At 61.3% G+C, this 453,837-nt stretch carries 434 protein-coding genes, 9 tRNA genes and 4 pseudogenes (1 of these 447 cut by a window edge); 216 read left to right on the top strand and 231 right to left on the bottom strand.

Annotated elements, in window-relative coordinates; genetic code table 11:
* The 4 genes from tuf (HFO71_RS13820) to rpsL form a co-directional block, all read right to left on the bottom strand.
* Positions 1-1,118: elongation factor Tu (gene tuf / locus HFO71_RS13820; protein ID WP_168260248.1), on the bottom strand; the 1,118-nt coding region annotated here is incomplete at its 3' end.
* Between the two features lie 68 nt (positions 1,119-1,186).
* A complete protein-coding gene (gene fusA, locus HFO71_RS13815) occupies positions 1,187-3,286 on the bottom strand; it encodes an elongation factor G (RefSeq protein WP_018068032.1) in 2,100 nt (699 codons plus the stop codon).
* A 29-nt stretch (positions 3,287-3,315) separates the two neighbouring features.
* The gene (gene rpsG, locus HFO71_RS13810; protein ID WP_011651422.1) at positions 3,316-3,786 is read right to left on the bottom strand and encodes a 30S ribosomal protein S7; all 471 of its coding nucleotides are present in this window, start codon (positions 3,784-3,786) and stop codon (positions 3,316-3,318) included.
* Positions 3,787-3,861: 75 nt separating this feature from the next.
* Positions 3,862-4,233 carry a 30S ribosomal protein S12 gene (rpsL, locus tag HFO71_RS13805; protein ID WP_003547537.1) on the bottom strand — a complete coding sequence of 124 codons (372 nt, stop codon included), beginning with the start codon at positions 4,231-4,233 and terminating at the stop codon, positions 3,862-3,864.
* 497 nt (positions 4,234-4,730) lie between these two features.
* On the opposite strand from rpsL, the gene HFO71_RS13800 reads away from it, so the two are divergent.
* A complete protein-coding gene (locus HFO71_RS13800) occupies positions 4,731-5,024 on the top strand; it encodes a hypothetical protein (RefSeq protein WP_003547528.1) in 294 nt (97 codons plus the stop codon).
* A 141-nt stretch (positions 5,025-5,165) separates the two neighbouring features.
* Here HFO71_RS13800 and rpoC read toward each other — a convergent pair whose 3' ends face one another.
* From rpoC to HFO71_RS13735, 14 genes are all read right to left on the bottom strand, one after another.
* Entirely contained in the window at positions 5,166-9,374 is a 4,209-nt protein-coding gene (rpoC, locus tag HFO71_RS13795; protein WP_026158635.1) for a DNA-directed RNA polymerase subunit beta', read from the bottom strand.
* A 190-nt stretch (positions 9,375-9,564) separates the two neighbouring features.
* The gene (rpoB, locus tag HFO71_RS13790) at positions 9,565-13,704 is read right to left on the bottom strand and encodes a DNA-directed RNA polymerase subunit beta (RefSeq protein ID WP_012757017.1); all 4,140 of its coding nucleotides are present in this window, start codon (positions 13,702-13,704) and stop codon (positions 9,565-9,567) included.
* Positions 13,705-13,967: 263 nt separating this feature from the next.
* Positions 13,968-14,345: a 50S ribosomal protein L7/L12 gene (gene rplL, locus HFO71_RS13785; RefSeq protein ID WP_003547523.1), complete on the bottom strand. Its 378-nt coding sequence runs from the start codon at positions 14,343-14,345 to the stop codon at positions 13,968-13,970.
* A 58-nt stretch (positions 14,346-14,403) separates the two neighbouring features.
* Positions 14,404-14,922, bottom strand: a complete 519-nt coding sequence (rplJ, locus tag HFO71_RS13780) for a 50S ribosomal protein L10 (protein WP_003547522.1) — start codon at positions 14,920-14,922, stop codon at positions 14,404-14,406.
* Between the two features lie 329 nt (positions 14,923-15,251).
* Entirely contained in the window at positions 15,252-15,953 is a 702-nt protein-coding gene (gene rplA, locus HFO71_RS13775) for a 50S ribosomal protein L1 (protein WP_003547520.1), read from the bottom strand.
* 4 nt (positions 15,954-15,957) lie between these two features.
* Positions 15,958-16,389, bottom strand: a complete 432-nt coding sequence (gene rplK / locus HFO71_RS13770) for a 50S ribosomal protein L11 (protein WP_003547518.1) — start codon at positions 16,387-16,389, stop codon at positions 15,958-15,960.
* Positions 16,390-16,565: 176 nt separating this feature from the next.
* A complete protein-coding gene (nusG, locus tag HFO71_RS13765; protein ID WP_003547516.1) occupies positions 16,566-17,096 on the bottom strand; it encodes a transcription termination/antitermination protein NusG in 531 nt (176 codons plus the stop codon).
* A gap of 17 nt (positions 17,097-17,113) precedes the next feature.
* Positions 17,114-17,314 (bottom strand): preprotein translocase subunit SecE, encoded by a 201-nt coding sequence (secE, locus tag HFO71_RS13760; RefSeq protein ID WP_003547514.1) that lies wholly within the window; start codon positions 17,312-17,314, stop codon positions 17,114-17,116.
* Between the two features lie 195 nt (positions 17,315-17,509).
* Positions 17,510-17,585, bottom strand: a tRNA-Trp gene (locus HFO71_RS13755).
* 168 nt (positions 17,586-17,753) lie between these two features.
* On the bottom strand, positions 17,754-18,647 hold the full coding sequence (locus HFO71_RS13750; protein ID WP_077981291.1) for an NAD-dependent epimerase/dehydratase family protein: 894 nt from the start codon (positions 18,645-18,647) through the stop codon (positions 17,754-17,756).
* Positions 18,648-18,818: 171 nt separating this feature from the next.
* A complete protein-coding gene (locus HFO71_RS36195) occupies positions 18,819-18,953 on the bottom strand; it encodes a hypothetical protein (protein ID WP_003547509.1) in 135 nt (44 codons plus the stop codon).
* 202 nt (positions 18,954-19,155) lie between these two features.
* Positions 19,156-20,331: an elongation factor Tu gene (gene tuf / locus HFO71_RS13745; RefSeq protein ID WP_012757012.1), complete on the bottom strand. Its 1,176-nt coding sequence runs from the start codon at positions 20,329-20,331 to the stop codon at positions 19,156-19,158.
* 346 nt (positions 20,332-20,677) lie between these two features.
* Positions 20,678-20,751, bottom strand: a tRNA-Gly gene (locus HFO71_RS13740).
* 24 nt (positions 20,752-20,775) lie between these two features.
* Positions 20,776-20,860, bottom strand: a tRNA-Tyr gene (locus HFO71_RS13735).
* Positions 20,861-21,060: 200 nt separating this feature from the next.
* On the opposite strand from HFO71_RS13735, the gene rlmB reads away from it, so the two are divergent.
* Complete coding sequence (gene rlmB, locus HFO71_RS13730) at positions 21,061-21,951, top strand: 23S rRNA (guanosine(2251)-2'-O)-methyltransferase RlmB (RefSeq protein WP_017960032.1); 891 nt, start codon at positions 21,061-21,063, stop codon at positions 21,949-21,951.
* A gap of 286 nt (positions 21,952-22,237) precedes the next feature.
* Entirely contained in the window at positions 22,238-22,396 is a 159-nt protein-coding gene (locus HFO71_RS13725; protein WP_017960031.1) for a hypothetical protein, read from the top strand.
* 96 nt (positions 22,397-22,492) lie between these two features.
* Here HFO71_RS13725 and HFO71_RS13720 read toward each other — a convergent pair whose 3' ends face one another.
* A complete protein-coding gene (locus HFO71_RS13720) occupies positions 22,493-22,879 on the bottom strand; it encodes a hypothetical protein (RefSeq protein WP_170269531.1) in 387 nt (128 codons plus the stop codon).
* A gap of 226 nt (positions 22,880-23,105) precedes the next feature.
* Positions 23,106-23,181, bottom strand: a tRNA-Thr gene (locus HFO71_RS13715).
* A 159-nt stretch (positions 23,182-23,340) separates the two neighbouring features.
* Between HFO71_RS13715 and HFO71_RS13710 the strand changes: the two genes are divergently transcribed.
* Genes HFO71_RS13710 through HFO71_RS13700 form a run of 3 tightly spaced genes read left to right on the top strand, consistent with a single transcriptional unit; the run spans position 23,341 to position 25,712 of the window.
* A complete protein-coding gene (locus HFO71_RS13710) occupies positions 23,341-24,114 on the top strand; it encodes an NAD kinase (protein ID WP_025394132.1) in 774 nt (257 codons plus the stop codon).
* Positions 24,115-24,118: 4 nt separating this feature from the next.
* Positions 24,119-24,634, top strand: a complete 516-nt coding sequence (locus HFO71_RS13705) for a hypothetical protein (RefSeq protein ID WP_077976257.1) — start codon at positions 24,119-24,121, stop codon at positions 24,632-24,634.
* Positions 24,635-24,668: 34 nt separating this feature from the next.
* Positions 24,669-25,712, top strand: a complete 1,044-nt coding sequence (locus HFO71_RS13700) for an alpha/beta hydrolase family protein (RefSeq protein ID WP_077976256.1) — start codon at positions 24,669-24,671, stop codon at positions 25,710-25,712.
* A gap of 79 nt (positions 25,713-25,791) precedes the next feature.
* Here HFO71_RS13700 and prfB read toward each other — a convergent pair.
* The 3 genes from prfB to HFO71_RS13685 all read right to left on the bottom strand — a co-directional run bounded on the left by prfB (position 25,792) and on the right by HFO71_RS13685 (position 31,242).
* Positions 25,792-26,923 (bottom strand): peptide chain release factor 2 gene (prfB, locus tag HFO71_RS13695; RefSeq protein ID WP_128404385.1). Its coding sequence is split into 2 segments (ribosomal slippage): positions 25,792-26,853 and positions 26,855-26,923, totalling 1,131 coding nucleotides; the frame shifts between segments, so codons are not numbered across the junction.
* 228 nt (positions 26,924-27,151) lie between these two features.
* Complete coding sequence (locus tag HFO71_RS13690; RefSeq protein ID WP_131640321.1) at positions 27,152-29,611, bottom strand: penicillin-binding protein 1A; 2,460 nt, start codon at positions 29,609-29,611, stop codon at positions 27,152-27,154.
* A gap of 374 nt (positions 29,612-29,985) precedes the next feature.
* Positions 29,986-31,242, bottom strand: a complete 1,257-nt coding sequence (locus tag HFO71_RS13685; RefSeq protein WP_168258259.1) for an N-acetylmuramoyl-L-alanine amidase — start codon at positions 31,240-31,242, stop codon at positions 29,986-29,988.
* 623 nt (positions 31,243-31,865) lie between these two features.
* Here HFO71_RS13685 and HFO71_RS13680 point away from each other — a divergent pair.
* Together HFO71_RS13680 and HFO71_RS13675 are read left to right on the top strand one after the other, a co-directional pair.
* Positions 31,866-34,736 (top strand): Rne/Rng family ribonuclease, encoded by a 2,871-nt coding sequence (locus tag HFO71_RS13680; RefSeq protein ID WP_131640323.1) that lies wholly within the window; start codon positions 31,866-31,868, stop codon positions 34,734-34,736.
* 144 nt (positions 34,737-34,880) lie between these two features.
* Positions 34,881-35,090: a type II toxin-antitoxin system VapB family antitoxin gene (locus HFO71_RS13675; protein ID WP_077976298.1), complete on the top strand. Its 210-nt coding sequence runs from the start codon at positions 34,881-34,883 to the stop codon at positions 35,088-35,090.
* Between the two features lie 67 nt (positions 35,091-35,157).
* Here HFO71_RS13675 and HFO71_RS13670 read toward each other — a convergent pair whose 3' ends face one another.
* Positions 35,158-36,816, bottom strand: coding sequence for an acyl-CoA dehydrogenase family protein (locus HFO71_RS13670; protein ID WP_028741374.1), 1,659 nt, complete (start codon positions 36,814-36,816; stop codon positions 35,158-35,160).
* A gap of 179 nt (positions 36,817-36,995) precedes the next feature.
* Here HFO71_RS13670 and HFO71_RS13665 point away from each other — a divergent pair, with 179 nt between their 5' ends.
* The 9 genes from HFO71_RS13665 (at position 36,996) to rpmG (ending at position 48,625) form a co-directional block, all read left to right on the top strand.
* Positions 36,996-37,952 (top strand): aspartate carbamoyltransferase catalytic subunit, encoded by a 957-nt coding sequence (locus HFO71_RS13665; RefSeq protein ID WP_007626148.1) that lies wholly within the window; start codon positions 36,996-36,998, stop codon positions 37,950-37,952.
* Positions 37,949-39,238 carry a dihydroorotase gene (locus tag HFO71_RS13660; RefSeq protein WP_131640324.1) on the top strand — a complete coding sequence of 430 codons (1,290 nt, stop codon included), beginning with the start codon at positions 37,949-37,951 and terminating at the stop codon, positions 39,236-39,238. The genes HFO71_RS13665 and HFO71_RS13660 overlap by 4 nt, the downstream gene beginning before the upstream one ends.
* 78 nt (positions 39,239-39,316) lie before the next feature.
* Positions 39,317-39,937 (top strand): glycerol-3-phosphate 1-O-acyltransferase PlsY, encoded by a 621-nt coding sequence (gene plsY, locus HFO71_RS13655; protein WP_077976251.1) that lies wholly within the window; start codon positions 39,317-39,319, stop codon positions 39,935-39,937.
* The gene (gene dprA / locus HFO71_RS13650; protein ID WP_077976250.1) at positions 39,937-41,079 is read left to right on the top strand and encodes a DNA-processing protein DprA; all 1,143 of its coding nucleotides are present in this window, start codon (positions 39,937-39,939) and stop codon (positions 41,077-41,079) included. The genes plsY and dprA overlap by 1 nt, the downstream gene beginning before the upstream one ends.
* Positions 41,080-41,328: 249 nt before the next feature.
* Complete coding sequence (gene topA / locus HFO71_RS13645; protein ID WP_168258258.1) at positions 41,329-43,983, top strand: type I DNA topoisomerase; 2,655 nt, start codon at positions 41,329-41,331, stop codon at positions 43,981-43,983.
* 1 nt (position 43,984) lies between these two features.
* Complete coding sequence (gene rnr, locus HFO71_RS13640; RefSeq protein ID WP_168258257.1) at positions 43,985-46,351, top strand: ribonuclease R; 2,367 nt, start codon at positions 43,985-43,987, stop codon at positions 46,349-46,351.
* 122 nt (positions 46,352-46,473) lie between these two features.
* Entirely contained in the window at positions 46,474-46,926 is a 453-nt protein-coding gene (locus HFO71_RS13635; RefSeq protein WP_131640328.1) for a DUF983 domain-containing protein, read from the top strand.
* 254 nt (positions 46,927-47,180) lie between these two features.
* On the top strand, positions 47,181-48,365 hold the full coding sequence (locus HFO71_RS13630; RefSeq protein ID WP_025394117.1) for an MFS transporter: 1,185 nt from the start codon (positions 47,181-47,183) through the stop codon (positions 48,363-48,365).
* 92 nt (positions 48,366-48,457) lie between these two features.
* Positions 48,458-48,625 carry a 50S ribosomal protein L33 gene (gene rpmG, locus HFO71_RS13625; protein WP_003547442.1) on the top strand — a complete coding sequence of 56 codons (168 nt, stop codon included), beginning with the start codon at positions 48,458-48,460 and terminating at the stop codon, positions 48,623-48,625.
* 747 nt (positions 48,626-49,372) lie between these two features.
* Here rpmG and HFO71_RS13620 read toward each other — a convergent pair.
* Together HFO71_RS13620 and HFO71_RS13615 are read right to left on the bottom strand one after the other, a co-directional pair.
* On the bottom strand, positions 49,373-50,746 hold the full coding sequence (locus HFO71_RS13620; RefSeq protein ID WP_020049511.1) for a PleD family two-component system response regulator: 1,374 nt from the start codon (positions 50,744-50,746) through the stop codon (positions 49,373-49,375).
* Positions 50,747-50,764: 18 nt separating this feature from the next.
* The gene (locus HFO71_RS13615; protein WP_003547430.1) at positions 50,765-51,136 is read right to left on the bottom strand and encodes a response regulator; all 372 of its coding nucleotides are present in this window, start codon (positions 51,134-51,136) and stop codon (positions 50,765-50,767) included.
* 133 nt (positions 51,137-51,269) lie between these two features.
* Between HFO71_RS13615 and HFO71_RS13610 the strand changes: the two genes are divergently transcribed.
* Positions 51,270-51,578: a DUF3572 domain-containing protein gene (locus HFO71_RS13610; RefSeq protein WP_131640329.1), complete on the top strand. Its 309-nt coding sequence runs from the start codon at positions 51,270-51,272 to the stop codon at positions 51,576-51,578.
* Between the two features lie 2 nt (positions 51,579-51,580).
* Entirely contained in the window at positions 51,581-52,255 is a 675-nt protein-coding gene (locus HFO71_RS13605) for a hypothetical protein (RefSeq protein WP_131640330.1), read from the top strand.
* Here the strand turns inward: HFO71_RS13605 and HFO71_RS13600 are convergent.
* Positions 52,230-52,817: a GNAT family N-acetyltransferase gene (locus HFO71_RS13600; protein WP_077976243.1), complete on the bottom strand. Its 588-nt coding sequence runs from the start codon at positions 52,815-52,817 to the stop codon at positions 52,230-52,232. The genes HFO71_RS13605 and HFO71_RS13600 overlap by 26 nt on opposite strands.
* 76 nt (positions 52,818-52,893) lie before the next feature.
* Here HFO71_RS13600 and HFO71_RS13595 point away from each other — a divergent pair, with 76 nt between their 5' ends.
* Positions 52,894-54,186, top strand: coding sequence for a DNA polymerase IV (locus HFO71_RS13595; protein ID WP_131640477.1), 1,293 nt, complete (start codon positions 52,894-52,896; stop codon positions 54,184-54,186).
* Between the two features lie 92 nt (positions 54,187-54,278).
* The gene (locus tag HFO71_RS13590) at positions 54,279-55,535 is read left to right on the top strand and encodes a L,D-transpeptidase family protein (protein ID WP_131640331.1); all 1,257 of its coding nucleotides are present in this window, start codon (positions 54,279-54,281) and stop codon (positions 55,533-55,535) included.
* Here HFO71_RS13590 and dnaE read toward each other — a convergent pair whose 3' ends face one another.
* A complete protein-coding gene (gene dnaE, locus HFO71_RS13585) occupies positions 55,536-59,033 on the bottom strand; it encodes a DNA polymerase III subunit alpha (RefSeq protein ID WP_077976241.1) in 3,498 nt (1,165 codons plus the stop codon). It abuts the gene before it with no gap.
* Between the two features lie 505 nt (positions 59,034-59,538).
* Here dnaE and HFO71_RS13580 point away from each other — a divergent pair.
* Positions 59,539-60,003: a DUF5680 domain-containing protein gene (locus HFO71_RS13580; protein WP_077976240.1), complete on the top strand. Its 465-nt coding sequence runs from the start codon at positions 59,539-59,541 to the stop codon at positions 60,001-60,003.
* A 13-nt stretch (positions 60,004-60,016) separates the two neighbouring features.
* Here the strand turns inward: HFO71_RS13580 and HFO71_RS13575 are convergent, their stop codons facing one another.
* The 26 genes from HFO71_RS13575 to HFO71_RS13450 form a co-directional block, all read right to left on the bottom strand.
* On the bottom strand, positions 60,017-60,700 hold the full coding sequence (locus tag HFO71_RS13575; protein ID WP_025394108.1) for an ABC transporter ATP-binding protein: 684 nt from the start codon (positions 60,698-60,700) through the stop codon (positions 60,017-60,019).
* A 14-nt stretch (positions 60,701-60,714) separates the two neighbouring features.
* Entirely contained in the window at positions 60,715-62,019 is a 1,305-nt protein-coding gene (locus HFO71_RS13570; RefSeq protein WP_131640333.1) for a lipoprotein-releasing ABC transporter permease subunit, read from the bottom strand.
* Between the two features lie 15 nt (positions 62,020-62,034).
* The gene (gene proS, locus HFO71_RS13565) at positions 62,035-63,357 is read right to left on the bottom strand and encodes a proline--tRNA ligase (protein WP_168258256.1); all 1,323 of its coding nucleotides are present in this window, start codon (positions 63,355-63,357) and stop codon (positions 62,035-62,037) included.
* Positions 63,358-63,947: 590 nt separating this feature from the next.
* On the bottom strand, positions 63,948-64,223 hold the full coding sequence (locus HFO71_RS13560) for a DUF1467 family protein (RefSeq protein ID WP_077976237.1): 276 nt from the start codon (positions 64,221-64,223) through the stop codon (positions 63,948-63,950).
* A gap of 113 nt (positions 64,224-64,336) precedes the next feature.
* On the bottom strand, positions 64,337-64,741 hold the full coding sequence (mce, locus tag HFO71_RS13555; protein WP_018494112.1) for a methylmalonyl-CoA epimerase: 405 nt from the start codon (positions 64,739-64,741) through the stop codon (positions 64,337-64,339).
* Between the two features lie 2 nt (positions 64,742-64,743).
* A complete protein-coding gene (locus HFO71_RS13550; protein WP_077976236.1) occupies positions 64,744-66,414 on the bottom strand; it encodes a ribonuclease J in 1,671 nt (556 codons plus the stop codon).
* A gap of 17 nt (positions 66,415-66,431) precedes the next feature.
* Positions 66,432-67,196 carry a biotin--[acetyl-CoA-carboxylase] ligase gene (locus HFO71_RS13545; protein ID WP_029872842.1) on the bottom strand — a complete coding sequence of 255 codons (765 nt, stop codon included), beginning with the start codon at positions 67,194-67,196 and terminating at the stop codon, positions 66,432-66,434.
* Positions 67,196-68,641, bottom strand: a complete 1,446-nt coding sequence (gene nuoN / locus HFO71_RS13540) for an NADH-quinone oxidoreductase subunit NuoN (RefSeq protein WP_221988164.1) — start codon at positions 68,639-68,641, stop codon at positions 67,196-67,198. The genes HFO71_RS13545 and nuoN overlap by 1 nt, the downstream gene beginning before the upstream one ends.
* Positions 68,642-68,659: 18 nt before the next feature.
* The gene (locus HFO71_RS13535) at positions 68,660-70,171 is read right to left on the bottom strand and encodes an NADH-quinone oxidoreductase subunit M (RefSeq protein ID WP_077976234.1); all 1,512 of its coding nucleotides are present in this window, start codon (positions 70,169-70,171) and stop codon (positions 68,660-68,662) included.
* Positions 70,171-72,171: an NADH-quinone oxidoreductase subunit L gene (nuoL, locus tag HFO71_RS13530; RefSeq protein WP_077976233.1), complete on the bottom strand. Its 2,001-nt coding sequence runs from the start codon at positions 72,169-72,171 to the stop codon at positions 70,171-70,173. Before nuoL ends, HFO71_RS13535 begins: the two co-directional genes overlap by 1 nt.
* Positions 72,172-72,178: 7 nt before the next feature.
* Positions 72,179-72,487 carry an NADH-quinone oxidoreductase subunit NuoK gene (nuoK, locus tag HFO71_RS13525; protein ID WP_003547388.1) on the bottom strand — a complete coding sequence of 103 codons (309 nt, stop codon included), beginning with the start codon at positions 72,485-72,487 and terminating at the stop codon, positions 72,179-72,181.
* A 23-nt stretch (positions 72,488-72,510) separates the two neighbouring features.
* Complete coding sequence (locus HFO71_RS13520) at positions 72,511-73,125, bottom strand: NADH-quinone oxidoreductase subunit J (RefSeq protein ID WP_003547387.1); 615 nt, start codon at positions 73,123-73,125, stop codon at positions 72,511-72,513.
* 144 nt (positions 73,126-73,269) lie between these two features.
* Complete coding sequence (gene nuoI / locus HFO71_RS13515) at positions 73,270-73,761, bottom strand: NADH-quinone oxidoreductase subunit NuoI (RefSeq protein ID WP_017959943.1); 492 nt, start codon at positions 73,759-73,761, stop codon at positions 73,270-73,272.
* Between the two features lie 40 nt (positions 73,762-73,801).
* Positions 73,802-74,845 carry an NADH-quinone oxidoreductase subunit NuoH gene (nuoH, locus tag HFO71_RS13510; protein WP_077976232.1) on the bottom strand — a complete coding sequence of 348 codons (1,044 nt, stop codon included), beginning with the start codon at positions 74,843-74,845 and terminating at the stop codon, positions 73,802-73,804.
* 11 nt (positions 74,846-74,856) lie between these two features.
* On the bottom strand, positions 74,857-76,938 hold the full coding sequence (gene nuoG / locus HFO71_RS13505) for an NADH-quinone oxidoreductase subunit NuoG (protein ID WP_131640335.1): 2,082 nt from the start codon (positions 76,936-76,938) through the stop codon (positions 74,857-74,859).
* 218 nt (positions 76,939-77,156) lie between these two features.
* The gene (locus tag HFO71_RS13500; protein ID WP_131640336.1) at positions 77,157-77,873 is read right to left on the bottom strand and encodes a 5' DNA nuclease; all 717 of its coding nucleotides are present in this window, start codon (positions 77,871-77,873) and stop codon (positions 77,157-77,159) included.
* Between the two features lie 2 nt (positions 77,874-77,875).
* Positions 77,876-79,180 (bottom strand): NADH-quinone oxidoreductase subunit NuoF, encoded by a 1,305-nt coding sequence (gene nuoF / locus HFO71_RS13495; RefSeq protein ID WP_003547378.1) that lies wholly within the window; start codon positions 79,178-79,180, stop codon positions 77,876-77,878.
* A 10-nt stretch (positions 79,181-79,190) separates the two neighbouring features.
* Complete coding sequence (locus tag HFO71_RS13490; RefSeq protein ID WP_131661159.1) at positions 79,191-80,357, bottom strand: NADH-quinone oxidoreductase subunit E; 1,167 nt, start codon at positions 80,355-80,357, stop codon at positions 79,191-79,193.
* Between the two features lie 16 nt (positions 80,358-80,373).
* Positions 80,374-80,646 (bottom strand): hypothetical protein, encoded by a 273-nt coding sequence (locus tag HFO71_RS13485; protein ID WP_012756961.1) that lies wholly within the window; start codon positions 80,644-80,646, stop codon positions 80,374-80,376.
* Positions 80,646-81,836 carry an NADH-quinone oxidoreductase subunit D gene (locus HFO71_RS13480; RefSeq protein ID WP_018069465.1) on the bottom strand — a complete coding sequence of 397 codons (1,191 nt, stop codon included), beginning with the start codon at positions 81,834-81,836 and terminating at the stop codon, positions 80,646-80,648. The genes HFO71_RS13485 and HFO71_RS13480 overlap by 1 nt, the downstream gene beginning before the upstream one ends.
* 61 nt (positions 81,837-81,897) lie before the next feature.
* Positions 81,898-82,281 carry a four helix bundle protein gene (locus HFO71_RS13475; protein ID WP_131640338.1) on the bottom strand — a complete coding sequence of 128 codons (384 nt, stop codon included), beginning with the start codon at positions 82,279-82,281 and terminating at the stop codon, positions 81,898-81,900.
* 40 nt (positions 82,282-82,321) lie between these two features.
* Complete coding sequence (locus tag HFO71_RS13470; protein WP_131640339.1) at positions 82,322-82,924, bottom strand: NADH-quinone oxidoreductase subunit C; 603 nt, start codon at positions 82,922-82,924, stop codon at positions 82,322-82,324.
* Between the two features lie 18 nt (positions 82,925-82,942).
* Positions 82,943-83,527 (bottom strand): NuoB/complex I 20 kDa subunit family protein, encoded by a 585-nt coding sequence (locus tag HFO71_RS13465; RefSeq protein ID WP_003578567.1) that lies wholly within the window; start codon positions 83,525-83,527, stop codon positions 82,943-82,945.
* Positions 83,518-83,883 (bottom strand): NADH-quinone oxidoreductase subunit A, encoded by a 366-nt coding sequence (locus tag HFO71_RS13460; RefSeq protein ID WP_010055493.1) that lies wholly within the window; start codon positions 83,881-83,883, stop codon positions 83,518-83,520. The genes HFO71_RS13465 and HFO71_RS13460 overlap by 10 nt, the downstream gene beginning before the upstream one ends.
* A 246-nt stretch (positions 83,884-84,129) precedes the next feature.
* Positions 84,130-84,206 (bottom strand) — tRNA-Asp (locus tag HFO71_RS13455).
* 83 nt (positions 84,207-84,289) lie between these two features.
* Positions 84,290-84,366: transfer RNA gene (locus HFO71_RS13450), tRNA-Asp, on the bottom strand.
* Positions 84,367-84,769: 403 nt separating this feature from the next.
* Between HFO71_RS13450 and HFO71_RS13445 the strand changes: the two genes are divergently transcribed.
* Together HFO71_RS13445 and HFO71_RS13440 are read left to right on the top strand one after the other, a co-directional pair.
* A tRNA-Val gene (locus HFO71_RS13445) sits at positions 84,770-84,845 on the top strand.
* Positions 84,846-84,946: 101 nt separating this feature from the next.
* Positions 84,947-85,345 carry a hypothetical protein gene (locus tag HFO71_RS13440; protein ID WP_025394093.1) on the top strand — a complete coding sequence of 133 codons (399 nt, stop codon included), beginning with the start codon at positions 84,947-84,949 and terminating at the stop codon, positions 85,343-85,345.
* 60 nt (positions 85,346-85,405) lie between these two features.
* Here the strand turns inward: HFO71_RS13440 and HFO71_RS13435 are convergent, their stop codons facing one another.
* Entirely contained in the window at positions 85,406-85,954 is a 549-nt protein-coding gene (locus tag HFO71_RS13435) for a glutathione peroxidase (protein ID WP_077976227.1), read from the bottom strand.
* Positions 85,955-86,087: 133 nt separating this feature from the next.
* The gene (locus tag HFO71_RS13430; RefSeq protein WP_025394091.1) at positions 86,088-86,441 is read right to left on the bottom strand and encodes a hypothetical protein; all 354 of its coding nucleotides are present in this window, start codon (positions 86,439-86,441) and stop codon (positions 86,088-86,090) included.
* A gap of 163 nt (positions 86,442-86,604) precedes the next feature.
* On the opposite strand from HFO71_RS13430, the gene HFO71_RS13425 reads away from it, so the two are divergent.
* Positions 86,605-87,210: a class I SAM-dependent methyltransferase gene (locus tag HFO71_RS13425; protein ID WP_077976226.1), complete on the top strand. Its 606-nt coding sequence runs from the start codon at positions 86,605-86,607 to the stop codon at positions 87,208-87,210.
* Here the strand turns inward: HFO71_RS13425 and HFO71_RS13420 are convergent, their stop codons facing one another.
* Positions 87,211-87,612 (bottom strand): (R)-mandelonitrile lyase, encoded by a 402-nt coding sequence (locus HFO71_RS13420; RefSeq protein WP_025394089.1) that lies wholly within the window; start codon positions 87,610-87,612, stop codon positions 87,211-87,213.
* 147 nt (positions 87,613-87,759) lie between these two features.
* Between HFO71_RS13420 and HFO71_RS13415 the strand changes: the two genes are divergently transcribed.
* Positions 87,760-88,746 (top strand): aldo/keto reductase, encoded by a 987-nt coding sequence (locus tag HFO71_RS13415; RefSeq protein ID WP_077976225.1) that lies wholly within the window; start codon positions 87,760-87,762, stop codon positions 88,744-88,746.
* A gap of 89 nt (positions 88,747-88,835) precedes the next feature.
* Here HFO71_RS13415 and HFO71_RS13410 read toward each other — a convergent pair whose 3' ends face one another.
* The 6 genes and pseudogenes from HFO71_RS13410 to clpP all read right to left on the bottom strand — a co-directional run bounded on the left by HFO71_RS13410 (position 88,836) and on the right by clpP (position 97,053).
* A complete protein-coding gene (locus HFO71_RS13410) occupies positions 88,836-91,037 on the bottom strand; it encodes an esterase-like activity of phytase family protein (RefSeq protein WP_206118195.1) in 2,202 nt (733 codons plus the stop codon).
* Positions 91,038-91,131: 94 nt separating this feature from the next.
* Positions 91,132-91,456: pseudogene (locus tag HFO71_RS13405) on the bottom strand (EamA family transporter); the annotation flags it as partial.
* A gap of 85 nt (positions 91,457-91,541) precedes the next feature.
* Positions 91,542-91,817: a DNA-binding protein HupB gene (hupB, locus tag HFO71_RS13400; protein WP_003547346.1), complete on the bottom strand. Its 276-nt coding sequence runs from the start codon at positions 91,815-91,817 to the stop codon at positions 91,542-91,544.
* 206 nt (positions 91,818-92,023) lie between these two features.
* A complete protein-coding gene (gene lon / locus HFO71_RS13395; RefSeq protein WP_017959927.1) occupies positions 92,024-94,441 on the bottom strand; it encodes an endopeptidase La in 2,418 nt (805 codons plus the stop codon).
* 402 nt (positions 94,442-94,843) lie between these two features.
* Positions 94,844-96,121, bottom strand: a complete 1,278-nt coding sequence (clpX, locus tag HFO71_RS13390; RefSeq protein ID WP_003547337.1) for an ATP-dependent Clp protease ATP-binding subunit ClpX — start codon at positions 96,119-96,121, stop codon at positions 94,844-94,846.
* Between the two features lie 296 nt (positions 96,122-96,417).
* Positions 96,418-97,053 carry an ATP-dependent Clp endopeptidase proteolytic subunit ClpP gene (gene clpP, locus HFO71_RS13385; RefSeq protein ID WP_017959926.1) on the bottom strand — a complete coding sequence of 212 codons (636 nt, stop codon included), beginning with the start codon at positions 97,051-97,053 and terminating at the stop codon, positions 96,418-96,420.
* 274 nt (positions 97,054-97,327) lie between these two features.
* Between clpP and HFO71_RS13380 the strand changes: the two genes are divergently transcribed.
* A complete protein-coding gene (locus tag HFO71_RS13380) occupies positions 97,328-98,743 on the top strand; it encodes a sensor domain-containing diguanylate cyclase (RefSeq protein WP_183594465.1) in 1,416 nt (471 codons plus the stop codon).
* Positions 98,744-98,804: 61 nt separating this feature from the next.
* Entirely contained in the window at positions 98,805-100,049 is a 1,245-nt protein-coding gene (locus HFO71_RS13375) for a cytochrome P450 (protein WP_168254943.1), read from the top strand.
* A gap of 116 nt (positions 100,050-100,165) precedes the next feature.
* Here HFO71_RS13375 and HFO71_RS13370 read toward each other — a convergent pair whose 3' ends face one another.
* The 4 genes from HFO71_RS13370 to HFO71_RS13355 all read right to left on the bottom strand — a co-directional run bounded on the left by HFO71_RS13370 (position 100,166) and on the right by HFO71_RS13355 (position 104,756).
* Positions 100,166-102,295 (bottom strand): bifunctional diguanylate cyclase/phosphodiesterase, encoded by a 2,130-nt coding sequence (locus HFO71_RS13370; RefSeq protein ID WP_221988162.1) that lies wholly within the window; start codon positions 102,293-102,295, stop codon positions 100,166-100,168.
* A 264-nt stretch (positions 102,296-102,559) separates the two neighbouring features.
* The gene (locus HFO71_RS13365) at positions 102,560-102,904 is read right to left on the bottom strand and encodes a cupin domain-containing protein (RefSeq protein WP_131640478.1); all 345 of its coding nucleotides are present in this window, start codon (positions 102,902-102,904) and stop codon (positions 102,560-102,562) included.
* A 22-nt stretch (positions 102,905-102,926) separates the two neighbouring features.
* Positions 102,927-104,210: an O-acetylhomoserine aminocarboxypropyltransferase gene (locus HFO71_RS13360; protein ID WP_168258254.1), complete on the bottom strand. Its 1,284-nt coding sequence runs from the start codon at positions 104,208-104,210 to the stop codon at positions 102,927-102,929.
* A 117-nt stretch (positions 104,211-104,327) separates the two neighbouring features.
* The gene (locus HFO71_RS13355; RefSeq protein ID WP_168258253.1) at positions 104,328-104,756 is read right to left on the bottom strand and encodes a CoA-binding protein; all 429 of its coding nucleotides are present in this window, start codon (positions 104,754-104,756) and stop codon (positions 104,328-104,330) included.
* A gap of 137 nt (positions 104,757-104,893) precedes the next feature.
* Here HFO71_RS13355 and HFO71_RS13350 point away from each other — a divergent pair, with 137 nt between their 5' ends.
* Together HFO71_RS13350 and HFO71_RS13345 are read left to right on the top strand one after the other, a co-directional pair.
* On the top strand, positions 104,894-105,217 hold the full coding sequence (locus HFO71_RS13350) for a hypothetical protein (RefSeq protein ID WP_025394078.1): 324 nt from the start codon (positions 104,894-104,896) through the stop codon (positions 105,215-105,217).
* Between the two features lie 479 nt (positions 105,218-105,696).
* Entirely contained in the window at positions 105,697-106,533 is an 837-nt protein-coding gene (locus tag HFO71_RS13345; RefSeq protein ID WP_025394077.1) for an EamA family transporter, read from the top strand.
* 50 nt (positions 106,534-106,583) lie between these two features.
* Here HFO71_RS13345 and HFO71_RS13340 read toward each other — a convergent pair whose 3' ends face one another.
* Both HFO71_RS13340 and HFO71_RS13335 read right to left on the bottom strand, forming a co-directional pair.
* Positions 106,584-107,411 (bottom strand): enoyl-CoA hydratase, encoded by an 828-nt coding sequence (locus HFO71_RS13340; protein WP_168258252.1) that lies wholly within the window; start codon positions 107,409-107,411, stop codon positions 106,584-106,586.
* Between the two features lie 95 nt (positions 107,412-107,506).
* Positions 107,507-107,737 carry a DUF1127 domain-containing protein gene (locus HFO71_RS13335; RefSeq protein ID WP_168258251.1) on the bottom strand — a complete coding sequence of 77 codons (231 nt, stop codon included), beginning with the start codon at positions 107,735-107,737 and terminating at the stop codon, positions 107,507-107,509.
* A gap of 73 nt (positions 107,738-107,810) precedes the next feature.
* On the opposite strand from HFO71_RS13335, the gene HFO71_RS13330 reads away from it, so the two are divergent.
* The 7 genes from HFO71_RS13330 to HFO71_RS13300 all read left to right on the top strand — a co-directional run bounded on the left by HFO71_RS13330 (position 107,811) and on the right by HFO71_RS13300 (position 114,598).
* Positions 107,811-108,710: a LysR family transcriptional regulator gene (locus HFO71_RS13330; RefSeq protein WP_170269537.1), complete on the top strand. Its 900-nt coding sequence runs from the start codon at positions 107,811-107,813 to the stop codon at positions 108,708-108,710.
* A gap of 314 nt (positions 108,711-109,024) precedes the next feature.
* On the top strand, positions 109,025-109,489 hold the full coding sequence (gene rplM, locus HFO71_RS13325) for a 50S ribosomal protein L13 (protein ID WP_003558420.1): 465 nt from the start codon (positions 109,025-109,027) through the stop codon (positions 109,487-109,489).
* Between the two features lies 1 nt (position 109,490).
* Entirely contained in the window at positions 109,491-109,958 is a 468-nt protein-coding gene (gene rpsI / locus HFO71_RS13320; RefSeq protein WP_003558419.1) for a 30S ribosomal protein S9, read from the top strand.
* Positions 109,959-110,265: 307 nt separating this feature from the next.
* The gene (gene cml / locus HFO71_RS13315; RefSeq protein WP_168258249.1) at positions 110,266-111,453 is read left to right on the top strand and encodes a CmlA/FloR family chloramphenicol efflux MFS transporter; all 1,188 of its coding nucleotides are present in this window, start codon (positions 110,266-110,268) and stop codon (positions 111,451-111,453) included.
* 223 nt (positions 111,454-111,676) lie between these two features.
* The gene (gene speB / locus HFO71_RS13310) at positions 111,677-112,639 is read left to right on the top strand and encodes an agmatinase (protein ID WP_168258248.1); all 963 of its coding nucleotides are present in this window, start codon (positions 111,677-111,679) and stop codon (positions 112,637-112,639) included.
* Positions 112,640-112,699: 60 nt separating this feature from the next.
* Entirely contained in the window at positions 112,700-113,632 is a 933-nt protein-coding gene (gene argC / locus HFO71_RS13305; RefSeq protein WP_168258247.1) for an N-acetyl-gamma-glutamyl-phosphate reductase, read from the top strand.
* Between the two features lie 174 nt (positions 113,633-113,806).
* Entirely contained in the window at positions 113,807-114,598 is a 792-nt protein-coding gene (locus tag HFO71_RS13300) for a sulfite exporter TauE/SafE family protein (protein ID WP_077976293.1), read from the top strand.
* A gap of 25 nt (positions 114,599-114,623) precedes the next feature.
* Here HFO71_RS13300 and HFO71_RS13295 read toward each other — a convergent pair whose 3' ends face one another.
* Positions 114,624-115,727 carry a COX15/CtaA family protein gene (locus HFO71_RS13295; RefSeq protein WP_017990999.1) on the bottom strand — a complete coding sequence of 368 codons (1,104 nt, stop codon included), beginning with the start codon at positions 115,725-115,727 and terminating at the stop codon, positions 114,624-114,626.
* 116 nt (positions 115,728-115,843) lie between these two features.
* Between HFO71_RS13295 and HFO71_RS13290 the strand changes: the two genes are divergently transcribed.
* Both HFO71_RS13290 and HFO71_RS13285 read left to right on the top strand, forming a co-directional pair.
* A complete protein-coding gene (locus HFO71_RS13290; protein WP_003547289.1) occupies positions 115,844-116,053 on the top strand; it encodes a DUF2842 domain-containing protein in 210 nt (69 codons plus the stop codon).
* 221 nt (positions 116,054-116,274) lie between these two features.
* The gene (locus tag HFO71_RS13285; protein WP_077976214.1) at positions 116,275-117,516 is read left to right on the top strand and encodes a GNAT family N-acetyltransferase; all 1,242 of its coding nucleotides are present in this window, start codon (positions 116,275-116,277) and stop codon (positions 117,514-117,516) included.
* Positions 117,517-117,527: 11 nt separating this feature from the next.
* On the opposite strand, the gene HFO71_RS13280 is transcribed toward HFO71_RS13285, so the two are convergent.
* Positions 117,528-119,705 (bottom strand): GumC family protein, encoded by a 2,178-nt coding sequence (locus tag HFO71_RS13280; RefSeq protein ID WP_168258246.1) that lies wholly within the window; start codon positions 119,703-119,705, stop codon positions 117,528-117,530.
* A 189-nt stretch (positions 119,706-119,894) separates the two neighbouring features.
* Between HFO71_RS13280 and HFO71_RS13275 the strand changes: the two genes are divergently transcribed.
* Genes HFO71_RS13275 through HFO71_RS13260 form a run of 4 tightly spaced genes read left to right on the top strand, consistent with a single transcriptional unit; the run spans position 119,895 to position 124,502 of the window.
* Positions 119,895-120,470 carry a polysaccharide biosynthesis/export family protein gene (locus HFO71_RS13275; protein ID WP_020049461.1) on the top strand — a complete coding sequence of 192 codons (576 nt, stop codon included), beginning with the start codon at positions 119,895-119,897 and terminating at the stop codon, positions 120,468-120,470.
* Positions 120,471-120,473: 3 nt separating this feature from the next.
* A complete protein-coding gene (locus tag HFO71_RS13270) occupies positions 120,474-121,643 on the top strand; it encodes a glycosyltransferase family 4 protein (protein WP_025394066.1) in 1,170 nt (389 codons plus the stop codon).
* Between the two features lie 55 nt (positions 121,644-121,698).
* The gene (locus HFO71_RS13265; protein ID WP_168258245.1) at positions 121,699-123,261 is read left to right on the top strand and encodes an undecaprenyl-phosphate glucose phosphotransferase; all 1,563 of its coding nucleotides are present in this window, start codon (positions 121,699-121,701) and stop codon (positions 123,259-123,261) included.
* Entirely contained in the window at positions 123,258-124,502 is a 1,245-nt protein-coding gene (locus HFO71_RS13260; protein ID WP_077976211.1) for an O-antigen ligase family protein, read from the top strand. Before HFO71_RS13265 ends, HFO71_RS13260 begins: the two co-directional genes overlap by 4 nt.
* Before the next feature lie 25 nt (positions 124,503-124,527).
* On the opposite strand, the gene HFO71_RS13255 is transcribed toward HFO71_RS13260, so the two are convergent.
* From HFO71_RS13255 to HFO71_RS13245, 3 genes are all read right to left on the bottom strand, one after another.
* Positions 124,528-125,361 carry a carbohydrate ABC transporter permease gene (locus HFO71_RS13255; protein ID WP_003547275.1) on the bottom strand — a complete coding sequence of 278 codons (834 nt, stop codon included), beginning with the start codon at positions 125,359-125,361 and terminating at the stop codon, positions 124,528-124,530.
* Positions 125,361-126,254: a carbohydrate ABC transporter permease gene (locus HFO71_RS13250; protein WP_077976210.1), complete on the bottom strand. Its 894-nt coding sequence runs from the start codon at positions 126,252-126,254 to the stop codon at positions 125,361-125,363. Before HFO71_RS13250 ends, HFO71_RS13255 begins: the two co-directional genes overlap by 1 nt.
* Positions 126,255-126,379: 125 nt before the next feature.
* The gene (locus HFO71_RS13245) at positions 126,380-127,717 is read right to left on the bottom strand and encodes an extracellular solute-binding protein (protein ID WP_077976209.1); all 1,338 of its coding nucleotides are present in this window, start codon (positions 127,715-127,717) and stop codon (positions 126,380-126,382) included.
* Between the two features lie 177 nt (positions 127,718-127,894).
* Between HFO71_RS13245 and HFO71_RS13240 the strand changes: the two genes are divergently transcribed.
* The 4 genes from HFO71_RS13240 to HFO71_RS13225 all read left to right on the top strand — a co-directional run bounded on the left by HFO71_RS13240 (position 127,895) and on the right by HFO71_RS13225 (position 130,835).
* On the top strand, positions 127,895-128,509 hold the full coding sequence (locus HFO71_RS13240) for a GNAT family N-acetyltransferase (protein WP_077976208.1): 615 nt from the start codon (positions 127,895-127,897) through the stop codon (positions 128,507-128,509).
* A gap of 552 nt (positions 128,510-129,061) precedes the next feature.
* Positions 129,062-130,243: an ROK family transcriptional regulator gene (locus HFO71_RS13235; RefSeq protein WP_077976207.1), complete on the top strand. Its 1,182-nt coding sequence runs from the start codon at positions 129,062-129,064 to the stop codon at positions 130,241-130,243.
* A gap of 73 nt (positions 130,244-130,316) precedes the next feature.
* A complete protein-coding gene (locus HFO71_RS13230) occupies positions 130,317-130,610 on the top strand; it encodes a helix-turn-helix domain-containing protein (RefSeq protein ID WP_003558384.1) in 294 nt (97 codons plus the stop codon).
* Between the two features lie 75 nt (positions 130,611-130,685).
* Complete coding sequence (locus tag HFO71_RS13225; protein WP_165504243.1) at positions 130,686-130,835, top strand: hypothetical protein; 150 nt, start codon at positions 130,686-130,688, stop codon at positions 130,833-130,835.
* A gap of 3 nt (positions 130,836-130,838) precedes the next feature.
* Here HFO71_RS13225 and HFO71_RS13220 read toward each other — a convergent pair whose 3' ends face one another.
* Complete coding sequence (locus HFO71_RS13220) at positions 130,839-131,051, bottom strand: hypothetical protein (RefSeq protein WP_029872887.1); 213 nt, start codon at positions 131,049-131,051, stop codon at positions 130,839-130,841.
* A 197-nt stretch (positions 131,052-131,248) separates the two neighbouring features.
* On the opposite strand from HFO71_RS13220, the pseudogene HFO71_RS13215 reads away from it, so the two are divergent.
* Positions 131,249-131,482 (top strand): annotated as a pseudogene (locus HFO71_RS13215) (DUF982 domain-containing protein).
* Positions 131,483-131,487: 5 nt separating this feature from the next.
* Here HFO71_RS13215 and HFO71_RS13210 read toward each other — a convergent pair.
* The gene (locus tag HFO71_RS13210) at positions 131,488-131,709 is read right to left on the bottom strand and encodes a hypothetical protein (RefSeq protein ID WP_028741416.1); all 222 of its coding nucleotides are present in this window, start codon (positions 131,707-131,709) and stop codon (positions 131,488-131,490) included.
* A gap of 538 nt (positions 131,710-132,247) precedes the next feature.
* Here HFO71_RS13210 and HFO71_RS13205 point away from each other — a divergent pair.
* The 3 genes from HFO71_RS13205 (at position 132,248) to HFO71_RS13195 (ending at position 136,041) form a co-directional block, all read left to right on the top strand.
* On the top strand, positions 132,248-132,880 hold the full coding sequence (locus tag HFO71_RS13205; protein WP_168258244.1) for a class I SAM-dependent methyltransferase: 633 nt from the start codon (positions 132,248-132,250) through the stop codon (positions 132,878-132,880).
* Between the two features lie 104 nt (positions 132,881-132,984).
* Complete coding sequence (locus HFO71_RS13200; RefSeq protein WP_312886515.1) at positions 132,985-134,028, top strand: acyltransferase family protein; 1,044 nt, start codon at positions 132,985-132,987, stop codon at positions 134,026-134,028.
* Between the two features lie 333 nt (positions 134,029-134,361).
* Positions 134,362-136,041, top strand: coding sequence for a hypothetical protein (locus HFO71_RS13195; protein ID WP_221988160.1), 1,680 nt, complete (start codon positions 134,362-134,364; stop codon positions 136,039-136,041).
* A gap of 345 nt (positions 136,042-136,386) precedes the next feature.
* Here the strand turns inward: HFO71_RS13195 and HFO71_RS13190 are convergent.
* The 7 genes from HFO71_RS13190 to bcsN form a co-directional block, all read right to left on the bottom strand.
* Positions 136,387-136,463, bottom strand: a tRNA-Pro gene (locus HFO71_RS13190).
* Positions 136,464-136,561: 98 nt separating this feature from the next.
* Complete coding sequence (locus tag HFO71_RS13185; RefSeq protein ID WP_131640354.1) at positions 136,562-137,230, bottom strand: HAD family hydrolase; 669 nt, start codon at positions 137,228-137,230, stop codon at positions 136,562-136,564.
* Positions 137,231-137,305: 75 nt separating this feature from the next.
* On the bottom strand, positions 137,306-139,681 hold the full coding sequence (locus HFO71_RS13180; RefSeq protein WP_168258240.1) for a cellulose synthase: 2,376 nt from the start codon (positions 139,679-139,681) through the stop codon (positions 137,306-137,308).
* Positions 139,678-140,724 carry a family 8 glycosyl hydrolase gene (locus HFO71_RS13175; RefSeq protein WP_168258239.1) on the bottom strand — a complete coding sequence of 349 codons (1,047 nt, stop codon included), beginning with the start codon at positions 140,722-140,724 and terminating at the stop codon, positions 139,678-139,680. The genes HFO71_RS13180 and HFO71_RS13175 overlap by 4 nt, the downstream gene beginning before the upstream one ends.
* Positions 140,721-143,114, bottom strand: a complete 2,394-nt coding sequence (locus HFO71_RS13170) for a cellulose biosynthesis cyclic di-GMP-binding regulatory protein BcsB (RefSeq protein ID WP_168258238.1) — start codon at positions 143,112-143,114, stop codon at positions 140,721-140,723. Before HFO71_RS13170 ends, HFO71_RS13175 begins: the two co-directional genes overlap by 4 nt.
* Positions 143,111-145,303, bottom strand: coding sequence for a UDP-forming cellulose synthase catalytic subunit (gene bcsA, locus HFO71_RS13165; protein ID WP_168258237.1), 2,193 nt, complete (start codon positions 145,301-145,303; stop codon positions 143,111-143,113). The genes HFO71_RS13170 and bcsA overlap by 4 nt, the downstream gene beginning before the upstream one ends.
* Before the next feature lie 57 nt (positions 145,304-145,360).
* Positions 145,361-146,338, bottom strand: coding sequence for a cellulose biosynthesis protein BcsN (gene bcsN, locus HFO71_RS13160; protein ID WP_168258236.1), 978 nt, complete (start codon positions 146,336-146,338; stop codon positions 145,361-145,363).
* Positions 146,339-146,657: 319 nt separating this feature from the next.
* Between bcsN and HFO71_RS13155 the strand changes: the two genes are divergently transcribed.
* On the top strand, positions 146,658-146,972 hold the full coding sequence (locus HFO71_RS13155) for a DUF1236 domain-containing protein (protein WP_020049431.1): 315 nt from the start codon (positions 146,658-146,660) through the stop codon (positions 146,970-146,972).
* Positions 146,973-147,012: 40 nt separating this feature from the next.
* Here HFO71_RS13155 and HFO71_RS13150 read toward each other — a convergent pair whose 3' ends face one another.
* Positions 147,013-148,659 carry a response regulator gene (locus HFO71_RS13150; RefSeq protein WP_168258235.1) on the bottom strand — a complete coding sequence of 549 codons (1,647 nt, stop codon included), beginning with the start codon at positions 148,657-148,659 and terminating at the stop codon, positions 147,013-147,015.
* Between the two features lie 375 nt (positions 148,660-149,034).
* Here HFO71_RS13150 and HFO71_RS13145 point away from each other — a divergent pair, with 375 nt between their 5' ends.
* Entirely contained in the window at positions 149,035-149,382 is a 348-nt protein-coding gene (locus HFO71_RS13145) for a response regulator (RefSeq protein ID WP_020049429.1), read from the top strand.
* Between the two features lie 9 nt (positions 149,383-149,391).
* On the opposite strand, the gene HFO71_RS13140 is transcribed toward HFO71_RS13145, so the two are convergent.
* From HFO71_RS13140 to HFO71_RS13115, 6 genes are all read right to left on the bottom strand, one after another.
* On the bottom strand, positions 149,392-149,931 hold the full coding sequence (locus HFO71_RS13140; RefSeq protein WP_168258234.1) for a MerR family transcriptional regulator: 540 nt from the start codon (positions 149,929-149,931) through the stop codon (positions 149,392-149,394).
* A gap of 151 nt (positions 149,932-150,082) precedes the next feature.
* The gene (locus tag HFO71_RS13135) at positions 150,083-150,421 is read right to left on the bottom strand and encodes an integration host factor subunit alpha (RefSeq protein ID WP_003547228.1); all 339 of its coding nucleotides are present in this window, start codon (positions 150,419-150,421) and stop codon (positions 150,083-150,085) included.
* 104 nt (positions 150,422-150,525) lie between these two features.
* Positions 150,526-151,497 (bottom strand): beta-ketoacyl-ACP synthase III, encoded by a 972-nt coding sequence (locus HFO71_RS13130; protein ID WP_012756903.1) that lies wholly within the window; start codon positions 151,495-151,497, stop codon positions 150,526-150,528.
* A gap of 20 nt (positions 151,498-151,517) precedes the next feature.
* Positions 151,518-152,564 carry a phosphate acyltransferase PlsX gene (plsX, locus tag HFO71_RS13125; RefSeq protein ID WP_011651316.1) on the bottom strand — a complete coding sequence of 349 codons (1,047 nt, stop codon included), beginning with the start codon at positions 152,562-152,564 and terminating at the stop codon, positions 151,518-151,520.
* A gap of 98 nt (positions 152,565-152,662) precedes the next feature.
* Positions 152,663-153,217 carry a YceD family protein gene (locus HFO71_RS13120; RefSeq protein WP_017959881.1) on the bottom strand — a complete coding sequence of 185 codons (555 nt, stop codon included), beginning with the start codon at positions 153,215-153,217 and terminating at the stop codon, positions 152,663-152,665.
* An 11-nt stretch (positions 153,218-153,228) separates the two neighbouring features.
* A complete protein-coding gene (locus tag HFO71_RS13115) occupies positions 153,229-153,885 on the bottom strand; it encodes a ubiquinol-cytochrome C chaperone family protein (RefSeq protein ID WP_168258233.1) in 657 nt (218 codons plus the stop codon).
* 138 nt (positions 153,886-154,023) lie between these two features.
* Here HFO71_RS13115 and HFO71_RS13110 point away from each other — a divergent pair, with 138 nt between their 5' ends.
* The gene (locus HFO71_RS13110) at positions 154,024-154,557 is read left to right on the top strand and encodes an outer membrane protein assembly factor BamE (protein ID WP_012756899.1); all 534 of its coding nucleotides are present in this window, start codon (positions 154,024-154,026) and stop codon (positions 154,555-154,557) included.
* A gap of 90 nt (positions 154,558-154,647) precedes the next feature.
* Here the strand turns inward: HFO71_RS13110 and HFO71_RS13105 are convergent, their stop codons facing one another.
* The 3 genes from HFO71_RS13105 to ribH form a co-directional block, all read right to left on the bottom strand.
* The gene (locus HFO71_RS13105; RefSeq protein ID WP_168258232.1) at positions 154,648-156,786 is read right to left on the bottom strand and encodes a sodium-translocating pyrophosphatase; all 2,139 of its coding nucleotides are present in this window, start codon (positions 156,784-156,786) and stop codon (positions 154,648-154,650) included.
* A 198-nt stretch (positions 156,787-156,984) separates the two neighbouring features.
* Positions 156,985-157,467 (bottom strand): transcription antitermination factor NusB, encoded by a 483-nt coding sequence (gene nusB / locus HFO71_RS13100; RefSeq protein ID WP_168258231.1) that lies wholly within the window; start codon positions 157,465-157,467, stop codon positions 156,985-156,987.
* Between the two features lie 3 nt (positions 157,468-157,470).
* Positions 157,471-157,926 carry a 6,7-dimethyl-8-ribityllumazine synthase gene (gene ribH / locus HFO71_RS13095; RefSeq protein WP_168258230.1) on the bottom strand — a complete coding sequence of 152 codons (456 nt, stop codon included), beginning with the start codon at positions 157,924-157,926 and terminating at the stop codon, positions 157,471-157,473.
* 347 nt (positions 157,927-158,273) lie between these two features.
* Here ribH and HFO71_RS13090 point away from each other — a divergent pair, with 347 nt between their 5' ends.
* From HFO71_RS13090 to HFO71_RS13080, 3 genes are all read left to right on the top strand, one after another.
* Complete coding sequence (locus HFO71_RS13090; RefSeq protein ID WP_168258229.1) at positions 158,274-158,633, top strand: hypothetical protein; 360 nt, start codon at positions 158,274-158,276, stop codon at positions 158,631-158,633.
* 210 nt (positions 158,634-158,843) lie between these two features.
* Positions 158,844-159,347 (top strand): cupin domain-containing protein, encoded by a 504-nt coding sequence (locus tag HFO71_RS13085; RefSeq protein ID WP_168258228.1) that lies wholly within the window; start codon positions 158,844-158,846, stop codon positions 159,345-159,347.
* Between the two features lie 26 nt (positions 159,348-159,373).
* Positions 159,374-159,889 (top strand): GNAT family N-acetyltransferase, encoded by a 516-nt coding sequence (locus tag HFO71_RS13080; RefSeq protein WP_168258227.1) that lies wholly within the window; start codon positions 159,374-159,376, stop codon positions 159,887-159,889.
* A gap of 28 nt (positions 159,890-159,917) precedes the next feature.
* On the opposite strand, the gene HFO71_RS13075 is transcribed toward HFO71_RS13080, so the two are convergent.
* From HFO71_RS13075 to HFO71_RS13040, 8 genes are all read right to left on the bottom strand, one after another.
* A complete protein-coding gene (locus HFO71_RS13075) occupies positions 159,918-160,538 on the bottom strand; it encodes a riboflavin synthase (RefSeq protein ID WP_221988158.1) in 621 nt (206 codons plus the stop codon).
* Positions 160,538-161,881, bottom strand: a complete 1,344-nt coding sequence (ribD, locus tag HFO71_RS13070) for a bifunctional diaminohydroxyphosphoribosylaminopyrimidine deaminase/5-amino-6-(5-phosphoribosylamino)uracil reductase RibD (RefSeq protein ID WP_168258225.1) — start codon at positions 161,879-161,881, stop codon at positions 160,538-160,540. Before ribD ends, HFO71_RS13075 begins: the two co-directional genes overlap by 1 nt.
* Before the next feature lie 3 nt (positions 161,882-161,884).
* Positions 161,885-162,361 carry a transcriptional regulator NrdR gene (nrdR, locus tag HFO71_RS13065; RefSeq protein ID WP_003547190.1) on the bottom strand — a complete coding sequence of 159 codons (477 nt, stop codon included), beginning with the start codon at positions 162,359-162,361 and terminating at the stop codon, positions 161,885-161,887.
* A gap of 9 nt (positions 162,362-162,370) precedes the next feature.
* Positions 162,371-163,669: a serine hydroxymethyltransferase gene (glyA, locus tag HFO71_RS13060; RefSeq protein WP_131640363.1), complete on the bottom strand. Its 1,299-nt coding sequence runs from the start codon at positions 163,667-163,669 to the stop codon at positions 162,371-162,373.
* Positions 163,670-163,888: 219 nt separating this feature from the next.
* Positions 163,889-165,190, bottom strand: a complete 1,302-nt coding sequence (locus HFO71_RS13055; RefSeq protein WP_020049414.1) for a L,D-transpeptidase family protein — start codon at positions 165,188-165,190, stop codon at positions 163,889-163,891.
* Between the two features lie 52 nt (positions 165,191-165,242).
* A complete protein-coding gene (locus HFO71_RS13050; RefSeq protein ID WP_168258224.1) occupies positions 165,243-165,584 on the bottom strand; it encodes a hypothetical protein in 342 nt (113 codons plus the stop codon).
* A 48-nt stretch (positions 165,585-165,632) separates the two neighbouring features.
* Positions 165,633-166,148: a transcriptional regulator LdtR gene (ldtR, locus tag HFO71_RS13045; RefSeq protein ID WP_003547156.1), complete on the bottom strand. Its 516-nt coding sequence runs from the start codon at positions 166,146-166,148 to the stop codon at positions 165,633-165,635.
* Between the two features lie 128 nt (positions 166,149-166,276).
* Entirely contained in the window at positions 166,277-166,714 is a 438-nt protein-coding gene (locus HFO71_RS13040; RefSeq protein WP_025394019.1) for a DUF6163 family protein, read from the bottom strand.
* 233 nt (positions 166,715-166,947) lie between these two features.
* Here HFO71_RS13040 and hemB point away from each other — a divergent pair, with 233 nt between their 5' ends.
* The 6 genes from hemB to HFO71_RS13010 all read left to right on the top strand — a co-directional run bounded on the left by hemB (position 166,948) and on the right by HFO71_RS13010 (position 171,083).
* On the top strand, positions 166,948-167,961 hold the full coding sequence (hemB, locus tag HFO71_RS13035) for a porphobilinogen synthase (protein ID WP_077976187.1): 1,014 nt from the start codon (positions 166,948-166,950) through the stop codon (positions 167,959-167,961).
* Positions 167,962-168,086: 125 nt separating this feature from the next.
* The gene (locus tag HFO71_RS13030; protein ID WP_077976186.1) at positions 168,087-168,545 is read left to right on the top strand and encodes an RDD family protein; all 459 of its coding nucleotides are present in this window, start codon (positions 168,087-168,089) and stop codon (positions 168,543-168,545) included.
* A 199-nt stretch (positions 168,546-168,744) separates the two neighbouring features.
* Positions 168,745-169,521, top strand: a complete 777-nt coding sequence (locus HFO71_RS13025) for an arginyltransferase (RefSeq protein ID WP_017959862.1) — start codon at positions 168,745-168,747, stop codon at positions 169,519-169,521.
* Entirely contained in the window at positions 169,522-170,409 is an 888-nt protein-coding gene (locus HFO71_RS13020; protein WP_168258223.1) for a DMT family transporter, read from the top strand. It begins immediately after the preceding gene.
* 57 nt (positions 170,410-170,466) lie between these two features.
* Complete coding sequence (locus HFO71_RS13015) at positions 170,467-170,688, top strand: AbrB/MazE/SpoVT family DNA-binding domain-containing protein (RefSeq protein ID WP_020049404.1); 222 nt, start codon at positions 170,467-170,469, stop codon at positions 170,686-170,688.
* The gene (locus HFO71_RS13010; protein WP_168258222.1) at positions 170,688-171,083 is read left to right on the top strand and encodes a type II toxin-antitoxin system death-on-curing family toxin; all 396 of its coding nucleotides are present in this window, start codon (positions 170,688-170,690) and stop codon (positions 171,081-171,083) included. Before HFO71_RS13015 ends, HFO71_RS13010 begins: the two co-directional genes overlap by 1 nt.
* On the opposite strand, the gene HFO71_RS13005 is transcribed toward HFO71_RS13010, so the two are convergent.
* Together HFO71_RS13005 and parC are read right to left on the bottom strand one after the other, a co-directional pair.
* Positions 171,067-171,525 carry an SRPBCC family protein gene (locus HFO71_RS13005; RefSeq protein ID WP_020049402.1) on the bottom strand — a complete coding sequence of 153 codons (459 nt, stop codon included), beginning with the start codon at positions 171,523-171,525 and terminating at the stop codon, positions 171,067-171,069. The two genes, HFO71_RS13010 and HFO71_RS13005, sit on opposite strands and share 17 nt — an antisense overlap.
* 158 nt (positions 171,526-171,683) lie before the next feature.
* Complete coding sequence (gene parC, locus HFO71_RS13000; RefSeq protein WP_221988156.1) at positions 171,684-173,939, bottom strand: DNA topoisomerase IV subunit A; 2,256 nt, start codon at positions 173,937-173,939, stop codon at positions 171,684-171,686.
* 235 nt (positions 173,940-174,174) lie between these two features.
* Here parC and HFO71_RS12995 point away from each other — a divergent pair, with 235 nt between their 5' ends.
* Positions 174,175-175,362 (top strand): hypothetical protein, encoded by a 1,188-nt coding sequence (locus tag HFO71_RS12995; protein WP_221988154.1) that lies wholly within the window; start codon positions 174,175-174,177, stop codon positions 175,360-175,362.
* 59 nt (positions 175,363-175,421) lie between these two features.
* Here HFO71_RS12995 and HFO71_RS12990 read toward each other — a convergent pair whose 3' ends face one another.
* The gene (locus HFO71_RS12990; protein ID WP_221977286.1) at positions 175,422-176,063 is read right to left on the bottom strand and encodes a TetR/AcrR family transcriptional regulator; all 642 of its coding nucleotides are present in this window, start codon (positions 176,061-176,063) and stop codon (positions 175,422-175,424) included.
* Between the two features lie 66 nt (positions 176,064-176,129).
* On the opposite strand from HFO71_RS12990, the gene HFO71_RS12985 reads away from it, so the two are divergent.
* Positions 176,130-177,296, top strand: a complete 1,167-nt coding sequence (locus tag HFO71_RS12985) for a serine hydrolase domain-containing protein (RefSeq protein WP_168258218.1) — start codon at positions 176,130-176,132, stop codon at positions 177,294-177,296.
* A gap of 63 nt (positions 177,297-177,359) precedes the next feature.
* Here HFO71_RS12985 and aspS read toward each other — a convergent pair whose 3' ends face one another.
* Entirely contained in the window at positions 177,360-179,150 is a 1,791-nt protein-coding gene (gene aspS, locus HFO71_RS12980; RefSeq protein WP_072640771.1) for an aspartate--tRNA ligase, read from the bottom strand.
* Between the two features lie 254 nt (positions 179,151-179,404).
* Between aspS and HFO71_RS12975 the strand changes: the two genes are divergently transcribed.
* The 4 genes from HFO71_RS12975 to HFO71_RS12960 all read left to right on the top strand — a co-directional run bounded on the left by HFO71_RS12975 (position 179,405) and on the right by HFO71_RS12960 (position 184,771).
* Positions 179,405-180,796: a multicopper oxidase family protein gene (locus HFO71_RS12975; protein WP_168258217.1), complete on the top strand. Its 1,392-nt coding sequence runs from the start codon at positions 179,405-179,407 to the stop codon at positions 180,794-180,796.
* 152 nt (positions 180,797-180,948) lie between these two features.
* A complete protein-coding gene (rnd, locus tag HFO71_RS12970) occupies positions 180,949-182,094 on the top strand; it encodes a ribonuclease D (protein WP_027665291.1) in 1,146 nt (381 codons plus the stop codon).
* Between the two features lie 150 nt (positions 182,095-182,244).
* Positions 182,245-183,306, top strand: a complete 1,062-nt coding sequence (locus HFO71_RS12965; protein ID WP_221988151.1) for an adenylate/guanylate cyclase domain-containing protein — start codon at positions 182,245-182,247, stop codon at positions 183,304-183,306.
* A gap of 106 nt (positions 183,307-183,412) precedes the next feature.
* A complete protein-coding gene (locus HFO71_RS12960; RefSeq protein WP_131664286.1) occupies positions 183,413-184,771 on the top strand; it encodes an esterase-like activity of phytase family protein in 1,359 nt (452 codons plus the stop codon).
* 272 nt (positions 184,772-185,043) lie between these two features.
* Here the strand turns inward: HFO71_RS12960 and ppx are convergent, their stop codons facing one another.
* The 4 genes from ppx to HFO71_RS12940 form a co-directional block, all read right to left on the bottom strand.
* Positions 185,044-186,561, bottom strand: coding sequence for an exopolyphosphatase (ppx, locus tag HFO71_RS12955; protein WP_168258216.1), 1,518 nt, complete (start codon positions 186,559-186,561; stop codon positions 185,044-185,046).
* 12 nt (positions 186,562-186,573) lie between these two features.
* Positions 186,574-188,778 carry an RNA degradosome polyphosphate kinase gene (locus tag HFO71_RS12950; RefSeq protein WP_131640375.1) on the bottom strand — a complete coding sequence of 735 codons (2,205 nt, stop codon included), beginning with the start codon at positions 188,776-188,778 and terminating at the stop codon, positions 186,574-186,576.
* A 66-nt stretch (positions 188,779-188,844) separates the two neighbouring features.
* The gene (gene hdaA, locus HFO71_RS12945) at positions 188,845-189,558 is read right to left on the bottom strand and encodes a DnaA regulatory inactivator HdaA (RefSeq protein WP_131640376.1); all 714 of its coding nucleotides are present in this window, start codon (positions 189,556-189,558) and stop codon (positions 188,845-188,847) included.
* Entirely contained in the window at positions 189,551-190,675 is a 1,125-nt protein-coding gene (locus tag HFO71_RS12940) for an AI-2E family transporter (protein ID WP_017959846.1), read from the bottom strand. The genes hdaA and HFO71_RS12940 overlap by 8 nt, the downstream gene beginning before the upstream one ends.
* A 245-nt stretch (positions 190,676-190,920) precedes the next feature.
* Here HFO71_RS12940 and purM point away from each other — a divergent pair, with 245 nt between their 5' ends.
* Both purM and purN read left to right on the top strand, forming a co-directional pair.
* Entirely contained in the window at positions 190,921-191,994 is a 1,074-nt protein-coding gene (gene purM, locus HFO71_RS12935; RefSeq protein WP_131718945.1) for a phosphoribosylformylglycinamidine cyclo-ligase, read from the top strand.
* Positions 191,991-192,662: a phosphoribosylglycinamide formyltransferase gene (gene purN / locus HFO71_RS12930; protein ID WP_168258215.1), complete on the top strand. Its 672-nt coding sequence runs from the start codon at positions 191,991-191,993 to the stop codon at positions 192,660-192,662. Before purM ends, purN begins: the two co-directional genes overlap by 4 nt.
* Here purN and HFO71_RS12925 read toward each other — a convergent pair.
* Positions 192,659-193,828, bottom strand: a complete 1,170-nt coding sequence (locus tag HFO71_RS12925) for an alpha-D-ribose 1-methylphosphonate 5-triphosphate diphosphatase (protein WP_168258214.1) — start codon at positions 193,826-193,828, stop codon at positions 192,659-192,661. The two genes, purN and HFO71_RS12925, sit on opposite strands and share 4 nt — an antisense overlap.
* Before the next feature lie 169 nt (positions 193,829-193,997).
* Between HFO71_RS12925 and HFO71_RS12920 the strand changes: the two genes are divergently transcribed.
* Both HFO71_RS12920 and HFO71_RS12915 read left to right on the top strand, forming a co-directional pair.
* Positions 193,998-194,237, top strand: coding sequence for a type II toxin-antitoxin system Phd/YefM family antitoxin (locus HFO71_RS12920; RefSeq protein ID WP_131640480.1), 240 nt, complete (start codon positions 193,998-194,000; stop codon positions 194,235-194,237).
* Positions 194,237-194,638 carry a type II toxin-antitoxin system VapC family toxin gene (locus HFO71_RS12915; RefSeq protein ID WP_168258213.1) on the top strand — a complete coding sequence of 134 codons (402 nt, stop codon included), beginning with the start codon at positions 194,237-194,239 and terminating at the stop codon, positions 194,636-194,638. The genes HFO71_RS12920 and HFO71_RS12915 overlap by 1 nt, the downstream gene beginning before the upstream one ends.
* A gap of 267 nt (positions 194,639-194,905) precedes the next feature.
* Here HFO71_RS12915 and HFO71_RS12910 read toward each other — a convergent pair whose 3' ends face one another.
* Together HFO71_RS12910 and HFO71_RS12905 are read right to left on the bottom strand one after the other, a co-directional pair.
* Positions 194,906-195,496 (bottom strand): NUDIX domain-containing protein, encoded by a 591-nt coding sequence (locus HFO71_RS12910; protein WP_168254995.1) that lies wholly within the window; start codon positions 195,494-195,496, stop codon positions 194,906-194,908.
* Entirely contained in the window at positions 195,493-197,697 is a 2,205-nt protein-coding gene (locus HFO71_RS12905) for a molybdopterin-containing oxidoreductase family protein (protein ID WP_168258212.1), read from the bottom strand. Before HFO71_RS12905 ends, HFO71_RS12910 begins: the two co-directional genes overlap by 4 nt.
* 16 nt (positions 197,698-197,713) lie before the next feature.
* On the opposite strand from HFO71_RS12905, the gene HFO71_RS12900 reads away from it, so the two are divergent.
* Together HFO71_RS12900 and HFO71_RS12895 are read left to right on the top strand one after the other, a co-directional pair.
* Positions 197,714-198,583: a 23S rRNA (adenine(2030)-N(6))-methyltransferase RlmJ gene (locus tag HFO71_RS12900; RefSeq protein WP_168254999.1), complete on the top strand. Its 870-nt coding sequence runs from the start codon at positions 197,714-197,716 to the stop codon at positions 198,581-198,583.
* Between the two features lie 59 nt (positions 198,584-198,642).
* The gene (locus HFO71_RS12895) at positions 198,643-199,239 is read left to right on the top strand and encodes a glutathione S-transferase (RefSeq protein WP_168255001.1); all 597 of its coding nucleotides are present in this window, start codon (positions 198,643-198,645) and stop codon (positions 199,237-199,239) included.
* Positions 199,240-199,325: 86 nt separating this feature from the next.
* Here the strand turns inward: HFO71_RS12895 and HFO71_RS12890 are convergent, their stop codons facing one another.
* Positions 199,326-199,961: an outer membrane protein gene (locus HFO71_RS12890; protein ID WP_003547106.1), complete on the bottom strand. Its 636-nt coding sequence runs from the start codon at positions 199,959-199,961 to the stop codon at positions 199,326-199,328.
* Positions 199,962-200,326: 365 nt separating this feature from the next.
* Here HFO71_RS12890 and HFO71_RS12885 point away from each other — a divergent pair, with 365 nt between their 5' ends.
* The 5 genes from HFO71_RS12885 to HFO71_RS12865 all read left to right on the top strand — a co-directional run bounded on the left by HFO71_RS12885 (position 200,327) and on the right by HFO71_RS12865 (position 204,890).
* Entirely contained in the window at positions 200,327-201,094 is a 768-nt protein-coding gene (locus HFO71_RS12885) for an SDR family oxidoreductase (RefSeq protein WP_020049380.1), read from the top strand.
* The gene (gene uvrC / locus HFO71_RS12880; RefSeq protein ID WP_168258211.1) at positions 201,091-203,133 is read left to right on the top strand and encodes an excinuclease ABC subunit UvrC; all 2,043 of its coding nucleotides are present in this window, start codon (positions 201,091-201,093) and stop codon (positions 203,131-203,133) included. The genes HFO71_RS12885 and uvrC overlap by 4 nt, the downstream gene beginning before the upstream one ends.
* Before the next feature lie 192 nt (positions 203,134-203,325).
* Positions 203,326-203,916, top strand: a complete 591-nt coding sequence (gene pgsA, locus HFO71_RS12875) for a CDP-diacylglycerol--glycerol-3-phosphate 3-phosphatidyltransferase (protein WP_003547103.1) — start codon at positions 203,326-203,328, stop codon at positions 203,914-203,916.
* Positions 203,913-204,167: a molybdopterin converting factor subunit 1 gene (gene moaD / locus HFO71_RS12870; protein ID WP_017959832.1), complete on the top strand. Its 255-nt coding sequence runs from the start codon at positions 203,913-203,915 to the stop codon at positions 204,165-204,167. Before pgsA ends, moaD begins: the two co-directional genes overlap by 4 nt.
* 261 nt (positions 204,168-204,428) lie before the next feature.
* Positions 204,429-204,890, top strand: coding sequence for a molybdenum cofactor biosynthesis protein MoaE (locus HFO71_RS12865; RefSeq protein ID WP_077976164.1), 462 nt, complete (start codon positions 204,429-204,431; stop codon positions 204,888-204,890).
* A gap of 1 nt (position 204,891) precedes the next feature.
* Here the strand turns inward: HFO71_RS12865 and HFO71_RS12860 are convergent, their stop codons facing one another.
* Complete coding sequence (locus HFO71_RS12860; RefSeq protein ID WP_168258210.1) at positions 204,892-205,788, bottom strand: branched-chain amino acid ABC transporter permease; 897 nt, start codon at positions 205,786-205,788, stop codon at positions 204,892-204,894.
* 65 nt (positions 205,789-205,853) lie between these two features.
* Here HFO71_RS12860 and HFO71_RS12855 point away from each other — a divergent pair, with 65 nt between their 5' ends.
* The gene (locus tag HFO71_RS12855) at positions 205,854-206,399 is read left to right on the top strand and encodes a CGNR zinc finger domain-containing protein (protein ID WP_168258209.1); all 546 of its coding nucleotides are present in this window, start codon (positions 205,854-205,856) and stop codon (positions 206,397-206,399) included.
* A complete protein-coding gene (locus HFO71_RS12850) occupies positions 206,396-206,899 on the top strand; it encodes a hypothetical protein (RefSeq protein ID WP_168258208.1) in 504 nt (167 codons plus the stop codon). Before HFO71_RS12855 ends, HFO71_RS12850 begins: the two co-directional genes overlap by 4 nt.
* 83 nt (positions 206,900-206,982) lie before the next feature.
* Here HFO71_RS12850 and ndk read toward each other — a convergent pair whose 3' ends face one another.
* Both ndk and HFO71_RS12840 read right to left on the bottom strand, forming a co-directional pair.
* Positions 206,983-207,405 (bottom strand): nucleoside-diphosphate kinase, encoded by a 423-nt coding sequence (gene ndk / locus HFO71_RS12845; protein WP_003547097.1) that lies wholly within the window; start codon positions 207,403-207,405, stop codon positions 206,983-206,985.
* Between the two features lie 81 nt (positions 207,406-207,486).
* Positions 207,487-208,176, bottom strand: a complete 690-nt coding sequence (locus HFO71_RS12840; protein ID WP_168258207.1) for a glutathione S-transferase family protein — start codon at positions 208,174-208,176, stop codon at positions 207,487-207,489.
* A gap of 139 nt (positions 208,177-208,315) precedes the next feature.
* Here HFO71_RS12840 and HFO71_RS12835 point away from each other — a divergent pair, with 139 nt between their 5' ends.
* From HFO71_RS12835 to HFO71_RS12810, 6 genes are all read left to right on the top strand, one after another.
* Positions 208,316-208,825 (top strand): DinB family protein, encoded by a 510-nt coding sequence (locus HFO71_RS12835; protein ID WP_168258206.1) that lies wholly within the window; start codon positions 208,316-208,318, stop codon positions 208,823-208,825.
* Between the two features lie 141 nt (positions 208,826-208,966).
* Positions 208,967-210,016, top strand: coding sequence for a GGDEF domain-containing protein (locus HFO71_RS12830; protein WP_168258205.1), 1,050 nt, complete (start codon positions 208,967-208,969; stop codon positions 210,014-210,016).
* Positions 210,017-210,151: 135 nt separating this feature from the next.
* Positions 210,152-212,035: an ABC-F family ATP-binding cassette domain-containing protein gene (locus tag HFO71_RS12825; protein ID WP_168258416.1), complete on the top strand. Its 1,884-nt coding sequence runs from the start codon at positions 210,152-210,154 to the stop codon at positions 212,033-212,035.
* A 184-nt stretch (positions 212,036-212,219) separates the two neighbouring features.
* Entirely contained in the window at positions 212,220-214,262 is a 2,043-nt protein-coding gene (locus HFO71_RS12820) for a prolyl oligopeptidase family serine peptidase (RefSeq protein WP_168258204.1), read from the top strand.
* A gap of 89 nt (positions 214,263-214,351) precedes the next feature.
* Positions 214,352-215,278 carry a Gfo/Idh/MocA family protein gene (locus HFO71_RS12815; RefSeq protein ID WP_131640397.1) on the top strand — a complete coding sequence of 309 codons (927 nt, stop codon included), beginning with the start codon at positions 214,352-214,354 and terminating at the stop codon, positions 215,276-215,278.
* 72 nt (positions 215,279-215,350) lie between these two features.
* On the top strand, positions 215,351-215,854 hold the full coding sequence (locus HFO71_RS12810; RefSeq protein ID WP_077976154.1) for a hypothetical protein: 504 nt from the start codon (positions 215,351-215,353) through the stop codon (positions 215,852-215,854).
* A gap of 33 nt (positions 215,855-215,887) precedes the next feature.
* Here the strand turns inward: HFO71_RS12810 and HFO71_RS12805 are convergent, their stop codons facing one another.
* Positions 215,888-216,337 carry a DNA polymerase III subunit chi gene (locus HFO71_RS12805; RefSeq protein ID WP_131640398.1) on the bottom strand — a complete coding sequence of 150 codons (450 nt, stop codon included), beginning with the start codon at positions 216,335-216,337 and terminating at the stop codon, positions 215,888-215,890.
* Positions 216,337-217,827 (bottom strand): leucyl aminopeptidase, encoded by a 1,491-nt coding sequence (locus tag HFO71_RS12800; RefSeq protein WP_025393978.1) that lies wholly within the window; start codon positions 217,825-217,827, stop codon positions 216,337-216,339. Before HFO71_RS12800 ends, HFO71_RS12805 begins: the two co-directional genes overlap by 1 nt.
* A 144-nt stretch (positions 217,828-217,971) precedes the next feature.
* Here HFO71_RS12800 and HFO71_RS12795 point away from each other — a divergent pair, with 144 nt between their 5' ends.
* From HFO71_RS12795 to rsmA, 7 genes are all read left to right on the top strand, one after another.
* Complete coding sequence (locus HFO71_RS12795) at positions 217,972-218,745, top strand: phosphatase PAP2 family protein (RefSeq protein ID WP_017959816.1); 774 nt, start codon at positions 217,972-217,974, stop codon at positions 218,743-218,745.
* A 100-nt stretch (positions 218,746-218,845) separates the two neighbouring features.
* Positions 218,846-220,027, top strand: a complete 1,182-nt coding sequence (gene lptF / locus HFO71_RS12790; protein ID WP_168258203.1) for an LPS export ABC transporter permease LptF — start codon at positions 218,846-218,848, stop codon at positions 220,025-220,027.
* The gene (gene lptG, locus HFO71_RS12785; RefSeq protein WP_011651253.1) at positions 220,024-221,112 is read left to right on the top strand and encodes an LPS export ABC transporter permease LptG; all 1,089 of its coding nucleotides are present in this window, start codon (positions 220,024-220,026) and stop codon (positions 221,110-221,112) included. Before lptF ends, lptG begins: the two co-directional genes overlap by 4 nt.
* Positions 221,112-223,439, top strand: a complete 2,328-nt coding sequence (locus HFO71_RS12780) for an LPS-assembly protein LptD (protein ID WP_077976151.1) — start codon at positions 221,112-221,114, stop codon at positions 223,437-223,439. The genes lptG and HFO71_RS12780 overlap by 1 nt, the downstream gene beginning before the upstream one ends.
* Before the next feature lie 184 nt (positions 223,440-223,623).
* Positions 223,624-224,568, top strand: coding sequence for a SurA N-terminal domain-containing protein (locus tag HFO71_RS12775; protein WP_077976150.1), 945 nt, complete (start codon positions 223,624-223,626; stop codon positions 224,566-224,568).
* Between the two features lie 6 nt (positions 224,569-224,574).
* Positions 224,575-225,603: a 4-hydroxythreonine-4-phosphate dehydrogenase PdxA gene (gene pdxA, locus HFO71_RS12770; RefSeq protein WP_077976149.1), complete on the top strand. Its 1,029-nt coding sequence runs from the start codon at positions 224,575-224,577 to the stop codon at positions 225,601-225,603.
* Entirely contained in the window at positions 225,603-226,430 is an 828-nt protein-coding gene (rsmA, locus tag HFO71_RS12765; RefSeq protein ID WP_077976148.1) for a 16S rRNA (adenine(1518)-N(6)/adenine(1519)-N(6))-dimethyltransferase RsmA, read from the top strand. Before pdxA ends, rsmA begins: the two co-directional genes overlap by 1 nt.
* 131 nt (positions 226,431-226,561) lie before the next feature.
* Here rsmA and gmk read toward each other — a convergent pair whose 3' ends face one another.
* The 7 genes from gmk to fabD all read right to left on the bottom strand — a co-directional run bounded on the left by gmk (position 226,562) and on the right by fabD (position 233,146).
* Positions 226,562-227,224: a guanylate kinase gene (gmk, locus tag HFO71_RS12760; RefSeq protein WP_025393970.1), complete on the bottom strand. Its 663-nt coding sequence runs from the start codon at positions 227,222-227,224 to the stop codon at positions 226,562-226,564.
* A 3-nt stretch (positions 227,225-227,227) separates the two neighbouring features.
* On the bottom strand, positions 227,228-228,115 hold the full coding sequence (locus tag HFO71_RS12755; protein ID WP_025393969.1) for a YicC/YloC family endoribonuclease: 888 nt from the start codon (positions 228,113-228,115) through the stop codon (positions 227,228-227,230).
* An 18-nt stretch (positions 228,116-228,133) separates the two neighbouring features.
* On the bottom strand, positions 228,134-229,351 hold the full coding sequence (mltG, locus tag HFO71_RS12750) for an endolytic transglycosylase MltG (RefSeq protein ID WP_168258202.1): 1,218 nt from the start codon (positions 229,349-229,351) through the stop codon (positions 228,134-228,136).
* A gap of 182 nt (positions 229,352-229,533) precedes the next feature.
* Entirely contained in the window at positions 229,534-230,796 is a 1,263-nt protein-coding gene (gene fabF / locus HFO71_RS12745; RefSeq protein ID WP_065279474.1) for a beta-ketoacyl-ACP synthase II, read from the bottom strand.
* Positions 230,797-230,889: 93 nt separating this feature from the next.
* The gene (locus HFO71_RS12740; RefSeq protein WP_003547058.1) at positions 230,890-231,126 is read right to left on the bottom strand and encodes an acyl carrier protein; all 237 of its coding nucleotides are present in this window, start codon (positions 231,124-231,126) and stop codon (positions 230,890-230,892) included.
* 286 nt (positions 231,127-231,412) lie between these two features.
* A complete protein-coding gene (gene fabG / locus HFO71_RS12735; RefSeq protein WP_077976145.1) occupies positions 231,413-232,150 on the bottom strand; it encodes a 3-oxoacyl-[acyl-carrier-protein] reductase in 738 nt (245 codons plus the stop codon).
* Positions 232,151-232,201: 51 nt separating this feature from the next.
* Entirely contained in the window at positions 232,202-233,146 is a 945-nt protein-coding gene (gene fabD, locus HFO71_RS12730; protein WP_168258201.1) for an ACP S-malonyltransferase, read from the bottom strand.
* 200 nt (positions 233,147-233,346) lie between these two features.
* Here fabD and HFO71_RS12725 point away from each other — a divergent pair, with 200 nt between their 5' ends.
* The 7 genes from HFO71_RS12725 (at position 233,347) to alr (ending at position 240,312) form a co-directional block, all read left to right on the top strand.
* Positions 233,347-234,390 (top strand): aldo/keto reductase, encoded by a 1,044-nt coding sequence (locus HFO71_RS12725; RefSeq protein ID WP_077976143.1) that lies wholly within the window; start codon positions 233,347-233,349, stop codon positions 234,388-234,390.
* 315 nt (positions 234,391-234,705) lie between these two features.
* Positions 234,706-235,173, top strand: a complete 468-nt coding sequence (gene rpsF, locus HFO71_RS12720; protein WP_003547040.1) for a 30S ribosomal protein S6 — start codon at positions 234,706-234,708, stop codon at positions 235,171-235,173.
* 14 nt (positions 235,174-235,187) lie between these two features.
* Complete coding sequence (gene rpsR, locus HFO71_RS12715; protein WP_003547038.1) at positions 235,188-235,436, top strand: 30S ribosomal protein S18; 249 nt, start codon at positions 235,188-235,190, stop codon at positions 235,434-235,436.
* 159 nt (positions 235,437-235,595) lie between these two features.
* The gene (locus tag HFO71_RS12710; RefSeq protein WP_168258199.1) at positions 235,596-236,582 is read left to right on the top strand and encodes a DUF2232 domain-containing protein; all 987 of its coding nucleotides are present in this window, start codon (positions 235,596-235,598) and stop codon (positions 236,580-236,582) included.
* Between the two features lie 22 nt (positions 236,583-236,604).
* The gene (gene rplI / locus HFO71_RS12705) at positions 236,605-237,183 is read left to right on the top strand and encodes a 50S ribosomal protein L9 (RefSeq protein WP_011651241.1); all 579 of its coding nucleotides are present in this window, start codon (positions 236,605-236,607) and stop codon (positions 237,181-237,183) included.
* Positions 237,184-237,556: 373 nt separating this feature from the next.
* On the top strand, positions 237,557-239,053 hold the full coding sequence (locus HFO71_RS12700; protein ID WP_077976288.1) for a replicative DNA helicase: 1,497 nt from the start codon (positions 237,557-237,559) through the stop codon (positions 239,051-239,053).
* An 89-nt stretch (positions 239,054-239,142) separates the two neighbouring features.
* Positions 239,143-240,312, top strand: coding sequence for an alanine racemase (gene alr / locus HFO71_RS12695; protein ID WP_206118149.1), 1,170 nt, complete (start codon positions 239,143-239,145; stop codon positions 240,310-240,312).
* 12 nt (positions 240,313-240,324) lie between these two features.
* Here the strand turns inward: alr and HFO71_RS12690 are convergent, their stop codons facing one another.
* Positions 240,325-240,960 carry a LysE family translocator gene (locus tag HFO71_RS12690; RefSeq protein WP_077976286.1) on the bottom strand — a complete coding sequence of 212 codons (636 nt, stop codon included), beginning with the start codon at positions 240,958-240,960 and terminating at the stop codon, positions 240,325-240,327.
* A gap of 162 nt (positions 240,961-241,122) precedes the next feature.
* Between HFO71_RS12690 and radA the strand changes: the two genes are divergently transcribed.
* The 4 genes from radA to HFO71_RS12670 all read left to right on the top strand — a co-directional run bounded on the left by radA (position 241,123) and on the right by HFO71_RS12670 (position 245,697).
* Positions 241,123-242,523 (top strand): DNA repair protein RadA, encoded by a 1,401-nt coding sequence (radA, locus tag HFO71_RS12685; protein ID WP_221988149.1) that lies wholly within the window; start codon positions 241,123-241,125, stop codon positions 242,521-242,523.
* Positions 242,524-242,612: 89 nt separating this feature from the next.
* Positions 242,613-243,239 carry a CvpA family protein gene (locus tag HFO71_RS12680; RefSeq protein WP_003547015.1) on the top strand — a complete coding sequence of 209 codons (627 nt, stop codon included), beginning with the start codon at positions 242,613-242,615 and terminating at the stop codon, positions 243,237-243,239.
* Positions 243,240-243,387: 148 nt separating this feature from the next.
* Entirely contained in the window at positions 243,388-244,878 is a 1,491-nt protein-coding gene (gene purF, locus HFO71_RS12675; RefSeq protein WP_077976140.1) for an amidophosphoribosyltransferase, read from the top strand.
* Positions 244,879-244,956: 78 nt separating this feature from the next.
* Entirely contained in the window at positions 244,957-245,697 is a 741-nt protein-coding gene (locus HFO71_RS12670) for an SDR family NAD(P)-dependent oxidoreductase (protein ID WP_077976139.1), read from the top strand.
* 27 nt (positions 245,698-245,724) lie between these two features.
* Here HFO71_RS12670 and HFO71_RS12665 read toward each other — a convergent pair whose 3' ends face one another.
* Positions 245,725-246,474 (bottom strand): glycoside hydrolase family 25 protein, encoded by a 750-nt coding sequence (locus tag HFO71_RS12665; protein ID WP_168258197.1) that lies wholly within the window; start codon positions 246,472-246,474, stop codon positions 245,725-245,727.
* Between the two features lie 353 nt (positions 246,475-246,827).
* Here HFO71_RS12665 and cysS point away from each other — a divergent pair, with 353 nt between their 5' ends.
* The 7 genes from cysS to rarD all read left to right on the top strand — a co-directional run bounded on the left by cysS (position 246,828) and on the right by rarD (position 253,520).
* Entirely contained in the window at positions 246,828-248,219 is a 1,392-nt protein-coding gene (gene cysS, locus HFO71_RS12660) for a cysteine--tRNA ligase (RefSeq protein ID WP_077976137.1), read from the top strand.
* Positions 248,216-248,692 carry a GFA family protein gene (locus HFO71_RS12655; RefSeq protein ID WP_077976136.1) on the top strand — a complete coding sequence of 159 codons (477 nt, stop codon included), beginning with the start codon at positions 248,216-248,218 and terminating at the stop codon, positions 248,690-248,692. Before cysS ends, HFO71_RS12655 begins: the two co-directional genes overlap by 4 nt.
* On the top strand, positions 248,689-249,177 hold the full coding sequence (locus HFO71_RS12650; protein WP_077976135.1) for a GFA family protein: 489 nt from the start codon (positions 248,689-248,691) through the stop codon (positions 249,175-249,177). The genes HFO71_RS12655 and HFO71_RS12650 overlap by 4 nt, the downstream gene beginning before the upstream one ends.
* The gene (locus tag HFO71_RS12645) at positions 249,174-249,650 is read left to right on the top strand and encodes a GFA family protein (RefSeq protein ID WP_077976134.1); all 477 of its coding nucleotides are present in this window, start codon (positions 249,174-249,176) and stop codon (positions 249,648-249,650) included. The genes HFO71_RS12650 and HFO71_RS12645 overlap by 4 nt, the downstream gene beginning before the upstream one ends.
* Positions 249,647-250,606: a prolyl aminopeptidase gene (gene pip / locus HFO71_RS12640; RefSeq protein ID WP_221988147.1), complete on the top strand. Its 960-nt coding sequence runs from the start codon at positions 249,647-249,649 to the stop codon at positions 250,604-250,606. The genes HFO71_RS12645 and pip overlap by 4 nt, the downstream gene beginning before the upstream one ends.
* A gap of 182 nt (positions 250,607-250,788) precedes the next feature.
* Positions 250,789-252,402, top strand: coding sequence for a citramalate synthase (gene cimA, locus HFO71_RS12635; protein WP_077976132.1), 1,614 nt, complete (start codon positions 250,789-250,791; stop codon positions 252,400-252,402).
* A gap of 206 nt (positions 252,403-252,608) precedes the next feature.
* Positions 252,609-253,520: an EamA family transporter RarD gene (rarD, locus tag HFO71_RS12630; RefSeq protein ID WP_077976131.1), complete on the top strand. Its 912-nt coding sequence runs from the start codon at positions 252,609-252,611 to the stop codon at positions 253,518-253,520.
* A gap of 11 nt (positions 253,521-253,531) precedes the next feature.
* On the opposite strand, the gene HFO71_RS12625 is transcribed toward rarD, so the two are convergent.
* On the bottom strand, positions 253,532-254,155 hold the full coding sequence (locus HFO71_RS12625) for an LOG family protein (RefSeq protein WP_020049334.1): 624 nt from the start codon (positions 254,153-254,155) through the stop codon (positions 253,532-253,534).
* A 154-nt stretch (positions 254,156-254,309) separates the two neighbouring features.
* Here HFO71_RS12625 and HFO71_RS12620 point away from each other — a divergent pair, with 154 nt between their 5' ends.
* The 5 genes from HFO71_RS12620 (at position 254,310) to HFO71_RS12600 (ending at position 260,665) form a co-directional block, all read left to right on the top strand.
* A complete protein-coding gene (locus HFO71_RS12620) occupies positions 254,310-256,346 on the top strand; it encodes a LysM peptidoglycan-binding domain-containing protein (protein WP_077976130.1) in 2,037 nt (678 codons plus the stop codon).
* A gap of 212 nt (positions 256,347-256,558) precedes the next feature.
* Positions 256,559-258,436, top strand: coding sequence for an ABCB family ABC transporter ATP-binding protein/permease (locus HFO71_RS12615; RefSeq protein WP_077976129.1), 1,878 nt, complete (start codon positions 256,559-256,561; stop codon positions 258,434-258,436).
* A gap of 73 nt (positions 258,437-258,509) precedes the next feature.
* Positions 258,510-259,268 carry a phosphatidylserine decarboxylase gene (locus HFO71_RS12610; RefSeq protein WP_260691447.1) on the top strand — a complete coding sequence of 253 codons (759 nt, stop codon included), beginning with the start codon at positions 258,510-258,512 and terminating at the stop codon, positions 259,266-259,268.
* A 79-nt stretch (positions 259,269-259,347) separates the two neighbouring features.
* Positions 259,348-260,193 carry a CDP-diacylglycerol--serine O-phosphatidyltransferase gene (gene pssA, locus HFO71_RS12605; protein ID WP_077976128.1) on the top strand — a complete coding sequence of 282 codons (846 nt, stop codon included), beginning with the start codon at positions 259,348-259,350 and terminating at the stop codon, positions 260,191-260,193.
* A 325-nt stretch (positions 260,194-260,518) separates the two neighbouring features.
* The gene (locus HFO71_RS12600; RefSeq protein ID WP_017959783.1) at positions 260,519-260,665 is read left to right on the top strand and encodes a hypothetical protein; all 147 of its coding nucleotides are present in this window, start codon (positions 260,519-260,521) and stop codon (positions 260,663-260,665) included.
* 223 nt (positions 260,666-260,888) lie between these two features.
* On the opposite strand, the gene HFO71_RS12595 is transcribed toward HFO71_RS12600, so the two are convergent.
* Both HFO71_RS12595 and HFO71_RS12590 read right to left on the bottom strand, forming a co-directional pair.
* Positions 260,889-261,653 (bottom strand): SOS response-associated peptidase, encoded by a 765-nt coding sequence (locus HFO71_RS12595; protein ID WP_077976127.1) that lies wholly within the window; start codon positions 261,651-261,653, stop codon positions 260,889-260,891.
* Positions 261,654-261,694: 41 nt separating this feature from the next.
* Positions 261,695-262,015 carry a YnfA family protein gene (locus HFO71_RS12590; RefSeq protein ID WP_077976126.1) on the bottom strand — a complete coding sequence of 107 codons (321 nt, stop codon included), beginning with the start codon at positions 262,013-262,015 and terminating at the stop codon, positions 261,695-261,697.
* A gap of 72 nt (positions 262,016-262,087) precedes the next feature.
* Here HFO71_RS12590 and HFO71_RS12585 point away from each other — a divergent pair, with 72 nt between their 5' ends.
* The 8 genes from HFO71_RS12585 to HFO71_RS12550 all read left to right on the top strand — a co-directional run bounded on the left by HFO71_RS12585 (position 262,088) and on the right by HFO71_RS12550 (position 267,138).
* Positions 262,088-262,504 carry an NUDIX hydrolase gene (locus HFO71_RS12585; RefSeq protein WP_077976125.1) on the top strand — a complete coding sequence of 139 codons (417 nt, stop codon included), beginning with the start codon at positions 262,088-262,090 and terminating at the stop codon, positions 262,502-262,504.
* A 34-nt stretch (positions 262,505-262,538) separates the two neighbouring features.
* Positions 262,539-262,982, top strand: coding sequence for a TIGR02301 family protein (locus HFO71_RS12580; protein WP_027665234.1), 444 nt, complete (start codon positions 262,539-262,541; stop codon positions 262,980-262,982).
* A gap of 103 nt (positions 262,983-263,085) precedes the next feature.
* Positions 263,086-263,343 (top strand): hypothetical protein, encoded by a 258-nt coding sequence (locus HFO71_RS12575; RefSeq protein ID WP_003546972.1) that lies wholly within the window; start codon positions 263,086-263,088, stop codon positions 263,341-263,343.
* An 18-nt stretch (positions 263,344-263,361) separates the two neighbouring features.
* Positions 263,362-264,111 carry a hypothetical protein gene (locus tag HFO71_RS12570; RefSeq protein WP_077976124.1) on the top strand — a complete coding sequence of 250 codons (750 nt, stop codon included), beginning with the start codon at positions 263,362-263,364 and terminating at the stop codon, positions 264,109-264,111.
* Positions 264,112-264,208: 97 nt separating this feature from the next.
* Positions 264,209-265,063 carry a CAF17-like 4Fe-4S cluster assembly/insertion protein YgfZ gene (gene ygfZ, locus HFO71_RS12565; RefSeq protein ID WP_077976123.1) on the top strand — a complete coding sequence of 285 codons (855 nt, stop codon included), beginning with the start codon at positions 264,209-264,211 and terminating at the stop codon, positions 265,061-265,063.
* Positions 265,060-265,668 (top strand): YfbR-like 5'-deoxynucleotidase, encoded by a 609-nt coding sequence (locus HFO71_RS12560; protein WP_017959775.1) that lies wholly within the window; start codon positions 265,060-265,062, stop codon positions 265,666-265,668. The genes ygfZ and HFO71_RS12560 overlap by 4 nt, the downstream gene beginning before the upstream one ends.
* The gene (locus HFO71_RS12555; RefSeq protein WP_077976122.1) at positions 265,665-266,195 is read left to right on the top strand and encodes a tyrosine phosphatase family protein; all 531 of its coding nucleotides are present in this window, start codon (positions 265,665-265,667) and stop codon (positions 266,193-266,195) included. The genes HFO71_RS12560 and HFO71_RS12555 overlap by 4 nt, the downstream gene beginning before the upstream one ends.
* Before the next feature lie 58 nt (positions 266,196-266,253).
* A complete protein-coding gene (locus HFO71_RS12550; protein ID WP_025393936.1) occupies positions 266,254-267,138 on the top strand; it encodes a mechanosensitive ion channel family protein in 885 nt (294 codons plus the stop codon).
* Between the two features lie 108 nt (positions 267,139-267,246).
* Here HFO71_RS12550 and HFO71_RS12545 read toward each other — a convergent pair whose 3' ends face one another.
* A complete protein-coding gene (locus HFO71_RS12545) occupies positions 267,247-267,762 on the bottom strand; it encodes a superoxide dismutase family protein (protein WP_077976121.1) in 516 nt (171 codons plus the stop codon).
* Between the two features lie 128 nt (positions 267,763-267,890).
* Positions 267,891-268,244, bottom strand: coding sequence for a hypothetical protein (locus HFO71_RS12540; RefSeq protein ID WP_170268391.1), 354 nt, complete (start codon positions 268,242-268,244; stop codon positions 267,891-267,893).
* A gap of 436 nt (positions 268,245-268,680) precedes the next feature.
* On the opposite strand from HFO71_RS12540, the gene HFO71_RS12535 reads away from it, so the two are divergent.
* From HFO71_RS12535 to HFO71_RS12525, 3 genes are all read left to right on the top strand, one after another.
* Positions 268,681-270,585, top strand: coding sequence for a putative bifunctional diguanylate cyclase/phosphodiesterase (locus tag HFO71_RS12535; protein ID WP_077976119.1), 1,905 nt, complete (start codon positions 268,681-268,683; stop codon positions 270,583-270,585).
* Positions 270,586-270,834: 249 nt separating this feature from the next.
* Entirely contained in the window at positions 270,835-271,494 is a 660-nt protein-coding gene (locus HFO71_RS12530; RefSeq protein ID WP_183594471.1) for an HD domain-containing protein, read from the top strand.
* A gap of 9 nt (positions 271,495-271,503) precedes the next feature.
* Complete coding sequence (locus HFO71_RS12525; protein ID WP_077976118.1) at positions 271,504-272,361, top strand: MOSC domain-containing protein; 858 nt, start codon at positions 271,504-271,506, stop codon at positions 272,359-272,361.
* A 107-nt stretch (positions 272,362-272,468) separates the two neighbouring features.
* Here HFO71_RS12525 and HFO71_RS12520 read toward each other — a convergent pair whose 3' ends face one another.
* The 12 genes from HFO71_RS12520 to rpoZ all read right to left on the bottom strand — a co-directional run bounded on the left by HFO71_RS12520 (position 272,469) and on the right by rpoZ (position 282,915).
* Complete coding sequence (locus HFO71_RS12520) at positions 272,469-273,464, bottom strand: aldo/keto reductase (RefSeq protein ID WP_077976284.1); 996 nt, start codon at positions 273,462-273,464, stop codon at positions 272,469-272,471.
* A 102-nt stretch (positions 273,465-273,566) separates the two neighbouring features.
* Positions 273,567-274,337 carry a DNA repair protein RecO gene (recO, locus tag HFO71_RS12515; RefSeq protein WP_025393929.1) on the bottom strand — a complete coding sequence of 257 codons (771 nt, stop codon included), beginning with the start codon at positions 274,335-274,337 and terminating at the stop codon, positions 273,567-273,569.
* Positions 274,338-274,457: 120 nt separating this feature from the next.
* Entirely contained in the window at positions 274,458-274,943 is a 486-nt protein-coding gene (locus tag HFO71_RS12510; protein ID WP_077976117.1) for a response regulator, read from the bottom strand.
* 149 nt (positions 274,944-275,092) lie between these two features.
* Complete coding sequence (locus HFO71_RS12505) at positions 275,093-275,845, bottom strand: Crp/Fnr family transcriptional regulator (protein WP_168258196.1); 753 nt, start codon at positions 275,843-275,845, stop codon at positions 275,093-275,095.
* A gap of 150 nt (positions 275,846-275,995) precedes the next feature.
* The gene (gene era / locus HFO71_RS12500; protein ID WP_003546943.1) at positions 275,996-276,937 is read right to left on the bottom strand and encodes a GTPase Era; all 942 of its coding nucleotides are present in this window, start codon (positions 276,935-276,937) and stop codon (positions 275,996-275,998) included.
* Between the two features lie 7 nt (positions 276,938-276,944).
* Positions 276,945-277,664, bottom strand: a complete 720-nt coding sequence (gene rnc / locus HFO71_RS12495; RefSeq protein WP_017959762.1) for a ribonuclease III — start codon at positions 277,662-277,664, stop codon at positions 276,945-276,947.
* The gene (gene lepB, locus HFO71_RS12490) at positions 277,661-278,404 is read right to left on the bottom strand and encodes a signal peptidase I (RefSeq protein ID WP_077976116.1); all 744 of its coding nucleotides are present in this window, start codon (positions 278,402-278,404) and stop codon (positions 277,661-277,663) included. Before lepB ends, rnc begins: the two co-directional genes overlap by 4 nt.
* 138 nt (positions 278,405-278,542) lie before the next feature.
* The gene (acpS, locus tag HFO71_RS12485; protein WP_077976115.1) at positions 278,543-278,947 is read right to left on the bottom strand and encodes a holo-ACP synthase; all 405 of its coding nucleotides are present in this window, start codon (positions 278,945-278,947) and stop codon (positions 278,543-278,545) included.
* Positions 278,948-278,985: 38 nt separating this feature from the next.
* Positions 278,986-279,576 (bottom strand): DUF2062 domain-containing protein, encoded by a 591-nt coding sequence (locus HFO71_RS12480; protein ID WP_077976114.1) that lies wholly within the window; start codon positions 279,574-279,576, stop codon positions 278,986-278,988.
* 161 nt (positions 279,577-279,737) lie between these two features.
* Positions 279,738-279,887, bottom strand: a complete 150-nt coding sequence (locus HFO71_RS12475; RefSeq protein WP_003558084.1) for a DUF3563 family protein — start codon at positions 279,885-279,887, stop codon at positions 279,738-279,740.
* Positions 279,888-280,072: 185 nt separating this feature from the next.
* Complete coding sequence (locus tag HFO71_RS12470; protein ID WP_017959758.1) at positions 280,073-282,307, bottom strand: RelA/SpoT family protein; 2,235 nt, start codon at positions 282,305-282,307, stop codon at positions 280,073-280,075.
* A gap of 203 nt (positions 282,308-282,510) precedes the next feature.
* Complete coding sequence (gene rpoZ / locus HFO71_RS12465; protein ID WP_017959757.1) at positions 282,511-282,915, bottom strand: DNA-directed RNA polymerase subunit omega; 405 nt, start codon at positions 282,913-282,915, stop codon at positions 282,511-282,513.
* 298 nt (positions 282,916-283,213) lie between these two features.
* Between rpoZ and HFO71_RS12460 the strand changes: the two genes are divergently transcribed.
* Positions 283,214-283,795 (top strand): LabA-like NYN domain-containing protein, encoded by a 582-nt coding sequence (locus HFO71_RS12460; protein ID WP_003546927.1) that lies wholly within the window; start codon positions 283,214-283,216, stop codon positions 283,793-283,795.
* 223 nt (positions 283,796-284,018) lie between these two features.
* On the opposite strand, the gene smpB is transcribed toward HFO71_RS12460, so the two are convergent.
* Complete coding sequence (gene smpB / locus HFO71_RS12455) at positions 284,019-284,498, bottom strand: SsrA-binding protein SmpB (protein ID WP_003546925.1); 480 nt, start codon at positions 284,496-284,498, stop codon at positions 284,019-284,021.
* Between the two features lie 101 nt (positions 284,499-284,599).
* Entirely contained in the window at positions 284,600-285,484 is an 885-nt protein-coding gene (gene dapA, locus HFO71_RS12450) for a 4-hydroxy-tetrahydrodipicolinate synthase (protein ID WP_077976113.1), read from the bottom strand.
* Positions 285,485-285,698: 214 nt separating this feature from the next.
* On the opposite strand from dapA, the gene HFO71_RS12445 reads away from it, so the two are divergent.
* Positions 285,699-287,774, top strand: coding sequence for a lytic transglycosylase domain-containing protein (locus tag HFO71_RS12445; protein ID WP_077976112.1), 2,076 nt, complete (start codon positions 285,699-285,701; stop codon positions 287,772-287,774).
* Positions 287,775-287,839: 65 nt separating this feature from the next.
* Positions 287,840-288,736 (top strand): alpha/beta fold hydrolase, encoded by an 897-nt coding sequence (locus HFO71_RS12440; RefSeq protein WP_077976111.1) that lies wholly within the window; start codon positions 287,840-287,842, stop codon positions 288,734-288,736.
* Between the two features lie 100 nt (positions 288,737-288,836).
* Here the strand turns inward: HFO71_RS12440 and HFO71_RS12435 are convergent, their stop codons facing one another.
* From HFO71_RS12435 to HFO71_RS12420, 4 genes are all read right to left on the bottom strand, one after another.
* On the bottom strand, positions 288,837-289,859 hold the full coding sequence (locus HFO71_RS12435) for a porin (protein ID WP_017959753.1): 1,023 nt from the start codon (positions 289,857-289,859) through the stop codon (positions 288,837-288,839).
* A gap of 558 nt (positions 289,860-290,417) precedes the next feature.
* Positions 290,418-290,508, bottom strand: a tRNA-Ser gene (locus HFO71_RS12430).
* A gap of 170 nt (positions 290,509-290,678) precedes the next feature.
* Positions 290,679-291,896, bottom strand: a complete 1,218-nt coding sequence (locus tag HFO71_RS12425; protein ID WP_077976283.1) for an NAD(P)/FAD-dependent oxidoreductase — start codon at positions 291,894-291,896, stop codon at positions 290,679-290,681.
* 87 nt (positions 291,897-291,983) lie between these two features.
* On the bottom strand, positions 291,984-293,099 hold the full coding sequence (locus HFO71_RS12420) for a Gfo/Idh/MocA family protein (protein ID WP_077976110.1): 1,116 nt from the start codon (positions 293,097-293,099) through the stop codon (positions 291,984-291,986).
* Positions 293,100-293,306: 207 nt separating this feature from the next.
* On the opposite strand from HFO71_RS12420, the gene HFO71_RS12415 reads away from it, so the two are divergent.
* From HFO71_RS12415 to HFO71_RS12380, 8 genes are all read left to right on the top strand, one after another.
* On the top strand, positions 293,307-294,182 hold the full coding sequence (locus HFO71_RS12415; RefSeq protein ID WP_017959750.1) for a MurR/RpiR family transcriptional regulator: 876 nt from the start codon (positions 293,307-293,309) through the stop codon (positions 294,180-294,182).
* A gap of 92 nt (positions 294,183-294,274) precedes the next feature.
* Entirely contained in the window at positions 294,275-296,209 is a 1,935-nt protein-coding gene (locus HFO71_RS12410) for a bifunctional 5-dehydro-2-deoxygluconokinase/5-dehydro-2-deoxyphosphogluconate aldolase (RefSeq protein WP_077976109.1), read from the top strand.
* 203 nt (positions 296,210-296,412) lie between these two features.
* Positions 296,413-298,263 (top strand): 3D-(3,5/4)-trihydroxycyclohexane-1,2-dione acylhydrolase (decyclizing), encoded by a 1,851-nt coding sequence (gene iolD, locus HFO71_RS12405; RefSeq protein ID WP_077976108.1) that lies wholly within the window; start codon positions 296,413-296,415, stop codon positions 298,261-298,263.
* A gap of 168 nt (positions 298,264-298,431) precedes the next feature.
* Positions 298,432-299,352 carry a myo-inosose-2 dehydratase gene (gene iolE, locus HFO71_RS12400; protein ID WP_077976107.1) on the top strand — a complete coding sequence of 307 codons (921 nt, stop codon included), beginning with the start codon at positions 298,432-298,434 and terminating at the stop codon, positions 299,350-299,352.
* A gap of 213 nt (positions 299,353-299,565) precedes the next feature.
* Positions 299,566-300,363: a 5-deoxy-glucuronate isomerase gene (gene iolB, locus HFO71_RS12395; RefSeq protein ID WP_077976106.1), complete on the top strand. Its 798-nt coding sequence runs from the start codon at positions 299,566-299,568 to the stop codon at positions 300,361-300,363.
* Positions 300,364-300,453: 90 nt separating this feature from the next.
* On the top strand, positions 300,454-300,675 hold the full coding sequence (locus HFO71_RS12390; RefSeq protein WP_029871484.1) for a DUF1127 domain-containing protein: 222 nt from the start codon (positions 300,454-300,456) through the stop codon (positions 300,673-300,675).
* A gap of 51 nt (positions 300,676-300,726) precedes the next feature.
* Positions 300,727-301,563, top strand: coding sequence for a helix-turn-helix domain-containing protein (locus tag HFO71_RS12385; RefSeq protein WP_077976105.1), 837 nt, complete (start codon positions 300,727-300,729; stop codon positions 301,561-301,563).
* Between the two features lie 101 nt (positions 301,564-301,664).
* Entirely contained in the window at positions 301,665-301,826 is a 162-nt protein-coding gene (locus tag HFO71_RS12380) for a hypothetical protein (RefSeq protein ID WP_017959744.1), read from the top strand.
* A 44-nt stretch (positions 301,827-301,870) separates the two neighbouring features.
* Here the strand turns inward: HFO71_RS12380 and HFO71_RS12375 are convergent, their stop codons facing one another.
* Positions 301,871-303,232, bottom strand: coding sequence for an MATE family efflux transporter (locus HFO71_RS12375; protein ID WP_221988145.1), 1,362 nt, complete (start codon positions 303,230-303,232; stop codon positions 301,871-301,873).
* A gap of 85 nt (positions 303,233-303,317) precedes the next feature.
* The gene (locus HFO71_RS12370; RefSeq protein WP_077976103.1) at positions 303,318-303,758 is read right to left on the bottom strand and encodes a glyoxalase superfamily protein; all 441 of its coding nucleotides are present in this window, start codon (positions 303,756-303,758) and stop codon (positions 303,318-303,320) included.
* A 354-nt stretch (positions 303,759-304,112) separates the two neighbouring features.
* Between HFO71_RS12370 and HFO71_RS12365 the strand changes: the two genes are divergently transcribed.
* Positions 304,113-304,445 (top strand): hypothetical protein, encoded by a 333-nt coding sequence (locus HFO71_RS12365; protein WP_077976102.1) that lies wholly within the window; start codon positions 304,113-304,115, stop codon positions 304,443-304,445.
* Here HFO71_RS12365 and HFO71_RS35820 read toward each other — a convergent pair.
* Positions 304,396-304,647 carry a hypothetical protein gene (locus HFO71_RS35820; RefSeq protein ID WP_077976101.1) on the bottom strand — a complete coding sequence of 84 codons (252 nt, stop codon included), beginning with the start codon at positions 304,645-304,647 and terminating at the stop codon, positions 304,396-304,398. The genes HFO71_RS12365 and HFO71_RS35820 overlap by 50 nt on opposite strands.
* Positions 304,648-304,739: 92 nt before the next feature.
* Between HFO71_RS35820 and HFO71_RS12360 the strand changes: the two genes are divergently transcribed.
* Positions 304,740-305,606 carry a LysR family transcriptional regulator gene (locus tag HFO71_RS12360; protein ID WP_077976100.1) on the top strand — a complete coding sequence of 289 codons (867 nt, stop codon included), beginning with the start codon at positions 304,740-304,742 and terminating at the stop codon, positions 305,604-305,606.
* Positions 305,607-305,816: 210 nt separating this feature from the next.
* Here the strand turns inward: HFO71_RS12360 and HFO71_RS12355 are convergent, their stop codons facing one another.
* Entirely contained in the window at positions 305,817-306,263 is a 447-nt protein-coding gene (locus HFO71_RS12355) for a baeRF12 domain-containing protein (RefSeq protein ID WP_077976282.1), read from the bottom strand.
* Between the two features lie 156 nt (positions 306,264-306,419).
* Here HFO71_RS12355 and HFO71_RS12350 point away from each other — a divergent pair.
* From HFO71_RS12350 to HFO71_RS12340, 3 genes and pseudogenes are all read left to right on the top strand, one after another.
* Positions 306,420-306,816, top strand: a pseudogene (locus HFO71_RS12350) (DUF2177 family protein).
* Positions 306,817-307,057: 241 nt separating this feature from the next.
* Entirely contained in the window at positions 307,058-307,459 is a 402-nt protein-coding gene (locus HFO71_RS12345; RefSeq protein ID WP_003546879.1) for a hypothetical protein, read from the top strand.
* Between the two features lie 104 nt (positions 307,460-307,563).
* Positions 307,564-308,679: a pyridoxal phosphate-dependent aminotransferase gene (locus HFO71_RS12340; RefSeq protein WP_077976099.1), complete on the top strand. Its 1,116-nt coding sequence runs from the start codon at positions 307,564-307,566 to the stop codon at positions 308,677-308,679.
* A gap of 141 nt (positions 308,680-308,820) precedes the next feature.
* Here the strand turns inward: HFO71_RS12340 and HFO71_RS12335 are convergent, their stop codons facing one another.
* Complete coding sequence (locus HFO71_RS12335) at positions 308,821-309,090, bottom strand: SEL1-like repeat protein (protein ID WP_077976098.1); 270 nt, start codon at positions 309,088-309,090, stop codon at positions 308,821-308,823.
* A gap of 443 nt (positions 309,091-309,533) precedes the next feature.
* On the opposite strand from HFO71_RS12335, the gene HFO71_RS12330 reads away from it, so the two are divergent.
* The 3 genes from HFO71_RS12330 to HFO71_RS12320 all read left to right on the top strand — a co-directional run bounded on the left by HFO71_RS12330 (position 309,534) and on the right by HFO71_RS12320 (position 311,915).
* Entirely contained in the window at positions 309,534-309,872 is a 339-nt protein-coding gene (locus HFO71_RS12330) for a DUF2147 domain-containing protein (protein WP_025393904.1), read from the top strand.
* Between the two features lie 273 nt (positions 309,873-310,145).
* Positions 310,146-310,325, top strand: coding sequence for a hypothetical protein (locus HFO71_RS12325; RefSeq protein WP_020049280.1), 180 nt, complete (start codon positions 310,146-310,148; stop codon positions 310,323-310,325).
* 87 nt (positions 310,326-310,412) lie between these two features.
* Complete coding sequence (locus tag HFO71_RS12320; protein ID WP_077976097.1) at positions 310,413-311,915, top strand: AMP nucleosidase; 1,503 nt, start codon at positions 310,413-310,415, stop codon at positions 311,913-311,915.
* A gap of 9 nt (positions 311,916-311,924) precedes the next feature.
* Here HFO71_RS12320 and HFO71_RS12315 read toward each other — a convergent pair whose 3' ends face one another.
* Positions 311,925-312,143 carry a hypothetical protein gene (locus HFO71_RS12315; protein WP_025393901.1) on the bottom strand — a complete coding sequence of 73 codons (219 nt, stop codon included), beginning with the start codon at positions 312,141-312,143 and terminating at the stop codon, positions 311,925-311,927.
* Between the two features lie 152 nt (positions 312,144-312,295).
* Between HFO71_RS12315 and HFO71_RS12310 the strand changes: the two genes are divergently transcribed.
* From HFO71_RS12310 to HFO71_RS12295, 4 genes are read left to right on the top strand one after another with little or no spacing between them, the layout of a single operon-like run.
* Positions 312,296-312,652: a YciI family protein gene (locus tag HFO71_RS12310; protein WP_077976095.1), complete on the top strand. Its 357-nt coding sequence runs from the start codon at positions 312,296-312,298 to the stop codon at positions 312,650-312,652.
* Positions 312,653-312,662: 10 nt separating this feature from the next.
* Positions 312,663-313,022, top strand: a complete 360-nt coding sequence (locus tag HFO71_RS12305; protein WP_025393899.1) for a YciI family protein — start codon at positions 312,663-312,665, stop codon at positions 313,020-313,022.
* A 2-nt stretch (positions 313,023-313,024) separates the two neighbouring features.
* Positions 313,025-313,384, top strand: coding sequence for a YciI family protein (locus HFO71_RS12300; protein WP_025393898.1), 360 nt, complete (start codon positions 313,025-313,027; stop codon positions 313,382-313,384).
* A 9-nt stretch (positions 313,385-313,393) separates the two neighbouring features.
* Entirely contained in the window at positions 313,394-314,632 is a 1,239-nt protein-coding gene (locus tag HFO71_RS12295; protein WP_221988143.1) for an RNA polymerase sigma factor, read from the top strand.
* Here HFO71_RS12295 and HFO71_RS12290 read toward each other — a convergent pair.
* Positions 314,603-315,565, bottom strand: a complete 963-nt coding sequence (locus HFO71_RS12290) for a lysylphosphatidylglycerol synthase domain-containing protein (RefSeq protein WP_077976093.1) — start codon at positions 315,563-315,565, stop codon at positions 314,603-314,605. The genes HFO71_RS12295 and HFO71_RS12290 overlap by 30 nt on opposite strands.
* A gap of 164 nt (positions 315,566-315,729) precedes the next feature.
* On the opposite strand from HFO71_RS12290, the gene HFO71_RS12285 reads away from it, so the two are divergent.
* The 4 genes from HFO71_RS12285 (at position 315,730) to HFO71_RS12270 (ending at position 321,378) form a co-directional block, all read left to right on the top strand.
* Positions 315,730-317,223, top strand: a complete 1,494-nt coding sequence (locus HFO71_RS12285) for an ArnT family glycosyltransferase (RefSeq protein WP_077976092.1) — start codon at positions 315,730-315,732, stop codon at positions 317,221-317,223.
* 137 nt (positions 317,224-317,360) lie between these two features.
* Entirely contained in the window at positions 317,361-318,377 is a 1,017-nt protein-coding gene (locus HFO71_RS12280; RefSeq protein ID WP_077976091.1) for a glycosyltransferase family 2 protein, read from the top strand.
* Positions 318,378-318,389: 12 nt separating this feature from the next.
* Positions 318,390-319,889: an ArnT family glycosyltransferase gene (locus HFO71_RS12275; RefSeq protein WP_077976090.1), complete on the top strand. Its 1,500-nt coding sequence runs from the start codon at positions 318,390-318,392 to the stop codon at positions 319,887-319,889.
* A gap of 1 nt (position 319,890) precedes the next feature.
* Positions 319,891-321,378: an ArnT family glycosyltransferase gene (locus HFO71_RS12270; RefSeq protein WP_077976089.1), complete on the top strand. Its 1,488-nt coding sequence runs from the start codon at positions 319,891-319,893 to the stop codon at positions 321,376-321,378.
* Positions 321,379-321,384: 6 nt separating this feature from the next.
* Here the strand turns inward: HFO71_RS12270 and HFO71_RS12265 are convergent, their stop codons facing one another.
* The gene (locus HFO71_RS12265; protein WP_077976088.1) at positions 321,385-322,752 is read right to left on the bottom strand and encodes an aspartate aminotransferase family protein; all 1,368 of its coding nucleotides are present in this window, start codon (positions 322,750-322,752) and stop codon (positions 321,385-321,387) included.
* An 82-nt stretch (positions 322,753-322,834) separates the two neighbouring features.
* Here HFO71_RS12265 and HFO71_RS12260 point away from each other — a divergent pair, with 82 nt between their 5' ends.
* Positions 322,835-324,187, top strand: coding sequence for a glutamine synthetase family protein (locus tag HFO71_RS12260; RefSeq protein ID WP_077976087.1), 1,353 nt, complete (start codon positions 322,835-322,837; stop codon positions 324,185-324,187).
* Positions 324,188-324,221: 34 nt separating this feature from the next.
* On the opposite strand, the gene HFO71_RS12255 is transcribed toward HFO71_RS12260, so the two are convergent.
* Positions 324,222-325,166 carry a diacylglycerol/lipid kinase family protein gene (locus tag HFO71_RS12255; RefSeq protein ID WP_077976086.1) on the bottom strand — a complete coding sequence of 315 codons (945 nt, stop codon included), beginning with the start codon at positions 325,164-325,166 and terminating at the stop codon, positions 324,222-324,224.
* Between the two features lie 301 nt (positions 325,167-325,467).
* On the opposite strand from HFO71_RS12255, the gene HFO71_RS12250 reads away from it, so the two are divergent.
* Positions 325,468-326,694 carry an MFS transporter gene (locus HFO71_RS12250; RefSeq protein ID WP_221988141.1) on the top strand — a complete coding sequence of 409 codons (1,227 nt, stop codon included), beginning with the start codon at positions 325,468-325,470 and terminating at the stop codon, positions 326,692-326,694.
* Here HFO71_RS12250 and HFO71_RS12245 read toward each other — a convergent pair.
* Positions 326,653-327,057: a winged helix-turn-helix transcriptional regulator gene (locus HFO71_RS12245; protein WP_072638956.1), complete on the bottom strand. Its 405-nt coding sequence runs from the start codon at positions 327,055-327,057 to the stop codon at positions 326,653-326,655. The two genes, HFO71_RS12250 and HFO71_RS12245, sit on opposite strands and share 42 nt — an antisense overlap.
* A gap of 102 nt (positions 327,058-327,159) precedes the next feature.
* On the opposite strand from HFO71_RS12245, the gene HFO71_RS12240 reads away from it, so the two are divergent.
* Both HFO71_RS12240 and mgtE read left to right on the top strand, forming a co-directional pair.
* A complete protein-coding gene (locus HFO71_RS12240) occupies positions 327,160-328,173 on the top strand; it encodes a zinc-binding alcohol dehydrogenase family protein (RefSeq protein WP_077976084.1) in 1,014 nt (337 codons plus the stop codon).
* Positions 328,174-328,501: 328 nt separating this feature from the next.
* Complete coding sequence (mgtE, locus tag HFO71_RS12235) at positions 328,502-329,875, top strand: magnesium transporter (RefSeq protein ID WP_077976083.1); 1,374 nt, start codon at positions 328,502-328,504, stop codon at positions 329,873-329,875.
* A gap of 23 nt (positions 329,876-329,898) precedes the next feature.
* Here the strand turns inward: mgtE and HFO71_RS12230 are convergent, their stop codons facing one another.
* Positions 329,899-330,420, bottom strand: coding sequence for an Lrp/AsnC family transcriptional regulator (locus HFO71_RS12230; protein WP_170268426.1), 522 nt, complete (start codon positions 330,418-330,420; stop codon positions 329,899-329,901).
* Between the two features lie 97 nt (positions 330,421-330,517).
* Here HFO71_RS12230 and HFO71_RS12225 point away from each other — a divergent pair, with 97 nt between their 5' ends.
* On the top strand, positions 330,518-331,423 hold the full coding sequence (locus tag HFO71_RS12225) for a DMT family transporter (RefSeq protein WP_221988139.1): 906 nt from the start codon (positions 330,518-330,520) through the stop codon (positions 331,421-331,423).
* Positions 331,424-331,509: 86 nt separating this feature from the next.
* Here the strand turns inward: HFO71_RS12225 and HFO71_RS12220 are convergent, their stop codons facing one another.
* Together HFO71_RS12220 and HFO71_RS12215 are read right to left on the bottom strand one after the other, a co-directional pair.
* Positions 331,510-332,124, bottom strand: coding sequence for a L,D-transpeptidase (locus tag HFO71_RS12220; RefSeq protein ID WP_221988137.1), 615 nt, complete (start codon positions 332,122-332,124; stop codon positions 331,510-331,512).
* A gap of 135 nt (positions 332,125-332,259) precedes the next feature.
* The gene (locus HFO71_RS12215; RefSeq protein ID WP_077976080.1) at positions 332,260-333,924 is read right to left on the bottom strand and encodes an electron transfer flavoprotein-ubiquinone oxidoreductase; all 1,665 of its coding nucleotides are present in this window, start codon (positions 333,922-333,924) and stop codon (positions 332,260-332,262) included.
* 251 nt (positions 333,925-334,175) lie between these two features.
* Here HFO71_RS12215 and HFO71_RS12210 point away from each other — a divergent pair, with 251 nt between their 5' ends.
* On the top strand, positions 334,176-334,964 hold the full coding sequence (locus HFO71_RS12210; protein WP_077976079.1) for an SDR family oxidoreductase: 789 nt from the start codon (positions 334,176-334,178) through the stop codon (positions 334,962-334,964).
* 9 nt (positions 334,965-334,973) lie between these two features.
* On the opposite strand, the gene HFO71_RS12205 is transcribed toward HFO71_RS12210, so the two are convergent.
* The gene (locus tag HFO71_RS12205; protein WP_168258194.1) at positions 334,974-335,852 is read right to left on the bottom strand and encodes a phosphotransferase family protein; all 879 of its coding nucleotides are present in this window, start codon (positions 335,850-335,852) and stop codon (positions 334,974-334,976) included.
* A 288-nt stretch (positions 335,853-336,140) separates the two neighbouring features.
* Here HFO71_RS12205 and HFO71_RS12200 point away from each other — a divergent pair, with 288 nt between their 5' ends.
* From HFO71_RS12200 to HFO71_RS12175, 6 genes are all read left to right on the top strand, one after another.
* Positions 336,141-337,448, top strand: coding sequence for an efflux RND transporter periplasmic adaptor subunit (locus HFO71_RS12200; RefSeq protein ID WP_077976077.1), 1,308 nt, complete (start codon positions 336,141-336,143; stop codon positions 337,446-337,448).
* Positions 337,445-340,561, top strand: coding sequence for an efflux RND transporter permease subunit (locus HFO71_RS12195; RefSeq protein WP_077976076.1), 3,117 nt, complete (start codon positions 337,445-337,447; stop codon positions 340,559-340,561). Before HFO71_RS12200 ends, HFO71_RS12195 begins: the two co-directional genes overlap by 4 nt.
* Before the next feature lie 220 nt (positions 340,562-340,781).
* Entirely contained in the window at positions 340,782-342,074 is a 1,293-nt protein-coding gene (locus HFO71_RS12190; protein ID WP_077976075.1) for an Hsp70 family protein, read from the top strand.
* A 69-nt stretch (positions 342,075-342,143) separates the two neighbouring features.
* Positions 342,144-343,073: a uracil-DNA glycosylase gene (locus HFO71_RS12185; RefSeq protein WP_077976074.1), complete on the top strand. Its 930-nt coding sequence runs from the start codon at positions 342,144-342,146 to the stop codon at positions 343,071-343,073.
* A 131-nt stretch (positions 343,074-343,204) separates the two neighbouring features.
* Positions 343,205-343,396, top strand: coding sequence for a hypothetical protein (locus HFO71_RS12180; protein WP_003546802.1), 192 nt, complete (start codon positions 343,205-343,207; stop codon positions 343,394-343,396).
* A gap of 44 nt (positions 343,397-343,440) precedes the next feature.
* Positions 343,441-343,599, top strand: coding sequence for a hypothetical protein (locus HFO71_RS12175; protein ID WP_020049252.1), 159 nt, complete (start codon positions 343,441-343,443; stop codon positions 343,597-343,599).
* Positions 343,600-343,690: 91 nt separating this feature from the next.
* On the opposite strand, the gene HFO71_RS12170 is transcribed toward HFO71_RS12175, so the two are convergent.
* Positions 343,691-344,563 (bottom strand): hypothetical protein, encoded by an 873-nt coding sequence (locus HFO71_RS12170; RefSeq protein WP_077976073.1) that lies wholly within the window; start codon positions 344,561-344,563, stop codon positions 343,691-343,693.
* Between the two features lie 245 nt (positions 344,564-344,808).
* Positions 344,809-345,747: a DMT family transporter gene (locus tag HFO71_RS12165; protein ID WP_168258193.1), complete on the bottom strand. Its 939-nt coding sequence runs from the start codon at positions 345,745-345,747 to the stop codon at positions 344,809-344,811.
* A gap of 346 nt (positions 345,748-346,093) precedes the next feature.
* Here HFO71_RS12165 and HFO71_RS36190 point away from each other — a divergent pair, with 346 nt between their 5' ends.
* The 5 genes from HFO71_RS36190 to HFO71_RS12140 all read left to right on the top strand — a co-directional run bounded on the left by HFO71_RS36190 (position 346,094) and on the right by HFO71_RS12140 (position 354,880).
* Complete coding sequence (locus HFO71_RS36190) at positions 346,094-347,200, top strand: methyl-accepting chemotaxis protein (RefSeq protein ID WP_077976071.1); 1,107 nt, start codon at positions 346,094-346,096, stop codon at positions 347,198-347,200.
* Positions 347,201-347,388: 188 nt separating this feature from the next.
* The gene (gene pepN / locus HFO71_RS12155; RefSeq protein WP_168258192.1) at positions 347,389-350,037 is read left to right on the top strand and encodes an aminopeptidase N; all 2,649 of its coding nucleotides are present in this window, start codon (positions 347,389-347,391) and stop codon (positions 350,035-350,037) included.
* 192 nt (positions 350,038-350,229) lie between these two features.
* Entirely contained in the window at positions 350,230-352,539 is a 2,310-nt protein-coding gene (locus tag HFO71_RS12150; protein ID WP_077976069.1) for a PAS domain-containing sensor histidine kinase, read from the top strand.
* 426 nt (positions 352,540-352,965) lie between these two features.
* On the top strand, positions 352,966-353,574 hold the full coding sequence (locus HFO71_RS12145; RefSeq protein WP_132610481.1) for a YceI family protein: 609 nt from the start codon (positions 352,966-352,968) through the stop codon (positions 353,572-353,574).
* A gap of 82 nt (positions 353,575-353,656) precedes the next feature.
* The gene (locus HFO71_RS12140; protein WP_077976067.1) at positions 353,657-354,880 is read left to right on the top strand and encodes a cytochrome b/b6 domain-containing protein; all 1,224 of its coding nucleotides are present in this window, start codon (positions 353,657-353,659) and stop codon (positions 354,878-354,880) included.
* Positions 354,881-354,896: 16 nt separating this feature from the next.
* On the opposite strand, the gene HFO71_RS12135 is transcribed toward HFO71_RS12140, so the two are convergent.
* From HFO71_RS12135 to HFO71_RS12075, 13 genes are all read right to left on the bottom strand, one after another.
* A complete protein-coding gene (locus HFO71_RS12135; protein WP_221988136.1) occupies positions 354,897-355,547 on the bottom strand; it encodes a glutathione S-transferase family protein in 651 nt (216 codons plus the stop codon).
* 99 nt (positions 355,548-355,646) lie between these two features.
* Complete coding sequence (locus HFO71_RS12130; protein ID WP_168258191.1) at positions 355,647-358,604, bottom strand: bifunctional [glutamine synthetase] adenylyltransferase/[glutamine synthetase]-adenylyl-L-tyrosine phosphorylase; 2,958 nt, start codon at positions 358,602-358,604, stop codon at positions 355,647-355,649.
* A 136-nt stretch (positions 358,605-358,740) separates the two neighbouring features.
* Positions 358,741-360,153, bottom strand: coding sequence for a sensor histidine kinase (locus HFO71_RS12125; protein ID WP_077976064.1), 1,413 nt, complete (start codon positions 360,151-360,153; stop codon positions 358,741-358,743).
* Positions 360,150-360,905: a response regulator transcription factor gene (locus HFO71_RS12120; RefSeq protein WP_020485979.1), complete on the bottom strand. Its 756-nt coding sequence runs from the start codon at positions 360,903-360,905 to the stop codon at positions 360,150-360,152. Before HFO71_RS12120 ends, HFO71_RS12125 begins: the two co-directional genes overlap by 4 nt.
* 67 nt (positions 360,906-360,972) lie before the next feature.
* The gene (locus HFO71_RS12115; protein WP_077976063.1) at positions 360,973-362,559 is read right to left on the bottom strand and encodes a Do family serine endopeptidase; all 1,587 of its coding nucleotides are present in this window, start codon (positions 362,557-362,559) and stop codon (positions 360,973-360,975) included.
* A gap of 201 nt (positions 362,560-362,760) precedes the next feature.
* Positions 362,761-363,216: a cytochrome c-type biogenesis protein gene (locus HFO71_RS12110; protein WP_077976062.1), complete on the bottom strand. Its 456-nt coding sequence runs from the start codon at positions 363,214-363,216 to the stop codon at positions 362,761-362,763.
* The gene (locus tag HFO71_RS12105) at positions 363,213-365,210 is read right to left on the bottom strand and encodes a heme lyase CcmF/NrfE family subunit (protein ID WP_168258190.1); all 1,998 of its coding nucleotides are present in this window, start codon (positions 365,208-365,210) and stop codon (positions 363,213-363,215) included. The genes HFO71_RS12110 and HFO71_RS12105 overlap by 4 nt, the downstream gene beginning before the upstream one ends.
* Positions 365,207-365,719: a cytochrome c maturation protein CcmE gene (ccmE, locus tag HFO71_RS12100; protein WP_077976060.1), complete on the bottom strand. Its 513-nt coding sequence runs from the start codon at positions 365,717-365,719 to the stop codon at positions 365,207-365,209. Before ccmE ends, HFO71_RS12105 begins: the two co-directional genes overlap by 4 nt.
* A complete protein-coding gene (gene ccmI / locus HFO71_RS12095) occupies positions 365,716-366,852 on the bottom strand; it encodes a c-type cytochrome biogenesis protein CcmI (protein ID WP_420910164.1) in 1,137 nt (378 codons plus the stop codon). The genes ccmE and ccmI overlap by 4 nt, the downstream gene beginning before the upstream one ends.
* Positions 366,853-367,034: 182 nt before the next feature.
* Complete coding sequence (locus HFO71_RS12090; RefSeq protein ID WP_077976058.1) at positions 367,035-367,457, bottom strand: hypothetical protein; 423 nt, start codon at positions 367,455-367,457, stop codon at positions 367,035-367,037.
* Positions 367,458-367,575: 118 nt separating this feature from the next.
* Positions 367,576-368,979: a sensor histidine kinase gene (locus tag HFO71_RS12085; RefSeq protein WP_020049235.1), complete on the bottom strand. Its 1,404-nt coding sequence runs from the start codon at positions 368,977-368,979 to the stop codon at positions 367,576-367,578.
* Complete coding sequence (locus HFO71_RS12080; RefSeq protein ID WP_003546765.1) at positions 368,969-369,640, bottom strand: response regulator transcription factor; 672 nt, start codon at positions 369,638-369,640, stop codon at positions 368,969-368,971. Before HFO71_RS12080 ends, HFO71_RS12085 begins: the two co-directional genes overlap by 11 nt.
* Positions 369,641-369,695: 55 nt before the next feature.
* The gene (locus HFO71_RS12075; RefSeq protein WP_020049234.1) at positions 369,696-369,944 is read right to left on the bottom strand and encodes a hypothetical protein; all 249 of its coding nucleotides are present in this window, start codon (positions 369,942-369,944) and stop codon (positions 369,696-369,698) included.
* Between the two features lie 372 nt (positions 369,945-370,316).
* On the opposite strand from HFO71_RS12075, the gene HFO71_RS12070 reads away from it, so the two are divergent.
* Entirely contained in the window at positions 370,317-371,543 is a 1,227-nt protein-coding gene (locus HFO71_RS12070) for an MFS transporter (protein ID WP_131641445.1), read from the top strand.
* 236 nt (positions 371,544-371,779) lie between these two features.
* Here HFO71_RS12070 and HFO71_RS12065 read toward each other — a convergent pair whose 3' ends face one another.
* The gene (locus tag HFO71_RS12065; RefSeq protein ID WP_003546748.1) at positions 371,780-372,085 is read right to left on the bottom strand and encodes a Dabb family protein; all 306 of its coding nucleotides are present in this window, start codon (positions 372,083-372,085) and stop codon (positions 371,780-371,782) included.
* Between the two features lie 51 nt (positions 372,086-372,136).
* Positions 372,137-372,841, bottom strand: coding sequence for a hypothetical protein (locus HFO71_RS12060; RefSeq protein WP_077976056.1), 705 nt, complete (start codon positions 372,839-372,841; stop codon positions 372,137-372,139).
* Positions 372,842-372,997: 156 nt separating this feature from the next.
* Here HFO71_RS12060 and HFO71_RS36185 point away from each other — a divergent pair, with 156 nt between their 5' ends.
* On the top strand, positions 372,998-373,129 hold the full coding sequence (locus HFO71_RS36185; protein WP_003546730.1) for a hypothetical protein: 132 nt from the start codon (positions 372,998-373,000) through the stop codon (positions 373,127-373,129).
* 146 nt (positions 373,130-373,275) lie between these two features.
* Here the strand turns inward: HFO71_RS36185 and HFO71_RS12055 are convergent, their stop codons facing one another.
* From HFO71_RS12055 to HFO71_RS12040, 4 genes are all read right to left on the bottom strand, one after another.
* Entirely contained in the window at positions 373,276-373,836 is a 561-nt protein-coding gene (locus HFO71_RS12055; RefSeq protein ID WP_132610467.1) for a TetR/AcrR family transcriptional regulator, read from the bottom strand.
* A 16-nt stretch (positions 373,837-373,852) separates the two neighbouring features.
* Entirely contained in the window at positions 373,853-374,314 is a 462-nt protein-coding gene (locus HFO71_RS12050; RefSeq protein WP_077976054.1) for a nuclear transport factor 2 family protein, read from the bottom strand.
* An 86-nt stretch (positions 374,315-374,400) separates the two neighbouring features.
* Complete coding sequence (locus HFO71_RS12045; RefSeq protein ID WP_077976053.1) at positions 374,401-375,333, bottom strand: pyridoxamine 5'-phosphate oxidase family protein; 933 nt, start codon at positions 375,331-375,333, stop codon at positions 374,401-374,403.
* Between the two features lie 62 nt (positions 375,334-375,395).
* Entirely contained in the window at positions 375,396-376,007 is a 612-nt protein-coding gene (locus HFO71_RS12040) for a glutathione S-transferase family protein (protein ID WP_077976281.1), read from the bottom strand.
* A 143-nt stretch (positions 376,008-376,150) separates the two neighbouring features.
* On the opposite strand from HFO71_RS12040, the gene HFO71_RS12035 reads away from it, so the two are divergent.
* Entirely contained in the window at positions 376,151-377,050 is a 900-nt protein-coding gene (locus tag HFO71_RS12035) for a LysR substrate-binding domain-containing protein (protein WP_168258188.1), read from the top strand.
* 99 nt (positions 377,051-377,149) lie between these two features.
* Here the strand turns inward: HFO71_RS12035 and HFO71_RS12030 are convergent, their stop codons facing one another.
* The 3 genes from HFO71_RS12030 to HFO71_RS12020 form a co-directional block, all read right to left on the bottom strand.
* Positions 377,150-377,518, bottom strand: a complete 369-nt coding sequence (locus HFO71_RS12030; RefSeq protein ID WP_027665144.1) for a DUF983 domain-containing protein — start codon at positions 377,516-377,518, stop codon at positions 377,150-377,152.
* 309 nt (positions 377,519-377,827) lie between these two features.
* The gene (locus HFO71_RS12025) at positions 377,828-379,231 is read right to left on the bottom strand and encodes an aminotransferase-like domain-containing protein (RefSeq protein WP_011651124.1); all 1,404 of its coding nucleotides are present in this window, start codon (positions 379,229-379,231) and stop codon (positions 377,828-377,830) included.
* Positions 379,232-379,557: 326 nt separating this feature from the next.
* Positions 379,558-380,517, bottom strand: a complete 960-nt coding sequence (locus HFO71_RS12020; RefSeq protein WP_168258187.1) for an SDR family NAD(P)-dependent oxidoreductase — start codon at positions 380,515-380,517, stop codon at positions 379,558-379,560.
* Between the two features lie 126 nt (positions 380,518-380,643).
* Here HFO71_RS12020 and HFO71_RS12015 point away from each other — a divergent pair, with 126 nt between their 5' ends.
* Both HFO71_RS12015 and HFO71_RS12010 read left to right on the top strand, forming a co-directional pair.
* Positions 380,644-381,588 carry an AraC family transcriptional regulator gene (locus HFO71_RS12015; RefSeq protein ID WP_027665141.1) on the top strand — a complete coding sequence of 315 codons (945 nt, stop codon included), beginning with the start codon at positions 380,644-380,646 and terminating at the stop codon, positions 381,586-381,588.
* 156 nt (positions 381,589-381,744) lie between these two features.
* Positions 381,745-382,650 carry a S1C family serine protease gene (locus HFO71_RS12010; RefSeq protein WP_026158598.1) on the top strand — a complete coding sequence of 302 codons (906 nt, stop codon included), beginning with the start codon at positions 381,745-381,747 and terminating at the stop codon, positions 382,648-382,650.
* Positions 382,651-382,720: 70 nt separating this feature from the next.
* On the opposite strand, the gene HFO71_RS12005 is transcribed toward HFO71_RS12010, so the two are convergent.
* Positions 382,721-383,722, bottom strand: a complete 1,002-nt coding sequence (locus HFO71_RS12005) for a LacI family DNA-binding transcriptional regulator (protein ID WP_168258186.1) — start codon at positions 383,720-383,722, stop codon at positions 382,721-382,723.
* Between the two features lie 207 nt (positions 383,723-383,929).
* On the opposite strand from HFO71_RS12005, the gene HFO71_RS12000 reads away from it, so the two are divergent.
* Genes HFO71_RS12000 through HFO71_RS11990 form a run of 3 tightly spaced genes read left to right on the top strand, consistent with a single transcriptional unit; the run spans position 383,930 to position 386,984 of the window.
* Positions 383,930-384,844 carry a sugar phosphate isomerase/epimerase family protein gene (locus HFO71_RS12000; protein WP_077976049.1) on the top strand — a complete coding sequence of 305 codons (915 nt, stop codon included), beginning with the start codon at positions 383,930-383,932 and terminating at the stop codon, positions 384,842-384,844.
* 42 nt (positions 384,845-384,886) lie between these two features.
* The gene (locus HFO71_RS11995; protein WP_131641457.1) at positions 384,887-385,810 is read left to right on the top strand and encodes a TIM barrel protein; all 924 of its coding nucleotides are present in this window, start codon (positions 384,887-384,889) and stop codon (positions 385,808-385,810) included.
* Between the two features lie 7 nt (positions 385,811-385,817).
* A complete protein-coding gene (locus HFO71_RS11990) occupies positions 385,818-386,984 on the top strand; it encodes a Gfo/Idh/MocA family protein (RefSeq protein WP_221988134.1) in 1,167 nt (388 codons plus the stop codon).
* 27 nt (positions 386,985-387,011) lie between these two features.
* Here HFO71_RS11990 and HFO71_RS11985 read toward each other — a convergent pair whose 3' ends face one another.
* The 4 genes from HFO71_RS11985 to HFO71_RS11970 form a co-directional block, all read right to left on the bottom strand.
* On the bottom strand, positions 387,012-387,182 hold the full coding sequence (locus tag HFO71_RS11985; RefSeq protein ID WP_165503767.1) for a hypothetical protein: 171 nt from the start codon (positions 387,180-387,182) through the stop codon (positions 387,012-387,014).
* Between the two features lie 66 nt (positions 387,183-387,248).
* The gene (locus HFO71_RS11980; RefSeq protein ID WP_077976046.1) at positions 387,249-387,641 is read right to left on the bottom strand and encodes a hypothetical protein; all 393 of its coding nucleotides are present in this window, start codon (positions 387,639-387,641) and stop codon (positions 387,249-387,251) included.
* Between the two features lie 175 nt (positions 387,642-387,816).
* Positions 387,817-389,451 carry a chaperonin GroEL gene (gene groL, locus HFO71_RS11975; protein WP_131641459.1) on the bottom strand — a complete coding sequence of 545 codons (1,635 nt, stop codon included), beginning with the start codon at positions 389,449-389,451 and terminating at the stop codon, positions 387,817-387,819.
* A 51-nt stretch (positions 389,452-389,502) separates the two neighbouring features.
* Positions 389,503-389,820 carry a co-chaperone GroES gene (locus HFO71_RS11970; protein ID WP_131641460.1) on the bottom strand — a complete coding sequence of 106 codons (318 nt, stop codon included), beginning with the start codon at positions 389,818-389,820 and terminating at the stop codon, positions 389,503-389,505.
* A 510-nt stretch (positions 389,821-390,330) separates the two neighbouring features.
* Here HFO71_RS11970 and HFO71_RS11965 point away from each other — a divergent pair.
* From HFO71_RS11965 to HFO71_RS11935, 8 genes are all read left to right on the top strand, one after another.
* On the top strand, positions 390,331-390,594 hold the full coding sequence (locus HFO71_RS11965; RefSeq protein ID WP_077976043.1) for a hypothetical protein: 264 nt from the start codon (positions 390,331-390,333) through the stop codon (positions 390,592-390,594).
* Positions 390,591-390,926 carry a hypothetical protein gene (locus tag HFO71_RS11960; protein WP_020049211.1) on the top strand — a complete coding sequence of 112 codons (336 nt, stop codon included), beginning with the start codon at positions 390,591-390,593 and terminating at the stop codon, positions 390,924-390,926. Before HFO71_RS11965 ends, HFO71_RS11960 begins: the two co-directional genes overlap by 4 nt.
* Positions 390,923-391,249 carry a hypothetical protein gene (locus HFO71_RS36320; RefSeq protein ID WP_131641461.1) on the top strand — a complete coding sequence of 109 codons (327 nt, stop codon included), beginning with the start codon at positions 390,923-390,925 and terminating at the stop codon, positions 391,247-391,249. Before HFO71_RS11960 ends, HFO71_RS36320 begins: the two co-directional genes overlap by 4 nt.
* The gene (locus tag HFO71_RS11955) at positions 391,240-391,515 is read left to right on the top strand and encodes a DUF1488 family protein (RefSeq protein ID WP_077976041.1); all 276 of its coding nucleotides are present in this window, start codon (positions 391,240-391,242) and stop codon (positions 391,513-391,515) included. Before HFO71_RS36320 ends, HFO71_RS11955 begins: the two co-directional genes overlap by 10 nt.
* A 28-nt stretch (positions 391,516-391,543) precedes the next feature.
* Positions 391,544-392,386, top strand: coding sequence for a transglutaminase-like domain-containing protein (locus tag HFO71_RS11950; RefSeq protein WP_077976040.1), 843 nt, complete (start codon positions 391,544-391,546; stop codon positions 392,384-392,386).
* 233 nt (positions 392,387-392,619) lie between these two features.
* Positions 392,620-392,799, top strand: a complete 180-nt coding sequence (locus tag HFO71_RS11945) for a hypothetical protein (protein ID WP_077976039.1) — start codon at positions 392,620-392,622, stop codon at positions 392,797-392,799.
* A gap of 1 nt (position 392,800) precedes the next feature.
* Positions 392,801-394,054 carry a 3-oxo-tetronate kinase gene (otnK, locus tag HFO71_RS11940; RefSeq protein WP_168258185.1) on the top strand — a complete coding sequence of 418 codons (1,254 nt, stop codon included), beginning with the start codon at positions 392,801-392,803 and terminating at the stop codon, positions 394,052-394,054.
* Positions 394,055-394,202: 148 nt separating this feature from the next.
* A complete protein-coding gene (locus HFO71_RS11935; protein WP_077976037.1) occupies positions 394,203-394,583 on the top strand; it encodes a VOC family protein in 381 nt (126 codons plus the stop codon).
* A gap of 3 nt (positions 394,584-394,586) precedes the next feature.
* Here the strand turns inward: HFO71_RS11935 and HFO71_RS11930 are convergent, their stop codons facing one another.
* A complete protein-coding gene (locus tag HFO71_RS11930) occupies positions 394,587-395,549 on the bottom strand; it encodes a LysR family transcriptional regulator (protein ID WP_077976036.1) in 963 nt (320 codons plus the stop codon).
* A gap of 123 nt (positions 395,550-395,672) precedes the next feature.
* On the opposite strand from HFO71_RS11930, the gene HFO71_RS11925 reads away from it, so the two are divergent.
* The 5 genes from HFO71_RS11925 (at position 395,673) to HFO71_RS11905 (ending at position 400,031) form a co-directional block, all read left to right on the top strand.
* The gene (locus HFO71_RS11925) at positions 395,673-397,073 is read left to right on the top strand and encodes an MFS transporter (RefSeq protein WP_168258183.1); all 1,401 of its coding nucleotides are present in this window, start codon (positions 395,673-395,675) and stop codon (positions 397,071-397,073) included.
* A 96-nt stretch (positions 397,074-397,169) separates the two neighbouring features.
* The gene (locus HFO71_RS11920; RefSeq protein WP_017959655.1) at positions 397,170-397,547 is read left to right on the top strand and encodes a hypothetical protein; all 378 of its coding nucleotides are present in this window, start codon (positions 397,170-397,172) and stop codon (positions 397,545-397,547) included.
* A 199-nt stretch (positions 397,548-397,746) separates the two neighbouring features.
* The gene (locus tag HFO71_RS36315; RefSeq protein ID WP_168258182.1) at positions 397,747-398,082 is read left to right on the top strand and encodes a hypothetical protein; all 336 of its coding nucleotides are present in this window, start codon (positions 397,747-397,749) and stop codon (positions 398,080-398,082) included.
* 465 nt (positions 398,083-398,547) lie between these two features.
* The gene (locus HFO71_RS11910) at positions 398,548-398,691 is read left to right on the top strand and encodes a hypothetical protein (RefSeq protein ID WP_003546677.1); all 144 of its coding nucleotides are present in this window, start codon (positions 398,548-398,550) and stop codon (positions 398,689-398,691) included.
* A gap of 302 nt (positions 398,692-398,993) precedes the next feature.
* Complete coding sequence (locus HFO71_RS11905; protein ID WP_221988171.1) at positions 398,994-400,031, top strand: fatty acid desaturase; 1,038 nt, start codon at positions 398,994-398,996, stop codon at positions 400,029-400,031.
* 155 nt (positions 400,032-400,186) lie between these two features.
* Here the strand turns inward: HFO71_RS11905 and HFO71_RS11900 are convergent, their stop codons facing one another.
* Positions 400,187-401,101, bottom strand: a complete 915-nt coding sequence (locus HFO71_RS11900; protein ID WP_077976033.1) for an SDR family oxidoreductase — start codon at positions 401,099-401,101, stop codon at positions 400,187-400,189.
* A 118-nt stretch (positions 401,102-401,219) separates the two neighbouring features.
* Here HFO71_RS11900 and HFO71_RS11895 point away from each other — a divergent pair, with 118 nt between their 5' ends.
* Entirely contained in the window at positions 401,220-401,789 is a 570-nt protein-coding gene (locus HFO71_RS11895) for a TetR family transcriptional regulator (protein WP_077976032.1), read from the top strand.
* Here HFO71_RS11895 and HFO71_RS11890 read toward each other — a convergent pair.
* From HFO71_RS11890 to HFO71_RS11875, 4 genes and pseudogenes are all read right to left on the bottom strand, one after another.
* Positions 401,786-402,412 carry an exopolysaccharide biosynthesis protein gene (locus HFO71_RS11890; protein WP_077976031.1) on the bottom strand — a complete coding sequence of 209 codons (627 nt, stop codon included), beginning with the start codon at positions 402,410-402,412 and terminating at the stop codon, positions 401,786-401,788. The two genes, HFO71_RS11895 and HFO71_RS11890, sit on opposite strands and share 4 nt — an antisense overlap.
* A gap of 29 nt (positions 402,413-402,441) precedes the next feature.
* Complete coding sequence (locus HFO71_RS11885; RefSeq protein ID WP_025393833.1) at positions 402,442-402,744, bottom strand: hypothetical protein; 303 nt, start codon at positions 402,742-402,744, stop codon at positions 402,442-402,444.
* A gap of 44 nt (positions 402,745-402,788) precedes the next feature.
* A pseudogene (locus HFO71_RS11880) lies at positions 402,789-402,977 on the bottom strand (TerC family protein); the annotation flags it as partial.
* Positions 402,978-403,273: 296 nt separating this feature from the next.
* Positions 403,274-403,750 carry a YcgN family cysteine cluster protein gene (locus tag HFO71_RS11875; protein WP_221988132.1) on the bottom strand — a complete coding sequence of 159 codons (477 nt, stop codon included), beginning with the start codon at positions 403,748-403,750 and terminating at the stop codon, positions 403,274-403,276.
* A gap of 204 nt (positions 403,751-403,954) precedes the next feature.
* Between HFO71_RS11875 and HFO71_RS11870 the strand changes: the two genes are divergently transcribed.
* From HFO71_RS11870 to HFO71_RS11860, 3 genes are all read left to right on the top strand, one after another.
* Positions 403,955-406,165: a transglycosylase domain-containing protein gene (locus tag HFO71_RS11870; RefSeq protein WP_221988130.1), complete on the top strand. Its 2,211-nt coding sequence runs from the start codon at positions 403,955-403,957 to the stop codon at positions 406,163-406,165.
* Between the two features lie 370 nt (positions 406,166-406,535).
* Positions 406,536-407,123, top strand: coding sequence for a DUF1214 domain-containing protein (locus tag HFO71_RS11865; RefSeq protein ID WP_017959644.1), 588 nt, complete (start codon positions 406,536-406,538; stop codon positions 407,121-407,123).
* Positions 407,116-407,664 carry a DUF1254 domain-containing protein gene (locus tag HFO71_RS11860; protein WP_017963550.1) on the top strand — a complete coding sequence of 183 codons (549 nt, stop codon included), beginning with the start codon at positions 407,116-407,118 and terminating at the stop codon, positions 407,662-407,664. The genes HFO71_RS11865 and HFO71_RS11860 overlap by 8 nt, the downstream gene beginning before the upstream one ends.
* A gap of 13 nt (positions 407,665-407,677) precedes the next feature.
* Here HFO71_RS11860 and HFO71_RS11855 read toward each other — a convergent pair whose 3' ends face one another.
* The gene (locus HFO71_RS11855; protein WP_165503768.1) at positions 407,678-407,845 is read right to left on the bottom strand and encodes a hypothetical protein; all 168 of its coding nucleotides are present in this window, start codon (positions 407,843-407,845) and stop codon (positions 407,678-407,680) included.
* A 540-nt stretch (positions 407,846-408,385) separates the two neighbouring features.
* Between HFO71_RS11855 and HFO71_RS11850 the strand changes: the two genes are divergently transcribed.
* Positions 408,386-408,592 (top strand): hypothetical protein, encoded by a 207-nt coding sequence (locus HFO71_RS11850; protein ID WP_077976028.1) that lies wholly within the window; start codon positions 408,386-408,388, stop codon positions 408,590-408,592.
* A 248-nt stretch (positions 408,593-408,840) separates the two neighbouring features.
* Entirely contained in the window at positions 408,841-409,890 is a 1,050-nt protein-coding gene (locus tag HFO71_RS11845) for a DUF2336 domain-containing protein (protein ID WP_221988129.1), read from the top strand.
* 65 nt (positions 409,891-409,955) lie between these two features.
* Here the strand turns inward: HFO71_RS11845 and HFO71_RS11840 are convergent, their stop codons facing one another.
* From HFO71_RS11840 to HFO71_RS11825, 4 genes are all read right to left on the bottom strand, one after another.
* Positions 409,956-410,300 carry a DUF1491 family protein gene (locus HFO71_RS11840; RefSeq protein ID WP_221988170.1) on the bottom strand — a complete coding sequence of 115 codons (345 nt, stop codon included), beginning with the start codon at positions 410,298-410,300 and terminating at the stop codon, positions 409,956-409,958.
* Positions 410,301-410,362: 62 nt separating this feature from the next.
* Entirely contained in the window at positions 410,363-411,811 is a 1,449-nt protein-coding gene (locus HFO71_RS11835) for a methyl-accepting chemotaxis protein (RefSeq protein ID WP_221988127.1), read from the bottom strand.
* Between the two features lie 120 nt (positions 411,812-411,931).
* A complete protein-coding gene (locus tag HFO71_RS11830) occupies positions 411,932-412,846 on the bottom strand; it encodes a peptidoglycan-binding domain-containing protein (protein WP_221988125.1) in 915 nt (304 codons plus the stop codon).
* Positions 412,818-414,398, bottom strand: coding sequence for a sensor histidine kinase (locus HFO71_RS11825; RefSeq protein ID WP_206118131.1), 1,581 nt, complete (start codon positions 414,396-414,398; stop codon positions 412,818-412,820). The genes HFO71_RS11830 and HFO71_RS11825 overlap by 29 nt, the downstream gene beginning before the upstream one ends.
* A 413-nt stretch (positions 414,399-414,811) precedes the next feature.
* Here HFO71_RS11825 and HFO71_RS11820 point away from each other — a divergent pair, with 413 nt between their 5' ends.
* Positions 414,812-415,306, top strand: coding sequence for a DUF5330 domain-containing protein (locus tag HFO71_RS11820; RefSeq protein ID WP_077976023.1), 495 nt, complete (start codon positions 414,812-414,814; stop codon positions 415,304-415,306).
* Between the two features lie 245 nt (positions 415,307-415,551).
* Positions 415,552-415,974, top strand: coding sequence for a SufE family protein (locus tag HFO71_RS11815; RefSeq protein ID WP_017959631.1), 423 nt, complete (start codon positions 415,552-415,554; stop codon positions 415,972-415,974).
* 335 nt (positions 415,975-416,309) lie between these two features.
* Here the strand turns inward: HFO71_RS11815 and HFO71_RS11810 are convergent, their stop codons facing one another.
* The 9 genes from HFO71_RS11810 to HFO71_RS11770 form a co-directional block, all read right to left on the bottom strand.
* A complete protein-coding gene (locus HFO71_RS11810; RefSeq protein WP_003557810.1) occupies positions 416,310-416,741 on the bottom strand; it encodes a Ros/MucR family transcriptional regulator in 432 nt (143 codons plus the stop codon).
* Between the two features lie 440 nt (positions 416,742-417,181).
* Positions 417,182-417,514 (bottom strand): monovalent cation/H(+) antiporter subunit G, encoded by a 333-nt coding sequence (gene mnhG, locus HFO71_RS11805; RefSeq protein WP_221988123.1) that lies wholly within the window; start codon positions 417,512-417,514, stop codon positions 417,182-417,184.
* Positions 417,511-417,864: a cation:proton antiporter gene (locus HFO71_RS11800; protein ID WP_131641471.1), complete on the bottom strand. Its 354-nt coding sequence runs from the start codon at positions 417,862-417,864 to the stop codon at positions 417,511-417,513. The genes mnhG and HFO71_RS11800 overlap by 4 nt, the downstream gene beginning before the upstream one ends.
* Positions 417,861-418,334, bottom strand: a complete 474-nt coding sequence (locus HFO71_RS11795; RefSeq protein ID WP_077976021.1) for a Na+/H+ antiporter subunit E — start codon at positions 418,332-418,334, stop codon at positions 417,861-417,863. The genes HFO71_RS11800 and HFO71_RS11795 overlap by 4 nt, the downstream gene beginning before the upstream one ends.
* The gene (locus HFO71_RS11790; protein ID WP_221988122.1) at positions 418,331-419,914 is read right to left on the bottom strand and encodes a Na+/H+ antiporter subunit D; all 1,584 of its coding nucleotides are present in this window, start codon (positions 419,912-419,914) and stop codon (positions 418,331-418,333) included. The genes HFO71_RS11795 and HFO71_RS11790 overlap by 4 nt, the downstream gene beginning before the upstream one ends.
* Before the next feature lie 58 nt (positions 419,915-419,972).
* Positions 419,973-420,350, bottom strand: a complete 378-nt coding sequence (locus tag HFO71_RS11785) for a Na+/H+ antiporter subunit C (RefSeq protein ID WP_077976019.1) — start codon at positions 420,348-420,350, stop codon at positions 419,973-419,975.
* Positions 420,350-420,769, bottom strand: coding sequence for a Na(+)/H(+) antiporter subunit B (locus tag HFO71_RS11780; protein ID WP_003557795.1), 420 nt, complete (start codon positions 420,767-420,769; stop codon positions 420,350-420,352). Before HFO71_RS11780 ends, HFO71_RS11785 begins: the two co-directional genes overlap by 1 nt.
* A 4-nt stretch (positions 420,770-420,773) precedes the next feature.
* Positions 420,774-423,131, bottom strand: coding sequence for a putative monovalent cation/H+ antiporter subunit A (locus tag HFO71_RS11775; RefSeq protein WP_221988121.1), 2,358 nt, complete (start codon positions 423,129-423,131; stop codon positions 420,774-420,776).
* A gap of 232 nt (positions 423,132-423,363) precedes the next feature.
* Positions 423,364-423,579: a hypothetical protein gene (locus tag HFO71_RS11770; RefSeq protein WP_017959623.1), complete on the bottom strand. Its 216-nt coding sequence runs from the start codon at positions 423,577-423,579 to the stop codon at positions 423,364-423,366.
* A gap of 189 nt (positions 423,580-423,768) precedes the next feature.
* Between HFO71_RS11770 and msrB the strand changes: the two genes are divergently transcribed.
* A complete protein-coding gene (gene msrB, locus HFO71_RS11765; protein WP_017959622.1) occupies positions 423,769-424,182 on the top strand; it encodes a peptide-methionine (R)-S-oxide reductase MsrB in 414 nt (137 codons plus the stop codon).
* A gap of 131 nt (positions 424,183-424,313) precedes the next feature.
* On the opposite strand, the gene HFO71_RS11760 is transcribed toward msrB, so the two are convergent.
* Positions 424,314-424,823 (bottom strand): Hsp20/alpha crystallin family protein, encoded by a 510-nt coding sequence (locus HFO71_RS11760; RefSeq protein ID WP_221940184.1) that lies wholly within the window; start codon positions 424,821-424,823, stop codon positions 424,314-424,316.
* Positions 424,824-424,864: 41 nt separating this feature from the next.
* Entirely contained in the window at positions 424,865-425,341 is a 477-nt protein-coding gene (locus HFO71_RS11755) for an Hsp20 family protein (protein ID WP_077976016.1), read from the bottom strand.
* 209 nt (positions 425,342-425,550) lie between these two features.
* On the opposite strand from HFO71_RS11755, the gene HFO71_RS11750 reads away from it, so the two are divergent.
* Complete coding sequence (locus tag HFO71_RS11750) at positions 425,551-425,772, top strand: hypothetical protein (protein WP_017959619.1); 222 nt, start codon at positions 425,551-425,553, stop codon at positions 425,770-425,772.
* Positions 425,773-426,073: 301 nt separating this feature from the next.
* On the opposite strand, the gene HFO71_RS11745 is transcribed toward HFO71_RS11750, so the two are convergent.
* From HFO71_RS11745 to HFO71_RS11730, 4 genes are all read right to left on the bottom strand, one after another.
* Positions 426,074-426,775, bottom strand: a complete 702-nt coding sequence (locus HFO71_RS11745) for a pentapeptide repeat-containing protein (protein ID WP_077976015.1) — start codon at positions 426,773-426,775, stop codon at positions 426,074-426,076.
* Positions 426,776-426,926: 151 nt separating this feature from the next.
* Positions 426,927-427,478: a GNAT family N-acetyltransferase gene (locus HFO71_RS11740; RefSeq protein ID WP_077976014.1), complete on the bottom strand. Its 552-nt coding sequence runs from the start codon at positions 427,476-427,478 to the stop codon at positions 426,927-426,929.
* 66 nt (positions 427,479-427,544) lie between these two features.
* Positions 427,545-428,213 (bottom strand): PAQR family membrane homeostasis protein TrhA, encoded by a 669-nt coding sequence (gene trhA / locus HFO71_RS11735; protein ID WP_027665105.1) that lies wholly within the window; start codon positions 428,211-428,213, stop codon positions 427,545-427,547.
* A 113-nt stretch (positions 428,214-428,326) separates the two neighbouring features.
* Positions 428,327-428,746: a universal stress protein gene (locus HFO71_RS11730; RefSeq protein WP_020049175.1), complete on the bottom strand. Its 420-nt coding sequence runs from the start codon at positions 428,744-428,746 to the stop codon at positions 428,327-428,329.
* A gap of 190 nt (positions 428,747-428,936) precedes the next feature.
* Between HFO71_RS11730 and HFO71_RS11725 the strand changes: the two genes are divergently transcribed.
* The gene (locus tag HFO71_RS11725; protein WP_170268349.1) at positions 428,937-429,902 is read left to right on the top strand and encodes a VOC family protein; all 966 of its coding nucleotides are present in this window, start codon (positions 428,937-428,939) and stop codon (positions 429,900-429,902) included.
* Positions 429,903-429,912: 10 nt separating this feature from the next.
* Here the strand turns inward: HFO71_RS11725 and HFO71_RS11720 are convergent, their stop codons facing one another.
* On the bottom strand, positions 429,913-430,296 hold the full coding sequence (locus tag HFO71_RS11720) for a hypothetical protein (RefSeq protein WP_221988119.1): 384 nt from the start codon (positions 430,294-430,296) through the stop codon (positions 429,913-429,915).
* 171 nt (positions 430,297-430,467) lie between these two features.
* Here HFO71_RS11720 and HFO71_RS11715 point away from each other — a divergent pair, with 171 nt between their 5' ends.
* Positions 430,468-431,634, top strand: a complete 1,167-nt coding sequence (locus HFO71_RS11715; protein ID WP_077976010.1) for an AI-2E family transporter — start codon at positions 430,468-430,470, stop codon at positions 431,632-431,634.
* Between the two features lie 18 nt (positions 431,635-431,652).
* A complete protein-coding gene (locus tag HFO71_RS11710; protein ID WP_077976009.1) occupies positions 431,653-432,945 on the top strand; it encodes an NAD(P)/FAD-dependent oxidoreductase in 1,293 nt (430 codons plus the stop codon).
* A gap of 21 nt (positions 432,946-432,966) precedes the next feature.
* Here the strand turns inward: HFO71_RS11710 and HFO71_RS11705 are convergent, their stop codons facing one another.
* Together HFO71_RS11705 and HFO71_RS11700 are read right to left on the bottom strand one after the other, a co-directional pair.
* Positions 432,967-433,848 carry a polysaccharide deacetylase family protein gene (locus HFO71_RS11705; protein ID WP_221967831.1) on the bottom strand — a complete coding sequence of 294 codons (882 nt, stop codon included), beginning with the start codon at positions 433,846-433,848 and terminating at the stop codon, positions 432,967-432,969.
* Positions 433,849-433,950: 102 nt separating this feature from the next.
* Complete coding sequence (locus HFO71_RS11700) at positions 433,951-434,340, bottom strand: DUF930 domain-containing protein (protein ID WP_077976007.1); 390 nt, start codon at positions 434,338-434,340, stop codon at positions 433,951-433,953.
* Positions 434,341-434,591: 251 nt separating this feature from the next.
* Between HFO71_RS11700 and HFO71_RS11695 the strand changes: the two genes are divergently transcribed.
* Both HFO71_RS11695 and HFO71_RS11690 read left to right on the top strand, forming a co-directional pair.
* Positions 434,592-436,700 (top strand): S9 family peptidase, encoded by a 2,109-nt coding sequence (locus HFO71_RS11695; protein WP_221988118.1) that lies wholly within the window; start codon positions 434,592-434,594, stop codon positions 436,698-436,700.
* Positions 436,701-436,742: 42 nt separating this feature from the next.
* The gene (locus HFO71_RS11690) at positions 436,743-437,267 is read left to right on the top strand and encodes a DUF1697 domain-containing protein (protein WP_131641481.1); all 525 of its coding nucleotides are present in this window, start codon (positions 436,743-436,745) and stop codon (positions 437,265-437,267) included.
* Between the two features lie 53 nt (positions 437,268-437,320).
* Here HFO71_RS11690 and HFO71_RS11685 read toward each other — a convergent pair whose 3' ends face one another.
* Positions 437,321-437,950, bottom strand: coding sequence for a TetR/AcrR family transcriptional regulator (locus HFO71_RS11685; protein WP_131641482.1), 630 nt, complete (start codon positions 437,948-437,950; stop codon positions 437,321-437,323).
* A 217-nt stretch (positions 437,951-438,167) separates the two neighbouring features.
* Here HFO71_RS11685 and HFO71_RS11680 point away from each other — a divergent pair, with 217 nt between their 5' ends.
* Positions 438,168-439,115 (top strand): homocysteine S-methyltransferase family protein, encoded by a 948-nt coding sequence (locus HFO71_RS11680; RefSeq protein ID WP_221988116.1) that lies wholly within the window; start codon positions 438,168-438,170, stop codon positions 439,113-439,115.
* Between the two features lie 269 nt (positions 439,116-439,384).
* On the opposite strand, the gene HFO71_RS11675 is transcribed toward HFO71_RS11680, so the two are convergent.
* Entirely contained in the window at positions 439,385-440,839 is a 1,455-nt protein-coding gene (locus tag HFO71_RS11675; RefSeq protein WP_131641484.1) for an MFS transporter, read from the bottom strand.
* Between the two features lie 249 nt (positions 440,840-441,088).
* Between HFO71_RS11675 and HFO71_RS11670 the strand changes: the two genes are divergently transcribed.
* The 3 genes from HFO71_RS11670 to HFO71_RS11660 all read left to right on the top strand — a co-directional run bounded on the left by HFO71_RS11670 (position 441,089) and on the right by HFO71_RS11660 (position 445,665).
* Positions 441,089-442,591 (top strand): protein adenylyltransferase SelO, encoded by a 1,503-nt coding sequence (locus HFO71_RS11670; RefSeq protein ID WP_131641485.1) that lies wholly within the window; start codon positions 441,089-441,091, stop codon positions 442,589-442,591.
* A 198-nt stretch (positions 442,592-442,789) separates the two neighbouring features.
* Positions 442,790-445,129 (top strand): glucose/quinate/shikimate family membrane-bound PQQ-dependent dehydrogenase, encoded by a 2,340-nt coding sequence (locus HFO71_RS11665; protein ID WP_131641486.1) that lies wholly within the window; start codon positions 442,790-442,792, stop codon positions 445,127-445,129.
* A gap of 71 nt (positions 445,130-445,200) precedes the next feature.
* A complete protein-coding gene (locus HFO71_RS11660; RefSeq protein ID WP_131641487.1) occupies positions 445,201-445,665 on the top strand; it encodes a hypothetical protein in 465 nt (154 codons plus the stop codon).
* Positions 445,666-445,907: 242 nt separating this feature from the next.
* On the opposite strand, the gene bla is transcribed toward HFO71_RS11660, so the two are convergent.
* The 3 genes from bla to dmeR form a co-directional block, all read right to left on the bottom strand.
* The gene (gene bla, locus HFO71_RS11655) at positions 445,908-446,810 is read right to left on the bottom strand and encodes a class A beta-lactamase (protein WP_077975995.1); all 903 of its coding nucleotides are present in this window, start codon (positions 446,808-446,810) and stop codon (positions 445,908-445,910) included.
* Positions 446,811-446,934: 124 nt separating this feature from the next.
* Positions 446,935-447,933: a CDF family Co(II)/Ni(II) efflux transporter DmeF gene (gene dmeF, locus HFO71_RS11650; RefSeq protein WP_221967827.1), complete on the bottom strand. Its 999-nt coding sequence runs from the start codon at positions 447,931-447,933 to the stop codon at positions 446,935-446,937.
* 148 nt (positions 447,934-448,081) lie between these two features.
* The gene (gene dmeR / locus HFO71_RS11645) at positions 448,082-448,354 is read right to left on the bottom strand and encodes a Ni(II)/Co(II)-sensing transcriptional repressor DmeR (protein ID WP_003546569.1); all 273 of its coding nucleotides are present in this window, start codon (positions 448,352-448,354) and stop codon (positions 448,082-448,084) included.
* 268 nt (positions 448,355-448,622) lie between these two features.
* Between dmeR and HFO71_RS11640 the strand changes: the two genes are divergently transcribed.
* Together HFO71_RS11640 and HFO71_RS11635 are read left to right on the top strand one after the other, a co-directional pair.
* A complete protein-coding gene (locus HFO71_RS11640) occupies positions 448,623-449,117 on the top strand; it encodes a GNAT family N-acetyltransferase (RefSeq protein ID WP_077975987.1) in 495 nt (164 codons plus the stop codon).
* Positions 449,118-449,184: 67 nt separating this feature from the next.
* The gene (locus HFO71_RS11635; RefSeq protein WP_221978006.1) at positions 449,185-449,814 is read left to right on the top strand and encodes a glutathione S-transferase family protein; all 630 of its coding nucleotides are present in this window, start codon (positions 449,185-449,187) and stop codon (positions 449,812-449,814) included.
* 79 nt (positions 449,815-449,893) lie between these two features.
* Here HFO71_RS11635 and HFO71_RS11630 read toward each other — a convergent pair whose 3' ends face one another.
* The 3 genes from HFO71_RS11630 to HFO71_RS11620 all read right to left on the bottom strand — a co-directional run bounded on the left by HFO71_RS11630 (position 449,894) and on the right by HFO71_RS11620 (position 452,261).
* A complete protein-coding gene (locus HFO71_RS11630) occupies positions 449,894-450,808 on the bottom strand; it encodes a cytochrome c (protein ID WP_221978005.1) in 915 nt (304 codons plus the stop codon).
* Between the two features lie 185 nt (positions 450,809-450,993).
* The gene (locus HFO71_RS11625) at positions 450,994-451,434 is read right to left on the bottom strand and encodes a c-type cytochrome (protein ID WP_221978004.1); all 441 of its coding nucleotides are present in this window, start codon (positions 451,432-451,434) and stop codon (positions 450,994-450,996) included.
* Between the two features lie 191 nt (positions 451,435-451,625).
* Positions 451,626-452,261 carry a LysE family translocator gene (locus HFO71_RS11620; RefSeq protein WP_221978003.1) on the bottom strand — a complete coding sequence of 212 codons (636 nt, stop codon included), beginning with the start codon at positions 452,259-452,261 and terminating at the stop codon, positions 451,626-451,628.
* A gap of 128 nt (positions 452,262-452,389) precedes the next feature.
* On the opposite strand from HFO71_RS11620, the gene HFO71_RS11615 reads away from it, so the two are divergent.
* Entirely contained in the window at positions 452,390-453,082 is a 693-nt protein-coding gene (locus HFO71_RS11615) for a helix-turn-helix transcriptional regulator (RefSeq protein ID WP_221967823.1), read from the top strand.
* Between the two features lie 22 nt (positions 453,083-453,104).
* On the opposite strand, the gene HFO71_RS11610 is transcribed toward HFO71_RS11615, so the two are convergent.
* Positions 453,105-453,837, bottom strand: partial view of an SDR family NAD(P)-dependent oxidoreductase gene (locus HFO71_RS11610; protein WP_131665885.1) — the 3' portion only. It continues 38 nt past the right edge of the window; 733 of the gene's 771 nt are visible here — the last part of the coding sequence; its start codon lies beyond the right edge, outside the window; it ends in the stop codon at positions 453,105-453,107.

The following is a 453,837-nucleotide window of genomic DNA, read 5'->3' as shown; positions in this document are numbered from 1 at the left end:
GCGAAGCGCAGCTTTTCTTCCATCGCGATCGGAACGATCAGCTCGACCGATACCGTGACGTTGTCGCCCGGCATCACCATCTCCGTACCTTCCGGCAGCGTCACAATGCCCGTCACGTCGGTCGTGCGGAAGTAGAACTGCGGACGGTAGTTGGTGAAGAACGGCGTATGACGGCCACCCTCTTCCTTCGTCAGGATGTAGGCTTCAGCCATGAACTTCTTGTGCGGCTTGACCGAACCCGGCTTGCACAGGATCTGGCCACGCTCGACGCCATCACGGGTAACGCCGCGGATCAGCGCGCCGATGTTGTCGCCAGCTTGGCCCTGATCGAGCAGCTTGCGGAACATTTCAACGCCGGTCACCGTCGTCTTCGTCGTCGGGCGGATGCCGACGATCTCGACTTCTTCGCCAACCTTGACGATGCCACGCTCGACGCGGCCGGTCACAACCGTGCCGCGGCCAGAGATCGAGAACACGTCTTCGATCGGCAGCAAGAACGGCAGGTTGATCGGACGCTCAGGCGTCGGGATGTAGGCGTCGACAGCGGCCATCAGTTCGCGGATCGAATCTTCGCCGATCTTCTTGTCCGAATCTTCGAGAGCAGCAAGCGCCGAACCCTTGACGATCGGGATATCGTCGCCCGGGAAGTCGTAGGACGACAGCAGTTCGCGCACTTCGAGCTCGACCAGTTCGAGAAGCTCGGCGTCGTCAACCTGGTCAACCTTGTTCAGGAACACCACGATTGCCGGAACGCCAACCTGGCGGGCGAGCAGGATGTGTTCGCGCGTCTGCGGCATCGGGCCGTCAGCGGCCGAGCACACCAGGATCGCGCCGTCCATCTGCGCAGCACCGGTGATCATGTTCTTGACGTAGTCGGCGTGGCCGGGGCAGTCGACGTGGGCGTAGTGGCGGGCCGGCGTCTCGTATTCAACGTGGGCCGTCGAAATCGTGATGCCACGCGCCTTTTCTTCCGGAGCCGCGTCGATCTGATCGTACGCCTTGTACTCACCGAAGTACTTCGTGATCGCTGCCGTCAGAGACGTCTTGCCGTGGTCAACGTGGCCAATCGTGCCAATGTTGACGTGCGGCTTGTTGCGCTCAAACTTACTCTTTCCCATTTTCGGGTCTCCGTTTTGCTAGTCCCCGAAGGGATCTAATTCTTGTTATCGGTCAATTGGTATTCCGGTTACTTCTGACCGGAATACTTTGCCTGGATTTCAGTTGCGACGTTCGACGGGACCGGCGAATAGTGATCGAAGGTCATCGTGTACTGGGCGCGGCCCTGGGACATGGAGCGCAGGTTGTCGACGTACTTGAACATGTTCGCGAGCGGGACGTTCGCGTTGATGACGACGGCGATACCACGGCTTTCCTGGCCCTGGATCTGACCGCGACGGGAGTTCAGGTCGCCGATAACGTCGCCGACGTAATCTTCCGGGGTGACGACTTCGACCTTCATCATCGGCTCGAGCAGCTGAGCGCCGGCCTTCTTGGCTGCTTCACGGAAGCAGGCACGCGATGCGATTTCGAAGGCGAGAACCGAGGAGTCGACGTCGTGGAAGGCGCCGTCGATGAGGGTTGCCTTGACGCCGAGCATCGGGAAGCCAGCCAGCGGGCCCGAAGACAGAACGCTTTCGATGCCCTTCTGGACGCCGGGGATGTATTCCTTCGGAACGGAACCACCGACGATCTTCGATTCGAACTTGAATTCGTCGCCTTCCGGGTTCGGTTCGAAGACGATCTTGACGCGCGCGAATTGGCCGGTACCGCCGGACTGCTTCTTGTGCGTGTAGTCTTCTTCATGCGTCCGGGTGATGGTTTCGCGGTAGGCAACCTGCGGCGCGCCGACGGTTGCTTCTACCTTGAACTCACGACGCATGCGGTCGACGATGATGTCGAGATGCAGTTCGCCCATGCCGGCGATGATGGTCTGGCCGGATTCCTGGTCGGTCTTGACGCGGAAGGACGGATCTTCAGCAGCCAGGCGGTTGAGCGCGAGGCCCATCTTTTCCTGGTCGCCCTTGGTCTTCGGCTCGATGGCGATCTGAATGACCGGCTCCGGAAACTCCATGCGCTCGAGGATAACCGGCTTCAGCGGATCGCAGAGCGTGTCGCCCGTCGTAGTTTCCTTGAGGCCGGCGAGAGCGACGATGTCGCCTGCGAAGGCTTCTTCGATGTCTTCACGCGAGTTGGAGTGCATCTGCAGCATACGGCCGACGCGCTCGCGCTTGTCCTTAACCGTGTTGATGACCGACGCACCCTTTTCAAGCTTGCCCGAGTAGATGCGGGCGAAGGTCAGCGAACCGACGAAGGGGTCGTTCATGATCTTGAATGCGAGCATGGAAAGCGGCTCGCTGTCATCGGCATGACGCTCGATTTCGGCTTCCGTCTTGAAATCGATGCCCTTGATCGCCGGGATGTCCATCGGTGACGGCAGGTAGTCGACGACGGCGTCGAGCAGCGGCTGCACGCCCTTGTTCTTGAAGGCGGTGCCGCAGAACATCGGGTGGAACTTGACGTCGATTGTGCCGCGGCGAACCAGCGCACGGATCTGATCGTTGTCGGGCAGAATACCTTCGAGGTAAGCTTCGGTGGCGGCTTCGTCGATGTCGACGACCGTCTCGATCAGCTTTTCGCGATATTCTTCAGCCTTGGCCTTCATGTCCTCGGGGATCTCGACGACATCCCACTGGGCACCGAGCGACTCGTCGCGCCAGATGAGTGCGTTCATCTCGACCAGGTCGATGACGCCCTTGAATTCGGTCTCCGCACCGATCGGCAGCTGCATGACGACAGCCGTTGCACCGAGACGGGTCTTGATCATCTCGACGGAGCGGTAGAAGTCCGCACCGGTCTTGTCCATCTTGTTGCAGAAGATCATCCGCGGGACATTGTACTTCTCGGCCTGACGCCAGACGGTTTCCGTCTGCGGCTCAACACCGGCGTTGGCGTCGAGCAGCGCGATGGCGCCGTCGAGAACGCGCAGCGAACGCTCGACTTCAATGGTGAAGTCGACGTGGCCGGGAGTGTCGATGATGTTGAAGCGGCGCATTTTGCCGTCACGGCCCTTCCAGTAGGTCGTGGTGGCAGCAGAGGTGATCGTGATGCCACGCTCCTGCTCCTGCTCCATCCAGTCCATGGTGGCTGCGCCGTCGTGGACTTCGCCGATCTTGTGCGACTTGCCGGTGTAATAAAGAATACGCTCGGTGGTCGTGGTCTTGCCGGCATCGATATGCGCCATGATACCGAAATTGCGGTAGTCTTCGATCTTATATTCGCGAGCCATTGTGGACTGCCTTTCGATACCGTTCGGAATTACCAGCGATAGTGCGAGAACGCGCGGTTGGCGTCAGCCATCTTGTGCGTGTCTTCGCGCTTCTTGACGGCGGAGCCGCGGTTGTTGGACGCATCGAGCAATTCGCCGGAAAGGCGGTCAACCATAGTCGTTTCATTGCGCTTGCGGGCAGCAGCGATCAGCCAGCGAATAGCAAGAGCCTGACGGCGCTCCGGACGAACATCGACGGGGACCTGATAGGTCGCGCCACCGACACGACGCGAGCGAACTTCAACGTGCGGGGCAATGTTCTCAAGCGCAGAATGGAAAACCGTGAGCGGCTCCTGCTTGGCTTTGCCCTGGACAACGTCGAACGCACCGTAGACGATGTTCTCAGCAACGGACTTCTTGCCGTCGAGCATGATGGCATTCATGAACTTGGTGACGACGAGATCGCCGAACTTCGGGTCCGGATTGATCTCGCGCTTTTCTGCTTTATGACGTCTGGACATATTTTGTCTCTTCAACCGTTAAGGCGCTTCATGACGCGGAGGACCTCGCGCAGCGCCGGATTATTCAAAACCGAATTACTTCGGACGCTTCGCGCCGTACTTGGAGCGGCGCTGCTTGCGGTTCTTGACACCCTGGGTATCGAGAACGCCGCGGATGATGTGATAACGGACACCCGGAAGGTCCTTGACGCGGCCGCCACGGATCATGACGACGGAGTGTTCCTGAAGGTTGTGACCTTCGCCGGGGATGTAACCAATGACTTCGAAGCCGTTGGTCAGGCGGATCTTTGCGACCTTACGCAGAGCCGAGTTCGGCTTCTTCGGCGTCGTCGTGTAGACGCGCGTGCAAACGCCGCGCTTCTGCGGGTTCTCCTGGAGTGCGGGAACCTTGTTACGCTTTACGTTCGCCTGGCGAGGCTTGCGGATCAGCTGGTTTACGGTAGGCATTCAACCATCCCTTACGTTTTATCTCAGTACCCTTGCGGGCTTGAACTCGCGCCGTCTCCGGCAGTGACGCATGCTTTCCGTCAATGCGCAAAATATGGCCCGATCCGCTTCCGCAGATGGACCACAAGGAGCAGAGGACGCATAGAATATGCGTCGTGCGTGCAGCATCATGACTTCAACGTGCGTTTAGAACCTTGTTTGAGGTGAACTTCAGGGCGAGTCGCCCCGAACAGCCAAGCCTCACATGGGATCTGATGGCCGGGGTACTACTGGTTTCCACCCGTCTCGTCAAGGCCGGTTAAGAAATAAACTCGCCGTATCGCCTTGATATGCCGGCCGAACGCCCTGTTTCATCCTTCTAGACGAATTCACAGCAGTGCCCCAAGATAAAAACTTGGGCATTGCAGCAAAAACAGTTAAGGAATCAGCAATTGCGGCGTTCGGCCCTCACAGCAGGATTCGAGCGACCGAATCGTCAAAGAGCCGAAGGACAGGCGATGATCACGACACCTGATAACGACAATAATTTCGACGGCCCGATGATCTTCATCATCATCGGCAAGGGCTACGAGTCCGACGCCAGCGAAGGCATCGACCTGCACATCATGCTGAAGGCGCCTGACGACGACACTGCCGTACGCGAGGCCTTGAACGCCCTTGCCGAGGAAGGCTTCATCGAGGCCGATCTCGACCAGATCGGCATGCTGACCGAGGTCCCGGCCGAAGAGCCACACGCATCTGCCTACCAGGGCGCCGTCGAAGGCGAAGTCGCGATCATCCGGTTCAACTGAAGGGAGCCGCCGCTCACGCTGTCAAGGCAGCATAAGCGGAAGCAGCCTCCCTCCCCGCCCGTCCAATCAGAGCAACCTAAATATGAAAAACCGCCCGGATCGCTCCGGGCGGTTTTTCAATTCATCGACTTCAGCCGCGGATTATTCCGCAGCCGGAGCCTTTTCGGCCATGTCCTGCAGCATCGGCGTGGCGACGGCAGCACCCGTGCCCTTGCGGCGCTCTTCGAGGATCATCTCGTCGCGCGACGTGGCGATGCGGCGGATCTGGGTCATGGTGCCGCCGGTACCGGCCGGGATAAGGCGGCCGACGATGACGTTTTCCTTCAGACCCTGCAGGCCGTCGGTCTTGCCGGCGATTGCAGCTTCCGTCAGCACCTTGGTCGTTTCCTGGAAGGACGCGGCCGAGATGAAGGACGGGGTCTGCAGCGATGCCTTGGTGATGCCGAGAAGAACCGGATCGCCATAGGCTGGCTTCTTGCCCTGCTCGATCAGGTGATCGTTGACGTCTTCGAGCTCGATCCGGTCGACATTGTCGCCGACGATATAGGTCGAGTCGCCTGCATCGGTGATCTCAACCTTCTGCAGCATCTGACGGACAATCACCTCGATGTGCTTGTCGTTGATGACGACGCCCTGCAGGCGGTAGACTTCCTGGATCTCGTTGACGAGGTAGGAGGCCAGAGCCTCCACGCCCTTGATCGCCAGGATGTCGTGCGGAGCCGGGTTACCGTCGAGGATGTAGTCACCCTTTTCGATATAGTCGCCTTCCTGAAGGTGGAAGGGCTTGCCCTTCGGGATCAGGTATTCGACAGGCTCGACACCGTCTTCCGCCGGCTCGATGATGACGCGACGCTTGTTCTTGTAGTCACGGCCGAGACGGATCGTACCATCGATCTCTGCGATGATGGCATGGTCCTTCGGACGGCGGGCTTCGAACAGCTCGGCAACACGCGGCAGACCGCCTGTGATGTCCTTGGTCTTGGCGCTTTCGAGCGGCGAACGGGCGAGAACGTCACCCTGGGAGACCTTCGTGCCCGGCTCGACCGACAGGATCGCGTCGACCGAGAGGAAGAAGCGGGCGTCACCACCACGAGACAGCTTCGCGATATTGCCGCTGGCATCCTTGATGACGATCGCCGGCTTGAGGTCCGAGCCGCGCGGGGTCGAACGCCAGTCGATGACCTGACGCTTGGTGATCCCGGTCGATTCGTCGGTCGCTTCCAGAACGGAGAGACCGTCGACCAGATCTTCAAACTGAACGGTGCCGGCCACTTCCGTCATCATCGGACGGGTGTAGGGGTCCCACTCTGCCAGGCGCTGGCCGCGCTTGACCTTGTCGCCTTCGTCGACATGCAGCTTTGAACCGTAGGCCACGCGCTGCGACGACCGCTCGACACCACGTTCGTCCAGGATCTGGACGGTCATGTTGCGGCCCATGGCAACGAGGTTGCCATCGGAGTTGCGCAGGATGTTGCGGTTCTTGATCTGCACCGTACCTTCGTACGAAGCTTCGAGGAACGACTGGTCGACCACGGTTGCCGTACCGCCAAGGTGGAAGGTACGCATGGTGAGCTGGGTGCCCGGCTCGCCGATCGACTGAGCAGCGATGACGCCGACGGCTTCGCCCATATTGACCGGCGTACCGCGCGCGAGGTCGCGGCCGTAGCAGACCGAGCAGACGCCCGTCTGGATTTCGCAGGTCAGTGCCGAGCGGATGCGGATCGACTGGATGCCGGCCTTCTCGATTTCGACGACGTCGGGCTCGAGGATCATCCTGCCGGCATCGACGATGCGCTCACCCGTGACCGGATGATCGATGTCGTCGAGCGCCGTGCGGCCGAGGATACGGGCGCCGATCGAGGCAACCACCTGGCCGGCATCGACGATGGCGGTCATGGTGAGGCCCGTCTGCGTTCCGCAATCGACATGCGTGACGATGCAATCCTGCGCGACGTCGACGAGACGGCGGGTCAGGTAGCCGGAGTTGGCGGTCTTCAGGGCGGTGTCTGCCAGACCCTTGCGGGCGCCGTGCGTCGAGTTGAAGTACTCGTTGACGGTCAGGCCTTCCTTGAAGTTCGAGATGATCGGGGTCTCGATGATTTCGCCCGACGGCTTGGCCATGAGGCCACGCATGCCGCCCAGCTGGCGCATCTGGTTCGGAGAACCGCGGGCACCGGAGTGGCTCATCATGTAGATCGAGTTCATCGGCTTCTGGCGACCGGTCTTCTCGTCGAATTCGACCGCCTTGATGCGTGCCATCATCTCTTCGGCGACCTTTTCGGTCGCCTTGCCCCAGGCGTCGACAACCTTGTTGTACTTTTCGCCCTGGGTGATGAGGCCGTCATTGTACTGCTGCTCGTATTCCTTCACCAGGTTTTCAGTGTCGGCAACGATCTTGGCCTTGGCATCCGGAATGACCATGTCGTCCTTGCCGAATGAAATGCCGGCGCGGCAGGCGTGGGCGAAGCCGAGCTGCATGATGCGGTCGCAGAAAATGACCGTGTCCTTCTGGCCGCAATGGCGATAGACCGTGTCGATCATCTTCGAGATGTTCTTCTTGGTCATTTCCTGGTTGCAGATATCAAAGGGCACCTTGCCGTTCTTCGGCAGCAGTTCGCCGATAAGCAGACGGCCAGGCGTCGTCTCATAGATCTTCGAGTAAGGCTTGCCATCCTCGTCGACCGACTTGAAGCGGCCGCGGATCTTGGTGTGCAGCGTCACGACCTTGCTTTCGAGGGCGTGATGCAGCTCGCCGAGATCGGAGAAGGCCATGCCTTCGCCCGGCTCGTTCTGGTTGAGGATCGACAGATAGTAGAGGCCGAGAACCATGTCCTGCGAGGGAACGATGATCGGCGCGCCGTTGGCCGGATGCAGGATGTTGTTGGTCGACATCATCAGCACGCGGGCTTCGAGCTGGGCTTCGAGCGACAGCGGCACGTGAACGGCCATCTGGTCGCCGTCGAAGTCGGCGTTGAAGGCCGTGCAGACGAGCGGATGCAGCTGGATCGCCTTGCCTTCGACCAGGATAGGTTCGAAGGCCTGGATGCCCAGGCGGTGCAACGTCGGTGCGCGGTTCAAGAGAACCGGATGCTCGCGGATGACCTCGTCGAGGATATCCCAGACTTCCGGCTTTTCCTTTTCGACCAGCTTCTTGGCCTGCTTGACGGTCGAGGAGTAACCCTTGGCGTCGAGGCGGGCATAGATGAACGGCTTGAAGAGCTCGAGCGCCATCTTCTTCGGCAGGCCGCACTGGTGCAGCTTCAGTTCCGGACCGGTGACGATGACCGAACGGCCGGAATAGTCGACGCGCTTGCCGAGCAGGTTCTGGCGGAAGCGGCCCTGCTTCCCCTTCAGCATGTCGGAGAGCGACTTCAGCGGACGCTTGTTGGCACCGGTGATGACGCGGCCGCGACGGCCGTTGTCGAACAGCGCGTCAACGGATTCCTGCAGCATGCGCTTTTCGTTGCGGATGATGATGCCAGGCGCACGAAGCTCGATCAGGCGCTTCAGACGGTTGTTACGGTTGATGACGCGGCGGTAGAGATCGTTCAGATCCGACGTCGCGAAACGGCCGCCGTCGAGCGGAACCAGCGGACGCAGATCCGGCGGAATGACCGGAACGACCTTCATGATCATCCATTCCGGACGGTTGCCCGACTCCATGAAGTTCTCGACGATCTTCAGGCGCTTCATCAGCTTCTTCTGCTTGAGATCCGACGTGGTGTCGGCAAGCTCGGCGCGCAGGTCGCCGGCGATCTTTTCGAGGTTCATCGAGGCCAGCATCTCGTAGATCGCCTCTGCGCCGATCATTGCGGTGAACTGGTCTTCGCCGTATTCGTCGACAGCGAGCATGTACTCTTCTTCCGAGAGAAGCTGGTGCTCCTTCAGGGCGGTCAGGCCCGGCTCGGTGACGATGTAGTTTTCGAAGTACAGGACGCGCTCGACATCCTTCAGCGTCATGTCGAGCAGCGTCGAAATGCGTGATGGCAGCGACTTCAGGAACCAGATGTGGGCAACGGGAGCGGCGAGCTCGATATGGCCCATGCGCTCACGGCGAACGCGCGACAGCGTGACTTCGACGCCGCACTTTTCGCAGATGATGCCCTTGTACTTCATACGCTTGTACTTGCCGCACAGGCATTCATAGTCCTTGATCGGCCCGAAGATGCGCGCGCAGAACAGACCGTCGCGTTCCGGCTTGAACGTACGGTAGTTGATGGTTTCCGGCTTCTTGATCTCACCGTAAGACCAGGAGAGGATCTTCTCCGGAGACGCGATCGAAATCCGAATGGAATCGAAATTCTGTGCAGGCACCTGCGGATTGAAAAGATTCATGACCTCTTGGTTCATGCCTGTCTCCTTCATGGGCTAAAGCGCCCTCAAAATGCGATGGTCGGCGGCAAATTCCCGGGAGCCGCCTCCCTCGCTTAAACGAGAATAACCGCTGGATGCGGCGAAACTTCCCTTCCGGGCCGACACGGATACGGCGCGCGGTGGGACCGGCGTGCGCCGCATTGGCAGCGCACGCCCTATCAAGTGCTTACTCGGCCGCGTCGGGCAGCTGAGCTGCCTGCGCCTCGTCAAGCTTGGTGTTCTCGAGCTCGACGCTGAGGCCCAGTGAGCGCATTTCCTTGACAAGAACGTTGAAGCTTTCCGGAATACCGGCTTCGAACGTGTCGTCTCCTCGGACGATGGCTTCGTAGACCTTGGTGCGGCCGGCGACGTCGTCCGACTTCACCGTCAGCATTTCCTGCAGCGTGTAGGCCGCGCCGTATGCTTCGAGCGCCCAGACTTCCATTTCGCCGAAGCGCTGGCCGCCGAACTGCGCCTTGCCGCCCAGCGGCTGCTGGGTCACGAGCGAGTAAGGACCGATCGAACGAGCATGGATCTTGTCGTCGACCAGATGGTTGAGCTTCAGCATGTAGATGTAGCCCACGGTCACTTGGCGGTCGAACTGCTCACCGGTACGGCCGTCATAGAGCGTCGACTGACCGCTATCCTTGAGCCCTGCCAGACGCAGCATGTCGTTGACGTCGGCTTCGTTCGCGCCGTCGAAAACAGGCGTCGCAATCGAAACGCCGCGTTTCCACTGGTCGGCGAGACGCAGAACCGAGTCATCGTCGAACTCGTGGACCTGTTCGGCCTTGGGGCCGTCTCCGACGACATCGCCGATGGTCTTGCGCAGCGGCTCAATGTTGCCATTGGCCTTGTATGCGTCGATCAATTCACCGATCTGGCGACCCATGCCGGCGCAAGCCCAACCCAGATGGGTTTCCAGGATCTGGCCGACATTCATGCGCGAAGGCACGCCGAGCGGGTTCAGAACGACGTCGACATGCGTGCCGTCTTCGAGGAACGGCATGTCTTCCACTGGCACAATGCGCGAGACCACGCCCTTGTTCCCGTGACGGCCGGCCATCTTGTCGCCCGGCTGGATCTTGCGCTTTACCGCGACGAAGACCTTGACCATCTTCATGACGCCAGGGGGCATTTCATCGCCGCGCTGGACCTTTTCGACCTTGTCCATGAAGCGCTGTTCAAGGCGCGACTTGGATTCGTCGTACTGACCACGCAGCGCTTCGAGCTCGCTCTGGACCTTTTCGTCTTCGACCGCGAACATCCACCACTGCGAGCGGGGATATTCGGAGACGACGGCGTTCGAAAGCTCGGCTCCCTTCTTGAAGCCCTTCGGGCCGGCAATAGAGGCCTGGCCGCGCAGCATCTCGATCAGACGGCCGTAGACGTTACGGTCGAGGATCGCCTGCTCGTCGTCACGGTCCTTTGCCAGACGCTCGATTTCTTCGCGCTCGATCGCCATTGCGCGCTCGTCCTTTTCAACGCCGTGGCGGTTGAAGACGCGAACTTCGACGATGGTGCCGTAGGTGCCGGGCGGCATGCGCATGGAGGTGTCGCGCACGTCGGAGGCCTTTTCGCCGAAGATGGCGCGCAGAAGCTTTTCTTCCGGCGTCATCGGGCTTTCGCCCTTCGGGGTGATCTTGCCGACGAGGATATCGCCCGGCTGAACTTCGGCGCCGATATAGACGATGCCGGCTTCGTCGAGGTTCTTCAGCGCTTCTTCCGAAACATTCGGAATATCGCGGGTGATTTCCTCAGGACCAAGCTTGGTGTCGCGCGCCATCACTTCGAATTCCTCGATGTGGATGGAGGTGAACACGTCGTCGGCAACGATACGCTCGGAGAGCAGGATCGAGTCTTCGTAGTTGTAGCCGTTCCAGGGCATGAACGCGACCAGCGCGTTGCGGCCGAGCGCCAGGTCGCCGAGATCCGTCGACGGGCCGTCGGCGAGGATGTCGCCGCGGTTGACCTCGTCACCGACAGTGACCAGCGGGCGCTGGTTGACGCAGGTGTTCTGGTTCGAACGCTGGAACTTCTGCAGGCGGTAGATATCGACGCCGGACTTTCCGGCTTCGAGGTCTTCCGTGGCGCGGATAACGATACGCGTCGCGTCGACCTGGTCGACCACGCCGCCGCGGCGGGCGCCAATGGCGGCGCCAGAGTCACGGGCAACGACCGGCTCCATGCCGGTCCCGACGAACGGAGCTTCGGCACGCAGCAACGGCACTGCCTGACGCTGCATGTTCGAGCCCATGAGCGCGCGGTTGGCGTCGTCGTTTTCCAGGAACGGGATGAGCGCGGCTGCGACCGAAACGACCTGCTTCGGCGAGACGTCCATCAGGTTCATGCTGTCGCGCGGGGCGAGCATGACTTCGCCGGCGTGACGGCAGACGACGAATTCGTCGACGAAGGAACCGTCAGCGTTCATCTCGGCATTGGCCTGGGCGACGTAGTACTTCGCCTCTTCCATGGCGGAGAGGTAGAGCACGTCGCTCGTCACCTTGCCGTCGACGATGCGGCGGTACGGGCTTTCGATGAAGCCGTACTTGTTGACGCGTGCAAAGGTCGCAAGCGAGTTGATCAGACCGATGTTCGGGCCTTCCGGCGTTTCGATCGGGCAGATGCGGCCATAGTGAGTCGGATGCACGTCGCGGACTTCGAAGCCGGCGCGCTCACGGGTCAGACCGCCCGGGCCAAGAGCCGAAAGACGGCGCTTGTGGGTGATTTCCGAGAGCGGGTTGACCTGGTCCATGAACTGCGAGAGCTGCGAGGAACCGAAGAATTCGCGCACGGCAGCAGCTGCCGGCTTGGCATTGATCAGATCCTGCGGCATCACCGTGTCGATCTCGATCGAGGACATGCGTTCCTTGATCGCGCGCTCCATGCGCAGCAGGCCGAGACGGTACTGGTTTTCCATCAGCTCGCCGACCGAACGGACGCGGCGGTTGCCGAGGTTGTCGATGTCGTCGATCTCGCCCTTGCCGTCGCGCAGTTCGACCAGCATCCTGACCACGGCCAGAATGTCGTCCTTGCGCAGGATGCGGACGGTGTCTTCGACGGTCAGGTCGAGGCGCATGTTCATCTTGACGCGGCCGACGGCGGAAAGGTCGTAACGCTCCGCATCGAAGAACAGCGAGTTGAACATGGCTTCGGCCGATTCCATGGTCGGCGGCTCACCCGGACGCATGACGCGGTAGATGTCGAATAGAGCGTCCTGACGGTTCTCGTTCTTGTCGGCTGTCAGCGTGTTGCGGATATAGGCGCCGACATTGATGTGGTCGATGCCGAGAACCGGGATCTCGTCGAAGCCGTTCGCCAGGATGATGCCAAGCGTCTTCTCGTCGATTTCGTCGCCGGCCTCGAGGTAGATCTCACCCGTCGAGTAGTTGACGATGTCGCCGGCAAGGTAGTTGCCATAAAGATCGTCGTCAGCGGCCTTAAGGGCCTTCAAACCCTTGTCGGACAGCGTGCGCAGCAGGCGCGGGGTCAGCTTCTTGCCGGCTTCCACGACGACTTCGCCGGTATCGGCGTCGACCATCTCGGTGATCGCCTTGGCACCCTTCAGCGTTTCCGGCTTGAACGGAATGCGCCAGCCTTCGCCGTCGCGCTTGTAGAGCGACTTCGTGTAGAAGGTGTCGAGAATTTCCTCGCCGTCCATGCCGAGCGCCATCAGCAGCGACGTCACGGGGATCTTGCGACGGCGGTCGATACGGGCGTAGACGATGTCCTTGGCGTCGAATTCGATATCGAGCCAGGAACCGCGATAGGGGATGACGCGCGCAGCAAAGAGCAGCTTGCCGGAAGAGTGGCTCTTGCCCTTGTCGTGGTCGAAGAAGACGCCTGGCGAACGATGCATCTGGGAGACGATGACGCGCTCGGTGCCGTTGACGATGAACGTGCCGTTGTTGGTCATGAGCGGCATGTCGCCCATGTAAACGGACTGTTCCTTGATGTCCTTGATTGACTTCGCGCCGGTATCCTCGTCGATATCGAACACGATGAGGCGCAGCGTCACCTTCAGTGGCGCTGCATAGGTCAGGTCGCGCTGACGGCATTCGTCAACGTCGAACTTCGGCGGTTCGAACTCGTAGGACACGAATTCCAGCATGGATGCGCCGGAGAAATCGGTGATCGGGAAAACCGATTTGAAAACGGCCTGAAGACCCTCGTCGGGTCGGCCGCCCTTCGGCTCTTCAACCATCAGAAACTGGTCGTAGGACGCCTTCTGAACCTCGATGAGGTTCGGCATTTCTGCGACTTCGGGGATCTTACCAAAAAACTTGCGTACGCGCCTGCGACCGTTGAACGAAAGGGTCTGAGCCATCGTCGCTCCTTCAAAATCTTGCACCCGGGCCTGCAACGGACGGGAACCGATGGCCAGTCGATCCCGTCAATCAATGAGTAGTTCAATCTCGTCCGACCCCAGAAAACGCTCAGCTCGGATTGCTGTGCTGCCCTCGGTGCGAGACCATCCTTTTGAAGAACCCATTACCCAAAAGCCGTTTCGACGCGGCTTTTGGGTAATTCGTTCAGAAAAACGGCAAATGGGAGGCAGTAGAGATACTGCCTCCCAAAAGCAGTTCAAGATTACTTGACGTCGGCCTTGGCGCCAGCGTCTTCAAGCTTCTTCTTGATGTCAGCGGCTTCAGCCTTGTTGACGCCTTCCTTGACAGCCTTCGGAGCGGCTTCAACGAGATCCTTGGCTTCCTTGAGGCCGAGACCAGTGATGGCGCGGACTTCCTTGATGACGTTGATCTTGTTGGCACCAGCTTCGACGAGGATGACGTCGAATTCGGTCTTTTCTTCTTCAACGACAGCAGCAGCAGCACCGCCGGCAGCGGCAGCAACAGCTACCGGAGCAGCAGCGGAAACGCCCCACTTTTCTTCGAGAAGCTTCGACAGTTCTGCAGCTTCCAGAACGGTCAGCGAGGAGAGGTCGTCAACGATCTTTGCGAGATCAGCCATTTTACTAGTTCCTTTTGTTCGGTTCGAACCGGTTGATTATAAACAGCGAAAAACCGCCTTACGCGGCTTCGTCCTTCTTGGCGTAGGCCGCAAACACGCGTGCAAGCTGGCTTGCCGGTGCTGCAACAACCCCAGCGATGCGGGTAGCCGGTGTCTGGATCATGCCCAGCAGCTTCGCACGCAGCTCATCGAGCGAAGGCAGGGTCGCAAGCGACTTGACTGCATCGGCGTTGAGCGTGGTTGTTCCCATGGCGCCGCCCAGAACAATGATCTTGTCATTGGTCTTGGCGAAATCCATGACGACCTTCGGAGCGGTAATCGGATCGGTGCTGTATGCAATCAGCGTCTGACCCTTGAAGAGATTGGACATCCCTTCCGCTTCCGTACCCTGAAGGGCAATCTTGGCCAGGCGGTTCTTCGCGACTTTGACGGTGCCGCCAGCTGCGCGCATCTTCGAACGAAAATCGTTCATCTGCGCGACTGTGGCACCAGCATAGTGGGCCACGACAACTGAGCCCGAAGCCTTGAAGACTTCGTTCAGTTCCGTGACGAATTCGCGTTTTTCCGCTCTTTCCACTGCCTATCTCCAGTTGGCAGGACCGAAAATGGGCCCGCCGGTTGCCTTTTGCCTCCTGGGATCATGCGAGATCCCAAGCGACGCTTGAGGATCCTGTCCCCCCGCGCTCTCGCGCCAATCAAGGCTAAAGAGGCACAAGGCATCCAAGGCTCGAACCGAGTTCCTAGAAGCGAACTTCTTGCAATTCGGGTCTTACCCGTCTCATGCAGGCACAGTGATTAAGGGAAAACCACCTGCAATCTCGGACAGGATTCCGGATTTCTCCGGAATATTCCGGCCCCTTGCGAGGCCGGAAATTCAGTCGCCGGACTTAAAGCCCGGCCATAAACTTACGCAGCCGGAGCACCGGTGACCGAGCCGGGCTCGATCTTGACGCCCGGGCCCATGGTCGAGGAAATCGCCACGCGCTTGACGTAGTTGCCCTTGGCGCCAGCCGGCTTCGCCTTGATGACGGCGTCAGCAAAGGCGCGGATGTTTTCTTCCAGAGCCTTGGCGTCGAACGAGGCCTTGCCGATACCGGCATGAACGATGCCAGCCTTCTCGACGCGGAACTCGACAGCGCCGCCCTTGGAAGCCTTGACGGCTCCGGCGACATCCATGGTGACGGTGCCGACCTTCGGGTTCGGCATCATGCCGCGCGGGCCGAGAACCTTACCGAGACGGCCGACGAGCGGCATCATGTCGGGGGTGGCGATGCAGCGATCGAATTCGATCTTGCCGCCCTGGACGATTTCGACGAGGTCTTCGGCGCCGACGATATCGGCACCAGCGGCCTTGGCTTCGTCAGCCTTGGCGCCACGAGCGAAGACGGCGACGCGAACCGTGCGGCCCGTGCCGTTCGGCAGGTTGACGACGCCACGAACCATCTGGTCCGCATGACGCGGGTCGACGCCGAGGTTCATCGAGACTTCGATGGTTTCGTCGAATTTGGCGACAGCCCGTTCCTTGACCATGCCGATGGCCAGGGTCAGAGCGTAGAGCTTGGTGGGATCAACACCTTCGTTGATCTTCTGCGTGCGCTTACCAGCCATGATCTTAACCCACCACTTCCAGGCCCATGGCGCGGGCAGAGCCCTCGATCATCGCCATTGCACCTTCGATATCCGCTGCGTTCAGATCCTTCATCTTGGCTTCTGCGATCGACTTGATCTGAGCCTTGGTGAGGGAGCCGGCCTTGGCGCCCTTGCCGGGCGTCTTGGAACCGGACGTGATCTTCGCTTCCTTCTTCAGCCAGTAGCTGACCGGCGGCTGCTTCATCGCGAAGGTGAAGGACTTGTCCTGGTAATAGGTGATGACGACCGGAATCGGCATGCCCTTTTCCATTTCCTGCGTGGCGGCATTGAACGCCTTGCAGAATTCCATGATGTTAATGCCACGCTGACCAAGCGCCGGACCAATCGGCGGGGACGGGTTTGCCGATCCTGCCTTGACCTGAAGCTTGAGCTGGCCTGCAACTTTCTTAGCCATATCTCTCTGCCTTTCATGAACGGCCGGTCGCCCGGCCCGTGATGCCGGATCTCTCCGGCGGCTGCGGTTGCGTGGTGCGGATCCTTAGGGTCCGGCTAAGACCCCTCACCTTCCACGCGGGTGCGGACAAGGTCCGCAGGAAACAGGCCGCAAGGGCCAGCTTCCAGTTTCTGCAATCAGACCTTCTCGACCTGAGCGTATTCCAGCTCGACCGGCGTTGCGCGGCCAAAGATCGACACTTCCACCTTCAGGCGCGAACGCTCTTCGTCCACATCCTGAACTGTGCCGTTGAACGACGCGAACGGACCGTCGGAAACGCGGACCTGCTCGCCGATCTCGAAGGTAATGGAGGCCTTCGGCCGCTCGACACCTTCCTGGACCTGACCGAGAATGCGCTCGGCTTCATAATCCGGAATCGGAACGGGCTTATTGTCGGAGCCGAGGAAACCTGTGACCTTCGGCGTATTCTTGATCAAGTGGTAGGCTTCGTCGGTCAGATTGGCACGAACCATGACGTAGCCCGGGAAAAACTTGCGCTCGGAATCGACCTTGCGGCCGCGACGCACTTCCACCACCTTTTCAGTCGGCACGAGGATCTTCTCGAACAGGTGCTCAAGCCCCTTCTGGCGAGCCTTGTTCTCGATGTCTTCAGCCACCTTCTTTTCAAAATTTGAATATGCGTGGACGATGTACCAACGTGCCGCCATTTTCATCTCCACCCGTATCAGTTGCCGGTATTCAGCACGAAGCTCAGAGCCCAGCCGATCAGCTGGTCAGCGGCAAAGAAAAACAGCGCGGCGAAAACCACCATCACCAGCACCATGACCGTCGAGATCATGGTCTCGCGGCGCGACGGCCATGTAACTTTCGACGTCTCGGAGCGAACCTGCTGCAGAAACGCAAACGGATTGGATTTGGATGCCATCGACTGCCCACGCAATTACGGCGCGTAAAGCTGAAACTATCAGCCCCACGCACCGCGTGTCTGTTGAACCCTAAATAAACACCGATTTCCGAATACACAAGGGGGAAACCGAAGTTTAACGAAATTACTTACCACCAATCAATCCCCGACCGGAAATGCCGCGAGCATGTCCGCGCTGTCCCGCATCCAGGAAAATGGCAGGGGCAGTAGGGCTCGAACCTACGACCTGCGGTTTTGGAGACCGCCGCTCTACCAACTGAGCTATACCCCTTCATACCGATCATTCAGCGCCAGGGCCAAGGCCCGCAAATCGCTGCTGAAAAGCATGGCGCTCCCTTTAAGACGACGACACGGGATTGGCAAGCACGATTTTCGATTTTCAAAACCAATCTCCTGATATGCGAACGATCGGCCTTTCAATCGCGGAACCAAGGTCCGTTCAGACCTTCACATATTTCCGCCAATCGTGCTCTTCCTTAAAACCCAGCACCCCGCGGATCTTGCGGTTGGAGAGCAGTCCCTCATATTCGCCGATCTCGCGGGTGAAAGGCACGTTCGGAAAGAATCGCTTGGCAAGCTCTTTCGATGGCGTATTCGCCGAGACCGTGTCGTTGGCGGCGTTGAAGACCTGGTAGCCGAGGCCGTCCTTCTCGATGCAGAGATGGCAGATCTGCCCGAGGTCGCGGGCGTCGATATAGCTCCAGGCGATTCGCTTGCGCATCTCGGGATTGGCGAAAAAGGTCGGGAACTTCTCGTATTCGTCAGGCTCGATGACATTGCCGATGCGCAGCGCATAGATGTCGAAGCCCGAACGTTCGGCAAAGGCGCGCGCCGTCTTTTCGTTGACCACCTTGGAAAGGCCGTAGGAATCCATCGGATTAACGTCGTAATCCTCCTCCAGCGGGAACTGGTGGAAATCGCGATGGCCTTCGGCGAAGCAGACGCCGTAGGTCGTCTCGCTCGATGCGACGATGATCTTCCGGATGCCGAGCTTCACCGCCGCCTCGATGACATTATAGGTGCCCATCGTGTTGATGCGGAAGGTTTCGTTGTCGGGCTTGATCAGGATGCGCGGGATGGCGGCGAAATGCACGACGGCGTCGAAGGGCTGAACGCCCCTGCCCGCATCGAGATCGGGAAAATCGCGATGCATCGAGAGCGCGTTGAACACCTGACCGCTATCGGTGATGTCGGCGATGAGATTGGTGACGCCGGGGCTATCCAGCGGCACGAGATCGAGGTTGTGAACCTCGTAGCCGGCATTGACGAGCCATGGCACAGCATGGCGACCTGCCTTGCCCGAACCGCCGGTGAACAGAATACGTCTCTTCATGGAATATCCTCCGCGTCATGAAATCGGAGGCATAGATAGACGCTTCCGCGCGAAGAGCAAGCGAGCGTCCCGCAAGGGTTCACCCCCGCGTCGCCAGGAGCATCCTATCCGGGAGCACCTGGCCGATTACTTCCGATCACCGCAGAACCCTGCGATGCTCGGCAAAGGTCGTCACTTGACGACACTTACCTCGCCAATCTGCACGACGGCAGACTGAACAACTTCTTGCGGAATTGCAGCGATGAAAAACATCGTGAAAACATACATCGCGAATATCGTAGCAGCGAATGTGGCCTTTGGAATCATCCGGGCTCTCCTCTTTGCAAGAAGGAGTCTGGACTACAATGGTCCAATCACAAACCGGTTTCTGAACGTGAGATGAACAAAATACTGTGACAGGGCAATTTAACGATATTTTTACAACACCTGTTAAACCTACCCGAAGCCATGAAAATGAAAAACCCCGCTGTTTCCAGCGGGGTCTTCATAATTGCGGATAACTCGAAAGTTACTCGACGATCGACGCGACGATACCGGCGCCGACGGTGCGGCCGCCTTCGCGGATCGCGAAGCGCAGCTTTTCTTCCATCGCGATCGGAACGATCAGCTCGACCGATACCGTGACGTTGTCGCCCGGCATCACCATCTCCGTACCTTCCGGCAGCGTCACAATGCCCGTCACGTCGGTCGTGCGGAAGTAGAACTGCGGACGGTAGTTGGTGAAGAACGGCGTATGACGGCCACCCTCTTCCTTCGTCAGGATGTAGGCTTCAGCCATGAACTTCTTGTGCGGCTTGACCGAACCCGGCTTGCACAGGATCTGGCCACGCTCGACGCCATCACGGGTAACGCCGCGGATCAGCGCGCCGATGTTGTCGCCAGCCTGGCCCTGATCGAGCAGCTTGCGGAACATTTCAACGCCGGTCACCGTCGTCTTCGTCGTCGGGCGGATGCCGACGATCTCGACTTCTTCGCCAACCTTGACGATGCCACGCTCGACGCGGCCGGTCACAACCGTGCCGCGGCCAGAGATCGAGAACACGTCTTCGATCGGCAGCAAGAACGGCAGGTTGATCGGACGCTCAGGCGTCGGGATGTAGGCGTCGACAGCGGCCATCAGTTCGCGGATCGAATCTTCGCCGATCTTCTTGTCCGAATCTTCGAGAGCAGCAAGCGCCGAACCCTTGACGATCGGGATATCGTCGCCCGGGAAGTCGTAGGACGACAGCAGTTCGCGCACTTCGAGCTCGACCAGTTCGAGAAGCTCGGCGTCGTCAACCTGGTCAACCTTGTTCAGGAACACCACGATTGCCGGAACGCCAACCTGGCGGGCGAGCAGGATGTGTTCGCGCGTCTGCGGCATCGGGCCGTCAGCGGCCGAGCACACCAGGATCGCGCCGTCCATCTGCGCAGCACCGGTGATCATGTTCTTGACGTAGTCGGCGTGGCCGGGGCAGTCGACGTGGGCGTAGTGGCGGGCCGGCGTCTCGTATTCAACGTGGGCCGTCGAAATCGTGATGCCACGCGCCTTTTCTTCCGGAGCCGCGTCGATCTGATCGTACGCCTTGTACTCACCGAAGTACTTCGTGATCGCTGCCGTCAGAGACGTCTTGCCGTGGTCAACGTGGCCAATCGTGCCAATGTTGACGTGCGGCTTGTTGCGCTCAAACTTACTCTTTCCCATTTGAATGCTTCCTGTGAACGAAATGGTGGCCCCGGCGAACCGGTTTAGTGCCGCCGTTTAAGGCTTTCGGCGACATTGCGCAAGACTTAATTGCAGACGCCAAACTTGGCCTGACAGCGCATATGGGAGACAATTCGCCGCCTGCAAGGCGATTCGCCAAAGCCCCCTCGAAAATCGCTGAAATCTTAGAGAAAATCGCATTGACCGCCGGAGACGCACCATAGACGTTCGGCGTCGAGCGCCCTTCCCTGCCAGCCGATAACCGCAATCATCAGCTTCTCAGGCGGCGCCGGAGACATCTAGGGACGACCGCTGCAGCGGTCATATGAAGTAGCGTAACGGAAACTGGAGCGGGTAGCGGGAATCGAACCCGCGTATTCAGCTTGGAAGGCTGCTGCTCTACCATTGAGCTATACCCGCGGGGTGGTCCGATCCGATGACGAATGGTGGAGAGAGTTGGATTTGAACCAACGTAGGCTGAGCCAACGGATTTACAGTCCGTCCCCTTTAACCACTCGGGCATCTCTCCAGTTTCGTCCGGATCGCAAGACCAAGTTCGTCAGACTTCGAAGCGTTGCCGCCCGTCGTCTGCGCCGCGTATATGACCGGAGCATTTCAGTCTGTCAACACGATGACAACGGAAAAAACACGAAAAATTTCATTCGCCACCGAAAGCCGGCATATGAAAGAAAGCCTATGCGGCAGCGAGCGCCATGGCTATAAAGCTGCATGAGCAAAGACAACAAATCCGGCGGCAAGACCGCGACAGACCCATCCGCCAAGGATACGCATTACGCCACTCTGCGGCGCGCCCACCGTGACGCCAAGCGCGAACGCGGCGAGATTCCGACACCTCAGCCGCAGAAGCGCAAGCGCGGCGGCGAGGACTGGAAGCCGCCAACGCTGGCGCCCGACCAAGTGCATCTCTATGGTCTGCATACGGTGCGTGCAGCGCTCGACAATCCCGAGCGCAAGAAGATCAAGCTGTTCGTGACGCAGAATGCACTGGCGCGCCTCGAAGTCGACGTCGAGGCGCTCGGCATTCCCTTCGAGATCGTCTCGCCGCAGGAGATCGACAAGGTGCTCGGCCCGGAGGCGATCCATCAGGGCGTGATGCTGGAAACACGGCCGCTTCCGGTGCGCCGGCTCGAAGCGCTGAAGGAAAGCCCTCTCCTGCTCGTCCTCGATCAGGTGACCGATCCGCACAATGTCGGCGCGATCATGCGCTCGGCCGTCGCCTTCAATGCGGGAGCGGTCATCACCACCCAGAGACATAGCCCGACCGAATCGGGCGTGCTCGCCAAGTCCGCCTCCGGCGCGCTGGAACTGATACCTTATATACAGGTCACCAATCTCGCCGATGCGCTCGGTGAATTGCACAAGCTCGGTTTCTCCACCATCGGCCTCGATTCGGAAGGGCCGGCGCCACTCGAAGGCACCTTCTCGGGCGAGAAAGTGGCGCTCGTGCTCGGCTCCGAGGGCAAGGGACTTCGGCAGAAGACGCGGGAAACCGTCAACGCACTTGCCCGTCTCGACATGCCGGGCTCGATCAAATCGCTCAACGTCTCGAATGCAGCGGCAATCGCGCTTTATGCGGCGCGGATCCACCTAAAGGCATAGGCTGGCCCGCAGGCAGTCATTCAAAGTGCTACAACGTCCTTTGCGCGTCTGAAAAGGCGCGTGACGCTGTCGTCGCGGCAATAGGGGAATTGTCATGATCCGTTTTATTCCCACGCTCGCGGCTCTGGAAGGCGGCAGGCCGCTTTCGCTCGTCCGCCGCTGCCGCAGTCCGGCTCCGATGCCAGAAAAATCCACTTTTGCCTTGGAATGACACCCCGGAGCACTATGATCGGCCAATGATTGGTCACAGCGACCCACTCAGAAGCAAGAAGGAACGATCCCTATCATGGCCATTCGACCGCTGATTTTCGGTATCCTCTTCATCGCGGTCTTCGTCGTGATTATCCTCAGCATCATCTGGGTGGACACGTCGCACCCCGTCCACCAGCCCGATCCCCTGTCACCGATAGTGCCCGGCCCCGCGACGCCGGGACCGGTGCAATAATTCTGGCAGGAACGCGGACGGAGATCAGGATCGAGGCGGCGTCAACGAGCCCGTCACTCATTAAAGTAACGGCCCGGATGATCCGGGCCGTTATCGTCAGCTGCGGTAGAGCCAGAACGGCATGCCGCGATCGCGATCGCGCCACTCGCGGCGCTCCTGCCAACGCTCGGCACGCCACCGCCGCCAATGACGGCGATCATCGCGCCAGTCGGACCGGCGCCAATCGCGCTCATGGCGCCAACCACGATCGTCACGGTCGCGATCACGTCGCCAGCCATCACGAATTTGAACGATTTCGCCCTCAGTCGACACCGCCGGCCGCTCGGCCGGCATGGCGGCCGCCGGTGCAACGGACGCGAAAGCCGCACCGACGGAAATGGTTGCGGCAAGAAAGAGATGTGCGAGCTTCATGGCTGTTTCCTCATTGATGATGAGGCGAAGATAGGCGGGCGCGGCTGAATTGGCGCTGAAGCAGCCCTTCACGCGCGGTTCATCAAACGATATGAACCTTCTGAAAAGTCTGCCGGTGCGATTGAGCCAAACAGCATCGAACCCAGACTATGGGGTAGCAGACGGTATTGTGGGGAAAAGATGGTGGCCGGATCATTCTCGAACCAGTCCGCCTTCGTTCCTGACGGAACTACGACGCGACAGCCTCCGCTTAGCTGCTCTCTTCGACTCGCCGAGCCGAAGCTCACAGAGCGTAGGCTGGTGCCCCCGCCAGGGTTCGAACCCGGGACCCCCTGATTACAAATCAGGTGCTCTACCAACTGAGCTACAAGGGCGTTAGTTGCCCCAACTAGCAGATTCTATAATTCTGTAAAGGGAAAATCCGTGTCTGCGCGGACAACTCGGCTGCAGCTCAAAACGCTTCGCGATAGAAAACGTCCTTGTCGCGCAAGGCCTTTATCCTTTAGCTAGGGCAGCATCATAAAGGGCATTGCATGGGCCGTTCATTTCAGACGCTTTCCTTTCTCGCCTCACCAACGACGGAGGCGCTTGCCGCGCGCGAGGAGTTGATTGGCATCTATGGCGACGTACCGGCTGACGAAGCCGACGTCATCGTCGCGCTCGGCGGCGACGGTTTCATGCTGCAGACGCTGCACAACACCATGAATTCCGGCAAGCTGGTTTACGGCATGAATCGCGGCTCGGTCGGCTTCCTGATGAACGATTATCGGACCGACCGGCTTCAAGAGCGAATCTGCGTCGCCGTCGAAAACGTCTTTCGGCCATTGCAGATGACGACGGCCAACGCCGACGGCACCAACTCGACGGCGCTCGCCATCAACGAAGTCTATCTTTTTCGCCAGTCCTATCAGGCCGCTAACCTGAGGGTCATGGTGGACGGGCGCGTCCGGCTGGAGGAACTGATCTGCGACGGGCTGATGGTGGCGACACCTGCCGGATCGACGGCTTATAATCTTTCCGCCCATGGCCCGATCCTGCCGCTCGAGGCGCCGCTGCTCGCAATGACGCCGGTCAGCGCTTTCAGGCCGCGGCGCTGGAGGGGCGCTCTGCTGCCGAACAAGGTGACGGTCGATATCGACATTCTCGAGCCTGAGAAGCGGCCGGTCAACGCAGTGGCCGACAATACCGAGGTCAAGTCGGTGCTGCATATCCGCATCGCCCAGTCGGAGCATGTGACGGCGCGCATTCTTTCTGATCCCGACCGCTCCTGGTCCGACCGTATTCTCGCCGAGCAGTTCAAGGATTGAGACGATGGCAATGCGACGGATATTGATGACCAGCCTCCTGCTTGCGGGATGGAGCGTCACAGCGGAGGCCGCGCCGGCGCAGGATGCCCTCCTGCCGGCAGCGGTGATTTTCGCGACCAGCACCGGTTATTGGGAGGACGACGGCAACGCACCTAATGTCGAGCGGGCGCCGACGGGCGCCGAGAGCGTTGCTAACCCCGAAGAAGAAGGGACGCAGCGCCACGGCTACTACAAGCTCTTTGCCGTGCGCCAGCCGGACAGGACCTCGAAGGTCTATCTGCAGCAGATTGCCCAGACCGAGACCGGCCCGGCGATCGCCTCGACCATCGAGCTGCAGGAGTTCAGCGACCTGAAGCCTTACGTGACCGATATCCGCCCCGAAAATTCGAACGGCATCATCAAGCAGCCGGGGCTCTTCGCCACAGTCTATCTGAAGACCGACCCTGCCGCGGAGCCAGATGGCTGGACCGTGCTGATCGACGAATTCGGCGACATCACCGTCGAGAAGGCGACGAATTGAACGGCTGGGAATTGTTCAGAGGGGCATCCAAGCGATGAAACTGGGCTTTCGCGACGGCGTCCTCTGCGACGAGAACAGGTCGAGCTGGGACGCCGCCGGCCCCAGACCCATCAGTTGGTCCCTCTGGTACCCCGCCGCCGACGACGCGCAAAGCGACGTCCCGGAAAGAAGCTGGTTCCAGAAGGCGGCCGTCGCCCGCGATGCACCCATCCGGCCGGAGGCCAGGCCCTATCCCCTCGTCCTGTTGTCGCATGGCACCGGCGGCTCCGCGGCCGGACTGGAGTGGCTGGCGCGACGCCTGGTCGATCGCGGATTTGCAGCGCTCGGCGTCAGCCATCACGGCAATACCGGCATCGAGCCCTACCGCGCTGAAGGCTTTGCCTGCCTTTGGGAGCGGGCGCCGGATCTAAGCTACATGCTCGACCATTGCGATGCGTGGCTCAGCGATCTCTCAGGCCATATCGATACGAACAACGTCTTCGCAGCCGGATTTTCGGCCGGAGCCTATAGTGTGATGCTGCTGCTTGGCGCTGTCGCCCAGTTCTCGCAGTTCGAACCGTCCAGGATGAAGCCGGGTGGCGCGCGCGGACCGAGGGAATTTCCCGACCTTGCCGATCATATCCCGGCATTGCTGCGCACCAGCGATGTGTTTCGCGATTCGTGGTCCCGGATGTCGGAGTCTTACCGAGACGACAGAATCAAGGCCGCACTCATCTGCGCGCCGGGCCGGTCCGTTCTCGGCTTCAGCGAGGAAAGCCTGAAAGCCGTCGATGCGCCTGCCTTTATCCTGGTCGGTGATGCCGACCGGGCGTCACCGGCCGAAGAATGTTCGTCGTGGCTGCATGCGCGACTGCGGCGCGGCGCTCTTAGAATCTTCGGCGGCGGCCTTGGGCACTATGTCTTCGTGCCAGAGGGCACAGCGCTCGGCCTCGCCTTTGCGGCGGAACTCTTTACCGATCCCCCGGGCATTGAGCGCGCAGCCATTCATGACGAGATTGCCGATCTGTCGGCAGCACTGTTTCAAGACAGCGGCATTACAGCGCCGCGCGTCTTTTCAGAGGCGCAAAGGACGCTGTAACATTTTGAATTGCTGCATAATGGTTTGAGCAAAAGGAAAGCCCCGTCGGGGCTTTCCAACTCATCCATCGTCAATCCGATCAGTCGACATCCTCGACAACCGCGTCGGCGGCGCCGCTGATGCGGTGAGCGAGTGCTGCTTCCATGAACTCGTTCAGGTCGCCGTCGAGAACGTCATCCGGCGCGCTGCTGGCGACGCCGGTGCGCAGGTCCTTGACCATCTGATAGGGCTGCAACACATAGGAGCGAATCTGGTGGCCCCAGCCGATCTCCGTCTTGGAAGCGGCTTCGGCGCTGGCGGCGTCCTCGCGCTTCTTCAGTTCGGCTTCATACATGCGGGCACGCAGCATGTCCCAGGCCTTGGCGCGGTTCTTGTGCTGCGAGCGCTCCTGCTGGCACTGCACGACGATGCCGGTGGGGATATGCGTGATGCGCACGGCCGAGTCGGTGGTGTTGACGTGCTGGCCGCCAGCACCCGACGAACGATAGGTATCGATGCGGCAGTCGCTTTCGTTGATCTCGATCTGGATCGAGTCGTCGACAACCGGATAGACCCAGATCGACGAGAAGGAGGTGTGGCGACGCGCATTGCTGTCGTAGGGCGAGATGCGCACCAGTCGGTGCACGCCCGATTCCGTCTTCAGCCAGCCATAGGCATTGTGGCCCTTGACGAGCAGGGTCGCGGACTTGATGCCCGCCTCTTCGCCGTCATGGACTTCGAGAAGCTCGACCTTGAAGCGCTGGCGTTCGGCCCAGCGGGTGTACATGCGCAAAAGCATGTTCGCCCAGTCCTGGCTTTCGGTGCCGCCGGCGCCGGAATGGACTTCGAGATAGGTGTCGTTGCCATCGGCTTCGCCAGAGAGCATGGCTTCCACCTGACGGCGCCCGGCCTCGGCCTTCAAGGCCTTCAGCGTGTCTTCGGCTTCCTTGACGACGCTCTGGTCGCCCTCTTCCTCGCCAAGCTCGATCAGCTCGATATTGTCGTTCAGCTGCTGCTCGAGCTGCTTGACGCCGTTGATGCCGTCATCGAGTTGCTGGCGTTCGCGCATCAGCTTCTGCGCTTCGGAAGCGTCGTTCCAGAGGTTCGGATCCTCTGCCTTGTTGTTCAACCAGTCCAGCCGTCTTATCGCCTGGTCCCAGTCAAAGATGCCTCCTCAGCAGGGTGATAGCCTGCTTGGTTTCATCGACCACGTTTTCGATTTCCGCTCGCATTTTCCTGCTTCTCTGTCTCGGTCTTCTTCAGGTGCTGGTGAGATAGCGCATTTCCGTTTTTCTCCGAGCCACGGAGATGCTCTATCTTTTTGGTTTCGCGCAATTCCCTGGGAAAGTCGCTTTGCGCTTTTCTCGGCAAAACCGCTATGCACTTTTGCTGGAATTGCTCTAGAGACGCCCACCGCGGATGTAAAGGGCCGCGGCGGGCATACAAAATTCAGGTCTCGGTCAGAACAGGCCGGGCGTGCCGGTCTGGACAGCCTGGTTTGCCTGCGGCGACGTTTTCAGGATTTCCTCCGGCGCCATGGTGCTGTCCATTCCGATGACGGAGAAGCTGTCGGCCGGGCCGGTTCCGGGCTTGAAGGCCTCGATGATGGTGTTCGGATCGCCGTCGACGGCGGCCATGCCGGTCTTGCGGTCGATCGGGATCAGGTTCATGCCTGATGGAATGACGAATTTCGATTCCGGCGTGTCCTTGACAGCCACCTGCATAAATTCGTTGAAGATCGGGGCGGAGAGACCGCCGCCGGTGCCGCCGCGGCCGAGCGGGCCCGGCGTATCGAAGCCCATATAGAGGCCTGCGACCAAATCCGGCGTGAAGCCGACGAACCAGGCATCCTTCTCGTCGTTGGTGGTGCCGGTCTTTCCGGCGACGTCGCGACCGCCGAGATCGATCTTGCCGGCAGCGGTGCCGCGCTGGATGACGCCCTGCATCATCGACGTGATCTGGTAGGCGGTCATCGGATCGAGAACGGTTTCGCGATTGTCGACGACATTCGGCTCTTCCTGGTTCTGCCAGTCGCCGGCATTACAGCCCTCGCACAGACGCTCCTCATGCTTGAAGATCGTCTTGCCGTAGCGGTCCTGGATGCGGTCGATCAATGTCGGCTTGATCTGCTTGCCGCCATTGGCGATGACCGAATAGGCCGAGACCATGCGCAGCACTGTCGTGTCGCCGGCGCCGAGCGACATGGAAAGAACCGGCAGCATGTGATCGTAGATGCCGAAGCGCTCGGCATATTCGGCGACGATGTTCATGCCGAGATCGTTGGCGAGGCGCACCGTCATCAGATTGCGCGAATGCTCGATGCCCGAACGCAGCGTCGACGGGCCGCCGGATTCGCCGCCGTAGTTCTCCGGCCTCCAGACTTGGCCGCCCGAGACGATTTCGATCGGCGCGTCCATGATGACCGAAGCCGGCGTATAACCATTGTCCATCGCCGCCGCGTAGACGAAAGGCTTGAACGAGGAACCCGGCTGGCGCATCGCCTGGGTGGCGCGGTTGAATTCGGACTGGGCATAGGAGAAGCCGCCGACCATGGCGAGCACGCGGCCGGTCTTCGGATCCATGGCGACCAGGCCACCCTGCACCTTCGGCGGCTGCTGCAGGCGATAGGAGGTAGACGCGTCGTCACCGAGCTTTGCGACATAGACAACGTCACCGGGGGACACGGCGCCGACCGGTGATTTTGTGGTCTTGCGGGCGCCGTCGGCCGAACGGAATGCCCACTGCATGTTCTTGGCGTCGATCGTGCCGCGCTGGCGATCGGCTGCAACCTTGCCGCTTCCATCCTTGGCCGGCTGCAGGCCGATGTCGACGGTCGAGTCGGATACGGCGAGCACGACGGCGAGCCGCCATTCCGGCACGTCGGACAGTGTGGGAATATCGGCAAGCGCCTTGCCCCAATCACCGCTCGCATCGATCTGCTTGATCGGGCCGTGGAAACCGCGGCGCTCATCATAGGTGACCAGACCGTCCTGCAGCGCCTTGCGGGCAGCGAGCTGCATCTGCGGATCGAGCGACGTGCGCACCGAAAGGCCGCCCTCATAGAGGACCTTTTCGCCGTACTGGTCGATCAGCTGACGGCGCACGGCTTCGGCGAAATAATCCGAAGCAAAGAGCGAAGGGCCGGTGGTGCGGGCGGTGACGCCGAGCGGCTGCTTCTTGGCTTCCTGGCCGTCGCTCTGGCTGACATAACCGTTCTCGACCATCCGGTCGATCACCCAGTTGCGACGCTCGAGTGCAGCTTCCGGATGGCGGAACGGATGATAATTGGCAGGACCCTTCGGCAGCGATGCCAGATAGGCGGCTTCGGCGACGGTCAGTTCGGTGACGGATTTGTTGAAATAGGTGAGTGCTGCGCCGGCGATGCCATAGGAATTCAGACCGAAGAAGATCTCGTTCAGGTAGAGTTCGAGGATCTTGTCCTTGCTGTAGGCCTGCTCGATACGGAAGGAGAGGATCGCTTCCTTGATCTTGCGGTCGATCGTCTGGTCCGAGCTTAAAAGGAAGTTCTTGGCCACCTGCTGGGTGATTGTGGAGGCGCCGACCGGGCGGCGGCCGGAACCGAAATTCTGCAGGTTGACGAGGATTGCGCGGCCGAGACCGGTCAGATCGACGCCCGGATGATTGTAGAAGTTCTTGTCTTCTGCCGACAGGAAAGCCGCCTTCACACGGTCGGGAACCGCCTGGATCGGCAGGAAGAGACGCTTTTCCTTGGCATACTCGGCCATCAAAGCGCCGTTGCCGGCATGGACGCGGGTCGTCACCGGCGGCGCGTAGCTGTTCAGAACGGCATAGTCCGGAAGATCCTTCGCGACATTGGCGAGATAAATGGCAATACCCGCCGCCGCGACCAGAAACAAGACGCAGGCCATTCCGAAGAAATATCCAAAAAGTCTAACCATATTTCAGCTACCGGTCTTTTCGATCTTCAATCGGCGCAGACGCAACGATTGCAAAGATCAAGGCAATTTGCACGTTGCGCGGCTTACTCCATGAGCGCTACCGCCACAAGCCGATTCCGCGCCTCAGGCTGCGAAACATAAGCCGGAGTAACGGCGCGAATGTGAGCAAAATAGGGCTGTCTGCGCCGCATTCACCGCTGCGGCGGCGTTTCATTAGAACTGTCACATCCAAGCAACGCCCGCTCCCGCCGCCAATCTGAGGTGTCTTGCTCAGAATTTGATTCATGCGGCGCACTTAAATCTTTGTTTTTATGTATGTTTGTTTTCAGGTGGGCCGCCGTGCCCAACCGCTACAGATTTTTAGGCGGCGGCCGTCAGCCGCCATTCGCCATGACGGCGGCGCGGTATCGCTTCACTGCGTCGGTCAAGAGACCGGCGATCTTGCCGCGCCAGGCCTCGTCGAGCAGCAGTTTCTCGTCCTCGGCATTCGAGAGGAACCCGATTTCGAGAAGGATCGACGGCACGTCAGGGGCCTGCAGCACGCGGAAGCCGGCATGACGGTGCGGATTGTTGATGGTGCCGACCTGATCCTTGAAAGAATTCAGCACACTCTCGGCCAGCGAGATGGAGAAAGCCTGGGTCTCGCGCCGCGTCAGATCGAGCAGGATGTCAGCGACCTCGGGCGGCTCGGCGACCGTCTCCTTGCCGGCGATCTGGTCGGAGAGGTTTTCGCGTTCGGCCAAGTCGGCGGCGAGCTTGTCGGATGCCTTGTCGGAGATCGTGTAGACAGTCGCGCCGCGGATATCCTTCTGTTTCAGCGTATCGGCATGCAGCGAAATGAAGAGGCCGGCATGGTTCTGGCGGGCGATCAGTACACGCTGCGAAAGCGACAGGAACTCGTCGTCCTCGCGCGTCAGGAAAGCCTTGATGCCCGGTTCCCTGTTCAGCCGTTCCGTGAAGGCCTTGGCGAAGGCGAGCGTCACCTGTTTTTCCTCGGTCTTGGTGTCGACGCCGATCGCGCCGGTGTCGATGCCGCCATGGCCGGCGTCGACGGCGATGACGAAATCGCCGGGAGCAGCCTTTTGCGGTGCCGGAATGGCGCTTGTCGTCTGAGCCGCCTCAGTCCGATCGCTCCAGGATTGCGTCTTCACCAGTTCGGCAAAGGCCTTCTTGTCGATCATCTCCGCATCGAGCACGAGGCGATGGCCGTTGCCCGTCTCATCGGCCTGCACCTTGGCAAGCGCCAGCTTCACCGGCCCTGCCGTCGTCAGCACGATGCGGGCGCTCTCTTCGTCCATCGTGCCGTAGCGGATATCCTTGAACAGGCCGCGGGCGGCAAGATCCTTCGCCGGAAACCCGAAGGCGGTCGCCGGCAAGTCAACGACGATGCGTTCCGGATTGGCGATATAGTGGACGGAGAAACGCGGCTCGCGATCGAAATCGATGACGATGCGGGTCCTTGCGTCGTCGCCGACGATGCGCGCGCCATAGGCAAGCAGCGGATCCCCGGCCTCGACAGAGCTGGCAGCGGCCGGCAGCAGACTAGCGACCAGAAGCGCCGCCAGAACCCGCCTTGCGAATGTCGATCGCGGCGCTGCGGATTTCGCCGCGATCCGAGCCCTCTTAAACAATAAACCGCCACACCCTATCTGTATTGCGATGGACCCGACGCGGCTGCGGCCAACGTCCTGTGACGAAACACCCGCTGCAGCCTGCCGAATCGCGATCACTTTTATCCCAGCTTGTATGCGTTGCGAAATCCATCAATATTATGGCACATTTGGCTTTCCCCTTGCTATTGTGACACAGAAAACATACAACGAATTTCAGGGTAAAGTGTTGACGGGATAGAGTCGCCGCAAAGGCTGCCAGCCAGATCAGGACCTGGCGCCACACCGGTCATCGTCCGCCGTCTCATGCGCTTCATCCCTAGAACTCGATCCTGATTTTCCGGCTTATTGTCGGAATTCATTGGTGGATCAGCCACCACGCTCTCAGGGAGCAAACTCATCGGACCCGAACGGGTCTTCGTATTTGTCGATCACGCTTGGTTGTTGATGGTTTCGCAGCAGGTTTTATCTGAAGTGTACAGGCCCCGGACCGAAATGGTTCCGGCTGCGGTCTGGCTGCTGCCCTCCCCCTCGCATCAGGCGCGACTTTCATTATCCGGCGCGGCCACAGTGGACCGCATTCTTTCTGTCTCAACAGCAGTCGGGAATGCGCTCTCGCGGCCACGCCGAGGAGCACAGCTTTCATGGCAGACAAAATGCTTATCGATGCGTCTCACGAGGAAGAGACGCGCGTCGTTGTCGTTCGCGGGAACCGCATAGAAGAATTTGACTTCGAGTCCCAGCACAAGAAGCAGATCCGCGGCAACATCTATCTTGCAAAGGTAACGAGGGTCGAACCCTCGCTGCAGGCCGCCTTCGTCGATTATGGCGGCAACCGGCACGGCTTCCTGGCCTTCGCCGAAATCCATCCCGACTATTATCAGATACCGCTTGCCGACCGTCAGGCACTGCTTCGGGCCGAGGCCGAGGAGCATCGCCGCGACGAAGATGTCGAGCATGTCGAAACCGCACCGATGGTCGATCTTTCCAAACAGGATCAACCGGATGTCGGCATCGTTCCGGCAGAGGCGCCGGAAACGGCTGCCGTAACGGAAGAGACCGCAGCGGTAGAGGCCGCGGCATCACCCGAGGCCACCGAGGAAGCGCCGGCCAAGAAGGCAAGGCCGCGCCGCAGCCGCAAGAAGGTCGTAGAACCGGTTGTCGAAACGACCGCGACCGAGGATGCTGTTCCCACAGACGTCGAAGCCGAAGGCGCTTCCAGCGTCGACAATGAGGATGACGGTTCGACCGGCGGCGCGATGGCTGCGATGGTGGAAACCGACTCGATTTCCGAGGACGTCGATACCAGCAAGCGTCGCCACGATGACGACGACGACGATGACGATCACGGCGAAGAGGAAGTCATCGAATCCGTCGGCGCCGAAGACGCGATGGAAGAAGTGCCGGACCGCGTGCAGCGCAAGCCGCGCAAGCAGTACCGCATTCAGGAAGTCATCAAGCGCCGCCAGATCCTGCTCGTGCAGGTCGCCAAGGAAGAGCGCGGCAACAAGGGTGCAGCCCTTACCACCTATCTCTCGCTCGCCGGCCGCTATTCGGTGCTGATGCCGAACACGGCGCGCGGCGGCGGCATTTCCCGCAAGATCACCAACCCTGCCGACCGCAAGCGCCTGAAGGAAATTGCGCGCCTGCTCGAGGTGCCGCAGGGCATGGGCGTCATCCTTCGCACCGCCGGTGCCAACCGCACCAAGGTCGAGGTCAAGCGCGACTTTGAATATCTGATGCGCCTCTGGGAGAATGTGCGCACGCTGACGCTGGCGTCCACCGCTCCCTGCCTCGTCTATGAGGAAGGCTCGCTGATCAAGCGTTCGATCCGCGACCTCTACAACAAGGATATCAGTGAAGTCATCGTTTCCGGCGAAGAAGGCTATCGTGAAGCGAAAGACTTCATGAAGATGCTGATGCCGAGCCATGCCAAGGTGGTTCAGCCCTACCGCGACATCCATCCGATCTTTTCGCGTTCCGGCATCGAGGCTCAGCTCGACCGCATGCTGCAGCCGCAGGTGACGCTGAAGTCCGGCGGCTACTTGATCATGAACCAGACCGAAGCGCTGGTCTCGATCGACGTCAACTCCGGCCGCTCGACCCGCGAACATTCGATCGAGGACACCGCGCTACAGACGAACCTTGAGGCTGCAGACGAAGTCGCCCGCCAGCTTCGCCTTCGCGACCTTGCCGGCCTGATCGTCATCGACTTCATCGACATGGAAGAGAAGCGCAACAACCGCGCTGTCGAGAAGAAGCTGAAGGAATGCCTGAAGAACGACCGCGCCCGCATCCAGGTCGGCCGGATCTCGCATTTCGGCCTGCTCGAAATGTCGCGCCAGCGCATCCGCGCTTCGGTTCTCGAATCGACCACGCAGGTCTGCTCGCATTGCGGCGGCAGCGGCCATGTGCGTTCGCAGTCCTCCGTCGCCCTGCATGTCCTGCGCGGCATCGAGGAATATCTGCTGAAGAACACCACGCACAACATCACCGTGCGCACAACGCCTGACATCGCTCTCTACCTGCTCAACCACAAGCGCCAGACGATCGTCGATTATGAGAGCCGCTTCGGCGTCGCGATCATCATCGATGCTGACGGCTCGGTCGGCGCGCAACATTTCGCGATCGATCGCGGCGAGCCGGTGGAAAACCCGGTCAAGATCGAAACCCTCTTTAACTTCGCAGCCATTCCCGAGGATGATGACGACGATATCGTCATCGAAGTGGATGAGGAGGAAGACGAGGAACTCGAGGAAAAGCCGGCCGTTGCCGAGCGGCCCGTCGCGGCCCGCGCGGAAGGCGAAGCTGACGGCAACCGCAAGCGCAAGCGCCGCAGGCGCCGCCGCGGCCGCAACGGCAATGCCGAACAGCCGGTATCAGCAGGCGAAGCTGGCGACGAGGATGAGGAAGGCGACGACGAGGGCGGCGAAGGTGATGAAAACACCGAGGCCACGCCCGAGACACGCGCTGAAAGCGAGGAATCGCAGCGCCGCAAGCGCCGCCGTCGCGGCAAGCGTGGCGGCCGCCGCAATCGCGCCGAGGATGGCTCCGAACTGACAGCTGGCGAAGCCGGTGAAGACAATGGCGACGACGAGGACGAAGGCGACGACGTTTCGAACGACGGCGCTCCGAGCGAAGCCGTAGCGGTCGAGGCGATTGCCGAACAGGCCGACGAAGGCCAGGCCGCGATGGCAGCCGTCGAGAGCGCGCCTGTCATAACCGAAGAGGTAAAGCCCGCCCGCGCCCGCGGCCGTCGTAAACCGGCCGCAGCGCCGGTCGAGGAACCGGTTGCAGAGACGGCCCCTGTGGCCGAGGCCGAACCGGAATTGGTGGAAGCCTCCGCCGATCTCGAAACATCAGTTCAGGAAGAAGCAAAGCCGGTTCGCGCCAACCGCGAATCCAACATCTCCTCCTCCGAGCCAACGGTGAAATCCACCCGCGTCGAGAATGGCGAAGGCGATGACGGCAAGCCGAAGAAAGCCGGCTGGTGGCAGCGCCGTGGCTTCTTTTGAACGCTGATTTTCGGACGTAAACATTGATATCCGGCCGCGGCGACGCGGCCGGATTTTCGTTTATGGTGACGGCATCGTCGCCGAGCTTGAACCGCCGTGGCGTGGATGTATATCTTCTACGATGATCCCATATGGGGCGCGATCATGCGGACGAATATCGATATCGATGATGCCTTGCTCGACGCGGCAATGACCGCCGCGGGATTGGCGACGAAAAAGGCCACTGTCGAGCAGGCTTTGCGAACCCTTGTCGAGAAGCACCGGCGGAAAAATGCGATCGCAGATCTCGCGGGGATCGGCTGGGAAGGCGACCTCGACGAGATACGTCATGACCGGTCGGACGATACAAGGTGATCGTCGTCGACAGTTCGATCCGATGGCCGAGCGTCTCGGCCTTGAGATCGCCTGACCCTGCTTGCGATCAGGCGGCCGGGGGATAGAGCAGGTCGACGATGTAGCTGGCGTCGAAGCGGGAATCGAGCATGCCGTAGGTGGAGCGCCAGCCGCCGGCAAGACGCGTCTCGATGAAGGCATCGGCAATGCGCCCTGCCCCCAGCCGATAGAGTTCGGCGGCACCGGCGGCGAGCGCCAACTGCTCGACGAGCAGGCGCGCGGCGCCCTCATCCTGTTCGCACAGCGCGATTGCGGCGCGCAGCACGTCGATGGTCTTCTTGCCGGCGGGGCCGAGATCGCGGGCAAGGCCGGCAAAGACCGTTTCGAACAGATCCTTGCCGCGGTTCAGCACGCGCAGCACGTCGAGCGCCATGACGTTGCCGGAGCCTTCCCAGATGGCGTTGACGGGAGCCTCGCGGTAATGGCGGGCGATCGGGCGCTCTTCGATGTAGCCATTGCCGCCGATGCATTCCATAGCCTCATAGATCAGCGCGGGCGCAATTTTGCAGCACCAGTATTTGGCGACCGGCGTCATGACACGGGCATAGGCCGCTTCCTCGGCATTGCCGCGCGCCTTGTCGAAGGCGTCGGCAAGACGGAAGGACAGTGCCGTCGCGGCGGCAACATCGAGCGCCATGTCGGCGAGCACGCGCGTCATGATCGGCTGGTTGACGAGCATCTTGCCGAAGACGCTGCGGCCGCGGGTGTGGTGCACGGCTTCGGCGAGCGAGGCGCGCATCATGCCTGACGAGGCCAGCGCGCAGTCGAGCCGAGTCAGCGTCACCATGTCGAGGATGGTGCGGATGCCGGCATCCGGACCACCGAGCAGGAAACCGAACGTGTCTGTAAACTCGACCTCGGAAGAGGCGTTGGAGCGGTTGCCGACCTTGTCCTTCAGCCGCTGGAATTGCAGTCCGTTGGCGGAACCATCCTCCAGAAGGCGCGGCACGAGAAAGCAGCCCATGCCCTCCTTCGTCTGCGCCAACATAATGAAGGCATCGCTCATCGGCGCCGACATGAACCATTTGTGCCCGGACAGCCGGTAGATGCCCTCGCTGACCTTTTCGGCAGCGCTCCTGTTGGCGCGCACATCCGTGCCACCCTGCTTTTCTGTCATACCCATGCCGATGGTCACGGCGGATTTCTGCATGGCGGGCTTGTTCGACGAATCATATTTGCGCGAGAGAATTTTGGGCGCCCAGTCCTTCTGGACCGCGGGCGAGGCCGAGAGTGCCGCAACGGAGGCGCTCGTCATCGTCAGCGGGCAGAGATGGCCGGATTCCAGCTGCGATGTCAGATAAAACCGCGCGGCGCGAACCTTATGGGCCTCATCCTTGGCCTCGGTATCAGCCTGGGGATCCCAGACGGAGGAATGCAGGCCGACCGACATGGAGCGGCGCATCAGCGCATGCCAGGCGGGGTGAAACTCGACGACGTCGACGCGTTCACCGCGCGGACCGTGGGTGCGCAGCTGCGGCGCGCCCTGGTTCGCCATGCGCGCCATCTCCTGCGCCTCCGGCGAGGTGACGTAGCGGCCCATGTTTTCCAGGTCTTCGCGGATGCCGCGCGGCAAAGCCGCGGTCAGATCGACGATCAGCGGATCGGATCGATAGGCGTTGATGCCGGACCACAGGCTCGGCTGGTTGAGTTCTGCGAGTTTGTCGTCAGTCCGGTTGGCGGAGGTCATAATTCGCTTCTAGTGTAAGAACCCGGCAAAGGGAAACCGGAAGTTATGATTCGGTTCATTCTGCTCTATCGGAATTCGGGCGAAAATGCATGGGGACATAAGCCTTTGCCCACAGCACATGCTTGCCCCGGCGGGCAGCACTCTTTATAGACCCGCCAGAGACAGCAAGAGGCAGGGTCATGGTCTTTTTCCCCCACCGCCACCTCATCGGCATCAAGGGCCTCACCGAGCAGGATATCACCTATCTTCTCGACAAGGCGGACGAGGCCGTCAAGATCAGCCGGCAGAGAGAAAAGAAGACGTCGACGCTGCGCGGACTGACGCAGATAAACCTCTTTTTCGAGGCATCGACTCGCACGCAGGCCTCCTTCGAGCTTGCCGGCAAGCGGCTCGGCGCCGACGTCATGAACATGTCGGTCGGCAATTCCTCGGTGAAGAAAGGCGAAACGCTGATCGATACGGCGATGACGCTGAATGCGATGCGCCCCGACGTGCTGGTGATCCGGCATTCCAGCGCGGGTGCCGCCGCCCTTCTCGCCCAGAAGGTCTCCTGCTCGGTCGTCAATGCCGGCGACGGGCAGCACGAACATCCGACCCAGGCACTGCTCGACGCGCTGACGATCCGTCGAGCCAAGGGCAAGCTTTCGCGCATCATCGTGGCGATCTGCGGCGACGTGCTGCATTCGCGCGTGGCGCGCTCCAATATCCTGCTGCTCAATGCGATGGGCGCCCGCGTGCGTGTCGTCGCGCCCGCGACCCTCCTGCCGGCCGGCATCGCCGAGATGGGCGTCGAGGTCTTCCATTCGATGAAGGAAGGGCTGAAGGACGCCGACGTGGTGATGATGCTGCGGCTGCAGCGCGAGCGCATGTCCGGCGCCTTCGTACCTTCGGTGCGCGAATATTATCACTTCTACGGGCTCGACGCCGAAACGCTGAAGGCGGCCAAGGAGGATGCGCTGGTCATGCATCCCGGCCCGATGAACCGCGGCGTCGAAATCGCTTCGGAAGTGGCGGACGGACCGCAGAGCGTCATCGCCGAACAGGTGGAAATGGGGGTCGCGGTGCGCATGGCCGTCATGGAGACGCTGCTCGTCTCGCAGAACCAGGGTCCCCGAAGCGATGGAATGATGGCATGAGCAACCCGATCGTCCTCAAAAACGTCCGTATCATCGACCCGTCGCGCAATCTCGACGAGATCGGGACGATCATTGCCGAAGACGGCGTGATTCTCGCCGCCGGCCACAAGGCGCAGAACCAGGGCGCGCCTGATGGCGCAGTCATCTGCGACTGCACGGGCCTTGTGGCGACGCCTGGCCTCGTCGATGCGCGCGTCCATGTCGGCGAACCCGGCGGCGAACACCGCGAGACGATAGCCTCGGCGAGCCGGGCGGCAGCCGCCGGCGGCGTCACCTCGATCATCATGATGCCGGACACCGATCCCATCATCGACGACATCGCGCTCGTCGAATTTGTCAAGAAGACGGCGCGGGATACGGCCGCCGTCAACGTCTATCCGGCAGCCGCCATCACCAAGGGACTTGCCGGCGAGGAGATGACGGAGATCGGCCTGCTGATGCAGGCGGGCGCCGTCGCCTTCACCGATGCCCATTCCAGCGTCCACGACACACAGGTGCTGCGCCGGATCATGACTTATGCGCGCGAATTCGGCGCCGTCGTCTGCTGCGAGACGCGCGACAAATATCTCGGCGCCAACGGCGTCATGCATGAGGGGCTTTTTGCCAGCTGGCTCGGGCTTTCCGGCATTCCAAAAGAAGCCGAGCTCATCCCGCTCGAACGCGATTTGAGGATCGCGCAGCTGACGCGTGGCCGTTATCACGCCCCGATGATCTCGGTGCCGGAATCCGTCGAGGCGATCGAACGCGCCCGCAACCGCGGCGCCAAGGTGACCTGCGGCATCTCGATCAACAATCTGGCGCTCAACGAAAACGACATCGGCGAATACCGCACCTTCTTCAAGCTCTATCCGCCGCTGCGTCCGGAAGACGACCGGGTGGCGATGGTCGACGCCCTTGCGAGCGGCGCGATCGATATCATCGTCTCCTCGCACGACCCCCAGGACGTCGATACGAAGCGTCTGCCTTTCGGCGAGGCGGAGGACGGCGCGATCGGCCTCGAAACCATGCTGGCGGCAGCGCTCAGGCTTCACCATGGCGGCCAAGTGAGCCTGATGCGCCTGATCGACGCCATGTCGACCCGCCCCGCTCAGATTTTCGGCCTGAATGCCGGCACGCTGAAGCCGGGCGCTGCGGCCGATATCGCGCTGATCGATCTCGATGAGCCTTGGCTTGTCGCCAAAGACATGCTTCTCTCCCGCTCGAAGAATACGCCGTTCGAGGATGCGCGCTTCAGTGGGCGGGCGGTCGCGACATACGTCTCGGGAAAGCTTGTCCACGCAATTTAGAACCGACACGATCGCCGTCCATCCCCCAGCGGGAGAAGGCTGACTCGAGGATAGGCCACGGAGAGGCTGAGGGGGCATATGTTATCCAATCTCATGTCATGGCAGATCACGCTGCCGATCGCGCTTGCCGCCGCCGTTATCGGCTATCTCTTCGGCTCGATCCCGTTCGGCCTGATCCTCACGCGCGCCGCCGGCCTCGGCGACGTGCGCAGCATCGGCTCCGGCAATATCGGTGCGACCAATGTGCTGAGAACAGGAAACCGGACGCTCGCCGCGGCGACGCTGCTGCTCGATGCGCTGAAGGCATCGGCGGCAGCCTGGGTCGTCGGCTATTTACTCGGTGAGGAAGCCGCGATCATCGCCGGCTTCTTCGCCTTTATCGGCCATCTTTTCCCGGTGTGGATCGGCTTCAAGGGCGGCAAGGGTGTCGCCACCTATATCGGCACGCTGCTCGGCGTTGCCCCGATCATGGTCGTGCTCTTCGCCGCCGTCTGGCTGGCGGTCGCTTTCACCACCCGCTACTCCTCACTGTCGGCGCTGGTTGCCATGCTTGTCATTCCAGTTGCACTGTGGATATTGGGCAATGAAAAGGTTGCAGCTGTCATGGCGATCATGACCCTCATCTCCTACTGGAAGCATAGAGCGAATATTTCGCGCCTGATGGGCGGGACGGAAAGCAAGATCGGGGCAAAGGGATAATGGATGCGCTAAGCGCCGGACCGAAAGGCGTCGTGCTGACCGAGCGGCAAAGAATTGCCTGGCTGCGCCTCATCCGTTCCGACAATATCGGCCCTGCCACCTTTCGTGACCTCATCAATCATTTCGGTTCGGCCGAGGCAGCACTTGCCGCATTGCCGGAGCTTTCGGCGCGCGGCGGCGCGACACGGGCAATCCGCATCGCCAGCGAGGCCGAGGCGCATCGGGAGCTGGAGGCGGCACGTCGCTTCGGCGCCCGCTTCGTCGGCATCGGTGAACCGGACTATCCGCAAGCGCTGAAGCAGATCGACGGCGCGCCGCCGCTTCTGGCCGTCAAGGGCGCGCTGGCCGCTGCCAAACGACCGGCCGTCGGTATCGTCGGCTCGCGCAACGCCTCGATCGCAGGCGCGAAATTCGCAGCGATGGTGGCGCGTGACTGCGGCCGGGCGGGTTACACCGTGGTCTCCGGCCTGGCGCGCGGCATCGACACATCAGCCCATCGGGCAAGCCTCGACACGGGCACGATCGCAGCACTCGCCGGCGGCCTCGACCAACCCTACCCGCCAGAGAATATCGGCCTGCTCGAAGAGATAACCGGTGGCAATGGCCTGGCGGTGAGCGAGATGCCCTTCGGCTGGGAACCCCGCGCCCGCGACTTCCCACGCCGAAACCGGCTGATCGCCGGCATCGGGCTCGGCCTCGTCGTCATCGAAGCGGCGACGCGTTCGGGCTCGCTGATCACGGCGCGGCTTGCCGGCGAGTTCGGCCGCCTGGTGTTTGCCGTGCCCGGCTCGCCGCTCGATCCGCGCTGCCATGGCACCAACGGCCTGCTGAAGGACGGCGCTTCGATCGTCACCGCGCCCGCCGATGTCATCGAGGCCCTGGCGCCGCTTGCGCAATTCGACCTGTTCCCATCGTCGATGGCGGAGAAACCGGCACCTGACGGCAAGGCAATGTCGGTGCCGCCAGGCGATTCCGATCGAAACCGCATCATCGATGCGCTCGGGCCGACGCCGGTCGAGATCGACGACGTCATCCGCCATACCGGCCTGTCGGCATCCGCGGTCTATCTCATCCTTCTGGAACTCGATATATCAGGCAGGCTGCACCGGCATCAGGGCGGTCTCGTCTCGCTTTCCGATTGAACCTGGGTACGACATCAGGCGGCGGCTTTGCGAATTGCCGAACCGTGAGTCGAAAACCTTCGATAGACTATCTATAATTGTATTCCATCGATACTCTCCCTTCGGCTGCAGAAGACACAAGAGGTAAAATTGTAGCAAACCCCTTGACCGCGGCGATTTCCCTGTCCATGTCGGAGGGCCGATATCCATGTTGCGGTGTGTGTCGCGCTGGCTTCAACGCTGGCGTCGTTTCCTTTTTAGAGAATCATCATGAATGTTGTAGTGGTGGAATCGCCTGCCAAGGCCAAGACGATCAATAAGTATCTGGGTCCGGGATACAAAGTGCTCGCCTCCTTCGGTCATGTGCGCGATCTGCCTGCCAAGGACGGCTCAGTTCTTCCTGATCAGGATTTCGAAATGCTTTGGGAGGTCGACAGCGCCTCCGCCAAGCGGATGAAGGACATTGCCGACGCGGTGAAGTCCGCCGATGGCCTGTTTCTCGCGACCGACCCGGATCGCGAAGGCGAAGCGATTTCCTGGCACGTTCTCGACATGCTGAACAAGAAGCGCGTGCTGAACGGTAAACCGGTCAAGCGCGTCGTCTTCAATGCGATCACCAAGAAGGCGGTGCTCGACGCGATGGCCGATCCGCGCGACATCGACGTGCCGCTGGTCGATGCCTATCTCGCGCGCCGCGCGCTCGATTATCTCGTCGGCTTCAATCTTTCGCCGGTACTGTGGCGCAAGCTGCCCGGCGCACGTTCGGCCGGCCGCGTTCAGTCGGTGGCGCTTCGCCTCGTCTGTGACCGTGAATCCGAGATCGAGCGCTTCATTTCGGAAGAATACTGGAACATCTCGGCGCTTCTGAAGACGCCACGCGGCGACGAGTTCGAGGCGAGGCTGGTTTCGGCGAACGGCAAACGGCTGCAGCCGCGCGCAATCGGCAACGGCGAAGATGCCGGCCGGCTGAAGGCCTTGCTCGAAGGTGCGAGCTATGTGGTCGACACGGTCGAGGCGAAACCGGTCAAGCGCAACCCGGGACCGCCGTTTACGACCTCGACGCTGCAGCAGGCCGCCTCCTCCAATCTCGGCTTCTCCGCTTCGCGCACCATGCAGATCGCGCAAAGGCTCTATGAGGGCGTCGATATCGGCGGCGAGACGGTCGGTCTCATCACCTATATGCGAACCGACGGCGTGCAGATGGCGCCAGAGGCGATCGACGCGGCGCGCAGCGCCATCGTCGACCAGTTCGGCCAGCGCTACATGCCGGAAAAGCCGCGCTTCTACTCGACCAAGGCGAAGAACGCCCAGGAGGCGCACGAGGCGATCCGCCCGACCGATTTCGACCGCTCGCCCGACCGTGTGCGCAAATTCCTCGATGCCGACCAGATTCGGCTCTACGAGCTGATCTGGAAGCGCGGCATCGCCAGCCAGATGGCGTCGGCCGAGATCGAGCGCACGACGGCTGAAATCACCGCCGACAATAAGGGAGAGAAGGCCGGTCTGCGCGCCGTCGGTTCGGTCATCCGCTTCGATGGTTTCATCGCCGCCTATACCGACCAGAAGGAAGATGGCGAGCAGAGCGACGACGGCGACGAGGATGGCCGCCTGCCGGAGATCAATGCGCGCGAGGCGCTCGCCAAGCAGAAGATCAATTCAACGCAGCATTTCACCGAACCGCCGCCGCGCTATTCGGAAGCCTCGCTGATCAAGAAGATGGAAGAGCTCGGCATCGGCCGCCCCTCCACCTATGCCGCGACGCTCGCGACGCTGCGCGACCGCGACTATGTGACGATCGACAAACGCAAGCTGATTCCGCAGGCCAAGGGCCGTCTGGTGACGGCTTTCCTCGAGAGCTTCTTCACCAAATATGTCGAATACGACTTCACCGCCGATCTCGAAGAGAAGCTTGACCGGATTTCCGCCGGCGAGTTGAACTGGAAGCAGGTGCTGCGCGATTTCTGGAAGGATTTCTTCGCACAGATCGAGGACACCAAGGAACTGCGCGTCACCAACGTGCTCGATTCGCTGAACGAGGCGCTGGCACCCCTCGTCTTCCCGAAACGGGAGGACGGCAGCGACCCGCGCATCTGTCAGGTCTGCGGCACCGGCAACCTGTCGCTGAAGCTCGGCAAATACGGCGCCTTCGTCGGCTGCTCGAACTATCCGGACTGCAACTACACCCGCCAGCTCTCCTCCGAAAACGGCGGAGAAGCAGACGGTGCTGCGCTCAACGAGCCGAAGAACCTCGGCACCGATCCGACGACCGGCGAGGAGCTGACGCTGCGTTCCGGCCGCTTCGGCCCCTATATCCAGCGCGGCGACGGCAAGGAGGCCAAACGCGCCTCGTTGCCAAAAGGCTGGAAGCCCGAGGATATCGATTATGAAAAGGCGATGGCGCTGATCTCGCTGCCGCGCGATATTGGCAAACATCCCGAATCAGGCAAGATGATCTCGTCCGGCATCGGCCGCTATGGGCCGTTCCTCCTGCACGACGGCTCCTATGCCAATCTGGAAAGCGTCGAGGACGTGTTCTCGGTCGGCCTCAACCGCGCCGTGACTGTTATCGCTGAAAAGGCGAAGCAGGCCCCAGGGCGGGGTGCGCGCGGCACGCCGGCGGCACTGAAGACGCTCGGCGATCATCCTGATGGCGGCGCCATCACCGTGCGCGACGGCAAGTACGGCCCCTACGTCAACTGGGGCAAGGTCAACGCCACGCTGCCGAAGGGCAAGGATCCCCAGGCGATCACCGTCGAGGAGGCGCTTGCGCTGATCGCCGAAAAGGCCGGCAAGGCGCCTGTGGGCAAAGCGGCCAAGGCGAAAGCCAAGCCGAAGGCGGCGGCGGCCGAAGCCAAGACCACCAAGACGGCTGCCAAGCCGAAAACAACGAAGGCGAAAGCGCCCGCGAAATCGAAAAAGGGCTGACGTGAGCAGGATACCGCGCGAGAGAACGAACCCTGCGGGCAAGCGTCCGGGCAAGATCGGCCGCAAGGATGCTTCCGCCGTCGAGCCGCTGAACATCGTCCATGGCACGCTGCCTTCGCGCGAGGTGATCCTGCGCTTCATCGCCGACCATCCGCAGAAAGCGTCCAAGCGTGAACTCGCCAAGGCTTTCGGCCTGAAAGGCGATAGCCGCGTCGAGCTCAAGCAAATGCTGCAGGAGCTCGAGCAGGATGGCATGCTGCAGAAGAACCGCAAGTCGCTGATCCGTCCCGGTGCGCTGCCGCCCGTCACCGTTCTCGACATCACCACACGCGACAAGGACGGCGATCTGATCGGACGGCCGGCGGAATGGCCGGAGGATCAGGGCGTAGCACCCGCCGTCGCCATCCGCCAGCAATCGCCCGCAGGCCGCCAGGGCAAGGGCAAGGCGCCGGTCGCAGGCCTCGGCGACCGCATCCTGGCGAAGATCTTCCCGGCTGTCGATCGCGGCGGTCCGGCTTATACGGCGCGGATCATCAAGGTGATCGACAGGCGCCGCGGCGCCTCGATGGGCGTCTTCCGTACGGCACCCGGCGGCGGCGGCCGGCTGCTGCCGATCGAACGGCGCGGCGAGGAGATGGTAATCGATCCCGACTTCACCGGCGGCGCCACGGACGGCGATCTGGTCGAAGTCGAAATCGCCCGTCTCGGCCGTTTCGGCCTGCCGCGCGCCAAGGTGCTTTCCGTCGTCGGTTCCGTCGGTTCGGAAAAAGCGATCTCGATGATCGCGATCCATGCGCACGGCATCCCGCATGTCTTCCCGCCGGCCGTCATCGCCGAGGCGGAGGCCGCAAGGCCCGCCAGCATGTCGCATCGCGAGGATTGGCGCGACGTACCGCTGATCACCATCGACCCGGCCGATGCCAAGGACCATGACGACGCCGTCTATGCCGAGCTCGACCCCTCGCCCGACAATCCCGGCGGCGTCATCGTCACCGTCGCGATTGCCGACGTCTCCTGGTATGTCCGCTCCAATTCGCCGCTCGACCGCGAGGCGCTGAAGCGCGGCAACTCCGTCTATTTCCCCGATCGCGTTGTGCCGATGCTACCGGAGCGCATCTCCAACGATCTCTGCTCGCTGAAGCAAGGCGTTGACCGCCCGGCGCTCGCCGTGCGCATGAGTTTTTCCGGGGAAGGCCGCAAGATCGGCCACATCTTTCATCGCATCATGATGAAAAGTGCCGCAAAGCTATCCTACCAGCAGGCGCAGGCGGCGATCGACGGAAAGCCGGACGATCAGACCGGGCCGATGCTCGAGCCGATCCTGAAGCCGCTCTGGCACGCCTATGAGGTGTTGAAGCGCGGACGCGACCGGCGCCAGCCGCTGGAACTCGACATGCCGGAGCGCAAGATCCTCCTGAAGCCCGACGGCACGGTCGACCGGGTGGTCGTGCCGCCACGCCTCGATGCGCATAAGCTGATCGAAGAGATGATGATCCAGGCGAACGTTTGCGCCGCCGAGACGCTCGAAAAGAAGCGTCAGCCGCTGATCTACCGCATCCATGACGGTCCGACGCTTGCCAAGCAGGAGATCCTGCGCGAGTTCCTGGCCACGCTCGGCATCTCGCTTGCCAAGGGCGGCAACATGCGCGCCAACAACTTCAACGGCATTCTGGCGAAGGCGGAGGGCACGCCGCATCAGACCATGGTGAGCGAGATGGTGCTGCGTTCGCAGAGCCAGGCGATCTACGGCCCGGAGAATATCGGCCATTTCGGCCTCAACCTGATGAAATACGCCCACTTCACCTCGCCGATCCGCCGCTACGCCGATCTCATCGTGCATCGCGCCCTCGTCGGCTCGCTCGGCTTCGGCGAAGGCGGCATCACGCCGGACGAGGAAGCAGCACTCGACGATATCGCGGCCGAAATCTCGACATTCGAGCGCCGGGCCATGGCAGCCGAGCGCGAGACCGTCGACCGGCTGATCGCGCATCACCTCAGCGGCCGGGTCGGCGAGGAATTTGCCGGGCGGGTCTCGGGTGTGACGAAATCGGGGCTTTTTATCGCCCTGCCGGACTATGGCGCCGACGGTTTCGTCCCTATATCTACGCTCGGCACCGATTACTTCATCTATGACGAGGCGCACCAGGCGCTTTCCGGTGAAAAGACGGGGCTCGGCTATCGCCTGGGCGACAGCGTCACAGTAAAGCTTGCCGAAGCGATCCCGCTTGCCGGCGCGCTGCGTTTCGAGATGATCAGCGAGGGCCGCGAAATGCCGGCGGCGATGCGCTCCTTCCACAAGGCGGGGCGCCGCGACAGGGGCCAGGTTCGCAAGAAACCCGGAACAAGGCCGCCACGCGGACGGCACTAAAGCACGTCGCAATCTTTCAGATTGGCTCCCCGCGCTATAGGCCCTTGTTTTCACGCATGTCGTTATCGCAAACCGCTGCAGAGTTTCGCGCGACGTGTTTTAGATCCGAAGAGGAACATGCGATGAGCACACCGACCGATCCGGCCCTCCGCTACGGCGATACGCCCGAGGTCGAGCGTCCGCTTGGGCGCTCCATCATGCGCGGGCTGATGAACCGCTGCCCGGCCTGCGGCAGCGGCAAGCTCTTTCGCGCCTTCCTGAAGCCGGTCGATCATTGCGCAGCCTGCGGCGAGGCGATGCATCACCAGCGCGCCGACGACCTGCCGCCCTATATCGTCATCCTCGTCCTCGGCCACGTCGTGGTCGGCGGCTATATGCTGACCGACCTGACTTTCGTGCTGCCGGTCTGGGTCCATCTGGCCATCTGGGCGCCGATCACCGTCATCACCGCGCTTGCCTCGATCCAGCCGATCAAGGGCGGGGTCATCGGTCTGCAATGGGCGCTGCGCATGCACGGCTTCGGTGGCGAGAGCGACGGTCCGGACGATTACGACATCCCCGGCCGGCCGAATTAGCGCCTTCACCTTCCAGACATATTTAACGTGTAGTGCCAGCCCTCCACCGACCACCACCCAAATGCGGGAGCCGACGATCCTCAAGACCTGACATGGTAAGCATTTCTTGCCCGAACGGGCTTTACATTCCGCAGATGGTCACTCACATCGGAAATACTGCGAAGCGGCATCCGTCACCTGGATTTGGCACGTCCGTGTCTATCTATCTGACGGGATCGGCCGATGCGTTCGCGCACCTCTCTAAGGATGGATAAATGTCTCAGCCGAGAACCGGCACACCGGGCGATGTCGAAGAAATCCATTGGCCTTCTCTGGTGGCAGCCATCTCGTCCATATCAGCCGTTGGCATAGCAATCGGCCTCGGTCTGCCCCTCCTCAGCATCATCCTCGAAAAACGTGGCATCTCGTCCACCCTGATAGGGCTGAACACGGCGATGGCCGGGGTCGCGGCGATGGCCGCCGCACCGATCACCACCAAGCTCGCCCATAAATATGGCGTGGCTCCGACAATGATCTGGGCCGTGCTGATTTCGGCGCTGAGCGCGCTGGGTTTCTATTACGCCCAGGATTTCTGGATGTGGTTTCCGCTGCGTTTCGCCTTCCACGGCGCGACGACAACGCTGTTCATCCTCTCCGAATTCTGGATCAACGCCGCTTCGCCGCCTTCCAAGCGCGGCTTCGTGCTCGGCATCTATGCGACGGTGCTTTCCCTTGGCTTCGCGGCCGGACCGCTGCTCTTTTCGATCCTCGGCAGCGACGGCATCTTCCCCTTCCTGATCGGCGCCGGCGCCATCCTGCTTGCCGCCATTCCGATCTTCATCGCTCGCGACGAAAGCCCGGTGCTCGAGGAAAAGCCAGAGCTGCATTTCATGCGCTACGTTTTCCTGGTGCCGACGGCGACGGCAGCGGTCTTCATCTTCGGCGCTGTCGAAGCGGGCGGGCTGTCGCTTTTCCCGATCTTTGCCGTGCGCGCCCATTTCACCGAATCGCAGGCCGCACTGCTGCTCACCATGATGGGCGTCGGCAACGTCATCTTTCAGATCCCACTCGGCCTGCTTTCCGACCGCATCGCCGACAAGCGGCCGCTTCTGGCCGGCATGGCGCTGATGGGCTTCATCGGCTCGATGATGTTGCCGCTGTTGCTCGACAACTGGCTGCTGATGGCCGGGCTCCTGCTTTTCTGGGGTGGCTGCGTCTCGGGCCTCTATACGGTCGGCCTCAGCCATCTCGGCTCGCGGCTGACGGGCTCCGATCTTGCAGCGGCCAATGCCGCCTTTGTCTTCTGTTATGCGATGGGAACCGTGGCCGGGCCGCAGGCGATCGGCGCGGCGATCGATGTCGCTGGAAATAACGGTTTTGCCTGGGCGATTGCGGCTTTCTTCGGTCTTTACGCCCTACTTTCCGGCATCAGACTGATGTTCATTCGAAAACGGGCTTGACTTTTCGAGCGGGATTCGTAGTTTCGCGCCAGGATTTGCCGTGGAGCCCATCCGGCTTCCACGGCTTTCATTTTCTTAAAGGCAGGACGACCATGGCCAAGGCTACAACAATCAAGATCAAGCTGCTGTCGACAGCCGACACTGGTTTCTTCTACGTCACCACGAAGAACAGCCGTACGATGACGGACAAGATGACGAAGACGAAGTACGACCCGGTTGCGAAGAAGCACGTCGAGTTCAAGGAAACCAAGATCAAGTAATCACTTGGCCTGACGGATTTCAAAAAAGCGCGCGCCCTCGGGTTGCGCGTTTTTTATTGCCCGGATTGATCGTCTTTAAAAAATGATAGCGCAAACAGACAAACGCCGCCCTTCCATCTTCGGGAAGTGGCGGCGTTTTCTTGAAAGGGGGTCGGCCAGCATGCAAAACGGCACGAGGAACCGCTATAACTTGCCTACTAGCCGACCGACCCCACGACCCAGGAGATGCGGCGGACCTGAGCATCATGGGGTATCGACAACTCCTCAACGGGAGCGCTTCTCTTATGAGCCGATAATTTGCGCAAAAATGAAAGAAAATCAACAAATTCTTAATGATGAATTTTCTCATCTTGATTCTATGGTTAAAAGTCCAGATTTGGGGCATACAAAGATTTATCGGTTCTGCTTAAACTCGAAGCGTAGCGCTTCGCCCTTCGAAGAAATTCGACAATATAACTTAACAACTTACGCCTCCCCTCCCCTTACGTGAGGTGACGCCGCCGCAATCTATTTGATCCTGTTGGCGACAGGCATTCTTTATAGTCTTCATTTCATTGTGAGCTACGGCCTGACACTCTCAAGACTATCGCGCGGCAACACATCCGCAGCAACGCGGCGAGTCCATTTTTGGGCTATTGAGTTGCGAAATTTTAGCCCTGCATTGCACAGGCGAAATTAAAAATCGGTAACAATTGGCTTACCGCAGTGGAAAACTCGCAAATGGCACATATGGCGGCAAGTGATTCGTCACGCGGCCGCGGCCACCACACGGTTGCGACCGGTATTCTTGGCCTCGTAAAGGGCCAGATCCGCCTGTTTCATCAGCTGGCCCGGGGTCAGCACCGACGCAATACGCGAGGCGATGCCGAAGGAAGCAGTGACATTCAGCGCTTCCCCGGAGTGTTTCAGCATGAAGGGAGCGCTTTCGATCGCCGCGCGCAAACGCTCGGCGACGGCGGCGGCAATTTCCGGCGAGGTGTCGGGCATCACGACGACGAATTCTTCACCACCGTAGCGGCAGGCGAGATCGGCGCCGCGGATGGTCGAACGGACGCGATTTGAAAATTCCCGCAGCACCTCGTCGCCGCCATCATGGCCGTAGGTGTCGTTCACATGCTTGAAACGGTCGATATCGGTGATCAGCACCGAAAGCGGCCGGCCCCGCGCCATCGAACGGTTGAAGAGCACGTTCAGGTGATTGTCGAGATAGCGCCGATTATAAAGGCCGGTCAGCGGATCGGTCACGGCAAGCTCGATCGTCTGCTTGACGCTGGCGCGCAGGCGGTCGTTATAGCGCTTGCGGCGGATCTGCGTCAGGCTGCGGGCAACCAGTTCGTTGGGATCGACCGGGCGGATGATGTAGTCGTTGACGCCAAGATCGAGCGCGCGCACGACCATTTCGTCAGCGCCCTGCTCGGTGATGATCAGGATCGGCAGGAAGCGGGTGCGCTCCAGCGAGCGCAGCTGCGAGCAGAGGCGAAGCGGGTCGTAATCGTCGAAGTTGGCGTTGACGATGACGAAATCGAACGCGCTTTCGGCCGCCTCGAAGAGGGCGGCCTGCGGATCGGAGAGGGCAAGCACGTCGGCGACGGGCTTCAGCGCCTTGATGATGCGCTCCTGCGAATTGGCGCGGCCGTCGACGAGCAGGACCTGAGCGGTCTCGTCGGCGCGGCCCTCGCCTGCCCGTGTGAGGTCATCGATGCCCATCGTATGGGCAGTGTCGGCGCGGATACGCAGCTCATCGCTCAACGTCTTCAGCCGCAGCAGGCTCTTCACCCGGGAGATCAGCTGCAGATCGTTGACCGGCTTGGTAAGAAAATCGTCAGCGCCAGCTTTCAGGCCGCGTACGCGATCGGTCGGCTGGTCGAGCGCGGTGACCATGACGACTGGAATATGGGCGGTCTTCTGGCTGGCCTTCAGCCGCTCGCAGACCTCGAAACCGTCTATGCCGGGCATCATGATGTCGAGCAGGATGAGATCGACCTGGTTGCGCTCGCAGATCGCCAGTGCCGTGTAGCCGTCCGCTGCGGTCATCACGTCGAAATACTCCGCAAGCAACCGCGCTTCGAGCAGCTTCACGTTGGCCGGAATATCGTCAACCACCAGTATTCGCGCAGTCATCAGCGTCTTTCCGATGCGTCAGGCATCGCCCAGATAGGTCTTGATCGTCTCGATGAATTTCGGAACCGAGATCGGCTTGGAAACATAGGCCTCGCAGCCGCCCTGGCGGATCCGCTCTTCGTCACCCTTCATCGCGAAAGCCGTAACGGCGATGACGGGAATCACGTGCAGCTCGTCGTCTTCCTTCAGCCATTTCGTGACTTCGAGGCCGGAGACTTCGGGAAGCTGAATATCCATCAGGATGAGGTCGGGGCGATGCTTGCGCGCCAGATCGAGCGCCTCCATACCATTTCTGGTCTGGATCGTCGTATAACCGGACGCCTCGATGAGGTCGCGAAAGAGCTTCATGTTGAGCTCGTTATCTTCTACAATCATCACCTGTTTGGGCATGACAAGCTGTCCCTACGTCCGTTCGCGCAGCGGTTCGTCCCATGAGAAAGGCACATGCGGACAAATAGCTCCGTGAAACCGATAGCGCACGCTACCGGTATTTGGTTGAAGAAAAGGTAACTTACCCAGCGAAATGCAAAGCAACTTCAAGACTTCGAAACAACAGGCCGCCGACCCGCACGAGACGGCGATCGCCGTGCTCGGCTGGCTTGCCGACGATCCCGACATGTTCGGCCGCTTCCTCGCCCTGTCGGGTGTGGCGCCCGGCCAGGTGCGCAACGCCGTCGACGATCCCGGATTCCTCGCCGGCATGATGGATTTCCTGATGAACCATGAACCGACGGCGATGGCCTTCTGCGCGGCGAGCGGGATCAGCCCGGAGACGGTGACGGCGGCCTGGCGGCATTTCTCTTCACCGGGCCTCGATTCCGGAGAATACTGACCGTGACCTCCGGGGAATTCGACATCTCGCATATCCGCCTCGGCGAACGGCCTTTGATCGTCTGCGACGTCGACGACGTCGTGCTGCAGTTCATCGGTCCCTTCCAGCTTTTCCTTCAAAGCCAGGGTTGCGCGTTTCTGCCGCGATCGTTCCGGCTGCACGGCAACATCGTCTCGCAAGCCGACGGCGTGGAGATCGAGGATCAGGAGGTCAGCCGGCTGATCGAGGAATTCTTCGAAGCCCAAGAGCTGTGGCAGACGCCGCTCGACCGCGTCGTCGAAACGCTCGACCGGCTTTCGGAAGAGGCCGATATCCTTTTCCTGACAGCCATGCAGCCGCGGTTCCAGAACCAGCGCCGTCGCCTGCTCGACAGGATGGGCCTGCTCTTTCCGCTGCTTGCTACCGAACAACCCAAAGGGCCGATCGTTCACGCATTGCATGCCAGCCGCTCCCTTCCCGTCATCTTCATCGATGATATGGCGCGCAATCTGCATTCCGTCAGGGATCACGTCGCCGATTGCCTGCTGATTCACCTGGTGCCGAACTCGCCCGTCCATCGCTTCGCCCCGGCCGCCGCTAACGACATCACCCGCGCCACCGACTGGACGCATGTGGCCGCGCTGATCGAGGCGCATTTTGTTTCCGGCACCTTCACGCGCGCAGTTCCAGCCGCATGAGCGGACGGCCGTCCTTGCGCCGCGCAACCGTCTCGAAACCGGCGGCATCGAAGATCGCCGTAGAGCCGATGCAGAGCGTCACGGATTTCGACTGCTTGACATGATCGATCGGACAGGCTTCGAGCAGCCGCGCTCCCTGGCGCCGGGCATGGTCGATCGCGCCGGCGAGCAGACGGTGGCTCATTCCCGTGCCGCGAAGTTTGGGCAGCAGGAAGAAGCAACTGACGGCCCAGATGGATGGATCATGCGCATCGCCCTCCTCCAGCGGCCGCGAGACGGTGCGCGGCGAATTGAACTGCGGTACGTCGTGGCGCGGCCCGACCTGCACCCAGGCGACCGGCGCGCCGTCCGCATAACAGAGGATGCCAGGCGGCGGACCCGCCTTGATCCGCTCCCGCATATGCGCCTTGCGTTCGTCGGCCGCCATCTTCGTCCTCACCCCATACGGCAGACGCAACGCGACGCACCAGCAGTTATAGAAGGCACCCTGCGGCCCGAACATGACTTCGAAATCGTCCCAGCGTTCTGGCGTTACCGGCTCGAAACGAAGATTGTTATCCAAAGGCAAAGCTCCCGCCCTCTCTTGAGACTCGGAAGCTTAAGGCGTAATGTCCCGGCGTTCAATCTTTGTTCTCATCATGACGCCTGCGCCTGACAAGACACCCGGCTTCTGTCGCGACTGCCTTGCCGAGCAGAAGGGCGAGGCGCGCCGTTGCGTTTCCTGCGGCAGCCCCCGTCTCGTGCGCCACCGCGAACTCTACGCCTTGACGCTTGCGCATATCGATTGCGACGCCTTTTACGCAGCGGTGGAGAAACGCGACAATCCGGAACTTGCCGACAAGCCTGTCATTATCGGCGGCGGCAAACGCGGTGTGGTTTCCACCGCCTGCTATATCGCCCGCATCCACGGCGTACGGTCGGCCATGCCGATGTTCAAGGCGCTGGAGGCATGCCCTCAAGCGATCGTCATCCGCCCCGACATGGAGAAATATGTCCGGGTCGGACGGCAGGTGCGCGCCATGATGCAGGATCTGACGCCGCTGGTGCAGCCGCTATCGATCGACGAGGCCTTCCTGGAGCTCGGCGGCACCGAGAGGCTGCATCACGATCCGCCGGCGCGCACCCTGGCCAAATTCGCCCGTCGCATCGAAAGGGAGATCGGCATCACAGTTTCGGTTGGGCTTTCCTATTGCAAATTCCTCGCCAAGGTCGCCTCCGATCTGCAGAAGCCGCGCGGCTTTTCGGTCATCGGCCGAGAGGAAGCGGTCGAGTTCCTGGCGCCGCGTCCCGTCACCACCATCTGGGGCGTCGGCAAGGCCTTTGCGGCGACGTTGGAGGCGGACGGCATCCGCACCATCAGCCAGTTGCAGCAGATGGAGGAAAACGACCTGATGCGCCGCTACGGCAGCATCGGCCAGCGGCTGGCACGGCTGTCGCGCGGCATCGACGACCGCGAGGTGCATCTTAACGATGCGGCCAAGAGCGTATCAGCCGAGACGACCTTCTTCGACGACATATCGCGCTACGACGATCTGGTGCCGATCCTGCGCAACCTTTCCGAAAAGGTCTCCTGGCGGCTGAAGAAAAACGACATTGCCGGCCATACCGTCGTCCTGAAGATGAAGACCGCCGATTTCAAGTCGCGCACCCGCAACCGCAAGCTCGAAGACCCGACCCAGCTTGCCGACAAGATCTTCCGCACCGGGCTCGAGCTTCTCGAAAAAGAGACTGATGGTACGAAATTCCGCCTGATCGGCATCGGCGTTACCGATCTCGGCGATGCCGCCCTCGCCGATCCGCCCGACCTCATCGACCGGCAATCGGGCCGGCGGGCGGCAGCCGAAGCGGCGATGGACAAGCTGCGTGACAAGTTCGGCAAGAAAACGGTCGAGACCGGCTACACCTTCGGCAGCGGCAGGCGCGATCACTAACGCGTGAGGGCAGCCGGCGATCCGGCCTATAAAATCTTCGTTAAACTTCGTCCCATAATGTGCCGGGCAAGTATTGCGTATGGTTGGGTATCATGTTCTCGCGTCTCGTCTTCGGCCTCGGCTTGCTGTCGGCCACCGCACTCGTGCACCCCGCTCTTGCCGTGGATGCGCGCACGCTGCAGATCATCGTCTCGAAGGACAAGCAGTCGCTTGCGGTCTATGATGGCACCGAGGTCGTCGCGACCTCGAAGGTCTCGACCGGCAAGGACGGCCACACGACGCCGAGCGGCATATTTTCGGTGCTGGAAAAGCAGAAATACCACGAATCCAATCTCTATTCCAACGCCCCGATGCCGTTCATGCAACGGCTGACCTGGTCCGGCATCGCGCTGCACGAATCCAATTCGGTGCCGCGTTATCCGGCCTCGCATGGCTGCGTGCGCATGCCCGGCGCCTTCGCAAAAATGCTTTACGGCATGACCGACCTCAGTGTGCCTGTGATCATCAGCGACCGTGAACTGGTGCCGCAGCCGATCGACCATCCGACGCTTTTCCGCCCGGATGCACCGTCGGCGATGCCGCTGCTTTCGGATGTCGAGCTGCGACCCTCCATGCCCGACCGGCTCGGGGAGCCTGTGCAGGTGGCGATGAACGACACGGCGGCGATGCCGATGCCGGCCGTGCAGCCGATTGCAACACACGAACCTGAGCCGCCGTCCGAGCCGATCAGCATGCTGATCACGCGCCGGACGCTGCGCGAGACGGTGATCGACATCCAGACCCTGCTCAACCAGCTCGGCTTTTCCGCCGGCAATCCGGACGGCTTGCTCGGTCCGTCGACCGTGCAGGCGATCAAGGCTTTCAGGACATTGCGGCCGACCGAATTCGCCGCCGACAGGAGCCTGGTCTCCGACACGCTTCTCAGGGAAGTCTATGCCGCGGCTGGCAGGGGCGAGCCGCCGAACGGCGTCATTATGGTGCGGCAGGCCTTCAAGCCCCTCTTCGAAGCGCCAGTGACGATCGCCGATCCGGGATTGGCGCTTGGCACGCATTTCTTCACGTTGCATGCCGTCGATGCAAAGGCCGGCACGGCGGACTGGTTCGCTATCACGCTCGAGAACAATCTCTCCCGCGAAACGATGAAGCGGCTCGGCATCACCAATCAGGAAAGCTCGATCATCACAGGCAAGCCGATCGCCCGTTCGCTCAGCCGGATTGCCATCCCCGATGAGACCCGCCGCAAGATCGACGCCCTCATCGCGCCGGGCTCGACGCTGACGATCTCCGATACCGGCCTCGGCCGGGAGACCGGCGAAGGCACGGATTTCATCACCATCACCCGCGGGTGATCAGACGAGCTCGACGTCGACGACGCCGGGGGCGGCGCGAAGGGCGGCGGCAATCTCCGGCGTGATGCGGTATTTCTCCGACAGCGCCACTTCCACCTCGCGTTTGCCATCCTCCTTGATGACGATGAAGGAGACGAGGCCGTCACCCTTGGCGTTCAGATGGCCGGCGACCATCCGCAGCGGTCCAGAATCGCGGACATAGACGCGCAGCGCCTTCTGCATCTGCAGCGACTTTTCCTCCAGCGACTGGATCGTCTGGATGCGCAGGCCGATGCCCTCCGGCCGCTCCTCGCCCGTCGCGGTCAGCACAAAAGATTTTCCCGACTCGAGCACATCGCGATACTGGTTCAGCATTTCCGAAAACAGCACCGCTTCGAACTGGCCTGAAGAATCCGAAAAGACGATGATGCCCATCTTGTTGCCGGTGCGAGTCTTGCGCTCCTGCTTCGAGATGACGGTACCGGCAAGCCGCGCATTGGCCGCGCCCTGTTTGATGGCGGCGGAAAACTCGGCAAAGGTCTGCACCCGCATCTTCTGCAGGATGTTGTTGTAGGAATCGAGCGGGTGGGCTGTCAGATAAAAGCCCAGCACCTGGAATTCCTTGAGCAGCCGCTCAGAGGGGAGCCACGGCGAGAACGGCGGCAGGGAGATCTTCTCGGGCCCCGACGTCAGCGTACTGCCGAAAATGTCCGACTGGCCGCTCAGCTTGTTCTCCTGGGCGCGCTGGGCATAACCGAGAACACGGTCGAGGCCGGCTGCCAGCTGGGCGCGGTCCATGTCGAAACAATCGAAGGCGCCGGCATAGATCAGGCTTTCGAGCACGCGACGATTGACCTGGCGCGGATCGATGCGCAGGCAGAAATCCTCAATGCTGGCAAAGGGCTTGTCGCCACGCACCTCGACGATATGGTCGACGGCGGATTCGCCGACGCCCTTGAGTGCGGCGAGCGCGTAATAGATGCGGTTGTCGCCGGTCTCGAAATGGCGGAAGGAGGTCTGCACCGAGGGTGCGATCACCTCGATGCCGAGGCGCTTGGCATCCTGACGGAAATCATTGACCTTTTCCGTGTTGGACATGTCGAGCGTCATCGAGGCGGCGAGGAATTCGACCGGATAATGCGCCTTCATGTAGGCCGTCTGGTAGGAGACGATGGCATAGGCGGCGGCATGCGACTTGTTGAAGCCGTAATTGGCGAACTTCGCCAGCAGTTCGAAGATATTGTCGGCCTGCGGTTTCGACACACCATTCTTGACCGCGCCAACGACAAAGCGTTCGCGCTGCTGGTCCATCTCGGCCTTGATCTTCTTGCCCATGGCGCGGCGCAGAAGGTCGGCTTCGCCAAGCGAATAGCCTGATAGTACCTGGGCGATCTGCATCACCTGTTCCTGATAGACGATGACGCCTTGCGTTTCCTTGAGCAGGTGGTCGATCATCGGATGGATCGATTCCAGCTCTTCGTCGCCGTGCTTGCGGGCATTGTAGGTCGGGATATTCTCCATCGGGCCGGGACGATAGAGCGCCACCAGCGCGATGATGTCCTCGATGCAGTCCGGCTTCATGCCGATCAGCGCCTTGCGCATGCCGGCACTTTCCACCTGGAACACGCCGACCGTCTCGCCGCGCGACAGCATCTCGTAGGTTTTCTTGTCGTCGAGAGGAATGGCCGCGAGATCGACCTTGACGCCGAGCTTGGCGACGAAATCGACGGCGACCTTCAGCACCGTCAGCGTCTTCAGGCCGAGGAAGTCGAATTTGACGAGGCCCGCCTGCTCCACCCATTTCATGTTGAACTGGGTAACCGGCATATCCGAACGCGGATCGCGATACATCGGCACGAGCTTGGAAAGTGGCCGGTCACCGATGACGATGCCGGCGGCATGGGTCGAGGCATGGCGGTAAAGCCCCTCGATCTTCTGGGCGATGTCGAGCAGGCGCGCGACAACCGGTTCCTTTGCCGCCTCCTCCTGCAGTTTCGGCTCTTCCTCGATCGCTTTGGACAGCGGCGTCGGGTTGGCCGGGTTGTTCGGCACGAGTTTGCAGATCTTGTCGACCTGGCCGTAGGGCATTTCCAGCACGCGGCCGACGTCGCGAAGGGCGGCGCGTGCCTGCAGCGAACCGAAGGTGATGATCTGCGCCACCTGCTCGCGGCCATACTTGGCCTGGACGTAGCGGATCACCTCTTCGCGGCGATCCTGGCAAAAGTCGATGTCGAAGTCCGGCATCGAGACGCGTTCCGGATTGAGGAAGCGCTCGAAGAGCAGCGAAAAACGCAAGGGATCGACGTCGGTGATCGTCAAGGCATAGGCAACCAGCGAACCGGCGCCCGAACCGCGGCCGGGACCGACCGGAATGTCATGCTGCTTGGCCCATTTGATGAAGTCGGCAACGATCAGGAAGTAACCGGGAAAACGCATGCGCTCGATGACGCTGAGCTCGAAATCCAGCCGTTCGCGATAGTCCTTTTCCTCGTAACCCGGCGACATGCCGAGCGTTGCAAGCCGCATGTCCAGTCCTTCGACCGCCTGGCGGCGCAGCTCGCCCGCCTCGGCGCGTTCGGCCTCCTCGGCATCGTCGGTCGCACCGGTGAAGCGTGGCAGGATCGGCTTTCGCGTCTTCAGCACGAAGGAGCAGCGCGTGGCAATCTCGATCGTATTTTCCAGTGCTTCCGGCAGGTCGGCGAAAAGCTTGACCATCTCGGCCCGGCTCTTCAGATAGTGATCCGGCGTCAGGCGAAAGCGGCTGTCGTCGGAGACTATGGCGTTGTGCGCGACCGCCATCAGCGCATCATGGGCGTCGTAATCGTCGCGGGTCGGAAAAAAGGCCTCGTTGGTCGCAACCAGCGGCAGGTCGTGGGCGTAGGCGAGCCCGATAATCTTCTGCTCGTGCCGCTTGTCGTAAGTGCCGTGCCGTTGCAGCTCGACATAGAGCCTGTCGCCGAAGAGACGCTTCAGCGTGAGCAGCCGGACTTCCGCCTGAGCGGGATGGCCTTCCTTGATCGCCACGTCAACCGGCCCGGTCAAGGCGCCGCTCAATGCGATCAGTCCTTCCGTGCCTGCCTCCTCCAGCCAGGAGGAGCTGATATGAACAGCCTGGTTGCTCTCGCCGCCGAGATAGGCCCGGCTGACGAGATCGACCAGGCGTTCGTAACCGGCATCCGTTGCGGCAAGAAGAACGATCGACGGCAGCTTGACCAGGGCCTGCTGGCCGCCGCGCTTTTCCGTTTCCAACCCGTCTCCCATATCGATCGAGACCTGACAGCCGATGATCGGCTGCAGGCCGTCTTCCATCGCCTTCTGGGAGAATTCGAGGGCGACGAACAGATTGTTGGTGTCGGTAATCGCAATCGCCGGCTGGCTGTCGCCGGTCGCTTTGTAGAGGATCTTCTTCAGCGGCAGTGCGCCCTCGAGAAGCGAATAGGCTGAATGGACCCTCAGGTGGATGAAACCTGGCGCACCGCCGGTCGCCTCACCCGTTGAACCCTTTGCCGTATCCGCCATAACATGCCTTCCCAATCACCCGAATGAATCGGACGTATTGTCGGCAAAGAGGGCGATGATGTCCAGAAGAAGTCCCGCGTCCGGACCGCATGATTACCATGCGATCCCCTGAAAACTTTAGAGCGCCATGACGATGAGCGAGAAGCTGGCAACGAACATTGCGATGGAGGTGAAGGCTGCGATATCACGGATCATGTCAGTCATCGGTCTCTCCTTTACTCGTTATGTTTTCAATTTGTTCCATGTATGTTCTGTTGTCAACAGGAATCTTTTCCTTCTTTCTTGTGTTCGAAAATCCCAGGAAAATAGGCGCCGAATCGGCTAAAGGCCGGCGCTCGACGTTATCGGCAGCAACCTTGCCCTTTTCCCGATCCGCCGCAGATCGGCAATGGTGCTCAGGCGGCAGACCTCCTCAGGGCGACTCTTTATTTCTCACCTATGTTCCCTTTTTGTTCTTTACATGCCGCGGCATATTTGCCAGCATCGGGGCCGAGAGGAGAATGACATGGTCGAGCTTGCGATGCTGAACGAATTCGTCGTGGAGGCGAAGGCTGCCACCTATGTCGGCGGCGGCGTGGCGCGCGTGCCCTGTCGGCCGGGTGCCCACGATATCGGTTACGAACGCGGCGACTGGCGCTATCTCGACAGCTATTTCGGCGGGACCGATTTCGCCGGACAGGAAGTGGTGTGGCTTGCCGACGAGCCCGCCTGGGCGATGAATTATTTCGGCTGCATCATCGCAGCGAAGCTGATCGACGGCACAGCAGCCGGAGCAGTGATCAAGGCCGCACTTTCGGCGATGTATCGCGATGGCCGGTTTCTTGGCGGGATGGAATTCGACCATCCGTTCGGCCGCTATATCGACAGTAGCGAAGGCGGCTGCGAGCGGTTCATCGGCCACGAATGCATCATGGTCGATGGCCAGAAGGCCTATCAACTCGACTATCGCGGCGGATTGATCATCCCTTGATGTGATCTGGGCCTCAGAAATCGACGATCTTGCCGTCCGAAATCGTCACGCGTCGATCCATGCGGCGGGCGAGTTCGTGATTATGGGTGGCGATGAGGGCAGCAAGGCCGGACTGGCGCACCAGCGCTTCCAGCGCGTCGAAGACGTAGCTTGCCGTTTCGGGGTCGAGATTGCCGGTTGGCTCGTCGGCAAGAAGCAGGGTCGGCGCATTGGCGACGGCGCGGGCAATTGCGACGCGCTGCTGCTCGCCGCCGGAAAGCTCGCCGGGGCGATGCGAGCCACGATGGCCGATGCGCATATAATCGAGAAGCTGGCCGGCCCGCTCTCCGGCTTCCTTCCAGGAAAGCCCGGCGATCAGTTGCGGCATCATGATATTTTCGAGCGCCGAGAATTCCGGCAGCAGGTGGTGGAACTGGTAGACGAAGCCGATTTCGCTGCGGCGGATGGCGGTGCGTTTCTCGTCGCTCAGGCCGTCACAGGCATGGCCGTTGATGTTGACCTCACCACCGTCCGGATGCTCCAGCAGGCCGGCGACATGCAGCAGTGTCGACTTGCCGGTGCCGGAAGGGGCGACGAGAGCGACAATCTCCCCCTTCGATATCGAAAAATCCGCGCCCTTCAGGATCGAGAGCAGCGTACCGCCCTGCCCGTAATGGCGCTCGACGCCGGTAAGCTGGAGAACGACGTTGCGTTTCATGAAGGCGGCATTCCTTATTCGTAGCGCAGGGCCTGCACGGGATCGAGCTTGGAGGCACGCCAGGCGGGGAAAATGGTCGCGATGAAGGAGAGCGTCAGCGCCATGACGACGATCGAGATCGTTTCGCTCAGATCCATCTCGGCCGGCAGCTGGCTGAGGAAATAGACCTGCGGATTGAAGAGTACGGTGCCTGAAATCCAGGAGAAGAACTGGCGGACGGATTCGATGTTGACGCAGACGAGAACGCCGAGCAGCACACCGGCAATAGTGCCGACGATGCCGATCGCCGCTCCGGTCATGAAGAAGATGCGCATGATCGCGCCGGCGCTGGCGCCCATGGTGCGCAGGATGGCGATATCGCTGCCCTTGTCCTTCACCAGCATGATGAGGCCGGAGATGATGTTCAGCGCCGCGACAAGCACGATCAGTGTCAGGATCATGAACATGACGTTGCGCTCGACCTGCAGCGCCGAGAAGAAGGTCTGATTGCGTTGGCGCCAGTCGGTGATGGCGATCTGGCGACCGGCCGCTTCCTCCACCTTGGGCCTCAGATCGTCGATATCGTCGGGGTTATCGACGAAGAGCTCGATCGACTGCACCAGTCCCTCGGCATTGAAATAGAGCTGCGCTTCCTCGAGGGGCATGAAGATGATCGAGGAATCATATTCCGACATACCGATCTCGAAGAGGCCGGAGATTTTGTAGGATTTGATGCGAGGGCTGACGCCCATCGGCGTGATGTCGCCATCTGGTGACGTCAGCGTAATGAGATCGCCAACGCGCAGACCAAGTTGATCGGCCATGCGGCTGCCGATCAGCACGCCGTCGCCGGAGGCATAACCCACTATGTCGCCTGATTTGATGTTGTCGGAGACCGTCTTGAGCTTGGTCAGGTCCTCGGCGCGGGCGCCGCGCACCAGAGCGCCGGTGCTACCGCCGGCCTGGGCGGAGGCGAGCACCTGGCCTTCTACCAGGGGTAGCGCCATCTTGACGCCGGGTACGGCGGCGAGCTTGCTGCTGAGGGCAGGATAATCGGTGAAGGGGCCGTCGACCGGCTGGACGATCATGTGGCCGTTGATGCCGAGGATGCGCGAGACGAGCTCGGTGCGAAAGCCGTTCATCACGGCCATGACGATGATCAGCGTCGCGACGCCGAGCATGATGCCGACGAAGGAGAAGCCGGCGATGACCGATATGAAGGCTTCCTTGCGGCGGGCGCGCAGATAACGCCACGCCACGAGGCGTTCAAAGGTGGAAAATGGCTTGCCAGCCGGACCCAAGCCGGATTTCGAACTCCGGTCCACTGCTGCCTCTGCCATTTCGCCTCCGTTTCCTTAAGCCACGAACCGATTGATCGCCGCTTCGATGGTCATCGTTTCGCGGGCGCCGGTCTTGCGGTCCTTCACTTCCACTTCGCCGTTTGCGACCGCGCGCGGGCCGGCGATGATCTGGACGGGCACACCGATCAGGTCGGCGGTCGCGAATTTCGTGCCGGCCCGGTCGTCGGTATCGTCATAGAGCACATCCCTGCCGGCCTTGCTCAGCGCGGCATAGATCAGCTCGCAGGTATCGTCACAGGCCTGATCGCCCGCCTTCATGTTGATCACAACGACATCGAAGGGCGCGACCGATGCCGGCCAGATGATTCCGTTATCATCATGCGATGCTTCGATGATGGCGGGAACAAGGCGTGTCGGGCCAATACCGTAGGAACCCATGTGAACGAAGTGTTCCTTGCCATCAGGTCCCTGCACTTTCGCGCCCATCGGCTCGGAATACTTCGTACCGAAATAGAAGATATGGCCGACCTCGATGCCGCGCGCCGACAGGCGATCACCTTCGGGAACGGCGTTGAAAGCCGCCTCGTCGTGCATTTCCGAGGTCGCCGCATAGAGCGAGGTCCATTTGTCGAAGATCGCCTGCAGGCCCTCGACACTGTCGAAATCGGTGTGTTCGCCAGGAATATCGAAGTCGACGAAATCCTTGTGACAGAAGACTTCGGATTCGCCGGTATCGGCGAGGATAATGAATTCATGGCTGAGCTTACCGCCGATCGGGCCGGTGTCGGCGCGCATCGGAATGGCGCGCAGGCCGAGCCGGTCGAAGGTTCTGAGATAGGCGGCGAACATCTTGTTATAGGAATGCTCCGCCGCTTCGCGCGTCAGATCGAAGGAATAGGCATCCTTCATCATGAATTCACGCGAGCGCATGGTGCCGAAGCGCGGACGGATCTCGTCACGGAACTTCAGCTGGATATGATAGAGATTGAGCGGCAGGTCCTTGTAGGACTTGACGGAAGAGCGGAAAATATCCGTCACCATCTCTTCGTTGGTGGGACCGTAGAGCATCGGCCGATCCTGACGGTCCTTGATGCGCAGCATCTCCTTGCCGTAGGCGTCGTAGCGGCCGCTTTCCTGCCAGAGTTCGGCCGATTGCAGGGTCGGCATCGACAGCTCGATGGCGCCGGCGCGGTTCTGCTCGTCGCGGATAATAGCGTTGACCTTGTCGAGCACGCGCTTGCCGAGCGGCAGCCAGGAATAAATGCCCTGTGACTGCTGGCGGATCATGCCGGCACGCAGCATCAGCCGGTGGGAGACGATTTCCGCCTCCTTGGGGTTTTCCTTGAGGATGGGCATGAAATAACGGGACAGACGCATGGCGGATTCCGGAGCAGTTGAGATCCCGCAGCAGGCGGAATCGAAAGACCATTGTTAATGTCGGGAGCGTTCATAGCCGCTTCGCGGCAGGAAGGAAACCCGCAACGGATGCCGGCAACCTCCCGGAAGCGCATGTTCGCACCCGCAAAATGAAAGGGCATGAAAAAGCGCGTGTTTATAAGGGCTTGAACGAAAATCTTGTCAACAGAAAAATTTTGCTAGAGTGTAGCAAAAATGCAAAAAAAGCAGATGACAAAGCCCAATGTTTGAGCTAGTTTTAGCTCACAAAACAGGCAGGAAGTTAAATTCTTGCCGAATTCGCGGTCAAGTCTTGGGAGGATCAGATCTTAGGCGCGCTCGTCGCAGCCCCGGCAACGGTTACAGATCACGCGATACTTAAAACAAGGCTTTTAGCCTTGTTTTTTTTTGGCTTTTCGGCCTTGATCCCAACCAAAAATCCAGCCGGGCTTCCGTAAGGGAATAACCGTCATTCCGTTACGCGAGCTCTTTGCCGCAACAGCATGACAGTGGTATGGCGAGTTCGATTTCGATAGGTTTACATCTGCTCAAAGTTTGAGCAAAAGCTACGCTCAGTAGAAGCTGGGGGCGAGTTGCGGCAGGGCATCGAAGCCCCAGCCGAAATAGGTGTCGCAGACATACCAGAGGCCGTAGATCAGAGCCGAGATCAGTGTCGTCAGCGAAAACACGAAAGCGGCGCGAAACCGGGCGGGCGCACTCGGAACGGTGCCGAGCACGACGTCGTTGTCGTCCGCCTGGGTGCGCAGGCCAATCGGCAGAACGGCAAAAAGCGTCATCCACCAGATGATGAAGTAGACGGCAAATCCCTGAAGAAAGATCTGGAGCATTGTGGTTCCCGTTGATGCCGCGCTGATATCGCGTCCTTATACGGCAGAATGGCGACTAGCTCAAAGCGGGCGAAGCGTTTAGCCGCCTGCGGGTCACTCTGCCGCAGCAGGGCTCAGGCCTGTTCGAGTTCGATCAGCGTGCCGAAGAAATCTTTGGGATGCAGAAAGAGCACCGGCTTGCCATGGGCGCCGGTCTTCGGCTGGCCATCGCCAAGCACCCTGGCACCCGCCTCTACCAGCCGGTCACGGGCGAGAAGAATATCGTCCACCTCGTAGCAGATATGGTGCATGCCGCCGGACGGGTTCTTTTCGAGGAACGCTGTGATCGGCGAGGTAGCCCCGAGCGGCTGCAGCAACTCGACCTTAGTGTTCGGCAATTCGACGAAGACGACGGTGACGCCGTGTTCCGGCAGAGCCTGCGGCTGCGATACGGCAGCACCCAGCGTATCGCGATAGGCCGCCGTCGCCGCGGCCAGATCGGGCACGGCGATGGCGATATGGTTGACCCTGCCGAGCATGCTCAGACCTTGGTAACGAAGGCGGTGACAAGAGGTTTCTTGCCCCAGGTGTTATTCGCGGCCGAGCGGATAGCGCGGCGCACGGCCTCCTGCAGCATGTCGATATCCTTGCGGCGGGCGCGCGGAATGCTCTCGATGGCGCTGACCGCCGCGTCGAAGAGCGTATCCTCCATATCCTCGCCCTCATCATCGTAGGTCGGCAGGCCGATCGAAATGAGGTCGGGTTCGCCGACGATGTCATAGCGGGCATCGAGCACGACGTTGACCGCGACATGGCCGACATAGGAGAGCTTCTTGCGCTCGCCGATACCCATCTCGTCGAAATCGCCGATCAGCGTGCCATCCTTATAAATCCGGCCATGCGGCGCCTCGCCGATCACCTCGACGGGACCCGGCGCCAGCCGCAGGATGTCGCCATTGCGCACCCGCGGCACCAGCGCGATGCCGGATTGCTCGGCAAGCTCCTTGTGGGCCGTCAGATGTATCGCTTCACCATGCACCGGCACGACGATCTTCGGCCGCGTCCACTCATACATCCGCTGCAGCTCGTTGCGGCGCGGATGGCCGGAAACGTGGACCAACGCCTCGGTATCCGTAATGATGTGCACGCCTTGCTCGACGAGGCCGTTCTTGATGTCCTGGATCGCCTTCTCGTTGCCGGGAATGGCGCGCGAGGAAAAGACGACGATATCGCCCGCCGCAAAGGCCACATTGCGCATCTCGTCCCGGGAGAGCTTGGCAAGGGCTGCCCGCGCCTCGCCCTGGCTGCCGGTGAGGATGACGACGACCTTGTCACGCGGGATATAGCCGTATTCCTCCTCGGAGATGAAGGGCTTCACGCCTTCCATGAGACCGACATCCTGGGCGACGTCGACGACGCGCTTCAGCGAACTGCCGAGCAGCAGCACTTCGCGGCCTGCCGCCTCGGCCGCCTCGGCTACGGTGCGGATACGCCCGACATTCGACGAGAAGGTGGTGATCGCCACCCGGCCCTCGGCATCCTCGATGATCTTGCGCAGGCTTTCGGACACATCCTTCTCGGAGGGCGAGACGCCGTCGCGCAGCGCATTGGTGGAGTCGCACATCAGCGCCAGCACGCCCTCGTCGCCGAGCTGGCGGAAACGCGTCTCGTCAGTCAGGGGCCCGAGCGAAGGCTCGTGGTCGATCTTCCAGTCACCGGTATGGATGACATTGCCGACCGGCGTGCGGATCATCAGCGACATCGGCTCGGGGATCGAATGGTTGACGGCGACGCCTTCGATGCTGAAGGGGCCGACATTGATCGTATCGCCGGCCTTGAACGGCGTCACCGGCACTTCGCCGATCTTAGCCTTCTCGAAATTGCGCTTGGCTTCCAACAGACCAGCGGTAAAACCAGAGGCATAGACCGGCACGTTGAGGCCGGGCCAGAGGTCGGCGAGCGCACCATAATGGTCTTCATGCGCATGGGTGATGATGATCGCCTTGAGGTTCTTTCGTTCGCTGGCGAGGAAGCGGATATCGGGCAATACGAGGTCGACACCCGGCAGGTCTGGCCCCGGAAAAGTGACGCCACAATCGACCATGATCCACTGGCGATGCTCGGGCGGGCCGTAGCCGTAGAGAGCGAGATTCATGCCAATCTCACCGACACCGCCCAGAGGCAGGAATACCAGTTCGTCCTGTTTCGCCATAATTTTCGTTTTTTCCGCTATCCAAAAAACACATCACCGGCAGCAATGGGCATTATCCTGCCAGCGCCGGTATCGAGCATCAACAAGCCATTATCATCAATTCCGGCGAATTGTCCGGAAATCGATCGGTCCGGCAAATTGACCGTAATCTTTTCGCCGATGCCGCAGGCGATCGCGCGCCAGAGCGCCGTGATCTCGCCGATGCCGCGGCCCTCGTCCCATATTTCAAGCACTTCCGCCGTGGCGGCGAAGAGATGCGCGAAGAGTTCCTCCGGCGACGCCGCACTTCCCTGCTGGCGCAGGCAGGTAACGGGGTAGAGCGGATTGTCGGGCATCACCGAGATATTGATGCCGATGCCGACGATCAGCGCGTAACGTCCGTCCGGCAGCCCCTCGCCTTCGACGAGGATGCCGCAGGTCTTCTTTCGGCCGATGAGGATATCGTTCGGCCATTTGACCTCGAGCGGCTCGGCGCCCAGTGGCAGCACCCTGCGGATCGCCTGGTGCACGGCAACGGCGATCGCCAGCGGCAGAGAACCAAGGCGCTCCATCGGCGCCGGGTCGATCAGAAGAAGGGAGGCGTAGAGATTGCCGCGCTCGGAAACCCAGAGCCTACCGCGGCGGCCGCGGCCGCCCGTCTGCCTCTCGGCGGTCACCCAGAGATTGCCGCCATCGCCCGCCCGAGCCCGGGCGAGGCATTCGCTATTGGTAGACGATGTTTCCGACAGAGCCTCGTGCCTGAAATCGCCGAGCGATATCCGGCGCCGTCCGTCGGAAGCCATCAAAAGAGCGTCGCAGCGGCAAGCTCTGCCGCGCCGCCGATCGGGCCGCCGATGAGGACATAGGCGGTGACGAAGAGACCGGAGAGACCGAAGACCAGACGCAGCGCTCCGGAGACACGGGCGAATTCGCCGGTCGCCTCATCGAACCACATCAGCTTGATGACACGCAGATAGTAGTAGGCGCCGACGACCGAAGCGAGAACACCGATGATGGCGAGCGCATAGAGCTTGGCTTCGATGGCGGCAACGAAGACGAAGTACTTCGCGAAGAAGCCGGCGAGCGGGGGGATGCCGGCAAGCGAGAACATCAGCGCCGTCAGCACAACGGCCATGAACGGGTTGGTTGTAGAGAGGCCGGCGAGATCGTCGACATTCTCGACGACGGTGCCGTCCTTGCGGCGCATCGACATGATGATCGCAAAGCTACCGAGCGTCATCACCATGTAAATGACCATATAGAGCATCACGCCGGTGACGCCGGTCTGGTTGCCGGCGGCAAGACCGACCAGCGCATAACCCATGTGGCCGATCGAGGAATAGGCCATCAGCCGCTTGATATTCTTCTGGCCGATCGCCGCAAACGAACCGAGCAGCATCGAGGCGATCGAGATGAAGACGACGACCTGCTGCCAGTCCGCCAGAACCGGCTGGAAGGCGGTGATGACGATACGGGTCATCATCGCCATGGCGGCGACCTTGGGTGCTGCGGCCAGGAAGGCGGTGACGGGTGTCGGCGCACCTTCGTAAACATCCGGCGTCCACATATGGAAGGGAACGGCGGAGATCTTGAAGGCGATGCCGGCGAGGATGAAGACCAGGCCGAAGATCAGGCCGAGCGAACGCGCGCCCTCGACGGACAGCGCCTGGGCAATTTCGGAGAAGTGGGTGTGGCCGGTGAAGCCGTAGACCAGCGACATGCCATAGAGCAGCATGCCGGAGGAAAGCGCGCCGAGGACGAAATATTTCAGGCCGGCTTCGGTCGATTTCAGGCTGTCGCGGTTGATCGCGGCGACGACGTAGAGCGCCAGCGACTGCAGTTCCAACGCCAGATAGAGCGAGATCAGGTCGTTGGCCGAGATCATCAGCAGGATGCCGAGGGTCGCAAGCACCAGGAGAACCGGGAACTCGAACTTGTCGAGCCGATTTTCGCGGGCATGGCCGATCGACATGAAGATGGCGACCAGCGAACCGATCAGCGCCACCAGCTTCATGAAGCGCGAGAAGCCGTCGGCCATGTAGACCCCGCCATAGGCAAGGCCTTCTGCGGGCACGAAGAGCAGCCACAGGCCGGAGGCCAGCAGCAGGACGATGGCGAGGCCGGTGACGAGAAGGCCCGACCGCTCGCCGGAGAAGACGCCGACCATCAACAGGACAAGGGCGCCGACCGCGAGGATGAGCTCCGGCGCGGAAAGATGCAGACTGAGGAGAATTGTTTCAGCGGTCATGTCCAATAAGTCCCGTCATCATTTCATCGACAGCGCAACGTTCTGCGCTGCGTGCACGGCGGCCGTGTAGTTGTTGACCAGCAGATCCACCGAGGCGGCTGTCGCATCGAAGACCGGAGCAGGATAAACGCCGAAGAAGATAGTCAGCGCGACCAGCGGGTAGAGGATCAACTGCTCGCGTGGAGAAAGATCGAGCAGCGCCTTCAGCTTTTCCTTTTCCAGCGCGCCGAAGAGCACCCGGCGATAAAGCCAGAGCGCGTAAGCGGCCGAGAGGATGACGCCGGTGGCGGCAAAGAGCGCTACCCAGGTATTGACCCGGAAGACACCGATCAGCGTCAGGAATTCGCCGACGAAGCCCGACGTGCCGGGAAGCCCGACATTGGCCATGGTGAAGACCATCATCGCCACGGCATATTTCGGCATATTGTTGACCAGGCCACCATAGGCGTTGATCTCGCGGGTGTGGGTGCGGTCGTAGACGACGCCGACGCAGAGGAAGAGCGCGCCGGAGACGATGCCGTGCGAGAGCATCTGGAAGATCGAGCCCTGGACGCCCTGCATGTTAGCAGCAAAGATGCCCATGGTCACGTAGCCCATGTGGGCCACGGAGGAATAGGCGATCAGCTTCTTGATATCGTCCTGCATCATCGCCACCAGAGAGGTGTAGATGATGGCGATGACGGACATGGCAAAGACGAGCGGCGCGAAATAATCGGACGCGACCGGGAACATGCCGAGCGAGAAACGGATGAGACCGTAGCCGCCGAGCTTCAAAAGCACGCCGGCCAGGATCACCGAGCCAGCCGTCGGCGCCTGAACGTGGGCATCGGGAAGCCAGGTATGGACGGGCCACATCGGCATCTTCACCGCGAAGGAGGCGAAGAAGGCAAGCCATAACCAGGTCTGCAGCGCCGGCGGGAACTTGTAGGCGAGCAGTGCGGTAATATCGGTCGTGCCGGCCTGCCAGTACATCGCCATGATGGCGAGCAGCATCAGCACCGAGCCGAGCAGCGTATAGAGGAAGAACTTGTAGCTCGCATAGACGCGGTCCTTGCCGCCCCAGACGCCGATGATCAGGAACATCGGAATGAGGCCCGCCTCGAAGAAGACGTAGAAGAGCACGATATCGAGCGAGACAAAGACGCCGATCATCATCGTTTCGAGGATGAGGAAGGCGATCATGTATTCCTTCAGGCGCTTCTCGATCGAGAGCCAGCTCGCCAGCACACAGAAGGGCATGAGGAAGGTCGACAGGATGACGAACAGCATCGAGATGCCGTCGACGCCGACGTGATAGCCAATGCCGGTGCCGAGCCAATTATGCTTCTCGACCATCTGGAAGCCGGGATTGGCATTGTCGAAGCCGATCCAGATTACGAGCGAGACGACGAAGGTGAAGACGGTGGTGATCAGCGAGATCCACAGCACGTTCTTCCGGCCGGTTTCGCTCTCGCCGTTCATCAGCAGCAGGAGTACCACGCCGACGAGCGGCAGGAAGGTGACCGTTGAAAGAATAGGCCAATCGGTCATCAGAAGGAACTCCCGAGCATCATCCAGGTAACGAGCGCCGCAATGCCGATCAGCATGGCGAAGGCGTAGTGATAGAGGTAACCGGTCTGCAGGCGGACCACGCGATCGGTGACGGCGACGACGCGGGCGGCGACGCCGTTCGGGCCGTAGGTGTCGATGACGCCGACATCACCCTTCTTCCACAGGAAGCGGCCGAGCGCCTTGGCGGAGCGGACGAAAAGGAAGTCGTAGAGTTCGTCGAAATACCACTTGTTCAACAGGAACTTGTAGAGCACGCGGTGCTGCTGCGCGAGGATACGCGGCGTCTGCGGCGAGCGGATATACATGTACCAGGCAGTGACGAAACCGAGCACCATGGCGATGAACGGGCTCAAAGCCACCAGCGCCGGAACATGGTGGAACTCTTCGACCAGTTCGTTCTCGGCGCCGGTAAAGAGCGCACCCTTCCAGAACTCGGCATATTCCTCGCCATAGAACCGGCCTTCGAAGATCACGCCTGCAAGCACCGCACCGATCGCCAGGAGATAGAGCGGCACAAGCATGACCTGCGGAGACTCATGCACGTGGTGCATCACCTCGTGCGAGGCGCGCGGCTTGCCGAAGAAGGTCATGAAGATCAGGCGCCAGGAATAGAAGCTGGTGAACAGAGCCGCGATGACCAGCAGCGCGAAGGCGAAGCCCGAGACCGGCGAATGCGATGCATAAGTCGCCTCGATGATCACGTCCTTGGAGAAGAAGCCGGCAAAGCCGATCGGCGTGAAAGGAATGCCGACGCCGGTGATTGCCAGCGTGCCGATGATCATCAGCACCGCAGTAACTTTAATATGCGGCCACAGGCCGCCCATGTAGCGCATGTCCTGCTCACCATCGACGGCATGGATGACCGAGCCGGCGCAGAGGAAGAGCAGCGCCTTGAAGAAGGCGTGGGTGAAGAGATGGAAGATCGCTGCGCCATAGGCCCCGGCTCCCAGTGCCACGAACATATAGCCGAGCTGCGAGCAGGTGGAATAGGCGATGACACGCTTGATGTCGTTCTGCACGAGAGCGACGGTTGCCGCGAAGAAGGCGGTGATCGCGCCGATCACGGTGACGACAACCAGCGCATCGTGCGACAGTTCGAAGAGCGGCGACATGCGGGCAACGAGGAAGACGCCGGCGGTGACCATGGTGGCGGCATGGATGAGGGCCGAGACCGGGGTCGGGCCTTCCATGGCGTCCGGCAGCCAGGTGTGCAGCAGGAACTGCGCCGACTTGCCCATCGCACCCATGAAAAGCAGCAGGCAGATACCGGTCAGCGCATGCGCCTTGTCGAGCTGCATGCCGAAGAGATTGAGGATCACCTCGCCCGCTTCGCCGCCGCCTTCATGCGGGGCGAAGTTCGAGGCATTGGCGAAGATCGTGTCGAGGTTGATCGAGCCGAACAGCACGAAGACGCCGGCAATGCCCAGCACGAAGCCGAAGTCGCCGACACGGTTGACGATGAAGGCCTTCATCGCCGCGGCCGTCGCCGAGGGCTTCTTGAACCAGAAGCCGATCAGCAGATAGGAGGCGAGACCGACACCTTCCCAGCCGAAGAACATCTGGGCGAGGTTGTCAGCGGTCACCAGCATCAGCATGGCGAAGGTGAAGAGCGAGAGATAGGCGAAGAAGCGCGGGCGATGCGGATCGGTGTGCATGTAGCCGATCGAATAGACATGCACCAGCGTCGAGACCGTGTTGACGACGATCAGCATCACTGACGTCAGCGTATCCACTCGCAGCGACCAGGAGACGTCGATGCCGCCGGACTGGATCCAGCGCAGCACCTCGACCTTGATCGGACCGCCTTCGGCATGGCCCATGCCGACGGTGAAGAAGACGACCCAGGACAGGATGGCGGCGATGATCATCAGGCCGCTGGTGACGTATTCCGAAGCCTTGGCGCCGATCGCGCGGCCAAAAAGGCCGGCGACGATCGCACCGATCAAGGGAAGAAAGACGATAGCCTTATAGAGAAACATGAGCCACTCAGCCCTTCATCATATTGACGTCTTCGACCGCGATCGAGCCGCGGTTGCGGTAGAAGACAACGAGAATTGCAAGACCGATCGCCGCTTCGGCTGCCGCGACCGTCAGGATGAACAGCGCGAAGACCTGGCCGACGATGTCGTTCAGGAAGGAGGAGAAGGCGACCATGTTGATGTTGACGGCAAGCAGGATCAATTCGATCGACATCAGGATGACGATGACGTTCTTCCGGTTCAGGAAGATGCCGAAGACGCCGAGCGTGAAGAGGATGGCGCTGACCGTCAGGTAGTGGGAAAGTCCGATGACCATGTTCTTTGTTCCTTGACCTGCCTTTAGACGCCCTGCCCGGGCTTGACCGAAACCACCTCGACGGCGGTGGCGGGCGTGCGGGCAACCTGCCTGGGAATATTCTGCCGCTTGATGTTGGTGCGGTGTCTCAACGTCAGCACGATCGCGCCGATCATGGCGACGAGGAGCACCAGACCGGCGATCTGGAAGAAATAGACGTAGTTGGTGTAGAGCACGTCGCCGAGGGCGGCCGTATTGGTGCGCTCGCTCAGCGCCGGGATCGGCATGGCGACTGATTTGGCGATCTCAGGCGAGATGACGCTGCCGCCGATGACGACGATCAGTTCGGCTGCGAGGATCACCCCGATCAGCCCGCCGATCGGCGCATATTCGAGAACGCCGGCCCTCAGTTCGGTGAAGTCGATATCGAGCATCATCACCACGAAGAGGAAGAGGACGGCGACGGCGCCGACATAGACGACAAGCAGGATCATCGCCAGGAATTCGGCACCGAGCAGCAGGAAGAGGCCGGCCGCATTGAAGAACACCAGGATCAGGAAGAGAACCGAGTGAACCGGGTTCTTCGCCCAGATGACCATGAACGCCGACGCCACCGCGACAAAGGCGAAAAGATAGAAAAATAGAGCCTGCAGACCCATGTTGGTGCCTTTTTCATCTTCCCCCGGGCAGCCGGGAGTTTCCCTGCCCGATGGAGCTCTCCCTGGCGTTAACCGGAAAAGCTCCTGTGCATATTGACCGCGACAGGAGCGCTTAAGCTCCACCGCGGCATTTCAAAATCTCAATCAGCGGTACGGCGAGTCGATCGCGATGTTGCGGGCGATTTCGCGCTCCCACCGGTCTCCGTTATCCAGAAGCCGTGCCTTGTCGAAGTAGAGCTCTTCGCGGGTTTCCGTCGCAAATTCGAAATTCGGGCCTTCGACGATCGCGTCGACCGGGCAGGCTTCCTGGCAGAAGCCGCAATAGATGCACTTCACCATGTCGATGTCGTAGCGCACCGTGCGGCGCGTGCCGTCATTGCGGCGCGGACCGGCCTCGATGGTGATCGCCTGGGCAGGACAGATCGCCTCGCAGAGCTTGCAGGCGATGCAGCGTTCCTCGCCGTTCGGATAACGGCGCAACGCATGCTCGCCGCGGAAACGCGGGGAGACCGGACCCTTTTCGAAGGGATAGTTGATCGTCGCCTTCTGGCGGAAGAAATAGCGCATCGACAGAAAGAACGCGCCGACGAATTCCTTGAGAAACAGCGAGTTGATGGAGCCGGACAAGCTTGCCATCTTCAACCTCCAATTTTGCCGAAAACGAGAGCGGGCAGCATCATGCCCAACCCATCAGTTTCAGCACGAATGCAACGATGACGACCATGGCGAGCGACAGCGGCAGGAACACCTTCCAGCCGAGGCGCATGAGCTGGTCGTAGCGGTAGCGCGGAACGAAGGCCTTGACCATCGCGAACATGAAGAACACGAAGCAGGCCTTCAGCGTGAACCAGATGATGCCTGGGACCCAGTTGAGGATCCAGATATCGACCGGGGGCAGCCAGCCGCCGAGGAAGAGGATCGTCGTCAGCGCGCACATCAGGCAGACGGCCGCATATTCGCCGAGCATGAACATCATGTATGGCGATGAGCCGTATTCGACCATGAAGCCGGCGACGAGTTCCGATTCGGCTTCCGGAAGGTCGAAGGGCGGGCGGTTCGTTTCGGCAAGTGCCGAAATGAAGAAGATGATGAACATCGGGAAGAGCGACAGCCAGTGCCAGTCGAGGAACGACGCCGGCAGGCCGAGCATGGTGCCGAGGCCGGTATGCTGCGCATTGACGATATCGGTCAGGTTCAGCGAGCCGACGCAGAGAAGCACGGTGACGATGACGAAGCCGATCGAGACTTCATAGGAGACCATCTGTGCCGCCGAGCGCAGCGCGCCGAGGAACGGATACTTCGAGTTCGAAGCCCAGCCGCCCATGATGATGCCGTAGACCTCGAGCGAGGAGATCGCGAAAATATAGAGGATGCCGACATTGATGTTGGCGATCACCCATCCGTCGGCCAGCGGCACCACCGCCCAGGTGGACAGCGCCAGAAGCACCGTTACCAGCGGGGCCAACAGGAACACCGCCTTGTTGGCGCCGGCCGGAATGATCGGCTCCTTGAAGACGAACTTCAAAAGATCGGCGAAGGACTGGAACAGGCCGAAGGGACCGACGACGTTCGGGCCGCGCCGCAGCTGCACGGCTGCCCAGATCTTGCGGTCGGCGAGCAGCACATAGGCGATGAAGACGAGCAGGCAGACGAGAAGCAGCAGCGACTGGCCGACCATGATGATCGCCGGCAAGACATAGCTTGAAAAGAAAGAATCCATAGTCCCTGCCCTTACTCTGCCGCGACTTTGAAGTTGTTGCGGGCCAATGCCGAGCACTCCGCCATGACAGCCGAGGCACGCGCTATCGGGTTCGTCAAATAGAAGTCTTTCACCGGCGACGCAAACCCGGATTTGTTCATCTTGCCGGCTTTTTTCGCAACTGCGGCAATTTGGGCGCTATTGGCTTCGGCGATCTCGTCGATGGCAGCGAAATGCGGGAAAGCGGCATAGAGCCGGACACGCAATTCGCTGAGCGAATCGAAGGGAAGCTTCTTGCCGAGCACGTCGGAAAGGGCGCGGATGATCGCCCAGTCCTCGCGGGCATCACCCGGCGCAAAACCTGCACGGTTGCCCATCTGGACGCGGCCTTCGGTGTTGACCCAGGTGCCGGACTTTTCGGTATAGGCTGCGGCTGGCAGGATGACGTCGGCATGGTGTGCGCCGTTATCGCCATGCGAGCCGATATAGACGGTGAGCTTGGCCTTCTTGGCGGTGAAGTCGAGTTCGTCTGCACCGAGCAGGAAGAGCACGTCCACCGCCGTCAGCATCTCGGCTGCGTTGACGCCCTTGGCGCCCGGCACGAAGCCGAGGTCGAGGCCGCCGACACGCGCGGCAGCGGTGTGGAGGACGGCAAAGCCGTTCCAGCCTTCGACGACCGCGCCGACGGAACCGGCAAGCTTGGCGGCACTGGCGAGAACGCCGGCGCCGTCGGTGCGCGAGAGCGCCCCCTGGCCGATGATGATCATCGGCTTGGCGGCATTCTTCAGCACGTCCGCGAAGGCGTGGGTGCCGTCGACCAGATCCTTCAGCGTGTCGGGACCGCCGCCGAGGTAATCATAGCTGTAGCGCAGTTCAGCACGCTCGCCGATCACGCCGATCGGGAACTTGCCGCGGCGCCAGCGCTTGCGGATGCGGGCGTTGAGGATGGCAGCCTCGAAGCGCGGATTGGCGCCGATGATCAGCAGCGCGTCGGCCTGGTCGATGCCCGAGATCGTCGGGTTGAAGAGATAGCTTGCACGGCCGAGCGACGGATCGAGTGCCGCCCCATCCTGGCGACAGTCGAGATTGACCGACCCCAGCGACTTCACCAGTTCGGAGAGTGCATACATTTCCTCGACGGAAGCGAGGTCGCCCGATATCGCGCCGATCTTGTCGCCCGAGGTGGCGCCGACGGCGGCCTTGATAGCGCCGAAGGCTTCGGCCCAGGTGGCGGGCTGCAGGCGGCCGTCGCGGCGAACATAGGGCCGGTCGAGGCGCTGGGTCTTCAGTCCATCCCAGATGAAGCGGCTCTTATCGGAAATCCACTCCTCGTTGATCGCCTCATTGACGCGCGGCAGGATGCGCATGACTTCGCGGCCGCGGGTGTCGACGCGGATCGCCGAACCGACGGCATCCATGACGTCGATCGATTCGGTCTTGTTCAGCTCCCACGGGCGCGCGGTGAAGGCGAAGGGCTTCGAGGTGAGCGCGCCGACCGGGCAAAGGTCGACGACATTGCCCTGCAGCTCGGAGGTCATCGCCTGTTCGAGATAGGTGGTGATCTCGGCATCCTCGCCGCGGCCGATCAGGCCGAGTTCGGAAATGCCGGCGACCTCGGTGGTGAAGCGGACGCAGCGCGTGCAGTGGATGCAGCGGTTCATCACCGTCTTAACGAGCGGGCCGATATACTTGTCCTCGACGGCACGCTTGTCTTCCTGATAGCGCGAGGTGTCGATGCCGAAGGCCATCGCCTGGTCCTGCAGATCGCATTCGCCGCCCTGGTCGCAGATCGGGCAATCGAGCGGATGGTTGATCAGCAGGAATTCCATCACACCTTCGCGGGCCTTTTTGACCATCGGGGTGTTGGTGAAGACCTCAGGCAATTCGCCGTTCGGGCCGCCGCGGATATCGCGCACGCTCATGGCGCAGGAAGCCTGCGGCTTCGGCGGTCCGCCCTTCACCTCGACAAGGCACATGCGGCAGTTGCCGGCAACCGACAGGCGCTCATGGAAGCAGAAGCGCGGAACCTCGGCGCCGGCATCCTCGCACGCCTGCAATAGCGTGTAATGATCCGGAACTTCGATCTCGTTGCCGTCAATCTTCAGTTTTGCCATCGTCGCTCAGTCCTGTTTCCCGTTTGCCTGATGACGGCAAACAAACCTATTTTTGCAGCACTCTCATTGCCAAGCCGGATCTTTCGTCCTGCCGACATCTGATGTCGCCCAAATTCTCTGTCGCGCATTCCAGATCCGGAACCCGCACCGGCATCCTGAGGCCCCCGCCCGTCCGCCGACCTGCCCATCTTTCCGGCCGATCGACACGGCCGGACAGTTCATTTCTTTCTGCGGCCCCGCCCTGCCAGAACTTTCGCTTGGCCGGTCCAGTCGTCACGCAGAATGCGGCCGTTGAAGCCGAGTTCGGTGTCGAACCGGTCGATTTCCTCGTCGGTCCAGGCAGCAATCTCGGCGAAGCTGCGAATGCCCTTGGCGTTCAGCACCTGCTCCAGCTTCGGGCCGATGCCGGCGATCAGCTTGAGATCATCGGTCTTCCCCCGCGCAACCGGTTTTGCCTTCACGGCCACCTTTGGCTCGCTGGCCTTCGTTTGACTGGCTGGCTTCGCTTGGCTGACTGGCTTCGGCCGGCTGGCTGGCGTCGGCTCGCTGACCGGTTTGACGACCGTCAGTCTCGGTCCTGCCTTTTGCTCGGCCGACGGCTTGGTGACCGCCTTCACGACCGGGCGAATATTCTCCGGCCGGATATCGACATCGGGCTTCAGTTCGTCCGGCGGCGTGTCATCGAGGGCGGCCGCGACCTTGCTGGTGGTTTCCAGGGCGCTCTGGAAGGCCCCGAAGAAGGCGCCGGCCATCTGGGTCGAGAAACCGAAGCCGATCGCCGTTGCGGCGGCAAAGGCTGCAGCGGGATGCGCCATCAGCGGATGCACCGGCATCGCCCGTGCGTTTTCCAGCATCTCGGCAGCAAGACGGCCGAACCCGGCCGCGAAATCGGCGGCCTCTTCGTTTTTCCTACCCTTGGATGCATTGTCCGCCATGACTATTCAGCCGCCTCCAGAACCGCGCCGTGATCAAGCGCGCTCGCCGTATACTGGTCGATGCGCTTTTCGATCTCGGGACGGAAGTTACGGATCAGACCCTGCACCGGCCATGCGGCGGCGTCGCCGAGCGCGCAGATGGTGTGGCCTTCGATCTGCTTCGTCACCTGGAACAACATGTCGATTTCGCGCTTCTGGGCATTGCCCTTGGCCATGCGCTCCATCACGCGCCACATCCAGCCCGTGCCTTCGCGGCAGGGCGTGCACTGGCCGCAGCTCTCATGCTTGAAGAAGGCGGAGATACGAGCGATCGCCTTAATGACGTCGGTGGACTTGTCCATGACGATCGCGGCCGCCGTACCGAAAGACGAGCCGACACCGCGCAGGCCGTCGAAATCCATCGGGCAGTCGATGATGTCCTTGGCCGGAACGATCGGGCAGGATGCGCCGCCCGGAATGACGGCAAGCAGGTTGTCCCAGCCGCCGCGGATGCCGCCGGCATGGCGGTCGACCAGTTCGCGGAAGGTGATGCCCATTTCCTCTTCGACGGTGCACGGCTTGTTGACGTGGCCGGAGAGCATGAACAGCTTGGTGCCGACATTGTTCGGACGGCCGATGGCCGAGAACCAGCCGGCGCCGCGGCGCAGGATCGTCGGCGCAACAGCGATCGATTCGACGTTATTGACCGTCGTCGGGCAGCCATAGAGCCCCATATTGGCCGGGAACGGCGGCTTCAGACGCGGCTGGCCCTTCTTGCCTTCGAGGCTTTCGAGCAGCGCGGTTTCTTCACCGCAGATATAGGCGCCAGCGCCGTGATGGACGAAGATATCCATGTCCCAGCCGAGCTTGTTGTTCTTGCCGAGCAGGCCATAATCATAGCACTCGTCGATCGCCGCCTGCAGCGCCTCGCGCTCGCGGATATATTCGCCGCGCACGTAAATGTAGGCCGCATTGGCGCCCATAGCGAAGCTCGCGATGACACAGCCTTCGATCAGCGTATGCGGATCGTGGCGCATGATGTCGCGGTCTTTGCAGGTGCCGGGCTCGGATTCGTCGGCGTTGACCACGAGGTAGTGCGGGCGGCCGTCGCTTTCCTTCGGCATGAAGGACCATTTGAGGCCTGTCGGGAAGCCGGCGCCGCCACGACCGCGAAGGCCTGACGCCTTCATCTCGTTGATGATCCAGTCGCGGCCCTTTTCGAGGATCTGTTTGGTGCCGTCCCAGTGGCCGCGGCTCATCGCGCCCTTCAGGGACTTGTCCTTGAGGCCGTAGATGTTGGTAAAGATGCGGTCTTTATCTTGTAACATGCTTCACCTCTTACCGCGGCTTCTTGCCGAAGACCTTGATATATTCCGCTTCCCCGCCCTTGGCGAGCGCCTTGGCCTGCTTGACCCAGTCATCGCGCTCGATGCGGCCGCGGAAATTCAAATAGCCATCGACCCATTCGCGTTCGGCCTTCTTCCAGTCTGCGACCTGCGCGAAGGTGAAGATGCCGATTTCGTTCAACGTCGCCTCGATCTTCGGGCCGACACCCGAGATCATCTTCAGATCGTCCGGGGCGGCGGGCTTTTCGATACCGGCTGGACGGTTCTTGTCGGTCAGGGCAGGCTTTGCCGCCGTGGCAGCCTCGGCCTTGACGGCAGCTTTCGGCGTCGGTTCGGCAGCCGCAGTGCCGGAGACCGGCTGCTCCTCGGCTGCCTTTGCGTTTTTCGCAGCCGCCTTGGGCGCCGTTGCCGGCGTCTTCAGGGTAGCATTGGTCTCGGCATCGGTGCTTTTTGGGCGGGCGGCCTCGGAGGGCGGCACCGGCGCGCGGTCGACCGGAGCCGACACGGTTTCGGCATCGGCCTTCTTGGCGCGCGTCCTTGCCTTCGGCTCTTCGGTCGTCAGCGAGGTCAGGCCGCCTTCAGGCGCCGAAAACACCCGGTCGATCTGGGTGCCAGGCTTGATGCTGGCGCCATTGCCGGCGGCAAAGACGTCGATGATTTCTTCGAGACGCTCGGGCGTCAGGTCCTCATAGGTGTCCTTGCCGATCATCACCATCGGCGCATTGACGCAGGCCCCGAGACATTCGACCTCTTCCCAGGACAGCGTGCCTTCGGCATTGCGCTCGAAGGCATGGGCATGGATCTTGCTCTTGCAGACCGACATCAGCGCTTCCGAGCCGCGCAGCATGCAGGGCGTCGTACCGCACACCTGCACATGGGCGCGGGTGCCGACCGGATGCAGCTGGAACTGCGTATAGAAGGTCGCGACCTCGAGCACGCGGATATAGGCCATGTCGAGCATGTCGGCGATCTTTTCGATCGCCGCGCGCGTGACCCAGCCATCCTGCTCCTGCGCCCGCATCAACAGCGGGATGACCGCCGATTGCTGGCGGCCGGCGGGGTATTTCTGGATCGTCTTGTCCGCCCAGACCGCATTCTCATCGCTGAAGGCGAATGCGGCAGGCTGGAATTGATCTTCGGCTAATCGACGAACGGACATTCTTCCTCACGCCTTGTCAGTTTAGGGTTCCACACCGCGAAGCGGTCAAAGACTGCATTTCGCAGGCATAGGCCGACTGGTCTTTTTGCATAAACACTACGAATTTGCTGCCGTTCGGAATGGCAGCCTTGATCTGATAGCCCTTGGACAAAAGCTCACCCATGGACGATTGCTGCGCCGGCGGCGTCTCTTCCTTATGGCCCAGCGGCGTGCCAAGGCTATCGGACTCCTGAGCCGAAACCCCGGATGCCGAAAGAAGAATGACGACGGCCAGCGGCAGAAGCTGCATCAGCGGTCCACCTCGCCGAAGACGATGTCGAGCGAGCCGAGGACGGCCGCGACGTCGGCAAGCTGGTGGCCGCGGCACATGAAGTCCATCGCCTGCAGATGGGCGTAACCCGGCGCACGGATCTTGCAGCGATAGGGCCTGTTGGTGCCATCGGAGACGAGATAGACGCCGAACTCGCCCTTCGGCGCCTCGACGGCGGCGTAAACCTCGCCGGCCGGCACATGGTAGCCTTCGGTATAGAGTTTGAAGTGGTGGATCAGCGCTTCCATCGAGCGCTTCATCTCGCCGCGCTTCGGCGGCACGACCTTGCCGTCGATCGACGAGAATGGACCGGTCTTCGCATCCGAGAGCAGGCGGTTGACGCATTGCTTCATGATACGGACCGATTCGCGCATCTCGATCATGCGGATCAGATAACGGTCGTAGTTGTCGCCATTCTTGCCGATCGGGATGTCGAATTCGAGATCGGAATAACATTCATAGGGTTGGGCGCGACGCAGATCCCAGGCAGCACCCGAACCACGCACCATGACGCCGGAGAAGCCCCAGGCCCAGCATTCCTCCAGCGAGACAACGCCGATATCGACGTTGCGCTGCTTGAAGATGCGGTTACCGGTCAACAGGTTGTCGATGTCGTCGAGCGCCTTCAGGAACGGATCGCACCAGGCGCCGATATCCTGCACGAGCTGTTCGGGCAGATCCTGGTGGACGCCGCCCGGACGGATATAAGCGGCATGCATGCGTGAGCCGCTGGCGCGTTCGTAGAACACCATCAGCTTTTCGCGCTCTTCGAAGCCCCAGAGCGGCGGCGTCAGCGCGCCGACGTCCATTGCCTGCGTCGTGACGTTCAGGAGGTGCGAGAGGATACGGCCGATTTCCGAATAGAGAACGCGGATCAGCTGGCCGCGAATCGGGATCTCGATGCCGAGCAGCTTTTCGACGGCCATCGCATAGGCATGTTCCTGGTTCATCGGCGCGACATAGTCGAGGCGATCGAAATAGGGCACGGCCTGAAGATAGGTCTTGGTCTCGATCAGCTTCTCGGTACCGCGATGCAAAAGGCCGATATGCGGATCGACACGCTCCACAATTTCGCCGTCAAGCTCCAGGACAAGACGAAGAACGCCGTGCGCCGCCGGATGCTGCGGTCCGAAATTGATGTTGAAGTTGCGGACGTTATGTTCGGTCATGGCGATCAACTCGCTTAGAGTGAGTAGTGGCTAGTGAGTAGTGATTAGTTTTGACCGTTCACTATTCATCAGTTTTCCGGTGCTGAACGCTTCGAATAAGCGATCCCAGCATCTTTCCAATTTCGTCGCATCGGTCGAGCAATTCGTCCAAGGCCGAGGCTTGAAGAAAGCCAATTCGTCCGGCGATGATCAAATGCGTCTCCAATTCTTTCAACGAGCCCTGAGCGATCTTAAGAAATTGGGCGAACGAGCCTCGATTTTCTCTTCCATAGCCCTCCGCGATATTCGCGGCCACGGAAGCAGAAGATCGTCTAATCTGGCTGGTCAACCCATAAATCTCTTCCCGCGGGAAGGTTCTCGTCACCTCATAACAAACAACAGACAGCTCAATAGCAAATTGCCAGACTTTCAAGTCACGGTAGGAAGTGATTTTCCCGTTCGTCACCCGGATATCTGCCCGCTACTCACTACCGACTATTCACTACTCACTGCTTCGCCTTTTCGTCACCGGGGAGAACATACTCAGTCCCCTCCCAAGGCGACATGAAGTCGAAATTGCGGAATTCCTGTTTCAGTTCCACTGGCTCGTAAACGACGCGCTTTGCCGCGTCGTCGTAGCGTACTTCGACGAAACCGGTGGTCGGGAAGTCCTTGCGCAGCGGATGGCCTTCGAAGCCGTAGTCGGTTAGGATGCGGCGCAGGTCCGGATGGCCAGTGAAGAGCACGCCATACATGTCCCAGGTCTCGCGCTCGAACCAGTCGGCGCCCGGATAGACGGGGCAGGCCGACGGAACCGGCGTATCCTCGTCGGTGGCGACCTTGACGCGGATGCGCAGGTTCTTCTTCGGCGACAGCAGGTGGTAGACGACGTCGAAACGCAGTTCGCGCTGCGGCCAGTCGACCCCGCAAATATCGATCAGGTTGACGAAACCGCATTTGGCGTCGTCGCGCAGGAAGGCCAGAAGTGCGACCAGGTTTTCACCCGTGGTCGTCAGCGTCAGTTCGCCATACTTCATCTGCGATGCGGCGATCAGGTTGCCGCGCGCTTCGCCAAGGTAGGACGCAAGCTCAGTCAGGGCTTCACTCATATGCCTTGTCCTTAACCCTTAGCGTTCGATCGTGCCGGTACGCCGGATCTTCTTCTGCAGCAGAAGCACGCCGTAAAGCAGCGCCTCTGCCGTGGGGGGACAGCCCGGCACGTAGATGTCGATCGGCACGATGCGGTCACAGCCGCGCACCACCGAATAGGAATAGTGATAATAGCCGCCGCCATTGGCGCAGGAGCCCATCGAGATGACATAACGCGGCTCGGGCATCTGGTCGTAAACCTTGCGCAGAGCGGGCGCCATCTTGTTGGTCAGCGTGCCGGCGACGATCATCACGTCGGACTGGCGAGGCGAGGCGCGCGGCGCAAAGCCGAAGCGCTCGACGTCATAACGCGGCATGGACAGTTGCATCATTTCGACAGCGCAGCAGGCAAGACCGAAGGTCATCCACATCAGCGAGCCGGTGCGGGCCCAGTTGATCAGCTCATCGGTCGAGGTGACGAGGAACCCCTTGTCGGCGAGCTCGTTGTTGATCTCGCCGAAGAAGGCGTCGTTGCTGCCGATCGGCTTGCCGGTCGAGGGATCGATAATCCCCTTCGGCTGCTGGGCAACAAGCGGCTGATTGCTCACAGGGGCTACTCCCATTCCAGGGCTCCCTTCTTCCATTCATAGATAAAGCCGATGGTCAGCACGAGAAGGAAGACCATCATGGACCAGAAGCCGAACCAGCCGATGGCGCCGAAAGACACGGCCCAGGGAAAGAGGAAGGCGACTTCGAGGTCGAAGATGATGAAGAGGATCGACACGAGGTAGAAACGGATGTCGAACTTCATGCGGGCGTCGTCGAAAGCGTTGAAGCCGCATTCGTAAGCCGAGAGCTTTTCCGAATCGGGCGCTTTGAAAGCCACGGCGAACGGCGCAATGAGCAGCGCCAGGCCGATAACAAGCGCAATAGCGATGAAGATAGCGATCGGAATATAAGAACTGAGCAGTTCAGTCATCATGTTCATCCCTGCTTGCCGGTGACGCCAGGCGGCGCATTTGGGCAAATGCCCGGCAAGCGAACGTGCGTTGCAACAAGCCGTGGTTAGCGCAGCCGAGGCCCCGGCGCAAGACTTTTACAGAGGCAATTCGACGCGTGTCGCGCGGACATTATCAAGCAGATGCAACGATGTCGCGACAAATCCGTGCAAGCCGTTTGAACCTGCATGCCTGACCATTGGAAACTGCATAGCTTTCGGAAGAAATGGCGCGAGTGACGGGGCTCGAACCCGCGACCTCCGGCGTGACAGGCCGGCACTCTAACCGACTGAGCTACACCCGCGCATTGATCGGCCATTTGCGGCCGCGAGGATAAAGAGAACCGGACAAACGGCAAATCGCATTTGCGTTTTACAAGACTTGAAATGGCGCGAGTGACGGGGCTCGAACCCGCGACCTCCGGCGTGACAGGCCGGCACTCTAACCAACTGAGCTACACCCGCAATTCATTTCAAGCAGTCCGGATGCCTTCGCACCCTCTCCAAAACGGCTGCCCGTTTCGATGAGCGGCTAACTACGGGGTTCGCCTTTTAGTGTCAAGCAGGTTTGGAGACAAAACCATGACAGTCTGCGAATTGTTTCGGCGGGTTGGATGCCAGACGAACAAAAGTCGGCACTTCCGTCTTCCGCAGCGATGCTCAGGCGCCGACGCAGCGCCTTCGAAACGGACATGCCCGCCGCCCTCCCCTCACTTTTCCACAGCCAAGCCGAGCCTGAGCGGCATTGCCAGACAGGGGACCACCACCAAAAAAATCAAAAATCTTCACAAACACTCTTGCGGTTTTGCCGCGATCCGCATAGATCACGGCCACCAACGCGGCAGGCCGATCCGGCTTTGTTTGCGATGGGCGATTAGCTCAGTTGGTAGAGCGCCTCGTTTACACCGAGGATGTCGGCGGTTCGAGTCCGTCATCGCCCACCATTTCCAAGCTTTCCCGCTGCTTGTTCATCAGATTTAGACTCCCGAATTAGCTCGCTAATCCGCTCAGGATCTGCGCAAGGTGTTTTGTCAGGAGACACCTCATGAAAACCGTTGCCATCATCTCTACGCTGCTTCTCGCAGGCGTGGCTGTGCCGCCGTGCATTGCCAGAGAGCCGGCGCAAGAGGTGTTCCTGTCTGCCGGGGATCAGGCGATGACGACCTCCGGAGAAACCCCGGCGCGTGAAGCCAGGACCTATCTCCTGAGAATGCCGTCAGATCTGCCGATTAATTTTTCGGTCGATGCGGACAATTCAGCCTGCAGCCTGGAAATCAAGAAAACCAGCCAGCGCGGCGTCTTAAGCACAATCAGCCGCTTCCCCGCATCTTTCAAAGACAACGGTCAAAGCGGGGATGAATATACGTTTTCGTTTTTTCAGAACCGCGTTTCGTTTATGAGCGGAGCCCGATGCGCCTTCTCATTTTCTCTGACGCAGATGTAACCATGTGCTTGGGGTGATGGGCATGCCTTGCCGTCTGGAGGATTCCCCATCCCCTACCATTCATGCCTTCGCCAGTTCTTTCTCGACCGCCGAAACGAGCCGCGAATCATCTGCCGTCACATCCGGCGCGAAACGGGCGGCGACCTTGCCGTCGCGGCCGATCAGGAATTTTTCGAAGTTCCAGAGGATGTCGTCCTCATCGCCACCTGTCAGCCCATGGGATTTCAGACGTTCGCGCATCGGGCCGTCGCCCGTCGTCGCGACACCCGACTTGGTCAGCTGTCGGTAAAGCGGGTGCTGAGCCTCGCCCTTGACCGAGATCTTCGAGAAGATCGGGAAGGTGACGTCGTAGGTGCTGGTGCAGAAATCGAGGATCTCGGCGTCGGTGCCAGGCTCCTGGCCCTTGAAGTCGTTGGCGGGAAAGGCGGCGATGACGAAGCCGCGCTCGCGCTTTTCTCCATAGAGCTTTTCCAGCCCGTCATACTGCGGGGTTAGCCCGCATTTCGAGGCGACGTTAACGATCAGAATCACCCTGCCCTTGTATTCGTTGAGCGTCGTTTGACGACCATCCACAGTCTTGACCGGGATATCCAGCACATTGCCCGTCACAGGAACCTCCAATTTCGTAAGGATATGTTTCGCCAAAGCTTAGCGATATCGCCGCCCTTGTCATCAGCGTCGGGATCAACTTGGCTTCCACAGGACGCCGGTGCGACTTCCGGCCGCACCGGGCCTCAGCACCTCAGGCGGGAGACGTTTCCTTCACGTCGTCGAGCAGGAAGTGCACGACGAGATAGTCCGTCTTGTAGTGGCGGCCGCTGTCCGACACGGAGTCGACGCTGCCGCCGTCCTTCGGGTGCCAGGGATGATAGTGGGGGTTGGTGGTGATCAGCGTGATGGCCTTGCCATCTCTTTCGCCAAGCCGGAAGCGCATTTCGGCGAGCGGCCAGATCCGCTCGTAATCCTGCATGGTGATTCGCGCCTTCAGCGCCTTGCGCTGCAGCGGCGCTTCGCCGGCCTCGGCTGGTGTTTCCAACACCACCTCCTCAGCTTCGCTGATGATGGCGTTGAATTCTTCAGGCCACATGCGTCTCATGAAATCGCTCCTCCCGAGGCTTTTTCGTCAGTTCACAGATGGAACTTAGCGGTTTGTTCGAAAGAAGCAAATTCCTGTCATGCGGTTGTCATCGGTGCCGGCTGCTCCTACCTTCCGTCAAACCGCATCAGGGCCGTCAGTCGCCCGCAATCCCGAGATCAAGATGAAGACACGTGAAGAAAGGCAGGCGCTCCGCGCGAGCATGCCGCGCACCCCCCTCAGCGCCCATCATATGGAAAACGCCCGGCTGCTGCCGGATCGCGGCGAGCTGCTCTACCGGATTCCGAACGGCGGCATCGGCGTCGAGGTCGGAGCAGCCTTCGGCGAATATACGGCGGAGATCCTGGAAAAGAACCGACCGGCGCAGCTCTACCTCATCGATCCCTGGTCGATGGATCGTTACAGCTCCGGGCTCGACTCGATCCACACGAAATTCGCGGCCGAGATCGAGGCCGGCCGGCTGCACCTAATGCAGGGCACATCGCTCGGGAAGCTTGCCGAATTCGACGACGATTTCCTCGACTGGGCCTATATCGATACCGATCATTCCTTCGAGCTCACCTGGCAGGAACTCCTGCTCTGCGAAAAGAAGGTGAAGCGGACGGGGCGCATTGCCGGGCATGATTTCTGCACCGGCAATACGGTCAAGCCGATCGTCTATGGTGTCGTCGAGGCGGTTACCAAATTCTGCAAGGATTACGGCTGGCAATTCGAGTTCCTGACGGTCGAATCGCACGCGCATTTTTCCTATTGCCTGAAGCGGCTCTGATCAGGCCTTGCCGGAATATTGCTCGTCGCTGACCTTTTCCATCCAGTCGACGTGATTGCCGTCCAGCGCCTCATGAATGGCGATGTGCGTCATCGCCGTATCCGGGGCAGCACCGTGCCAATGTTTTTCGCCCGGCGCGAACCAGACGGTATCGCCGGCGCGGATCTCGCGGATGTCCCCACCCCAACTCTGGGCGAGGCCCTTGCCTGATGTCACGATCAGCGTCTGGCCGAGCGGATGCGTATGCCAGGCCGTGCGGGCGCCGGGTTCGAAGGTGACGGAGACCGCCCTCGCCCGTGCCGGCGCAGGCGTTTCCATCAGCGGATCCTGGCGAACGGCGCCGGTGAAATAGTCGGCCGGTGGCTTCGTCGAGGGGCGAGAGCCGACGGGTTTGATCTCCATGATCTTTCCTTTTCCATTGATTGCGGTTGAAGCCTTATATCGCGACGATATTTCATCGAGCCGACCAATCAAAGCTGGATCGGCAATTGCCGCGGACTCACCCGACTGATAATTCCAACACCTTTCATCACCTACGGAGGATTTTTCATGAAACACCATGCTTTTGGCCGCATGCCCTTCACCGTCACCAATGTCGGCTTCGGCGCATGGCAGATCGGCGGCTCCTGGGGTGATATCAGCGAGGCGGACGGACGCGCGGCGCTCAATGCCGCGCTCGATGCCGGCATGACATTCATCGATACGGCGGATGTCTATGGCGACGGCCGCTCGGAAAAGATCATCGCCGACGTGCTGAAGACGCGTGGCGGCGAACGGCCGATGGTTGCCACCAAGGCCGGCCGCCGCCTTAATCCGCATGTCGCCGAAGGTTACACCAAGGCTAATCTCGAAGGCTTTATCGACCGCAGCCTGGCGAATCTTGCCGTCGACAGCCTCGACCTCGTGCAGCTCCACTGCCCGCCGCGCGACGCGCTTTACCAACCTGAGATCTTCGAGAGCCTGAACGCGCTGCAGAAGGCCGGCAAGATCAAGGGTTACGGCGTCAGCGTCGAAAAGGTCGAAGACGGGCTGAAGGCGATCGAATATCCCGGCGTCGTCAGCATCCAGATCATCTACAACATCTTCCGCCAGCGCCCCGACCACCTGTTCGTCCAGGAAGCGCGCCGCAGGAATGTGGCGATCATCGCCCGTGTGCCGCTCGCCAGCGGTCTTCTCTCCGGCAAGATCACCCGGGACACACATTTTGCCAGCGACGACCACCGCAATTTCAACCGCAACGGCGAGGCCTTCGATGTCGGCGAGACCTTTGCCGGCGTTCCCTTCGAGGTCGGCCTGCAGGCGGTGGAAGAGGTGCGCAAGCTGGTGCCCGAGGGCACGACCATGGCTGCCTTCGCGCTCCGCTGGATTCTGATGAGCGACGCTGTCACCGTCGTGATCCCCGGCGCCCGCAATGCCGAGCAGGCCAGGGCCAACGCGGCTGCCGCCGACCTTGCGCCGCTGTCAGCCGATGTCATGGCGGCAACGCGCGAGATCTATGAGCGGTTGATTGCGCCGCATGTGCATCAACGCTGGTAGGCCATCGATATTCCAAAATGCAAATGGCCGAAAGGCAAAATGGCCGGGTTTCCGCCCGGCCATTTTTCTGTCGTGTAACTGTCAGAAGCTCAGTTCGTGGCGGTCAGGTCGACCGGGAAGAACAGGGTCTCGCCGGAGGAGTCGCTGACGCCGTCATTGTCGGTGACCGCGTAGGGCTTGCCCGACGCGTCGAAAGTGAAGCCTTCGAGCTTGTCCAGCACATAGCCGTTGGTCGCAGACTTCAGTTCACCGAGGAAGTCATGGGCTTCGGTCTTCTTGACGACGGGCAACTCGCCGCCGAGCTTGGCGGGCTTCAGCTCCGATATCGCAACCTTGTAAAGCTTCTTCAGCCTGGCGGCATGGCCGACGAGGTTGTCGCGCTCGATGATGTAGACGCTGTCGCCCTGGACGGAGATTTCCGACAAACCGACCCAGCCGCTTTCCGTCTTGTCGAGCGGATAGCGAACGGCACCCCATTCCTTCTTCTTCGGATTGTAGGAGACGAGCTTGACGAAGCCCTTCTCGTCGTCGCTCCACTCGCGCTGGACCGCCATCCAGAGCATGGTGTCGTCGCCGGTGCCGACAATGGCCACGCCTTCGAAGCCGTAGCGGATTTCGTTGGCGACGAGCTCCTTCGGCAGGGCGATCTCGGCCTTGATGTCGCCCTTGGCGTTGACGTTGTAGAGCGCGTGCGGGACGAGACGCTCGCTGTAGCCTTCCGAGGCGAGCCAGAAGGAGCCATCGGCGGCGGCTGCGATGCCTTCGATGTCGAGCTTCTGGGCCGGGGTGCCGTCACGCTTGACGACGAGGGCGTCGGTGATGACGGCCGGCTTCTTGCTGGCATCGATCGTGTAGATCGTTGGCTGTGAGCCCAGAACGCTGTCGCTGACGGCGTAGAGCATGCCCGGTTTGCCCGGAACGGCGGCGAGACCCGAAAGGGCTGCAAAGCCGATCGGATTGCCGTCCTTCTCGGCGGAGACGATCTGCGGATAGGCCTTCTCGCCCTCCGAGCGCTCGTAGATCATCACATGCGAGCGCGTTCCGCCGTCCTTGCCGAGATCGACCTCGTTGGCGGTCGCAAGAAGATTGCGCGCGGGAATGGCGATCGCGCCTTCCGGCGAAATGCCGGATGGCAGCAACTGGACGAGTTCGGGATCGGCGCCGGTATCCTTATAGACGCCGACGACCGAAGCACGTTCGGCGAGCAGGAAGAAATACTTGATGTCGCCGAACATGGCGACTTCAAGGCCTTCGGGCTCGACACCCTTCGATCCCGAGCGGCTTTCCGGATAGTGGCCGATATGGGCGACGGCGCGTTCGAAGGAGGCGCCCGATTCGTAGAGAAGCTTGCCCGTCTTGTCGAAGATGGTGAAGCCGCGCGAGCCGCCCTGATAGTCGCCTTCATTGGCGACGACGAGGCGGTTGTCGTCCAGCCACTTCACGGCGTCGGGCTCGCGCAGAACGCCTTTGGCTTCGCCTGAGAATTTCAGGGCGCCGTCACGCTTGGTGTCGATACCGGAGAGATCGACGCTGCCGGCGGAGAAATGCGTCTTCACTTCAGCCGTGTTGGCGTCGATGATGACGATCTCGTTGTTTTCCTGCAGCGTCAGGGCAATCTCGTTCAGGCCGTTGAAGGCGACGAATTCCGGCTCCGGATCTTCAGGGGCGACGCCGGTCAGCGCTACGTGTTTGATAGTGCCGCAATCGACGGTGCCGTTCTTGACCTGGAAGACGACGAGGTCGCCGGCCGGCATCTGCGGGATCTTGCCATCATTGACGTCTTCGTCGCGCTCGTTTTCGATTGCGATGGTGCCGAGCGTCTTGTCTTTGTTGAGGGCGATCGAATCCGGCTGACCACCGAGATCGCACGTGCTTTCGATCTTCTTGGTCGCCACGTCGACGATCGCGAGACGGCCCGAGGGCTTCGCCTTGCTTTCGGAGGTGTTGACGGCAACGAGCGCCTTGCCGGCGCTCGAGGTGACTGAAGTCGGCTCGCCGCCCATCATCAGCGCGCCGCCGGCCTTCGGGGCCTTGGCATCGGTAATGTCGATAAAGCCGATCGCGCCGAGCGGGCTGTCGCTATAGATCAGCGTGTTGCCGTCGTCGGTCGCGGTGATGATCTCGGCGGAGCTCACCGAAAGCTTGTCCTTATCGACAGGCAGGTTCGCCGCAACCGGGAACGAGGCGATGCGGTTGAAAACCGGCTCGGCCGCGGCCGGAAAAGCGACGGATGCGAGAAGCACGGCAGCAAGCGCTGCCTTGCGCGATGAAATTGTCATGAAATCCCCCATGTGTCGAACATTCGAAACAGGAGTTTTCTGCGCGCGCGGCATGACAGAGGCATGACAGAAGCATGACAGATGCGGCATTTTGCGTCAGATCATTTCAGGCTGGTTTGCGCTCCCGGCGCATCTCGTTTCGCATGATGAACAGCGAAGCAGACAGGATGAGAGCCGCTCCCAGCCAGAGGTAGCCGGCCGGCGCATAACCGAAGAACAGCCAACCGGCGAACACGTTCAACGGCAGCTTTAGATCGTCGAACGGCTGGACGTAGGCGGCATCGGCCGCGGCGTAGGCAAGCGTGAGGAAATACTGCGCTACGGCAGTCAGCAGCCCCGCCAGCAACGAGCACCAAGACGGTGATCGTCTCCGGCCGTTCGATGCCTGTCAGGCTCTTGGTGATAAGCCCGGGCGACAGCAAGGCTCGCCAAGCAAAAGGGGTCCGGCAAAGCCGAACCCCTCTCAAATCCTGCACAGCCGGTCTCGTTTCCGGCTGACGGATAATCAATCTCAGATCAGCCGTTGACGGCGTCCTTCAGGCCCTTGCCGGGCGTGAATTTCGGAACGTTGCGAGCCGGAATGTCGACTTCAGCGCCCGTCGACGGGTTACGGCCCTTCGATGCGGCACGATGAGAAACGGTGAAGCTGCCGAAACCCGCGAGGCGGATGTCGCCCTTGTTCTTGAGTTCAGCCTGGACAACGTCAAAAACCGCGTCAACAGCGGAAGCCGCGTCAGACTTCGTCAGTCCTGCCTTTTCGGCTACTGCGGACACGAGTTCATTCTTGTTCATGTTTCCACCCCTTTCTAAATGGTATGAAACGACTCAAAAGTAAGCTAGGCGCAGAATAGGTTTCATCAGGCCCGCCGAAAACCCAAAAGCCCTGCAAATCAAGGAAAAGCAAGCGTCTACATGACGTTTTCACAAAAAAGGCTGGCGTTTCCGCCAGCCTTTTTGCGTGTTTAGGGCCAATTGGGCATAAATGTGGCAAAGGCCACTCAATGCGCTATGGTTGCGCCTGTCTCATCGAGGCCTTCGACCGTTGCGATGACCGGCGTTTCCACCGTGCCGTCCCATTCGATCGGCTCCGGCCGCCGGATCAGCGCATGCTTGATCACCTCGCCCATGCGGGATACCGGGATGATCTCCATGTTGTTCTTCACGTTATCAGGAATCTCCGCCAGGTCCTTGGCGTTTTCCTCCGGAATCAGCACCTTCTTGATGCCGCCGCGAAGCGCTGCGAGCAGCTTTTCCTTGAGACCGCCGATCGGCAGCACACGGCCGCGAAGGGTGATTTCACCTGTCATGGCCACATGCCTGTCCACCGGGATCCCGGTCATGATCGAGACGATCGCGGTTGCCATGGCGACGCCGGCCGAGGGGCCATCCTTCGGCGTCGCGCCTTCCGGCACGTGCACGTGGATGTCGCTCTTGTCGAAGCGCGGCGGCTCGATGCCGAAATCGACAGCGCGCGAGCGGACATAGGAGGCCGCTGCCGAGATTGATTCCTTCATGACTTCCTTCAGATTGCCGGTGACCGTCATGCGGCCCTTGCCCGGCATCATCACGCCTTCGATGGTGAGCAGCTCGCCACCGACTTCCGTCCAGGCAAGACCGGTCACGACGCCGACCTGATCCTCGCCCTCTGCTTCGCCATGGCGGAAGCGCGGGACGCCCAGGTAGTCGGAGATGTTGGCAGCCGTCACGTGAACGGCCTTCGTCTTGCCCTTGATGATCTCAGTGACCGCTTTGCGGGCGAGTTTCATCAATTCGCGTTCGAAGTTGCGGACGCCGGCTTCGCGGGTGTACTGCTGGCTGATCGCCATCAGGGCGTCGTCGCTGACCGAGAACTCTTCCGGCTGCAACGCATGTTCCTTGATGGCCTTCGGCAGCAGGTGTCGCTTGGCGATTTCGCGCTTTTCATCCTCAGTGTAGCCGGCGATACGGATGATCTCCATGCGGTCCATCAGGGGTGCTGGAATATTCAGCGTATTCGCCGTCGTGATGAACATCACATCCGACAGGTCGTATTCGACTTCCAGATAGTGGTCCATGAAGGTCATGTTCTGGGCCGGATCGAGCACTTCGAGCAGGGCCGAGGACGGATCGCCGCGATAGTCCTGGCCGAGCTTGTCGATCTCGTCGAGCAGGAAGAGCGGGTTGGACTTCTTCGCCTTCTTCATCGACTGGATGACCTTGCCGGGCATCGAGCCGATATAGGTGCGGCGGTGACCGCGGATTTCGGCTTCGTCGCGAACGCCGCCAAGCGCCATGCGGACATACTCACGGCCGGTCGCCTTGGCGATCGACTGGGCGAGTGAGGTCTTGCCGACACCCGGAGGACCGACGAGGCAGAGGATCGGGCCTTTGATCTTGGTGGCACGGGCCTGCACGGCCAGATATTCGACGATGCGCTCCTTGACCTTGTCGAGACCGAAGTGATCGGCTTCGAGGATCTTCTCGGCATTGTTGAGATCAGCCTTGATCTTCGACTTCTTGCCCCAGGGAATGCCGAGCAGCCAGTCCAGATAATTGCGCACGACCGTGGCTTCCGCCGACATCGGGCTCATCTGGCGCAGCTTCTTCAGCTCCGCATCGGCCTTTTCACGGGCCTCCTTGGACAATTTGGTCTTGGAGATGCGCTCTTCCAGTTCGCTCATCTCGTCGCGGCCTTCCTCGCCGTCGCCGAGTTCCTTCTGGATCGCCTTCATCTGTTCATTGAGGTAGTATTCGCGCTGGGTCTTCTCCATCTGGCGCTTGACGCGCGAGCGGATGCGCTTTTCGACCTGCAGCACCGAGATCTCGCCTTCCATGAAGCCGAGGGCCTTTTCAAGGCGCTGCTTGACGCTGGTGGTCTCCAGCATCTCCTGCTTCTCGGTGATCTTGATGGACAGATGCGAGGCGACCGTATCGGCGAGCTTGGAATAGTCGTCGATCTGGCTGGCGGCGCCGACCACTTCGGGCGAAATCTTCTTGTTGAGCTTCACGTAGCTCTCGAATTCGGAAACGACCGAACGCGACAAGGCTTCCAGTTCGACCGGATCGTCATGCGGCTCCTCGAGCACATGGCCGAGCGCCTCATAGAAATCCTCGCGGCTGGTATAGGTGTCGATCTCGGCGCGGGCGCGGCCTTCGACGAGAACCTTCACGGTGCCGTCGGGCAGCTTCAGGAGCTGCAGCACGTTCGCCACGGTGCCGACATTGTGGATCGCGGAAGGATCCGGATCGTCGTCGCTGGCGTTGATCTGCGTCACCAGCATGATCTGCTTGTCGGAACCCATGACCTCTTCGAGCGCACGGATCGACTTTTCCCGTCCGACGAACAGCGGCACGATCATATGCGGGAAAACCACGATGTCGCGCAGGGGCAGAACAGGGTAGGCAGTGCTGCTCGCTACAGACGTTTTCTTCGTCATTTTATGTCCTTTCCATCGTCCCGTTGCCGGGCTCTCTGCACGGCCGCTTGGGACCGGCCGGCACTCACTTGTTGCTACAAGTGGAGGTTCTAACTACGCTTTTCAAGCCACGCTAACGCCCGCGTCCCTCGGATGTAACAGCTTTATTACAACGGAACGCCAACACTATGAAGCGCGTGGCTGGACCGGCGCTTACCACTTCCGACCCGGCTAAAATACAAACGCCAGCAAGAGGCTTACGGAATCATTGCATCATTGCCAAGCACGATCCCTTGCGCAACATCGGCAAAGGCAATTTCGGTTCCCACGGGCAAATACTAACAGGGCCTCGCATGGTTTTTCAAATAGAAAGGGGCCTGCCTATGGCAAGCCCCCAAAATAATCACGCGAAAGCGGTGAAGGTCACGCCGAAGCGTTGGCTTTTTCTTCCTGGCGATCGGCATAGATGTAAAGCGGACGGGCCGAACCGCGCACCACTTCCTCGGAGATGACGACCTCGCGCACGCCCTCCAGCGTCGGCAGTTCGAACATTGTGTCGAGCAGGATCTTCTCCATGATCGAGCGAAGGCCGCGGGCGCCGGTCTTGCGCACGATCGCCTTGCGGGCGATTTCGCGAAGAGCGTCCTCATGGAAGTTCAGTTCCACGTCTTCCATCTCGAACAGGCGCTGATACTGCTTGATCAACGCGTTCTTCGGCTCGGACAGGATCTGGATCAGCGCGTCCTCATCGAGGTCCTCGAGCGTCGCCAGAACCGGCAAGCGGCCGATGAACTCAGGGATCAGGCCGAACTTGACCAGATCTTCAGGCTCCAGTTCGCGCAGAACCTCGCCGACGCGGCGGTCATCCTGCGATTTGACGCTAGCGCCAAAGCCGATCGAGGTCTTCTCGCCACGGGCAGAGATGATCTTGTCGAGGCCGGCAAAAGCGCCGCCGCAGATGAACAGGATGTTCGTCGTGTCGACCTGCAGGAATTCCTGCTGCGGGTGCTTGCGGCCGCCCTGCGGCGGAACGGAAGCGACCGTGCCTTCCATGATCTTCAGCAGCGCCTGCTGCACGCCCTCGCCCGAGACGTCACGGGTAATCGACGGGTTGTCGGACTTGCGCGAAATCTTGTCGACTTCGTCGATGTAGACGATGCCGCGCTGTGCACGCTCGACGTTGTAGTCGGCCGACTGCAGCAGCTTCAGGATGATGTTTTCGACATCCTCGCCGACATAACCGGCCTCGGTCAGCGTCGTCGCGTCAGCCATGGTGAAGGGAACGTCGATGATGCGGGCAAGCGTCTGGGCAAGATAAGTTTTGCCGCAGCCGGTCGGACCGACGAGCATGATGTTCGACTTCGCCAGCTCGACTTCGCCGTTCTTGGAGGCGTGCGCCAGGCGCTTGTAATGGTTGTGAACGGCAACCGACAAGATCTTCTTCGCCTGTCGCTGGCCAATGACATATTCGTCGAGGACCTTGATGATGTCCTGGGGCGTCGGAACGCCGTCGCGGGACTTGACCATCGAGGACTTGTTTTCCTCGCGGATGATGTCCATGCACAATTCGACGCATTCATCGCAGATGAAGACGGTCGGTCCGGCAATCAGTTTCCGGACTTCGTGCTGGCTCTTTCCGCAGAACGAACAATAAAGAGTGTTCTTGGAGTCGCCGCCGTTGCTGCCGCTGACCTTGCTCATATCACTTTCCTTCCAGCACGCCGCATTTCAAGGCGAAATCGCGGTCCACTCTATCAGCTCCTGGCGGCACTCCGTTTCCGGAGCCTTTGCCGAGAAGGGCTTCAGGGGCTACGAACCGGGCCCAACCAATCATGTCCTGGCCCCGGCGGCAACGAATTCCCCTTCGAATGCCGAATGCTATGTCATAAAAATTCAACATAGCATTAATAGTTACTATTAGCGTCTTCGTCGCCGGATGAAAGCCCTTGTTCAATCACAAATGGGATAGAACTGTGGCGAGGAAAACACCATCCCTATTAATTACTAGCCTGCTCGCCTTCCATTTCGAGGCGCGACGTCAGAACCTTGTCGATCACGCCCCAGCTCTGGGCTTCGTCCGCATCCATGAAATGGTCACGATCGAGCGTCTTTTCAACTTCCTCATAGGTCCGGCCCGTGTGCTTGACGTAGACCTCGTTCAGGCGGCGCTTCATCTTGAGGATGTCGCGAGCATGACGCTCGATGTCCGAAGCCTGGCCCTGGAAGCCGCCCGAAGGCTGGTGCACCATGATGCGGGAATTCGGCGTGGCGAAGCGCATGTCCTTGTGGCCGGCCGCCAGCAGCAGCGAGCCCATGGACGCGGCCTGGCCGATGCAGAGCGTCGAAACCGCAGGCTTGATGAACTGCATCGTATCGTAGATCGCCATGCCGGCGGTGACGACGCCACCCGGCGAATTGATGTAGAGGGCGATTTCCTTCTTCGGGTTTTCGGCCTCGAGGAAGAGCAGCTGGGCGCAGACGAGCGTCGCCATATGGTCCTCGACAGCACCTGTCAGGAAGATGATGCGTTCCTTCAACAGGCGGGAATAGATGTCGTAGGAGCGTTCACCGCGGTTGGTCTGTTCCACGACCATCGGAACGAGGGCCATTGCGGTATCGACTGGGTTTCTCATGTGCGTCCTTTGTCAACGTCTCGCCGGCCCGCGCCGGGAATCAAAGAAAAATGTCTTACCCCTACATAGAGTGTCCCGGCCCTCCTCTTCAAGACACGCATGCGGATAACGTTAAGAAGGCGGGGCAAGGCGGCTAAGCTCCTTCTTTTCATGCATGTCGTTATCCCGGAACCGCTGCACACTTCCGGGCGACATGCATTGAGCCTCTTTCCCTCAAACGCCTGTTAACGGCGAGCCCTTGCTACGGTCTCCCCCGGCTTTTCTCCATGACAGGATGAAGGAAGGCTTACTCTATTCGACAATACTCATGCACGTTTACCCAACGGAAAGCCTACCGGCAGATATCGGCCCGAAACAATGCCGCAGCGCAGCGACATTAAGGAAGTGGCGAGCTTCCTCAGCAAGGATGCGAATGGACAGACAAGGGGTTGCTGCCGTGTTCAATATCGCTACAGGTCTCGCCATCTGGTGTTCAGAGGCCATGACGCTCGCTTTGGTGCTGTTCGTCGCCTGGCGCCACAACATCAGGAACGAGGCCTATCTCTATTGGGGCCTGGGCTTCCTGCTGACCGGCATCGGCTTTGCGATGGTCGCGCTGCGCGGCGAAATCCCCAGCCTGCTTTCAGTAGAGGCGGGCAATGCCATCGCCCTGCTCGGCCAGAGCGCCTGGGTGGCCGGTTTTCTCGCACTCGACCGCAAGCGGATCGAGTGGTGGGCGCTACTGCCGCCGGCAATCTGGCTCGCCGGTGTCTTCCTGCCCTGGGTCAACAGCGATTATTCAAATCGGGTGGTTCTCTACAATCTTGCTTCGGCGACGGGTGCGACGGCACTCGCCATGGCGGTCGCCGCCGGCGACATGCGCCGTGAGCCTACCCGCATCAAGCTGATGGGTGTGTTCGTCCTCCAGGGCTGCCTATGCTTCGGCTCGGCCCTGACGATGACGCTGACGATGCCAAGCGATGTCGAGGCGACAAATCTCGGCGGCGCTTCCGCCATGGCCACCGCCTTCCTGCTGACCATCGCTTTCGCGTTCACCTGCCGGCTGATCATGGAGCGCTCCGAACGACACCTGCGTGCGCTCACCCTGACCGACTCGCTGACCGGCGTGCTCAACCGCCGCGGCCTGCTCGGCTATTTCGACGGCATCCAGGAAAGAGCTCATAACGAGCAGCGCCAGGTCGCGGTCATTCTCTTCGATCTCGACCATTTCAAGCGCGTCAACGACCGTTACGGCCACCAGTCCGGCGATGCCGTGCTGACCGCCTTCGCGCGCATGGCCCGCCAGTATATTCCGAACAACATCTTCGGCCGCATGGGCGGCGAGGAATTCGCCGCATTCGCCGCCGTCGCGGACCAGACGGAAGCCGAGGCGATCGCCGAAGCGATCCGCACCGAATTCTGCCGTCTTCCCGTCAGCACCGGCGAAGCGATCGTTCCGGTCACCGTCAGCATCGGCATTGCGCTCGCCTCCTCGATCGAAGCCAATATCGACAAGCTGATCTCGGCCGCCGACCGGGCGCTCTACGCAGCCAAGGCCGCCGGCCGCAACTGCACGGTCACCTTCGGCGAAGCGGAGGCCGCAGCCCCTGCACCAGCCACGCCGAACAGCACTGCCGGCGAACTCGTGCCGACGGTCGACGACCAGGTCGAAGCGCTGCGACGCATGGGTACGCTGTCGCGGGCCGGGTAGCCCCGGGATCCTCACGCCCCACATCTTTCCGAGGTCCGGCAAATCCGATAAGGCTCGGGGCATGATGATCCCATCCTTTCTCTCGATCGACCGCGCCAACCGTCATGTCTCGCTTGATAGCCGCAACCCGGCCTTCTACGGCAACCCGAATGCCGTCTATGGCGCACTTCACGCCCATTGCCCGACCTTCTATTGGAGCGAGCAGAAGCAGTGGTTCTTCACGGGCTACGACCATGTGAACGGACTGCTGCGCGACCGGCGCTTCGGCCGGCAGATCCTGCATATCGCCAGCCGCGAGGAGCTTGGGCTTGCCGAGCCGATGCCGCATCTTGCCAGTTTCGATCTCTCGGAACGTTATTCCCTGCTCGAACTCGAACCGCCGGAGCACACGCGGCTGCGCACGCTCGTCAACCGCGCCTTCGTTTCCCGCCATGTCGAGAAGATGAAGCCGGAACTTGCCGAACTCGCCAACCGGCTGATCGACGGCTTCGCGGAGAAGCGTGAGGTCGAGCTGCTCTCGGCCTTTGCCGATATCATCCCGGTGACGATGATCGCACGGATGATCGGCATTCCCGAGGAGATGGGGCCGCAGCTGCTCGCCTGGTCGCACGCCTATGTCCGCATGTACATGTTCGGCCGTACGCGCGAGCAGGAGGAAGAGGCAGAACGGGCGGCCAAGGAATTTTCCGACTACGTCAAGACGGTCATCACCGAACGCCGTGCCGAACCGCGCGACGACCTGCTGACCCACATGATCCATACCGAGCATAAGGGCCAGTATCTGACCGAGGAGGAGCTCGTCTCGACGACGATCGTGCTGCTCAATGCTGGGCATGAGGCGACCGTGCACCAGATCGGCAACTCCGTGCGCACCATCCTCGACAGCGGCTGCGATCCGGCGGAACTCTTCCGGGACGAGGCAACGACCGGGCGCACCGTCGAGGAAACCCTGCGCATCTGCGCGCCCGTCCACATCTTCCAGCGCTGGGCCCTGGAGCCTGCCGAAATCGACGGCGTCTCCTTCAAGCGCGGCGACAAGGTCAGCCTTATCCTCGCCGCCGCCAATCTCGATCCGGCGAAATTCACCGATCCCCTCACCTTCAAGCCCGACCGCAACGAGGCGGCAAACCTCTCCTTCGGCGCCGGCATCCATTTCTGCATTGGCGCGCCGCTGGCGCGGCTGGAGCTCAACGTCGTGCTTCCGATCCTGTTCGAACGGCTGGTGGGCCTGAGGCTGGCAAAGACACCTATGGTCCAGGACGTCTACCATTTCCACGGGCTGGACCGGCTGGATCTGCAGTGGTGATCCGTCCTCTGAGCCGCTAGAAAAGCAGGCCACAGCCGAAAACTATCCAATGGAAAATACGGTCGCCGCCGGTAACGATCCGTCAATACCGAGCCTATGCCACGATCTTCGCGCCATCATGCGGCTGACTCTTCTTTCAGCCTGCTCGATATGTCATATGCCGACATGGGTTTTCCAATCAGATATCCTTGAAGCTGATCGCAGCCGGCGTCGCGCAAGATCGCCGCCTGGCGGGCAGTCTCGATACCTTCCGCGGTAACGGGAATCCGCAACGCTGTCGCGAGGGAGATGGTTGCTCGAAGAACATCGGCGCCATTTGCGCCTTCGTCGAGAGCCGACACCAGCGAGCGATCGATTTTCATGCGATCAAACCCGAACTGCCGCAATGCGCCAATGCTTGCGTAACCGCAGCCAAAGTCATCAAGCGCGAACTTTATGCCGACATGCTTGAGCTGGTCTATCGACCGTCGCGCCTGATCCGGATTTGTCATCAGAACGCCTTCGGTGATCTCCAGTGTCAGGCGGTTGGGATTGAAATCGAGTTCCTGCAGGACCGAGATCACTTCGGCGGCAAACTCCGGATTGCAAAGCTGGATTGGCGAAACGTTCACCGACAATGCGAGGTCGGGCCAGCCCTTGGCATGCTCGATCGATGTCCTCAGCATATGAACGCCGAGTGCGTCGATGAGGCCGCATCTCTCGGCAAGAGGGATGAAAATCTCCGGGCTGATATTTCCGGTTACAGTTCGCCAGCGCGCCAGTGCTTCAAGACCGGTCACAGCGCCCGTCGAAGCAGAGACGAGAGGTTGGAAAACGGCCTCGATTGCGCCACTGCTGATGGCATTCTTCAACAGGCCTTCTAGTTCGGCGACCCGTTGGCGTTCCCGGTCCAGTTCGGGGTCGTATTCGATCGCCTGGCCTCTGCCATTTGCCTTGGCACGATAAAGGGCCATGTCCGCTCTACGGAGAAGCTCCAAGGGCGGGACGTCGCCGTCGCGAGCAGCAGCTCCTATGCTTGCGCCAACTTCGATTGTTCGTCCGTCGATTTTGAAGGGCTCGGCAAACAGCGCCAAAATCGTCTTTTCCATCTCTCCGCATGTGGCAGAACCGACGTGCACCAGCGCAAATTCGTCGCCCCCGAGCCGAGCCGCGGCAATGATTTCGGGGTGGCAGGCCGTCAGCGCCTTCGCGACGAGCCGGATCAAATCGTCCCCCACCGCATGGCCCCAGGCGTCGTTGACGGCCTTGAAGCCATCAAGGTCGACGAGATAAAGCCGATGTGGCGAAGAGGTCGAATTCTCCAGCTCTTCCAGCAGGTTGAGAAGCCCATGTCTGTTCAACAGGCCGCTCAGGCTATCGTGGTCGGCTTCGAAAATCGCTGCTTGCGCCAATTGGCGCAGGCGCCGTGCTTCGGAGGCGCCAACCAGCAGAACGCCGATCAGAAACAACGCGAGGATGACGATAGCGGCTGCGATATAAGGATAGACCTGATGAAACACGGCGCTTCCCGGCCCTTTGCTGGGCCAGACGAGATAGCCGATGACGGTCCCTTTCATGTCGGTGATCGGCGTGTTCAGGAACTCCGGCTTCGGCGTCGTCTCAAGGTGCAAGCCTTCAAGTTCATGTTCGTTCGAGAGCGTATCGATAACCTCCGACGTAAACTCCTTGTAGAAACTCAGCACACTGAACTTCGGAAGCTTGGGGGCGTCCTCGAAAGGCTGGATCGCCTGCGAGGCGATCAGGGCTATACCGCTTTCGGTCTTGATGAAATTGACCACCGGCGCCCTCGCCGGAGCCGCAGCCGCATTGATCTGCTGATAAAAGACGTCGCCAAAAAAAGTGCCCGGCTGGAAGGGCTTGCCTTTGGCATAGGCCGAGACGATCGAAGACCGGTCAGGGCCGGTTACGATCGCGCCGTCATAAAGCGCATAATCCTCGCTGGTTTTTCCCCAATTCTCATAGGCCCAATCCGCAGCGGCCGGAGATGAAACAGCACTATAGGCATCGTCCCATATGGCATTGTCCGTCGTTGTCCCGCTCAGGCGACCCACAAACGCACCGATCGCCGCGCGGGCGGCGCGACTGGCCCTGGCATCATCGATTTCGTTCGCCGACCGGGTCATCGTAACGACGACTTGCGCCATCAGGCCGGTCAGTACGAGGGCGACGACAAGGAAGAAGACCGTTGTCGCGATGATGGAAGACGTCTGGGTCCGAACGTATCTACCTGCAAGATTCGACGACATGCAAATTCCGCAAAGATTAATTGCAAGGCCATGTCTGTGTGACGGCAGGAGACATCATGTCCGCAATGCGCTGCAGATAAGGTTTAGCATTTGCCGATGTAGGCGCGATTAATGGGATTGGTTAAAAGCATTTCAATCAGGGACAAAGGGCCAAAAACACCGTTTGCCGGCTTGCCGTTTCGGATCATCGCTACGACCGCGACGACATAAACAAAGCCGAAAACGGGAAAGGCCCGGGCTTCGTCGCGTCCGTTTGCTGGCCGCTCAAATCTTGATCACATAATCCTTGCGAGTCGTTTCAACGACTTCCCACGTTCCCTTGAAGCCAGGTCTGAGGATCATCCGATCGCCCGCCTTCAGATGAACCGGCTCACCGCCCTCCTCCGTCACGATCGAATGGCCGGCCAGCAGGCTGAAATATTCCCACTCCTCGTAGACGATCCGCCACTTGCCCGGCGTCGCCTCCCAGATGCCGGAATAAAGGCCGCCTTCTCTCTCCTCCAGATTCCAAGTACGGAAACGCGGATCGCCGGAGACAATCCGATCGGCTTCGGGGGCGCCGAATTCCGGTTCGACGCTAACGATGTCGAAGGTGATGTAGTTTGTCATGGTCACCGTAGATCCCTCTGTATCAGATCTTCGAGAGCGCCTGTTCAAGATCGGCGATGATGTCCTTGACGTCCTCGATGCCGACGGAAAGGCGCACCACGTCAGGCCCAGCGCCGGCAGCGATCCTCTGCTCGTCGGTCAACTGCCGGTGCGTCGTCGAGGCCGGATGGATGACGAGCGAACGGGTGTCGCCGATATTGGCAAGATGGGAGAAGAGCTCCAGCCCCTCGACCAGTGTCTTGCCCGCCTCATAGCCGCCCTTGACGCCGAAGGTGAAGACGGAGCCTGCGCCCTTCGGCGAGTAGCGCTGCTGCAGGGCGTGGTTCGGGTCGTCGTCGAGGCCGGCATAATTCACCCAGGCGATCTTGCTGTGCGCCTTCAGCCATTTCGCTACGGCGATCGCATTGTCGCTGTGGCGCTGCATCCTGAGCGGCAGCGTCTCGATGCCGGTCAGGATCAGGAAAGCATTGAAGGGCGAGATCGCCGGCCCGAGATCGCGCAGGCCGAGCACGCGGGCAGCGATCGCAAAGGCGAAATTGCCGAAAGTCGCATGCAGGACCATGCCGCTATATTCCGGCCGCGGGCTCGACAGCATCGGGTAATTGCCGGATTTCGACCAGTCGAAGGTGCCGCCGTCGACGATGAGGCCGCCCATGGAATTGCCGTGGCCGCCGAGAAACTTGGTCAGCGAATGCACGACGATGTCGGCGCCGTGCTCGATCGGACGGATGAAATAGGGTGTCGCCATCGTATTGTCGACGATCAGCGGCAGGCCGTGGCGATGCGCGACGTCGGCAATCGCGGCGATATCGACGAAGGTACCGCCTGGATTGGCCAGGCTTTCGAGGAATATGCCGCGCGTCTTGTCGTCGATCTGGCTTTCGAAGCTTGCCGGATCGGCGGCATCGGCCCAACGCACCTGCCAGCCGAAATTCTCGAAGGCATGGCCGAACTGGTTGACCGAGCCGCCGTAGAGCTGGCGGGCAGCGATGAAATTCTCGCCGGGGCGCATGATGGTGTGGAAGACGATCACCTGCGCCGCATGGCCGGAGGCAACGGCAAGGGCTGCCGTGCCGCCCTCGAGCGCTGCGACGCGCTCCTCGAGCACGGCCTGCGTCGGGTTCATGATGCGGGTGTAGATGTTGCCGAAGGCTTGCAGACCGAAGAGTGCGGCGGCATGATCGGAATCATTGAAGACGAAAGCGGTCGTCTGGTAGATCGGCGTTACCCGCGCGCCCGTCGCCGGGTCGGGTTGCGCGCCGGCATGGATCGCCAACGTGTTGAATCCCGGATCGTTCTTGGCCATGTCGTCCTCCAGTTGTTGCTGACGGCCAGGATCATAGCCGGTCGCTTGCGAAAGTTAATCGCGATCCATTTCAACCCATGGGCGTTCGGTGGAAAATCCGTCTCAGGGGATCGCAACTCAGGCAATAAGACGAGGATACTCGATCGCCGGGCAGCGGTTCATCACCACCTGGATGCCGGCGGCCTCCGCCTTTGCCGCAGCCGCATCGTCGCGCACACCAAGTTGAGACCAGATGATTTTCGGCAGCGGCCTCAGCGCCAGCGCCTCCTCGACGACGCCATCCAGATATTCGGAAGCGCGAAAGACGTCGACCATGTCGATCGGCACGGGAATGTCGGCAAGCCGGGCATAAACGGTGCGGCCCTGGATCAGCTTGCCCGCCTGCCCCGGATTGACAGGAATGACCTCGTAGCCGCGCGACAGCAGATAGCCCATGACGCCGTTGCTCGGCCGGGCCGGATTGGGCGAAGCGCCGGTCAGCGCGATGGACTTTACCGAATGCAGGATGCCGGCGAGGTAATCATCCGTGTAGGCGTCGTGATTCATGTCCGCTTCTCCACTCCCAAAAGCCCTTCGGCACGGCCGGCCTGTTTTTTGCGTTTCCGTGAAACCGGCTGCGTGTCTTTTCCGTATATATGAATTGGCCCGTATATATGAACTGGATACTCCTTGAGGATGATTCGATGAAAAAAGTCGCTCTTGCCCTCATGCTCGTGCTCGCCGCATCGCCGGCGCTGGCGATCTCGCGCTACAATCCGCTCACCATGAGCTGTGCCAGCGTGCGCGCCGCCATTCACAATCAGGGCGCCGTCATCTTCCGCTACCAGTCTCCCCGTGGCTTGCCGCTCTACGACCGCTATGTCCGCAACAGCAATTATTGCGACGCGACCGATTATGCGGAATGGACGCATATCCCTTCGAAAGACACTCCCCGCTGCCAGGTCCTGAACTGTCAGAACATCGACAACCTCGACGGGATGCTCTTCGTTCCGCACCATCAACTCTGATGTTTTTCGCCGCCGTGGCAGACGCAGAAACTACACGCTTTTCGCGTTTGCGAAAGGTTTGAGGATCAATTCCGCGCTGCGATTTCGTGACGATTGCACAATCAGGAGCTTTAATTTTCCTCTATGTCGAAGTTATAGAATAATATCTATATTTCAGCAGCATAGAATAATCAGCTCCCGAATTCCTGCAGATGTTTTCTCTTTTTGTTCGTTATATCTCCGCGCTTTGTTCCTGTATCCATTAGGAACATCTCATAGTTGAAAGGATCGCCCTGGATTGAACGCGTGTCGCGCGCACGTAAAAATTGCCCAAATGGACCGCCATTGTTCGCATACTGAAAGGATGCTATTCGACATCTGAACGCATAAGCGACCGCCACCGCGCATTTTCGTGCAAATCTCAGTTGTCTTTTCAGGAATTTGAAACGCCGAAGGCGAGGCGTATTCCGCTTCCTCCCATCCTCTCCGGATTCACTCCATTGCCTCTCGACGTCATCCTGCTTGTTCTCTTCGGCGCACTACTGCACGCGACATGGAACGCCATCGTCAAGGCCGGAAGCGACAAATCCCTCGATGCGGCATTGATCTCGGCCGGCGGCGCGGTTTCGGCGCTGCCGTTCCTTGCATTCCTGCCGTTGCCGCACGCCTCGGCCTGGCCGTTCATCGGTGCCTCGGCCATCCTGCAATTTGCTTATTTTCAATTGGTCGCCGCTGCCTACCGGGCCGGCGACATCGGCCTCGTCTATCCGCTGATGCGTGGCTGCGCACCGCTGCTGATCGCCGCGACAAGCGGTTTTATTCTCCAGGAAAATCTTTCCGGCGGCGCCCTTGCCGGCACAATAACGATCTCGGCCGGCGTGCTGACACTCGCCCTGGAGGCGCGGCGCGGCAGCAGCCGCGCTGTCGTCCTCTCGCTTGCCAATGCCTGCGTCATCGCCAGCTACACCTATGTTGACGGAATCGGCGCACGCATCTCCGGCAATGCGGTTTCCTACACTTTGTGGATGTCGCTGCTGCCGCCGGTCCTGCTGTTTTCCTGGGCAGCGTCCCAGCGCGGCGCTTTCGCCGTGGTGCGTCACGTTCGCCGCAATTGGTGGCGCGGCCTCATCGGCGGCGCCGGCTCGATCGCTTCCTACGGGCTGGCGCTCTGGGCGATGACAAAAGCCCCCGTCGCGACCGTCGCGGCCTTGCGCGAAACTGCGATCCTCTTTGCGCTGGTGATCTCGATCACCGTCTTCAAGGAAAAAGCCAGCATCTGGCGCTACATCGCCGGCGTCGTCATCGCGCTCGGCGGGCTGATTCTGAAACTGGCGTGATCACTAGAGCCTTTCCTGGTCAGATTGCAGCATTCTGACCAGGAAAGGCTCTAACCCTTCCATTCCGGCTTGCGCTTGCCGAGGAAGGCGCTGATCCCTTCCTGCGCATCCTCAGTCAACATGTTCTCGACCATCACCCTGGCGGTATAATCATATGCCGCCTCCACCGGCAGTTCGAGCTGCCGGTTGAAGGCTTCCTTGCCGATCTTCAGCGTCAGCGGCGACTTGCTGGCGATCACTGCCGCATATTTGGAAACCACCTGCGCCAGATACTGCTTCGGCACGATGCGGTTGACGAGGCCGAAATCCTTGGCGGTCGAGGCGTCGATCGTCTCACCGGTCAGCAGCATCTCCATCGCCTGCTTGCGGTGCGCGGCACGGGAAACGGCTACCATCGGCGTCGAACAGAACAGGCCGATGTTGACGCCCGGGGTGCAGAATGTCGAACTGTCCGTGCAGATCGCCAGATCGCAGGAAGCAACGAGCTGGCAGCCCGCAGCCGTTGCAAGCCCGTCGATCTCGGCGATGACAGGCTTCGGCAGATGCGCGATCTTTAGCATCAAATCGGCGCAAAGCCGGAAGGATCTTTCGAAGAAATCGACCCCCTGATCTTCATCGGCGCGATGGGCGGTGAGTTCCTTGAGATCATGCCCGGCGGAAAAGACATTGCCGGTCGAGGCGATGACGACGACGCGCACATCCGGCTCCGCCCCGGCCGTCTCGAGCTCCCCCAGCAGCGCTTCGAGAAGCGCGATCGAAAGCACATTGGCCGGTGGGTTGTTGAGCACGAGCCGCAGCACGCCGTCGCGCAGCGAGCGGGTCAGCATGCCGCCCTCTTCCGCTCCGGCGTCCTTCCGGAAGGATACGATTTCGGCCATGATGCTCTCCCTGCGCTCGATTCCAGGCAGACGTTTTGCCACAAGGCGCCGGAAATTTCGAGCAGGATCCGCACTCCCCGCAGAGACCGTTGCCGTCAGGACCAGAACCACGACTTCGATGTCTCAGCGCTTGCCTGCGCACGGGTCAGACCGACATCGCAAAGCTCGTCGTCGGTGAGTTCCAAAAGCGTGCGGCGGCTGCGGCGCTTTTCGAGGTGATGCTCGATCGTCATCAGCAGCCGCAGGCTCCAGCGCGCCATGCCGTGAAGTCTCGACCGAACGATATCGCGAGGTGTGCCAAGGATCCCGCTTAATTCCAGGGCCATCTCTTCTTCCTTTCTTCAACGGATGAAAGATGCGCTGGAAGATGCCGCGAAAGAAACTTATGGATATTATGATATGCATAAGGATTTCTTTTGTATGCCTCTCCACCTCGATCAGCTTGCCGCCTTCGTCAATGTCGCCGATCTCGGAAGCTTCACGGCTGCGGCCGACAAGGAAGGCCTGACGCAACCGGCCGTCAGCCTGCAGGTGAAGGGGCTCGAACAGCGGCTCGGCGTCCGGCTAATCGAGCGTGTCGGGCGGCGGGCGCAGCCGACCGCGGCAGGCCTCGACCTGCTCGTGCATGCAAGGCGACTGCTTCAGGAATCGGCCGCCGCGGAAGAAGCGATGATGCCGTACAGAGATGGCGCCAGCGGCCGTGTGCGCATCGGCAGCGGCGGCACGGCGTCGATCCATCTGCTTCCTCGCGCCATCGCTGTTGCCAGAAAATCCATGCCCGGCCTCGAAATCACCGTGCGCATCGGCGATGCCGACGACATTCTGCGTGATCTGGAAGCCAACAGCCTCGACATCGCCGTCGTCGCCCTGCCGGCATCCGGACGCAACTTCGAGATCGAGCCGTTCTACGAGGAAGAATTGCTGGCCGTCGCTCCTGCGGGCAGCCTGATGCCCGAAGGCGGACCGGACGCGGCCTTCATGCGCGACAGGACGCTGCTGCTTTATGAGGGCGGCAATACCAGGCGGGCAATCGACGCGTGGCTGGCTGCACCGGATACCAGGGTCCGGCCTGCGATGGAGTTCGGCAGCATCGAGGCGATCAAGGAACTGGTGGCCGTGGGGCTTGGCTGGTCGATCCTGCCGGGGCTGGCGCTGAAGCGCGACCGCGCCGGCCTGGTGACGACTTCATCGCTGAACCCGCGGCTCACGCGCCGCCTCGGCATGGTTCTGCGCCGGGACAAACATCTGACACGCGGCCTTCGCGAAATGATGAAATGCCTGCGCGCGTTCAAAGGCTGAGAGCTGCTTTCGACCGGGGACGCGATTTCAAACCGGCAGAGATGACGTGAAAAACGTCAGGCGCAGCAGTTCGCGACCGCAGAAATATGAGGTATCAAAATACCACATATCCAAGTGCTTGTTTTTGCTTCAAAATTTTTCCAAACCTTCGAAATGTCGATATTGACCCAGTCTCACATTGCCTTTATACACCGCCCCAGAACGCAGCCTGTCCGGGCTGCTTTCTTTTTGGCATGCCTAAAGCCTGCCAATCCAAGCAACAAGAAACGCCCTTCAAGCCCTCCGGCCAAGGGTCCCAAAAGAGAGTATTCACTATGGCAACCTTCTCCCAGAAGCCTGCAGAGGTGGAGAAGAAGTGGGTGATCATCGACGCCGAAGGGCTGGTCGTTGGCCGTCTCGCTTCCATCATCGCTATGCGCCTGCGCGGCAAGCATAAGGCAACCTTCACGCCTCACGTTGACGACGGCGACAACGTCATCGTTATCAATGCCGAAAAGGTCGTTTTCACCGGCAAGAAGTATTCCGACAAGGTCTACTACTGGCACACCGGTTATGCCGGCGGCATCAAGGAACGCAGCGCACGCCAGATCATCGAAGGCCGCTTCCCGGAGCGCGTCCTCGAAAAGGCCGTCGAACGCATGGTTCCGCGGGGCCCGCTCGGCCGTCGCCAGATGAAGAACCTGCGCGTTTACGCCGGCTCCAACCATCCCCATGAAGCCCAGCAGCCGGTCGCCCTCGACGTCGCCGCGCTCAACAAAAAGAACGTAAGGAGCGCCTGATATGGCTGACCTCTCCTCCCTGAAGGATCTCGGCACGGTTTCCGAAGCTGCTGCTCCGGCCCACGTCCGCAAGGTCGACTCGCTCGGCCGCTCCTACGCGACCGGCAAGCGCAAGAACGCTGTCGCCCGCGTCTGGGTCAAGCCGGGCTCCGGCAAGATCACCGTCAACGGCAAGGAATTCGCGGAATATTTCGCACGTCCGGTGCTGCAGATGATCCTGCGCCAGCCGATCGTTGCGGCTGCCCGTGACGGCCAGTTCGACATCGTCGCAACCGTTGCCGGCGGCGGCCTCTCCGGCCAGGCCGGTGCCGTTCGCCATGGCGTGTCCAAGGCGCTCACCTACTTCGAACCGGGCCTGCGCGCGGTACTGAAGAAGGGCGGCTTCCTGACCCGCGACAGCCGCGTCGTCGAACGCAAGAAGTACGGCAAGGCGAAGGCCCGCCGCTCGTTCCAGTTCTCCAAGCGTTAATCGCTTCGGACAGACGGAATTTACGAAGGCCGGGGCAACCCGGCCTTTTTGTTTTGCGCTGTTTAAACCAATCGGAAGCGTGCCGGCATGCCATTGTCGCATTCCCGCTCTGCTGGTAGAAACTTGGCAAAGCGCTTCGGAAATGAGCGAAGCCGCAGTCAGGGTCGCATCATGGGAACAACCAAGTCCGCAGACAAATAAGCCGCAACAACTCTGCCCTGTTGTTGCGGCGTCTGTCCGGTCAATCCCGATACTGATGAAGAGACAGATCGCCGCCGAATGAAATCATTTGAGCGGGTTCTTTCCCATGTCTTATCCCAAAATCCAGCAATGGACCTATCCCCTGCCGGCAGCCTTGCTGCTGATGGCACCCTTCGACATCCTGGCCTCGCTCGCCATGGATATCTATCTGCCGATCGTACCGGTCATGCCGCAGGCGCTCGGCACTTCGCCGGCCGTCATCCAACTGACCCTCAGCCTCTACATGCTCGTGCTCGGTGTCGGCCAGATGGTCTTCGGCCCAGTTTCCGATATTGTCGGACGACGGCCTGTCCTGCTTGGAGGTGCTGCACTCTTTGCAGCTTCATCCTTCCTGCTTGCCGGCTCCTCGTCGGCGCCGATCTTCGTGGTCTTGAGATTGTTGCAGGCAGTCGGCGCGTCGGCGACCCTCGTCGCAACTTTCGCAACAGTGCGTGACGTCTACGCCGGGCGTCCCGAAAGCAGCACGATCTATAGCCTTCTCGGCTCCATCCTCTCTTTCGTGCCCGCACTCGGCCCGATCATCGGAGCCTTGATCGCAAATCGCTTCGGCTGGCGCGCCATCTTCCTCGTCATCGGCCTCCTTTCGGTTGTCGCCCTTTTCAACGCCGGCATGCGGTGGCACGAAACCCGCCCTGCCGTCACCGCGAAGATCGCTCTCCGCCCGATCCTTACAAGCCCTCCCTTCTGGGTTTATACGGGCGGCTTCAGTACGGCGATGGGCGCCTTCTTCGTCTTCTTCTCGACGGCACCCCGTATCCTGATCGACAAAGCCGGTTTTTCCGGCATCGCCTTCAGCTTCACCTTTGCCACGGTGGCGCTGGTGATGATCGTGACGGCGCGTTTCGCCAAATGTTTCGTCATGCGTTGGGGCATTGCAGGCAGCCTTGCCAGAGGCATGGCAATGCTGCTTCTCGGCGCCGTGCTGCTTGCCTTTGGACAGCTGTTTCTGCAGCCTTCCCTCGTCAGCTTCGTCGTGCCGATGTGGATCATCGCGATCGGCATCGTGGTTGCGACGGCGGTCACCGCCAACGGCGCCCTCGACGCCTTTGGCGACACGGCAGGAACGGCGGTCGCGCTCTATTTCTGCGTCCAGAGCATCATCGTCGGCTTTGCCGGAACCTTCTTCGTGATTCTGCTCGGCGGCGACAGTGCCTGGCCGCTCGTGGGCTATGTCTCAGCGACCGCGCTGACGACGCTGGCTGGATTGTGGTGCCTGCGGGAGCCGGCCAGATAGGCAGCGGACAAATAACGGTCGCTCGACGATAACGAGCGGCCGTCGTCCGAACGATTGCTTGAAATCCGTCCGCACCTCGCCTACGCCTTTCTGCGCGCGGCGGATCGGCCAATTCCTTCGCGAGAGACCCGCCGCCCGACGCTCTGGCGTCGAACGGCGATCCTGCAATGCAGCGTCCGTATCGAACGCGACTATGATTTTGCGACCGAAAAAGGAGCACGATTTGGCGAACAGATCGATTGACCACGCCTTCACGGCGACCAGCCTCACCTCCGCTGCCAGCGATCCGACCTTTGCCGGCGCGCTGTCTTTCATGCGCCGCCGCTTCACCAAGGAGCTCGCTGGCGTCGACGTCGCCGTCTGGGGCATCCCCTTCGATGCCGCGACATCGAACAGGCCGGGCACGCGGTTCGGGCCGCAGGCGATCCGGCGCGCATCGGCGATCTTCGACAATGATGCGCAATATCCTTTCAACCGCGATCTCTTCGCCGAAATGGCCGTGATCGACTACGGCGATTGCCTGCTCGACTATGGCAACCATCAGGACACGCCGGCCGCTATCGAACGCCAGGCGAATGTCATCCTCGACAGCGGCGCCTTCCTGTTGACTCTCGGCGGCGATCATTACGTCACCTGGCCGCTGCTGAAAGCCCATGTGGCAAAACATGGGCCGCTGGCGCTCGTGCAGTTCGATGCGCACCAGGACACCTGGTTCGACGAGGAACGCCGCATCGACCATGGTTCTTTCGTGGCACGCGCCGCCCGCGAAGGCACCATCGATCCCGACCGCTCCATTCAGATCGGCATCCGCACCCATGCGCCTGAGGATTGCGGCGTCAATATTCTCTACGGTCATCAGGTCGAGGAGATGAGTGCCAGCGATATCGCCTCGGCGATCATCTCCCATACGCGCGGGGCGCCGGCCTATCTCACCTTCGATATCGATTGCCTCGATCCGGCCTTTGCGCCGGGCACCGGCACGCCGGTCTCAGGCGGGCCATCGACCGCCAAGATCCTTTCTGTGCTGCAGCGTCTGCACCAGCTCGACATCCGCGGCGCCGACGTCGTCGAGGTATCGCCGCCCTATGATCATGCCGATATCACCGCCATTGCGGGGGCAACGGTGGCGATGTATATGCTGGGGCTTCATGCCGAGCGACGCGCCATCGCGGTGTCACAAGGCTGACCTATTATCCTCAAACTGAATCCGGAAACCTTCAGAACCCATTGAAAGCGCAGGTTTAACATGGCACCGAAAATCTTCATCGACGGCGAACACGGCACGACGGGTCTGCAGATCCGCACGCGCATGGCCGGCCGCCGCGATGTTGAACTTCTGTCCATACCCGAAGCCGAGCGGCGCAACGCCGCCATGCGTGAGGACATGCTGAACGGCGCCGACATCGCCATTCTCTGCCTGCCCGACGATGCGTCGAAGGAAGCGGTTCAGATGGTTTCGGCCAACAACAATGTCCGCGTCATCGACACCTCGACCGCCTTCCGGATCAATCCCGGCTGGGCCTATGGTTTTGCCGAAATGGACAAGCAGCAGGCCGACAAGATCGCTGCCGCCCGTCTCGTCGCCAATCCCGGCTGCTATCCCACCGGAGCGATCGGCCTCATCCGGCCGCTTCGCGCTGCCGGAATCCTGCCGGACGGCTATCCGGTTACGGTCAACGCGGTCTCCGGCTATACTGGCGGCGGCAAACAGATGATCGCGCAGATGGAAAACCCGGATCACCCGGATGCGATCACCGCGCCGCATTTCCTCTACGGCCTGCCACTCACCCACAAACACGTGCCCGAGATGACCGTGCACGGCCTGCTCGATCGCGCGCCGATCTTCTCGCCGTCGGTCGGCAAGTTCGCGCAAGGCATGATCGTGCAGGTGCCGCTACATCTCGACGATCTTACCGAGGGCACGACGATGGAGAGCATCCATGCCGCCCTCGTCGCCCATTATGCCGGCCAGGATATCGTCAGTGTCGTGCCGTTGGCCGAAAGCAAGGCCCTGCCCCGCGTCAATGCCATCGAGCTTGAATGCAAGGACACGATGAAGCTCTTCGTCTTCGGCACACCAGGCGCTTCGCAGGTCAATTTGGTGGCGCTGCTCGACAATCTCGGCAAGGGGGCGTCGGGCGCTGCAGTCCAGAATATGGATCTGATGCTCGCTTCGTAAGATGCAGACGACGGCATCAACGTGGTGCCGCTCGAGCTTTGACTCATCATGATGTTTCCGCGGCTGCTTGCATCGGCGGCCGCAGCATCGCTTTCGCGCTCGATCATCGATGACGATTGGGCTATGAAACCGGATCCTTCCTCCTTGCCCATCCCGAATCACGGAGCCGATGTCATGACGCTGGATGCGCTTATCGCTGGCGTCGGCGCATGGTTTGCCGCAGCCTTGCCCGATCATGGCATCTATGCGCTGATGGCATTTGCCTTCATCGCTGGGCTTGCACGCGGCTTTTCGGGTTTCGGCGCCGCATTGATCTTCATTCCGCTCGGCGGCGCGATCGTCGGGCCGAAGCTGATCTCGCCGATCCTGCTCGTCATCGACGGCATTGCCACACTCGGGATGATCCCACCGGCCTGGCGCGGCGCCAACCGGCGCGAGGTTTTCGTCATGGCGGCGGGTGCCGCGCTCGGCGTGCCGGCCGGCACCGCGATGCTGGCGCTGCTCGATCCGATGCTGCTGCGCTGGAGCATCACGATCATCGCCATCTCCTTGCTCGCGCTTCTCGTATCGGGATGGCGCTACCACGGCGCACCTTCGGCGCCACTCAGCAGCGGCGTCGGTCTAATTGCCGGCCTTTTCAGCGGCGCTGCGCAGCTCGGCGGGCCGCCGGTCGTCGCCTACTGGCTCGGCGGCAAGAGCGACTTCACCCGCGTCAGGGCGAATGTCGTGCTCTATTTCTCGATCTCGTCCGTCTTCAGCGCCATCAGCTATTATATCGGCGGACTGTTCGTGCCTGCCGTCTTTGCGCTCACCGTCGTCATCCTGCCGAGTTATGTGGTCGGGCTCTACGGCGGCTCGAAACTGTTCGGGCTTGCCGAGGAACGGACCTTCCGCATCGCCTGCTATGTCCTGATCGCCGCCGCCGCAATCATCGGCATGCCGCTGCTCGACGGCGTACTGCGCTAGAACCGCCGGCGGAAGGCCGCTCGCTTCAGTCGCGTTCGGCGATCATCGTCCCGTGCGGATATTCGCCGTAAAAGCCGCGCCAGTTGGCGACGGCGAAGCCGAAAACGACAAGCGCGCCGGCCTGATGCAGCAGGCCCCAGTGAAGCGGCACCTGCATCAGCAGCGTCGCTATGCCGATCGCTGCCTGCAGCGTCACAAGCACGAAAAGCAGGATCGCGCGACGTGCATGGGTGGTCCAAGGCGCTGCGCGAAGGGCGATCACCATGTTGATCAGCGTCAATGCGAAGAGCGTATAGGCGCCGATCCGATGAATGAACTGCACCGTCTTCGGGTTCTCGAAGGCATTGATCCAGAAGGGCTGCTGGATCAGCAGATCGGAAGGGATGACGGCGCCGTCCATCAGCGGCCAGGTATTGTAGGAAAAACCGGCGTCGAGCCCTGCCACCAGCGCTCCGAGATAGATCTGGAACAGTGAGAAAATGGCGATCGCGGCGGCAAAACCGCGCGAGCTTCTTGTCGGCGCCGGATCGTCGGAATGCCTGGAGAGACCGCGCATGATCCACATGCAGCCGGCAAAGATCAGGCAGGCCATGACGAGATGCGTCGCCAGCCTGTACTGGCTGACGTCGGTTCGGACGGAAAGGCCCGAGGACACCATCCACCAACCGATAAACCCCTGCAGGCCGCCGAGCGCCAGGATGCCGACGAGCGGCCAGCGCAGACGCTTCTCGATACGCCCCGTCAGCCAGAAATAGATGAGCGGCAGCGCGAAGATCACGCCGATGGCACGCGCGATCAGCCGGTGCGCCCATTCCCACCAGAAGATGCCTTTGAACTCATCGACGGTCATGGAACTGTTCAGCTGCTGAAATTCGGGAATGCGCTGGTAGAGGCGGAATTCCTCCTCCCATTCGGCGGCCGACAGCGGTGGGATGACGCCGTGGATCGGCTTCCACTCTGTGATCGACAGGCCGGAATTGGTCAGCCGCGTGGCGCCGCCGACGAGCACGAGACAGAAGAGCGCCAAAAGCACGAAGCCGAGCCAGAAGCGCAAGGCGCGGCGGTCGCGATTCTGCTTGCGCATTTCGCTCAGGATCGCCTGTTCCGTGGTCGGGTTTGCAACGGCCATGATGTCTCCTTCTATCCGGCAGTTGATTTGCCCCACCGGCTCATGCAAAACAAGCCCCGAACCTTTGCGGCATGCCGTCGCGCCAGGTTCAACCCGTCCATTGCAAGAGATAGCCGATGCCCGTCCGCCTTCGCAAATTCATCGGCACTATCCTCATCATCGTGCTCGTAGTCGTCTATGCGCTGGTGGCGAACACGATCGCGGTGGCAACGCTCGGCAACGCACCCTGGTGGGGACACCTGCTCTATTTCCTGCTCACCGGCTTGCTCTGGGTATTGCCGGCGATGGTGATCATCAAATGGATGGCCGGACCGCCGCAGCGCTAAAGCGCGTCGCGGTCTTTCAGATTCGCTTGTCGCGCTTTAGGTCTTTGTTTTTACGCATGTCGTTGTCGCAAAACCGCGGCACACTTTTGCGCGACATGCTTTAGCCATTAACGGCCGAATAACCGTGATCTGCGGAAAACCTCACCCATCGCCTGCGGTTAAACCAAATATACGGCTGGCATACCTACCTTCCCGTTCAGCATTCTTGACCGGAGAAAATCGTGCAGACGCAACAGCTCGATGTCCATGAACAGCCGTCCGACGACGTGGCGCTGGCCGATACGGCCATTTCGCGCCTGCGCCAGCTGAGCATGAAACTCGCCATGGCCCAACTCGACATCGAAGTCTTTGACGCGATGCAGCCGCTGGAGGATGACTGGCGGGCGCTGGAGCGCGACAACCTCCAGTCCCTGCATCAGAGCTACGACTGGTGCGCCGCCTGGGTGAGCGCCTTCCAGCGGCCGCTTGCGATCCTCAAAGCCACTCATGCGGGTCAGACCGTCTTCATTCTGCCGGTCGAGATCGTCAAGTCCCGCGGGCTCAGGACGGCGAGATTCATTGCCGCCGATCACAGCAATATCAATACCGGCCTATTCGCAGAGAGCTTTGCCGAAGCCGGCAGGACCATCGACCCCCATGAGTTCGCCGGTCGGCTCCGGCATGCGCTGAAGGGCCGCGCCGATCTGCTGCTGCTGCAGAACATTCCGCTGGAATGGCGAGGGCGAGAGAGCCCGCTCGCCGGGCTGCCGATGGTGCAGAACCAGAATCACGCCTATCAGCTGCCGTTCCTTCCCGCTTTCGAGGACACGCTGAAGCAGCTCAACGCCAAGAACCGGCGCAAGAAATTCCGTGTTCAGTCGAAGCGTTTCGAGGCGGCCGGCGGCTTCGAATACGTCATTCCCGAGACATCGGCAGAACAGCACGGCCTGCTCGATATCTTCTTCCGCCTGAAAAGCGCCCGCTTCGCCAGCCTCGGCCTGCCCGACGTCTTTGCCGACAGGGAAACGCAGACCTTCCTGCACGGTCTCATCGACAAGCAGGACGACACCAGGCAGTACTTCGGGCTGCAGATGCATATGCTCCGGCTCAAGGGCGAGCATGAGGGTAAGATCGCCGCGATTTCAGGGATTTCGCGCAAGGGCGACCATATCATCTGCCAGTTCGGCGCGATCGATGAAGAACTCGTGCCGGATACGAGCCCCGGCGAATTCCTCTATTGGCAGACCATCTCGGGATTGCATGGCAAGGGTGTAGCGCTGTTCGATTTCGGCCTCGGCGACCAGACCTACAAGCGTTCCTGGGCGCCGGTCGAGACCGCGCATTACGACGTGGTGCTGCCGGTATCGCCGTTCGGCGTCGTCGCCGGCGCCGCACACCGGCTCGTCACCCGCGGCAAGGCGCACATCAAGGCGCGCCCGAAGCTCTATAAATTCGCCCAGGGCATCCGGGCACGGATCGGCTGATCGTCAAAAAACTAGGCGGCCCGGCCGAGTGCCTGCTCGGCCCCTTCGCCGCCCGACATCAGCACGACGCGCTCATAGCCGGCAGCCTGGAATTCCGTCATCAGAGCAACGAAAATGGTCTCCTCGACCTCAGGCAGCGAGAGGATGATCTCGACGTCCCGGCTGCGCGTCAGCCGCGAGACGCCGGCAACATCGGCCGAACCGCATTCGACCACCACGAGATCGTAGGCGGCGGCGAGCGCATCGAGCAGCAACGACAGCCGATCGACACCGCGCATGGCGCGGCGCACGTCGCTCTGCCCCTGGGGAATGAGATGCGCATCGGAGAGGCGGTCGCCGTGGATCGTGTCGCCGAAGGCGGCCTCGCCGCAAAGCAGATCGGTGACGCCAAGGGCGCCCGGGTCCTCGGCCATCAGTTCCGTGGGGTAGCCGGAGCCGGTCATATCGATCAGGATGACGCGGTGGCCGGCATCGGCGAGCATGCGGGTCAGCGAAACCGTCGCCGCCGAGCCATTCTCACCAGTCGGCGATATGGCGATTGCCAGCGGCGCGCGGCTGCCGGTGAGATAGTCAGCAACTGAAGCGACGGAGAATTCATTGTCATCCTCCGGCTCGTCCTCTGGCACATCCTCGGCAGCCTTCACGTCCTCGATCGTATCCTCCTCGTCCGCGACGACGGCGAGCATGCTCGGCTGAACGGGTTTTCCGGCGGCGGCGATCGGAGCGGCCTGCGGCACATGTTTCTCCTCGACGACTGCTTCTGCCTCAATTGTTTCCGGGGAGGCATCTGTCGGGCGGAGAGCCCGGCCGCTGAAGAGCTCGGCCAGCATGATGACGATGGCGCTCATGATCAGCGTCGCGACGGCAGCGACGACGACGATCGGCACCACCTTCGGGAAATAAGGATCGACCGGCTCGACGGCCCTCGAAACGATCCGGGCATCAGCCGGGCTCGAATTGCTGTCGGCGCGGGAGGCGGCCTCGCGGTAGCGCACCAGGTAGGTTTCGAGCAGTTGGCGCTGGGCGTTCGCCTCGCGCTCTAGCGCATTGAGACCGACCTCGTCCTCACCGGCGCGGGCGCTGTTGGCCTGGACCGTGTCCGACTGGCGCTCGAGCTCGCTCGCCCTCAGATCCGCAACCTTCGACTCGTTCTCGATGCTCGCCAGGATCTTCTGCGTCTCCTGGCGAATCTGGCTACGGATATCGGAGAGCTGGGCGCGCAGGCTTTTCAGCCGCGGATGATTATTGAGAAGGCTAGTCTGCAGATCGGAGATCTGCGACTGCAGGCCGGATTCCGTCCCCTTCAGCCGCTGTATCGCCTGGGAGGACATGATGTCGGGCAGCGTATCGGAGGCTTCGCCCGAAGACAGTGCATTGCGCACCGCCTGCGCCCTCGCCTCGGCATTGGCCTTGTCGCCCCGCACGCGGGTCAGCTCGGCGGAGATATCGTTCAATTGCTGGGCCGGAAAAGTGGTCGTGCCGTTCGTCTGCAGCAGCCCGTGCGACGTGCGGTATTCGGCGACCTTCCTCTCGGCTTCGCTGACCTTCTGGCGCAGACCTTCGATCTCCGGCTCCAGCCAGCGGGTCGCCTCGGAATTGGAATCGAGCTTGGCGCCGCTCTGGGTCGAAAGATAGACATTCGCCATGGCATTCGGGATGGCGGCGGCGAGCTTCGGATCCTTGGAGGTGAAAGTGATGCCGATGACGCGTGAACCCGGCACCTGATAGACCTGCAGGCGTTCGACGAAGGCGTCGATGACACGCTCTTCCGGCGGATTTTCCAGTGGGTTCTTCTTCAGGTGCAGCTTCACCAGGATACTGCTCATGGCCGAGCCGCTGGCGGCATCGTCGAATTCCGGCAGGTTATAAAGCTTCAGATCGTTGATGACCTTCTTGAGGAGATCGGCCGATTGCAGAAGCTGCACCTGGCTGGCGATGTTCAGTTCATCCATCAGCGGACCGGCGCTGGCGTCATTGGCCTGCTGCGTGCTGGCGAAAGCCGGCGCACGGGGTTCGATGAGGATGCGTGTTTCGCTGCGATATTGCGGCGACATGATTTTGGCGCCGGCAAAGGCGACGCCCGCCCCCACGAGGGTGATTGCCAAAATCCGCAGACGGCGCGCCCAGACCGCACGGACCAACTGGCCGAGGTCGATGTCCACATCCTGATCACGAGCTACGCCGGACATGCTCTTACTCCACAACAAAGGTGCCGTAAGCGTAAACGACCATGGTAACTCAACGGTTAATGGCGATCTCGCCGAGAAATGAGCGATGATCGATGAAGGATACCGGAAATTGCAAGCGCCCTTTACCGGGCATTAACCCTAACGGATCGATAACGGCTGCACCGAGTTCATTTTTGTGAGCACAAGCGGATGTCTGTCGTCCAGCCCAAGATCCTTTTGGCCCTGAGCCTTGCAGCCATGACGGCAGCACTGAGCGGCTGCACGACGTACAAGCCGGCGCCGAAGGCCTTCAACGAGGCAACCATACAGCCCTATACGCTGGACAGCGGCGATCGGCTGCGCATTACCGTCTTCGACCAGCAGAGCCTGACCAATACCTATACGGTGGATCAGGCAGGTTATGTCGCCTTCCCGCTCATCGGCCAGGTCCCTGCCCGCGGCCGAACCCTGCAGCAACTCTCGGGACAGATCGCCCAGAAACTGCAGCAGGGCTATCTTCGCGATCCCGACGTCACCATCGATGTCGATCGCTACCGCTCGGTCTTCATCATGGGTGAAGTCGGCCAGCCCGGCCAGTATGCCTATGTTCCCGGCATGACGGTGCAGAATGCCATCGCTGTTGCCGGCGGTTTCACCAGCCGCGCCAACCAGCGCATGGTCGATGTCACCCGCAAGATCAACGGACAGGTGCTGACCGGCCGCATCAACATATCGGGGCCGATTATCGCGGGTGACACGATCTACGTTCGCGAACGGCTTTTCTGAACGATGGCAAAACAGCAGCCACTCCGCATCCTCCATTGCTTCAGGTCGCCGATCGGCGGAATTTTCCGCCATGTCCGCGATCTCGTCGAAGAGCACAGCAAGGCCGGCCATGAAATCGGCATCCTCTGCGACAGCTCGACCGGCGGCGAGTACGAGGACAGCCTGTTCGACGATATCCGTCCCTATCTCTCGCTCGGCCTGACGCGCGTGCCGATCCGGCGCTCAATCAGCCCGTCCGATATTGCGACGATGTGGGATACATACAAGAAAATCAAAAGTTTGCGGCCGGATGTGCTGCACGGACACGGCGCCAAAGGCGGTGTGCTCGCGCGACTTGCCGGCTCAGTGTTGCGGGTGAACAGGTATCGCGTAGCCCGCCTCTATACCGCGCATGGCGGAAGCCTGCATTATTCGCGCTCCTCGCTCAGCGGACAGTTCGTCCTCCGGATGGAGCGCCTGCAGGAATATTTCACCGATGCGCTGGTCTTCATCTGCGAATATGAGCGCGACACCTATGCGCGCAAGGTCGGACGGCCAAGGACGAAGACGAGACTGATCTACAACGGCATCGGCGAGCGCGATTTCGAGCCGATCCCGACTCGCTCGGATGCCGTGCATTTCATCTATGTCGGAATGCTCCGGGACCTCAAGGGTCCCGATCTGTTTGTCGATGCCTTCGCCAAGACCGAACGGCTGCTCGGCAGGCCGCTGTCGGCGCTGATGATTGGCGACGGGCCGGATCGCGACCGCTACCGTGAGATGATGGTCGAACGCGGCCTTGGTAAACGCATCGGCATGCTGCCGGCCATGCGGGTCCACGAAGCCTTCTCCATGGCGCAGAACCTCGTCGTTCCCTCGCGCGCCGAAGCCATGCCCTACATCGTGCTCGAGGGGCTCGGCGCCGGCAAGACGATCATCGCAAGCCGTGTCGGCGGCATTCCCGAGGTGCTCGGCGCCGACAGCGCAGCACTGGTGGAGCCCGGCAATTCCGACGATCTCGCCCGCGTCATGGCGGAAACGCTGAGCACGCCCGACTGGCACGCCAGGACGATGCCGAAGCCCGAGGCAGTGAAGGCGGTGTTTTCTTCGGCCGTCATGGCACGCGATGTCCTGAAATTGTACCATGAGCTCGTCAATCCCGCTGCCGGCCAAGCAATGCCCGTTGCCTCGTAAATATTTCTTAGGGGCTTTCTGGTATTTCGCTTGGTGACAACGAGCGAAAAGCCCCATGAACAAGCTGGAAAAAGGCGATCAATTCGACGTGGAAGCACTGCGCAAGCAGGTCTCCGACGTCGAGGCGCGCGGCGGCGCGGGTCAGGAGAAGCCTTCCGACCCGACCGAAATCAACCCCTTTGCCCGGCAGATCGCCGAGCAGTTCCGCGACGGAACCAATTCGCCTGTGATCATCATCGGCCAATTGCGGCTGCTGGAATTCCTGGCGCTCTTCGCGATCGCCCTGATCTCCCACTATTTCTGGCCCGGTGACGGCAGCGATTCCACCTCGATGCGGGCGGGCATGGCGGCGATCGCTTCGGCCCTGACCGTTATCGGCCTGCAGCTTGCCGACACCTACACCATTCCCGCCCTCCGGGCGAAGCTGCGGCTGATGCCACGCATCCTCGCCTCCTGGACGATCGCGCTTCTCCTGAGCGTCGGCCTGTTCGCGCTCATTCGCGGCACCACATGGGCGATGGTCGATGCCTATATCCCGTGGTTCGCCGCAGGCGCGCTCTTCCTTGCGGCCGAGCGCTTCCTCGTCGCCTACGGCATCCGCAACTGGGCGCGCAACGGCATCATGGAACGGCGCGCCGTCATCGTCGGCGGCGGCGAGCCGGCCAAGGACCTGATCCGCATCCTCGAACAGCAGGCCGACAACGACATCCGTATCTGCGGCATCTTCGACGACCGCGGCGAGAAACGATCGCCGATCATGGTCGCCGGTTATCCGAAGCTCGGCACTGTCGCCGAACTCGTCGAATTCGTGCGACTGACGCGCATCGACATGCTGATCATGGCCCTGCCGCTGTCGGCCGAGGCCCGTATCTACGATCTTTTGAAGAAGCTCTGGGTTCTGCCGGTCGATATCCGCCTTGCCGCGCATGCCAACCGGCTGCGCTTCCGGCCGCGCGCCTATTCGCATGTCGGCTCGGTGCCGATGCTCGATATTTTCAAAAAGCCGATCCGCGACTGGGATTCGGTCGCCAAGCGCGGCTTCGACCTCTTCTTCACTTTGGTCGCGCTGGCACTGCTCTGGCCGCTGATGATCGCGACCGCGATCGCCATCAAGGCGACCTCCGAAGGCCCGGTCTTCTTCATGCAGAAGCGCCACGGCTTCAACAACGAAATCATCAACGTCTTCAAGTTCCGCTCGATGTACACCACCATGGCCGACCCCACCGGCAAGGCCGCGGTGACCAAGGGCGATCCGCGCGTCACCCGCGTCGGCCGCTTCATCCGCAAGACCTCGATCGACGAATTGCCGCAGCTTTTCAACGTTTTGAGGGGCGAGCTCTCGCTGGTCGGCCCACGCCCGCATGCCGTTCTCGCCCAGGCGCGCGATCGCGCCTTCGCCGATGTCGTCGAGGGTTATTTCGCCCGCCACCGCGTCAAGCCCGGCGTCACCGGCTGGGCGCAGATCAACGGCTGGCGCGGCGAAGTGGACAATGACGAGAAGATCAAGTTCCGCACGGCCTACGACCTCTACTACATCGAGAACTGGTCGCTCTGGTTCGATCTTAAGATCCTGTTCCTGACGCCGATCCGACTGCTCAACACGGAAAACGCCTATTGAGCGCGATCGAGGCGACATATCCCCGTGTCGCCCAACCGCAGCGGATGACGCTGCGCCTGATCGGCTCGGCTTTTGTCGCCTTCGGCGTCTTCCTCTCCGGTTTCGTGATCGACGAGCCGGCACCTTATGAACTCTGGATGGCGGGGCTGATCGGCCTCTGGTTCATCCTGGGTCTCAGGATTTCGTGCAGCGTGGCGCCGCTGCTTGCCCTGCTGCTGATCTTCAATATTGGCGGCATGCTGTCGCTGACGCAGATGAAGGACCTGGCAACCGCGCCGATGTATATCGCGGTGTCGACCTTCCTGGCGCTGACGGCGGTCTTCTACGCGGCAATCATCGAGGACAGCCACAAGCGGCTGCCGCTGATCTTCAATGCCTGGACCTTTGCCGCCGTCGCCACCTCCGCGCTCGGCATACTCGGCTATTTCCACGCCTTTCCGGGCGCGGAAATCTTCACGCTCTACGACCGTGCCAAGGGCGCCTTCCAGGATCCGAATGTTTTCGGCCCCTTCCTGGTGCCGCCATCGCTCTATCTCGTCCACGGTATTTTGGTCGGCGACCTGAAGAAATCGCCGCTGAAGGCCGCCGCCCTGCTGGTGCTTGCGCTCGGGATTTTCCTCTCCTTTTCCCGCGCCGCCTGGGGGCTCTTCGCGCTCGGCGTGGTGCTGTTGATCTTCATCATGCTGCTGAAAGAGCGCAGCGGCGCCTTTCGCTTGAGAGTCCTGGTCCTGTCGCTGGCGGCGATCATCATGCTGATCGCGTCGCTGCTGGTGGCGCTGCAGATCCCGAAGGTCGCCGAACTGTTTTCGGCGCGCGCCCAGCTGGTACAGCAATATGACGGCGAACATCTCGGCCGCTTCGAGCGCCACCGGATCGGCTTCACCATGATGATGGAGCGTCCGCTCGGCATCGGCCCGCTGGTGTTCGGCACGATGTTTCCCGAGGACGAGCACAATATCTGGCTGAAGTCGCTCACCTCCTATGGCTGGCTCGGTTTCGTCAGCTACGTCGGCATGCTTCTCTGGACGCTGGCTCTCGGTTTCAGAAACCTGCTGCTCGACCGACCGTGGCAGCCCTTCCTGATGATCGCCTGGATCTCGGTTCTCGGCCATGCGACGATCGGCAACGTCATCGATATCGACCACTGGCGCCATGTCTATCTGCTGCTCGGCACGGTCTGGGGCTGCGCGGCGCTGGAAGTGCGCCACAAGCGTGAACGAAGACGCCACGAGGCGGCGTGAGGTGTTGCCGTCAATGGGCGGCTGTCTATTTCGTCGCTCCTGCCGTCAAGCCGGCAATAAACCGCCGCTGGAAAATGAGATAAGTCACGATGAGCGGGAAAATGACAATCACCGCGCCGGCGGTCAGAACCGGCGTGTTGACGGTATAGCGCCCTTGGAAAAACAGCATGCCGAGGGGCAGCGTCCGATAGTCGTCGTCGTTGACCAGGATGAACGGAATCAGAAACTCGTTCCAGGTCCATATGAACAGGAACAGCGCCAGTGTCGACATTGCCGGCACCATGAGCGGGATAACGATCTTGCGCAGGATATGGAAGCGTCCGGCGCCATCGAGAACCGCCGCTTCGAGAACTTCTTCCGGCAGTTGCTGCATCGCGCTGGCGAGGAAGATCGTCGAGAACGGTATCGACATCGCGATCTGCGGCAAAATCAGAGCCGCATAGGTATTGATCAATCCCAGATACCGCATTTCGTAATAAAGCGGGATGATGAAGGCTTCCGCCGGCACCATCATGCCGAGCGTCAGGATAGCGAACAGCGTGCGCCGGAATGGAAACGACAGGTAGGCGAAGGCAAAACCAGTCAGCAGGCCCAAAAAGACGCTTGCAGCAACGACGGGTATGACAACGATGATCGAATTCCAGAAGTAAATGTTGAAATGTCCGGCATTCCAAGCATCGACGTAATTTTCGAAATGCGGATATGCCGGCAGCGCGAATGCACCCTGCAGAACGTCGGCCTTGCTCTTTATCGAGGTTAGAAGCAGAAGCAGGAACGGCGTGATCGTTACGAAAGCAAGAAGCCAGAGGACAAGGCGAAGGAATAGCGTACCGGGGGAGATGTTAGACCAACGGCTCATCAAGCCCGTCCTTTGTTCTGCGATCCCACAAATCGGTGAATTGCATAGTTGATGACAAATGTGAGGACCGCGCCGACAATGGCGATGGCCGCTGCGGCGCCGAACCGATTAAGCTCGAAGCCGAGCTGATACATGTAGATGTTCGGCACGAGCGTCGCGTTGGCTGGTCCGCCCCTGGTCATTGTAAAAATCAGGTCGAAGCTTTTGATTGACGCTATGACCGTCAGGAGCAAAACCACCCTTATTTCAGGCAAGAGAAGCGGCAGCGTTATCCAGAAAAAGGTTTTTCGCGCCGAAGCGCCATCGACCTTGGCAGCGTCGAAAAGAGACGGGTCGATGCGCTGAATTCCGGTCAGGAAGATGACCATGCAAAAACCGAAGAAATACCAGGTGGCAACGATCCCGACCGCGGGAAGCACAAAATTGAAATTTCCCAGCCACGGGAGTGCGAAGGCGCCTAACCCCACTGCTCTGAGAAACTGATTGAACGGGCCAAATGCAGGATTGTAGAGCCATGCCCAGATGATGCCCAACACGGCGGTCGGCATGATGTAAGGCAGGAACAAGAAGGTGCGCAGTGCAAGTTGTTCGCGCTGCTTCAGATTCCAGACGCAAGCGGCGAGAGTTATGCCGAGCACGAGCGGCAGGACACAGTAGAAGATCATGAGCTCGGCATTATTACGCAAGGCAATATAAAAACGGCTGTCAGAAAAGAGATCGACGTAATTGCCGAGACCAACCCACTTGGGCATGCTCAGGCCGTCCCAGCTGGTCAGGCTCAAACCCAAAGCCGCGACGATCGGTCCAAAGACAAAAGCCGCGTAGAACAGCAATCCAGGCAATAAATAGATAAAATTGGTCTGTTGCGAGCCATCAAGTGCGGAGCGTTTCATCCATTACTCCATAAAGCTAAAGCTGTGGTCGTCGCGCAGCAAGCCGATCGCAGTGCTCATTTATTTGGATCGACGAGACTGAGGTCACGACCGCAGGGGACGGCCGTGACCAGCGCCCGCAATCTTTATTTCTTATCCTTCAGGTACGCCTGATAATCCTTGTCCATAGCATCGACAAAGGCTTCGGGCGTGATATTGCCGGACAGAAGAAGCGGCGTGTTGTCGTCTATTGTCTTCAGCATCGTCGGGCTCGACCAGTCGGGGTAATGTCCGAGGGCGTCGTTTGCGTTGAGTGTCTTCCACATTTCGATGCCGGAGCTGAGGAGCGGCGTGAGCTTTGGCTTTGCATCAGCCGCGAGCGACGTTGCCGGAAGATAGCCAGCATTGGCCCAGGTTTCAGCAGCCTTTTCCGAGACCATATAATCGATATATGCGCCGGCTACGTCCTGTGTCGGCTTCGTTTTGGCAAGGCTCGTTATCGCCCAGGCAAGATCCACACCCCCAACACTCATGGGCTTGGCAATACCTTTCGGGGCGGGAATTGCCATGAAGCCGATATCCGGATTGTGTTGCATGTCACCGAAATACCAGGTTCCGGAGATCAGGAACGCGCCCTGCCCGGAAATGAAAAGCTGGACGGCGTCGTCACCCGAGATGCCTTCGAAACCGGGGAAAAAGTAACCGCCCTGTGCCCATTGCTGCACGAGTTTGGCGGATTCGATGTTCCCCTTGGTGTTCCACGAGCCGCCCCGGCCGTAAATCAGATCGTCAAGCTCGGCACGATTGCTCGCGTCGATATGCGCCTGCTCGATGGCGCCGATCATGTGCAGGGCCAGATGCTGCTTTGCCGAGCCCATCATGAAGGGCGCAACGCCCTTTTCCTTCAGCTTATCAAGACCGGCCAACAGCTCCTCGAAGGTTTGCGGCAGCGCTACTCCCGCATCGCCGAGGATCTTTTTATTGTAGTAGAGGCCAACGATCTCGCCGAGGCCTGATATGCCGTAGGTCTTACCGACCCCAAATTTTCCATCTTCCCAGCGGTCTCGAGCAAGCACCGAATCCGACTGGCGCTTATCCCAGCCGTAGTTTTTGATGTAGTCGTCGACCGGCAGGAGCAATCCTTCCTTGACCATCGCTCCCATGTCACCGGCACCCTGATTGACTTTCGTGATGACAGGGCCATCACCTGCCGAAACCGCAAGCTTCAGCGTCAACTTCATGTCATCAAAGGTACGGGCGGTGCGCTTGATCGTGACGCCGGGATGCGCAGCTTCGAACTCCTTGTTGAGCTGCTCTATGACCGCGCTCTGACCTTCATAGGTTTGGTCATCCCACACAGCCAGGTCGTCGGCGCGCGCGGCTGCCGAAAGGCCAAAACTCAAAAGCACCGCGCCAACAAGCGCGACAGCTGCTTTCAATCGGTATGCCGGCAGTATGCGGATCGATTTCACGGTTCTTTTCATCTGCTCCACCTCATCTGGTTTATTTTCCACTCCCCGTTCAGGCCTTGCGCCAAGCAGCGGCCGAACGTTTTCTTCCCCCAGAGCTTTGCCTGGCTGGCGAATCTGAGGTAATCGTCAATGCATCCGCTCCTCTCGCGACCTAAAATGACAAAGCGCCACGCAGGAGGTGGCAAAGTGATGGACACCAGCTGCTTCATCCGCCCCGCGACTGAAGCGGATATCGACGCCCTTTTCGACATCTGCCTGAAAACCGCGAATGGCGGTGAAGATGCCAGCGCGCTTTATAGCGACCCGCATCTGCCCGGCTACATCTGGTCGGTACCCTACCTCAAATTCGCCAAAGACTTTGCCTTTGTTCTCGTTCAGGACGACCGGCCAGTCGGCTACGTTGTAGGGGTGGCGGACACCAGCAGGTTCGACAGAGACTTGCAAACGAACTGGTGGCCGTTCGTCCGCCAGCAGATTGCGGGACTGGCACCCACCCGTCCGCGCGACGCCGACGTGATGGAACGAATTCAAAATCCGCGCAGCGGAACGGCTTGGCTTCAAGACCAGTATCCCGCGCATCTCCATATCAACATCCTTCCCGGACTTCAGGCAAGCGGTTGGGGGCGCAGGATGATCGCCACGGAGCTTCAAGCGCTTCGAAACCACGGGGTCGGAGCCGTGCATCTCGGGGTCGACCCAAACAACGAACGCGCCAGGGGTTTCTACCGTCGCCTCGGCTTTTCCGAATTCGAGCAGGATGGCTCCGTCGCCTTCGCAATGCGGATCGATGAGGGATCGGGTTGAAGCATTTCCTGGTTTCTCCAAGCCACGAAAAGGCCGTGTCTCCCGGGTATAAGCACCCTTGATTGGAGAAAATCTCACACGCCCGAAACTGCCTGCTCGCCACACGGTGAGGTCAGCGTACCCATCCCGATGAACGGCCGCCTGAAGGCATGATAGCATTATCGGCAGTAAAGCAGGTTGCTTCGCGAAAAGCTGTCCATCAGTCGAGGGCTTCATCATGAGCAAATCCTCGGAAGCCGGGTTCAAGGAGTCCGCGGGACGCAAAAAAAGAAATAGCCAGGCAAGCCCAGGCCAGTTCCTCTTTGGGCGATCTTGGCAGGCGCACGGCTAACCGGACGATACGTATGGCGCATACTTCACATCGACCCTCTTTATTTCATCGCGCATTTTCATCGCACGTTAATTTCAAGCCTACAGCTGACCTCCCATTTGTCAAGGACATAGACAAATTGCCTGCTTCGATGTATTGAATTCCGCTTAGTCGCAATAGTTGTGACTTAATATCGCGTCCATTAAGTATGCGCTCCGAACTAATTGGACTGAGCTAGCCGGATGGCAATGGCATCTTCTGTCGCACAGACCCCGATCGCACGAAAAATTTCAACCAATGCCGTCATCCGAACCGTGTTCGCGAACGGATCGATCTCTCGCGCCGATATTGCCAAGCTAACCGGCTTGTCAAAGCAGACGATTTCCGATGTCGTGCGCGACCTTGAGGATGATGGATGGCTGAAACCAGTCGGGCAGACTGATGGTCGCCCGGGCCGGAATGCGATCACCTATGAAATCAATGCCAGGGCAGGGCTGGCCGTCTCTATCGATCTCGGGAGCACCAAGATTGCTGCGGCCATTTGCGATCTGTTGGGGAACGTGGTCGCTGAAACTAAAGTATCCACCGACCCGCGCGGCGGAATGCATCTCGTCAATCAGTTCAGCGATCTTATCGTAGAACTCGCGTTTGCGGCCGGGACGACTGCCGACAAACTCCGTCTCGTCGTTCTAGGCAGTCCCGGTGTGCTCGATCCAGCCACCGGGCATATCAACGTAGCGCCAAGCATCCCCGGCATCGACGCCATAAATCTGCGGCAAGTCTTCAGCGACAGAATGGCCATACCGGTGATCGTTGAAAATGACGTCAACCTCGCCGCGCAAGGGGAGAGATGGCGGGGACACGGTGTCGAAACCAGCAATTTTGCTTTCGTTGCTCTCGGAACGGGCGTCGGCATGGGCATCATCGCCAACGGAACTCTGTTGCGCGGCGCGCGTGGGGCGGCCGGCGAAATCGCCTATCTTCCGATCGGTGGAGATGCTTTTGATCCTGGCGGATTTACGCTTGGAACTTTTGAGAGCGCGGTCGGCAGCGTCGCGATGTTGCGACGTTACGTCGGTTTCGGCGGGCGTAATGCATCCACCGTGGCCGATCTCTTCGCCGCGTTTAATGCAGGAGAAACAAGCGCTGCGGCTGCCATCGAAGAGACGGCAAGGCTGGTCGCAGTCGCTATCGCTGCAATCGGAGCGGCTCTCGATCCTGAATTGGTGATCACCGGCGGCAGCATCGGCTCAAGGCCGGAACTCGTAAACGCCATCCGCGGTTTCCTGCCGCGTTGTACGCCTTATCCGCCGCGCATCGAGATCAGTCGCTTTGGGAACCGCGCCGCCCTGATGGGAGGAATGGGGATCGCGGTCGAGCGCATGCATGACGATCTATTTGGTGTCAAATTGAGGGAAGTTTGAAGAGCGCATGCCTTAGGGCCAACGTGCGGTTTCGCCACTTGAGAAGCGCTGGGAATGCGCTAGGTTTTCCATCATGATAACAGCAACGCAGATACGCGGCGCGCGCGCCATGATCGGAATGAGCATCGAAGAGCTCGCCGCCGCCAGCGGCCTGCCGGTCGAGACCGTGACGGCGCTGGAAAACGGCGAATTCGCCGGCGAGCCGCATGCGCTGTTCGATGTGCGCAGCACACTCGAGGCGAACGGCATCATCTTCCTGTCGAGCGGCAATCAGGATGAAGGCGGCCCCGGTATCCGGTTGCGCGCCCGCACCTCCAGCGATGACGGCATCCGGCCGGAAAACCTCAACGCCGCCAACGACGACTGACGGAACCAATCCGCCGCCCGACCGTTTCCGCTGTCCCATAACATATCGGGCCTATAACGTATCGGGGGCAGTCTCTTGAACCGCAGCAATGGTCTCTACGTCGTCATCGGCGTTCTTGTCGTCGCCGTCATCGGCCTCGGCGCCTATATCTTCCACGAGGAAAGCAAGCCGCAAGGCATCGAGATGAGCATCGGCAAGAACGGTGTCTCGATCGAGCAGAACTGATCTTTAAAGATAGGTTTTTGCAAGGTCGGCGAGTTTGCCGCCGTCCTTCACGCCTTGCCTGTAGAGCTGAATGATGACCGCACCGATCCGCTCGGCCTCCGGCGTCGTCCTGGCGAGGCCGCGTTCGTCGCAGACCTTGTCGAGCACCTGCGAAAGCAGATCGAGATCTTCCGAAAAGAGCGGTAAATCATGCGGATGAATTGATGATCGTAACATCACGCCGCATTTCCTCCGAGGGCAAACGCATCCACGCTTGCATCGCCGGCCGCCCTCCGCAACCGACCATAAAGTCATTATGCGCGAGGGTCCAAACTTTAGCAACTACGCAAATTTCTGTGGAACAAAATTATGGAACAAAATTTTATCCCGCGCGTTCGGGCCGCGTTTGGCAGCAGGAATCAGTGAGTGCAGACGTGAGTGAAAAACGCTTTCCCTCCCCCGTCCGGGTCGTTTCTTCAAACAGCAGCCTGATCGTTTCGACCGTCTGGGAGGCCGTCGAATATCTGAAGCGGTAGCCGAGCAAGCGTGGGCGCGATTATCGCGTTGCGCGCCAGCACTGCCTGGATGCGCTCGACGGACTGCGCAGCCCGCGCGCAGCACAGGCTTCCTTCATCACGGCAGCGAAAACGGCGGGATTGCTGGTGTAAGATCGTTATCTGTTGCGTCCGCCGCCGGCAGCGATGAGCTGAGGATGGACGGAGCCTTCCATGATCACCTTGGCGGTAACCTCAATCACCCGCTCCTCGGCGAGTTCTGCAAGCGCGAGGGCGACATCGCCTTCCGACCAACCGGCTTTGACGGCCTCGTCCGACAGAGCCTGGAACGCGCTGGCGAGGCTCTGCCTGCAAGTTAGATTGTGTTTCATATCCGCCATGCTCGACTAGGCTATCTGTGACAGGGACAATGTTAATTTACACATATTCACGAGAATACGAAGAGGTTTCAGGTTTTCTTCAATCCAAAATTGGGTTGTTAACTTCCAAACTGGGTATAACCTTAACAAAAGGCAACAAATACCACCTCTCCCAACTGAGGTAGCACCAAAAAGAACTAAAGGATTTATTTGCTGTGCACCTTCAAAGGGTATTTCATCGCACTATTTAGTTTAAATGGTCGAAAGGAGCGGAGCCGGATGCAGCGGCCCTTTGAACCACGAGAATGCGGCAAACCTGAAAGCGGCCCGTTTTCAGCATCTTCAGTGCACCCTGTCAATCAGCTTCGGGATCCGGCATGGCGAGCGTGGGCCGTGCTGGAGGATGTCTCGCGCAGTCTGTACAGCCAATCGGCGGGCGACGCTTAGCCGCCGCGAACGCCTTCGGCGTTAATCACCTTAATACCACAACGACACCACACTCCCGTCAAAGTCCGCCGTACCATTGGCAGCTCACTTCTTCAGGTTTTCAGGAGGTAAAATGTCTATCGAACTGGACGCTACTACCTATGTCCACGCCAAGCCGGCGAACGCCCATTCCTATATACTGCCGGCCGTTGTCGATGTTCTCGAGAACAGTTTCCAGGAGGCAAAAGAAACAGCGGTCTTCGACCTCGGTTGCGGCACCGGCGGTGCTGCCGCCGTGCTTGCGGAAAAAGGCTATGACGTCGTCGGTGTCGATCCCTCCCAGGACGGCATCGCGAAAGCGAGAACGGCCCACCCTGATCTTCCGCTGGAAATCGGTTCCGGTTACGAAGATCTTTCCAGCCGGTATGGGACCTTCGATGCCGTGATCAGTCTTGAAGTGGTGGAACATGTCTATGATCCCAAGGCCTTCTCGACGACCATGTATGATCTGGTGAAGCCTGGCGGCATCGCCGTTATGTCGACGCCTTTTCACGGCTATTGGAAAAATCTGGCATTGGCCGTCAGCGGAAAGATGGATGACCATTTCATGCCTCTGAAGGACCATGGCCATATCAAATTCTGGTCTCCCGGAACGCTCAGCACGCTCCTGCTTGAAACAGGCTTCGAGGACGTCGACTTCGAATATGTCGGAAGGATTCCGCTGCTGGCGAAATCGATGATCGCGATCGCCCAGAAACCGCACTGAAGGCGGTCGAGGCCCCGCTGCCCCTGCAGGGACGGTGCTGTCGCCGACCCTATCAGCCGACCAGCAAACAGCGCTGAACACCCTTACTTATCGCCTGACACAGTGTGGCGCTTGGCCTCTGTTGGACGAGATCCACGACCCGCCAGCACAGCGATCAGGCCGTTGAGGTCTTCGTCATGTTGTCGGGCTTCGTCATCGCGCTCATGTTGTCGAACGAAGGCGAGCCATACGACAGGTACATTTTCCGCCGATTTATGAGGCTCTATCCACTCTTCCTGATCGCACTGGTATATGGGATGATGACCGGCCACCTTTACGGCTCGGTCTTTGGGGAGTCCCCTTGGCTTCGGCACGTCAGAGCAGGTTTCCAAACACGCGAGGAGAACCTGACGGGTACGTTCTTCGAGCATATGTTGCTCCATCTGACGATGCTACATGGGATCGTCCCAGATACCATCTTGCCGCAAGCGCCACTCATGTTTTCGGGGCCGCTTTGGAGCATCTCGTTGGAGTGGCAGTTCTACTTGATTGCGCCGTTGCTGATCGGAGCGATTGGATTCAGGAACGCAAGGCGTATGGCGATTTCAGCCGGCATTCTCCTGTTCGCAATCGGCCTGCAAAAAGTGACGCTGCATCACTGGAAGGGGGAAGCCCCCTCGTTCCTGCCGCTTAGATTTCCGCTCTACATCGTCGGCATCATGTCCGCTGCCCTTTGGCATGACGCCCGCAAGGCCAGGCCGGCCGTGTTGGCAGCAGCCGTTGTGGCTGGAAGTATCATCGCTTCGCTGTTTTCGCCAAACATCCTGCCGCTGCTAATGTGGTTCGGGATGTACTTCCTTGCGGCCGCTCACGACAAATTGGGCGTTCCCCGGCTCGCCGACAGGATCATCTCCTCGCGCGTCCCGACCTTCATTGGGCAGGTATCATATGGGCTCTACGTTCTTCACGTGCCGACGATGATGCTCGTTTGCTACTACGTCGTTTTTCCGATGGGCATCCAGGGCAGATTTTATGGCGCGGTGACGATCACTGCTGTGACGCTTCCTATAACTCTTATCCTTGCGGCTCTGAGCTTCAACATCATTGAAAAACCAATGGCCCGTTGGGCTAGAGGTTATCGCAGGAGCGCCCGAGCGCCCGCGGAATAGACCCCGCACCCGCCTTGAGGAGCCTTCAAACGGATTTCAAAAATTCCGGAATTTCGCGTCCGTGCGCTTTCATTTGATCTTGCGCGAGGTGCCAACCGGTTTTGCGCGCTGCGAACAGTTCGCCACGATTCGCAGTTCGCTCTGATCGTTATGGGCAAGGGCGAAAGATCTTTTGCAAAAAAACCGCCGGCCGATCCACATCAGCCGGCGAACGTCGTTCGAAGACATCGAAGAAATCTCTCCACTTAATTCATTCCCATGTGTTCAGCGATCACTATGGTGATTTGATCTGTCTCAAAGACAGTCGACTCAGTCAGTTAACAAGGAGCATGAATGAAAATCACCTACTCTTTGACGGATTCCGAAGGTACGGAAATTGTTGGCAGTGAAGTCCGTATGCCGACCAATTTGCCAGTTGGAGAATATACGCTTACCACGACAGCATCGAACGACGATGGATGGTCACGGACATTTAGCGAGCAGCTTGAGGTGACCAGCGGGGGCGATTCCGATCGCTGGATGTTCTTTGCAACCGGCAACCGCGTTCCGGGCGGGACTTCGACGCTCCCGACGGCAGGAAGCGGATTGAACTATGTGGCCTCAAAGCTGTTCTTCGGGACGCCTTCCTACAAGACGCGGGAATTTCGCTTGCATTGGTCGGGCTTCGGCATCAATGAGGGTGGCACAGCTCCACAGGAGTTGCTCGCTCCCGGCAACAGCGTCGTCATAGACAAGGCGTTCCTGGTCGTCGGTGTCAATAAGTACCCCATCGACTTCAGCGGTTCGACCAGCGCAACAATTGCCAGCGGCGCGAATGGAGTATGGGGATACTGCCTTCCCGGTGCCGACATCCCGGCTGAAAGCGTGATCGGCGTCATCACGGAGTATCATACCGGCGTCGGCGAAAAGCTGCTATATGGCTATCGTCATCAGCGTGAACGCGGCGAGAAGATTTGGGCGGCCGGTGATCTCGCCTCTTTGGAAGCGCTTGTCAATGCCGACGCTGCCTCAACGGCTGCGATCGATACCAACGCGAGCTACAACAGCTTCACACAGTTCCAATGTTTCGGACCCGATTTCATGCTCGCCAAAGGCGATTGGGATGGCCGTCCCGTCGCGCTTGTGACCTGCGATAGTCACGGCGAGCAGCGAAACGAGATCGCCGCTTCTGCGGATACCCGGCGTAACATGGGCTTCCTGCGCCGCTGGCTCGACAATCCGGGCGGGATCGGTCGTATCCCTTATTTCTTCATGGGTACGCCGGGAGCGAAAGCATCTCAGGAACTTGCCACGAATGCACTGAAACGGTGGGCGATTCTTGATGAAGCCATAGCCTTTAATACCAGTGGAAAGCATCCCTTCACAGTGATCCTCAATCAGCTTGGATGGAACGATAACAACGCAAGCTCGGCCACGTGGTGGAATGCGATCAATAGCTTGAATGGGCGTCTGAAGGCACGTTTCCCCAGCGTGAAAATCATTGGATTGACGGTGTTTGGCAAAGCTTCTTCAACGGCAGGTTATGCGGCGACAGCAACGCAGACGGTCACCAGCCCGTACACCACTGCCATCCTTGGCCTGGTCAACGATAACATCCGCAGCAATGCCGGTGGGAACCTGGACGGTTATATCGACGCGTTTGCCGCATGGTCCGATCCGGTGGACAGTTACAAGTGGCGTCCATATCTCGGCATGCCGCAGCGCGGCACCTTTGTCGAACAGGCCGGCACGGACGGTACGGCGACATGGAATACTTTCAAGACGGATACGCAGCTAGGTGTCGGTTTTGAATATCGCTTTGGCACCGTCACCGGCGGCGTCGTCACGTCTTCTGCTCCCAACGGCGATGGAACTTTCACAAATACAAGAAGCTTATCGTTTGGCGCGGTAGTTCCAACCGGTACTCCTGTCTATTTTGCTGTGACGAACGACGGCTCCCACGCATCTCCGGGACGCACGGTCGAGATTGCCGATCTCCTCCAGCAATCGGACAAGACAAAGCTGATAGTCTAATCCCGCCGCCATACACTCAAACGCGGCTAAGCTTCCTTGGCCAAAAGACCCCGCTGGACGAAGCGGGGACAAGGGCGAAAGATCTTTTTGCAAAAAAAACGCCGGCCGATCCACATCGGGCGGCGGAAATCGAAGCCTCTATCGATGTCCCTGCAACTTTTGGTCTGGTTACATGCTATTAGCTGCGGCATACAGACAAACAACATGAACAGAAGGCATTTTTGTTCGGGATTTTTTCGGGATTTTCGGTTCTCGTTTGAGCATTTCTGCCGCTGTCTCGTTCCTCCTCCGCTTTCAGCGGGACGAAGAAAACTGACATTCTGACTGGGATCTCAAGGGGATAAATGGTCGGGGCGACTGGACTCGAACCAGCGACCCCTTGACCCCCAGTCAAGTGCGCTACCGGGCTGCGCTACGCCCCGACCTGCCGAAACGGCTTGCTTCGTTTAGTTTTTCAGCGCGTGCATTGCAAGCGGAAAAACCTTGCCTCCAACAAAAAGGAGGCGGTTTGCGCGAATGGTCAGATCGCTACGAGCCTCAGCCGGCCTTCGGCGGTCTGGCGGGGCTGCCATGCCTGGTAGTTGGCGATTGAAAAATGCGGCGTTTCGAAGGGCGTGGCGTGCGTTTCGGTGATGACGGTGACGTCGGCGCCCGCTGCCTCGCCAGCGAGGATGCCGGCGACCGCATCTTCGAAGACCAGGCATTTTTTCGGATCGACACCGAGGCGGCTTGCGCCCAGCAGATAACCTTCGGGACTGGGTTTGCCTGATTTGACCTCTTGGCCGCTGACGATGACCTTCGGCATCGGGATGCCGGCGGCGGCCATGCGGCGCCTGGCGAGTTCGATCGGCGCCGAAGTGACGATTGCCCATCTGCCCTCGGCGATGGCGGAGAGGAAGCGGACGGCGCCGGGGATCTCGACGATGCCGGAGACATCCTCCATTTCCTCGGCGAGCAGCAGATCCGCCTCATGGGCGGGATCGACGCCGGGCAGGCCGAGCCCGCGGATCACGTCGGAGGCGCGGATGCCGTGGATCGTCTTCAGGAAGACCTCCGGCTCGAAGCCGTGGTGTCTTGCCCATTCACTCCAGACGCGTTCGACGACGGCGATGGAATTCAAGAGCGTTCCGTCCATGTCGAAAAGGAAGGCGTCATAGGATCTGTCGAGGATGTCATGGAGAGCGGGCACAGGCTTTTCCTTGCAAGCATGAGGCCGGGCGGCCCCTGCGCAGGCGAGTAGCGGAGAGCGGAAGCGGCGTCAACGTCAGTTGTTGGTGTCTGGGTGGGTGACGTTGCGGACGTCGGCCAGACCGCGAGCGGCGTCGCGGCTGCCGGTCGCGGCAGCGGCTTCGAAGATACGGGTCGCATCGCCGTACATTTTGAGATTGAGGTAGCTGTAGCCGCGCAGAACCATCAGGTCGATGCGTTCCTGCTGCAGTTGGGCGCGCTGATCCAGATAGATGAGGGTTTCGCGATAACGTCCCGCGTCGAAGGCTGCAAGCGCACGGTCGGCGAGGATCGCCACCTGAAGCTCGGCGGCGCGCTGGCGGTTCTGCGGCGCCTTGGTGGCTGCGACGGCGGCATTGGTGGAAAGGCCGGCGCGCAAATAGGCAAGGCTCTGGCCATAGGCTGCGTCTTCGCGGATCTTGCGGACGGGGCTCTGCAATGCCGCCTCGAAAGCCGAGATTGCCTCCATCGGCCGGTTGATATCCATCAGGCACCAGCCGCGCGACAGTGCGTCGGCCGGCTTAAGCTGCCCCGCATCGATTGTGGTCGAGCAGCCGCGCGTCTGGCGCGGGCCGCGCGGGACGGTCATCGTCTCCATCGCCGGCCTTGCCGCGCGAACGACCACTTCCGACCCCGGCTGCAGGGTGATGCGGCGCTCGGCCGGGAGCGGCTCGGTCGGGGGACGCTGCGCCGGTTGAGCCGGTTGCTGTGCGGCAAACCCTCCCTTCGCCAGCGGCGGCGTGAGGGCATTCGGCGTCAGGGAGGACGTGTCTTCGAGGTTGGTGATCCGGCTCGACCGGCCGGCCCAGGCGCGCTGGAGGTCGAGCACGCCCTTGCGGTCGCTCAGTTGCTCGCGGGTGATGACAAGGCCATAGGCGGACGGTTCGTCATCTGGTTTCCAGGCAAGCGCCGTCTCGAACCAGCGCGCGGCGGTCTGGAACTGGTTGAGGGAGCGGGCATACCAGCCGAATTGCTGCGCCGTCGGCACATATTTCCGGGCGATGACCTCGGTGGCGATGCGGTGCAGCACGTCTTCGGCCAGATCGGCCGGCGGCTGCAACGCCATCAGGTTGGCGGTAGCGGCGAGATAGGTTGATGTCGCATCATCGGAATCGGCGCGCCAGCGAAACATCACGTCCTCGGCTTCCTCAGGCGCCTTGCGGGCGATCAGCGCCAGCGCCAGCCCCTGTGAAGCGGCCGCCGAATCTTGCTTGGCTCGGGCCGCGCGGAACCATTTCTCAGCATCCGCATCGTTGTTGCGGCGAAGCTGGTACCAGCCGAGCAGCAGCGCATCGGAGGCAAGCCCCTCAGTCCCGGCGAGCTTTTCGAGGCGGGCGATATAATCGGGCGCGATGGCGAGATTCGGATCGTCATTGCCTTCGGCCACGAAGCGCCGGGCGAGGTTATCACGGATCGCATCGAATTCCCTGCTGCCGTCGGCAGCGGGCCTCTCCAGCGCGAGCAGCGCCTGCATCGGCTGGTAAGCAAGCAGCGTCGAGGCCTTTTCGACCGTCGCCTGCCGCTCGGCGGGATTGGTACAGTTCTTCAGGACATAGGTATAAGCGTCCTGGCCGCGCTGCGCCCTCTCCGTCTGGATGAAGGCTTCGGCGACGCGCCAGAGAATATCGATCTCGCTGCAGGTGAGCAGGCTCGGTGTTGCGGCAGCGGTATCGACCACCGTCGCATATTGCTTGAGGTCCGAAGCATTGACGAGGCGGGCGCGGGCCTCGGCGACGTCGAGCCGGTCGAGCAGGTCGGTCGGCGGCTGCCATCCGGCATCGGTTGCCTGGCGGTCGGCGACGGCCTTGCGCAGCTCCGCATAGCGGCCATCGGAATAGAGCTGCCACATGGCCTCGAGCTGCTTGTCGCCATTCTGCGGCACGGCGAGCGGATCGGCCGGCGGAACCCAGTTCGGATAGAGCGCCTGAAGGCGGGAGATTTCGGCCTGCAGGCGCACCTTGTCGCCGCGGCTGGCGAAATAACGAAGCGCACTTTCATCGACGGCAGGCTGCGGCGCCGCGGCCGTCTGCTGTGTTGCCGGCGGCTTGGCAACGATGGGGGGTGTGACTGGTGCCGGCTGGGCGACCGTCTGAGCCGGCGGAGCAGCCGTCTGAGGTGCCGCAGGCTGCGGTGCTGCAGGCTGCGATGCAGCGGCATCCGGCTCGGACCTGTCCGGTGTTGGCGGCGGGGAAGTGATCGCCTCTATCTTGTCGGCGACGAGTTGCGCGTTGAACTCGGGATCGCCGGCAGGACCATCCGTCGGTTTGATGCGGCCCATCATCATCAGCTCCGGCGACGGCTTGCCGGCGGCCCCAAGGCCGAACTTTTCCTGCAGAGCGGCACGATCTTTCAGCCCGGTGACGAGGGTCGCCACCACAACTGCCGCTGAAACCGCCACGAGAGAAGACTTCACAGACACTCCGGATGCTTCTCCCCAATATAGGCCAGCCCCAGCAGTTGAAGCGTGGACGGATAATAGAGTGCGGGCGCAAATTGCAGGGCCGAGACCGGCAACTTGGTCCCATCGACCACACAGGCCACAACATCGTTAACAATTCGATAACCGGGATCCGACAACACAGTCTTCGGCCGGCCGGTGGTCAGATCGATGGTGGCGGGAACGCCGTCTTGCGACATTCCTTGTTGCAAGCGGGTCAGCAGCGCCTTGTCGGTGACGCCGCCGCGAGCGAGATAGAGCGGGATGCGGATGGCGTTATAGGCAAACTCGGCGTCGAATCCCTCTGCCGGCTGCGGCTGGCCGCTGAGGCTCACCCATTCGGCGGGAAGCTTGCGCGGGCCAAACTGCATCCTCTTCAACAGCGCCAGGCCATCGTCCGACAGTTTTTGCCAGGCATCCGACGGAGCGAGCGCCGCCATCACTGGGATCGCCTCGTAAATCCAGTAGGACGGGTTGACGACGGGACCGTCCTCACGGTCGGTAGCGGCAAAACCCTCACTCCCCGGCAACAGGAGTGTGTGGCCGGACGAGTGCACAACGGTTTCGGCAAGGAGCGCCTGGGCCATGCGGGAGGCGGCGAGGATATAGTCGTTGCGTTTCCACGTCGTGCCGGCAAGCGCCAGCGCATAGGCGATCAGCATGTCGCCATCCGAGGCGTTGTTGGTGTCGGTGACGTGCGGCTTGCCGTTCGGATCCCATTTCCAGACGGCAAGGCCATCGTCGCGCAGCAGCAGCTCGGTGCGGGTAAAATGCCAGATCTGCTCGAAGTCGGCAGGGCTGGCTGCGAGATAGGCGAGCAGCATGCCATAACCCTGCCCTTCGCTGTGGCTGATATTGCCGTTGCCGTTATCGATGATGCGGCCGGTCGCATCGAGAAACTTCGCCTTGTAGGCCGACCATGCGCCGGCATTGATCATTGCCTGCTGCGCAACGGCGGGCGCTCCCCCGGGAGCGAGCGCGACCGATGCCGCAAGCAGGAGTGCGCGCCACCGCCTCATTTCGACCGACCCAGTCTTCTGAGCATGCTTGACGTGGTGACCCCGATCAGCAGCACGAAGACGACCAGCAGGGAGGCATAGGAGAGGATATTCGTCGACAGCCAGTTGGCGGCGATCAGGCGGTAATTGGCAATCGACCAGGGTGTGGACGGCACAAAATCGAAACGGGTGACGGGCACGGTCTCGATCTTGCCTGTCTTGCTCGAATAGGTGGTGATGTGGCCCGATATCTGCGGCCAGTTCAGCTGCGTGGTCAGAACCTCGAGCCCTTCGCGCAAATCCTTCGCCGATGGCGCCGCCACCACGGTCCAGGCGCCGGCTCCCGCGGGGCTGGAGCCCTGTGCAACCAGCAGCGTGTCGGCGTTGGCCGGCGTGAAAATCTGCTCGGCGCCGGGGATGAATTGCAGCGAGCTGCGGGAGATATCGAAATTGCGCGACAGCCATTCGCGGAAGGCCGTGATCCGGTTGCGCAAGACACCGCCGCTGACCTTGGAATTCCACTCCTCGAAGGCCGTACCGGTATCGACGACGCCCGCCTGCGTATCGGCCACGGGACGCCACGAGGCCTGGCTTGCCGCGGCGATATTGGTCTGTGACAGCGCGGTTGCCGGCATCTGCGAGATGGAGCCGATGAAGATCGCGTCACGATCGCCGATCGTATTCGGCGAGGCGACGGTTTCAACGGCGATCGGATGGCCGGCGGTGATCGCCATCTGACCGAGCAGCGTGGCGGCGGCCGAAAGCGTGTCGGCATCGACGCGGTCGATGAAGAGCGGCGTCGGCTCCGTAGCCCGACCATAGGGATAGGCGGTGCCGGCCATTGCGGCCAGGTTCGGACGCTGACCGACGCGGGCAAAATCCGGGATCTGCAGCTCGGAGGTATCGAACAGGGCAAAGCGCGGGGTGGCGCCGGCGGTCGAGCCCGGCGTACAGACGGCATCGTCCTTGGTCATCAGGATCGCCTCGATCGCCACCGAATTGAGGCCGGGTTTGAAGTGCCGCATCGTCACGCGGATCGGCAGATGACGGAGAATGCCGCCTGATGTCGTGGTGATCGGCACTGTGGAAGCGATGTTGTCGTTGACGTAGATATCGATGTGGCTGCCGGGCATCACGTTGTCGGTATAGGCGGCGTCGAGCAGCACCTTCGCTTCGCCATAGGCATTAGCATAAAAATCGGCAGGCACGGCGATATTGAAACTCGTCCGCAGCCGCCGGCCGGAGAATTCGGTGGTCTTCACGCCGAGCTGAGACAAGGCGATGTTCGTATCGGAAAAGACCAGCGGCGCGTTCGGCGCGCTCCAGCGCTCGGTGGTCAACACGTCGCGGCGGACGTCCGAGGATCGGTCCGTCGGCGCGACGATGGTATCGATCGCCGAGGAGACCGCCTGCCAGGAGGGGCCGCTGATCAGAAGCACCGGCAAGCCGCTGCGCGGATCGGTGACGAAAGCGGCGAGTGCCGCACTTTCGGCACCGGGCGGCAGGCCGGGAAAGAGCGGCCGGAGTTCCGCCGCGGTGCCGACGAGCACGCTGAGCTTGCCGGGCCCGCCGGCCGGAAGCGAAGCGGTGCTGAAGGCGAAGATCTGGTTCGGCATGCTGCTCAGCACCGACAGGCCCTGCGCCAGCCGTAGCAGTGGCTTGGTGGTTCCCGGCTGCTCCAGCGCCGGGACAACGATATCGAACTCCGTCTTGCCGGCACCGTCGACGCCGATGGCGCGGATTGCGTCGGCGCTCGATAGCTGGGCGACATCCCTGCCGGTAAAGCTCAGAAAGGTTCCGGCCGGATCGATATTCGACCACAGTTCATAAGTCGATTGGATGCTGCAATCTGTTCGGTGGCGCTGGTTGGCTTCAAAGGTGACAAGATTGGCGCCAGGCTGCAGCAAACCGGACGGAACCTCGAAGGTGACGGCCGACGGGCCATCCGGCGAGCCGACACGCTGCTGGCCGATCGGGCGATTGTTGAGATAGACGGTCAGCGCCGAGGCCTCGGGCGCGACGAAGATCGCATTCTGGTAGGCGAAGGTGAAGCTTGCCTTGGCCGCCGCCTGCTCCGGCGTCAGATAGACCGACCATGACCGGCGATCGTATTCGCCGCCGAGATCAAGTTTCGAAAAGGGCACGACATAGCGACGTACATCGCCGGGGCGGGGCGCGGCGGTATTTGCCGTGGCGGCTGGCTGGGGCGCAGGCGCCGCCGGCTGCGGCGGGGCGACGACCGCCGGAGGAACAGGAGCGGCCGGGGTTGAGGGCGGCGTAGGCGACGTCAATCTCGGGGTAACGGAAGCACCAGGCGGCCGCTCGCCGGACATGTCGAAGGGTGCCGTCTGCGCCTGGGCGAAGGCGGAGGCATTCAGCAGAAGAAGCGAGGCGGCGGCGATCCTTCTCATCCGGCGTTGACCTTTGCCGCCTGCTGCTGGGCTTCTCGCTCCGGCCGCATGCTGCGGAAGAAGTAAACGAGGCCGCGGCTCGTCTGGTAGAACGACATGCCGAGAAACCAGATGGTGCCGCGGATCAGGCCCGGATTGCGACGGCGCGAGGCCTGGAACTCTGTCCACTGATCGGAATTGGCAAATATCAGGTCGGCGATCAGACGATGATCAAGTGCGCTTTTCGGCACGTACTGGCAACCGACATTGCTGATATCGCCCGACGGCTCGATATTGCGGACGATGAGCGGCAGGGTTTCCAGATCCGCGCCACTATAGGGCCGGAAGCGGATTTCGCCGACGGCGCCGACCAGCATCTCGTCGAGATGCTTGTTGAAGATGTGAAGCCTTGCGCCGTGAACCGAGACGTCCTCGATCGAGGCCGTGTACCACCTGCCGTTGGCGCCGAATTCGCAGCGCCGGTTGACGCGGACGCGACGGGACAAAGCGCGCTCGCCGCGCTCTGACACGACACCCAGCGCGCAGCCGGCCATGATCAGGTTGATGAGATTCCATCCGCCGACGACGAGCGTGACGTCGGCCTTATAGGGCTCGGCATAGATTTTGTAGATGGTGATGACGAGCGCGACAATCTGAACCGCAAAGATGACGAAGAACGGACGGCTGATTTCCGACAGTCGGCTGACGGCGATCGATTCGTCCTTGGCGGTGACCTTGAAAGTAGGCTTTCGCGGATTGAGCATGACGGAGACGACTGCCGGCAGCAGATGCACCGTCTGGACATATTCGTAGAGCTCTGAAATCCAGGGCCAGCGGAACGACCCGTAGAGGTAATTCTGCATCATCAGATTCACGAGCATATAGGCAAGCGTGTAGGCGAGGAACTCGCCGCCCGAGGCTGTGAAGATTTCCAGGTCGAAGAACAGGTAGAAGAGCGGCGCAAACAGGAAGATCGTGCGCGGGAACGGGAAGAGCCAGAACAGCGTGGAGGACATATAGCAGAAACGCTGCGGGATCGTCAGGCCGCGCTTCAGAAGCGGAAAGCGGAAACGCAGGATCTGCATCATGCCCTGAGCCCAGCGGCTGCGCTGGCCGATGAAGCTTGCGAAGGTGGCTGGCTGCAGGCCTGCGATCAGCGGCTTGTCGACATAGATGCTGTTCCAACCGCTGCCGTGGAGCGCCAGCGCCGTCTCGCAATCCTCGGTGATGCTGATGCCGCTGAAACCATTCTGGGATTCGAGCGCCCTGCGGCTCAAAACGGCGGCCGAGCCGCAGAAGAAGGCGGCATTCCACTTATCGAGGCCACGCTGGATGATGCCGTAGAACATCTCGTTCTCGCTCGGCATCTTGTCGAAGGTGCGCAGGTTGCGCTCCAGCGGGTCGGGATTGATGAAAAAGTGCGGAGTCTGGACGAGGAAGAGCTTCGGATCGTCTTCGAAGTAACCGACGGTCTCCAGCAGGAAATCGCGGGCCGGCGCGTGGTCGGCATCGAAGACGGCGATGAGTTCGCCGGTCGAATGTTTCATGCCGTTGTTGAGATTGCCGGCCTTGGCGTGCTCGTTGCGGTCGCGCGTGAGGTAGTGGACATCGAGATCGTCGCAGAGCTGCTTCAGCTCGATATTCCGGGCCGCGGCCGCCTGGGCTTCGAGCAGCTTGCCGGAGTTACGCTTCTGCAAGGTGGCGCCGTCGTCGAGCAGCCAGACATGCAGCTTCTCGGCCGGATAATCCATGGCCTTGGCGGCGGCCAGCGTATTTCCCAAAAGGCCGGCATCCTCGTTATAGGATGGCACGAAGACGTCGACATGAGGGAGGCGCCCGGGATTGGCGGCGCGCGAGGGGCGCGACGGCAACGGTGTGGCAACGATGAACAGGCTGAGTGCCAGCATCGCAACGCTATACATTTCGGCAAGATAGAGCAGCAGGCCGGGAATGAAATTCTCAGGCTGGTTCAAAGGCGGCAGCGTATTGGTGGTGCGCCAATAAACATAGCGCAGCACGATCGACGTGCCGAAGGCGAGCGCCACCAGGCGCCATGTCCCCTCGCCCTTCAGAATTTTGATGACCGCCATCACGGTCACGACCGTAATGGCGGTGATGAGCTGGGTCTGCAGGTTGACCGGCAGGGTGATCAGCACGATCATACAGAGCGAAACCACGGCCCATATAAAGACACTGCGGGCTTTGCGCATCGGCGTTCCTTCGAAATTGCTCAACCGGGGCACCATCCGGCGCCCGCGACATGCTCATTATCTCCGGCAGGCGGCCGTCATGGCCGCGTCGCCTATGCAGTCCGGCGAAGGCACGGTGACGCCGATCGCCCTTACCGATTGTTCGATTGGCGCAACTGCCACAGCCGGCCTTGCACTTGTCTGCGGCGCCTCGCCCGGCAGCGGCACACGCGGGCCGATGGGTGCCGGCAACGGTGCCACACCTTGAGCCGGTTGCGCGGTCGAGACGCTGCGAACGACGGCTCGCGGCTGGGTGACAATGGCAGGCGCCGGCTCGTAGCCGATCGGCATCGGGCTGGCGCGATAACCGCCTTCGTCGGGATAGATCGGCGCGCCGGTGCGCCCGAGCGCCACGTCGGCGGGCGGCGGATTGCCGTAAGGGTTCCAGAGCTCGCCGTCGAAGATGCCGGTGACGGTGTAGCTATAGACGATGCCAAGCAGCTGGCGTTCGCTCGCTCTCGCATCGCAAAGGCGCAGGCGCAGCTGGATCATGCCGAAATTTCGCGCCTGGGTATTGGCAGCAGTGCTGGAGCGTATCTGCTGCCAGGCATAGAGGCAGGTGTCGCCGGCACGGCTGCGACCGGAGGCATACCCGAAGGGACCATAGGCGTTCTGCAGGAAGGTCGCCGACGTCGCCATCGGCACGCCGGGGGCCGAACGGGCCACCTCGCGGGCAATGCCGCTCTCGTTGATCATGCTGAAGCCGGCATTGCCGGCGCCGGGATTGGCGCCCGAAGCGCCGAAGAACTGGACCTTCAGGGAATTCTGACCGGGCACGGAGGATGAGGTAAACAGCGATATCGTCTGCTCGACGCCGTTGCCGCGCTTGCGCTCGACGACGCTGACGATCGACGGGCCGCCCGGCGGCGGCAGGACCAACGCCTTTTCAGGCGCCACGGTTTCCGGCGCGGAAGGCTGGCGCACGCCGCCTGTCGATGTGCAGCCGGCCATTATGCCCGTCACGGCCAACAGCAATATCGTCTCCCGCAAGCGCATGTCTCGAGCCGCCGCAATCGTCTTCCAGATCCATTCGCAAGCCGAAACGCGACGGATCGTCGAATCAACGACCGGTTGGTCGTCCGCTCAGAATAAACGCCCAACATGGTTAGCGAAAAGTAAACAAGCGAGCTCTAACATCACCATCTGGATTCTTATCGAACGCTGTTCAGACGGCTCAACCGTATGATGTAAAAATTAATTTAGTAACAACTCAATTGCTCTCTTTGCGTCTGTTACCGCTGCCGCGAAAGCCCGCGGGGAACTATGCCGTATGGCCAGCGTTGCCTTGATGTCTCAGGTAGAAAGGAGAAATCCCATGCGCAAGACCATGCTGGCTGCGGCCGCCATGCTGACCATCAGCTCCGCCGCCTTCGCGCAGAGCAGCGTCATCGTCACCGATCCTGCACCGACCGGCTCCGTCGTATTGCCCGGCGAGGTGCGCACCTATGTGATGGAGCAGAACACGCCATCCGTCGTCTATGACGGCGATATCGCGGTCGGCGCGACGCTGCCCGATACCGTCGAAGTGCATACCGTGCCAAATATCGACGGCTACGGCTATACGGTCGTCAACGAGCGGCGCGTGATCGTCGAACCGAAAACGCATCGCATCATCCAGGTCTTGGAATAACACGGATAGAGAATTGCGGACGTGCGGCCGTATTCCGGCTTCACGTCCGCTCGTCTCCCACCCTCACCGCGACATTCAGAAGCTCGCGGATCTTATGAGCGAGCTGCTCCAGGCTGAAGGGCTTGGCAAGCAGGGAAACGCCGTGATCAAGCACGCCATTGTGGACGATGGCATTGCGGGTGTAACCCGTCGTGTAGAGGATCCGGATCGTCGGCCATTTTTCCCGGACGATATCGGCAAGCTGGCGTCCGCTCATCTGCGGCATGACGATATCGGTGAAGATCAGGTCGACTGCCGCATTCTGCTCCAGAAGCATAAGCGCCTCCATGCCGCTAGCGGCCTGCAACACGGTGTAACCGAGTTCATGCAGGCTTTCGGCAGTCATGGTGCGGACGTTCTCATCGTCCTCCACCACCAGGATCGTATCTTTGACGCTGCCCTGAGGAAGCGGCTGGGCGCCGGCGACGTTCAACCGGGCACCCGCCGTGCCGACATGACGGGGGAGATAGATCTTCAACGTCGTACCCCTGTCGATCTCCGAATAGATCTTGATGTGGCCGCCGCTCTGCTTGATGTAGCCGTAGACCTGGCTGAGGCCGAGACCTGTGCCTTTGCCGGGTCCCTTGGTCGTGTAGAACGGATCGAAGGCTCGCTCGATCACGTCAGGCGACATGCCGGTGCCGGTGTCAGTCATGCTGATCATCACATATTGACCTGCTTCGACCTCCGAATGCATGCGCGAATATCGCTCGTCGAGTTCGGTATTGGCGGTCTCGATCGTCAGATTTCCGCCGCCCGGCATGGCGTCGCGGGCGTTGACGGCAAGGTTCAGGATGGCATTCTCGAGCTGGCTCAAATCGGCAAAGCTCGGCCAAAGGCCGCCGGCAAGCACGGTCTCGATCCGGATGTGCTCGCCGAGCGTGCGCCGCAGCAGCTCCGACATGCCGCCGACCAGCTTGTTGAGGTCGATCACCTCCGGGGCGAGCGGCTGCTGGCGCGAAAAGGCGAGAAGACGCGCCGTCAGCACTGCCGCTCTCTGCGCACCGTCCCTGGCATTCTGGATGGAGTATAGCAGGCGGGGATCTTCGCTTCCGGTCAGGCGCCGCTGGGCGAGATCGAGGTTGCCGATGATAATTGCCAGCATGTTGTTGAAATCATGGGCGACACCGCCGGTCAGTTGGCCGATCGTTTCCATCTTCTGCAACTGGCGGACCTGCGCTTGAGCGGCGGCATTCTCCTCCATCTCGTGCCTGAGCTCGGCAGTGCGCTGGGCCACTGTCTGTTCGAGGCGCGTGTTGAAGCTGTTGAGCTCGCTGCGGAGGCGGCTCTGCCTGCCGTGGGCAATGATGATCATCTCCATCAATCCAACGGTGATCACCGCATTGATGAGATAGGTGGAAAGGCCGACCCATTGGCCGGCGGTGACCGGCCAGAAAACACCATACGGCTCGACGAAAAACTGCTGGACAATAAAACCGGCAACCAAGGTCGCGACAACGCCCGGCCCGGCGCCGCCTATGAAACTCGCGAGCAATATCGCCGGAAGGAAGCTCAGGAAGGGAAACTCGGAGAGAGTGTCGCTGGCGGCAAGCCTCAGAAGAAACGTCAGGCCAACGAAGGCAATGGCCAGCGGATATGTAAAACCTGGCCTGTGACGCAGCCAATCCGTGGCACTCAGCAAATCCATTCGACACCCCTTCTTACAGCGCCGCGCGTCTTTTCGAGAGCCGCAAAAGACGCTGCAACGCTTTGAATTGCTGCATAATTTATTCATAAATCGATTCCGATTTAAGGAAATTATGCAGGAGCCGTTGCGGAGACGGCACTCCAGCTTTTGCATATCGAATTTCAACCGGCAATATGCTGTTTCTCGCACTGCCGGCCACCACGTCTTGACGAGCCGTGCAAGCAGCCACATAAACCTCATGCCTAAAGCGTGTCGCAATCTTTCAGATTCGCTCCTTGCGCTTTAGATCTTTGTTTTTGCGCATGTCGTTATCGCAAAACCGCAGCACACTTTTGCGCGACATGCTTTAGCAAGGGGCAATGGGTGAACGGGATCATGAAAGACATATTCATCGTCGAAGACGACGCGCTGATTGCCATGCTGCTTGAGGACATGCTTGCCGATCTCGGCTACCGGGTCTGCGCCAGCGCGCCCGACCTGGAACGAGCGCTGACAGCCGCCAGGGATACGGAGTTCGACGCTGCAATTCTCGACGTCTCGCTTGCCGGGCAGAGTTCGTTGCCGGTCGCAAAGCTGCTCGACGAACGCGGAAAACCCTATCTCTATGCGACGGGATACGGCACACCGCCTGATGGCAGCAGCCCAAGCACGCTGCCCGTGTTGCAAAAACCCTTCCAGCTCAGCGAACTCGAACAGGCGATGAAGCGGCTTACCGCAGCCTGACTTTCCTGTTCAGCGCACCTGATCGAGCAGACGCTTGCATTCCAGGAGGTCGTAGAGTGCCTCCTGCAGCAGCGCCCTGTCTTCCTTGCCAACGCTCGATTTGCCGATCGAGACTTCCTGCTCGTCGTCTCCGGCGACGAAATTGAAGAACCGGCGGGTGATCGGCGGCTTGGCGCGGCCGACGATCTGGTCTTCATCGGCCATGCCGACGCGCGGTTCCCCTGCACCCATGTCCTGCACGCCCGACGCGAGCGCCTCGACGCTGGCGAGATCGCCATGGCCGACTGATATGACGAACTTATTGCCATTGGTCTTCAGAAGCTTCTGCACACCCTTGATCGTATAGCCATGATCATAGAGCAAATGCCGGATGCCCTTGAGGAGGTCCACGTCCTCCGGCCGATAGTAGCGACGGCCGCCGCCGCGCTTCATCGGCCTTATCTGGGGAAACCGCGTCTCCCAGAAGCGCAGCACATGCTGCGGCAGATCAAGATCGTCTGCGACTTCGCTGATGGTGCGAAAGGCATCGGGGCTCTTGTCCAACGTCATGCTGCTACGCGACCTCGCGGCTCGATCCTACGGCGACTCATCATATTTCAACGGTTTGGCGCCGACAATTCAAGTCATGTCTTGACGTTGCGCACAAGGATGGAGAGCGCGAGAGAGAAAAAAAGCCGTTTCGGAAACGGGAAGCCGATTATCAGGGAGCCGGATTCAGCGGCTTCAACTTGATCTTGCGAGCGACATGCGATTTGAGGATGCGTGTCTTCAACACGTTCGACGCCTTGAAGGTCATGACCCGGCGGGGGGAAATCGGAACCTCTTCGCCTGTCTTCGGGTTGCGGCCGATCCGCTCGTTCTTGTCGCGCACCTGGAAGGTGGCGAAGGAGGAAAGCTTGACGGTTTCGCCACGCACGATGGCGTTGCAGATCTCGTCGATGACGGTTTCCACAAGTTCGGCAGATTCGGTCCGGGAAAGCCCGACCTTTCGGAAAACGGATTCCGCCAGGTCTGCTCGCGTCACTGTTTTTCCGGTCATGGTTTCCCCGCCCATACAAATATTTTGTGAAATCGCACGAAGAGTATTTGTCTTGCGCCTTACGGTCAAGCTCTTGTTCGCCGCCAGTTTTTTAGGTTTCTTGCCTACCAGCGCAGCAGAACCGCACCCCAGGTAAAGCCGCCGCCCATCGCTTCGAGCATCACCAGGTCACCCTTCTTGATGCGGCCGTCGCCGGCAGCGGTCGCAAGTGCCAACGGGATCGAGGCAGCCGACGTATTGCCGTGCAGGTCGACGGTGATGACGACCTTCGCGGCATCGATGTTCAGCTTCTTCGCCGAACCGTCGATGATGCGGCGATTGGCCTGGTGCGGCACCAGCCAGTCGAGGTCATCGGCGGTGGTGCCGGTCGAATCGAAAGCCGCCTGGATAACATCGGTGATCATGCCGACGGCGTATTTGAAGACCTCGCGGCCTTCCATGCGCAGCTTGCCGACAGTGCCCGTCGTCGATGGGCCGCCATCGACATAGAGCTTTTCCTTGTGCGAGCCGTCGGAACGCAGATGTGCGGTCAGCACGCCGCGATCGCTAACGGTACCCTCGCCTTCTGTCGCTTCGAGGATGATCGCGCCGGCGCCGTCGCCGAAAAGCACGCAGGTGGTGCGGTCGTTCCAGTCAAGAATGCGCGAAAAAGTTTCGGCGCCGATGACGAGAACGCGCTTTGCCAGTCCGCCGCGGATATAGGCATCCGCGGTCGTCACCGCATAGACGAAACCGGTGCAGACGGCCTGGACGTCGAAGGCGAAGCCGTGGCTCATGCCGAGCCGGTTCTGGATGTTGACTGACGTCGCCGGAAACGTGTTATCAGGCGTCGAGGTGGCGCAGATGACAAGATCGATATCGGCAGGCGTCAGGCCGCCATTGGCAAGGGCTGCGCGCGCAGCGGCCTCGCCCAGCGACGCCGTCGTTTCGTCATCGCCGGCGACATAACGTTGGCGGATGCCGGTGCGCTGGACGATCCATTCGTCCGATGTATCGACGATGGCCTCCATGTCACGATTGGTCATTACGCGCTTCGGAAGTGCGGCTCCGAACCCGCGAACCACTGAACGGATCATCTTTGATTGAACCCCATCGCTCATGCCGCTTCCGGGCCCATCGGGGGCAGCCGCTTGGCATGATATTTCTTAAGATCGTTTTCTATTTTCTGATTGAGGCCGTTCTTGGCCATGTCGTAGCCGACTTCGATGGCGGCTGCGATGCCTTCGGCATTCGCCCCGCCATGGCTCTTGATGACGATGCCGTTCAGGCCGAGAAACACGCCGCCATTGACCTTGCTCGGATCGAGCTTCTCGCGAAGCATGTCGAAGGCGCTTTTGGCAAAGAGGTAGCCGATGCGGGCCAGCAGCGTGCGCGACATGGCGGCACGCAGATATTCGCCGATCTGCTTGGCTGTGCCTTCGGCGGTTTTCAGGGCGATATTGCCGGAAAAGCCTTCGGTGACGACAACGTCGACCGTGCCCTTGCCAAGGTCGTTGCCCTCGACGAAGCCGGAATATTCGAGCGAATCGATGTTCGCCTCGCGCAACAGCCGGCCGGCCTCCTTGACCTCCTCCTGGCCCTTCATCTCCTCGACGCCGACGTTCAGAAGACCGACCGTCGGACGTTCGACCTCGAAAAGCGCGCGCGCCATCGCGCCGCCCATCAGGGCAAAATCCATCAGCTGCTGCGCATCGGCGCCGATCGTCGCCCCAACATCGAGCACGATGCTCTCACCCTTCAGCGTCGGCCAGATCGCGGCGATCGCGGGACGCTCGATATTGGCCATGGTGCGCAGACAGAACTTCGCCATCGCCATCAGCGCGCCGGTATTGCCGGCCGAGACCGCGACATCAGCGTCACCGGTCTTCACCGCCGCGATCGAGCGCCACATGGTGGAGATGTAGCGGCCACGGCGCAGCGCCTGGCTCGGCTTCTCATCCATGGCGACGGCAAGCTCGCAGTCGTGAAAGATCGATTTTTCCCTCAGCTTCGGAAACTTGGCGAGAACCGGATCGCACTGTTCCTTGAGACCATAGAGAACGAAGGAAATATCCGGATGCCGATCCAACGCCTTGGCGGCGCCGGGGATGACAACCTGGGGACCAAAGTCGCCACCCATGAGGTCGAGAGATATTCTGATCACGCGTCCCTGATCCTTCTTTTCGCCGAGGGCGAAATTTCGGCCAAAATACCGGTTTTGGCGTCGCTTACAACTGAATTGTGTCAAATGCCAGAGGGGCTTCAGTCCTTTTTCCAGTCCTTGAGAGCCGCGAAAGCGGAGGGCTTTTTGTCGTCCTCGCCGCTGTCTTCGACATGGCCGGCGAATTCGATACCCGGCTTGCGCGGATAGGGATCGATCGCCAGAGCGGCGAATTCGGCAACCACCTCGCCGGCGTCGATCGTATCGCCGACAAAGTTCTCGGGCAGATCAGGACCGTCGGGATCGAGCAGCATCTCGCCGGCGTCGTTGCCGGCCTGACGGGCAAGCTTGGAGCCCTCCGGCACGAAGATCTGCTCGAAGCTCTCGTCGATGGCGGATTCGACCGGTTCCAGCGTCACGACGCAGGACTGGACGATCTTCGCCTGCACGCGGCCCTTGATGCGCACGCCGTCGCGCTTCCAGCGGGCAATCTGCAGATCGGCGCTGAGATCGTCGACGGAGACGACGTTCCAGGTCCGGGCCAACGCCTTCAGTTCGCTGGCGTCGGCCTCGACATGAACCTCGACGGGGTTGGCCGAGATGTGGCCGACCTTGACTTGATAGGAGAAGGGAACATCGTCCCGATCATTCTGCATCGTTTCCTCCTTCAGGTGATCGGCGGGCAGGCGACCGGTGGGAGCGTTGCCGAACCGGTGGCAATTACCGCTTCGGCAACGGCGGACAGATGCGATTCTGCGGCCATCATCCATCCGGCGAGACCGGACATATCGGTCGGCGTCGCGATTTCGGGGTAAATATTGCGCTGAAGGGCAAGAACGAGGGCTTCGGCATCGCCGGTGTCCATCGCCTTCGAATAGGCTTCGAGCCGGCCGTAAAACATACCGGCGAGCTTTTTCATGCGCTTGGGCACGCTGTTGTCGCCGATGCCGAGTTCGCGGATCGAATAGTCGATATCCTGGAAGAACGCGTCGACGATCTCCTGGGCGATCTCCTGGCCGCTGGTGGCGGAAGCACGGGTGCGGCGAAAAAACAGAATCATGACTATCGACAGCATCTCGAAACGGCCCATGACCGTATCCGGCACATTGAGCCGCTCGTAGAGTTCCGGCATGCGCGCGGCCGCCGCCAACGCCGCATATTGCCTGTCGACGATCGCCTGATTGTTGTTTTTCTTGCGGAAGAGCCCGAGGATCATTGTTTTTTCCGGAAATGCCTCATTCTTCATGCCGGCTGGCGTCTGGCCTTGTTGCATGATTTCGAAAGCTGGTTTACCGAAGCAGGCGCGAATTGCAATGCCGATCATGGCCAGTTTCTGGACGACGCCTTCGACGCGTCAGCGAAGCGAATTCGGGAAATTCGACCCGGAATGGCCACAATGGTTTTGCAGGAGGTAAAGCGTGCAAGGCCCAGAATGGCTGCTATCGACACTCACAGGGAGTAGATGTCGTTGAAGAAACGGTATTTCAAGTCTGACATGAAATTCTTCAGCAATGCGGCCATTGCCCTCATAATTGCCTCCACTACCGCTCTCTCCGGTTGCCAGACCAGCACCGTTCTCAACGGCGGCTACGTCGCCGACCAGCAGTCGCTGAACTTGGTTCCGGAAGGTTCCAGCCGCGAGCAGGTGCTGCTTTCGCTCGGCACCCCGTCGACGACGGCGACCTTCGACGGCGAAGTCTTCTATTACATCTCGCAGCGGCGCACGCGTGCGGTCGCCTTCCAGAAACTGAAGGTCGTCGATCAGAGCGTTCTGGCAATCTATTTCGACAAGGACGGCGTCGTCAGCCGCCGCGCCAACTATGCGCTGCAGGACGGCAAAGTGTTCGACACGATCGGACGCGTCACGCCGACCGGCGGCAAGGAACTCACCTTCCTGCAACAGATGCTTTCCGGCGGCAGCGCTGCGAGTGCTGCCCGCAGCCTGTTCGGCGGTGGTGCCGGCGGCACGCCGCAGAACCCAAGCAGCCTGCGCTGATCGGATACGCCTTATGCGAAAACCCCGCCGGATCACTCCGGCGGGGTTTTTAGTGGTCGCTGTTCGTTGCGCCGAGCCGGGCGGCATGCCTCATCCGGCGAGAACGGCGAGCAGCAGCAGCGCGACGATGTTGGTGATCTTGATCGCCGGGTTGACGGCGGGGCCGGCGGTATCCTTGTAGGGGTCACCGACCGTATCGCCGGTGACGGAAGCCTTGTGCGCATCCGAACCCTTCATGTGACGCACGCCGTCCTTGTCGACGAAACCGTCTTCGAAGCTCTTCTTGGCATTGTCCCAGGCGCCACCGCCCGATGTCATCGAGATGGCGACGAAGAGGCCGTTGATGATGACGCCGAGCAGCGATGCGCCGAGGGCGGCAAAGGCGGAGGCCTTGGAACCGGAGATGAGAAGCACGCCGAAATAGACGACGATCGGCGCCAGCACCGGCAGCAGCGACGGCACGATCATCTCGCGGATGGCGGCCTTGGTCAGAAGGTCGACCGCCCTGCCGTAATCCGGCTTTTCCGTGCCCTGCATGATGCCGGGCTTTTCCTTGAACTGACGGCGGACTTCCTCGACGATCGCGCCGGCCGCACGGCCGACGGCGGTCATGGCGATGCCACCGAAAAGGTAGGGAATGAGACCTCCGAAGATTAATCCCGCCACCACGTAAGGGTTGGAAAGATCAAAGGAAATTTCGCCGATGCCGGCAAAATAAGGGAACTTGTCGCCATTCGCCGCAAAATATTTTAGGTCATAGGAGTAGGCTGCGAAGAGCACCAGGGCGCCGAGACCGGCGGAACCGATGGCGTAGCCCTTGGTGACGGCTTTGGTCGTATTGCCGACGGCATCGAGCGCATCGGTGGATTTACGCACCTCCGGCGGCAGATGCGCCATTTCGGCGATACCGCCGGCGTTGTCGGTCACCGGCCCGAAGGCGTCGAGCGCGACGATCATTCCGGCGATGCCGAGCATGGCCGTGACCGCAATGCCGGTGCCAAACAGGCCGCCGAGCTGGTAGGTGGCGAGAATGCCGCCAACGATGACGATCGCCGGCAGTGCCGTCGATTCCAGCGAAACGGCCAGGCCCTGGATGACATTGGTGCCGTGACCGGTGACCGAGGCCTGAGCGATCGAGACGACTGGGCGCTTGCCCGTGCCGGTATAATATTCAGTGATCACGACGATCAGCGCGGTGACGACGAGGCCGATGATGCCGCAGAAGAAGAGGTTCGCGCCTGATATGTCGGCGCCTGCGACGGAGCCGATCGATCCCCAGCCGATGGTGAGCGAGGTGGCAGCGCCAAGACCGACGATCGACAGCAGGCCGGTGACGATGAGGCCCTTGTAGAGCGCGCCCATGATCGAGCCGTTCGAGCCGAGCTTGACGAAGAAGGTGCCGATGATCGAGGTGATGATGCAGGCGCCGCAGATTGCCAGCGGATAGACCATCGCCGACTGGAGGATCGGCGCGCCGGCAAAGAAGATCGCAGCGAGAACCATCGTGGCGACGACCGAGACCGCATAGGTCTCGAAAAGGTCGGCAGCCATGCCGGCGCAGTCGCCGACATTATCGCCGACATTATCGGCGATCGTTGCCGGGTTGCGCGGATCGTCTTCGGGAATGCCGGCTTCCACCTTGCCGACGAGATCGCCGCCGACATCGGCGCCCTTGGTGAAGATGCCGCCGCCGAGACGGGCGAAGATCGAGATCAGCGAAGCGCCGAAGCCGAGCGCCACCAGCGCATCGATGACTTCGCGCGAGCCGCTCTCATGGCCGAGCCCGATGGTCAAGACCGTATAGTAGATGGAGACGCCGAGCAGCGCCAAGCCAGCCACCAGCATGCCGGTGATCGCACCCGACTTGAAGGCGATATCGAGGCCGGCGGAAAGGCTGACGGAAGCCGCTTGGGCGGTGCGCACATTGGCGCGGACGGAGACATGCATGCCGATGAAACCGGCAGCACCGGAAAGCACGGCGCCAATCAGGAAGCCGATCGCGGCCTCGCCGGAAAGAAGCAGCCAGGCTAAAATGAAAACAACAACCCCGACAATGGCAATGGTTCTGTACTGGCGCGTCAGATAGGCTTGCGCACCTTCGCGGATATAGCCCGCGATCTCCTGCATGCGGCTGTTGCCCTGATCGGCGGCAAGCACCGACCGGGTTGCCCAGGCGGCATAAACCACCGAGAGCAGACCGCATGCGATTACGCATAAAAGAATCGTCATTTCGCTCTTTCCTCCCATAGGCCGGAGCTCACTCCTTCTCCGGCAGATACGCCGCCGAATCGCCTTCCTCTCCACAGAAATGCCACAGCTAAGCGGTGCGGAGATTGCTTGGTCGATCACGTGGCGTCAAGACCGCAGCGGGCGAAAACCATTGCAGTACGAAGAAAGACGTAGGGTGATTATTTGGCGGCTAAAGACTTATTTCTTCGCCTCGCCGCGAACCTGCTTTGCGATACGGTCGAGCACGGCGTTGACGAGCTTCGGCTCGTCGTCGTCGAAGAAGGCCTGGGCGATCTCGACATATTCGGTGACGATGACCGCCACCGGAACGTCCTTGCGGTCGGTGATCTCAAAAACGCCGGCGCGCAGGATGGCGCGCACGGTGCTGTCAAGGCGCGACAAGGCCCAATCATCCTGCAGGGCTGCGGCAATCAACGGATCGAGACGGACCTGATCGCGCACGACGCCCGAGACGATGGAACGGAACCAGGCGGTATCGGCTTTCAGATAGGTCGCGCCATCGATTTCCTGACCAAGACGGTGCGCCTCGTATTCAGCCACGATTTCCAGAACGCCCGTGCCGCCGACATCCATCTGATACAGTGCCTGAACGGCAGCAAGACGGGCAGCGCCCCGCTGGTTCGCAGTCTTGACCGGCCGTTCCGTCTTGTCGTCGTTCATTCGTTATGCACCCAGTTTCTGCTTCAGCTCGATCATGGTCAGAGCTGCACGAGCGGCAAATCCGCCCTTGTCCTTTTCCGAGCGGCGCACGCGCGCCCAGGCCTGTTCGTCGTTTTCGACGGTCAGGATACCATTGCCGATGGCAAGGGACTCGCTGACCGCGAGATCCATCAAGGCGCGCGAGGATTCGTTCGACACGATATCGAAGTGATAGGTCTCGCCGCGAATGACCATGCCGAGGGCGACATAGCCGTCAAAATGCGTTCCGCCATTGTCGTCTCCATCGAGCGACATGGCAATCGCCGCCGGAATTTCCAGTGCGCCGGGAACGGTGACGACCTCGAAGGTGGCGCCGGCCTCCGTCAATGCGAAGGTCGCGCCTTCGAGCAGGGCGTCGGCCATGTCGTCGTAGAAGCGGGCCTCAACGATCAAAATATGGGGAGCGGTCTCTCTCGACATGGTTCACCTTCGGTTGGCGGGACATTTACCCGCTCGGCAGCCCGCGGTCAAAACATGCCTTCGTCCGAATGGCAAGCAATTTCGCCGGATGCCGCAATGGGAAAGAGGAAATATCTGCAAGGGGATAGCCGCGCGCTGTATGCACGGCTGGGCAGGCCTCTGAAATCAGCTTTCCCGGACGCCTGGAAAGCGGCAATTCGAAGGCAGTTTTCATGAACAATTCTTAATGGCTTTTCAGTGGCTTAACCCATTGAAACGCGAATGGGAGAACGCCAATTCCATGTCGTGACGCAGACGATCCCCTGCAACGACAGCCGACCGTCTAAGCAGATGAAAGGATACAAATCATGCACCGCGTTCTCACCATCACCGTCGCTACCGCCCTCTCCTCCATCGCCTTTGCCGGCGTCAGCCGGGCCGCAAGCCTTGGGATGAACACCCCTCAAGGCATCGAGCAGACGCTCAGGAGCTACCAGGGCAATGATTTCAATGTCCAGGAGGTTTACAATTGGCGCAACTTCGACGACGAGACGAGCGGCCCACACTCCGCACCGCAGCGCTCCGGCCAGGCTATCCGCGGCATCCAGGCCTCGATCGACGCCAACAGGTCGCTTGCCCACCGCCTCAACAATGAGGGTGTCAATATTCGCAATGTCGTCAATGCCGAGCAGGCGGCCGATGGAAGTCTGACCTTCTACGTCCGCTGATGGCTCCAGCTCATAGCCCGAAGATCGGATCGGTTTTTGGGTTATGCGTGGGATTGAAAGTGATAGAGCGTCCTCAGCGTGTTCTGTTGGACGCATGGCGCTCCAAGCATGGGCGGCGGTCTCCTCACCGGCCATGCTGGGGATTTCCGAGATAAAGCATTGAATTTTCCGACGCGATGATGGTTTCTCTTCCTGCAACAGGAGGACACAATGGCGACGGAACCGAAAGCGGTGATCAATACCGCCGATCTCAAGCTCGACAACTGGAAACAAGGCGAATTCTACGAAAGCGCCGACACCTCGTTTGGCGCGCGTCTTGGCCTTGCCGGCCTCGGTATCAGCTACAACGAGGTGCCATCAGGCAAATCGAGCTGTCCGTTCCACAATCACCATGTCGAAGACGAGCTTTTCTACGTGATCGCCGGTACCGGCGAATACCGCTTCGGCGATGCGCGCCATGCGATCAAGGCGGGCGACGTGCTCGGCGCGCCGGCCGGCGGACCGGAAACTGCGCACCAGATCATCAACACCGGCACGGCCACACTCGTCTATCTCGGCATTTCGACCATGGCGAAGACGGAGATCGTCGAATATCCCGATTCCGGAAAGTTCCTTGCGAAGACGAATAGAGACGGTACCGAAGCCAGGCGCTTCCGCCACATTGGACGGCCGGAAGGCGATCTCGACTATTGGGATGGCGAGCCCGGCGCCTGAGAATGCGATTTCCATAAGGACCTGATGTGACCGACATTCCGACCCTCGAAACGGCGCGGCTGACGCTTCGCCCTCACCGCCTCGACGATTTCGACGCGCATGCAGCGCTATGGGCGGACGAGGATGTCGTGCGCTTCATCACCGGCGTGCCGTCAACGCGCGAGCAAAGCTGGAGCCGCATGCTGCGTGTCGCCGGCATGTGGCACCATATGGGCTTCGGCTTTCTGGCGATCGTGGAAAAGGAGAGCGGCCGGTTCATCGGTGAAGCGGGCTTCCTGGAAGCCCGCCGCGAAATGGAACCCTCGATCGAGGGGACGATGGAGGTCGGCTGGGCGCTGATGCCTTCGGCGCACGGCCGCGGTTATGCCACCGAAGCGTTGACAGCGCTGATCGGCTGGGCGGAAACGCATTTCCCAGAAAAACCGATGAGCTGCATCATCAGTCCCGAGAACCAGGCCTCGCTGCGGGTCGCAGCCAAGCTTGGCTTCCGCGAGACGGCGCGCACGCAGTACAACGGCGAGATCATTCAGTTTTCGCGTTAGAGCGCCCCGCGTCCGACAGGACGCTCTATCACTTTAGATCTGTGCTGGAAAATTCCGCCAGCCGGGCGGCGTAACGCGCCATGGTGTCGACTTCGAAATTGACGAAATCGCCGGCCTTGCGATCGCCCCAGGTGGTGACCTCGAGCGTGTGGCGGATGAGCAGCACGTCGAAATCCGTGCCGTCGACCGCATTGACCGTCAGCGAGGCGCCGTCGAGTGCGATCGAACCCTTGGGGGCGACGAATTTCGCCAGGTGTTCGGGCGCGCGCAGGCGGTAGCGCGTGGCGTCGCCCTCTGCCGTCACCGAGAGGATTTCCGCCTTGCCGTCGACATGGCCGGAAACGATATGGCCGCCGAGTTCATCACCGATCTTCAGCGACCGTTCGAGATTGATGCGGCTGCCTTCCTGCCAGGCACCGATCGTCGTCAGCCGCAGTGCCTCTTCCCAGGCCTCGACCTCGAACCAGCGACCATTGCTGCCTTCCTGCGGCAGGCCGGTGACGGTGAGGCAGATGCCGGAGTGAGAGATGGATGCGCCCATATCGATGGTCGCCGGGTCGTAATTCGTCGCAACGCGGAGCTTGATGCCCTCCTTCAGCGGCGAAACGGATTCGATCGTACCGATATCGGTGACTATTCCGGTGAACATCAAAGCCCTCTTTCGTATTCGTCCAGGCGATCTTCGCCGAACATCAGCGTGCCCGTATGGGCAAAACCCGATGGTATGTCGGTTGCATCAAGCGGGGATTCAATACCGCGCTCGCCGATGACAACAGGCGCCTGATAAAGCTGGATGCGGTCAACGAGGCCAGCCTCGAGGAAAAGCCGCGCCGTCTTTGCACCGCCCTCGACCAGGAGCGAGGAAATACCGCGCGTCGCGAGTGCCGGCAACAGGACTTCCGGATGATAGGGATTGCAGTAGAGCACCTCGACGCCGGCGGCTTCGAGGGCTGCGCGGCGGGAGTCCATGTCAGCGGGTGAGGCACCCCCCTCTGCCCTGCCGGGCATCTCCCCCACAAGGGGGGAGATCGGATCGGGGTTAGCCCCTTGCCCTACGTCTTGCCTCAAGGCGAAACCATCACCATCGGAAACCGGGGAATTCGGATCGCGCCTCTTGCCGATCTCCCCACCTGCGGGGGGTCCGAAGGACGGGTCGAGACCCGTGGCTCGACCCCGGTAGCCCGGCAGGGCAGAGGGGGGTAATCCCTCCGCATCAGCCGACAACGGCCATACTTCCTCGCTCGCCACCACGATGACCGGCACTTCCCGCGCCGTCTCGACGAGCTTGCTGGTCAGCGGCAATGCGAGAGACGGATCGAGCACGATGCGGATCGGCGATTGCGATTCAAGACCTGGCGTCCGTACCGTCAGCAGCGGATCATCCGCAATCGCGGTACCGATGCCAACCAGGATCGCATCGGTTTCGGCGCGCAGCGCCTGCACCTGGGCGCGGGCCTCCGGGCCTGTTATCGCTACCTGCCCTTCCCCTGCGCGGCCGATCATGCCGTCGGCGGAAACGGCAAGCTTGAGAGTCACATAGGGGCGATTCTTCGTCTGGCGGGTGAGATAGGCGGCAAGCGACTGCCGGCCCTCGGCCTCCAGCGCGCCGGCATCCACCTCTATGCCGGCTTCGCGCAGCATAGCGATGCCGCGGCCGGAGACACGCCGGTCGGGATCGGTGACGCTGATCACGACGCGGGCAACGCCATAGGCGATCAGCGCCTCGGAACAGGGCGGCGTTTTGCCGTGATGCGAGCAAGGTTCGAGCGTCACATAGGCAGTGGCGCCGCGAGCGAGCGCGCCGGCTTCAGCGAGTGCTTGCGTCTCGGCATGCGGGCGGCCACCGAGCGCCGTCACCGCCCGGCCGACGATGACGCCATCCCTGACGATCAGGCAGCCGACGGAGGGGTTTGTGGCGGTGCGGCCGAGATGCCAGCGCGACAGGCGGATCGCCGCCGCCATGAAACGTTCGTCATGCGGCGTGATGCTCATGGCTCACCTGTCCAGCGGGTCGCGGGCGATCTTGGCGTTGATTTCGGAAATGACCTTCTCGAAATCCTCGGCAAGCGAGAAATCCCGATAGACCGAGGCGTAGCGCACGAAGCCGACATCATCGAGGCTCTTCATGGCTTCCAGCACCTGCAGGCCGATCTGTTCGGAGGAGATCTCGGTCTCGCCGGAGCTTTCAAGCCGCCGGACGATGCCCGAGACGGCGCGCTCGATGCGATCACGCTCGACCGGGCGTTTGCGCAGCGCCACTTCGAAGGAGCGCACCAGCTTGTCGCGGTCGAAGGGCACCTTGCGGCCGGTCTTCTTGATGACCATCAGTTCGCGCAGCTGCACGCGCTCGAACGTGGTGAAGCGGCCGCCGCAATCCGGGCAGATGCGCCGCCGGCGGATGGACGTATTGTCCTCCGCCGGGCGCGAATCCTTGACCTGGGTATCTTCCGAACCGCAATAGGGGCAGCGCATCCCTACTCCTTATCCCATGTAGCCATACATGGGGAAGCGGTCGGTGAGGCTGACCACCTTGCCGCGCACAGCGGCTTCGACAGCGGCGTTGCCTTCATCGGAATTGGCGACCTTCAGGCCGTCGAGAACTTCGACGATCAGATTGCCGATCTGGCGGAATTCCGCTTCCTTGAAGCCGCGGGTCGTGCCGGCCGGTGCGCCGAGGCGCACACCCGAGGTGACGAAGGGTTTTTCCGGATCGAAGGGAATGCCGTTCTTGTTGCAGGTGACGTAGGCACGGCCGAGCGCTGCCTCGGCGCGCTTGCCGGTGGCATTCTTCTTGCGCAGGTCGACCAGCATCAGATGATTGTCGGTGCCGCCGGAGACGACATCGAGACCGCCGGCAACAAGCGTTTCGGCAAGAGCCTTGGCGTTCTTGACCACCTGGGCGGCATAATCCTTGAATTCCGGCTGCAGCGCCTCGCCGAAGGCGACTGCCTTGGCCGCGATGATGTGCATCAGCGGGCCGCCCTGCAGACCGGGGAAGACAGCCGAATTGAACTTCTTCGCCAGATCCTCGTCATTGGTGAGGATGACGCCGCCGCGCGGGCCGCGCAACGACTTGTGGGTCGTCGTCGTCGCGACATGGCAATGCGGGAACGGCGACGGATGAACGCCACCGGCGACAAGGCCGGCGATGTGGGCCATGTCGACCATGAGGTAGGCGCCAACCGAGTCGGCGATCTCGCGGAAGCGCTTCCAGTCCCAGATGCGGGAATAGGCAGTGCCGCCGGCGATGATGAGCTTCGGCTTGGTTTCCTCGGCCTTGCGGGCGACTTCATCCATGTCGAGCAGGTTGTCGCCTTCGCGCACGCCGTAGGAGACGACGTTGAACCACTTGCCGGACATGTTGACCGGCGAACCATGCGTGAGGTGGCCGCCCGAATTCAGGTCGAGACCCATGAAGGTGTCGCCGGGCTGCAGCAGCGCCAGGAACACGGCTTGGTTCATCTGCGAACCGGAATTCGGCTGGACATTGGCGAAATTGACGCCGAACAGCTTCTTGGCACGCTCGATTGCCAGTTCCTCGGCGATATCGACGAACTGGCAGCCGCCGTAATAACGCTTGCCGGGATAACCCTCGGCATATTTGTTGGTCATGATGGAGCCCTGGGCTTCCAGCACGGCGCGGGAAACGATGTTCTCAGAAGCGATCAGTTCGATCTCGTGCCGTTGGCGACCGAGTTCCTTTCCGATCGCGCCGAAAATGTCCGGGTCGACGTCCGCAAGCGAGCGATTGAAGAAGGATTCGGTGGAAGCATTGGTCATGGGCGGGCTCCTCAACTGGAATGCGCTGAGGTATTAGCCTTCCGCCGTGGCGAGGGCAATACGGAGAACGACATTTGCTGAGCAAAGCGCGCGCTCACGCTCTTTTGCGGCTGCGGTGCGCCGATACCAGCGACCACATCGAGGATGTGCCTCTACCGCCCATAAAAAAACCGCGCCGAAAAAAGCGCGGTTTTCGAATTGCGAGGCAGAGGTCGCCGCTTACTGGACCGGCTGTTCCATGCCAGCCGTGGTGTCGAGCGCCAGCTCCGCATTGCCGTCCATCTGATAGATGTCGTCGCGGAACTGGACGATGCCATCGGGCATGCCCCAGGCGGAGATATAGACGAAATAGACGGGAACTTCCGCGGCTAGCTTAATCGGCGTGTTGACGCCGGTTGCGATCACCTGCTCCATCTGCTGGCGGTTCCAGCCGGGGGTCTCGCGCAGCAGCCAGTTCGTCAGGTCGCGCACGTTCTGAACGCGGACGCAGCCCGACGATTCAAAGCGCATCAGCTTGTTGAACAGACCCTGCTGGGGCGTGTCGTGCATATACTCGCCGTTTTTATTGTAGAAGTTGATCTTCGTCGACGCCATGGCATTGGTCTTGCCGGGGTCCTGGCGGAACATCAGGTTCGGCGCCTCGCCGTTCCAGTCGATGGTCTCGGGGGCGACTTCATTGCCCTTGCCGTCGAGCAGGCGGATGGCATTCTTTTCGAGATAGGTCGGATCCTTGCGCATCAGCGGCATGATGTCTTTCTCGACGATCGAGCGTGGTGCCGTCCAATAAGGATTGAGGATGACCTCGTAGATCTTCGAATTGACGAGATGCGTCGGGCGGCTGAGACGGCCGACAACCGCGGTGTGGCGCGTCGCGACACTGCCGTCTTCAACAGCCTCCACATAGGCGGCAGGGATGTTGACCATCAGGTGACGGCGGCCCAAGTCTTCAGGGAAGGTCTGCAAACGGACGACATTGGTGTTCAGCTGCTGCAGGCGGACATCGGCAGGGATGTTCATCGCCTTCAGCGTGAATTCGCCGATAACGCCATCGGCCGGCAGGCCGTGACGCGCCTGGAAGCGCTTGACGGCGCCGTCGACATAGGAATCGAAGGCGTTGGAGAGGCCGGCCTCGCGTGGCAGATCGCCGGTGATCGCAAGGCGCTGGCGCAGCGCCTGGACGGCGGGAGAGCTGACGCCGAGCTGGAGGCGCTGGTCACCGGGGTTGACCTCAGGCCAGCCGCCGGCTGCGGCGATCTGCTGATACTGCATAATTGCCTGCTGCGCGCTCGCGACCGATTGCGGTCCGAGGATCGGCGTGTTGGAAACCATAGCGGTCGCCGTGCGCGAAGCCGCCTTGGCGTCAAACTGGTCGTCCCAGTTGCCGCGGCGCGGCGCATTGATCAGCGTATCGAGCGCCGATTGCGCGAATGCCGGCGCGGCAAGCGCGCCGGCGCCAACCGTTGCCGCGGACGCCAGGAAAGCGCGGCGCGAGAGAGCTTCAATTCCGTTTTTCTTCGACATAGTCCCAACCACTGAATGCCGCTATAAAGAGAACCCGCGGCCTTTTGCGATATCACTGCGCTTTAACGCAGATCCCAGTCCATTCGTTGTCCCGGCGCACCGAAAAATCCGCTTGCCCATCACAAGATTGCGATGCGGCAGCCTGAACATTCCTGATCGGTCTATTGAAAGCGCCGGTTGTTAAGCCTTCCGCTGCCACACCAATATGGCCAATTCGTGTTGCCAGTGGGAAGACGGACTTGCCGACTGCCGGAAACAGGACGCAACGAACCATATGACGAGGTAAAGCGTGCCGGTTAATAACGGCTAAAAAACGGCTTGAATACGGGCCTTTGCGCTTGCCTGCCATGCGTTGCAAAGATGCCACGCAAGAGCAAACGGCAAAACCGGACACGCAGGGCCGCATCCGGTTTTGGTCAACCCTGGAAGGAGGTCAGGGGTCTTAAAGGCGATACAAAATCTGATCGTTCCAGAAACGGTCCAGACGCTGGAGCAGTTTGTTCATCTGCGTGAACTCGTCGGTGCCGATGCCGCCGACCTTGTCGATCGAGGCGATGTGGCGTTCGTAGAGCTTGGCCACCGTTTCGGCGATGTCCTGGCCGGTTTCGGTCAGGCTGATGCGGACCGAGCGGCGGTCGATGCGCGAGCGCTGGTGGTTGATGAAGCCGAGATCGACCAGCTTCTTGACGTTGTAGGAAACGTTGGAGCCGAGATAGTAGCCACGCGAGCGCAGCTCGCCGGCGGTCAGCTCGGAATTGCCGATGTTGAAAAGGAGCAGCGCCTGGATGGCGTTGACGTCGCTGCGACCCTGACGGTCGAATTCGTCCTTGATGACGTCGAGAAGACGACGGTGCAGACGTTCAACGAGATGAAGGGATTCCATGTAAAGATCACGGATGTCGTGGTCCTGCTGGTCACGGAAGGTCGATACCGCCTGCGGCTTGATTTTCGTGTTCATATTAACTGCCTCACTGTTTGTTTGGCGGTGTGTTTTCTTCCCGCCTTGAGTGAGACCCTATCGAATACATATAAAATTCGACTTAAACCGCAGGCTTAACGGAGCCTTACCGGTAACTCCACGTTGTCTCAGGGTAAATCAACACTTACCTGGCGGCGATGCCGGCGCTTTTCCAGCCAGAGCAGCAGGCGGAAAATCAAGTAGACCACGGCGACGATGACATGCAGCAGGATGATCAGCTGGTTGGGGCCGAAAATATCCGGCAGCAGGCCATACATGAGGATTTGTCCGCCGGCGGCCAGCACCCAGATGACCGGCCCCCAGGAGACGGTGAGCCAGAGGCCGAGGGAGGCGACGGGGAAGAGGACGGCGAGGCTGGTGCTCGCCACCTTCCACGGCAGGCTCAAAAGATCGAAGCGGCCGGCGCCGACCAGCGAATAGCCGACGAGCATCGCCCAATATTGCAGGCCGAACCAGAAGCAGGATAAGGCAACCAGTCTCAGGAAGAGAATGAAGAGGATATCCGCCAGTGTGCGTTTCGGTATCGTCGGGGATTCGGTTTCCATAGCGCAGACATCGGTTTGGGGTTGCATCTTCATAAAGAACGCCGCGTGTCTGACAAGACGCGCTGGAGAACGCTTTATCACTTTGAGTTTGCGCATACCCCCGAAAAATCGATTCCGATTATCGGCATCATGCGCCAGAGGTTCTTCCGCCGCGGCCAATCGTCCGGTTTGGATTTTCCAGGCGTCATGATAATGAGCGCTCCGATAAATGGAATGGGCCAGGGACAGATATCATGCAGGACAGGACGCATCTCGTCGACGACATCACCGGCCATCGCCGCATGCGGCGCAACCGCAAGGCGGATTGGACACGCCGGCTGGTGCAGGAGAACCGGCTGACCGTCGACGACCTGATCTGGCCGATCTTCATTGTGCCGGGTTCCGGCATCGTCGATCCGATCGCTGCCATGCCCGGCGTCAACCGGATGAGCATCGACAAGGCCGTCGAAGCCGCGCGGGAGGCGGCCGGCCTCGGCATACCCGCACTCGCCACCTTTCCGAATATCGAGATGGAACTGCGCGACGAGACCGGCTCGAACAGCCTCGAAGCCAACAACCTGATCAATCAGGCGACGGCGGCGATCAAGAAGGCGGTGCCCAATATCGGCATCATCACCGACGTCGCGCTCGATCCCTTCACCAGCCACGGCCATGACGGCATTCTCAGAGGCGGCGAGATCGTCAACGACGAAACCGTCGACCAGGTCGCGCGCGCCGCCGTGATGCAGGCAGATGCCGGCGCCGACATCATCGCCCCGTCGGAGATGATGGACGGGCGCATCGGCGCGATCCGCATCGCGCTCGATGCGGCCGGCCACCAGAGCGTCGGCATCATGAGCTATGCGACGAAATTCGCCTCCGCCTTCTACGGCCCCTATCGCGAGGCGATCTCGACGGGCGGGCTGCTGAAAGGCGACAAGAAGACCTATTATCTCGACCCCGCCAACGGCACTGAGGCAATCCGCGACGCGGCCCTCGATGTCGAGGAAGGCGCCGACATGCTGATGGTCAAGCCCGGCCTGCCCTATCTCGATATCTGCTGGCGGATGAAGGAGGCCTTCGGCCTGCCGACCTTCGCCTATCAGGTTTCCGGCGAATATACGCAGATCAAGGCCGCGGCGGCGAATGGCTGGATCGACGGCGAGCGGGCGATGCTCGAAACGCTGCTGTCGTTCAAGCGGGCGGGCTGCGACGGTGTCCTCACCTATTTCGCGGTCGAAGTGGCGAGAATTCTTGCAAAGCGGTGATTTGGAGCTTGATGCCGAAAAGTGCGCGCGGTTTTCGGACGACATCATGCTCGTTGATTTAGAATTATTGCATTTTGCCCTGCCGATACCATATCAGCGGCATCGCTTTTCCTGAGGAGATTGAGATGAGCTACAACCCCAATCCGCTTTATGCCGCACCGGAGGACTGGCGCGCCTATAGCGGCGTGTTGAGCCGCCGGGTCCTCGCCTTCATCCTCGACTACGTCATCGTGGCGCTGCTCTGCATTCCCGCGGCGATCGTGCTGTTCTTCCTGTCGATCGTTACGCTGGGGCTCGGCTTCTTTCTCTACCCTGCCCTCTTCGTCATCGTCGCCGGTATCTACTTCGGCCTGACGGTGGGCGGGCCGAGCCAGGCCTCGCTCGGCATGCGCGCCATGGGGATCGCGATCGTACGCGTCGATGGACGGCCGATGGATTTCATGACAGCGATCGTGCATCTGGCACTGTTCTGGATCCTCAACTCGATACTGACGCCGCTCATCCTGCTTGCCGGCCTGTTCATCGAACGCAGCCGTCTCGTTCACGACCTGCTGGTCGGCACGGCGACGGTGCGCACGGCCTGAGACTTTAGCTGAGAAACCCTGACGTGGCGGAGACCAAATAAAGTCTCCGCCCTCCCTTTGCCGGTGGGCGCAAGCGCTCCATATCTGAAATTAGAAGACTGATATGAAGGGCGAAAAGTGCCCGGCTGTTGACGTTTTTTATTCTTAGGTCATGCTGTCAGGAAACGGCACGGTCTCGACAAGGAAATTTCCGCGACAAATGAATACGCAGACAACGCCATCCCCGCAGTTTTATCTGACGGCTCCGGCTGCGTGTCCGTACCTGCCGCATGAGATGGAGCGCAAGGTGTTCACCCATCTGGTTGGCCCGCGCGCCGCCGAGATGAACGACATCCTGACGCAGGGCGGTTTTCGCCGCTCGCAGAACATCGCTTATCGCCCGGCCTGCGAATCCTGTCGCGCCTGTGTTTCCGTGCGAATTCTCGCTCAGGAATTCGAACCGACGAAATCGATGAAGCGGGTGCTTGCCGCTAATTCCGACGTCATCGCCACCGAATTCGCAGCCCAGCCTTCCAGCGAGCAATATTCGCTCTTCCGACGCTATCTCGATTTTCGCCACCAGCAGGGCGGCATGTCCGACATGACCGTGCTCGACTATGCAATCATGGTGGAAGACACGCATGTGAATACGAGAATCATCGAATATCGCCTGCGTGAGGAAGGCTCGGGACTGGAGCAGCGCCCGAAGGGCGAGCTGCTTGGCGCTGCGCTGACCGACACGATGAGCGACGGGTTGTCGATGGTCTATTCCTATTTTAATCCGGCGCTTGAGCGGCGTTCGCTCGGCACCTTCATGATTCTCGATCATGTCAGGCGCACGAAAGCGCTGGGACTGCCGCATGTCTACCTCGGTTACTGGGTTCAAGGGTCGCGGAAAATGGACTACAAGACCCGCTTCCAGCCGCAGGAGCATCTGACCCCGCGCGGCTGGGAACGCTTCGATCCCTCATCCATGCCCGAGAGCACCCACGACTGAATGTTCCCCACCGCTCTTTCCGACCATCGGAAGGGCCTGCTGCTGACGTCGATCGGCGGGCTGGCGCTTTCCGTGGATATCCCGCTGATGAGGCTCGCCGACGGCGAGCTGTGGTCGATCCTGGCCGCGAGAAGTATCGCGACCCTTGGCGTGACGCTTCTGGTCGCCGCAGTGCTCAGGATCGCCAATGGGCGCTGGCCTCTGCTGGTGCCGGGCTGGCCGGGCCTCGTCACCGGTTTGCTCTACGGCCTGACGACGGTGGTCTTCCTTCTCGCCGTTTTCAACACCTCGACGGCCAATGTCGTTTTCATCGTCGCCTTCAATCCGATGTTCGCCGCGCTTCTTTCCTGGATTTTCCTCAAGGAGCGGCCGGCGCTGGCAACGCTGATCGCCATGGCGGCGATGATCTTCGGCGTCGGCCTGATCGTGCGGGACGGGCTTTCGGGGGGCCATCTCTTCGGCGATATCATGGCGCTGCTTACCGCCTTCATCATTGCCGCCGCCATCACCATCAGCCGCGCATCCCGCCGGGAGATGGGCTTTGTCTCGCTGCTTTCGACGGTGCTGCCGGCGGCGGTCGGCCTGATCTTAATCATGCCGGCAGGCAGTTTTTCGATCGAGCATCCGGCCTGGATCCTCTTTAACGGCGCGGTCATGATGCCGCTTGCCCTCTGGTGTCTGGCGACCGGGCCGCGTTACCTCTCCGCGCCGGAGGTGGGCATGTTCTACCTGCTCGAAACCGTGCTCGCACCGATCTGGGTCTGGCTGATCTTTGCGGAAACGCCGGCGCCGATGACGCTGATCGGTGGCGGCATCCTGGTGATGGCGATCGCAGCGCATTCCGTCTGGATGGTGCAAAGAAGAAGCATCAGGCAAATGGCGGGTTAAGACATTGTCGTCTGCTCGACCTCATGTTATAACTCCGTTACCACAGAGGACAAAGCGATGAACGTCACAATCCGCAAGATCGGAAATTCCGAGGGTGTTATCATCCCTAAGGAAACCCTCGACCGCCTTGGATTGAAGGCCGGCGATTCATTGGAATTGCAGATGGAAAACGGCGGCATCACTTTGAAGCCGGCCGATGAGGATTTGTCTCGTCAACTCGAGGCGGCGCGATATTTCATGGACAAGTATAAGGTCGCCTTGAAAAAGCTGGCCGAATAATGGCCTTCAAATTCCTAACGAGACCATTGGTGGAGAGCCTGCAGAAAATGCAGATCGAGCGCTTCGGCGGTCTCGCAGGACTGCGTAACGAAGGCGCGCTGGAATCGGCTCTCGGCCGGCCGATGCACAAGGCAAATTACGGCTGCGACGACGTCATCGAACTCGCCGCCGCCTATCTTTTCGGCCTTGCCCGCAACCACGCATTCGTCGACGGTAAAAAGCGGATCGCGATCGTAACCGCCGGTGTGTTCCTTCTCGAAAACGGCTACGAGATCGAAACGACCGATGCCAATCTCTACGCTTTCGTTCTTGCCGTCGCCGCCGGCGAGATCGACGAAGAAGGTGCGACCCGCTTCCTGCGGGATTTCTCCATACCGCTCAACCCGTCGCCTTGAACTGCTGCTGCTCCAGTTCCCTGCCAAGCCCCTCGACCACATGAGCCCAGCCCTTCCTGGTCTTTTCCTCCTGTTCGGCCCATTCGGCGCACATTTCATGGGTCAGCGTCAGACGACTGCCGCCGTCGAGAGGCTCGATGTCGATCTCGACGCGGTCGCAATTGTGATCATGCTCCTCGACGGAAAAGCTGAAGACCATGCGCTGCGGGCGCTTCAATTCCAGGAAAACGCCCTGATGAAAAGCGTCGCCGGTCGGGCGGCGGTCGACGACGAAGAAACGGCCGCCGACACGCGGATCGATATCGGCGCGAATGACATGACCGTCATCGGTCGCAAACAAGAAGCGGCGGGCGATTTCGGGGTTGAGCCAGGCGTCGTAGACGACAGCGGGCGGCGCTTTGTAGGTGTGGCTGACATGCAATTTGATGGTGCTGGCGGGCATCAATTTTCCTCCGTTAATGGCGCGCGCACTTTCCCCAAGCGCACGGGCCACGGCCATTCCGTCCGCCTTCGGAGCCGGCCTGTTCATATTTTTGGTAACAGGAGTGAAATAGAGGAATTGTCGCGCCCGCCAAGAGTCGGGCGCGGAATTTTTAGGCCTCAGCCGGCGAATTTGCCGCTGCGCGGGAAGCCCTTGGGCACGGTGCGACCGGCAGTGGCGCGGTCGGCCAACCATTCGGCAAGTTCGTCCTTGTTCTTCGTGAACGTGCGGCCGGCGCTGTCTTCCCAGACGAGGCCGTCTGATATCGCGAAGCAGCGGACATCGGAAATGCCGCCATCCTTGTAGCGCTGCAGACGCACGCCCTTGCCGCGCGACATTTCCGGCACTTGCGCTAAGGGGAAGACCAGCAGCTTGCGATTTTCGCCGACAACGGCGACATGGTCGCCGCTGACGGGCACGAGCAACTGCGTTTCCTCGGGCAGCGCGACGTTCATGATCTGCTTGCCCTTGCGGGTATTGGCGACCAGCTCGGCCTCCGGAACGACGAAGCCGTTGCCGGCGGTCGAGACAATCAGCTGCTTGCGCGAGGGATCATGGACGAAAGCGGTCAGCACCGCCTGGTCGTTATCCATATCGACGATGATGCGCAGCGGCTCGCCGTGACCGCGGCCGCCCGGCAGCTTGTCGCCACCGAGCGTGAAGGCCTTGCCGCCGGTGGTGACGATCAGGATCTTGTCCGTCGTCTGCGCCGGGAAGGCGATCCTCAAGCCGTCGCCTTCCTTGAAGGTCAGCGCCGCCGTATCGGCGATATGGCCCTTCAACGCGCGGATCCAGCCCTTTTCGGAAATGACGACGGTGATCGGTTCCTTCTCGATCATCGCCTGCTGAATTGCTTCCTCATCGGTCTCGGGCGCGTCGGCAAACTGGGTGCGGCGGCGGCCGACCTCGGTCGCCTTGGCGAATTTCTTCTTCACTTCGCCGATTTCCCAGGCGACCGTCTGCCACTGCTTGTCGTCGGAGGAAAGCAACGCCTCGATCTCGCCCTTCTCCTTGGTGAGTTCGCCGAATTCCTTGCGGATCTCGAACTCTTCCAGCTTGCGCAAGGCGCGCAACCGCATATTGAGGATCGCCTCGACCTGATTGTCGGTGAGATCCCAGCGCGCCATCATCACCGGCTTCGGCTCGTCCTCCTCGCGGATGATGCGGATGACCTCATCGATGTTGAGGTAGGCGACCAGCAGGCCGCTGAGGATTTCGAGGCGTCTGTCGATTGCCGCCAGACGGAAGCGCGAGCGGCGCTGCAGAACTTCGCGGCGGTGGTCCAGCCACTCCTTCAACACCTCGTTCAGCGCCATGACCCGCGGGATGCGGCCCATGGAGAGCACGTTCATGTTGAGCGGGAAGCGGCTTTCGAGCTCCGTCAGCTTGAACATCGATTCCATCAGGATCGTCGGATCGACGCTGCGGGTCTTAGGCACCAGCACGACACGAATGTCCTCGGCCGATTCGTCGCGGATATCTTCCAGCAGCGGCAGCTTACGGGCGATCAGCAGCTCGGCGATCTTCTCGATCAGCCGCGATTTCTGCACCTGGAAGGGAATTTCGGTGATGACGATCTGGTAGCCGCCACGGCCAAGATCTTCCGTCTGCCATTTTGCCCGCACGCGGAAACCGCCGCGGCCGGTGCGGTAGCTCTCGATGATGCTGTCGCGGTTGTCGATGATGATGCCGCCGGTGGGGAAATCCGGGCCGGGAATGAATTCGACGAGCTTTTCGACGGTCGCATCGGGATGTTTAATCAGATGCAGGGCGGCGTCGCAAAGCTCGTGAGCATTGTGCGACGGGATCGAGGTCGCCATGCCGACGGCGATGCCGGAGGAGCCGTTGGCGAGCAGGTTCGGAAAGGCGCCGGGAAGGACGACCGGCTCGGAATTCGATTCGTCGTAAGTGTCGCGGAAATCGACGGCATCCTGATCGATGCCTTCGAGCAGCAGTTCGGAAACCGCCGTCATCTTCGATTCGGTGTAACGCATGGCGGCGGGGCTATCGCCGTCGATATTGCCGAAATTGCCCTGGCCGTTGACCAGCGTGTAGCGTTGCGAGAAGTCCTGGGCGAGACGGGCAAGCGCATCGTAAATCGACTGGTCGCCGTGCGGATGGTAGTTACCCATCACCTCGCCGACGATCTTGGCGCATTTCCTGAAGGCCGAGTTCGGCCTCAGCCCCATCTCGTTCATCGCGTAGACGATACGGCGATGGACAGGCTTCAGCCCGTCGCGCACGTCAGGCAAGGCGCGATGCATGATGGTCGACAACGCATAGGCAAGGTAACGCTGCTCAAGCGCCGCCTTGAGGTCGACCGGCTGGATGTGATCGTCGTCTCCGCCTGAAGGCGGCAAAATCTGTTGTCCCATAGGTCCTGCCTAGCTCAGAAGCGGCCTGCGGGCAAGGAATCCAGGCCATTACGGCTGTGGATGAAGTCTTGGGACTGGCATCAAAGGACGCGACAAACGTTCCGCCGCAATTTGGACTTCGTTTGCCGTTCCTCTCAACAAAAATTTAGAGGTCGGCAAATATAAAGCAGGCCGAATCCGTAGTAGCGTCACTGCAGATTTCCAACCGCCACCACGCCACCAGAGGAATCACCCCATGAACTTTTACCGGACAACGCGGCTGATGCTGTCGAGCGCAGCCTTTTTCTCGCTCGCCGGCTCAGCTTTCGCTCTCGACGGCGCCGATCTGCTGAAGAAGCTCAATGCCGCCTATGCCGCACAAGGCGGAACGATTTCGGCTGACAGCGTCGATATCGACGGCACGACCGCGACGCTGAAGAATGTCAGCGTCAAATCGGCCGGTGGCGAAAGCCTGGCCGTTGGCGAAGTCACTCTTTCCGGCGTCGAAGAAGACGAGGATGGCGGCTATTACATCGAAGAGGCCGCCTTCCCCGATATCAACACCACGAAAGACGGCGTCACGGTCACGGCGCAGGAGCTGACGCTCGGCGGCATCTCGATCCCGGCAACGCCGGGAGGCGACACGCTCGATACCATGATGCTCTACGAAACTGCCCATACCGGCCCGCTGAAGGTGGTCAAGGATGGGGCGGAATTGTTCTCGGTGCTCGAAAGCGACGTCAACCTGACGCTGCGCGAAGACGAATCCGGCTTCGATTTCGACGGCGCCTTCAAAAGCATGAAGGCCGATCTCACCAAGGCAGAGGATCCGCAGAGCAAGGACGCGATCGAAAAGCTGGCCCTGCAGCACATCCAGGGCGACATCACCATGAAGGGCGCCTGGGAACTTGCCCCCGGCACGATCGACATTTCGGAATTCGCCTTCGACTTCACCAATATCGGCAAGCTGAACCTTGGCTTCAAGATCTCGGGCTACACGATGGCCTTCGTGAAGTCGCTGCAGGATGCGATGAAGCAATCCGAAGCCAACCCGAACAAGGAAGAATCGCAGCAGGCGCTCGGTCTTGCCATGCTCGGCCTGATGCAGCAGCTGTCCTTCGAGGCCGCGCAGGTGCGCTTCGAAGATGCCTCGATCACCAAGCGCGCGCTCGATTATGCCGGTTCACAGCAGAAAATATCCGGCAAGCAGATGGCGGATTCGCTGAAGGCGATGACGCCGATCATGCTGGCGCAGCTCAATATCCCGGAACTGCAAAACGCCATTTCGGCTGCGGTCAACACCTTCCTCGACGATCCGAAGAGCCTGACCGTCAAGGCCGCTCCTGAAAAGCCGGTGCCGTTCCCGACGATCGTGGGCGCCGCCATGGGTGCTCCGAACACGCTGCCGCAGGTGCTTGGCGTCAAGGTTACCGCCAACGATTGATTGCTTCGCTCTTGCGACGAACAGGCCCGGCAGTTCGGTACTGCCGGGCCTTTTTGTTTTCAGGCGCGATGACGGGCGACCTCGGCGATGGCGAGGACTGCGATATCAAGCAACTCCTCTAGCGATGCGCCATCCCTCGCCTGCACCGACATGCCCTGAATGATGGCGCCGAGGAACCGTGCCAGCGCGCGGGGAGTCGTCTGTGGCTTCATGTCGCCCTCGTGGATGCCGCGCTCGATCCTTGCCGTGAAAGCGTCCAGCGAGCGACGGCGCAGCGCTGCGACATGGTCGGCGATCACCTCGTTCTCGCTGGCGCAGTTCAGCACGGCCGTCGAGATCATGCAGCCTTTCGGATGCTCCGGCGCCGAGAAAATCTCAGCCGAGCCCCGCAATATGCCCTCGAAGGCGGAGACGGTGTCGATCGGCTCGCCGAGCGCGGAAAAAGTGTCGGCGCCCAGCCCTCGGTATTGCTCCAGCGCGGCGCGGTAGAGATCGGCCTTCGAGTTGAAGGCGGCATAGAGGCTTTGCGGCGTGATACCCATGGCGGCAGTGAGATCGGCGATCGAGGCACCCTCATATCCATGCTCCCAGAAAGTCTCGCGCGCCGCCGAGAGAACGGTCTCGCGGTCGAAGGCCGGCGGACGGCCGCGGCGGCGGGTGATCGAATTTTCCACGTCTTGGCTATTTTTCACAATGATCACTCTAGAAATTCGAAGTGGTTTTCTATATTCAGGAACGGTCATTGTGATTATAGAAGGTTTAATCTGATGAGTCTTCCCCTGGATATGGCAGACGCCGACACGAATCCGTCTCTTGCGGCAGCGGTCGATGCGGCCATCACAAGTGCTTTCGACGACAAACGGCTTGTGGGAACGGTGGTGCTTATCGCCCGCGACGGAGAGATCGTCCATCACCGTGCCGCCGGCCTTGCCGACCGCGAAAGCGGTCTGGCGATGCGCGAAGACACCATCTTCAGGCTTGCCTCCATCACCAAGCCGATCGTCACCATCGCCGCAATGCGGCTCGTCGAGCAGGGAAGAATCGGGCTCGACGACCCGGTGACGAGATGGCTGCCGGACTTCCGGCCGAGGCTGCCTGACGGCAGTGAAGCAACCATTCGCATCCGCCACCTGCTGACCCATACGTCGGGCCTCAGCTACAGCTTCTTCGAAGAGGACGATTCTTATACCCGCGCCGGCGTTTCCGACGGCCTCGACAAACCCGGGCTGCCGCTGGCCGAGAACCTGCGGCGGATCGCAAGCGCACCGCTGCGCTTCGCGCCGGGCAGCGACTGGCAATATTCCGTCGCCATGGATGTTCTGGGCGGCGTCATCGAGGCGGAAACAGGCGTGCCGCTGGGCGCGGCCGTCGCCGAACTGGTGACGAAACCGCTTGGCCTTGCCGATACCGCGTTTTCGGTTCGCGACCGCAGCCGGCTTGCAGCGGCCTATATGAACGCTTCACCCGAACCGGCGCTGATGGGCGAGACTGCGCTGGTGATGTCGCTGATGGGTCCGATCCGCTTTGCGCCGAACCGCATCTTCGACCCCGCCTCCTATCATTCCGGCGGCGCCGGCATGGCGGGAACGGCGGGTAATATCCTGGCCATACTCGAAACCATCCGTAGGGGTGGCGCACCGCTGCTCTCGACTGAAACCGTAGGGATGATGATGACGGACCAGGCCGACGGGCGTCGCCAGCAGCACGAACCCGGCTCCGGCTTTGGCTTCGGCTGGTCGGTCATCACCAATCCGGCCGAGGCAGGCGTCCCCTTCCCCACCGGCACGTTGAAATGGGGCGGCGTCTACGGCCATAGCTGGTTCATCGATCCGGTCAACGGGTTGACCGTCGTTGCGCTGACCAACACGACGCTTGAAGGCATGTGGGGAAAATTCACGGTCGATCTTCGCGAGGCGATCTACGCGGCATTGTGAGTGACCAAACCAACAGAAAAGCCCGGCGATTTGCCGGGCTTTTGCATTCGGGATCAGGCGATCTCAATCTTTCTTGACGGGCGGGATCGGCCGGATCGACAGCTCGCGCAGCTGCGTCGGCGCTGCCGGGCTCGGCGCGCCCATCAGCAGGTCCTGGGCCTGCTGGTTCATCGGGAAGAGCGAGATTTCGCGCAGGTTCTTCGCGCCGACGAGCAGCATGACGATACGGTCGATACCGAAGGCGGCGCCACCATGCGGGGGGGCGCCATACTGGAAGGCGCGGTAGAGGCCGCCGAAACGATCCTCGACATCCTGCTGGCTGAGGCCGACCTTCTCGAAGGCGGCGACCATGGTTTCCGGTGACTGGTTACGGATCGAGCCCGAGGCGATTTCGAAGCCGTTGCAGACGGCGTCGTACTGGAACGCCTTGATGGTCAGCGGATCCTGGTTCTGAAGCGCGTCGAGGCCGCCCTGCGGCATCGAGAATGGATTGTGGGCGAAATCGACCTTCTTTTCTTCCTCGCTCCATTCGAAGAACGGGAAGTCGACGATCCAGCAGAGTTCGAAACGGTCGCGATCGACAAGGTTCAGCTCTTCGCCGGCCTTGGTGCGGGCTTCACCGGCAAACTTGTAGAACTTCGCCGGATCGCCTGCAACGAAGAAGCAGGCGTCACCGTCATCGAGGCCGAGCTGGGTCCGGATCGCGTCGGTGCGCTCCTCGCCGATGTTCTTTGCCAGCGGGCCGGCGCCCTCGAGCTTGTCACCTTCCTTGCGCCAGAAGATGTAACCGAGGCCAGGCTGACCCGTCGACTGCGCCCAGGCATTCATGCGATCGCAGAACGCTCTGGAACCACCGGTCTTGGCCGGAATCGCCCAGATCTCGACCTTCGGGTTGGAGGCGATCATGCCTGCGAAAACCTTGAAGCCGGAGCCGGCGAAATGTTCGGTGACCGCTTCCATGACGATCGGGTTGCGCAGATCGGGCTTGTCGGAGCCATATTTGCGGATCGCCTCGTCATAGGGGATGCGCGGCCATTCCTTGGTGACCGGCTTGCCTTCGGCGAATTCCTCGAAGATCGAGGTCATCAGCGGACCCATCGTGTCCCAGACGTCTTCCTGGGTGACGAAGCTCATTTCCAGGTCGAGCTGGTAGAATTCGCCCGGCAGGCGATCAGCACGCGGGTCTTCGTCGCGGAAGCAGGGCGCGATCTGGAAGTAGCGGTCGAAGCCGGCAACCATCAGCAGCTGCTTGTACAGCTGCGGCGCCTGCGGCAAGGCATAGAAAGTGCCGGGATGGATGCGCGACGGCACGAGGAAGTCGCGCGCGCCTTCCGGCGAGGAGGCCGTCAGGATCGGGGTCGTATATTCGGTAAAGCCGACATTGCCCATTTCGCGGCGCATGGCCGAGATGACCTGGGTGCGCTTGACGATGTTCTTGTGCAGCGTTTCGCGGCGAAGATCGAGGAAACGATACTTCAGGCGGACGTCTTCGGGATAGTCCGGCTCGCCGAAGACCGGCAGCGGCAATTCCTTGGCGGCGGAGAGGACTTCGATCTCCTGTGCGTAAAGCTCGATCTCGCCGGTCGCCATGGTCTTGTTGACGGTGTCTTCGGTGCGGGCCTTGACGAGGCCATCAATGCGGATGACCCATTCGCCACGCACGGTTTCCGCCATCTTGAAGGCCGGGCTATCGGGATCGGCAACGACCTGGGTGATGCCGTAATGGTCGCGAAGATCGATGAAGAGAACGCCGCCATGGTCGCGAACGCGGTGAACCCAGCCGGAGATACGGACGGTCGAGCCGACATCCGACTTGCGGAGGGCGGCGCATGTGTGGCTGCGATAGCGATGCATGATCTCAAATCCTGGCATGTGGCTTAAGACGGCAGCAAGGGTTCCAAGACCCTCAAGCGCCGACAAGAAAATCGGGCGGAAAAGCGCATGGACGCTCCGATTTGTCAAGGCTTGGCGCGCGCGGCCGAGCGTTTGACACGCGTTTATGGCGAGGCTGCGACCGGTATGCTGCGGCAGTTTGGCCGCGCTTCCCGTATTGCTGAAGCCGCCGGTCAACTTTAAAAGGATCGGCATTCTCACCGTGGAGCATCCGCATGCCTCTCCTTAGCCGACGCAACCTTTTGAAGGCATCCGCCGTTGCGGGCGCTTATGGCGTCGGCATCGGCATTGCCGGCAAATTCGGGTTTGCCGAGGCGGCTCCCGAGCCGCAGCAGCTGACGGCGGTGAAGACCGAAGCCATGCTGACTGCGGCAGGACCGACCAGGGATATCATGAGCTGGGGCCATGACGGCATGCCGCCGATTCTCAGGATGAGGAAGGGGCAGCCTTATGCGGCGCGTCTGAAAAACGGGCTCGACGAACCGACGACGATCCACTGGCACGGGCTTCGCATCGACAACCGCATGGACGGCGTGCCGTTCATGACGCAGCCTTACGTCTATACCGGCGACAGCTTCGACTATGCCTTCACGCCGCCCGATGCCGGCACCTTCTGGTACCATCCGCATTGCAACACGCTGACGCAGATGGGGCATGGGATGACAGGCGTCATCGTCGTCGAAGATCCGGCCGATCCGCAATTCGATACCGAGGTGGTGCTGAACCTGCGCGACTGGCGGCTCGGCGGCAAGGGACAATTCATCGCCCCCTTCCGGCCGCGCGACGCTGCCAAGACCGGCACCTACGGCACGGTGCGCACCGCCAACTGGCACCAGGAGCCGCGATATGACGCGCCGGCCGGCGGGCTGGTGCGGCTGCGCATTGCCGTCACCGACGTGACGCGGATCTTCTCGCTGAAGATGGAAGGCGCCGACGCCACCGTGATTGCGATCGACGGCAATCCGGTGCCGAAGCGTTTTTCCCTCGACCTCCTGCAGATCGGACCGGGTCAAAGGCTCGATCTTGCCGTGCGCATGCCTGATGGTGAAGGCGCAGTCGCGACGCTGGAGGATATCCGCGGCACGGCGCCGAAGACGATCGCCAGCCTGCGCGCGATCGGATCGTCGTTGAAGCGCGCCATCGGCGATCTTGGGCCGCTTGTCGACAACCCCGTCCCGAAGGCCGATCTAACCGCTGCCGAGCAGATCCCACTGGTGCTGAGCGCCACTGCCGAGAATGCTAGCGCCGAAAGCATCTGCGGCACGCTCGGCTACAGTTTCTGGGCCATCAACAAGATGCCGTGGCCGGGCGACACGCCTGATCCGACGGCGCCGCTTGCGGAATTGAAGCTCGGCAAGAGCTATGTCTTCAATCTGGAGAATACCACGCCGCATGCCCATCCGATCCATCTGCATGGGATGAGCTTCACGGTGATCTCCTCCTCGACGCGGAAGGTGATGCCGCTCACCTCCGATACCTATCTCATTCAGCCGGACGAGAAAGTGCAGCTTGCCTTCGTCGCCGACAATCCCGGCGACTGGCTGCTGCATTGCCATATCATCGAGCACCAGAAGACGGGAATGACGAGCTATCTCAGGGTAAGCTGAGAAAGCCTGCACTTTCACCGCGATTGCCGCCGTGCCTCAGTTTGGACGTGATTCTTAGCCAGCAATGCTCGAAGCGTATGCTGTTGTATTGACATATCGAACCGAAAGGAGAAGGAAGGTTTAACCGACCTTTTCCTTGCGAATGAAATGATATGATCGAAACCACCGCCGATTTGGCGGCCGCCTGCAAAGAGCTGGCCAAGTCCGACTTCATCACCATCGACACCGAATTCCTGCGCGAAACGACTTTCTGGCCGGAGCTCTGCCTGATCCAAATGGCAAGCCCGACGACGGAAGTCCTCGTCGACCCGCTGGCCAAGGGCATCGATCTCGCCCCCTTCTTCGAGCTGATGGCCGATACGAAGGTGCTGAAGGTCTTTCATGCAGCCCGCCAGGACATCGAAATCATCTTCAATCGCGGCAATCTCATTCCGCATCCGATCTTCGACACGCAGGTCGCCGCAATGGTCTGCGGCTTCGGCGACAGCGTCTCCTATGACCAGTTGGTCAGCCGCATCAAGAACGTCCATATCGACAAGTCGTCGCGCTTCACTGACTGGAGCCGCCGGCCGCTCTCGGACAAACAGCTGGATTATGCGCTGGCCGACGTCACCCACCTGCGCGACGTCTACCTGTCGCTGAAGGCGGAACTCGAACGCGAAGGCCGCACCTCTTGGCTCTCCGAGGAAATGGACGTTCTCGAGTCGCGCGAAACCTACGACATGCATCCAGACGATGCCTGGCAGCGCCTGAAGATGCGTCTGCGCAAGCCGCAGGAGCTGGCGATCCTGAAATATGTCGCCGCATGGCGCGAACGCGAGGCGCGGGCCCGCAACGTGCCGCGTTCGCGGGTGCTGAAGGATGATGCGATCTACGAGATCGCCCAGCAACAGCCCAAGGATACCGAGGCGCTCGGCCGTCTGCGCACCATTCCGAAGGGTTGGGAGCGCTCGACTTCCGGCGCCGCGGTTATCGAGGCCGTCAACACCGCTCTTGCTCTTCCGAAGGCCGATATGCCGCATGTGCCACGCCAGGCGCAGGCGCCCGAAGGGGCCGCTGCTGCCGTTGAATTGTTGAAGGTTCTGCTGAAGCTGATTTCGGAAAAACACGGCGTGGCGCCGAAGGTGATCGCCAATAGCGAAGATCTCGACAGGATCGCCGCCGAGGGCGAGAAGGCCGAAGTCGCTGCCCTGCACGGCTGGCGGCGCGATCTTTTCGGCGAGCCGGCACTGCAATTGATCCAAGGCGCGATCGCTCTGCGCTTCGTCGACCGGAAGGTCGAAACCGTCAGCCTCTGAGGCGACTGCATCACGCCTTAAATCGGCATCGATTTAAGGCGTGATGCAGTCATTCAAAGTGCTACAGCGGCGCTGTAATTTCGAATTCGCTTGACGGTTTTTTCCGGCCTGAAACAATGGCGGGAAGAAACATCACGGCGCAGAGGCGGCATGCGGGAAATATCTCCGACACAGAATTGGATCCTGATCACGATCGTCCTTGCGGCCAGCGGCGTCATCTATGATCTGATGTTCTATTCCAATCAGACGCCGATCGTCGGGGCGATCTTCGCGCTCTTCATCGGCATGCCGATCCTCGCTTTCGAGCGCAAGGTGCTGTTTCGAGCACTCTACAGGCGCATCCAGAAGCTGCCGACTTTCGCCTTCATCGTCACCGAGCTGCTGATCTACGAAATCCTGATGAGCATCGGCTTTGCCTGCGCCGGCCTGCTGCTTTGGTGGCTCGGCATGGTGAAGCCGGTGTCGCTCCTCGACCTCGTCATCATGCCGTTCGAGGTCTTCCTCTATGCGCTTGCGGTCTGCACGATGTTGATCTTCGTCTTGCGCGTGCGGGAACTGCTTGGTCGTGAAGTTTTCCTCAGCATGCTCATCAGCCGCTACCGCAATCCGGTCAGGGAGGAGCGCGTCTTCCTGTTCATCGACCTCGTCGATTCGACGGCTTTTGCCGAAAAGCACGGCGACCTCAGGGCGCAACAACTGCTGAGCTCGCTGTTTGCGACCTTCGCCGAGCCCGTCAGGCGTCACAAGGGCATGATCAACGACTATGTCGGCGATGCTGCGATCATCACCTGGCCACTTGCCCGCGGCGTCAAGGATGCGCGTTGCGTGCGCTGCATCTTCGATATCCTCGCCGATATCGACGCCAATGCCGCTGGCTGGCGAAAGAATTACGGGCAGGTGCCGAAGCTCCGCGCCGCCCTCCATGGCGGCGAGATCATCACTGCCGAAATCGGCGTCGACCATCACAAGATCAGCTATTTCGGCGATACGGTGAACACCACCGCCCGGCTGGAGACGCTCTGCCGCAGTCTGAACCGATCGGTGCTGATCTCCAGCGAGCTTGCCCGGCGCATGGATTTTCCCTACGACATCACTTGCGAGGATCTCGGCACCCATGCCGTCAAGGGGCGCGGCCAGGCACTCGGCGTCATGGCGCTTTCCTCGCGCGCGGTCACCGTGCTGAACACGCCGGCGGTCATTCTGCACGGCTGAGCACGGTCTTGACCTCACGTCACCAAAGCTTCACCCAACCGTCAATTCGCTGACACGGAAGCCCTGCTAAGCGGAAGGCCTTTGCAATCCGCTCCACGGGGATATTATGAAGAACGTCCTTATTGCTTCCGTATCGCTTTTGATCCTGGTCGCGGGCTCCGCTTCGGCCGACCAGCAGCAGTTCCCGGCCAAGCTCGCCGGCCAGGCGATCCTGCCCGCCAATACCATGGTTCCGGCGCCGGCCGATGCCCCCGAATTCCTCAAGCATTCCGGCAAGTTTACGACGCCGGACCGCAAGCGCACTGAAGCGCTCGGCACCGTCCCCGGTAAGGACGGCGCCCGCGTCACCGATCTGAAGCTTCCCTTCGACGGCCAGCCGATCCAGGGTTTCTCCGGCGTCAAGACGATGGCCGACGGCACTTTCTGGACGCTCTCCGACAACGGTTTCGGCTCGAAGTCCAATTCGTCGGACTCCATGCTCTTCCTGCACCAGATGAAGTTCGACTGGGCCGGCAACAAGGCTGAAGTCGTCAAGAACCTCTTTCTCTCCGATCCGAACAAGATCGCTCCGTTCCCGATCGTTCTCGAAGGCACCGGCACGCGTTATCTCACCGGCGCCGACTTCGACATCGAATCGATCCAGCCGGTTGCCGACGGCTTTTGGCTCGGCGACGAATTCGGTCCCTACATCCTGAAGTTCGACATGTCAGGCCGCCTCACCGACGTCATCCCGACGACGCTCGACGGCAAGCCGGTGCTTTCGCCCGACAATCCGCTTCTCTCGGTTCCGGCCAACCCGGCCGCCAAGATGCCGGTCTTTAATCTGAAGCGCTCCGGCGGCTTCGAGGGCCTTGCCATGTCCAAGGACGGCGCCAAGCTCTACGGCCTGCTCGAAGGCGCCATCTACAAGGATGACGGCACGGTGGAAACCATCGACGGCCACACCGCCATTCGCGTCATCGAATTCGACGTCGCGTCGAAGAAGTGGACCGGCCGCAGCTGGTTCTATCCGTTCGAAGACAAGGGTGTGTCGATCGGCGACTTCAACATGCTCGACGACACGACCGCTCTCGTCATCGAGCGCGATAACGGCGCCGGCACGGCAGACAAGGCCTGCGCCGATCCGAAGCAGCCGAAGCCGGATTGCTTCGAAGCTCCGGCCGTGCTGAAGCGCGTCTACAAGATCGAGTTCAACGATGCCAATGTCGGCAAGTCCGTCCGCAAGATCGGCTATATCGACCTCCTCAACATCCACGACCCCGACAACAAGAAGAGGGCCGGCAGCAAGGACGGCGCCTACGACATGCCGTTCGTGACGATCGAAAACGTCGACCGCGTCGACGCCACACACATCATCATCGGCAACGACAACAACCTGCCCTTTTCGGCCGGCCGCGCCGCCGACAAGGCCGACAATAACGAGTTCAGCCTGATCGAGGTTGGCGAGTTCCTGAACGCGAAGTAATTCGAGCGTGATGTGAGATAGAGAGGGCGGTGCGCAGGCGCCGCCTTTTTCGTTGACGCTGTGCCGTGTGTGCCCCCCTCTGCCCTGCCGGGCATCTCCCCCACAGGTGGGGAGATTGGCTGGGCGCAAGGGCTTCCCCAAACAATCAGCGATTCAACTCGGCTTGACGTTCAAGATGCGGGAAGGTCATGCCACTTGTGATCTCCCCACCTGGGGGGAGATGGCCGGCAGGCCAGAGGGGGCCTGCTCGGCACAACGGCCGCAAATCAGACCTATTCGAACCGAAACGCCAAGCGCTTGTTCGTCAGTCTCGACAGCTGCTGCAGGCGGCCGTCCAGGCGTTCGCCGGCGAAGTCGCGATACTCCGGAGGCACGACGAATTCGAGGTCGAGGTCCGGGTTCGAGGATTTGCGGAAGGTCAGGTTCTTGACGATGCCGGGCATCGAGGCCGAGAAGAGGTAGACGACGCGCAGCATGCCACCGAGCAGCTTGGCGCGCTCGATGAGCTGCGGCGTGGCGATCTGCGCCAGCGGGCCGGTGGCGCCGTCGTCATGCAGGCCTTCGAAACGGTAATAGTTGGAAAGCGCAATGAAAGCGCGGCCGGGATGACTGATGCCGACGAAGGAAGAGTGGGCGATGACGTTCAGCGCCTGCAGGCCGCGATAGTCAGGATGGGCGCGCCAGCTGATATCGGCCAGCAGACAGGCGGCCTGACGGTAGCGGCTTTCCTCGTCGGTTTCCTGGATGCCGAAAAGGGGCATCATGCGGCCGGTCCATTCCGCGAGCTCGCGGGCATGCTCCGGCGAACGCGCACGCAGGATCGCCAGTTCGCCGGCCGCGGCAAGCAGCGGATCCAGGCGGCGTTCGGACTCCGACAACAGCGAATAAAGATATCCCTCGCGCACACCCTGCGCCGAGAAGGAAATCACCGACGGCTTCATCGCGCTCAGGACTTCTTTCATGGCGATAGCGCCGAAGGGCAGCAGCGAACGACGGTGTTTGGAAACAACCTGCAGCGCCGGCTCCCGGGAATCGCGCGCGGTCAGCTGTTCGAGGAACAGCATCATCGCTTCGAAAGACACCTCATAACCCTGCATCATATGCAGCGGATAATGGGTGATTTCCATGTGCAGCTTGGCAATGTTTCGCCAGGTGCCACCGACGGCGTAGAAGGTGCGGCCCTCGCCTTTCGACAACAGCTTTGCCGTCTTCAGTTGCTTGCGGGCAAAGGTCTGGGCCTTGGAGAGCGAACCGCCGGCATATTCCGACAGGCGCAGGCCGCCTAGCGGCAGCGTGATGCCCTTGCCGAACTCCTTGCCCTTGATATCGATCAGTTCCAGCGAGCCGCCGCCGAGATCGCCGGCGATGCCGTCAGGATTGTAGAAACCGCTGATGATGCCGAGCGAAGCGAATTTCGCCTCCTCCTCACCCGAGAGCACGCGGACCTTGCGGTTCAGGATGGTTTCTGCCTGATGGATGAAATCGGGACCGTTGCTTGCCTCGCGCGCGGCCGCCGTTGCCAGCACATACATGGTGGCGGCGCGCGCCTGGTCGGATAGAGCCTTGAAACGGTGCAGCGCCGCCAGAGCCCGCGCGACGCTGTCTTCATCCATCTTGCCGGTAAGGGCGACACCCTTGCCGAGGCCGCAGAGGACCTTTTCATTGAAGAGGACGGTGGGCGAACGGGACATGCCTTCGTAGACGACAAGACGGATCGAATTCGATCCAATATCGACAACGGAGACCGGGGCGATCCCCGGAAGGCGCCCCTGGGCTTCAGATTCAACCATTTAGGTCCAGTATTACTTGTTGTTGCGGCCTTCGAGCAGGCCGGCGATCAGCTTCGGCGCACTGGACTTCAGAGCTTCACCACGGCCTGACAGGCTCGGATTGGTCATGAAATACTGCTGCGCATTGAACGGTTCTTCGCCCCTGCGCACTTCCATGCGACGCGACGTACCGTCGGGCAATATCTCGTAGCTTTGTTGATTGTCAATCACGTTGCCGAGCATAATCTGTGACAAGACCTGCTCGTGAACGGTCGGATTTGTCAACGGAACCATTGTTTCGACACGGCGATCGAGGTTTCTCGGCATCATGTCGGCCGAGCCGATATAAACCAGCGCCTTGTCGGACGGCAGACCGTGGCCGTTGCCGAAGCAGAAGATGCGGCTGTGTTCGAGGAAGCGGCCGACGATCGACTTGACGCGGATCTTTTCCGAAAGGCCGGGCACCTGGGGACGCAGGCAGCAGATGCCGCGCACGACAAGATCGATCTCGACGCCGGCATGGCTGGCGCGATAGAGCGCGTCGATGATGTCGGGATCGACAAGCGAATTCATCTTCATCCAGATCGCCGCCGGCGCACCGTTCCTGGCGTGCTGGACCTCTTCCTCAATGTGACGCAGGATGCGCGAGCGCATCGTATAGGGCGAGATCGCGAGCTGCATGCCCTGTTCCGGCTCGCCGTAGCCGGTGATGAAGTTGAAGATGTTCGCCATGTCGTGGGCGATGACGGGATTGCAGGTGAAGTAGGAGAGATCAGTATAGATCTTCGCGGTGATCGGGTGATAGTTGCCGGTGCCGAGATGGCAATAGGTGCGCAGTTTGCCATCCTCGCGACGGACGACCAGCGACATCTTGGCGTGGGTCTTGAGCTCGATGAAGCCGAAGACGACCTGGACGCCGGCGCGTTCGAGGTCGCGCGCCCAACGGATGTTTGCCTCTTCGTCAAAGCGGGCCTTGAGCTCGACCAGCGCCGTCACCGACTTGCCGGCCTCGGCGGCGTCGATCAGCGCGCGGACAATCGGGCTGTCGTTGGAGGTGCGGTAAAGCGTCTGCTTTATCGCCAGGACGTCAGGATCGCGCGCAGCCTGGAGAAGAAACTGGACCACCACGTCGAAAGATTCGTAGGGGTGATGGACGACCATGTCCTTTTCGCGGATGGCGGCGAAGCAATCGCCGGCGTGCTCGCGGACGCGCTCGGGAAATCGCGCATTGTAGGGGGCAAAACGCAGATCGTCGCGCGGCGCCTTGGTGATCTCCGACAGCGTGTTCAGCGCCAGAAGACCCGGCAGAACGGCGACGCGGTTGTCTGGGATGCTCAGCGCCTGGACAACGAACTGGCGCAGCGACGCCGGCATTTCCGAATCGGTCTCGATGCGGATGACCTTGCCGCGGCGGCGGCGTTTCAGCGCCGTTTCGAAGAAGCGGACGAGATCCTCGGCCTCTTCCTCGACTTCGATATCACTGTCGCGGATGACGCGGAACGTACCGGAGCCCTGCACCTCGTAACCCGGATAGAGCCGATGGATGAAAATGTTGGCGACGTCTTCCAGCGTGATGTAGCGGATTGTGTTTCCATCATCCGGCAGGCGGACGAAGCGGTCGAGCGCCACCGGCAGGCGCAGCAGCGCCGTCATCGGCTCGCGGCCGTTCTTGCTGACGAGCTGCAGACCGATCGAGAAGCCGAGATTCGGAATGAAGGGGAACGGATGGGCGGGATCGATCGATAGCGGCGTCAAAACAGGGAAGATCGCCTGCTCGAATTCGGCGGCCAGCCACTGGCGGTCGCCATCGCTCAAGGCGCCGGGGCGCACAATCAAAATGTCTTCCTTGGCGAGATATTGTTGCAGCACGGCGAGCGAGGCCTGCTGCTCCATCTGCAGATGGTCGATCTCCTGCAGGATCGAGTCGAGCTGCTCGGCGGGCGTCTTGCCGTCCGGGCTGCGGATGGCGATATTCTGGCGTACCTGGCCCTCGAGGCCGGCGACACGCACCATGAAGAATTCATCGAGGTTGGCGGCCGAGATCGACAGGAAGCGGACACGCTCGAGCAGCGGATGCTCGGTATTCAGCGTTTCTTCCAGGACACGGCGGTTGAACTGCAGCCAGGAGAATTCTCGGTTGATGAAGCGCTCGGGGCTCTTGAGCAGCTCTTCCAGCGGGGGGGTGTTGTCGTTGATTTCCGGAGTGAGTTCCTGATGTTCTGCGACTGCACTATCCATAGTCCGCTTACCCCGTTTTCAATCGCCAAAGGCAATTATATCAGTTTGACGACGGAACTGTGACAGTCAATCGGCCGGTTCCGAATTTCCCAATTCATTCAATACTTCGGCAGCAAGAGACCGGGTGATTTTCGTGCCCCGCGACAGCGCCAACGAGTCAAGCCTTTCGACGATTGTCTGGGCCGCGTTCAGCGACCGCTCCATCCTGACAACGATATAGAGCACGAGTTTGTCATCTATATAAAGCTGCCGGTCGGCGAAGAGCTTGACGATCACCTGCGACAACAGCGCCTCATCGGGTTCGCCGATCTCGACGACGGTTGCCGCTTTCAGGCGCGAGCGCAGATCGGGCAACGAAACCGGCCACGACATCGGCCAGAGACGGCTGGTGATCAACAGGCTGGTGCCGTTTTCGCGCACGCTGTTGATGACGTGAAAGAGCGCATTGTCGTCGAAGCCGAGGCGGTCGGCGTCCTCGAACAGCACCGGGCCGGCGGCAGCGGCAACCGCCGCATCCGAGCCACGCTCGGGGTGGATGTCGACGGCGCCGCTCAATTCCCGCCAGATCCGGGCGAGATGCGATTTTCCCGAGCCGACGGGGCCGGCGAGCACGACCACCGGCGATGGCCATGCCGGCCAGGCATCGACGATCGAAACGGCGGCGGCGAGCCGCTCCGAGATCAGGAGGTCGTCGCGCCCGCTTGCGGCATCGTGCGAAAAGACCAGCGGCAGCTGCTCTCCGGCCTTGCGCTTCGGATCAGCGTTTTTCGCGTCACTCATTGGGAACTGATTTCGTTTTCCGGGCACTGCCACTCGGCGACCCGCCAAAATAAAGATCACTCTGAAGGTAGCGTGAAAGTGCGAAACGAACAAGGACGCCGACCGCCGCCGCCGCCGGCACGGCGACCAGAAGCCCGACGAAACCGAAGAGCGCGCCGAAGGCAAAGAGCGCGAACATCAGCCAGACCGGATGCAAGCCAACGCTGGAGCCGACGAGCTTCGGCTGCAGAATGTTACCTTCGAGGAACTGACCGCTGAAGAAGACGACGAGCACCAGGCCGATCCACGGATAATCCGGCCAGAACTGCACAAGCGCGACGCCGACCGCCAGCACGAGACCAACCATCGAGCCGACATAGGGAATGAAGCTGATCATGCCAGCGAAGAGGCCGATCAGCAGCCCGAAATTCAGCCCCACGAGAGAGAGGCCGACGGCATAATAAATGCCGAGGATGAGGCAGAGCGAGCCCTGGCCGCGGATGAAACCGGCGATTGCCTGGTCGATCTCCTTGGCGATCTGGCGGACATCGCTGACATAATCGCGCGGGATCCACTGATCGACCTTGGCGACCATGCGGTCCCAATCGAGCAGGATGTAGAAGGCGACGACGGGGGTGACCACGAGCAGCGATATGACGTCAACGATCGCCTTTCCGGAATTCCAGATCTGCGCAAAGAGCCCGGTGAGGAAGCCCATGCCCTCCGACAGGATGCCCGAGAGATTGTCCTTGATCGTGCCCACTTGGTTCTCAACCCAGTCCGGCAGCAGCGAATTCTGCGCCTGCGCGATGAACTGCTGTAATTGGCTGATATAACCCGGCAGACGTTGAGCGAAATCGTTGAACTGGCTGATCAGCACCGGAATGAGGATCATCAGCGCCAGCGCGAAGACGATCACGAAAGCGACGAGAATGCCGATGGTCGCCATCATGCGGCTCAGTCCCAGCCGCTGCAACCTGTCTGCCACCGGATCGAGGAAGTAGGCGATCGCCATGCCGGCGACGAAGGGCAGCAGGATCGAGCTGAAGACATAGAGAAAGACGATGAAGAAGACGAGCACCACCAGCCAGAAGAAAATCTGACGTTTGAGACTGTTGCCGCTGACTTGCTGTGGCATTGCTTCCCCGCTGATCGCTCGCCGCCGTCTGACGCCGCATCCGATCCGAAGCGGCCATTGAGCACATAGGATGCAGGCGCAAAGATGGTCAACCCTGTCGCGCCAAATCCCGGAAAGGCCGGAAGAAGACGCGGGAAATTGGGGGCTTTCGCCATGCAGCGCTTGCATAAAAGCCCCTGTCATGCAATTGCGACCGGCAGATGACGCGGCACGTTTGCCGCCTGAAATAGCCATCGGAGACCAGCATGAGCCAGTCTGGGAAAAACGGCCTGACATATAGCGATGCGGGCGTCGACATCGATGCCGGCAACCTGCTCGTCGAAAAGATCAAGCCGGCGGTGCGCTCGACCCGCCGTCCCGGCGCCGACGGCGAGATCGGCGGCTTCGGCGGGCTTTTCGATCTCAAGGCGGCAGGCTTTACCGATCCGGTTCTCGTCGCCGCCAATGACGGCGTCGGCACCAAGCTGAAGATTGCGATCGACGCCGACTATCACGAAACCGTCGGCATCGACCTCGTCGCAATGTGCGTCAACGATCTCGTGGTACAGGGCGCCGAGCCGCTGTTCTTCCTCGATTATTTCGCGACCGGCAAGCTCGACCCCGACCAGGGCGCGGCCATCGTCGGCGGCATTGCCGCCGGCTGCCGTGAGGCCGGCTGCGCGCTGATCGGCGGCGAGACGGCCGAAATGCCCGGCATGTATTCCTCCGGCGACTACGACCTCGCGGGTTTTGCCGTCGGTGCTGCCGAACGCGGCAAGCTCCTGCCATCAGGCGATATTGCCGAGGGTGACGTGATCCTCGGCCTCGCCTCCTCCGGCGTCCATTCCAACGGTTTCTCGCTGGTGCGCAAGATCGTCGAATTGTCCGGCCTCGATTGGGATGCACCGGCGCCGTTTGCCGAAGACAAGAAGCTTGGCGAAGCCCTGCTCGAGCCGACGCGTATTTATGTGAGGCCGCTCCTGAAGGCGATCCGCGAGACCGGCGCCATCAAGGCGCTGGCGCACATCACCGGCGGCGGCTTCCCGGAAAATATTCCGCGCGTGCTGCCGAAGCATCTGGCGGCCGAGATCGATCTTGCCGCCGTCAAGGTGCCGCCGGTGTTTTCATGGCTCGCCAAGACGGGCGGCGTCGAATCCAAGGAAATGCTGCGCACCTTCAACTGCGGCGTCGGCATGATCGCCGTCGTCGCCGGTGAGAATGTTGCGGCGGTTTCCGCCGCACTCGAAGCCGAGGGCGAGACTGTTATCACGCTCGGCCGCATGATCGCCCGCGACGAGGGCGCTGCCGGCACGGTCTACAAGGGTACGCTTGCCATATGAGCTCGCCGCGCAAACGCGCCGTCGTCTTCATATCAGGCAGCGGCTCCAACATGATGGCGCTGGTTGCGGCTGCAAAGGCCGCCGACTACCCGGCCGAGATCGTCGGGGTGATCTCCGACAAGACGGATGCCGGCGGGCTTGCCAAGGCGGCTGCCGAAGGCATTGCCACCTTCGCTTTTCCCCGCAAGGACTATGCCAGCAAGGATGCACATGAGGCGGCGATCTTTTCGGCGCTCGATGAGCTTTCACCCGACATTCTCTGCCTGGCGGGCTATATGCGGCTGCTGACGGCGACCTTCATACAACGTTATGAAGGCCGGATGCTCAACATCCACCCTTCCCTGCTGCCGCTGTTTCCCGGCCTGCATACGCATCAGCGTGCAATCGATGCCGGCATGCGGATCGCCGGCTGCACGGTGCATTTCGTCACCGAAGGCATGGATGAGGGGCCGGTGATCGGCCAGGCGGCCGTACCGGTTCTTTCCGGCGACACGGCCGAAAGCCTTGCTGCACGTGTGCTCACCGTGGAGCACCAGATCTATCCGCAAGCGCTACGGCTCTTTGCCGAGGGCCGTGTGACGATGGAAGCCGGCAGGGCCGTCAGCGCTCAGGCCTCGACCGCTGTGCCCAAGGCTCAGCTGATTTCACTGATAGGCGATCGCGCCTAAGCCGCCAGCGCCCGCAATGGATGCAGCGTGCCGTCGCTGTAGACGAAGCGGCCGGCGCGGAAGGTGGCGCGGATGCGATTGATATCACCCGGCTCGACCACGACCAGATCGGCGCGCTGGCCGATGGCGATCGCGCCACGATCCAACAATCCGGCCGAGCGGGCCGCATTGCTGGTCGCCATGGCAACGGCTGCCGGCAAGCCACCTTCCACCATATCGGCAAGCTTGAAGATGCCGGGCACGAAGGCGGCCGGATGATAATCGGCGGCGATGATGCTCAGCAGGCCGGCGCTTGCGGCATCGAGCGCGCTGAGATTACCCGACATCGACTGGCCGCGCAGCGCGTTCGGCGCGCCCATCAACGTCCAGAGGCCGCGGCGGCGCGCCTCCTCCGCCGCAGGTGCGGTGACAGGAAACTCGCTGATGGTGACGCCAAGATCGTGCATTTCGGCGACCTTTTCGACGCTGTCGTCGTCATGCGAGGCAAGCGACAGCTTGTGTTTCAGCGACAGCGCGACGATCTCCTTCAGCTTGGCCTCGATGTCGGGATTGCTGCGCATGGCGATGCGCTTGGAAACGATCTCCGCCGCCATTTCCTCGGAGATGGCGCGACGCTCGGAAATGCTGAGGATGTAGCTCTGCAGGTTGTTGTACTGGCCCTGGCCCGGCGTGTGATCGGTGAGCGAAACCATGTCGATCTGATCGGCATTCAGCAGGCGCTCGAGTGCAGGGGCTGCACCGACATTGGTGATTTCGTAGCGGGCGTGGACGCGGTGGTCGATCAGCAGATCGTCACGCAGGCGGTTGATGCCTTCGATCACCGCCGATGTCGTCTCCAGCGAGCGGACGTGGCCGTAGACGCTTTCGGTCGCGAACGAGACGGCGGCAAACGCCGTCGTGACGCCGGCGGCAGCAAGTTTCTTGTCGAGTTCGTGGATGCCGAAATCGATCGGCATCATCGCGTTCGGCCGCGGGGCAATCTCGCGCTCGATCATATCGCCGTGGAGATCGACGAAGCCCGGCATCAGCAGCCGCCCGCCGCCATCGATCACAGCACCGGCGACCGGCTCCGGCCTGATCTCGGCGATGACGCCACCCTCAACACGCACGGAACCTTCACTCACCACCTCGTTTGGGAGAACGAGGGTGAAATTGCCGAGCCACATTGGCTGTCTCCTGACCGCATCCGATGATTGATAAACCGCAGCGCATAGAACTGCTTCGTGACAACTGCATGAAGCTTCTTACTCTTTGCGTTCTTGCTTTGCCACGCTTGACCAATCGGCTGACCAAGTTTTGGATATCATTACATTAGAAACAAAATGGACGGTGGCTATGACGATCAAAGTGAAAGTGGCAGAGGCAAAAACGCATCTCTCCGAGCTTCTGACAAAGGTGGAAGCAGGCGAAGATGTGGTGATATCACGCGGCAACAACCCGGTCGCGCGCATGATCAAGATCGATGACCGCCGCCAGAGGCTCGACGCCATCCGTGCACTCCGCAGCGAACGGGCAGAACGCGCCGGAGCGACCGCGGCTGAAATTCAAGCCTGGCGTCGCGAAGGTCAGCGCTGATGCCGTTCGTGGTTGATGCTTCGGTTGCGGCGGCTTGGTTGCTTGCCGATGAGGAAAGCCGGACGGCCGAAGAAGCCTTGTCGTTTCTCGAAACGGAAGACGCCTTGGTGCCCGATCTCTTCTGGCATGAGATGCGTAACATCCTGTTGACCGCGGAACGGCGGAAACTCATCTCCAACGATGTGCTCGCTTGTCTCATGCGACTCACCAGCCTGCCGCTGCGCACTGTCTCAAGCGAAGACCATCTTCCGATCCTACGACTTGCCGGAAAATATCAGCTATCGGCCTATGACGCCGCTTATCTCGCGCTCGCGGTCGCAGAGAACGTATCGCTTGCGACGCTGGACGCCGGACTGGAACGTGCTGCGTCAGCGGAAAGTCTCACCTTCGGGCTGAGTTAGAGCCTTTCCTGGTCAGATTGCAGCATTCTGTTGGCTCAAACGGAGTCGGATGGTCGACCGGCCGGCGCGCGTCGTAGCCAAGCTCTACGGCCAAGCCGGCCGGTCGATCAGCCGGCCCGTTTCAGCCAACCCGAAGGGCCGGGCATCTTTCCGCCAGGATCAAAGGCGATCGGCTCGGACGTACCAAGAGGTATGCCCTTCGCCAATCGCCTCTGCCCTGACGAAAACCTGCTCCGGCAGAATGCTACAATCTGACCAGGAAAGGCTCTAAGAAAGCGTTCCCCTGTTCAACAGCGCCCATTGCAGAAGCACGATCGTCTTGACGTCGAAAATTTCGCCGGTTTCGATCATCGCCGCCGCCTCGTCGAGCGGAATCTCGAGGACTTCGATGTCCTCGTGTTCATCGTCCAGGCCGCCGCCTTCGGCGACGCGATCGGCGGTGTCGACGAGGGCTGCAAAGAAATGCACGACCTCGGTGACGGCGCCCGGCGAGGTATAGGATTTGAACAGGAACCGCGCATCGCGCAGGTGATAGCCGGTCTCCTCCATCGCCTCGCGACGGATTGCCGCTTCCGGATGGTCGTCGTCGAGAAGGCCGGCCGGCACCTCGATCATCCAGGCGGGATCGCCGTTGAGATGAACGGCAAGGCGGAACTGGCGGACGAGAACGACGAGGTCGCGCTTCGGATCATAAAGCAGGATGCAGGCGGCCGGTGTGCGGTGATAGACTTCCCGCTTCAACCGTTGGGTTGCGCCCTGGCGGTCGATATAGTCGAGCAGGTAGCTGCTCAGCCGCGTCCACCCATTCGACAGGGTTTCCTCGCCGGCGATCTTCACGCGTGATTTCGGCTGCATCATGCTGCGTCCCTGCGAAGCCAGACCTTGTTGTCGTGGACGGCCGCCCCGCCATAAGGCGCGACAGGGTCGGCGCCGGTCAAGACGTTGATGCCTTCGCCGTCGACATGCGCCTTGTTCGGCCAAAGCCCCTCGGCGATCAGCACGCCGGATTTGACTTCGGTGGTGATGCGGGCGTGGATGCGCAGATCGCCGCGGCTGTTGCCGATGCGCACAAGATCGCCCTGCGCGATGCCATTGGCTTCGGCATCGGCCGGATTGATCATCACTTCAGGGCGGCCTTCCTTCTGGCGGGAGGTCTTGGTCTCGGAAAAGCTCGAATTCAGGAAGTTGCGCGCTGGCGAGGTGGCGAGCCGGAAGGGATGTTCGGAATCGGCGACTTCAATGACATCGACCTGATCGGGGAAGGCCGGAAGCGCGGCATGCGGCCCGAGCGCGCCGATCGCCGCCGGTGGCTTGTTCGGCGCCGGCTGATTGATCCAGTCCGGGCGGAAATGGAACTTGCCATCCGGATGGGCAAAGCCGTTCAGGTAATGCGCTTCCTCGAAAGCCGGCTGGCGGTCGAACCATTTGTGTTCGAGGAAATGGTCGTAGCCCGGCAGGCCGCTCGATTCGAGGATGCGGTCGACCATCTCGCGGGCGGTGAAGCCGAAGCCGGGGCGATCGGCGACGCCGAGCCGTTTGGCCAGTTCCTCGATGACGAAGAGATTGGTGCGCACGGTTGGCGGCGGCTCGACCAGCTTCGGCCCCAACAGGATATGGTTCTGGCCGCCGGCCCGGTAGATATCGTCATGCTCGACGAACATCGTCGCCGGAATGACGATATCGGCGATCTCAGCCGTTTCGGTCATGAATTGCTCATGTACGGCGACGAAGAGATCATCGCGGGCGAAGCCGCGTCTGACGAGGCGCTGCTCGGGCGCGATGTTTGCGGGATTGGTGTTCTGGATCAGCATCGCCGTGACAGGGCCGCGGTGGCGCAGCGCCACGGCATCGCCGGTCAGCACGCGGCCGATCTGCGACTGGTCGAGCATGCGGATATCGGCATCCTTCATCGACCGGCCGGTCAGTTCGGCGCTGTTCATGCGGAAGATATCGCTGTTCGAATGGAAGGCGCCGCCGCCTTCATATTGCCAGGAACCAAGAACGGTGGCGATCGAGGCGGCCGCGTGCATGGCGACTGCACCGTTGCGCTGGCGGGTAAAGCCATAGCCCAGGCGGAAGAAGGTCTTCTTCGTCGTGCCTACGAGGCTGGCGAAGGCTTCTATCTCCTCGACGGAAAGGCCGGTGATGGCAGCAGCCCATTGCGGCGTCTTGGTTTTCAGATGCGCTTCGAGACCGGCGGGATCATCGGCATATCTCGCCATATATTCGCGGTCGGCGTAACCGTCGCGGAAGGCGATGTGCATGACGGCGCAGGCGAGTGCGGCATCGGTGCCGGGCCTGACGATCAGCGCCATGTCGGCCTGCTTCATCGTCGGATTGTCGTAAATGTCGATGACGACGATCTTCGCGCCGCGCTCCTTGCGCGACTTGATGGCGTGCGTCATCACATTGACCTGCGTCGACACCGCATTGGTGCCCCAGATGACGACGCAATCGGTGCGGCCCATCTCGCGCGGATCGGGACCGCGCAGCGTGCCGGTCGCCATGGTAAAGCCGGTCCAGGCGGGATTGGTGCAGATCGAGGAGAAGAAGCCGGAGTAGCGTTTGGCATGACGCAGGCGATCGATCGAATCGCGCTGCACCCACCCCATGGTGCCCGCGTAAAAATACGGCCAGATCGCCTCGCTGCCGTCCCTTGCCTCGGACTTCACAAAGGCTTCGGCGATCTCATCCAGCGCATCGTCCCAGGAAATCTGCTGCCACTGCCCTCCCCCCTTGGCGCCGGCGCGGCGTAGGGGATGCATCAGGCGATCGGGATGGTAGAGCCGCTCGGCGTAACGGGCGACCTTGGCGCAAATGACGCCCGACGTGTAGGAATGGTCGTTCGCGCCGCGCACACGGCCGATGCGACCATCCTCCGATATCTCGACCTCCAGCGCGCAGGTGGAGGGACAGTCATGCGGACAGGCCGTGTGGCCTACCCTATTCTCCGGCTCGGATGATTTGGCGTGGATGGGGGTCGCAATCTTCATGGCATTTGTATATTCCAAGGCTTGCACGGCCAAAAGCCACAAAAATTCCCCATGACGCGAATTCATACGGACATCAGCGAAAATGAACTACCGCCACATCTATCACGCGGGCAACTTTGCCGATGTGCTGAAACATGTCGTGCTGACGCGGCTGATCCGCTACATGCAGAAGAAGGATGGCGGCTTCCGCGTGCTCGACACGCATGCCGGCATCGGGCTTTACGACCTCTCCTCCGAAGAAGCGCAGAAAACCGGCGAATGGCTCGATGGCATCGGCAAGCTGATGGAGGCAGACCTCGGCCCTCAGGTTTCCGAACTGCTGGAGCCCTACCTCTCGGCGATCCGCGAACTCAATCCGCAGGGCGGCATCCGCTTCTATCCCGGCTCGCCGAAACTTGCGCGCATGCTGTTCCGGCCGCAAGACCGCCTGTCGGCGATGGAACTGCATCCCGAAGACTTCGCCCGGCTGCACCGGCTGTTCGAGGGTGATCACCATGCCCGCATCACCGAGCTTGACGGCTGGCTGGCGCTCGGCGCGCATCTGCCGCCGAAGGAGAAGCGCGGCATCGTGCTCGTCGATCCGCCCTTCGAGGAAGATGACGAATATCAGCGCCTGGCAGAAGGGCTGGAAAAGGCCTATCGGCGCTTTCCCGGCGGTACCTATTGCCTGTGGTATCCGCTGAAGAAGGGCGCGCCGATCAAGGAATTCCACGAGAGGCTGCAGGCACTCGACATCCCGAAAATGCTCTGCGCCGAACTCGCCGTTCGCAGCGACCGCGGCGTCACGGGGCTGACGGGCTCAGGCCTCGTCATCGTCAACCCGCCCTTCACGCTGAAGGACGAGCTGCACCAATTGCTGCCCGCATTGAAGGATCATCTGGCGCAAGACCGTTTCGCCTCGCACCGCGCCTTCTGGCTGCGCGGCGAAAACAAGGCCGTCAAGGACGATTGACCAGCCAATCGCCTTCAGGAATAGTCCGCGCCGCAGTCTACAACCTCATCAGGTGTCCCATGAAGCTCCTTTGTTCGCCCGCCTCGCCCTATTCCAACAAGGTGCGGATGGCCGCGCATTTTCTGGGCCTGGAGTTAAACGCCATCCGGGTCGACACCAATACCGGACCGGCGATCCTGGTGGACAACAATCCGCTCGGCAAGATCCCGACGCTGCTGACCGATGACGGGGTCTCGATATATGACAGCGTGGCGATCATGCATTATTTCGACCGGCTGACGAAGGGCGGGCTCTACCCTTCCAAGAAGGGCAAGCGCACGGATGCGGAAATCCTCGAGGCGCTCTGCGACGGCATCTGTGACTGCCTGCTGGCGATCGTCTACGAGCGGCGCTTCCGCGACGAGGAAAAAATTCACCAGCCGTGGATCGACAGGCAGTGGAAGAAGGCGACGAGCGGTCTCGCGCATCTCAGCGCCAATCCGCCGAAAACAGGCAAGAAGCTCAATGGCGGACATTTCGCGCTGGCCGCGACGCTCGATTATCTCGAACTGCGCTTCAAGGACCAGTGGGAAGCCGATCATGCGCCGCTGATCGACTGGCTTGCTCAGTTCGAGAAAAAATTCCCTGCCCACCGCGAGCTCAAGTCTGAGGGCTGAGCGGGCTCAACGTCTGGAGAGACAGGCGGATAGCAAAAAGCCGGGCGACGTGCCCGGCTTTTCCCATATCAGGATATTCGGTCGGCTTAGAACTTGACGCCGATACCGAGCTTGACGCTGTTCTCGTCGTAACCGCGCGAGAAGCTGCCGGAGTCGAGGTCGTAATCCTTGCTCTGGTAGTCGGTGTAGCGATATTCGAGGCGCGTCGTGATGTTGTTGGTCACGAAGGCTTCGACGCCGGCGCCGACCGTATAGCCGAAGTTCGTCTTGCTTTCGTCCGAGGTGTCGTCGGAAACCTTGACGTCGCCGATGGCAAGACCGGCCGTGCCGTAGAGCAGGAAGGGGTTCATGTCGTAGCCGACGCGGCCACGGACGGAGCCGTTCCAGCCATACTTGTTCTCGACGCCGCCCGAGGAGACGTCGTCGCCGCTGTAGCCGAGATCGGATTCAACGCCGTAAACGATCTGGCCCTGCTGCCAGTTGTAGCCGGTGAAGACCTGGCCGCCGAAACCGTAGGTGTGGCGGTCGGAACCGAAGTCACCCATGTTATAGGTGCCGGCACCGCCGAGGTAGAAACCTTCCCAGTTGCCAGCCGGCTTGACCGGAGCTTCCTGGGCGACCGGTGCTTCCGGAACCTGGTCGACGGCATCGGCCGCCTGAGCTGCCGAGACGCCCGCAATTGCAAAAACGGAGGCCATGAGGCCAGCAATGAGTACACGCATACTTAGTCTCCTTTCAGTCCCGCGCCGCTTGTCAACTGTCTATCAGTGAAGCATTGGCGGGATATTGCCAGATGTCCCTTCCGGATCGAGACTGAAATTGGAACTGAAATGCGGATTTGAAAGAGCCAAATTGTGATATCATTGTGGCTGCCGGATGGCTGAAATTCGATGTTGCTTTGGCGCAACATACACTTCATTAACCCTACTGAAGTGTTAAACTGAAAATACTTATTTTAAGAAATCGCATTCTTAAATAATACATAGAATATCCCCCTCCCCGACGCAACCGCAACGACCTATTTATATAATCTCCGTCGGCCCCTATATAGTCTGCTGACAGACTCGCGGGATCAGAAGGCACGATTTTGAACCACAAAAGACTTCGCTCGGCCCTTATAACAGGGGCTGCTAAAAGAATAGGCCGGGCAATCGCCGAAGACCTTGCTGCAAATGGCTTTTCCGTTGCGATCCACGCGAACGGCTCCATCGGCGAGGCCGAAGAGCTGGTGGCGGAATTGCGGCGAAAGGGACAAAGGGCGGTCGCGCTGCAGGCCGATCTTAGCGATCTCGGCGAAACGGGCGCGTTGGTCGCGAAGGCGTCGGAAGCGCTCGGGCCGCTCGATCTGCTCGTCAATAATGCGTCGGTCTTCCAGTATGATTCAGCGCGTAGTTTCAATGCCGCCACATGGGCATTGCACTTCGACCTGCATGTCCGTGCGCCCTCTATCCTTGCGGCGGCCTTCGCACAGCAGATGCCCGCTGAGGCAGCGGGGCTGATCGTCAATATTATTGATCAGCGGGTTTGGGCGCTCAGGCCCAGCTTCTATTCCTATACCCTCTCCAAATCCGCGCTGTGGACGGCGACGCAGACGCTCGCACAGGCTTTGGCGCCGCGCATCCGCGTCAATGCCATCGGCCCCGGCCCCTCGATGCCGAGCGAACGACAGAAGATGGAGGACTTCCAAGCGCAGGTCTCAGCCCTTATCTTGCAGCGAGGGCCGGCGCTGGAAGAATTCGGACAAACGATTCGCTTCCTTTACGACACGCCCTCGATCACCGGCCAGATGATTGCCCTCGACGGCGGCCAGCACCTTGCGTGGCAGACGCCCGATGTGGCGGAGATTACGGAATGAACGGACGAAAGCTGCCGGATGGCGGCGTTCTCTACGACGACACGGACGAGAGCGAAGACGATATCGAGGTGGAAGGCGACGCTTCCGTCGCCGCGCCGCTTGCGGCGACGGTCGATTGGAATGCGGGCAGCCTCAATGAAACCGGGCTCCTCGGCGCGGAACTGATCGGCGAATTCGTCAAGCGGCTGCCGAACAGCCCCGGCGTCTACCGCATGTTCAATGCCGAAGGCGACGTGCTCTATGTCGGCAAGGCGCGCAGCCTGAAGAAACGCGTCAACAATTACGCCGTCGGCCGCGTGCATTCCAACCGCATCGCCCAGATGGTGCGCCAGACGGCGAATATGGAATTCGTGACGACGCGCACGGAAACCGAAGCGCTGCTTCTGGAAGCGAATCTGATCAAGCGCTTGCGGCCGCGCTTTAATGTGCTTTTGCGCGACGACAAGTCCTTTCCCTATATCCTCATCACCGGCGACCACCGGGCGCCGGCGATCTTCAAGCATCGCGGTGCGAGAGCGCGAAAGGGCGACTATTTCGGACCTTTTGCTTCGGCCGGCGCGGTCGGACGGACGATCAACTCGCTGCAGCGCGCCTTCCTGATCCGCACCTGCACCGACAGCGTCTTCGAAACGCGCACGCGACCCTGCCTGCTCTACCAGATCAAGCGCTGTTCCGGGCCGTGCACCCATGAGGTTAGCGACGAGGGTTACGGCGAACTGGTGCAGGAGGCGAAGGACTTCCTGTCCGGCAAGAGCCAGAAGGTGAAGTCGCATATGGCCGAGGCCATGAACCAGGCGGCCGAGGACCTCGACTTCGAGCGGGCGGCGATCTATCGTGATCGCCTGGCGGCATTGTCGCATGTGCAGAGCCATCAGGGCATCAATCCGGCGGGCGTCGAGGAGGCTGACGTTTTCGCCATCCACCATGAAGGCGGCATCTCCTGCATCCAGGTGTTCTTCTTCCGCACCGGCCAGAACTGGGGCAACCGCGCCTATTTCCCGAAGGCCGATCCACAGCTTTCGAGCGCCGAGGTGCTGAACTCCTTCCTCGCGCAGTTCTACGACGACAAGCCGGTGCCGAAGCAAATCATGCTGTCGCAGACGGTGGAGGAGCTGGAGCTGCTCGCCGCAGCACTCAGCGAAAAGGCCGGCCACAAGGTTTCCATCCTCGTGCCGCAGCGCGGCGAGAAGCGGGATTTGGTCGACCATGTCGTCGGCAATGCACGCGAGGCGCATGGGCGAAAGCTTGCCGAGACGGCGTCGCAGTCGCGGCTGCTCGAAGGTTTCAAGGAGACATTCGGGCTTGCCTATGCACCGCAGCGCATCGAGATCTACGACAACTCGCATATCATGGGCACCAATGCCGTCGGCGGCATGGTGGTCGCGGGGCCGGAAGGTTTCGTCAAGAACCAGTACCGCAAGTTCAACATCAAATCGACCGACATCACGCCCGGCGACGACTTCGGCATGATGAAAGAGGTGATGACGCGGCGGTTCTCGCGGCTGATCAAGGAGGAAGGCATTCCTGACCGGACGGCGCAGGTGGCCACGCCCGATGCAGCCGACATGCCCTTCCCGACTTGGCCCGATGTGATCCTTATCGATGGAGGCCAGGGGCAGATGACGGCGGTGCGCGCCATCCTTGCCGAACTCGGCATCACCGACAGCGTGACGGCGATAGGCATCGCCAAGGGCGTCGACCGCGATGCCGGGCGCGAACGTTTCTTCCCGGCCGGACGCGAGAGTTTCACGCTGCCGCCGCGCGATCCTGTGCTCTACTTCATCCAGCGCATGCGCGATGAGGCGCACCGTTTCGCGATCGGCTCGCACCGGGCGCGGCGCAAGAAGGAAATGATCAAGAACCCGCTCGACGAGATCGGCGGCATCGGCCCGTCGCGCAAACGCGCGCTGCTCCAGCATTTCGGTACGGCGAAGGCGGTTTCGCGCGCAGCCCTGTCCGACCTGATGGCGGTGGAAGGCATATCGGAAGCCGTCGCCAGGCAGGTCTATAACCATTTCCACGACGACGCCGCGAAATAACCGGCGTCCGTCGCAAATTCCACGCAAAGGCGGTGAAAAGACAGAAAGAATGTTGACGGTCCGCGGCCAAAGCCGTCATCTACCGCATCGGCCCGAGCATGATGCGGAGGTTCTAAAGTGTTACAGCGTCCTTGGCTCGTCTGAAAAGGCGCGCGGCGCTGTAGCGGTGCATCAATTCAGAGAAACGATCCCATGGCATCGCGTGCGTACAGCATTCCCAATCTTCTGACCTACGGCCGTATCCTCGCCGTACCGCTGATCGTTCTCTGCTTCTTCATCGAGGGCAGGCTGTCGATCAGCAATACGGCGCGTTGGGTGGCGCTGTGGATCTTCGTCATCGCCTCGCTCACCGATTTCCTCGACGGCTATCTCGCGCGCATCTGGAACCAGACGTCGAATATCGGCCGCATGCTCGATCCGATCGCCGACAAGCTGCTGGTCGCCTCGATCCTTCTCCTGGTCGCGGCCGACCAGACGATCGCCGGCTGGTCGATCTGGGCAGCGATCACCATTCTCTGCCGCGAGATCCTGGTGTCGGGACTGCGCGAATATCTGGCGGCGCTAAAGGTCAGCGTCCCGGTGACGCGGATCGCCAAGTGGAAGACGACGCTGCAGCTCGTCGCCATCGCCTTCCTGCTCGCCGGCCCGGCCGGCGACGAGATTTTCCCCTATACGACGCAGACCGGCATCGCGCTGCTGTGGATCGCGGCGCTGCTGACGATCTATACCGGCTACGACTATTTCCGCGCCGGGGTGAAACATATCGTGGATGACGAAGAATGACGCGACTTGTCTATTTCGCCTGGGTGCGCGAGCGCATCGGCAAGGGCGAGGAGGAGATCGACCTCCCCTCCTCCGTCGTCACCGTCGCCGATCTCTTGAATCATTTGAAGACGCTGGGCGAAGAATATGAGACCGCACTTCAATATCCCGACGTGATCCGCGTGGCGCTCGACATGGAGCATGTCGAGCATGACGAACCGATATCAGGCGCACGGGAAATCGGGATATTTCCGCCGATGACGGGTGGATAGGGCGGTGACCGTGATGCCGTGTCGCTACCCCCCTCTGCCCTGCCGGGCATCTCCCCCACAAGGAGGGAGATTGGCTGGGCGCACCGGCTTCCCCAAACAATCGGCGTTTCAGCCCGGCAAAACTGTAGATGGGCACGATGGTCAAGCCACGTGTAATCTCCCTCCTTGTGGGGGAGATGCCCGGCAGGGCAGAGGGGGGTTGGCACGGCACGCCCTCTCCATAGCCTCCGCTACGACATCAAAGCAGTTGGGGATGTTATCATGACCATCACCCCCACCATCCGCGTCCAGCATGAGGACTTCGACCTGCAAGCCGAGGTCGATCGCCTCTCCAAGGGCAAAGCCGGCATCGGCGCCGTCGTCACTTTTTCCGGCCTCTGCCGTGATGAAGGCGGGACACTGGCCGCCCTCGAACTCGAGCATTATCCCGGCATGGCGGAGGCGGAGATGCGGCGCATCGGCGATCTTGCCATCGGGCGTTTCGGGTTGCTCGGGCTGACCGCCATCCACCGCTACGGGAAGATCGCTGCCGGCGAGAATATCGTGCTCGTCGTCGCAGCCGCGCCGCACCGGCAGGCGGCGTTCGACGGCGCCAATTTCGTCATGGATTTCCTGAAGACTGCAGCCCCCTTCTGGAAGAAGGAGCACGCTGGAGATGGCACCACCGGCGAGTGGGTCTCGGCGAAAGACGCCGACGACGCGGCGCGTGACAAGTGGAAGTAAATTAGAGAACCACGCGCTCCCTGCGGCTCATCACCAGGAGCAGGACGAGCAGCGAGAAAACGACCAGATCCCGCCAGACGAAGGGGCCGTAGGCGCCCCACATGGTTTCGACAACGGCAAGCCCGGCAGCGCCGCCTGCCGAGCGCAGCGGATCGGAATGGCCGCCGACGGCTGCGATCAGCAGCACCTTCAACCCGAACATAAGGCCGGCGCCGAAATCCATCGAGCCGTAGTAGAAAGTCGCGAGGATGCCGCAGATGGTGGCGACGAGGGCTGCGGCCCCATAGGCGACAAGAAAGACGCGGTTGGCGCTGGTGCCGCAGAGTTCGGCGGCCAGCGGATCATCGGTGACGGCGCGCCAGACGCGGCCCCAGGCCGTGCGCCTGAGGATCAGCGCACCCACGACGACGATGGCGCACATCAGTGCGGTGTCGATCAACTGGATATGGGTGAGCGTCACCTTGAACGGGCCGTCGCTCCAGAAGACGACCGTGTCGTTCAGGAACGGCGGCAGCCAGATGGCGCGGGTATTGGCGGCAAGCCGGGCGGTCTCCATGAGGACGATCATGATGCCGAGGGCAGCGACGATGACCGTATTCGGCGACTTGCTGACCAGCGGCAGCATGATCGAGCGACCGATCCATAGGCCCGCCGCCAGCGAATAGACGATGGAAGCGCCGGCGCCGACGGCAAGGGCGGCCGGCAGCACCAGCCAGAAGCGGTTGAAGGCGAGTTCGGTGAAGAGCAGCAGGATCTGGCCCGCGAAGGCAAAGATCGCCCCATAGGTGATATCGGCCCGCTTCGTCACGCCGAAGGCGACGGCATAACCGAAGGCGAGCGCGGCATAGAGGGCGGCAAGCGGAACCGCATTCGCCAGCTGCTGCAGAAGATAAGCCATTCCGGACACTCCGCGTCAGCAAAATTATAACTGGTAAAACCTATTTCACCAGTTATAATTTCATCATGAGTTTTTCCTGGACCCCTCACCGCTTTACCGGCGGCGCACTGGCGCTCGATGTCGTCAACAGCGTCGTTCTGCGCCACGATGCAACGCGGCGGATCGACCGCTTCGCGGTCAGGGACCAGATGCGGAGCTTTCCGCGCGCCGCCGCCGAATTCTGCGCCGAGCGCGCCCTCTTCGGCGACATCGCGCCGGTGGCGGCGGAAAACGAGGCGGATTTCATCGCGCTGCGGGAAGCGATCGACCTCTATTTCCGCGAGCGTATACTTGATGGAGGCGACGACCAACTGCTCGCTAGCCTGCTGGAGGCACTGGCGAAGGCGTTGCGCGACACGAGGCCCGACAGCTTGGTTGCGGCGACCGCCCATTCGGCGCTGCGGCTGATCGCCATGCCCGATCCGGAGCGCATGAAGATCTGCGGCAATTGCGGCTGGCTGTTCATCGACCGCAGCAAGAACAGAAGCCGGGCCTGGTGCGACATGGCGGTTTGCGGCAACCGCGCCAAGGCGAACCGGCACTATCGCCGCAAGAAGGAGGAGACGCCATGAGGAAATATATCATCGTAACGGTGGCAGCAGCCGGTCTTCTACTGTCCGCCTGCCAGCGCCAGGCTGAAAACCTGGTCGAGGTCACGGGCCATCTCTTCGTCTTCAACTATCGGGTGGCGAGCGCCACCTATCTGCTGACGTTGAAGAAGACGGGGCCTATTCCCGACGGTTCGGTCATCATCGCCGAATTCGAAAATCCGCAAGGTGGCGATCCGCTGGTGCTGAACCAGAAGATCTACCCGATCGACGACAAGATCGCGCTGCAGAGCGAAAACCTGCATTGCGTGCGCAAGGACCGTCCCTATTCCGTCAGCGTCCGGCTGGTCGACAAGGACGGCAAGGTGCTGCAGGAATTGAAGACGCAGTTCCGGTCCGACCTCGACCAGACCGTCCTGCCGAGCAAGCCGCTCGTCGTCGGCGCGCTTTATGACAAGAACCCGGAGGTCTTCAAGCCTGACGGTAGCGTCGATTTCTCGAATACGGACAAATGCCCGGCATAGAGAAATGCATGGAAAAAGCCGGAGCGTGCCCCGGCTTTCGAGAGTCAATTCAAGGCATTGCCGGCGAATGCCGAAGCGTGGCCTCAGCCGACGATTTCGGTATCGGAGAACCAGTACTTGATTTCCTGGGCAGCCGTCTCCGGAGCGTCCGAGCCGTGAACCGAATTTTCGCCGATCGACAGAGCGTGAACCTTGCGGATCGTGCCTTCGTCAGCGTTTGCCGGGTTGGTCGCGCCCATGATCTCGCGGTTCTTGAGGATCGCGCCTTCGCCTTCCAGCACCTGGACGATGGTCGGGCCGGAGGTCATGCCTTCGACCAGTTCGCCGAAGAAGGGACGGTCCTTGTGAACGGCGTAGAAGCCTTCGGCTTCGCGACGGCTCATCCAGACGCGCTTGGAAGCGACGACACGCAGGCCGGCATCTTCGAGCATCTTGGTGATGGCGCCCGTCAGGTTGCGCTTGGTTGCATCAGGCTTGATCATCGAGAAGGTGCGTTCAATCGCCATAGTCAAATCCTCTGTTTTCTCGGGAAAAGTGGGCGGTCTTTACCCGCCCCAACGCCCGAAAACAAGAGGTAGGCGGCAATTTCACGCCGCTGTCACAGTCCTGCCGCGGCTTTGGTGAAGATCGAGGCAGCGTTCGAACCAGGCCATGACAGGATCGTCGGCGGCCAGCATGGCGAGACCGGCGGAGACCCGCAGCCATTGCAGCGCGCCGAAGACGATATAGTCGGCAAAGAGCGGTGTCTGCCCGCCGATGAAGGGTTGGAACTTCAGCATGTGCCGGAGCGGCTCCAGCTTGGCGCCGAAGGCGACCTTCTCCGCCTCGCTATCGGCGGCAACCACTTCCAGCGGCTTGCCGAGCCGAGCCTCCCGGCTTTCGCGGAAATAGGCCTTGTCTGCCTCGTCGAGGTTCGCATGGATGTCGAGAAGGGCGATGCGCATGATCGCCGGATGGATGATCATTTGCGAATAGCCTTCTACCATCCGCGACAGCGCCTTGCCGCCCTCGCCGTTGAACAGCGACGGCCGCTCGGGATAAGCCTCTTCCAGATAGAGGGCGATGTCGAAGCTGTCTGGAATCAGTCGGCCATTATCGTCGAGAACGGGCACGATCGACGAGACGCCGCCGCCGATCGCGCGGATGCGGGCATAGGTCGTCGGAATCTCTTCGAAATCGAGCCCCTTATGCGCGAGCGCCATGACAGCCTTCCAGCAATGGGGCGAAAAGAAGCGCCGTTCGTCGGCGCCGCAGAGGGAATAGAGGGCTCTGGTCATGACAGTCCTTTCGAGATCGCAGCTTAATGCATTCGACGACAGAAAGTGCCTACGATCAAATCAGGAAATTTCATGGGCGCATCACTGCGATTTCCGGGAAAAGGGGCTAAACTGCCGCGACCAATCCGGGAGGGACGGAATGCTCAGACATTACAGGATGTTCGCCGCCTATAATCGCTGGGCCAACACGCAAGTCTATGCGGCTGCGGCCGAACTTAGCGATGCAGAGTTCCGCAATGATTGCGGCGCCTTCTTCGGCTCGCTGCATCGCACGCTCAATCATCTGCTCGCCGCCGACCGGATATGGATGAAGCGCTTCACCGGCACCGGCGAAGCGCCGGCGACACTCGATGCCGTGCTCTTCGAAGATCTGGATGCGCTTGCCGGCGCACGCAAAGCAGAGGACGAGCGTATCATTGCCTGGACGGGCATGCTGGACGAGGCGGCGCTTGCCGCCAACTTCACCTATGTAACAGTGGTACAGCCGGTCGAGATCACCCAGCCTCTGTCGTCGGCGCTCGCGCATTTCTTCAACCACCAGACCCATCATCGCGGCCAGTGCCACATGACGCTGACGGCGCTCGGCAAGCCGAGCCTCACGTTGGATCTCATCTACTTCCTGCGCAGCGAGGGTCGCGAGTGGATGTGAGGACTTCGCCATCAAGGCCGCGTTAACCGCCTTTACGGGTTCCGCCCGCGAATCCAGGGCTTCCGATTGAAAGTTCAGCCTCTCTTAAAAGCTTGCGGGCATAGCGGAACATAGGAAAAGAGGCTGCCGCGAGGGATCGTCATGCAGAATGCAAGCGCAAACGCATTGGTGTCGCGCGAGGCTGCGCGCCCGGCGCCGATGGCGGATATTCAGAAGATCGCCCAGCACATGGCGCGTCTGAACGTCGCGGCCCTACCGCGCAATTACGAACTCTTTCACGAGGCGATCGTCGGGCTTAATGCCGGCCTTGCGCAGGATATCGCAGCGCTCGGATCGCAGCCGCAGCAGCCGATGCTCGACGAACTCGGCCTGAAATACCGCCTCGTCGGGCATTGCGGGCTGGCAGACGAGACATCACGAAACGAGGCGAGCCGGATGCTGCGCGACGTGGCGGAAAGGCTTGCCGAAGGGCTGAAGCACAAGAATGCCTTTGCGCGCGCCTGCGGCACGATCCTGAAATCCGTCTCCGGACAGGACGACCAGAGCCTTGCCGCCTTTCTCAGCGAGATCGACTACCTCACTGCGTCGCTTTCGACCGTTCTTGCAGCGGAGATGGAAATCGGCGCGAAGCTGCAGGACGATATCAAGACGCTGGAAACGCTGGAGCGCGGCATTTCGGCGATGCAATCGGCCGCGATCGCCGACAGGATCACCGGACTTCCGAACCGCATCGCGCTGAACCGGACGATCGCCGATCTCTACAAGCGCGAGGAAGGTGCCGCCGGCAGCGCGCTGATCATGGTCGATATCGACAATTTCACCGAACTCAACGACAAATACGGCACCCAAGCCGGCAACAAGCTCCTGAAGAAGCTCGCCGGCCTGTTCAGCAAGTCGGTCAAGAAAAACGATTTCGTCGCCCGCACAGAGGCTGACGAATTCGCCCTGTTGTTTTCCAACGTCGGCATGCAGGATGCGATGACGATTGCCGAACGCCTGCGCGCCTCCGTCGAAGACAATCTGGTCTTCGCGACATCCGACAAGGCCGATCCCGGCAGACTCACCATCTCGATCGGCGTGGCGCTCAGCACCGATGCAGCAACGCCGGGACAGTTGCAGGCCAATGCCCGCGTGGCACTTCTCGCCGCGCAGTCGAACCCCCGACAGCCGGTGCAGGCTTTCGGCCGCTGAGGCGGCGGACAAGCAAGCTTGCGGTGGGACAAGCAAGCTTGTCCCGGGGATAAGCAAGCTTGCGGCGGACAAGCAAGCTTGGCGCGGGGAGAAGTACTCTTGCCTTGGCGAGCGCTTTCGGCCAAAACGCCGGCCATGATCACGCTCACCGATATTTCCGCCCGCATCGCCGGACGCCTGCTTCTCGACAATGCCAGCGTTTCGCTGCCTTCAGGCACGAAGGCTGGGCTCGTCGGGCGCAACGGCGCCGGCAAGTCCACGCTTTTTCGCGTCATCACCGGCGATCTCGGCTCGGAGAGCGGAACGGTGTCGATCCCCAAGGCCGCACGCATCGGCCAGGTGGCGCAGGAAGCGCCGGCGACCGAAGACGCGCTGATCGAGATCGTGCTTGCCGCGGACAAGGAACGCACCGCCCTCGTTGCCGAGGCGGAAACGGCAACCGATCCGCACCGCATCGCCGAAATCCAGATGCGTCTTGTCGATATCGACGCGCATTCGGCCGAAGCGCGTGCGGCGAGCATTCTTGCCGGCCTCGGCTTCGACAAGGACGCGCAAGCCCGCCCCGCCTCCTCCTTTTCCGGCGGCTGGCGCATGCGTGTCGCCCTTGCCGCCGTGCTGTTTTCCGAGCCGGACCTGCTTCTGCTCGACGAGCCGACCAACTATCTCGACCTCGAAGGCACGCTGTGGCTGGAAGATTATGTCAGGCGCTATCCGCACACTGTCATCATCATCAGCCACGATCGCGACCTGTTGAACAATGCGGTCAATGCGATCGTCCATCTCGACCAGAAGAAGCTCACTTTCTATCGCGGCGGTTACGACCAGTTCGAGCGACAGAAGGCGGAAGCCGACGAGCTGCAGACCAAGGCCAAGGCCAAGAACGATGCGGCGCGCAAACATCTGCAGGGCTTCATCGATCGCTTCAAGGCCAAGGCTTCCAAGGCTCGTCAGGCACAATCGCGCGTCAAGGCGCTGGAGCGTATGGGAACGGTTGCCGCGGTCATCGAGGACCACGTCCAGCCGATCACTTTTCCCGAGCCGGAAAAGCAGCCGGCTTCGCCGATCGTCGCGATCCAGAGCGGCGCCGTCGGCTACGAGCCCGGCAATCCGATCCTGAAGAACCTCAATCTGCGCATCGACAATGACGACCGCATCGCCCTGCTCGGCTCGAACGGCAACGGCAAATCGACCTTCGCCAAATTCATCTCCGGCCGTCTGGCGCCGGAGAGCGGTGAAGTGAAGATCGCGCCGAGCCTTAAGATCGGTTTCTTCGCGCAGCATCAGCTCGACGACCTCATCCCCGAGCAATCGGCGGTAGAGCATGTGCGCCGGCTGATGCCCGGTGCACCGGAAGCCAAGGTGCGCGCCCGCGTCGCCCAGATGGGGCTTGCAACCGAAAAGATGGCGACGGCCGCCAAGGATCTTTCCGGCGGCGAGAAAGCCCGATTGCTGATGGGGCTTGCCGCCTTCAATGCGCCCAATCTGCTGATCCTCGACGAGCCGACCAACCACCTCGACATCGACAGCCGCCGCGCGCTGATCGAGGCGCTGAACGACTACGAAGGCGCCGTCATCCTGATCTCGCACGATCGTCACCTAATCGAGGCGACGGTCGATCGGCTGTGGCTGGTCAATGGCGGTACGGTGACGACCTTCGAAGGCGATATGGACGAGTACCGCGACCTCATCGTCACTTCAGGTAAAAAAAAAGAAGAAAAGCCGCAGCTAACTGAAGACGCGACGTCGAAGGCCGACCAGCGCAAGCTCAATGCCGAACGTCGCGCCTCGCTGACGCCGCTCAGGAAAAAGATCAATGAAATCGAATCCTTGACGGCGAAGCTGGAGAAACAGATTCAGGCGCTTGACGCAGAACTTGCGGATCCGGCCCTTTATGAGAAGACGCCCACTAAAGCCGCCGAGAAGGCAAAGCAGCGCGGCGAAGCTGCGGCGAAACTCGCTGCCGCCGAGGAAGACTGGCTGATGCTGTCGGCCGAATACGAAGAAGCGATGGCGGGATAGCCACAGGGTCGCGCTGAAATTCAAGCAGACCGAGGTGCCCAACACCGTCGTCGCCTCGGCCGAATTCGTGACGATCCGCTAGCGCATCAGCGCGTCTGAAGAGACGCGGCGCTATAAGGCGGGTTGCCAAGTCGGGACCGTCTGCCTAGATCTGTCCGACGTCAACGGAAGCCGGCAGGTTAGAATGAACCTTCATCTCGAAACGGACGACGATCCACGCACCCGTCAGTTCATCGACGAGCACAACCGGGCTTCCGGCGCGGCACTGAGAACACCTGAATTCGACAGGGATCGCGACGCGATCAAAGCGCTGATCGAGCGGCAGGACAGGCTGATCGTTCCGATGCGCCGAGGTGAGTGGCTGTTCGATTTCCGCCAGAGCAAGGACAATCCTCTCGGCATCTGGCTCCGCCTGCCGGCAGATCAGGAGCCGCTGCCGGACGCCGCCTGGGAGCCGGTCTTCGATCTCGACGCCTTCTGCGTCAGGGAAGGCAAGCGCTGGAACTGGCGCGGCGCCGTCACCTGCCCATGGGAGCCGACGCGGGTGCTGCTCACGCTTTCGGACGGCGGCTCCGACCTTCTCCGGCTGCTCGAATTCGACGCCGAGCGGAAACAGGTCGTCGAGGGCGGCTTCGATACACCGGCCACACGATCGCATGCCACCTGGCTGAGCCGCGACGAAATCTGCTATTTCGGTTCCATCGACAGATTTTCGGCGACCCGCTCCGGATGGCCGCGCGTCGGACGGCGATTGAAGCGCGGGCAGCGACCGGAAGATGCCGCCGTCATGTTCGAAGCCGCAGACGAGGACGTCTACGGCTTCAATCTCGTCATTGACCCTGACCTATCAGGCGCTTCGGCGGATCGCGGATTGATCGATATTTTCGTCGCCGCCCACGAGATCGGCGTCGCCAGCGCTTTCCTGATCGCCAACGACGGCACACAGCGGCGCATCGATCTGCCTAAGGAAGCCGATTTCCAGTTCAATCATGATCATTGCCTTTGGCGGGCAAAGACCGATGAACGCGTTGCGACCGGCAGCCTCGTGCTGCAACGCTTCGACCCCGCCTCGGAGACGGCCCTGCTCGGGCCGGAGCGGATCCTGTTTCAGCCTGGAGAGGGCCAGTCCATCGCGCAGATGATGCTGATGCAGGAGTGGTGCGTCTTCATCATCTCCGATCGGCTGCGTCCGCGTCTCATGGTGCTGGACCTGACAAGGCCCGATGCCGAACAGCGCGAGATCGCACTGCCGGCGGATATGCAAACGGCTCACTTCAGGCCACTCCATGCGGATCTGCATCTTGGCGACGATACGCTCCTCGTCATCGGCCAGGGCTTCCTGCAGCCGCCCGTCTGTTACCGTCTCGAGCTGTCGGATCGCAGCAGAGAGGCCGAGCCGGTTTTTGTCGCCGCGGCGCCGAGCTATTTCGATACGACCGATATGTCATCCGAACTGCTGGAGGCTGTTTCGGAGGACGGAACGAGGGTTACCTACCGGTTGGTTCTGCCGAAGCAATGGACCAAGGGCGCGCTGCCGGTGCTGCTTTACGGCTATGGCGGCTTCGATGTCCCGTTGTCGCCAAGCTATTCCGGCGTGACAGGACGCTGGCTGGAACAAGGCGGCGCCTATGTGCAGGCCTATATTCGCGGCGGCGGCGAATTCGGGCCCGACTGGTATCGCAGCGCCAAGCGGCAGGGGCGAGACCGGGCGTTTGCCGATTTCGTCGCCATCGCGCGCGATCTCGTCGGCCGCGGCTATACCGTGCCGTCGCGGATTGCCTGCCAGGGCGGCAGCAATGGCGGTCTGCTGACCGGCGTGATGCTGACGCGCTACCCGCAAGATTTCGGCGCCGTCTGGTGCCAGGTGCCGGTCCTCGACATGACACGCTTCCACCTGTTCAGCGCAGGGCAAGCCTGGATGGACGAGTATGGCGATCCGGAGACGCCGGGGGACCGGGACTTCATGCTCGGTTATTCGCCGCTTCACAATGTCGGGGCGGCGACCAAGGTCAGCTATCCGCCGATCTACATCGAAAGCTCCGCCAATGACGACCGCGTGCATCCCTCGCATGCGCGCCGCTTTGCCGCGCGGCTGGAGGAAGAAGGACACCGGCCGCTCTTCCATGAATTCGGCTCCGGCGGGCATGGCGGCGACGGCAATTCCGAAGAGCGCGCCGCCCGCGCGGCGATGGGTTACAGCTTCCTTCGCCAAACCATCATGCGATAGAATGGAGGAGGAGCGCTTGTCGGCGCGCCTCTTTCTGATACAAACAGATCAATAAATCATACTTTTCATACAGGCTCGAGCGAAACACCATGTCTCCTATCAACCTCGCCATCGTCGGCGTCGGCAAGATCGTCCGCGACCAGCACCTTCCCTCCATCGCCAAGAACCCGGATTTCGAACTCGTCGCCACGGCAAGCCGCCACGGCACGGTCGAAGGCGTCAAGAGTTATACGACGATCGAAGCGATGCTCGACGCCGAGCCTTCGATCGATGCCGTCTCGCTCTGCATGCCGCCGCAATATCGCTATGAGGCAGCCTATAAGGCGCTGGTCGCCGGCAAGCATGTCTTCCTGGAAAAGCCGCCCGGCGCGACGCTCAGCGAAGTGGCCGATCTCGAAGCGCTGGCGAACAAGCAGGGTGCGTCGCTCTTTGCCAGCTGGCATTCGCGCTATGCACCGGGCGTGGAGGCGGCCAAGGCGTTTCTTGCCGCGACGACGATCAAAAGCGTGCATGTGATCTGGAAGGAGGATGTTCGCCACTGGCATCCGAACCAGGACTGGATCTGGCAGGCCGGCGGCCTCGGCGTTTTCGATCCCGGCATCAACGCGCTGTCGATCGTCACCCATATCCTGCCGCGGCCGATCTTCATCACCGAGGCCGTGCTCGAATTTCCCGAGAATCGCGATGCGCCGATCGCGGCCGACATTCACTTCCGCGATGCGGACGGCCTGCCGGTTCACGCCGAATTCGACTGGCGCCAGACCGGCAAGCAGAGCTGGGACATCGTCGCGGAGACGGCAGCCGGCCAGATGGTGCTCGCCGAGGGCGGCGCCAAGCTTTTGATCGACGGCGCGCTCAGATTCGCCGAGCCGGAGCAGGAATATCCCTCGCTCTACCGTCGCTTTGCCGAAATCATCAAGGCCGGCAAATCGGATGTCGATCTCGCGCCGCTGCGTCACGTCGCCGATGCCTTCATGCTCGGCAAGCGGAAATTCGTCGACGCCTTCCACGACTGAGCGTCGCAATAACGTCATAGAAACCGGCAAGATTTGCCGGCCTATGGCAATCGTGTTCGGGGGCAGCCGCTCATGAGCAACAAAATTGGCCGCAAGGGCCGATTTTTCCGCGTGTCGAAGATTGGCATCCTTGTGGTGCCGCTTCTCGGCCTTGCAGCATGTTCGGGCGAAGAGGTCGTCATGCCGCCTGATCCACCGGGCATTTCCCGATCCGAGGAATATTCCTTCGGATCGGCGACCCAGGCCCAGGATTGGCGGGCCACCCGCAAGGTGCTGGGCCAACTGGAAGGGCGGTTCGGAGAGAAGTCCATGCGTATCCTGGCGCGCAATCTTGCCAGCACCACCGACCCGCAGACCATCAAGGCTTATTATGCCGAACGCCTTGTGCATCAAGCCGGCTGGGCGGAAATGCCGGTCAGCACCTTTGCCGACAAGGCGTGGGCATTCGCTTTGGTCAGTCCGAATGGAAAGCATGTTTTGGCAGTCGAGGCGCTGGACGCATCGGAAAGTGCTGGCGGGATCGTACCCCTCAATATCCTGACAAACCTCGACGAGGATAAAGGGGCGAGGCGATAACGGCTTCTATCGCGCGCATTTCACGCAAAACCCTCAAGCTTTCTTCTCCCACCGCCCCTGTGCCGTCTGCTGCCAATAGGTGAGGTTGTGCCCCTCGCCTTTCAGCTTCTTCCACTGCGCACGCGCGGCTTCCAGTTGCTCCTGGTCGTGACCGTCGAACATGAAGACGACGCGCTCATAGGCATCGGCGGGCGGCGGCTCTGCGCCGTCGACGATGAAACGCACGGTCGCCGCATTGGCATTGTCCGGCGTCACCGTCAAAAGCACCGGCTGGCTTTCGGCGAAATCCGCCTCGTCGGTGCCGTGCGGCAGGAAGCTCTCCTCGCGGAAAGTCCAAAGATGCTGATCGAGCGCATCACGCCGCGCCGGCTCGCGCGTCTGGACGGCAACGCGCCAGCCGCGCTCGACGCTTTTGTCGATGAGCGGCGGAAGCGCGTCCTCCAGCCTGGATTCGGTCAGATGATAGAAGAGAATTTCCGTCATCAGGATTCATAATGGGCGCGAACGAGTTCATCGAGCAGGCGCACGCCGAAGCCGGAGCCCCAGGACTGGTTGATCTCATCCTGCGGCGAGCCCATCGCCGTGCCGGCAATATCGAGATGCGCCCAGGGCGTGTCCTGCACGAAGCGCTTGATGAAATGCGCCGCCGTGATCGAGCCGGCCTGCCGGCCGCCGGTGTTCTTCATGTCGGCGAACTTGCTGTCGATCAGCTTGTCGTAGTCCCTGCCGAGCGGCATGCGCCAGAGTTTTTCGTTGCTCGAAAGACCGGCTGCCGTCAGTTGCGCGGAAAGCTGGTCGTCGTTGGAGAACAGGCCGGCATGCACATTGCCGAGTGCGACGACGATCGCCCCGGTCAGGGTGGCGAGATTGATCATGAACTGCGGCTTGAAGCGGTCGTTGCAGTACCAGAGCGCATCGCAGAGCACGAGGCGGCCTTCGGCATCGGTGTTGATCACCTCGATCGTCTGGCCGGACATCGAGGTGACGATATCACCAGGACGCTGGGCGTTACCGTCGGGCATATTCTCGACCAGGCCGATGATACCGACAGCATTGACGGCGGCCTTGCGGGAAGCGAGCACATGCATGAGGCCGGTGACGGCTGCCGCACCGCCCATATCGCCCTTCATGTCCTCCATGCCGGCGGCCGGCTTGATCGAAATGCCGCCGGTATCGAAGACGACACCCTTGCCGATGAAGGCGACGGGACGATCCTTGCCCTTGCCGCCCTTCCACTGCATGACCGCCAGGCGCGGCGGGCGCACGGAGCCTTGGGCGACGCCGAGAAGGGCGCCCATGCCGAGGCGGCGCATTTCGCGCTCCGTCAGGATTTCCACTTCGACGCCGAGCTTTTCCAGCTCCTTCGCCTTGGCGGCGAACTCGACGGGGCCGAGCACGTTCGGCGGTTCGTTGACGAGGTCGCGGGCAAGGTTGACACCACCGGCAATCGCTTCGGAATCGGAAAACGCCTTCTTGGCACCGCCCGGATCGGCAGTGACGATCGTCACCTTGACGGATTTCGCCGGCTTCTCCTCCTCGTCGCTCTTCTTCGTCTTGTAGGTATCGAAGCTATAGGCGCGCAGCAGCATGCCGAGCGCGAAATCGGCAGCTGCCCGCGCGCTCGTCTCGAGCCCGGGCACGTCGATGAAGACGGCGGCCTTGTCGGTATTCTTGATTCTCGATGCCGCAGCACCGCCGGCCTTCAGCCAGTCATGGGCGGTGAGTTCAGCTGCCTTGCCGAGCCCGATGACGACGATGCGCTCGACGGGCGCGCCTTCCGGGGCAACAATATCGAGCCCGCTCATGGATTTTGCGGAGAATCGGGCGATTCTCGCAGCCTTGGCGATCACGCCTGCCGGATCGACCGTGTCGGCGCCGGCAGCGCTGTCGGCCTCCGCAGTCTTCAACAGGATCGCCAGGCCGCCATTGAGCTTTGCCGACTTCGAGAATGAAATTTCCAACTTTACTGACATGTCTTCTCCGCTGGGATTCTTTGAAATCCGTCCCTCGCGGATAATTTCGCGTTTGGCGGGTCTGTCAATGGCTTGCGACAATTGTTATGGTCGCCCGCAGCCATCAGGGCTCTCTTGTTTTCGTCAGTTTTGTAGATATTCGCGTTGACAGTTTTTTCGAAAAATCGATGGCGGAGCTTGGCAATCCGCCTGCCGAAAACAACTTTCGGCGCATTCATGCTGCTGTTTTGGATGTGGTGGGCGCTGCTTGCCGTCTTCCGTGCTTTCCCCGAAATAGACATCTATTTTTCCCAGCTTTTTTTCGTGGGCGCAGATTGCGACGCGACTGCTGCTGCCGGGAGCATCTGCGGCGGCTTTCCCTATCGCGACGTCGCGGCCTTCGACCTGCTGCGTACTCTATTCTTCCGCCTGCCCTATGTGGTGGCGATCGTGATGCTGTGGAAACTCGTCGAATGCTACCAGCAGCACGGCGCAACCTTCAACGCCGAGCGCGCGCAAAAGCTCAAAGTCGCGCTCGGAACGATGCTGATCGGGCCGGTGCTGCTCGTCAATGTCATCCTCAAGGAACATTGGGGCCGGCCGCGGCCGATACAGACGGACATTTTCGGCGGTACGCTGCATTTCGTCGAGGCAGGTTCGCTTGCCGGAAAATGCGTTTCGAACTGCTCGTTCGTCTCCGGCGAGGCGGCGAGTGCCGGCTGGCTCTTCTGCCTCCTGCTCTTCGTGCCGAAATCCCTGCGTTATGCGGTGGCGGCACCCTTGGCGGCGATCTCGATCCTCACCCCGGCGATGCGGCTATCCTTCGGCGCACACTATCTTTCCGACGTCGTTCTTGGATGGCTTTCCTCGCTTGTCGTCTTCGCCGCATTGCTGGCGTTAACTGAGTCGCAACAGCATCAAAAAAATTCTGAAATTTGAATGAATTTTTGACACCAGCTTGTCGCAAAAGCGCGACAAAGAGCGTAGAGGGATTCTCCTGCAAGGTCGTTTGGGCGTGCAGGTGCTTTCAAGGGCAGGCATGAAACTACTCGAGACATACATATTGCGGCGCGTCGGCCAGATGTTTCTCGTGGCGCTCCTGCCGGTTCTGGCGATCATTTGGACGACTCAGGTTCTGCAGCGCATCAATCTGGTCACCGACAGCGGCCAGTCGATCGGCTCGTTCGCCAAGCTGGCGACGATGGTTCTGCCGTCGATCATTCCTGTCGTGCTGCCCTTCGCTCTCGTTATCGCGATCACCCAGACGCTGACGACGATGAACAATGATTCCGAGCTCACCGTCATCGACGCGGCCGGGGCGCGGCGCAGCGTGCTGATCCGCCCGATCCTGCTGCTTGCCGCCGTCATCAGCGTCTTTTCCTTCTTCGTCGACAACGTCGTCGAGCCACGCGCAAAGACCGTCGTGCGCCAGATGATCGCCGAGACCTATGCTGACCTCCTCTCTTCGGTGATCGAGGAAAAGACCTTCCGCAAGCTCGATGAAGGCCTCTATGTACAGATCTCGCAGCGGATGGCGGGCCGCATGCTGAAGGGCCTTTTTGTCGCTGACGAGCGCGACCCGGCCTACGAACTGATCTATTATGCGAAGGAAGGCGCCGTCGACGACACGGGCACGACGCTGATCATGCATCAAGGCGAAGTGCACCGCAAAACGCCCGATGGCAATGTCTCGGTCATCAATTTCGATTCCTATTCCTTCGACCTCTCGGATATGACGGAGAATCGCGGTCAGGCGACGCTGCGCGCCAGCGACCGTGACCTGTGGTTCCTGTTCAATCCGGATCCGGCCGACAAGGACTTTACGATCCGGCCGCAAAGCTACCGCGCCGAACTGCATCGGCGGCTGACCGACTGGATCCTGCCTGTCGTCTTTGCACTGTTTTCACTGGCGATCGCCGGCGATGCGCGCTCGCACCGCGAAGCGCGGCTGCATCCGATGGTGAGCGCTCTCGCTTATGCCTTCGCGATGCGATGGGCGGCTTTCTACGCGGCCAATCAGATCGATACCGACCCTGAATATATCGCCGTCCTCTACGCCATCCCGATCGTCAGCAGCATCGTCTCGATCGTCTTCCTCGGCCTCCACAAACGACTGGTCATGCCTTCGTTCATCCGGGACCGGATTTCGTCTTTCTGGAGGCGGATGCAGGAAAGGCTGCTTGCTGCAACCGGCAGGATCGGCGGGGGCACTGCCCAATGATGTTCGGGACATTGTCGCGTTATTTCTTTCGCCGCTATCTGGTGACGACGGGCTGGTTCCTGATCGGCGTCTCGGCGATTTCTTTCCTCCTCGATTTCAGCGAGACGGCGGGCCGCATGTCCGGCCTTCCCGGCTACACGATCGGCGGCGGCGTCTTGATGACCGCGGTGCGCCTGCCGCTCATCCTGCAGCAGACGGTGCCGTTCATCGCGCTGTTCGTCGGCATGACGGTGCTGATCGGCCTCAACCGCAAATATGAACTCGTCGTCACGCGCGCCGCCGGCATTTCGGTCTGGCAGTTCATGTTCCCCTTCATCGCCGGCTCGCTGGCGCTCGGCCTGCTGACAATGGCGGCGCTGAACCCGCTTGCCGCCTGGGGACAGCGCCAGGCACTGCTGGTCGAATCCGACTGGCGCGGCGAGAACGCAGTTCTGCGCAAGGCGCCGCAGATTCCATGGCTGCGCCAGATCAGTGGCCGGGACGATGTCATCATCGGCGCCCAGACGGTCCAGGAGAACGGCACCAAGCTGATCGACGCCGTGCTGATCCATTTCGATTCAAGCGGTCAGGTCATTCTGAGACAGGACGCCGCCACGGCAAAATTGGAAGATGGTTACTGGCAACTTAACACCGTTGTCGAGCGCAAGCCTGGCGAAATCCCCGTGCGTAAAGCTTCGGTTCAACTTCGCACCAATCTGAAACAGGACTTCGTCCAGGAGCGGCTTACAGCGCCGGAAACAATTGGTTTCTTTGACCTTTCCAACCGGATTGCGGCGGCCAAATCCTTCGGCATCTCGACCAAGGCGCTGGAGACGCAATTCAACTCCCTGTTGTCCCAGCCATTGCTGCTGGTGGCCATGACTTTCATAGCCGCAACAGTGTCCCTAAAATTTAGCCGGTTCAACCAATCCCGCTCCGTGATTCTGGGTGGCATCCTTTCGGGCTTCATGCTTTATGTCATCACCGTGCTTGTAAAGGCATTCGGAAGCAGTGGAGTCGTGCCCCCCTTCGTGGCGACGTGGATACCGGTGGTCGTCGCGCTGGCCTTGGGTGCGACTATTCTGCTTCATCAGGAGGACGGCTAGTGGCGGCAGGCGACCGCAAGTATTTTAGTAAACAGTTGGTTGCCCTGCTTGTCGGTGCGGCTTTATGTTCCTATTTCGGCAGCGCCCCGGCCTCTTTCGGCCAGGCCAGCGCGCCCGAACAAACTATAGAGAAGAATATTCCCGAAGGGGCCAAGCTTCTGCTTTCGGCCAATGAACTGGTCTATAATCGTGACGCCGATCTGGTGTCGGCGGTCGGCGGCGTGCAGATCAACTATGGCGGCTATAAAATGGTCGCGCAGAAGGTCGAGTACAATCAGAAGACCGGCCGGATGATGGCGCTTGGCAATGTCGAGTTGGTCAGCCCGGACGGCAACCGTATCTATGCCGACAACCTCGACGTGACCGACAATTTTGCCGACGGGTTCCTGAACTCGTTGCGCATTGAGACCGCCGACAATACCCGCATCGTCGCCGAAAGCGGCGAGCGCGTCGGCGGCACGAAGATGATTCTCAACAAGGGCGTCTACACGGCCTGCCTTCCCTGCGCTGAAGATCCGAAGCGCGCCCCTTTCTGGCAGGTCAAGGCCCAGCGGGTGATCCAGAACGGCGAGACGCATACGATCCGTCTGGAGAGAGCGCGCTTCGAGCTGCTCGGCCATCCGATCGCCTTCCTGCCGTTCATCGAAGTTCCCGACAATACGGTGAAACGCAAGTCCGGCTTTCTGTTTCCGACGATGAGCCTGTCGCAGAATCTCGGCTTCGGACTTTCCGTTCCTTATTACTATGTGATCTCGCCGAGCATGGACGCGACGGTCACCGCCACGGGCTACACCGCCCAGGGCTTCCTCATCGAAGGCGAATTTCGCCAACGCTTCGAAAATGGCACGCATATTCTGCGCGTCGCCGGCATCGACCAGGCAAAGCCGGGCAACTTCAGCTCCGGCACCAGCGACGCCGAAGCCGATCAGCGTGGCATGGTGGCATCGAAGGCGGAATTCCGCATCAATCCGCGCTGGACGTTCGGCTGGGACGTCATGATGCAGAGCGACAACAATTTCTCGAAAACGTATAAGCTGCGGGGCCTGACCGGTACGGATCGCACCAACCAGATCTACCTGACAGGGCTCGGGAAACGCAATTATTTCGACATGCGGGCGTTCTATTTCGACGTCCAGGATGCCGATCGGACGAATACCGCTGAAAAGCAGCAGGCGATCGTCTATCCGTCGCTCGATTATCACTATGTGGCGCCGCAGCCGCTGGCCGGCGGCGAGCTTTCGGCGGATGTCAATCTCACGAATATTTCGCGCACACATGACGACTTCTATACCGTCGACGGCTTCGACCGTTTCCGCGGCCTGAAAGGCCAGACTTCGCGGCTGACTGCCGAGCTGCAGTGGAAGCGCACCTACGTCACGCCGACCGGCCTGGTGATCACACCGCTGCTGGCCGCGCGCGGCGATGCCTTCGCGCTGAACATGGATGATCCGACCGGCTACACCGGCAACTACGTCGACGGCAATTCTGCTACCCGCTCGATGTTCACAGCCGGTCTGGAGATCCGTTATCCGATCCTGATGACGACTGACAATAGCACCCACATCCTCGAGCCGATCGCGCAGATCTATGCCCGCCCCGACGAGCAGCTGGCAGGCCGCCTGCCGAACGAGGATGCGCAAAGCTTCGTCTTCGACGCCACCTCGCTGTTCGACCGCGACAAGTTCTCGGGCTACGACCGGGTCGAAGGCGGTACCCGCGCCAATATCGGTGTTCAGTACACCGGTACATTCGACAGCGGTTACAAGCTGCACGGCATCTTCGGCCAGTCCTATCAGATCGCCGGCCAGAACTCGTTTGCGACCGATGACCTCGTCAACGTCGGCGCGGATTCGGGCCTTGAAACCGACCGCTCCGATTATGTCGGCCTTGGCGGCGTCGAAACACCGTACGGCGTTTCCGTCGCAGCCTCCTACCGACTCGACGAAAAAGATTTCGAATTCCGCCGCGGCGACCTGACGACGGCCTACCAGAACGATACCTTCGCAACGCAGCTGACCTACACTCATCTCAGCGCCCAGCCGGCATATGGCTTTGCCGAGGACAATGACGAGATTCAGACCAACAGCAGCGTCAGATTCAAGGATTACTGGTCGATTTTCGGCGGCATTGCCTGGGATCTGAACAATGATGTGATCAGCCGGCGGACGATCGGCCTCTCTTATGACGACGAATGCACGATCTTCACGATCGCCTATACGGACAGCAGAGATTCCGATGACGAGTCGGGAAGCGACTGGACGATCGGCGCACGGCTGACCTTCCGCACGCTCGGCGACATCAAGATCGGTACCGACACCCTCGAATGACGGGCGATCGGCGCAAACATGGCCTGAAGCCATTCTTTCGCCGTAAGCCTGTGCAGGACATTGCCGCCAGTCGGTATCTGAGGCATAGGGGTTTCGCGCCGTGATGGAAGCGATTTCAGCGTGTCTCGCACTGTGGTAAGAACGCCGCGAACAACGTCTCGCGGCGCTATCGGGAGGTCAACAGATGATTGACGCGAAAAAAGCCATAACCAAGTTCCTCGCCGGGGCAGCGCTTGCATTGCTGACGGGCTTTGCCGCTCCAGCGCTTGCGGCCAGTGAAGTCAAAGCCGTGGTGAACGGCACCGCTATCACAAGCGGCGATGTCGTCAAGCGCCAGGCCTTCCTGCGCCTGCAGCGTACGAAGGCCGACGCCAAGACTGCCCAGGAGCAATTGGTCGACGAGGCGCTCAAGCGGCAGGAAGTCGCCCGCGTCCGTATGTCGGTTTCGCAGCAGGACGTCGATGCGTCATTCGCGCGCTTTTCGAGCGGCAACAAGCTTTCCCCAGAGCAGATGTCGCAGATCCTCGATCGCGCCGGCGTCGGCGTCGACCATTTCAAGAGTTTCATCGCCGTGCAGATGAGCTGGCCGCGCGTCGTCAACGCCCGCTACGGCTCGACTTCGCGGCTGTCGAACTATGATCTCGTCTCGCGCATGATGCAGAACAACAAGCAGAAGCCGGTGACGACGGAATATATGCTGCAGCAGATCATCTTCGTCGTTCCGCAAGCCAAGCGCGGCGCCATCACCGGCAAGCGCAAGGGCGAGGCCGAGGCGTCGCGCTCCAAATTTCCGGGCTGCGATCAGGCAAAGGTCTTTGCCGCGACGATGCGCGACGTTTCCGTGCGCGATCTCGGCCGCCTGCTCGCCCCCGAGATACCGCCGGATTGGAAGCCGCTGGTCGAGCAGGCCAAGGGCAACACGACAGGGACCCGCGTCACCGACAAGGGCGTCGAATATCTGGCAATCTGTAGCCAGCGGCAGGTTTCCGACGACCAGGCCGCCGAAATGGTCTTCCGCCAGGAAGATCTCGACAAGTCCAAGGCCGGCAAGGATGCCAGCCCGGAAAACGAAAACAGCAAGAAATACCTGGATGAACTGCGCAAAAAGGCGCAGATCGCCTATCGCTGACCGACCATGGCGATACCGTTTTCGCGACCGCTTGCGCTGAGCCAGGGCGACCCCGCCGGCATCGGGCCGGATATTACTCTGATGGCCTGGCTCCGGCGGCGTGAACTCGGGCTGCCGCCTTTCTTCCTGATCGGCGACCCCGACGTTTTGGCGTTGAGAGCCCGCCAGCTCAATCTGTCGGTCTCGATCCGCGAGACCGATGAAGCCAGCAAGGCCGCCGGCATATTCGCCGATGCGCTGCCCGTCATGACCATACCTGTTGGTATCGAGGTCGTGGCCGGCCAACCGCATGCGGCAACGGCGAAAGGCACGATCGCGTCGATCGAGAAAGCCGTGTCGCTTGTCATTGACGGCGAGGCGCTCGCAGTCGTTACCAATCCGATCGCCAAGGCCGTGCTTTACGAGGCGGGTTTCCGGTTTCCCGGCCATACCGAATTTCTCGCCGATCTCGCCGCCAGGGCGACCGGCCGGCCGGTGACACCGGTGATGATGCTGTCCGGACCGAAGCTCCGAGCCATTCCCGTCACCATCCATATTCCGGTCCGCGACGTGCCGCAGGCGCTGACGGGCGAACTGATCACGGAAACCTGCCGGATCGCCCATGAAGATCTGAAGCAGCGCTTCGGCATCGGCGCGCCGCGGCTCGCCGTTGCCGGCCTCAACCCGCATGCGGGCGAAGGCGGGGCGATCGGCACGGAGGACGAGGACGTCATCCGTCCGGCGATCGAGCGCCTGCGCGACGAGGGCATCGATGCGATCGGCCCCCTGCCCGCCGATACGATGTTCCATGACGAGGCGCGGGCGCGATACGACGTCGCCATCTGCATGTATCACGATCAGGCGCTGATCCCGGCCAAGGCACTTGGTTTCGACGACAGCGTCAACTTAACGCTCGGGCTTCCCTTCGTGCGCACCTCGCCGGATCATGGCACCGCTTTCGGCATTGCCGGCAAGGGACTGGCGCGCGAGCATAGTCTCGTTGCGGCGCTGAAGCTCGCCGCCCAGCTCGGCCGCAGCGCGGAAAGCCGCCGCTGATGGCAGCACTCGATGGCCTGCCGCCGCTTCGCGACGTCATCCAGCGTCACGGCCTCGACGCGCGCAAGGCGCTCGGGCAAAATTTCCTGCTCGACCTCAACCTCACCCAGAAGATTGCTCGCACGGCAGGCACGCTCGAAGAGGCTACCATCGTTGAGGTCGGCCCTGGCCCTGGCGGATTGACGCGGGCGATCCTGGCGCTTGGCGCCAGAAAGGTCATCGCCATCGAGCGGGATCCCCGCTGCCTGCCGGCACTCGCTGAGATCGCCGATCATTATCCCGGCCGACTGGAGGTGATCGAAGGCGATGCGCTGAAGACGGATTTCGAGACCTTGGTCCCGGAAGGTCCGATCAAGATCATTGCCAACCTGCCCTACAATGTCGGCACGCAGTTGCTGGTCAACTGGCTGCTGCCCAAAGCCTGGCCGCCGTTCTGGCAGTCGCTGACGCTGATGTTTCAGAAGGAGGTCGGCGAGCGTATCGTCGCCAACGAAGATGACGACCATTACGGCCGTCTCGGCGTGCTCTGCGGCTGGCGGACGGAGGCACGCATGGCCTTCGACGTGCCGCCGCAGGCTTTCACACCGCCGCCGAAGGTGACGTCGACGGTCGTGCAACTGACCCCCCGCGAAAACCCGATCCCCTGCGCTGTCGCCAATCTTGAAAAGGTGACGCAGGCGGCCTTCGGCCAGCGCCGCAAGATGCTGCGCCAAAGCCTGAAACCGCTCGGCGGCGAGAGCCTGCTCGTCAAGGCCGGCATCGATCCGGCGCGGCGGGCGGAAACCTTGTCCGTCGAGGAATTCTGCCTTCTCGCGAACAGCCTGTAGGTCAATTCCAGCAACGTCCGAAGCGGCTTTCCCAGGACATGCGCCAGAGCGCGTCGCGATCTTTCAGATTCGCTCGTCGCGCTTCAGATCTTTGTTTTTACGCACGTCGTTATCGCTTTTGCGGATATGTTTTAAAGCGACGGCGTCTCTTCGAGCAACTCGCGAACGAAGTCGAACATGCCGTGGCGGCGGTCGCGGCGCAGGCGCTCGGCCTTGACGATCGACTGGACGGCGTCGAGGGCGGCGTTGAGATCGTCATTGACGATGACATAATCGTATTCGCGCCAGTGGGCGATCTCGGCGCGGCTGTTGGCGAGGCGTGTCTGGATGACCTCCTCGGAATCCTCGGCACGGCGGTGCAGCCGCGACTGAAGCTCGGTCATGGTCGGCGGCAGCACGAAGATCGAGACGACGTCGGCCGACATCTTCTCCTGCAATTGCTGGGCGCCCTGCCAGTCGATGTCGAAGAGCATGTCGCGGCCTTCGGCCATGGCCTGCTCGACCGGTTCGCGCGGCGTGCCGTAGAAATTGCCATGCACCTCGGCCCATTCGAGCAGCGCGTCGCTATCGCGCAGCCGCTCGAACTCGCGCACACTCTTGAAGTGGTAATGCACATCCTCAACTTCACTCGGCCGGCGCTGACGCGTGGTGACGCTGACGGAAAGGCCGATTTGCCTGTCGGTCTCCAGCAGCGTGCGCGCGATGGTGGACTTGCCGGCGCCCGAAGGCGACGAGATGACAAGCATCAGACCGCGGCGGGCGATCTGCACGGGCGAGGATTTCGCCGGTTTCATGTCTTACTCCAAATTCTGGACCTGCTCGCGGAACTGGTCGATCACGACTTTCAGCTCGATGCCGGCGGCGGTGACCGCCGAGGCATTCGACTTCGAGCAGATGGTATTCGATTCGCGGTTAAATTCCTGTGCAAGGAAGTCCAGCCGGCGCCCGGCGGGGCCACCTTTCACCAGGAGGTCGCGCGCTGCGGCGATATGAGCCTTCAGACGATCGATTTCCTCGCGCAGATCCGCCTTGGTCGCCAACAGTGCGGCTTCGGCATGCAGCCTGTCGCGGTCGAGCGCGGCCATGCCGTCCATCAACAATGCGACCTGCGCGGCAAGCCGCGCGGCGATCTCCTGCGGCGAGCGCGATGGATCGGCCTCGATCGTCCGCGTCAGGCCTTCGATGGTCGTGACGTGGTCGTGAAGAATGCGGGCCAGCGCCGACCCTTCCTGTTCGCGCATTGCTCGCAGATCGACAAGCGCGGCCAACAGGCCGGCAGCGATATCGGCGTCACGGGCGGCAAGCGCCTCCTCGCCATCCTCGCTTTCGCGGAATTCGACGATGCCGCGCACCAGAAGCAGCGTATCGAGCTTCAGCGGCGCCGGATCGATGACACCGTCCAGCTGCTCGCGCATGGCCAGCACAGCGGCAAGCGCTTGCTTGTTCAGCACCGCCTCGAAACGGTTCTCGTCGGCGCTGACGGATAGGGATGCCTGCAGGTTGCCGCGGCTGAAGCTTTCGCCGGCGAGGCGGCGGACGTCAGCCTCCATGCGCTCGAGCCCGGGCGGCAGGCGCAGGCGCAGGTCGAGGCCCTTGCCGTTGACCGAGCGCAGTTCCCATGCCCAGCGCCAGCGGCCGCTCGTTCCCTCGCGCCGCGCAAAACCGGTCATGGACTGCAAAGCCATGCGTGCCTCCCGAAAGTCTCAGTTGATCTTCTTTTTCTTCGGCGGCGCGACGGTCGCGCCACTATCCGCAGGCTGCTCTTCCGGCTGGCCGTCGACTGCGATGTTCGGGTCGGAACCCTTGTCGGCTTCGAGCTTGCGCCAGCGCTTGACGTTGGCATTGTGCTCCTCGAGCGTCGCAGCGAAAACATGGCCACCGGTGCCGTCGGCGACGAAATAGAGGTCCTGCGTCTTCCAAGGATTGGCAACGGCTTCCAGCGCATCCTTGCCGGGATTGGCGATCGGCGTCGGCGGCAGACCCTTGATGACATAGGTGTTGTAAGGCGTGTCGCGCTTCAGGTCCGACTGGTATATCGGCCGGTCGGCCGGTTTTCCCTCGCCGCCGAAGAGGCCGTAGATGATCGTCGGATCGGATTGCAGGCGCATGCCCTTGCCGAGTCGGTTCAAGAAAACGGAGGCGACGTGGGCACGCTCGTCGGGAACGCCGGTTTCCTTTTCGACGATCGAGGCGAGTGTCACGAACTCCTCCTTGGACCGCAGCGGCAGCGAGGAGTCTCGCTTGTCCCAGATCTGATCGACGAGTTTCTGCTGCGCAGCCGCCATCTGTTCGATGATTTCCGAGCGCTTGGTGCCGCGCGAGAATTTGTAGGTATCCGGACGCAGGCTGCCCTCGGTCGGCAGTGCCGCCGGCAAGTCGCCTTCCAGCACGGTATCCTGCAGCATGCGGTCGAACATCTGGCGGACCGTAAGGCCCTCGGGGAAGGAAACGGAATAAAGAATGGACTTGCCCGATTTCAGCAGCTCCATAATATCCCTCATGGAGGCCCTCGCCTTGATCTCGTATTCACCAGCCTTCAGGCTTTCACCGGCAGAAAGATGCGTTGCCGTGAGATAGCGGAAGATGCGGGCATCGCTGATGATCGCGTTGCGCTCGAGGTTCGAGGCGATTTCGGTCAGACCAGCACCGTTGCGGACGATGAAATTGGTGTTGGTCTGCAGCGGGCCCGGGTTCCGATAGGTCGATGTGGCGTAGTAGAAGCCGATGACGGCGACGACACAGACCAGAACCGCCATCGTCATGATGAAGTTCAGGAAAAGAACGACCTGACCGCGGGCTTTCTTGGACCGCTTCGGCGGCTCCGGAACGCGCTCCGGACGCAGGGCTTCGCTCGGCGACTTCGGGATAATCGGTCCCTTTTGCGCCTGGCTATCGTTGCTCTGGTTCGTCGTATCGCTCACCGGCAATCCTCTAAAACTTGACCCTCACTTCGCTATTTCGCGAAGCAATGCGGCAAAAGCAGGTTCTGCCGCCGTTCAACGACGCCGCTGCCGGTCGTTATGCTTTCGCCCGCCCTCCTACGCAATGGAGAGGACGGCCGGTTGCGGTGCATGGGAGACCCATTACACCGCTTGCAGCACTCTTATTGCGCGTAACGGCGCAGTACGAGCGACGCGTTCGTGCCGCCGAATCCGAATGAGTTGGACAGCGCCACATTGATGTCTCGCTCACGCGCCTTGTGCGGAACAAGATCGATCGCCGTCTCCCGTTCGGGATTGTCGAGATTGAGCGTCGGCGGCGCGATGTTGTCGCGGATCGCAAGCGTGGCGAAAATCGCCTCGATGGCGCCAGCGGCGCCGAGAAGGTGTCCTGTCGCCGACTTGGTCGAGGACATGGAGATCTTCGACGCCGCATTGCCGACCAGCCGCTCGACGGCGCCGAGTTCGATCGTGTCGGCCATGGTCGAGGTGCCGTGGGCATTGATGTAGTCGATATCGGCGGGCGTCAGCCCGGCGCGTTTCAGCGCCATCGCCATGCAGCGGCCGGCTCCCTCGCCGTCTTCGGAGGGCGCGGTGATGTGATAGGCATCGCCCGACAGGCCATAGCCGACGATTTCGGCGTAGATCCTGGCGCCCCGCGCCTTGGCGTGTTCCAGTTCCTCGAGCACGACGATGCCGGCGCCTTCGCCCATGACGAAGCCGTCGCGGTCGCGGTCATAGGGGCGCGAAGCCTTCTGCGGGTCATCGTTGTGCTGGGTCGACAGCGCCTTGCAGGCGGCAAAACCTGCAAGCGAAATGCGGCTGACGGGGGATTCCGTACCGCCGGCGACCATGACGTCGGCGTCGCCCAGCGCAATCAAGCGCGCGGCATCGCCGATCGCATGCGCGCCCGTCGAGCAGGCGGTGACGACCGAATGATTGGGTCCGCGCAGCTTGTGGCGGATCGAGACCTGGCCGGAGACGAGGTTGATCAGGCGGCCGGGAATGAAGAAGGGGGAGATGCGGCGCGGGCCCTTGTCGCGCAGGGTATAACCCGCCTCGACAATGCCTTCGATGCCGCCGATGCCGGAGCCGATCAGCACGCCGGTGGCGATCTGGTCCTCATCGGTTTCAGGATGCCAGCCGGCATCGGCAAGCGCCATGTCGGCGGCGGCCATGCCGTAGATGATGAAGGGATCGACCTTGCGCTGCTCCTTCGGCTCCATCCACTGATCGACATTGAAGGTGCCGTCGGTGCCATCACCGATAGGAATACGGCAGGCGATCTTGGCGGGAAGGTCATCGACCTCGAATTCGGTGACGAGGCGGGCGCCGTTCTGACCGGCAAGCAGCCGGGACCACGTCACCTCGGTTCCGCATCCCAAGGGTGATACCATGCCGGTACCGGTGATGACGACACGTCTCATCGCGTGCTTTCCCCCGTCTCTTATGTTCTATGGAGAAATATGCCGAAAAGAAAAGGGCGGACTCCAGGCCCGCCCTTTCTCAAATTCACAGGATCAGGCCTGGGCCTTCTCAATAAACTTCACTGCATCGCCAACCGTCAGGATCGAGTCGGCGGCGTCGTCAGGAATTTCAACGCCGAATTCTTCTTCGAAAGCCATGACAAGTTCGACCGTGTCGAGCGAGTCAGCGCCCAGATCGTCGATAAAGCTGGCGCTCTCGACGACCTTGTCGGCGTCGACGCCAAGATGATCAATAACAATTTTCTTTACGCGTTCTGCGATATCGCTCATGTCGGTTTCCTCGACCTTATGTCCTGATCGGAATGCCATCGCGGCACCCCTACCCTGTTTCAGCCTGCGATGTTTTCAGACACCCTCGGCAAACTCGTTTACCCGGCTTCAGAGATGTCCCAGGCTTGCAAAAAGCCCGCCGGTCCGTCTGCTTTCTCGGGACGACTGTTCACAGTCATGGCCCGCTTAACATGCTTTATGTCTGCCGCAAAGCCAGAAAATCAACGGTTCGTGATTGCTCAACATGCTATTGGCGGAATTATTCCCATGCCAACAGTTTGTCGTTTCAGATCATCGCCATGCCGCCGTTTACGTGCAGCGTCTGGCCCGTCATATAGGCAGCCTCGGAGGACGCAAGGTAAGCGACCGCCGAAGCGACCTCGCCACCCGTTCCCATGCGCTTCATCGGGATCGCTCCCATGATCGCTTCCTTCTGCTTGTCATTGAGCTTGCCGGTCATGGCGCTTTCGATGAAACCGGGCGCCACGCAGTTGACCGTCACGTTGCGGGTGGCAATTTCCTGCGCCAGGGACTTGGTGAAGCCGATCATACCGGCCTTGGAGGCGCAGTAATTGGCCTGGCCCGGATTGCCGGTGACGCCGACGATGGAGGTGATGTTGATGATGCGGCCATAGCGGCGGCGCATCATCGGATGCGTCAATTCGCGCGTCAGGCGGAAGGTCGCCGTCAGGTTCACTTCGAGGACGCTGTCCCAGTCCTCGTCGCTCATGCGCACGAACAGCCCGTCGCGGGTGATGCCGGCATTGTTGACGAGGATGTCGACGCCTTCAAGGTCGGCCTCTGCTTTCTGGCCGAGCGCCTTGACCTCATCGCGGTCGGAGAGGTTCGCCGGGAAGATCTTGACGCGCTCGCCGAGATCGGCCGCCAGCGCTTCCAGCTTCTCGACGCGGGTGCCATGCAGGCCGACGATGGCGCCCTGCTTATGAAGAAGGCGGGCGATTTCCTCGCCGATACCGCCCGAAGCGCCTGTGACGAGAGCCTTGCGGCCGGAAAGATCGAGCATGGAAACGTTCCTTATATCAGGGACACCAAATCCGGTGTCCGGAAATACCAATCAGGCCATGAGGGCGGCGACGGCCGCGTCGATATCCGCCGGACCGTTGACGGAGATGCCGGTGATCGTCTTGTCGATGCGGCGGGCAAGGCCGGTCAGCACCTTGCCGGAACCGAGTTCATAAAGCGTCGTCACGCCATTTCCGGCAAACCATTCCACCGTCTCGCGCCAGCGGACCTGGCCGGTCACCTGCTCGACCAGCAGGCCGGCGATCTCGTCGGCGCCGGTCACCGGGGCGGCACGGACATTGGCGATGACGGGCACGACGGGGTCGGACTTCGCGACTTTTGCCAGCGCTTCGCGCATGGCGTCGGCGGCGGGCGCCATCAGCGTCGAATGGAACGGAGCAGAGACCGGCAGCAGGATGGCGCGCTTGGCGCCCTTGTCGGTCGCAAGGGCGGCCGCCTTTTCGACGGCTGCCTTCTCGCCCGAGATGACGATCTGGCCGCCGCCATTGTCGTTGGCGATCTGGCAGGCGCCGATAGCGGCCGCTGCCTCACAGACGGCAACGACGTCGGCATGTTCGAGGCCGATGATCGCGGCCATGGCGCCGACGCCGACGGGGACGGCGGCCTGCATGGCATTGCCGCGGATACGCAACAGCCGAGCGGTGTCGGCGAGCGAAAAGCTGCCGGCGGCGCAAAGTGCCGAATATTCGCCGAGCGAGTGGCCGGCGACGTAGGCGACCTTGGACTTCAGATCCAGCCCCTTGGCTTCGAGAACGCGGACAACGGCGATCGAGACGGCCATCAGCGCCGGCTGGGCGTTCGCCGTCAAGGTCAGCGTATCCTCGGGACCGTTGAACATGACGTCCGAAAGCTTTTCACCGAGTGCCTCATCGACCTCTTCGAAAACGGCGCGGGCTTCCGCGAAATTCTCGGCGAGATCCTTGCCCATGCCGACGGCCTGGCTGCCCTGACCGGGAAAAGTGAAAGCAATGGTCATTTTCATGTCCCTGATTGCGCCCCTTGAGGCTGTTTTGCCTCCAATTGACATTCTTTCCGGCAGAGTCAAGTAGCGGCTCATTCTCCGCAAAGCCTTTCGCGCGCGCGCAAAAGCCCGGCTTTTGCTCTTGCGCTCCGCCAAATCCAGCCTAGATTTGCCCGGACCTCCCAAGGCTTTCACCTCTCTCCCAAGGTTTTTCCATGAAGTACAATTCACTAGGCCGCACCGATATTTCCGTTTCAGAGATTTGCCTTGGCACCATGACCTGGGGCTCGCAGAACAGCGAAGCCGATGCGCATGCGCAGATGGATTACGCCGTCGAAAAGGGCGTCAATTTCTTCGATACGGCCGAGCTTTATCCAACCACCCCGGTTTCAGCGGCGACACAGGGCTGGACCGAAGACTATATCGGCAGCTGGTTCGAGAAGACCGGCAAGCGCGGCGATATCGTGCTCGCCACCAAGGTCGCCGGCCGCGGCCGCGATTATCTGCGCGGCGGCGAAGGTGCCGATGCAAAGAATATCCGCCTGGCGCTCGAGGCCAGCCTGATGCGGCTGAAGACGGATTACGTCGACCTCTACCAGATCCACTGGCCGAACCGCGGGCATTTCCATTTCCGCCAGAACTGGAGCTACAATCCGTTCACCCAGGATCGCGACAAGGCGGTCGCCAATATGCTCGACATCCTGGAAACGCTCGGCGCTCTGGTGAAGGAGGGCAAGATCCGCGCGATCGGCCTTTCCAACGAAACCACCTGGGGCATACACAAATACCTGACGCTCTCCGAACAGAAGGGCCTGCCGCGGGTCGCCAGCGTCCAGAACGAATACAACCTGCTCTACCGCCATTTCGATCTCGATCTCGCCGAACTCTCGCATCATGAGGATGTCGGACTGCTCGCCTATTCGCCGCTCGCCGGCGGTATCCTGTCCGGCAAATATATCGACGGCGGCAGGCCGAAAGGTTCCCGCGGTTCGATCAACCCCGATATCGGCGGGCGGCTGCAGCCGCTGCAGGAGCCGGCGACCAGAGCCTATCTGGAGATCGCCGCAACATATGGACTCGACCCGGCAGCGATGGCGCTCGCCTTTTGCCTGTCACGTCCGTTCATGGCCTCGGTCATCATCGGCGCGACGTCGATGGAGCAGTTGAAAATCGATATCGGCGCGGCAGACATTACGCTTTCGAACGAGGTCCTGGCGGAAATCGCCAAGGTGCACCGGCAGTATCCGCTGACGCTTTGATCATGTTTGTTTGGCGCCTGCCCGATGCCGACCATTGGCCGGCGTCGGGTTCGGGTATCCGATTGCGCTTGCCTTTGCCCGAAAAATCCGTATAAGCCGCCGTGTTCGTTAACCCGGTCTTCTGGCTGGTGGCTGAACGGAGGGCCGGTTTCCTCTTGGAAATCGTTCGGAACGGAAGCGTTCCAGCCTCCCGTGTCTCCGCTCTCGACCGTCTCGGAAACGCTTTCTTGCCTGGGTCCGCCCAATCAGGAGCAGTCGTTGAGGCTTAGCCGCCGAATATCGGGTTGAACCAAACGCAAGAAAGGCAAAGCTGTCATGGCTCTTTATGAACATGTATTCCTTGCCCGGCAGGATATTTCCGCTCAGCAGGTCGATGCCCTCGTAGAACAGTACAAGGGTGTGATCGAAGCGAATGGCGGTAAGGTCGGGCGTATCGAGAACTGGGGGCTCAAGTCCCTCACCTACCGCATCAAGAAGAACCGCAAGGCGCACTACGCCCTGATGGACATCGATGCACCGGCTGCTGCCGTCCAGGAAATGGAACGTCAGATGCGCATCAGCGAAGACGTTCTTCGCTACATGACGATCGCCGTCGAGAAGCATGAAGAAGGTCCGTCTGCCATGATGCAGAAGCGCGACCGTGACGACCGTCCGCGTGAAGGCGGCCGTGGCCCGCGTGAAGGCGGATTCGGCGATCGTGACCGTGGCCCGCGTCCGCCGCGTGAAGGTGGCTTCGGCGACCGCGACGACCGTCCGCGCCGTCCGCGCGAAGACCGTGTATAAGGGAGATCTGAGATATGTCTGAAACTTCCTCCGCTCCGGTCCGCCGCCCGTTCCATCGCCGCCGCAAGACCTGCCCGTTCTCCGGCGCCAACGCGCCGCGGATCGACTACAAGGACGTACGCCTGCTGCAGCGCTACATTTCCGAGCGCGGCAAGATCGTTCCGTCCCGCATCACGGCCGTTTCCCAGAAGAAGCAGCGCGAACTCGCCCAGGCGATCAAGCGCGCCCGTTTCCTCGGCCTGCTGCCCTACGTCGTCGCCTGATCATCGGCCGACGCACACACCCTTGAGGGAAGGCATTCGTGCCTTCCCTTTTCCCTTCCGCGATGGGCGCGGATCGGAACTCTTAAAACCCATGTTGAGACGTTTCTGAATTTGATTCAGCAACATCCTCTAACTGCTTGATGAAGCAGGACAGCGACCTTGAAACGACCGAACATTAAAACGCTGCTGATCGGCGCACTCGCCGGATTGACCGCCGCCCTGCTGGTGCTGGGCGCGAGCATGCAGCCGTCGTTTTTCAGCGCGCTTCTCTACACGGCTTCGGCTTTGCCGATCCTGATCGTCGGGCTCGGCTGGGGCAATACCGCCGCGATCTCGGCCGTCGTCAGCGCCGCAGCACTCGGCGCGATCTTGATCTCGCCTTCCTTCGCGCTGATCATGACGATGGTGACGCTGCTGCCGGCCGGTTGGCTCAGCCATCTCGCCAATCTGGCGCGTCCCGCCGCCGAACTCGGCGGACCCGACCATCTGCTTGCCTGGTATCCACTCTCCGATATCCTGCTGCATCTCTGCGGTCTGGTGACGCTCGCCGTCATCGTCATCGGTGTGATCATCGGCTACGGCCCCGAAATTACCGATCCGATCGTCGATCTGCTGATCACCTCGCTCAAGCAACAGCAGCCGGAATTCATGCCCGATCCGGCAGCGACCGCGCAGACCAAGTCGCTGATCCTGCTGATGCTGCCGGCTTTGCAGGGCGGCATGTGGGTCAGTATGCTGTTTGCCGCCTATTATTTCGCCGTGCGCATCGTTGCAGCCTCCGGCCGCGGCCTTCGCCCGCGCGAGGACATTCCCTCGTCGCTGCGGATGAACCGCAACTCGATCTTCATCTTCCTGGCCGGGCTTGCCGCCTGCTTTTTCGGCGGCGTTCCGGCACTGGTCGGCGCGACCGTGATCGGCAGCCTCGGCGCCGGTTTCATGCTTTCCGGTTTCGCCTCGCTGCATTTCCGCACGCGCGGCAAGGACTGGCGCATACCGGCCCTCATCCTCTGCTATCTGGGCTCGATGCTCATGCTGCTGCCAGCTCTCCTCATCCTCGTCCTCGGTCTCAGCGATACGCGCAAGGCGATCTCACTGACCCCGACGAAAGATGCTGATACCCCCAAACAATCCGATACGAAAATCTGAGACACAAGAAAGGAAAAAGAAAATGCAAGTCATCCTTCTCGAACGCATCTCCAAGCTCGGCCAGATGGGCGAAACCGTAAAGGTTCGCGACGGCTTTGCCCGCAACTACCTGCTGCCGCTCGGCAAGGCGCTGCGCGCCAACGCCGCCAACAAGACCCGCTTCGAAGCCGAGCGCGCAACGCTCGAAGCCCGCAACCTGGAGCGCAAGTCGGAAGCCCAGACGGTCGCCGACGTTCTCGACGGCAAGTCCTTCATCGTCGTACGCTCCGCCGGCGAAACCGGCCAGCTCTACGGTTCGGTTGCTGCCCGTGACGTCGTCGATATTCTCGGCGCCGAAGGCTTCAACATCGGCCGCAACCAGGTTCACCTCAACACGCCGATCAAGTCGATCGGCCTGCACAAGGTCGAGCTGCAGCTGCATGCCGAAGTCGAAATTCACGTCGAGCTGAACGTTGCCCGTTCTGCCGAAGAGGCAGAGCGCCAGTCCAAGGGCGAAGAACTCACCTCGGTCGACGCGATCTACGGCGTCGACGAAGACGCGCTGCGTCCGGAAGACTTCTTCGATCCGGAAGCCGATGGCGTCGACGAAGACGAAGCATAATTTCGTCGGAGCGATCCGCGAGAGGGAAGCCCGGCCACCGCGCCGGGCTTTTTCGTTTCCACCCCTTCGATATGAGCCGCTGATCGGCTCGCTTCTTTTAAGGGGATCTTCCGGATGTTTTTGCTGCGTGCCTTATCGCATCGCGCTAAAATGACATTCTCCGAAGCGGATGGGCTGAGTCGGCGCCATACCGTGTCGTGCGGGTGACACTGCCAGTATTTCTCCTTTGCGTCGCCCAAGACTGTGGAGAAGTCGAACAACGTGCACAGTGTTCAGGATTTAGGCGAAGCGAGCCCCCGCTCCTTTCGTAGCCTCTTGATTTTCGCGTCCGGAATTGCAAATCCGGAGCTGGAAAAAGACAGAACGGATGATGATGAACGACGCCGCTCGAAAGATTGCAGCCGTTGCTCCGTCGGAGCAGCATTATCGCGAAGCACCCAACAACATCGAAGCCGAGCAGGCGCTTCTGGGTGCGATCCTGATGAACAACGACGCCTATTACCGGGTGTCGGACTTCCTGAAGCCAATCCATCTCTATGAACCGCTGCACCGGAAGATCTTCGAGGTTGCCGGCGATATCATCCGCATGGGCAAGATCGCCAACCCTGTGACGATCAAGACCTTCCTGAAAGCCGACGAGAAGGTCGGCGACATGACGGTTTCGCAATATCTGGCGAGCCTGGTCAGCAATGCCGTCACCGTCATCAATGCCGAGGATTACGGCCGGGCGATCTACGACCTGGCGCTGCGCCGGGCGCTGATCACCATCGGCGAGGACGTCGTCAACATCGCCTATGACGCGCCGCTCGACATGCCGCCGCAGTCGCAGATCGAGGATACGGAACGCCGACTGTTCGAACTGGCGGAAAACGGCCGCTACGACGGCGGCTTCCAGGCCTTCAACGATGCGGTCGCGCTGGCGATCGACATGGCGGCCGTGGCCAAGGAGCGCGACGGCGGGCTTTCCGGCATTTCCACCGGCATCCATTCGCTGGATTCCAAGATGGGTGGCCTGCAGAGGTCGGACTTGATCGTGCTTGCCGGACGCCCCGGCATGGGCAAGACCTCGCTTGCCACCAACATCGCCTACAATATCGCCGCCGCCTATGAAGGCGAAGTCCAGTCGGACGGCAGCATGAAGGCGAAGAACGGCGGCGTCGTCGGTTTCTACTCGCTCGAAATGTCGTCCGAACAGCTCGCCACCCGTATCATCTCCGAGCAGACCGAAGTTTCCTCCTCGAAGATCCGCCGCGGCGACATCAACGATGCCGATTTCGAAAAGCTCGTCGCCTGCTCGATGATGATGCAGAAGGTGCCGCTCTTTATCGACCAGACCGGCGGCATCTCGATCGCCCAGCTTTCGGCCCGCGCGCGCCGTCTGAAGCGCCAGCGCGGCCTCGACGTGCTTGTGGTCGACTACATTCAGCTGATGACCGGCTCGGGCAAATCCAGCGACAACCGCGTGCAGGAAATCACCCAGATCACCACCGGCCTGAAGGCGCTCGGCAAGGAGCTCAACGTTCCGATCATCGCGCTGTCGCAGCTCTCGCGTCAGGTCGAAAGCCGCGACGACAAGCGGCCGCAGCTGTCCGACCTTCGCGAATCCGGCTCGATCGAGCAGGACGCCGACGTCGTGCTCTTCGTGTTCCGCGAGGAATATTACGTCAAGAATTCGGAGCCGCGCGACCTCCACGATCCGAAATATCCGGAATGGGAAGCGCTGTTCGACAAGGTGAAGGGCACGGCCGACGTCATCATTGCCAAGCAACGCCACGGGCCTACGGGCACGGTGAAGCTCGCCTTCCAGGCGGAATTCACGCGCTTTGCAGATCTCGCCGATCCCTCCTTCACCCAATATGAAGAGCACTGATCGCGCGGATGCTGCATGCAGCGCCGGGCTTTCCCTTGACATAGTTGATCTTTAAACTGGCCGGAGAATCCTTCTCCGGCCTCTTTTCGATGTGGATCATGAGCGAATTTTTCGACGCCCCCGAAGACGACAATTTTGCCTCGGCAGGGCTGCGGCTGACCGTCGACCTCACCGCCCTGACGGAGAACTGGCGCGACATGGCGCGCCGCTCCAGTGCGGCGCGCGCCTCGGCAGTCGTCAAAGCGGATGCTTACGGCATGGGCATCGAGGATGCCGGCGAAGCGCTGTATATGGCCGGCGCGCGTGACTTCTTCGTCGCGACCGTCGACGAGGGCGTAACACTTCGCCTCTATGCGCCCGAGGCGCGCATCTTCGTGCTCTCAGGCATATGGCCCGGCACCGAACGGCGTTTCTTCGAGAACGATCTGGTGCCGGTGATTTCCTCCGACGAACAGCTCGCCTTCTGGATGGCGGTGCTCGCCGATTACGGCGACTACCCCTGCGCGCTGCATGTCGATACCGGCTTCAATCGGCTCGGACTGCATATCGACGATGCGATCGCGCTCGCCGACGACGTCTCACGGCCGGCGAGCTTCGCGCCCGTGCTTGTCATGAGCCACCTCGCCTGCGCCGACGATCCCACCCATGCGATGAACCGGCAGCAGCTCGAATCATTCCACAGAGTTAGCGCTGCTTATGAAGGCATCGATTCAAGCCTTGCCGCCTCGGCCGGCATCTTTCTCGGTGAGGATTATCACTTCGACCTGACCCGCCCCGGCATCGCGCTCTATGGCGGCGAAGCGGTCAGCGGCATGGTGAACCCGATGCGGCCGGTGGCAACTGCGGAAGCGCGCATCATCCAGGTGCGCAGCGTTGAAGCCGGCGAGACCGTCAGCTATGGGCGGGCGCTGCAGCTTCGCCGCGAAAGCCGGCTGGCGATCGCCTCGGCCGGCTATGCCGACGGCTACATGCGCAGCCAGTCGAGCGGCGGTGTGCCGCTGCGCCAGGTGGTGCCGCAAGGCGGGCAAGGCTTCATCGCCGGACACAAGGTACCGGTTGCCGGCCGGATCACCATGGACCTGACGATCTTCGATATCACCGACCTGCCTGACAACGCCGTGCGCGCTGGGGATTATGTCGAGCTGTTCGGAAAGAACCTGCCGGTCGACGATGTGGCGCGGACATCCGGCACGATCGGATACGAGATTCTGACCAGCGTGGGCTTCCGCCACGAGCGGCGCTACGTGGCCGAGGAATAACGGCCGTCCTGTTCAACGGCTGCTGAGGGCGAGACGGACACCGAGCGCCACGAAAAGCGCACCGAGGCCGCGATCGAGCCAGAGGCCGACTTTTTGATTATGCCTGACCGCATCGGCAAGGCGCCCGCCAAGAAGGACGAGCGGCGGTTCGATGAAGGCGGCGACGACGATGATCAGCCCGCCATGCAGCATGAGCTGCGCCCATGCCGGCCCTGCCCCTTCGACGACGAATTGCGGCAGGAAGGCGAGGAAGAATATCGCCACTTTCGGATTGAGCAGCGACACCAGAATTCCCTGCCGATAGATTCTTGCAACCGGCAATTTTTCACCAGCAGCCTTTATCAGGCCATCGCCGCCACCGGAGCGCAAAGCCTGAATGCCGAGCCAGACGAGATAGGCGGCGCCGATCCATTTGACCGTGGAGAAGGCGACTGCGGAAGCGGCAAGCATGGCCGAGAGACCGAGTGCAGCCATCAGCACGTGCAGGCAAGCGCCGGACCAGACGCCGAACAGCGCGGAAAAACCGGCACGTTTTCCGCTTCTCATCGTGTGACCGAGGATGAAGGCGATATCGGGTCCAGGCGAGAGGTTCAGCAAAACCGCCGCCGACAGAAATGCAAGCCAGTGCGCAAACGAATAATCGAACATCATCATCATTCCAAATAAGCAGAAGCAAAGCATAGGCAGGGGTGCGCTGATGGGGAAATCATTAGTTTTGATCCGTCGCGATAGCCATTATCTCAAGCACGACAATGATTCGGTGAAGCGGCGCGTCGCTTCGCTCGGGAACCCGGACTGAAAGAGTAATCGATGGCGAAGGCCAGGACACAATTCATCTGCCAGAGTTGCGGCACGGTTCATAACCGCTGGGCCGGCAAATGCGAGAACTGCGGCGAATGGAACACCATCGTCGAGGAAGACCCGATGGGCGGGATCGGCTCCGGTCCCGGCAAGACGCCGAAGAAGGGCCGACCGGTGGCGCTGACGGCGCTCTCCGGCGAGATCGAGGAAGCGCCACGCATCCATACCGCGATGTCGGAGCTCGACAGGGCGCTCGGCGGCGGTTTCGTGCGCGGTTCGGCGGTGCTAATCGGCGGCGATCCCGGCATCGGCAAATCGACGCTGCTGATGCAGGCCGCCGCCGCCCTTGCGCGGCGCGGCCACAAGATCATCTACGTCTCCGGCGAAGAAGCCGTGGCGCAGGTCCGGCTGCGGGCACAGCGCCTTGCGGCGGCCGATACCGATGTGATGCTGGCAGCCGAAACCAATGTCGAGGATATTCTGGCGACACTCGCCGAGGGCAAGCGGCCGGACCTCGTCATCATCGATTCCATCCAGACGCTGTGGAGCGAACTTGCCGAATCGGCGCCGGGAACGGTGACGCAGGTGCGCACTGGGGTGCAGGCAATGATCCGTTTCGCCAAGCAGACAGGGGCCGCCATGGTGCTCGTCGGCCATGTGACCAAGGACGGGCAGATTGCCGGGCCGCGCGTCGTCGAACACATGGTCGATGCCGTGCTCTATTTCGAAGGCGACCGCGGCCATCACTACCGCATCCTGCGCACAGTCAAGAACCGCTTCGGCCCGACCGACGAGATCGGCGTCTTCGAAATGTCCGACAGAGGCTTGCGCGAAGTCGCCAATCCCTCGGAACTCTTCCTCGGCGAACGCAACGAGAAATCGCCGGGCGCTGCCGTCTTCGCCGGTATGGAGGGCACCCGTCCCATTCTCGTCGAGGTACAGGCGCTGGTGGCACCGACCTCGCTCGGCACGCCGCGGCGCGCCGTGGTCGGCTGGGATTCGGCGCGGCTGTCGATGATCCTCGCAGTTCTTGAGGCCCATTGCGGCGTCAGGCTCGGCCAGCACGACGTCTATCTCAACGTTGCCGGCGGTTACCGCATCTCCGAACCGGCGGCCGATCTTGCCGTCGCCTCGGCACTCGTTTCCTCGCTTGCCGGTATTGCCCTTCCTGCCGATTGCGTCTATTTCGGCGAAGTCAGCCTGTCGGGCGCCATCCGACCGGTTGCGCACACCGCCCAGCGCCTCAAGGAAGCCGAGAAGCTGGGTTTTTCGGCAGCACTGCTTCCATCCGCCTCCGCCGAACTGCCGAAAGGCTCCGGCGGGCGCTGGAGCGAAGTCGCAAGCCTGCCGGATCTGGTCGTGCGCATCGCCGGATCGAAGGGAGCGCTGCGTGTGGAAGAGGACGTTTGATCCTTTCATTGCCAAGAGTGGTGATGATATAGGAGCACACGATAAGGCACGACACGGCCGCCAAGCGGCAGTCCTGGAGTTGAATTTACATGCCCATTACGATTTTCGACGGTATTGTCATCGGCGTCGTGCTCTTCTCCGCCGTGCTGGCGATGGTCCGCGGCTTTTCGCGCGAGATTCTTTCGATCGCGAGCTGGGGCGGTTCGGCCGCGGCTGCCTACTATCTCTATCCGTACCTGCTGCCCTACGCGAAAAAATACACCGATGACGACCGCATCGCGATCGTCGGTTCGGCAGCGGTCGTCTTCCTGATCGCGCTCATCGTCATCTCCTTCATCACAATGAAGATCGCCGATTTCATCATCGACAGCCGTGTCGGCGCGCTCGACCGCACGCTCGGCTTCCTGTTCGGGGCAGCGCGCGGCGTGCTGCTCCTGGTCGTCGCCGTCGCCTTCTGGAACTGGCTCGTCGATGTCGACCACCGTCCGGCCTGGGTCAACGAAGCGAAGTCGAAGCCCTTCCTGGATTCGATGGTCGTGAAGCTGAAATCGGTTCTGCCGGAGCAATTTGCCCAGATGATACCGGAAAGCATCCGTGATAAGCTGCAGCCGCCGGCACAGGGCGCCGAAGGTACTACGCCGCCGACGGGCGACCAGGCTCCGGCGGAAGACGCACCGACCGCGCCTGCAGACGGCGCGCAGCAGCCGGCGAATTGACACAGTGTTCAAGAGCTTGACCCGCCTTCCGGCAATCGCCATTTGAGCGGGATCTGAAATGAGGGTCCGGCCGAGCATTCCAGCTCCGCCGGGCTCAGCTATTTCTGGAAATGCCGATCCATTCTTGTGAGAGCAGAGGCCCGCAGAAATGAACCAGTCCCATTCCTTCCCGAACGACGATCCACTCGACGGAGATACGCTGCATGAAGAATGCGGGGTTTTCGGAATTCTGGGACATCCCGATGCCGCCGCGCTCACGGCTCTCGGCCTGCATGCGCTTCAACATCGCGGACAGGAAGCGGCCGGCATCGTCTCCTTCGACGGCAAGCGCTTTTATCAAGAGCGCCACATGGGCCTCGTCGGCGACCACTATACCAATCCGATGACGCTGGCCCGCCTGCCCGGCAGCATTACGATCGGTCATACCCGCTACTCGACAACCGGCGAAGTGGCCATGCGCAACGTGCAGCCGCTCTTTGCCGAACTGGAAGAAGGCGGCATTGCCATTGCCCATAACGGCAATTTCACCAACGGCCTGACGCTTCGCCGCCAGATCATCGCGACCGGCGCCATTTGTCAGTCGACCTCCGATACCGAAGTCGTCCTTCACCTCATCGCCCGTTCCCGCCACGCTTCCACGTCCGACCGCTTCATCGACGCCATTCGCCAGATGGAAGGCGGCTATTCGATGCTCGCCATGACGCGCACCAAACTGATTGCCGCGCGCGACCCGACCGGCATCCGCCCACTCGTCATGGGAGAATTCGACGGCAAGCCGATCTTCTGCTCGGAGACCTGCGCGCTCGACATCATCGGCGCCAAGTTCATCCGTGACGTTGAGAACGGCGAGGTTATCATCTGTGAAATCCAGCCCGACGGTTCGATCAGCATCGATGCGCGCAAGCCCAGCAAGCCGCAGCCGGAACGCCTCTGCCTGTTCGAATATGTCTATTTTGCTCGCCCGGACTCGGTCGTCGGTGGCCGCAACGTCTATACGACGCGCAAGAGCATGGGCATGAACCTTGCGAAGGAATCGCCTGTCGATGGCGACGTGATCGTGCCGGTGCCGGATGGCGGCACGCCGGCGGCGCTCGGCTATGCGCAGCAGAGCGGCATTCCCTTCGAGTACGGCATCATCCGTAACCATTATGTCGGGCGCACCTTCATCGAGCCGACGCAGCAGATCCGCGCCTTCGGTGTGAAGCTGAAGCATTCGGCCAACCGGGCGATGATCGAAGGCAAGCGCGTGGTGCTGGTCGATGATTCCATCGTGCGTGGCACGACGTCTCTCAAGATCGTCCAGATGATCCGTGAAGCCGGGGCGCGCGAAGTCCATGTCCGCGTCGCAAGCCCGATGATCTTCTTCCCGGATTTCTACGGCATCGACACGCCCGATGCCGAAAAGTTGCTGGCAAACCAGTATGCCGATGTCGAAGCCATGGCCAAATATATCGGCGCGGACTCGCTCGCCTTCCTGTCGATCAACGGACTTTACCGTGCCGTTGGCGGCGAGGATCGCAACCCCGCCCGGCCGCAGTTCACCGACCACTATTTTACCGGCGACTATCCGACCCGCCTGCTCGACAAGAACGGCGAGTCCATGGGCAACAAAATCTCCATGCTTGCCAGCAACGGCTGACACGGCGCGCCGGCTTTTTCATTGTCCATCCCGAGGGGTGCATCGCACCCCTCTCCCTTCGTGAGGGAACACGACATCATGAATATCAATCTTGAGGGCAAGATCGCACTCGTCACCGGTGCGTCGCGCGGCATAGGCTATTTCACGGCGCTGGAACTTGCCAAAGCCGGCGCCCACGTGATTGCCTGCGCGCGCACGGTCGGCGGGCTCGAGGATCTCGACGATGCAATCAAGGCCGTCGGCGGCACGGCGACCCTCGTGCCCTTCGACCTTTCCGACATGAATGCGATCGATGCGCTCGGCGGCTCGATCTTCGAGCGCTGGGGCAAGCTCGACATCCTCGTCGCCAATGCCGGCGTGCTCGGCGTCATTTCGCCGATCGGCCATATCGAAGCGAAAGTGTTCGAGAAGGTGATGACTATCAATGTCACCGCGACATGGCGGCTGATCCGCTCGGTCGACCCGCTGCTTGCCCGCTCGGATGCCGGCCGCGCGGTGATCCTGTCTTCGGGTGCCGCCCACAAGTGCCGCCCCTTCTGGGGCGCCTATTCCGCTTCCAAGGCTGCGGTCGAAGCGCTGGCGCGCACATGGGCCGGCGAGAGCCAAAGCACCCCGCTGCGGGTCACCAGCGTCGATCCGGGGGCGACACGCACGGCGATGCGGGCGCAGGCGGTGCCCGGCGAAGATCCGCAGACGCTGCCGCATCCCTCCGAGGTCGCAAAGGCAATCCTGCCGTTGCTGGGGCCTGGTGTGACGGAGACGGGCAAGCTGTTCATCGTTCGGGAGAACAAGCTCGTCGATTATCGCCTGCCCGAATAGGCCGGCGTTTCAGATAGGCCGGACGTTTCAATTCGCTGCAACGGCGGGGAACAGATGCGCCAGGCCCGTTTCCGACGGGCATAGTGCATTGAGGTCAACCGGTCCCTGGATACCGTCCAAGGTGCCGTTATCGGCAAATTGCCAGATCGACCAACGGCTGCACTCTTCCTGCCTCGGTTCTCTGAACACGCTGCGCAGCCACAGATAGTGGTCGGGGAAGCGTGATTCATTGCCTTTCAGATATTGATCGAAGAACTCCTGCGTGACGTAGAAAATAGGCTTTTCCGGAAAGGTGCCGTTCAGCTCGATGAAAAAGGCGTTCACCTCGGCAACCATTTCCTCGAGCGTCGGGATCCTGTTGCAATTGCCGACAAACTCCAGATCGACGGCGATCGGCAGAGTTCCCTGCTCCTTCGGCACGGTCGCCAGGACATTCTGCGCCTGATCCTTGCCCGGACGGCAGAAGGTGAAGAAATGATAAGCGCCCCTGACCACTCCAGCATCTCCGGCGCGCTGCCAGTTATCGGCGAACTTGGAATCCCGATGGTCTCCGCCTTCGGTCGCCTTCATGAAGGCGAAACGGACATTCGGCTGCGCGGCAACAACCTTCCAATCGATATCGCCCTGGTGATGGCTGACATCGATGCCTTGGATTGGATAGGTGCTCAGAGAGGGATTGTTGAAGCGAAGCATCCCGAAGTAGTATGCGAAATATACAGCGAATGCGACCGCCAGAACCGCAGTCGCTCCGATCGTCGATCGGGCAAGTCTCCGCATCCCTTCCCCCTATTTTCAACAGCTTCTCAACTGGCTATGCGAGATTTGTGCTCCGAAAATGGCGGACGAATTTCAAGAGCGCGCCAATGGGTTTCAAAGACGTTGGTTGCTGCCATCGATTCACCGGATAGATGGATCCCGTTGCCGCTGGATCGCTCTTCGCCCCCTTGACCGGAGGCGCGAACCGGGCCATAAAACCCGCCATGAAAACGGTTATCTGCATTATCTGCCGGAAGATTATTCGCTAGCGCGAGCGCTGGCCCGGCCGTTTTCGTCTCCCAAATAGTCAAGATGCGAAACGCCCCGGTCCGCCGGTCGCGATATTTTTCTGATCATGCCTTTGGGAGAGTGAAATGGACGCGACGCCGGAACTGAAGCTGTACAACACGCTGACGCGGGAAAAATCGGTCTTTTCGCCGATCGATCCCAACAATGTCCGCATGTATGTCTGCGGCCCGACCGTCTATGACTTCGCTCATATCGGCAATGCCCGGCCAGCCATTGTCTTCGACATGCTGTTCCGGCTGCTGCGCCATGCCTATGGCGAAGATCACGTCACTTATGCCCGCAACATCACCGACGTCGACGACAAGATCAATGCGCGGGCGCTTCGCGACCATCCGGGCTTGCCGCTCAATGAAGCGATCCGCGCGGTCACGGAAAAGACCGAGACGCAATATCACGCGGATGTCGCCGAACTCGGCTGCCTGGAGCCGAGCTTCGAGCCGCGCGCCACCGACAATATCGTTGAGATGACCGAGATCATCGAGAAGCTGATCGGCAACGGTCACGCCTATGTCGCATCGGGGGAAGTGCTGTTCGACACCAAATCCATGGCGGATTACGGTCAGCTTTCGAAGCGCCCGCTCGACGAGCAGCAGGCCGGCGCCCGCATCGCCGTCGACGCGCACAAGAAGAATCCGGGTGATTTCGTGCTCTGGAAGCTGTCGAGCCACAACGAGCCCGGCTGGGAGAGCCCGTGGGGCCGCGGCCGGCCCGGTTGGCACATCGAATGCTCGGCGATGAGCAAGCGTTATCTCGGCGATGTCTTCGACATTCACGGCGGCGGGCTGGATCTGATCTTCCCGCATCATGAAAACGAGATCGCCCAGTCGCGCTGCGCCCACGGCACCGAGGTGATGGCGAACGTCTGGATGCATAACGGCTTCCTGCAGGTCGAAGGCCGCAAGATGTCGAAATCCGAAGGCAATTTCGTCACCATCCACGAGTTGCTGCACACGGACATCTTCGGCGGCCGCAGCTGGCCGGGCCAGGTGCTGCGCCTTGCCATGCTGATGACGCATTACCGCGAGCCGATCGATTTTTCGATCAAGCGGCTGGAAGAAGCCGAACGGCTGCTCGCCAAGTGGCCGGCGGCAGAAGCCGGCGATGCGGCGCCCGATGAAACCGTGCTGAACGCGCTTTCCGATGACCTCAATACTGTCGCGGCGGTGCAGGCATTGCATGCGCTGGCCCAGGCTGCCCATGCGGATCCCACAGCCCGTGCCGTCTTTGCCGCAACCGCCGACCTTCTGGGCCTGTTGCCGAAAAAGATGGAAATCGACGAAGCCGTCGCATCGGCAGTCGATGCGCTGATCGCGATGCGTCTCGAAATGCTGAAGGCGAAGAACTTCACCGAGGCCGACAAGATCCGTGACGAGTTGACGGCGAAGGGCATCCAGTTGAAGGACGGCAAGGATCCGGTGACCGGCGAGCGCGTGACGACGTGGGAGGTCAAGAGATGACGACCTATACCGGTGGCTGCCAATGCGGAGCGATCCGTTTCCGCGTCAGCGGCGACATCAAGGATTCGTCGATCTGTCATTGCCGCATGTGCCAGAAGGCGTTCGGGGCCTATTATGCGCCGCTGGTCTCGGTGCGCGGCGCCGATTTCGAATGGACACGCGGAGAGCGGAAAAAATTCCGCTCTTCCAATTTCGTCGAGCGCGGCTTCTGCGGCGATTGCGGCACGCCGCTCACCTATGAGGCGCCGGATGGAGTGGCGGTAGCTGCAGGCGCATTCGACGATCCGTCATCCCTTCCTCCGACCATTCAATGGGGCGTGGAAGGCAAGATCGGCTTCGTCGATCATCTGCACGAATTGCCCGGAGAGCGAACCGAGGCGGATCTGGCTGCAGGCTCCTTCCTCAGCGAACTCGTTTCCTATCAGCATCCCGACCACGATACGCCGGTCTGGCCGCCGGAGGATCGCACTTGACCGGCGTGGCGAAGCAGACGGGCGGATGCCAGTGCGGGGCGGTCCGTTATCGGGCCAGCGGCGAGCTCGGCTACCCACACATCTGCCACTGCCGCATGTGCCAGAAAGCCGCCGGCAATTATTTTCTGCCGCTTGCAGCAGCCATGCGTAAGGATTTTGAGCTGACGCGCGGCGCGCCGAAATGGTTTCAGTCCTCGGATCTGGTGCGGCGCGGTTTCTGCGGCGATTGCGGCACGCCGCTGTTCTACGATATTCCCGAAGCGGACTTCATCAACATCACTCTCGGCTCGCTCGACGAGCCCGATACGGTCAAGCCGGTGATGCAATCGAATACCGGCCGCAAGATGTCCTGGTTTCATGCGCTCGACGGCCTGCCGCTGGAGCCACAGCCTGAAACGTCCGACCGTGAAAACGCGATCACGGCAAGCAACCATCAGCATCCCGACCACGACACGCAAAAATGGCCCCTCGGAGAAACCTCATGACGGACACGATAAAGACAGGCGGATGCCAGTGCGGCGCTGTGCGCTTCCGCATCTCAGGCAGACTGGGGCGACCTTCGATCTGCCATTGCCGCATGTGCCAAAAGCAGTTCGGCGGCTTCTTCTCCGCGCTCGTTACCGCGCCTGAGGAAGGGATGGATTGGACGCGCGGCGAGCCGAGCTATTTCCAGTCCTCGGTCAATATCGAACGCGGCTTCTGCAGCAATTGCGGCACGCCGATGACCTATCGCCATCCAGGCGGGCTGGAGCTTGCGATCGGCACATTCGACGATCGCAGCGACCTCGCTCCGCTGATCCAGGTCAACTACGAGGCCCGCCTGCCCTGGGTCGAGAAAATCTTCGAGGCGCCGGTGCTGAAGGATCAGGATTTCTACGCACGACAGGAGGCTATCATCTCCTTCCAGCATCCCGACCACGACACAGAAGTCTGGCCCGCGAAAGGCGTGAAGATATGACCGAGATGTTGCGCACGCTCTATCCCGAAATCGAGCCCTATGCTTCCGGCCATCTCGATGTCGGCGACGGCCATGTGATCTATTGGGAGCGCTCGGGCACACCAGGCGCCAAGCCTGCCGTCTTCCTGCATGGCGGTCCGGGCGGCGGCATCTCACCCGCCCATCGCCGGCTTTTCGATCCCGCTCTCTACGACGTCATGCTGTTCGACCAGCGCGGTTGCGGCAGGTCGACGCCGCATGCGGAACTCCATGCCAACACGACCTGGCACCTCGTCGCCGATATCGAGCGGCTGCGCGAGATGGCCGGCGTCGACAGCTGGCAGGTGTTCGGCGGCTCCTGGGGTTCGACGCTGGCGCTCGCCTATGCCGAGACGCATCCGGAGCACGTGTCCGAGCTCATCCTGCGCGGTATCTACACACTGACCAAGGCCGAGCTCGACTGGTACTACCAATTCGGCGTCTCGGAAATGTTCCCTGACAAGTGGGAGCGGTTCATCGCCATTCCTAGGGAAGAGCGGCATGAGATGATGCATGCCTATCATCGTCGCCTGACGCATGAGGACAGGAACGTGCGCCTTGAGGCCGCGCAGGCCTGGAGCATCTGGGAAGGCGAAACGATCACACTGCTGCCGGAACCTTCGACGAGCGGCAAGTTCGAGGAGCCGGAATTCGCTTATGCATTTGCGCGCATCGAAAACCATTTCTTCGTCCATGCCGGCTGGATGGACGAGGGACAGTTGATCCGCGATGCCGGCAGGCTCAGGGATATTCCGGGCGTCATCGTACATGGACGCTACGATATGCCCTGTCCGGCCAAATATGCCTGGCTGCTGCACAAGGCCTGGCCGAAGGCAGAGTTCCACCTGATCGAGGGCGCGGGCCATGCCTATTCGGAGCCGGGGATTCTCGATCAGCTGATCCGGGCGACGGATAAGTTCGCCGGGAAGCAAGACTGATCGTTGGCATTGGGGGCAGCCCCTCACCCTAACCCTCTCCCCGCCCGCGGGGAGAGGGGACGTGCTCCGCGATACGGTGCGGCATGTTTCTTCTCCCCGTCATAACGGGGAGAAGGTGGCGGCAGCCGGATGAGGGGCAGCATCCGCACTTCATAACAACCCGCCTGGCGGGAGGAAACGACATGAAAGAACGCATCTATCTCTTCGACACGACACTCCGGGACGGGCAGCAGACGCCCGGCATCGATTTTTCCGTCGAGGACAAGATTGCGATCGCCGCCATGCTGGACGAATTCGGCCTCGATTACGTCGAGGGCGGATATCCCGGCGCCAACCCGACGGATACCGCTTTTTTCAGCGAGAAGCGCACCAGCCAGGCCAGTTTCGTCGCCTTCGGGATGACGAAGCGGGCCGGCGTTTCGGTCTCCAACGATCCCGGCATTGCCGGGCTGCTGCAGGCAAAATCCGACGCCATCTGTTTCGTCGCCAAGAGCTGGGATTATCACGTCGCGGTGGCGCTCGGCTGCACCAACGAGGAAAACCTCGAATGCATCGCCGAAAGCGTCAAGGCGGCGGTTGGCGCGGGCAAGGAGGCGATCGTCGATTGCGAGCATTTCTTCGACGGCTTCAAGGCCAATCCGGCCTATGCGCTCGCCTGCGCCAAGACGGCCTATGAGAGCGGCGCCCGCTGGGTCGTGCTCTGCGACACCAATGGCGGCACGCAGCCGCCCGAGGTGCGCGCCATCGTCGAGGCGGTGATCGCCTCAGGCGTTCCCGGCCACTGTCTTGGCATCCATGCGCATAACGACACCGGCCAGGCGGTCGCCAATTCGCTTGCCGCGGTCGACGCCGGCGTCCGGCAGATCCAGGGCACGCTCAACGGTATCGGCGAGCGCTGCGGCAATGCCAATCTGGTGACGCTGATCCCGACGCTGGCGCTGAAGAGCGCCTACAACACACGTTTCGAAACGACGATCGACGAGGAGCGGCTGCTCAACCTCACCCGGCTCTCGCATGCCTTCGACGAGCTCCTCAACCGCTCGCCCGACCACCAGATGCCCTATGTCGGCGCTTCCGCCTTTGCCACCAAGGCCGGCATTCATGCATCGGCGCTGCTCAAGGATCCGCGGACCTATGAACACGTGCCGCCGGAAACCGTCGGCAACTTCCGCAAGGTCATGGTCTCCGACCAGGGCGGCAAGGCAAACTTCATCAATGCGCTGAAACGGCGCGGCATCGCGGTCGCCAAGGACGATCCGAAGCTCGACCTGCTGATCTCGATCGTCAAGGAACGTGAATCCATCGGCTATGCCTATGAGGGCGCGGATGCGAGCTTCGAGCTGCTGGCGCGCCGCACGCTCGGCACGATCCCGGAATTCTTCACCATCGAAGGCTTCCGCGTGATGATAGAGCGCCGCTTCGACAGTCTCGGCCGAGTGAAGATCGTCTCGGAGGCGGTGGTCAAGATCACCATCGACGGCCAGACGCTGATGTCGGTTGCCGATGCCGAAGGCCCGGTCAACGCACTCGACCTCGCGCTGCGCAAGGATTTCGGCAAGTACCAGCACGAGATCGACGATCTGGTGCTCGCCGATTTTAAGGTGCGTATCCTCAATGGCGGCACGGAGGCGATCACCCGCGTGCTGATCGAATCCACCGACAGCGACGGTGTACGCTGGTGGACCGTCGGCGTCTCGGAGAACATCATCGACGCTTCGTTCCAGGCGCTGATGGATTCGGTCATCTACAAGCTGATGAAGAACCGGCAGCTGGCGGGCAAGATCGCGGCGGAATAAACCTATTCCGCGGCTCGGCGACGGGTCCCAGCCCTCGCCCGAATATTATTCGCTTCCTTCGGACTCCGCCTTCCAGCGCAGGGAGCCGGATCATCGCGTCGTCTCCCGATTCAAATCCTCTCACCCTTCATTCAACGAAATGAATTGGCCTATTCACGGCGCTTAAGTTAGGCCGGATCAGAAGAAGAACAAAGATGGAAACACCGATGTCGACCGATGCATCCGTTCCGTTGGCCAAGAACGAAGACAGTCCGCGCGGGTTCGCCTTCGCGCTGACGGCCTATCTGCTCTGGGGCTTCCTGCCGATCTACATGAAGGCGGTGGCGCATATCACGCCGGCCGAGGTGATCGCCCATCGCATCGTCTGGTCGCTGCCGCTGGCGGGCATCGTGCTGATCGTGCTCGGGCGCACGCAGGACATCCGCGCAGCACTCAGGTCGCCGCGCATGCTGGCGATGGCGGCGCTGACCGCGTCGCTGATCACCGTCAACTGGGGCACCTATGTCTGGGCGATCGGCGCCGGCCATTCGCTCGATGCAGCACTCGGTTATTTCATCAATCCGCTGTTCAGCATCTTCCTCGGCGCGGTGTTCCTCAAGGAAAAGCTGCAGCCGCTGCAGATCGCCGCGATCGCGCTTGCAGCACTTGCCGTCGCCATTCTCGCACTGGACAGCGGCGGCATCCCGTGGGTGGCGCTGACGCTGGCGGTCAGCTGGGGTTTTTACGCCCTGTTGCGCAAGACGCTGCCGCTCGGGCCGAACCAGGGATTTTTCCTCGAAGTGCTGATCCTCAGCGGGCCCGCCCTCCTCTACATCCTCTATCTCGAATTCGGCGGCCAGGGCCACCTCTACCGCACCGGTCTTGCAGATACGACCCTGCTGCTCGGCTGCGGCGTCATCACCGCCGTGCCGCTGATGATCTATGCAAACGGCGCCAAGCTCTTGAAACTCTCAACGATCGGCATCATGCAGTATATCGCGCCGACGATGATCTTCCTGATCGCGGTCTTCGTCTTCCACGAGCCATTCGGCACGGCGCGCATGATCGCCTTCCCGCTGATCTGGGCGGGGCTGTTCCTCTATAGCTGGTCGATGCTGAAGGGAAGCCGGGGGCGCTAAAGGCAACAGACCTACATCTTCGAAATCACCTCGTCCTCGCCGTCACGGTCGGCGGCGAGCTGGGCTGCCTGGGCCATGATCGCCGGAATGATGCCGGAGATCTCGTCGACGACGAGCGGCTGCACCCGGTGGGCGGTGTGCAGGAAGCCTTCTTCGGTCATATGGCGCATCAGTTCCATCATCGGATCCCAGAAACCGTTGACGTTGGCAAAGACCATCGGCTTCTCGTGGCGGCCGAGCTGCGCCCAGGTCATGATCTCGACGATCTCCTCCAGCGTACCGATGCCGCCGGGCAGCGCGACGAAGGCATCGGAGCGCTCGAACATGGTGTGTTTGCGCGCATGCATGTCAGGGGTTACAATGAGTTCGTTGAGCTGACCGAGCGAGTGGCGAGTCGCTTCCATATCGATCAGGAATTCGGGGATAATGCCCGTGACCTGACCGCCGCCTGAAAGCACGCCGCTGGCAACCGCGCCCATGATGCCTTTGGTCCCCCCGCCATAGACGAGGCGCAGGCCGTATTCGGCGATCTCTCTTCCGAGAGCACGCCCGGCCGCCATGTGGGAAGGATCGCCTCCCGGCCTGGAGCCGCAGTAAACGCAGATGGATCGAATCGATACAGATTGTTCGGTCATAGAGGCAAACAACTATTCCATTTCAATGCAGTCAAGAAAATTGACTGAAAAGCAGCGTGCCTAGCTTGCCGAATTGCTTTGAATGCTTGTGAAAAGCAACGGGAATCGCTAGCAATTTTGGTTACTACGGCAAATTGCCGCTCTGGGAGACATAATGATGAAGAACCGTGCCGGCTTGCTGGCTCTTGCAGTCCTCGCAATCGCAATCCTACTGATGGTGTTTGTCGTCATGCCGCGCATCGGCGGCGATGCAACCAAGGTCGGCGATGCCATCAACCAGGCGAGCACGGAGGTCAAGAACACGGTTAACGAGGCGGCAAAGACATCGCGCTCCGCCGTGGGCGACGCGGCTGCGGTCGCCGACCAGGTCGGTCGCCTTTCGGCCGATGCCGGCGTATCGCTCAGCGAGCTCAAGGCGCTGTTTGCCGACGGCAAAGGTCCGGCCATCGATGTCTTCACTGCCGCCAAGACCAAGGCCGTGAACGCGCTGACCGCGCTTGCCGATTTCACCATTCCCGAGGGCCTCGATCCCGCGACCCAGACCCTTGCCGCCAAGGCCAAGGTCGGTGGCGCGAAGGCACTCGCCATCGTCCGGTCGCTGCCCGAGAACATCGCCGATGCGCTTGCCGCAATCGCCAAGGCCGAGGTTGCGCTGACCGGTGCGCCGGAGACCGCCCCTGGGGCGAATACGGCAGCGGAAAATACCGGCCCGAAGCTTCCGGCCTTCGACGTATTGCGCGTCGAGCCCGACGGATCGACGGTGATTGCCGGTTCCGCCGAACCGAACGGCAAGCTCGAGGTGCTCGACGGCGAGAAGGTGGTGACGACGGCCAATGTCGATGCGAGCGGCGATTTTGCTGCCGTTCTCGACGATCCGCTTCCGGCCGGCGACCACCAGCTCGTGCTCAAGTTCACGGGCAAGGACGGCAAGAGCACGCTTTCCGAAGAAGTCGCGACCATTTCCGTGCCGAAGGACGGCAATGGTGCCAATCTGCTCGCCATGGTTTCCAAACCCGGCGCGGCGAGCCGCATCATCACCGCGCCGAAGGCCGGAACCGAAGTTGCCGATGCTTCCAACCCGATGGCGCCGCCTGCGGACAAGCCGGCAACCGGCGAAAGCTCGGCTACGCCTGCACCAACCGGCGAGCTGGCGCTGCAGACGCCGAACCTCACCGATACCCCCTCCGGTAGCGCTGATACGGCACCGGCCATTCCCGGCACCGCAGCACCGGATAAGACGAATGTGCCCGACGTGATGGTCAATGCCGTCGAGATCGAAGGCAACAAGATCTTCATTGCCGGCACGACGCGCTCCAATGCCAAGGTCATCGGTTATGCCGACGACAGCCTCGTCGGCCAGGACACAGCCGGCTCCGATGGCCATTTCGTCATCGACGGTGTGGTGGCGCTCTCGGTCGGCGACCATAAGATCCGCGTCGATGTCGTCGATCCCGCAGGCAAGGTGATCGTGCGCGCGGCGGTGAATTTCAATCGCCCGGCCGGCGATCAGGTGAGGGTCGCCGCGCAATCGGTCCCCGCCGACACCAACGGCGCTTCCTCGATGGTGCTGCTCGACGAAGGCGAACTCGGCAAACTCAAAGCCGAAGTCGGCAAGGCCTTTGGCCTGCTGAAGGGGCTGTTTGCCGATGGCAAGCTGCCCGGCGCCGAACAGCTTGCGGCGGCGCGCTCGGCAACGGAGTTCGCGCTACGCTCGGTCGCCGACTTCCGCCCGGCGCCCGATGCGCCCGGTGCCTTCAGGCAAACGTCCGGCTCGGCCTCGCAGGTCGCCGGCAATGCGCTGAAGCTGCTGCAGGGCCTGCCTGGGGATGCGAAGTCCGTCGGCGCCGCGCTCGAAAAACTGGGCGGGATGATCGCCGAACTCACCGCTGCACCCGCGCCGGCAACGCCATCTGCAAACGATGTCGGAAGCAACCAGCCGAAGACGATCGAACAGGCGCCGCTGACGGCAAACAATGCGGCGGTCATCATTCGCCGCGGCGACACGCTGTGGCAGATCTCGCGCCGCACCTATGGCCTCGGCGTTCGTTACACGACGATCTACATCGCCAACGAGGACAAGATCATCAATCCCGATCGCATCCGCCCTGGCCAGATTTTCGGCCTGCCGAAGGATGTCCTGCCGAATGCCGAAGAGCTGCACCGCAAGCGCATGTCCGGCCAGCATCTCTAAGCTGCAAAACAACGCGACGAGGCCGGGCGGGATAAGCGCCCGGCCTCGTCGTTTCCTTACGCCAGCAATTGTTGTATTCGTCCGCCCGGCACCCTATCTGGCGGTGGCGGCTACGGGATATGGGAAGCGCTTTCAGGTAGGTCCCGGTTCCGGGCTCCTGCCGCCATCGAATCGCCGCAATCGCGGCAAGCTCATCCGGGCTGGAGACAAGCATGGCAAACGGCAAGACAGTCTCGGAATCCAACCTGCCGCAGACGCTTCTCAACCTTTGGCCCTATATGTGGCCGGCCGGCCGGCCCGACCTGAAAATGCGCGTCGTCTGGGCTTCGGTCTACCTGCTGATCTCCAAATTCGTACTGCTGCTCGTTCCCTATTTCTTCAAATGGTCGACCGATGCGCTGAACGGCAGGATGGATCTTGCCGGCTCAGTGCCATCGCTGCTGGCCGGCGCCATCGCGCTGGTGATTGCCTATAACATCACCCGGCTGATCCAGCTCGGCCTCAACCAGCTGCGCGACGCGCTCTTTGCCAGCGTCGGACAACATGCGGTGCGCCAGCTCGCCTACAGGACCTTCGTGCACATGCACGAGCTGTCGCTGCGCTTCCATCTCGAGCGCAAGACCGGCGGGCTGTCGCGCATCATCGAGCGCGGTACCAAGGGTATCGAGACGATCGTGCGCTTCACGATCCTCAATTCGGTCCCGACCGTCATCGAATTCGTGCTGACGGCGGTGATCTTCTGGTGGGGCTACGGCTTCTCCTATCTCGCCGTTACCGCCTTTACTGTCTGGGCCTATATCTGGTTCACGATCCGGGCATCCGACTGGCGCATCGCCATCCGCCGGTCGATGAACGACAGCGATACCGACGCCAACACGAAGGCGATCGACTCTCTCCTCAATTTCGAGACCGTCAAATATTTCGGCAATGAGGAGATGGAGGCAAAGCGTTTCGACAAATCAATGGAACGCTACGAGAAGGCGGCGACCGATGTCTGGACCTCGCTCGGCTGGCTGAATTTCGGCCAGGGCGTCATCTTCGGCATCGGCACGACCATCATGCTGGTGCTGTCGGCGCTGGCCGTGCAGCGCGGCGAGCAGACGGTCGGCGATTTCGTCTTCGTCAATTCGATGCTGCTGCAGCTTTCCGTACCGCTCAACTTCATCGGCTTCGTCTACCGCGAAATCCGCCAGGGGCTGACCGATATCGAGCAGATGTTCGATTTGCTTGAGGTGCAGACCGAAGTCAAAGACGCGCCTGATGCGACGGAACTTCGGATCGGCAAGGGCGCGATCTCCTTCAAGGACGTGCACTTCGCCTATGATGCGGCCCGTCCGATCCTGAAGGGCATTTCCTTCGAGGTGCCGGCCGGTAAGACGGTCGCCGTCGTCGGCCCGTCCGGTGCGGGCAAATCGACGCTGTCGCGCCTGCTCTATCGTTTCTACGATATCCAGAGCGGCGCAATCACCGTCGACGGTCAGGATATCCGCACGGTGACGCAGAAGAGCCTGCGTACGGCGATCGGCATGGTGCCGCAGGATACCGTGCTCTTCAACGACACGGTCGCCTACAACATCCGCTATGGCCGCACATCGGCCAGCGACGGCGAGGTCTTTGCCGCCGCCGAGGTGGCGCAGATCGCGCATTTCATCGAAACGCTGCCCGAGGGCTTCGAAACCAAGGTCGGCGAGCGCGGGCTGAAGCTTTCGGGCGGCGAGAAGCAGCGGGTGGCTATCGCCCGCACCATCCTCAAGGCGCCACCGATCCTGATCCTCGACGAGGCGACATCGGCGCTCGACACGACAACGGAGCGGGAAATCCAGGAGGCACTCGACCTGGTTTCGAAGAACCGCACGACGCTTGTTATTGCCCACCGGCTTTCGACTGTCATCAGCGCCGATGAAATCATCGTGCTCAAAAGCGGCGAGATCGCCGAGCGCGGAACACATGCCGCCCTCCTCGAAATGAACGGCCTTTATGCCTCGATGTGGAACCGCCAGCGCGAGGCGACACAGGCGGAGGAACATCTGAAGCAGGTGCGCGAAAGCGACGACCTCGGCGTGATAACGCGGCTTGCTCCGGCAAGCTGACAGCGGAAGCCGACGCCGGCCGGCTTTTGTTGTTTAGAACCCCGGCGCGGGAACCAGGGCCGAGGCCACAGCATTGCCCCAGAGACGGTTTTTCGCTAACAGCAAAAATGAAAACGCAAGGAGACCGGCAGCCATGAGCCTGTTCAACACGGTTCGCAACACGATCGTCCCCGTGCACAAGGAGGGCTATCCCTTCGTTGCCGCCTTCTTCGTCGCGTCGCTTGTCCTGGGCTGGATCTTTAAGCCGCTCTTCTGGATCGGCATGATCTTCACACTTTGGTGCGCCTATTTCTTCCGCGATCCGGAGCGCGTGACCCCGCAGGATGACGACCTGGTGATCTCCCCCGCCGATGGCAAGGTCTCGGCGATCCAGATGGTGACCCCGCCGGCCGAGCTCAACCTCGGCTCCGAGCCGATGCTGCGCATCTCCGTTTTCATGAACGTCTTCAATTGCCATGTGAACCGGGCGCCGATGCGCGGGCGCATCGTCAGCATCAACTACCGCTCCGGCAGCTTCGTCAACGCCGAGCTCGACAAGGCGAGCGAAGACAATGAGCGCAACGGGCTGGTGATCGAAACCCAGCACGGCCAGATTGGCGTCGTGCAGATCGCCGGCCTCGTCGCGCGGCGCATCCTCTGCTGGGCAAACCCCAACGAGCCGGTGGATGCCGGCGAGCGCTTCGGGCTGATCCGTTTCGGCTCGCGGCTCGACGTGTTCCTGCCCGCCGGTGCTGCGCCACGCGTCTCGCTCGGCCAGACGGCGGTTGCGGGAGAAACCGTCATCGCCGAATTCGCCTCCGCCAAGGGTCCCGTCATCAGCCGCCGCAGCTAGAGCGGTTCAGCTTTTCACGGAAGTGCAGAAGCGCTACGCACTGTTGCAGGAATTGCCTTAGGAACGATTGGAACGCGATATGGAAACGCCTTTTCCGCCTTTCGAGCCCAATGGGCCAGATGATTCCGCCCGCGGCCCACGTCTGCGCGAAATCCCGCTCCGGCTCGTCTTTCCAAATCTCATCACCATTCTGGCGATCTGCGCCGGGTTGACCGGCATCCGGCTGGCTTTCGAGAACCGTTATGAGCTCGCCGTCTCCATGGTGCTGCTCGCCGCCTTCCTCGACGGCATCGACGGGCGCGTGGCACGGCTGATGAAAGCAACCTCAAAGTTCGGCGCGCAGATGGATTCGCTTGCCGACATCGTCAATTTCGGCGTCGCACCCGCCCTCGTCGTCTACGTCTTCGCGCTCGACCAGGCGCGCTCGCTCGGCTGGATCGCCGCCCTGATCTATGCGATCGCCGCCGGGCTTCGCCTTGCCCGCTTCAATGTCATGGCCGAACGCGAGAACAAGGCGAGCTGGCAATCGGAATATTTCGTCGGCGTGCCGGCGCCGGCCGGCGCCATGCTGGTGCTGCTGCCGGTCTATCTCGGCTTCCTCGGGCTGGCGACGGACCGCACCTTCGCCTATCTCTCGTCGATCTACACCGTGCTCATCGCCTTCCTGCTGATCAGCCGGCTGCCGGTCTGGTCGGGAAAAGCGGAAGGCAACCGCTTGCGGCGCGATCTCGTGCTGCCGATGATGCTCGGTGTCGTGCTCTATGTGGCTCTGCTGATGAGCTACACCTGGGAGGTGATGGTCTTCACCGTCGCCGCCTACCTCATATCGCTTCCCTTCGGCGCGCGGAAATGGCGGCGGAAATACGGGACATTAACGATCGAGGAACCCGGCATCGGCGACGACGATATCGGCCGGCACATCTGATCACCGAGCATTTCCGGATTTCTCCAAATGATGGAAATGCTTCTCTCTCTTCGTTCTGAGGGATACTTGGGAAAAGCGCAGGTTTTCCCCGGAGAAAACCGTGCGCTTATCCGGCTGTTCCGCATTTTGCCGAGAAAACCGCTTTCGCACTTTTATTGGAACTGCTCTCTTCAGTAAGTATTAACCAACGTAGGCTTCAGTTAAGCCTCGCGAATTATGGTGCGCGTTTACAAATCCTGATGAGCTACGCCCCCATTTTGTCGCTATTCGTGACGAAACATCAAACTATAAAATGCCCAGGGAAGAACCACGTAAGGAGAGTATCGTGACTTCGAAGACGAGCAGTACCGGCGAACAGCAAGCGGCCAAGCCAGACCTCGCCGCCAACTATCGCCCCGTCGGCCTGAAGGCTGTTGCCGCAGCATCGCTGATGGCGAAGCATAAGCCAACCAGCGTCAAAAAATCCGCTTGAAGAAGGCTTCAAATTGGAAGCATGCGTGCTCTCGGGTTACATCCGTCAGGCACCGCTGACCAAGTGAATGACGAGAGGCGATCGCCGGAATCTCCTGACAACGCTCCGGCGACATAAGCACAACCCGAAAAACCTGTTGGACGAAGCGATGCATGGCCACCGCCAATGTGACACGTCGGCGCCGATAGGTCGCCGACGGGCCGGCTGGTGCGGCGGACAGTGTTCAGAAGAAGCTGAGCTGGCCGTCGTCAGGCTTTTGCTTGTCGGGCGCCTTCAACGGCTTTTCGATGACAACCGGCTCCTGCAGGTCGGGACCCATGTTGGCAACCTTGTTGACTTTGTCGGAGACCGGCACGACCTCGAAGAAATCATCCTGAACCGGCTGCATCAGGTCGACCACCTCGCGTGGCTCTTGCGTCTTGCAGTCGAGCCAGCGCGTGAAATCCTCAGGTCTGATGACGACAGGCATGCGATCGTGGATCGCTGATATGGCTGAATTGGTCGATGTCGTCAGGATCGCGCCGGTATCGACCTCGGAGCCGTCGGCAGAAGACCATGTCTCCATCAGCCCGGCAAAGGCGATGATCCCACCCTGACGCGGCCTGATCCAGTAGGCCTGCGGCAGCTCGCGGCTTTCTTTCGACGGGCGATGCCATTCATAGAAACCGGAGGCCGGAATGAGCACGCGGCGATGCCGCATGGCGGCGCGGAAGGAGGCTTTACCGATTGCGGTTTCTGCGCGCGCGTTGATCAGCAGCGGGAAATCTCTCGGATCTTTGACCCAGCCCGGAGTGAGCCCCCAGCGCACGAGCACGGCGCGCCGGTCGGCCAAGTTGCTTCCCTGCTCCCTGCCCTCGCCTGATATGACGACGAGGATCGGCTGCGTCGGCGCGATGTTGTAGCGCGCCGGAAAATCGTCGAGATCGAGACCGGAGAAGACGTCGCTCAGGTCGACGCTGGAGACTGTCAGGGCGAAACGTCCACACATCGGCCTGTCTTTACACCCGGCTGGTACTCCGTCAAGACGCCTCAGCCTCTCGGCGCGAAGAGGATGAGGCTGGCGCCGGCAAGGCAGATCAGCGCACCGCCGATATCGTAACGATCCGGCACGCGGGCTTCGACCAGCCACAGCCAGAGCAGCGAAGCGAGGATGTAAATGCCGCCATAGGCTGCGAAGGTGCGGCCGGCGGCCTCGCTCGGCACCAGCGTCAGAAGCCAGGCGAAAAGCGCCAGGGAGATCATGCCCGGCGCCAGCCACCAGACTGACTTTTCGAGCTTCAGCCATGCCCAGAAGGCAAAGCAGCCGGCGATCTCGAAGAGGGCAGCAAACGCAAAAATGATGTAAGTCACGGAAGCACCTTTCGAATCCCCGTCGCACTATTCCTCCGATAAGATGGGCCATCACAGCAAGAGCAGCCTCCGATGATCTCCACCGCCAAAGCCGCCTCCTCCGCCATTCTCGAACGCGACGGCCGATTCCTCCTCGTGTTGCGGCGCAACCCGCCTTCCGCGGACATGTATGCCTTTCCCGGCGGACGGGCTGAACCCGGCGAAACTCCGGAGCAAACGGCATTGCGCGAACTCCATGAAGAGACCGGCATTTCGGCACGTAATCCGCGGCTGTTTTCGACCTACGACCTGAAAACGCATGCGGCCGACGGCAGCGTCAAGAGCCATTTCCTGCTGTCGGTCTTTCGCGTCGATGCGGATCGGGATGCAGTGGCGGAAGCTGCCGACGATGCGGCAGCCCTCGGCTGGTACACGGTCGAGGAAATCCGGCAATTGCCCGTACCGCAGAGCGTGCTCGAATGCGCGGAGCGGCTGGCGGGCGGCGAATAGACGTGGAAACTTTGAAGCACGCCTTGTTGCCGTCATGCTGAGCGTATCAACTGTGAGCATGATTCCCGTTCGACGCGTTTTTCTGTCCCTGCTCGTTCTCGCCGGCCCCACGATGGCGCAGGGCAAGAATACGCCGCCTCCACAGGAAGAGGAGATTGCCCCGCCGATCGTGAGCGTGCCCTATGACGACAAGCTGGCGCGGTTCGCCGAGGTGCTGGGCTCGGTCCATTATCTCAGAACGCTCTGCAAGGCGGCGGGCGGCGACGATTGGCGAAACGGCATGCAGCAGCTGCTCGATTCGGAGACCGGCAACGAGCCGCAGCGCAAGGAAAAGCTGACAGCAGCCTTCAATCGCGGCTATCGCGCCTTCGCCTCGGTCTATACGGATTGCACCCCGGCGGCCATCGTGGCAGAAGAGCGCTACCGTAACGAAGGTGCAACACTTGCCACAGAAATTACCTCGCGCTTTGGAAATTGACGTTTAATTAACCTGTTTTCGCAAGCGGACGTGTCGTTTTGGGAAAAGGCTGTTAGTGTTGTTAACGGTGCAGTAAGACATGAGAAGTTCTGAGGAAAAGACAATGGAAGCAAGCCTCAACGACATCGACGACATGATCGTCCACGAAAAGATGCAGGCAGCTCTGGAGTACCAGAACGAGGCTTGGGCCGACGGCATGGCCGACGGGATCGAGCCTGAAATCATCGCTGATGCTGCCATTGCACATGCGCTACGCGAGACGATCAGATTGCATGGGGAAAAGAGCGCCGAAGCCCTGCTGGATTCGCTGCGTGAGCGCATGCTTGCCGGCGAATTCTCCGCGAACCGCACCCTGCAATAATTGTTGTCAGAGAGTTTGATGCACACCGGTAAAGAGAAAGTTTCGCGAATTTCGCTCGCGCCGGTGCTGCTTGCGTTCAGCCTCGCCGCCGGCAATGTTTTCCTTGCGCCGGCAGCCTACGCGCTTTCCGAACTGCACAAGATCCCTGGCCAGGCGGCCAACGAGACGCCTGCACAGGGAAGCGCTCAGGGACAGAGCCAGCCGCAGACCACTCCCGGCGTTCCCATGGCCGACCCGCTGGTCAACAGCCAGAGCAATCAGGGTGTCGACAAGACGCCGGGCGCTCAGGACAATTCCAAGCCCACCGAGGTGATCTACGATATCAGCAAGGTGCCAGAGCCGGTTCGCAAGATGCGCGAGCAGATCGTCGAGGCGGCCGCATCCGGCGATCTCGAGCGGCTGCGGCCGCTGATGGGCACTGGCGCCGACCAGACGCAGGTGACTGTGGGCGAACCGACCGACGATCCGATCGGCACGCTGAAGGATCTGTCGGGCGATCCTGATGGCGACGAGATCCTTGCCATCATGCTCGACATCATCTCGACCGGCTTCGTGCATGTCGGCCAGGGCACGCCCGACGACATGTATGTCTGGCCCTATTTTGCCGAGAAGGACCTGAAGTCGCTGACACCGCCGGAGCGCGTCGAGCTGCTGCGCATCGTCACGGCCGGCGATCTCTCCGACATGCAGGAATTCGGCGGATATAATTTCTATCGCCTCGGTATTACGCCCGAGGGTAAATGGAAATTCTTCACAGCGGGCGATTGATGCCCGTCTCGCCTGCGCTTTTCACGTTCGCATGGCGCTTGCGATCCACCTCATGAAGACATACCTCTGAGCGATAACCAACGCGACAGGTTCCGCCATGCCAGCCGTATTCCTGAAAGACCGCTCCTTGCTCTTCGTCAGCGGAGCGGAAGCCCAATCCTTCCTGCAGAACCTGATCACCACCGATATCGCCGCGCTCGGCGCCGACGAGGCGCGGCCCGGGGCATTGCTGACGCCGCAGGGCAAGATCCTGTTCGACTTCATGATCTGGCAGGACGGCGACGGTTACATGATCGAGACCGATGCCGGCCAGCGCGATGGCCTGCTGAAACGGCTGACGATGTACAAGCTGCGCGCCGCCGTCACACTTGCGCCAAGCACCGAAGAAGGCGTTACCGTTTCCTGGGGCGAGGATGCCGAGGGCGCCCGGGGCAGCCAGGGCGCCCGAGACAGCCGCTTCGCCAAGGCGGGCGTCACCCTGACCCGCCGGGCAGGAAGACAGGGCGATGGTGCAGAAGCGCTCTACGACGTGCTACGCATCCGCCACGGCATCGTCACATCAGGATCTGACTTCGCCCTGCAGGACGCTTTCCCGCATGATGTGTTGATGGATTTCAACGGCGGCCTCTCCTTCAGGAAAGGCTGCTATGTCGGCCAGGAGGTCGTCTCACGCATGCAGCATCGCGGCACTGCGCGCCGGCGCGTCGTGACGGTGTCCGCCGCAACGGATCTGCCGGGAACCGGGACGGAGATTACCGCCGCCGGCAAGCCTGTGGGAACCCTCGGTTCGGTTCACGGCGGCAATGGACTTGCGATCGTGCGCATCGACCGCGCCGGCGCGGCGATGGCAGCAGGCACGCCGCTGCTCGCCGGCGACACGCCTGTTTCCCTCGTCCTACCGGCATGGTCCGGTCTCGTCTTTCCAGCCAGCGCCGACGAGGCCAGCGCGTGACAACGACGAAAGCTCCGCGTGCCTGGCAACGCATGCTGTCCGGGCGCAGGCTCGACCTGCTGGACCCCTCGCCGCTCGACGTCGAACTCATCGACATCGCTCACGGGCTTGCGCGCGTGGCCCGCTGGAACGGCCAGACCTCAGGCGATCATGCTTTTTCGGTGGCCCAGCACAGTCTCGTCGTCGAGGATATCTTCCGTCGCTTCAACGATGCGCGGCCGCAGGAATGCCTGATGGCGCTGCTGCACGATGCACCCGAATATGTGATCGGCGACATGATCTCGCCGTTCAAATCGGTGGTCGGCGGCGGCTACAAGACGGTGGAAAAGCGGCTGGAGGCCGCCGTGCACCTGCGCTTCGGCCTGCCGCCGCATCCCTCGCGCGATCTCAAGGACCGGATCAAGAAGGCCGACACGATCGCCGCTTATTTCGAGGCGACCGTGCTGGCCGGTTTCACACCCGCCGAGGCACAGAAATTCTTCGGCCAGCCACGCGGAATCAGCAAGGACATGCTGATGATCGAGCCCCTGCCGGCGGTCGAAGCGCAGCGGTTGTTTTGCGAGCGCTTTGCGGCGATCGAGGTCGAACGGGAGATGGTATCGTGACCTTCATCGTCGTCTCGCCGCTGTCGCGCATCGCGGAAATGGCGGTGCGCCACAAGGCGCGCGACATGATCAGCCTGATCGCCAAGGAGCAGGCCTTTCACCGGCCGGGCGTGATCGCGGCCGAGCGCCATCTGACACTTGCTATGAACGATATCGTCTTCAAGGGCACCGGCGATCTCGTGGCGCCTGACGAGACGCATGTGCAGGGGATTATCGACTTTGCCGCTTCATGGCGGCAGGAGACGCCGCTGCTCATCCATTGCTGGATGGGCGTGTCGCGATCGCCGGCCGCAGCGCTCATTGCCGCGCTGTCGCTGGCACCCGATCAGAGCGAGGAAACGCTTGCCCGCCGGCTGCGGGCCGCCTCGCCCTTCGCGACGCCGAATGCCCGGCTGATCGAGATCGGTGACGCGCTGCTCGGCCGCAGCGGCCGGCTGGTCGCGGCGGTGCGGGCAATCGGACGCGGTGCCGATGCCGACGGCAATGCGCCCTTCGTGCTTGCGATCCGAGACGCCGCCTGCGGTTGACGCTGCCGCCGGCCGCTCCATCTAGGCCCCGACCACGAACAATCGACAGAGCCTGATCATGGAACAACAAGCAGCCGACGTCTTCCTCGCCACCCGCACGGCACTCAGCCAAGCAAGCGCGCTCGCAGTCCAATATTCCTTCTCAATCCTGGGGGCGTTAATCCTGCTGGTCATCGGCTGGACGCTCGCCGGCTTCGTCAGCCGCTGGGCTTATGAGGGCTTGTCGCGCATCCACGGCATCGACGAGACGTTGGCACGCTTCTTCACCAATGTCGTGCGCTATGCGCTGCTGATCCTGGTGTTCATCACCGTGCTCGGCCAATTCGGCGTTCAGACCGCCTCGATCATCGCGGCGCTCGGCGCAGCCGGCCTGGCGATCGGGCTGGCGCTGCAAGGGACGCTGCAGAATATCGCGGCCGGTATCATGTTGCTGATCCTCAGACCGTTCCGCGTTGGCGAATATATCGAGACCAGCAGCGTGGCCGGTACGGTGCGCGAAATCGGACTGTTTGCGACCGAACTCAGGACTGGCGACGGGCTCTACCGCTTGGCGCCGAATTCGACGCTCTGGAACACGCCGATTACCAATTTCAGCCGCGAGCCCACGCGGCGTGAAGAGCTGAAAATCAGCGTCGCCCATGAGGATGACATCGATCTGGCGATGGAGAGGCTGATGGGCCTTGCCAGAGCCGATTCCAGAGTGCTGACGTCGCCGGCACCGAGTGTCTTCATCGACAGCCTCGGCGACGGCGCGATCTCCGTAACGCTGCGCTATTGGGCAAAGACCGGTGATTGGTGGCTGGTCAGCCGTGACATGGTAAAGCGCGTGAAACTCGCCTTCGACAAGAAACCGGTCGCTGATGCGGATGCTTCAGATGCCGCGCCACCAAAAAAGTCCAACGGCAAGGCAACCGCCGAAAAGCCGACGCAGACGCGACAGTGAGACATTGCGGCGCCGCGGATCTTTTAAGACCAGCGGCGCTGTGCACAGGTTGAATTACTGCATGGCTTTGTCCCTCAATCGATCCCGATTAAAGGACTTGTGCCGAAGCTATTGGACGACGCCGCAGGAAAGTCTTTCGCCGGCATCTCCCGAAGGCTGGCTCCGATAATCATCCGAATTGGCGTGCACCATCAATGCGCGGCCACGAATGCCGTCGGTCTTGCCGTCGAGCGTGACCATGCCGTTGAAGATCTGTGCCCGCAACACGCCATCCTGTCCGACATATTGATTGGGCATGTCGCCAGCGTGCGAACCCTTGGCGGCAAGAATGCCATGCTCCGCCTTCTCAGGATCGAAATGACCGCCCGCCGATTCGTGATGGGTCGCGGCGTCGCAACGGCCGGTCTCATGCACATGGAAGGCCACCCATTTGTTCGCCGGCAGTCCCGATATCTCGACTTCGATCAGGACACCGCCATTGGCAGCAGCCGTCAGTTGCGCGCGACCGTCTTCCTTGCCGTCCTTGGTGACGAAATTGGCGACCGCCGTCTGCTTGTCCTGAGCGCCTGCCGGCAATGCAACCGCAAGCAGGCTCAAGGCGGCGATGGTGCGCATGGCTTTCATGGAGATCTCCTTCCGTCCGGTTGTCCTTCTGAACGTATCAAACCGGAAGGTGTTCCTGATTAGAGACCGTCGAACGAGAAAAGCCGGCCAAACGGCCGGCTTGCAGATCGCCCGAATCGAGACGCGGTTCAGGCGACGGCATCGAAATCAAACTGGCCGTAGGTCTTGCGGTAAAGATCGTCGGACTGATTATCGGTCGTCGGCGCGGCCTGCTGGAGTGGATAGGGAACGGCAATGCTGCTTGCCGTGCCGCTGTCACGCGTGTCCATCATCAGCGCAATCAGGCTGCCGGAAAATTTCGGCTGCGTGTCGCTGGCCTTATCGTCTTCCAGAAGTTCCTTGATGATGCCGGGCTTCTCATCGGCGGCACGTTCGCCGCGGCTGAGCACGCCATCGCCGTTGGCATCGAGCCGCGACAGTGTCGCCAGATATGCGTATGAGGTGTCTGAAACGGATGGGGTGCTGGTCATACAAACCTCCATTCACCGCCTTTTGCCGGTGGTGTTTGCACGCAATACCAAGGTGGAAAATCAGTGTTAACTCGGTGGTTAAACTGATTTGCGCAGTGCGTCAATAAGTTGTTAACTTCTCATTAACGATGATTGACAAAAGTTAACGGAACGCCGCGAGGTCGCCTGCCGCCAGCGCCAGCCAACCCGATTTCCCGCATATTTCAGCGGTTTTTCACATACAAAACAATTGTCTGAGGACGTGCCCGTCGCTGTTGCACTGCAACCGAATATTAATTCGGGGCATAGAAAATGGGCGTCACGCTTTGCCACCAGACAGTCCGGCTATAAGAAGCAATTTCTGTGTTCATCTGAGAAAGGTTATCATGTCCGGCGTAATGATGCACGTACGTCAATCGAAGGCATCTCCGCCCGAGGCCGGGGCAGCTGCTGCGCAAGACGCATCCACATGAAAGCCGAAGCGCTTTTCTGGCAGCAATGCACTCAGTCCGTCTCAGACGATGGATCGATAGATGCGCAGCGCCTGATGGATCTGGTGATCGCGACCTATCGCGTCCATGAAAGCGACTATGACGAAATCGAGAGAAGCGCAGAAACGCTGCTGAGGGAAAACCATGCACTGAGAGGCAATATATCGGCCCTCAGTCAGGCGTTCGACGGACAGACAAAACTCTTCGAAATCATTCTCAACAACCTGCCGCTCGGTCTCAGCGTCTTCGACGCCGACCAGCGGCTGACGCTTTCCAACATCCGTTTCCGTCAGCTCTTCGGCTTGACGGAGGACGATGTCACCGCGGGCGCGACAATCGCCAATCTCACGGCCAAAATGCGCGGCAGGGAGAACGCCGACGCTAAACCCGGCAGGCGGACCAGGCTGCAGTCCTCCGCAACCGCAAGACGCGGCAGTATCCGTCGGCGCGAATGGTTGATGGACGACGACCGCATCATACAGAGCATGGTGACCATCCTTTCCGACGGCAGCAGCATCGCCATCCATGCCGATGTCACCGAGGATCGGCGGGCAGCCGAGCGCATTGCCTTTCTCGCCCACCACGACCCGCTGACAGGTCTTCCCAACCGCATCCATTTTCGCGAGCAGGTGGATGCCGCGCTTGCCGAACGAAAGCCGGATGAGCAGATCGCCTTGGTTCACCTCAATCTCGACCGGTTCAAATCGATCAACAACATGATGGGCGTGTCGGCCGGCGACACGATCCTGCAGCAGGTCGCTGAGCGCATCCGCGCCTCGGCCGGTTCGGAAAACATCCTGTCGCGCCTCGGTTCGGACGAATTCGCCATTCTGCAGACGGGCAGGCAGCAGCCGTGGAACGTGACGGCGCTGGCGGACCAGATCCGCCGAGAGCTTTCCGAACCATTCCTCCACGGCGACAAACAGGTGGAGCTCAGCGTCTCGATGGGCATCGCGGTCGCGCCTGATGATGGCGAGGAAACCGATATCCTGCTGAAAAATGCCGGCGTGGCACTGTCGCATGCCAAGGCCGACGGGCGCAAACGTGAGCGCTTCTTCGCCAATGAGATGGAAGCGCAGATGCAGCTGCGTCACGCGCTGGAAGCTGATCTCAGGGCAGCCGTCGAGAAAGAGGAATTCGAGCTGCATTATCAGCCGCTCTACGACCTCACGCAGCGGCGCATCTGCGGCTTCGAAGCATTGATCCGCTGGAACCACCCGGTCCGAGGCCGCGTTCCGCCGATGGATTTTATTCCGCTTGCCGAAGAGGTCGGCCTCGTCGTCGATATCGGCCGCTGGGTTTTGCGTCGGGCCTGCGACGATGCAGCGCAATGGCCGGAGGGCATCAAGGTCGCCGTCAACGTTTCGGCGATCCAGTTCAGCAGCAGCGACCTGACACGGGATGTCAGCGAGGCGCTTGCCGCCGCGACGCTGTCGCCGTCGCGGCTTGAACTCGAAATCACAGAGAGCGTGCTGATGGAAAATCTGAGCGAGGTGCTGCCGATCCTGCATGCGCTGAAGGAGCGCGGCATCCACATCTCGATGGACGATTTCGGAACCGGCTATTCTTCACTGAGCTACCTCTCGAGCTTCCCCTTCGACAAGATCAAGATCGACAAATCCTTCGTCAACGACATCGTCGACAACAAGGAAGCGCATGCGATCATGCACGCGATCATCCTGCTCGGCGATGCGCTCGGCATGCGGGTCACCGTCGAGGGTGTCGAGACGGCCGAGCAGCTGGCGCTGCTCGAGTGCGAGGAATGCGACGAGATCCAGGGCTATCACATCAGCCCGCCGAGACCGGCGCGTGAGGTGCCTCATCTTCTCTCCCTGCCGCCGAAAAACGGCGGCGTGACGCGTCTTCCCAAAGCCAAGCGGTGAGATCACCCTCGATTGCGACTCGCACGGCAAGCCGTTAGAATAGGATGATTTCAGGCCGGGTCGGCCTAAAATCTGAATCCTATTCTACAATATATAGTTAGAGCATGATGTCGCCCGAAAACCGCTCACACTTTTCGGCATCATGCTCTAGAAAATCGGCTGCGATTCCTGAGATCTTCGTTGTCGCATCCTTTTATCACCCGCATTCAATACCGCGCCGATGCGCTATCGGCGGAAACGATCTTCCTCATGACAGGTGGCGCTATGTTCGCGGCTGAAGCGTTCTCCCCACACGAAACGCTTGCCGCAGCGCTGATTGCGCATGCGGCCGACGGCGACGACGGCTCGCACGACCTTGCCCATATCCTGCGCGTTTTCAGGAATGCCATGCGCATCCATGCGGGAGAAGGCGGCGACGGGCGGGTTCTTGTTGCTTCCGTGCTGCTGCACGACTGCGTCGCCATCGAGAAGAATTCGCCGCAGCGGGCAAAAGCATCGGCTTTGGCGGCCGAGAAGGCATCGGCGATCCTGGCGGAACTTGGCTGGAGCGGCGCGGATATCGAGGCCGCGGCCCACGCAATCACCGCGCATAGTTTCTCGGCCGGGGTGGCGCCGCAGACGCTGGAGGCGAAGATCCTGCAGGATGCCGACCGGCTGGACGCGATCGGCATGATCGGCGTCGCCCGCTGCTTCTATATCGCCGGGCGACTGGGATCCGGGCTCTACGATCCGTTCGACCCGGCAGCGGCAGACCGCCCGCTCGATGACAAGCGTTATGCCATTGACCATTTCCAGACGAAGCTGTTCAAACTGGCGGAAGGATTCCAGACCGAGACCGGCCGCAGGCTGGCGGCCGCGCGTGACAAGAGCTTGCGCGATTTTCTCTCGGAATTCATGGACGAAATCTAGGAGAACGGCATGCTTGTCAGCGACCTCTTCATCTATCCGCTCAAGAGCGCCCGTGGCATTGCGCTGCCCGCCGCCGACATCGACGCCTATGGGCTTCCAGGCGACCGGCGGGCGATGATCACCGATGCGCAGGGGCACTTCATCACCCAGCGCGAGTTGCCCGACCTCGCACGCATCGAGGTACGACCGGAAGCGAGTGCCTTTCGGCTGCTGATGCAGGGGAAAACGGACATATCGGTACCACCGCCTCAGCCTGAAGCCCGCATGGATGTGATCGTGTGGAAATCTGCCGTCAACGCGGCCGTCGCCGATCCGGAGAGCAACCGGCAGCTTTCGGAATGGCTTGGCCGCGAGGTGCGCCTGGTCTTCTTCGACGGGCAGGCACGGCGGACGGCGAATGCCGAATGGGCCGGCGAAGCCACGCCCGTCACCTTTACCGACGGCTACCAGATCCTGGTGACGACGACCGGCTCGCTGAAGGCATTGAATGCCGATCTCGCCGCCCATGGCGAAGGTAGTGTCGGCATGGAACGCTTCCGTCCGAACATCGTCATCGATACCGAGGAGGCCTGGCCGGAGGACCGCTGGGCGGCAATCGAGATCGCCGGCATCCGCTTCGATCTCGTCAAACCCTGCTCCCGCTGCATCATGACGACCCAGGACCAACTGACCGGGTCGCGCGAGGGACCAAGCCCGATGCCGGCCATGGGTCGCCTCCGTATGTCGGCCGATCGGCGCGTGCCAGGCCCGCTCTTCGGCTGGAACGTCACGCCGCGCGGCAGCGGCAGGATCACGATCGGTGACACCGTCCGCATCGTTGCAGAGAGGCCGGAAGGCTGGGCGCTCAAGCGTCGCGTCGCAGCATAAAGCAATTCCAGGAAAAGGGCGAAGCGGTTTTCCGTTCGGAATTGCGTAAAAACAAAGAGTTAGAGCGGCTCTGTGCTTCCGTGAAAAGCTGAACCGCTCTAGAAACGTTATACGCGCGCGAGTGCGGCATCGATGCCCGCCATCACATCGGCCGAAAGCGGTCCCTTCTCCAGCGCGCCGGCATTTTCCTCCACCTGGGCGACGGTGCGGAACCCCGGAATGGGAAGGGTGCGCGGCGAGCGTGCCCAGAGCCAGGCAAGCGCGCCCTGCGTCAGTGTGCGGCCGCCTGACGTCAGGAGATCGCGGACGGCATCGAGCCTTGCGGCGAATTCCGGGGCCATGCGCCCGTCCTTGAAATAGACCATCCAGTCAAGGGCCGCCCCACGGACATCCTTGGCGCCCACCGCCTTGTCGGCGGTGAACTTGCCGGTCAGCAGTCCCATCGCCAGCGGACCGCGATTGATGGAGATCAGACCCTTCCCCTCGATCACCGAGATCATCTCCGGCACCGGTTCGAAAACGTTCATCGTATGCTGGATCGAGACGTAGCCCTGGCGGCCGACATGACGGGCGGCACGATCGGGAAAATCGGTGCTCCAGCCGAACGCATCGATCTTGCCTTCGGCGCGCAGCGCCTCCAGCGTATCGAAGACGGCATCCGACTGTTCAAGCGGAAAATCATTGAGGTGGAACTGCAGGAGATCGAGGCGATCGCGCTTGAGGCGGCGCAGCGAGGTCTCGACCGAACGGCGGATGAAGGCCTCATCGGCGAAGGCGCCGGTTGCCTGCTTGGTTTCCGGGTCGGTGGCGAAGCCGAACTTGGTGGCGATGACAATATCGTCGCGATTGCCGATCGCCCGGCCGAGCACCTCCTCCGAGTGGCCGGCGCCGTAGTTCGAGGCCGTGTCGAAGAAGCGGATGCCGAGTTCGATGGCACGGTGGATCGCTTCCACGGATTCATCGTCGTCGACATCGCCCCAGCCGAGCGGCGTGTCGCCGGCGAAGAAGGGACCGCCGATCGCCCAGCATCCCATACCGAGGCGCGGAATTTCGCGGCCATTCCAGAGCGTGATCGTCGTCGGTGATGCGGTCTTGGTCAGCATGAGATCCTCCTTGATTGGCAATCCTGTGAAGACATAGGAAGCGCTCATAGGCAGGTAAACCGCCAAATCCGGAGGATGTTTTGCACCCGTAAAAAACGGAAGTCAGGCGGAAATACCATTCGGACCTGAAAGCGTCCGCAAGGCTGGATTGAGCGCCTTGAGTGCCGCCTGAACGAAGCCGTCGCGGGCTGCCACGGCTTCGATGCCGCGCGGCTCGTAGACATGGCGATGCAGAAAAAACCCTGTCAGACGGAATGCGGCTGAGAGACTATCGAAGTCGGCCGCATGATTGCCCTCGATGCTGAGGAACTGCGGCAGGAGCAGCATCTTGTCCGCCCAGGGGGCACCAGCGGCGCGGCTGACGGCGCGGCCGGATTTCGGCGAGACATAGACGAGATCGGAACGGGCGCCGGTCGCGGCGCATTCGGCAAGATCGAGGCCGAAGCCGAGGTCATTCAGCACCGCAAGCTCGAAACGCACAAAGAGTTCGCCGGCATCGGCCGGGTTGTGCAGGTGATCGAGGATGACCTCCAGCGCATCGAAGAGATGCGGATGCGGGTCACGCTCCGGCAGCAGCCGCAGCAGCGCGCCCATCGCCTGGACACCGTAGACGGCGGTTGCCGTTTCCATCAGCCGGGCAGCGCGCAGCGTCACCGGCTCGACGCGGAATTCGCCCAGATGCTCGTCAAGCCGGGCGCGCCAGATAACCTCCACCGCATTACCCGCCTGCAGCACCGGCTGCATGGCGCGCGAGCGGCCGGAGCGCACCAGGCCGAGATGGCGGCCGCGATCACGCGTCATTACCTCGGCGATGACGCTCGTCTCGCCGTGGCGCTTGACGCCCAGGATGATCGCATGGTCCTGCCACTGCATCGAAAGAAGTCCTTACGGCTGACGAATCCATCCTACTGCATAATTCAACGCGTTACAGCGTCCTTTGCGCGTCTGAAAGACACGCTGCAATGCAAGGCCCGGCTTCCGTCGGGGACTGCGTCAGGCGACAGCCGGGAAAAGCCTCTGCAGGAATTCCCGCATCGCCATTTCGTCGAAAGGCTTCACCAGAAGCGGTATCTGCTGCAGGTCGGGCGGGAAATCGCCGGTATCGGAATAGCCGCTGACGAAGCCGAACGGGATGCCGATGTCGAGAAGATGGCGGGCAAAACCGAAGCTCATGCCCTCGCCGAGATTGACGTCGAGAAGAGCGAAATCATATTTCTCCGCAGCAATGGCGGCCCTTGCCTGTTCGACGCTGCCGACGATATCGATGCTCTCGACGCCGGCCAGGCGTAGAATATCCTCCGCCTCCATCGCGATGATCAAACTGTCTTCAAGAACCAGAACACGGATTGCGCTCATGATTCGATGCCCCTCGTCGGGCGCCTGTCGCAGCGCCCCGGCCGTTTCGCCAACATCATTGCCCTCCGGTGCCCCGCATGGCACGCTATCGGTGAATTCCGCCACCTTTTCTGAATAAACCATTTTTCTGCCCGGTCGATAAGAATCAAAATCGGAGGAAGATGACAGCCGACCTTATTTTCCTTGCTGCTAATCTGCATTTAAAAAAGACATAACCAGGCTGCTTGACCAAAGCATGTCGCGCAGAACAAAGACCTAAGACGCGACGCGCTTTAGATGAACGGGCGTTTGCCCTCTCCCAGCCCTTCCCAGCCGGCGATCGCCATCAATTCCTCGCCGTTCAGCACCTCGCAGCCGCGCTCCTGCCAGCGGATCAACCCTCGTTCGCTGAGCTTTTTCAAAGTTTTATTGGTGTGAACGATGGAAAGACCGAGCGTGTCGGCGATGTGCTGCTGGGTGATGGGAATGAATTTGCGGCCGTTGAAGATATTGAGCTTCCGGCCACGCTCAAACAGGAAGGCGATCAGGTACGCTGCTCTTTCCAGCGCCGTGCGGCGGCCGATGCTCAAGAGATGCTCATCCAGGATGCGCTCCTCGCGCGCGGCGATCCAGGTGATGTCGAAGGCCAGCGAGGCGTGCTTGTTGTACAGCGTCATCAGCCTGTCACGCTCGAAGACACAAAGGGACACGGGCGAAAGCGCTTCGACGGAATGCTGCATCTCACCGGCGATCGTTCCCTGCAGGCCGACCAGGTCGCCCGGCATAATATAGTTCAGAATCTGGCGGCGTCCGTCCTCCAGCATCTTGTAGCGGAAGCCCCAGCCGGCGAGCACGGTGAAGAGGTGAGCGCTATGTGCGCCCTCGACGAGGATGGTGGAGCCGGCATCGACGGCAAGCTCTCCCCTCTTGAAGCTCGAGACGAATTCCAGCTCGTCGCGGCTGAACTCCCTGAAATGCGGCAGAGGCCGCAAGGGACATTGGTCGCAAGGGGTCTTGAAAGAATTGATGGGTCTCGCCGTCGCCATGCTTGCCCTTGCCGTCGCAAAATCGGCGCGCCAACATTGGCGCGCCGTTCGTCAGGAATGACGCAAGGCACGGATTTGTTCCATGAGCGAGGCCAATTTTTTATGCGGAAACAAAGGGCTGGCGCCAACCCGACGAAATCCTTGCCATGCTTATTTCGGGAAATCGAGACCCATTTCGCGGAACCGCTCGGGATCATCACCCCAATTCTCGCGAACCTTGACGAACAGGAAGAGATGGACCGGCTGTTCGAGGATCTGCGACAATTCCTTGCGGGAAGCAGTCGAGATCGCCTTGATGGTTTCACCACCCTTGCCGAGCGCGATCTTCTTCTGGCTGTCACGCTCGAGATAAATCACCTGCTCGATCCGCACCGAGCCGTCCTTGCGCTCTTCCCACGTCTCCGTCTCGACATGCGAGGCATAGGGGAGCTCTTGGTGCAGGCGCAGAAACAGCTTCTCGCGGGTGATCTCGGCAGCGAGCTGGCGCATCGGCAGATCGGAGATCTGGTCTTCCGGATAGTACCACGGCCCCTCCGGGAGCGTTTTCGCCAGATAGTCCATGAGATCGTCGCAGCCGGAGCCGTTTTCGGCGGAGATCATGAAGGTGCGATCGAAAGCGATCTTCTCGTTGGCGGCAGCGGCCAGCGCCAGCAGATCCTCGCGATTGACGCGGTCGATCTTGTTGAGCAGCAGGATCTTCGGCTGCCGGACTTCCTTGAGGCCTTCGAGGATGGCTTCGGCATCCCCGCGCAGGCCGCGCTCGCTGTCGATCAGCAGCACGATCAGATCGGCATCCCTCGCACCGCCCCAGGCCGAGGTCACCATGGCGCGGTCAAGCCGGCGGCGCGGCTTGAAGATACCAGGCGTATCCATGAAGACGATCTGGGCATTGTCGTGGATCGCGATGCCGCGGACGATGGCCCGCGTCGTCTGCACCTTATGGCTGACGATCGAGACCTTGGCGCCGACGAGGCGGTTGACCAGCGTCGACTTGCCGGCATTGGTCGGCCCGATCAGCGCGACAAAGCCCGAATGCGTCGGACCATTGGTTTCTGCGGCAGCTTCGGCCGCGATCTCTTCTTCTTGTGTCATTGTCCCGTCAGTTTCCGGCAGGCGATTGCTGCCAAATGCCTTCGCGCTCGAGCATCTTCGTTGCCGCCACCTGTTCGGCGGCACGCTTCGACCGCTCTACGCCGGTTTCGGGCTTAATGCCAGCAACTTCCACCGTCACCTTGAAGCGCGGATCATGATCCGGTCCGCTGCGTTCATCAACCCGGTAGATCGGCGTGACACCAAATTTCGCGTGCGACCATTCCTGCAGCTCGGTCTTGGCGTCGCGCTTGGCGCCATCGGCCCGCACCGCCCTGCCCTGCCAGTAACGCAGAATGAAGCGGCGGGCGACTTCGAGGCCGCCGTCGAGATAGATCGCGGCGATCAGGCTTTCGACGACATCGGCGCGCACATTCATCATGCGCTTGCCGGTCAGTTTTTTCACATCGGCGCCGGTGCGGATATAGAGGTGAAGATTGAGTTCGTCGGCGACCGCAGCACAGGTTTCGGCGCTGACGAGCTGGTTGAGGCGAACCGAGAGCTCGCCTTCTCCTGCCGTGCCAAAGGTGCGGAACAGAAGCTCGGCGATGCAGAGCCCGAGGACCCTGTCGCCGAGGAATTCCAGCCGTTCGTAATTGCCGCCCTTTTCGGTACGGGCGCTGGCATGGGTCAGCGCGCTATCCAGGCGTTCCTTTTCAGCGAAGTCATGACCGATCAGGCCCTCAAGCTTTGCGCGGTCCGCCGCAGAAAGCGTCTGCGCCTTACTCATTCAACAACCTTGAAGAGGCGGTCCCAACGCATGTTCGTCGGCCACTTCCAGATTTCGCGGAAGGAGGTGTCGTTGCCGAGCGAGAAGAAGATGACGCTGGCACGGCCGACAAGATTTTCAGCGGGCACGAAGCCGACGTCGAAGCGGCTGTCTAGCGAGTTGTCGCGATTGTCGCCCATCATGAAATAATGGCCTTCCGGCACGATGAACTCGCGGGTGTTATCACCACGCGACACCCGAGACTGATCGAGCGTGTCGTAGGACTTGCCGTCGTCAAGCGTTTCGCGGAATACCGGCACGTCCTCGCCCGGGTCGAGCTTGTAATCCGAAGTGAACGCACCGTCCGCCACCTTCGGAACCGGCTTGCCGTTGACGTAGAGCACGCCGTCGGTAACCTGGATACGGTCGCCCGGCAGGCCGATGCAGCGCTTGATGTAATCGATGTCGGGGTTCGGCGGGAAACGGAAGACGACAATGTCGCCACGCTTCGGATCGGCGCCGAACAGGCGGCCGCTGAAGATATCAGGCGAAAAGGGCAGCGAATATTTCGAATAGCCGTAAGCGAACTTGTTGACGAAGATGTAGTCGCCGACAAGCAGGGTCGGCATCATCGAACCGGACGGAATGGTAAAGGGCTGGAACAGCACCGTTCGGATCACCATCGCCAAAATCAGCGCCTGGATGATAACTTTGATATTTTCCCAGAGGGCGTTCGGCTTGGCTTCGACTTTTTCGGACACGCAGTCTTATTCCTTCAAGACGCCGCGGCGGCGCAATTCTTTCTGTCGTTCTCTCTAGCGGCTTCGGCCGGTTGCGGCAATGGCGACAACATCAAAAGCGACGAGAGGTCGCGATCAACAGCTCCCGAGGTCGCGCGATCAGAGGCTCAAGGGCAACGCTTCGATAATGACGAAAGCCTGCGCCAAGGGATAATCATCCGTTATTGTCAAATGAATGGCGGGCCTGTGGCCCGCAGGCAGCAGCGATTCGAGGATCAGGGCGGCGCCGCCTGATAAAAGCATGGCGGGTTTGCCGCTCGGCAGGTTGACGACGCCCATGTCCTTCCAGAAGACGCCCTGCGCCATGCCCGTGCCGAGCGCCTTGGAACAGGCCTCCTTGGCGGCAAAACGCTTGGCATAGGATGCGGCACGGTTTGCCCGCCTGTCGGAACGCGCGCGCTCGATCTCGGTGAAGCAGCGATGGGTGAAGCGCTCGCCGAAGCGCTCGATGGATTTCTCGACACGGCGAATGTCGATCAAATCACTGCCAATGCCGATGATCATGCCGGCCCCTTCCGTCGCTTAAGAATTCTTGATCGGGTTCATACGCTCGGCATGTCGCCGGCTGGAACGGCAAGACGCAGGCGCGCCCGCTCCATCAGCCGTATATGGCGGCGCGTCTGAAAAACCTTCACGGTGTATAATGTCAGCGCGTAGAGCGCAACGGAGGTGACGATCGCCGGCGGGATAGCGCCGACCAGCATCGGCTCCAGCACCGGCTTCCATAATTCGGTGAAGTTCAGCTTGTGGAAAAGGGCGGCGAGATCCACCGTCTGACCAGCCAGTTGATCCTCGCGGCTCAACAGCAGATGCCCGATTTCCCAGGTGATGCCCCAGATGAAGGGATAGGTCAGCGGATTGCCGAAGGCGGCGCAGCCGAGGGCGGCGGCCACCATACTACCGGAGAGGAAATAGGTGATGACGAAAGCCATGACGAAATGCACGCCGATGAACGGCGTCCACGAGACGAAGACACCCGCAGCGACGCCGGCGGCAACCGCATGCGGCGAAGCGCTCAGGCGCAGGACGCGCATTGTCAGATAACGGATCGGGCGAAGGAACCCTTTGCGAGGCCATAAAAGCTCCCGCATCTTTTCCTTGAATCCCGCAGGCTTGCGACGGCGAAACAACATGGCCGGTATTTAGTGCAGCGCAAACCACCATGACAAGAGCGGCAAATGATACCGCTCCAAAAACCGCCCCTCAATTCTCGCTGCGAAGAGGAGCTTCTTCATGCCGAGGGGCGTCCGTTATGCATAACGTCCCTCACTTACCTCAAGTATAAAGTCCATTATCAGCGATTACGGAACAGACCGCGATCGACCTGGCGCTGACGAAACTCGAGATCGATACGATCGAGCGAGCCATTCAAATATGCCATTTCACGTTCCTGCGTGGTCGGAGCGCGAAAGGCGCGAGCGAATTTCTTGATAGGGTCAAACATTATCTTGTCTCATCTTCTGTTTACGTTTCGATGACCAGAAGATAGGCCCGGCACAGGTTAATTACTACCGCCGCAATATGGAGACAGCCATGCGCTGAGTGCACCGCTTGCCCCTCTCATGCGCTGCTCCGATTATAAAATGTGCAATTTTTCGCCCAACCCTCTGGAGGGGCTTAACAAAAGCTTTAGTCGTAGAGGCGCCGGACCGTGGCGATGCAATCCAGTTCCTTCATCTGGGCGAGCAACTGGTTGAGCTGGCGCAGGTCCCAGACCTCGACCTCGAGCATCATTTCGGTGAAATCGGCCGCCACTCGCACCGTGTTCAGCAAGCGGATATTGACGTCGAGGCCTGCGACCGTCTGGGCGACCTTGGCAAGCGTGCCGGGCTCATTCAACCCATTCACCATGATGCGCGCCATGAAACGCGACTTGTTGGCTTCGTCGAGGTCCCAGCGCACGTCGATCCAGCGGTCGGGCTGATCGTCGAAGCGCTGCAGGCTCGGCGACTGGATCGGATAGATGGTGATGCCCTTGCCCTGATCCATGATACCGACGATGCGATCGCCGGGCACGGCGCCGGTCGGCGCGAACTTGACGTCGACATTGCCGGACAGGCCGCGGATCGGCCCGATATCGGCATCGGCGTCGATTTCCGAATGGCCGCCGTCGTGCCCTGTCTTGGTCTTGCCGGGGATCTTGAAGATCATGCCGGCGGCGCTGCGAACGTTGAACCAGCCATCATCGCCGGAGGGCTTCACGGTGACGCGCTCATCTTGATGATCGGGATAGACGGCGCGCAACACGTCGAGCGAGGACATCTCGCCGCGGCCGACGGCGGCGATCGCATCCTCGACATCCTTCTGGCCGAGACGGTGCAGCGCCGGCTTCATCGCCTCGCGCGAGAAGATCTTGCCGGCCCTGTTGAAGGTGCGCTCGAGAATGCGGTGGCCGAGGCCGGCATATTGCTTGCGGATCGCCATGCGGGTGGCGCGGCGGATGGCGGCGCGCGCCTTGCCGGTCACGACGATCTCCTCCCAGGCGGCGGGCGGAACCTGCACGCCGGAGCGGATGATCTCGACCTCGTCGCCATTTGCAAGTCGCGTCACCAGCGGCATGATGCGGCCGTTGATCTTGGCGCCGACTGTCGTATCTCCGATATTGGTGTGCACCGCATAGGCGAAATCGATCGGGGTGGCGCCGCGCGGCAGGGCGATCAACTTGCCCTTCGGCGTGAAGCAGAAGACCTGGTCCTGGAAGAGCTCGAGCTTGGTGTGTTCGAGGAATTCTTCCGGGCTGTCGCCCTCGGCCAGGGCCTCGATCGTATGACGCAGCCAAGAATAGGCATTGGATTCGCGGGAAAGAATATCGCCATCGGCATTGGTGGCGCCGTCCTTATAGAGCGTGTGGGCGGCGATGCCGAATTCGGCGATTTCGTGCATGCGCTTGGTGCGGATCTGCAGTTCGATGCGCTGGCTGGAGGGGCCGACGATAGTGGTGTGCAGCGAACGGTAATCGTTCTGCTTCGGCGTCGAGATATAATCCTTGAAGCGGCCGGGCACGACGCGCCAGCGCGTGTGGACAATGCCGAGTGCCCGGTAACAGGACGGGATGTCCTCGACGATCAGGCGGAAGCCGTAGACATCGGAAAGCTGTTCGAAGGAAAGCGACTTCGATTGCATCTTGCGGAAGACGGAATAGGGCTTCTTCTGCCGGCCCTTGACATAGGCGCTCGTCAGGCCGCTTGCGACCAGAAGGTCGCGCAGTTCGGCCTCGATCTTCTTGACGATGCCCTCGTTGCGCTTCGAAAGCTCTTCCAGCCTTTTGGTGACGGTCTCGTAGGCTTCCGGGTTCATATGGCGGAAGGAGAGTTCCTCGAGTTCCTCGCGCATGTCCTGCATGCCCATGCGGCCGGCGAGCGGCGCATAGATTTCCATCGTCTCCTCGGAAATGCGGGCACGCTTGTCGGCCGACATGTGATCGAGGGTACGCATATTGTGCAAGCGATCGGCAAGCTTGACGAGCAGCACGCGCACATCGTCGGAAATGGCGAGCAGCAGCTTGCGCAGATTTTCCGCCTGCTTGGCTTTCTTGGTGACGAGATCGAGCTTCTTGATCTTCGTCAGACCCTCGACCAGGCGACCGATATCCTCGCCGAAGAGTTCGTCGATCTCGGCGCGTGTCGCCGTCGTATCCTCGATCGTATCATGCAGAAGGGCGACAGCGATCGTCGATTCATCGAGATGCATGTCGGTGAGGATGGCGGCGACCTCGAGCGGATGGGAAATATAGGGATCGCCGCTCGCGCGCTTTTGCTGGCCATGTTTCTGCATGGCGTAAACATAGGCTTTGTTCAGCAGTGCTTCATTGGCATCGGGCTTGTATTGCTGAACCCGCTCCACGAGCTCGTACTGCCGCATCATTCCAAAGCCACTCCGATAAAAATAAAAGCGCGCCAATCAACGATTGGCGCACACATGGGCAATAATATGCCTAAGCAATAAAGGTGCAAGATTGACGATTGGTAATCGTCGCTCTTTTGCGTCGCATGCAGCTTTTTTCGGATCGCATCAATGCGACCGCGGGATTGCATCTGACCGATGCGACGGAGATCCGGCCGGTGCGCTTAGTAGTCGTCGCTCTTTTCCGGCGGCACAAGGCCTTCGATGCCGGCAAGCAGCTCTTCTTCCGACATCTGGTCGAAAGTGATCGTCTCCGGCACGTCGTCCTGCTCTTCGCTGTCGGCCGCAGTGGCACCGCCGGCGGCGATCATGCTTGCCGGGTCGGGCTCGGGCTCGTCGACTTCGACGTGCTTCTGCAGCGAATGGATCAGATCTTCCTTGAGGTCATCGGGCGAAAGCGTCTCGTCGGCGATTTCGCGCAGGGCCACGACAGGATTCTTGTCGTTGTCGCGATCGATGGTGATCGAGGCACCCTGGGAAATCAGCCGGGCGCGGTGGCTGGCGAGCAGAACCAGCTCGAAGCGGTTCTCCACCTTGTCGATGCAATCTTCAACTGTGACACGGGCCATTGCCTGTCCTTTACGGTCGTCATTTCGGGATTAACACGCCCGATACAATTAAAACCGGGCAAATACAAGTTTTTCGTTCCGGCTCCCCTCGTCTTTATCCGCGGCTGAGCTAGATTTCCATGGAGAATGTCATAATTCCACCGAAGGTTGCTTGGAATATGTCGAATCGTGCCCTAAATCTTTCATATATGAATAATTCATAAAGTAAAGGATCAGATCGAAATCGAAACACAAGCTATTGTTTTTATTGAAGTTTGACCCATACGGATTTCGATTGCTCTCATTGGATTGGTAAGCGATGTTTGACCCACGCGAAAAAATTGCACTCTTCATTGACGGCGCCAATCTCTACGCTGCATCCAAGAGCCTCGGCTTTGACATTGATTACCGCAAGCTCCTGAAAGCATTCCAGAAACGCGGATATCTGCTGCGCGCGTATTATTATACCGCTCTGATCGAAGATCAGGAATATTCGTCGATCCGGCCGCTGATCGACTGGCTCGACTACAACGGCTACAAAGTCGTCACCAAGCCCGCCAAGGAATTCACGGATTCCATGGGGCGCCGAAAGATCAAAGGCAACATGGACATCGAGCTTGCGATCGATGCCATGGAACAATCCGAAACGGTCGATCATCTCGTCATCTTCTCGGGCGACGGCGATTTCACCAACCTGGTCGAGGCATTGCAGCGCAGAGGCCGCAAGGTCTCGGTGATATCAACCATGGCGACCCAGCCACCAATGATTGCCGACGACCTGCGCCGCCAGGCCGATCATTTCATCGATCTCTTGTCTCTGAAGGCTGAGATCGGTCGCGATCCTTCCGAGCGGGCGCCACGCCCGGCCGAAGTCGCGCCGGCCAGCGATTTCGAGGACTGATCTCTCACTGTAACACTTTGAATTATGCAGGGCGCGGCGGCCAGCTCCTCGCGTGGCCACGCCTTTACATGGACGATACGCGACAGCGGCCGATTGCAGCGTGATCGGACCTAAAGCGCGCCGCGATCTTCCAGATTCGCTTCTTGCGCTTTAAGTCTTTGTTTTTACGCATGCCGTTGTCGCAAAACCGCCGCACACTTTTGCGCGACATGCTTTAGCGCGGTCAACCATGAGCCTTCAGCAGGCGGCTCTTCTGCCGGTTCCAATCGCGCTCCTTCTCGGATTCGCGCTTATCGTGCAATTTCTTACCCTTGGCGAGCGCCAGTTCCATCTTCGCCCGACCGCGATCATTGAAATAGATCTTCAGCGGGATCAGCGTCATGCCTTCACGGTTGATGGCAGAGCGCAGGCGATGGATTTCACGGCCCGACAGCAGCAGCTTGCGGCGGCGGCGCGGTTCGTGATTGAAGCGGTTGGCCTGCAGATATTCCGGTAGATAGGAATTGATCAGCCAGATCTCGCCGCCCTCATCCGAGGCGTAGGATTCGGCGATATTGGCCTTGCCTTCGCGCAGCGACTTGACCTCCGTGCCCATCAGCACGATGCCGGCCTCGTAAGTATCGATGATCTCGTAGTTAAAGCGGGCCTTGCGGTTTTCGGCCACGACCTTATTCACCACGCGCTGGCTGCCTTTGGGGGCCATGACGATATTCCAATTGCTTTTTAGGGCGCGAAAAGCCGCGCCCTCATTCCTTGCCCTCTATGTAAGGGAGAGACCCCGTCTTGTGAAGACGGCCGGTCTCGTCAGTTCAGCAGGCCTGCATGGCGCATCGCGGCGTCGATCGCCGATTCCGTTGCCGGCTCCAGCGTCGAAAGCAGCGGCGAACGAACGTTGCGGCTCATCCGGCCGAGCTTGGAGAGCCCGTATTTGGCGCCGCAAAGACCCGGCTCAAGGAAGATAGCCTTGTGCAGCGGCATCAGCCGATCCTGATATTCCAGGGCGCGGGCATAGTCGCCGGCCAGCGTCGCCGCCTGGAAGTCGGCACAGAGACGCGGGGCGACATTCGCCGTCACCGAAATACAGCCGACGCCGCCATGGGCGTTGAAGCCAAGCGCCGTCGCATCCTCGCCTGACAATTGCCTGAAATCCGCGCCGCAGCTGATGCGCTGTTCGGAGACGCGCTCGATCTTGCCCGTCGCATCCTTGACGCCGACGATATTCCTATGCGCCTTGGCGAGCGCACCCATCGTTTCGGGCGTCATGTCGACCACCGAGCGACCGGGGATATTGTAGATATAGATCGGCAGATCGACGGCCTCGGCGATCGCCGAAAAATGCGCGATCAAACCCTTCTGCGTCGGCTTGTTGTAATAGGGGGTGACGACCAGCACGGCGTTCGCACCGACCTTTTCGGCATGCTGGGCAAGTTCGATCGCCTCACGCGTATTGTTCGAGCCGGCACCGGCCATGACGGGAACGCGTTTTGCGGCAACTTCGATGCAGAGTTCCACCACCCGCTTGTGTTCGGCATGCGACAGCGTCGGGGATTCGCCGGTTGTGCCGACCGGAACGAGACCGCCGCTGCCTTCCTTGATCTGCCAGTCGACATGAGCGGCGAAGCTGTCTTCGTCGATCAGTCCGGCATCGGTGAAGGGGGTGACGAGGGCGGGAATGGACCCATTGAACATGCAAAGCTCCTCACGACCAAATCCTTGCTTCGGCCGCATTCCATGAATAAGAGTTGCGCACCATAGAGCGCCGAAATCATCGCGACAAGCGCGTAGAGTTCGGTTTAGGGCAAATTCCGATAGCAGATGTGAATGAATTTTACCTGGTACGGTAAGGTTTCGTTAAGATGCCTCTAGCCTAATGGCAAGGCGTGTTTTCATTGCGAGATCCCGGATGAAGAAAGCTGTCCTGATTCTGTCCGCCTTCGGCTTCATTGCCGCTGCGTGGGGCAGCGTTGCGTCGCCGCTTCCCGGCGAGAGCACTTCCATGCCTGAGGTCAAGCCGCTCGGCTTCATTCCCGAGACAGCCATACCGGAATCGATCACGACAGGCGCTATTCCGCGCAATCCGGCCATCGCGCCCGTCAATGGCGACCTGAAGGCCGGCCTCGACGCGCTTTCCGACAAGGATCCGCAGCTGGCACTTTCGATCCGTGACAGCATGCGCGACGGGACGCTCGACCGCCATATCCTCACCTGGGCGATCGCCGTTTCCGGATTGAAGGGCGTTCCTTCTTTTGAAATCGCCAGCGCCGCGCAAGAGCTCAAGGGCTGGCCGGGTCTTTCGCGGTTGCGCGCCTATTCCGAACGCGCGATCTATGATGAAAATCCCGCCCCTTCCGCCGTGCTCGCCGCCTTCGGCGATACCGCGCCCGAGACAATGCAGGGCGCCGTCATCCTCGGCCGGGCGCTGGTTGCGTCAGGCAAGCAGGCGCAGGCGGCGAAATATATCCGCAAGGTCTGGCGCGTAGAGGCGCTCGACAAGGCGACCGAGGACAAGATCCTCATCGAGTTTTCCGCGCTGTTGACGCCTGCCGACCATAAGGCGCGGATGGACTATCTGATGTATCGCGGCCGGGTGGCGCAGGCCAAGCGCTTCGGAGACATGGGCCAGGCGCAGTCGCTCTACACGGCCTGGGCTGCAGTCGACGCCAAAGCCGGCAATGCCGGCGCGCTGCTCAACGCCGTCGATGCGAAATGGCGCGGCGATGCCGGCCTGCTGTTTGCGCGGATCGAATATCTACGCAAGCAAGACAAATATGCCGAAGCGGCCGTGCTTCTGGAGCAGATGCCGCCCGAGCGTAGCGAACTCGTCAATTCCGGCGAATGGTGGAACGAGCAGCGCATCATCAGCCGTGGTCTCGTCGACCAGGGACAGTTCAAGCCTGCCTATCGCATCGTCGCAAACTACGCCGCAACGAGCCCGACGGATATCGTCGAGGCTGAATTCCATGCCGGATGGTACGCGCTTCGCGGCCTGCGGGACCCGGCAACGGCGGAAAAACATTTCCGCAAGATCCTCCAGACATCAAACGGACCGATCTCGGTTTCACGCGCCTGGTATTGGCTGGGACGAGCAGCGGAGGCCGGAGGCCCCGGCAAATCCAGCGAACTCTATGCGAAGGCCGCGAATTTTCCCGGCACCTTCTATGGACAGCTCGCGGCCGAAAGGCTGGGGCGAAAGACGCTTAACGTCACCTATCCCGCACCGAGCACGGCCGACCGGCAGCGCTTCCAGGCACGCGAAGCCGTGCAGGCGATCGCCCGGCTGGAGGCCGCCGGCCATGGATGGCGGGCCGCCATTCTCTATCTCGCGCTCGCCGATCAACTGCAAAGCCCCGGTGAATTGGCTGTCCTTGCGGCACGGGCCGAGCAATCCGGCGATCATCATCTCTCGCTGCAGATCGGAAAGATCGCCTATGGACGCGGCATCGATGTCGCAGCGCTTGCCTTTCCGGTCGGCGTAATCCCGGCGAACGCCAACATAACAGGCTCCGGCAAGGCGCTCGCCTATGCCATCGCCCGGCAGGAAAGCGCCTTCAACCCAGCCGCCGTATCGGCGGCGAACGCGCGCGGCCTGCTGCAGATTCTGCCGGGAACAGCCCAGGCGGTGGCCAAGCGCCACAACATCGCCTTTTCCAAAGACAAGCTGACGGCCGATGCCGGCTATAACGCGACACTCGGTGCTCATTATCTCGGCGAGCAGATCGACGCCTTCGGCGGCTCCTATATCCTCACCTTCATTGCCTATAATGCCGGGCCGAAGCGGGTGCCGGAATGGATCGGCCGCTACGGCGATCCGCGCGGCAGGCCGATCGACGAGATCGTCGACTGGATCGAGCGCATCCCCTTCCCCGAAACGCGCAACTACGTACAGCGGGTGATGGAGAACTACGAAGTTTATAAAGCCCGTCTCGGCCAACCCACCGATATCGAGCGCGACCTGATCGGCGGACGCAGCGCCTCCTGAAGCCGTTTGGCGCGACTTGAAAAGCAAGCTACATCTTCGGGATCAAACAGATCTCGAGGGATGCGATGCCGGATATGGATGCAGGCGGTTTCCAGGAACGATTTTACACGTCTTCTGATGGGTTAAGGCTTTATGCCCGCGACTACCGACCAGACCAGGCGGCAGCCGCCGGACGGCTGCCGGTGATCTGCTTGCCCGGCCTGACCCGCAATACGCGGGATTTTCATCCGCTTGCACTGCTTCTCTCCCGGGACACAACAATGCCTCGCAGAGTGATTGCGCTCGATTCGCGCGGACGGGGAAACTCGGCATGGGATGAGAACAAGGCGAACTACAATCTCGCCATCGAGGCCGGCGACGTCCTTGCCGCCTGCGCAGCACTCGGCATCGAGCGGGCGATCTTCATCGGCACGTCGCGGGGCGGGCTGATCCTGCATCTGATCGCGGCGACACGGCCGGATCTTCTCGAAGCCGTCATCCTCAACGACATCGGGCCTGTGCTCGAGGCTGAGGGGCTGGCGCGGATCCGCGATTACCTCAACGGCGGCAGGAAGCCGGCGGACTGGAACGAGGCGGCCGATATATTGAAGGAAAATCATGGCGCGTCGTTTGCCGCGCTTGCAGAGGAAGACTGGCGCGAGATGGCGCTTGCCCTTTATCGCGATATAGGTGGACGGCCGGTCGCCGACTTCGACCCGGCGATCGCAGAGGCACTGAAATCGATCGATTTCAGCCAGTCGTTGCCTGATCTCTGGGGACAATTCGAAAGCCTGAGCCGGTTGCCGGTCATGCTGATCCGCGGTGAAAGTACGTTGCTGCTTTCACAGGAAACCGCCGGCGAAATGGCACGGCGGCATTCGCGGTTGATCCTTCATGCTGCCGAAGGACAAGGACATGCCCCGCTCCTGCACCTCGGCAATATCCCCACGACAATTCGAGCTTTTCTCGCCACCCGCCGATAACCTCAGGAAATTGGTCAGCTGGTACAATGGGCCATTCGTCCAAATACAAAAAGCCCGGCTCGAGAGCCGGGCTTTCCTGATTGACCGAAGTCAGATCAGATTAGAACGAACGCTGCAGGCGGAAGTAGCCCGAAGTGGAGTCGTCATCATCTTCCGGATCGAGGTACTGAACCGAAGCCTTGGCATAGAAGTTGTCGACGATCTGGTAATCAACCGTCAGACCAGCCTTCCAGGCATCGCCATCAGCAAAGTCGTCGCCGACAACGCCGTAGTTGCTGTAGTACTGCACACCAGGGGTGATCTTGAGCTTGTCGGTTGCCTTGATAGCGTATTCGGCAGCGACAGCCCATTCAGCCGCGGTGTAGTAGGAGCTCGGGCCGGTAGCGTATACAACAGCGAGGCCGAGCGTACCAGGACCGATGTCAGCCGTACCCATTGCACGGACAGCACCTTCTTCATTGTCGACGTCGTAGCCGGCAGTGATCTGGTAGCTGAACGCACCAGCCTTGCCGCCGAGACCGACTGCAACGCCAACGTTGTTGGGTTCTTCGTCCGCCTTGTAGAAGCCGTCTTCGAGTTCATCGACGCTGATGCCAGCGTAGAAGGCGTCGGTTTCATACTGATAACGGATGGAGTTATGCAGCGTGACCGGCGAGCCGATGTCGTCGGTTTCGCCCGAGAGACCATCGTCCCACCAGCTGTAGAACAGACCAGCGCGGAAGCCGGCGATGTCAAGGTAAGCGGAGTCGAGGATGGCTTCCTGTTCCGAGGAGTTGTCAGCATTGAACTGCATGACGATGACGCCGGTCAGCGGACCATACTCGGTGTCGCTCTTGGCCGTGAACTGAACCTGGCCGCGAGTTCTTGCGTCCCAATCGGAGTCGTTGTCTGCCGAAAGGTTGAGCGGCTGGTCACCAATATCAACCTGGAAACGGATGTAACCTTCGATCTTGAGGCAGGTTTCAGTGCCCGGGATGTAGAAGTAGCCGGTGCCGTAAGCGTCGCAGACGCGAACATATTCAACCGGTTCCGGCTCGGCAGCAACGATAGCGTCAGCAGCCTGAGCACCGGAAACTACTGCGAGAGCAGCAGCGGAGCCGAGAAGAAGGCTCTTGATGTTCATAAATGACCTCCAATTCAAAGTTTCGATCGGGTTTGGGATCTTTCGCTGAGCAGCGTTCCCTGCCCCATCCCCGTGTTTCAAGAAGTGGACGATCAGTCGCCCTTGCTTCCGACGCTGAAAATACAAGACGGAAGCCGTCACGCAATCACCAACTTACTCGGACAGGGGATTTGAAGGAGCCTTCCCGACATTCTGTTGCTGAAAGGACACAAGTCGGGCAACCGGCCTCGATTTCCTTTATGCTTCGTTAAGAAAACCGTGATTTTGCGGAGGCTTAGGTCAAGCCAACAAAGATTTGGACATGCGCTTGGCGACACATTCGTGACACTTTTTTGACAAAGTGCGGCTCTTGCGAGGGATTCATGATTGCCGGAAGCGTAACCGGACGTGCACCGATCCGCTTTCGCCACCTGTCAGTGGCTTGAGCGCGGGAGGTGATTCCCGCAGGCGATTCTCTCACTTGGGGTAGAGAGATTTTTTCGGCGCCCGGCCTAGCCGACTAAGCGAACATGATTCCCAGCAGAAACTAACGATCGACGCACGCTCAGGAAATCGGAATGGCGGAGAAGATGGGATTCGAACCCACGATACGCTTTTGACGTATACTCCCTTAGCAGGGGAGCGCCTTCGACCACTCGGCCACCTCTCCGGTGCGGCCTAACTATGGTGACCGGTCTGTGAATGCAAGGGTTTTTTGAGTTTTCACCAGAAGAAATGCAGCGAGCTGGCAATTCAGCCGGTTGCGCAAACAAACCGCATTTCCTGGCGAAATCCGCGGAATTTGATCGCGCTTCGTTCTCTTCGATGAAGGAGCCGAACTCAACCGAGCAGGCTCTTGAGGTCGGCAGAAGGGTCGGCGAGAATCGATTTATCGGGATTGGTCCCGGATTCCAGCAGTTTTTTGCCGGTCACATAAGCCTTCGCGTCGTTGATCGCATCGACGGCAATCAGCCGGCCCTCCCTGAAGTACCAGACCGAATGCGCGCCTTCGCGGGCGCCGGAGCGCAGCAGCGTCTCGTCATAACCAAGATTGAAGCCGGCGATCTGCAGCTTGACGTCATACTGGTCGGACCAGAACCACGGCTTCGGATCATAGGGCTCGTTGCCGCCGGCGATGACGGCTGCCGCCGCTTCGGCCTGGTCGACAGCGTTCTGCACCGATTCGAGCCTGATGCGTCCGCCCTGCCAGGGAAGTTCGGCGCAATCGCCAGCCGCAAAGATCGCCGGATCGGAGGTGCGGGCGAATTCGTCGACGACAATGCCGTTGGCGACTTCGAGGCCGGCTTCCTTGGCAAGCTGATCGTTCGGGGCGACGCCGATGCCGACGACGGCGAAATCGATGTCGATGACCGATCCGTCGGAAAGTGCGGCGCCGGTGACGCGGCCATCCTTGCCGATCAGATGCTTGAGCCCTGTCTTCTCGCGGATCACCACGTCATGGGCCTCGTGGATCACGCGCATGATGTCGGCGGTCTCCTTCGCCGCGACGCGCTGCAGGATGCGGTCGGCCATCTCAATGACGGTGACTTCCAGGCCGCGATGGCGGGCAACGGCCGCCGCCTCGAGACCGATATAACCGCCACCGATGATGAGGACGCGGCGACCGGGGCGCATCTCGTCAGCGAGCAGATCGGCATCGCGCTTGTCGCGGGCGACATAAACGCCTTCGAGATCGCCGCCGATTGCGGCCGGCAGCCGGCGCGGCGTCGAGCCGGTGGCGAGCGCCAGCGTGCCGTAATCAAGAACGGAGCCGTCCTGCAGCAGAACCTGCTTACTGTCCGGCTTGATCTGCTCGGCCCAGGTCGAAAGGCGAAGATCGACGTCATTGTCCGCATACCAGTGCTCGGCGCGGAACAGAAGGCGGTCGAAAGCCATTTCGCCGAGCAGGTATTTTTTCGAAAGCGGCGGGCGCTGATAGGGAGCGACATCCTCTGCGCCGATGAGGGTGATCGGGCGCGTATCCTTCAACGCACGCAGCTTGGCTGCCAATGCGAAACCGGCCTGTCCCGCGCCGATGATCACCAGTCTATCCGTCACGATCTCACTCCTGAAGCTGCGCCCGACGCCCACGCCAAGGCCTATTCCCTACCCCACGCCCCGTCAACGGAAAGCGGCCTCTTACATTCAGCCGATCTCGATCCAGCGGCGCTCGTGGAAGGACTGTGCCATGGCATGCACCGACTTCTCTATCCTGAGACCGTCTTCGAATGTCACGATCGACGACGGCTCGCCTGATATTGCCCGGATCAGCTCACGGCATTCGATGATCTTCAGATCGTTGAAGCCGAGGCCGTGGCCTGGTGCCGGGATAAACCGATCATAAGGCTGATGGGCGGGGGCCGCCAGTATCTTGCGGAAGCCCTGCTCGGAGCCACGGCCGTCGGCCTGATAGAGCTCGAATTCGTTCATCCGCTCCTGGTCGTAGACGATCGAGCCTGTCGAGCCAAAAATCTGCAGCGCAATGCGGCCCTTGCGACCCCAGGCGGCGCGATTCGCCATCAGCACGGCGGAGATGCCGCCGCCAAGCCGCATCAGCACGTTGGCGCCATCGTGGTTTTCGACGGCACGGCGACCGCCCTCGCTTAGCGGGCGGTCGGCATAGGGTTTGACCATATCCGTTATGACGGCCTCGACATGGCCGAAGAGATACCAGAGCAGCGACAGCGGGTGCACGGCGAAATCGTCGAGCGCGCCGTAGCCGGCGGAAAGCTCGCTCTTCCAATAAAAGAAGACATCCGGATCGGCCATGAAATCCTCGTCCATCTCGACGCGGATGTGGTTGACCGTGCCGATGGCGCCCTCGCCAATCAGCGTCCTGATATGCCGCATGACAGGATTCTGGATGTAATTATAACCAAGGACGGCAACCCTGCCTGATTTCTTCGCCGTCTCCAGCATGCGCTCGGCATCGGCATAGGCCGGCGCCATCGGTTTTTCGCACCAGACATGTTTGCCGGCTGCAAGGGCTGCAATCGCCATCTCGGCGTGGAACTGATTGGGCGTGGTGACGGAGACGACGTCGACCTCGGGGTCGGCAATCAGCGCCCGCCAGTCGGCCGTTGCCTTCTCGAAACCGAATTCACCGGCACGAGCCTCAGCAAGCCCGGCATTGGCTTCGGCCAGATGCACGAGACGCGGACGCTCGACATCGCCGAACACCGTCTTCACCGCATTCCACGCCAATGCATGGCACTTGCCCATATAACCGGTGCCGATCAAACCGATGCCGAGTGGCTTCATTTCCGTCTCCTCCAGAGCTGTGCGCGGATTTTTGGAATATTTGGATCATTTTGACAAGGGACCCAGCCACAGGCACTTTTGCGCCCATCCCGACCAGACTGTCCAAAAGCCTTCAATTACAGGGGATTAAAAACAATTAGCCGTGTCGTTTGAAATCGTTTATGTTCGATAATATGGAATATTTGTTTCATCTCGTGAGCCGTAAGCATGGATAACGATTCCCAGAGGCACGCGCGCGTGCCGCGCGATTTCGAAAGCCTGCGCAGCACCATCATCGAGCGCAAGGCGAGCATGCCGAAGCGGCTGGCGCAGGTCGCCGCCTTCGCGCTCGGCAATCCCGACGAAATCGCCTTCGGCACGACGGCGAGCATCGCGGCCGCCTCCGATGTCCAGCCGTCGACGCTGGTGCGCCTGGCGCATCATCTGGGTTACGGCGGCTTTTCCGACCTGCAGAGCATCTTTCGCGAAAGATTGCGGGACCGGACGCTAAGCTACGAAGAGCGCCTCGTCACGCTCGAGCAATCGAGCGGCGACGATGAGGACGCCAATCTGCTCTCCGGCTTCATTGCCGCGGCTAACCAGTCGGTCAACCGGCTGGCGGCGACGGTGCAGAGCGATACTTTTACGAAAGCCGTGAATATCCTTGCCAGCGCCGAGACGATCTATCTGATCGCCAAACGGCGCTCCTACCCGCTGACGGCGCACATGACCTACGCTTTTTCCAAGCTCAATATCCGCCACCAGATCGTCGCCTCGCCAAACGGCGTCGACCCTGAAATGGTGCAGTTCGCAACACCGAAAGACGCAGCGATCGCGGCAAGCTTCTCGCCCTATGCCGCCGACAGCCTTAATCAGAGCCAGGAGCTTGCCGACCGCGGCGTCCCCGTCATCGCGATCACCGATTCGGCCTTCTCGCCGCTTGCCGCCTGCGCCACGCACTGGTTCGAAGTGGCGGAAGCCGATTTCGCCGGCTTCCGCTCACTTTCGGCCTCGATGGCGCTCACCATGGCACTACCGGTTGCAATCGCCGAACGGCGGCGCAAGAGTCAGCAGTCAAAACCTGCAAAAGGCAAAATGGAATAAACATTCCGAATTGACAAAATATCGGAACCGATGTTTCATTATTGAAAATTCGCAGGCACTGGAAGCCGCGCAAAATCTAGCGGGAGGACATCATGGTACAATCGAATCCGGGTTCACAGCCGGAGCCGGCGCTTGATGTGATCACCATCGGCCGTTCCTCGGTCGATCTTTACGGCCAGCAGATCGGTTCGCGGCTTGAGGATATCGGCTCCTTCGCCAAGTCCGTCGGCGGCTGCCCGGCCAATATCGCCATCGGCACGGCACGGCTCGGCCTCAAATCCGGCCTCATCACCCGCGTCGGCGACGAGCAGATGGGACGCTTCATCCGCGAGCAGTCGGCGCACGAAGGTGTCGCGACAGACGGCATCGTCACCGACAAGGAGCGGCTGACGGCGCTGGTGCTGCTGGCAGTCGAAGCCGAGGGCGTGTCGCCGATGATCTTCTATCGGTCGGACTGCGCCGACATGGCGCTCGATGAAGGTGATATCGACGAAGATTTCATCAGATCGTCGCGCGCCGTTCTTGTTTCCGGCACGCATTTCTCGCGGCCGAATACCGAGGCCGCGCAGCGCAAAGCCATCCGCATCGCCAAGGCGAACGGCCGCAAGGTGATCTTCGACATCGATTACCGGCCGAACCTCTGGGGCCTTGCCGGCCATGCGGAAGGCTTCGAACGCTACGTGAAATCCGACCGGGTCTCCTCGAAGATGAAGGAGACGCTGCCGGATTGCGACCTCATCGTCGGCACCGAAGAGGAAATCCTGATCGCTTCCGGCGCCGACGACGTGCTCGGCGCGCTGAAGGAGATCCGTCGGCTGTCGCCGGCGACGATCGTGCTTAAGCGCGGCGCCATGGGCTGCATCGTCTATGACGGGCCGATCGCCGACGATCTCGAAGCCGGCATCATCGGCCAGGGTTTCCCGATCGAGGTCTTCAACGTGCTGGGCGCCGGCGATGCCTTCATGTCCGGCTTCCTGCGCGGTTTCCTGCGCGACGAGCCGCTGAAGACCTGCGCCACCTGGGCCAATGCCTGCGGCGCCTTCGCCGTCTCCCGCCTGCTCTGCTCGCCGGAATATCCGACCTGGGCGGAACTCGACTTCTTCCTGACGACCGGCAGCAAACAGCGGGCGCTGCGCAAGGACGAGGCGCTCAACCATATCCACTGGGCATCGACCCGGCGCGGCGAAATCCCGCTTTTGATGGCGCTGGCGATCGACCACCGTTCGCAGCTCGTCAGCGTCGCCGATGAGCTCGGCGTCGGCCATGAGAAGATCGTCGCCTTCAAGCGGCTGGCGGTGGCGGCAGCGGCGCGGGTTTCGAACGGCCGCGACGGCTACGGCATGCTGATCGACGAACGCTTCGGCCGCGACGCTTTCTTCGATGCGGCGACGAAGAATTTCTCCTGGATCGGACGGCCGGTGGAATTGCCGGGCTCGAAGCCGCTGCGCTTCGAATTCAGCCAGGATATCGGCTCGCAGCTCGTCGAATGGCCGCTCGGTCATTGCATCAAATGCCTGTGCTTCTATCATCCTGATGATCCGGCTGACTTGAAGACGGAGCAGCAGGAGAAGCTGCGGACGCTGTTCGAGGCCGCCCGCAAGGTCGGCCGCGAGCTGCTGGTGGAGATCATCGCCGGCAAGAACGGGCCGCTCACCGACGACACGATCGCAACCGCGCTGGAGGAACTCTATGCGCTCGGCATCAAGCCGGACTGGTGGAAGCTGGAACCGCAGGCATCCCGTGAAGCCTGGAAGAAGATCGATGCGGTGATCGCCAAAAATGATCCATGGTGCCGCGGTATCGTGCTCCTGGGGCTCGAGGCGCCCGCCGACGAGCTGATCTCCTGCTTCGAGGCGACGCTGGCAGCTCCCTCCGTGAAGGGTTTCGCCGTCGGCCGGACGATCTTTGCCGATCCGGCGCGCGCCTGGCTTTCAGGTGAAATGAACGACGAGGAAGCGATCGCCGATATGGCCGGCCGCTTCCGGCAACTGACAGAGGCGTGGCTGAAGACGCGCGGACATCAATAGACTTAGAATTGAGACCTCTCCTCAACCCCTCCCCACAAGGGGGAGGGACTTAACCCGGAGCACCGCCTCACGCCATCAGCAAGCTTCCCTTTGGAGGAGACATTGCGGCGAGAATGTAGAGAGCCCGGCAGGTTAGCCCCTCCCCCTTGTGGGGAGGAGTTGGGGAAGGAAAAATGCGAAAAGAAAGATTGCGGGAGGACCCGATGGGCAAGACGATACGGTTGACGATGGCGCAGGCCGTCGCGCATTTCCTGAAAGTACAGATGACGATCGTCGACGGCAAGAAAGTGCCGATCTTCGGCGGCGTCTGGGCGATCTTCGGTCACGGCAACGTCGCCGGTATCGGCGAAGCGCTCTATCAGGTGCGCGCGGAATTGACGACCTATCGCGCCCACAACGAACAGGGCATGGCGCATGCCGCGATCGCCTATGCCAAGGCGAATTTCCGCACGCGCTTCATGGCCTGCACCAGCTCGATCGGGCCCGGGGCGCTGAACATGGTGACGGCTGCCGGCGTGGCGCATGTCAATCGTATCCCCGTTCTCTTCCTGCCGGGCGACGTCTTCGCCAACCGCGCGCCGGATCCGGTGCTGCAGCAGATCGAGGATTTCGGGGACGGCACGGTTTCGGCCAATGACGCCTTCCGTCCGGTTTCGCGCTATTTTGACCGCATCACCCGGCCCGAGCAGATCATCACGGCGCTGAAGCGCGCCATGCAGGTCCTGACCGACCCGCTCGATTGCGGTCCGGTGACATTGTCGCTCTGCCAGGACGTTCAGGCGGAGGCCTATGATTATCCGGAAAGCCTGTTCGAGGAAAAAGTCTGGGCGACCCGCCGGCCGCAGCCGGATGCGGATGAGCTCGCAAATGCCATCGCGCTGATCAAGGGATCGCAGAAGCCGGTGATCATTGCCGGCGGCGGCGTGCTTTATTCGCAGGCGACGAAGGAGCTTGCCGCCTTTGCCGAGGCCCACGACATTCCGGTCGTCGTCAGCCAGGCCGGCAAATCGTCGATCAACGAGAGCCATCCGCTGGCGCTTGGTTCGGTCGGCGTCACCGGCACCTCGGCGGCGAATGCGATCGCCGAAGAGACGGACCTCGTCATCGCCGTCGGCACCCGCTGCCAGGATTTCACCACCGGCTCCTGGGCGCTGTTCAAGAACGACAGCCTGAAGATGATCGGCCTCAATATCGCCGCCTATGACGCGGTGAAGCACGACAGCCATCCGCTGGTGACTGACGCCCGCGAAGGGCTGAAGGCGCTTTCGGCAGGGCTTTCCGGCTGGAAGGCGCCGGCAGCCCTCGCCGAGAAGGCAGCGGCGGAGAAAAAGATCTGGATGGAGACCGCGGCCAGGGCGATGGCGACGACCAATGCCGCCCTGCCCTCCGATGCGCAGGTGATCGGCGCGGTGGCGCGCACGATCGGCGGCGAGAATACGACGGTGCTTTGCGCCGCAGGCGGCCTTCCCGGCGAATTGCACAAGCTGTGGCCGGCCACCACGCCCGGCAGCTATCACATGGAATACGGCTTTTCCTGCATGGGCTACGAGATCGCCGGCGGCCTCGGTGTCAAGATGGCGCGTCCGGAACGCGATGTCGTCGTCATGGTCGGCGACGGTTCCTACATGATGATGAATTCCGAGCTCGCCACCTCGGTCATGCTCGGCCTCAAGCTCAACATCGTCGTGCTCGATAATCGCGGTTACGGCTGCATCAACCGGCTGCAAATGGGGACCGGCGGCGCCAACTTCAACAATCTGCTGAAGGACTCCTATCACGAGGTGATGCCGGAGATTGATTTCCGCGCGCATGCCGAAAGCATGGGCGCCATCGCCGTCAAGGTCGCATCGATCATGGAGCTGGAGCAGGCGCTCGCCGCCTCGAAGAAGAACGACCGCACCTCGGTCTTCGTCATCGACACCGATCCGCTCATTACCACCGAGGCCGGCGGCCACTGGTGGGATGTCGCGGTACCTGAGGTCAGCCCCCGCGAAGAGGTCAACGAAGCGCGCAAGGGCTATGTCGAAGCACGCGCCGCCCAGCGCATCGGTTAATCTACTGCATAATTCCTTAAATCGGGACCGATTTAAGGACAAAATTATGCAGCAATTCGAGGTACTACAGCGTCCTTTGCGCGTCTGAAAAGACGCGCGGCGCTGTAGTGCTATGATTTCTCGGAAGAGCGTCCCGGCTCTTCCGCAATGCTTTTAAGGAGAATGTTGATGAAGGCCAAACTCGGCATGTCGCCCATCGCCTGGTGGAACGACGATCTTCCTGAGCTCAGCGACGATGTGTCCCTGGAGGAATGCCTGCGGCAATCGCGCAGTGCCGGTTTCACCGGCATGGAAAAGGGACGCCGCTTCCCCGACGATCCCGAGGTGATGCTGCCCATTCTGCGCGCCGCCGACGTGACGCTGTGCGGTGGCTGGTTCTCCGGCACGCTGGTCAATGAGGAGCTTGCCGCCAACAAGGACCGCATCGCGCCGATGATCGCGCTGTTCAAGGCGGTCAATGCACCTTGCATCGTTTATGGCGAAGTCGGTCGCTCCATCCAGGGCGACCGCTCCAAGCCGCTCGCGACCAAGCCGCGCCTCTCCGATGACGAGATGAAGGACTATGCGCGTCGCGTCACGGAATTCGGGGAATGGTGCGCCGAGCAGGGCATGCCGCTCTCCTACCACCATCACATGGCCGCCGTCGTCGAAACCGAGCCGGAACTGGACGCCTTCATGCGCCATTCGGGCGAAGGCATTCCGCTGCTGCTCGATGCCGGGCATTTGGCCTTTGCCGGCGGCGACGTGTTGCGTGCCATCGAGAACCACCACGCCCGTATCAACCATGTTCACGTCAAGGACATTCGCAAGCCTGTGGTGGATGGGCTGGACCGCAGCCGGCAGTCCTTCCTCGATGCGGTGGCACTTGGCGCCTTCACGGTGCCGGGCGACGGCTCGCTCGATTTCGGCGCCATCGTCCAGAGGCTGGCCGATCATTGCTATGAAGGCTGGTTCGTCGTCGAGGCCGAACAGGATCCGCGCAAGGCCCCGCCGCAGAAAATGGCCGAGATCGGCCACGCCGAGTTGATGCGCGTCATGACGGCTGCGGGCTATACCGTTGAAACGGAAGGCTTTCCTAAGGGATCGTAGAGAACTGTTTGCCCGGAGATTCCTCCCACAAGGAGTTGGTCTTTCCGGACTGCTGGAGCAAGTAGCCCCCTCATCCGCCCTTCGGGCACCTTCTCCCCGTGGGGAGAAGGGGGAATGGAACGGCGCGGCATGTCCCTTCTCCACTCGGGGAGAAGGTGGCGGCAGCCGGATGAGCAAGGGGGCCGCACACGCCAATTTACAAGGAAAACACCAATGCCAAATCTCAAGGTGAAACCATCAGGCACGCATGGCCGCGTCACGCATGTCACCCCGGAAAGCGCCGGCTGGACCTATGTCGGCTTCGATCTGCATCGGATGAAGCCGGGCGAAACCGTCTCGGGAGAGACGGGCGATCGCGAAGTCTGCCTCGTCTGGGTGACCGGCAAAGGCAAGGCATCGGCCGGCACCAAGGATTTCGGCACGCTCGGCGGCCGCATGAATCCGTTCGAAGGCGCGCCGCATGCCCTCTATATCCCGATGGAATCGACATGGTCGGTGACGGCAGAGACCGATCTGGAGCTCGCGGTCTGCTCCGCACCCGGCGGCGGCACCTATCAGGCAAAGGCCATCCCGCCCGGCACGCATCCGCAGGTGACGCGCGGCAAGGGCACGAATGTGCGCTATGTCAACAATATCATGCCGGAAGACGACAGCTCGGCGCATTCGCTGCTGGTCGTCGAGGTGATCACGCCAGGTGGACACACCTCTTCCTATCCGCCGCACAAACACGACCAGGACGACCTGCCGAACGAGAGCTTCCTGGAAGAGACCTATTACCATCGCCTCAACCCGCCGCAGGGCTTCGCTTTTCAGCGCGTCTATACCGACGATCGCTCGCTCGACGAGGCAATGGCGCTCGAGGACGGCGATGTGACGCTGGTGCCGAAGGGCTATCACCCCTGCGCCGCCTGCCATGGCTACGACCTCTACTACCTCAACGTCATGGCCGGACCGCAGCGGATCTGGAAATTCCACAATGCCGCCGAGCACGAGTGGCTGCTGAAAGCATAACCGTCGCCTCCGATCGCTAAATAATCTGACAGCGCGAAACCGCCGCTGATGGTTCACTGCCTCCATCCAAAACACGGATGGAGGATCACCATGCACAGCCCGAATTTCACGATACCGGCGCGAAATATTCGCTCTCTTACGCGACCAGGCCTGGTCCTTGCCGCAATCAGGGCGGCGCGCTGGCTGGCGCGCAAAATAAACGAACGACGCAACCTGAATGCGTTGATGGAGCTTTCCGACGAACAGCTGAAGGATGTCGGCCTTTCCAGGGGGCAGACGGAAAGCGATGTTCACGTCTACAGCCGTTACTAAAGTGCTGTTATAAGTACGGTCGGTTCTGGCCTGTCTGATACGGAATATGCAATGTCGCAGTTCTCAACGGCACCGCTTCTGAAAACGAAGATGGTCACTATTCGTGACATCGTCTGCAATGGCGAGTGCCGTCATAAGAGCGACGAGGAATGCGCCCACAGGACGAGCCTCGTCTATCCCTATCGCGGCGTCTTCATGCGGCATGTCGGCCGCAATGATACGGTGGCCGAAGCCAATCAGGTCTTGTTCTTCAATGCCGGCCAGGGATATCGGATCAGCCACCCTATCGAGGGTGGCGACGCCTGCATCGATCTGGCGATCGACGAATCCATGCTTGAAGAGCTTACGCCGAAGGAGCAGGCGCAGCCCGGCCCGCCCTTTTCCTTCCGCCGCCAGCGCCGGCGGATCGATCCGCGCGCACAGGCGCTGGTTGCGCTCCTGCGTCATGGTCTCAGCCGCAACGTCGCCGAAACGCTGGAAGCGGAAATATTGGCGCTGACGCTGGTGCGCCGCTCACTCGGCGAGCGCACATCGCATGCGGCGGGCGCCAGCGCCGGCCGGCAGAAACTCGTCGACCGGGCAAAGCTGGTGCTTTCCTCCGATCTCGCGCGGCGCTGGACGCTTTCGGAAATCGCCGCCGAAGTGGGCGTCTCGCCCGTTTATCTCACCCAGGTCTTCCAGCAGGTCGAGGCGACGCCACTTTACCGCTACCAGCTGCGGCTGCGGCTTGCCCGCGCGCTCGATCTGCTTGGCCAGTATGAGGATCTGACCGCGCTCGGTCTCGATCTCGGCTTCTCCAGCCATAGCCATTTCAGCGCTTCCTTCAAGCAGTCTTTCGGGCAGACTCCGGCCGAATTCCAGCGCGCGGCGCAGCTGCGACGCAGGTAAAAGCTTCCATCAATCGCTAAAGATTTCGACAGCGACGATGCGGTCTTCGATGATCTTATGAGCTTGTCCCGATCGCGGGACGATTAACGGAGGATCCTCAGATGAAGAAGACCACATGCGCCGCCTGCGACTGCGAACTCGGTGCGGAGACCATCACCGTCAAGCTTGGCGGCAAAGCTGTCGAGGTCTGCTGCCAGGAATGCGCCGAGGCGCTGAACGAGGCGGAAGCCGCAACATCGGCCGCTTCGGCAGGCAAGGAATGACGATTCCAGGCAAAAGCCGCGCTCCCTAGCGCGGCTTTTCCGTCTCAGGCGGGCAGAAGCCCGTAGCGCCAGCCGCGGCGTTTGGCGTTCTGCGACAGCACCAGGAAAGCAAGGATGAACATGCCTGCCTCGGCAAAGACCGGCACCATCCAGATCCCCTGCTCGCCGAAGACGAAGGGCAGCAGGAAGGTGAGCGGCAGGGTGAGCAGATAGGGCCGCGACAGGCCGAAGATCGCCGCGCGCGGGGCATCGCCGATCGACTGGAAATAGGACGACAGGATCAGCATCTGCCCGAAGAGAAAATAGGCGCCGATCGTCCAGGGCAGAATGCGCCTGACCTCGGCAATGATCGCCGGATCGGCAACGAAGACGGCGCCGATCCGGCCGGCCAGCAATTCGACGGTGATCTCCACCAGGGTGCAATAGACGAGCGCCATGGCGATCTGCAGGCTGCCGCCGACGCGGAGCCCGAGGCCGGCACCGTGATTGTTGCCGACGATCGTCTGCAGCGCGATGCTGAGGCCGAGCAGTGGCAGATAGGTGAAGGTCATGATCCGGGTGATGATGCCGTAGGCGGCAACAGTCGCGACGTAGTCATGCGTGCTCCAGAGCGAGACGTTGAGCAGAATGGCGGCCGAGGCCAGCGATATGCCGATGAAGCCGAGGCTCATCGGTGCGCCGAAGGCGACGATGCCGCGCCATTCTGCAAGAGCCAACCCCGGGGAAGGCCTCAGTGCCGCCGGCCGGCGCCAGCGATAGGCGAGCACGGCTGAGAGGCAGACGAATTGCGATGCGATGGAGCCAGCTGCCGAACCGAGCACGCCCCAATGCATCACCGCCATGAACAGCCAGTTGGCGAGGATGTTGAGCAGCGAGGCCGACAGCGTCACCAGTGTCATGAAGCCGATCTTGCCTTCGCAGCGCAGCCCATCGAGATGCAGCGACAGGAAGAAGCCGACCGGCGCACAGGCGATCATCGCGCCCATGAACAGCATGGCGCCATCGGCCACGGCAGCATTGCCGGCGGCACCGGCATCGATGATCTGCCTGCCCACCTTCCAGTGGACCAGATTGAGGATGAGGGTAACGGCGAACGCCAGCGCATGCGCGCCGGCAAACACCCGACGCGCGCCTTGACGATCGCCGGCGCCGAGCCGGCGGGCGAGGATGCTCGCCATGCCATTCGAGACCAGCGATTGCAGGGCGACCAGCAGCATCAGCCCCGGGAAAATCAAGCTGACGGCAGAGAGCGCGTCCGGGCCGACATAGGCACCGAGGAAATAGGCGTCGACGACGGTGAACAGGCCGTTGACGGTGGTGATCGTGACGATCGGTGCCGCCGTTTTGATGAAGACGCCCGGCAGCCAGCCGGTGAGAAAGGCATTGCCTTGAGAGAGATCGGTCATGGAGAAATCCGTGCAATAGCGGGCGAGGCCCGATCCGGCTTAAAAATCCTGCGTATCCGGACAGCCTCAAAAGGATGAGAGCAAATTAGAGATCGAGCACCAGATGCGGCACGCCGTTCGATGTCTTCCGCGGCGACACGCCGTCGGCGTCGATCTGCGCGTTCACACGCTGGCGAAAGGCGGAAAAACTCTCGAAGGTAACCACATCCACCGGCTCGCCGAAATGGATGGTGATCCTGTGGAGATCGCCGCCCGGCAGGGCCGAAAGCGCCAGTACTTCGCCGGTGAACGGCTGATTGAGATAACGGCCGCGAATATGCGCGCCGACGAAGAGCGGCGTCTTCGGGCTAGCATTGGGCTTTGCCGCAAGGGCCGCGAGCGTGTTCCAATCGCGCACGCCGTGCTGGCGGGCAATCATTTCCAACGCCGCACTGTGGGTCAGCGGGGTGCCGCGATCGTTCATCGCCTGGCGCAGGCGCCTGGCCTGGGCCTTCAATTCATCAATGGCAGGATAGGTCGTCGTCATGGCGTGAGCCTTCGCAAGGCATGCTCTTCGACTGCGGATGGTAGCTCGCTTTGCCGCCAGTCAGCATGCACAAAGGGCCGTGACCATGATCGCGAGGACTTCACCATGGATTTTCATCCGCGAGCGGCCGGTGCCTCGAACCGGCCTTTGTATGCGCGAACGCCACCGACATGTCAAGAATGACGCATCTGCTTCAGGAATGCGCAGCTTTGGAGCAAATCTGCACGAAATCGGTGCGATTTTCCCGCGGCTTTCACATAAGCATTCAATCTTAACGGTGTTCTTCAGCAAATGTCAGCATTCTTCGGCTAATATCCTGTCGTATTACAAGCGGAGGCTAAAAGGGCCTTTCAGATGCACCTCGACACAGAACACCCCAAGCCGGAACGTGCCTACAGGGAATTCAACCTCGACAGGCCCGGCAACATCATCTTCGTCGGCCATCACCTCAGCACCGGAACCCAGGTGCGCTGCCTGATCCGCACGATCACGCTTGCCGGCGCATTGCTTGAAGTCAGCCCGAACCTGGAAATACCGAGCCATTTCTTTCTCGAAATCCTAGGCATCCATGACGAGATCGGTGCGACCGTGGTCAAGCGCGAAGGCGAATCGGTGACGATCAGCTTCAACATGCTGATCAATCCGGAATTCCTGCACCACGTGTTGCGATTGAACTTCGAAACCTGAGGCTTTTTCCGATCCGTGAATCATCGCGGCGCGTCGCCTTTGTTTCGCCGCTCCGTCTTGCGGCGAGACGCGCGATGATCGAAACGGCCCAGAGAAATCCGCGCCATTCCGGACGCTCGAGTGGATCGGCCAAGGGATCATGGCGGATCCGGCGATTGCCGTTTTCGATTTCCTTAAAGAGAACAATCCAGTTGAGATCCATTGCTCGATCCTCCATCTATTTGGCTCAGGCACTTGAGCTAAGCCTTCGCGCCCCTCCGATGTAGAGGCGCTAGGGAAAGGGGGTTTTCATCCATGAAAGATGCGAGCTGGGACGACTTGCAGCTTTTCTTCCATGTTGCGACCGGCGGCGGGCTTTCGGCGGCGGCGACGCGCACCGGGCTCAGCGCACCGACGATCGGCCGGCGCATGCTGGCGCTCGAACGGGTGACCGGCCGCTCGCTGTTCAGCCGCGGCCCCACCGGTTATCTGCTCGCCAAGGACGGGCAGGAACTGCTCGATCGCGTCCGGCTGATGCAGGATGCGGCGCGTGCGATCTCCGACTGGCGCGGCGAGGTGCTGACACTGCCGATCGTCTCGACGGCCGCCGACAGCTGGACCTCGCGCTTCGTCGCCGACCATCTGGCAAGCGTCTGGACGCCGAAGGACAGCTTCCGCATGTGCTACAAGACCTGCGATGCGACCGTCGATTTCACCTATCGCGAGGCGCATATCGCCATTCGCCACAGCCGGCCAGAGAGCGGCAACGTCGCGATCCGCCGTTCGGTCAAGGTGGCGCATGCGGCTTATCAGGCGGCCGGCTATGACGACAAAAACTGCAACTGGATCTCGCTCGGCACAGATACCGCCATCACGCCGGCGGACAAATGGACGTTCGAACAGCCGGATTCCTGGATCACCAGCTGGACGAACACGCCGCATATGCTCTTTTACCTCATCCGCGGCGGTGCCGGCCGCGGCGTGCTCCCCTGTTTCATCGGCGATCAGGAGCGCAGGCTCGTCCGCGCCGGACCGGTCATCGACGAACTGACCTACGACATGTGGATCGTTGCGCATGACGACGAGCGGCAAAGGCCGGAGGTCAGGATCGTCATCGACCGCCTGGCGGCGCTCTTTGCCGATCATGAAGTCCTGTTTGCCGGGCAGAAACCGTCCGCGTGACGCGAAAACGCGGGCCTCTCGACCCGCGTTTCCTCAGGTTGTGCTAGAGCGGTTCAGCTTCACGGGAAGCGCATAACCGCTCTAGCCTTCTGTTCTTACGCAATGCCGGACGGAAAACCGCTTCACACTTTTCCTGGAATTGCTCTACTGGTTCTTCGCAATTCCGGACGGAAAACCGCTTCACACTTTTCCTGGAATTGCTCTACTGGTTCAGGCGGCGAGATGCCGCTCGATCTCATCGACCGGCATATTGGTATAGTCCTTCGCCAATTCCACGGAGATCGCTGCTTGCGTATCGGCGCTGAGCGCCGGCCGCAGCGCGCCGAGTGCTTTCGGCGGCGCAACGAGGACGATGCGGCGGACATCCTTTTCCTGCGACAGCTCATCCAGCCTTTCTGCGACTTGTTTCAAGAATTGGGCTTCGGCCTGATCCTGCCAGTTGGTCTCCTCCACAGCACTGCGGCTGAAGCCATCGGCGGCATGGCTGCGGCCGGGCTTGTCGGTGCCGATCTCGCGGTCTGGCTCGCTCGGCTGCGTTAGAGTTTCCAGCACCTTCAGCTTCATCAGCTGGGCATCGCCGGCATTCTGCATGATCAGAGCCTTGGCTCCGTTGCAGACCACGACCCATGATTTCCAAGGGATTTTGACGTCGGTCATCTTCAACTCCTCGCTGTCGTCATTCGAAGCGCGCCGTGCTTCATCGATCAAGGCACAACGCTCGGCCATTGAAAGAGTTCGGGAAAATTGCGCCGAAATCGAACGGGGCGGCGATCCGGTCGGCCTTGGCCGCGTAGAAAGGCTAAGCTCGGTAAATTGACGACGAAGACAGCGCTGTTTGCCTATGCCGGCACCTTTCTCACTCTTCTCATCTGCGACGGGATATGGCTCGGCCTCATCGCCCGCAACTTCTACCGCGACCAGTTGGGAGCGCTGATGCTGCCCTCGCCCAATCTGGCGGTCGGCGCACTGTTCTACCTGTTCTTCGCCGCCGCAGTGCCGTGCTGCCAGCGCTGTCGGCGGGCTCTATCGCCACGGCGTTCTCCACGGTGCCATTCTGGAACTGGCGGCCTATGGCACTTATGACATCACCAATCTCGCCACGCTTCGCAACTGGCCGCTCGCCATGAGCCTGGTCGACATGGCCTGGGGCACGGCTCTGACGGCGCTGACTGCCGCCGGTAGATATTTCGCGGTCAGATTTTTTGGCTGAAACGGGAGCCTGGAGATGCAAGCCCGCGTCCCGAAAATGGACATCGGGCGTCCCGCTTGGAAACAAAGTTTAAACTCGTTAAAATTGTAATTTTATATTTGACGAATGTGCAAAACATTCATGTGACCTTGGTTGGAGCAAGACCCCAGCTTGAATGAGATCAAGACCAGCTTGCTCGTGATCAAGACCAGCTTGCTCGTGATCAAGACCCCAAATGTGCACTGTCTGACGGAGAATGTGAATGACTATGCTCCGCGCTACACACCTTGCCACGGTCAAATCCGCTGTCTACGACCTGCGCTGGGAAGAGTTCAACGTCAAGCGACCCGCCCGCATCGTCGCCGTCCGCCCGTGCCTGACCGGTGTGTCGATGCGAAGCGCCGAGATCATCGATATCTCGCAGGGCGGCGCCACCTTCATCGTATCGACCACCGCCGGTCTGCCGAAGCATTATTATCTCAACATTCTCGGTCTCGCCTACCGGATCGGCTGCGCCGAGGTCTATCGCCACAAAGAACGCATCGGGGTGCGGTTCATCAACATCATGGACCCCGAGGTTCTGCGCCGCGTCGTCCGCACCGATTTCATGATCGGCAACATGGAAGCAATCGACGCCCGACGTGCGCCGATCTTCCGCGCGTGAACCGGCCCATAACAGGCTTATTGCAGAAATAATCTTGCTTGCGTTGGCCGTGCCCGGGCCTATTGTTGCGCCGATTGTCAATATGTCCGGGAAACCGCCTTCGCATGTCCGCCTTTTCGCGCTTCACACCTCTTGCCAGCGCCCTGCCCTCCACAGTTCCCTTCGTCGGTCCCGAGGCGATCGAGCGCCAGCGCGGGCTTGCCGTTTCGGCGCGTATCGGCGCCAATGAGAACGGCTTCGGCCCAGCCGCTTCCGTGTTTGCCGCGATGCGCGAGGAGGCCGGCAATATCTGGAAATACAATGATCCGGAGAATTTCGCGCTCCGGGAAGCGCTTGCCGCCCAACTCGGCGTCTCGGCCGCCAATATCGCCATCGGCAGCGGCATCGACGAATTGCTCGGCCAGATCGTCCGGCTGGTGATCGAGCCGGGGGCGCCCGTCGTTACCTCGCTCGGTGCCTATCCGACCTTCAATTTCCATGTCGCCGGTTTCGGCGGCCGGCTGGTAACCGTTCCCTACGCAAACGACCGCGAGGATCTCGACGGGCTGCTCGATGCGGTGAGGCGCGAGAATGCGCCGCTCGTCTATTTCGCCAATCCCGACAATCCGATGGGAAGCTGGTGGGATGCCGACAGCATCCTCGCTTTCGCCCGTGCGCTGCCCGAGACGACGCTGATGGTGCTCGACGAGGCCTATAGCGAGACGGGGCCGGCAGGTTCGCTGCCGTCGATCTCCTCGCTCATCGAGCTGCCGAACGTCGTTCGCACCCGCACCTTCTCCAAGGCCTACGGGCTTGCCGGCTCACGCACCGGCTACGCGATCTCGACGTTAGGCACGGCACAGGCCTTCGACAAGATCCGCAATCATTTCGGCATGAACCGGCTGGCGACTGCAGCAGCGCTCGCGGCGCTGAAGGACCAGGCCTATCTCGTCGAGGTGGTCGGGAAAATCCATGCGGCGCGGGAGCGGATCGGCGGCATCGCCCGGGCGAACGGCCTTCAACCGCTGCCCTCGGCGACGAATTTCGTGGCGATCGACGCCGGCCGCGACGGCGCTTATGCCAGGGCGATCGTCGACGGGCTGATGGATCTCGGGGTTTTCATCCGCATGCCTGGCGTGGCGCCGCTCAATCGCTGCATTCGCGTCAGCGTCGGGCCGGAGACGGATATGGCGCTGCTCGAAGAAGCGCTGCCGCAGGTGCTGAAACAGATCAGCCGATAAAACGAAGAACCGCGGCCGGTGGAGGATCCGGTCGCGGTTCCGTTCTCCCGGCGTCGGCCCCGTCCAAAGCGCCCCGCCAGCCCCTGTTTTTGAGGTTGTTATTGCTGCTCTTGTCAAATGCCTGATCGGAGACGGTGTTAGCTAGTGAACCGTCATCCACTCGCGGGCGGCGCGCAGCGCTGCTGCGAGCTGCATCTTGTCCATGGCGGCGGCCACGTCGGCGCGAAGCTCGGCGGCGCGGTCGTTGCCCTTGATTGCGGCGATGTTCAGCCATTTGTGGGCTGCGACGAGATCGACTTCGCAGCCGCGGCCGGTCGCATACATCAGACCCATCTCGCAGAAGACATCGGCGCTGTTGTTGTCGCCACCCATGGTGGCCGTTTCAGCATCGTGCATTTCAAAGCGTGCCATCGGTTTTATCCCTGTTAGCCTGTTTATGACTGACCCTGTTTTACCTCTAGGCCTTGCCGTCTATCGCGGCTTGCGGCCCTTTCGGTCCGGCGGGTTTGCCCCGCTCGTTTGATGGGTTCACTATGCCAAACGGCTTTCAAAAAACGCCTAAAATGCATGATTAATTTGAGACAAACAAAGTGCAAACACTTGGTAAAATTGGATTTTCGTTAAACATCGGACTCCCTGCGAATTAAGGATTTTCGAGCGAATTTTACGAAAGATTCAGATTTGAAAATAAACGGATCGTTCATCATGAAATCAGCAGGCGATCTCTTTCTAAGCTGGACGAATGGCTTTTTCTCGCATTTTTCAGCCGGTCAGCTTGATAGCGATTGACCCTGTTTACCTTTACGTTCGCGTCAGTTATTTTCGCGGAGATCAAGGACATCATGGAGGAAAAGATGATCCGCAGCTTCGTTCTCGCCGGCGTCATAACAGTCATCGCGGGTATCGCGCATGCCGAGGAGCCGATCGTCGGCAACTGGAAGACGGCCGCCGGTGATACGGCGGTGATCGCATCCTGCGGCGGCAGTTACTGCGTGACACTGAAGACCGGTAAATATGCCGGCCGGAAGATCGGCAGGCTGGCGGGAACCGGCGGCAGCTATGCCGGCGAGATCACCGACCCGGCCGCCGAGAAGACCTATAGCGGCTCGGGCAAGATTTCCGGCAATTCGCTGAGGATGCAGGGCTGCGTGATGAAGATCCTCTGCAAGTCTCAAACCTGGACGCGGCTCTGAGGCCATAGGGCACCTGCGCAACGATCCCAAATGCAGAAGCATGCCGACGAAGCGGCGGCATGCTTCGAAGCCCCTTGCGGCCTCCTCCGCTACGCCACCGGCGCAGTCGAATGGCGTCGAACTCCCCGGCGAATCCTTCCTGATCCTCTCTCCGCAACCTGGCCGAGCCTGTCCGGCAAGCTGAACGGCTGATGAACCGGCATCTCAGCACTCGTTCAGCCATCGCATGCCAAAACTCTTCTCACGATAGAGTTGCGTATCGGGGGCAAGGCAATGAACCACTATATTATGGCGAGACGCCTCAGCATCATCACGCTGTTTGCGGCGATCTTTGCGATCACGTTTTCGGCAGTCGTGGTGCATGAGGGCGGCGGCGGTGCGCAGTCGCATTTCGGGGCGAGCTATACCTGCCTGGAGAGAAACGGTACCTTCTGCGCGCCGACGGTGCGGTGACTGGCATCAGACACGGAAGGAGATAAAAAATCGAATTCCGCCGGCGCGCGTCGTTTGCTTGTCAAGAACAACTCTCTATAATGCGTCATGAACAAACGAATCTCTCTTTTGTCGCCCCTCGACACATCCTCTCCACCGCCTTTCCAGCCTCAGAGCTTCGATGATCCCGCCAAGGCGGTCGAGACGCTGACAGCGCTTTACGAGCGCAACACGGCGTTCCTGATCGAGAGTTTCAGCGAACTTGCGCAGGGCGCTCCGATCTCCTCGCGCTACCGCGCATTTTATCCACAGGTCAGCATCGAGACGACAAGCTACGGCCATGTCGATTCGCGGCTTTCCTACGGTCATGTCACGGCACCCGGCATCTACACGACGACCGTCACCCGGCCGAAGCTCTTCAAGCATTACCTCAAGGAGCAGCTGTCGCTGCTGATGAAGAGCCATAATGTTCCAATCGTCGTCTCAGAATCGTCGACGCCGATCCCGCTCCACTTCGCCTTCGGCGAAGGTGCACATGTGGAAGCATCGACCAACGCCTTCATCGACGTTCCGATGCGCGATATCTTCGACACGCCCGACCTCAACACCACTGACGACGAGATCGCCAACGGCGAATATATCCCGCCGCCGGGAGAGCCCTCGCCGCTGGCGCCGTTCACCGCGCAACGCATCGACTATTCGCTCGCCCGGCTGTCGCATTATACGGCGACGCATGCCGAGCATTTCCAGAATTTCGTGCTGTTCACTAACTACCAGTTCTATATCGACGAATTCTGCGGCTGGGCGCGCAAGCTGATGGCGGAGGGCGGCGACGGCTATACCGCCTTCGTCGAGCCCGGCAATGTCGTCACCCTTCCCGGCTCGAACGCGCCGGAAACGGATGCTACCCTCACCCGCCTGCCGCAAATGCCGGCCTACCATCTGAAGAAGAAGGGCCATGCCGGGATCACCATGATCAATATCGGCGTCGGCCCCTCCAACGCCAAGACGATCACCGACCATGTCGCCGTGCTGCGCCCGCATGCCTGGCTAATGCTCGGCCACTGCGCCGGTCTTCGCAACAGCCAGCGGCTCGGCGACTATGTTCTCGCCCATGCTTATATGCGTGAGGACCATGTCCTCGACGACGACCTGCCGGTCTGGGTACCGATCCCGGCGCTGGCCGAAGTGCAGGTGGCGCTCGAAGCAGCCGTGGCCGAAATCACCGGCTATGAAGGTTTCGAGCTGAAGCGCATCATGCGCACCGGTACCGTCGGCACGATCGACAACCGCAACTGGGAACTGCGCGACCAGCGCGGGCCGGTGAAGCGGCTCTCCCAGGCGCGAGCCATCGCGCTCGACATGGAATCGGCAACGATCGCCGCCAACGGCTTCCGGTTCCGCGTGCCCTATGGCACGCTGCTCTGCGTCTCCGACAAGCCGCTGCACGGCGAATTGAAGCTGCCGGGCATGGCAACGGCCTTCTACCGCACGCAGGTCAACCAGCACCTGCAGATCGGCATCCGCGCCGTCCAGAAGCTTGCCGCCATGCCGAAGGAAGCGCTGCATTCACGCAAGCTGCGCAGCTTCTTCGAAACGGCCTTCCAATAGGCCGTTTCCTCATCTGCCCGTCACGACAGGCGCCGAACCCTCGGCCAGCATCTGCGGCCTACCGGCGGCAAGATTCAGCCCTGATATCAGCAGGGTGAACGCCATCACGACGAAAGCGATGCGCAGGAGAACCTTCAGCACATCGGCATCGTCGAGTACTACCAGCTGACGCTTCTCGTTGCGACGTGCCCAGATCTGGCTTGCCAGAGCGATTTCAAGAATGCTCATTTCCATTCTCCTCGACGGGTTTCGATGAAGCCTTGTCGAGTGCTGCCTTGCGATTTCGACACCTCGTCCGCACATTTTTTTTCGCGGCGCTGTCGAAATGCATGCAGTTCGTTCGTCCATGTTTATGGGAACAGAGCAAGGAGGCTGCCGCGATGAAATATCTCTGTCAGGTCTGGTTCGATGGCGGGGTACTCGACGCCATGACGCAAGAGGAAAAGACCGAACTCGATACCAATTCCTTGAATTATGACAAGGACCTCGTCGATAGCGGGCATATGATCGTCGCCCAGGCGCTGCAGCCGCCGAAATCGGCGGTGACCGTACGGGTGCGTCATGGCGAGATGTCGGTGACGGACGGTCCCTTCGCCGAGACGAAGGAGGCGCTCGGCGGCTTCATCCTGATCGAGGCAAAGGATCTCAACGAAGCGATCCGCATTGCCGCCGGTATCCCGCTCGCCAGGCTCGGCGCGATCGAGGTACGGCCAATCCACGAATTCGGAGCTAAATGAGGAGAGACCAATGAAATTTCTATGCCAGATCTGGTTCGACACGGAAAAAAGCAAGCTGGTCCCTCAGACCGAATGGGATGCGCTGACACAGGAGTGCATCATCAGCGACAATCGCTGGCGCGAGAGCGGCCATCTGCTGGTGGCGCTCGCCTTGCATGACCCGTCAACGGCGATCACGGTCCGCCTGCGCAATGGCGAAGCCTTTGCGACCGATGGCCCATTTGCCGAAATCAAAGAGCACCTCGGCGGTTTTTTGCTGATCGAAGCCGAGACTATCGAGGAGGCGAGGACGATCGTGTCGAGTTTTCCGATCCTCAAATATTGCTCGATCGAAGTGCGCCCGACTTACTCCATTGAGGATGGGAAATAGCGATGCGCTACATCTGCCTGATTTATAACAGCACCGACACGGACGGAACGCTGACGCCTGATGAAACCGCCCAACTTATCAAAGCGCATTTCGTTTTCGATGAGGAGCTGAGCCGCGAAGGCATCATGATCCACTCCGATGCCTTGGAGATGCCTGACACGGCGACCGTGCTGCGCGTTCGCAACAACACGCTCTCCGCCACGGACGGTCCCTATGTCGAAACGAAGGAGCATCTGGCCGGCTTCTACGTCATCGAGGCGCCCGACATGGTCAAGGCCAAAGAGATCGCCGGGCGAATCCCGTCGGCCCGTTACGGCGCGGTCGAACTGAGGCCCGTGCGGACGCTGACCCTGCCAGACTGAGGAGCCCGATTGGAAAGCATCATCGAAGAAACCTACCGAACTCAGTCGCGCCGGGTGCTGGCGACGCTGATCCGTCTGCTCGGCGATTTCGACCGGGCGGAGGAGGCGCTTCACGACGCCTTTGCCGCCGCCGCCCGGACATGGCCGACGGACGGCATTCCCGGCAATCCCTTCGCCTGGCTCGTTTCGACAGGGCGTTTCAAGGCGATCGACACGATCCGACGGCGGGCGCGTTTCGATGCTTCGCAGCATCATATCGAAGACAGCCTCTACACGCCCGATGCAACGGAGATCGGCGACATGGAACCGATCGAGGACGACATGCTGCGGCTGATCTTCACCTGCTGCCATCCGCTCATCCCGGCCGATGCGCAGATGGCGATGGCGCTGAGGGAAATCTGCGAGCTGACCACTGAAGAGATCGCCCGTGCCTTCCTCATTCCGGCGCCGACGGTGGCCCAGCGGATCGTGCGCGCCAAAGGCAGGATTCGGGCGGCGAAGATCCCCTACGAGGTGCCGGGCCGCGAGGCGCTGCCGCCGCGACTCGACCGGGTGCTGCACGTCATCTACCTCGTCTTCAACGAGGGCTATTCCGCCTCTTCGGGCGAGGAGGTGGTCCGCGCCGACCTGACCGCAGAAGCGATCCGTCTGGCGCGACTGCTTCTGGCGCTGCTGCCGCATCCCGACGTCTCCGGCCTGCTGGCCTTGATGCTGCTGCAGGATTCCCGTCGCACCGCCCGCCGCGTCGGAGACGGATCGCTGGTGCTGCTTGCCGATCAGGACCGCTCGCTCTGGGATCATGCGAAGATTATGGAAGGCCTGGCGCTGCTCGCCGCGGCGATGGAAGCGGGAGAGATCGGCACCTATACGCTGCAGGCGGCGATCGCCGCCGAGCATGCCAGGGCGCCGGCTGCCGAAGAGACCGACTGGCGGCGGATCGCCTTCTATTACGATCTGCTGCTGGCGGCGCAGCCCTCTCCGATCGTCGAGCTCAACCGCGCCGTGGCGATCTCGATGGCCGAAGGACCGGCAGAGGGGCTGGATCTGGTCGACGCCATTCTGGGGCGCCAGGAGCTTGAGGCCTATCACCTTGCCCATTCGGCGCGTGCCGATTTCCTGCGCAGGCTCGGCCGCACCGAAGAGGCGATTGCGGCCTATCAAACAGCGCTGTCTCTCTGCCGGCAGGAGCCGGAGCAGGCGTTTCTGAGAAAGCGGATTTCAGAGCTTGCCACGACGTCCGAGCGGTAGTGAGATCGCCGTTCCCGTCAGCGCCGAGACAATGATCAGCAGGTGGGCATTGACGCTCGCCTGCGCCAGCGCGGCCAGGGCCAGCCGTTCGCTCGATGCGCCCAAGGCGATGGCGCCGGCGGTGATGCCGGCCGGATAAGTGCCGACGCCGCCCGGCGCATGCATCGGCAGCACGGAGGAGAGCTCGCCGCCGAGCGCGCCGCCGAAACTTGCCGCCATCGGCAGAACGCCCATCAGGCCGAGGGCCCAGGCGAGCACCATCACCTTCACCAGCCAGTTGACGATGGTCATCGCCCAGGCACGCGCAAAGGCGACGGCATCGAGCGGCAAGCCGTTTTCGATCTCGGCGACGAATTTCTGCGCCTTGTTCGGCAGCAGTCTGGCGGCTAGGCGCAGCAGCGGCTTGCGGGCGGCGAAGGCCGCGACCGGCAGCAGCAGGAAGACAGTCCAGAGCGACCAGGCAACGGCGGCATCGGCTGAAGCGACGGCAAAGCCGATGCCAGCGGCGGCCAGAAGCGCGTGCAGGTCGAGCAGTCGCATGACGAACAGCGCCGAGGTCCCGCGCGTCAGCGGAATGCCGAATTCGGTCCGCATCAACAGCGGAAAGCTGGTTTCGCCAGTTCGGAAAGGCAGCATGATGTTCAGGAGATTATGGATCTGCGTGACGCGGAAGAGGGTCGCAAACCGGCCGGCTGTCTCGTTCGGGAAATAATCATAGATGCGCCAGGTGCGCAGGAAATAGGTGCTCGTCAGCAGCACCAGCGCAGCGATCACCGGACCTGCGCCGACATCTGCCCACTGCCTGATGATGACGGGCCAACCCCAGAACCATTGGATGAAGAGGCCATAGGCTGCGACGATGACAGCCGTCAGAACGGTCATGCGATTGCGCATAAACCAGGATTGCCGGCTTTCAACGATCGAACTCTTCATGTAGTAGGCATTCCTCGCTTGGCGTCGGCATAGGTCTCGGTTCCGTCGCCAGGCGTTTTAGGAGAAATGAAGGTTGCGCACAACGGCGGAGTTGATGGCGGCGGCGAACACGCTTCTACTCTGCGAGCGCCGTGACGGCGCCTTGCCGGCTTGACGTGGAGACGATGTTGGAGCGGATTACCAAAAGCATTACGAGCGCAAGCATTTTTCTGGCAGCCTATTTCCTGCTGAACATCGCGCTTCGCATCGCCTTGCCGCATACACTCGATCTCGACGAGGCGGAGCAATCCTTCTACTCGCAATATCTGCTTGCCGGCTACGGTCCGCAACCGCCCTTCTACAACTGGATCCAATATGCCATCGTTTCGGTGACCGGCATATCGATGTGGGTGCTCTCGGTGCCGAAGAACATCATTCTCTTCGGCTGCTATCTCTTCTACGGGCTTGCTGCCCGCGAGGTGCTGAAGAGCCGTTCGCTCGCAGCGCTCGCTATGCTGAGCCTGATTACCCTGCCGCAGGTCGGCCTGATGGCGCAACGCGAACTGACCCATACGGTTGCTCTGCTGTTTGCGACCTCGCTCTTCCTCTTCGGTTTTTTCCGCACGCTGCGCCAGCCGACGATCGGGACCTATCTCCTCATCGGCATCGCCACCGGCATCGGGCTCATCTCGAAGTATAATTTCGCCATCCTGCCATTTGCCGCCCTCATCGCCGTGCTGCCGGAACGGAAATGGCGCAGCCGTCTCATCGACTGGCGTTTGCTGCCGGCGGCCGTTCTCGCCATTCTGATCGTGCTGCCGCATGCGCTCTGGCTGCCTGACAACCTCGTCAGCGCCTCCGCGCCGACGCTCGAGCGGATGACTGCCGAAGACCTGGCACCGGCCGGCCTCCCCCGCATCGGCCAAGGACTGCTGTCTCTTGTGATCGCCGTCCTCGGCTTCGTCGCTTTGCCGATCGTTCTGATCGCTGCCGCCTTCCGGCGCGACTTCTTTCGCGCGCTCTCCGCTTCCAGCCCGATGATCCGGGTGATCGAGCGGATGATGGTCATCAGCCTGCTCGCCTTCGTCGGCGTGGTCCTCTTCGCCGGCGCGAGCGACATCCACGAGCGCTGGCTCGACCCATGCCTGCTCGTCCTGCTGATCTATCTGTTCCTGAAACTGGAAACCGCAGGCTTCGATCTCTCCGCCGGCCTTGCCCGCTTCCGACCCGTGGTGCCGGTCTTCATGGTCGTCATCCTGTCGATCCTTCTCTTCCGGATCGTCGGCATTCAATATATCGGCACTTACACGAGAACGAACGTACCCTTTTCCGGCTATGTGGCTGAATTGACCGCGACCCGCAAGCCGGTTCTCATCGTGGCGGGAACCAAGTTCGTGGCCGGCAACATGCGGCTGAGATTTCCCGATATTCCCGTCGTGATCCCGTTCTTTCCCGGTCCCGGAGTTCCCCAATATGCTGACGCGAAGGGGCCGGTGCTGGTTATCTGGCGCGGCGAGACCGCAGATGATCCAACAATTTCCCCCGGCTTCGCCAATGACCTGGTGAGATCGGGCATTCATCTGCAAGAGTTGAAGACGCTGACGCTGCCCTATCTCTTCGGTGACGGCAAACGCAGCTTCTCCATTGGTTACTCCTGGGTGGAAGGCGGCGCGAAATAGCGCCCCGGCAGATCAGCCGATTGCGGGAAACCAGCATTGCCCGCTGGCAACCGGCGGACACTTCATGTAGTAGCCTTCCGCAAGTGCGGCGGCAGCATTAAAGATTGCTCGGCTGTCCGGCCTTTTGGAGATGAAAGTTGCAGACAACCGTAGAGCCCATTCGCGGTACGAATGATCCGGTACAATCGCTCGAACTGTCGCTGGTCGTGCCTATTTTCAACGAAGAGCAAAGCGTCGGCCCGCTCGTCGAACGCGTCGCGGCTGCGATGGTCAGCTACCCCCATCGCTGGGAGCTGATCCTCGTCGACGACGGCAGCACGGATGCGACGCTCGTCAACGCCCGCAAGTATGTCGGACGCGAGGGGCTGGCGCTCAGGATCGTCGAGCTGCAGCGCAACTTCGGCCAGACAGCCGCCATGCAGGCCGGCATCGATACCGCCCGTGGCCGCCTGATCGCGACGATGGACGGCGACCTGCAGAACGACCCGAAGGACATTCCTTCGATGGTCTCCGAGCTGGAACGGCGTGAACTCGACCTCTTGGTCGGCTGGCGCAAGAACCGCAAGGACGGCCTGTTCCTGCGCAAGATCCCCTCCTGGTGCGCCAACTACCTGATCGGCCGCATCACCGGCGTCAAGCTGCATGATTACGGCTGCAGCCTGAAGATCTACCGTGCCTCGATCATCAAGCAGGTGAAGCTGATGGGCGAGATGCACCGCTTCATCCCCGCATGGGTCGCCGGGGTCGTGCCGAGCTCGCGCATCGGCGAGATGGCCGTTACCCACCATGCCCGCGAGCACGGCGTCTCGAAATACGGTATTTCGCGCACCTTTCGCGTCATCCTCGACCTGCTGTCAGTGATGTTCTTCATGCGCTACAAGGCGCGGCCGGGGCATTTCTTTGGTTCGCTGGGTCTGGGCCTCGGCGCGCTCGCCATGCTGATCCTGCTCTATCTCAGCTTCGACAAGTTCATCCTGGGCAACGACATCGGCACGCGACCGATGCTGATGGTAGGCGTCGTGCTGCTGCTGTCGTCGGTGCAGATGATCACCACCGGCATCCTGGCGGAAATGATCGCGCGCACCTATTACCGCGACGATGCCTCTCCGAATTACATCGTGCGGCAGATCTTCGACGATCAAAGCCAAGCCTAAGCCGGCAGCACGATGCTGGAGCGCGCGACGAGGACGATCAAAACCGCGGGCCTGCTGCTTGCAGCCTATTTCGTGCTCAACATCGTGCTGCGCATCGGGCTCCCGCATTCGCTGGAGCTCGACGAGGCCGAGCAATCCTTCTTCTCGCAATATCTGCTGGCGGGCTACGGCCCGCAGCCGCCCTTCTACAACTGGATGCAATATGCCGTCGTTTCGGTGACGGGCATGTCGATCGGCGCGCTGATCGTTCCGAAGAACATCCTGCTGTTCCTGTCCTATCTCTTCTATGGCCTGGCCGGGCGGCGCGCGCTGAAGGACGAGGCGCTTGCCGCCGTCGGCATGCTGGCGCTGATCACCCTCCCCCAGGTCTCCTATATGGCCCAACAGGATCTGACCCACACGACGGCGCTGCTCTTTGCCAGTTCGCTGTTTCTCTACGGGCTCTTCCGCACACTCGACCAGCCCGATATGGCGAGCTACCTGCTGCTCGGGCTGGCGACCGGCATCGGGCTGATCTCGAAATATAATTTCGCGCTGATGCCTGTCGTCGCCTTGATCGCCATCCTACCCGATGCCGAATGGCGGCGCAGGGCGCTCGACTGGCGCATGCTGGCGGCGATCACTGTTGCGCTCCTCATCGTCCTGCCGCACGCGATCTGGCTGCAAGGTAATCTCGCATTCGCCTCCTCCGACACTCTGGTCAAGATGGCCGCCGGCAGCGAACCCGCCGGCGCCGTGCGGATCGGCAAAGGCCTTCTCGCCTTTTTCGTCGCCATCATCGCCTTTGCGGCGCTGCCGGTGGTGATCTTCGCTGCCACCTTCCGCCGGAATTTCGTCCGGGCACTTTCGGCGGGCAACCGCTGGACTGGGATGATGGAGCGGATGATGCTCGCAAGCCTCGCCGGCATCGCTTTGATCGTGCTGTTGACCGGCTCCACCACGGTGCGCGAGCGCTGGCTCGACCCCTTCCTGCTGGTGCTGCCGATCTATTTCCTGGCGAAAATGCAGGCCGCCGGGCTCGACCTTTCCGCCGGGCTGCGCCGCTTCCGGCCGGTGCTGCCGGTGCTGATGGCCTGCGTGCTGATCGCCCTCGGCTTTCGTGTCGTCGGCGCCGGGCTGATCGGCACTTACAGCCGGCCGAATGTGCCGATGGCGGGTTTTTCGCGCGAGATGACGCGACAGGCGGAACCGGCGCTGGTGATCGCTTCCGACACCTATATCGGCGGAAACATGCGGCTGCAGTTTCCCGATGTGCCGGTGGTGATCCCGGATTTTCCGACACCGGGCATTCCGGCCTATGCCGAGGCCAAGGGGCCGGTGCTGATCGTCTGGCGCGGCAAGAAGACCGCGACGGCTGCCGATGCGGTCATGGCGGAGCGTTTTTCCTCGGCGCTGACGGCGGCGGGTATCGCGCTGCAAGAGATCGGCTCGCTGTCGCTTCCTTATTATTTCGGCCGCCAGGGCGACAATTTCGCGCTCGGCTACGCCTGGGTTCGGCCGGAGACCAGATAGAATGACCGAGAGCAGCCGTCGCGACATCAGTTGGATCTTCGTTCTGCTGGCAGCCTATTTCGTGCTCCAGGTCGGCGTGCGGCTCGCAACCTCGCATTCACTCGATCTCGACGAGGCCGAACAGGCTTTCCGCTCGCAATGGCTTGCCGCCGGCTACGGCCCGCAGCCGCCGTTCTACAACTGGCTGCAATACACCGTCTTCCAGTTTGCCGGCGTCTCGCTGACCGCCCTTTCGGTGGTGAAGAACCTACTGCTGTTCAGCTCCTACGTGCTCTACGGCCTGACGGCGCGACTCGTGCTGCGCGACAAGGCGCTGGTGGCGATCGCCACGCTCGGGCTGCTGACGATCCCGCAAATGGCTTTCGAAATGCAGCGCGACCTGACGCACACGGTCGCGGTGTTCTTCTCGGCCAGCATCTTCTTCTACGGCTTCATCCGCAGCCTGAAGCAGCCGAGCCTTGCCTCCTACCTGATATCAGGCATCGGCATCGGTTTCGGCCTGCTTGCCAAATATAATTTCGCGATCCTGCCGGCGGCAGCCCTGATTGCCGCGCTTTCGGATGCGCGCCTGCGGCCGCGGATCTTCGATTGGCGGCTGGTGCTGACGGCGGCGGTGGCGCTCGTCATCACCCTGCCGCATCTCTTCTGGCTGAAGGACAATCTCGATTTCGCCACCGCACGCACGCTGGAGAAGATGACCGCGAGCGGCGATGCGAGCTATCTCACCCAGGTCGCCATGGGCGTCAGCTCGCTCGCTGTCGCCACCATCAGCTTTGCCGCATTGACCGTTGCTGTGTTCGCGATCGTCTTCGGCAAGAGCCTTCGCCCGGCGCTCGGCTCCGGCTCGGAATGGACGCGGCTTCTCGAGCGGATGATGCTCGTCTTCTTGGCCGGTATTCTGCTTCTGATCGTCTTCGGCGGTGCTGCCGGCATCAAGGATCGCTGGCTCGTGCCGATGCTCTTCATCCTGCCGCTCTATTTCTGCCTGAAGATCGAGGCCGCAGGCGTCACGACAGACAGAGCGTTCCGGCGTTTTATACCCATCCTCACCGTCATCATGATCGGCGTGCCGGCGGTCCTCTACGGGAGCGTTGCGACGGCGCGCTTTACCGGTCATTACGAGCGGCTGAACAGGCCTTATGCCGGCATGCTGGAAACCTTGCGCAAACAGGCCGAACCGGCCGCGATACTTGCCGGCGACAGCCTGCTTGCCGGCAATCTCAGGCAGGATATTCCCGGTGTGCCGATCCTCTCCGTGGACTATCCCGGCTTCAACCCGGATCTTACGGGCCGCCGACCGCTTCTCCTGGTGTGGCTCCTCCCGCAAAAAGGGGGTAACGAAGGGCTTCCGCCGGCCATGGCTCAATGGCTGCAGACCAATCTCGGCGTGTCCGCACCCGAGACGTCGGTGATCAACGTGCCCTATTTCTATGCGCGCGGCGACGACACCTATCGTTTCGGCTATGCCTGGGTCAACCAGCCAGGCTGAGCACAATCAGGATTTCAGCTCCTTCCAGGCCAAATCCAGCGCCAGCCTTGTAATCCTCGCCATCTCGTCCACCTCGGCGTGGCTGATTACGAGAGGCGGCGAGGCGAGCATGCGGTCGCCGGTGGCGCGCAGCACCAGACCGTTCGCCAGCGCGTGATTGCGCACCAGCGCACCGACTTGATCGGGCTTGGCATAACGGGTGCGCGTGCTCTTCTCGGCGGTAAGCTGCAGGCCGCCCATCAGGCCGATGCTGACGGCTTCGCCGGCGAGATCATGCTCTGCCAGCGCTGCCCAGGCCCTGCCGAAATAGGGGCCGATATCATCGCGCACGCGTTCGACCAGTCTTTCCTCTTCGATGATGCGCAGGTTTTCGAGGGCGGCGGCAGCGCAGACCGGGTGGCCGGAATAGGTGAAGCCGTGGTTGAAGTCGCCGACATCGTTGATCAGCACATCGGCGATGCGATCGCTGACGAGCACGCCGCCGATCGGCAGGTAGCCGGAGGAAAGTCCCTTGGCGATCGGCGCCAGATCGGGTTCGACGCCGAAATACTGGTGGCCGAACCAGGCGCCCAGCCGGCCGAAACCGCAGATTACCTCGTCGGTCACCAGCAGGATATTGCGCGCCTTGCAGATGCGGCCGATCTCCGGCCAGTAGGTCTCGGGCGGGATGATGACGCCGGCTGCGCCCTGCACCGGCTCGGCGACGAAGGCGGCGACATTCTCCTCGCCGAGTTCGTCGATCTTCGCTTCGAGTTCGCGGGCAACCTTGAGACCGAATTCATCAGGCGTGAGATCGCCGCCCTCGCAGTACCAATAGGGCTGGCCGATATGGACGATGCCCGGAATCGGCAGGTCGCCCTGCTCATGCATGTATTTCATGCCGCCGAGGCTGGCGCCGGCGACGGTCGAACCGTGATAGCCGTTCCTCCTCGATATGACGACCTTCTTGGACGGGTTGCCGACGGCGCTCCAGTAGACCCGGGCCATGCGGAACCAGGTGTCGTTCGCCTCCGAGCCGGAGCCGGTAAAGAAGATATGGTTGAAACGCTCGCCGGCATGGGATGTGACCTTCTGCGCCAACAGCGTCGCCGGCGTCGAGGTCGTGCCGAAGAAGGTGTTGTAATAGGGCAGTTCATTCATCTGCCTGGTAGCGGCATCGGCGATCTCCCGGCGGCCATAGCCAATATTGACGCACCAGAGGCCGGCGAAGCCATCGAGATATTTCCTGCCGTGATTGTCGAAGATGTAGACGCCCTCGCCGCGCTGGATGATGCGCGCGCCCTCGGCATTCAGCTTCTTCATGTCGGCGAAGGGGTGCAGGTGGTGCGCGGCGTCGATCGCGGCAAGATTCGAGGGCGGGTAAGTATCGGGCATGATTGGTAAAGACCCTCGCGGATTGAAAGGCTGATGTCGATGGGATAGGAGCTTCGCCTTGTCCCGGAGGATTTTCAAGGTCATGGCGAGCGACAGGGTGGACGGTAAGGCCGAGTGCGGCGACCCGCGTTTCGAAATCCTGATCGTCGGCATGAACGGCGACCTGCGTGGCAAGCAGCTTCCGCCCGGCGCCGAAGACAAGGTCTGGGCCGGTGACATCCGCCTTCCGACCTCGACGCAATCGCTCGACATCTGGGGCGACGACAATGACGATATCACCGGCCTGTCGCTAACGATCGGCGATCCCGACGGCAAGGTCATCCCCGACCGGCGCAGCCTGGCGCCGATGCCCTGGGCGCCCGAGGGCTCGATGCAGGTGCTCGCCACCATGCACGAATTCAACGGCAGCCCGAGCTTCATGGATCCGCGCGCCATCCTCGCTTCGGTGCTGGAGCGCTATGCGGCGCGCGGGCTGACGCCCGTCGTCGCCACCGAGCTGGAATTCTACGTGATGTCGGGAGACTGGCGCGAGACCGGGCGCCCTTCCCCGCCGGAAAGCCTCACCTATCGCGGCGAACCGAACGGTTTCCAGCTCTACGACATGAGCGCCGTCGACGCGCTCGATGGCTATTTGCAGACGCTGAGGGCCTATGCGAAGGCGCAGGACCTGCCGGCGGATGCGACGACGGCAGAATTCGGTCCGGGCCAGTTCGAGGTCAACCTGCTGCACCGCGCGGACGCGCTGGCTGCCGCCGACGATTGCCTCTATCTGAAGCGCATCGCCGAACAGGCGGCGCGCCGTCACGGGCTGAAATCGACCTGCATGGCCAAGCCCTATTCCGAACATGCCGGCTCCGGTCTGCATGTGCATGCGAGCATCATCGACGGGCAAGGCCGCAACATCCTCGATGCCAAGGGCGGCGAACCGAAGCTGCTCAAATCGGTGATATCAGGCCTGCTCGATACCATGCGCGCGGCGCAGCTGATCTTCGCTCCCTTCGCCAATTCCTACCGCCGCTTCCAGCCGGGCTCGTTTGCGCCTGTGGATCTGACCTGGGGCAGCGGCCATCGCGGCACGGCGATCCGCATCCCCGACAAGGATGGCCCGGCCGCACGCATCGAACACCGAGTCGCCGGCGCCGACGCCAATCCCTATCTGCTGCTGGCAGCGATCCTCGGCGGCATGCTCGCCGGTCTCGACGGCGAACTCGACCCCGGCGAAGAGACGACGCCCTCGTACATACCTGCGAATACGGCGCGACTGACGCATGATTTCCTCAGCGCCGTCGAGACCTTCCGCACCTCGCCCTTCATCACCGATATCTTCGGCGCGCGTTATCAGACGCTCTATGGCGACACCAAGCGCAAGGAAGCGCTTGCGCATCTGCGCACCGTCTCGGATTTCGACTACCGCACTTATCTGCCGCGGCTCTGAATTACGCGGCGGCCGACTTACGCAGCCGGCCGACTTACGCAGCGGGCTCGCGGCGTTCGTCCGCATTCACCTGAGCGGCGAGACCCTGCTTGACGAGAACCTTCAATTCGCCTGGATGCAGCCGGATCGAGACGTCGCGTTCGAGCGGCAGCAGCTCGCCGTCCATGACGCAATTGGCCTTGGAGCGCAGTTTCGGGAAATGCAGGTGCACTTCGGCCGGGTGCATCACCATGACATCGGCATTCTCGCGGACCTTGCCGCGCAGCATGTCGATGGCGAGACGGGCGACACCGAGGGGTTTCAGCGGATTTGCCGTGTAGAAGCCGAGTTCGCCGCTTCTCAAATTATCGGCGTAGAGCAGCGCGTTCTCACCGAAGGGATTGTTGGAGACTGAGATCGCCGACACCCTGCGGCGCTCGCGCATGCCGATCGCCTCGAACTCGACCTCGAATTCCGGCGGGTTGAAGATGACGCCCAAAGCCGCCTTCGTGCTCGCCCGTATCTTACCCAGCCGGGAACGATAGCTGTAGGCGTTGCGGTAGCGCACCATGCGGGCGTGCAGGCCGGCGGAAAACTGGTGGATGAAGGGCCGGCCGTTGGCGCTGGCGATATCGACATTGTCGACCTCGCCGGAGGCAAGCACATCGAGCGCCTGCCAGATATCGAGCGGCACACGTAGCGAGCGGGCAAAGAGGTTCATCGTGCCGGCGGGCACGACGCCGAGCGCAATTCCGTTCTTCCAGGCGATCGATGCCGCCGCCGAAATCGTGCCGTCGCCGCCGCCGGCGACGATGCCGTCGATATCGTCGCGCTTGGCGGCCCGCTCCATGGCAGGAACGATTTCCTTTCCTGAGAAGACGATGGCGTCGAAATCGTGCCCCGCTTCGCGGAAAGCCGCTTCCGCCCTTTTTTCATAGGCCGGCATGTCGGTGGTCTTGAAGGTCCCGCCGTCGCGATTGAAAAAGCCTACAAGCTTCATAAGAGCTCCCGTCCCTGGCGCGGAAATGCTCCTGCCTTGCCCCTGAGATGGTTGCGGTATCGCCGATTTCAAGCGCAACCTTCTTTCCTGACAAAGGGCAGAAATGCAAAAATTGCAATAGACGTATGCACATAGCAGGACGCTGCACTGCAAAAAATGCACTCGACGGCAGCCCGGACCTCACGGATAGATGCTCTATCGGAGACATCGTCTCCACCTCCCGCCATTTCCACCGATCGGCTTGCGGCCGCGCCTGCGCGCCAGGGCCATTGCCAAGCAGAAACCGCCTCGAGGAGCTCTCGTGAGTGAGATTGCCGCCAATATTTCAGTTGATAGCCAGGATGAAGAGCTGCCGTCGGCAATGACCGTGGCGCTGGTCCAGTTGGCGCTCGCCTGCGGCGGCTTCGGCATCGGCACCGGCGAATTCGCAATCATGGGATTGCTGCCCAATGTCGCCGAGACCTTCTCGGTCACGACGCCGCAGGCCGGTTACGTCATCAGCGCCTATGCGCTCGGCGTCGTCGTAGGCGCACCGGTCATTGCCGTGCTCGCCGCAAAGATGGCGCGCCGCACGCTGCTTTTGACCCTGATGCTGATCTTTGCCGCCGGCAATATATCGAGCGCCATGGCGCCGACCTTCGAAAGTTTCACGCTGCTGCGCTTCGTCAGCGGCCTGCCGCATGGCGCCTATTTCGGCGTCGCGGCCCTTGTCGCCGCCTCGATGGTGCCGGCGCATCGCCGCGCCCGCGCCGTTGGCCGCGTCATGCTCGGCCTGACCGTTGCGACACTTCTCGGCACGCCGTTGACGACCTTCTTCGGCCAGTCGCTCGACTGGCAGGTGGCGTTTTTCTCGGTCGGCGTGCTCGGCCTGCTGACCGTGGTGCTGATCTGGTTCTACGTTCCGAAGGACAGGGTTTCTGCGGAAGCGGGTTTCCTGCGCGAACTCGGCGCCTTCCGCCGGCCGCAGGTGTGGCTGACGCTCGGCATCGCCGCCGTCGGTTACGGCGGCATGTTCGCGATGTTCAGCTATATCGCCTCCACGACGACTGAGGTGGCGATGCTGCCGGAAACGGCCGTTCCGATCATGCTGGTCCTCTTCGGTGTCGGCATGAACGCGGGCAATTTCATCGGCTCGTGGCTCGCCGACAAATCGCTGCTCGGCACGATCGGCGGGTCGCTCGTCTATAATTTCGTCGTGCTGACCACCTTCTCGCTGACCGCCGCCAATCCCTATTTGCTCGGGCTTTCCGTCTTCCTCGTGGGCTGCGGCTTTGCCGCCGGCCCGGCGCTGCAGACGCGGCTGATGGATGTCGCCGCCGACGCGCAGACGCTTGCGGCCGCGTCCAACCATTCCGCCTTCAACATCGCCAATGCGATCGGCGCCTGGCTCGGCGGCCTCGTCATCGCCGGGGGTTACGGTTTTGCAGCGACCGGTTATGTCGGCGCAGCACTATCCTTCCTCGGCCTGTTCGTCTTTGCAGCCTCGCTACGCCTCGAGCGCCGCGACCGGAGCGCGCAGGCCATCTGAGGCCAGGCGCAGTTCGCGGCCTTCCGGGCTGCAGAAGACATAATCGTCACCCCAGGCGGCCAACGCCTGGATGACAGGCTTCAGCGTCATGCCGAGGGGCGTCATCGCATATTCGACCCTCGGCGGCACGACCGGATAGACGGTGCGTGATACCAGGCCGGACTCTTCCAGTTCACGCAGCTGCTTGGTCAGCATGCGCTGGGTCACGGCCGGCAGCTTACGCCGCAATTCGTTGAAGCGCAGGGTTCCCTCCATCAGATGAAAGAGGATCACGCCCTTCCATTTCCCGTCAAGGTAAGTCAGCGTCGCTTCGACCGGGCAGCCGGGGAAATTCTGGACGAGCTTGGCGCGCGGCAATGACATTTACAGTATCCTTTTGGGTACTACGTACAGAATTTGTGCATTCTTGCGTTGTCAGACCATAGTGCGCATCTAGCTTCCGTGCAACGAACACAGGAGTTTCCCATGCGCGCCGTCGCCTATAAAACGCCCCAACCGATCTCCGCCGAAACCTCGCTGATCGATGTCGAACTGCCGATGCCGGAGGCTGGGGGCCACGATCTGCTCGTCGAAATCAAAGCCGTTTCGGTCAATCCCGTCGACGTGAAGGTGCGCGCCCATTCCGCACCGCCCGCAGACGAACTCAAGGTGCTCGGCTGGGATGCCGCCGGCATCGTCAAGGCCGTCGGCGCTGATGTCACCCTGTTCAGGCCCGGCGACGAGGTGTTTTACTCCGGAGTCATCAGCCGCCCGGGCAGCAATGCCGAATTCCACCTCGTCGACGAACGCATCGTCGGCACCAAACCGAGGAGCCTCGATTTCGCTGCCGCGGCGGCCCTGCCGCTGACCTCGATCACTGCCTACGAAGCGCTGTTCGACCGGCTGAAGGTGCAGGACGCGGTTTCGGGGGCGGGACGCTCCATCCTGGTCATCGGCGGCGCCGGCGGCGTCGGCTCGATCGCCATTCAGATCGCCCGGGTATTGACCGATCTGACGGTGATCGCCACGGCCTCGCGGCCGGAAACGCAGGACTGGGTGAAGGAACTCGGCGCGCATCATGTCGTCGACCATTCCAGGCCGATCGCGCCGCAGGTGGCAGCGCTCGGCATCGGCGCGCCGGGATTCATATTCTCGACCACCAATACCGACAGCCATATCGGCGACATCGTCGAAGCGATTGCGCCGCAGGGCCGCTTCGTTTTGATCGACGATCCGAAGACGCTCGACATCATGCCCTTCAAGCGCAAGGCCGTCTCTGTTCATTGGGAGCTGATGTTCACCCGCCCGCTCTACGGCACGCCTGACATGATCGAGCAGCACAAGCTGCTGAACAGGATTTCCGAGCTCGTCGACGCCGGAAAGATCCGCACCACGCTTTCGGAGATCGTCGGCCCGATCAATGCGGCAAACCTCAAGACGGTTCATGCCATGGTCGAAAGCGGCAGAATGAAGGGCAAGGCGGTGCTTGCAGGATTCTGAGATCGCGGCCGGCAGCGCCGGTGTTTTTGGAAGCCCCGAGGTCTACATGCCATACCGCCGGCCATACCTGCCTGGAATGCCGCATCGCGGGGGTGCGGCATTCTGGCGTTAAGCATTTACCCCGCTTGACTTTTTTCGCGTCCGGGACCACCTAGCATCCATGTGGATGACACTCGTCAGCCACGGATTTCAACGGAGCCATCATAACGATGCCAAGCGACAGTAGCAGTCGATTGCCTTTGCCGTACGCTGCCCTCGTGCGCTGACCGACTCCTGTCGGCTCGCCCGATCGGACGCTACGGCGGATCGACGGAAAGGCGAGCCTCAAATGAATATCAATCGCTTCCCTCTTCGGGCAGGCCATGCCGCCCGTGCCTTCATCAACAACAGCCGCGGCGCAACAATCGCCGAACGCGTCGAATCATTGAACGCGCTGAGCGTCCAGGACGCCGGACGTGTTCTATGCGGCATGCCGCTGGACTATGCGGTCAACATTCTCGACCGGCCGGAGCTTCGCAACTCCGCACAGATCCTTGCGCTGATCAGTGCCGAGGATGCCGCACGGCTGCTGCACGGCATGTCGAACGACCGCGTCGCCGACGTGCTGCTCGAACTCGACGGCGAGACCCGCGCCCGGCTGTTCTCCAGCCTCGACGAACCGGTGCGCATCGCGATCCAGCACCTGATGGGATATCCGCCGCGCACGGCCGGCGGCATCATGACGACGGAGTTCGTCAGCGTGCTTGACAGCTGGACCGTCGCCCGCACACTCGACCATGTGCGCCAGGTCGAACGCTCGCGCGAGACCGTCTACGCCATCTATGTGCTCGACGAGGTCAGCCATACGCTGCTGCATGTGGTGACGCTGCGTCGCCTCATCACCGGCGAGCCGGAGGCTTCGATCCTCTCGGTGGCACAGAAGGGCGTGCCGGTTTCGGCCGGTCCGCTGATGAAGCAGGAGGATGTCGCGCGGCTGATCCGCAAGCACGACCTGCTCGCCCTGCCCGTCACCGACGAACATGGGCAGATGCTCGGCATCGTCACCGTCGACGACGTGATCGACACGATGATCTCAGACACGACGGAAGCGGCCCAGAGGTTCGGCGGCATGGAGGCGCTCGGCCAGCCCTACATGAAGATCAGCTTTGCCGGCATGATCCGCAAGCGCGCCGGCTGGCTCGCTGCGCTCTTCCTCGGCGAGATGCTGACGGCAAGCGCCATGCAGCATTTCGAAGGCGAGCTGGAAAAGGCCGTGGTGCTGACGCTGTTCATCCCGCTGATCATGAGCTCGGGCGGCAACTCGGGTTCGCAGGCGACGTCGCTGATCATCCGGGCGCTGGCGCTCGGCGAGCTGAAGCTCTCGGACTGGTGGAAGGTGCTTTTGCGCGAACTGCCAACGGGCATCGTGCTCGGCGCGATCCTCGGCCTGGTCGGCTTCATCCGCATCGTCTTCTGGCAGTCGGCCGGGCTCTACGATTACGGCCCGCACTGGCAGATGGTCGCCGTCACGGTGTTTGCCGCCCTGATCGGGATCGTCACCTTCGGCTCGATCTGCGGCTCGATGCTGCCCTTCGTGCTGCAGAAGCTCAGGCTCGATCCGGCCAGCGCGTCAGCTCCTTTCGTCGCCACGCTGGTCGACGTCACCGGGCTCGTCATCTACTTCTCGGTGGCGCTGCTCATCCTCAGCGGGACGCTGCTCTAACCCGCAAACAAGCCCGAGGGGAATTATTTTCCCTCGGGCAGCTTCAACGGCCCGTGCGTCTTGATGCTGCGGATGGCGAAGTTCGAGCGGATGTCGCTGACATTCGGCAAGGTCAACAGCGTTTCGGTCAGAAGCTGTTCGTAGGCGGCAAGATCTTCCACCACCACCTCGGCGAGGAAATCGGCCGTACCCGAAATCAGGAAGCAGGAGACGATCTCGGGGATGGCGAGCAGCGCCTTCTGCTGCGCCTCGGAATTCTCGCGGCTGTGATGGACGACCTTGAATTCGACGAAGACGGTGAGGCCGAGACCAACCTCCTTGCGGTCGATATCCGCCCTGTAGCCGCGAATGATGCCGGACCGTTCGAGATTGCGGATGCGGCGCAGGCAGGGCGACGGCGAAAGGTTCACCTTCTCGGCGATTTCGACATTGGTGGCGCGCGCATCCTCCTGCAGGCACTTCAGGATGGCGATATCGAATTTATCGAGATTTGGCATTTCTGCGATCCCAGTTGGCACTAATTGGCAGAAGATTGCGCATAGCATCATTTAAGAGCCATAGATAGCAAGGACATGCCTCGGCCTCTGGCGCTAATCTTTTCTTCAACCGGACAAACTCCGGACGGAAGAAAGGATTGAGACGATGACCACCATTGCATTTACAAACGACAAGTCGCCGTCGCAGCTACTGGGTTATGCTGGCGGCACCATTACCGTGCTGATCTGGGCAACATGGTTTCTCGTCACCCGCCACAGCGCCGCAACGCCGCTCGACTCGATCGATATTGGGCTGATCCGCTTCGGAGTTCCGGCGCTGGTGCTTTCGCCTGTCTGGCTGAAGACGGGGCTGCTGCCGAAGGCCCTGCCGCTTCACCTGCTGGCGATCATGGCGTCCGGTTCCGGCGCCGTCTTCTTCCTGCTGACGACGCTGGCAATCCATTCGACGCCGGCCGCCTCTTCGGGGATTCTGCTTGGTGGCTCGATGCCGCTCGCCACGGCGCTGATCGGCATTGTGCTGTTTCGCGAAAGACCTGACGGCACCCGCATCGCAGGGCTTATCGCAATCGTTGCCGGCGTGCTGATCCTGCTCACGCGCAGCCTTGCAGACGCCTCGCTGCCATGGACAAGCTTCGTGCTGCTGCCGGCTGGCGCCGTTCTCTGGGCAAGCTATACGCATGCCTTCCGCCGCTCCGGTCTGACGGCCGTGCAGGCAAGCGCCCTGATCGCCGTCTGGTCTTTCCTGATCATGGGCGGGCTTGCCCTCGTCTTCGGCATCTCGCTGCCAGAGGCTACTCTCCCGGAGATCGGCCTGCAGGTGCTGAGCCAGGGCGTTCTTTCCGGCCTCGTCGCTATGGTCGCCTACGGCACCGCCGTCAGAACACTCGGCGGAACACAGGCTGCCGCCTTTACGGCGCTGACGCCGGTGCTGGCGACGCTTGGCGGCGGCTTGCTGCTTGGCGAAGCGATCGGCATGACGGAAATCAGCGCCGCCGTGATCACCGGCATCGGCGTGGCGCTTTCGACAGGTATCGCCACGCCACGCCGCTGAAATCCAACACCAACAGCAGATGGAAAAGCCGCCTGCAGCCATCGCTGCGGCGGCTTTTTTCATCGGCAATGCTATCTGCGTATTGCCTAAGCCTGGATAACGACAACCCTGGCGCCGACTTCGACTCGGCTATAGAGGTCGATCACGTCGTGGTTCATCATGCGGACACAGCCGCTCGACATGGCAAGACCAATCGATTGCGGCTGGTTGGTGCCATGAATGCGAAAATGCGTGTCGTTGCCACCGCGATAGAGATACATCGCCCGCGCACCGAGCGGGTTGTTCGGGCCGCCCGGCATGCCGCCGGCGAGCTTGCGATAGCGCTCTTCGCGGCGCTGCATGTTTTCGGTGGGCGTCCAGCTTGGCCACTCGGCCTTGCGGCCGATATAGGCGTTACCGGCAAAGGCCAGCCCCTCGCGGCCGACGCCGACGCCATAACGCATCGCCCTGCCGCCGCCGAGAACGTAATAGGCGCGGCGCGCCGGTGTATCGACGATCACGGTGCCGGCAGCATGCGTGGTTTCGTACGTCACTTCCTGGCGGCGGAGTTCCGGCTTGATCTTGTCGATCGGCACCTGCTTCAACGGGAATTTTTCGTCCGGAAGTGCGGCATAATTCGTCTGGCTGTTCAGACCGGTCGAAGAGCAGCCGGCCACGAAAAGCGGCAGAGCGATCAGAAAGCCCCGGCGGGAGATCGTCATGAATGTGTCCTTAGTGCGTCAACTTGATGTCGCAAGCTAAGGAAATTATGGTTAACGAACGGCTAACAGCCTCCGGCAGAAGGCGATCACGAAGGCGTCAGCACGCAAGAATTGTCGCGGTGGGGATAATCCGCATCACATATTCGGATAGACCGGCCCCTCGCCGCCCTGCGGCGGCACCCAGTTGATGTTCTGGTTGGGGTCCTTGATGTCGCAGGTCTTGCAGTGCACGCAGTTCTGGGCGTTGATGACGAAGACCTCTTCGCCGTCCCTTTCCACCCATTCATAGACGCCGGCCGGACAGTAACGTGTCGACGGACCGGCATAGATGTCGTGTTCCGAACGCTTCTGCAGCGCCATGTCCTTGACCTGCAGATGCACCGGCTGGTCTTCCTCGTGATTCGTGTTCGACAGGAACACCGAGGAGAGGCGATCGAAGGTCAAGACGCCATCGGGTTTGGGATAGGCGATCGGCTTGTGCTGCGACGCCGGCTCCAGGCTCTCAGCATCGGTCTTGCCATGCTTCAGCGTGCCGAAGACGGAGAAGCCGAACAGCTGGTTGGTCCACATGTCGAAGCCGCCGAGCGCCACGCCGAGTGCGGTGCCGAACTTCGACCATAGCGGCTTGACGTTGCGCACCCGCTTCAAATCCTTGCCGATGTCGCCCTTGCGCCATTCATTCTCGATCTCGGCCACCTCGTCATGGCTGCGGCCGGTCGCGATCGCGGCGACGATCTTCTCGGCGGCCAGCATGCCCGACAGCACCGCATTGTGGCTGCCCTTGATGCGCGGCACGTTGACGAGACCGGCCGAACAGCCGATTAGCGCCCCGCCGGGGAAGGAGAGTTTCGGCACCGACTGGTAGCCGCCCTCGGTGATGGCACGCGCCCCATAGGACAGCCGCTTGCCGCCCTCGAAGGTGGTGCGGATCGCCGGGTGCGTCTTGAAGCGCTGGAATTCCTCGAAGGGATAGAGATAGGGGTTCTTGTAATTGAGGTGAACGACGAAGCCGACGGCGACCAGATTGTCTTCCAGGTGATAGAGGAAGGAGCCGCCGCCGGTCTTCATGCCGAGCGGCCAGCCGAAGGAGTGCTGCACCAGGCCCGGCCTGTGGTTTTCCGGCTTTACCTGCCAGAGTTCCTTGAGGCCGATGCCGAATTTCTGCGGTTCGCGGTCTTTCGAAAGATCGAACTTGGCAATCAGCTGCTTGGCGAGCGAGCCGCGCACGCCCTCGCCGATCAGCACATATTTGCCGAGCAGTTCCATGCCGCGGGTATAGTTCGGGCCGGGCTCGCCATTCTTCTCGATGCCCATATCGCCGGTGGCGACCCCGATGACCGCACCCTGGTCATTGTAGAGCACTTCGGTGGCGGCAAAGCCGGGATAGATCTCGACGCCGAGTTCTTCGGCCTTGGTCGCCAGCCAGCGACAGACATTTCCGAGCGAGACGATGTAGTTGCCGTGATTGTTCATCAATGGCGGCATCAGCACATTCGGCAGGCGAACAGAGCCGGCGGGACCGAGCAGCAGGAAGTGATCGGCCGTGACCTTGGTCTTAAACGGGTGGTCGGCCCCGTCGCGCCAGCCGGGCAACAGCCGGTCGATGCCGATCGGGTCAACCACGGCACCAGAGAGGATATGCGCGCCAACTTCCGCGCCCTTCTCCAGCACGACGACGGAGAGTTCCGGATTGACCTGCTTCAACCGGATCGCCGCCGCAAGACCAGCCGGACCGGCGCCGACGATCACAACGTCGAATTCCATGCTCTCGCGTTCGGGCAGCTCAGTCGTCTCGGTCATTCGCTCGTCTCCGCTTGGCGGCACGCGGCCGTCATCCCGTCATGGCACTTTCTTGTCAAAACGAGAAAGCATTGTCGAGCCGGGATACGACAGCCAATCTTCCAATTCGCACAATGATGAGGCCTGGTGGGAAAGAATTACATAACGCTTACGTCAACGTCAATTATCAAACGCTGCCGAACCGGTTACATGCCCTTTCCTTTTCCGCCGCTTGCGCCTTATACATCGCTCAAAGCTATCGGAGGACAATCATGGATCTCGGCATCAGGGGCAAACGGGCACTCGTCCTCGCCTCCTCGCGCGGCCTTGGCCTCGGCATCGCCGTGGCGCTGGCGCGTGAGGGCGCAAACGTGCTGCTCTGCGGGCGCAGCGGCGAACAGCTGGAGGCCAATTGCAAGGCGATCAATGGCGAAGGCCAAGGCCGGGCCGACTGGATCTGGGCCGATCTCGGGGACGAACGCTTCGTCGAGATGACGACGACGGCGGTGAAGGAGAAGTTCGGCGGTCTCGATATCCTCGTCAACAATACCGGCGGGCCGACGCCCGGTACGACGGAGGAGATGACGGGCGAAAAGCTCGAAAGCTATTTCCTCTCCATGGTCGCCCGCGTGATCACGCTCACCAATGCGCTGCTGCCCGGCATGAAGGCGCAGGGCTGGGGGCGCATCCTGACGGTTGCCTCATCCGGCGTGATCGAACCGATCGCCAATCTGGCGCTGTCGAATACGCTGCGCCCGGCCCTTGCCGGCTGGAGCAAGACGCTTGCCTCCGAAGTGGCGGGCTTCGGCGTCACCACCAACCTGCTGTTGCCGGGCAGCATCCTGACGGCGCGGCTCGACGATCTCGACGGAGCTGCGGCAAAGCGAACCGGCAAGAGCCTCGAGGAAATCCGCACCGACAAGGAAGCGCGCATTCCGGTCGGCCGCTACGGCAGGGTCGAGGAATTCGCCGCAACGGCTGCCTTCCTGTGCAGCCAGCCGGCAAGCTACATCACCGGCTCGCTCATCCGCTGCGATGGCGGCGCGGCGCGATCCGTCTGACATTCTCTCTCAGCCGACGCGGGCCGCCGCCGCCCATGTCGCCACACTTTGGATCATCTGTTCGACGTTGGCCGGATCGTCCGCAAGTTCGGCGAGTTCGGACAGACGATGGAAACCGGTCAGGATCGTAATGCGGCGCCGGTCGAGCCGGCGTCCGGTCAGCGTTTCATAGGCCGATATGATGCGCGCGGTCAGATCGGGCGAAATGAAGTTCGAGTAGATGAATTCCTGGTGCAGCGGGCCAAAGCCGGAATCGGCGAAATCGTAGATGCCGTTCAGCCGCCTTTGCGCATGGTCGAAGGCCATGTTCCAGCCGTGACCGTCGAAGAAGCCGTAGATGTTGCCGTAGGGATCGGGCGGCAAGGCTTCGAAATCCGAAATAATGGCCTGCGCAAAACTCCTGATGTCAGGCGGCAGCAGCGGCAAAGCCTTCGTTCGCACCGTCTCGGGAAATTGCCATGGTTGGATAGCCCCGGCACCCGCCGACCGTATGCGATCGGCATCGAGCACATGCAGCTCGGCGTAAAAACGCGCGAGATCTTCCGCGAGGCGCTGCCGATCGCTTTCGCCAAGGGCATCGTAATCTTCGGCAATGAGATGTTCGCCGTCGAGTTTGGCATGGCTGGAGAAGATCGGCGGCCCGTCGTGAATGCGCATGTCGGGAACCGCCATCGACAGCGACGGCCGAACAATATCGAGCAAGGCGGCTTCCTTCTGAAGCGCTCTTTCCGCGCCGAGATTACGGGGAAACTTGAAGATTAATGTGTCATCGACGTCGACGGCAAGCGAATCCCAGCCCTTCGCCGCCAGCTTGAAGACGGAGGCCGTGAGTTCAGGAAATAGGCTTACGATCAGAGAGCGAAATTCGCTGGCATCCAACTCAGTCATGACGACCTGCCTTCTCTCGTTTTTCCGTGTTTTTCCGCGCGATGGACGGCATACGGGTCGGCATCGTCATCTGTCGAACCGCCCTCGCCGCCGCCGTCGGACGGCATCGGACTACACTGGATCTATATTAGTATAATTTGAATATTACGGAATATTCATTACAAAATTTTAAGCCATTATAACCACTTAGTGATCGCACACCGGGAATTATGTCCTTTTTGCGCCGCAATATAAGCAGCTCAATCAGAGCATAAAGTTTGCAACCTTGCTCAAGACCGGTTCCCGCCCATGAAGAAATTTTGGATCACCGTCAGCGTTATCGCAATTGCCGCCATCGGCGTCTGGCAATTCGGGAATCTGGTCCCTTATGCCTCCCGCATTCCCTACCTCTCGCAGTTCATCAAGCAGCCGGCCGGCGGCAATGGCGGCGGGCAGCAGGCGCAAGCCGATCAAGGTCAGGCCACCAGTCAGGATGGCGGGCAACATCAGGGCGGCGGGCGCAGGCGCGGTGGCGGCGGCCCGACCGTCGTCAAGACCGTCGCAGCCGTGAAAACGACGCTGCCGATGGATGTGACGGCGACCGGCTGGGCCGATGCCGATGACAACACGACCATTGCCGCACAGGAACAGGGCTTGATCGTCAGAATCGATGCGCAGGATGGGGCGACCGTGAAAGCCGGCGACCTGATCGCCAAGCTGGACGACCGGACGGCCAAGGCAACCGTCGACAAGGACAATGCGATGATCGTGCGCGACAGGGCAACCCTTTCGGAAGCCGAGACCGCATTGACGCGCGCGCAGGATCTCTTCAACCAGAAGGCCGGCACCGAGCAGAGCCTCGACCAGGCGGTCGCCGCCCGCGATACCGCCGCAGCCACTGTTGACGCCGACAAGGCGTCGCTGGCCTCCGACCAAATCCTGCTCGAGCACACCGACATCCGTGCTCCCTTCGATGGCCGGCTTGGCGATATCGCCGTCAGCAAGGGCGCCTTCCTCAATGCCGGCTCGGCAATCGTCACCATTGCGAAATACGATCCGATCTATGTGAAATTCCACCTGCAGGAACGCTACCTGCGGGAGCTGAAGAGCGCTCTGGCAGGCGGTCCGGTCGAGGTCAGCACCGCTCCCAGTTCCACCAAGGGGCAAGTGCGAAAGGGCGAGATCAGCTTCTACGACAATACGGTCGATACCGCCTCGGGCACGATCCTCGCCAAGGCGAAATTCGAGAATTCCTCCGGCGCGCTCTGGCCCGGCCAGTCGGTCAACATCGTCGTGCATTTCAACAATGACGAACAGCAGGTGGTGGTGCCAACGGTCGCCGTCAGCCCCGGCCCGGAGGGTTTCTTCGCCTTCGTCGCCAAGGACGGCAAATCGCATCTGACGGCCGTCACCGTTGCCCGCGCAAATGGCGGCTTCACCGCCATCGCCTCGGGCCTTTCGGAAGGCGACCATGTCGTCGTCGAGGGCCAGGGCCAGCTCAGCGACCAGCAGGCGATCAAGGAGCAGTTCGACGATAAGGCGCTTGATGTCGCCTCCGCCGAAGAGCCTCGGCAACAGCAGCCCTCCGAGACAATCGCGGTGGGAGCTCAACAATGATCCCGAATTTCTGTATCCAGCGACCCGTCGCGACGACGCTGCTTGCGATCGGCGTCATTCTGGCCGGTCTTGCCGGTTATCAGCTCGTCGCCGTCGCAGCGCTACCGCAGGTCGATTTTCCCACCATCAACGTTTCGGCGCAGTTGAGCGGCGCCTCACCGCAGACGATGGCGACCTCGGTTTCGACGCCGCTGATCAAGCAGTTCGAGACCATTCCCGGGATCACCGAAATCAGCGCCTCCAGTTCGCTCGGCAGCACCAGCATCGTGCTGCAGTTCGACCTCAGTCGTAATATCGATGCGGCCGCAGCCGACGTGCAGGCGGCGATCTCGAATGCGACCCGGCAACTGCCCGACAATCTGACGACGCCGCCGAGTTATCGCAAGACGAACCCGGCCGATGCGCCTGTCATGCTGCTCTCGGTGCAGAGCAACACCATGCCGCGCAGCAAGCTTGACGACATCGCCGAGAACATCATCTCGCCGTCGCTTTCGACGCTTCCCGGCGTTGCCCAGGTCAGCGTCTACGGTGCGCAGACCTATGCCGTGCGCGTCGAGGTCGATCCCAACAAGCTTTTGACCCGCGGCATCGGCATCGATACCGTCAACAAGGCGCTTGCTGCCGCCAACAGCCAGCAGCCCGTGGGAACGCTGCAGAACAATTCGCAGAGCATGACCATCACGGCGAACACGCAGCGCACCAGCGCCGAACAATTCCGTTCGCTGGTCATTGCCAATCCGAACGGCGCGCCGATCCACCTCGGCGATATTGCCGATGTGCAGGACAGCGTCGAGAACCAGTATACCGGCAGCTGGTATGATGGCCAGCGTGGCATTATCCTCGCCATCCAGCGTCAACCCGATGCCAATACGGTGGATGTCGTCGATGCGATCAACGCCAAGCTGCCGCAGCTTCACGCCGAAATCCCGCCCTCGGTCAACACGGTCGTCATGAATGACGCCGCAAAACCGATTCGCGATGCCATCTCCGATGTCAAGTTCACGCTGCTGCTCACGATCGGCCTCGTCGTTCTCGTCATCTACCTGTTTACCGGCCATGCGACCGCAACGATCATTCCCGGGCTTGCCGTTCCGCTGTCGCTGATCTCGACTTTCGGCATGATGTATGTGCTCGGCTACAGTATCGACAACATCTCGCTGCTCGGGCTGACGCTCGCGGTGGGGCTCGTGGTGGACGACGCGATCGTCATGCTCGAGAACATTCTGCGCCATGTCGAGGACGGCATGCCCGCGCGGGAAGCGGCGATCAAGGGTGCGGGCGAAGTCAGCTACACCATCATTTCAATGTCGGTTTCGCTCATCGCGGTCTTCATCCCGATCCTGCTGATGGGCGGCGTTGTCGGCCGCGTGTTCAACGAATTCGGCATGGTGGTTGCGATTGCGATCATCTCCTCGGCAATCGTCTCGCTGACCGTGACGCCGATGCTCGCCTCGCGTCTGTCCAACCACCAGAGCCGCCCGCCGCTCATCATCCGCATCTTCGATGCCGGCTTCGAACGGACTCTCAACGGCTATGACAGGGCGGTCGGCTGGTGCCTTCGCCACCGCCCCACGATCCTCGGCGTTTTCCTCGCCTCGGTCGCGCTGACGATCTATTTCTTCATGACGCTGCCGACGAGCTTCTTCCCGCAGGAGGATATCGGCCGCCTGACGATCAGCACGCAGGCTCGCCAAGACATTTCCTATTCGGCCATGGAGGCGCTGCAGCAGCAGGCGGCAGCCGTCGTCAAGGCGAACCCGGCAGTCAACCATGTGATGTCGACGATCGGCGGCAACCCGAACAAACCGCAAAACAACGGCTCGATGTTCGTCGAACTCAGGGACAAGAAGGAACGTCCGCCGCTTGACCAGACGCTGCGTGAGCTGCGCGCGGAGATCAACAAGATCCCCGGATTGCAGGCCTTCGTGACGCCGAACCAGAGCCTGCGCTTCGGCGGTCGCCAGACGGCAAGCCAGTATCAGTTGGTGGTGCAGGCACTGAGTGCTGATCAAACCAACCTCTGGGCCGGCAAGATCCAGGCAGCGATGCGCAAGGACCGGCTGTTCACCGACGTGACCTCGGACGCCCAGAACAACGCGCTGCAGGCCAATATCGTCATCGATACGGAGCGGGCAGCCGCCTATGGGATCGACAACGACACACTGCGCACGACGCTGCAGGAATCCTTCAGCGGATATGCAGCGGCGGAAATCCAGTCTACCGGCGACAGCTACGACGTCATCGTCGAATATGACACGAGCAAGCCATGGGACGACCAGAAGCTCTCGGAAATCCGTGTCGCCTCGCCCAATGGCAGCCTGGTGCCGCTTTCAAACTTCGCGCATGTCGAGCGCACGGTCGGCCCTGTGACAATCAACCAGACGGGCCAGCTCGTCTCGACCACCGTTTCCTTCAACCTGCCGGAGGGCGTATCGCTCAGCAATGCCACGGCGGCAATCGACCAGATCAAGACGGAAATGAGCATGCCGGCCGACGTCTTCACCTCCTATGGCGGTACAGCTGAGATTTTCGAGCAGTCTCAGGGCAATACGCCATACCTCATCCTGGCGGCGGTGCTGACCATCTATGTCGTGCTCGGCGTGCTCTACGAGAGCTTCATCCACCCGCTCACCATTCTCTCCGGTTTGCCTGCGGCGGCATTCGGTGCGCTGCTGGCGCTAAAGATCATGGGCTTCGACCTGTCGATCATCGCCCTTATCGGCCTGCTGATGCTGATCGGCATCGTCAAGAAGAACGCGATCATGATGATCGACGTGGCGGTGGAGACCATGCGCACGACCGGCGAAAAGGCGACGGTGGCGATCCACGAGGCCTGCGTGCGACGCTTCCGGCCGATCATGATGACGACCTTCTGTGCCCTGCTCGGCGCCCTGCCGATCGCGCTCGGCACCGGCGCAAGCTCGGAACTGCGCCAGCCGCTAGGCATCGCCGTCGTCGGCGGCCTGATCGTCTCGCAGATGCTGACGCTCTTCATCACCCCGGTCATCTTCGTCGAGATGGACCGCTTCGGAAACTTCCTCGGCCGCCTGATCGGCCACAAGAAGGTCGAGGAGCCGCAGCTGGAAGAGGCAAGGGCAATGGCCGCCGAGTGATGACGGCCCTCTGAATTCGGCATTGCCGATTGACCCTTGCGGCGCACTTCTTCTTCTAACCGGGAGAAGAAGTGCGCCCGCGATCACATCAACTTCCGCTCCTCTTGAATGTGTCACGCCCCTGTGGCATCACCCGCCCTCCTGAATTCGGGGCGTCCTCACGTCCTTTTGCGGAGCGATGCTCCGTCTCCAATAACAATCGGCATGAAGAGGTGCGGGCATGGCTCAGGCGCTGGGTTTCGACTTCGGCACGACGAATACGGTTCTCGCCATGGCGGATGGCGGGGCGACGCGCTCGATGGCGTTCACGAGCACGGAGGGTACGGCAGACAGCATGCGCACGGCGCTTTCCTTCATGAAGGATGCCCAGCTCGGCGCTTCGGCGCTGAAGGTGGAAGCAGGCCATGCGGCGATCCGCCAATTCATCGACAATCCCGGCGAATGTCGCTTTCTGCAATCGATCAAGACCTTTGCGGCGAGTGCGCTGTTCCAGGGCACGCTAATTTTCGCCAAGCGGCATAATTTCGAGGATCTGATGGAGATCTTCGTGCGGCGGCTGCGCAACTATGCCGGCGACAACTGGCCTTCGGATGTCGGTCGCATCGTCACCGGCCGGCCGGTGCATTTTGCCGGCGCCAGCCCCGATCCGGCGCTGGCGACCGAGCGCTACAACGCGGCGCTGTCGCGCTTCGGCTTTCCCGAAATCCACTATGTCTACGAGCCGGTCGCCGCCGCCTTCTATTTCGCGCAGAACCTGAAGCAGGATGCCACCGTGCTGGTCGCCGATTTCGGCGGCGGTACCACCGACTATTCGCTGATCCGCTTCGAGACCGTCGCCGGCAAGCTGACGGCAACGCCTATCGGCCATTCAGGCGTCGGCGTCGCCGGCGACCATTTCGACTACAGGATGATCGACAACATCGTCGCGCCGCTGATCGGCAAGGGCAGCCACTTCAAAAGCTTCGACAAGATCCTCGAAGTGCCGTCCAACTACTATTCCAGCTTCGGCCGCTGGAACCAGCTGTCGATCTTCAAGACGACCCGCGAATTCGAGGATCTGAAGAAGCTGGTGCGCACCAGCCTGGAACCGGAAAAGCTCGAAATCTTCATCGACCTGATCGATCATGACGAGGGTTACCCGCTCTATCAGGCGGTGTCGGCGACGAAGATGGCGCTCTCGGCCGCAGAAGAGGCGCCTTTCGATTTCGCGCCGCTTGGCCGCAGTGGACATCGCAGCATCAAGCGCAGCGACTTCGAAGGCTGGATCGCCGATGATCTCGCTCGCATCGAAGGCGCGCTCGACGACGTGCTCGACAAGACCGAGACGAAACCATCGGAGATCGACAAGGTGTTCCTGACCGGCGGCACCTCCTTCGTGCCGGCGGTGCGCCGCATCTTTACCGAACGGTTCGAGCGCGACCGGATCGAAAGCGGCGGCGAGCTGTTGTCGATCGCCCATGGCCTGGCGCTGATCGGCGAACGCGACGACATCGCGCAATGGACTGTGCAATAGAGCCGGCAAGGGCGGGCAATCTGCCACCCGCCCTTTCAATGCCCCGGTCACTCCGCTAAGCTTGCCCTCATGATCTCCGCCAACGACCTTTCCCCAGCCGAGCTCGCAGCGCTTCTGCATTTCCATGCCGATGCCGGCGTGGAATGGTTGCTGGAGGAAGAGGCGATCGACCGCTTCGCCGAGTTCGAGGCAATGAAGGCCGCCCGCCGCCCGGCGACACAGGCGCAGCAGCAACGTCCCGTAGCTGGGGAAAGCCTCACACCTAAGGAACGATCTGTCCCCGGGGAACGCCAGACGCCGCCGCGTCCGGGCACGGCCTCGCTACGTTCGGCAGCGCCAGCCGAACGCGCAGCTTCCGGCCCGCAACCGGCGATCCCTGATGGCGAGGCGGTGCAGCAGGCACGGTTCGCTGCCGAAAGCGCGCGCTCGCTCAGTGAGCTCAAGACGGCGATCGAAGCCTTCAACGGCTGCAACCTCAAGCACAGTGCCCGCTCGACCATATTCGCGAGCGGCGATGCCGAAAGCGGCATCATGGTGATCGGCTCGGCGCCGGGCGCCGAAGACGATCGCGAAGGCGTGCCCTTCTCGGGAAAATCCGGCCAGCTGTTCGACAAGATGCTGGCGGCGATCGGGCTGAAGCGCTCAGCCATTCTGTTGACGCAGGTCATCCCCTGGCGACCACCTGGCAATCGTGCACCCTCGGCCGCGGAAATGGACATCTGCCGCCCCTTCATCGAGCGGCAGATCGCGCTTGCCGAACCGAAAGCGATCCTGCTGCTCGGCAATTTTTCGGCACGTTTCTTCTTCGGCGAAAACGATACGATTCACGGGTTGCGCGGCCGTTGGAAGGAGATTGCCGTTGCGGACTGTGTCATTCCTGCCATAGCCAGCCTGCATCCGCAGGATCTGTTAACCGCACCTGTAAACAAGCGGCTGGCCTGGAATGACCTGCTGGCTTTTCAGGCGAAGCTTAAGTCCCTATCTTTGCTTAGAAATTAGCCAAAGTTGAATAATTTATGAATCAATCTATGCGTTTTTCGCATGGCTGCATCCCGCCGTGACGCATTGCGGAATCTATGCTGCATCGCAATATCAGCTGTGTCTTGGGAGGAATCACAGGAACCAAGGCCATGAACAAGCGTTTTCGCCCTATCCATAGCGGGTTTGAAACCCTTCGCCTCGCCGGCGACCAGGTTCGTTCCACTCAAGGCTACAGCCGGTTCGGCTTTGCCACGAACGAACAGATGATTGCCCGCGGCACCGGCATCAACAGCCGTACGGCGCGCCCGAACGCCATTTTTTCGGACTTCCAGCAATATTGAGCGGCAGGCCCATCGCCTGCCCTTCGTATCAAGAGTACCCCAACATGTCGACGATCCTGATATCGCTTCTGCGCAACATCGAAACCTTCGAGCACATCCGCGTCGCGGTCTGCGCCGCGCGGGAATATGAGCGCGAGCTTTCGGTCAAGCCGGCCGATGCCAGCGCGCGCATTGGTGCAGGTGCTACAGCCATCGTTCTGTAGAACATTTCCGAGTCATGGAAATGCTCTATCTCTTTGGTTTCGCGCATTCCGGACGCAAAACCGCTGCGCACTTTTGCCGGAAATGCTCTGGTCAGATGGCCATTTCCTCGATCTGGGCCTTTGCCCATTCGAAGGCTTCGTCGACATAGGCGAACTTGACCGCCTGCCAGGCGCAATATTCCTCGACGAAATCCCGCGATATCCAAAGGTGCGTCTTGCGCGGCTCGTCCTGCCAGCCGACGCAGCCGCGTTGCGCCGCCTTTGCCAGCACCCGCTGCAGGTGCGTGCGCGACATCATGAAATCGGCAGCGAGCGCCCGGGTTTCGACGCGGCCGACGGAAAACCTGTCCGGTTCGCTGCTATCCATATCCATCCGGGCGATGAAGTTGTCGACGACGAGGCCGCCGGCTTCCGTCCAGAGGAACAGCGCCACCTGCTCCGGCGGTTCGCGCCAGGCGGCATCTTCGAGGCAATGGCGGGCAATGCGCGGCTGAACGAGCCGAATCAATGACGGGTTTTCCTGGAAAAAACCTGCCCTTCGACCGCCGTCGAGCAGGTCGAGCGCGCCGAGATTGCCGAGAATCCAGGCAAACATTCCCTGATGGCTGACGTCAGCCGGTTCGAAATGACGTGGCCGCCGCCGCTCGTCGCCGGGCGTGTGGGTTATGAAGCGGTAGGTATAGAGTTCTTCGATGAAAGCGAGCACGGTGTTGCGGCTCGCTACCTTGTGCGCGGTGATGCGCCCGGTCAGCCGAACGGCAGTGAAACCCGACGTCGGGTCGCGCGGATCATGTTCCAGGTGGAGGGCATAGGCAGTCTGGGTCAGAAGCCAGCGTTGATGGGAGGCGAGCAGTCGCGCCAGCCGCGGACCGGCATCGAACATGCCGCGCATCTGCCCAGCCAAAAAGCGAATGCTCATCAGAAAGGAAGGGTTCCCCACCAATTGCTCCGCTGTGAATGCCATTATGCTTTTCTCCACCCCCGCTCGCCGGCCAGCGTTCGGAGCAACGACACCGAGAGCTCCTCCGGCATCAGCGGCCATTCAGACATGCACAGCTTGGAATAAATGATACTCTCTCATGTTCAACAATCATATTCCACAGGCCAACGGTATCCCAAGAATTCACCATTCTTTTCACTCTTTGAGTGCAAGTTCCAAGCCACTGCAATCCCTGCGTTAAAACCTTGATGAACATACGCTTGCAGGCGTCAGGCTTGCGGCGTCGTGGCCTTGCGCGCCTCTCTCTGCTCGATGCCCAGCCGATGCTCGCGATAGATGATGAAGATGCCGGCGGCGACGACGATGACGGTGCCGATCAGCATGGTCACGCTCGGCACGTCACCGAAGACGAAGTAGGCGACAATGCCGCCGAGCAGGATCGAAGTATATTCGAACGGCGCGATGGTGGAGACGTCGGCATGGCGGTAACTTTCCGTCAGCAGGATCTGCGCGACGCCGCCGCAAAAACCGGCGGCGATCAGATAGAGCGCCGTCGGCCATGCCAGGATGAGCCAGCCGAAGGGAAGAGAAGCCAGCGAGAAGACCGAGGCGGTGATCGAGAAATAAAGCACGATCGTCGCCGTCTTCTCTTCCTCGACGAGGCGGCGCACCTGGATCATCGCCACGCCGCCGAGAACGGCCGAGAGCAGCACGCAGAGCGCACCGACGGCCTGTTCTGCTTCCATGCCGCCGTCGCGAAACAGCGTGAGTTTCGGCCAGGAAACGATGGCGACGCCGACGATACCGACCAGGACGGCGCTCCAGCGATAGATGCGCACGGTCTCGCCGAGAAAAACAGCAGCGAAGATGACGGCGGCGAGCGGCAGCGCATAGCCAAGCGCGATCGCCTCCGGCAGCGGCAGATGCAGCAGGCCGTAGAAACCGAAAGCCATCGACAAGATGCCGATCGTACCGCGCTTCAGGTGACCGATTGGATTGGCGGTGTAGAAGGCGGCGCGCAACTGCCTGTTATAGGCCAGATAGGCCATGATCGGGAACAGCGCGAAGAACGACCTGCAGAAGGTGACCTGCCCCGGCGGGATGTCTGAGCCCGCCAGCTTGATGAAGGTCTGCATGGCCAGGAAGACCACGACCGACGAGACCTTCAGCGCAATGCCTCTCATCGGGTTTCTGAGAACCGAGTGCATGATCCTGGCTCTTGATACTGACTTAACCGGAACGGGGAGACGCGTTCGACTCGGGAACGCAGCAGGTGACGTCGCCCACCGTAGCGAAAGAAAAGCCCGATTGGCGAAAAAACCGCAAGCAATATGAGAGAATCACAGAATCGCCGTCAGCCGCGGGCTCAACCGTGCTGCATGCGCGTCACCGCGCTGAAATTTCCCTATTTGAGCCATTTACCCCCAAAATGTTCATCTCCCGGCGCTCGGCGTTAACCAATTGAAAACCATAGGCAAGCATCGTTTTTATCGCTGATCTCGAAATTTTCTTCACCGCACAAACAATTGCCCGCTCCTTTCAGGATCCCATTTGATGAAGCCGCTTAGCGCCGAAACCATTGCCCAGTCGCAGAATGCGACACCGCGCTCCATGCGCGTCGTCACCGACGGCATCAGCACCGACCTCGAGCGCTTCAGCGCCGACAACACCCATATCGTCAAGCAGATCAAGCTGCTGGCGATCAATGCGCTGATCGAGGCGGCCAGGGCCGGCGAGACCGGAAAGGGCTTTGCCGTCGTTGCCAACGAGGTGCAGCGGCTGGCGCAGATCGCAACCGACATTACCGGCAGGTTCGAGAGCAACGTGCTCGGCCGCATCGGCCTCAGCCGCGCCATGGCCGATTCGCTGGTCGAGGAGATGGAGGGCGTTCGCCTCACGGATCTGGCGCAGACACTGGTGCAGCTCATCGTCCGCAACCTCTTCGAGCGCACGGCCGATGTGCGCTGGTGGGCGACGGATCCAGCGCTCTGGCAGGCGCTGCAGAACCCGGCTCGTGAATCCGTCGCCTTTGCGGCGGAGCGTCTCGGCGCCATCAACCGCTTCTACACGGTCTATCTCGATCTCGTCATGACCGATCTCTCGGGCAAGGTGATCGCATCCGCCAATCCCAAGTTCCAGCGCAAGATCGCAGGCACGAGCCTGGCCGGCGATCCATGGTTCCGCGCGGCATCGGCCTGCTCCTCCGGCGACGCTTATATCGTCGACGATGTCAAAGCGAGCCCGCTCCACGACGCCAGGCATGCGCTCGTTTATGCCACAGGCATCCGCGAAGAAGGCAAGCTCGACGGGCGGCTGGTCGGCACGCTCGGCGTCTATTTCGACTGGCAGAACCAGGGCCAGGCGATCGTCGAGAAGGAGGCGAACCTGCCACCGCAGCTGGCGGAAAAAACGACGGTCATGCTGCTCGACGGCAAGAGCCGGGTCATCGCTACCACCAATCCCGCCTTGCTCTTTTCCCATTTTGCGCTCGCCAATCCGTCCGGCCAGGGGAAAGGCAGCTACTACGACAATAACGGCTCGATCGTCGCCTTCGCGCGCACCCTCGGCTACGAGGATTACGACGGGCTCGGCTGGTACGGCGTCGTCGTGCAGCAGACGGAAAACGACGCGACGATCAAGGCCGCCCTCAATCTTAAGTAGCACTCATCTTGCGCCGGTGGCGTTCATCCATGTCCAATAAGATATTTTGCCCGCGAACTTGGTGTTCGCGGGCAATTTGCTTTAAGTTTAGTTCAGACTTTAATGTAATCATTCCCGGCAAAATTTATGGCAGAGTGCGCCCGCCTCTGTATTCCGCGGTTATCAAATAACGGTCTTCAGGAAACACCATGCGAACAGATACCGGCCAGGTCATTCATCTGGCAGATTACCGTCCCACCGACTTCGTGCTGGAACGTGTGGACCTGACCTTCGAACTCGACCCGACGGAGACAAAGGTCGAGGCGCGTCTGATCTTTCATCGTCGCCCGGGCACCGATCCTGCAGCGCCGATCGTTCTCGACGGCGACGAACTGACGCTGTCGGGGCTGCTGTTGGACCAGATGGAACTGGACGCTTCGCGTTACGACGCAACACCAGAAAGCCTGACGGTGCGCGACCTGCCGGAAAGCGCGCCCTTCGAACTGACGATCACCACCGTCATCAACCCTGAGGCCAACACCAAGCTGATGGGCCTTTACCGCACCGGCGGCATCTACTGCACGCAGTGCGAGGCGGAGGGTTTCCGCCGCATCACCTATTTCCCCGACCGGCCCGACGTGCTTGCGCCGTTCACGGTTAACATCATCGCCGATAAGGACGCCAACCCGCTGCTTTTGTCGAACGGCAACTTCCTCGGCGGCGCCGGCTACGGCCCCGGCAAGCATTTCGCCGCCTGGTTCGACCCGCATCCGAAGCCGAGCTATCTCTTTGCACTCGTCGCCGGCGATCTCGGCGTCGTCGAAGACACGTTCACGACCATGTCCGGCCGTGAGGTGGTGCTGAAAATCTATGTCGAGCACGGCAAGGAGCCGCGCGCAGCCTATGCCATGGACGCGCTGAAACGTTCGATGAAGTGGGACGAAGAGAGGTTCGGCCGCGAATACGATCTCGACATCTTCATGATCGTCGCCGTCTCCGATTTCAACATGGGCGCGATGGAGAACAAGGGCCTCAACGTCTTCAACGACAAATACGTGCTTGCCGATCCAGAGATCGCCACCGATGCCGATTATGCCAATATCGAGACGATCATCGCGCATGAATATTTCCACAATTGGACCGGCAACCGCATCACCTGCCGCGACTGGTTCCAGCTGTGTCTCAAGGAAGGCCTGACTGTTTATCGCGACCACGAATTCTCTTCCGACCAGCGCTCGCGCGCCGTCAAGCGCATCGCAGAAGTGCGCCACCTGAAATCGGAGCAGTTCCCGGAAGATGGCGGCCCGCTCGCCCATCCGGTGCGGCCGACGACATATCGTGAGATCAATAATTTCTACACGACGACCGTCTACGAAAAGGGCAGCGAAGTCACGCGCATGATCGCGACTCTGCTCGGCAAGGACGGCTTCAAGAAAGGCATGGACCTCTATTTCGACCGCCATGACGGTGAGGCCGTGACGATCGAGGATTTCGTCAAATGCTTCGAGGATGCAAGCGGACGCGACCTCACACAATTTTCGCTCTGGTACCATCAGGCCGGCACGCCGCTCGTCACCGCATCGGGCAGCTATGATGCGGCGGCCGGCAGCTTCACCCTGTCGCTCGAACAGATGATCCCGGCAACGCCCGGCCAGCCGAGCAAGGAGCCGATGCATATCCCGCTCAGCCTCGCGCTGTTTGGCGAAAACGGCGGCAGGATCGAGCCGACCTCGGTCGACGGCGCGGAATATGCCGGCGAGGTGCTGCATCTCACGGGCCGCACGCAGACGGCCGTGTTCCATGGCATTGGCTCGCGGCCGGTCGTTTCGATCAACCGCAGCTTCTCGGCGCCGATCAACCTGCATTTCGATCAGAGCCCGGCCGATCTTGCGCATCTCGCCCGCCATGAGACCGATCATTTCGCCCGCTGGCAGGCATTGACCGATCTGGCGCTACCGAACCTCCTGAAAGCGGCTCGCGACGCCCGCGAGGGCAAGCCTGTCGTCTGCGAGGCGACCTTCGTCGAGACGCTGATTGCCGCCGCCGCCGACGAGAGCCTCGAGCCCGCCTTCCGCGCCCAGGCGCTGGCTCTGCCGAGCGAATCCGATATCGCCCGCGAACTCGGTGGCAACAACGATCCCGATGCCATCCATGCCGGCCGGCAGGCGGTCCTGAAACAGATCGCCGATGCCGGAAAGGATGTCTTTGCCGGCCTCTACGCAGCGATGACGACAACGGGCGATTTCAATCCGGATGCGAAAAGCGCCGGCCTGCGGGCGCTGCGCAATAGCGCCCTCACCTACCTCTCGCATGCCGAACAGACGCCGGCCCGCTCCAAGGCCGCCTTCGATGCGGCCAACAATATGACCGATCTCAGCCATGCGCTGACGATCCTCGCCCATCGTTTTCCCGACAGCGCGGAGACGAGCGAGGCGCTCGCCACCTTCCGTGACCGCTTTGCGGAAAATGCGCTCGTCATCGACAAATGGTTCGCGATCCAGGCCGGCATTCCGGGCGCAAAAACCCTGGGACGGGTCCGCGCGCTGATGGACGATCCGCTCTTCAAGCGCACCAATCCGAACCGGATGCGGTCGCTGGTCGGCACCTTCGCCTTTGCCAACCCGACCGGATTCGGCCGCGCCGACGGCGAAGGCTATCGTTTCCTCGCGGATCAGATTCTCGATATCGACGGGCGCAACCCGCAGCTTGCCGCCCGCATCCTCACCTCGATGCGCTCCTGGCGGTCGCTCGAACCCGTGCGTGCCGATCACGCCCGTTCGGCGCTGATCGAGATCGAGCGGGCCGCCGATCTTTCGACCGACGTGCGCGATATCGTCGAGCGCACGCTTAAAGGGTAATTTGATTCGACCGGCCATCAGGAGAAATTCGGCGGCCGGTCGCCCGGAACCTCGAATCACCTGGAAAAACCCGAAATTATAAATAGTTAACGGATTTTTACCTTTGCCTCTGGACAAGGCGAATCACCCATGATTCTCTAGGTCAGGTTCGAGCGAGCGGCGCGCGAATCACATGAGGGACAAGGCGAAGAGATGATGGACGTGCGGCGGGCAACCGTGGCCGGTGGACGGCTGCGTGTCGATTTTGACGGGCTGAAAGCCTGGCGCGACAGCCTTTCGGGCCACGCGACATCGGAACCACTTCTCCGTTATCTGCCGAAGGCCGAGTTGGTCTTGAAGCGGGCCATCCCGGCGCTGATCGTCGCCTTCCTCTCCGTCGTCGCCGCCTCGCATTTCTTTGGCATGATGAGCGAATATGGGCGCCTGGAGGCCTCGGCACGCCATGCCACCGCACTTTCGGCGGCGACCGCCTCTGCGGTGTTTGCCGATGCGGCCGACATCTTCGACAGCGGCGATATCACCGGGGCGCAGGCCCGCCTCGCCAAATACCTGCCGCAGGACCGGCTGGACAGCGGCGCTTTCGTGCTGCTGGTGCAGGCAAGCGGCAAGGTTTTTGGCGCGACCACCGCCGGGCTTTCGCATGTGGGTAGCAATGTCGCTGACTTCTTCCCCGAGGTTTCGGCGATCCGCCGTTTCGGCGACCGCACCGGCGTCATCGAAACGACGATCGGCGGCGTGCCCTATTATGCCGAGATCACGCTGATGGGCAATGCCGGTGGTTATATCATCGCCGCCACCTCGCTCGACGAGGTCGGCCGGCTCTGGCGCGAGGAACTGGCCCTCAACGTCACGCTGTTTGCCGGCATCTCCTCGATCCTGCTCGTCATCCTCTATGCCTATTACACCCAGGTGAAGCGCGCCCGCGACGCCGACGACATCTTCGTGGAATCGAACCTGCGCGTGGAGACGGCGCTGTCGCGCGGCCGCTGCGGCCTCTGGGATTTCGATTTCGAGAGCCGCGAATTCTTCTGGTCGCGCTCAATGTACGACATGCTCGGCCTGCCGGGCTCCGACAAGACGATGGGCTTCGGCGACGCCGCGCGGCTGATGCATCCCGATGACGGCGGGCTCTACGAGATCGCGCGCGTCATCGGCAAGGGCGCTTCCGCCCAGGTCGACCAGATCTTCCGCATGCGCCATGCCGGCGGCCACTATGTCTGGATGCGGGCGCGCGCCCAGGTGATCCGCAGCAATTCCGGCCGTATGCACCTGATCGGCATCGCCATGGACGTGACCGAACAGCATCGGCTCGCCCAGCGCTACGCAGAAGCCGACCAACGCCTGGCCGACGCCATCGAATGCACCTCGGAAGCCTTCGTGCTCTGGGACAAGAACGATCGGCTGGTCATGTGCAACACGCATTTCCAGCAGGCCTATGGCCTGCCGGACAGCGTGCTCGTGCCCGGCACCGAGCGCTCGACCGTCAATGCCGCCGCCGCCCGGCCTGTCATCGAACGGCGGATTTCCGATGCCGACGGCTCCGGCTATTCGCGTACGACGGAGGTGCAGCTTGCCGACGAGCGCTGGCTGCAGATCAACGAGCGGCGCACCCGCGACGGCGGCAGGGTCTCGGTCGGAACCGACATCACGCTGATGAAACGTCATCAGGAGCGGCTGCGCGAATCCGAACGCCGGCTGATGGCGACGATCGGCGATCTTTCCGCCTCGCGCCAGACGCTGGAGATCCAGAAATCCGAGCTTTCGACGGCCAACGCCAACTACCAGGCGGAGAAGGAACGCGCCGAGGCTGCCAACAAGGCGAAATCGGAATTCCTCGCCAACATGTCGCATGAGCTGCGCACGCCGCTCAACGCCATCCTCGGCTTCTCGGAAATTCTGCAGAACCAGATGTTCGGGCCGCTCGGCTCGCTGAAATACGACGAATATGCCCGCGATATCCATGACAGCGGCAAACATCTGCTCAACGTCATCAACGACATTCTCGACATGTCGAAGATCGAAGCCGGCCATGTCAGGCTGCATTGCGAGCGCATCGATCTTGTGCCGCTGATCGAGGAAAGCCTGCGCTTCACCGCCATGCCCGCGGCTGAAAAGAACATCGTCATCGAACAGCGCATCTGCTCCGGCCTGACATTGATGGCCGACCGCCGCGCGATGAAACAGGTGCTGCTCAACCTGCTCTCCAATGCGGTGAAGTTCACCGACAATGGCGGTCGCATCGCGGTGCGCACTCGCCGCGTCGACGGCGCTGTCGTCGTCACCATCGCCGACACTGGCATCGGCATTCCACGCTCGGCGCTGTCGAAGATCGGCCAGCCCTTCGAGCAGGTGCAGAGCCAATATGCCAAGAGCAAGGGTGGCTCCGGCCTCGGGCTCGCCATCTCCCGCTCGCTGACCTTGCTGCATGGCGGCCGCATGAAGATCCGCTCACGCGAAGCGGTCGGCACCGTGATCTCGCTGCGCATTCCCGACGATATTTAGGTGTCGGACAAAGGGCCCGAATGATGCGCTCATCCCGGCCCCTAACTGGTCTTCACAGCTAGCTGGCAGCCACAGCCCTTCATTGCGGCTCGACGCCGAGTGATGCCGTCAAACGGCAATCTTGCCATCGCCCACTTTGGTGATGGCAACGACAGCAGGTTGCACTGGCATGTAGACTTCAAGTCCGGCCAGCGGTTGACGCGGACCGCTTCTCAGAAAAGCAGCGCAAAAACGGCGATCACGCCCTCCTCACTTTTCATTGCTACCCCTTGATCTCGTGAATTTGTCTTTTTTAAACAAAAGCTTATCGTCCCTCAAGTGATTGTCAACAAATGTCGAACAGTTCGTCGCTGTTTCGGGAGGGCTGAGCACCCGCTAGGGAAATGCTGCACGCAATGTGCTGTCAAAACAATTCAAGGATCAGCGATGTTTTCCATTAAGTCCGCCCTCGTTGCCGGTGTCCTGGCACTTGCGTCCTCCACTGCATATGCGCAGACGATCGATGTTCCTGCCGGCACCTACCGGGCGGATGTGACCCATACCAACGTTCTGTGGAGCGTCGTCCATTTCGGCCTTTCCAACTATATCGGCCGCTTCGACAAGATCTCTGCGACGCTCGAGCTCGCCCCTGCGGACGTTACGAAGTCGAAACTCACGGCAACCATCGATCCGGCTTCGGTCAGCACGAACTATCCGGCAAGCGACAAGAGCTTTGATGCAGAGATTGCCGGTGAAATGTTCTTTGATGCGGCCAAGTTCAACCAGATCACTTTCGTTTCCACGGCCATCGACGTCAAGGACGGCAAGACCGGAACCGTCACCGGTGACTTGACGTTCCACGGCGTCACCAAGCCCGTTACGCTCGACGTTACCCTGAACGCAGCGCTCAACCCGCACCCGATGTCCAAGAAGCCGACCGTCGGCTTTTCAGCAACCGGCGTGATCAAGCGCTCCGATTTCGGCGTTGCCGCTTTGGTCGGTCCTGTCAGCGACGACGTCAAACTGACGATCGAAACCGAATTCGTCGCTCAGTAGATGTTCGTTGCCGGTGCAGCCCCGACATCGTCGGGTTGCGCCGGCTCTTTTGCGTTCCCATTGAGACGACCGGAAGTCATCCATGTCAGCTACACATTCGGTACGGGCCTACAGTATGGGTGCTATGATCCTGCACTGGCTCATCGCTGCGCTCATCCTGACTCAGCTGGCCATGGGTTTTCTGATGAGCCGCGTGGAGAGCGTCCCAGATACGCTGCGTTTTGCGATGTTCCAGTGGCACAAGACTTTCGGCATCGCGATCCTAACCTTGACGATCGCCCGCATCGCCTGGCGCCTGTTCCACACGCCGCCCGCGCATGCGCCGATGAGACGGGAAGAACAGGTCGCGGCCGGCATCGTCCATGCACTATTCTATGCGCTGATGCTGGTCGTGCCTTTGACCGGCTGGCTGCTGGTGTCGGCGTCCTCTACAGGGATTCCCACCCTTCTGTTTCTCTCCGATACTCTGGTCTGGCCACATCTGCCCATTCCGGTCTGGATGCGCGCAACGGTTGAGGCCGCGTCCGAGAATGCGCATGTCATTCTGGCCTATGGTTTCGGGTTGCTTCTGGTTCTGCATGTGGCCGGGGCGCTCAAGCATTCGGTGATCGATCGGATGCCGTCCTTTTCGCGAATGATGCCTGTTGGCTGGCTGCGCCGGATGCCCTCCTCCGCAATCGGCGTGCTGGTCTCCGTCGTTCTGGCACTGTGCTTTATCGCCGGCGGACTGTTGATCTCCAGAACGGGCGGCACCGCATCCGTCAATGCCGCGGACCTTGGATCGACTGAAGCATCGCCATCCGGCTGGGTGATCGATAAAACGAAGTCTGCACTGACCTACACGATCAATTTTTCCGGAACGCCGACTGCCGGCACGATCGGAAAATGGGACGCATTCATCGAATTCGATCCGGACAATCTTGGCGCCGCCAAGGCGCGGATTGCCATAGACGCCGCCTCCATCGATTTCGATAATTCATTCGTCAGGCCCAATATCGGCGGCGACGACGGCCTGCAGACGACCACCCATCCGCTGGTGGAGGTTGTGCTCGACCATTTCGAAACTGCGGGCGAGGCCTATTTCGGCAAGGGCAATGCCCTTGTCCGCGGTGTGACGGTGCCTGTGTCGGTCCCGTTTACGATGCAGCGCGATGGGGCGGGACGGGCCATCGTTGCCGGCACGGCGGAGCTGGATCGTCTGGCCCTTGGACTTGGCGTGCAGAATGACGGAAAGGGTGAATGGCTCGACAAGGTTATCCGCGTAACCTTCAAGCTCGAAGCGACGCCGTCAGCGCCGACGAGCTAAGCCGGAAAGTCGTTCGTCAGCCGGCCGATGCGGCGGTAAAAACGGCCAGCTGAGCGGCGAAAGCACGCTTGTATGCCGGCCGCGCTTCGCCGCGGGCGACATAGGCGGAGAGGTTCGGATATTCCTCCAGTATAGCAGATCCCTTCAACCTGAGCAGCACCGACACCATCAGCAGGTCACCGGCGCTGAACGCACCATCGAGCCAGTCGGCATCGCCAAGACGGCGGGAGAGGTCGGTCAGCCGTTTCCGGATGCTGTCCTCAACGGCGGAAAGGCGATGGTCGTACCAAGGCTTGTCGCGCTCGAGGATCATGGCGAGCGCGCGGTCGAAGATCGGTGGTTCCACGGTGTTGAGCGCGGCAAACATCCATGTAAGCGCGCGTGCCCGGGCATTCGCGTCGTCCGGCAGCAGGCCCGCATGGCGCTCGCCAATATGGAAGACGATGGCGCCGGACTCGAATAAAGCGAGATCGCCTTCTTCATAGGTCGGGATCTGCCCGAAAGGCTGAAGTGCGAGATGCGCGGGTTCTCTCATCGTCTTGAACGAAACAAGACGAACGTCGTAAGGTTGGCCCACTTCCTCGAGCGCCCAGCGAACGCGCATGTCACGCGCCAGACCCTTGCCGCGATCGGGCGACCGTTCAAAGGCGGTAATGGTAATCGGCATTGGTGTTCTCCATAGCTTTGTCCTGAAGACGACCGGCTAAACGAGAATCCGACAGGCCATGCTCGAGATAATCCTGCGGTCGTTCCATCTGATGTGAGATCAGGCTTTCACGACATTCAGGAATATTTTCCGAACCGCTTTCGACAGCCGCTTCACCTCCGCTTCCAGCGTCTTGATGTCAGGGCAGTCGCCGGCGCGGCAGACGAGTTCGACGAGGCCCGCCGGTGCTTCTTTCGGATCGAACAGGCCGTCGATGGAGAGGCGGATCAGCTGCGAAAGTCCGGTATAAAGCGCGAAGGCCTCGAGACATATGTCGAGATCGGACGTCACCATCAGCGGGTCGCCAAGCACCTTCAGGGCCTCGCCGGTGCTCATCCCATTGACGGCAATGCCGACGCCCCTGGTCGGCGCGATCAGTGCGAGATACTGGGCGATGAATTCGAGGTCGATGACGCCGCCGGGAATGAGCTTCAGGTCCCACGGGCCGGAGGGCGGCTTTTCCGTGTCGATCAATGCGCGCATCTCGGCGACATCATGCGCCACCTTGGCAATATCGCGATCGGCCGACAGCACCTCGCGGACGATATGTTCCGCTTCGGCGATCAGGCTCTCATTGCCGCAAATCAGCCGGGCGCGGCTGAGCGCCATATGTTCCCAGGTCCATGCCTCTTCGCGCTGATACTTGCCGAAGGCATTGATGCGGGTGGCGACCGGCCCCTTGTTGCCGGATGGGCGCAGCCGCATGTCGACCTCATAGAGCACGCCTTCGGCGGTCGGCGCCGACAAGGCGGCCATCAGTCTCTGGGTGATGCGGGTGAAGTAACGCGTCGCATCGAGCGGCTTCGGCCCGTCGGATTCGGAAGCCGCATCGTCATAATCATAGAGCAGGATCAGATCGACGTCGGAACCGGCCGTCAGCTCGAAGCTGCCGAGCTTGCCCATGCCGGCGACCGCGATGCGCCCGCCAGGATAGTCGCCGTGTGCTGCCCGCATCTCGCCGACCACGGCATCGAGTGCCGCCGCAATGACGAGGTCGGCGAGATGCGTAAAGGCGCGTGCGGCCATCACGCCGTTGATCGCGCCTGTAAGCAGGCGGATGCCGATCAGGAAGCGCTGCTCGGCGGCGAAGATGCGCAGCCGGTCGAGCACCTCTTCATAGTGGCGCGCCTGGGCAAGCGAGCCCTTCAGCCGTTCGCCGAGATAATCACGCGTCGGCAGCTCGGCCATCAGGCCCGGATCGAGCATGCCGTCGAAGACATGCGGCTTGGCGGCGATCACCTCGGCAAGCCGGGGTGCCGAGGACATGATGTTGACGATCAGCGACAGCAGCGCCGGGTTGCTGCCGAGCAGCGAGAACAGCTGGATGCCGGAGGGAAGGCCGGAGATGAAACTGTCGAAGCGCAGCAGCGCCTCGTCGGCGCGCTTGCTTTCGCCGAAGACCCGCAGGAGCTCCGGCGCCAGCTCCGTCAGCCTTTCACGCGCCTCGACCGATTGCGTCGCGCGGTAGCGGCCGTAGTGCCAGGTGCGGATGATGCGGGAAATATCGGACGGCCTGGTAAAACCGAGCCTCTTCAACGTCTCCAGCGTATCCGGGTCGTCGCCTTGACCGGTGAAGACGAGATTTCCGGTGTCGGTGGAAAGCCTGCTCTCCTGCTCGAAGAGGTGGGCATAACGCCGCTCGACCGTCTTCAGCACGCCGACCAGCCGTTCGGAGAAGCTCGGCGTGTCGGAAAAGCCCATCATGAAGGCGATGCGCTTCAGGTCGGCATCCGTTTCCGGCAACAGGTGGGTCTGCTCGTCGCGCACCATCTGGATGCGATGCTCGACATCGCGCAGGAACCAGTAGGCCTCCGTCAGTTCGTCGCGGGTCTCCGCGTCGATCCATTTCGCCTTGGTGAGCTCACCGAGCGTCCCCTCCGTCGCCCTGCCACGCAATGCCGGCATGCGGCCGCCGGCAATCAGCTGCTGCGTCTGGACGAAGAATTCGATCTCGCGAATGCCGCCGCGGCCGAGCTTGACGTTGTGACCCTTGACCGCAATGGCGCCGTGGCCCTTATGCGCATGGATCTGCCGCTTGATCGAATGGATATCGGCAATCGCCGCGTAATCGAGATATTTGCGGAAGACGAAAGGGGCGAGCCCGCGCAGGAAATCGCCGCCAGCCTTGAGGTCGCCGGCAACGGCGCGCGCCTTGATGAAAGCCGCCCGTTCCCAGTTCTGGCCCCTGCCCTCGTAATAGATCATCGCCGCATCGACCGGGATCGCCAGCGGCGTCGAACCGGGATCGGGTCGCAATCTGAGATCGGTGCGGAAGACGTAGCCATCGGCTGTCCGCTCCTGCAGGATGCGCACCAACCGCCGCATCATCCTCGGGAAGACCTCGATCGCATCATCCGGGTCGGGCACGATGCCTACCTGTTCGTCGAAGAAGACGACGAGGTCGATATCGGAGGAATAGTTGAGTTCGCTTGCGCCGAGTTTGCCCATGCCGAGCACGATCAGCCCGGACCCTTCGCTCGGCGCCGCCAGATCCCGCAGCCTGAGTTTTCCACCCTCATGCGCCGCCAGCAGCAGATGGTCGATCGCGGCGGCAACCGACGCTTCGGCGAGCTCGCTCAGCCAGGCCGTCGTCGCCCGGCCGTCGAAGATGCGCGCGAGATCGGCGAATGCAACGAGGAAGGCCATCTTGCGCTTGATGATGCGCAGCCTGCTCATCACTACGGATTCGGCAGGTGCAGCACCCTCCTCGTCTGGCCGCCAGCAGCGCCGCGCCTCGGCGACCAGCGCCTCGATCTGCGGCTCCAGCGGCTGGGTGATGGCACCAGCGAGGATAGCGGGATCGAGATTGACGATTTCGCGCAGATAGGGCGACAGCGTCAGCACGGCCGCAATGAAATCGCGAAGCGGGCCTTCCGTCTTCAGCATCGCCGCCACCGACGGCTCGTGTCCGCCGGCCTCCTGGAGGTCGGCCAACGCCAGCTTCAACTCCGTCTGGTTCAGCGGACGTAGCAGCCCTTCGGCCACATCCTTCAGGCCATGCGTCGATTTCGTCAGCATGCGCTCTCCCTGCTTTAGCGCCTAAGGAACGGTCCCGCAGAATCGCGGAAACGCCTCCTTCGACCGGCATTAAACTAGGGTCTTGGCGGCAAACCGCCAATATACGATTCAACCCATCGTATTTCGGCGGAAAAGCTCAGGCAGCCTTGGCGGGGAAGATCATGCTGACGGTCAATCCGCGCTTTTCAGGTTTGTCGGGATCGGTATCGGAGAGTTCCAACCGGCCGTTGTGCAGCTCCATCACCGCTTCCACCAGCGAAAGCCCGAGCCCCGTTCCCGGCTTCGAGCGGCTTTCATCGAGGCGGACGAAGCGCTTCACCACGTCGTCGCGCCTGTCGGCCGGAACGCCCGGCCCATGGTCGGCGACCGAAAGGCAGATGCCATCCGGGCGGCGGGAAAGCTTCAGCGATACCTTGCCCGCCCCTTCCGTATCGGAGGAATATTTGATGGCATTGTCGAGCAGATTGAAGATTGCCTGGCCGATCAGCTCTCGATTGCCCTGCACCTCGACATCCGGCTCGATGCTGGAGCTGAGGCCGAGCCCGGCCTCCTCCGCCGCCGGCTCGTAAAGCTCGGCGCTGTCGGCGACGATGGCCGAAAGCTCCACCGGCGACATCTCGGCGGCGACCGATCCGGCCTCGACGCGGGAGATCATCAACAGCGCGTTGAAGGTGCGGATCAACTGGTCCGATTCGGAAATGATGCCTTCCAGCGCGGTGCGCCGCGCCTCGCCATCGGCGACACCGAGCGCATCGGCCGCCTTGTTGCGCAGCCGCGTCAACGGCGTCTTGAGATCGTGGGCGATGTTGTCGGAGACCTGCCGCAGTCCCTCGTTCAGCTTCTCGATGCGCTCCAGCATGGTATTCAGCGACATCGACAAGCGGTCGAATTCATCGCCGGATCCGCCCACCGGCAGGCGCTGCGACAGGTCGCCGGCCATGATCTTCTTGCTGGCATCCGACATGCGGTCAATGCGTTTCAGCGCGTTGCGGCCGATGCCGAACCAGATGATGATGGCGCCGAGCCCCATGATCGCCAAGGCCACCATCAGCGCCTGGCGCACCAGCAGACGGAAACGCTCGGGGTCGCCGAGGTCGCGGCCGATCAGGATTCTGAGGCCATTGTCGAGCACGAAAATATTGGCGATTGCCTTGTGGCGGCGCTCGACACCCCCGCCGTCAGTATAGCGTTGGTAGCCGAAGGGCGCGGAGGTCCAGCCGATCTCCTCGAAGACACCCGGCTGCACCGAGGCGACGTTGCCGGCGAGAATATCGCCGGAGGGACCGGCGATGATGTAGAGGTTGGCTCCAGGCTGGCGTGCACGCCGCTCCATCGTGCGCAGGAGAAGGTTCATGCCGCCGGTGTCATAGGCGCGCTGCACCTGCTCCACCTCCTGCCTGACGGCGTCGCGGATCTGGCCCGTCAGCAGCCGCTCCGACATCGCCGTCACATAGAAGACGAGCGTCGCGGCGCAGATGGCGAAAAGGAGAATGTAGAGTGCCGAAAGGCGGACTGCTGTGGACTTGAAGAGAACCCTGAAACGGCTCATCCCTCATCCTTGATCATGTACCCCGCGCCGCGAATGGTCTTCAGGAGCGGCTGGTTGTAGTCCTTTTCAATCTTCGAGCGCAGGCGCGAGACATGAACGTCGATGACGTTGGTCTGCGGGTCGAAGTGATAGTCCCAGACATTTTCGAGCAGCATGGTGCGGGTCACCACCTGGCCCGCATTCTTCATCAGATATTCCAGCAGGCGGAATTCGCGCGGCTGCAGCGGGATCTCCTTGCCGCCGCGGCGCACCTCATGGGAGAGCCGGTCGAGTTCGAGATCGCCGACGCGATAGACGACGTCCTGATCCGGCGTGCCCTTGCGGCGGCCGAGCACCTCGACGCGTGCCAGCAACTCGCTGAAGGCATAGGGCTTCGGCAGGTAATCGTCGCCGCCGGCACGAAGACCGGTCACGCGGTCATCGACCTGGCCGAGCGCCGAGAGGATGAGGACCGGCGTATGGATGGCCTTGCGGCGCAACTCGCTGATGACGGAAAGCCCGTCCCGGCGCGGCAGCATGCGGTCGATGACGATGACGTCGTAGGTATTTTCCGACCCCATGAACAGGCCGCTCTCGCCGTCGCTGGCGTGATCGGCAACGATACCCGCCTCGCGAAAGGCTTTCGTGAGGTAGGCGGCAGCCTCGAGATCATCTTCGATGATGAGAATCTTCATGCGGCCGACATTACCCGCCGGCTGCGTTTCGGCAAGGCTCAAAGCATCTTCCTGCGGGGCGGCGCTCATCGTGATCATCCTTCAAAAGGCAGAAGAATCGAGCCGCGCGGAGTTTCGTCCGCACGGCTCCAAGTTGTCTTAGGGATCAGCCCTGGCCGTTGATCGGAAGCGCTACGAAACGGCTTCCTTCATTGGACTGTATCTGGAAGAGCGCGCGGGTGCGCCCGTCCTTCTTTGCCTGGTTCAGCACCTTGACGATATCGTCGGCGCTGGAGACCTCCTGGTTGTTGACCGAGGTGATCTTTTCGCCTTCCTTGATGCCCTTGTCAGCGGCGTCGGAGTTCGGATCGATGTCTGTTATCGCCAGGCCCTTGCCGTCGTCAGACGGGCCGACCGTCAGGCCGAGATCGGCAAGCGCCTTTTCGGAAGCCGGTGCCTCAGGCTGCTGCGGCTGATTGCTGTCATCGGCGGACGCATCCTTCTGGTCGATCGGCAACGTGCCGAGTTCGACGGTGAGAGGCTGGGCCTTGCCGGCGCGCCAGACCGAAAGCTCGACCTTGCTGCCCGGCTGCATCGCGCCGATGCGGCGGCTGAGATCACGCGCATCCTTGATCGTCTCACCGTTCAGCGCGGTGACGACGTCGCCGGCCTTCATGCCGGCCTTGTCACCCGGCGATCCGGCCTGCGGGGCGACGACAAGGGCGCCGCTCGGCTCGGAGAGACCGATGGATTCGGCGATATCCTTGGTCACCGGCTGGATCTGCACACCCAGCCAGCCGCGCGAGACCTGGCCGTCCTTCATCAGATCGGCGACGACATCCTTGGCGGTCGAGGCGGGAATGGCGAAGGCGATGCCGACGCTGCCGCCCGACGGCGAGAAGATTGCGGTGTTGATGCCGACGACTTCGCCGCTGAGATTGAAGGTCGGGCCGCCGGAGTTGCCGCGGTTTACCGCGGCATCGACCTGCAGGTAATCGTCATAAGGACCGGAGCCGATATCGCGGCCGCGGGCCGAGACAATGCCGGCCGTGACCGTGCCGCCGAGGCCGAAGGGGTTGCCGACGGCAACGACCCAGTCGCCGACGCGGACGTTGTTGTCGTCTGCCCAGTTGACGTAGGTGAACTTCTTGCCCTTGCCGTCGACCTTCAGCACGGCGAGGTCGGTGCGCGGATCCTTGCCGATCAGCTTGGCATCGAGCTCGGTGCCGTCATTCGTGACAGCGACGAAGGCCTGGCCATCAGAAACGACGTGGTTGTTGGTGACGATATAGCCGTCCTCGGAGATGAAGAAGCCGGAACCCTGGGCGACGGGGCGGAGGCGACCCTTGCCGCCCGGACCACCATTCGGGCCGTTCTGGCCGAAGCGCCTGGAATGGCCCTGCTGATCATTCGGATCCTGGCCGAACTGCTTGAAGAACCGCTTCAGCGGATGATCATCGGGAAGGTCGTCGAAGCCGCGGCCGTTGAAATCGAAGGAGAAGCCGTCATTGTTGTTGTCGGAGACGGGATTGACGCGGTTTTCGACCCGGACGGAAACGACGGCCGGCGAAACGGCGTCGACGACATTGGCGAAGCTCGGAACGGCAGGCGCCTGAACCTTGACAGCTTCGGCATAAGACCGGGTGATTTCGAGCGGAACGCCGGTTGCGAGCACAGCGGCTGTGATACCGGCGACGGTAGAAGCCTTGAGCACAGTAGCGAGGGACGGACGTCCGTTGAAATTCTTGAGCATTGGAGCACCTTCTCTTGTTCTTAGATCTTCAGACCGGCGACGCCGGATCAGTCGATGACGAAAGATATAGGACGCCGCACCTTACTGCGAACTGTCCGGCCAATGAAAAGTTCGTAATGTTTGCAAGGTTTGTTTTCGGCCAAACGTGCCGCCGGCCTCTCTGGCGGCTAGAAATGCTCGCCTGCCGGCCAGCCTGGTCGATTATTTCTTGAGAAGCTCGCTCAACTTCGCCTGCTCGTCTGCCGTCAGCTTGCTGCCGGTCGGCTTGCCGGCCCTCTTGCGCGCAAAGACCAGCAGTGACATCCCGCCGGCGAGCACCAGCAGCACCGGTGCGCCCCAGAGCAGCACCGTCTTCATGCTGACACGCGGCTTCAGCAGCACGAACTCGCCGTAGCGCGAGACGATATAGCTCAGCACCGCCTCGTCACTGTCGCCATCGGCGATGCGCTCGCGCACCAGCAGGCGCAGGTCCTTGGCCAGATCGGCGTTGGAATCGTCGATCGACTGGTTCTGGCAGACCATGCAGCGCAGTTCCGCCGAAAGGGCGCGGGCGCGCGCTTCGAGCGCCGGATCGGCCAGCACCTCGTCCGGATTGACGGCAAAGGCGGGGGCCGCCATCAGCAGCAAAACGACAGCGAGGAGCAGACGCCGCATCATTCCGCCGGCTCCATTGCGGGAGCTGCCGGCCTTGCCGGCTTCGCCTTGCGGCGCGGCGCACCGACACGCAGGCGCCTGTCGCTGAGCGAGACGAGGCCGCCGAAGGCCATGAACACCGCTCCGCCCCAGATGCAAAGAATGAACGGCTTCCACCAGATGCGCACGACGATGCCACCGTCCTTGGTGGCGTCACCGAGCGATACATAGAGCTGACTGAGCCGGAAGGTCAGGATGCCGGCCTCCGTCGTCGGCATCTGGCGAGCAGTGTAAAGGCGCTTGGCCGACCAGGTATCGGCAACTGCGACACCGGCGCGGCGGATGGTGAAGTGGCCGCGGTCCTCGGTATAGTTCGGCCCGGTCCCCGGCTGCATGCCGTCGAAATGCAGGCTGTAACCGCCGGCCTCGGTCACCTGCCCCGGCTTCATCTCGATGACGTGCTCCGTCTCAAACGTCGTAACCGCGACGATGCCGAGCACGGTGACGCCGAGCCCGGCATGGGCAAGGGCCGTGCCGAAGGCCGAACGCGGCAGGCCGGAAAGCCGGCGCCAGGCAAGGCTTGCCGCGACCTTACCGATGCCGGCCCGATACCAGAGATCGGCGATCGCACCGAAGATGAGGAACAGCCCGGCAGCGAGGCCGAGCACCGAAAGCACCGGCCCGCCATGTTCGATATAGAAGAAGGCCAGCGCGGCAAGGAAGGCCAGACCTGCGACGACATAGAGCCGCTGCAGGGCGCCGAGCAGATCGCCGCGCTTCCAGGCCAGCATCGGCCCGAAGGGCACGATGACGATCAGCGGCGCCATCAGCAGGCCGAAGGTCAGGTTGAAAAAGGGCGCTCCGACGGAAATCTTGTCGCCGGTCAGCGTTTCCAACAGCAGCGGATAGAGCGTGCCCGTCAGCACCGTGCCGCAGGCAACCGTCAGGATCAGATTGTTGACGACGAGCGCGCCCTCACGCGAAATCGGCGCAAACAGCCCACCTGCCGACAGCTTCGGCGCGCGGAAGGCAAACAGCGACAGCGCCCCGCCAATGAAGATCAGCAGAATGCAAAGAATGAAGACGCCGCGGGAGGGGTCGCTGGCAAAGGCATGCACCGAAGTCAGCACGCCGGAGCGCACCAGGAAGGTGCCCATCAGCGACAGCGAGAAAGTGAGGATGGCAAGCAGCACCGTCCAGATCTTCAGCGCCTCGCGCTTTTCCATGACGAGCGCCGAATGCAGCAGTGCGGTGCCGGCGAGCCACGGCATGAAGGAGGCGTTTTCCACCGGATCCCAGAACCACCAGCCGCCCCAGCCGAGCTCGTAGTAGGCCCAGTAGGAGCCCATGGCGATGCCAAGCGTCAGAAAGGTCCAGGCCGCCAGCGTCCAGGGCCGCACCCAGCGCGCCCAGGCGGCGTCGATACGTCCTTCCAGGAGGGCAGCGACGGCAAAGGAGAAGCAGACGGAGAAGCCGACATAACCGAGATAAAGCAGCGGCGGGTGGATCGCGAGGCCGACATCCTGAAGAACCGGATTGAGATCGCGGCCCTCGGCCGGCGCCGGATCGAGACGGAGGAAGGGATTGGAGGTCAAAAGAATGAACAGCGTGAAGGCGACCGAAATCCAGGCCTGCACGGCCAATACATTGGCCTTGAGCGTCTCCGGCAGATTGCGGCCGAAGACGGCGACGAGCGCGCTGAACAGTGTCAGGATCAACAGCCAGAGCATCATCGATCCCTCGTGATTGCCCCAGACACCGGAATATTTATAGAGCAGCGGCACCAGCGAATGCGAATTCTCCCAGACGTTCTCGACCGAGAAATCCGAGACGACATGGGCATAGGTCAGCACGGCGAAGGAGAAGGCCACGAGCGCAAACATTGCCAGCGAGCCGATCGTCGCCACATCCATCATCGCCCGGTCGTGACGACGGGCTCCGATTACCGGCACGATGGAAAGGATGAGCGCCGTGGCGAGCGCCAGCACCAGCGCGTAATGGCCGATCTCGATGATCATGGCGTCGCCTTCACTTCCTGCGCTTGGCTTTCCTTTCCTGGGCCTTGCTTCCCAGGACCTTCCTGGCCTTGGCCTTCCTTCCACAGCCCCTGGGATTTCAGCCTGTCGGCCACATCCTTCGGCATATAGGTCTCGTCATGCTTGGCAAGCACGGTGTCGGCGACGAAAACGTTCGTGCCAGTGGCAAACATGCCTTCGGTGACGACACCCTGGCCCTCGCGGAAGAGATCGGGGAGAATACCGGTATATTTGACCTTCACGGCATTGGTGCTGCCGTCGGTGACGGCAAATTCCACCGTCGAGCCTGTGCCGCGCACGACGCTGCCCTCGCCGACCAGCCCGCCGAGGCGGATGCGGGTTTCCGGCGCCACCGGCGTCTTGGCGAGATCGGCCGGCATGTAGAAATAGGCGACCGATTGGGCGAAGGCGAACATGACCAGCAGCACGGCGGCGATGATGAAGCCCATGCCGCCGCCGATCACCGCAAGGCGCTTCTGCTTGCGCGTCATTGCGTCGCTCCCTCCGTGGCTATGCCGAGTTCCCTGGCAAGCGCCAGCAATTGCCTGCCCTGTTCGCCGGGCGGCGGAAAGGCCGCAAGCCCGCGCTTCAGGGCGCCTGCCGCGCGATCCTTGTCGTTCAATACGGCATAAGAGCGGACGAGCCGCACCCATCCTTCGAAATTGTTCGGTTCCTCGCTAAGCTTGGCATCGAGGCTCTCGACCATGCCGCGGATCATCTGCTGCCGGTCGCCCGCGCTCATAGTCTCGGCCGCCGCCACATCTTGCTGCGTGGGATTGCCCGGGGCAGCCGGATCAACCCTCGCCTTCGCGCCGCCGTTCATGGCGATATGCTCGTTGACCAACGGCAGCCAGGGCGCATCGGCGGGCGATTGTTTTGCCAGAGTCTCAAAAGCCTGGCGCGCCTCTTTTGACCGTCCCGCCTGCTCCATGCTGAGGGCTATGTAGAAGCGGGCACGCGGATTGTCAGGTTCCAGCGTCAGCGATTGTTCCAGCACTTGCCGCGCCTCCTCCGTCACCACGCCGTCCGAGACCGCCATCAACGTCTCGGCAAGCCCGTCGAGCCGGGCCGGGCTCGGACCGAGAAGCCGGATCGCGTTGCGATAGGCCAGTTGCGCATCGTTGACGCGCATCGTGCGGAAATAGATCGGCGCCAGCACGTCCCAGCCCTTGCCGTCATCGGGCTTCTCAGCCAGGTGCCGTTCCGCCTTGGTGATCAGCACCGCCACGTCGTTGCCGGGATTTTCCAGCCGCGCTTCCAGCGGCTGCGAGGGCAGGTCCGGCCTGCCCGTCGTCAAATAAAGACAGAGCCCGAGAACCGGCAGGACCAGGAGCACGACGGCCTCGGTGAAACGGTGATGCCCTGGGGGTTTCGCCGTCTCAGCCGGCTCATCGGCAGAGACGGCGATCAGCCGCCGGCCGATTTCCGCCCTGGCGTAATCGGCTTCCTCCGGGGTGATCAGCCCGCCGTTGAGATCGCGGTCAAGTTCGCGCAACTGGTCGCGATAGACCGCCGCCTCGCCCGCGCGGATATTCTCCGCCGCCTTCGCTCCGCGCAGAAGGGGGTAGAGCAGGATAACGGCGAGGGCTGCCGTCATAACGGCAACGAGAATCCAGAACAGCATGTCGCCCAAATACGTGAAGCGCGCCGTCATTCCAACTGCCAAAGCCGGAATGACGAAGATTTGAGGCTAGCGCATAACCCCGAGAATCGGAATCGATTTTCGGAAAGGATCATGCGCCATTTAAAGTGATAGAGCGTCTTTAGCGTGTCCTGTCGGACGCGCGGCGCTCTATTGGCCGCAATTCAGAGCGGCGACCAGCTGCCGTCGTCGTTGCGACAGGCAGCGCCGCGCACCACGGTGTCCTTGCCGTCGACGGTGAGCGTATGGGTATATTGCCGGCAGTTCTGCGAACCGACCTGATAGGGTGCCGCCGCGACCACCTTGCCGGTCACGTCCTTACCGGTCCAGAGCATCGGCTGGCCGACTGCCGCCCCTTCCAGCGCCCGATATTCCGCCTCGAGCGCCCGCTGCTTGTCGCTGTCGGTCAAGCTCACGCTGCTGCGGCCGACGATGCCGCCCTGGAGCGCGGTGATGAAGGCGGCCGATGCCGAGGGCTTGCTCGAAAAAATGCCGCGCGAAGCGGCACTCTTCGTCGTCGTGCAGCCGGACAGCGCGACGGCGACGAGAAGAGCGGAAACGATCATGCCTTGCGAGCGTAAAATCATTGCGTCGAACCACGATCAGGGGTCAATTTCAGCCGATCGAAGTGCAGCGTCCCCGTGTCAGCATTAAGGCAAAGCATGCTATACATTTGCCAGTATCTTTGTGACATCAAGCAGTTGCTCATGCAACATCCTTTGTGACGCCGGGCAGGATAAGCTTCGCCTTCAGCCCGCCCCATTCACCGCGGGAAAGCTCGAGCCGTCCCTGGTACTCGTTGGAAATCTCGGTGACGATCGAAAGGCCGAGTCCGGTTCCGGGTTTGCTTTCATCGAGCCTGCGGCCGCGCTTCAGCGCCTCGCGGATCTGGTCCGGCTCCAGGCCCGGCCCGTCATCCTCGACGGCGAGCTCCACCCAGTGGCGGCGCGCGCTCGCCTCTACCCCCTTCACATCCTCGCCGGCCTCGACGGCCGAAAGCCGCACCCTGCTCTTGGCAAAACGCGCCGCATTTTCCAGGAGATTGCCGACGGTCTCCTCGAGATCCTGCTGCTCCATGGCAACGGCCAGATGCGGTGGCGAGACGACCAGATCGAATTCGGTATCGACGTTCAGCCGGCGCATGACGCGCACCAGCCGTTCAAGCGCCGGCTCGGCATCGGTGCGGGCGAGCACGGATTCGCGCTGCGCGGCGATGCGCGCCCGATTGAGATAGGACTGCACCTGCCCCTGCATCGATTCCGCCTGGCTGCGCACCAGCTCGCCATGGGATTTTTCGAGCACGCGCGCCTCGTTGAGGAGCACGGCGATCGGCGTCTTCAGCGAATGCGCGAGATTGCCGACCTGCATGCGGGCTCGCTCGACGATGCGGCGATTGCTGTCGATCAGCGCGTTCACCTCGTTGGCGAGCGGCAGGATTTCGCGCGGGAAGTCGCCTTTCAGCTGTTCGCTCTCGCCGGCGCGGATGCGCTCCAGCGCGGCGCGTGCCTTGTCGAGCGGCTTAAGGCCGTAGAGAATCGCCAGCGCGTTGACGATCAGGCTGCCGACGCCGAAACCGGCGAGCGCCAGATAGAGGCTGTGGGAAAAGGTGCGCACGTCGTCTTCGACGACATCGACGTTGCCGGTGACGCGGAAGCGCGCCGCGCGCCCGTCGGTATCGAGCACCACTTCGGTTTCGGCTACCTGCACGCGGTTCCCGGAAGCATCCGTCACCTGGTAGTAGCGCTCGTAATTCTTGTCGAAGGGCGCCTCGACCACGGAGGGAACCGCAATGAGCGCCGAGCCGAGCGAAGGCGACACCAGCGGTGCGGTCGTATAGGTGCCGAGCGGCTCCACCACCCAGTACCAGCCGGTCTTCGGCTGGGCAAAACGCAGGTCGCCGAGCTGCGGGCTGCCGCTGAGCGCGCCCTGATCGCCGATCGTCACCGAATTGATGACATTGTAGAGCTGCGCCCGCAACAGATCCTGGAAACCGCGTTCGGCGCTCTTGCGGTAGAGGGTGGAGATCAGCAGACCGATCACCACCAGCGCCACCGTCGACCAGACCGTGGTCAGCAACAACACACGTGCGGTGAGCGACTTAATTCGCATGTTTCGGCGCTTGGATACGGTAACCAAGACCGCGCACCGTTTCGATCAGGTCGACCCCCATTTTCTTGCGCAGGCGGCCGACGAAGACCTCGATCGTGTTGGAATCGCGGTCGAAATCCTGATCGTACATATGCTCGACCAGTTCCGTGCGCGAGACGACCTCGCCCATGTGATGCATGAGATAGGAAAGCAGGCGATATTCGTGCGAGGTCAGCTTCAGCGTCGTGCCGTTGACCGTCGCCTTCGAGGATTTAGTATCGAGCCGCACCGGCCCGCAGATGATCTCGGATGAGGAATGCCCGGCTGCGCGCCGGATAAGCGCCCGAATGCGGGCCAGCACTTCCTCGACATGGAAGGGCTTGGTGACGTAGTCGTCGGCACCGGCGTCGATGCCGGCGACCTTGTCGCTCCAGCGGTCGCGCGCCGTCAGGATCAGCACCGGCACACCGCGGCCGGCGCCGCGCCATTTTTCAAGAACGGTAACCCCGTCCATCTCCGGCAGGCCGATATCGAGGATGATGGCGTCATAGGGTTCGGTGTCGCCGAGGAAATGGCCTTCCTCGCCGTCGAACGCCTGGTCGACGACATAGCCCGCCTCTTTCAGCGTGTCGGCCAGCTGCCGGTTCAGATTAACGTCGTCTTCGACTACCAGGATGCGCATCGGTCCGCCTTCGTCCGCTTCAAATCGTTCAATGTCCTGAATAAGCCGATTCCGCCTACATCGGAACCTTTACCGTCACCTTGCGTGGACGCTGGCCATTGCCGGACACGAGAACGGTGATGATGCAGGTATCGCCCACCGGTTGCACGGACAGGAGCTGGCCGCCCGTCTGCTCGACGACCTGGGCTGCGGCGGCGCTGCAATCGCCTCCGATACGCACGACAAAAGTGCCCGCGGCGTCCGGTGAGGGCGCCGATACCACCAGTCCGGCGGCCAATGCTGCGACGCTCAGAGGAAAGGCCATGTGTTATGCTTCCAAGGTAATGCCAACTTGCCCCGAATATGTACTCACGCGACCTGAATGGCAAATGAATGCGCTGTAATGCAGGGCGTTTAGAACTGTTCTCGATTGTTCGGGACACCCTGTTTCAGCACCTGGAAACCGCTGCCGCGGCAAGCTCCGGCGGCCGCCGTAGCGCTCAAAACGATTCCCTCCAGCCTTGGGATCCACGCGTTCTTCATGACCTCCCGAAAGGTGGGGAGCCGGCAGCACCGGCACCATAATCTCTGTCTGCGAATCGGCCGCAATCTTCTGATTCCGGCCGACCGCAGCTTTCACCGGTCGGTTGAAACTGTTATGTCTTGCTGCCCCACATTTCAGACCGTTTCAGCACCAATGCCAAAATCCTCCCGCTTCCGCTCGGCGCAGACGGTCACCGTCCTTGCCGTTACCCAGCTGATCGGCTGGGGCACGACTTTCGACATGCTCGGTGTCATGGGCCGCGTTGTGGCGCCCGATCTCGGCCTGCCGAACGAGGCGGTGTTTGCCGGCCTGACGATCATGATGGTGGTCAGCGCCATCGTTGGTCCGGCAACCGGCCGCTGGCTCGACCGCTATGGTGCTGCTCGGGTGCTTTCGGCCGCCTCGCTGACCTTTGCGCTTGGCCTGCTTCTGCTGGCTGCCGCAAACGGCATCGTGCTCTATGCCGGCGCCTGGATCATCATCGGCATCGGCGGCGCGTTCGGTCTCTCGGCACCAGCCTATACCGCCGTCGTCGAGCGCGAAGGAGCGAACGGCAAACGCGTAATCGCCATCCTGATGCTGTTTACCGGGCTTTCGAGCGCCATCTTCTGGCCGATCCTCAGCCTGCTCAACGAGGCGGTCGGCTGGCGCCTCACCTTCCTGGTTTGTGCGGCGCTGCAATTCTTCGTCTGCCTGCCGCTGCATCTTTTCGCCCTGCCGAAGGCGATCGCAACACATGTCGACGGCGGCACAGCCGAAATCGCTCCGGTGCCGCTGTCGAAGGCCAAGCAGCGCAAAGCCTTTCTGCTGATCGCCGCGGCGACGACGATCTCGACCTTCGTCACCTTCGGCATCTCGCCATCACTGCTCGAAATCTTCCGCCAGTCCGGCGCTTCGCCGGCCTTTGCGCTGCAGCTCGGCTCGGCACGCGGCATCCTCGGCATCTCGGCACGTTTCCTCGATATGCTGCTTGGCCGGCGCGGCAACCCCATGCTCAGCGCGGTCATGGGCATCAGTCTGATGATGATGAGCTTCGTTATTATGCTGATTGCCAGCCCGTCGACGCCGTTGCTCGTCACCTTTGTCCTGTTTTACGGGTTCGGCACCGGCGTCATGACCGTCGCCCGCGCGCTGCTGCCGCTGGCGCTGTTCTCACCGCGCGAATTCGGACTGCAATCGGCCAGACTATCGCTGCCGCAGAACCTCGCCAATGCCGTCGCCCCGGTCATCTTCACCGCCATCCTCGACCGCGCCGGCACCGGCCCGGCGCTCGCCGCCTGCGCCGTTCTGGCGGCATTGTCGCTCATCTTCGTGCTGATGCTGATGGCGCTGGTGCGCGGCGCCCGTGCGTCGGAATCAGCCGTTCTTAATATTTCCTGATTATCATCCACGCCTGGACGAGAGCGGCTCTCCGTCCACGCCGCAACCGCTGGGGCAATCTGACCATGAACCAACAGCCGGTTTGGCGAATCTTTAGAATCGCTTGCCGCCGCTTTTTCGAAAGTTGAGTCCGGTGGTTCGGAAGTTGAGCCAGCTTCAGAGCGATCCGAATCCGGACAATCATTCATCCATTTGAAATTTCAATGGAATACAGCGTGGCCCAACGCTTCCGCAAGTCAGAGCGGCCGCGTCACCGCCGTGCGGCTGTCGTAATCGGCGGCGATGCGCTTTTCGCGGAGCGGCCGCACGCGATCGATCGAGAGCTGATAATCGGGATGCGCCTTGTAGGCGGCAAGGGCCGCCTCGTCGTCGAATTCGCCATAGACCACGAGATCGATCTCGGTGCCCAACTGATCGGTCTTCACATTGGTGCCGATTTCAAGCAGCCGCGCATGCGGAATGCCGGTCAGTATAGAAAGCCCGGCCCTCACCTCCTGCAGATGTTCCTCCTGCACGGTGAAGAATACGATATGACGGATCACGCGGAAGCTCCTGTCAGATTTATCAAAATGATGGAGCGACCTTGGCGCATCCTATCGGACGCGCCGCACTCCAGCTGTCAGCCGGGCGATAACATGCGCGCCCCAGGCCTTCAACCGCGCGAGCATGCCACGGGCCGCATCGGGACGTATCGCCGCATCGAAGACCATGGCATAGGCGGCGAGCTTTTCCGCCCGGTCTGTGCCATTGACGATGCGGCGCGCATTCACCCAGTCCGCGGTCGTCGCGTTCAGGTGATCGGCGAGCCTGTGGCCGGTAAAGCTGCCCTGCAGCATGCCCTCGATCAGGATCGTCACTGCCGCATCCATCTCCATCGCCCGGTCGGGATCGGCAACGAGATCGATCCCCGTCAGCACACTCATCGCCTCGTAGTTCCGCTTGTGGGTGAGCTGCACCAGGCCGCGTCCGAGCCAGCTGCGACCATCCTCGTCCGGCCGCCAGTAGGGCGTCTTCACCCAGGAGAGCCGGCCTGCGGCAAAGGCCGTCTCGAGGATCTCGACCGCGCGCATATCGCTTTGCGCCAGCGTCTCGCGCACCGGCTGCATCGTATAAGCGGTCTCGTGGTAAGCGGTTGCGAGGACATAGGCGAGCCACCGCCGGTCGGCATCGGCAAACCGTTCTTCCCAGGCGTCGAGGATCGCCGTGATACCCACTACCTGAGGCTGCGTCAGATCTCCCTTGAAGAGTCCGTGCCGCACAACATCGAAAAAGAATGCCCGGTCCATGTGGACAACCATTCCGCGCTTCCCTCGAATATCATCGTTAAAACCCTCTTAATCGATTAAATTCGATTTAATCGTTTAAAGTGTTTAAGCCACTGATTTACACGCCTTTTGTCTTATGCAATGCATCTTCTTGCCCCGAAGCCTTACCACGAACAGAGGAGACTTCCGATGCAGACGCCCGCCAATAGCCAAACCACCATTCCCCAGCATGTCGTCGACCAGATGGAAAACGAATGGCGCCAGGTTCGCCCTGAACGGGAAAATACGCGCCCGGCCCAGCAGCCTCAACAACAACGCTGAAATAGACGCAAAACGCTACCGATGTAAGCTCGAGCGCCGCGCAGCGCCCGATCAATGCCCCGGCCAGTCACTCGTGGCCGGGTGAATTTTTTCATAGTTACAATAAACGTCCCAGCGGTTTGCCCCCTCATCACATCACCACCCCCTCATCGCATAACAGCATCAAGCCGTTTCGCCAGCGTGTCCAAGGCCCGGGTGAAAACCATCCTGTCGTCCAGCGCACGCGATAGCACCAGCGCGCCCTGAATACCCGCGACGCCCTCCTCGGCGAGCGTTTGCGCCTCCCCCTCAGGGCAGCCTGCCCGCATCAGCGCTGACCGCAAGGCGTCGATCCAGCGGATGAAATAATCGCCGATCTCTGCCGAAAACCGTTCGCGGGTCTCGTCAAGCGCGAAGGCACCGACGAGGCAGATGCGACGGCCGGAGCAGAAGTAGTCGTTCACATTCGTCCACATCGCCGCAATCGCCTGATCGGCGTCGTCCTTTCTCAGCGGCTGATAGATCGCATGTTCGAACCAGCCATCGACATCGGCGAGTACCGCGCCCGCCATCTCCTCCTTGCCGCCGGGAAAGAAGTGGTAAAGGCTGCCCTTGCCGATGCCGGTGCGTTCGGTGATGCGGCTGAGCGACGTGCCCTCATAGCCGAGCTCGCGGAAGATTTCGGCGAGCAGCGGCACGATGTCGGCACGTTCGTAGACAGTTTTCACCCGCGAACTTCCTTGATCAGAGACCGAGCTCGGTCAGGCCGGGATGCTCGTCCGGCCGCCGGCCGAGCGGCCAATGGTACTTGCGCTCCGATTCCCGGATCGGCAGGTCGTTGATGCAAGCGAAGCGGCGCTGCATCAAACCGGCGACGTCGAATTCCCAGTTCTCGTTGCCATAGGAGCGGAACCAGTTGCCGCTGTCATCGTGCCATTCATAGGCGAAGCGCACGGCGATGCGATGATCGGTGAAGGCCCAGATCTCTTTGATCAGCCGGTAATCCAGCTCCTTTGCCCATTTGCGGGTGAGGAAGGCGACGATCTCGGCACGGCCGGTGATGAATTCGGCGCGGTTCCGCCAGCGGCTGTCCGGCGTATAGACGAGCGAGACGCGCTCGGGATCACGGCTGTTCCAGCCGTCCTCGGCAAGACGGACTTTCTGGGTGGCGGTCTCAAGGGTGAAAGGCGGGACGAGGCTGGACATGGGTTCTCCGGGGCGCTCCTGTACTGAGCAGTTATCATTGTACCGATCGGTACAATGATTGACAAGCCGCTTCGAGGCGGCATTTCTCAAAGGCCGGGAGGCCGGCTCCACCGCAGCGGCAGGGCATCCGGGCGAAGCACGATCTCTTCCGGCGTGAAACGCCACAGCCGTTCCGCCCGTTGAAAGCTGGCGACCTCGGGCGAATCCAGCAGCACCTCGATCTTTCCGGTCATCTGCAGCATGTCGCCGCTTTCGAAATCGATGAAGACCAGCCCCGCCTTCGGATTGACGAGGAAATTGCCCAGCGTGTTGAAAAACCGATTGCCGGGAAAGTCTGGAACGGTCAGCACGCCGTCGGCGCCGACACGCACGAAGCCGGCATTGCCGCCGCGATGGGACACGTCCACCTGCCGCTCGCCGTTCTCCCGGTCGACATAGGAGGCGACAAAGAAGGTATCCGCACCCTCAATCATCCCTAGCGCCCGATCGTCGAGTTGGCCAGAGTGTAGCGGCGGCATCGCTGTGGGCACATCGGGATCGCGGACGAAGGCGGAAGAGCGAAGCTGGATATATTGCGGGCAATTGCCGAAGCTCTGGCCGACGTGCACCTGGAAAGCTCCAGGATCCGTCCTGCGGATCACGCCGTTCAGCCGGTTGCGCCGCCGCGTCTCGAGCTGGATGCCGAGCATTCCGATTGCGTCGCCATCCTCCATGCCGGCATCGGCAGGATCGGCCGCGTCGCGCGGCAGGCGGACATCGAGAATCTCCGGCTCCGGTGAGACCATGAAACCCGGGCGCTCGGCCCTGACCGTTGCCCAGACATCGCCCTTCGCATCGACGGCGCCGAGCACGACGAAAGGCAGCATCGGAAAGAAGGCGCGATGCTGCTCCGGCATGGCCTTGCGGACGAAATTACGGCCCGGCCCGTCCATGCGTTCGGCGACACCGACGCTGCGCTGCATGGCGAGTTCACCCTTATGCCAGGGCGATGTGGCGTCCTGTCTTGTCTGTTCCAGCATCACGGCCTCCTTCAGGGCAGCATTTGGGGGAACCGGGGCAGCGTCCCTGCCCCGGTGGTTTCTCACGCGGCAAGGCCGATCTTGGTCTTGCGAAAGCCGACGAAACCCGGCAGCGCCTCGATGCGCGCAAGCCAGGCACGAACGCTTGGATAGGCCGAGATATCGACATTGCCCTCCGGCGCATTGGCGATGTAGCTGTAGAGTGCCACGTCGGCGATCACAGGATTGTCGCCGAGCAGGAAGCTGCGGTTGTCCAGTTCTGCCTCGATCAGCGCCAGAATGCGGTGCGCCCGGGCGATCACCTCGTCGGTGCGGAAATCGGCGCCGAAGACGGTGACCAGGCGCGCAGCACAAGGCCCATAGGCGATCTCGCCCGCTGCGACCGAAAGCCATTTCTGTATCCGCGCCGCGGCCACCGCCTCTTCCGGCAGCCAGTCGGTGCGGCCGTATTTGCGCGCGAGATAGACGAGGATGGCGGAGGAATCGGCAATGACCGTGCCATTGTCGTCGAGCACCGGCACCTGGCCAAAGGGATTGAGCTTCAGAAAGTCCGGCGCCTTGTGAGCGCCAGCCGCCAGGTCGACCTCGACCAGTTCATAGGGTACGCCAAGCAGCGACAGGAACAGGTGAGCCCGGTGGGCATGGCCGGAAAGCGGGTGGTGATAGAGTTTCATGATGGTTCCTCTGGTCTTCGAATCGACGGGACGCGGTTGGCGATGGCCGCTTCGAACCATCTGCGGTGTAATTTACTGCCTTCCATATGACTGCAGTAGAATGCTAATCTGGAAGGCATGCTACCAATTCATGGAAGGATAGAATGGACCGCCTCGACGCCATGACCGTGCTTCTTGCCGTTGTCGAACAGGGCAGCCTGTCGGCCGCCTCACGGCATCTGCGATCGCCGCTCGCAACCGTCAGCCGCAAGGTTTCGGAACTGGAAGCACATCTCAACGCTCAGCTGCTGCAACGGAGCAACCGGAAGATCACGCTGACGGAAGCCGGCCGCTCCTACGTCGAGGCGGCGCGGGAGATTCTCGATCGGGTGGAAGAGGCGGAACGGACGGCAGCCGGTGAATACAGCGCCCCGAAGGGCGAGTTGACGATGACCGCACCGATCGTCTTCGGTCGGCTGCATGTCCTGCCCGTCGTGGTGGATTTCCTGAAAGCCTATCCCGATATCAATCTGCGGCTGATGCTTGGCGACCGGCTGTCGAACCTCATCGAGGATCACATCGACGTGGCGCTGAGGATCGGCAACCTGCCGGACAGCAACCTGATCGCCACAAGGCTCGGCGCGATCCGCCGTACGGTCTATGCCAGCCCGGATTATCTGACGCGGCACGCCCTGCCCCGGCATCCAGGCGATATTGCCGGGCATGACTGCGTCACCTTCGAGGGTATGGCCTCGATGCTGAGTTGGACATTCATCGAGGGGAAACATGATCTCGCCGTGCCGATCCGCTCGCGGCTCGCGGTCAACACAGCCGAGGCCGCGGTCGATGCGGCCGTCGCCGGCCTCGGCATCACCCGGGTGCTTTCCTACCAGGCCGCACGCGCCGAGATGGCCGGGTTGCTGGTGCCGCTGCTCCAAGATTTCGAACCGCCGCCGGCCCCGGTGCATCTCGTCTATCCCGCGCAGGGACTGGTGCCCCTGAAACTGCGGGCGCTGCTCGATTTCGCGACGCCGCGCCTGCGCGCGACGCTAAACAAGTCCTAAAGCGCGTGGCGATCTTTCAGATTCGCCCTCGCGCTTTAGGTCTTTGTTTTTACGCATGTCGTTTGCGCAAAACCGCTGCACAGTTTTGCGCGACATGCTTTAGGCAAGCTTACCCTCTTCCGCCTTGTAGAAATACTGGCTGGCCACCAGCCAGCCCTTCAGCGGCCGCAGCGGCGGAATGCAGGTGGCGAGCATGAAGGGACCGGTGACCAGAAGCTGCACCCAGATCGGCGCCGAAAAGGCCACCTCCAGCCAGACGCCGAGCAGCACGCTCGGGATGCAGGCGAAGCAGATGACGAAGAAGGCCGGACCGTCGGCCGGATCGGCGAAGGAATAATCCAGACCGCAGACCTCGCATTCCGGCTGCAACGTCAGGAAGCCCTTGAACATATGGCCCTGGCCGCAGCGCGGGCAGCGTCCCTTGATGCCGGTCTGCATCGGAGGAAGTGGGGGATATTCTGTGTCCATGACGATCTCGCTTTCTTGCTCCGCAAATATTGATACGATCAATAGCTGCAATGACTGCATGCAATATAATTACATTATAGGGAAATTACCAGTCAATTCGCCAGAATGCCGCAGAGCTCCCCAGCGCATGCCGGCAGCAAGCTGACTGCAGATTTTCAAGCAGCATTTGGGGGCGCAGCCAGGGCGGATCAGACGTGAACGTGACGGTTACGCTTCGCCCATGCCCGGATAGATCTGGGCACGACCGATCTGATCTCGACCGCCTCCGGCTTTCGTCCGTGTCTGATCAGCCCGGAGCTGGGTTCCGCGTCAGAAGAACGACGCCGCCATTTCCGGCGGGCCTTCCAGCGCATGGGCCATGAATTCCAGTGCGCCCTGCAGTTTCTCCCGGGTGATCGGTCCGCCAAGGCAGACACGCACGGCCTCGGGTGCCGTGCCCTCGACCGTGAAGGCATCGCTTGCGACGACGCCGATGCCGGAAGAGCGGGTATGGCTGCCGAAGGTGGAGCGGGTCCAGCCGTTGGAGAGCGGCAGCCAGATGTTGAAACTGATCGGATCGGCGCGGTAGCTGCCGGCCGGCAGAATGGCGGCGACCATTTGCTGGCGGGCGGCGGCCTCGGCACGGATGAAACGCAGGATCGTATCGGCGGTGCCGTCCTCGATCCAGCGGGTGGCGAGCGCCACGGTCAGTGGCGAGGCCATGACATTGTTGGCGCGCATGGCGCTGACGAAGGGCCACACGGCCTTGCTATCAGGCGCTACGACATAGGCAAGTCGCAGACCCGCGCCGATGCATTTCGCCAGTCCACCGATATGCCAGGTCAGATCGGGCGCTGTTGCGGCGAGCGGCGCCGGGCCATGCTGCGGAATGAAGCCATAGGCATCGTCCTCGACGATCGGCACGTGATATTTGCGGGCAACGGCGCAGATCTCCTCGCGGCGCCTGGCCGGAATGGTCAGCGTCGTCGGGTTCTGCAGCGTCGGATTGAGATAGAGCGCCTTCGGCTTCAATCTCTCGCAGGCCTCGGCAAAGGCGTCCGGCAGGATACCGTCCTCGTCCATCGGCAGGCCGGCCAGATTGAGCCGCAGCTGGGCGGCGATCGAGCGCATGCCGGGATAAGTGATGATTTCCGAAAGCACGGTTTCGCCCGGCTTTGCCAGCAGGCCGAAGATCGCCAGCAGGGCCGGATGGGCGCCGGGTGTGACGAAGATGCGTTCCTGCGAGGGCACCAGCCCGCGACGGCTGAGCCAGGAGGCGGCAGCCTCCTTGTCCATGCTGGAGCCGCCGAAGCCCTGGTAGCGCAGAAGCGGAATGAGGTTCGCCGTCACCGCCGACATGCCCTCGCGCATGCGGGCGATCAGCTCCGGGTCGTCCGTTTCCGGCGGCATGTTCATCGAGAAATCGACGATGGAGGCGCGGCGGGGATCGGGCGCGGCGTCGGGCGCGAATCCCTGGCGCTCCTTGTCCGCGCCACCGGTGACGAAGGTGCCTCGACCGACATGCGAATCGACAAGCCCGCGCTTCTGCGCCTCGACATAACCTCTCGCCACCGTCGTGAAATCGACATTCAGCCGCTTGGCGAGTTCACGTTGCGGCGGCAGCCGGTCCCCAACCACCAGATGCCCGCTGCGCAGATCCATTTCGATCACATCGGCGATCGCCATATAACGCGGACTGCTGCTGCGGCTGAGATCGGGATGCCAGTCTTTCATGTCGTGATCCGTGTCGGTCTGATTCCTGATGAGATTGACCGTATATTGTTGCACACTGCCGCTGTCACGAAAAATGTCGCGCGCCAAGTCCGGAGAACGACGCAGGACGGATTGTCGCCGGACGTGACTGCTATCTGCGCAAATACATCCGGCACGGCGACCGCGCTGTCGCAGGCCGATTTCGGCAGCGTGTGCGCCAATGACGTGCTGACGATCCGCTCGGCTTGCCGATCGGGCTTTCACCCGCCCGGGTGAGGCGTGAGGACGGCAAGACATCAGCAGCGTCTTCATCGCGCATTGACGACGGTTTGCCGCGCGCTATGGCTTCAGGCGTAGGCCGCGAAAGCGTCAATCCCGGTCAGCCTTGCCGACAAGATCCACAGGCGTGCCGCCTCCTCGGCGTCGGCTGCATGGTCGCTGACGCCGCCGGGTTCTCCAGCCGTTGCGCGGATGGCGATATCGCAGTCCTCGCAATAGAGGCCTCCCATACCGTCGAGTTGCGGCGAGGTCGCCGCCCAAACCTGCGTGGCGGCCCCCTGGGCTGGTGTCTTGAATGTCGGATCAATCGGATTGCCGTCTGCATCGATCCAGCCGGCACTGACCATTTCCTCCTGTGCGAGATAGCGCTGCAAGGGGGTAAGGATCTTGCCCGGGTGCAGCGAGAAGGCGCGGATGCCGGTGTCGCGCCCGAGCCTGTCCAGATGCACGGCGAAAAGTGCGTTGGCGGTCTTCGACTGGCCGTAGGCCCGCCATTTGTCGTAACCGGTGTCGAATTGCACATCCTCCCATCGTATGGCCGAGTTGTGATGGCCACCGGAGGAAACCGAAACGATGCGAGTGCCGCGCGAGATCGCCGGCCAAAGGCGGTTGACCAAGGCGAAATGGCCGAGATGATTGGTCGCGAACTGTGCCTCCCATCCGTCGCCGACACGCGTTTCCGGGCAGGCCATGATGCCGGCGCTGTTGATCAGAATGTCGATGCTGCGGCCAGATGCGACGAACCGCTCGGCAAAGGCGCGAACGCTTTCGAGGTCGGAAAGGTCGAGCCGATCGATCTCTACTCCATCGATACCGGCGACCGCGCTACGCGCCGGCTCGATGCTCCTTGCGCCGATGGTCACCTTGGCGCCGGCGCCCGCCAGAGCGCGCGTGGTCTCGAGCCCGAGGCCGGAATGGCCGCCGGTGACGATGGCGCGCTTGCCGGAAAGATCGAGACCGGCCAGAACCTCGCCGGCCGTCGTGTGGGCTCCAAATCCGGAGCGGATGGGGACTTGTTTGTCACTCATGATAATTACCTTTGTTCTGCGGCGCGTTGCCGTCGCTCGGGATGACGGTCGCGAGAATAAGGCGTGGCCTCCAGACGATCCATGCGCTAAAGTCCGGCATCTCTTCGCCATCGTCCGGATTTCTACATGGACCCGTTATCCGATGTTCTCGCATTGCTCAAACCGCGCAGCTATGTTTCCGCGGGGCTTGACGCTGGCGGTGCTTGGGCGATCGATTTTCCGCCCCCTGATGGCATCAAGTTCAACGCGGTGATTTCAGGCGCCTGCTGGCTGAGCGTCGATGGCGTTGCCGAAGCTGTCCGCCTGGAGGAAAGCGACTGCTTTCTGCTGACCAGCCGCCGAGCCTTTCGTCTCGCCAGCGATCCGGCTCTTGAAGCGATCCCGTCCGATGCGATCTATTCGATCGCCCGCGACGGCATTGCGACTTGCAACGGCGGCGGCGATTTCTTCCTGATCGGCAGCCGTTTTTCCTTTTCGGGAGGAAATTCGGACATCCTTCTCGGAATCCTGCCGCCGATCGTCCATGTGAAGAGGGATTCCGATCACGCCACCGTGCTGCGCTGGTGCCTCGATCGGATGACGCGCGAATTGCGCGACCAGCAGCCGGGTGGCTTTCTGATGGCGGAGCATTTTGCTCATGTCATGCTCATGCAGGTGTTGCGCCTCCATATCGCATCGCCGAATGCGCGCGGCGTCGGCTGGCTTTTCGCGCTTACCGACCGGCGGATCGGCGCGGCTATCGGTGCCCTGCATGCCGATCCAGCCCGCAAGTGGACCTTGCAGTCGCTAGCTGAACGGGCCTCGATGTCCCGGTCCAGTTTTGCTCTCCACTTCAAGGAAAAGGTCGGGCTTGCGCCGATGGATTATCTGACGCGCTGGCGCATGCTTCTCGCAGGTGACCGATTGACAAATTCGGCCGAAGCAATTGCCGGTGTCGCCCTGTCGCTCGGTTATGAATCCGAAAGCGCATTCAGCACCGCTTTCAAGAGAGTGATGGGATGCTCGCCGCGGCAATATGGTCGCGCTCAGCCGCCCGCCGGTGCCATGCGAGATAGTCTCGGCGCTCAGTGAAACCTTGATTGGTGCAGGCATCGGAGGGAGGTCGCGCGTTGGCCTGCCAAAATTCCGTCCGATACGGTCTTGCACCCGCCGTCCATTCTCTTACCTATTCAAGGAAGAATGCGCCGGCTTTCGGCCTTTCGCGCCGGCGTCTATCGGGATGAAAGTATGAATATCGATCCGATTTTACGGTCAGTCGTGGCCGTCCGTTCCTCTATTCCGGAAGATGCCTTCACGGCGGAGACGCTGGGCACTGTCCGGGAAGGCAGCGGCGTGGTCATTCGCGACAACGGGCTGGTGCTGACCATCGGTTATCTCATCACCGAGGCCGAAGAGGTCTGGCTGACGACCCATGACGGGCGCGTGGTTCCCGCGCATGCGCTTGCCTATGATCAGGAAAGCGGCTTCGGCCTAGTCCAGGCGCTTGGGGCCCTGAATGCGCCGGCGGTGGATCTCGGCGACGCGGCCACGGCCAAGCCCGGCGATCCCGTGGTGCTGGCCGATGGCATCGGAGAATTCGTCGAGGCAAATATCGTCGCACGGCAGGAATTTGCCGGCTATTGGGAATATCTGCTCGACGAGGCGATTTTTACGGCACCGGCCCATCCCTCATGGGGCGGCGCGGCCCTGATCGGTTCGGACGGCAAGCTTCTCGGCATCGGTTCGCTTCGCCTGCAAATGAGCCATGGCGACGAGGTTGCCGATATCAACATGGTCGTGCCGATCGACCTTTTGCCGCCGATCCTCGACGATCTCTTGAACCGGGGCCAGGTCAACAAGCCGCCGCGGCCCTGGCTCGGCGCCTTCTCCGCCGAGAGCAATGGGGGCGTGGTAGTCATGAGCGTGGCCGAAGACGGCCCGGCCGCCCAGGCGGGCCTGCGTCAAGGCGATATCATTTCGGAGATCCGCGACGAAGAGGTCGATGGCCTGGCCGATTTCTATCGCAAGCTCTGGAGCAGCGGCCCCGCCGGCGCCGAGATCCCCATGCGGATCCTCAGGAACGGCCGGGAAGCCTGGCTGCGCATCAAATCCGCCGACCGCAACAGCTTTCTTAAGAAACCGCAGCTGCAGTAAGGTTACGCCGGTGTCGTGAAACCCGCTGGGCGCCCATTCGAGCGGATTGTCCGGGCATCCTCATCCCGTCTCAGAGATTTTCCGGTGTGATCGTCAGGAAACGCACCGGTTCGGCGCTGACCTCCACCTCGATGAGACCCAGCCTGTTCAGGGCAAGATCTATCGATCGCCTCGCCTGCACCTCCGGCGCCTGGTCGAGCACGATCGACATGATGCCGCGGCGGAGATAGTCCTGCGTCTCTCCCGTCAATTCGTGGCCGACCCAGAACGACCGCCCAGCCTTATTTGCCTCGAGCACCCTGGCAACACCCTTGTTGTCGCCGCCTGCACTATAGACGCCGATGATGCCGGGCTCCCGCCGAAGTGCCGCTTGCAGCAGTTCGATTGCATTGTGCTCGTCATCAAGGTCGAACATGACCTCGATGAAACGATGTTCGTTTGAACGGTGGTCTGAGAGATAGGCGGAGAAGCCGCGGATCCTCTCCTTATGGTTCTCATAGGCGCCGCTGTGGCAGAGAGCGACGAACGAACCGGGGCGCTGCGCCAGCATGCCCGACATGTAGTGAGCCGCAGTGCGTCCGGCAGCGTAGTTGTCGATGCCGACATAGGGCAGTTCGGGGGCCGGACGGGTCATGATTTGGACGACGGGAATGCCGAGACCGGCCGCCTCGCGCACGCTGGTGACGACGTCGGCATGGTCGGGCGCAACCACGATCAGCGCCGAACGGCGTGCCGTCGGGTTGGCGATGTAGTGGGCGAATTGCGCCGGCTCGTCCTCGCGGACGAAGGTGCGGTGAACGACAATGCTGTCGTCGAGCGAGGCTGCAATGCGCTCGAACGCCCGGTTCAGACGCGAATAAAAACTGGTCTCCGGGCGAACGAGGATCACCTCTATCCGGATCACGCCGCGATGGGCGAACGGCAGGCTTTGCCGGTATTCAAGGCGTCTTGCCGCCAGGAAGACTTTCTCAACCGTCTCCGGCCGCACGCCGCCGCGGCCGTTGAGTGCGCGCTCGACGGTCGCGGTGCCAACGCCGGCCTGCGTCGCGACATCCTTCAAAGTCACCTTCATCAGGGCTCATCCACTCCCAAAGCTGACACAACAGAGCATCGGTCTGCTGTGCGGTCAATGATCAAATTTGATCAAGGAAGCATTGGAGCATGGGGCACTGCAGCAGTATCGTGCCAGCAATCCGGGAGGAGCACCGGAAGCACGAAACGAATGAGATCAACGATCATCCACCGGCGCGAAGCCGCTGGGGGATAACGGAGGAACCAGATGAAGATCGCACTCGACCCGCATATGCACCGTCACCTGAACCTGCGCGACCTCTGCCGCAAGGCGGCGGAACTCGGCTACGAGCATATCGAGCTCTCACCGCGCGATGATTTTCTGCCTTGGTGGGTGCGCCCGCGGGCACACAAGGAACGCATCGCGGAATTCAAGGCCGCTCTGAAGGATCACGGCCTCCAGCTCGCCTCGATCCTGCCGATGTACCGCTGGGCGAGCCCGCATGAGGACGAGCGGCAGGCGGCAGTACGCTACTGGAAGGAAGCGATCGCGATTTCTGCCGAGATGGGCTGCGATACGATGAATTCGGAATTCGGCCGCGGACCGTCGCCGGATCGCAGCCACCGCGCCAGCTGCTGCGGCGGCATGCATACCCACGAGCACAGCGAGGCTGCCTGGTGGCGCTCGATCGAAGAGCTCGTTCCGGTGTTCGAGCGCGAGGGCGTCACGCTCAACATGGAACCGCATCCGGAAGACTGGTGCGAGACGCTGCATCCGGCGATCGACATGCTGAAGACCATCGGCTCGAAGAACGTCAAATTCCTCTACTGCGCGCCGCATACCTTCTATTTCGGTGACGACATGGCGCGGATGATCCGCGATGCCGGTCCGCTGATCGCCCATGTGCATGTGGCCGATACCTATAACCACAAGGCATCGTCAGGGCTGCGCTACATCATCAATCCGCCGGGCGCGAAGGTCACCATCCATCAGCACATGGATATGTACCAGGGCGAGATCAATTGGGATGTCTTCTTCTCCTCACTCGCCGCGGTCGGGTTCGACGGGATCATCACCGCCTGCGTCTTCGGCTGGGAGGAGCGTGCCGATGATTCCGGCCGCTTCATGCGCTCCGAAATCCAGAAATATGTCGACAAATACTGGCCCGGGAAACTTGGTTGATCGTCAACATCTTCCCGGCCCCCACTTTTCAGGAATAAAACCGTGACCATCACGATTACGACAGCCCCCTGCTGCTGGGGCGTTGATGACGTCAACAATCCAAACCTTCCCGTCTGGAAGCGCGTCTTCGACGAGGCGACGGCGGCTGGTTATGGCGGCCTCGAACTCGGGCCGTACGGCTATGTGCCACTCGATGATGGGCTCGTCGCAAAGGCGCTTGCCGAGCGCAATCTCTTCATCGTCGCCGGCACGATCTTCGACGATCTCGTCTCGCCTGAAAATCGGGAGACATTGCTGCGGCAGACGGAGGAAATCTGCGCCGTCATCACCAGTCTGCCGCAGCCGGAACAGATGGAAGGCCAGCGGTTCAAGACTCCCTATCTCACGGTCATGGACTGGGGGCACGACGAGCGGGACTATGCCGCCGGCCATTCCGATCGCGCGCCGCGTCTCGACGACAAGGCCTGGGCCGGGATGATCGCCAATATCAGGGCGATCGCCGAACTCGCCCAGCGCAAATACGGCGTGCGCGCCGTCATCCACCCGCATGCGGGCGGCTATATCGAATTCGCCGATGAGATCGAGCGGGTGGCAGGCGCCATTCCGCAGGAGATCGCAGGCTTCTGCCTCGACACCGGCCACAGTTATTATGCCGGAATGGATCCCGTGGAGATGCTCCGCCGCTATGCCGACAGGCTCGACTACGTCCACTTCAAGGACATCGACCAGGCCGTCTTCGACCGTGTGCTTGGCGAGAAGATCCGCTTCTTCGAGGCCTGCGGACAGGGCGTCATGTGCCCGATCGGCCGCGGCGTCATCGATTATCCCGCCGTCAGGCGGACGCTCGAGGAGATCGGCTATCACGGCTTCATCACCGTCGAGCAGGAGCGCGATCCACTCAATGTCGCCGGCAGCCTCGAAGATGTGAAGCAAAGCCGCGATTACCTCAGGTCGGTTGGTTTTTAGGGAAAAGATGATGACGAATGACAGGAAAAAGCCGATCCGCTGGGGCATGGTCGGCGGCGGCAGAGGCAGCCAGATCGGCTATATTCATCGCTCGGCAGCGCATCGCGACGACGTTTTTGCCCTTGCGGCGGGCGCCTTCGATATCGATCCGGAACGCGGGCGCGCCTTCGGCATCGATCTCGGGCTCGACGAAGCCAGGAGCTACCGGGACTATGCGGCGATGTTTGCGGCTGAGGCCCGGCGGGCCGACGGCATCGAGGCCGTGTCGATCGCGACACCCAACAACACCCATTTCGCGATCTGCAAGGCAGCACTCGAACATGATCTGCACGTGATCTGCGAAAAGCCGCTCTGCTTCACGACCGCCGAAGCCGAGGAGCTGAAGGCGCTTTCTGAAGTGCGCGACCGGATCGTCGGCGTGACCTATGGTTATGCCGGCCACCAGATGATCGAGCAGGCGCGCGCGATGGTCAGGAATGGCGATCTCGGCGAAATCCGCATCGTCAACCTGCAATTTGCCCATGGCTTCCATAGTGCTGCGGTGGAGGAGCAGAACCCCGCGACGCGCTGGCGCGTCGATCCGAAATTCGCAGGTCCCAGCTGTGTGCTCGGCGATGTCGGGACCCACCCGCTTTATATCGCCAAGGTCATCCTGCCGCATCTGAAGATCAGGCGGCTGCTCTGCACCCGCCAGAGCTTCGTCAAAAGCCGCGTGCCGCTGGAAGACAATGCGGTGACCCTGATGGAATATGACAATGGCGCGATCGCCACCATCTGGTCGAGCGCCGTCAATGCCGGCTCCATGCACGGCCAGAAGATCCGCATCGTCGGCTCGAAGGCCAGTATCGAATGGTGGGACGAGCGGCCGAACCAGCTGTCATACGAGATCCAGGGCGAACCGGCCCGCATTCTCGAGCGCGGCATGGACTATCTCTACCCCGAGGCCAGGATCGACGACCGGATCGGCGGCGGCCATCCGGAAGGTCTCTTCGAAGCCTGGGCGAACCTCTATCGCCGCTTCGGCTTTGCCATCAACAGAGAGCGCGGCCTCGCTCCTGCGGGGATCGAAGAGCTGGTCTTTCCGGATGTCGATGCGGGACTGGAAGGAGTGCGCTGGGTGGAAACCTGCGTGCGTTCCGCCGATGCCGGAGGGATCTGGCTGGACTATCGCTAGGTCGTCAACAGCGGTGCGGCGCTGTGCTCAGATAAGCGGATCGTCGTCTTCCGGCGCCTGCGGCGCGCGGCGACGCGTGCTGTCGTTGGCGGCTTTCTTAGGCCCGTCGGCGGCTGCCTCAGGGACTTTCTTGACGCTTTCGCCGCCGGCGTCTTCTGCGGCTGGCTTTGGGTCGCTCTTTTTCACGAAACGGATCATAGGTCATTTCCTGCTTCAACAGTGGGAGCGCTCCGCACGTATATCGGAGCGCTCTGGAAAACGGTGTCAGATGGCAAGCGCCGTGGCGCAGCCTTGAACACTTCGGCTATCGGCTGAAGTCTGCCCAGGCATGGTCGCCCAACCGCCCGCCTCAACGAACTGACGCTGCTTGTAGCCTTCGGTAATCGCCTTGAACTCGATCAGTTTAGCGCTCGCATCCGGCGCCGCCTTGAATCGCTCGACGCAAATGGCCGACGCCAGTTCTCCGCGCGCGGTCTCGCCGGCGGCGGCTGCCGCTTTGCTTGATGTGCCGCCGGTTACCCAACCTCCCCAGCTGAAGCCGATGATCATCGTGGCGATCGCCGTGACGACGCATGCCCAGGCGAGAAGCGTCTTGGATGGCTGGTAACTGTCGAAACGCTGGGTAATCGATGTCTTGCTGCTGCTCTGCACGGACATTGGAATTCTCCCTGTCTGTTGTTCGGATTGTGCCGTCCGGCGACGCCGGACCGGTTCAAGCTGGCCTTAGAACAGGATGATTTTAGGCCGGGTCTAAAATCTGAATCCTGTTCTACATTAAATAGTTAGAGCATGGTGTCGTCCGAAAACCGCTGACACTTTTCGGCATCATGCTCTAGTATCCCATAGCGCCCATGCCGCCATTTCCGGCCGCAGGCGCAGAATTTTTTGCGGGAATGTCGGCGATCATCACCTCGGCGGTGATCAGCAGCGCAGCGATCGAGCCGGCGTCCTGCAGAGCGGTGCGCACGACCTTGGCAGGATCGACGATGCCGGCCTCGATCATATCGACATAGGTCTCCGTCTGTGCGTCGAAGCCCTGATTGTGATCATTGCTGCCGGCGAGTTTTCCGACCACGATGGAACCCTCGAACCCGGCATTGTCGGCGATCTGCCGGATCGGGGCTTCGAGCGCCCTGAGCACGATCGAGATGCCCGCCGTCACGTCGGCGTTCTCACCCGTCAGTCCCGTGAGCGCCGACTTCGCGCGCAACAGTGCCACGCCGCCGCCGGGCACGATGCCCTCTTCGACCGCCGCACGGGTGGCGTTCAGCGCATCGTCGATGCGGTCCTTCTTTTCCTTGACCTCCGTCTCGGTCGCGCCGCCGACGCGGATGACCGCGACGCCGCCGGCGAGTTTCGCCAGGCGTTCCTGCAGTTTTTCCTTGTCATAGTCGGAGGTGGTGTCTTCGATCTGCGCCTTGATCTGCTGGATGCGCGCCTGGATGGCCGCTTTCTCACCAGAGCCGTCGATGATCGTGGTGCTTTCCTTGTCGATCAGCACGCGTTTGGCGTGGCCGAGCATATCGAGCGTGACGTTCTCGAGCTTGATGCCGAGATCCTCGGAAATCATCTGGCCGGCGGTCAGCACGGCAATATCCTCCAGCATCGCCTTGCGGCGATCGCCGAAGCCCGGCGCCTTGACGGCTGCGACCTTCAGGCCGCCGCGCAGCTTGTTGACGACAAGCGTCGCCAACGCCTCGCCTTCGACATCCTCCGAGATGAGGAGCAGCGGTTTGCCGGTCTGTACGACGGCTTCCAGGATCGGCAGCATTGCCTGCAGGCTGCCGAGTTTCTTCTCGTGAACGAGGATATAGGGCTCCTCCAGTTCCACGCGCATCTTCTCGGCATTGGTGACGAAATAGGGTGAGAGATAGCCACGATCGAACTGCATGCCCTCGACGACATCGAGTTCGGTTTCGGCGGTTCGCGCCTCTTCGACGGTTATGACGCCCTCATTGCCGACCTTGTCCATCGCCTTGGCGATCATCTCACCGATGGCGGCGTCGCCATTGGCGGCAATGGTGCCAACCTGGGCGATCTCGCCTGACGATTTGACCTTCATCGCCCGCGCCTTGATTTCCTTGACGACGGCTGTAACGCCGAGATCGATGCCGCGCCTCAGATCCATGGGGTTCATGCCGGCAGCGACGAGCTTTGCACCTTCGCGGAAGATGGAGGCGGCGAGCACCGTTGCCGTCGTCGTGCCGTCGCCGGCAAGATCATTGGTCTTCGAAGCCACCTCGCGCACCATTTGCGCGCCCATGTTCTCGAACTTGTCTTCGAGCTCGATCTCCTTGGCGACGCTGACGCCATCCTTGGTAATGCGCGGTGCGCCATAGGCCTTGTCGATGACGACGTTGCGACCTTTCGGGCCAAGCGTCACCTTGACGGCATTGTTGAGCAATTCGACGCCGCGCAGCAGGCGGTCGCGCGCGTCGGTGGAGAACCTGATTTCCTTGGCAGACATGATATTTCTTCCCAGTTCGGTCTTGAGTTGCGGGTCACAAATTTTCTACCCTCAGGCGGCTTTGCCGGCAGCCGCTTCGGTCTTTTCGACGATGCCCATGATGTCGGTCTCCTTCATGATCAGAAGGGTTTCGCTATCGATCGTGACCTCGGTCCCCGACCATTTTCCAAACAGAATGAGATCGCCGACCTCGACATCGAGCGGGACGAGATTACCGCCTTTGTCGCGCAGGCCCGGGCCGACTGCGACCACTTCGCCTTGCTGCGGCTTCTCCTTGGCGGTGTCTGGAATGATGATCCCGTCCTTGGATTTGACATCGCCTTCCGCACGCCGAATGACGACGCGGTCGTGAAGTGAACGGAATTTCATAGAGGTCTTTCTGCTGCCGGCGCGTAGGGCGGCTGCAATTCATAAATAGCACCCGTGGCACTCGATTGATAGGAGTGCCAAGAAATATTGTTCACGCAGGGAATTTCTTTAAAAATTCAGGAAATCAACTTGAGCGAATATTTTGCAATAATCAGCAAATGAATAGAATTTTTAGGCCATCACGTTCGATTTTATTTAAATGGCCGTCGAGTTAATTTGGCGTTTTTCATAGATAAATCCGAATTATCTTGATTTAAACTCAATCAAGGCGCAATGATGGGCCTCGTCGATTTGGCCGACTTGGCTTCGCGGTGTCAGAGACCTACGACCCGCCATCACCACTGAATTTTCGATAGCAATCTATGACGTCGTTCGGGCGTTGATTTCGCCTATTGCGATCCGGAATGAGCTTGGCGCTGACCGCGGATGTACCGGCAGCATCGAGTTCGTCCGGTTCGGAACTAAACGACACAGGAAACGCATCGGTGTCTTCCTGCGGGGGCCTCAGCCGTGACCAGTCGCACCACACAAACCGTCGTCCGCTTTTCATTCCCGTTCCGCCTGCCCGGTTTCGACGGGGCGCAGCCAGCCGGAGAATACCGCGTCGATTATGACGAGGAATTGATCGATAGCGTTTCCAGGCTTGCCTGGCTAAGGGTCGGCGCCTTCATCCACCTGCCGGCAATCGCCGCGCAGAGTTCGACGCAGCAGATGATGCCTATCCACCTGTCAGATCTCGAAACCGCGCTCGAAGAGGACCACAAACCGTCATGACCGCTACGCGCATCCCGCAACGCAATGGACGCTCGATCCGGCGCGAGGCAGCAACACATATCTTCAAGGTTGGACAGACTGTCCGGGTGAAGGACGGGTTCCTGGTCGTTCCCTCCAAGCTCCCCGAGACATACCGCATTACCGCCACGCTGCCTCTGAGAGGAAATGTGCTGCAATACCGCATCCGCAGTGACGATGAACGTCATGAGCGGGTCGCGACGGAAGACAGCCTGGAACTGGTAGACCTAACGCCCGCCGGCAGCGGCGCAACACTGATCGAGAGGACGTTTGGCCATGGCCACGGCCCGAATGACGAAAGGTTGACATCGTGAACAGCCATGAAGACGAAGCCGAACGAAGGAATGCCTTTGCCGTCGGCACATGGGAAAACAAATGTAGCGCTTCCGGCCGCTACTCCATGGAGATCGAACACGACCGCCGGATCGAATCCGCCCGTTCGTCGACCGTCTATCGTGTCTCAGCAAACGTTCCAGTGCACGCCGACCATGCCGTGACCGGGAAGAGCCGTCCAGAGGCCGGGAAAGACATGATGTCCTTCAATCTTCTCAACATAGGATACCGGAAGGAATGGCTGAGGCTGTCGGACGCCGCCCGGAGCGCTCGTCAGACCCCGCCGGTTCAACCATGGCGCTAGCCTTTCTGAATCAAAGCCGCAGCTTCGATGCGGCGAGAAATGCGGTGCGCTTCGTCGGCCACGACGGCATGTTCCAGGTGTTGTTCTTCATCGAGGTTGACGCGCTGGCGAAATCCGACACCACATTGCAAAGAACCGAGCCTTCGGAAACGAGGTGGCTTTCGGCGTTCGACGCCCTGCGCAACTCCATTCAGGACGTGGCACACAAAGCCTATTCCTACCGCCGCCGCGCCTTTTATACTCTAACTGCGGCGGATTTCCGCTAGCGGGATCCGGACGCGCGAGAAAACGCTCATGTTGATCCGTTACGGCTATGAAATCACGCTGACCTGCCCGCAGCCGACCGCATTGGTGTGCCTGTTGTCGGTTCATGATGATCGTGCCGCCGACATCAGAATTCCGGAAACGGTCTTCACCACCCCCGATGTTCCCACATCGACTTATCGCGACCTCTTCGGCAACCGCTGTCTTCGGCTGGTTGCCCCAGCGGGCGACCTGACCATATGGGGCGATGCGACGATCGAAGACGATGGCCAACCGGACAGGTCGCTGCCAGGCGCCAGGGAACTCCCGGTTTCGGAGTTGCCGGATGATTGCCTCGTCTACCTGATGGGCAGCCGCTATTGCGAGACGGATCGTCTTAGTCAAATTGCATGGGATATGTTCGGCACCGTCTCACCCGGCTGGGGCCGCGTTCAGGCGATCTGCGACTTCGTTCACGGCCACATCCAATTCGACTACATGCAGGCGCGATCGACGCGGACAGCCTTCGAGGCGTTTCACGAACGTGTCGGCGTCTGTCGCGACTTTGCGCATCTCGCGGTGGCGCTGTGCCGTTGCCTCAACATTCCTGCCCGATATATCAATGGCCATCTCGGCGACATCGGTATTCCGGTCGTCGACCCGATGGACTTCAGCGCCTGGATCGAGGTCTTCCTCGACGGTGCATGGCATACATTCGATCCGCGCAACAATACGCCGCGGATCGGTCGTATCATCGTCGCACGCGGGCGCGACGCCGCCGATATACCGCTCATCAATTCCTTCGGACCGCATGTGCTGAAGGCGTTTCGAGTCTGGACCTATGAGGTGACGAACCTGCAGCAGATGCAAAGCGTCGCCGAGGGTGCTGGTTAGAACCAGACCTGGGCAGGATGCGGCATGCCCAGCCTCAGGCTGCCGCAGGTAGAACTGCTTGTCCGTTCCCGGTTCATCGCAGCCGCCCGCAGCAGCACCGAGCCGAACTGCGCCCTCCCCCCAAAATCACGTGACAGCGTCGCTCGCCTTGTCTTAACTGAGACATTGCCGGTTCGGGGCCGACTCGCGCCCGGAAGTCGGCGTCGATGTCTTCGAGTGGAGGGCCGCTTCAGATGAAAATCCTTGTCATAGGCGCGGCCGGAATGGCCGGCCGCAAGCTGGTGGCTGCGCCGGGCAATTCCGATGCGAGCCGGGCGCAGGCGCTCGGCTTCGGCGCTGAAACATCCTTCGACGAGATCATTCACGTACCTATCGAGGACGAGCTCGAAGGCCGCCTGCCGGAGCTTTCCTGACATGCTGCTTGGGGCGATTGCCGATGATTTCACCGGCGCCAGCGATCTTGCCAACACGCTTGCGAGAGGCGGCATGTCGACCGTTCAGTTCGTCGGCACCGGCCGCGGCAAGACGGATTGCGAGGCCGGCGTCGTCGCGCTGAAGACGCGCTCAGCGCCGGTCGACGATGCGGTGCGCCAGTCGCTGGAGGCGGCGCGCTGGCTGCTCGAGCAGGGCTGCGAGCAGATCGTCTTCAAATATTGCTCGACCTTCGATTCGACGCCTTCAGGCAATATCGGGCCGGTGGCTGAAGCGCTGCTGCGCCTCACCGGCACCGGCGTCGCCGTCGTCTGCCCGGCCTTTCCGGCGACCGGCCGAAGGCTTTTCATGGGACATCTCTTCGTCGGCGACCGGCTGCTTAGCGAATCCGGCATGCAGAACCATCCGTTGACGCCGATGACCGATCCCGACATCCGCCGCTGGCTGCAGCAGCAGACGAAAGGCGAAATCGGCAGCATTGCGCTCGACGTGGTGCGCTCGGGCGCTGCGGCCTTGCGCAACGGCCTGCGCGCCGAACTCACCGCCGGCCACCGCCTCGTCGTCGTCGACGCCATCGAGGACGACGACCTGGCGACGATCGCGGCCGCGGTCGCCGACCACAAGCTGGTGACCGGCGGCTCTGGCATTGCGCAGGGCTTGCCGCAGAATTTCCGCAACCAGGGCAAGCTCTCAGGTACGGCGGCCGAAGTGCCTCTGGTCGAGGGTCCTGGTGTCGTGATCTGCGGCTCCTGCTCCACGACCTCGCAGAACCAGGTCGCCTGCCACCTGCAGAACCATCCGGGGCTTGCGATCGATCCGGCGGTGCTGATGCGCGGATCAATGTCGGTGGAGCGCGCGGCACGCTGGGTGGAAGCGAATGCCGCCGAAAATCCGATCGTCTATTCGACAGCCGCTCCTGAAGTGGTGAGCTTCGTGCAGCAGCGTTTCGGGCGCGAGGACGTGGCTGAAAAAATCGAGACCTTCTTTGGCGGGCTGGCGCGGCGGCTCGCCGATGCCGGCATGCGGCAGATCGTCGTCGGCGGCGGAGAAACTTCCGGCGCGGTGGTGGAAGCGCTCGGTCTCAAGAACATGATGATCGGGCCGGAGATCGATCCCGGCGTACCGGTTCTCGTGGCCGACCGCTCCGGACCGCTCGGGCTTGCGCTGAAGAGCGGCATTTTCGGAGCCCCCGATTTCTTCGCCAAGGCGCTGGACAGAATCGCCGGCCATGAATGAGCGCGCAGGCCGCTGACGATGCGCCCGTTCGCTGACTTAGAACGACGGTTGAAAGATGTTGTCATCGTGCCATCTTGGGGGTGAGAGAGCTCACACCGGTGATGAGAGAGCTCACACCGGGGATGAGCAGAGAAGGAGTTCGCAGTCCATGTTCGATCATATCTCCATCGGCGTAAAAGACTTGGAAAGAGCCCGCCGTTTCTACGATGCGGCGCTGGCGCCACTCGGATATGAGCGCCTGTCTAATTCCGACACCATGATCGGCTACGGCCCGGAAACGGTCGGGCTCTGGGTGATGCAGGTCGAGCAGCCTGTTGTTGCCGACATGCGATCCGGGCTGCATTTCTGCTTCGTCGCGCCTGATGAGGCCGCGGTCGATGCCTTTCACGCGGCGGCGGTCGCATCCGGCGGCACGGATAATGGTGAACCGGGTGTGCGGCCGGATTACGGGCGCTTCTATTATGCCGCCTTCATCATCGACCCGGACGGCTACCGCCTCGAAGCTTATTTTCACAAGGGCGAACTTTAAGGCTCAGGCCGCAACTCTCGATATCGATACGCGGCAGCCCGAGGCTTCGAGCGCCTCGCTGGCGACATCGAGAAACAGGCGACGGAACCAGCGCGCCCGGCCGTCCGCCTGGTCGACGCGGCGATAGAGCATGGTCACGGGATCGGCCGGTAGCGCAAGCGGCGGCGCGCAGATCGTCAGTCCATGCAGTTGCGCCATGCAGCGGCCGATCGATTCCGGCACGGTGGCGATGGCGGGCATCGCCCGCAGTGCCGTCGGCAAGGCGGAAAAACGCGGCACCGTCGCGACCACCTGTCTGACGTGGCCGGTGCGGCCGAGCGCGATGTCGATGCTGGTCGCGGCATTGCCTTCGAACGAGACGGTGAGATGGGCGGCATTGGCGAAATCTTCAAGGCTCAGCGGCGCCTTCAGCCGGAGCTGGGCGGCATCGTAAATGCAGATCGAGGCCTGATCGAACAGCGGCGCGCGGATGTGCCAGGAGGCCGGTTGGTCATGCACGGAGACGCTGAAGTCGAAGACGCCCTCGTCCAGCCGGCGCGCGGCATCGCGCTTTTCGGAAGCGATGCCGATCAACCGGGCGCCGGGTGAAAGCTGGAGAAGACGGGCGGCAAGCGGGCCGAAGAAGGCCGATTCGAGATTGTCGCACATGCCGATGCGGAACTCGCCCTGCCAGCTTGCCGGATCGAACTCGGCCTGCGGGCGGATGGCGCGCTCGATGCCCGACAGCGCATCCTCGATCGCCGGGGCGATGGAAAGGGCGCGCGGGGTCGGCTGCAGGCCGCGGCCGACACGTACGAACAGTTCGTCGTCCAGCGCCTCGCGCAGGCGCCGCAAAGCAGCCGACAGACCCGGCTGGCCGAGCAGCAGCCGCTCGGCGGCGCGACTGACATTGCGCTCCTGCATCAGCACCGAAAAGGCCAACAGGAGATTGAGGTCGATCTTGCGAAGAGTGGCATCATTCATCATCGTTAGTAATACCTGGCATGGCTACTATCAATTTGCAATAGGAAAGGAAGCTGTACATTTTCTCGTTCCCTGCCGCCCGGCAACCTCCCCCGATGAGGCGGCAGCAACGAAGGAACGATTTCGATGACTCTTTCCAAATCGCGAAGCGGGGCGGGGCTGGCATTGCTGCTGCTCTGCACCGCCAACTTCCTCGACGCCATGGACGTCTCCACCATTGGTGTCGCGCTTCCTGCCATCCAGGCCGAACTCGGCATGGAGGCGACATCGCTGCAATGGGCCGTCAGCGCCTATGTGCTCGGTTATGGCGGCTTCCTGCTGCTCGGTGGCCGGGTCGCCGACGTCTTCGGCCATCGCCGCGTCTTTCTCTGGTCGCTGGCGATCTTTGCAGCCGCCAGCATCGCCGGCGGCTTCGTCGATAGCGGGCCGACGCTGATTGCCGCCCGCTTGATCAAGGGCATTGCCGCCGCCTTCACTGCGCCTGCCGCCCTTGCGCTGCTGCTCTCGGTCTTCGGCGAGGGAACCGCACGGGCAAAGGCGCTCGGGGTCTTCGCCTCGACCGGCGCCACCGGCTTCGTGCTCGGCATGGTGCTCGGCGGTGCCGCGACGATCTTCAGCTGGCGGGCGACCCTTGTCATGGGCGCGCCTGTCGCCATACTGACGCTCCTTCTTGCGCCGCTGGCGCTGCCGGCCGACCCGAAAAGGACGGGACCGCGGCCGAGCTTCGACTGGGCCGGCGCGCTGACGGTCACGCCCGGACTGCTGCTCTTCGTCTTCGGCATCACCAATGCCGCAGCCGCCGGCTGGCGGGCCTTCCCGACCTGGGGTTCGCTCGCCGCGTCGCTGGTGCTGATCCTGCTCTTCCTCGTGGTCGAAGCGCGCCATGCCGATCCGATGGTTCCGCTCGGCATGTTCCGCCGAGCCAAGCTCCGGCATGCAAATGCCATCGCCGCCCTCTTCCAGGGCGCCTATGTCGGCTTCCAGTTCCTGGCGACGCTCTATTATCAAAACGTCATCGGCTGGTCGGCCTTCACCACCGGCTTCTGTTTTGCGCTTGGCGGCGTCTTCGTCATGTTCCTGGCGCCACGTTTTGCGACGCTCGCGCAAAATCGCGGCGCCACCGGGCTGATGGCGGCGGGTGTCGGCCTGCAAGCATTCAGCTATATCTTCTGGGTGACCGCACTCGGACATGTCGACCCGATCCTGCTCGTGCTGTTTTCGCAGATCCCACTCGGCCTCGGTTACGCCATGACCTACCCCTCAGTGCAGGTCGCGGCCCTTTCGGACGTTGAGGACGATAAGTCGGGGCTCGCCTCCGGACTGCTCTTCGCCTCCTTCCAGATCGGCGGCGGCATCGTGCTTGCGGCGGCCTCGGCAGTCTTCGGCGCCGCACCGCACTTCGGCTGGGACCCCTATGTCGCCGGCATCGCCTTCGTGGCGCTGCTTGCGGTGGCGATTACCTTGCTTGCAGCCGCCGGTCCGCGGACATCGGCCGCCCGGAGACCCAGCTATCAGGCGGCGGAATGACCGTCATCAGCCCGCACCCTGACCGGTGCGGGCTACTCATCAACCGGAGCGATATCTGCAGCAAGAATCCCGTTGCGTTGCCTGGGTGAAAGGCGCATGGTCGCAACTTCGGCAGCCAGTGTACGGGCGCTGCCGACTGAGGGTTTTTATACCCTTGCCCCGATGAAAGGAGGACCGATGTCTTCCACTTTCGAAAAGTCGCATCTGACTTCGTCCGATCTCGACATGCTGCAAGGCGTGCTCGACGACGCCGGCTACGACGCCAAAATCCTGATCGGCAACGAACGCGTCTTCAACGTCGCGGCCATACTGTTGATCAGGCTGTTCGAAGAGGGTGTCACCTCGCCGGCCATGCTCTCACAAGCGCTCGAACACCATTTCGGCAAGCTGAAGACGCCGCCGAAACCGATAACCCCCGTCTTCAATCGATATGCGATACAGGGATTGCCCCGCGAAAGACGCGTCGCCGGCTAGAGCATGATGCCGAAAAGTGTGAGCGGTTTTCGGACGACATCATGCTCTCACTGATGTTCTAAAGCGCGTCGCGATCTTTCAGATTCACTCCTCGCGCTTTAGGTTTTTGTTTTACGCATGCCGTTAGCGCAAAACCGCTTCACACTTTTGCGCGACATGCTTTAGCGGCAAGCGAGCCGCCCGGCTCCGAAGGAATATTGTGCGAAAAACCCTCCTGCTTTGTATCTGCGTCGCAGCGGCCGGTTATTTCGGATGGGTGCAATTCGGGGCTTACCAACAACGGCAACAGGATAGCGATCTTGCCGACATCGATAGGGAGCGCCGGGTGGCGCTCCTGGAAAGCGATGGCTGCCAGGCGAAAGTGGATATGCTTCTGTCGATGACAGACCGCCTGCTCAAGGCCGGCGGCATGCTGGTGCCGCTCGATATCGGACGGGACATAGAACTCTGTTTGGCCCGCGGCATCATGTCTGCATCAGGCCGTGCGGAGATGGAAAGAACAAAGCTGATCCGCCTGTTTCCCGTGAATGACTAAGCGCGTCGGAAGATTCATCTCTCGCTTTAGTCCTATTGTTTCGAATGTCGTTATCGCAAAACCGCCGCCCCCTTTGCGCGGCACGCTTTATCCCCTGTGGAAATATGGCTTTCCTGCGGCGGCGGCCTTAATGGCACCTCAATTTTACTCTATAAGGAGGGCTCGCTGATTTGGCCGATGCGGCATTTGCGGTGACCGGATTTCCGGCCCCGCCATTTTCCCGATCGCGAAAGCATGGTGACGTCCCGTCTCAACGTCGGGTTTGGCTTTCGGTGACCTCTCCGGTCATCCGCCTCCAGACTGCGATGCGGTTTCAGCAGGCATCATTTTCATTCCATCCCTGCGGCCCGGTGTTGTCGGGTTGCCCCTCATGACGATCCCGCGATCTCCGATCGCGACCGACAAGCGGGGCGAATACCACGCAGGCTGCGGCTTTCAATTTCGATCTAAAGGGAGATTTTATCGATGGCAAAAGGACAAGTAAGAAGCAATCGCGAGGTCCGGAAGCCGAAGAAGGACAAGCAGGCAGCGAAGGTGGAAAGCACATTCGCCAATCAGATGAAGACGGCGACCAAAACTGCCCCGCAGGGCAGTGCTCCAAAGAAATAGAACCTCTTATCGAGCCCCCGCTCCGCCCCCGTGCGCATAACAGCGCCAGTGATAGCGCGTCTTGTCGGACGCGCCGCGCTCCGGCGCGACACCATCACCCATTGACATGTTTTCGGAAAAACAGGAATTGCTGCAACCATGACAACTCTTAATACAATGTACTACTTCGACTATCCGCTCTTCCTCATTCGCTCGGCCGTGGTGATTGCACTCGGCTTTTCGGCGATCGCCGCCTTTCACGGCGTCACTCTATGATCGAATCTGCGCGCCGCAGCGATTGCGAGGAAATCCAAGTGGCCCCTTTGGGAGAGCCCGACGACAACCCGGAGCGATCCGCACTTTTCGCAGAAAAGCGCTGGCTGAAGATCCTTGCCGGATATCGCCAGCCGCGGGCCGGACGCAGCGCCTTCGAGCTTGCCGTCACAGTCGTCCCCTTCGCGCTGTTCTGGGCTGCCGCTTGGGCAGCGGTTCATTACAGTTTCTGGCCCGGCCTGATCCTCATCCTTCCCGCCGCTGCTTTCCTGCTCCGGCTGTTCATGATCCAGCATGATTGCGGCCACGGCTCGTTTTTCGCTCGTCGCCGCGTCGACGACTGGGTTGGACGCACGATCGGCATCCTGACGCTGACGCCCTACGACTACTGGCGCCGGGCGCATGCGGAACACCACGCCTCGGCCGGAAACCTGGACGAGCGCGGCGTTGGCGATATCGAAACGCTGACGATCGCCGAATACAACGCGCTGTCGCGCTGGGGCCGGCTTGGCTACCGGCTCTACCGGCACCCGATCGTGATGTTCGGGATCGGACCGGCATGGCTGTTCCTCTTCAAGCAGCGCCTGCCTTTCGGCATGATGCGCTCCGGCGCCCTGCCCTGGATCTCGACCATGGCGACCAATCTTGCCATCGCGGTGGTCGCCGCGCTGCTGATCTGGGCGGTCGGGATCGTCCCCTTTTTACTGGTGCATCTGCCGACCGTGCTTCTGGCAGGTGCTGCCGGCGTTTGGTTGTTCTACGTGCAGCATCAATTCGAGGAAACACATTGGTCGAAGGAGCCGGACTGGCAGTTCCAGCATGCGGCCCTGCACGGCGCCTCGCATTACGACCTGCCGCCAGTGCTGCGGTGGATCACCGGCAATATCGGCATCCACCACGTGCATCATCTGTCGAGCCGGGTGCCTTACTACCGGCTGCCGGAGGTGCTGCGAGATCATCCTGAGCTTGCCGATCTGGGCCGCATCACGCTCATGGAAAGCCTGCGCTGCGTCAAGCTGGTGCTGTGGGACGAGCAGACGAAGCGACTGGTCTCGTTTCGCGAGGCGGCGCGGCATACCACAGCATGATAACGGGGCGTTAGAGCGGTTTAGCTTTCACGGAAGCGCAGAGCCGCTCTAACCTTTTGTTCCTGGAATTGCTCCAGTAAAATCATCCTGTTCTAAATTAAACAGTTAGAGCATGTTGTCGTCCGAAAACCGCTCACACTTTTCGGCATCATGCTCTAGCGATAGCCTGTCACATCCGCCGGTCCGCCCGGCTCCTGCACTTCCACCATGTAGCGCCAGCAATCCGGCCGCGAACCGTCGATATCGTCGAAGCCATAGGTCTTGGCCACTCCGCCGCTCGACAGCGACTGGCCGTTCCAGCGGGCGCGGTCGGGATCGGCGGCGATGGCCGCAACGGCCCGGCCGACGAAGCGCGGGGTTTCGGAAATGGCGAAATGCGGCTGTACTTTCGTCGCCTCGCTCCAGTTCTCCTCGCGAACACCATAAGCATCCAGCATCATTTCCGAACGCAGCCAGCCGGGCGTGATCGAAACGGCGGTGGCGCCGTGTTTCGCCAGATCTTGCGCATGCGCCCAGGCCATGCGGGTGACGCCTGTCTTGACGAGGTCGTAAAAGGGCGACAGCCGGTAATGGGTGGCATTGTATTCGGCCGTGCCGTCGGTCATCTCCACCAGCAGCCCGCCGGGCCGCTCGATCATCAGCGGCAGGGCGTAATGTGCGGTGATCAGATGCGTCTCGATGCCGAGCTGCAGCATGCGCAGGCCCTTATCCAGCGAATGCTCCCAGACGGCCTTGTCCCATTCGAACAGTTTCTCGCAGCCCCAGATGTCGTTGACGAGAATATCGAGTCGGCCGGCCTCCTCGCGGATGCGGGCGACCAGCGCCTCGACCTGTTGCTTGACGAGATGGTCCACCTGCACGGCGATACCCTTACCGCCTGCGGCGGTTACCAGTTCGGCCGTCTCTTCGATCGTCTCCGGCCTGGCATACTCGGATTGCTGAGCGCGCGTCGTGCGCCCGGTCACGTAGACGGTGGCGCCGGCGGCGCCGAGTTCCACCGCGATGCCGCGGCCGGCGCCACGCGTAGCACCCGCCACCAAGGCCACTTTCTCCCGCAAGTTCGCTGTCACTTCTCCATCCTCCACGCTAGAACGCCTCATGCCGTAATGAAGCGCCAAGTATTAGCCAGCGCTGCTTGTTTATAAACGAATGATCGTTTATATATGACCTGAATGCAAGAGGAATTTCATGCCGCGCCGCCGCACACTGTCCGACGAACAGCTTCTCGCCATGGTGCTGGCGCTGATTCATGCCGAGGGGCCGGATGCAGCGACCTTTGCGGCGGTGGCGAAAGCCAGCGGACTTTCCGGTTCGACGCTGGTGCAGCGTTTCGCCACGAAAGCGGCGATGCTGCGCGCAGCGCTGCTTTATGCCTGGGACAGGCTGGATTCGGAAACGGCGCGGCTTGCCGAGACCGTGCCGAAAACGCCGGACGGCGCCGTCGTGCTGCTCGTCGGTCTGTCGCAGGATTACGGCGACAATGCCGCTGCCTATGGCGAGGGACTGCTGGTGCTTCGCGAGGATTTCCGCGATCCGGTGCTGCGCGCCCGGGGTGCGGCCTGGGGAACGGCACTGACGGCGGCAATCGCTCGATGTTTCGGCTCGGCGAAGGCGCCGGAGACGATCGCCCGGCTGATGCTGTCGCAATGGCAGGGTTCGCTCATCTGGTGGGGTTTTGGCGCCGAGGGGCCGGTGGCCGCCTATGTGGAGACGGAGCTTCGGCGCTTCCTCGCCGCGGTACCTGTCCATTCAGCCTAGGAGACTGTGAAGATCATCGCCTTGATAAAATAAAGAAAAGCGGCGGTCGCGACGATGGTCGCCAATGTGAGCAGCAGTCCGATCAGGGTGACGAGACCATCCCGCTCCATCAGGGCGACGGCGAGCACCACCAGCGAGAACACCGGCAGAATATTGCCGAAAGGGATCGGCAGCGCGATCACCACGGCGAGCAGGAAGACAGGAATGCCGAGAAGCGCCTGCACCGTCGGGCCGGTGAGGGCCTCCAGCCGGCCGGCGCGCACGACCTTCTCCACCCGGGCGATCACCGGGACCGCGTGCCCCACGACGAGATCGAGTGCCGCGGACGAAACCCGGCGATCCCTGACGATGGCGGGCAGCCAGACCTTCCGGCCGCCCGAAACGATCTGGAGGGAAACCAGCGCGAGCGCGGTACCGAAAACCATTCCGAACGGCCCGGGAATCGGGGTCAGCGCCGGGATTGCCAGGAACAGGATGGTGAAGGCGATGCTCGTCGAGCCCATCGCCTCCAGAGCCTCACCGATGGAGAGGCCGCCCTTCACCCGGGCGAGTTCCAGCATCTCCCGGAGCCGCGCGGTGGCCACACCGCGCGGCCGCCGTCTATTTCCGTCTTGATCAGACATCACGCAGTCCATTTTTCAGCTGGCAGCCGTCACGCACCCTCGTCGGCTCCCTTCAGGGCGCCGACGAGGGCTGCGCATTGTGGGTCGCTGCCGTCGAGAAGTTCGGCCGGCGCGGTATGGCCGATCGCTATGTTGACGACTGTGGCCGCCGCCCAGCCGTAGTCGCCGGCGGCGCGCTCTATGAGCTTCGGCCCCTGAGATGTCAGGCAGGCCTGGGATTGGCGGACGATCTCCACGGGAAGCCGGGCGCGCTCAGCCTGTTGCTGTATCTCAGCCTGCAACGGATCGACGACGAGCAGGGCAAAAATCCAGCCGATGAAATTCGAAATCATATCTGTTTCCTTCCTTTGTTAACGTATTCCCTCGCAGAGCCCGCTCAGGCGGGCTGCTGCGGATCCCGCTTTTTGAGGAGGCTCCAGACCGCTCCGGCAGCGATGATCGCGAAAGCGATGCTGAGCGAGAGCGCGGCCGGGAATTTTTCAAGGCCCAGCAGATCGGCGAGAAAGATCTTCGAGCCGATGAAGATCAGCACGATGGCAAGCGCCGGCTTCAGGTAACGGAAGCGGGGCGAAAAAGCTCGACCACATCCAGAGCGGCGTTCCCAGCCGCTCGACGAACAAAAAAGAGAGATTCAAGGATAGTCCCCTGTCGGCACTGGTTGTCGGAGAAGAGGTCCGACATCGCAAGAGTGCCGAAGCTCTCGCCAGAGGGGCCCGGACCAGCGGGTCGCACTGCAGGTAGGGTCTCACTCTTCAATAATCAAGCAGCGGCCAGTGCCGATTTTACGCATCACGCGGAGGTAAGGCGTGCGCTGTGCGAATGCGTCATTCGCCCCGCAAGAGAAAGCCTTCGCCAGCCGTATCAGGCGTCCTCTTCGTCCTTCTCCTCGCCCACGGTCAGCGGCCAATCGACGACGTAATCTTCGAGGTCGTCGAGATCGATCTCATTTTCGTTGATCGCGCGGCCTCTCGCGGAAATGCCGGCTGCATGGACGGTCTCCGGGTCGCCGGAGACGAGCGGATGCCACCAGTAGAGGTCGCGGCCTTCATTGACCAGCCGGTAGCCGCAGGTGGGCGGCAGCCAGGCGATATCGGGCACATTCTCCTTCGTCAGCTGCACGCAGTCCGGCACGAAATCCCAGCGGTTCTCATAGCTGGAGCAGCGACAGCTTTCGCCATCGAGCAGCTTGCAGCTGACCGAGGTGAAATAGATATCGCCGCTATCCCATTCCTCGATCTTGTTGAGACAACAGAGGCCGCAGCCGTCGCAAAGGCTTTCCCACTCGGCGACGGTCATTTCGGCAAGCGTCTTGCTCTTCCAGAAAGGCAGATCGTTCATCGTTCGTTTCTTGCAACAGCGACCCGCAAATTCGCGTGACCCTGATGCATCTCTCTTGTTATCAGCCGCAAAATCAATCAATCCTTCAGTATACTCCTGGTACTCGGAGAATTCTCTCCCGGTATCGGAGAGCTTTGCGGCCATATGCGGGCCTCGCGCTTTCGTCGGATATGACCGAAGTGAGATCAGGCGGGAATACAGGACGTGCAGGATCCGGACAACCCAGGAAATGGGCCAGGAAATGGCCCAGAAAACGGGCAAAAAAAAAGGCCCGGAAAAGCGGCGAACGAGGCAGCGGAAAAGCGGCCGGCGAAGAGCCGTCACATTCTGCTGCGCATCGATTCCTGGATCGATTCTACCGTCTGGAACGCCGGCTTCCGCGCCGCCGAGATCTGGGAAGACATTACCATCTTCTTCCGCCGTTTCCGCGTGCGCGGCTGGAAGCGCATGGTCTTCGAACTTGCCGGCGAAGGACTGACGCTCGGAGCGGCCGGCTCGGTGTTGATGCTGCTGCTTGCCCAGCCCGCCTTCGAGGCGACCAAGGAAGACTGGCGCAACCGGGGCGATTTCGCCGTCACCTTTACCGACCGCTACGGCAATGTCATCGGCCATCGCGGCGTCATCCACCAGAATTCCGTGCCGATCGACGAGCTGCCGGATTCGCTGATCAAATCGGTGCTCGCCACCGAAGACCGGCGATTCTTCGACCATTTCGGCATCGATTTCATCGGCCTCTTCCGCGCCATGAGTGAGAATGCACGCGCCGGCGAAGTCGTGCAGGGCGGCTCGACGCTGACGCAGCAGCTCGCCAAGAACCTGTTCCTGTCGAACGAACGCTCGATCGACCGCAAGGTCACCGAGGCGTTCCTGGCGCTTTGGCTCGAGGCGAACCTTTCCAAGAAGGAAATCCTCTCCACCTATCTCGACCGCGCCTATATGGGCGGCGGCACTTTTGGCGCCGCGGCGGCGGCGCAGTTCTATTTCGGCAAGAACATCACCGATGTGAACCTTGCCGAATCCGCCATGCTTGCCGGCCTGTTCAAGGCGCCGGCGAAATACGCACCGCATGTCAACCTGCCGGCGGCGCGTGCGCGCGCCAACGAAGTGCTGACCAATCTGGTGCAAAGCGGGCTGATGACCGAGGGCCAGGTGATCGCCGCCAGGCGCAATCCGGCCACCGTCGTCGACCGCAACGAGGTGGAATCGCCCGATTTCTTCCTCGATTGGGCTTTCGACGAGGTGCAGCGGCTTTCGTCGCGCTTCCACCAGCATTCGCTGATCGTGCGCACGACGATCGATATGGGCATCCAGCAGGCGGCGGAGGATTCGGTCGAGACGTCGCTGCGCGAATATGGCGAAGCCTATCACGCCAAGCAGGGCGCGATGGTGATGATCGAAAACGGCGGCGCCGTCCGCGCCATGGTCGGCGGCCGGGATTACGGCGAGAGCCAGTTCAACCGCGCCAGCAGGGCGCTGCGCCAGCCAGGCTCGTCCTTCAAGGTCTACACCTATGCGGTGGCGATGGAGAGCGGCATGACACCGCAGACGACGATCGTCGATGCGCCGATCTACTGGGGCAACTGGAGCCCGCACAATTACGCAAACCGCTATGCCGGCCGCATCACGCTTGAGACCGCGATCGCCCAGTCGATCAACACCGTGCCGGTGCGGCTCGCCAAGGAAAAACTCGGTATTCAGCCGATCCGGGCGATGGCGAAGAACCTCGGCGTCGAAACGCCGATCCGCGACGACGTCACCATCCCGATCGGCACCTCCGAGGTGACGGTCCTCGACCAGGCGACGGCCTACGCCACCTTCCCGGCCGGCGGCTACCAGTCGCGCCGCCACGGCATCACCCAGATCCTCGATTACGACGGCGACGTTCTATATGATTTCGACCGCGACGAACCGGCGCCGAAGCGTGTGCTCTCCGAACAGGCCGACGCCTATATGAACCAGATGCTGTCGCGCGTTCCCTATGTCGGCACGGCGCGCAAGGCGGCCCTCGACAACGGCATCCTGACGGCCGGCAAGACCGGCACGACCCAGGCCTATCGCGACGCCTGGTTCGTCGGCTTCACCGGCAATTACACCTGCGCCGTCTGGTTCGGCAATGACGACTACACCTCGACCAACGAGATGACCGGCGGTTCGCTGCCGGCGATGACCTTCAAGCGCGCCATGGATTACGCCCATCAGGGTGTCACGCTGCGCGCCATCCCCGGCGTCGAAAACCCCCTGCCCTCGGAAAAGGACCTCGCCAAGACTGCCGCCGCCAAGCCGCAGGACGGATTGCCGCAGCTCATCCGGCCGCGCATGCTCTCGGTTCAATCGACTGGCATCCTCAAGAAGCTCGGCGAGAAGCTGAAGGATGCCGCCCCGCTCGCGCCGGCGAAGGTGGCGAGCGCGGAGTAGTTGGCGGGATCTTACGCGCGGGTTCCGAAATCTCCGGCCTGGGAGATTGCCGACGCCGGCCCCTCATCCGCCTGCCGGCACCTTCTCCCCGTAAACGGGGCGAAGGGGACACGCCGCAACCTCTCCGTTCCTCGCCCACATCTCGCAAGGCACGTCCCCTCTCCCCGTTTTACGGGGAGAGGGCTAGGGTGAGGGGCAGCCATCGGCCAGAACCGGACAGCCCTACATGACGGCTTTGCCGCACGTGGCAGACGGCTTTGCCGCATGGACATAAGCTGGGATCAATCGGCGCCTATGTCACGGCCCGGCATTCCACCCTGCCAGAATCAGTGGTAACCCTTTCATCCGATATGGTTTCCAAGGTCATGACGTGTTTCGATTCCCCCTCTTTATCGCGATCACGCTGATCGTCGCCTTCGGCGGCGGGATCATGATTTCGCTTTATGCGCTGGACGCGACACAGGGTTTCGGGGCGATCAAGCTCGGTGCCTGGGAGGCCTTTCCGGCGTTGCAGACAGTCGAGGCCGATCCTTACGCCAAATCGCATCGCGCGCGTGCCGGCAAGCTTCTCTATGGCAGCGCCGAGGGCCTGACCTTCACGGCGAGCGTCGACGACGAGGGCGCGCGGCTGAATGCCAATTGCCGCTACCGCATCAGCGGGCAGACGCCGCCTGCCCGGCTCTGGACGCTCTTTACCGCCGACAATGGCGGCAATCCGGCAGCGGTGAAGACCGGGCATCCCTCAGCGCTCAATTCCTGGACGGTGCTGCGCAATCAAGACAGCAGTTTCTCGATCGAGATCTCAGCCGTCGCGCAGCCGGGCAACTGGCTGGCCCTGCCGGAGGCCGGCACCTTCCGGCTGGTGCTGACGCTGTTCGACACCCCGACAGCCGGCAGTTCCGGCGTGATCGACCTCGCTATGCCGAAGCTCACCAAGACCGGATGCGGCAATGCTTAGGATATTTTTCGCCGTCCTGACCGGCCTTTTCGGCGCAGCCCTGCTGCATCTCGTCATCATCCTGTCGCTGCCGCATTTCACCGGCAGGGATGCGGCGACCCGCGTGGAGGCAGAGGGCGACCTCAATAATTTCTACCTGCTCGGCGACCAATATGACGAGGCTGGCCTTGCCAATGGCGACCCCTTCCTGCGCACCGCCGTCTGCTCCTTCGACGTCGAGGATGCGCCGGTACATTTCACCGCCAAGGGCAACGTGCCCTTCTGGTCGATCGCGATCTATGACAGTGCCTCCAACGAGGTCTTCAGCATGAACGACAGAACATCGGTCGGCGGCGCGCTCGACGTGCTGGCCGGCAGTCCCATCCAGCTGACCGACCTGCGCAAGAACTTGCCGCAGGAGCTGCAGCAGGCGATCCTGGTGGAAATGGCACGGCCGGACGGCTATGCCGTGCTGCGGACGCTGGCGCCGCAGGCAAGCTTCGATGAGGCTGCGCGCAACTTCCTGACGGAAGCCGGCTGCGAGCAATTCGCCGCTCGCTGAGGTTGAAGAGCGGTTACTTCTTGTTGACGCGCGGCGCGGGCGCCGGACGATGTTTCGGGCTCTCGGCCAACCGCTCGTAGCGGACGCCGGTGAACCAAAGGATCTTGGCTTCGCGGGGCTCCTTGTCCGGGCGCCGCGGCGCCCGCGGCCGCCGATCCGCCAATGCAATTACTATTGCCATTCTCGTCTCCATGCACTGCCCGAGACGGATGAAGTTGCGATGGATTTCACCCTGCCCGCCAATGTGCGGGCCGGCGCGTCCTGCAGTGCCGGGATGACCGGACCGAGGGCATTCGCGCCTTTCCCACGGCACCTGATTGAAATACCGTGATGCGGAGTTTCAACGATCCAAATACTCAAATCGCGTCGTTCCTATCCGAATTGAGACAGATGACAGTTAACAGTTTACTAATACTCGGCCGATGCCGAACACAGTTCACGTTACTTCCCCTTTAACGCTCGAAGAGTTGATTTGGTTTCACCCCGCCTGCGCAAACGGCCGGCTGGAGATCAACGGATAAAATTAGAAACAATTCATATAGTTGACATCAGCGCTGCAATCCGCCGGCCGGGAAAAAGGGCGATGTTGCAAAAAAACATCATGAAAATATTTAATTGCGAGGCGCACAGATGCGCGTATGTTCGCTCATGTCGATCACACGTTTCCGGCTTCCGATCGATCGGGATTTCCACGTTCTTGCCGGAATGCGGAGGGCAAGCGGTGTCTTTGCTGGTGAATTCATCTTTCTCGCCTGAAGATCTCGACGTGCTGCGCAGTGCGCTTGATGCCTGGTGCGCAGAACGGCGCATCGACATCAAAAGCGTCGACGCGCAATTCGCGGCATCCGCAGCACTCGACCTTTATCAGGCCGGTTACGACAGCCGCGAAAAGCTGCTGCACGCGCTGCGCGATCACAGGATCGCCTGATTTTTCCTCTATCTCGGCAGCGATGCGCGATCGTCTCAACGCGCCTTCCAAACCACCCATTTTTATATTGCCGGCTGACAATGCCGCGACACGTTAGGCGTGTATATTTCTGTTGCATATTAATAAAATCTTCAGCATGCATTAACCGTACCGGTGTAGGATTTGTTCATAACCGTATGGCCTGACATGCGTTCCGCCAGCGCATATCGGCCCTTGGTCCCCTTATTCTGCGTTTTCGGGGTGTTTTTGTGCGTGACCGGTTTCGAGACCTAGAAGGCCCCTTGGCCGTCAGGAAAAAGGACGTGGTATTGATGGCGACTGTCAGCAGTTTCGAGAACCTGTCTCATCCGACACGGTCCGAACTGCGCCAATTCGCCGAGCTTTTCATGCCGCTATTCCAGGCCTCCTCCGACGAGGCCAAGCGCCAAGCGGTCGCGGCGCTATCCCAATGCGAGAACATGCCGGCCGCAGTGGCGCTGTTCATCGGCAACCAGCCGATCGAGATCGCAGCCCCTTTTCTTGCCGCCTCAAAGGCCGTCGCCGACGATACGCTGATCACCATCGCACGCATGCAGGGTGCAGCGCATGTCAAGGCGATCGTCAGCCGCGATTCACTCTCGCCGAAGGTCATCGATGCTTTGGTGGCGCTGCGCCAGAGCCAGCCGCGGTCGACGACCACATCGGCGCCGGTCATGGAATCGCCGGCGGTGCCGCTTTCGCCGGCGCCTACCGAGACCAACGAGGCAGATGCGCTGGAGGAACAGCGGGTTTCCAATGAAGAGGCATTGCGCGAGCGTATCCTCGGGCTTGCCGGCCATCTCGGCCGTGCCGACGAGGACAGGCTCGGTCTGCGCACGCTCACCGACATTCAGGAGGCGCTGCTGGTGCGCTTTGCCCGCTCGCGTGAGGCGACGCATTTCGCGACCGCACTTGCCGATGCGCTTTCCGCCAGCCGCTGGCTTGCCGAGCGCATCATGCTCGATCTTTCCGGCCAGCAGCTCGCCACGACGCTGACGAGCCTCGGCATGGGCTTTCTCGATGCCGTCTTCGTGCTCGAAAGGCTCTATCCGCACCTTGCCGAACAGCAGCACAACGTCACGCGCGGCTGGATGGTGCTCGATGCGCTCGACCCGGAAGAATGCCACGAACGCGTCGAAGCCTGGCGGCGTGCCGATCGCTACACCTATAGGCACGACGTACCCAATGTGCCCGCACCTCAGGAAACGCCCAACCACCGCTTCATCCGCCAAGCGCCGCCGCAGCGCGACATGCGCGTCATGGGGCGGCGATCTCGCTGAGCTGGAATGACTAACCTCACCGCATGGTGAGCTGTTTGAAATTAGGAACTGACGAGCGCCTTGGCTCAGCCGCCCTTCGCAAGCGGGATCATGTCCCCCAGTTCCTCCGCCTCCAGCTCAACGATCCAGAGATCGGGGTCGAATTTACGTTCGCGCTCCAGCATCGCCCGCACCGCTTCCGGATCGCTGCGCGACAGGCGGACCTCGAACAGACGGTCGCCGGCCTGACCTTCGTCGAAGGCGGTCTGCGGCGCGGGCGCGTAGAGCGTTTCCAGGCCGTTGCAGAAGTGCTGGCGGATAAAGATCGCCCCGGCTTCCTCGGCGCCCTTCTTCTCCACGGCGGCGAAGTCGCCGCTGGTGAAGACGCGGCGCAGGAGGGCTGAAACGAAGATGTCGGCGCGTAATCTCATCGGCGCGGTATAGACCGGCGCGCCGGTGGCGGCAATGCGGAGCCAGAGTTTGACCTCAGGGGTCAGACCTTGACCGCCAGCCGCAATCCGCCCCAATGCCGTCCGCGCACTGTGATCGGAGCGGAGATATCCTTCATCATCACGAAATTGCCGCCGCCCATGTCGCGCCTGTAGGTCTGGACGAGGAAGGGCGCGGTGCTGCGGCCGGCGGCAAGACCGACGCGATCGGCGAAGATGCGGCGATTGCGGCAATTGGCGGTGTTCCAGACGCTGTCGCCAGACCGCTGGGCTTGCGAGAATTTTCGGTTGTGGGTCGGCAGATAGCCGTTCTCGTCGATCGCCGCGCAGAAGGCGATGCGCTCGTCCAAAGCTGTGACGGGCTCCTGGATCGGCGGCAGCAGGCGGTCGGTGAGCTCGGTGAAGGCCGCCATCATCTGCGCCGGATCGGAACCTGGTATCGGCCGATAGCGTCGGTCGAAGAGCGCATCGAGCCCGATCTGACCCTCGATGACGGCGCGCTCGAAGGCGCCGGAAATCTGCCTTGCCACCGACTGCGCTTCCTCGATCCAACGGCTGTCGGCGGTCTTGACGCCGGCGCTCGCCGTCAGCTGGATCAGGGTTTCCGAGAGGCCGACGACGCTGTCGACGCGTTTTGCCGCCTGCTGCAGCCTGACATTCGAGCCGGCGACCTCGGCCGACATCTCGCCGAGTTTCTCGACGAAACCGGCGCATTGCTGATCGACCGCCTCGGTGGTGTTGGCCATGACAGTCGAACTGTCGAGGATGCGGGTGATGACATGTTCCATGCTTTCGAAGGCGCCGCGCATCGCCTCCGACTTGTCACGCACGCCGGCTGCACTGTCGCGCGCATCGCTGCCGGCGGCCGACAGCCGGTCGATCTTCACGCGCAGTTCGTCCAGCGTCTGCTGGATGGAGCCGGTCGCCTTCGAGGTCTGCAGCGAAAGCGCCCGGACCTCGGTGGCGACGACCGCAAAACCCTTGCCCGCATCGCCGGCGCGCGCCGCCTCGATCGCGGCGTTCAGCGCCAGCAGGTTGGTCTGGCGGGCGATGGTGCTGATCTCCTCGGCGATATTGTCGACATCGGCAAGCGACTTCGAGAAGCCGGCGATCTCAGCGCCGATCTCGTTGGAGGACTGGACCATGTGACCGATCTCGGCGACGGAGCCCGTCAGGCGGTCGGCCGATTCTTTCAGCATGTGGCGGGCCTCGGTCGCCGTGCGGTCGGTCTCGCGCAGCGACACGGCGACCGAGCGGTTGGTCTCTGCAATCGAAAGCGCGGTGCGGGTGACATGATCGAAGGCGGAGGCATGCCGGGCCGACATTCCCGCCATGTCCTGGATGGCGCCGGCGATATCGACGAGATCGATGCCAAGGGTGGAGGCTTCTTCGGCAAGACGCAGCAGGATGCGGCGCAGCGCCTCGCGATCAGGCCCTCCCGCTTCGACCGCCGGCTCTCCGGCCAGATCGTCTATCGCCTTCAGCGCATGCATGTCCGACGCTCCTCCGCCCAATCAGAAAAGCTTCCGTCAACATGGTTAATTAGTTGCAAACAGCAGCCTCGCCTTAGACTTAGGTTGTAGGGCGAAGCCAACCGTGCGGCATCATGGCGGTTAGATCGCGCCGATTTCCTTAAGTTTCTTCAGCACCGCCTGGTTCGGCTCGCCGTCTTCGGGCAGGTTGTAGTGCTTCTGAAAATGGCGGATGGCCGCGCGGGTCTGCTCGCCGGCGACGCCGTCGACGCCGACATTGGCATAGGCCATGTTGGAAAGACCCTTCTGGATCTTCAACACCAGGTCGACATTGGTGATTTGGCTCGATGGAACCTGCTTTGCCGCCGACGGAACCGTTTTGACGGTCTTCTCGGCGCTGCGGATCGCCGCTGCCACCGGGTCTTCCGCCGCTGCCTTCGAGCTCACATCTTCGGGCGGCTTTTCGGCGGGTACGGCCGAGGGGCCGGCAGCATCGGTCTTCAGCGCCACGAGCACCTCCGGCGTCGGATCGCCGGTCTGAGTCATGCCGACTGTCTCCTCGAAGAAGAGAATGGCCGCACTGGTGCGGGGGCCGATGATGCCGTCGGGTATGCCGTTATAGAGGCCGCGGCGCACCAGCTGCTGCTGGATGTCCATGACGAGTTGGCTCGGCTGCTGGCCGGGTGCGGCAGGCGCCGGTGTCGCGTTGGTGGCGGCGGTATCCTGCGGCCGTTCGATCCGGAAGGTGGTGACGTCACCCTGTTGCTCCTCGGCCGGACGGCGGGCGCCGAGCACGGTTGGGGACTGCGGATCGCGGGTGCGGAAGATCGGATGCGGATGCAGGCCCGGCTGATACCAGAGCGCATTGGCGGCGACGAAGGAGAAGATGACGGCGAAGGTGATCGTGCCGCCGGCGACCGACGGATTGCGGCCGATGACGCCGCCGAGCACGGAGGCGCCCTGCAGGCCGAGCCCGCCGAGGGCGGCGGCGCCTGACATCAGAAGGCCCGGCTGCTGGCGCTTCCCCTTAGGCGATTTTCGCTTGCGCGCGGCCATCGAAACGCCCCTCTTCTAATTCTGCACCTGTGTTGACCGCGCCCTTCAGCCGCGGCGGAAACTCGACAGTCGCGCCATGGCCGGCGTCTTCGGCGTGCTGGGCACCCGAGCCGTCCATTGCGATCTCAATGGTAATGATCGTGCCTTCGCCCGGCTGGCTGGCGATGGCGAAATACCCGCCATGCAGCGCCACCAAGCCCTTGACCAGGGAGAGACCGAGGCCGGAGCCTTCGAACTGTCGGGTATAGTCGTTCTGGATCTGGACGAAGGGCTGGCCGAGCAATGCCAGCTTGTCGGCCGGGATGCCGATGCCGGTGTCGCTGACCGTCAGCTTGAGGATGCCGTCGCGCGCTGCCGCATCGACCGAGACCACGCCGCCGGCCTCGGTGAACTTTATGGCATTGCCGACGAGATTGATGAGGATCTGCTGGATGGCCCGCTGATCGGCGACGACCTCGCCGAGGCCGCGCTGGATACGGCTCGTCAGGGTGAGGCCCTTGGTCTTCGCCTGCAATGCCAGCATCGATTCGCAGGATTTGACGGAGCTTGATATGTCGAAGGCTTCGAGGATCAGCTCGTAGCGGCCGGCTTCGATCTTGCTCATGTCGAGCATGGTGTTGACGACGGAGAGCAGATGCGCCCCGGATTCGCGGACCAGGCCGACATATTCGCGCTGACGGTCGTTTTCGAACTTGCCGAAATATTCGCCGATCAGGATGTCGGAAAAACCGAGAATGGCGTTCAGCGGCGTGCGCAGCTCATGGCTGACGGCGGCGAGGAAGCGCGATTTGGCATCATTTGCGGATTCGGCATCGGCCGCGCGATTCTGGGCTTCGTCACGCAGCTGTTGCTCGACGGAGACATCGCGCAGCTGGGCAATGATGGCGGCAAGTTCGCCGTCGGCATCGCGCCGGGCCGTCATGTCCATTCTCAGATAGGCAAACTGGCGTTGATCACGCGAGACCGAGGGCCGGTCGAGGCGCAGGTCGACGCTCTGAGCATCCTCGCCCCGGCGCAGGCCATCGAGCGCCTGCAGGAAAAGAATGCGGTCGGAGACATGCACCTGCTCGAGGAAGCCCCTGCCCTTCGGATCGCGCATCCAGGCGAGGAAGTCGCGTCGGTCGCGACCGCCGACGGTCGCCACACTGCCGTGCGGGTCGAGGAAGAAGACGAGGCCCGGGGTGGCGGCAAGGAAGAAATCCTCGGCCGACTGCGTGGCGATACCGGCAGACGAACCCTGACGGGCTAGCGCGATGCTGCCGACGGCGGAAAAGAGAAAGGCGGCGCAGACCATGGCGACACCTGCCGGCAGCGCCACGGCCGGACTGGTGACCGCCGAAAGGCCGACAGGAGCGGCAACGAGAGCAGCCGACGAGAGCAGCACGAGGCGGCGCAGGATCGCGAGCTCGCGTTGGCGCACGGCTTCACCGCCGCCCGTCCGGGAGAGCCAGCTTGTCGCTGCACGGTCTACGAGGGCCGTCATCCAGCCGCCAATGTTACTCAATACACGCACGCAATACCCGCCCGAAAGGCTGTCTATCGATCCGGACAATAGGCCTTGGCGACTTAAAGAAAGGATAAGGCAAAAGCGCTGTTCACAGCCTGAAACGGCCGAAATTCTCGTTTTGAAGCATCTGGAAGGCTCTTTGCCTTTTGTGGTTAATAGGGGGTAAGCGACGGATTTTCCTCATATTTCAGCATTGCGTTAACTCCTGTGGCAAGGCGAGCCGGCAAAAGTCCTGCAATTGCAAGCAGGTGCTGCCCTGATGCTTAACGGCGATCGGTCGCATTCGACTAAAAATACGGGCCAAATACCGTTCGCTAAAATTTGAACTAAATTTGCCGCAAATGCGCGTGAGTTTCGAAAAGCGGCATTCGCAACTTGGCGGTAGGGTGAAAACACACCGGACAACCGGCCTGATTCGGCAACAAGAACCGGACGGGAAAACAGGATGGGCAACGACAATGTGGTTTCTGATCAAAGGATCCTTCTGGTTTGGCCTCGTGCTCGTGCTTCTTTCCGTCTTCAGCACGGAGAGTTCCGACAAGCTCGCCAACGGCCCGCAATTGCAGCTTTCCGACGCGTTCACGGCGGCAAGCGGCGCCTACGACTATTTGACCGGCATGTGCTCGGAGAAGCCCGAGGTCTGCGCCAAGGGCACCGAGACCCTCACCGCACTCGGCTACCGGGCCCGCGAGGGAGCCCACGTCGCCTACCAACTGCTCGACAGCCAATTCAAGGATGAGGCGCCGGCAACCGCAAAGCTTGCCGAACCGCAGATGCCGGTGGCGCTCAACATGCCTTCCCTCACCACGCCTGCCATTCAGGAAAAGGTGCGCGAGGCAAAGGCCGCGCTCAACCAGCCGATGCCTTACCGTCCGCCGGTCGAGGACGATGCCTCCCCTGAGGCGGTGGTGACCGGCGCCATTCCGCTGCCGACGCCGAAACCGGCGACCTGACCCTTAACCAGCTTGCATCGGTGGTCCGCATGACGCGGAGATGCCCCATGCCTGAAGTGCCTGCCCTGTTTAATTCAGCATGTTGCTGCGCCGTGAGGATGCTCATCCCTCACGGCGTTTCTTTTTAACGGTTCAAATCTGCCGGTCTTTCACCTATATGCAGTCTTAGAGCAGTTCCTGACGCATTCCGGACGCAAAACCGCTGCGCACTTTTGCTGGAACTGCTTTAATAGTGAAAGGCTACCATGGCATCCCTCGACCAGATCATCGACGACTTCGCCTTCCTGGACGATTGGGAAGACCGCTACCGCTATGTCATCGAACTCGGCAAGGCGCTGCCCGACTTGGCGGAAGAAAAGCGTACCTCCGAGAATAAGGTGATGGGTTGCGCCAGCCAGGTGTGGCTGGTGAGCCATACGGCAGGCGATCCCGACAATCCCGTCATGAGCTTCGAGGGTGATTCCGACGCCCATATCGTGCGCGGCCTCGTCGCCATCGTGCTTGCCACCTATTCCGGCAAGACGGCCTCCGAGATCGCCGGGCTCGATGCCTTCGAGATATTCTCGAAGATCGGCCTGGTGGAGAACCTGTCATCGCAGCGTTCGAACGGACTGCGGTCGATGGTGAACAGGATCCGCGAAGAGGCGAGAGTCCGCGCTGCGGCTTGACCGTGCTCGTGGCTGCTGGCCTGTTTTGAAAGCTACAGGACGGGCGAGTGGGGCGGTGCCGGCTCTGCAATCGAGTATATTAACACTTACTCATAGTATAGGAAAACATTCTAAGCCCGTCGGCAAAGCATAAGACGGGACCGCTTACGCTGTCGTGGCGTCCGGCCGAAACGGGCCGGCCGGTCGACCAGCCGACTCCGTTTGAGCCAACAGAATGCTTCAATCTAACCCGGAAAGGCTCTAAATATCGGAATGAGTATTTCTTCGTCTTGAAAAAGCACACAAAAAGCCGGGCACAAGACCCGGCTTTTTGTCGTCGATGCTTTCGAAAAAGCTCAGCCGCGGCCGCGCTTGCGGCGCTGCCCGAGGCCCATTTCCTTTGCCAGGCGCGAACGCGCTTCGGCATAAGCGGGCGCTACCATCGGGTAATCGGTCGGCAGATCCCACTTCTCGCGGTATTCTTCCGGCGAGAGGCTGTGATGCGTCATCAGGTGACGCTTCAGGGACTTGAAGTTGCCGCCGCATTCCAAACACGTGATCTGCTCGTCCTGTACGGACTTGCGGACAGAAACTGCAGGCTTCTGTTTTTCGACGATCGCCGCAGCAGGCTGCGGTACGGACGTGTTGCTCAGTGCCGAATGCACGTCGGAAATCAGATTGGCCAGGTCGCTGACCGGTACAACATGGTTGCTGACATAGGCCGCGACGATGTCGGCTGTCAGTTCCACAAGCAGCTCCGGCGCATTGCCGGTCGCTATATCCGTCATATTCTTTCTCCTGTTAGCATGCTCAAACGGTCTTTGACTGACACGCCAAAGACCCGCCTCGTAGAAGCGAACAGCAAAAGCACAGGAAGCGACCTTCTGTTTCGAAAAACGCGAAATCCACCCCTAGATTCCGAAGAGCGTAACCTGTTCTTATACTGCCTGACTGGAAACCACTACGTCATGCCCCAGGCGATGGCCTCAGTTTAGACATTAAAAATCAAAACTGAGGGACTTGGAAGCAGTACGATTGCAATCCACAATCAGAACTCTACTTGCATTTTCAAATACCATCGTTTGGTCGAAAGGCCAATTATTATTTGTCGTTTTTCTTGAGAAAAAATGACAGATGAAGAATTGAGGGTCTCTTCGGCAAGCTTTACTCACAGCTTCCTGTGCATAAGTTTTGCATAAATCTGGTAAAGTCGCCGAACAGCATAGGCTCAACGATTCCTGATATCGTCACGGACCGAGAGTGCACCGAGATCATATCCCGAACGATGGGCAGCTCTGGCAAGCAGGTGGGCAGACACCGGCGCCGTCAGCAGGAAGAAGACGAAACCGGCAAGGGCGCGGGCGAGAATCGCCGGGTCCTCTGAATAGAGACCGGCGGCAAGGAGCAACAGCCCGGAGCCGACGGTCCCCGCCTTCGAGGCCGAATGCATGCGCGTATAGAGATCGGGCAGCCGGACCAGGCCGATCGCCGCCGCAAGCGCAAAGAGCGCACCGACGATCAAAAGCAGGGCGGTGACGGCAGCCACGATATAACCGATCATCGCTTCTTTCCCCCTGCCCGGCGCTTCTGCGTGTTGCTATTTGCCGTAGCGGCGGGCGGCTTCGATTTGATGTTGCCGCGCGACAGCACGAATCGGGCGAAGGCGACGGTCGCCAGGAAACCGACGAGGCCGAGCGAAATGGCGATATCGATATAGAGCGAAAAACCGGTCTTGACCGCGATGACGGCGATGAAGCCGATGGCGATGCCGGTCAGCATGTCGAGGGCGAGGATCCGATCCGGCAATGTCGGGCCGGCAACGACGCGCCACACGGTCAGAATCAGCGCCAGGCCGAGGATGACGAGTGCGGCCGAGGATGCGACCGCGACGATGGCGGCAGGTGTGATCACCGGAAGGCCTCCATGATCTTGCGTTCGAAACCGTTGGCGATATCACGCTTGGTCGTCTCGGGATCGGAACAATCGAGCGCGTGCACAAAGAGCGTGCGGCGATCGGGCGAGACGTCGACCGAAAGCGTGCCGGGTGTCAGCGTGATGAGGTTTGCGAGCAAAGTGATCTCGAAATCGCTTGTCACCGTCAGCGGGAAGGCGAAGATGCCGGGCTTCAGCTTCATATCGGGCGAGAGGACGGTGACCGTGACCTTCCAGGCCGACAGCGACAATTCCTTCAGGAACAGAGCGGCGAGCGAGAGCACCGGGAGGACGCGGGGGATATGTCCCTTGCCGCCGAAGGATTCACGGATGATGACCAGCGCCAAGGCCCCAAGCAGCAAGCCGAGGACGAGATTGTGCAGCGAGCCGCTGCCGGTAACGGCGATCCAGGCAATGGCAAGCAACAGGTTGAAGAGGAAGAAGATCACGGCGCGCGCCCTTCCGGGAAGACCGAACGAAGATAGGCCTGGGGATCGGCCAGGCCGGCAGCGGCCGATTGCGACAGCGCCAGCAACTGTTCCGGCAGGATGCCAAAACCGACGACCAGCGCTGTCAGTGCCGCGAGCGGCAGACTCGTGTGCCACCTGGCACGGGGAGACCTCAGGGTTGTCGACGACAATGCTATCGGCGTCGGGGCTATCGGCGCCGGGCGCCAATAGGCGAGCAGGAAGAGACGGCCGAAGGCAATCGTCGTCAGAAAACCGCCAACGAGGATCGAGGCCGCCAGCCACCAGGCACCGAGATCGAGCGAGGCCTTGACGAGAATGACTTTCGGCCAGAAGCCGGAAAAGGGCGGCAGGCCGCAGGCGGCAAGGAAGAGCGCGAGGGAGAGCGCGGTGAAGCCGCCGCTTTGCCTGTAGAGCCCGCCGAGGGCCGACAGTGAAAAGCCGCCGCCGCGCCGGGCGATCTCGCCGGCGGCAAGATAAAGCGCCGTCATCAGCACCATGGAATGGAGCGCATAGAAGACCGCGCCGCTGATGCCGCCAAGACCGCCGAGGGCGACGCCCGCCACCATATTGCCGATGCCCGATATGACGACATAGCCGAACAGCCTGCGGATATCGTTTTCGGCGAGCGCGCCGAGAGCGCCGACGAGAATGGTCGCGGCGGCGGCGAGCGCGATCACCAGGCTCAATTCCTGGCGCTCCATCGGCAACAGCATGACCATCACCCGGATCAGCGCGTAGATGCCGACCTTGGTGAGCAGGCCTGCAAACAGCGCCGAGACCACAATGCGCGGCGTATGGTAGGCGGCGGGCAGCCAGAAGTTGACCGGGAAGGCTGCCGCCTTCATGCCGAAGGCGAGCAGGAAGAGGCTTGCCAGCGTCATCAGCGGCGCCGTGCCGCGTAAATCCCCAGCTTTTGCGGCGATATCGGCCATATTGAGCGTGCCGAAGGCGGCATAGAGGATGCCGACGCCGACCAGGAACAGGGTCGTGGCAATCAGATTGAGCATCGCATATTTCAGCGCGCCGTCGATCTGCTCACGTTCGGAACCAAGGATGATCAGCCCGAAGGAGGAGATCAGCAGCACCTCGAACCAGACATAGAGATTGAAAATATCGCCGGTTAGAAAAGCGCCGGTGACGCCGGCCATCAGCAGCATGAGCAGCGGGAAGAAGCCGTATCGCCGGCCGCTTTCGCCGATATCGGCCAGCGCATAGATGCCGCCGGCGAGCGCAGCCAGAGCTGCGGTGAAGGCCATCAGCGCACCGAAGAGATCGACGGTGAAGGCGATGCCGAAGGGCGGCAGCCAGCGGCCCATGACCATGGTCAGCGGCCCGTCGGCAGCGACCTTGGCGAGCAGTGCCGCATCGATCAGCGCCAGCGCCGCTAGGCCGGGAATGGCCAGCCAGGCCTGCAGGCGGGGATAGGCGCGCAGCATCAGCAGGACGGCACCGAGCGTGATGCAATGGGCGACCGGCAGGATGGCAAGCCAATGACCGATCGGCACCGGATCGGTGATCAGGGCGGCGGAGAGATCGACGGTGGAGGTGGGGGCGGCCATCAGATGGCGCCTCCGCTATCGCGAGAGAGGGCTTGGGTCAGCATCCGCACCAACATCCTCAATACTCCAATGGCGGCAGCGGCCGGTCGTCGGGCTCGGCGGCGCGCATGTCGCTGGTGTTGTCGGTGCCGAGGTCCTGATAGGCGCGGTAGGTCAGCACCAGCAGGAAGGCGAGGAAGGAGAAGGAGATGACGATCGCGGTCAGGATGAGGGCCTGCGGCAGCGGGTTGGCCGTGCCTGCGGGCAAGCTGTCGAGACCCACCGGGATGATCGGCGGCACCTCGCGCGTCAGCCGGCCGCCGGTAAAGAGCAGCAGATTGACGGCGTTGCCGAGGATGGCGATGCCGAGCATGATCCGGATGGAGAATTTCGACAGCATCAGATAGATGGCGGCGGCGAAGAACAGGCCAACGAGGATCGCCAGAAGCGGCTCCATCATTCCACCTCCTTTTCTTCCAATGCCAACGCGATCGAGGTGATGGCGCCGAGCACGACAAGATAGACGCCGATATCGAAGAGCATGACGCTCGACAGCGGAACCTCGGCGCCGAAAAGCGTCGGATAGATCCAGAGGCCGGTCATGAAGGGAACGGCAAACAAGATGGAGAGGAGACCGGCCGCGGTGGACAGGAGCAGGCCGAAGCCGGCTATCGACAGCGGATGGAAAAACAGTGCCCGGCGAACGGCGCCAACGCCGCGGGCAATGCCGTAGATCGCCAGTCCCGAGGCGGCGATCAGCCCGCCGATGAAGCCGCCGCCCGGCTCGTTATGGCCGCGCAGCAGCACGAAGACGGAAAAAAGCAGCATCAGCGCGGTGAGAAACGGGGCGACGGTGCGGAAAATGAGGGTGTTCACGCGATCAGCCCTCCGCCGTGGGATCATTGGCGGCAAGCTTGCGCTCGCTGCCGGCGCGAATGCGGATCAGCGCCAGGATGGCAAGGCCGGTGACCGCAACGACGGCGATTTCGCCGAGCGTGTCGGTGCCGCGGAAATCGACGATGATGACGTTGACGACATTGGCGCCGTGGGCGATCGATTTGGAATAGGCGTTGAAGAAGGCCGTCAGCGCGTCGTTGAACGGCTCCTGCGTCGCCCGCATCAGCAGAAGCGTGAAGCCAAGGCCGCAGACAAGCGCCAGCGCACCGTCGAACAGCCGGCCGCGGAGCGGCCGATGATCGGCGGGAGAAAGGCGAAGCCTGGTCATGACCAGGGCAAGGATCACCACCGAAAGGGTTTCGACCATGAACTGGGTGAAGGACAGATCCGGCGCGCCGAACAGCAGGAAGATGATGGCGACGGCGAAACCCTGGATGCCGAGCGAGACGATCGCCGTCAGCCGATCGCGGGCGACGAGCACGGCGGCAAGGCCGAAGGCGGCGATCAGGAAAACCGCCCATTCATAGAGTCTCACATCGGCCGGCCAAGCGGGAAAGCGCGGCAGTTCGCCATAGACGACTAGGGGAATGAGGAGGATGGCGGCGACGCAGAGGAAGGTGCAGGTGACATAGATTTCGAGCCGTCCCGGCTGCAGGACACGTATGACGCGGCTAGAGAAGCGTACAAGGCCCGAAATGGCGACATCAAAGCCATGGTCCGGGCCATGGCCGATCGAACGCAGGAAGACGGCCATCAGGAAACGGGCGCGATCGAGCTGCCAGTAGACGCCGATGCCCAGCAGCACGGTCAGGGCGGAGAGCGCCAAGGGCAGACCGAGATGCGGCGTCAGCGAAATGTCGATGTCGGCAGGTGTCTGGCGGATGGCCGACGCGATCGGCGAGGACAGGACGGTATGCGTGAAGGTTGAAAAGATCGCAGCGAGCAGGCCGAGGGCAGCAAGAACGGCCGGACCGAGCCAGAGCAGAACCGGTGCTTCGTGCGGCGGTTTCGGTGTCTCCACCGGCCGGCCGAGAAAGGGTTTCAGCGCCACCGCGAAAGCGACTGCGAACATCAGCGCATTGCCGAAGACAGCGATAGACGTAAAGGTTACCGCGCGGACATTGCCGCCGATCAGCGCCGTGTAGATCTCTTCCTTGGCGAGGAAGCCGAAGAAGGGCGGCAGGCCGGCCATGGAGAAGGCCGCCGCAAGCGCGATGATCCATGTCAGCGGCATCGCCCGCATCAGGCCGCTGAGCCTGGTGATATCGCGCGTGCCGGCCTCATGATCGATGATGCCGGCGACCATGAAGAGCGCGCCTTTGAAGAGGGAATGCGCCACCAGATAAAGTGCTGCCGCCTCGACTGCATGGTCCGAGCCGAAGCCGATCAGCATGACAAGCAGGCCGAGCGAGGAGACGGTGGTATAGGCGAGCTTGAGCTTCAGGTCGGTCTGGCGGATGGCGAGCGCGGTGCCGACCACCAACGTCAGCCCGCCAAAGAAGGGCAGAAGGATTTCCCAGGCAGGCGTTGCCCCCATGACGGGGTTGAGCCGCATCAGCAGATAGACGCCTGCCTTCACCATCGTCGCCGAATGCAGGTAGGCCGAAACCGGCGTCGGCGCTTCCATGGCGTTCGGCAGCCAGAAATGAAAGGGAAACTGCGCCGACTTGGTGAAGGCGCCGCCCAGGACCAGGATGAGGGCAGCCAGATAGAACGGGCTTTCGCGCACGATATCGCCGGCGCCGATGAGCCGCGACATCTCGGTGACCCCAGAGATGTTCCAGAGCAGCAGCAGGCCGGCCAACAGGCAGAGCCCTCCCCCGCCGGTCACAACAAGCGCCTGCAGGGCGGCGCGGCGAGCCGCCGCACGCTCGTGATCGAAACCGATCAGCAGGAAGGACGTGATCGATGTCAGTTCCCAGAAGACGAAGAGCATCAGGAAACTATCGGAAACGACGACCCCGAGCATCGCGCCCATGAACAGGAAGATGAAGGAGAAGAAGCGGCCCTGATGCTTGTGTCCTTTGAGATAGCCGCCGGCATAAAGCACGATCAGGGTGCCGATGCCGGTGATCAGCAGCGCGAAAGCCAGCGACAGGCCGTCGAGGAACCAGGAGAAGGAGAGATGATAGCTCGGCACCCAGGAATAGCCGCCGGTGACGACCTCGCCTCGCGCGATCTGAGGAATGAACCGCAGGAAATGCAGGAAGGCGAGCAAGGGAGCGATCGCCAGGAGCCAAGCACCACTGGCGCCGAAGATGCGGATGACGAAAGGAGCGACAAGAGCGCCGGCGAGTGGCAGACACAGGGCCAGAAATGTCAAAGCCGTGACATCGGCCATGTCTCCTCCTCTACCGAGATATTTCCTTGGATCGGGATCAATCCAACGATGAAATCATGCAGCAATTCAAAGTGCTACAGCATCTTTTGCGCATCTGACAAGACGCGCGGCGCTGTAAAGGCAACGGACGAAAAGCCGGCGAAAACCGGCCTGTCTTCTGACTTAGGCGAAACGAGGGAGTGTCTCAAGCGATTTCGGCCCGTCCTGCGAAGCACGCGATGTTCGAAGCCGATCAGGCCGTCGATCTGGAAAGGCGCGTCAGCAGCCGGGCGATGCAACCGTGCAGGATGAACACCAGAAGCGTCAACGGCCAGAGCAGGCAAGCAAGGAGCCCGGCGAGACGATGAAGCGTCAAGCCGTCATGGTTGGCCCAGCCTTCCAACAGGGTGACCGCCATGGCTGCCACGGCCACAAGGCCGTAGAGCAGGACGATTGCTGCCTCAAACACCAGTGATTCTCCAATGCACGCAACATTAACCCTAACAGAAAACCCCTAACGGATGTAAAAGCAAGCCTCTTCCCCCAATTGGGTATGCGGCCAATCTCATAGCGCGCCGCGGGAGACTTGATGAAGTGAATGCGGCGCACCACATTTTCTCGCGAAACGGAACCCGCCCCTCGGCGAAAGGAGCACCTCATGTCCGAAACTGCGACCACCGCCAAGATCCACAAGACCGACGCCGAATGGAAAGAGCAGCTCACCCCCGAGCAATACCGCATCACGCGCCAGCACGGCACCGAACGCGCCTTCACCGGCCCCTACTGGGATTCGTTCGAGACAGGGCTTTACCGCTGCGTCGGCTGCAACGCGCCACTTTTCCGCTCCGACACGAAATTCGATGCCGGCTGCGGCTGGCCAAGCTATTTCGAAGCGGTGTCGCCCGAAGCGGTGATCGAGCATCGCGACACGACCCACGGCATGGTGCGCACCGAAATCCGCTGCGGCAGCTGCGACGCCCATCTCGGCCACGTCTTTCCGGACGGCCCACCGCCGACCGGCCTGCGCTACTGCATCAACGGCCACTCCATGGTGTTCGAGCCTGGGAAATAGGCCTGAACCTGCGATCGGCATCTGCCGATCCCGCGGCCATGAGGAGACTAAGCGCGACAGAAATTTCCGTGCCATCATGGACGACATGGTAGCGGCGGCGGCCAAGTGGTCGGCCGCCGCCCTCGTTTCGATCAGCTTTTGATGGCGATGCGCCTGACCTGTGACTGCGCCTTTTCGGTCTTGGGCAAGGTGACGGTCAGGACGCCGTTCTTGAAGGTGGCGTCGACCTGATCTTCCTTGACCTCGGTCCCGAGGGGGATGCGTCGCTCGAAGCGGCCATAGTAGCGCTCCGAGAACTGCTTCTCCTTGTCTTCCGTCTCCGAACGCTTTTCACCCTTCAGCGTCAGAACGCCATCATCGAGAATGACCTCGATGTCCTTTTCCTCAAGGCCGGGGACTTCGGCCGTCACCTTGATATCCTTATCGGTGTCGGAGATCTCGACACTCGGCCAGCCGGCACCGAAACCGCTGGCGCCCCGCAGTGACGGCAGGCCAGAGCCGAAGCTGCGGAAAGCATCGTCGAACAGCCTGTTGACCTCGCGATGGAGCGACAGGAAAGGATCATGGTCGTCCTCGCGGAGGAGACTCGGAACTTGGTGGCCGTTGCTGCGGCCCCATGGAATCAAATCACGAACACTCATGGCTTACTCCTTTCTGGTGGTTCTTGGGCATTCCTGACGGTTCAGGCTGCCTGCGTCTCGGCCTTGATCTGCTTGGTCTCGGCCTTCGGCATTGCATTCCCAGTTCCGATCTCGATCTGGCGCGGCTTCATCTCTTCAGGAATTTCACGCTTGAGATCGATAGTCAGCAGACCGTTGACGAGGCCGGCATCCACGACCTTGACGTGGTCGGCCAATTCGAACCGACGCTGGAAGCTTCGACCAGCAATGCCGCGATGCAGGTATTGAACATCTTCGCCGTTCGCCTTCTGCCCTGAGACGACGAGCATGTTCTGCTCTTGGATGATCGCCAGTTCGTCCTGCGAGAAGCCCGCCACTGCCATGGCGATGCGGTATTCGTCCTCGCCGGTTTTGACGATATCGTAAGGCGGCCAGTTGTCGATTGTCTCGGCGCGGCTTGCAGCCTCGAGTGCGTTCAACATCCGCTCGAAGCCGACGCTCGACCGGATCAGGGGGGAGAAATCGAGGTTTGTCCTCATAGCCATATCCTCCTTACAAGCAACATGGATACAAGAGACGCCAAGAGCGACAGGCGTCTCCTGGACCTGTCGATCCCTGCTCGGCGATCGACAATACTGATATAATTCAGCAGTTTACCGTTTCAAGAGGAGAGAATTTCTCAGCGAAAAATTGCTTTCTTCGAAGGCACCACCATATCTGAGCTGAGCTTGAGAGAGGAGAAATGGTTATGACAATGACTTCAAAGGACGTCATCGCCGTCCTCGGGCCCGCCGATGAAACGCTCGTGGCCGAGGTCATCGCGACAGGCGCCACCCAGGCTGAACTCGCCGAGGCATTTGCGTGGGCCAGCAACGACGAAGCCTTGATGGGTGAAGGCCGGCCTCTGCCAACAGGCAGGGTTGCTGCGCTTGTTGATCTGCTGAGTTCGGATGAAGAGGAACCGGAATAGGAAAGGCGGATGACCCGCCTCCCCACTGATCCGTCATGCTGTCGTGAACACCTGAACATTGCCGTGGCGATCCATCACATCGACCCCGACCGGCGAATGGCGACGCCAGCCGAGCCATTACCGATCAACAGGCCGCTGCATTCCGTTCGCTATAGCCACCAGCGGCTAATCGGACCGAACGAATGGCGAGTTGCGATTGCACTAAATCGAATCCGACAGTCCCAGCAGATCGTTGCGTGCCCGCCAGCCATTGTTGCCCATAGGGTCTTACCAACCGCTCGGCATCGCGCGAAACCCGCAATCAATCGTGATCGGCGGGGCATGGCCAAGTGGTGGGTGCCGAAAGGCCTGCCGGCAGCTTGGTCGAGGCATCGCCGCAGGCAAGGTCGATCTGCGCCTGTTCGAGCCCGGCGGCGCCCGAGAGGTCGAGGCCTTCGATGCGGGTCAGGAACATGAAGGCGCGCTCGAAGGTCGCCGGGCCTTCGAAGGTGGCCTTGGAGAGATCCGCGCGGGAGAGGTTGGCGAAAGAGAATTTCACCCCCGTCAGCACCGCCTTGTCGAAATCGGCGCGGCCGAGTTCAGCCTTTTCGAAGCTCGCGCCGGAGAGCTGGGCGCCGGCGAAATTGGCGCGCTGCAGCTCGGCGCCAGCAAAGGACGCGCCCTCGGCGGCGACATTGGCGAAGCTGGATCGGTAGGCCTCGATCTTGGCGAAATTGGCGCCCTCGGCGTGTGCGCCCTCGAGAGAGGCGCGCACCAGCGTCGCTTTCTCCAGATTGGCGGATTTGACGTTGGCGCCGGCGAGATCGGTCAGCGAAAAATCGGTGCCGACGAGATTGGCGCCTTCGAGATCACTGCCCTGCAACATCAGGTTTTTCTTGGTGCATTCCTGCCAGTCGAGCTTCGGCTCGGCCAGACTGCTGCAATCGGCGGCCCGTGCGGCAATTGGCGAAAATGCCAGAAGCACGAGGGCAAGGAGACCGAGCGACGATCCGTGCATTGCCATTGAACAGTTCACCCCCATCACGCTTACATGACGCTTTCAGGCCGCCTTTCGCGAAGCAGCCTTCCATTTTCTTACACAGCTCAGACTACAATAAAAAGATGGCCCGCGCCGTTCACAATGGATTGCGGTCCGGCTTTTCCTGGCAGGTGGATCAATCCGCCTTGCCGGGCAGGCGAAGTTCCATGCAGGTGAGGTCCAGCCAGCGGCCGAACTTGGTGCCGACTTCGGAAAATCTGCCGACGATGCGGAAGCCGAGCTTTTCGTGCAGCCTGATCGAGGCAACGTTCTCAGCCTCGATACCGGCAATCATCACATGGATATTGCCGGCCGCAGCACGCGCGATCAGTTCCCGCATCAGGCGCCGGCCGATGCCCGCACCGCGGCAATCCTTGTCGACATAGACGGAATGCTCGACCGTGTGGCGGTAGCCGTCGAAAGGCCGCCAGTCGCCATAGGAGGCATAGCCTGCGACCTTGCCCGATAGTTCGGCGACGATGATGGGAAAGCCGCGCGCCTTGCGCGCCCTCATCCATTCCTGCCGATTTTCGAGATCGACCAGGGTGTCGTTCCAGATTGCCGTGGTGTGCTCGACCGCATGATTGTAGATATCGCGGATGGCGGAAAGATCGGCTTCGGTGGCGTCGCGGAGGAGGACAGCGTCTGTCATGATGCTCGGGTTCATATTGTTTGCGAAGGTGGGCATACGCCGCGCCTGCACACATGTAAACGGCGGATGCGAAAGACCGACGACCTCCGGCACATCAGTCGTTCAGAGGCCCGGCGCCGACAGGCTGAAACAGGTGAAGACGGCCGAATAATGCACCGCCGCGGCGGTGACGACGAAGCCGTGCCAGATGGCGTTCTGGAAGCGCAGCTTCTCCCAGACATGGAAGATGACGCCGAGCGAATAGATGACGCCGCCGATGACGATCAGCAGCATGGACGCGGCGGGAATGCGCGAGGCAACCGGCTCGGCCACCAGCACGCCGCTCCAGCCCATAGCGAGATAAAGCAGGATGGCAAGACGGTCGAAACGCCCGGGAAAGACGCATTTCAGGAGAATGCCGACAGCGGCAAACAGCCAGATCGCGACCAGCATGAACAAGAGCAGCGGGTCGTCGGCGCCGCGTTCGAGAAACGGCGTATAGGTGGCGGCGATCAGCAGGAAGATCGCCGAATGATCGAAGCGGCGCAGATACCACTTCGTGCGCGAGACCGGCCAGGCGTTGTAGGAAAAGGAAATGGCAAGTGTCAGCACCAGCCCGACGCCATAGATCCAGGCGGCGGCGAGCGCGCCGTAGGAGCTCCAGACTGTGGCGTAGAAGATGAGCACGGTAGCCCCGATCAGCGCCAGCACGAGACCGACGCCATGAACGATACCGTCGGCGATCAGTTCGTATCTATCATAAGCCCAGCGAATGCCGTTGAACTCGCCCATGCACGCCAATCCATTTCATACCCGATTGCAATCGTCGCATCGAACGGACGGGCGCGCAACTGCGGCAAAGCGCACAGGCGGTAAATCTTCGTGACAGGCAGCAGGGCGCAAAGTCAAACCTTCTGACGGTCAACCAGCACCGAGCATTTGGCATGGCGCACGACCCGATCAGCGGTGGCGCCGATGAAGTAGTTGGAAAAGTCGGGAACGTGCGAGGCGACGATAATCAGGTCGGCGCCGTGGCTTTCGGCGGCCGAGATGATCGCTTTGGCAGGCGGGCCGTTGCGGATCTCGACAGTTGCTGCAACACCGGCTGCGGCGAGCAGCGCTTCCAGCTGCCCGCGGCTGTCCTTCATGACGTCCTCGACCATATTGGCCGGCAGTTCGATCGCGACATAACTCGGCACATCCTCGACGACATTGAGCGCGATGATCTCGCCGCCTGCGTCGAGCAGAGACGCGGCCTTGCGAAGGATTTTTTCTCCCTTGTCGATGCCGCCGAGCGCGATCGCTACGATGATCTTCCTGTACATGGCTTCCCTCCATGACTGAGATATAAGTTTTCCTCTAATGGAGATATGGGCGCATTGATCGCAATCAAGTGGGCGCAAGTCATCGTCAACATCTGCTCAACGCTTCATCCTCAAAAACAGGTCTTCTGTGAACAATTGGAATGCGCCATATAGGGATCAAGTACGGCAGCCGACGGGAGATCAGAGGCGAATGAACCGGCGAAACTTCCTCGGGCTTGCCACGGGCGGCATGTTTGCCGCCACCGCCGGTACGCCTTCTATCCTACGGGCCAATTCAGAGGCAGGAGAACAAGCCATGACGACCGAAACTTGCTATGCGCTGACACGGCCCGCCTATATCGACCAGTCGCATCTGGTCGTGACCGACCTCGGTCTAGTTTCCGGCTTCTACCAATCGATGCTCGGCCTGAAGGTGATCGAGAAGACGGCGAGCGGCGAAGTGCTGGGTGTCGGCGACCTGCCTTTGCTGACGCTGACGACCGCAAAGAATGCGACCATCGCGCCGCGCAATGCCGCCGGCCTTTTCCACACCGCCTTCCTGATGCCGGACCGGACGGAGCTCGCACGCTGGCTGCGCCATGCGGCACAGAATAACGTCGCGCTGGACGGCGCCTCGGACCATCTCGTCAGCGAGGCGATCTATCTTTCCGATCCCGAAGGCAACGGCATCGAGATCTATGCCGACCGGCCGCACGAACAATGGAAATTCCATGAGGACGGCATGGTGGAGATGGCGACGCTACGCCTCGACCTGCAGGCGCTCTACAACAGCGCGCCTGATGAGCGCTGGGACGGCATGGCTGCGGGGACGGCGATCGGCCACCTGCATCTGCAGGTCGGCGACATCCCGCAGGCCGACGCCTTCTACCGCGACGTCCTCGGCCTCAAGCTGATGGCGCGCTATCCGGGCGCGAGTTTCTTTGCGAGCGGCGGCTACCACCACCATCTCGGCGCCAATATCTGGAACAGCCGCGGCGCCATGGCACGCGCCGGCAACATGACCGGGCTGTCCGACTACAAGATTCGTTTCAACGACAAGGGCACGCTGGATGCGGCCGTCTCCAAACTGGATAATCTCGAGATCAAAAGCGAGAAGCGCGACGGCGGCATCTTCCTGAAAGATCCGTGGGGCATTGGCCTAACGCTGTCGGCTTGATCCAAAGAGGCTATCGGACCTTCTCGGCGCCCGATGGTGTCGTCACCTGCGTCGGCCCACCACCATTTCCGCTCGGCGATGGTGAACGGTCCACTGCTTCCGGAGGCCTTGCCGGGGCGGAGACGGGATCGTCGTTGAAGGTGCCGGGGCCGGATGGTTGCGCATTGATCGGGTCCGGCTTGGTCGAGGCTGTCGCCGTTGGATCATTGCTGCTGGGGTCGGGCCAGATCGCGACACTGACGCCAGCGATGATGAAGACCGTCAAGCCCGCCCCAAGTATCCCCCAGACCCACCATCGCCGTTGGTCGGAGGCGTCAAGCGCCGCCTTGTCCGCATAAGGCGGCTCGGTGCCGTAGGTCTCGGTCGTATTGATCTGATCTCGATCTGCAGTCATAGCTGTAACTCCTTCCGAGGCCGAACTCCCGTGACCGAAAACTTGTTCCAGCGCTAAGGCCCAATATGCACATGTCCGGTACGGACACAGGCGCTGGAGTGCCGGGGGAACCGGAACCGCATCGGCGCGTTTCCGTCACGAAGCAATGGGCTTCGGGGGGACCTCACCGCAATGGGCATCGCAAATGGCATCCGCAAACAAGCAAAGAAGATCGCCATCGGCGAACGCCACACCAGCGCTTGGGCACAGTCGCTGAAGGAGGCTGCGGAAGAACTGCCGCCGCCGCCGCTGCACCGGCTGGAAAAAGACGGGCTCGATGTCAGCATGGCCTGGGCGATCATCGGCATCTTCGGCATTCTCTTCCTTGCCGCCGTCTATCTGATGTCGCTGATCCTCATTCCAATCACGCTTGCCGTCGTCGTCGGCATGATCCTTGGCATGGCGGCGGAAAAGCTCAGCAAGATGGGCGTGCCGCGGCTTGCCAACGCCTTCATCCTTTCAAGCAGCGTGGCGCTGGTGATCTTCCTGTTGATCAACTCACTCGCCGACCCGCTGATGACGCTTGCCAATGAAGGCCCCGCCTTCGCCGAGCGAACCATCAACCGCATCATGCCTTATCTGGAGCGCATCACATGGCTGCATATCACGCCGGCGACATTCGAAAGCGGGTCGATGTCGATCGGTGCGCTGCTCGAAAACACTGGCAACGTGCTGCACGTGGTGACAAGTAGCCTGACGCCGGCGCTGGTGCAGGGACTGATCTTCTTTGCGGCGCTGCTGTTTTTCCTCGCTGGTCGGGTCAACCTGCGCAAGACGATCATCATGACCTTCCGCACCCGCACGCAGCGCCTGGCGGCCATCCGCGTCATCAATGCCGTCGAGCAGGTACTCGGATTTTATTTCGCAACGGCCTCGCTGATCTATGTCGGGCTCGGCGTCGTCATGACCGTCATCGCCTATGCCGGCGGGCTGTCGGCCCCGGTGCTCTGGGGCTTCTTTGCCTTCCTGTCGAGCTTCATCCCCTATCTCGGCATCACTCTAATGACGCTTGCTGTCGCCATCGCCGGCATCCTGACTCATGATGGCATCCTCATCGGCCTAATGCCGGCCGCAGCCTTCTTCACAGTGCATCTCCTCATGGAGAACCTGATCTTCCCCGCAGTGATGGGACGGCGGCTGGAAATCAATCCCTTCGTCGTCTTCATCGCCATCCTGTTCTGGACATGGATGTGGGGCGCCGTCGGCGCCATGCTGGCGCTGCCGCTCTCGCTGATCGTCATGACTGTCATCGACGAACTGCTGATCGAGGAAAAGCCGCAGCCGCAATTGCCGAAATGATCAACCGGGGGAACGTCCGTGGCATCTGATCTCGATCTTACCGAATCCGATCACGACCAGATGGTGAGCGGCCGTTCTCTCTGGGGGAAGAGCGGCATACGGCCGGAATGGCGGCCGATCGAGCAGAGCTTTTCCACCGACGTCGCGGTAGTCGGCGGCGGCATCACCGGTGCCCTGGTTGCCGAACATTTGACGGCGCGCGGTTTTTCCGTTGCGGTCATCGACCGGGAGGAGCCCGGCTTTGGCAGCACCGCGGCGAGTACGGCGATGCTGCAATGGGAAATCGACAGCACGCTCAGCGAACTCGAGGATTATTACGGCTTCGAGCGCGCGGCCGGCATTTACCGCCGCAGTGGTGCTGCGGTCGCCGGCCTTTCCAAGCTCATCGCCGCAAACGGCATCGCCTGCGGCTTCCGGCCGCGCAACACACTCTATCTCGCCGCCAACTGCGAAGGCGCGCGCAACCTCAGGGAGGAGCGCCAGCTTCGCCGCCGGGCCGGCCTGCCCGGCGTCTATCTCGAACATCCCGATCTCTTCACACAGTTCGAGCTCGACCGGGATGGCGCGATCTATTCGCCGGGTTCGGCGGAGGCCGATCCGCTGCTTCTGACCTGGGCCTTGATCGAGATGGCGGTGCGGCGCGGCGCGCTGCTGGTCAACGCTTCCGTGACCACGCTTCACAGCGAAGGCGATCATGTCACGGCAGTGACCGATGGAGGCCACGTCATCGAGGCGCGGCATGTCGTGCTGGCGACCGGCTATTCGATGCCGGGTCTCGAGATGCCGAAGCTGCACCGCTCGAGTTCTAGCTGGGCGTTCGCCACCGTGCCGCAAGACCCGGCAAATTTCTGGCGCGACAGGGCGCTGATCTGGGAGGACAGCCATCCCTATCTCTACATGCGAACGACGGCGGACAATCGCATCGTCGCCGGCGGCGAGGATGACGAGACCATCGATGCCGAGGTACGGGATCGGAAGCTGCCGGCCAAGATCAAGGCAATCCAGGAGAAGATGAAGCGGCTGTGGCCGAAGGCGGATACGCGGGTGGAACACGCCTGGTGCGGCACTTTCGGCGAGACGGCCGACGGTCTGCCGCTGATCGGCCCGGTGCCGGAGATACCGCATGTGTTCGCAGCCTATGGCTACGGCGGCAACGGCATCACCTTTTCCTATCTCGCCGCGCAGATGATCGGCGCCATGCTCGCCGGCATGCATCGCGACTGGTTCGAGGATTTCGCGCTCGACCGCGACGGACCGGGTTCCAGAACGCTGCATGAGCGCTTTCGACCGCCGGAGATAGCGCTGCGTTAAACGAAAAAGCGCTTCTGGCCGTTACTGCGTCGTCTTGTCGTCACCAGTGTCCTCGACATCCTCGAGGCGAACGAATTGCGTACCCTTCGTCTTGAGATCGACCAGTGCCTTGGCCACCCCCTCGCCGGCCGCATGGGTCGGCTGGTTGATGTGGGAGATGACGACGTCGCCGTCCCTGGCCGAGGCGATACGCTTTTCGGTGATCACAGCCCCGAGCAGCGAGCCGCCGTCGCCATTCACGGAGTAACCGGCGATGCGATAGCCCATGGCGCGAATCTCGCCGATGGCGGAAAGATCATATTTGGCGGTCGAGCCCCGAAACCAGTGCGGCGCCGGGATGCCGGCCGCGACCATGGCGGCGGCACCGCCTTCGACTTCCTGCCGCACCGCCTGCGGCGAGCCGGCGGACGCGATCCCATAGATCAGCGTCGGCCTGTCGACGGCGGGAATATGGTTCTGACCGTGGTTTTCGAGTTCGAAGAGATCGGGGTTTTGCAGGAACACGGCAAGCGCTGCGGGATTGCGCTTCAGCCAGCGGGCGGTGACGAAGATCGTTGCCGGGATGCGTTCCCGCACCAACGTGGAAAGGATGCGCTCGTCCGCCTGGCCCATGCAGGCATCGAAGGTCAGCGCAATGCGGGCATGGCCGGCGATATTGGAACGGGTGATATGCAGATGCGGCTCGACGAGTTTTAGCGCCGGCGCCTTCGGGGCCGGACTGACTGCAGCCGGGACCGGACTGACTGCAGCCGGGACCGGACTGACTGCAGCCGGGACCGGACTGACTGCAGCCGGGACCGGACTGACCACGGCCGAAGCAGGCTGCGCTGACGGAGTTTCGTCGGCGAATACAGCCGAGATGCTGACGAGAAGGAACGCCGAAGCGAGCAGGATGCGGTTCATATAGTGGATTTCTATGATTCGAGCTGCCAAATTTTCGCGGTGGCTCTCCCCCGGCGCCATGCGGCCGGATGTCACCGCAGCCGCTTGGGCGGACAGGCCGTATCAATCATAGAGATAATACTTGTTCCACTTCTCGCGCGGCACCTTCTCGCCGATCTCGTAATTGAGCTCGCGCACGTTGATATGCTGCGGACCGGTGATGCAATTGTAGGAGAGATGGTACCAGTCGCCCTTGCTGCGGAAGACGGCACCCGGCGCCTCTAGCGAATTGTCGCCAGGGATCGGGTCCTTGAAGGTGTAAGCGATCACCTTGTCGGGCTTGAAGCCGGTGCTGTCTTGGTTGATGCGGCTCATCGCCTCGGTGTCGCAGCTCTGTTCCAGGCGGGTCGCGGGATCGAGTTTTTCCAGCTGCTTCTTGATAGCGGGATCGACGGCAAAGGCGGGGGCAGCAAGACTTGCGAGGGATAGAAACAGGACCAGACGTTTCGGCATTGCGGAAAAAATTCCTTACTGTTCTGCAATTTTTGCCCTACCCCCGACAGCTTGCGGCGGGCTTGGCACCTGCAAATTCACTGAGATAGCGGATTTTCTTAAATATTGTGGTGACATCAAGGCAAGGTGGCTTGGGTGTCCTCCTTGTCTGTGGAAGGGCACCTCTACCCTTGGCGCAGCCTTGCCGCTTGATCCGGGACCAGTGCACCTCTATCTCTTGCCAACCCGTCATTCCGACCCGGAGCCAATCCTTGTCCGCTTTCAAGAGCCTGCCGACCCCGCCTGCCGCACCGAAGAAGCCGATCTCCAATACGCGCCACGGCATCACCCGCACGGACGACTATGCCTGGCTGCGCGCCGACAACTGGCAGGCGATGTTCAAGGATCCATCGATCCTCGACCCTGAGATCCGCCGCCATCTCGAAGCCGAAAACGCCTATATGAACGCGGCGATGGAGGACACCAAGCCGCTTCAGAAGGTGCTGTTTGCCGAAATGCGCGGCCGCATCAAGGAAGACGACAGCTCGGTGCCGATGAAAGACGGGGCCTATGCCTACGGCACCTTCTACGTCACCGGCGGCGAACAGCCGCGCTTTTTCCGCATCGCCCGCGACGGCAACGTCGCTGACGAGACGATCCGCGCGGTGCTGCTCGACGGCGACAAGGAGGCATCAGGCAAGGCCTATTTCCGCCTCGCCGGCCTCGACCATTCGAGCGACCACAGCCGCGGCATCTGGGGTTACGACGACAAGGGTTCGGAATTCTTCACGCTGCAGGTGCGCGACCTCCAGATCGGGCAAGACCTTACCGACCGGATCGAAAATACCGGCGGCGGCGGCGTCTGGGCGCCCGATGGCAAGAGCTTCTTCTATTCGGCGCTCGACGAGAATCATCGGCCCTCGAAGGTGTTCCACCACATTCTCGGCCAGCCGCAGTCGGAAGACCGGCTGGTCTATGAGGAAGCGGATGCCGGCTTCTTCATGGGCGTCGGCGGCTCACTGCTTGACGATTTCATCTATATCGACATTCACGACCACGAGACCAGCGAATACCGCCTGCTGTCGACCGCGGACCTGACGGCCGAGCCGAAGCTGGTGGCGGCGCGCGAGGAAGGCATCGAATATTCGCTGACCGAGGGCGGCGACGTCTTCTACATCCTGACGAATGACGGCGACGCCAAGGATTTCAAGATCATGGAAGCGCCGGTTGATAAGCCCGGCAAGGAAAACTGGCGCGAGGTCGTGCCGCATAAGCCCGGCACGCTCATCATCAGCCACATGGCCTATGCCCGCCACCTCCTGTGGCTGGAGCGCAAGGACGGCCTGCCGCAGATCATGATCCGCGATCGGGCGACCGGCGAGGAACATGCGATCGCCTTTGCCGAGGAAGCCTATTCGCTGGGGCTGCAGGGTGCTGCGGAATACGACACGGATATCATCCGCTTCTCCTATTCCTCGATGACGACGCCGTCGCAGCTCTACGATTACAACATGGTGACGCGCGAGCGCACGCTGTTAAAGACGCAGGAAGTGCCGTCCGGCCATAATCCCGACGACTACATCACCCGCCGCGTCTTTGCGCCGGCGTGGGATGGCGAGAAGGTGCCGGTCACCCTACTCTACCGCAAGGATACCCCCCTCGACGGCAGCGCGCCCTGCCTGCTCTACGGCTACGGCGCCTACGGCATCACCATTCCGGCCGGCTTCAACACCAACTGCCTGTCGCTCGCCGATCGCGGCTTCGTCTATGCGATTGCCCATATCCGCGGCGGCAAGGACAAGGGATTTTCCTGGTATGAAGACGGCAAGATGGACAAGAAGACCAACACCTTCAAGGACTTCGTCGCGGCGGCCGATTATCTGAATCAACAGAGGTTCACGTCTTACGCGAAGATCATCGCCGAGGGCGGATCGGCCGGCGGCATGCTGATGGGTGCGGTTGCCAACATGGCGCCGGAGAAGTTCGCCGGCCTCATCGCCGCCGTACCCTTCGTCGACGTGCTCAACACAATGCTCGACGACACTTTGCCGCTCACTCCGCCGGAATGGCCGGAATGGGGCAACCCGATCGACAGCAAGGAAGAATACGAGCAGATCGCCTCCTACTCCCCCTATGACAATGTCGACACGAAAGCTTACCCGCCAATCCTGGCGCTCGGTGGCCTGACGGACCCGCGCGTCACCTATTGGGAGCCGGCAAAGTGGGTGGCGAAGCTGCGCGACAAGACGACGGGCAACGCGCCGATCCTGCTCAAGACCAACATGGACGCCGGCCACGGCGGCGCCTCGGGCCGCTTCCAGCGGCTGGAAGAGATCGCGTTTGAATATGCGTTTGCGATCAAGGTTGCTGGGAAGATGTGAAGGGCTGGGTTGGGGGTGCCACACGGTACCAAGGGAGAAAAAATGGCCGTCTATATCGCCCTCCTCCGCGCCGTGAACGTCGGCGGTACCGGCGCGCTGCCGATGGCCGAACTGAAGGCGATCTGCGAAGACCTGGGCTTTTCCGACGTCAAGACCTACATCCAGAGCGGCAACGTGCTTTTCCGCGCGGATGAAGCGGAAAAGGCGGTGGAGGAGCGGCTCGACGAGGCAATCGGCAAGAAGCTCGGAAAGCGGCCAGGCGTGATGGTGCGCAGCCGCAAGGAACTCGACGGCATAGTCGACGACGCACCCTTTCCCGATGCCAAGCCGAACTTCCTGCTCGTGTACTTCCTGCCCGAAAAGCCGCCCGGCGATGCGCTGGAAAAGATGGTGGCGCCCGACGGCGAGGAGGCCAAGCTCGCCGGCAGGGAAATCTATGTGCACTATCCCAATGGTTCCGGCCGCTCGAAGCTGAAGCTGCCGGCGCTGAAACCGGGCACGTCGCGCAATCTCAACACCGTACGCAAGCTCGCGGAGATGGCGGCGGCGTTGGAGGACGGGGACTGAGGATGTCAGCCGCAATTCCAGCAAAGCCGCTTCGCACTTTTGCTGGAGTTGCTTTAGGCCCTCGGCATTTCCACTACCGGCAGGAAGAGCATTTTCACGAAGGTGCGGAGCATCAGCACCTGCTCGGCCAGCGTGTTCGGCTCCTTCAGCGTCTTCGACAAAACGATGCCGCCTTCCAGGACGGAGGACACCATGTCGGCGAGCTGGTTGACATCGACGGGTTCGCGCAGCGGATAGACGGCCACGATGTCGCGGAGCATGCGGCCGAAACGGCGGCGCCAGGCAAGCACCGCATTCCGGTTGGTCTCCTGTATCTCCCGGTCGAACAGCCGCTCGTAATAGCAGACGGTCGCCACCAGGCAGCCGGGATGGCCGTTCGGCAGGTCGGAGAGCAATTCGGAAAGTAACTTCAGGCCGAGCAGAAAGGATTGCAGCGGATCGCCGGTCAGCTCGCGCGCGCGGCTGAAGATCTCGTCATAGATGCGCTCGTCATTTTCGATGTAGCGGTTGAGCAAGGCCTTGGCGAGCTCGTTCTTGTCCCTGAAATGATAGAAGAAGCCGCTCTTGGTGATGCCGGTCTCGGCAATCAGTTCCTCAATAGAGGTGCCGCCGAAACCCTTCTGCAAGACTGCCGCTTCGGCCACATCGAGGATGCGGGTCCGCGTTTCCTCGCCCTTTCGCATGTCCCCTCCTGTACCGGCGGTACAGTTTTCAGTGTTGCATGATAAGATCTGCCTCCGCCCCGGGCAGGATCGGTCGAAGCAAGCGATTGAAATCAATCGGCAAAACCCAAAACCGCCTGGAGTATACCGCAAGTCGCCTAGTTTGGCAGCCAATTAAACGCCAGAACATCATTCATCGACGGCAGCCAATCGGGTGTCGCGAGGAGAGGCTTCAACAATGGCAAAGTACAGAAACGGGTTGCCGCAGCTCAAAGGCGGCACCTTCATTACCGATGGCGGCATGGAAACGACGATGATCTTCCAGGAAGGGATCGAACTTCCGCATTTCGCTGCCTTCATATTGCTGGCTTCCGAAGACGGGCGGCAGCGGATGCGGAATTACTATCGCCGTTATCTCGATGTCGCCCGGCGGCACGGCACGGGCTTCGTGCTCGATACTGCCACATGGCGGGCCAATCCGGACTGGGGGCAGAAGCTCGGCTATAGCACCGAAGCGCTGAAAGCAGTCAACGAGGAAGCCGTCGACCTGCTCGTCGGCTTGCGCAGCGACTATGAGCGGCCGGAGCAGCCGGTCGTCATCAGCGGCGCCATCGGCCCGCGCGGCGACGGCTACAAGGCGGGCATCATGGATGCCGCCGAAGCGGAAGACTACCACGCTTTCCAGATCGGGGCTTTCGCCGGCACGGAAGCCGACATGGTGAGCGCCTTCACGCTGACCAATATCGACGAGGCGATCGGGGTGGCGCGGGCGGCACAGGCGCTCGGCATGCCCTCGGCCATCTCCTTCACGCTGGAGACGGATGGCCGGTTGGTGACGGGCCGCAGCCTTCAGGAGGCCATCGAGACGACCGATGCGATGACCGGCGGGGCGCCGGCCTATTACATGATCAATTGCGCCCACCCGACACATTTCGAAACGGCGCTCGATCACGGAAGCGCCTGGGTGAAACGTATATCCGGCATCCGCGCCAATGCCTCGACCATGAGCCATGAGCAGCTCGACAATAGCGAGACGCTGGATGCGGGCGATCCCGAAGATCTGGGCCGCCACTATCGCAAGCTCATCGACCGCATGCCAGCGCTCAGCGTGCTCGGCGGCTGCTGCGGCACCGACCACCGCCATGTCGCGGCGATCTGCGAGGCATGCCTGCCGCAGGCGGCGTGACGACCTGAGAGGGAGGAGAGAATGACGATTGGGGGGACGATGATGCGAGAGCGCCGCTGGCACGATCTGTGGCTTGTGATCACGGGACGGCAGAGGCGCGCCGAGCCGGAGGCGGCCGTGGAGGTGGCTCTACGGGATAATGATCTCGCCTTCGGGGGCTTGCCCGGCCCGATAACCTACGGGCTCGAGGCGGACCGGCGCGAGGGCCGGCCCTTGCGACGCAGGCGGCTGCGGGAGCCGGTCGGCTTCTGACGAAGGGAAAGGCGGCGTCAGCCTTCGGCGACGGCGCCTTTCCTCTGTTTGGCCTTGTAGCCGGTGATCTCCTCGCCGGCGGTCGGCGAGAAGCGCAGGTTCCAGAAGGTGGCAGTGATCGAGATGATGGTGACGACGATGAAAGCGGCGGAGAAATCGCCGAGGGCCGGCGTCTCAGTGCCCGACAAGGCCATGGAGCCGTGCAGCGCCAAGGCGCCGATGCAGATGCCGAGCGACAGCATGAGCTGCTGGAAGGTGGTGTAGAAGCTGGTGGCCGAGCTCATCCGCTCCTTGCTGATCTCGTCATAGGCGATGGTGTTATAGGCGGTGAACTGGAACGAGAGGAAGAAGGCGCTGAGCACCAGGACTACGAAGATGAGTGGCATCGGCCAATCCGGCCGGAAGGCGGCACAGAGGCCATAGCCGATCGTACCGAGGATGCCGTTGAGGATGAGGCTCCTGCGGAAGCCCAGCCGGCGGAAGACAAACTTCGCCATCGGCTTCATGGCGAGAGCGCCAAGCGCGGTCGCGATGATGATCTGGCCGGCCGCCGCCGCAGACAGGCCGAAGCCGATCTGGAAGAGCAGCGGAAGCAGGAAGGGCTGCGCCCCTTGCGTGATGCGGGTCAGCGAACCGGCAATAACAGACGTGCCGAAGCTCGGCACCTTCATCAGCGAGAAATCCATGATCGGCGACGGATGCTTGCGAGCATGTCTGAGATAGCCGATGCCGAAAAGCAGGCCGATGGCGATCAGGAAGATCGAAAACGCGCCCTCGCCCTTATGGCTCGACATTTCGAAGCCGAAGAGCAGCGAGCCGAGCGAGATGCCCGAGAGGATGAAGCCGATCGTATCGAACGGACCGCTTGCCTTGCCCTTCACCTCGTCGATGTAGATCGAGACGAGGATCATGCCGATGATGCCGATCGGCACGTTGATATAAAAGATCCAGCGCCAGTCGAGATAGGTGACGATGAAGCCGCCGAGCGGCGGGCCGACGATCGGGCCGATCAGCGCCGGCACGAGCAGCCAGGACATGGCGCTGACCATATCCTTGCGGTCGACGCTGCGCATCAGCACCAGGCGCCCGACCGGCATCATCATCGCGCCGCCGATACCCTGCAGCAGCCGCGCCAGCACCAGGAAGGACAGCGTCGGCGCCAGGGCGCAGAGGATGGAGCCGACGACGAAAACGGCGATGGCCGAGCGGAAAACGGTGCGGGAGCCGAAACTGTCGGCCATCCGGCCGCTTGCCGGAATGAAGATCGCAAGGCTCAGGAGATAGGAGGTCAGGGCGATCGACATGGCCGGAGCGCCGACGCCGAAATCGCGTGCCATAGTGGGCAGCGCGGTCGCAAGCACGGTCGCATCGATGTTTTCCATCAGCATCGCACTCGCGACAATCATTGCGATCACCCGGAAATTGGGCGCGGCGCGCCGAACCATCGGCGCTTGGTAAATCTGATCCGACATCGTCCGGGATCACTCGCGGTGGCGCGGCGGAGCACACAAGGCAGCAAGGCCGCGGGGGATGACATGGCGCAAAGCCAAGGGGAGACGATTTGCTATACGCCCGCGATCATCGCGGCGCTATGTCGTTTATGGCAAAGCTGCTTTGACGAGAGGTAAAGGCAGATCACAATTCCTTGCATGGGTCTGTTCTTCGTGAAGGTCTTCATACCCCGGCTTGTGCGGCAGGCATCCTAGCCCTACCTATGAACCATGACCTCCGCCCTGCAGAAAAACCGGCCCGGTGCGGCCTTTCCGTTCGACAACAGCTATGTCGGCTTGCCCCCACGCTTCTTTGCGGCGCAAGCGCCGACCGCGGTGGCGGAGCCCTGGCTGATCAAGCTCAACGAGCCGCTCGCTGCCGAACTCGGGCTCGACGTCGAGGCCTTGCGCCGCGATGGCGCGGCGATCTTCTCCGGCAATCTCGTTCCCGAAGGGGCCGAACCGCTGGCGATGGCCTATGCCGGGCATCAGTTCGGCGGCTTCTCGCCGCAGCTCGGCGACGGGCGGGCGATCCTGCTCGGCGAGGTTATCGACCGCAGCGGCAAGCGCTATGATATCCAGCTGAAGGGCGCAGGGCCGACACCGTTTTCGCGCCGCGGCGACGGGCGGGCGGCAGTCGGGCCGGTTTTGCGGGAATATATCATCAGCGAGGCGATGTTTGCGCTCGGCATTCCGGCCACACGGGCGCTGGCGGCGGTGACGACAGGCGAGCCGGTCTATCGCGAAGAGGTGCTGCCTGGCGCGGTCTTCACCCGCGTCGCGGCCAGCCATATCCGCGTCGGCACCTTCCAGTACTTCGCGGCTAGAGGCGACACCGACGGCGTGCGGGCTCTGACCGATTATGTGATCGACCGGCACTATCCGGCATTGAAAGAGGCCGAAAACCCCTATCTCTCGCTGTTCGAAGCGGTCTGCGAACGCCAGGCGGCGCTGATTGCCCGCTGGCTGCATGTCGGCTTCATCCATGGCGTGATGAACACGGACAATATGACCGTCTCCGGCGAAACGATCGATTTCGGCCCCTGCGCCTTCATCGATGCCTATGATCCGGCGACCGTCTTCTCGTCGATCGACCAGCACGGGCGCTACGCCTATGCCAACCAGCCCGCCATCGGTCAATGGAACCTCGCAAGGCTCGGCGAAACGCTGCTGCCGCTGATCGACGCCGAGCCTGACAGCGCGGTCGACAAGGCGAATATCGTGATAAAGAGTTACGGCGAACGGTTCCAGGCGCATTGGCTGGCCGGCATGCGGGATAAGATCGGCCTTGCCGGCGAAGAGGACGGCGATCTCGACCTGGTGCAGGCGTTGCTGTCGCTGATGCAGGCGCAGGACGCGGATTTCACCCTGACCTTCCGGCGACTGTCGGATCTTGCCGGCGATGACGCCGCAGAGCCTGAATTTGCGGCGAGTTTCCGCGACCCGGATGCCGGCGGCGCGTGGCTTGCGCAGTGGCGCGAGAGGCTGTCACGCGATCCGCAGACGGCGGCGGAGCGCGCCGTCGCCATGCGCCGCGTCAATCCGGCCTTCATTCCGCGCAATCACCGGGTCGAACAGGCGATCGAAGCTGCCGTCGAGAACGGCGATTTTTCGCTGTTCGAGGCGCTGCTGAGCGTGCTTTCGAAACCCTATGAGGACCAGCCGGGCTTTGCCGCCTATAGGGAACCGCCGAAGCCCAGCGAACGGGTGCTTGCGACCTTCTGCGGAACGTGACGGGCGCTTCGATCGATTTCGGTGCGGGCAGCTGCGCCGCAGCGATCCGCTTCCATTCGGCCCAGCGCCCCGTTCGACGCATCGGCACCCTGCGGCAATTATGGCCGTTGAAAGGCATCTCCTTCGCGCTATCTGGCTGATCGGCGGGACTTTTCCGCCGATCCCTCAGCCCGGCTAACCTCAGCGGGAGACTGCCTTATGGCGATCATCGTCACCTCCATCTTCTTCATCATCATCGGACTCACACTCGGCGGCGGCGGCCTCTGGCTCGTCACGCTCGGCGGCAGCGTCTTCTATCTATTCGCCGGGCTGATGTTCCTGATCACCGCCGGGCTGCTGTTGATGCGCAAGGCGGTGGCGCTCTGGGTCTATGCGGTGCTCGTCGTCGCAGCACTTGCCTGGGCGATTTGGGAGGTCGGCTTCGACTGGTGGCAGCTGGGGCCGCGCGGCGGCATGATTATCCTGCTCGGGCTCTGGCTGCTGACGCCATGGATCCGCCGGCCGCTCGGCCTGCGCAGTCCGACGGGCATCACCTATGCCGCGAACCCCTGGCCGCTCGCCGTGCCTGTCATTCTCGCCATCCTGGTCGCCCTTTATTCGATGACGACAGACCCGCATGATCTTGCCGGCGACCTGCCGAAGGATCAGGTCACCGCCAACCCCGCCGTCGGCGGCAGCGTGCCTGATGGCGAATGGCATCAATACGGCCGCACGTCCTTCGGCCAGCGCTACTCGCCACTCGACCAGATCACCGCCGAAAACGTCTCCACCCTCAAGGAAGCGTGGCGATACCAGACCGGCGACGTCAAGCGGCCGGACGATGTCGGCGAGACGACCTATCAGGTGACGCCGCTCAAGGTGAAGGACACGCTCTATCTCTGCACGCCGCATAACTGGGCGATTGCGCTCGACGCCAAGACCGGCAAGGAAAAATGGAAATACGACTCGAACTCCGGCATGAATCCCAACCGGCAGCATCAGACCTGCCGCGGCGTCACCTATTATGCCGATCCTGCCGTTGCCGCCGGCCAGCCCTGCGCCGAGCGTGTCTACCTGCCGACCTCCGACGCCCGGCTGATCGCGCTCGATGCGGCGGACGGAAAGGTCTGCACCAGCTTTGCCGACCAGGGCGTGCTGCATCTGGAAACCGGCATGCGCTTCAATCCGGCCGGCTATTATTATTCCACCTCGCCACCGGTCGCGGTGGCGGGCAAGATCATCGTCGGCGGGGCGGTGAACGACAATTATTCGACCGAGGAACAATCCGGCGTCATCCGCGCCTTTGACATCAATAGCGGCGCGCTGGTCTGGAACTGGGATTCCGGCAATCCCGACGTGACGACGCCGATCGCCGAGGGCCAGACCTATACGACCAACTCGCCGAACAGCTGGTCGGTCTTCAGCGTCGACGAGGCGCTCGGCATGGTCTACATACCGCTCGGCAACCAGGTGCCCGACCAGATCGGTATCAACCGCAGCGAGAATGTCGAGAAATTCTCCTCCTCGATCGTCGCGCTCGATATCGCCACCGGCCAGCTGCGCTGGGTGCGCCAGACGGTGCATCACGATCTCTGGGACATGGACGTCCCCGCCCAGCCGGCGCTGATCGACCTGACCAAGCAGGACGGCACCGTGGTTCCTGCCCTGGTCGGCCCCACCAAACAGGGTGATATCTATGTGCTCGACCGGCGCAGCGGCGAGCCGATCATCCCGGTCAAGGAAATCCCGGCGCCTGGTGGCGCAGTCACCGGCGATCATACCTCGCCGACGCAGCCGATCTCGGACCTCACCTTTTCGCCCGAGCCTCTCCAGGAAAAGGACATGTGGGGCGTGTCGCTGTTTGATCAGATGGCCTGCCGCATCGACTTCCACCGCTACCACTATGAGGGCCGCTATACGCCGCCTTCGCTTAAAGGGACGATCGTCTATCCCGGCAATTTCGGCACCTTCAACTGGGGCTCGGTGGCGGTGGATCCGGAGCGGCAGATCATGTTCGGCATGCCGACCTATCTCGCCTTCACCTCGCGGCTTATACCGGCCGCCGATATTCCGCCGAGAGGCCAGGACGAGAAGGGCAGCGAACAGGGGCTGAACCGCAATGACGGCGCGCCCTACGGCGTCTTCATGGGTCCCTTCCTCGGTCTGCTGCAGATCCCCTGCCAGGCGCCGCCATGGGGTTATGTCGCCGGCGTCGACCTGCGTACCGGCAAGATCGCCTATATGCACAAGAACGGTACCGTGCGCGACATGACGCCGTTGCCGCTGCCCTTTAAGGTCGGCGTGCCGGGGATCGGCGGGCCGATGCTGACCAAGGGCGGCGTCGCTTTTCTCGGTGCTGCGGTCGATAACTACCTGCGCGCCTATGACGTGACCAACGGACGAGAGATCTGGAAGGCGCGGCTTCCCGCCGGTGGCCAGGCGACGCCGATGACCTATACGACTGATGACAACAAACAATATGTCGTCATGGTCGCCGGCGGCCACGGCTCGGTCGGCACCAAGCCCGGCGATTATGTGATCGCCTATACGTTGCCGTGACGTGAAGCTTCCCGCAAGCTCTGCGCAGGTTTGGCGCGCCATTCTCTCCCCGTTTTTCGGGGAGAGTTTTTATGGAAATTTCCAGTAATATTCGCAACTATTACGGCATCGGCGGCCTTTTCGATCAGCCGGCCAAATCCAAGAATCAGCAGACGACGGACTTCACGAAAACGGCGCCCAATGCCGCGCCCGGTCTCGAACCGAGCAGCACGCCGCCGTCGATCGCCAACACCATGTGGGCTCTTCAAAGCGCTGAAGGTCCTTATATCAACCCGCCTTCCGAGGAAGAAGTGGCGGCAAGGGCGGCGCATGATTCCGTGGTCGACGAATTCTCCAAATGGGGAAACATGACGCCAGCGGAATATATCCGGGCCCGCTATCTCGAGCAGCACGATCTGTCCGAAGCCGATCTGGCCGCCATGCCGGCCGACCAGCGCGCCGCGATCGAGAAGGAAATCGCTGACCAAATCAAGCGCGAGATGGCCGGCATCGAGGATGACGGCACCGAGACGGTGGACGACGTACCGGCTGCTTGAGCTGGAGCATTTCGAATTGCCCGCATTTGAGAAAGACCCCTCCCCAACCCCTCCCCACAAGGGGGAGGGGCTGCCGTGTGGCGCCCGTTGCATTTCATTCCTGAGGATGCAGCCTGTGGCAGCGTATTTTGGTGGCAGAATCTCGCCTCAGGTTAGTCCCTCCCCCTTGTGGGGAGGGGTTGGGGAGGGGTTTTCCGACGCGAACCGGACAGCTGTCGATGATGCCCTTCGCTTTTCCCGATTCACACCATCTCGACGATCATCCGGCCGACTTCGGCAAAGATCGGGTTGAGCTCCTTTACCGGCACGGTCGTCTCGCTGATATAGACGGCGGCGACGATGGGGCCGCGATCCGGCGGCCAGATCACCGCGATATCGCCGAGTGATCCGTTCGGGCCGGTGCCGGTCTTGTCGCCGACCTTCCAATCCGCGGGCAGGCCGGCGCGCAGCCGCACCTTGCCTGTCGTGCTCGCCACCAGCCAGGCGATCAGCCTGTCTGAGGAGGTTTCGGTGAGGACAGAGCCGAGCGTCAGGTTGCCGAGTGTGTCGAGCATCGCATCCGGTGTCGTCGTGTCGCGCGGATCACCCTTCCTGCCCTCGTTCAGCGTCGGCTCGGTACGGTCGAGACGCGTCGTGCCGTCACCGATCGAGCGCAGCCAATCGGTCAACCCCGCCGGACCGCCGAAACTTTCGAGCAGCAGATTGCCGGCAGTGTTGTCGCTGACGGTCACCGCCGCCTCGCAGAGTTCGGCAAGGGTCATGCCATCGGTTCCGGCGTGTTTTTCGCTGATCGGCGAATAATCGACGAGCTTGTCCCTGCCGTAGCTCACCCGCCGGCCGAGGTTCTCCTCGCCCTTGTCGGTCCGGGCAAGCACGAAAGCGGCGGCCAGCGCCTTGAAGGTGCTGCACATCGGAAATGCCTCGCTGCCGCGATAGCCGAAGGAGATGCTCGTCTCGGTATCGAGTACGGAGACGCCGAGACGGCCGCCGGTGCGTTTTTCCAAAGCGGCAAGGCGATGTTCAATATTGTCCTCGCCCTCGCCTGCACTCCCCTTGGCCCCCTCCTCGGCATTGGCTCGAAGCGTCAGCACGGGTAGGCACAATGCCGAGCCTATCAGCATGCGGCGGGTCAGACTGAGATCCATGAAATCCTCCGGCGAATCAGGAGGACAGAGCTAAGCAGCGATTGCGGCGGCATCTCGTCCCCGCGGCGACCTTTGTCGTCCGCCGAGCGATCTTGTCGTCCGCCGAGCGTCTCCGCCCGCCCGATCATGCGGCGCGCGTGACCTCGACCGTCACATGCGACAGTTCTCCCAGCGCCGAGAGCCTGCCCTTGTAGAAAGCCGGGTCGCGCGGCTGCGACGTGAGGACGGCGACGATCGCGGCATGATGGCCGGGGCCGACCTGCCAGACATGCAGATCGGTGATCCGGTCGCCCTCCGTCTCGATGGCCCCGCGGATTTCGGCCGGCAGCGTCTCGCCTTCGGGAACCACGTCGAGAAGGACGCCGCCCGAGGATTTCATCAGGCTCCAGGACCAATTGGCGATCACCAACCCGCCGACGATGCCCATCAAGGGATCGAGCCAGAGCCAGCCGTAGAGACTGCCGAGCGTCAGCGCCGCAATGGCGAGCACGGAGGTCAGGGCATCGGCGATGACATGCAGATAAGCGGCGCGGATATTGTTGTCGCCGGACTTTGCATGATGGGCATGGTCGCCATGTCCATGATGATGATGGCCATGGGCATGGGCATGATTGCCATGCCCGTGATGCGCATGATCGCCATGCGCGACATGACCGCCGCCGGCAAGCAGCCAGGCGCTCACCAGATTGACGGCAAGGCCGATCACCGCCACGGCGATCGCCTGGGTAAAGCCGATCGGCACGGGATTGGAAAGGCGCAGCAGGCTTTCCCAGCCCATCAGCAGGGCGATCAACGCGAGAACGATGGCGCTGGCGAAGCCGGCGAGATCGCCGAGCTTGCCGGTGCCGAAGGTGAAACGCGGATTGCGCGCCTGCCGGCGGGCAAAGAGATAGGCGAGTGCGGAAATCAGCAATGCACTGGCATGGGTCGACATATGCCAGCCATCGGCGACGAGCGCCATTGAGCCGTAGATGGTGCCGGCGGCGATTTCCGCCACCATCATCACCGCCGTCAGCGCGATCACCAGCCAGATGCGCCGCTCGTTGCGCGCATGATCAGTGCCGAGGAAGACATGATCATGTTCCAGGGCATCAATTCCAGCTTTGTCGATTCCGGCACTCATGACAGGCTCCTTCGTCGCCGCGCTTAGAGCGGTTCAGCGTTTCATGAAAACGCATAACCGCTCTAAGGTTTTGTTTTTACGCAATTCTCGGCAAAATCGCTTCGCGCTTTGCCGGGGAAAACCGCTTCACACTTTTCCCGGAATTGCTCTAGCGCATATAGGTTCTCAAGACTTCCGATATTTCCTCGACCGCCTCTGCCCTTGCCGCATCGTCAGCGGCATTCAGCACATGCTCACGCAGGTGATCGTCCAGCACCTCGCCGGTCAGCCCGGTCAGGGCGCCGCGGATCGAAGCGAGCAGTTGCAGGATCTCGCCGCAGGGACGCTCGGCCTCGAGCGCGCGCTCGACCGCCTCCATCTGCCCCTTCAGGCGGCTGATGCGGGCGACGAGCTTCTTTTTCTGCAGTGTGGTATGGGACATGACAGGTTCTCATATAGTATAGGGGGGTATGCTATCAAGACTGAAGCCGGAGCTCAATGCCATGTTGGGGCTCCGAACCCCATTGACAAAGGCTGCGTTTCCGACGATCTATGACCGATGATCGAAAACGCGCACCAGAGCCGCTCGTATTTTTGGCTGTACCTGTAAAGGGCGGCCGGACAAGATCATATTGTCAACAAGCCGCCGTCAGGCGGCTTTGTTGTATCGGCAGCGTCCTGACGGCAGACTATCAAAGGACGCGAAGACCATGACCGAAATCGAAGACAGCGAAATTTCACTGATGCGCCCATCGGTGGTGACCATCCGTGCCGCCAAGCCGCGCGACCTGCCCGAGCTCGGCGAGATGATCGCCCTGCTTGCCGCCCATCACGGCGATGCGGCGGCTACAACGGCGGAGCAGCTGGAGCGCGACCTCTTCGGGCCCCTGCCCTGGATCAACGCGCTCGTCGCCGAGACCAGCGAAGGGCTGATCGGCTACGCCATTCTCGTGCCGCTCTACAGGGCGCAGGAAGGCAAGCGCGGCATGGACCTGCACCATCTCTTCGTGCGCGACGGCCATCGCGGCCACGGCACCGGCCAGCTTCTCGTCGACCGGGCGCGCGAGACCGCCCGCAATGCCGGCTGCGGCTACCTCTCCGTCAGCGCCGCGACCGGAAACGTGCTGGCGCACCGCTTCTACGAACAGCTGGATTTCATCCCGCGTCCGGTGACCGGCATGCGCTACCTGCAGTCGATTACTTAAAGCGCATCGCGATCTTCCAGATTCGCGTGATCAATCCTTTGAGTTTTATTTTTGTAAGGAGCTTTTCATGCCTGACTTCAAACTCCATTGCTTCGCTCTCTCGGGGAATTGTTACAAGGTCGCACTCTTCTTTGCTCTTGCCGGCATCAAGTGGGAAAGCATTTTCGTTGATTATCTGGGCGGCGAAACGCGAACTGAAGAATGGCGAAAAACCATCAACGAACAGGGCGAAGCGCCTGTGCTCGAACATGGGCAAATGAAGATCAGCCAATCGGGTATTATCCTGGACTACTTGTCAGAGGTGACAGGCCAGTTTGGCGCGCAGACGGCCGAAGATCGACGCGACGTCATGCGCTGGATCCTTTTCGACAACCATAAATTCACGAGCTATTACGCGACGCTGAGGTTCATGTATGGCCTGCAGAAGAGCGGCGAGACACCCGTCGTCGAGTTTTTAAGACTGAGGGCTAAAGCTGCCTATGCAATTGTTGACGAACATCTGGCGCACCGGGCCTTCATGGTCGGCGACCGGGTGACGATCGCCGACCTCTCTCTGGCGGGCTACGTCTTCATGCCGGAGGAAACCGGAATCGATCACAGCGCCTATCCGGCAATCGCAGCCTGGAAAGATCGTATCAGCAACATGCCCGGCTGGCGCCATCCCTATGATCTCATGCCTGGTCCTACATCCCTGTAAGCAGGATCGAGATCGGCTTTCGGAAAATGCAGCGCCCTTTTATCCCGCAAAACCACTGCACATTTTTGCCCGACATGCTTTAACGCCCCGGCACCGCCTTCAGATAGGCGGCGATCGCCTCGCGATCGGAGGCCGGAAGGCGGGCGATGTTCTGCTGCACATCGACCATCTGGCCGCCGACGGAATCGAAATCGGGCGTGAAGCCGGTTTCGAGGTAGCTCACGATATCGGCTTCGCTCCAGCTGCCGATGCTCTCGGAGGCCGGGGTGATATCGGGTATGCGGCCCTTGCCTTCCGGATTGGGCGCGCCGGCAAGCCACTGATCCGCCTTGAAGCCGCCGAGCGCATCACGCGGCGTATGGCATTCGCCGCAATGGCCGGGGCCTTCGACGAGATATTGCCCGCGCTTGATCTTGTCGTCGCTCTTTGCCAGGGCGACGCGCGGCTGGTCGTTGAGATAGAGGAATTTCCAGCCGCCGAGCGCCAGCCGGATGTTGTAAGGGAATGGCAGGTCATGCGGCGGCGCGACGTTTGCGCTCTTCGGCAGGGTTTTCAGGAAGGCGAAAAGATCGTTGACGTCCTTGTCGCTCATGCGGGAATAGGAGCCATAGGGGAAGGACGGATAGAGATGCTGCCCGCCCGGGCCGACGCCCCGCTTCATCGCGTTGCCGAACTCAGCAAGTGTCCAGCCGCCGATACCGGCCGTTTCATCGGGTGAGATGTTCGGCACATGGAAGGTCCCGAAGGGGCTCTTCAGCGCCAGGCCGCCTGCAAGTGTCAGCTTGGCATCGCCTTCGGAACCGGGTGCAGCATGACAGCTGACGCAGCCGCCCGCCCAGAAAACCATCTGGCCGTTTGCCAGGTCGGGCGCGCCGAGACCCGCCCAATGGCTCTCCGGCAGCGGATCGGGTGCGGTGACGAGATAGAAGGCGCCCCCGCCGAGGACGGCGACGCCGATCAGACAGAGCACTAACCGGATGAACCTGCGGACCATGCACCGCCTCCCCTTTTGCCAAGATGCCCCCGCCGGCCGATCCGGTGATCAGTCCGCGACGCGCGGAGAATAAGGCGATCCGCGCCGACGACAAGGCCGGCACGGATCCAGTACTATCTTTTGCTTTGCGCAATCCCGGACGCAAAACAGCTGCACACTTTTGCTGGAATTGCTCAGTCGGCCTATCAATCCTTGAGACGATAGGCCTTGTGACAGCCGCCGCAATTGGCGCCGAGGGTGTTCACCGTGGCGCCGACGGCGGCGGCATCGGCCGGAAGCTGAGCCAGCGCCGTTTCGGCGTCAGTCGAGAGCTTTGCGGAGCGCGCCTTGAAGTCATCCATGTTTTCCCAGACCTTCGGGCTGACCTCGGGATCATTCATATCGCTGCCCGGCTTGAACTGGTCTGGGAAAACCTTGGCCGTTGCCGCGATCGTCGTCAGCGCCGCCTTTACCGTCTCGGCATCATAGGGCTTCTCGCCCTTGGCGATGGCGGCCATGGCGCCCGCCGAACCGCCGATCTTCTTCATCAGCGCAATGCGGGAATCATGGGTGCCATCGGCGGCGGTCACCGAACCGAAGGCCATGCCGGCGATCGCTACAGCCGCAGCTGCTGCTTTCCAATTCATATTGCTCTCCCTTTTTCCTCGGCCAAGATGGCCGATCGCCAATCTGCACCGGGAGCATGACAAAATCCATGCGTCCGGGCAGTCACGTTTTGCCGGATCATCATAAAAACAATGTGATAGGCAGTTCTCTGCTTTTATGCATGTCGTTATCCCGGAACCGCTGCACACTTCCGGGCGACATGCAGTGGCGCTCAGGCGCTTTTCCACCCCTGCCAGAGGCTGAAGGCGGAGACCGCAACCAGCAGCAGGCCGGCGAAGCGGCCGACAAAGGCCGTGACGTGAGGGTTGGCGACGAGCAGGTCGCGGGTGCGGCCGGCCGTCATCGCCAGCGTGCCGTAGATGGCAAACTGGGTGACGACGGTCATGGCGCCCATGATCAGCCCTTGCATCCAGATCGGGCCGTATTCCGGCCTCAGGAACTGCGGATAGACGGCGAACATGAAGATATAGGCCTTCGGATTGACCAGACAGGTGACGGCGCCCTGGCGGAAGGCGCGCCAGCCGGAGCGTGCGGTTCCCGGCCCGACCGCCTCGACGGTGATCGAACTGCGGATCAGCGAGATGCCGATCCAGATCATGTAGGCGACGCCGGCAAAGAGCAGCACGTTGAAAAACTGCGGCAGCATGGTGACGAGCACGCCGACGCCGGCCGCGCCATAGGCCGAATGCACGGCGCCGCCGGCCATGATGCCGCCGGTCGCCGCCAGCCCGCGTTTGACGCCGCCGGTCAGCGAATTGGCGAGCACGAAGAGCATGTCCATGCCCGGCACAATGATGATGCCGAAGAGAAGGGTGAAGAAGAGCCAGAGGTTTTCATGGTAGTTCATGTCAGTTACCGCCTTGGGTTCTGCGGGCCTTTTTGAAAGACCCTGATTGATTTCAATCCGATAGGCGGCTCTATACGCAATCCCAACTGACAGTGTATTGTCAGGAGCGTGACGGATGGAGAGGTAAAATGCGCAAGGCCTCCAGGCTTTTCGAGATCATTCAGATCCTCAGGCTGGCAAGAAAGCCGATGACGGCGGCGGCGATGGCGGAGACGCTCGAAGTGACCGTGCGCTCGATCTATCGCGACATCGCCGCGCTTCAGGCAATGCGGGTGCCGATCGAAGGCGGGCGCGGCATCGGCTACATCATGCGGCCGGGCTTCGACCTGCCGCCGCTGATGTTTTCGATCGAGGAGATGGAGGCGATCGTGCTGTCGCTGGCGCTGCTCGAACGGACGGCGGACGAGGAGCTGAAACAGGCCGCGCGCCGGGTCAACCGGAAGATATCAGGCGCCGTGCCTGCGCCGCTGCGCCAGGCGATGGACAACAAGGCGCTTTATGCCTGGGGCTCGATTGCGCAGCCGGCAGGCTTCGACCTTGCGATCGTGCGCCGCGCGATCCGCGACGAACGCAAGCTGATGCTCGGCTATCGCGACGAGCTCGGCCGCTCAAGCGAGCGGACGATCCGGCCGGTTGCGCTGATCTATTATTCGCAGACCGCCAATATCGTCGCCTGGTGCGAGTTGCGCCAGGCGATCCGCAATTTCCGCAGCGACCGGGTGGAGCGCTGCGCGACAACTGAGGATTTCTTCAAGGGCGACGGCGACCGGCTGCGGGAACTGTGGACCAGCGGTTGGACGGAGAAACCGATCGCCGTCTAGCTATTCGCCCAATCGCGATTATTCAGAGCGACATGCCGCCCGAAACCTCGATGCGCTGGGCGTTGACCCAACGGTTGGCATCGCTCAACAGGGAAGCGATCATCGGCCCTATATCGTCGGGCACACCGGCGCGGCCGAGTGCCGTCATAGAAGCGACTGCACGGTTGATCTCCGGATTGTCCCGCACCATTCCCCCGCTGAAATCGGTCTCGATAGCGCCCGGGGCGACGGTGTTGACGGCAATGCCGCGGGGGCCAAGCTCCTTGGCCATGTAGCGCGTCAGCACCTCGACTGCACCCTTCATCGAGCCATAAGCCGATGCGCCAACCATGGCCATGCGGGCAAGACCGCTGGAGAGGTTGACGATGCGGCCGCCGTCCTCGATCACCGGCAGGAGCTTCTGCGTGAGGAAAAAGACGCCCTTGAAATGCAGGTTGTAAAGCTTGTCCATTTCCGCCTCGGTCGTCTCCGAAATCGGCGCGTGGTAGCTGGTGCCGGCATTGTTGACGAGAAAGTCGAAATGCTCACGCCCCCAGCCCTTCAGGATCTCGCGTACACTTTCGACAAAGGCATCGAACGCCGCCACGTTGCCGGCATCGAGTTGAAGTGCGGCGGCCTTGCGGCCCAGCGCCTCGATCTCAGCGACGACCTTGTCTGCCTCGTCGCGGTTCGAGTTGTAGGTCAAGATCACATCGACGCCGCTCCTTGCCAGATTGACGACCGTATTGCGGCCCAGGCCGCGGCTCCCGCCGGTA

Source organism: Rhizobium laguerreae, assembly GCF_019778565.1.
Lineage (GTDB): Bacteria > Pseudomonadota > Alphaproteobacteria > Rhizobiales > Rhizobiaceae > Rhizobium > Rhizobium laguerreae.
Note: the sequence above shows the minus strand (reverse complement) of the source record. Positions and strands in the feature narration are given on the sequence as shown.

Bases quoted from the DNA above. Each gene is read 5' to 3' on its own strand.
- fusA (WP_018068032.1), bottom strand. From the start codon at position 3,286: ATGGCTCGCGAATATAAGATCGAAGACTACCGCAATTTCGGTATCATG.
- rpsG (WP_011651422.1), bottom strand. From the start codon at position 3,786: ATGTCCAGACGTCATAAAGCAGAAAAGCGCGAGATCAATCCGGACCCG.
- rpsL (WP_003547537.1), bottom strand. From the start codon at position 4,233: ATGCCTACCGTAAACCAGCTGATCCGCAAGCCTCGCCAGGCGAACGTA.
- HFO71_RS13800 (WP_003547528.1), top strand. From the start codon at position 4,731: ATGATCACGACACCTGATAACGACAATAATTTCGACGGCCCGATGATC.
- rpoC (WP_026158635.1), bottom strand. From the start codon at position 9,374: ATGAACCAAGAGGTCATGAATCTTTTCAATCCGCAGGTGCCTGCACAG.
- rpoB (WP_012757017.1), bottom strand. From the start codon at position 13,704: ATGGCTCAGACCCTTTCGTTCAACGGTCGCAGGCGCGTACGCAAGTTT.
- rplL (WP_003547523.1), bottom strand. From the start codon at position 14,345: ATGGCTGATCTCGCAAAGATCGTTGACGACCTCTCCTCGCTGACCGTT.
- rplA (WP_003547520.1), bottom strand. From the start codon at position 15,953: ATGGCTGGTAAGCGCACGCAGAAGATCAACGAAGGTGTTGATCCCACC.
- rplK (WP_003547518.1), bottom strand. From the start codon at position 16,389: ATGGCTAAGAAAGTTGCAGGCCAGCTCAAGCTTCAGGTCAAGGCAGGA.
- nusG (WP_003547516.1), bottom strand. From the start codon at position 17,096: ATGGCGGCACGTTGGTACATCGTCCACGCATATTCAAATTTTGAAAAG.
- secE (WP_003547514.1), bottom strand. From the start codon at position 17,314: ATGGCATCCAAATCCAATCCGTTTGCGTTTCTGCAGCAGGTTCGCTCC.
- HFO71_RS13750 (WP_077981291.1), bottom strand. From the start codon at position 18,647: ATGAAGAGACGTATTCTGTTCACCGGCGGTTCGGGCAAGGCAGGTCGC.
- HFO71_RS36195 (WP_003547509.1), bottom strand. From the start codon at position 18,953: ATGATTCCAAAGGCCACATTCGCTGCTACGATATTCGCGATGTATGTT.
- tuf (WP_012757012.1), bottom strand. From the start codon at position 20,331: ATGGGAAAGAGTAAGTTTGAGCGCAACAAGCCGCACGTCAACATTGGC.
- rlmB (WP_017960032.1), top strand. From the start codon at position 21,061: ATGAGCAAAGACAACAAATCCGGCGGCAAGACCGCGACAGACCCATCC.
- HFO71_RS13725 (WP_017960031.1), top strand. From the start codon at position 22,238: ATGGCCATTCGACCGCTGATTTTCGGTATCCTCTTCATCGCGGTCTTC.
- HFO71_RS13710 (WP_025394132.1), top strand. From the start codon at position 23,341: ATGGGCCGTTCATTTCAGACGCTTTCCTTTCTCGCCTCACCAACGACG.
- HFO71_RS13705 (WP_077976257.1), top strand. From the start codon at position 24,119: ATGGCAATGCGACGGATATTGATGACCAGCCTCCTGCTTGCGGGATGG.
- HFO71_RS13700 (WP_077976256.1), top strand. From the start codon at position 24,669: ATGAAACTGGGCTTTCGCGACGGCGTCCTCTGCGACGAGAACAGGTCG.
- HFO71_RS13690 (WP_131640321.1), bottom strand. From the start codon at position 29,611: ATGGTTAGACTTTTTGGATATTTCTTCGGAATGGCCTGCGTCTTGTTT.
- HFO71_RS13680 (WP_131640323.1), top strand. From the start codon at position 31,866: ATGGCAGACAAAATGCTTATCGATGCGTCTCACGAGGAAGAGACGCGC.
- HFO71_RS13675 (WP_077976298.1), top strand. From the start codon at position 34,881: ATGCGGACGAATATCGATATCGATGATGCCTTGCTCGACGCGGCAATG.
- HFO71_RS13670 (WP_028741374.1), bottom strand. From the start codon at position 36,816: ATGACCTCCGCCAACCGGACTGACGACAAACTCGCAGAACTCAACCAG.
- HFO71_RS13665 (WP_007626148.1), top strand. From the start codon at position 36,996: ATGGTCTTTTTCCCCCACCGCCACCTCATCGGCATCAAGGGCCTCACC.
- HFO71_RS13660 (WP_131640324.1), top strand. From the start codon at position 37,949: ATGAGCAACCCGATCGTCCTCAAAAACGTCCGTATCATCGACCCGTCG.
- plsY (WP_077976251.1), top strand. From the start codon at position 39,317: ATGTTATCCAATCTCATGTCATGGCAGATCACGCTGCCGATCGCGCTT.
- dprA (WP_077976250.1), top strand. From the start codon at position 39,937: ATGGATGCGCTAAGCGCCGGACCGAAAGGCGTCGTGCTGACCGAGCGG.
- topA (WP_168258258.1), top strand. From the start codon at position 41,329: ATGAATGTTGTAGTGGTGGAATCGCCTGCCAAGGCCAAGACGATCAAT.
- HFO71_RS13635 (WP_131640328.1), top strand. From the start codon at position 46,474: ATGAGCACACCGACCGATCCGGCCCTCCGCTACGGCGATACGCCCGAG.
- HFO71_RS13630 (WP_025394117.1), top strand. From the start codon at position 47,181: ATGTCTCAGCCGAGAACCGGCACACCGGGCGATGTCGAAGAAATCCAT.
- rpmG (WP_003547442.1), top strand. From the start codon at position 48,458: ATGGCCAAGGCTACAACAATCAAGATCAAGCTGCTGTCGACAGCCGAC.
- HFO71_RS13620 (WP_020049511.1), bottom strand. From the start codon at position 50,746: ATGACTGCGCGAATACTGGTGGTTGACGATATTCCGGCCAACGTGAAG.
- HFO71_RS13615 (WP_003547430.1), bottom strand. From the start codon at position 51,136: ATGCCCAAACAGGTGATGATTGTAGAAGATAACGAGCTCAACATGAAG.
- HFO71_RS13610 (WP_131640329.1), top strand. From the start codon at position 51,270: ATGCAAAGCAACTTCAAGACTTCGAAACAACAGGCCGCCGACCCGCAC.
- HFO71_RS13595 (WP_131640477.1), top strand. From the start codon at position 52,894: ATGACGCCTGCGCCTGACAAGACACCCGGCTTCTGTCGCGACTGCCTT.
- HFO71_RS13590 (WP_131640331.1), top strand. From the start codon at position 54,279: ATGTTCTCGCGTCTCGTCTTCGGCCTCGGCTTGCTGTCGGCCACCGCA.
- dnaE (WP_077976241.1), bottom strand. From the start codon at position 59,033: ATGGCGGATACGGCAAAGGGTTCAACGGGTGAGGCGACCGGCGGTGCG.
- HFO71_RS13580 (WP_077976240.1), top strand. From the start codon at position 59,539: ATGGTCGAGCTTGCGATGCTGAACGAATTCGTCGTGGAGGCGAAGGCT.
- HFO71_RS13575 (WP_025394108.1), bottom strand. From the start codon at position 60,700: ATGAAACGCAACGTCGTTCTCCAGCTTACCGGCGTCGAGCGCCATTAC.
- HFO71_RS13570 (WP_131640333.1), bottom strand. From the start codon at position 62,019: ATGGCAGAGGCAGCAGTGGACCGGAGTTCGAAATCCGGCTTGGGTCCG.
- proS (WP_168258256.1), bottom strand. From the start codon at position 63,357: ATGCGTCTGTCCCGTTATTTCATGCCCATCCTCAAGGAAAACCCCAAG.
- HFO71_RS13560 (WP_077976237.1), bottom strand. From the start codon at position 64,223: ATGCTCCAGATCTTTCTTCAGGGATTTGCCGTCTACTTCATCATCTGG.
- mce (WP_018494112.1), bottom strand. From the start codon at position 64,741: ATGCTCGGCAGGGTCAACCATATCGCCATCGCCGTGCCCGATCTGGCC.
- HFO71_RS13550 (WP_077976236.1), bottom strand. From the start codon at position 66,414: ATGGCGAAACAGGACGAACTGGTATTCCTGCCTCTGGGCGGTGTCGGT.
- HFO71_RS13545 (WP_029872842.1), bottom strand. From the start codon at position 67,196: ATGGCTTCCGACGGACGGCGCCGGATATCGCTCGGCGATTTCAGGCAC.
- nuoN (WP_221988164.1), bottom strand. From the start codon at position 68,641: ATGACCGCTGAAACAATTCTCCTCAGTCTGCATCTTTCCGCGCCGGAG.
- HFO71_RS13535 (WP_077976234.1), bottom strand. From the start codon at position 70,171: ATGACCGATTGGCCTATTCTTTCAACGGTCACCTTCCTGCCGCTCGTC.
- nuoL (WP_077976233.1), bottom strand. From the start codon at position 72,171: ATGTTTCTCTATAAGGCTATCGTCTTTCTTCCCTTGATCGGTGCGATC.
- nuoK (WP_003547388.1), bottom strand. From the start codon at position 72,487: ATGGTCATCGGACTTTCCCACTACCTGACGGTCAGCGCCATCCTCTTC.
- HFO71_RS13520 (WP_003547387.1), bottom strand. From the start codon at position 73,125: ATGGGTCTGCAGGCTCTATTTTTCTATCTTTTCGCCTTTGTCGCGGTG.
- nuoI (WP_017959943.1), bottom strand. From the start codon at position 73,761: ATGGCAAGCTTGTCCGGCTCCATCAACTCGCTGTTTCTCAAGGAATTC.
- nuoH (WP_077976232.1), bottom strand. From the start codon at position 74,845: ATGGATTCTTTCTTTTCAAGCTATGTCTTGCCGGCGATCATCATGGTC.
- nuoG (WP_131640335.1), bottom strand. From the start codon at position 76,938: ATGGCAAAACTGAAGATTGACGGCAACGAGATCGAAGTTCCGGATCAT.
- HFO71_RS13500 (WP_131640336.1), bottom strand. From the start codon at position 77,873: ATGGCGGACAATGCATCCAAGGGTAGGAAAAACGAAGAGGCCGCCGAT.
- nuoF (WP_003547378.1), bottom strand. From the start codon at position 79,180: ATGTTACAAGATAAAGACCGCATCTTTACCAACATCTACGGCCTCAAG.
- HFO71_RS13490 (WP_131661159.1), bottom strand. From the start codon at position 80,357: ATGTCCGTTCGTCGATTAGCCGAAGATCAATTCCAGCCTGCCGCATTC.
- HFO71_RS13485 (WP_012756961.1), bottom strand. From the start codon at position 80,646: ATGCAGCTTCTGCCGCTGGCCGTCGTCATTCTTCTTTCGGCATCCGGG.
- HFO71_RS13480 (WP_018069465.1), bottom strand. From the start codon at position 81,836: ATGACCGAACATAACGTCCGCAACTTCAACATCAATTTCGGACCGCAG.
- HFO71_RS13470 (WP_131640339.1), bottom strand. From the start codon at position 82,924: ATGAGTGAAGCCCTGACTGAGCTTGCGTCCTACCTTGGCGAAGCGCGC.
- HFO71_RS13465 (WP_003578567.1), bottom strand. From the start codon at position 83,527: ATGGGAGTAGCCCCTGTGAGCAATCAGCCGCTTGTTGCCCAGCAGCCG.
- HFO71_RS13460 (WP_010055493.1), bottom strand. From the start codon at position 83,883: ATGACTGAACTGCTCAGTTCTTATATTCCGATCGCTATCTTCATCGCT.
- HFO71_RS13440 (WP_025394093.1), top strand. From the start codon at position 84,947: ATGAAAACCGTTGCCATCATCTCTACGCTGCTTCTCGCAGGCGTGGCT.
- HFO71_RS13430 (WP_025394091.1), bottom strand. From the start codon at position 86,441: ATGAGACGCATGTGGCCTGAAGAATTCAACGCCATCATCAGCGAAGCT.
- HFO71_RS13425 (WP_077976226.1), top strand. From the start codon at position 86,605: ATGAAGACACGTGAAGAAAGGCAGGCGCTCCGCGCGAGCATGCCGCGC.
- HFO71_RS13420 (WP_025394089.1), bottom strand. From the start codon at position 87,612: ATGGAGATCAAACCCGTCGGCTCTCGCCCCTCGACGAAGCCACCGGCC.
- HFO71_RS13415 (WP_077976225.1), top strand. From the start codon at position 87,760: ATGAAACACCATGCTTTTGGCCGCATGCCCTTCACCGTCACCAATGTC.
- HFO71_RS13410 (WP_206118195.1), bottom strand. From the start codon at position 91,037: ATGGGGGATTTCATGACAATTTCATCGCGCAAGGCAGCGCTTGCTGCC.
- hupB (WP_003547346.1), bottom strand. From the start codon at position 91,817: ATGAACAAGAATGAACTCGTGTCCGCAGTAGCCGAAAAGGCAGGACTG.
- lon (WP_017959927.1), bottom strand. From the start codon at position 94,441: ATGACGAAGAAAACGTCTGTAGCGAGCAGCACTGCCTACCCTGTTCTG.
- clpX (WP_003547337.1), bottom strand. From the start codon at position 96,121: ATGAGCAAGGTCAGCGGCAGCAACGGCGGCGACTCCAAGAACACTCTT.
- clpP (WP_017959926.1), bottom strand. From the start codon at position 97,053: ATGAGAAACCCAGTCGATACCGCAATGGCCCTCGTTCCGATGGTCGTG.
- HFO71_RS13380 (WP_183594465.1), top strand. From the start codon at position 97,328: ATGAAGGAAGGCTTACTCTATTCGACAATACTCATGCACGTTTACCCA.
- HFO71_RS13375 (WP_168254943.1), top strand. From the start codon at position 98,805: ATGATGATCCCATCCTTTCTCTCGATCGACCGCGCCAACCGTCATGTC.
- HFO71_RS13370 (WP_221988162.1), bottom strand. From the start codon at position 102,295: ATGTCGTCGAATCTTGCAGGTAGATACGTTCGGACCCAGACGTCTTCC.
- HFO71_RS13365 (WP_131640478.1), bottom strand. From the start codon at position 102,904: ATGACAAACTACATCACCTTCGACATCGTTAGCGTCGAACCGGAATTC.
- HFO71_RS13360 (WP_168258254.1), bottom strand. From the start codon at position 104,210: ATGGCCAAGAACGATCCGGGATTCAACACGTTGGCGATCCATGCCGGC.
- HFO71_RS13355 (WP_168258253.1), bottom strand. From the start codon at position 104,756: ATGAATCACGACGCCTACACGGATGATTACCTCGCCGGCATCCTGCAT.
- HFO71_RS13350 (WP_025394078.1), top strand. From the start codon at position 104,894: ATGAAAAAAGTCGCTCTTGCCCTCATGCTCGTGCTCGCCGCATCGCCG.
- HFO71_RS13340 (WP_168258252.1), bottom strand. From the start codon at position 107,411: ATGGCCGAAATCGTATCCTTCCGGAAGGACGCCGGAGCGGAAGAGGGC.
- HFO71_RS13335 (WP_168258251.1), bottom strand. From the start codon at position 107,737: ATGGCCCTGGAATTAAGCGGGATCCTTGGCACACCTCGCGATATCGTT.
- HFO71_RS13330 (WP_170269537.1), top strand. From the start codon at position 107,811: ATGCATAAGGATTTCTTTTGTATGCCTCTCCACCTCGATCAGCTTGCC.
- rplM (WP_003558420.1), top strand. From the start codon at position 109,025: ATGGCAACCTTCTCCCAGAAGCCTGCAGAGGTGGAGAAGAAGTGGGTG.
- rpsI (WP_003558419.1), top strand. From the start codon at position 109,491: ATGGCTGACCTCTCCTCCCTGAAGGATCTCGGCACGGTTTCCGAAGCT.
- cml (WP_168258249.1), top strand. From the start codon at position 110,266: ATGTCTTATCCCAAAATCCAGCAATGGACCTATCCCCTGCCGGCAGCC.
- argC (WP_168258247.1), top strand. From the start codon at position 112,700: ATGGCACCGAAAATCTTCATCGACGGCGAACACGGCACGACGGGTCTG.
- HFO71_RS13300 (WP_077976293.1), top strand. From the start codon at position 113,807: ATGACGCTGGATGCGCTTATCGCTGGCGTCGGCGCATGGTTTGCCGCA.
- HFO71_RS13295 (WP_017990999.1), bottom strand. From the start codon at position 115,727: ATGGCCGTTGCAAACCCGACCACGGAACAGGCGATCCTGAGCGAAATG.
- HFO71_RS13290 (WP_003547289.1), top strand. From the start codon at position 115,844: ATGCCCGTCCGCCTTCGCAAATTCATCGGCACTATCCTCATCATCGTG.
- HFO71_RS13280 (WP_168258246.1), bottom strand. From the start codon at position 119,705: ATGTCCGGCGTAGCTCGTGATCAGGATGTGGACATCGACCTCGGCCAG.
- HFO71_RS13275 (WP_020049461.1), top strand. From the start codon at position 119,895: ATGTCTGTCGTCCAGCCCAAGATCCTTTTGGCCCTGAGCCTTGCAGCC.
- HFO71_RS13270 (WP_025394066.1), top strand. From the start codon at position 120,474: ATGGCAAAACAGCAGCCACTCCGCATCCTCCATTGCTTCAGGTCGCCG.
- HFO71_RS13265 (WP_168258245.1), top strand. From the start codon at position 121,699: ATGAACAAGCTGGAAAAAGGCGATCAATTCGACGTGGAAGCACTGCGC.
- HFO71_RS13255 (WP_003547275.1), bottom strand. From the start codon at position 125,361: ATGAGCCGTTGGTCTAACATCTCCCCCGGTACGCTATTCCTTCGCCTT.
- HFO71_RS13250 (WP_077976210.1), bottom strand. From the start codon at position 126,254: ATGAAACGCTCCGCACTTGATGGCTCGCAACAGACCAATTTTATCTAT.
- HFO71_RS13245 (WP_077976209.1), bottom strand. From the start codon at position 127,717: ATGAAAAGAACCGTGAAATCGATCCGCATACTGCCGGCATACCGATTG.
- HFO71_RS13240 (WP_077976208.1), top strand. From the start codon at position 127,895: ATGGACACCAGCTGCTTCATCCGCCCCGCGACTGAAGCGGATATCGAC.
- HFO71_RS13235 (WP_077976207.1), top strand. From the start codon at position 129,062: ATGGCAATGGCATCTTCTGTCGCACAGACCCCGATCGCACGAAAAATT.
- HFO71_RS13230 (WP_003558384.1), top strand. From the start codon at position 130,317: ATGATAACAGCAACGCAGATACGCGGCGCGCGCGCCATGATCGGAATG.
- HFO71_RS13220 (WP_029872887.1), bottom strand. From the start codon at position 131,051: ATGTTACGATCATCAATTCATCCGCATGATTTACCGCTCTTTTCGGAA.
- HFO71_RS13210 (WP_028741416.1), bottom strand. From the start codon at position 131,709: ATGGCGGATATGAAACACAATCTAACTTGCAGGCAGAGCCTCGCCAGC.
- HFO71_RS13205 (WP_168258244.1), top strand. From the start codon at position 132,248: ATGTCTATCGAACTGGACGCTACTACCTATGTCCACGCCAAGCCGGCG.
- HFO71_RS13195 (WP_221988160.1), top strand. From the start codon at position 134,362: ATGAAAATCACCTACTCTTTGACGGATTCCGAAGGTACGGAAATTGTT.
- HFO71_RS13175 (WP_168258239.1), bottom strand. From the start codon at position 140,724: ATGAGGCGGTGGCGCGCACTCCTGCTTGCGGCATCGGTCGCGCTCGCT.
- HFO71_RS13170 (WP_168258238.1), bottom strand. From the start codon at position 143,114: ATGAGAAGGATCGCCGCCGCCTCGCTTCTTCTGCTGAATGCCTCCGCC.
- bcsA (WP_168258237.1), bottom strand. From the start codon at position 145,303: ATGCGCAAAGCCCGCAGTGTCTTTATATGGGCCGTGGTTTCGCTCTGT.
- bcsN (WP_168258236.1), bottom strand. From the start codon at position 146,338: ATGCGCTTGCGGGAGACGATATTGCTGTTGGCCGTGACGGGCATAATG.
- HFO71_RS13155 (WP_020049431.1), top strand. From the start codon at position 146,658: ATGCGCAAGACCATGCTGGCTGCGGCCGCCATGCTGACCATCAGCTCC.
- HFO71_RS13150 (WP_168258235.1), bottom strand. From the start codon at position 148,659: ATGGATTTGCTGAGTGCCACGGATTGGCTGCGTCACAGGCCAGGTTTT.
- HFO71_RS13145 (WP_020049429.1), top strand. From the start codon at position 149,035: ATGAAAGACATATTCATCGTCGAAGACGACGCGCTGATTGCCATGCTG.
- HFO71_RS13140 (WP_168258234.1), bottom strand. From the start codon at position 149,931: ATGACGTTGGACAAGAGCCCCGATGCCTTTCGCACCATCAGCGAAGTC.
- HFO71_RS13135 (WP_003547228.1), bottom strand. From the start codon at position 150,421: ATGACCGGAAAAACAGTGACGCGAGCAGACCTGGCGGAATCCGTTTTC.
- HFO71_RS13130 (WP_012756903.1), bottom strand. From the start codon at position 151,497: ATGATCCGTTCAGTGGTTCGCGGGTTCGGAGCCGCACTTCCGAAGCGC.
- HFO71_RS13120 (WP_017959881.1), bottom strand. From the start codon at position 153,217: ATGCAGAATGATCGGGACGATGTTCCCTTCTCCTATCAAGTCAAGGTC.
- HFO71_RS13115 (WP_168258233.1), bottom strand. From the start codon at position 153,885: ATGATCGGCATTGCAATTCGCGCCTGCTTCGGTAAACCAGCTTTCGAA.
- HFO71_RS13110 (WP_012756899.1), top strand. From the start codon at position 154,024: ATGTCGTTGAAGAAACGGTATTTCAAGTCTGACATGAAATTCTTCAGC.
- HFO71_RS13105 (WP_168258232.1), bottom strand. From the start codon at position 156,786: ATGACGATTCTTTTATGCGTAATCGCATGCGGTCTGCTCTCGGTGGTT.
- nusB (WP_168258231.1), bottom strand. From the start codon at position 157,467: ATGAACGACGACAAGACGGAACGGCCGGTCAAGACTGCGAACCAGCGG.
- ribH (WP_168258230.1), bottom strand. From the start codon at position 157,926: ATGTCGAGAGAGACCGCTCCCCATATTTTGATCGTTGAGGCCCGCTTC.
- HFO71_RS13090 (WP_168258229.1), top strand. From the start codon at position 158,274: ATGCACCGCGTTCTCACCATCACCGTCGCTACCGCCCTCTCCTCCATC.
- HFO71_RS13085 (WP_168258228.1), top strand. From the start codon at position 158,844: ATGGCGACGGAACCGAAAGCGGTGATCAATACCGCCGATCTCAAGCTC.
- HFO71_RS13075 (WP_221988158.1), bottom strand. From the start codon at position 160,538: ATGTTCACCGGAATAGTCACCGATATCGGTACGATCGAATCCGTTTCG.
- ribD (WP_168258225.1), bottom strand. From the start codon at position 161,881: ATGAGCATCACGCCGCATGACGAACGTTTCATGGCGGCGGCGATCCGC.
- nrdR (WP_003547190.1), bottom strand. From the start codon at position 162,361: ATGCGCTGCCCCTATTGCGGTTCGGAAGATACCCAGGTCAAGGATTCG.
- glyA (WP_131640363.1), bottom strand. From the start codon at position 163,669: ATGACCAATGCTTCCACCGAATCCTTCTTCAATCGCTCGCTTGCGGAC.
- HFO71_RS13055 (WP_020049414.1), bottom strand. From the start codon at position 165,190: ATGTCGAAGAAAAACGGAATTGAAGCTCTCTCGCGCCGCGCTTTCCTG.
- ldtR (WP_003547156.1), bottom strand. From the start codon at position 166,148: ATGAACACGAAAATCAAGCCGCAGGCGGTATCGACCTTCCGTGACCAG.
- HFO71_RS13040 (WP_025394019.1), bottom strand. From the start codon at position 166,714: ATGGAAACCGAATCCCCGACGATACCGAAACGCACACTGGCGGATATC.
- hemB (WP_077976187.1), top strand. From the start codon at position 166,948: ATGCAGGACAGGACGCATCTCGTCGACGACATCACCGGCCATCGCCGC.
- HFO71_RS13030 (WP_077976186.1), top strand. From the start codon at position 168,087: ATGAGCTACAACCCCAATCCGCTTTATGCCGCACCGGAGGACTGGCGC.
- HFO71_RS13025 (WP_017959862.1), top strand. From the start codon at position 168,745: ATGAATACGCAGACAACGCCATCCCCGCAGTTTTATCTGACGGCTCCG.
- HFO71_RS13020 (WP_168258223.1), top strand. From the start codon at position 169,522: ATGTTCCCCACCGCTCTTTCCGACCATCGGAAGGGCCTGCTGCTGACG.
- HFO71_RS13015 (WP_020049404.1), top strand. From the start codon at position 170,467: ATGAACGTCACAATCCGCAAGATCGGAAATTCCGAGGGTGTTATCATC.
- HFO71_RS13010 (WP_168258222.1), top strand. From the start codon at position 170,688: ATGGCCTTCAAATTCCTAACGAGACCATTGGTGGAGAGCCTGCAGAAA.
- HFO71_RS13005 (WP_020049402.1), bottom strand. From the start codon at position 171,525: ATGCCCGCCAGCACCATCAAATTGCATGTCAGCCACACCTACAAAGCG.
- parC (WP_221988156.1), bottom strand. From the start codon at position 173,939: ATGGGACAACAGATTTTGCCGCCTTCAGGCGGAGACGACGATCACATC.
- HFO71_RS12995 (WP_221988154.1), top strand. From the start codon at position 174,175: ATGAACTTTTACCGGACAACGCGGCTGATGCTGTCGAGCGCAGCCTTT.
- HFO71_RS12985 (WP_168258218.1), top strand. From the start codon at position 176,130: ATGAGTCTTCCCCTGGATATGGCAGACGCCGACACGAATCCGTCTCTT.
- aspS (WP_072640771.1), bottom strand. From the start codon at position 179,150: ATGCATCGCTATCGCAGCCACACATGCGCCGCCCTCCGCAAGTCGGAT.
- HFO71_RS12975 (WP_168258217.1), top strand. From the start codon at position 179,405: ATGCCTCTCCTTAGCCGACGCAACCTTTTGAAGGCATCCGCCGTTGCG.
- rnd (WP_027665291.1), top strand. From the start codon at position 180,949: ATGATCGAAACCACCGCCGATTTGGCGGCCGCCTGCAAAGAGCTGGCC.
- HFO71_RS12965 (WP_221988151.1), top strand. From the start codon at position 182,245: ATGCGGGAAATATCTCCGACACAGAATTGGATCCTGATCACGATCGTC.
- HFO71_RS12960 (WP_131664286.1), top strand. From the start codon at position 183,413: ATGAAGAACGTCCTTATTGCTTCCGTATCGCTTTTGATCCTGGTCGCG.
- ppx (WP_168258216.1), bottom strand. From the start codon at position 186,561: ATGGTTGAATCTGAAGCCCAGGGGCGCCTTCCGGGGATCGCCCCGGTC.
- HFO71_RS12950 (WP_131640375.1), bottom strand. From the start codon at position 188,778: ATGGATAGTGCAGTCGCAGAACATCAGGAACTCACTCCGGAAATCAAC.
- hdaA (WP_131640376.1), bottom strand. From the start codon at position 189,558: ATGAGTGACGCGAAAAACGCTGATCCGAAGCGCAAGGCCGGAGAGCAG.
- HFO71_RS12940 (WP_017959846.1), bottom strand. From the start codon at position 190,675: ATGCCACAGCAAGTCAGCGGCAACAGTCTCAAACGTCAGATTTTCTTC.
- purM (WP_131718945.1), top strand. From the start codon at position 190,921: ATGAGCCAGTCTGGGAAAAACGGCCTGACATATAGCGATGCGGGCGTC.
- purN (WP_168258215.1), top strand. From the start codon at position 191,991: ATGAGCTCGCCGCGCAAACGCGCCGTCGTCTTCATATCAGGCAGCGGC.
- HFO71_RS12925 (WP_168258214.1), bottom strand. From the start codon at position 193,828: ATGTGGCTCGGCAATTTCACCCTCGTTCTCCCAAACGAGGTGGTGAGT.
- HFO71_RS12920 (WP_131640480.1), top strand. From the start codon at position 193,998: ATGACGATCAAAGTGAAAGTGGCAGAGGCAAAAACGCATCTCTCCGAG.
- HFO71_RS12915 (WP_168258213.1), top strand. From the start codon at position 194,237: ATGCCGTTCGTGGTTGATGCTTCGGTTGCGGCGGCTTGGTTGCTTGCC.
- HFO71_RS12910 (WP_168254995.1), bottom strand. From the start codon at position 195,496: ATGATGCAGCCGAAATCACGCGTGAAGATCGCCGGCGAGGAAACCCTG.
- HFO71_RS12905 (WP_168258212.1), bottom strand. From the start codon at position 197,697: ATGAATTCGCGTCATGGGGAATTTTTGTGGCTTTTGGCCGTGCAAGCC.
- HFO71_RS12900 (WP_168254999.1), top strand. From the start codon at position 197,714: ATGAACTACCGCCACATCTATCACGCGGGCAACTTTGCCGATGTGCTG.
- HFO71_RS12895 (WP_168255001.1), top strand. From the start codon at position 198,643: ATGAAGCTCCTTTGTTCGCCCGCCTCGCCCTATTCCAACAAGGTGCGG.
- HFO71_RS12890 (WP_003547106.1), bottom strand. From the start codon at position 199,961: ATGCGTGTACTCATTGCTGGCCTCATGGCCTCCGTTTTTGCAATTGCG.
- uvrC (WP_168258211.1), top strand. From the start codon at position 201,091: ATGAACGGACGAAAGCTGCCGGATGGCGGCGTTCTCTACGACGACACG.
- pgsA (WP_003547103.1), top strand. From the start codon at position 203,326: ATGGCATCGCGTGCGTACAGCATTCCCAATCTTCTGACCTACGGCCGT.
- moaD (WP_017959832.1), top strand. From the start codon at position 203,913: ATGACGCGACTTGTCTATTTCGCCTGGGTGCGCGAGCGCATCGGCAAG.
- HFO71_RS12865 (WP_077976164.1), top strand. From the start codon at position 204,429: ATGACCATCACCCCCACCATCCGCGTCCAGCATGAGGACTTCGACCTG.
- HFO71_RS12860 (WP_168258210.1), bottom strand. From the start codon at position 205,788: ATGGCTTATCTTCTGCAGCAGCTGGCGAATGCGGTTCCGCTTGCCGCC.
- HFO71_RS12855 (WP_168258209.1), top strand. From the start codon at position 205,854: ATGAGTTTTTCCTGGACCCCTCACCGCTTTACCGGCGGCGCACTGGCG.
- HFO71_RS12850 (WP_168258208.1), top strand. From the start codon at position 206,396: ATGAGGAAATATATCATCGTAACGGTGGCAGCAGCCGGTCTTCTACTG.
- ndk (WP_003547097.1), bottom strand. From the start codon at position 207,405: ATGGCGATTGAACGCACCTTCTCGATGATCAAGCCTGATGCAACCAAG.
- HFO71_RS12840 (WP_168258207.1), bottom strand. From the start codon at position 208,176: ATGACCAGAGCCCTCTATTCCCTCTGCGGCGCCGACGAACGGCGCTTC.
- HFO71_RS12835 (WP_168258206.1), top strand. From the start codon at position 208,316: ATGCTCAGACATTACAGGATGTTCGCCGCCTATAATCGCTGGGCCAAC.
- HFO71_RS12830 (WP_168258205.1), top strand. From the start codon at position 208,967: ATGCAGAATGCAAGCGCAAACGCATTGGTGTCGCGCGAGGCTGCGCGC.
- HFO71_RS12825 (WP_168258416.1), top strand. From the start codon at position 210,152: ATGATCACGCTCACCGATATTTCCGCCCGCATCGCCGGACGCCTGCTT.
- HFO71_RS12820 (WP_168258204.1), top strand. From the start codon at position 212,220: ATGAACCTTCATCTCGAAACGGACGACGATCCACGCACCCGTCAGTTC.
- HFO71_RS12815 (WP_131640397.1), top strand. From the start codon at position 214,352: ATGTCTCCTATCAACCTCGCCATCGTCGGCGTCGGCAAGATCGTCCGC.
- HFO71_RS12810 (WP_077976154.1), top strand. From the start codon at position 215,351: ATGAGCAACAAAATTGGCCGCAAGGGCCGATTTTTCCGCGTGTCGAAG.
- HFO71_RS12805 (WP_131640398.1), bottom strand. From the start codon at position 216,337: ATGACGGAAATTCTCTTCTATCATCTGACCGAATCCAGGCTGGAGGAC.
- HFO71_RS12800 (WP_025393978.1), bottom strand. From the start codon at position 217,827: ATGTCAGTAAAGTTGGAAATTTCATTCTCGAAGTCGGCAAAGCTCAAT.
- lptF (WP_168258203.1), top strand. From the start codon at position 218,846: ATGAAACTACTCGAGACATACATATTGCGGCGCGTCGGCCAGATGTTT.
- lptG (WP_011651253.1), top strand. From the start codon at position 220,024: ATGATGTTCGGGACATTGTCGCGTTATTTCTTTCGCCGCTATCTGGTG.
- HFO71_RS12775 (WP_077976150.1), top strand. From the start codon at position 223,624: ATGATTGACGCGAAAAAAGCCATAACCAAGTTCCTCGCCGGGGCAGCG.
- pdxA (WP_077976149.1), top strand. From the start codon at position 224,575: ATGGCGATACCGTTTTCGCGACCGCTTGCGCTGAGCCAGGGCGACCCC.
- rsmA (WP_077976148.1), top strand. From the start codon at position 225,603: ATGGCAGCACTCGATGGCCTGCCGCCGCTTCGCGACGTCATCCAGCGT.
- gmk (WP_025393970.1), bottom strand. From the start codon at position 227,224: ATGAAACCGGCGAAATCCTCGCCCGTGCAGATCGCCCGCCGCGGTCTG.
- HFO71_RS12755 (WP_025393969.1), bottom strand. From the start codon at position 228,115: ATGGCTTTGCAGTCCATGACCGGTTTTGCGCGGCGCGAGGGAACGAGC.
- fabF (WP_065279474.1), bottom strand. From the start codon at position 230,796: ATGAGACGTGTCGTCATCACCGGTACCGGCATGGTATCACCCTTGGGA.
- HFO71_RS12740 (WP_003547058.1), bottom strand. From the start codon at position 231,126: ATGAGCGATATCGCAGAACGCGTAAAGAAAATTGTTATTGATCATCTT.
- fabG (WP_077976145.1), bottom strand. From the start codon at position 232,150: ATGCTCGATCTTTCCGGCCGCAAGGCTCTCGTCACAGGCGCTTCGGGC.
- fabD (WP_168258201.1), bottom strand. From the start codon at position 233,146: ATGACCATTGCTTTCACTTTTCCCGGTCAGGGCAGCCAGGCCGTCGGC.
- HFO71_RS12725 (WP_077976143.1), top strand. From the start codon at position 233,347: ATGAAGTACAATTCACTAGGCCGCACCGATATTTCCGTTTCAGAGATT.
- rpsF (WP_003547040.1), top strand. From the start codon at position 234,706: ATGGCTCTTTATGAACATGTATTCCTTGCCCGGCAGGATATTTCCGCT.
- rpsR (WP_003547038.1), top strand. From the start codon at position 235,188: ATGTCTGAAACTTCCTCCGCTCCGGTCCGCCGCCCGTTCCATCGCCGC.
- rplI (WP_011651241.1), top strand. From the start codon at position 236,605: ATGCAAGTCATCCTTCTCGAACGCATCTCCAAGCTCGGCCAGATGGGC.
- HFO71_RS12700 (WP_077976288.1), top strand. From the start codon at position 237,557: ATGAACGACGCCGCTCGAAAGATTGCAGCCGTTGCTCCGTCGGAGCAG.
- alr (WP_206118149.1), top strand. From the start codon at position 239,143: ATGTGGATCATGAGCGAATTTTTCGACGCCCCCGAAGACGACAATTTT.
- HFO71_RS12690 (WP_077976286.1), bottom strand. From the start codon at position 240,960: ATGTTCGATTATTCGTTTGCGCACTGGCTTGCATTTCTGTCGGCGGCG.
- radA (WP_221988149.1), top strand. From the start codon at position 241,123: ATGGCGAAGGCCAGGACACAATTCATCTGCCAGAGTTGCGGCACGGTT.
- HFO71_RS12680 (WP_003547015.1), top strand. From the start codon at position 242,613: ATGCCCATTACGATTTTCGACGGTATTGTCATCGGCGTCGTGCTCTTC.
- purF (WP_077976140.1), top strand. From the start codon at position 243,388: ATGAACCAGTCCCATTCCTTCCCGAACGACGATCCACTCGACGGAGAT.
- HFO71_RS12670 (WP_077976139.1), top strand. From the start codon at position 244,957: ATGAATATCAATCTTGAGGGCAAGATCGCACTCGTCACCGGTGCGTCG.
- HFO71_RS12665 (WP_168258197.1), bottom strand. From the start codon at position 246,474: ATGCGGAGACTTGCCCGATCGACGATCGGAGCGACTGCGGTTCTGGCG.
- cysS (WP_077976137.1), top strand. From the start codon at position 246,828: ATGGACGCGACGCCGGAACTGAAGCTGTACAACACGCTGACGCGGGAA.
- HFO71_RS12655 (WP_077976136.1), top strand. From the start codon at position 248,216: ATGACGACCTATACCGGTGGCTGCCAATGCGGAGCGATCCGTTTCCGC.
- HFO71_RS12645 (WP_077976134.1), top strand. From the start codon at position 249,174: ATGACGGACACGATAAAGACAGGCGGATGCCAGTGCGGCGCTGTGCGC.
- pip (WP_221988147.1), top strand. From the start codon at position 249,647: ATGACCGAGATGTTGCGCACGCTCTATCCCGAAATCGAGCCCTATGCT.
- cimA (WP_077976132.1), top strand. From the start codon at position 250,789: ATGAAAGAACGCATCTATCTCTTCGACACGACACTCCGGGACGGGCAG.
- rarD (WP_077976131.1), top strand. From the start codon at position 252,609: ATGTCGACCGATGCATCCGTTCCGTTGGCCAAGAACGAAGACAGTCCG.
- HFO71_RS12625 (WP_020049334.1), bottom strand. From the start codon at position 254,155: ATGACCGAACAATCTGTATCGATTCGATCCATCTGCGTTTACTGCGGC.
- HFO71_RS12620 (WP_077976130.1), top strand. From the start codon at position 254,310: ATGATGAAGAACCGTGCCGGCTTGCTGGCTCTTGCAGTCCTCGCAATC.
- HFO71_RS12615 (WP_077976129.1), top strand. From the start codon at position 256,559: ATGGCAAACGGCAAGACAGTCTCGGAATCCAACCTGCCGCAGACGCTT.
- pssA (WP_077976128.1), top strand. From the start codon at position 259,348: ATGGAAACGCCTTTTCCGCCTTTCGAGCCCAATGGGCCAGATGATTCC.
- HFO71_RS12595 (WP_077976127.1), bottom strand. From the start codon at position 261,653: ATGTGTGGACGTTTCGCCCTGACAGTCTCCAGCGTCGACCTGAGCGAC.
- HFO71_RS12585 (WP_077976125.1), top strand. From the start codon at position 262,088: ATGATCTCCACCGCCAAAGCCGCCTCCTCCGCCATTCTCGAACGCGAC.
- HFO71_RS12580 (WP_027665234.1), top strand. From the start codon at position 262,539: ATGCTGAGCGTATCAACTGTGAGCATGATTCCCGTTCGACGCGTTTTT.
- HFO71_RS12575 (WP_003546972.1), top strand. From the start codon at position 263,086: ATGGAAGCAAGCCTCAACGACATCGACGACATGATCGTCCACGAAAAG.
- HFO71_RS12570 (WP_077976124.1), top strand. From the start codon at position 263,362: ATGCACACCGGTAAAGAGAAAGTTTCGCGAATTTCGCTCGCGCCGGTG.
- ygfZ (WP_077976123.1), top strand. From the start codon at position 264,209: ATGCCAGCCGTATTCCTGAAAGACCGCTCCTTGCTCTTCGTCAGCGGA.
- HFO71_RS12550 (WP_025393936.1), top strand. From the start codon at position 266,254: ATGGAACAACAAGCAGCCGACGTCTTCCTCGCCACCCGCACGGCACTC.
- HFO71_RS12545 (WP_077976121.1), bottom strand. From the start codon at position 267,762: ATGAAAGCCATGCGCACCATCGCCGCCTTGAGCCTGCTTGCGGTTGCA.
- HFO71_RS12540 (WP_170268391.1), bottom strand. From the start codon at position 268,244: ATGGAGGTTTGTATGACCAGCACCCCATCCGTTTCAGACACCTCATAC.
- HFO71_RS12535 (WP_077976119.1), top strand. From the start codon at position 268,681: ATGAAAGCCGAAGCGCTTTTCTGGCAGCAATGCACTCAGTCCGTCTCA.
- HFO71_RS12530 (WP_183594471.1), top strand. From the start codon at position 270,835: ATGACAGGTGGCGCTATGTTCGCGGCTGAAGCGTTCTCCCCACACGAA.
- HFO71_RS12525 (WP_077976118.1), top strand. From the start codon at position 271,504: ATGCTTGTCAGCGACCTCTTCATCTATCCGCTCAAGAGCGCCCGTGGC.
- HFO71_RS12520 (WP_077976284.1), bottom strand. From the start codon at position 273,464: ATGCTGACCAAGACCGCATCACCGACGACGATCACGCTCTGGAATGGC.
- recO (WP_025393929.1), bottom strand. From the start codon at position 274,337: ATGCAGTGGCAGGACCATGCGATCATCCTGGGCGTCAAGCGCCACGGC.
- HFO71_RS12510 (WP_077976117.1), bottom strand. From the start codon at position 274,943: ATGGTTTATTCAGAAAAGGTGGCGGAATTCACCGATAGCGTGCCATGC.
- HFO71_RS12505 (WP_168258196.1), bottom strand. From the start codon at position 275,845: ATGGCGACGGCGAGACCCATCAATTCTTTCAAGACCCCTTGCGACCAA.
- era (WP_003546943.1), bottom strand. From the start codon at position 276,937: ATGACACAAGAAGAAGAGATCGCGGCCGAAGCTGCCGCAGAAACCAAT.
- rnc (WP_017959762.1), bottom strand. From the start codon at position 277,664: ATGAGTAAGGCGCAGACGCTTTCTGCGGCGGACCGCGCAAAGCTTGAG.
- acpS (WP_077976115.1), bottom strand. From the start codon at position 278,947: ATGATCATCGGCATTGGCAGTGATTTGATCGACATTCGCCGTGTCGAG.
- HFO71_RS12480 (WP_077976114.1), bottom strand. From the start codon at position 279,576: ATGTTGTTTCGCCGTCGCAAGCCTGCGGGATTCAAGGAAAAGATGCGG.
- HFO71_RS12475 (WP_003558084.1), bottom strand. From the start codon at position 279,887: ATGTTTGACCCTATCAAGAAATTCGCTCGCGCCTTTCGCGCTCCGACC.
- HFO71_RS12470 (WP_017959758.1), bottom strand. From the start codon at position 282,307: ATGATGCGGCAGTACGAGCTCGTGGAGCGGGTTCAGCAATACAAGCCC.
- rpoZ (WP_017959757.1), bottom strand. From the start codon at position 282,915: ATGGCCCGTGTCACAGTTGAAGATTGCATCGACAAGGTGGAGAACCGC.
- HFO71_RS12460 (WP_003546927.1), top strand. From the start codon at position 283,214: ATGTTTGACCCACGCGAAAAAATTGCACTCTTCATTGACGGCGCCAAT.
- smpB (WP_003546925.1), bottom strand. From the start codon at position 284,498: ATGGCCCCCAAAGGCAGCCAGCGCGTGGTGAATAAGGTCGTGGCCGAA.
- dapA (WP_077976113.1), bottom strand. From the start codon at position 285,484: ATGTTCAATGGGTCCATTCCCGCCCTCGTCACCCCCTTCACCGATGCC.
- HFO71_RS12445 (WP_077976112.1), top strand. From the start codon at position 285,699: ATGAAGAAAGCTGTCCTGATTCTGTCCGCCTTCGGCTTCATTGCCGCT.
- HFO71_RS12440 (WP_077976111.1), top strand. From the start codon at position 287,840: ATGCCGGATATGGATGCAGGCGGTTTCCAGGAACGATTTTACACGTCT.
- HFO71_RS12435 (WP_017959753.1), bottom strand. From the start codon at position 289,859: ATGAACATCAAGAGCCTTCTTCTCGGCTCCGCTGCTGCTCTCGCAGTA.
- HFO71_RS12420 (WP_077976110.1), bottom strand. From the start codon at position 293,099: ATGAAGCCACTCGGCATCGGTTTGATCGGCACCGGTTATATGGGCAAG.
- HFO71_RS12415 (WP_017959750.1), top strand. From the start codon at position 293,307: ATGGATAACGATTCCCAGAGGCACGCGCGCGTGCCGCGCGATTTCGAA.
- HFO71_RS12410 (WP_077976109.1), top strand. From the start codon at position 294,275: ATGGTACAATCGAATCCGGGTTCACAGCCGGAGCCGGCGCTTGATGTG.
- iolD (WP_077976108.1), top strand. From the start codon at position 296,413: ATGGGCAAGACGATACGGTTGACGATGGCGCAGGCCGTCGCGCATTTC.
- iolE (WP_077976107.1), top strand. From the start codon at position 298,432: ATGAAGGCCAAACTCGGCATGTCGCCCATCGCCTGGTGGAACGACGAT.
- iolB (WP_077976106.1), top strand. From the start codon at position 299,566: ATGCCAAATCTCAAGGTGAAACCATCAGGCACGCATGGCCGCGTCACG.
- HFO71_RS12390 (WP_029871484.1), top strand. From the start codon at position 300,454: ATGCACAGCCCGAATTTCACGATACCGGCGCGAAATATTCGCTCTCTT.
- HFO71_RS12385 (WP_077976105.1), top strand. From the start codon at position 300,727: ATGTCGCAGTTCTCAACGGCACCGCTTCTGAAAACGAAGATGGTCACT.
- HFO71_RS12380 (WP_017959744.1), top strand. From the start codon at position 301,665: ATGAAGAAGACCACATGCGCCGCCTGCGACTGCGAACTCGGTGCGGAG.
- HFO71_RS12375 (WP_221988145.1), bottom strand. From the start codon at position 303,232: ATGACCGATCTCTCTCAAGGCAATGCCTTTCTCACCGGCTGGCTGCCG.
- HFO71_RS12370 (WP_077976103.1), bottom strand. From the start codon at position 303,758: ATGACGACGACCTATCCTGCCATTGATGAATTGAAGGCCCAGGCCAGG.
- HFO71_RS12365 (WP_077976102.1), top strand. From the start codon at position 304,113: ATGCACCTCGACACAGAACACCCCAAGCCGGAACGTGCCTACAGGGAA.
- HFO71_RS35820 (WP_077976101.1), bottom strand. From the start codon at position 304,647: ATGGATCTCAACTGGATTGTTCTCTTTAAGGAAATCGAAAACGGCAAT.
- HFO71_RS12360 (WP_077976100.1), top strand. From the start codon at position 304,740: ATGAAAGATGCGAGCTGGGACGACTTGCAGCTTTTCTTCCATGTTGCG.
- HFO71_RS12355 (WP_077976282.1), bottom strand. From the start codon at position 306,263: ATGACCGACGTCAAAATCCCTTGGAAATCATGGGTCGTGGTCTGCAAC.
- HFO71_RS12345 (WP_003546879.1), top strand. From the start codon at position 307,058: ATGACTATGCTCCGCGCTACACACCTTGCCACGGTCAAATCCGCTGTC.
- HFO71_RS12340 (WP_077976099.1), top strand. From the start codon at position 307,564: ATGTCCGCCTTTTCGCGCTTCACACCTCTTGCCAGCGCCCTGCCCTCC.
- HFO71_RS12335 (WP_077976098.1), bottom strand. From the start codon at position 309,090: ATGGCACGCTTTGAAATGCACGATGCTGAAACGGCCACCATGGGTGGC.
- HFO71_RS12330 (WP_025393904.1), top strand. From the start codon at position 309,534: ATGATCCGCAGCTTCGTTCTCGCCGGCGTCATAACAGTCATCGCGGGT.
- HFO71_RS12325 (WP_020049280.1), top strand. From the start codon at position 310,146: ATGAACCACTATATTATGGCGAGACGCCTCAGCATCATCACGCTGTTT.
- HFO71_RS12320 (WP_077976097.1), top strand. From the start codon at position 310,413: ATGAACAAACGAATCTCTCTTTTGTCGCCCCTCGACACATCCTCTCCA.
- HFO71_RS12315 (WP_025393901.1), bottom strand. From the start codon at position 312,143: ATGAGCATTCTTGAAATCGCTCTGGCAAGCCAGATCTGGGCACGTCGC.
- HFO71_RS12310 (WP_077976095.1), top strand. From the start codon at position 312,296: ATGAAATATCTCTGTCAGGTCTGGTTCGATGGCGGGGTACTCGACGCC.
- HFO71_RS12305 (WP_025393899.1), top strand. From the start codon at position 312,663: ATGAAATTTCTATGCCAGATCTGGTTCGACACGGAAAAAAGCAAGCTG.
- HFO71_RS12300 (WP_025393898.1), top strand. From the start codon at position 313,025: ATGCGCTACATCTGCCTGATTTATAACAGCACCGACACGGACGGAACG.
- HFO71_RS12290 (WP_077976093.1), bottom strand. From the start codon at position 315,565: ATGAAGAGTTCGATCGTTGAAAGCCGGCAATCCTGGTTTATGCGCAAT.
- HFO71_RS12285 (WP_077976092.1), top strand. From the start codon at position 315,730: ATGTTGGAGCGGATTACCAAAAGCATTACGAGCGCAAGCATTTTTCTG.
- HFO71_RS12275 (WP_077976090.1), top strand. From the start codon at position 318,390: ATGCTGGAGCGCGCGACGAGGACGATCAAAACCGCGGGCCTGCTGCTT.
- HFO71_RS12270 (WP_077976089.1), top strand. From the start codon at position 319,891: ATGACCGAGAGCAGCCGTCGCGACATCAGTTGGATCTTCGTTCTGCTG.
- HFO71_RS12265 (WP_077976088.1), bottom strand. From the start codon at position 322,752: ATGCCCGATACTTACCCGCCCTCGAATCTTGCCGCGATCGACGCCGCG.
- HFO71_RS12260 (WP_077976087.1), top strand. From the start codon at position 322,835: ATGGCGAGCGACAGGGTGGACGGTAAGGCCGAGTGCGGCGACCCGCGT.
- HFO71_RS12255 (WP_077976086.1), bottom strand. From the start codon at position 325,166: ATGAAGCTTGTAGGCTTTTTCAATCGCGACGGCGGGACCTTCAAGACC.
- HFO71_RS12245 (WP_072638956.1), bottom strand. From the start codon at position 327,057: ATGTCATTGCCGCGCGCCAAGCTCGTCCAGAATTTCCCCGGCTGCCCG.
- HFO71_RS12240 (WP_077976084.1), top strand. From the start codon at position 327,160: ATGCGCGCCGTCGCCTATAAAACGCCCCAACCGATCTCCGCCGAAACC.
- mgtE (WP_077976083.1), top strand. From the start codon at position 328,502: ATGAATATCAATCGCTTCCCTCTTCGGGCAGGCCATGCCGCCCGTGCC.
- HFO71_RS12230 (WP_170268426.1), bottom strand. From the start codon at position 330,420: ATGCTATGCGCAATCTTCTGCCAATTAGTGCCAACTGGGATCGCAGAA.
- HFO71_RS12225 (WP_221988139.1), top strand. From the start codon at position 330,518: ATGACCACCATTGCATTTACAAACGACAAGTCGCCGTCGCAGCTACTG.
- HFO71_RS12220 (WP_221988137.1), bottom strand. From the start codon at position 332,124: ATGACGATCTCCCGCCGGGGCTTTCTGATCGCTCTGCCGCTTTTCGTG.
- HFO71_RS12215 (WP_077976080.1), bottom strand. From the start codon at position 333,924: ATGACCGAGACGACTGAGCTGCCCGAACGCGAGAGCATGGAATTCGAC.
- HFO71_RS12210 (WP_077976079.1), top strand. From the start codon at position 334,176: ATGGATCTCGGCATCAGGGGCAAACGGGCACTCGTCCTCGCCTCCTCG.
- HFO71_RS12205 (WP_168258194.1), bottom strand. From the start codon at position 335,852: ATGACTGAGTTGGATGCCAGCGAATTTCGCTCTCTGATCGTAAGCCTA.
- HFO71_RS12200 (WP_077976077.1), top strand. From the start codon at position 336,141: ATGAAGAAATTTTGGATCACCGTCAGCGTTATCGCAATTGCCGCCATC.
- HFO71_RS12195 (WP_077976076.1), top strand. From the start codon at position 337,445: ATGATCCCGAATTTCTGTATCCAGCGACCCGTCGCGACGACGCTGCTT.
- HFO71_RS12190 (WP_077976075.1), top strand. From the start codon at position 340,782: ATGGCTCAGGCGCTGGGTTTCGACTTCGGCACGACGAATACGGTTCTC.
- HFO71_RS12185 (WP_077976074.1), top strand. From the start codon at position 342,144: ATGATCTCCGCCAACGACCTTTCCCCAGCCGAGCTCGCAGCGCTTCTG.
- HFO71_RS12180 (WP_003546802.1), top strand. From the start codon at position 343,205: ATGAACAAGCGTTTTCGCCCTATCCATAGCGGGTTTGAAACCCTTCGC.
- HFO71_RS12175 (WP_020049252.1), top strand. From the start codon at position 343,441: ATGTCGACGATCCTGATATCGCTTCTGCGCAACATCGAAACCTTCGAG.
- HFO71_RS12170 (WP_077976073.1), bottom strand. From the start codon at position 344,563: ATGGCATTCACAGCGGAGCAATTGGTGGGGAACCCTTCCTTTCTGATG.
- HFO71_RS12165 (WP_168258193.1), bottom strand. From the start codon at position 345,747: ATGCACTCGGTTCTCAGAAACCCGATGAGAGGCATTGCGCTGAAGGTC.
- HFO71_RS36190 (WP_077976071.1), top strand. From the start codon at position 346,094: ATGAAGCCGCTTAGCGCCGAAACCATTGCCCAGTCGCAGAATGCGACA.
- pepN (WP_168258192.1), top strand. From the start codon at position 347,389: ATGCGAACAGATACCGGCCAGGTCATTCATCTGGCAGATTACCGTCCC.
- HFO71_RS12150 (WP_077976069.1), top strand. From the start codon at position 350,230: ATGATGGACGTGCGGCGGGCAACCGTGGCCGGTGGACGGCTGCGTGTC.
- HFO71_RS12145 (WP_132610481.1), top strand. From the start codon at position 352,966: ATGTTTTCCATTAAGTCCGCCCTCGTTGCCGGTGTCCTGGCACTTGCG.
- HFO71_RS12140 (WP_077976067.1), top strand. From the start codon at position 353,657: ATGTCAGCTACACATTCGGTACGGGCCTACAGTATGGGTGCTATGATC.
- HFO71_RS12135 (WP_221988136.1), bottom strand. From the start codon at position 355,547: ATGCCGATTACCATTACCGCCTTTGAACGGTCGCCCGATCGCGGCAAG.
- HFO71_RS12130 (WP_168258191.1), bottom strand. From the start codon at position 358,604: ATGCTGACGAAATCGACGCATGGCCTGAAGGATGTGGCCGAAGGGCTG.
- HFO71_RS12125 (WP_077976064.1), bottom strand. From the start codon at position 360,153: ATGAGCCGTTTCAGGGTTCTCTTCAAGTCCACAGCAGTCCGCCTTTCG.
- HFO71_RS12120 (WP_020485979.1), bottom strand. From the start codon at position 360,905: ATGATCACGATGAGCGCCGCCCCGCAGGAAGATGCTTTGAGCCTTGCC.
- HFO71_RS12115 (WP_077976063.1), bottom strand. From the start codon at position 362,559: ATGCTCAAGAATTTCAACGGACGTCCGTCCCTCGCTACTGTGCTCAAG.
- HFO71_RS12110 (WP_077976062.1), bottom strand. From the start codon at position 363,216: ATGATGCGGCGTCTGCTCCTCGCTGTCGTTTTGCTGCTGATGGCGGCC.
- HFO71_RS12105 (WP_168258190.1), bottom strand. From the start codon at position 365,210: ATGATCATCGAGATCGGCCATTACGCGCTGGTGCTGGCGCTCGCCACG.
- ccmE (WP_077976060.1), bottom strand. From the start codon at position 365,719: ATGACGCGCAAGCAGAAGCGCCTTGCGGTGATCGGCGGCGGCATGGGC.
- ccmI (WP_420910164.1), bottom strand. From the start codon at position 366,852: ATGCTGTTCTGGATTCTCGTTGCCGTTATGACGGCAGCCCTCGCCGTT.
- HFO71_RS12090 (WP_077976058.1), bottom strand. From the start codon at position 367,457: ATGATTTTACGCTCGCAAGGCATGATCGTTTCCGCTCTTCTCGTCGCC.
- HFO71_RS12085 (WP_020049235.1), bottom strand. From the start codon at position 368,979: ATGCGAATTAAGTCGCTCACCGCACGTGTGTTGTTGCTGACCACGGTC.
- HFO71_RS12080 (WP_003546765.1), bottom strand. From the start codon at position 369,640: ATGCGCATCCTGGTAGTCGAAGACGACGTTAATCTGAACCGGCAGCTG.
- HFO71_RS12075 (WP_020049234.1), bottom strand. From the start codon at position 369,944: ATGGCCTTTCCTCTGAGCGTCGCAGCATTGGCCGCCGGACTGGTGGTA.
- HFO71_RS12070 (WP_131641445.1), top strand. From the start codon at position 370,317: ATGCCAAAATCCTCCCGCTTCCGCTCGGCGCAGACGGTCACCGTCCTT.
- HFO71_RS12060 (WP_077976056.1), bottom strand. From the start codon at position 372,841: ATGGTTGTCCACATGGACCGGGCATTCTTTTTCGATGTTGTGCGGCAC.
- HFO71_RS36185 (WP_003546730.1), top strand. From the start codon at position 372,998: ATGCAGACGCCCGCCAATAGCCAAACCACCATTCCCCAGCATGTCGTC.
- HFO71_RS12050 (WP_077976054.1), bottom strand. From the start codon at position 374,314: ATGTCCAGCCTCGTCCCGCCTTTCACCCTTGAGACCGCCACCCAGAAA.
- HFO71_RS12045 (WP_077976053.1), bottom strand. From the start codon at position 375,333: ATGCTGGAACAGACAAGACAGGACGCCACATCGCCCTGGCATAAGGGT.
- HFO71_RS12040 (WP_077976281.1), bottom strand. From the start codon at position 376,007: ATGAAACTCTATCACCACCCGCTTTCCGGCCATGCCCACCGGGCTCAC.
- HFO71_RS12035 (WP_168258188.1), top strand. From the start codon at position 376,151: ATGGACCGCCTCGACGCCATGACCGTGCTTCTTGCCGTTGTCGAACAG.
- HFO71_RS12030 (WP_027665144.1), bottom strand. From the start codon at position 377,518: ATGGACACAGAATATCCCCCACTTCCTCCGATGCAGACCGGCATCAAG.
- HFO71_RS12025 (WP_011651124.1), bottom strand. From the start codon at position 379,231: ATGAAAGACTGGCATCCCGATCTCAGCCGCAGCAGCAGTCCGCGTTAT.
- HFO71_RS12020 (WP_168258187.1), bottom strand. From the start codon at position 380,517: ATGAGTGACAAACAAGTCCCCATCCGCTCCGGATTTGGAGCCCACACG.
- HFO71_RS12015 (WP_027665141.1), top strand. From the start codon at position 380,644: ATGGACCCGTTATCCGATGTTCTCGCATTGCTCAAACCGCGCAGCTAT.
- HFO71_RS12010 (WP_026158598.1), top strand. From the start codon at position 381,745: ATGAATATCGATCCGATTTTACGGTCAGTCGTGGCCGTCCGTTCCTCT.
- HFO71_RS12005 (WP_168258186.1), bottom strand. From the start codon at position 383,722: ATGAAGGTGACTTTGAAGGATGTCGCGACGCAGGCCGGCGTTGGCACC.
- HFO71_RS12000 (WP_077976049.1), top strand. From the start codon at position 383,930: ATGAAGATCGCACTCGACCCGCATATGCACCGTCACCTGAACCTGCGC.
- HFO71_RS11990 (WP_221988134.1), top strand. From the start codon at position 385,818: ATGATGACGAATGACAGGAAAAAGCCGATCCGCTGGGGCATGGTCGGC.
- HFO71_RS11985 (WP_165503767.1), bottom strand. From the start codon at position 387,182: ATGATCCGTTTCGTGAAAAAGAGCGACCCAAAGCCAGCCGCAGAAGAC.
- HFO71_RS11980 (WP_077976046.1), bottom strand. From the start codon at position 387,641: ATGTCCGTGCAGAGCAGCAGCAAGACATCGATTACCCAGCGTTTCGAC.
- groL (WP_131641459.1), bottom strand. From the start codon at position 389,451: ATGTCTGCCAAGGAAATCAGGTTCTCCACCGACGCGCGCGACCGCCTG.
- HFO71_RS11970 (WP_131641460.1), bottom strand. From the start codon at position 389,820: ATGAAATTCCGTTCACTTCACGACCGCGTCGTCATTCGGCGTGCGGAA.
- HFO71_RS11960 (WP_020049211.1), top strand. From the start codon at position 390,591: ATGACCGCTACGCGCATCCCGCAACGCAATGGACGCTCGATCCGGCGC.
- HFO71_RS11955 (WP_077976041.1), top strand. From the start codon at position 391,240: ATGGCGCTAGCCTTTCTGAATCAAAGCCGCAGCTTCGATGCGGCGAGA.
- HFO71_RS11950 (WP_077976040.1), top strand. From the start codon at position 391,544: ATGTTGATCCGTTACGGCTATGAAATCACGCTGACCTGCCCGCAGCCG.
- HFO71_RS11945 (WP_077976039.1), top strand. From the start codon at position 392,620: ATGAAAATCCTTGTCATAGGCGCGGCCGGAATGGCCGGCCGCAAGCTG.
- otnK (WP_168258185.1), top strand. From the start codon at position 392,801: ATGCTGCTTGGGGCGATTGCCGATGATTTCACCGGCGCCAGCGATCTT.
- HFO71_RS11935 (WP_077976037.1), top strand. From the start codon at position 394,203: ATGTTCGATCATATCTCCATCGGCGTAAAAGACTTGGAAAGAGCCCGC.
- HFO71_RS11930 (WP_077976036.1), bottom strand. From the start codon at position 395,549: ATGATGAATGATGCCACTCTTCGCAAGATCGACCTCAATCTCCTGTTG.
- HFO71_RS11925 (WP_168258183.1), top strand. From the start codon at position 395,673: ATGACTCTTTCCAAATCGCGAAGCGGGGCGGGGCTGGCATTGCTGCTG.
- HFO71_RS11920 (WP_017959655.1), top strand. From the start codon at position 397,170: ATGGTCGCAACTTCGGCAGCCAGTGTACGGGCGCTGCCGACTGAGGGT.
- HFO71_RS11910 (WP_003546677.1), top strand. From the start codon at position 398,548: ATGGCAAAAGGACAAGTAAGAAGCAATCGCGAGGTCCGGAAGCCGAAG.
- HFO71_RS11895 (WP_077976032.1), top strand. From the start codon at position 401,220: ATGCCGCGCCGCCGCACACTGTCCGACGAACAGCTTCTCGCCATGGTG.
- HFO71_RS11890 (WP_077976031.1), bottom strand. From the start codon at position 402,412: ATGTCTGATCAAGACGGAAATAGACGGCGGCCGCGCGGTGTGGCCACC.
- HFO71_RS11885 (WP_025393833.1), bottom strand. From the start codon at position 402,744: ATGATTTCGAATTTCATCGGCTGGATTTTTGCCCTGCTCGTCGTCGAT.
- HFO71_RS11875 (WP_221988132.1), bottom strand. From the start codon at position 403,750: ATGAACGATCTGCCTTTCTGGAAGAGCAAGACGCTTGCCGAAATGACC.
- HFO71_RS11860 (WP_017963550.1), top strand. From the start codon at position 407,116: ATGCTTAGGATATTTTTCGCCGTCCTGACCGGCCTTTTCGGCGCAGCC.
- HFO71_RS11855 (WP_165503768.1), bottom strand. From the start codon at position 407,845: ATGGCAATAGTAATTGCATTGGCGGATCGGCGGCCGCGGGCGCCGCGG.
- HFO71_RS11840 (WP_221988170.1), bottom strand. From the start codon at position 410,300: ATGAGATTACGCGCCGACATCTTCGTTTCAGCCCTCCTGCGCCGCGTC.
- HFO71_RS11835 (WP_221988127.1), bottom strand. From the start codon at position 411,811: ATGCATGCGCTGAAGGCGATAGACGATCTGGCCGGAGAGCCGGCGGTC.
- HFO71_RS11830 (WP_221988125.1), bottom strand. From the start codon at position 412,846: ATGGCCGCGCGCAAGCGAAAATCGCCTAAGGGGAAGCGCCAGCAGCCG.
- HFO71_RS11820 (WP_077976023.1), top strand. From the start codon at position 414,812: ATGTGGTTTCTGATCAAAGGATCCTTCTGGTTTGGCCTCGTGCTCGTG.
- HFO71_RS11815 (WP_017959631.1), top strand. From the start codon at position 415,552: ATGGCATCCCTCGACCAGATCATCGACGACTTCGCCTTCCTGGACGAT.
- HFO71_RS11810 (WP_003557810.1), bottom strand. From the start codon at position 416,741: ATGACGGATATAGCGACCGGCAATGCGCCGGAGCTGCTTGTGGAACTG.
- mnhG (WP_221988123.1), bottom strand. From the start codon at position 417,514: ATGATCGGTTATATCGTGGCTGCCGTCACCGCCCTGCTTTTGATCGTC.
- HFO71_RS11790 (WP_221988122.1), bottom strand. From the start codon at position 419,914: ATGGCCGCCCCCACCTCCACCGTCGATCTCTCCGCCGCCCTGATCACC.
- HFO71_RS11785 (WP_077976019.1), bottom strand. From the start codon at position 420,350: ATGGAGCCGCTTCTGGCGATCCTCGTTGGCCTGTTCTTCGCCGCCGCC.
- HFO71_RS11775 (WP_221988121.1), bottom strand. From the start codon at position 423,131: ATGGCCGATGTCACGGCTTTGACATTTCTGGCCCTGTGTCTGCCACTC.
- msrB (WP_017959622.1), top strand. From the start codon at position 423,769: ATGTCCGAAACTGCGACCACCGCCAAGATCCACAAGACCGACGCCGAA.
- HFO71_RS11760 (WP_221940184.1), bottom strand. From the start codon at position 424,823: ATGAGTGTTCGTGATTTGATTCCATGGGGCCGCAGCAACGGCCACCAA.
- HFO71_RS11755 (WP_077976016.1), bottom strand. From the start codon at position 425,341: ATGAGGACAAACCTCGATTTCTCCCCCCTGATCCGGTCGAGCGTCGGC.
- HFO71_RS11750 (WP_017959619.1), top strand. From the start codon at position 425,551: ATGACAATGACTTCAAAGGACGTCATCGCCGTCCTCGGGCCCGCCGAT.
- HFO71_RS11745 (WP_077976015.1), bottom strand. From the start codon at position 426,775: ATGGCAATGCACGGATCGTCGCTCGGTCTCCTTGCCCTCGTGCTTCTG.
- HFO71_RS11740 (WP_077976014.1), bottom strand. From the start codon at position 427,478: ATGCCCACCTTCGCAAACAATATGAACCCGAGCATCATGACAGACGCT.
- trhA (WP_027665105.1), bottom strand. From the start codon at position 428,213: ATGGGCGAGTTCAACGGCATTCGCTGGGCTTATGATAGATACGAACTG.
- HFO71_RS11730 (WP_020049175.1), bottom strand. From the start codon at position 428,746: ATGTACAGGAAGATCATCGTAGCGATCGCGCTCGGCGGCATCGACAAG.
- HFO71_RS11725 (WP_170268349.1), top strand. From the start codon at position 428,937: ATGAACCGGCGAAACTTCCTCGGGCTTGCCACGGGCGGCATGTTTGCC.
- HFO71_RS11720 (WP_221988119.1), bottom strand. From the start codon at position 430,296: ATGACTGCAGATCGAGATCAGATCAATACGACCGAGACCTACGGCACC.
- HFO71_RS11715 (WP_077976010.1), top strand. From the start codon at position 430,468: ATGGGCATCGCAAATGGCATCCGCAAACAAGCAAAGAAGATCGCCATC.
- HFO71_RS11705 (WP_221967831.1), bottom strand. From the start codon at position 433,848: ATGAACCGCATCCTGCTCGCTTCGGCGTTCCTTCTCGTCAGCATCTCG.
- HFO71_RS11700 (WP_077976007.1), bottom strand. From the start codon at position 434,340: ATGCCGAAACGTCTGGTCCTGTTTCTATCCCTCGCAAGTCTTGCTGCC.
- HFO71_RS11690 (WP_131641481.1), top strand. From the start codon at position 436,743: ATGGCCGTCTATATCGCCCTCCTCCGCGCCGTGAACGTCGGCGGTACC.
- HFO71_RS11685 (WP_131641482.1), bottom strand. From the start codon at position 437,950: ATGCGAAAGGGCGAGGAAACGCGGACCCGCATCCTCGATGTGGCCGAA.
- HFO71_RS11680 (WP_221988116.1), top strand. From the start codon at position 438,168: ATGGCAAAGTACAGAAACGGGTTGCCGCAGCTCAAAGGCGGCACCTTC.
- HFO71_RS11675 (WP_131641484.1), bottom strand. From the start codon at position 440,839: ATGTCGGATCAGATTTACCAAGCGCCGATGGTTCGGCGCGCCGCGCCC.
- HFO71_RS11670 (WP_131641485.1), top strand. From the start codon at position 441,089: ATGACCTCCGCCCTGCAGAAAAACCGGCCCGGTGCGGCCTTTCCGTTC.
- HFO71_RS11665 (WP_131641486.1), top strand. From the start codon at position 442,790: ATGGCGATCATCGTCACCTCCATCTTCTTCATCATCATCGGACTCACA.
- HFO71_RS11660 (WP_131641487.1), top strand. From the start codon at position 445,201: ATGGAAATTTCCAGTAATATTCGCAACTATTACGGCATCGGCGGCCTT.
- bla (WP_077975995.1), bottom strand. From the start codon at position 446,810: ATGGATCTCAGTCTGACCCGCCGCATGCTGATAGGCTCGGCATTGTGC.
- dmeF (WP_221967827.1), bottom strand. From the start codon at position 447,933: ATGAGTGCCGGAATCGACAAAGCTGGAATTGATGCCCTGGAACATGAT.
- dmeR (WP_003546569.1), bottom strand. From the start codon at position 448,354: ATGTCCCATACCACACTGCAGAAAAAGAAGCTCGTCGCCCGCATCAGC.
- HFO71_RS11640 (WP_077975987.1), top strand. From the start codon at position 448,623: ATGACCGAAATCGAAGACAGCGAAATTTCACTGATGCGCCCATCGGTG.
- HFO71_RS11635 (WP_221978006.1), top strand. From the start codon at position 449,185: ATGCCTGACTTCAAACTCCATTGCTTCGCTCTCTCGGGGAATTGTTAC.
- HFO71_RS11630 (WP_221978005.1), bottom strand. From the start codon at position 450,808: ATGGTCCGCAGGTTCATCCGGTTAGTGCTCTGTCTGATCGGCGTCGCC.
- HFO71_RS11625 (WP_221978004.1), bottom strand. From the start codon at position 451,434: ATGAATTGGAAAGCAGCAGCTGCGGCTGTAGCGATCGCCGGCATGGCC.
- HFO71_RS11620 (WP_221978003.1), bottom strand. From the start codon at position 452,261: ATGAACTACCATGAAAACCTCTGGCTCTTCTTCACCCTTCTCTTCGGC.
- HFO71_RS11615 (WP_221967823.1), top strand. From the start codon at position 452,390: ATGCGCAAGGCCTCCAGGCTTTTCGAGATCATTCAGATCCTCAGGCTG.